The organism is Variovorax paradoxus NBRC 15149, from assembly GCF_001591365.1.
In the GTDB taxonomy this organism is placed as follows: domain Bacteria; phylum Pseudomonadota; class Gammaproteobacteria; order Burkholderiales; family Burkholderiaceae_C; genus Variovorax; species Variovorax paradoxus.
This window is the reverse complement of the sequence record NZ_BCUT01000002.1, coordinates 780,592-1,153,753: the sequence shown is the minus strand read 5'-3', so window position 1 is coordinate 1,153,753 and position 373,162 is coordinate 780,592. Positions and strand designations below refer to the sequence as shown.

Sequence of the window (373,162 nt, the reverse complement as noted above, 5' to 3'; positions counted from 1 at the left end):
GCATCGGCATCGGCATCGGCATCGGCATCGGCATCGGCATCGGCGTCGGCGTCGGCATCGGCATCGGCATCGGCATCGGCGTCGGCGTCGGCATCGGCATCGGCATCGGCATCGGCGTCCGCATCAGCATCAGCATCAGCATCAGCATCCGCGTCAGCATCCGCGTCAGCATCGGCATCGGCATCGGCATCGGCATCCGCGTCCGCGTCCGCGTCCGCGTCCGCGTCAGCATCCGCGTCGGCGTCGGCGTCGGCGTCCGCATCAGCATCAGCATCAGCATCGGCATCGGCATCAGCATCAGCATCAGCATCAGCATCACTGTCGCTGTCGCTGTCACCATCGTCGAGGCCGCCCCCCGTACCGCCGCCGGTGCCGCTGCCACTGCCAAGGAAGAACGGAACCGTTCCGCCGTCGCTGCCGCCACCGCCGCCCAAGGCCGCGCCGAGCGCGACTGCTCCGAGCGCGCCGAGGGCGAACTCGCCCAGGCCGATGCCGGCTGCACCGGTGTGCGCCTTGGTGACGGCAACTGCCGCCGCATCGGCATCGTTGTCGGGCGGCGTGATCTTGAGGTCGCCCGTGGCGACGTCGACGTTCACCTGCTCGAGGCCGCCCGGCAGCTTGGTCGATCCGAGCGTTGCGTCGGTGCCGCCGGTAAAGACGCCGGCCAGCGGCGCCTTGTTGGAAGGCGAGCCCGGAAACAACACCTCGGCCTGGCCACCTTCGGGGACCAGCACGCGGTCGCCGGTGAGAAGGGCGTGGCTGCCGTCCACGGGAATCCGGACGCCGTCGCGAATCAGCGCGGTGCCGGGTGTGGCATTGGAAAGCGATCCGATGCTGGACGGCCCGGGGGCGGCGACCGGCGGCACTGGAGACGATCCCATCGGAGCGATGGGGGTCACCGTGGCTTGGGCGATGACCACCGGTGCAACGTCGTTGTTGACGGCTCCGGAAGTGGATGGAATCGATGTCTGCGACGCGGTCATGTGAGAGGCCTCCTCGTTTATTGGATGGTCACAAGTGGCAACATGCGTGCCACTGCCCTTCCACTCCGGAGAAGCCTCGTGCGATTTATTGCAAACGGTTGATTAAAAAGGCTTTTTCTCCATTCATGCGTGCGGCGGAAGCAGCGCCGTTCGTCACAGGCACCCAAGCTTTTGGCTGTTGCTACGTTACGCGGGGGAGCGCGTACCGCGTAACACGGCCTGCAATCCGGCCGGGCCTTTGGCCTTTGGATATGCGGGGCAACAAGATCCAAACTCTCGCTGCAAGCTCGGGACATCAGCCCACACCCAACGGCGGCGATTGGCACGGTGGGACCGAGCGCGATATCGAACCGCGATGGCAATGGCGCCCATGCAGGCCGCGGCCACCGTGACAAATCTCACGCTCTTCGGCGGCAATGTCACCAGCTTTGGGGATTTTGGATTGAGATGTAATCCATTAGGCCTCTTTTTACGTTCTGGCGCTTCAACACCGAGACGGGAGCCCCGCATGACCACCACCGATCCACAAGCAGTCTTCGAGGCGAGCGGCCGCCTGGGCGCCATGGAGGTCCTGGGGACGCAGGTCAGTGCGGTGGTGTCGATGCTGCGCGCCATGTACGCGGCGCACCCGGAGCCGGCCAAGGTGCGGCACGGCTTCGACCGGCTCATCGGCCAGCTGCTGGTCAGCCCCTACATGGGCCACGACCCGGACCGCGCCGTCGTCCTGCTCGACACGGCGGCGGCGTTGACGCGTCCGCTTGCGGAAGCCGATCCGCACGGATAGGTGCGGGACAGGTGCGGGCGGCCTGCGCTGCCCGGTCAGCTCCCGGCGGTTCCGGAGACGCCCGCCGCCACCTTGCCCAGCGCGGGCGCGGCCTCCGCCTTCAGCACCGAGGCCGAGCGGTCGTGCTGGATGAGCAGCACCGCGACCATGCCGATGACCGCCGGAATGGCAATCGCAATGAAGTTCTGGTGCAGCGGCAGGTTCATGCCGACCAGCATGCCGATGACGATCGGCGCCAAGATCGCGCCGCTGCGGCCCACGCCCAATGCCCAACCCAGGCCTGTGGCGCGCACGGCCATCGGGTAGTACTGGCCGGTGTAGGCATTGGCCACGATCTGCGTGCCGATCGTCGATGCGCCGGCCAGCCCGATCAGGATGAACAGCACCGGTGTCGGCATCTTGTAGCCCAGCAGCGTGAGCGACACCGCGGCCAGCGCATACATCCCGGCGAGCACGTACTTGATGTGGAACCGGTCGGCGAGCCAGCCGCCCGCGATGGCGCCGACCATCGCACCCGCGTTCAGCACCAGCACGAAGGTCAGGGCCGAGCCCAGGCTGTAGCCCGCGCTCGCCATCAGCTTGGTGAGCCATGAGCTCAGCGCGAAGACCATGAACAGGCACATGAAGAACGCGATCCAGAACATCACGGTGCTGAAGCCGCGGCCATCGAAGAAGAGGTGCTTGATCGGCGCGCTGTCGGCCCTGTCCTTGGCCGGCACCGCGAAGCGGTCGGTCGCCTGCGGCGTGTAGCTGGGGTCGAGCCGTGAGGCGATCTTCTTCAGCTCTTCGGTGCGGCCCTGGGCCAGCAGAAAAGGCATCGATTCCGGAACCGACTTGAGGATAAAGGGAATCAGCAAGACCGGCAGGCCGGCCGCGAAGAACACCGATTGCCAGCCGTAGCTTTCGATGAGCCCCTTGCCGAGGATCGCCGCGATCATCCCCCCGACCGCATAGCCGCTGAACATCAGCGTGACAAGGGTCGCACGGATCTTCTTCGGCGAGTACTCGGTCATCTGCGCGACGACGTTCGGCATCACGCCGCCGATGCCGAGCCCGGCAAGAAAGCGCATGGCGCTGAACGCAATGGCGTCCTCCGCCAGCCCGGCGCAGGCCGTGAACACGCTGAAGAGGCCCACGCAGATGGCGATCGCCCAGCGGCGGCCGATCCGGTCGGCAATGGTCCCCATGAAGATGGCGCCGAACATCATTCCGAAAAGCGCGGAGCTGACCATGAAGCCCGCGTTGGTGGCGTCGACGCCCATCTTCTTCATGATCGAGGGCAGCGCGATGCCCACGACCGACAGGTCGTAACCGTCGAACACGATGATCAGCGCGCACCAGAACAGCACCAGGCCGTGGAAGCGGTTGAAGCGGGCATCGTCGGCCAGCTTGTGAAGATCGATTTGGCGCATGGCTCTTGTCTCCTTCGAATGGCAAAGATCGCGGCCAGGCATGGCTGGCAGTGGCAGCGATCATGGGCGTGCCGGTTTCGAGGGTCCAACGCATTTTCCGGATGTCCTCTATGCAGCCTGTGAATGTTGGGGCGGGTCTACCCATGGGTTGCGGCCACCCTGCCCCTGCATGCGATCTTCGAATGCGCGCTATCACCGATTTTTGTTGGACCGTGCCTGCCGCCGCCCATAGATTGGCCCATCCGCCCGCACACAGGAGATAGGCATGCAAGGAAAGATCGGTCTCGAAGAACATTTCGCAATTCCACAGACGCTGCAGGATTCAGCGGGCTTCGTGCCCGGCGTCTACTGGAAGGAGCTCAGCAGCCGCCTGCTCGACATCCATGACGGACGCCTGCGCCAGATGGATGAGCACGGCATGGAGATGATGATCCTCTCGCTCAACGCGCCCGCCGTCCAGGCGGTGGCCGATCCGGTGAAGGCGTACGAGCTCGCGGTGCGCGCCAACGACTTTCTCGCAGAGCAGGTGGCGAAGAGGCCCGACCGCTTCCAGGCCTTTGCCGCCTTGCCGATGCAGGACCCCGAGAAGGCCACGCAGGAGCTCGAGCGCTGCATGACCGTGCTCGGCTTTCGCGGCGCGCTGGTCAATGGCTTCTCGCAGGTCGGCACGCCCGACAACGTCGCCTACTACGATGCGCCGCAGTACGCGCCCTTCTGGGCCGCCGCGGAGCGGCTCGATGCGCCCTTCTACCTGCATCCGCGCAACCCCATCGCGAGCTGGGCCCAGATCTACGAAGGCCACCCTTGGCTGCTCGGCCCCACCTGGGCCTTTGCGCAGGAGACTGCGGTTCATGCGCTGCGGCTCATGGCAAGCGGCCTCTTCGATCGCCATCCGGGGCTCAAGATCATCCTCGGCCACCTGGGCGAGGGCCTGCCCTACAACATGTGGCGCGTCGACCACCGCAACGCCTGGGTCAAGGCGCCCAAGGGCTATCCGGCCAAGCGCAAGCTCTGCGAGTACTTCCAGGAAAACTTCTATCTCACGACCTCCGGCAACTTCCGCACCCAGACGCTGATCGATGCGATGCTGGAGGTTGGATCGGACCGCATCCTGTTCTCGACCGACTGGCCGTTCGAGAACATCGACCATGCGTCGAACTGGTTCAACGACACGAGCATCAGCGAGGCCGACCGCAAGAAGATCGGCCGGACGAACGCGATGTCGCTGTTCAAGCTGGCCTGATTTCAAGGCGCTCATCGACAAGGCACTGGCACCCATGATCGACATCGACGAATGGACCATCACCAGCGCGGCCCTGAAGGCGCAGGCCGCCACGCCCAGCCCGCGCCTGAAGGCCGTGATGGACAGCCTGGTGCGGCATCTGCACGACTTTGCGCGCGAGGTGCAGCTCACCGAGGCCGAGTGGGCCTGCGGCATCGACTTTCTCACGCGGGTCGGAAAGATCACGGACGACAAGCGCCAGGAGTTCATCCTGCTGTCCGACGTGCTGGGGCTTTCGACGCTGGTCACCGCGCAGTGCAACCGGCGCCCCACGGGATGCACCGAGGCGACGGTGTTCGGCCCCTTCTACGTGCCCGATGCGCCGCAGTACGAGAACGGCGACGACATCTCCAACGGCGCGAGCGGCGAGCCCTGCTTCGTCGCCGGCACCATCCGGGGCATCGGTGGCGAGCCGATCGGCGATGCGAGCATCGACGTGTGGCAGTCCGACGATGAAGGCTGGTACGACGTGCAGCGCCCCGGGCTGGACCATGCGCAGGGTCGTGGCCAGCTGAAGAGCCTCGAGGACGGGCGCTACCACTTCAGGTCCATCGTGGCCGTGCCCTATGCCATTCCGCACGATGGCCCGGTGGGCCAGATGCTGGAGCAGCTCGGGCGCCACCCGTGGCGTCCCGCGCACCTGCACTTCATGATCAAGGCGCCGGGCTACGAGCCGCTCATCACCCATGTGTTCCGCTCGGGCGGCAGCTATCTGGAATCAGACGCCGTGTTCGGCGTGCGCTCTTCCCTCATCGCCGACTGGAAGCGCCACGAGCCCGGCATCGCGCCCGACGGAACGCACATGAAGGTGCCGTTCCACACGCTCGACTACGACTTCGTGTTGAACAACGCATCCAGGGACTAGGGGCATGGAGCGCTTCGTCTACACCGCGAGCCCTTCGCGCATCGTCTTCGGTGCGGACAGCATCGACCAGCTGCCGGCGGAGATCGAGCGCCTGGGCGCGACGCGCGCCCTCGTCCTGTGCACGCCCAACCAGCGCGAGCAGGCGCAGGCCATTGCCGACCGGCTGCCGGGCCGCATCGCAGGGATCTTCGACGAAGCAGCCATGCACGTGCCGATCGAGACCGCGCGCAAGGCACGCGCACTGGCTTCGGAGCTGAAGGCGGATTGCGCGCTGGCGGTCGGCGGTGGCTCCACCATCGGGCTCGGCAAGGCGATTGCGCTGGAGTCCGGCCTGCCGATCATCGCGGTTCCGACGACCTACGCGGGCAGCGAAGCGACGCCCATCTACGGCATCACGGAAGCGGGGCTGAAGAAGACCGGACGCGACGCACGCGTGCTTCCGCGTGTCGTCATCTACGACCCCAGGCTCACGCTGTCGCTGCCCCTGGACCTGACGGTCACGAGCGCGATCAACGCGATGGCGCACGCGGCGGAAGGCTTGTATGCGCACGACGGCAACCCGGTGATCTCGTTGATGGCCGAAGAAGGCATCCGCGCCTGCGCGGCGGCGCTGCAGCCGCTGCGGGAGAACCCGCGCGACCTGCCCGCACGCAGCCAGGCCCTCTACGGCGCCTGGCTGTGCGGCACTGTGCTCGGCGCCGTGTCGATGGGCCTGCACCACAAGCTGTGCCACACGCTGGGCGGCACCTTCGATTTGCCGCATGCGCAAGTGCACACCGTGGTTCTTCCGCATGCGCTGGCCTACAACGCGAGCGCGGCGCCAGAGGCCATGGCGCGCATTGCAAGAGCCCTGGGGGTCGCAGATGCGGCCATGGGGTTCTTCGAACTCGCAAGAACGCACGGCGCTGCCGTGTCGCTGAAGGCGATCGACATGCCGGCCGCCGGTCTTGAGCATGCAGCCGATCTGGCTGTCTCGAATCAATATCCGAATCCGCGGCCGCTCGAGAAGGCGGCGCTGCGCGCCCTGCTCGGCCGCGCATGGGAGGGCGCGCCACCGCAAGCCTGATCAGGTGGCTCGCGCCTGCGGCGCAGGCTCCCTGCTCGACCGCTCATGGAAGAGCCCGAAGATCAGCTCGCGCAGCCAGCGGTTGCCGCTGTCCTGGTGAAAGCGCTCGTGCCACTGCTGGCGGATCTCGAAGGGCCTGACCTCGAACGGCGCGTCGACGCTGTGCAGGTCCGCGCGCGACGCCACCATGGCCTTGGCAAGGCGTGCCGGCGCGGTCAGCAAGAGCCCCGACGTGGCGACGATCGAGGTCAGGCCGAGCGAATGGGCGGCGGTAAGCACGACCCTCCGCCGGTCGAGCGCGCCGGCCCGCTCCAGGGTTTGCTGAAGCTGCGAGTCGGTGGTGCCCTGCGGCCGGTAGGCGATGTGCTCGGCTGCAAGGTAGTCGTCGAGCTCGATGCGCTCGCGCGTGCCCAGCGGCGACGCCTTCGACATCAGCACCACGAAGGTCTCGTCGAACAGCCGCTGCTGGTAGAACGATGGCCCCATCGCTTCCCAGCTGCCGAGGGCGACGTCGATCTGCCCGTGGAGCATGCGCTGCCGGGCCTCGGCCACGGAGACATCCACGGTTTCGAAGCGAACCCCCGGCGCGATGCCGCGTGCGACTGAAAGCAGCTCCGGCACCATGACCAGTTGCCCGATGTCATTGACGGCAATCCGGAATATGCGGCTCGAGGTCTCGGGTTCGAAGGTGCGGCCCTGGTCGACCGCCTGCACCAGGCAGGCAATGCCTTCCTCGATGGGCGCGATGAGCCGCTCGGCGACGGGCGTGGGCACCATACCGTCGGCCGAGCGCACGAACAGCGCGTCGTTGAAGCGCTCGCGCATGCGCTTGAGGGCATTGCTCACCGCGGACTGCGTCATGCCGAGGCGGTCGCCCGCGAGCGTGACGCTGCGCGTGGCGTAGATGGCCTGGAACACCAGGAAAAGATTCAGGTCGATGGAGTTGATGTTCATGGCGCCGCCTCCTTCACCGAACCGTCATTCGTTGTCCAGCACGGCCAGGTTGTCGTAGACCATCCGGAGCATGTCCCGAAGCGATTCGGCCTGCGCGGTGGTCAAGCCGGCCAGCGAGACACGCTCGTAGACCTGGGCCAGCGGAATGATCCGCAGCGTGAGGTCGCGGCCCGCCTCGGTCAGGCTCAGCGCGAGCGCGCGCGCATCCTCGTCCGACCGGTCGCGCACCAGCACGCCGCGCTGCAGCAGGCCGTCGACCACCCGCGAGAGCGTGGAAGCGTCCGTCGACGTGTGCAGCGCCAGGTCGGAGAGCCGCTGATGCGCCTTGTGGTGCAGCGCCACGCACACCCGCCACTCGGTCAGCGAGAGCTTGAACTGCTTGAGCTCCTTGCTGAACGACTGCCCCATGCGCATGCCTGCGCGGGCAAGCAGGTACGGAATGGCCCGCCCCAGGTCGTGGTCTGCCGATTTGTCTGCAGTTGCATTCAATTTGGGAGACGCCTCGGCGCGCGCCTTGCGTGGCTGCGTCGACTTTGCTGCGGTCTGTTTTCTGGTGGCCATACCGAATGCTACAGGCGATTGCCGGCATCGATATAGCGTAAACCCCAAGCATTTATTATTTGCATTTGCAAGTTTCATGCGCTTCAATCGAGGCCTTGCCACCGTCGAGTTCCCATCCACCATCCGGAGACCGCCATGACTGAAGCCGCCAACCCCTTTGCTCAACTGGACCGCGTAGACCTCCCCGCCCCAGGCCGCAAGTCGCCCGTGAAGGATGCGCCTTCGATCGAAAAAATAGCTGCATCTGCAAACAACCTGGTGCCGATGCTGCGCGAGCGGGCCCAGCAAACCGAGCAGGACCGCCGCGTTTCCGAGGCCACCACGCAGGCCTTCCATGACGCGGGCTTCTTCAGGCTGATGCAGCCCGCGCGCTACGGCGGCTACGAGTACGGGTTCACCGCGTTCATCGACGTGGTCAGCGAACTGGCGCGGGGCTGCACCTCGTCGTCGTGGGGCTGCTCGCTCGGCGCCATTCACCAGTGGCTGGTCGCGATCTTTCCGGAAGAGGCACAGGACGACGTCTGGCGCAAGGACCCGCGCGCGATCGTCTGCGGCTCGTATGCGCCCGCGACCATGGCCGAGAAGGTCGACGGCGGCTATCGGGTGCAAGGCAAGTGGCTCTTTGCCTCGAACGTGGACAACTCGCAGTGGGCCTTGCTGGGCGTGCAGTTTCCGCCTGAAGAAAAAGGTGCCCCTCCGACGGCCGGCTTTTTGCTCGCGCCGCGCTCCGACTGGGCCATCGAGGACAACTGGCACGTGGCCGGACAGGCAGGCACCGGGTCCAAGGCGATCGTCATCGACAAGCCGGTGTTCATTCCGGGGCACCGCAAGCTGACGTTCGCAGAGGCTTCGTCCAACAATCCGCCGGGCGCCAAGGTCAACGCGAATCCGATCTACCGCATTCCCTTTCTGTCGGCGGTGCCGGTCTGCCTGGTGTCGCCGATCGTCGGCACCGCGCAAGGCGCGGTCGACGAGTTGATCGCACTGGCCGGCACGCGCGTCACGCGGGGGGCCGTGGCCGGCGGCGGCAGCCGGCTCAGCGAATTCTTTCCCGTGCAGTCGCGCCTGGCCGAGGCATCGGCGAGCGTCGATGCGGCGCGGCTGCTGCTCTACCGCGACACCGCGCAGGTGGAGCAGATGGCCATGGACGGCCATGTCATCAGCATCGAGCAGCGGATCCGCAACCGGCGCGACCATGCCTTTGCCGCGCGGCTCTCGCGCGATGCCGTCGAGGCGGTGTTCGCGAGCGTCGGAGGCGCGGGCCTGTCGCTGAACCAGCCGATCCAGCGCATGTGGCGCGACACGAATGCGATCTCGCGCCACATCAGCCTCAACTGGGACGCGGTCTCCTCGATGGTGGGCCAGTACCTGCTCGGCCTGGAGCCGAAGGGCCAGTACTGATCGAGGCACCGGCCATGTACTCCTGGGCTCTCATCACGGGCGACGCGGCCGAGACGGTCGATGCGCGCCAGCTGCGGCAGGCGCTCGGCGCCTTTCCCACGGGGGTGTGCCTCGTGACCACCACCACGCCGGACGGCAAGCGCGAAGGCATGACGATCAACTCCTTCGCATCGGTGTCGCTCGACCCGCCGCTGATCCTGTGGAGCATCCGCGACGACACGCGCAGCGCCGATGCATTCCTGGCGACGCGGCCGTTCAACCTCAGCGTGCTGACCGCCGGGCAGCGCGAGCTGGCCTGGCATTTCGCCAAGCCCGCGGCCGACAAGTTCGAGCGCTTCGCCGAAGCCTTCGAGGCCGGATCCAACGGATGCGCTCGGCTCGTCGAGAGCGTCGCGACCTTCGAGTGCTCGACCTACTCGCGCCACCAGGAAGGCGACCACACCATCATCCTCGGCCGCGTGGAGCGCTTCTCGCGGACCGATGTGCCGCCCCTGCTTTTTCATTCGGGCCAGATGGGGTCGCTGTGGGAGCTTGCCGACACCCTGGCTCGGCCGCAGGGCGGCGGTTGATGGCGCCGGTGCGCTTGCCTATGCCGGGCTCAAGGTCCTCAGCATCTGCTCGTACATGGCATCGACCGCGGGCGAGCGCAGCGACACCTTGCTGCGCAAGGCCGCCACGTCCATCGACTTGAGCCTGGGCAGGTCGAAGCCGCTGGGCAGGTTCTGCAATATCTGCAGGTGAGGCGGAACGCTGCAGCGCGTGAACACGGCCACGGCCAGGCCGCTCTCCACGGCCGCGAGCTGGCCGGCGAGGCTGGAGCTGTGATAGACGATGCGATAGGCGCGCCGCCTGGCGGCCAGGCTCGAGAGCGCGGCAGTTCGGGCCATGCTGCCCGCCTCGTAGACGGCAATCGGCAACGGATTGCGGCGCCAGGCTTCATGCTGCGCCGTGCCGACCCACACCAGCGGTTCGTGGAACAGGAGCTGTCCGCGTTGCGGCTTGTCGCGGGAGACCAGTGCCAGGTCCAGCTCGCCCCGCGCGATCTTGGGGATGAGGGAGGTCGACTGCTCGCAGGTCAGTTCGATTTCCACGCCCTTGTAGCGGCCGGCAAAGCTGCGCAGCACCGGCGTCAGGTAGGTGGAGGCGTAGTCGTCCGGCACGCCGAGCCGCACGCGGCCCGCGAGCTCCGGTCCGAACATGGCGTTCTGCGTTTCCGACTGCAGTTCGAGCATGCGGCGCGCATAGCCCAGCAGCTGCGCGCCTGCCGGTGTCACTTCCAGGTGCCGCGGGCCGCGCAGCAGCACGGCCTGGCCGAGCGCGTTCTCCAGCTTCTTGATCTGCATGCTCACCGCCGACTGCGAGCGGTGGACCAGCGGCGCCGCGGCCGACAGCGAGCCGGCATCCACCACCGCCACCAGGGCGCGCAGCCAGTCGATCTGGAAATCGGGGTATTTCATCGTCGCGCTTCTCATTCGATGCTCGAATGATAGGCCTTCGAACTATGCGCTTTACGCCGTTGCGGCATGGGCGGACGATCGCCTTCATGCAAAAGAAGGCAGTCCAGGTGCACCCCGCGTTCGCGGCGACGCGCCGGCAATCGAAACGGGAGAGCACGGGGCAATGGCTGCTAATTGCCGGCGGCGTGCTGCTCGGCACGATCGGCGTCTTCGTGGAAGAGGCGCACCAGCATCCGCTGGTCACGGTGCTGTTTCGCTGCGCCTTCGGTGCATTGGCGCTGCTCGCATGGGGCTTGGCAACCGGCCGAACGAACGAACTGCGGCTGCGCGGCAAGAGCGGATGGATCGCCTGCGCGACGGGCTGCCTGATGGTGCTGAACTGGGCGCTGTTCTTCGCGGCGATCCCGCGCATCTCGATTGCGGTGGCCACCATTGTTTTTCACATCCAGCCGGTGTGGATCATTCTCTTCGGCGCACTGGTCCTGCGCGAAGCCGTGTCGCCGCGCCAGTGGGCCGCCACACTGGCCGCGCTGTGCGGGCTCGCGCTGACGACCGGGCTTTTCGGCAACATGGCATCGGTGGCCTCGTGGGGCAGCGGCTACGCGCTCGGCCTGCTCATGTGCCTGGGCGGCTCGCTCTGCTATGCCGCGGTGACCATCCTCGCCAATACGGAAAAAGCCATCACGTCCTACGCGCTGGCCTGGTGGCAGTGCCTGATCGGCGTTGTTGTCCTGGCGTGGGTGCCTCTTGTGTTCGGCTGGCCGGATTCGGCGCCCGCCTGGGCGTGGCTCGCGGGGCTGGGCGTGCTGCACACCGGGCTGGCCTACGCCCTTCTCTTCGCGGGCATGGCCCGGCTTTCGCTCGGCAGGATCGCCGTGCTGCAGTTCGTGTACCCATTGACTGCGGTGCTGGTGGACTGGGTGGTGTACGGGCGCCGCTTGAACGGGGTCCAGCTTGCGGGTGTCGCGCTGATGGCGGCAGCGCTGTGGACGATCAAGCAGCCGAAGCAGAATGCGGCGGGCGGCGGCTGATGGACCTGGCGATCACTCGCGTGCGCGGCCGCTGCATGGCGGCGCTTCGTCGGCACGCTTGAGGTAGGCGATCAGGTCCGCGCGCTCCGCGGCGTCGGGCACGCCGTCGTAGGTCATGGCGGTGCCGGGCACCATGGCCAGCGGCTTGGCCAGGAAGCGGTCGAGCGTCTTGCCGTTCCAGACGATCCTCGATTTCTTCATGGCCTCCGAATAGGCGAAGCCGGGCACGCTGCCGGCCAGCCGGCCGAACAGGCCGCAGTGCCGGGGCCCGACACGGTCGACCGCCAGCGCATGGCAGGCCAGGCAGCGCGCGTAGACCTGCTCGCCGCGCACCGCGTCGGGCACTGCCCACGCGTGCGCGGCCGCGGCCAGTGCGGCGGCCGCAAGGAGCCACCGGCCTGAGCTCATGACATGAAGGCCGAAGGCACGGGCGTTTCGCCGAGTGCCTGCCGCAGCACGGCCCAGTGCATGGCCTCGTCGCCAAGGATGCTCGCAGCCGCCTTCGACAGGTCGCGATTGCCGAACAGCGGCACGGCACCCAGGTACGCGCTCACGGCGCCCTGCTCCAGCTTGGCCGCAAAGCGCAGCACGTCGGCCTGCGACTTCAGCTGCTCCAGCGGAAAGCCATAGCTGGCCTTGGCCGCCACGGCATGGCCGCCGAGCTTGGCGACCGTCTTGGCGAGCAGGTCCGCATGCGCCTTGTGGTGGCCCTGGAAGCTCAGCGCCAGGTCGAGCACGGGCTTCTCGAGCAGCTTGCTCTCGGCGCCGGCCTGGTAGGCCGCAATGGCCTCGAGTTCGGCGGCAAGCGCGGTGTTGAGGATCTGCACGTCGTTGCCGGTGGCGCCGCCGGTCTTGGCGGCCAGGGCATCGCGGCCGGCCAGCAGCGCGACCGCGGCACCGGACAGCACCAGCCCCGACTGGCCGAGGAACATGCGCCGCGCGGCGACGGGAGAAGTCATTTGAAAGAAGGACATGGTTGTTTTCCTCGTAGTGATCGTGGGTAAGAGCTTCAGGGGCGGGGCGATTCCCGCTCGTCGGCCAGGCTCGCCAGCACACGCGCCACGATGCGATCGCAGCGTGTGCCGTCGAATGAAAATGCATCGCCCACGGCCACGTCGATGTCGCGGGACAGGCCTTCGCGCAAAAGGCTGCGCGCGCGGAAGAAGCGGGTGCGCACGGTGGCTTCGGGCAATGCCAGTGCCGCGGCCGTTTCCTCGACGCTCATCTCCTCGACCGCCCGCAGCATGAAGACGGTGCGGTAGGCATCAGGCAGGCGGTCGATGCGGCGCTCCATCAGCCGCCGAAGTTCTTCCCGCATGGCGTGGCGTTCCGGTTGTTTGTCGGGATCGTCGGCGGCCGCCGATTCGGGCTCGTCTTCATCGAAGCCGGGCGCGGCGGCGCCGTCGAGCGGAATCACCTGCGCACCGCGGCGCCGCAGGCGCCCGAGGGCCTCGTTGATCACGATGCGGACCAGCCAGGTCGAGAGCTGCGCATCGTCGCGGAAGCTGCCGATGGCGCGCCAGGCGCGCAGGTAGGCGTCCTGCAGCGCGTCCTCGGTTTCCTCGTCGCTCTTGAGGATGCTGCGCGCCGTGCGGAACAGCAGCTGGTTGTGGCGCCGCATGATGCACTCGAAGGCCGGCGCATCGCCTTGCGCGGCGCGCGCCGCGAGTTCGCGGTCGGAGCCCTGTGCGGGGCTCGCAGGTGCGGCAACTGGGGAGGGGGCGGCGTGGGACATGTGTACTTCTCTTTCCCATTGGATGAAGCAGCCCCGCGCCGCGTTTCAATTATTTTTGCTCGATGGCGCGAGTTCGTCGGCATAGCAGACCGGCGAGGACAGCATCACGCGTTCAGGAAAGCGCAGTGCCCGGCCCCGCAGAGAGGCCGCCGCATCCGATGCGAGCTGGTGCAGGCGCCTGCTGGCGCTGGCGATCTTCTCCAGCGGTGCCGTGCCTTCGGCCTCACCTTCGCTCGCGCCCGACTGCAGGGCCGCGGCACCAAGAACGGCGCCCTGCGCGCCCGCGGCCAGCGCCGCGGCAATGTCCGTTCCATCGGCGATGCCGCCCGCCGCGAGCACTGGAACCGACGCCAGCACCAGCACATCCGCAAGGATGGCAGCCAGGGGCTGCGCACCGCGCACGGCGTCGCCGGCCTCCCGGCCCTGCACGATCAAGATCTGCACCCCGGCGCCTTCTGCTTCGCACGCGGCGCTGACCGACGACACTTGGCAGGCCACCACCACCCCGGCCTCGCGAAGCTGCCGCACGGTGGTCCCGGACAGCGCGCCGAGCAGCCCGGCCACCGGCACGCGCAGTTCGATGCAGGCAGCAATCTGCGCACCGAGCAGCGCCGGCTCCGTGGCCGCCGGATTCATCTCGACGCCGAAGTGCCGGTCCGTGTGCGCCCGCACCGCCAGCACCCCTTCGCGGATGCGCGCAGGCGGCGCCTCCGACATGCCGAGGAAGCCGAAGCCGCCGGCCTGCGTCACGGCCGCGACCAGTTCCGGGTCGGCCGCGCCGGCCAGCGCCAGCGGGAGGCTGCATCTGAGCAGGTCGCACACCGGCCGGTGCAGCACCGCGGCGGATTCGGGCGCCGAAGCCTGGCGGGAACTGGACATGGGCGGCTCCTTGTTTTGCTTTGGCTAGCCTGCTTCCTCGACAAACGCCTCTTCGCGCTTCGATCTGATCGAGGGCAGCAGCACGATCAGCAGCAGCGCGACCGCGGCCGCCAGCAGCCCCGCGGAGATCGGCCGCGAGACGAACACGCTCCAGTCGCCCCGCGAGAGCAGCAGCGCGCGCCGCAGGTTCTCTTCCATCATCGGCCCCAGGATGAGGCCGAGCAGTAGCGGCGCCGGCTCGCATCCGAGCTTGATGAAGGTGTAGCCCACGACACCGAAGATCGCCACCAGCCAGATGTCGAACACATTGTTGTTGGTCGAGTACACGCCAATGGCGCAGAACAGCACAATCGCGGGGAACAGCCACCGGTAGGGAATGGTCAGCAGCTTGATCCACAGGCCGATGAGCGGCAGGTTCAGGATCACGAGCATCAGGTTGCCGATCCACATCGAGGCGATCAGGCCCCAGAACAGCTCCGGGTTGCTGGTCATCACCTGCGGGCCCGGCTGGATGTTGTGGATCGTCATGGCGCCGACCATCAGCGCCATGACGGGGTTGGGCGGAATGCCCAGCGTCAGCATCGGGATGAAGGAGGTCTGCGCGCCCGCGTTGTTCGCGGCTTCCGGCCCGGCCACGCCGCGGATGTTGCCCTTGCCGAAGGGCACTTCGCCCGCCTTGAGCTTGATCTTCTTTTCGAGCGTGTAGGCCGCAAAGGCCGACAGCGTGGCGCCGCCGCCCGGCAGGATGCCCAGCGACGAGCCCAGCGCCGTGCCGCGCAGCACGGCCGGGAGCATGCGCTTGAAGTCTTCCTTGGTGGGCATCAGGCCGGAGACGCTGGCCGTGAACACCTCGCGCTCGTCCTCGGGCCGGGCCAGGTTGGCGATGATCTCGCCGTAGCCGAACACGCCCATGGCGATCGCGATGAAGCCCAGGCCATCGGTCAGCTCCGGGATGTCGAAGCTGTAGCGCGCCACGCCGGAATTCACGTCGGTGCCGACCAGGCCCAGCAGCAGCCCCACCATGATCATGCAGATGGCCTTGAGCAGCGAGCCCGAGGCCATCACCACCGCGCCGATCAGGCCCAGCACCATGAGCGAGAAATACTCCGCCGGGCCGAACTTGAAGGCGATCTCGGTCAGCGGCGGCGCGAAGGCGGCAAGGATCAGCGTGCCCACGCAGCCCGCGAAGAACGAGCCCAGGCCGGCGGCCGCGAGCGCCGGCCCGCCGCGCCCCCGCTTGGCCATCTGGTGGCCGTCGATCACCGTGACCACGGACGAGGATTCGCCCGGAAGGTTGACCAGGATGGCGGTGGTCGAGCCGCCATATTGCGAGCCGTAGTAGATGCCCGCGAGCATGATCAGCGCGGCCACGGGTGGCAGGGCGTAGGTGGCCGGCAGCAGCATGGCAATGGTGGCCGTCGGGCCGATGCCCGGCAGCACGCCGATCAGCGTGCCCAGCAGGCAGCCGATGAACGCATAGGCCAGGTTCTGCAGCGTCACCGCGGTGGAGAAGCCGAGCGACAGGTGGTTGATCAGATCCATCATGGGTGGTGCCTCGCGCTCAGCCGGTGATGAAGGTGGGCCACACCTGGAACTGCAGCTTGAGTCCCACGATGAAGGTCAGGTAGCTGCCGATGGCCAGCACGGTCGCGAGCACCAGCGACAGCTTCATCGAGAAGTTGGCACCGGCCATGCAGGCCACGATCACGAGCGCATAGATGGCGAGGATCAGGCCCATGGCCGGCAGGCCGATGCTGCGCAGGCCCGCCAGCAGGATGCCGAACAGCAGGTTCGCGCCGATGATGAAGCCGAGCGGCTTCCATGCGATCGTTCCAACGGGGTCGCCGCCGGCGTCTTGGCCCTTGAACGCCGTGGCAATCACCACCAGGCCCAGCAGCGTCAGCAGCACGCCCACGATCAGCGGGAAGTAGCCCGGCCCCATGCGGGCCGCACTGCCGACGTTGTAGTTGGAGGCGCCCAGCGCGAACGCCGCGCCGACGCAGGTGAACATGATGCCCGAGAAGAAGGTCTTCTGGCTCTTGATCTGCATACGCAATCTTTCTCTCTCGAATGGAATGGATACGGCAACCCGCACGGATGCACGGGCAACGGCAGCGGACAGCGGGGAAGTGCGCGCGGAATGCCGAGAAGGCAGCCGGCATCGCACAGGTCAGGTTCAAGTCAGATGCATCATGTTATGAGATTTATTGCATCACACTGTGAGTAATTACCCTGCGTCGGATCGGGCCGGCTGCTACATTGCTTTCCGTTCGCACAATCATTCTTGGAAAGTTCATGGCCAGCCAACGGGGATCCATCGAGAAGCAGCACTTCGAGGCACTGTCCGACTTCAGATTCAGGCTGCGCAGCTTTCTTCGCTTCAGCGAAGACGCCGCGCGGGAGGAAGGCATCACCGTCCTTCAATACCAGCTGATGCTCCACACCCAGGGCTTCCCCGGCCGCGAGTGGGCGACCATCAGCGAGATCGCCGAGCGCCTGCAGGCCCAGCACCACGGTGTGGTCGCGCTGGTGTCGCGCTGCGAGGAGGCCGGCCTCGTCAGGCGAAAGCCTAGCCATACGGACCGGCGCCAGGTCGAGGTCCATCTGCTGGCCGCGGGGCGCAGGAAGCTGGAACGGCTCGCGATGCTGCACACGGACCAGGTGGCCGAATTGGCCGAGGTGGTGGCGCTCGTCAGGAAGGGCGGCGCATAGCCGGCCGCTCCCGCCGGCACCGGCCACGAAGGGGGCGTGGCTCAATATGTCATGAAATGATATATTCGAGGGCTGGCCTCGGACGAGGCAGATCGACTCTTCCCGAACAGCCATGACTCCAGTCCCCCACCCGCCCCGCGGCGACTTCGCCCTCAATGCGCGCCTGCTGCGCATCACTGTCATGGCCATCGTCGTCGGGGCGGTCAGCACCGTGGCCGCGCGCGTGCTGCTCGACCTGATCCGCTTCTTCACCAACCTGTTCTTCTTCCAGACTTTCTCGCTGGCCGACCGCTCGCCGGCCGGGCACACGCTGGGGGCCTGGGTCATCGTGGTGCCGGTGATCGGCGGGCTGATCGTGGGCCTGGTTGCGCGCTACGGCTCCGACAAGATCCGCGGCCACGGCATTCCCGAGGCGATCGAGGCGATCCTGTTCGGCAAGAGCAAGATGTCGCCGAAGGTGGCGCTGCTCAAGCCGCTGTCCTCGGGCATCGTGATCGGCAGCGGCGGCCCGTTTGGCGCCGAAGGGCCGATCATCATGACCGGCGGCGCCATCGGCTCGCTGATCGCGCAGCACTTCCATCTCACGGCCGCGGAGCGCAAGGCGCTGCTGGTGGCGGGTGCCACCGCGGGCATGACGGCGGTGTTCGGCACGCCGGTGGCGGCCGTGCTGCTGGCAGTGGAACTGCTGCTGTTCGAACTCCGGCCGCGCAGCCTGCTGCCGGTGGCCGTGGCCTGCGCGGTGGCGGGGTTCACACGTCCGCTGCTGATGGATGCGGGCCCGCTGTTTCCGCTGCAGACCGCGGTGCCCGGCCCGCTCGCGATGCTCTCGTGCGTGGCCGCGGGGCTTCTGTGCGGCGCGTTGTCGGCCTCGCTCTCGATCTCGCTCTACAAGGTCGAAGACCTGTTCGGCAAGCTGCCGATCCACTGGATGTGGTGGCCGGCGATCGGCGGCCTGGCGGTGGGCATCGGCGGCTACTTCGAGCCGCGTGCGCTGGGCGTGGGCTACGACGTGATCGGCGACCTGCTGCACAACCACCTGGCGCTCGGCGTGGTGGCCGCGCTGCTCGCGGTGAAGGCGGTGATCTGGGTGATCTCGCTGGGCTCGGGCACTTCGGGCGGCGTGCTTGCGCCGCTCCTGATGATGGGCGCGGGCCTGGGCGTGGTGCTCTCGCACGTGCTGCCCGGCAACGACCCGATGCTGTGGCCGCTGGTCTGCATGGCCGCCACGCTGGGCGGCGTGATGCGCGCGCCGCTCACCGCCACCATCTTTGCCTTCGGGCTCACGCACGACAGCAATGCGCTGCTGCCGCTGCTGACCACCTCCGCCGTGGCCTACGGCTTCACGGTGCTGACCATGCGCCGCTCGATCCTCACCGAGAAGATCGCGCGCCGCGGCTATCACATCTACCGCGAATACGGCGTCGATCCGCTCGAGCGGCACTCCGTGGAAGAGGTCATGACGCGCGAGGTGCGCAGCATCGACGCGGCCCTGCCGGTGGCGCGGGCGCTGTTCGAGCATTTCGGCGATGGCCAGGCCCACCGCGCGTTCCCCGTGGTGCGCAACGGCGCGGTGATCGGCGTGGCGGACCGCGCGATGCTGGCCGCGTGCGGCACGCGCGATCCCATTGCCACCGTGGGCGACGCCTGCGCCGACGTGCCGCTGTTCTTTGCGCTGCCGGGCGAGAACTGCCGTGCGGTGGCCACGCGGCTCGCGCGCCATCGGCTCGAGCGGCTGCCCGTGGTGAAGGACGCGCAATCGCTGGTGCTGGTGGGCATCGTGGCGCGCAGCGACCTGATCAAGCCTTCGCTCGCGCACTTCGACGAGGAAGAAAAGCGCGAGCGGATGCGCGGGCTGCCCTGGCAGGCCTGATCCTGCAAGCCCTACATCAATCGCAATCCGCGCGCGAACTGCATCGAGGTCTTCACGAACTTGGGTGCGTCGCTCATCTGGGCGAGCTCGGCGAGGCCTTCCTCGGTGATGCGCCTCACCGTCGCGATGCGCGATGCGGCATCCCGGCCCGCCGGCCTCACGGGTGCGAACTCGGCCTCGATCAGACCCGTGGCCACGAGCACCGAGACGATCCGCACTTCCTCCGGAAGCGCGACTCGGACAGGCAGCAGCGTGTGCTGGAGCCTCAGCAGGAACAAGAGCGGCATTCAGTCCTCCGATTGCCGGCGTTTGTTCGACCCAAAGAATGCCGGCTTTTCTTGGTCTGGAAAATGTAGCCTTAAGTACCCTTTTCTGCATCTGGCCACACGGCATAGCCCGTGCGTGCCAGGGCGAAGCGCTCAGCGCGGCGTCACGAGGTCCCGCCGCAGGCTCCAGATGCAGGCCCCGAGGCGAAGCAGCTCCTCGACCCGGCGGTCGTGGAACGGGCTTTCTGCATCCTCCTGGGCGATGAGAGCGGCGATGTGGTCGAGGGCGTCGGCGGGCGTAAAGCCGAGGCCGGCGCGCGCCATCTCGATCACGGTCACCAGGGCCTTTGTCTTCTCCATGCGGAAATGATGCCCAAGAAACGCGCAAAAACAATACGCAGTTTCGTTTTAATAATTAGTTCTTATAACTAGTTGGATGCGCTGGCGGCAAGGCGGATGCTCAGGGCAGGAGTTCGAACTTGAGCTCGGCCAGCGGCGTGATCTTTTCTTCGCGCACCATCTTGTATTCGGTGTTCGGGCCGAGCCACTTGGCCCAGATCTTGTCGAGCTCGCCCGACTTTTCGAGCGCGTAGAGCGCGCCGTTCACCTTGGCCAGCAGCACCGGCTCGTCCTTCTTCATGCCGATGCCGATGGGCTGCAGCACCATCGGCTCCTTGATCATCTTCAGCGCCACGCCCTCGGTCTTCGATTGGTTGACCAGCTTGGTGATGGTCATGGTGTTGGCGACCATGCCGACCGACTTGTTCTGCTGCACCGCCATGAAGGCCGAGCCCGTGTCCTGGAAGGTCACGGGCTCCGAGCCGTTCATCTTGATCGACAGCTCCGAGGTCGATCCCTTGGTCGAGCTCAGGCGCTTGCCCTTGAAGTCGGCCTTGGCGGTGCCCGGGTCGGAGGCTTTCACCGCGAGCATTTCCTTGGCCACGTAGTACGGGTCGCTGAACTGGATCTGCTCGCCGCGGCTCTTGGTGTAGGCCAGGTTGGCAATGGTCACGTCGACGCGCCCGAGCTTGACCTCGGGCACGCGCGCTTCCACCGACAGCGGCGTGACCTTGGCCGTCAAGCCGAGTTCCTTGGCCAGCGCGTGGCACAGGTCGACGTCATGGCCCACCATCTCGCGCGTCTTCGGATCGGGTGCGGCGAAGGGCGGCACGTCGGCGAAGGTGCCGCAGCGCAGCTCCTTGCGCGCGCTGATGTCGCTCCACTGGTCGGCATGCGCCAGCAGAGAGGCGGCGCAAAGACAGGTTCCGATCGTGGTGAGGCGGAAGACGTTTCTGTTCGACATGGTGAGCTCCTGAGGAGATGCTGGGGAAGGAAAAAAACAAGGATCAGTGCGCGCGCAGGTCCGACAGGAAGCGCTGCGCACGCGGATGCTGCGGGCTCTTGAAGAAGGCCTTGGGGTCGGCCTTCTCGAGGATGCGGCCCGCGTCCATGAACCAGACGCGGTCGGCCACCTCGCGGGCGAAGTTCATCTCGTGCGTGACGCACATCATGGTCATGCCGTCGTGGGCCAGGCCGCGCATCACCGACAGCACCTCGCCCACCATCTCGGGGTCGAGCGCGCTGGTGGGCTCGTCGAACAGCATCGCGGGCGGCTCCATGGCGAGCGCACGCGCAATGGCCACGCGCTGCTGCTGCCCGCCCGAAAGCTGCGCCGGGTACGCGCCGGCCTTGTTCGAGAGGCCCACGCGCTCGAGCAGCTGCGCCGCCCTCGCCTTCGCGTCGGCCCGCTTCACGCCCAGCACTCGCATGGGCGACAGCATGATGTTCTCCAGCACCGAGAGATGCGGAAACAGGTTGAAGCTCTGGAACACGAAGCCGATGCGGCTGCGCAGCTTGTTGAGCGCCGCGCTGCCCATGGGCGCGTGGATGTCGTGGCCGTCGAACAGCAGCTGGCCCGACTTCACTTCCTCCAGGCGGTTGACGGTTCGGATCAGCGTCGACTTGCCCGAGCCCGAGGGCCCGCAGACCACCACGACCTCGCCCTTCTTCACCTCGGCGTTGACGTCGGCGAGCGCCTGGTAGTCGCCATACCACTTGTTGATGTTGGAGAACAGGATCATGGTGTCATCCCCTGCGGGGTGTGGAACGGGGTTCATGGCGCTGTCTCCTGGTCTTGTGGTCGATGGCCGTCGAGCGCGGCCTCACGGGTTCGCTGCCACCGGCGGCGGCAGCGAAACACCGTCTTCGGGTGCCTTCACGGAGGCGGCGCCGAGCCGCTTGTGGGCAATGCGCCGCTCCAGCCACTGCGCGAGCTGCGTCAGGCTGAAGCAGACGACGTAGTAGGTCATCGCCAGGATGAAGAACACCTGGAACGGCTTGGTCAGCAGCTGGTTGTTGATCTGGTTGGCCGCGAAGGTCAGCTCCTGCACGTTGATGACGTAGCCCAGCGTGGTCTCCTTGATGGTGGAGATGAACTGGCTCAGCATGCTCGGCAGCATGTTGTAGAGCGCCTGCGGCAGGATCACGAACCACATGGTGCCCAGGTGGCTGTGGCCGAGCGCGCGCGCCGCCTCGGCCTGGCCCTTGGGCAGTGCCTGGATGCCGGCGCGCACCACCTCCGACAGGTAGGCGCCCTCGTAGATCACCAGCGTGCACAGCATGGTGGTGAAGCCCGACACGTCGCGCCCGATCAGGATCGGCACCAGGAAGTAGACCCACAGGATCACCATGAGAAGCGGCACGCCGCGCACCACGTAGACCAGCACCGTGGCCGGCCAGCGCAAGAGGCGCCAGGGCGACAGCCGCGCGAGCGCCAGCAGCACCGACAGCGGAAACGCCAGCACGATGCCCAGCACCGACAGGATCAGCGTGGCGACGATGCCGCCGAGCGGGCCGCTCGGGTACTGGCCGACGAGCAGCAGCAGCCAGTTGTCGCGCAGGATTTCAAAGACGCTGAACATGGCTTCTTCCTACCTCGCTGCGGCGATGCGGTAGCGCCGCGACAGCCAGCCGCCCAGCGCCATGATGAGCAGCGAGCACACGAGGTACAGCACCGTCGCCATGCTGTAGGCCTCGAAGGTGCGAAAGCTCTGGCTCTCGATCTCCTTCACCGCGTGCGTCAGCTCGGCCACGCCGATGGCCATGGCCAGGCTGCTGTTCTTGAACAGCGACACGCTGTGGTTCACCAGTGCCGGCACCGCGTTGCGGATGGCCTGCGGCAGCATCACGTGGCGCATCGAACCGATGTAGCCATGGCCGAGCGCGCGCGCGGCCTCGGCCTGCCCGGCCGGTATGGAGCGCAGGCCCGAGCGCATGTCCTCGCTGAAGTAGGCGGCCTGGCAGAGCCCGAGCGCGACGATCGAGAGAATCGTCTCCGCGTTGTGCACCGACAACCAGCCCTGCAGCGCATCGGGCAGCAGGCTGAAGATGCCGAAGTACCAGAGCATGAGCTGCACCAGCGTGGGCACGTTGCGGTGGTAGGAGATATAGCCCATCACCACACGCTCGGCCAGCCGGCTCGGCGTGAGGCGCACGACCAGCAGCACGACCGCCATGGCCATGGCCAGCAGCCAGGAACCGGCCGCGATCTTCAGCGTCTCCTGCAGGCCGTGCAAGAGCATTGCACCGAACTCCGGCTTCAGCAGGATCGCGAGCAGGTCGAAGTCCTTCATGTGCTGCTCCTTGGCGTGGCCATGCGGGGCGCTCAGGCCTGCGGCGCTTGCGGCCGCGCGGTGGAGAGCCCGCCGGGCACCTGCAGCGTGGGCGTGATTTCCATGTGGCCCACGTTGACCGCGATGGGCGCCGCAATCGCGAAGGCGATGGCATTGGCGATGTCCTCGGCCTGCGGCAGCTCGTAGCCTTCGACGAAGCGCTTGCGGGTTTCTTCGGAGTCGCCGTGCACGTGCGCAAAGATGTCGGTGGCCACGCGGCCCGGGCAGATCTCGGTCACGCGCACGCGCTTGCCGAAGACGTCGATGCGCAGCTGGCGCGACAGCATGCTCACGGCCGCCTTGGTCGCGTGGTAGGTGCTGTTGCCGCCGAAGTTGTAGGCCGCGGCAATGGAGCTGATGTTGACCACGTGGCCGCGGTCGCGCGCGGCCATGCCGGGCACCACGAGCCGGCACAGGTGCAGCACGGCGCGCAGGTTCACGTCGACCAGCAGGTCGATGCCCTCGGCGTCGGCCTTGAGGATGGAGCCGGGGCGGTCGACGCCGGCGTTGTTGACCAGCACGTCGAATTCCACCTCCTGCGTGAGGCGGGTGATGCCGGCAAGGTCGCTCACGTCGATGGCGTGCGGGATGCAGCCGGTGCGCGCGGCCAGTTCGGCCAGCTTGCCGGCGCTGCGCGCCAGCGCGTGGACCTCCAGGCCTTCCTTGCAGAGGCGCTCGACGACGGCAGCGCCGATGCCCGAGGAGGCCCCTGTCACCAGCGCGGTCTTGTAGTCGGAGAAGGGCATCTTTGTTTCTTTCGTGGAACTGGAGATCGCTGCGTTGAATTCACTGTATCGAGCGCTTCTTCGCGGCGCCAAGACGGATTGGCTGTGGAGCGATAAGCCGCCCTTATGTTGCCCCGTGTTCGTGCGCGCGACCTAGGGTAAGCACCATGTCCGGGCTAGTCCGGCTGCTTCGAGATGGGCACCACGCGCCCCGCCTGCTCGACCACGCCGCGCACCGCGCGGGCCAGCTCCACCGCACCGGGCGTGTCGCCGTGCAGCAGGATCGAATGCGCGCGCATCGGGATCTTCCGGCCGCTGTAGCTGGTCACCGTGCCCTCTTCCAGCAGCTGGCGCACGCGCGCCAGCACCGCGCCCTGGTCGTGGATCACCGCATCGGGCAGCTTGCGCGGCACCAGCAGGCCGTCGTCGTCGCAGGCGCGGTCGGCCAGGAAGGTGGTGCGCACGCGCAGGCCGCAGCGCGCGGCCGCGTCCTCGATGGCGCGGCTGGCGGACGAGCTGACGATGAGCATCGGATCGAAGTCCGCCACCGCGCGCACCAGCGGTTCGGCCAGCGTGGGGTCGGCCGCGGCCATGTTGCCGAGCGCGCCGTGAAAGCTCATGTGCGTCATGCGGTGCCCCGCGGTGCGCGCCATGCCGTCCAGCGCGCTCAGCTGGTAGAGCACGTAGGCGACGAGTTCCTTCGGCTCGATCTGCATCGGCCGGCGGCCGAAGCCGAGCAGGTCGGGAAAGCCCACGTGCGCCCCCACGTCGACGCCCCGCGCCAGCGCCAGGCGCACGGTGCGGTCCATGATGACCGGATCGCCCGCATGGAAGCCGCAGGCCACGTTGGCGGAAGAAACGATGTCGAGCAGCGCCTCGTCCTCGCCCATGCGCCAGGGCCCGAAGCCTTCGCCGAGGTCTGCGTTCAGGTCGATGTCCATGGGAGTCCTTTTTCTCTCTCGGTCGTCAGAGGGGGAGCAGGTCGAGCAGCGGCGTGCCGTAGCCGACCGCAAGGCCGTCGGCCGCGTGGATGCCGTCGACGATGCCGGCCTGCGGCGCGGTTACGGGCAGCAGCAGCGGGCCGATCTTTAGCACGCCGACGGCCTGGCCGGCTTCCACGCGCTCACCGATGCGCGCCAGCGGCGCGGCGGCCAGCGGATGGCTGTGCAGGAACACGCCGAGCGAGGGGGCGTGGATCGGCGAGTGCTCTGGTTCGGCTTCTTCCGCCGGCAGTTCAACGATGTTGTCGCCCTGCCGTCCGAGGCGCAGCGTGCCCTGTGGCGTGCGCAGTTCGAGCAGGCCGATGTCGGTGCCGGCCAGCCAGGCGGCCAGCTGCGGGGTGCGCAGTGCGATGTCCTGCATGTCAGCTTTTCTTGAAGTGCTGTTGTTCGGGGCGCTCTTGTTCAGGGCGCTTTTGTTCAGGGCGCGTGCACAGGCCACCGGGTACTCCCCTCCGCGAATGTCCCCCGGGGGCTGCGCCCCCTCCTCCTTTATTTCGTTGCGGGGAGCACCCGATGCCCTGTGCACCTGGGCACGCTCGTTGTGTATCGCTGATCAACGACTGCTCCGCATAACGCTCCCGTCGGTGGGGTGCCTTGCGCAGCGAAATCAAGGAGGAGGCCGCAGGCCGGGGGACATTCGCGGAGCAAGGTACCCCGTCGGCGGGAGCGCGCCCCGGACAGCGGCGCACTTCAACCGCAACACGACGAATCGAAAAGCAAGGCGTCATCCCCGTTGCCTCGCTACAGACACAGGCGCACCGCGGTGCAGTTCCACCATGCGCGCCACCTTGTCGAGCCAGGCGCGCACTTCGTCGAGCGCAGCCAGCGCTTCGTCCCATGTGGTTTCGATGAAGCGCACGCGGCTGCCGATCGGCGCCTGGCCGAGGCGCCACATGTCGGCCTCGATCACCGTGCCGAACTTGGGGTAGCCGCCCGAGGGCTGGGCGTCGCGCATCTGGATGATCGGCTGCCCGCTGTGCGGCACCTGGATCACGCCGGGCACGATGCCGTGCGAGCGCAGCTCCATCGGCGCGATGGGGCGCAGCGGCTCGCCTTCGAGGCGGTAGCCGTAGCGGTCGCTCTGGGACGTGATCTTCCACTCGCCGGCCCAGAACGCGGCGCGCGATGCCGGCTCGAACGCCATGTACTCGGCCGCGGGCAGGACACGCACGGCCGCCACGCCGCCCTGCTGCAGCGGCAATGCGAGCGCGGGCGGCACCAGGCCGAAGCCGGTCTTGCACGCAGCACCCGCACCGGCGGCACGCAGCACATCGCCCCGCCGCAGCGCGCGCCCTTCGTGGCCGCCGAACGCGCCGCGCAGCTGCGTGCTGCGCGAGCCCAGGACCTCGGGCACGTCGACTCCGCCGGCCAGGCACAGCACGGCGCGGCTGCCGCGCTGCTGCGCGCCGCCTTGCGGCAGGCCCAGCGTCAGTACCTGCCCGGCCCGTGCCTGGTGAACCCACCAGGGCAGCAGCGGCTGGCCGTCGAGCCGCGCCGCGCAATCGGCGCCGGTCAGCGCGAAGGCGCAGTCCTCGCCGAAGCGCACCTTGAACGGAAACACCGGCACTTCGATGGCGGCTGCACCCGGCGCATTGCCCAGCAGCAGGTTGCCGGCCGCGAGCGCCAGGCTGTCCATGGCGCCCGAGGTGCCGACGCCCCAGCGCAGGCTGCCGGTGCGCCCCAGATCCTGCACGGTAGCCAGCGCAGCCGAGGAAAGTACTTCGATCATCGGACGATGCCCTCCACGCGAAAACGGATCATGTCGCCCGGCTGCAGCGCCGCGGGCGGGTCCTCCGCGGGATCGAAGAAGCACATCGAGGTGCTGCCGATGGTGTTCCAGCCGCTGGGCCCGGCCGAGGCCGACACGCCGGTCTGCGCCCCGCCGATCGACACCGCGCCGCCCGGGATGCTCAGCACCGGCACCTTGCGGCGCGGCGTGGCAATGCGTGCGTCCATGCCGCCCAGGTAGCAGTAGCCCGGATGGCTGCCGAGCGCATACACGGGGTAGAGCGGCGCGCTGTGCAGCTCGACGATGCGCTCGATGCTGAGGCCCGTGTGCGCCACCACGTCGGCCATGTGCGGACCGCCCGGGCCGCCGTAGACCACGGGCAGCTCGACCACCCGGCCTTCGCGCGGCCGTGCGACGGCCGCGTCCCACGCATCGTGCAGGCGCGCCTCCAGGGCTTGGAGCGCGCCGGCGCCGCGCGGCGGGTGCAGGAAGGTCAGCATCAGGTTGTTCATGCCCGGCACGGCTTCGCGGATCTCCGGCCAGGCCTGGGTCTCGTGCGCCAGCGCCCAGATGCGTTGCTGCAAGTCGAGGTTCATCTCGCCGGGCGCCTCGAAGATCAGCGCGGTCGTGCCCAGCAGGCTGATCGATGGCCGCTGCACGGTCATGCCGCGCTCCTTTGCTGCAGCCAGCGCTCGAGGTGGTGGATGTCCACGCCGCCGGCGGCAAAGCCCTCGTCGCGCAGCAGCTCGCGGTGCAGCGGCACGTTGGTCGCGATGCCGTCGATGCGCATCTCGGCGAGAGCCAGGCGCATGCGCTCGAGCGCATCGGTGCGCGTGCTGCCGTGCACGATCAGCTTGGCAATCATCGAGTCGTAGTACGGCGGCACGCGGTAGCCGGCGTTGGCATGCGAATCGACCCGCACGCCGAAGCCGCCCGGCACCTGCCAGCCGGTGATGCGCCCCGGCGAAGGCGCGAAGGTGTCCGGGTTCTCGGCGTTGATGCGGCACTCGATCGCATGGCCCTGGCAGCGCACCTCGTGCTGCGCCAGCGAAAGGCGCTCGCCGCGCGCCATGCGCAGCTGCTGCTGCACGATGTCGATGCCCGCGGTCATCTCGGTCACCGGGTGCTCGACCTGCAGGCGGGTGTTCATCTCGATGAAATAGAAGGCGCCCTTCTCGTAGAGGAACTCGAAGGTGCCGACGCCGCAATAGCCGATCTGCCGGCAGGCGGCCGCGCAGCGCTCGCCCACCTCGGCCATCAGCGCCTCGTCGATGCCGGGCGCGGGCGCTTCCTCGATCACCTTCTGGTGGCGGCGCTGCAGCGAGCAGTCGCGGCTGCCCAGCCAGATGGCGTTGCCGTGGCTGTCGGCCAGCACCTGGATCTCGACGTGGCGCGGGTGCAGCAGGAATTTCTCGATGTAGACCTCGGGGTTGCCGAAGGCCTGGCGCGCTTCCTCGCGCGTGAGCGCCATCGCATCGAGCAGCGCCGCTTCGCCCTGCACCACGCGCATGCCGCGCCCGCCGCCACCACCCGCCGCCTTGACGATCACCGGATAGCCGATCTCGCGCGCGATGGCCTGGATGGCGGCCGGGTCTTCCGGCAGCCCTTCGTCGGGCCCCGGCACGCAGGGCACGCCGGCCTTGCGCATCGCGCGCTTGGCCGAGACCTTGTCGCCCATGGTGCGGATGCAGGCCGCACTGGGACCGATGAAGGCCAGGCCGGCCTGCTCGACGCGCGCGGCAAAGCCCGCGTTCTCCGACAGGAAGCCGTAGCCCGGATGGATGGCCTGGGCGCCGCTGACTTCGGCGGCAAACAGGATGGCGGACTGGTTCAGGTAGCTCTGCCCCGGCGCGGAGGGCCCGACGCACAGCGCCTGGTCGGCCTGCGCGACATAGCTGGCGTCGCGGTCGGCCTCGGAATGCGCGACCACGGTCCTGAGGCCCAGGCCGTGGCAGGCGCGCAGGATGCGCAGGGCGATTTCGCCGCGGTTGGCAATGAGGACGGTGTCGAACATCGCGCGGCTTTCCTCATCCGAAGCGGAACAGGGGCTCGCCTGCTTCCACTTCCTGGCCCGACCGCACCAGCACGGCCTGCACGGTGGCGGCAGCGTCGGCGCGGACTTCGTTGAACATCTTCATGGCCTCGATCACGCAGAGCATCTGGCCGGCCTCGACGGCCTGCCCCGGCTGCACGAAGGGCGGCTCGCCGGGCGCGGGCTGCAGGTGCACCACGCCGTAGAGCGGCGCAAGGCATTCGGCCGCGGCGGCTGGCGGCGGTGCCTGCTGCGCAGACCCCGCGGTGGGCGCCTTGCGCGCAGCAGCAGCCGGGCGCCGCGCGGCTGCGGGCACGGCCGCCAGCGCCGATTGCTTCACCAGCCGCAATGTGCTGCCGTCTTCGCTGTACTCCAGCTCCGCGAGGTCCGAGGCCGCGAGTGCGTCGATGAGCGTCTTGATCTGTTCCTGCTTCATGCCGGGCTGCCTGTGGCGACAGAACATCCTTGGGGGTGGCCGACGCATTCCGCGAACGCGTGACGGCAGGCATGAACGGTAGCGGGCCGCGGGCACAAAGCCCAAGACGGAATGGCTGTGCCGGGATAAGGCCGGCTTATGACGGCACGCTACGACAGCGCAGCCAGCTCGGGTTCGGGCGTGGCCGCGAAGGTGCCGGCCAGGTCGACCACGAGTTCGAGCAGGATGCTCTTCACCGCCTGCGCCGGCTCCGAGAGCGGCAGGTGGTCGGACTGGCACAGCGCCAGCGGCGCCTCGATGACCGGATCGACGATCTGGAACTGCCAGGCCCCGCAGGCCGCCACCACTTCGCGCGCCATCGACGCCGGCAGGATGGTGGCGCCCAGCCCATCGGCAATAGCGGCCGTCAGCGTGAAGGCCGACTCGATCTCGGCCACCACGCGCGGCACCATGCCCGCGCGCACGAAGGCCGCGTCGACCAGCTTGCGAACCACGTTGTAGGGGCGCGGCAGGAAGAGTTCGATGTCGCGCAGGTCGGCCAGCTTCACCGGCTGCGCCGGCGCCGGCATGGCCGCCGGCCCGACCAGGAACAGCGGCTCCTTGAGCAGCGGCAGGAACGAAAGGCCGTGGATCGCCTTGTCGCCGTAGAGCACGGCCAGGTCCATGCGGCCGTTCATGATGAGCTCGCTCAGCGTGGTGCCGTAGTTTTCGTTCAGGTAGAGCAGGATGCCGGGGTGGCGCGCACGCACCGTGCGCAAGAGCGGCAGCGACAGCGCCGAGGCCGCCGTGCCGGGCGCAAGCCCCACCGACACCTGGCCCGACAGCCCTTCGCCGGCCGCTTCCATGTCCACGCGGGCCTGCTCGCACTGGCGCAGGATGATCTGCGCATGCCGGTACAGCACCTTGCCGGCCTCGGTGGGCGTGACGCCGCGCTTGGTGCGCACCAGCAGCTGCTGGCGCACCTCGCCCTCGAGCGTGGCCAATTGCTGGCTCAGCGCGGGCTGGGCGATGAAAAGGACCTCGGCAGCCTGCGTCAGGCTGCCGATGTCCACGATCTTCACGAAATATTTGAGGCGTCGCAGGTTCACGCCGTGTCCCCAAGCAAAAGCCGAGCCTAGCACCGCCCCCGCGCAGCGGCCATCGGGGCCCACCATAAGCTCTACCTATACAACCAGTGCAATCTCGTCTTGGCCTCGCGCGATCGATGTGCGTACCGTTCGGTCCATGCCATCGCCAACCCAGGAAGACAAGTGACGCTCTCCCGCATTGCCGCCCGCGTGCGGCGCATCAAGCCCTCGCCCAGCACCTCCGCCGCCGACCGCGCCAACGAGCTGCGCCGCCAGGGCAAGTCGATCGTGAACCTCGTGGTGGGCGAGCCCGACTTCGACACGCCGCCCCACATCCGGCAGGCCGCCGCCGCCGCCATCGAGAAAGGCGCGACACGCTACACCCTGATGGCCGGCACGGTGGAGTTGCGCCAGGCCATCGCCGCCAAGCTCGAACGCGAGAACGGCCTGCGCTACGCGATGAACGAGATCATCGCCACCAGCGGCGCCAAGAGCGCGATCTACAACGCGCTCGCCGTCACGCTGGAGCCGGACGACGAGGTGATCATTCCCGCGCCCTACTGGGTGTCGTATCCCGACATGGTGCTGGCCTGCGAAGGCACGCCGGTCACCGTGGCCTGCCCCGAGGCCAACGGCTTCAAGCTGACGCCCGCGCAGCTGGAGGCCGCCATCACGCCGCGCACGCGCTGGCTGCTGATCAACTCGCCCAGCAACCCGACCGGCGCCAGCTACACCGCGGGCGAATACCGTGCGCTTGCCGAGGTGCTGCAGCGCCACCGCCAAGTGATGGTGATGACCGACGACATCTACGAGCACATCCGCTTCGACGGCCAGGCGACGCCGCACCTGCTTGCGGTTGCGCCTGCGCTGCGCGAGCGCACGCTGGTGATCAACGGCGTCTCCAAGACCTATGCGATGACCGGCTGGCGCATCGGCTACGCGGCCGGCCCTGCCGACCTGGTCCAGGCGATGGACACGCTGCTGTCGCAGTCCACCGGCAACTGCTGCTCGGTGAGCCAGGCGGCCGCCGCGGCGGCGCTCGACGGCAGCCAGGACTTCGTGGCCGAGAGCGTGGCCATCTACAAGCAGCGCCGCGACCGCACCCTGGCGCTCATCAACGACATTCCCGGCCTGCACTGCAGCCCGCCGCCGGGCGCCTTCTACCTGTACATCCACTGCGGCGGCCTGATCGGCAAGACCACGCCAGAGGGCAAGCGGCTGGACCAGGACGGCGACGTGGTGATGTACCTGCTCGAGAGCGAAGGCGTGGCCGTGGTCGCGGGCACGGCCTACGGGCTGTCGCCCTACTTCCGCCTTTCCATTGCCACGTCGATCGAGACGCTCGAAGAAGGCTGCGCGCGCATCGCGCGGGCCGCGGCCGCCCTGCGCTGACGCGCCCCTGAATACCCGAGGACACCTATGCCCTACAAAGCCATTCGCAAGAATCCGTCTGCCGCACCGGTCGCCCCCGAGATCCTCGCCGCGCTGCGGGAGATCCCGGTCGCGGCGCTGAGCGACAACATGCACCGCAACATCGGCAGCACCGGCCTGCACCCCTACCACCGCCCAGCCGCCCGGACCATGGCAGGCACGGCTGTCACGGCGCGCTCGCGCGGGGGCGACAACCTCACCTATCTGCGTGCCCTGGAGTTCTGCCGGCCCGGCGACGTGCTGGTGATCGATGCCGGCGGCGATCTCAACAATGCGGTGGTCGGCGGCATCCTCTCGTTCTACGCTGCGCACATCGGCACCGTGGGCGTGGTGATCGACGGCGCGATCCGCGACGTAGCCGAGGTCCGGGCACGCGAGTTTCCAGTCTACGCGCGCGGCGTCACCCACCGCGGCCCCTACAAGGACGGACCCGGCGAGATCAACGTGCCGGTGTCGGTCGGCGGGATGGTCGTCAATCCCGGCGACATCGTGGTCGGCGACCAGGACGGGCTGATGGCCTTCGCGCCGGACGAGGCCGAGTTGCTGATCGAGAAGGCGCGCGCGCACTTGGCGACGGAAGCGGAGACCATCCGGGCCATGAAGGAAGGCCGATGGGACCGCGCGTTCATCGATGTGCTCGAAGCGCGCTGCGCCAACTGAAGCCTGGATGAGCGAAGGCGATGACCATCACCTGCCGCAAACCCGGGAGAAGCGAGCGCCTGCGCGACGGAACCCGCGCTGGAGGTCGTCTTACGCGCTGATATCCATGCGATACCGGAAAACTCGCGCGTCGATGAGTTCTCCATACTTCTGCACCGGCGCTCCCAGTCGGGCGATGATTTTCCCGGCAGCGGCCTCGCTGGTGCACTCGACGAGGACGTAGCAGTCCTCGCTGCCCACGTAGCCCGAATCCGCCGTCACCGGCCTGGAAAGGCCAGCATCGGCCTCGACAAAGTGGATCGAAGCCGTGCCCGGTTGGTCGAGCACTTCCAGAACGCCCGCAAGCGCCGGCATCATGGCCGGATCGCCGGACGGCCGAAGTCGCATCAGTGCAACTGCGACGCCTCGCGCGCCCCCCGCGCTGTGCACAAGGCGTCCGACCACGCGCGTCGGCGCGATGAATCGGGAAATGTGGTGGTGGGACCACTCGGTCTGGTTCGCCAGGGCTGCCCGGTAAGGCGCACTGTCCAGCACATCGAACCGCGTGGTGTTGTAGATCTGCAGGTAGCGCGTCGGCGCGCCGACGGATTCATACCGTCTCGCCTCGAGAAAGCCGGGAATTGCCACTCTCTCGGCCAGGTGCTCACGGTCGAACCACTCGTTGAAGTCGGCCTCCTCCTCGGGGAGCACTTCCATCGATGAAATCAGGACGCCTTCGCCAGCAAAGACCATGTCGGTTCTCTCTTTCGGATGATGATGTGGGTCGGTGCGGATCAATCGATCCGGATGTTGGATTCGATGATCACCTTCTCCCACTTGAGGCGGTCCCGCTTGATCGTTTCGGCCAGCCGCTGCGGCGAGCCGCCTTCGAGCTCCATTCCCATCTCGAGCAGCTTGTTCTTCACCTCCGGGTCCTTCAGGATGTCGTTCACGTTCCTGTTCAGCAGCGCAATGACGGTGTCGGGCGTCCGGGCGGGTGCCAGCAGCGCAAACCAGTGCAGCAACTCGAAGTTGGCAAAGCCCTTGGTCTCGGAGACTGCGGGCAGTCCGGGATAGGCGGGCGAGCGTTTCGCTGTCGTCACTGCAAGCGCCTTCATCCGGCCGGCCTTGGCCATCGGCATCGATTCCGGACCGATGGCCATCATCACCGACACCTGGCCGGACATCAGATCCTGAAGCGCGGGCGCGCCACCCTTGTAGGGCACATGCGTCATGTCGATGGACGCCGCACGCTTGTATAACTCCATGCCCAGGTGGCTGGGGTTGCCGGCGCCGCTGGAAGCGTAGTTGATCGGTGTCGCCGAAGTCCGCGCGAACGCCGTGAGTTCGTCGAACGAATTGACCGGCATCGAAGGATGAACCATGACCACGCTGGGCAGGGTCACGGCCAGCATGATCGGCGCGAGGTCCTTTTCCGGGTCGTAGGCGAGGCGTCCCTTGTAGAGGGTCGGATTGACCGAAAGGCCAGCAGTGGAAGCCAGCAGGATCGTGTAGCCGTCCGGGTTCGCCTTGGCGACGAAGCTGGCCGCGATCTGTTCGGTGGCACCTGGCTTGTTCTCGACCACGACGGGCTGCTTGAGTCGCTGCGACAACTGCTGCCCGATCAGGCGCGACACCGTGTCGGACGCACCGCCCGGTGGATAGGGAACCACGATGCGGATGGGCTTGTCCGGGTAGTCCCCTGCGAACGCCAGCCCTGCCATGGCCAGTGAGAGGGCACAGGCAGCACGTATCAAGGCAATCTTCATGTCAGCATCCAATCAAGAGAGTGAAAAATTCGTCGTCCGGACCGCCCTGCAAGATCACTGGGGCGTGATCTTCGCGGCCTTCACCAGGCGCGCGTAGCTGTCCGCGTCCTTGCGCATGAACTCCTGGAAGGCCTCGGGCGAGTCCCCGACCGGAATGAGGGAGGTCTCCTCGAGCTGCCTGCGCAACTCGCCGCGCAGCGCGGTCCTGATCGCGGCATTGAGCCTGTCGATCACGGCCTGGGGCGTGCCGGCCGGCGCGGCAATGCCGGTCCAGGTGACGACCTCGAAGTCGGGCAGCCCCGCTTCCTTCATCGTCGGAACGTCCGGAAGCAGCGGCGAGCGCTGGCGGCTGGTGATGGCCAGCGCACGCAGCTTGCCGCTCCTGGCGTAGGGCAAGGCGGTCGGCGAGGTGTCGAACAGCATGTCGATCTGACCGCCCATCAGATCCACGAGGGCCGGCGCGCCTCCCTTGTAGGGAACGTGCAGGAGCTCCACGCCGGCCTGCTGCATGAAGATCTCGGTGGAGAAATGCTGGGCGGAGCCGACGCTCGCGCTGCCGAAGCTCAGCTTTCCCGGGCGTGCCTTGGCCAGCGCGATCAGCTCGTTGACATTGCGGGCCGGCGATTGCGTGCCCACGACCAGGATGTTGGGCTGATCGACGATCCGCATGATGGGGGCAAAGGCCTGCAGCGGATCGAATGGCGGATTGGCATACAGGAACTGGTTGGCGGCAAAGACCCCGGCGCTGCCGACCAGCAGCGTGTACCCATCCGGCGGCGCCTTGGCGACGTAGGCGGCACCGACGTTGCCGGAGGCGCCGGGCTTGTTGTCGACCACGAAGGGCTGCTTCAGCGCGTCCTGCAGGCTCTTGCCGACCAGGCGCGCGACCAGATCCACGCTGCCGCCCGGAGGAAACGGGACGATCAGGCGCACCGGCTTGTGCGGGTAGTCCTGGGCGGCCGCGCACGGGACGACGAATGCCAGCAGGACGGCGGCCAGCTTGCTAAGCATTGCGCACCTCCTGCGGCGGAATTCGAGACGGATGCAGTGCGGCGGCGGCTTCGGCAGCGACACCCAGCAGTGCGTGATCGCCCCCCGCGCGCCCGACCAGTTGCAGCCCGATGGGCCGTGCGTCGTCGTCCTCGCCCGCGGGAAGCGAGATAGCGCACAGCGCGAGCAGGTTGACCGGGCGGGTGAAGTGGACCGGCGCCACGTTGTGGTCGACGTCGTCGAGGCGCGGGGCGGTCATCGCCGTGACGGGCATGGCAATGGCGGACAGCCCGAGCCTGTCCATCTCGCCGGCAAATGCCTGCTGCCAGCGCGACGCGGTGGCCTGAGCCTGCAGGTACTGCACGGCCGTGGTCGCCCGGGCGGCGAGGAGCCGCGACCGCACCGACGGATCCATCGGCGCGTCCGGGTCGTCCAGGAACCGGTCATTCACCCAGGCGCCTTCGGCGATCATGATGGCGTTGGTGGGTTCCTTGAACGCCGCCAGCGACGCCGGAAACCGGAACGGCACCAGACTGAAACCCGCCTGCTCGAGCCTTTGCAGGTTCTGTGTGTGACATCGCGCGACGGCTGGCGCGAGTGGCGCGAGTTCGTCCGCCTCCAGGACGCCGATCCGCCGGCGGGCGTCCGGGCCCGAAGCGGGTGCACCGACGAGCGCCTCGAAGCACAGCCGGGCATCCTGCACCGACGACGCAATGAGGCCCACGCTGTCCAGGCTCTCGCTGAGCGCATAGACGCCCTCGCGCGGCAGCGCATCGATGGTGGGCTTGAAGCCCACGATGCCGCAGAAGGCCGCGGGTACGCGAACCGAGCCGCCGGTGTCGGAGCCGATCGCCCAGGGCACCAGGCGGGCTGCCACGGCCACGGCCGATCCGCTGCTGGAGCCGCCTGCCACCAGCGTGTCCGTGGCGCGGCCGGCCGGATTGCGTGGCGTGTCCATGTGCGTATTGGTGCCCCAGGCGCCCAGCGCGAACTGCACCATGTGGGTCTTGCCGACGATGACGCCGCCGGCGTCGGCAATGCGCCGAACGATGGCTGCGTCCTGTTGCGCGATGTTGGCCGACAGCAGCGGTGAGCCCGCCGTCGTGGGCTTGCCTTGGATGTCCACCAGGTCCTTCAGCGCCAACGGAATACCGTGCAGCGGGCCGCGGTCGTGGCCTGCGCGAAGCTCCTCGTCGGCGAGGGCCGCAGCCGCCAGGGCTTCCTCTTCGTAGACCGCCAGGAAGCTCTTGAAGACGGCGTCGTGCGCCGCGATGCGGCGCAGGCACTCCCGCGTGAGGATCACCGAACTTGTCTCCCCGGTTCGCAAGGCACGCGACAGTTCCGCCATCGGTGCGAAGGCGGGCGGCCTGGTCTGATGGGCGCTCGTCATGCCGCTGCCTCCTGGAAGACAAGGCGCGTGTCCAGCACGTCGGAATAGGACTCGCCGGCGCGCAGCCGTGACAAGGTCTGCTGCTCTGCCTGTTGCAGCCCGATCGCCTTCCGGGCCAGGGCCCAGGCCTCGTCGGGCGGCATCACCAGAACACCGTTCTCGTCCGCCAGCACGGCATCGCCGGGATGCACGCGAACGCCCCCGCAGTCCACTGGCCGGCAGAAGCTGCCCGACTGCCCGCCGGCGCGGGTGGTGCGGGCGCTCAGGCCGCGGGCCCACACCGGTATGCCGAGCTCGCGCAGCTCCGCGATGTCCGTGACGCAGCCGTCGACCACCACGCCTGCGACACCACGAAGGCGCGCCGCGAGCATGCTGGCACCTCCCATGCACGCGATCGTCTCGTCGCCCGCGCGGTCGACGAACAGGAAATCGCCGGCCCGCAGTTGTCCCAGCGCGTGATGCAGGATGGATCCGTCCGAACCCTCGCAGCGCACGGTGACGGCGGTACCGACGCTGCGCGCCACCGCAGCCATGGCCTTGATCCGCCCATGCAGGAAGCCGCGATCATGAAAGTGGCCGATGGTGGCCGGCTCGACCTCCTTCAGCAGGGCCAGCAGTTGCAGCGTGCAAGGCGGCGGCAACTCTCCTCGTTCGATGGCAGTCATTTGGGATATCGTCGTTGTGAATGACGGCAATCGTAGGCAGCCGCTCCCGGCACCGATACTGATCAATTCTCACGATGGTTGATTCGAGTTCTTTATCAACGAGGTTCACCCTCCATCAGCTGGAAGCTTTCGTGTGGACCGCGCGTCTCGGCACGGTGCATGCGGCGGCGCGCCACCTGCATCTCACCCAGCCGGCGATCTCGCACCGCATTCGCGACCTCGAGGAGGAATTGGGTATCCAGCTGTTCGAACGCCAGAACCAGCGCCTGCTGGCGACGGAGCTGGGCCGCAATGTGCTGGTCTATGCGGAGCGCGTGCTGGCGTCGGCGCAGGACATGGCGCGGCTCGATCTGCGGCGCACCATCACAGGCCTGGTGCGCATGGGGGTGGACGAGTCCTGCGCGATCATCGGGATGCCGCAGATCCTCAAGGACATCAAGGACAGCTATCCGGCGCTTCGTGTGGACCTGACGGTGGGCGGAGGCGCCCAGCTGCTTCAGAAGATCAACAGCCACGAGTTGGACATGGCGCTGCACACGGGTCAAAGCAGCCAGCCCGACGTGACAAGCCAATTCATCGGACTGACCCAACACCAGTGGGTGGCGGCCCACGACCTGATGATGCCCGACGGAGACTTTCTGCCGGCCCACGCCCTGAACCACCGCATCGTCTGCAATGCGCCGCCGTCGACCCTGCATGAATCGGCATCGCGCTGGCTGGCCTCGGATGGCTATTCGTTCGAGGAGTACAGCAGTTGCAATTCACTCTCGCTCATGGTGGCGCTGGTCGCCTCCGGCCATGCGATTGCCATGCTGCCCGCATCGATCACGCGCCGGCAGGTCGCCGAAAAGTCCTTGCAGGTGTTGCAAGCCAAGCCGGCGGTGCCGAACGTGCCGTACTACTTCTCGTACCTGGCGCATCACCGCAGCGACACGACGGCGCGCATCCTGGACATCGTGCTGCGCAACCTGCAAGACGCCGGGTTCTTCCACGCCGACGGATCGTCCCGGGACAGCGGCTGAGAAAGCTTTGAGAGCGACTGTCGGGTTCTGATGTTTCGGCAGGTTGCCCGGCCGCGGTGGAGCATCGCCTCCTTCCATAGGCTCAACCTATGGATCAATCGAGATTTCGCATTTTTCAACGCGGGCCCGCATTCCCAGAATGACAGGACGGTGACAACGCCATCCATCTCCATCTGTCTTCAGGAAAGTACCCCGCCCCATGTCGGACCGCGATAGCACGCCAGGCGCCTGGCACCTGCCGCCCAGCGCCTACCTCGCCAGCCGCAAGCCCGCCTTCGGCCTGCCCGGGTGGCCGGAGTCGCTCTACGTCACGATGCGCGACGGTTGCCGCATCGCGCTCGACTACTACCTGCCCCAGGCGCGCAACGGCGCGCAGCCGCCGGCCCGCCTGCCCACCATCGTCATCTTCACGCCCTACTACCGGCGCTTCGTGACCACCGACTCCACGGTGGAGGCCAGTCCCAACTGCGGCCGCTACCGCGACTTCTTCGTGCCGCATGGCTACGCGGTGGTGGTGGTGGATGTGCGGGGCACCGGCGCGAGCTTTGGCACGCGCGACGCATTGCGCTCGCCGAAGGAGCGCGACGACTACCACGAGATTGCCGAGTGGATCGTGCAGCAGCCCTGGAGCGACGGGCGCATCGGATCGACCGGCATTTCGTACCTGGGCGCGGCGGCGGTGTTTCTCGCAAGCACGCGGCACCCCGCGGTCAAGGCCATCGCACCGCTGTTCGCCGTGACCGACATCTACACCGACCAGCTCTACGTGGGCGGCGTGCTCTCGACCATCTGGACCGGCCGCTACGACGAACTCATGGTTGCGCTCGACCAGGACGACCGCCCCGCCCTCGCCAAGTTCGCCTACTACGGCAACCCGCTGTTCGCGGGGCCGCAGCCGGTGGACGACGATGCCGATGGCCAGCTGCTGGCCCAGGCGCTGCACCAGCACCGCAGCAACTGCCGGCTGAACGACATGGCGCGCGAGCTTCCGTTCCGGCACGACGCAACGCTGCACGACCCCGCATTGACGCTGGACGTGTGCAGCCCCGGCCACTACGCGCGCCAGATTCCCGAGGAGGTGGCGATCTACTCCGTCTCGGGCTGGTACGACGGCGCCGGCTACAGCAACTCGGCGATCACGCGCTTCCTGACACTGCCCAGGCACCAGCACCGCCTGCTGCTCGGCCCCTGGGACCACGGTGCGCGCAGCAACGTCTCGCCCTGGCGCGAGCAGACCGGTTCCGACTTTCCGCTGCTGGCCGAAGTGCTGCGCTTCTTCGACCATCACCTGCGCGGCATCGACACCGGGCTGGGCAGGGAGCAGCCGGTGCACTACTTCACCATCCACGACGAGAAGTGGCAGGCCGCCGATGCATGGCCGCCATTCGCGGGAACCCGCCGCGTCCATCCCGATGCGGATGGCGTGCTGGCGCTGCACGCGCCCGCCGCCCCCGGCCGCGACAGCTACCGGGTCGACTTCTCCGTTTCGACCGGCCGCCAGACGCGGCTGGAACGGCTGGGTGCCGTCGGCATCGAGCACTACTACCCCGACTGGACCGAGCGCCAGGCGCAGTACCTGCACTACACCAGCGCGCCATTGGCCACGCCGGCCGAACTGACCGGCCACGTGAGTGCGAGCCTGCTGCTTGCATCGTCGGAGACCGACGCGGCCGTCTACGTCTATCTGAGCGAAGTGCTGGCCGACGGCAGCTGCCGTTACGTCACCGAAGGCCTGCTGCGCGCCCTGCACCGCGAAGGCCTGTCGCATTCGCCGGACTACGTGGCGAGCTGGCCCGTGAACACCTGCGACCGTGCTTCGGCCCGCCTGCTCGTGCCCCACGAGCCCGCGCGCCTGGACTTCGCGCTGCTGCCGGTGTCCTGGACCTTTGCCGCGGGCAGCCGCATACGGCTGTCGATCGGCGGCAGCGACGAAGGCCACGGCCCGCAGGTGCCGCACGGGCGGCCGCCGCGGCTGGAAATCCTGCGTGGCGCCGACGCCAGCTGGTTCGATCTTCCGCTGCGCGCCGCGCCGCAGTAGCACCTCGCTTCCCCGTTCTTCGTTCAACATGCCAAGAGAGAGGCACGCCATGGCCCCCATCACCCGTCGTTCGTTCGTTCCCATGCTGGCGCTGGCCGGCACGCCGCTCCTGTCCGTGCCGCTCGCGGCGCAGGCCCAATCGCCCTGGCCCGTACGGCCGGTCAAGCTCGTGGTGCCGCAGGGGGCGGGTTCGGGCTCGGACGTGATCGCGCGCCTGCTCAGCGACCGGCTCGCCCAGCAGCTGGGCCAGGCCGTGGTGGTGGAAAACAATCCGGCGGCCAACGGCCTCGTGGCCCTGGGCGCCGTGGCCAAGGCGCCCGCCGACGGCTACACGCTGGTGCTCGCGGGCGTGTCGCAGATCGCCTTCAATCCGGCCCTGTACAAGAGCCTGCCCTACGATCCGCTGAAGGACTTCACCTTTCTTGCGCCCGTGGCCGATACGCCCTTCGTGCTGGTGACGAGCAACAGGAGCGGCATCAAGACCTTCGCGCAGTTTCTCGAGCAGGCGAAGGCGAAGAACGGCGAACTGACCTTCGGCAGCGCCGGCATCGGCAACTCCACCCACATCGCGATGGAACTGATCGCCGCGACCGCGGGCGTCAAGCTGATGCACGTGCCCTACAAGGGTTCGGCCGCGGCGCTCACGGCCGTGTTGGCCGGCGAGGTCGACGCCATGGTGAGCGTGGTCGGACCGGCGCTGCCGCAGGTGCAGTCGGGCAAGGTGCAGGCGGTGGCGGTGCTCGGCGCTGCTCGCGTGCCGCAGTGGCCCCAGGTGCCGACGGTGAAGGAGGCGGGGCTGAACGTGCCGCCGATGCCCGGCTGGTACGCGATTGCCGGCCCGGCGCGCCTGGACCCGAAGATCGTTGCCACCTTCAACGCCGCGCTACAGAAGGTGATGGCGGACCCGGCCGTCAAGGCCCGGCTGGCCGAACTCTCGCTGCCGGCCATGAGCGGCGGCGAAGCGGATATCCGCCGCCGCGCGGTCGACGACCAAGCTTTCTGGAGCGCCTTCATCACCAGGAACAACATCCGCGTGGAATGAGCATGGGGCGCCCGCGAAGAGCGCACCGCCCTACCCTGCGCCGCTGAACCGCCGAACGCCCTTCCAGCGCTTGCTTGCGATCTCCTCACCGATCACCTGCAGCAGCAGCTCGCGCACGCATTGCACGGCGGGGCTGTGCACCGCCGAGGCCGACAGGCTCAGCGACAGCTCGCGCAGCAGCGGCCGTCCCTTGATGGGAACGCCGCGCACGCGGCCATGCTGCTGCGCCAGCGCAAAGGCCGCGGTCGGCAGCACCGTGGCACCGAGCCCGCGCTCGACGGCCAGGATCAGGATTTCCACTGCGCTGGTTTCGGCCACCAGGCGAAATTTCAGTTGGCGATCGCGCAGCAGCCGCTCGGTGGCCACGCGCACCGAATTCGGATGCGTGGGCAGCAGCAGCGGCAGCTTGGCAAAGGCCTCGATGCCGAAGGCGCGCGGTGCTTTTTGCGACGAGGCCACCACCACGAACAGTTCTTCCTCCAGGATCGGCTCGATGCGCAGGCGCGAATCGGCCCGGGCATCCATCGTGACCGCAAGCGCCAGCCGGTCGGCCGCCACCTGGCCCGTCAGGTCTCCGCTGGAGGCTTCCACCATTTCCAGTTCGATCAGCGGATAGCGCTCCTGCAGCCGCGCCAGCAGCGGCGCGGCCAGGATGCGCGAGGTGCTGGTCGGGAACCCGATGGCCACCCGGCCCGAAGGCGATTCGCTCTCCTGCCGGATGGCCGAGCGGGTGTCTTCGAACTGCCGCAGGATCGTCTTCGCATGGCGATAGAGCAGCTCGCCGATGGCCGTGGCCCGCGTGCCGTGAACACTGCGTTCCAGCAAGGTGACGCCGAGCTCCGACTCCAGATTGGCCATGTGCTGGCTCAAGGAAGGCTGGGCGATGAAAAGCGCCTCCGCCGCGGTCGTGATGTTCTTGAGCTCGACGACCTTGACGAAATAGCGCAGCTGACGGATGTCCATGCTCATTCCTTCCTTGAAGACAGCGGGACACTCGCACTCGAAGCCACGGTGGCCAGCCGAGCGGTCAGCGTCTCGGCCTGTTCGGCAAACTTCTTCGGGTTTGTCTTTTGCAGCTGCGCCAGGTTGTGGAGCTTCCATCGCACGCCCGGGAGATCTTCCAGATGCCCGATGCCTGGCAGCGCGCACTCGGGTGCGCCGGCGACCAGCGATCGCAGGAAGCGCCGCTCATCGTCGTCGAGCCCCTGCTGGATCTCACGCGTGAGGCGCTCCCGGGCCGCGAGCAGTGCGTCGAGCGGCACCGGCTCGGCCGTCATGCCCTGGAAGTTGTGCTCGAAGTCGTGCCGGAGGTCGCGCAGCGGCGGAAACAGCACTTCGTGCACCGGCCGGTTGCTGCTGGCCAGGTAGACCACGAAGGCGCGGCGGATGCCGGGTGTGATGCCTTCATGCGCAAAGAGCTGCATCACGTCGAACAGGTCACGCGGATGCTGGCGGTCCAGCGCCGCCACCAGCTTGCCGCCGTACACGTCCTCCAGCGACACCACCGGAATCTCCAGGTCGGCCATCAAGATGTCACGCGCGGCCGGCGTGAGCGCGGCTCGGCGCACCGGCCGCACGGTGCCCCGCATCACGAAGTTGACTTCGATCTTCACCTGAACCGAGCCGCGGCGCACCAGCAGCTTGGTTTCGCCTGCCAGCGCTGCCGGGGCGTGCGTCTGGAAGCCTCGCCTCTTCAAGCGCTCAGACGCTTGGCGAATAGCTTCGTTGATGCGCGCCAGCGCCGCGTCGCGCGGCAGCGTGTGATCGGGGAATACCAGATCCAGGTCTACTGACAGGCGCGGCATGTCGCGCACGAACAGATTGATCGCGGTGCCACCCTTCAGGGCGAAGGTGTCGTCCGCAAAGACGAGCGGCGCCACCTGTATCAACAAGCGCGCGGTCTCCAGATAGGCGGGGTTCATGGCTTGAGCACCAACAGGCCGTCGGCCGAACGGGACACCCAGGGCCGGTCGCTGCCCGTTGGCAGCGTGGCTGGATCGAGCTTGGCCGCCCAGGGCACAGAGGCCTCGCGGCCGAGCTGCAGGCACAACCGTACGGTCTTGACGCTCGTGCACCGCCGCAGCAGCTCGCCCAGCACGTTGGCGCGCAGGCTGTAGGTGCTCTCCACAAGTTCGCGGGCTTCCTGCAGCGGCTGGCGTACGCCTACCTCGCTCAGCAACTCCAACAAGGCGCGCTCCGGTTCAGCCACCTGCGCCGCCCCGTCGCGCTTCTCAAAAGGGCCGGCGTGCAGCAAGGCGCCCGGTTGCTCGTCGAACAGCCGCTTGCGGTGGTACTCGGCCGGAAAGCGCCCAGTGAACCAGTCCGGCAGGTGCCCCGCCGCCCAACCATAAAGCTGAAGTACTGGCTGCTGCGCCACATACTGGCGCACGCCGTACCAGTCCAGCGCCGACTTGCCGCCCACGTGCAAGCCCGCCAGCTGTCGCTGCAGCAGAACGAGGCTCGGATGCAGGGCCAGGGTGTCGTTGGGACGACAGAACACGCCGCGCGTCAGACGCGTGAGCCAGCCGGCGCGCACATAGTGCACGGCCAGGTCCGCGGAGATCCCCTGGGCCGCCAAGTCTTCTGAGGTCAGTGGAATTCCAGGGACCAGGCGGGTATAGAGCGCGTTTAGTTTGCTCTTTCCAATCGTAGCCATACTGCGATTCAAGCACTTTTTTCAATTAATGGCAAACTTGAAATATCTGTCCAGATCGTAGTCTGCCTACGATATAGGTAACTTATATAAAATCAACGCATGGCGCGAGCGGCGTCTTCATGCCATAAAGCCGGACAGTGAAAACTTCAAGACACAGCACCCTGCGCGCCGGCCTCGCCGCGGCCGCGGCGCTCGCCGTGCTGGCGGGTCTGGCCGGCATTGCCTACGAGCAGATCGGTCGCTACCGCGCGGTACGAGACTTCCCCGCGCCCGGGAAGATGGTCGACGTCGGCGCCGGACGCCGCATCCAGCTCGACTGCCGCGGCACCGGCTCGCCCACCGTGGTGTTCGAAGCGGGCCTGAGCGTCGATGGATCGCTGAGCTGGTCGGCCGTGCAGCCGAAGGTCGCGGCGCACACGCGCGCATGCGCCTACAGCCGTGCGGGGCTGATGTGGAGCGATCCTTCGAACACGCCGCCGGGCGCAGCGCAGGCGGTGCACGACCTGCATGCCGTGCTGGCCAAGTCAGGCGAACGCGGCCCCTTCGTGCTGGCCGGCCAATCGCTGGGCGGGCTCTACGCGCTGGGCTTCACGCATCGCTTCGGCGCCGAGGTCGCGGGGCTGGTGCTGGTCGATCCGTCGCATCCGGAGCAGGTCGAGCGCGTGGCGCATTTCATGACCGAATCGCGCTCGATGCGCTCGCGCATCGGCATTGCGCTGGCACCGTTCGGCGTGCTGCGTGCGGCCGCGCCGGTGCTGCTGCCGGAGAGCCCGCACCACAGCGCACAGGACATGGAGGCGGTCCGCGCCTTCGCGCCCAAGTCGCTGCGCACGCAGCTCGCGGAGAGCGATGCGGCCGACGCCTCGCTCGCCGAGGCCAAGTCCTTTCGCGACCTGGGCGATCGTCCGCTCGTGGTACTGACCGCGATGGCGCCGTACACCGCTGCGGAACTGCGCGGCATGAAGATCACGCCCGAGCAGGGCCGGCAGGTCCAGGCGATCTGGAAGCGCATGCACGAGGAGATGGCGGCCTGGTCCTCGCGCGGCAGGCACCTGCTCGTGGCCGATGCCGGGCACGACATCCAGCTCGACCGGCCGCAGGTGGTGGCCGATGCGGTGCTGTCGGTGGTCGACGCGGTTCGCAGCAGCAGCCGCTGATGCCTCGTCCGGCAGCGAGGCAACGCCTTTGCGTCAGGCCATCGGCTGGCCGCTCCGCGCCGGTTTCAGGGCCGCGGGTGCGTGGCCGTACGCTCTTGAAAAGGCCCTGGAGAATGCCTCGGCGCTGCCGAACCCGGTGCGGCGGGCCGCGAGCTTGACCGGCTCGCCGGCCATCAGATAGCGGCGCGCCAGCGTCAGGCGCCATGCGCCAAGGTAGGCCATGGGCGTGGTGCCGACGATCGTGCGGAAGGTCGACATGAAGGTGCTCCTGGACATGGCCGACCGGCTCGCCAGGTCGTCGACGGTCCACTGCCGCGACGGCATGTCGTGGATCGACACCACGGCCCGGTGCAGCGAAGGATGCGCGAGCGCGGCGAACAGGCCCGGCTTCTGCGTGCCCGCATCGATCGCGCTCCGGAGCGCCATCAGCACCAGCACCTCGGCGAGCCGGTTCAGCGCCGCGCTGCGGCCGCAGCGGCTCCCCGCCGCTTCCGCCATGAAGGCTGCGGCGGTGGCCTGCAGCGCCGGCGAGCCGTCCAGCGGCACCGAGACCTCCTCGGGCATCGCGCTCATCAGCGGATTGGCCTCGTTGTCGAAATCGACGCTGGCCGCAATGCGCGCATCGGGCGGCAGTTCGGAAAAGCCGCCGGGCCGGAAGATCACCCGGCCTGCGGTGCCGTCTTCCGGGCCCGCGAGCAGCAGGGCCGGCGTGCCGGGCTCGCCCGGCGCAAGCACCGCCACGCGCAGCTTGAACACCTCGACGAAGGCGGCGAGCCGGTCCATCTTGGGTGGATTCGGACTTTGAGTCATGAAAGTCGGACGTTTCATGGCGCCGAGCATGAGATCTTTGGGCCTTGTTTGCAACCCCCCGCTTTATTCAAGGAGCAACCCCCATGCTGATTCCACGCCAACAAGCCCCGGACCTGAGCGTCGACACCCTCGGCGCTGGCCGCTTCCGGCTGATCGACGAAAAGCCCGAGCGCATGACGCTGGTGTGCTTCTACCGTGGGCTGCATTGCCCGATCTGCGCCAGCTACCTGAAGGAACTCGAGCGGCTGACGCCGGCCTTCGCTGAGCGCGGCGTGGCCACCATCGCGATCAGTTCCGACGATGAGGCGCGTGCCCGCGCCATGGCCGACAAGATCGGCGCGGCCAAGCTGCGCATCGGCCATGGCCTGTCGCTCGCGGACGCCGGGAAGTGGGGCCTGTACATCTCGGCGAGCCGGGGCAAGACCTCCATCGGCATCGACGAGCCGGCGCTGTTTTCCGAGCCCGGCCTGTTCCTGGTCAGGCCCGACAACACGGTCTACTACCTGTCCGTGCAATCGATGCCCTTCGTGCGGCCCAACTTCGCCGAGATGGTGCAGGCGCTGGACTTCGTCATCAAGAACGACTACCCGGCGCGCGGCGAGCAACTGCTGGAGCAGCCGGCGGCCTGAGGCGGCACGAAGGTTGCGTAAACTGGCCCGCACCCATGAACCGCGAGCCAGACTTCCTCGAACACCTGCGGGCCGAACTCTCGAGCGGCCGCACCTGGCTCGACCGCGCCATCGTGCTGGGCTATGCGATTGCGGCCGGGCTCTTCGTGGTGGGCTTCACGCTTGCGAGCGATTGGGTGTTCGGCGCGTTCCAGCGCTTCCACCGCGCGTGGCCCTGGGCCGTGCTGCTGACCACGCCGCTGCTCACCGCCGCCATCGCGTGGTTCACGCTGCGCTTCTTCCCGGGTGCTGGAGGCTCGGGCATTCCGCAGATCAAGGCGGCGCTGCACGCCACGCTGCCGGAGGAACGGCGCTTCAGCTTTGCATCGCTGCGGCTCACGGTCGCCAAGATCGGGCTCGGCGCGGCGGGCTTCGCGGCGGGGCTTTCGATCGGGCGCGAAGGGCCGTCGGTGCAGGTGGCGGCCGGGGTGATGCAGCATGCGCGGCGCTGGCTGTCGCCGCGCACTACCATCGACGGGCGCGCGCTGCTGGTGGCCGGCGGCGCGGCGGGCATCGCGGCCGCCTTCAATGCGCCGCTCGCGGGCGTGGTGTTCGCGATCGAGGAGCTCTCGGGCCGCCTGGAGGCGCGTTCCAGCGGCCTGATCATCACCGCCATCGTGCTGGCGGGCCTGGTGGCCGTCTCGGTGTTCGGCAACAGCAGCTATTTCGGCGTGATCCGCGTGCCGCGGCTCGGGTGGGACGCGCTCGGGCCGGGCCTCTTGGTCACGCTGCTCAGCGGCGCTGCGGGCGGCCTGTTCGCGCGGCTGCTGATCGCCTCGCTCACGGGCGCGCCGGGGCGCCTCAACCGCTGGCGCGCGCGCTTTCCGGTGCGCTTTGCGGCTGCCTGCGGCCTGGCCGTGGCGGTCATCGGGCTCGTCACCGGCGGTGTCACCTTCGGCGCCGGGTCGGAGGCCGTGAAGCAGATGCTGCAGGGGCATGACGAACTCACGCCGCTCAACACCGTGCTCAAGTTCGTCGCCACCTGGCTCACGGCCTGGAGCGGCGTGCCGGGCGGCATCTTCGCGCCTTCGCTGTCCATCGGCGCGGGCATCGGCGACGCGGTGGCCGCGCTGGCCAGCCGCGATCTCGGCCCTGCGCTGATCGCGATGGGCATGGCCGGCTTCCTGGCCGCGGTCACGCAGGCGCCGCTCACCGCCTTCATCATCGTGATGGAAATGGTCGACGGCCATTCGATGGTGCTGAGCCTGATGGCGGCCGCCATGCTGTCCAGCCTGGTCTCGCGCATGATCAGCCGGCCGCTGTACGACACGTTGGCCGAGCACATGGTGTGGCGCGCCGTGGGCTCGATGCAGCCCGCGGATGCCGCGGCAGTCACGCCCGCCGCCAGGACAACGCCGACGCCGTGACCAGGCAGAGCGCAAGGAACACGATGGCCGCGTTCACCGCATGCGAGTACTCCCAATGGCGCCGCAGGATCTCCCAGTTGGCCGGGACGCTGGTCCAGTTGTGCGTGCCTGGTTGCCCGGCAAGGTCCACGCCACGAAGATCGCGAACATTGCCGCGATGCAGGCCGCGGCACCGAGCGCGAGCCAGAACGGCAGGGGCTGCGTGCGGACGACGACCGCAAGGGCGATGTTCACCACCAGCGCCGCCACCCACAGCGAGCCGAGCACGGCCCAGCCGCGGTAGATGCCCTGCACCAGAAAATACTCCGACTGGCCGAGGCCGATCTTGTTCGGGAGCGCCGCCAGGTGGGCGCCCGAGGGAATCAGCGCGAGCGCGCCGATCGCAATGGCCAGGAACTGAACGATCCTCGTACCCATGGCAAGCCCGTCGAGCTAGGCGGCCGACTGCACGAACGGCCTGGCCTTCTCCAGGAAGACCTGGTGCCGCGCATCGAGCTCTTCGATGTCTCGTTGCAGCTCGGCCTTGTCGTAGGGCTCGCCGGCGGCAATGGCCGTCATCCAGCGGTCGAACTTGTCGCGCTCCGCGCGCCAGGCATCGTATGCAGTGCGGAGCTCGTCCCATTGAATGGTCATGCGAAGGCCTGCTCGATCTTCAGCACGCCATCCTCCAGCCTGGCGACGGCGGTCTTGTCGTCCACGTCGCTGCCGAGCGTGAAGCCGCTATTCGTTCCATGCGGGTCAGGGCATTCATGATGATGATCTCCCGTCAAGTGTGGTGGCGAAACACGTCGCCTCCGCGCAGGCACGGCGACGCTCCGACCCTATGTTCGGACGTTGGCAAGCCCCTGCCGCGTGCGAAGGAATTCGGGCGCGCCGCAACGACAGTTGCCGCGGCTGCCATCCATCGACGATGTCCGACAGACGGCCCTTGCGGCCCGCGCAAAGTAGTGAAAAGTCGTCCATCCACACACCAGGAACAGGAGCACCACCATGCGCGATTTCGTTTCCTTCGCAGCCGGCGTGGCTGCAGGCACTGTGGCCATGTACTACCTCGATCACCAGAGCGGCCGGCGGCGCCGGGCGCTCGCGCGCGACAAGGCCATTGCGGCCGGGCATGAGGCCGCGGACATGGCCGAATCCGCAGGCAAGAGAGCGGCCGACCACCTGAAGGGATACATGGCCACCGGCCGGCTCGATCGCACCGGAGGCGGCGAACCGGAGACCGACTCCCAACTGCACGAGCGCATCCGCGCACGGCTCGGACGGGTCGTGAGCCATCCGAGGTCGATCGAGGTGGAAGTCGACCGGGGCAGCGTCCACCTGCAGGGCCACATCCTGACCTGGGAGCTCGACGACCTGCTCCACGAGCTGAAGCAGATGCGGGGCGTGCAGGCGGTGACCAACGAACTCAGCTGCCACGACACGGCCGAGGGAATCTCCGAGCTGCAGGGCCGCACCGAGCCCGCCGGGCGCCCGCTGCATTGAGCCGTCTCAGGCGTGGGCCCGCGCATCCGCGAACAGCCTGACCATCTCGCGGTCGAAGGCCGGCAGGTCCTGCGGCTTGCGGCTGGTGATGAGGTTGCCGTCGACCACCACCTCGCGGTCCACCCACTTGGCGCCGGCATTCGTCAGGTCGCTGCGCAGCGAGGGCCACGAGGTCATCGTGCGGCCGCGCACCGCGTCGGCCTCGATCAGCGTCCACGGTCCGTGGCAGATCGCGGCCACCGGCTTGCCGGCCTTGAAGAAATCGCGCACGAAGGCGATGGCCTCCTCGTTGATGCGCAGCGCATCGGGGTTCATGACTCCGCCAGGTAGCACGAGCGCATCGAACTCGTGCGCGGCGGCCTGCGGCAGCGGTATGTCGACGTTGAATTCATCGGCTGGCTTGTGGTGCTTCCAGCCGCGCACGGTGTTGTCCTTCGGCGAGACGATCTTGGTGGCGGCGCCGGCCGCATCGAGCGCCTTGCGCGGCTCCGTCATCTCGGCTTGCTCGAAGCCGTCGGCCACGAGAATGGCGACCTTGGCGCCATCGAGTTGGGTCTTGCTCATTGGGGGAAATCCTTTCGGCCGTGTTTGCAAGAGAGAGAAAGAGAAAGAAAGGCAGCAGCCGGCCGCTGCTCTTCAAAGGGGGACGTGGTGCGCCTTTCATGCCATGCGCCTTGCCCACGAGCCACGCTCATTGGCGTTTGCGCCGGCCTGTCCGGCCCCGTTCTCGTCGTGCTCGCTCGATTCCACATGAGCACCGTCGGAGCCCCGGAGGGGCGCACCACATCCAACACCAGACTGCGCCGCCGCATCGCCCACTTCTGTCAGAGGGATGCGGAAGCGCTGTAGGAAATCGCCAACGGCGGCGCGGGCGCCAGTGCTCAGGCGGGCTCCGAGATCTCGCACAGCGCTTCGGCCGCGGGTTCGGACTCGGTTTCCCTGACTGCAAGGTCGCCCAGCGCCACGATGCCCACCAGGCGCTTGTCGCGGCTGACGATCGGCAGCCGGCGGATCTGGTACTCGCCCATGATCGCGACAGCGCGTTCGACCGGTTCGTCCTCATAGGCCCAGCGGATCCGGTCGGACATCACCTCGCGCACCTTGGTGTCGGCGCCGCGGCCTTCGGCCACCGCGCGCACGGCAATGTCGCGGTCCGAGATGGAGCCGATCATCCGGTCGTTCGCGCCGACCGGCATCATGCCGAAGTCGCCGTCGCGCATCTGGCGCGCGGCCTCGGCAATGCTCGCATCGGGACTGATGACTTGCACGTCCCGGCTCATCACATCCTTGATCGTGTGCATGAGAAATCTCCTCTTCGGTTGAAAGGCCACGCGGCGGGTCCGGCCGAGGCGGCCGGCGCCGGGGCCTCGCGAACACTTTGCGAAAAATTGCCGCCTCCCCTCTGTAGGACTCGGCGCCCCACGCGCGTGATCGCCTGCATCGTCGAAGGCCTACATCGACGAGGTCGCGGCGCCCTACACCCACTGCACGCGAGCGGCCTAGAGTGAAATTTCAACTGCGGGAGATCCACCATGCCCGAGAAGAAAACCATCGAACGCGCCGAGCGCGACAAGCGCGAAGGCAAGGCGCCGACCACGCAGGCCGGCGAATTCGTGCGCGAGGAAATCGAGCACATCCGCGAAGGCCGCCACGGGGCGCGTTCGCCCGAGCAGGCCATTGCAATCGGCTTGTCGAAGGCGCGCCGCGCCGGCGTCGACCTGCCCGTGCCCAAGAAGGGCACGGTCTCCGAGAAGACGCGGCGCAGCGCACAGCACGCGCTCGAGGCCGGCGACAAGCCGGCTGCCAAGGTGTCGCGCAAGCGCTCGCGCGCGACCATCGGCGCCCTGCAGCACGAAAGCCAGGCCGCGGCGTCCAGGCCGGCGCTGGCCCGGCATGCCAAGGCGGCGTCCAAGGAGCGCACCGCGGCAGAGCGCTCGGCAGCGGCGCGCAAGGCGGCCCGCACCAAGAGTCCCGCCGAGCGTTCGCATGCCGCCCGCAAGGCTGCGCGCACGCGGGCCGCGCACAAGGCCGGCAAGTGACGGCAGGCAGCAAGATGACCATCGAATCCATCAACCCCGCGACCGGCGAGAAGCTCGAGGCCCATGCGGAAATGCCGCGTGCCGCGGTCGACGACATCATCGGCAAGACGCACGAGGCATTCCTGGCCTGGCGCGGCACCTCGTTCGAGCAGCGTGCACAGCACCTGCGCGAGGCGGCGAAGATCCTGCGCGCGAAGTCCGACACCTGGGGCCGGCTGATGGCGCGCGAAATGGGCAAGCCGCTGCGCGACGGCATTGCCGAGGCGCAGAAGTGCGCGGCGTGCTGCGAATTCTTCGCCGACAACGCCGCGCGGCTGCTGGCGCGCGAGCCGGCCGATACCGAGGCGCGCACGAGTTTCGTCACCTTCAATCCGCTGGGCGTGGTGCTGGCCGTGATGCCCTGGAACTTCCCGTTCTGGCAGGTGTTCCGGTTCGCCGCGCCCGCGCTGATGGCCGGCAATGCGGCGGTGCTCAAGCATGCGTCGAACGTGCCGGGCTGCGCGCTCGCGATCGAGCAGATCCTGCGCGAGGCCGGCATGCCCGAGCACCTGTTCCGCACGCTGCTGATCGGCAATGCGCAGGTCGATGCGGCCATCGGGCATCCGCTGGTGCGCGCGGTCACGCTGACCGGCAGCGGCCCGGCCGGAAGCGCGGTGGCGCGCAAGGCCGGCGAGATGCTGAAGAAGACGGTGCTCGAACTCGGCGGCAGCGATCCCTACCTGGTGCTGGAGGACGCCGACCTCGACCTGGCCGCCAGCGTGTGCACCAAGGGCCGGCTGGTCAACGGCGGCCAGAGCTGCATCGCCGCCAAGCGCTTCATCGTCGTCGAGCCGGTGCGGCGCGAATTCGAGCAGCGCTTCGTGCAGAAGATGAAGGCGGCGCGGCAAGGCGATCCGCTGGACATGGCGACGGAAATCGGTCCGCTCGCCCGGCACGACCTGCGCGACGCCCTGCACCGGCAGGTCGAGCAGAGCGTTCAGCGCGGCGCGCGCTGCCTGCTCGGCGGGCAGGTTCCCGAAGGCCCGGGCGCCTACTACCCGCCGACCGTGCTGACCGACGTCGCCAAGGGCATGCCCGCATACGACGAAGAGCTGTTCGGCCCCGTGGCCGCGGTCATTCCGGTGCGGGGCGAGCAAGAGGCCATCGCCGTCGCCAACGACTCGTCGTTCGGCCTGGGCGCCGCCGTGATCACGCGCGACCTGGCCCGCGCCGAGCGCATCGCGGCCGAGTCGATCGAGGCGGGCTGCGTGTTCGTCAACGAGGCCGTCCGCTCCGATCCGCGGCTGCCCTTCGGCGGCGTGAAGGACAGCGGCTACGGCCGCGAGCTGTCGGGCTATGGCATCAAGGAGTTCGTGAACATCAAGACGGTGTGGGTGGCACAGGCCGGGCATCAGTGAACGCAGCGCTCAGCGGCCCAGCGGGGTCACGCGGGGCGCATGGCGCGGCAGCCATGCGATCCATGAGGGATACCACCTCAGCAGGTGAAAGACGACGAAGCTGCGCACCAGCCGCCAGCTGCTCCACTTGTCCAGGTCCGCGGCCCCGATCCGCTTGCAGTTGCGGTTCATGTGCTCGAGCCGCTCGGACAGTGCGCGATTGAACGCCGGGTCGTGCACGACCACGTTGGCCTCGAGATTGAGCGCCAGGCTCAGCGGGTCCAGGTTGCTCGAGCCCACGGTGCTCCAGCAGTCGTCGGTGAGCGCCACCTTGGCATGCATCGGCCGTTCGCAGTATTCGAAGATGCTCACGCCGGCCAGCAGCAGGTGGTGGTACAGCATGCGGGCCCCGATCCTGACGATCGGGATGTCCGGCTCGCCCTGCAGGATGAGGCGCACGTCGACGCCGCGCCGCGCCGCGTTGCGCATGTCCTGGATGAGGCGGTAGCCGGGAAAGAAGTAGGCGTTGGCGATGACCACGCGCTGCCGTGCGCTGCGGATGGCCACGCGGTAGTGGCGCTCGCCCACGAAGGCGCAGGCATCGTCGACCACCACGATCTTGCGATGCATCCGGCGCAGCAGGTTCAGCCGCTGCCCCAGGATGCTGTGGCCCGGATCGAACACCCGGAGCCGGACGCCGGCCGCAGCCATCTCTTGGATGAAGGCCTCGGAGAGATCCGGTGAACCGAAGCCGTCGACCAGCAGGTCGACCCGGACGCCGCGCCTGGCCGCCTCGCACAGGCAGGCATGCAGTTGCGTGCCGACCTTGTCTTCATACAGGATGAAGGTCTCGATGATCACCTCGCGCTGCGCGCGCCGCACCGCCTCGAACACGCGCGGAAAGAACTCCTCTCCGTTCTCCAGCAGCGAGACCCGGTTGCCCGGAACCCAGCGGGCACGGCCCAGGCCTCTGGCGGGAGAGTTCTTCATGGACGGCTGTCCGCACGCAGGCTCAGGGGGCCTGGTAGCCCAGGCAGTGCTCGAAAAAGGCGTCGAGCTCGGTGGACTTGTCGAACACCGCATCGGCGCCGAGCGCCAGGCAGCGGCGGCGCATCTCGGGGGTCGGGTAGTTCGTCAGGACGACCAGGTGCCTGTCCCTCGCGCGGCCCTGGCAGGCGCGCACCACCGTCAGCCCCGAGCCCTCCTTCAGGAAGAGATCGACGATGGCCAGTTGCCAGGAAGCTTGCAGCGCGAGCGCATCGATGGCGGCCTGCGCCGTCTCGGCGGTGGCCACCACGTGAACGCCGGCCAGCTCTTCCAATGCGGGAATCAGGTTGTCCCGGATCGTCCGGCTGTCCTCGACAAGGATTGCAGTGAGCGGCATGCATACGCTTTCGGCGTCTGGAGGCGCTTGGGCAACGGGACGCAACCACCAATCGATTCTTTTTACGGCTGGGGTTGCATCATCCTTGTAGGCAGGCCGCTCGACTTGGGGACAGCGCCGAGGCAGCGCGCGGCGAAAGGCGCAGGGGCCTTCTCAGGAAGCCTTCTTGTGGCTTTCGGTCTCCAGCGCCTCGGCGACCTTCTCCAGCAGATCGACCGACTTCGACAGCTTCTTCTCGATCTGGTCGGTCTGTTCGATCGCGCGGTCGAGGTCGTCGGTGCGCGCGTCCTCGGAGACGCCCTTGTCCAGCACCACGTGAACGACGGCGAGCTCGTCGGCGGCTTCTTCCACCGTTTTCTTCACCTGCTTGCTTTCGTCCAGTGCGCGTTCGACGGCGCGGCTGTTGCTGCTGCTCTCGGGCGCGTTCAGGTCGGGCATTTGGGATCTCCTCGTGAGTGCGCTTTCATCCTATACCCGCGAGGCCGGAGCGTCGACCCAACAGGGTAGCCCGCCTCATGCCTCCAGCGCCTCCAGCGGACCGAAGAACTCGTAGCGCAGCTGCTGCTTGGGCACGCCCAGCGCCAGGCCGCTCGCATACACCGCCTTCATGAAGGGCTTGGGGCCGAGGAAGTAGAGGTCGACGTCGCGGTCGGCCGGCAGTTGCTGCGCGAGCAGCTCGCGCGTGACGAAGCCGGTCGCATGCGGCCGGTCGGATTCGCGCGGCGCGTCGTAGACGTAGAGCGGCTTCACGTTGGCATGCCGGGCGGCCAGCGCATCGACGCGCGAGCGGAACGCATGGGCGCCGCCATGCCGCGCGGCGTGGATGAAGTGCACCGGCCGGCCGGTGTGCGCCACCGACTCGAGCATGCTCATGGCCGGCGTGATGCCCACGCCGCCCGTCACCAGCACCAGCGGCCGCACGCGCTCGCCCGCGGGCTGCAGCACGAAGTCGCCGCAAGGCGCCTGCACACGCAAGACGGTGCCGACCCCGGCCTTCTCGTGCAGCCAGTTGGAGGCGCGGCCGCCCTCTTCCTGCTTGACGCTGATGCGGTAGAAGGGCTTGCCCGGCGCATCGGACAGCGAATAGTTGCGCCGCAGCGGCTCGCCGTCGATGTTCAGCACCAGCGTGAGGTACTGGCCGGGCGAGAACGCGAGCAGCGGGCCGCCGTCGGTCGGCTCCAGGTAGAAGGAGGTGATGACGTCGCTCTCCTGCTCGCGCCGCGCCACGCGGAACTCGCGCTCGCCGCGCCAGCCGCCGGTCTGCGCGGCGTTGGCGCGGTAGACCTCTTCCTCCGCTGCGATCAGCAGCGCCGCGAGCGATTGGTAGGCCTCGCCCCAGGCCGCGATGATCTCGTCGGTCGCGGCCTCGCCGAGCACGTCCTTGATGGCCTGCAGCAGGCAGCCGCCGACGATCGGGTAGTGCTCGGGCAGCACGCCAAGCGCGGCGTGCTTCTGGATGATGCGCGGCAGCGCGCCGGCAATCTCTTCGAGCCGGTCGATGTGCGTGGCATAGGCCAGCACCGCGCCCGCCAGTGCGCGGGCCTGGCTGCCGGCAGCCTGGTGCGCCTCGTTGAAGAAGGCCTTCACCTCCGGATGGCTCTCGAACATGATCCGGTAGAAGTGGCTGGTGATGGCCTCTCCGTGCGCCTGGAGCGCGGGAACGGTGGCTTTGACGATGGCGATGTTTTGCGGGGTCATCTGTGGCTTTCGGGGTCGGCAGTTGGGATGCTTTTCCTTCTCACGATCCGTGCCAGCTCCTGGCCCCTCGCAAGTGCCCGCCGCCACTGGGGATTTGCGATGCGTGGTCAAATTCGCAACAGGATCCATGTTGTATTTATGACCACAAACAGTGTCAGTTCGACCACAAGCGAAGCGGCTGCGGCCACGGAGGCGCAGCGCTACCGCTCGCTCCTTGCCGCTGCGCGCGGCCTCGTGCGATGCGATGCCGCCGCGCTGCTGCGGCTCGACGGCGACGTGCTGCGGCCGCTGGCCGTGGACGGCCTGAGCGACGAAACCCTGGGGCGGCAGTTCCCCGTGGCCTCGCACCCGCGCTTTGCCCGCCTGCTCGAGAGCGAGCGGGGACTGCGCTTCGCGCACGACTGCGGCCTGCCCGACCCGTACGACGGCCTGGTCGCGGGCCAGCCGGGCATCCTGCCCGTGCACGACTGCATGGGCGCGCCGCTGCGCCTGCGCGGCGCCACCTGGGGCCTCCTGACGCTGGACGCGCTCGACGCCGGCACCTTCGAGACCGTGGGCCCGGCGCAGCTCGACGCGCTGGTGGCGCTGGTCGAAACCGGCATCGAGGCCGCCCACACGATCCAGGAAATGGAAGCGCGCGCGATGCGCGAGCAGGCCGTGGCCCAGGCCCTGCGCTCGGGCCGCGGCGCCACGCGCGAGCTCCTTGGCAGCAGCCCGGCAATGAAGCAGCTGTGCAGCGAGATCGACACGGTCGCGGTGTCCGACCTCACGGTGCTGCTGCTCGGCGAGACCGGGGTGGGCAAGGACCTGGTGGCGCAGCGCCTGCATGCGCGCTCGCGCCGCAGCGACCAGCCGCTGGTGCAGGTGAACTGCGCGGCGCTGCCCGAGACGCTGGCCGACAGCGAGCTCTTCGGCCACAAGCGCGGCGCCTTCACCGGCGCGGTGCAGGACCGCAACGGCAAGTTCGAGATCGCCGATGGCGGCACGCTCTTTCTCGACGAGGTGGGCGAGCTGCCGCTGACGGTGCAGGCCAAGCTGCTGCGCGTGCTGCAGAGCGGCGAGCTGCAGCGGCCCGGCAGCGACCGCACGCTGAAGGTCGACGTGCGCGTGATCGCGGCCACCAACCGCGACCTGCCCGCGGCCATCGCGCAGGGTCGCTTCCGGGCCGATCTCTACCACCGGCTCTCGGTCTATCCGCTGGTCGTGCCGCCGCTGCGCGAGCGCGGCCGCGACGTGGTGGCGCTTGCGGGCGGCTTCCTTGAAGAGAACCAGCATCGCCTGGGCGCGCGCAACCTGCGGCTGTCGCCGGCCGCCAAGGCCGCCCTGCTCGCGCACGGCTGGCCCGGCAACGTGCGCGAGCTCGAGCATGTGATCAGCCGCGCGTCGCTGCGCGCCTTCAGGGAGCAGCGCCGCGGCGCGCGCTGGACGGCGATCGAGCCGCATCACCTGGCGCTGGAGGCTGCGGCGGCCGGCGGTCCGGCAGCGTCGCCTGCGCCACCTGCACCGGCGCCGGCAGGCCAGCACGCGGGCGTTGCCAGTGGCGGCGCCACGCTGCGCGAAGCCACCGAGGCCTTCCAGCGCGCCTGGCTCGCCGATGCGCTGGCGCGGCACCGCGGGCACGTGGCCAATGCGGCGCGCGAGGCCGGCATCGACCGCAGCAACTTCCACCGGACGCTGCGCAAGCTGGGCGTGCCGCGGCCTGAAAGCACGCCCTGAGCCCCGTGCATCCCATGCCGGAGGCATCTGCATACCCCAACGGTCCGCGCAGCCACTCACCACTTTGTGGGAGTGTTAACAGTTACCAATCTCAACACAATGGCGCGAAATTTAGACAAACAATTACGCAACGTAGCTGCCTGGAGCTGAGAGGTTCCAGCGACAGACAAGCTCGGTGCCGTGAACCCTTTGGAGCTTGTCTTGCACAACCTGTTTTCAAGTTGCACGTGCGGCTTTGCCCACATGAAACGGCTCCAGCGGCGGCTGTGGATGCGCCTGTTCCCTTCGCTGCGGCTTTATCGCTGCGCCCAGTGCGGCCGCATGCAGCTTGCGCCGCGCCGGGCCGTCGAGCAGGCGATCGCCACGCGGCTGGCCCAGGAAGCAACGCTTCGGCGGCCTGCGGAGCCGAGCCCGAATGCCGCTTTGGGTGGGCACATCGAGGAAGCCGAAGCTTCGCCGGCGCTGCGCCGTTAGGGCGCACACCGTTCCGTGCCCGCCCGGCTCAGTGCTTGCGCGTCGGGGTGCGGCTCATGCCGGTTTTGTGTCAGCCAGGTCGAACGGCAGCTGCCGCAGCGGCTTGCCCGTCAGTTGCGCGATGGCGTTCGCGAAGGCCGGCGCCAGCGGCGGCAGGCCCGGCTCGCCGATGCCCTTGGGCGGCTCCGCACTTGGCACGATGTGCACGGCGAACTCGGGCATGTCGGTGATGCGCGGCACGGTGAAGTCGCCGAAGTTGCCCTGCTGCACTTCGCCGTCCTTCAGCGTGATGGCGCCGCCCGGCAGGCACATCGACAGGCCCATGACCGCGGCGCCCTGCACCTGCGCTTCCACGCTGCGCGGATTGACGGCCAGGTTGCAGTGCACGCCGGCGGTGGCGCGGTGCAGCACCGGCTGGCCGTCCTTCACCGAAGCCTCCACCACGTAGGCCACCACCGATTCGAAGGACTCGTGCACCGCCACGCCCCAGGCGCGGCCGGCGGGCAACTGCTTCTTGCCATAGCCGCTGCGGTCGACGGCGAGCTGCAGCGCGGCGCGGTGGCGCGGGTGCTTGTCGCCGAAGAGCTGCATGCGGTAGGCCACCGGGTCCTGCTTTGTGCTGCGCGCGATCTCGTCGAGCAGCGTCTCCATCACGAAGGCGGTGTGGGTGGAACCCACGCTGCGCCACCAGAGCACCGGCACGTTGACCTTGGGGTGGTGCACGGTCAGGCGCATCGGCAGCGGGTAAGGATCGCGCATGCCCTCGGTGGCCGTGGCGTCGATGCCGTTCTTCACCTGGAAGGGCTCGAACACGGAGCCGGCGGTGATGGACTGGCCCACGATGACGTGGTCCCAGGCCAGCACCTTGCCGCGCTCGTCGAAGCCGATGCGCGCGCGGTGCAGGTGCATGGGACGGTAGTAGCCGCCCTTGATGTCGTCCTCGCGGCTCCACAGCAGGCGCACTGGCGCGTTGAGTCCGGCGGCGCGCGCGGCCTTGGCGATCTCGCAGGCCTCCACGATCACGTCGCTGGTGCTCACGAAGCGCCGGCCGAAGCCGCCGCCCGCCATCTGCACGTTCACGCGCACCTGCTCGGGCTTGAGGCCGAGCGCACGCGCCGCCGCGGCACCGTCGAGCCCCGCGCACTGGGTGCCGACCCACAGCTCGGCGCTGTCGCCCGACAGCTTGACGGTGCAGTTCAGCGGCTCCATCGGCGCATGGGCGAGGTAGGGGAACACGAACTCGGCTTCCAGCTGCCGCGGCGCCTTGGCCAGCGGCGCCATGTCGGCGTCGAACTTGCGCGCGCCGGGTTGCTTGGCCAGTTCGCGGTACTGGACCAGTTGCCTGCCGCTGTCGACCTTTTCGACGGCGGCCGTATCCCACTGCAGCTTGAGCGCATCGCGGCCCAGCTTGGCCGGCCAGTAGCCGTCGGCCACCACGGCCACGCCCTCGGCGCCGCGGTCCAGCGGCACGCGCAGCACGGCCTTCACGCCCTTGACGGCGCGCGCGGCGCTGTCGTCCACCGAAGCCAGGCGCGCGCCGAACACCGGCGGATGCGCCACCACGGCCGTGAGCTGGCCGGCATGCTTGACGTCGATGCCGTAGTCCTGCCGGCCGCTGCTCTTGGCGCGCGCATCCAGCCGCGTGGTCGGATGGCCGATGAGCTTGAAGTCCTTGGGGTCCTTCAGCCTGACCTTCTCGGGCACCGGCAGCGCCATGGCGGCCTCGGCCAGTTCGCCGTAGCCCAGCTTGCGGCCGTTCGGGCCCAGCACGGTGCCGGCCTGCGTGCGCAGCGTGGATACGTCGACGTTCCAGCGCGCCGCCGCGGCCGACAGCAGCATGGCGCGGGCGCGCGCGCCGAGCTCGCGGTACTGCGTGAAGCTGTTCTTGATCGAGTTGGAGCCGCCGGTCAGGTGCATGCCGAAGACCGGGTCGTGGTAGGCGGCGTCATTGGTGCCGCTCTTGCTGCGCACCAGGTTCCAGTCGGCATCGAGCTCCTCGGCCAGGATCATCGGCAGGCCGGTCTGCACCCCCTGGCCGAATTCGAGCCGGTTGTGGGTCACGGTGACTTCGCCGTTGGGCGCGATCTGCACGAAGGCCGAGGGCTGCTGCGTCGGCTTGAGGGTGCTGGCCGCCGCTTGCTTGCCGGTGGCCTGCGCCATGGCCATGTGGGGAAAGGCGCCAAGCGCGAGGCCGCCGGCGCCAGCCAGCTTGAGGAAGCTGCGGCGCGGCAGCGCGGCGGTGTCTTCGGGTTGTTGTGGGCTGGCAGCCATCAGGCGCTGAAGGATGCGCGGCAGTTCGGTGGAATCGATGTGAGTGGGCAACATGGCGGATGCTCCTTCAGGCCAGGGATTTGGCGGCATCGGCCACCGCGGCGCGGATGCGGGCGTAGGTGCCGCAGCGGCAGATGTTGCCGGCCATGGCGGCATCGATCTCGGCCGCCGTGGGCTGCTTGCCCCGGGGCTGCGACTTGAGGAACGCCGTGGCGCTCATGATCTGGCCGCTCTGGCAGTAGCCGCACTGCGCCACGTCGTGCTTGACCCACGCGGTATGCACCGCGGCACCGACCGGGTCGCTGCCGTCCGTTGCGGCCTCGATGGTGACGATCTTCTTGCCCTCTGCGGCCGAGATGGGCGTGATGCACGAGCGGATGGCCTGGCCGTCCAGGTGCACCGTGCAGGCGCCGCACAGCGCCGCGCCGCAGCCGAACTTGGTGCCGGTCATGCCCAGCGTGTCACGCAGGGCCCAAAGGATGGGAGTGCCGGGATCGGCGTCGACCGTGTGGTCGCGGCCGTTGACATTGAGCGCGCTCATGGTGGGGTCCGTTCTTCTTCGTGGGTGGGGGCGCCGGTCGGCGCTGGAGGCGACTGTAGGAAGAAGCATCAGAAAGAAACAGTGGCGAATATTGCATGCCTTGTGAAGCCAGGCTTCATAAACCCACGCAGCAACGACTCGCCTCCAGGTTTTTCACCATAAAAGTGAAAATCTCCGCAAAATGATGAAATGTCGGACATCCTTGAAAGCAGCGAAAGCCAGAAGCGGCAGTACATCGACGCGGAGAGCGTCTTTGCAGAAATACGGCGCTTGAGGCAGGAGGCCGCGCAGTTCCGAGGCGGGATGATCTGGCGCGAGATCTCGGGGCATCGGTATCTGATCCGTACTTCCGTCAAGGGCACCCACAAATCACTGGGGCCCGAAAGCGAAGCGACTGCCAGGATCTTCCAGACCTTCACCCAACGGAAGGCGGCCCTTGCCGATCGATTGGCGTCCATTGAAAAGACCTTCGAAGAGCAGCGTCGTTTGAATCGCGCGCTGCGCGTCGGCCGTGTCCCCCCGGTGGTTGTCGACGTACTGAACGTCCTGGACAAAGCGGGGGTGTCGGAGCACTTCACAGTGGTCGGCACACACGCCCTGTACGCCTACGAAAGCGCGTGTGGCGTGAGATTCGTGCCTCAGGCAATGGCAACTCGCGACATCGATCTTCTGTTTGATACGCGCAGGCATCTGGCCTTTTTTTCCCGCATGAAGGAATCGGAGCTGTCGCTGCTTGGCCTTCTTCGCAAGGCCGACAAGTCTTTCGAGCGCCTCGAGGATCAAAAGGAAACCGTGCGCAACGCGACCGGCTTCGAGGTCGATGTCATTCGCCGTGTTGCCAAGGATGGTGATCCGCACCCACTGCGCATGAGCGATGACGAAGACGACATCTGGGCGGTGCAGGCCTCCACGGGCGAGAGGATCCTGAATTCCCCGCGGTTCAGCCAGATGGTGGTCTCCACAACCGGTGAGATGGCGCTCATGAATACGATGCATCCGCTGGATTTTGTGGACGTCAAGCTGGCGTTGGCGAAGTATCCGAACCGTGATCCGCTCAAGCGTTCGAAAGACGCGTTGCAGGCTGAGCTTGTCGCAACGCTGGTGCGGGACTACATGCCCCAGTACGCACGCCTCGGGCCGTCGGGGAGCGTAAATGAAGAACCGGGAGAAGCAGATCTCCCCCGCTAGCGACAGCCGATGCCCTTTGGACCTCTCCCTTGGTTCATCAGGTAGGGCACCGGCGGGCCGGTGTAGCCTCGCCCCATGGATTCCCTGATTGCCGCCTCCGCCCGCGCCCTGGCCGCCGGCGACGCGCTTGGCGCGCTCAAGCGGGTCGCGCTGCGCGACGACCCGCCGGCGCTGGCCCTGCGCGGCATTGCGATGGCGCAGCTCGGCGAGCATCCGCGCGCCCGCGAACTGCTGCGGCGCGCCGCGCGCGGCTTTGGCGCCCACGAGGAACTGGCGCGCGCGCGCTGCGTGGTGGCCGAGGCCGAGGTGGCGATGGCCATGCGCGAGCTCGGCGGTTCGCCGCGCGCGCTGGCTGCGGCGGCGGCCACGCTCGAAGCGCACGCCGACCGTGCCAACGCGCTGCAGGCGCGGCTCATCGCGGCGCGCCAGTTGCTGCTGCTCGGCCGGCTCGAGGCGGCGCGGGCCGCGCTGGCGCCGCTCGACGTGCGCGACCTGCCGCCGGCGCTCGAGGCGGTGGCCGAGCTGACCGCCATGGAACTGGCGCTGCGCTCGCTGCATGTCGGCCCGGCACGCGCGGCGCTGGCCCGTGCGCAGGCGGCGGCCGATCGCGCACGCGTGCCGGCGCTCTCGGCCGAGGTGGCGGAGGCGCGGGCCGCGCTCGACCGTCCCGCGGCACGGCGGCTCGTTGCCGGCGGGCAAGAGGCGCTGCGGCTCGACGAGGTCGCGGCGCTGCGGGCCTCGGACGCGCTGGTGGTCGACGCCTGCCGCCGCGGCGTGGGCGCCGGCGGCGCATGGCGGCCGCTGGCGCGCCGGCCGGTGCTGTTTGCGCTCGCGCGTGCGCTTGCCGAGGCCTGGCCCGGCGACGTCGACCGCGAGGCGCTGATCGCCTACGCGTTCAACACCCGTCATCCCGACGAGACGCTGCGCGCGCGCCTGCGGGTCGAGATCGGGCGCCTGCGTGCGCTGGTCGCGGCCGAGGCCGGCATCGAGGCCACGGCACGCGGCTTTGCGCTCAGGCCGCGCGATGCGCGCGAGGTGGTCGTGCTCGCGCCGCCCATCGACGGCGAGCAGGCCTCGCTGGTGGCGCTGCTGTCCGACGGCGCGGCGTGGTCGACCTCGGCGCTGGCATTGGCACTGGACGCGAGCCAGCGCACGGTGCAGCGCGCGCTGGCCGAACTCGAGGCCGAGGGGCGGGTGCGCGCCATCGGCCGGGCGCGGGCGCAGCGCTGGTTGGCGCCGCCGCTGGCGGGATTCACGACGATCTTGTTACTCCCCGCCGCGCTGCCGATTGAATAGAGTTGTCTCCAAGGCGCCGAACCCGGAGCCCGCCAACAAGGAGCCAGCGATGAACAGCAGCAAAGCGAGCAAGAAAGACAAGACGGAAGCCGCGCCGCGCACGGCCGAGATCGTGCGCGAGTACGGCCCCTTCGCCGGCGCCGCCAGCGTGGCCGGCGTGACCCACGACGGCGAGCGCGTCTGGGCGGCCACCGGTGCGCAGCTGGTGGCCTTCGATCCCGCGAGCGGCGAGACCACACGCACCCTGGACTGCGCCTGCGATGCCGGCACCGCCTTCGACGGCACCTACTTCTATCAAATTGCCGAGGCGCGCATCGACAAGATCGATCCGGCCAGCGGCAAGGTGCTGGCGTCGATTCCCACGCCCGGCCACGGCGGCGACTCGGGCCTGACATGGGCCGAGGGCAGCCTCTGGATCGGGCAGTACCGCGACCGCAAGATCCTCCAGATCGACCCGGTCAGCGGCGCGGTGCTGCGCACCATCGAGTCCAACCGCTTCGTGACCGGCGTGACCTGGGTCGACGGCGAGCTGTGGCACGCCACCTGGGAAGGCGACGAGAGCGAGCTGCGCCGCGTCGACCCCGACAGCGGCGCCGTGCTCGAGCGGCTGGAGATGCCGCGCGGCGCCAACGTGAGCGGGCTCGAGTCTGACGGCGCCGACCTCTTCTATTGCGGTGGCGGCGGCAGCGGCAAGGTCCGCGCCGTGCGGCGCCCGAAAGCCGCCCGGGCCTGAGCGGCCCACCGCGACAACCCCCTTTCGGCTTTGCTGCCGAAGACGAGCGCGCCGGCCACCAGGCGGGTGGAGCCGCGCATGGACCCAACCCACATCGGCTCACCGAGCCCAAGGAGAAACGCATGAACACCGCCATTGCCGAAAAGAGCACCGTGACAAACCACCCCGTCGTCTCGAAGGACCGGTGGCTGGCCCGGCGCAAGGCGCTGCTGGCGCGCGAAAAGGAACTCACGCACCTGCGCGACCAGGTCGCCCGCGAGCGCCGCGCGATGCCGTGGACCCGCGTCGAGAAGAACTACGTCTTCGACACGCCCGAGGGCCCGCGCGCGTTGGCCGACCTGTTCGAAGGCCGCCGCCAATTGCTGGTGCAGCACTTCATGCTCGGCCCCGATTGGGAGCAGGGCTGCCCGAGCTGTTCCTACATGTCCGACCACCTCGGCGGAATGAAGGTGCACCTGGAGAACCGCGACGTCACGCTGCTGGTCGTCTCGCGTGCACCGCTGGACCAGATCGAGCGCTTCCGCCGGCGCATGGGCTGGGAGTTCAGGTGGGTCTCGGCGCACGGCAACGACTTCAACTACGACTTCAACGTGAGCTTCACGCCGCAGCAGTGGGCCGAGGGCCAGGGCGAGGTCTACTACAACTACGGCGTGCGGCCCTTCCCGGCGCAGGAGGCCCCCGGCATCAGCGTGTTCTACAAGGGCGATGCGGGCGAGGTGTTCCACACCTACTCGACCTACGAGCGCGGCGTCGAGGCAATGATGGGCACCTACAGCCTGCTCGACCTCACGCCCAAGGGCCGCGACGAGCCCAACCCCGTCTACGCGATGGACTGGGTGCGCCACCACGACCGCTACGAACCGGCACCGGCCGCAAAGCCGGCGGCAGCGGCGGGTTCGTGCTGCCACGCGCCCGGCTGAACCGCGCTGAATCGGCAGGCACACCATCATGGCAAGCCTCTGGCCGTGGCTCGCAGTCGCAGGCGTCGGTGCCCTGCACGGGCTGAACCCCGCCAGCGGCTGGATGTGGGCGGCTGCCTGGGGCCTGCGTTCGCGCGACCGCAGGCAGGCGCTGCGGGCGCTGCTGCCGATCGCATTCGGCCATGCCGCCTCGGTGGCACTGGTGGCCGGCGCGGTGGCCTTCGGACTGTCGCTCGACCGCGCGCTGCTGCAGGTGCTCGCGGGCGTGCTGGTGATCGTCTTCGCGGGGCTTCACCTGTGGGGCCGCACGCCCAGCGCGGCGCGCGCACCGGCCGGGCATGCGGGGATGGCGCTCTGGTCCTTCATGGTGTCCACCGCCCACGGCGCCGGCCTGATGCTGGTGCCGGCGCTGATCCCGCTGTGCATGGGCGATGGGGCAGCGACGGCGTTCAGCGCGTCGGACTCGCTCTTGCTGGCGCTCGCGGCGGTCGGCGTTCATACCGCGGCCATGCTCGCAGTCACCGGTGCGATCGCTTGGGGCGCCTGCCACGGCTTCGATGCCGGCGGCCGCTGGCTCCGAAGACTCAAACAGAAACCATCAGCTGCAGCCGCGCATCGGCCGTGACGTAGCGGATGTGGCGGTAGTCGCGGATCAGGCTGATGCGGCCGCCCTGCCACTCGAGCCACATGATGTAGCCGGGCTCCGGATCGCCGCGCTGGTCGAACACCGCGATCACCTCGCGGCCCTCGAGCCATGCCGGGGCAAGCCACACGCCATCGACCTTTGCGTAGAGCGTGAAGAACATGCCGACGTCGGCGCGGCCGGCGCGCACCGGGTGCGCCGACTGGACCAGCCTCACGTCGTCGGCCAGCAGCGCGCGCAGTCCGTCCCAGTCGCGCTGGTTGAAGAGCGCGACATAGCGCACGAGCGCGGCGGACGGCGGCGGTGGTGGTGCGGGCGGGCCCGGCGGCTCTGCGTTGATCTCCCGCAGGCGCGCACGCCCGCGCGCGAGGTGGCCCTTCACGGCGTCGACCGTGAGGTCGAGCACCGCTGCGATCTCCGCCAGCGATTCGCCAAGCACGTCCTTCAGGATCACCACGCTGCGCTGGTGGATCGGGAGTTCCGCGAAGCGCGACACCGCGGTCTTGACAGCTTCCTGGCGCATCAGCATCTCCATCGGGTCGGGGTTGGCCGTGTCGGCCAGGTCGTTGGCGGCGTCGATCGGCTCGGCCATGCGGATCGTCCGGCCGCGCAGCAGATCGAGCGCGCGGTTGTGGGCGATGCGGAACAGCCAGGGCCGAAGCGGCGTCGCCTCGTCCATGGCGTGCACGGCCGCGAAGGCGCGCTCGAAGGTGTCCTGCACCACGTCCTCGCCTTCGATGACCGAGCCCATCAGGCGCGCGCAGTAGCGGTGCAGTTCGGGCCGCAGCGCCTCGGCGAGCGCCGCCAGCTGCGCCTGCTTGCCGCTGCGGTTCGGCGAAGGCGCCTGTGCTGCACTCACGCGGCCGCCTCCTCGAGCACCGTGATGCCCGAGTCGCCGCCGAAGCCGAAGGCGAAGGCCTTGGCATAGGCCGGGTCCTCCAGCATCGAAACCACCTTGTCGCCGAAGGCGCGCGGCGGCATCGGCGTACCGAAGCGCGCGAGGAACTCGCCGGGCGCCACGCCAATGGCGCGCGCATAGGCGGCCGCGCCCGCGTCGCCCACGCCGGTGCCGCCGATCATCTGCATCGGCACGATCGCCTGGAAGCGGATCCCGAGCTTCTGCTGCTCCGAAATGCCGTTGGCGTACTTGGCCATGAACCAGAGCATGCGCTTGGCGCCGGCATAGCCGCCCGACAGCGGCGAGCCGTTGCGCGCCGCGCCGCTCGATCCCACCAGCACGCGGGCGCCGGGCGCGAGCGGCAGCCTGAGCGCCGCCTGCAGCCAGTAGAGCCCGGCCTTGACGTCGGTCTCCCAGGCCGCGCTGAAGTCGGCCCAGCTCAGCTGGTCCAGCCGGCCCATGCGCGGCGGCGTGCCGGCGTTCAGCACGAGGATGTCGGGGCGGACCGCGGCCAGGATGCGGTGGGCCGCGGCCTCGTCCGTCACGTCGGCAGCGACGGTGGCCACGCCCAGCCGCGCGCGCACGGCCTCGAGCGCGCCGGCGTCGCGCGCGACCACCGTCACCCTGGCGCCCTGCGTGGCCAGCGCTTCGACCAGCCCCAGCCCCAGGCCGCGGCTTCCGCCGGTGACGACGATGTTCCTGTCCTTGATGATGCTCATGATGACCTGGCTCCGTTGTGTGGTGTGGATGGAACCAGGACGATCCAGGCCTGCAAAAGGAGTCAGCCCGCCGGCTGCAGCCGCGGCGCCTTGCCGGCAGCACCGGTCCGCGGGAACGTGAGCGCGATGGCCACGGCGCCGAGACCCACGGCCATCGAGCCGATGTACATCCAGGCATAGCTGCCGTAGCGGTCGAACAGCCAGCCGCCCAGCACCGGGCCGAGCGCCATGCCCAGGCTGGACAGCATCGACGCCGCACCCAGCACCGTGCCGAGGATGCGGGGACCGAAGTAGTCCCGCGCCAGCACCGCATAGAGCGGCATCACGCCGCCATAGGCAAGGCCGAAGACGATGGCCACGGCATAGAAGCCGCCGAGACGGTTCACCAGCAGGTAGCTCGCGGCGGCAAAGGCCTGGATCAGCAGGCCGGCCACGAGCACCCGCTTGGCGCCCAGCCGGTCCGCCAGCACGCCGAAGAGCAGCCGCCCGCCGAGGCCCGCCGCGCCTTCCATGCTGTAGATGGTGACGGCCGCGAAGGTCGGCAGGCCGCAGCCGATGGCATAGCTGACCGTGTGGAAGATCGGCCCGGAGTGCGCGGCGCAGCAGGCGAAGAACGTGATGCCGAGCACCAGGAAGGCGCGCGAGCGCAGCGCCTGTCCGATCTTCATTTCCGGCGCGGGGGCTGCGCCTCCGGGGGCGGCGTGGGCGGTGCGCGGCGCCGCGCGAATGAGCCAGACCGCGGGCAGCAGCACGACCCACGCGCCGATGCCGATGATCAGCTGGGCGGTGCGCCAGTCGTAATGCGTGACCAGCCATGCGGCCAGCGGCGAGATGGTCATGGGCGCCACGCCCATGCCAGCCGACACCAGCGAGACGGCCAGGCTGCGGTGCCTGTCGAACCACGACGCGGCAGTGGCGATCACCGGCGCGAAGAAGCTGCCGGCCGCAAGGCCCATCATCACGCCGTAGAAGAGCTGGAATTCGAGCAGGGTCGATGCGCGGCTGGCCAGCACCGTCGAAAGCCCGAGCAGCACCGTGCCCGCGAGCACCACCACGCGCGGGCCGTAGCGGTCGCTCAAGGCGCCCCAGCCGAAGCCGGCCACGCCCATGCTCAGGAAGGCCAGCGTCATGGCGCTGGAAATGCCCGCGCGCGACCAGCCGGTGGCCGCGCTCATGGGCTCCAGGAAAACGGCCAGCGAAAACAGCACGCCGATGGCCACGCAGGTCATCAGCGCGCCGGCGGCCACGAGGGACCAGTTGGAGTCGAGCGCGTCGGCCGGACGCGCGGAGGCAGCAGTGTTCATTGTCTTGTTCCAGCGGAAGATCGAAAATGGTGAACTGATTGGTTGACTATAAAGGAATTCACCTCTTCGGGCGCGCCTTTCAGCGCAGAGGTCCAACCAGGACGTTCAAGACTTCGCAAAGGAGCCAGACAGGCGCCGGCGCGGCGCGGCGCGGCGCGGCGGGCGCGCGGCGCACTTCGATGCCGCTGCGGCGGCTAGTGCGCCTCGATGCCGAACTCCCGCATGCGCCGGGTGATCACGTCGAAGTCGCGCCGGTAGTTCGCGCTGAACTGCTCGGGCGTGGTGTTGAGCATCTCCAGCCCGCGCTCCGCCATCCGCGCCTGGACCTCGGGCATGGCGGCGGCGTTGCGCAGCGCCACCGTCAGCCGCTCGACCACCGCGGGCGGCGTCCTGGCGGGCGCGACGAACGCGATCCATACCGCCGCCTCGAACAGCGGATCGTCGAAGCCCAGCTCGCGCATCGTGGGCACCTGCGGCAGCACGGCCGAGCGCTCGCGCCCCATGATCGCGAGCGGAACGACCTTGCCCGCCTGCACATGCTGGCGCGCGAGGCCCGCCGACGTGAGGCCGACGCTCACGGTGTTGCTCAGCAGGTCGGCCATGACGGGCGCCTCGCCGCGCTGCGGCACGTGCACCATGTGCGCATCGAGCTTGCGGTTGAGCGCCTCGCCCGCCAGGTGGCCAAGCCCGCCCGGTCCCCAGGTGCCATAGCTGAGCTGCTGGCCCGGCCGCGCCGCGAGCTTGCGGAAGCCTTCCATGTCTTTCACGCCGAGCTCGAGGTTGGCCGACAGGATGGCCGGGCTGCGCACGACCTGCGTCAGGAAGACGAAGTCGCGCTGCGGGTCGTAGGGCAGCGTCTTGTAGAGCGCGACGTTGTTGATGAGCGAATCGCCGAGCGTGACCGCGATGGTGTAGCCGTCGGGCGCGGCCCGCGCCACTTCGCCCAGGCCCACCGCGCCGTTGGCGCCGGCGCGGTTGTCGACCACGAAGGGCTGGCCCAGTGCCTTCGCGGCATGCTCGCCGATCAGGCGCGCGACGAAGTCGTTGGCGCCACCGGCCTGGGCTGTGACGACGACACGGATCGGCTTGCCCGGGAAGTTGCCTTGCGCGAAACCCGCGAGCGGCAGTGCGGCGAGCATGGTGAGGCCAAGGGTGAGAAAGTGGCGGCGCATCGGGGTCTCCTGGAGTTGTTCTGGATGTGGGGCGGCGCGGCGCGTCAGCCGGCCTGCGAGGCGCGCTGCTCGCGCTCGACCTCTTCCTGCAGCAGCCGCCGGTACTGGACCAGCGCGGCGTCCATCGCGAGCGGCAGCATGCGCGCTTCGGGATCGATGTTCAGGTACTGCGCGGTGATCATTTCTCGGTCTTCCTCGAACGCGGTGACCAGGCCGCGGTAGATGGTCTCGGTGACCGCGGGGTCCGCAATGCTGCTTCGGTGCGACTGCTGGAAGAAGTAGTGCGTGGTCGTTGCCGTCTCGGGCGTGAGCGCCTGGCAGCTGTGCAGCTGCACGCCGCCGCGCTGCTCGTCTTCGGCCTGCCCCACCGGCGCGCCGCCCGACTTCATCAGCAAGGTGCCGGGCAGGAGGAAGTCGTAGATGAAGTAGCGGTCGACGTTGCTGTCGAAACTCTGGAACGACTTCCAGAAGGGAGACGGGGGCACGTCGGGCACGTGCCGCGTCACGCGGATGCCGCGCGGCACCTTCTCGATCCTGGGCACGGCCTGCGCGATGGCGGTCGATCCGCCCAGCGTGCCTTCATGCACATAGCTCAGGTGCGAGAAGTCCAGCAGGTTGTCGCAGACCAGCAGGTAGGGCGTGTCGTAGTGGACATAGCCGGGCCTGTAGCGCCAGTCGGGGTGGTCGCACGAGAAGTTGTCCGGCAGCAGCGCGCGATCCGCGAGCGACGGATCACCCATCCACACGAAGATCCACTTGTTGTGCGAGACCACCGGGTAGGTCCGCACGCGCGCCTTCACGGGAATGCTGGCCAGCCCCGGTGCCTCCACGCAAACGCCGTCGGCGGCGAACTTGAGGCCGTGGTAGCCGCAGCGGACGCAGTCGCCTTCCCTGCGTCCGCGCGACAGCGGCGCATGCCGGTGGCAGCAGCGGTCCTGCATCGCGGCCAGTTCGCCGCCCTCGGTTCTATAGACCAGGATCGGCTCGTCGAGCACCGTGCGCGTGAACAGCGCGTCATCGGAAATTTCGTGATCCCACGCAATGACGTACCAGCAGTTTCGAACCCACATGCCTGTCTCCCAGAGTCCAGGCAATGTAGGAATTCGCGCGGCTTTCGTCTGTCCCTGCAGAAGGGTACAAAAGGCTCCGGGTGGGCCCTAATGGATGAAGCGCAGGAGCTGCTGGCGTCCGTGGATCGCGAGCTTCAGGTAGGCGCGCTTGCGCAGCGTCGCCACGCTCGACGCGGCAATGCCCAGGTCGGCGGCGATGCCGTCGGCGCCGATCCCGCAGGCGATGCGCGCGCAGACCTCGCGCTCGCGCGGCGACAGTTGCGGTGCCGTGCGCTGCAGCGTGCGCTCGATGCCCGCCACGCGCAGCGGCGTATCGGGCGATGCGAGCTGCGCGAACAGCGCATTGCGATGCGCGCGCTTCAGCAGGGGCGCAAGGCCGAGCAGTTGCGCAACATCCGCTTGCGCGAACTGGCCGTTCTGCCGGTTGCGGTACAGGTTGATCGCAAAGATCGTGCGCGGCACGGGCGAGTAGAGAAAGCTCAGCCGCCCCGTCAATTGCCGGCCGACGAAGATCTGCTCGCGCCACGCCGGGTCGGGGATGTCCGCCGCGTCGTACAGCAAGGCGGTCACGGGTGCGTGGGCCAGCGCCTCCCCACCCATGCGCGCAGCCAGGCGGGTCATGTCGTCCGCCAGCCGGAACCGCTTCTTGTAGAGGGAGAAGCACTCGGCCGTGATGTTGTCGCACCGGCCCATCGCATGCCCTTCGACCTGCGACGGAACACCGTCGATGTACTCCACGAGCGAGATGTATTCGACCGGCACCACGTGGTTGATGAAGTCGAGCATCTGGAGCGCGGGCGCCTGCTCGCTGCCCGCGTCGAGCAGGTGCGCGACGGCACCGGCGTCCAGCAGCTGGCCCGCAGGTGGCGTGTCGAGAAACCAGGTGGAAGGCATTGCGGCCCAATATAGGCAAGCCGCGCCCGATTCAACAGGGTGGAAGCCCGCGGGCCGCGAGCCCGGCCGGTCAGCGAATGCCCAGCGCGTGGTCGAGCGACAGGCGGCCCGCGCCGCGGCCCGCCAGGTACAGCAGCAGCACAGCCCACGAGAGGTGCGTCGGCCATGCATCCGGATAGACGAACACCTGGATCACCAGCGTCATGCCCAGCAGGGCCAGCGCCGACAGGCGCGTGAAGAGGCCCAGCACCAGCAGCAGCGGGAACAGATGCTCCGAGTAGGCCGCCAGGTGCGCGGCAATCTCGGGCGGCACGAAGGGCAATTTGTATTCGGTGCGGAACAGCTCGTACGCGCTGTCGGTCAGCGTGAGAAAACCCTCGACCTTGGTGCGGCCCGAGTAGAAGAAGATGGCCGCCACGGCCACGCGCGTGGCCAGTGCCAGCGCATCGTGGGCCACGAGGCGCGTGAGGCGTTCGGCCGCTGCGTTCCAGTGCGCGCGAAGACCGCGGTGGTTGCTGTTTTCGATCGATGCGGGAGCCTGAAGGTGGGTGCTCATGGTGCTCTTTCGTTGGATGCAGGCGAAGCCGAAGTGCCGGCGAATGCACCGGCGCGCAGCAGGGCTGCGAACATGGCCGAGATGTCTGCCTGCGGGTCGGCCGCCAGCGCGCGCTCCGCCGCCTCGGCAAGGCTTGCGCCGCTGGCGCAGGCGTCGAGGAAGGCGCAGCCGGCCCGGGTGATTTCATGCCAGTTCACCGTGTCGCCGGGCCGTGTCAGCAAGGCGCCCTCGCCTCGCCAGGCCAGTTCGTCGCCAACGGCGTCCGGCCGGCGATGGCGCTCCCAGATGCTGTAGACCGGTTGCTCGTCGAACCAGGCCCAGCGGGCCGCCGGATGCGGCGCGAGGACCAGGGCCGCCATCTGCTGCGGCGTGCGGCGGGCGATCCATGCGGCGTCGGCAGCCGGTGCGTCCTGCGCGGCATGGGCTTCGCGCCAGAGCGTGTCGAGCTGCGCCACGCCGGGCAGGTAGACGAGCTCGGCGGCCGGCTCGAAGCCGCGCAGGAAACCGGGGAAGCCAGTGCCGTAGTGCAGCAGGCGCCCGTCGCTCGGCGGATCGGCCGCTACATAGAGTGCGGCGGCGGCGCGAAACCACTCCTCGCCCACCAGCTGCGCAACGGTCGGGAAGTTGGCCTGCAGCGCATCGATGCAGGCCTTCATCACGGTGTTGCGATACACCGCGAAAGCGGGCTGCATGGCGAGCGCCCGCACTGCAGGGTGCGCGGCTTCCGGCGGAGCGAACAGGGCCTGTGCAAAGGCCTGCTGGAACTGATCGCGCAGCGCGTTCATGCGATGGCCTCCTGCGCGGCACGCTGCAGCACGGCCGCGGCCTGTTGCTGCTCCGCCATGAGCTCCCCGAAGGCCGGCACGTTGCCGTCGCGCTCGATCAGCGTGGGCCGGACGCCGGCGCGATCGACGAAGCGCCGGTACAGCTGCCAGACCTCCGGTGCGATGGGCGCATCGTGCGAATCGATCAGCAGTGCATCGCCGAGGGTGGGGTCGGCGCTGTGGCCCGCAAGGTGGATCTCGACGACCGGCGCCTGCGGAAAGCGGTCGATCCAGTCCGCGGCCGAGAAGCCCAGGTTGCATGCGGACACGTACACGTTGTTGATGTCGAGCAGCAGCCTGCAGCCGGTGCGGCGTGACAGCTCGGCAAGAAAATCGATCTCGTCCCATTCATGCCCGTCGATGTGCAGGTAGTGGGACGGGTTCTCGATGGCCATCGCCATGCCCAGCGCGTCCTGCGTGCGCGCGATGTTGCCGGCGATGCGATGCAGCGCGGCGGTGCTGCGCGGAAAAGGCAGCAGGTCCGGAAAGTACTGGCCGTTCCATGTGGACCACGCGAGGTGCTCGGAGATCAGCGCAGGCTGGATGCGCCGGGCGAGCGCCGCCAGCCGCTGGAGATGCGCTGCATCGGGCGCTGCCTCCCCTGCGAGCGAGAGCGAGACGCCATGCAGCGACACCGGATGGCGCGCGCGGATCGCATCGAGCCATCCGATGCGCGGGCCGCCCGCCACCATGTAGTTCTCGGGGTGCACCTCGAACCACAGGCCCTCGGCACGCGCGCCGAGCGCGGCCTCGTAGTGCTCCGGCTTGAGGCCGAGGCCGGCCGCGAGGGAGTCGGACATGGCAGCGTGCGCAGTGCAGCGGTCAGGACTTGATCGGCATCAGCGAACCCATGCCCTTGGGTGTCTTGATGGTGGTGCAGGTGCCGGCCGGAACGTTCTTCCACGAGTTGCCCTGGTAGTCGACCTTGGAGGTGCCCGCGCAGGTGGTGCCGGGGCCGGCGGCGCAGTCGTTCTTGCCGGCCATCGAGACGCCGTAGCACTTTTCCATGGCGGCCATCTTGTCGGCCATCGGTTTGTCTTGCGCCATGGCTGAGCCCGCGGCAAGGGCACCCAGTGCAAGAGCGGTGATCGCGAAAGAACGATTGATCATGGATGAACTCCAGAAGATTGATTGAGAAATTGCAACCGCGCCCAATGCGCAGTCCCTTGCTAGTTCGCGGCGTGCGAAGCCCGGGTTACAGGGCCCGGTGCGATTCGGCAGCTTTTTTGCGGGGCGAACGAAGATCGAGAAGTGCGCCGCCTGCTACAGCATCGAGTCTGCCCGCGCCACGCGCACGATGCGCGCCTTGGCACCATCCGTGAGCAGGTAGAGGCTGCCATCGGGCCCTTGCCTCAAGTTGCGGATGCGCTCGCCCAGTTCGGAGAACAGGGCTTCGCGCCGAACCACGCGCGGTGCGCTGTCCTCGCCCGCGAGCTCGAATCGCCATACGGCCTTGCCGGCCAATGTGCCCACGAAGACGTTTCCCTTCCACGCGGGAAACTGGTCGCCGGTGTAGAGGATGAGGTTGCTCGGTGCGATCTTCGGCGTTGTCCAGAAGGCCAGCGGCGCTTCCATGCCGCGCTTCGATGTTCCCTCGCCGATCTTTGCGCAGGTGTCGTACTCGCAGCCGAAAGTCACCACCGGCCAGCCGTAGTTCAGGCCCTTGCGCACGATGTTGATCTCGTCGCCGCCCTGCGGCCCGTGCTCGGCAACCCAGAGCTGCCCGGTCCGGGGATGGACGAATGCGCCCTGCGGATTGCGATGCCCGCGACTCCATATTTCCGGGCGCGCGCCCTGGCGTGCGACGAAGGGGTTGTCGTCGGGCACGGTGCCATCGGTGCGGATGCGCACGGTCTTGCCCTGGTAGTAGGCGAGCGCCTGGGCGCGCATGCGGTCCTGCGGCGCATGGCGGTCGCCGATGGTGACGAAGAGATGGCCGTCGGCGGAAAGCGCGAGCCGCCCGCCGAGGTTCTGCCCGTTCACCGCGCCCGGCGTCTGGCGAAACAGCACCTTGAGTTCATCGATGCGCGATCCGTCGTCGCTCAGCCGGGCGCGTGCCACCGCCAGGCCGTTGCGGTCGGCGTGCAGCCCGCGGCCGGCTTTGGTGTAGCTCAGGTACACGAGGCGGTTCGAGGCAAAGGCCGGATCGATGGCGACGTCCAGCAGGCCCCCGTGATCGCGATGGTCCACGCGCGGAACGCCTTCGATGGAAGAGATCTCGCGCCCATCGGCGCTGATCATGCGCAGCCTGCCCGGGCGCTCGGTGACGAGCAGATGGCCATCGGGCATGAACTCTATGCCCCAGGGCGACTCCAGCCCGTCGGCAAAGGTGCTCGCCTGCGGCGCATCCGGCGCGGAGTCCGCAGGCATCGCCCGCGCACCGGCATGCCAGAGCATTGCGAGAAGCAGCGCGGCGCCAAAGCCGTGCCGCCGCCAGGACAGCGCTGCAAACCTTGAACGACGAATGGCTGCGGGCGCTGTGTTCATGTCGGTGCTTGCTGAAGGGCCGCGGCGACGTTGCCGTTCGAAAATCTTATCGGCGAGCGGGCAAGCCCGACAGTCCGTTCTTTCCATGACCCCTTTGATCGAGGGCCGCGGAACGTGCCGTGGCTGGCGATACACTGAGCGGCCATGCGCGGCTATCGCCTCCCCCGACATTGCATGACCGCGTTCCTCGTGGTCCTGTCGCTGCTGTTCTCGCAACTGGCGCTGGCAAGCTATGTCTGTCCCGGGGCAGCGGACACGGCATCGACGGCCGAGATGGCGATGGCGCCGGGCCAGCCGTGCGAGGGCATGGACACCGCCCAGCCCGTGCTGTGCCACCAGCATGCCGCCGACATGTCGCTGTCGTTCGAACCGGTGAAGGCCGCCACGCCTTCGCTGCCTGCCATCGTGCAGGTATTGGCCGTGCCGCTGGTGCTGGCGGCGCTTGCCGAGCCGCTTCCGCGCCAGGCGCTGCCCGAGCGGCAGCATCCACCGCCTGATCCCGTTTTTCTTGCGACTCTCAGACTTCGCGTCTGACCCCTCCGTCGACTGACCGGTGCTGGTGCGGCGCGTCCGCTTGCCAGCGATTGCCTCGTTCGTCCGCGGAGTTGTCATGTCCATTTTCTTTTCCCGCGCAACCGCCTTGGCGGTTGTGCTGCTGCCGTGCCTTGCGACGGCCGCGCCCCTGTCGCTCGACGCCGCGCTGGAGCTGGCCGCCCGGCGCTCCGAGACGGCACGCGCCGCCCGCGCCGGGGTGCGGAGCGCCACCGAAGCGGCGCAGGCCGCGGCCCAGCTTCCCGATCCCGTGCTGCGCGTGGGCATCGACAACCTGCCCGCGACCGGGCCGGACCGCTTCCACACCGCGCGCGAACCGATGACGATGAAGCGCATCGGCATCAGCCAGGAATGGCTGTCCGCCGACAAGCGCGCGGCGCGCCAGGCCGCTGCCGATGCGGCGGTCGGACGCGAAAGGGTGCAGGCGCAGGTGGCCGCGGCCGAGACCCGCCTGCAGACCGCGCTCGCATACCTGGACGCCTTTTACGCCGGCGAAAGCCTGAAGCTCGCCGTGCTGGCGGAACACCACGCGCATGAAGAGCTGGAAGCTTCGCGTGCGCGCCTGTCGTCGGCCGCCGGCAGCAGCCAGGAGGCGCTGGCAATGGCAGGTGCAAAGGGCGTCTCGGAAGACGAGGCGGCGGACATCCGGCAGCAGCAGAACGCCGCGCGCGTGGCGCTCGAACGCTGGGTGGGCGTGCAACCCGACGAGCTGATGCCCGTCGGCGAGCTTCCCTTGCCCGCTGAAGACGCCTATGTGGCCGGGCACGCCACGGTGGCCGCGCGGCAGCGCGACGTCGACGTGGCCCGGCAGGCGGCGGCGGTCACGGCGTCCAACCGCAAGCCCAACTGGACCTGGGAGCTCGCCTACGGCCAGCGCACCGGCTATTCCGACGTGGTGTCGGTCGGCGTGAGCATTCCGCTGCCCGTGGCACCCGGCGAACGGCAGGACCGCGACACCGCCGCCAGGCTGGCGCTCGTCGAGAAGGCCGAAGCCGATCTGGCCGAGGCCACCCGCGTCGCCGGTGCCGAATACCGCGCACTCGCGAGCGATGCCGAGCGCCTGCGGCAGCGCATCGAGCGCTATCGCGCCGGTGTCGTCGTTCCCGCCGGCCAGAGGACGGCCGCCGCGATGGCGGCCTACCGCTCCAACCAGGCGAGCCTCGCTGCGCCGTTCGAGGCGCGGCATGCCGAACTCGAAGCGCAGCGCAAGCTGCTGGCGCTGCAGCGCGATCTCGCGCGGACCCGCATCCAACTGGCCTTCCGGCCGCTCACTGCCGAGGTGGCGCAATGAACCGAAAACTCACCGCGGGCGTGTTGCTGCTGGCCGCCCTGCTGCTCGCCACCGGTGCCTTCTACCTGGGCCGCAAGACGGGCCAGGCCGCGGATGCCTCGATCGCGGCCGCCGCTCCCGATGGCCGCAAGGTCCTCTACTGGCATGACCCGATGGTGCCTGGCCCGCGCTTCGACAAGCCCGGCAAGTCGCCGTTCATGGACATGCAACTCGTGCCCGTGTATGCCGACAGCGCCACCGGTGCGGCTGGCGACGCGGGCGTGAAGATCAGCCCCGCCGCGCAGCAGAACCTCGGCATCCGGTATGCGAAGGTGCGGCGCACCGACGCGTCGTCCTCGTTCGAAGCCATCGGTTCCGTGCAGTTCGACGAACGGCTCAATGCCGCGGTGCAGACCCGCGTGGCCGGCTACGTCGAGCGCCTGTCGGTTCGCGCACCGATGGAGCGCGTGCGCAAGGGCCAGGCCCTGGCCACCCTCTTCGCGCCCGACTGGCTCGGGCCGCAGAACGAGTGGCTTGCGCTCAGGCGCGCGGGCGTTTCGCCCGATCTCGTTGCGGCGGCCCGCGCCCGCATGCGGGCGCTGTCGATTCCCGCCGAACTCATCCGGCGCAGCGAGGAAAGCGGCACGGCGCAGGCGCGCTACGTGCTCACCGCGCCGGTCGATGGCGTGGTGGCCGAGCTGGGCGTGCGCGAAGGCGTCGCGGTCACGCCCGGCATGACGCTGTTCCGCATCGCGGGCCTGCAGAAGGTCTGGGCGGTGGCCGAGATTCCGGAGGCGCAGGCGCTTGGCCTCGCGCGCGGGCAGAAGGCCAAGGCCGTTCTGCAGGCCGACGCATCGCAGTCGTTCGACGGTGCGCTCGACGAGATCCTGCCCGAGATCAGCACCGCCACCCGCACCTTGAAGGCCCGCTTCGAGGTCGACAACACCAAGGGAAAACTCGCGCCCGGCATGCTGCTGCGGCTGCAGGTGGCGGGGCCCGCGAGCAACCGGCTGGTGGTGCCTTCGGAGACGGTGATCCGCACCGGCCGGCGCGCCGTCGTCATCGTGCGCAAGGCCGACGGTGCCTTCGAGCCGCGTGACGTGTCGCCGGGCGCGGACCTGGGCGACGACACCGAGGTCGTCTCGGGCTTGTCCGAGGGCGAAGAGGTGGTGGCCAGCGGCCAGTTCCTGATCGACTCGGAGGCGCGGCTGCGCTCGGTGCTCGGCAACATGGCGGCACCCGCGGCCGCACCGGGCGCAAGCGCCCCGGCACCGGCCGTGGTGACTCACCAGGCCGAAGGCAAGGTCGAGAGCGTGGCGCCCGACGGCATCACCATTTCGCATGGGCCGGTCGCGACGCTCCAGTGGCCCGCGATGACGATGGGCTTCGGCAAGGCCGCGCCCAGCGCATTCCCCGAGATCAAGCCGGGCGACCCGGTGCGCTTCGAGTTCAGGGAAGGCGGCGCCATGGGCTACGAGCTGGTCTCCATCCAGCGACTGCAATCGGGCGCCACGAAATGATCGCCGCCCTGATCCGCTGGTCGGTCGGCAACCGCTTCCTGGTGCTGATCGCGACCCTGTTCCTGGTGGCCGCGGGAGGTTGGTCGGTGGCGCATACGCCGCTCGATGCCCTGCCCGATCTCTCGGACACGCAGGTCATCATCCGCACGCCCTACCCCGGAAAGGCACCCCAGGTGGTCGAGGACCTGGTCACCTATCCGCTCACCACCACCATGCTCAGCGTGTCCGGCGCCAAAACCGTGCGCGGCTATTCCTTCTTCGGCGACTCGTTCGTCTATGTGCTGTTCGACGACAAGACCGATCCGTACTGGGCGCGCTCGCGCGTGGTGGAGTACCTCAACCAGGTGCAGGCCAGGCTTCCCGCGGGCGCGAGCGCATCGCTCGGCCCCGACGCGACGGGCGTGGGCTGGGTCTACGAGTACGCGCTGGTCGACCGCACGGGCACGCGCGACATCGGGCAGCTGCGCGCGCTCAACGACTGGTTCCTCAAGTTCGAGCTCAAGACCGTGCCCGACGTGGCCGAGGTGGCCAGCATCGGCGGCATGGTGCGGCAGTACCAGGTGGTGCTCGACCCCGACCGCATGCGCGCGCTCGGCATCACGCAGGCGGCAGTGGTGGAGGCCCTGCAGAAGGGCAACCAGGCCTCGGGCGGCTCGGTGGTGGAGCTTGCCGAGGCGGAGTACATGGTGCGCTCGCGCGGCTACCTGCGCTCGCTCGATGATTTCCGGACCATCCCGCTCGCGGTGGCGGGCGCCACGCCGGTGCTGCTGCGCGACGTGGCCACCGTGCGGATCGGCCCCGAGATGCGCCGCGGCATCGCCGAGCTGGACGGCGAAGGCGAAGTGGCCGGCGGCGTGGTCGTCATGCGCTCGGGCAAGAACGCGCGCACGACCATCGAGGCCGTCAAGGCGAAGCTCGAGGCGCTCAAGCCGGGCCTGCCGCCGGGCGTGGAGATCGTGCCCACCTACGACCGGTCGCTGCTGATCGACCGCGCGGTGGAGAACCTTCGCTCCAAGCTCGTCGAGGAGTTCGTCGTGGTGCCGCTGGTCTGCGCGGTGTTCCTGTTCCACCTGCGCTCGGCGCTGGTCGCTGTGGTGGCGCTGCCCATCGGCGTGCTGGCCGCGTTCGTGGTCATGCACTGGCAAGGGGTCAACGCCAACATCATGTCGCTGGGCGGCATCGCGATTGCCATCGGCGCGATGGTGGACGGCGCGATCGTCATGGTGGAGAACGTGCACAAGCACATCGAGGCCTTCGAGGCCGCGCAGGGCCGGCCGCCCGCGGTGGCCGAGCGCTGGCGGCTGGTGGCCGATGCGTCCGTCGAGGTGGGGCCGGCGCTGTTCTTCTCGCTGCTGGTGATCACGCTGTCCTTCGTGCCGGTGTTCTCGCTCGAGGCGCAGGAGGGGCGGCTGTTCTCGCCGCTGGCCTTCACCAAGACCTACGCCATGGCGGCCGCGGCGGGCCTGTCGGTCACGCTGATCCCGGTGCTCATGGGCTACCTGGTCCGCGGGCGGATTCCGCATGAAGCCGCCAACCCGGTGAACCGCTTGCTCATGGCGGCCTACCGGCCCGCGCTGGAGCTGGTGCTGCGCTTTCCCAAGGGAACGCTCTTCGTTGCCGCCGTGCTGCTGGCCCTCACCGCGGTGCCGATGATGCGGCTCGGCGGCGAGTTCATGCCGCCGCTGGACGAAGGCGACCTGCTCTACATGCCGTCGGCGCTGCCCGGGCTTTCGGTGTCGAAGGCGTCCCAGCTGCTGCAGCAGACCGACCGGCTGATCAAGACGGTGCCCGAGGTCGAGCGCGTGTTCGGCAAGGCGGGACGCGCGGACACGGCCACCGATCCAGCGCCGCTCGAGATGTTCGAGACCACCATCCAGTTCAAGCCTCGGGCGCAATGGCGCGCGGGCATGACGGCCGACAGGCTGGTCGAGGAACTGGACCGCGCCGTCAAGGTGCCGGGCCTCAGCAACGTGTGGGTGCCGCCGATCCGCAACCGCATCGACATGCTGGCCACGGGCATCAAGAGCCCCGTCGGCATCAAGGTGGCCGGGGCGGATCTGGCCACCATCGATGCGCTGACCACCCAGATCGAAGCCGCGGTCAAGGGCGTTCCCGGCGTGTCGTCGGCCCTGGCTGAGCGGCTCACCGGCGGGCGCTACATCGATGTCGATGTCGACCGGCTCGCGGCAGCGCGCCATGGCCTCTCGGTGGCGGACGTGCAGGCCGTGGTGTCCACGGCCATCGGCGGCGACAACGTGGGCGAAGTCATCCAGGGGCGCGAGCGCTATCCGATCAACCTGCGCTATCCGCGCGAGGTCCGCGACTCGCTCGAGCGCCTGCGGCAGCTGCCCTTCGTCACGGCCAGGGGCGCGCAACTGCTGCTGGGCGATGTCGCCAACATCCGCATCGAGGACGGTCCGCCGATGCTGCGCAGCGAGAACGCGCGGCTGTCGGGCTGGGTCTATGTGGACGTGCGCGGGCGCGACCTGCGCTCCGCCGTCACCGACATGCAGGCAGCTGTCGGCCGCGCCGTGAAGATGCCCGCGGGCTACGCGGTGTCATGGTCCGGGCAGTTCGAATACCTGGAGCGCGCAACCGAGCGGCTGAAGCTGGTCGTGCCGGCGACGCTGGCGGTCATCTTCGTGCTGCTCTACTTGCTGTTCAGGTCGTTCGGCGACGCGGCGCTGGTGATGGCGGCCGTGCCGTTCTCGCTGATCGGCGGTTTCTGGCTGGTCTGGGCCATGGGCCACTCGGTCTCCGTCGCCACGGCGGTGGGCTTCATTGCGCTGGCCGGCGTGGCGGCCGAGTTTGGCGTGGTGATGCTGGTCTACCTGAAGAACGCGCTGGCGCGGCGCCTGGCCGCCGGCGAGCCGATGGACGACCAGACCCTGCGCGCCGCCATCCGCGAAGGCGCCGTGCTGCGCGTGCGGCCCAAGGCCATGACGGTGGCCGTCGTCATGGCGGGCCTGCTGCCCATCCTCCTTGGCAGCGGCACCGGCTCGGAAGTGATGACGCGCATTGCCGCGCCCATGGTGGGCGGCATGGTCACCGCGCCGCTCTTGAGCATGCTGGTGGTTCCGGCTGCGTGGTATTTGCTGCGTCGCCGAGGGAGTGCCGTGAGATCCGACAAGCAAATACACTAACGGCAATCCGTTCCTTCAATCAGAACTCCATTCCGTGCCCGGCCGTCCTTTCGCTCATCAAAGAAACACCTGCCGTTAGCGTATTTCCTATGCCGTCGCTTCCCCTCTTCTCCGAACCCTCCGGTGAATCGCATCAGGCGGCGTTTGCCAGCTGGCTGGCCGCGCAGCAAGAAAACGGCGCCTTGCGGCAGCCCTCTTCCATCGCGGTCTATCGCGACATGTGGGGCAGTTTCACGGCCTGGTGCCTCGGCCAGTCGCCCGCGGTGACGCTTGCGTCGCTGGACAAGGGCGACCTGTCGGCGTTCCAGCAGGCGCGCTTCGGCATGAAAAGCGACGACCTGTCGCTGTCGCCGCGCTATGCGCTGCGCCTGCTTCGGCTGATCGACCGGGTGCTGCGCCACCATGCACAGACGCACGACGTTCCCGTCAACACCGCCGCCGCGGACTGGATCGCAACGCAGCCGGAGATTCGCTATGCGGATTCGGTGCGGGCCGATCCGCTGCCGGAATTCCTCTCGGTCTCCGAGGCCCGGCATCTCATCGTCTTTCTCTCGAGCGCCCGGCCACGTCCCGGCGCGGCAGGCGACCGGCATGCCCAGGCCGCGCTGAGCTGGCAGGCGCTGCGCAACCGCACGGCCGTTGCGCTGCAGCTGGGCGCGGGGCTCACGCCCGGAGACGTCCGCCTGCTGCGGCTCGATGCGCCCACATCGCAGATGGCTGGCCGGCGCGATCGGCCCTGGAAGGTTGCGGTGCCGGGCAACGGCAATTCGCCGGCGCGCGAGGCACCGGTCGCTCCCTGGGCCGGCGAACTGCTGCAGCACTGGCTCAAGGTACGCGCCGAGCTGTTGATCGCGGGCGAGTTCCTGTTCCCGGCCACGCGCAGCGGCAAGCCCTGGAGCAAGGAGGCGCAGTACGTTGCCGCCAAGCAGGTGCTGCAGGATGCGGGCATCGAGGCCGCCGGCGGCGGCTCCTTCCTGCTGCGCCACACCTTTGCGCTGCGCCAGTTGCGCAGGGGCGCCACGCTCGATCAGGTGGCGCGCTGGCTCGGCGTGGAGCCCGAGGCGATGGGCAAGTACCAGCGCGTGCTCACCGGTCCGGCCGAGATCGTCTGACGATCAGTCTTCGGGCCGGCTCCACAGCCAGATCGCGACCGCCGCCATGAGCACCGGCGCGCCGATCTTCACGGCGATGGGTGCGGCGGTGGCCAGCAGCACGGCCGAGCTCAGCGCCATCATGGCCGTCGCGGTCCATTTCGCGCGGCGCGGCACCGCTCCGCGTTGGCGCCACTGGCGGATGTGCTTGCCATAGCGGGGGTGCCCGAGCAGCCAGTCTTCGAGCGCGGGCCAGCCGCGCCCGGCAGCCCAGGCGGCCGCGAGCAGGAACGGCACCGTCGGCAGAACGGGAAGAAAGGCGCCGATCAGGCCGAGGGCGACGAACACCAGCGCCAGCGCGCGCCAGAGCAGTCTTGCGACGGGGCCGGCCGGCCTCATGAAGAAAGGCACCCTTCGGGGCGATCCGCCGGAAGTTGCGAAAGAGGCATCGGCGCATCCTAAGCCAAGGCTGCTCGAGAGCCGCCGACGGCCATGCGTGATCTGAACCCCGTTCTCCGACAAAATCGGGGTATGAAGGAGATCGACAACCTGTTCGGCAAGGAGCCTCGCGCGCTGGAAGATTGGCGCGGCAGCGTGGCAGATGCCATGGCAAGGCGCGACGTGCAGGTCGACCAGGCCATCGACACGCTTCGCCGTGCAGCCGGCGGTGCCGCCGCCAGCGTCGCCGCCTTGATGCACGCCGTGAGCCCGGAGGCTTCGCACCGGCCGGCGAGCCCGGCCGCCGCCAGGACGGAGGACCCCGCCGGATTCACGACTCTTGCCGAGCAGCTGCACGGCATTGCGCTCCAGCTGCGCGAGCTCGAATCTTCGGTGCGCAGCCTGCTGACGCGCACGCGCAAGGACCCGGCGTTGGACGAGTGAAAAAAGAGGGCTACCCGATGTCCGCCCGCGGACCCGGCCTCGATTCGCCATCCCGCTCCCAGTAACCGCCGTTCATCAGGTTCTCGCGCACCATCGCGCGGGCGCGATGCAGCCGGCTCTTCACGGCCTGCACGCTCAGGCCCAGGCTTGCCGCGACTTCGGGGGCGGTCAGTTCCTCCACATCGCGCAGGATCAGCGCGACGCGATAGGCCTCCGGCAGCGCGGCAATCGCTTTCGCAAGGTCGAGGCGCAGGTCCGTGGGAATCGGTGGCGCGGCCAGTTCCTCTGCCAACGGCGCTGGAAGGGGCGCCTTGGCGGCACCGCGCTTGAAGATCCGGTAGCACTCGCGCTCGACGATGCGGAACAGCCAGCTGGCAAAGGCCGCCACGGTGCCGAGCGTGCCGATCTTGCGGTGCAGCTGCCACAGCGCCACCTGCACCGCATCCTCGGCGTCCTCGCTGTTCGAGCAGGTGCGGCGCGCGAATCGCCGGAGGTCGGGTTGGCAGGCGCGCAGCAATTGCGACAGCGCCCGCTCGTCCCCGGCGCAGGCGGCTTCGATCAGCGCGGCGGACGCGCCGATCATCGGGCCGGGTCCGCGGCCTTCCGGCCGAGCATTGCGCAGGCGGGACAGAACCCGACGATGGCCGTGGCCGCGAGCATTCCCGCGGTGCCGAACCCCAGCATGCGAAGCGTCCCGGCGGGCAGGAAGTAGAAAGCGCCGAGGGCGGCGATGACGCCGAGACACAGCCGAACTGCGCGCTCCCATGACGGGAGGTTGCGCTTGAGATGAAACATGGTGCGGGCTCCGGTGATTGTTGACCCTTGCATGGAGGCCACTCCAGGGCCAAAAGGATTCGGCGCCGAAAAGAATTCCGCAGGACTTTTTCTATGGCCCGGCCGTGTCCCCCGCCTGGTCCTTGCCGCCGAGGGCGCCGCGCGTCTCCAGCATGCGCCGCGTCTTCTCCAGTTCGCTCTGCAGCTGCTCGGCGTTCCAGCAGGTGCGTTAGTTCGCGGCCATGATCTTGCCGGAGAACGTAGGCGGACCAGGCAGCGTGCACATCGCGCAAGGTCTTCCAACGGTCGCGGTCCGGGAGCGCCGGCAGAATCGGCGCCGGCGAGCGACGGCCCATCAGACGCCAGCGCAGCATGTCCCGGCGGCAGTGCCGGAGATTCGCCAGACGGTGCCTGGCGAATCGGCCAGGTCAGGGAGGACGAGCGCGTCTGGCGCGGGTTGCGCTCGATCAGCTGCTCGCTGTAGCCCCGCCCGCTGGCGGCGAGTGCATCGACTTCGGATACCGACGACATCACGGCCAACTTACTAGCCATAGCGAATGTCGGCACGCCTGCCCCAAACCGCGGCAATGTCATGCCTTGGTCCACGTGCATTGCATCTGGGTCGGCCAGGTGCTGATCGATCCGGTACTCGGAAAGAACCTCATCGAGGGCTTCATCGGGCAATTCCACCTCCGCCGCCACGAGCCCGCTCAGAACGAAATGTTGCCAACCTGGTAGCGTCTCGCCCCAGGCAGACAGTGCATCGAAGATGCTGAACGTTGGTGAGTCATGGGGCCGCCTCCCTCAACCCGAGTGCGCGCAGCCAGGCGTCGACCTGACCGAAAGCATCCTGCTGCCACTGCTCCGGACTGCGATCTCCGAGGACATCCGTTTCTTCGACGAAGCGACGTACACATGTCGGCCCAAAGCCCTCGACGGTGTCGAACTTACCCGCAATGAAGCCGTACCCCTCCGCGCCGCTGGCATGACCGAGCAACGGGCGGCACTCCTCGGCGAGCGCCTCTGGGCCTCCCGGGTAGTTGCGGACGCAGTAATAGATGTCGTAGGCGTCCTTCTGTTTGTAGCGTCCTTCGATTGCATGACCCTTCATTGCCAGAAGCGCTGGGATCGAGCAGACGGCGATCTCGACGCGGTTCGTCCCGCCAGCCGGCATCGAACCGGTGATCGCCACCAACCGATAGAAGTGAAGGGCCAGATCGGCACCGTCCGCTCTTTGCACTGCAAAGTCGCTGATCAGAGGCGGCACGTTCTTGACGATCTCGGCGTTACGGGGCATCAGGAAGTCGACAATGACGTCAATCGGAGTACCGCCGTCCTGGGTAGGAACTTCGCGAACGAGCTGAAAGCGTCGGAGTTCGCGGCGCTGCTCATAGCCGTGGCCCTGTAACGCCTCAATGAGCATGGCATATTCGCCGTCGCCTAGTGCGCCTGCGTCCAGGCCGAGATCCACATCCAGCGTGCCGACGTGCGGCATGTCTTGGTTATCGAGCAGCAACCACGGTACAGCGCCGCCGACGATGGCGAACTTGCCCTTGAAGCTCCCAAGGATCTGACCAATCTCGACAAGCACCGTTTTGACGGCCGCTGTCGTGCGGTCGTCGTAGTCGGCGGCGGACTGTGGCTCGCCCTGCGTCATTTCGGCCATGTCAGCCATTCTTTTCGTAGATGCTCGGCTGCTTCCCGCCCTCGCTCCCCGGCCGCAGCGAGATCGAGGTACGTCTGGACCGGGCTGGTGCAGATGACGCCAGGTGCTGGCTCCACTGTATCGCGGAAGACACCGAGGTCCTTGAGCACAGTCACAGTCACGTTCTCGCCTTTCGAAGTCGACGACAGCTTCAGGCCCGCGAGCAAATGTTCAAGGCCCGCATCGTCCGCGTAGAAATACTGCATTCCCGTGCGGCCATATGGGGCGAGCCACTGCGCTGCAGAGAAAGACGCCAATATCGCCCGACCGGCTTCGCGATCCGCATGCAAAACCCGCCGCGCAGCCGCCTCCAACGGACCACCGTGCAAGGTCGTGTAGAAGTTCATTCGCGGGCCAGCCGGTGGTTCGTAGGCGTCGCGCCACTCGTCCAAAAGCGCGTCGGGCTCAGACAAGTGCATGCCTTCGTCGGATATTTGCGCCCACTCACGATCGAGCAGGCCGGTGCGCACATTGCTCACATGGCCCAAGCTGACATCGGCGACCTGAGCGAGCTCCGTGACGCGCCACGCTCGGTTGGGATCACGAAGCATTGCGCGCAGCACCTGTGCTGACTTCGGCTTGAACAGCGATTTGAGCTCCCGCCGCTCGGCAACTGGCTTGCTGGCAACTTGGCGCTCGATGAAGATGCCGTCAAAGACTAAGCGGGCATTGCCCTCGAAATCGAGAAACCCGACTTCCTGCTCGCGACAGAGTGCTTGGGCTTCCGGGGTCAGATACGGTGCGATAAAAACCGGCGTGGCGTCTGGTGCCTGATGAGCGATGTAATGGCGCAACTGAAGCAATGCCATTCGAACATGGCGCGGCTGCCCACTCGACTTCACTTCGCAAACCAGGACACGCCGCGCGCCCGACACGTCGATGTGCGCCACGATATTGATCCCGAAGTGGGGATCCCGGGTCCCGTGCTCAATGTCCAGCAGTTGGATCGCTGACACCTGTTCGAGCAGCGTTCGGAGGGCGTCCGCAGCTTGGCAAGCTACCTCTTTCATCGACTCGATCGCTTTCAACATTCGCTGAAAGTAGCCTTTTTGGTGAAAATGTCAAGAAATTTCATCGGCAAAGCTAATTTCAGCAAGCGCTGAAACACCCTATTGGTGAAAATTGCTTGTTCGAGGTTCGGACCTGCGTCCAAAGTGAGCGTGGCCTTTCGAGATGCCCCAGGGCTCATGGCGTCGTTAGTACGATCAGTGCTGAAGCAATCCGCTGTGGCAGGACCCGATTTCTGGCGCTCTCCATACCAGATGCGGACCTCGCCTGAATACCAACACGCACCCAGGCGTGTCCTCTCAAGCCATCCTTGACTCTCTTTGAATCGCCCCGGATTGTGGGGCTCAAAGCTCTCGGGAGAGGATTGAGCCATGAAGAAGTCGAAGAAGTTCTCACCCGAGGTGCGTGAGCGCGCGGTGACGCTAGTGCAGGAGCACCGTGGGAAAACCCATTGCGATCGGCCGCGATCATCACCAAGGCGACCACGAGTGCGCTGGAAGGCAGGAAGGCGATCGGCGTGCCGGACTGGCAGTTGAACCTGGGCGCGGAATGGGACATGCTGTTCCTTCCGGGCCTGACGCTCACGGGCCGCATGATCCACACGGGCAAGACCGCCGTCGATCCTGCCAACACCCTGCACATCCCCGGCTGGAATCGTTTCAATGCCGGCGCGCGCTATGCGACGCGGCTCGGCGGCAAGCCCGTCACCTTCCGCATGAACGTGGAGAACCTGTTCGACAAGGACTACTGGGGCACGTCGGCCGCGGGCTACCTGTTCGTCGGTTCGCCGCGCACGCTGAGCCTCTCGGCCAGCATCGACTTCTAAGACCCGGCCGACGCGGCGCATGGATGTGCGCCCACAGGGCGGCGTTCGCCCGGCGGGCAGATTGGCGCTCACGCATGCCAGAGCACCACCAGAAGCCACCGCCGAAGAAAGCGAAGCCGACGACGCGGGCCGCCGTCCGCAAGCAACGCACCCGCGCCGCCTCTGAAGCACCCGTTGACCGCGTGCTGCACGAGGTGTTCGGCCATCGGCGGCTGCGGCCCGGGCAGCGCCGCGTGATCGATCGCGTGGTCGGCGGCGAATCGACGCTCGCCGTCATGCCCACGGGCGCCGGAAAATCGCTGTGCTACCAGGTGCCCGCGGTGCTCGCGCCGGGGCAGACGGTGGTGGTCTCGCCGCTGATCGCGCTCATGAAGGACCAGTGCGAGAAGCTGAACGCGACGGGCGTGAGCGCCGTGCAGCTCAACAGCCAGTGCACCGCACAGGAGATCGACGACGCACAGGCCGCCATTGCCGACGGTTCGGCGCGCGTGATCTTCAGCACGCCGGAGCGCCTGGCCGACGCCGATTTCCTCGCGCTGCTCCAGCGGCACCCGACCTCCTTGCTCGTGGTCGACGAGGCGCATTGCATCTCGCAGTGGGGGCACGACTTCCGGCCCGCCTACCTCGAGCTGGGCGCGGCGGTGCGCGCGCTGAACCATCCGGTGGTGCTGGCGCTCACGGCCACGGCAAACGGCGAAGTGGCCGGGGAGATCATGGAGAAGCTCGGCATTCCGCGCGCCGGCCTCGTCGACACCGGCGCGTACCGGCCCAACCTGCACTACGCGGTCGAGCCGGCGATGCGCGAGGAAGACAAGCTGCGGCGCGCGCTCGCGCTGGTGGCGGGCCTCAAGGGCAGCGGCATCGTCTACACCGCCACGGTGAAGGCGGCCGAGGCGTTCTTCGCCGAACTGGCGGCCGCCGGCGAGTCCGCGGGCCTGTACCACGGCCGGCGGCGCGCCGGCGAACGGCGCGCCGCACAGGACGCGTTCATGGCGGGCAAGCTGCGCGTGATGGTGGCCACCAATGCCTTCGGCATGGGGGTCGACAAACCGGACATCCGCTTCGTGCTGCACTACCAGATGCCCTCCAGCCTCGATGCCTACTACCAGGAGTCGGGCCGCGCCGGCCGCGACGGGGAGCGCGCCGACTGCATTCTTCTGTACCTGCGGCGCGACCGCGCCGTGCAGCAGTTCTTCCTGGCCGGCTGGCTGCCCGAGTTGGCCGAACTGCGTGCGCTGCAGCAGCAGCTGCTGCCGATGCCGAACGCAGCCGCGGCACCGGGCTGGAGCGAGGCGCAGCTCCAGCAGCGCGCGCGCCTGCCGCGCGGCAAGCTTCGCGTGCTGCTGAGCCTGCTGCGGCAGCAAGACCGGGTGGCGCGCGACCGCGAGGGACGGCTGCACTGGCGCGGGAAGCCGCCCCTCGAAGACGCCGAACTCGATGCGCTTCTGGACGAACACCGCGAGAAGCGCGAGCAGGACCGCGAGGCGCTGGAACGCATGACCTTCTATGCGACGACCGGCCTGTGCCGCTGGCAGGTGCTTCTGTCGGGCCTTGGAAGCGATGCGCTCGCGCAGCGCTGCGGCGCCTGCGACAACTGCGTGCGGCTGGCCCGCCACGAGCGCGAGCGCCGCGCGGCTGCGCGAGACGCGGCAGCAAAGGAAGAAGCAGACCCGCCGCAGCACGCCGCCGCTTTTGCCCGGGGAGCGTCGGTGCGCGTGCCGCGCTATGGGGTCGGATGCGTCACGGCCGCCGATGCGGTCTCCGTGACGATCGAATTTCCCGACGGCAGCCAGCGCTGCTTCCGGCCCGAGTTCGTGCGCCCGGTGCCCGCGCTTCGCCGGGCCTGAGGCCGGCGCGCAGCGCGAAAGCCTACTTGCCCGCGATCACGTGCCGCTTGTGCAGCGAGCTCGAAGCGTTCATGCCGGCGTCTTCGTCGACACCGATGCCCAGCCGGTCCACCAGCTCTCCGCCGAGCCAGGCCGTGACCATGGCAAGGGCCGCGCCTGCGAAGGACCAGGCCATCTGGCCCAGTTGCGGCGCATAGTCGCGGTCGCGCAGCAGAAAGCTCGCAACGAACAGCAGCAGGACGAGCACGTTGCCCCCGCCGTGCATGGCGCCGATGCGCTTGGCCCTGGTGCCCGAAGGAATGGCCAGCCAGTCGAGGGTTCCGAAAGGCGCGGCGAGCACGCCGCCCACCAGGCCGGCCGCGATCAGCCAGTATGAAACGGCGGCCATGACCTGGCTGTGTCCCGCCAGGTAGATGATGTCGAACACCACCGCAGTGGCGAGCAGCCCGAGCGGAAACACCACCAGCATCTGGTGCACCGAGTGGCCAAGGAAACGGACTCTTGCATGCATGGGATCACCTCCATTGCCTGAACCCCGCCATCTGAGCGGCAGCCGCAACCGGTCCCGCGCAAGCAAGTGCCGCCAGTGCGGGTCGGTACTTTCCTACTCGCCGGCTGCCGTCTCACAAGCGCAAGGGAAAAATTCAAACTCTCTTTATCGGCGCTGGATGACGCTCTGCAGTTGGCAACGCATCAGGCTGCGCGACATGGACAAGTTCTTCGCATCCTTCGCCAATGCCACGGCGCGCGCGGCCGGCAGTCCGATTGCATTCCTGATCTGTGTCGCGCTGGTCGTTGCCTGGGCGGCGGCGGGGCCCTTCTTCCATTTTTCCGAGAACTGGCAGCTGACCATCAACACCGGCACCACCATCGTCACCTTCCTGATGGTGTTCCTGATCCAGAACACGCAGAACCGCGACGGGGCGGCACTTCAGACCAAGCTCGACGAGCTGATCCGGTCATCGAACGCCGGCGACGAGTTCATGGGCATCGAGAAGCTCACTGACAAGGAGCTGGCCGAGCTGCACGAGAAATGCGAAGCGGCCGCCAAGAGAAGCCATGCCGCGCTCGACCGCACCCGCAGCGAGCGCGCACGGCGCGGCCACGGGGGCGCCCCCCAGGAAGGCGCTCAACCAACAGAAAGCAAAGCATGAAGAAATCCATCTGGAAACTGTATGGCTATGGCTGGGTCACGCTCGGCTTCTTCCTGGTGTCGCTGGTGGGCCACTGGGTCTTCGGCTGGTTCGCCTATGTGGACGAGCAGAAGCACTTCGGCGTGCCGCCGGAGGTGTCGGGCTACCTGATCCAGATGTCGAGGGACACGCTGGAGAACTGGCAGTCGGAGTTCCTGCAGCTGCTGTGGCAGATCGGCGGCCTGGCCTTCCTGCTCTATGTCGGCTCGCCGCAGTCCAAGGAAGGCGACGACCGCATGGAAGCCAAGATCGATGCGATCCTGGCGGCGGTCGACCCGAAGAACGCCGATGTCCTGATCGACGAGATCGACCGCGAATACGCCGGCCGGCACACCGACCTGCGCTGGACCAGGATGGCGAAGAAAGACGCATCCTGACGTGACGGCGGCGCGCGCGGCGCCGCCGCCGCCATGCGTCAGGAGCCGATGACCTGCAGGTCGCCGCTCGCGCCGAGCAGCTGGCGCACCTGCTGCGCGAGCGAGCCGAAGATGCGCCCCGCAAGGCTGGGCTCGTCGCGCCCGAAGACGATGCGGTCGCAGCCGAAGTCGCGGGCCGCCGCAACGATGGTCTCGGCGCTGCGGCCGATCGCCACGGTGCTGCTGCAGGACACGCCCGACATCGCGAGCAGGTTCTGCGCGAACTGCAGTTCCTCGGCGCCCGCGCTCTGCTGCAGCTCGCGCAGCTCCTGCGGGTCGAAGAACATCGCGACGTGGCCGGAGACCACGGGTTGCACCCGCAAGAGCCGCACAGCCGCCGGCTCCTGCCGGCAGATGCACACGACCTGCTCGATGGCCGCGCGCGTGCGGGCCGGCTCGGTCGGGTCGATGGGGACCAGAATGCGCCGTCTCACGCCGACACCTGCTTCAGGCCGACTGGTTGGCGGGTTCCGGCTGCTGTTGCCGGCTGGTCAGCCACTTGCCGATCGCCACGACGGAGATGGCGCCGATCGCGGGCACGATCGTGTGCAGCGCATGCTGGCTCGCGGCCCAGCCGGCGATCGACGGATCCGACATCGCCATTTCGCCGGCCACCCAGCCCAGCAGGGCGGCACCGAGCGTGATGATGATCGGGAAGCGGTCCATCAGCTTGAGGATCAGCGTGCTGCCGAAGATGATCAGCGGAATGCTGATCACGAGGCCGAACACCAGCAGCGGCACGTTGCCCTTGGCCGCGGCGGCAACGCCGACGACGTTGTCCAGGCTCATGACCAGGTCGGCGACCACGATGGTCTTGATGGCCGCAGCCAGGCTCGAATGGCCTTCCAGGTTCTCTTCGCCGTCATCGCCCTTGAGCAGGCCGATGCCGATCCAGAACAGCAGCGCGGCGCCCACCAGCTTGAGGTAGGGCAGCGTCAGCAGGTAGACCGCAAAGAAGGTCAGCACCACGCGCAGCACGATGGCGCCCATGCTGCCGAACAGGATCGCCTTCTTCTGCTGGGCAGGCGGCAGCGAGCGGGAAGCCATCGCGATGACGACGGCGTTGTCGCCGCTCAGGACGATGTTGATCAGGATGATCTGCGACAGGGCAATCCAGAAATCCGGACTGGTCAAAAACGACATGGGGGGTGTCTCCTCGAAGTGGACGCGGAACCACGGCGGTTCCGACGTGTTCGAGGCTACGGGCCGGCGCTGTCACCTTTCTGCCGGCTGGCTGTCAGCCACATGTCCCCCAGCTGTCAGCCAGCTTACAGGGCCGGCCTGGGCGGCACTGTTCAGGCTTGGCGCAGCGGGAAGAAGACGCTGAAGGTGTTGCCCACGCCGTCGATGTCTTCTTCCAGCGTGATGCGCGCGCCGTGCAGCGTGGCGATCTCGCTGACGATCGCCAGGCCCAGGCCGCTGCCGTCCTCCTGCGTGCCGAGCAGGCGGTGGAAGCGCTCGAAGATGCGCGCGCGCTCCTCCACCGGCACGCTGGGACCGTCATCGCTGATGGCCAGGCGGCACTGGTCGCTGTCGCTCTGGCCCACCTGCACGGTCACGCGGCCGCCCGCCTGGCTGTAGCGCACCGCGTTGTCGATCAGGTTGTTGATGAGCTCGCGCAGCCGGTCGCGGTCGGCGTTGATCACCAGCGGATGCTCGGCGCCTTCGAAACCCAGGTCGATGTCGCGCTTGAGCGCCTGCGGCACCCAGTCCATGCTGACCTCCAGCGCGTAGGCGTTCAGGTCCAGCGGCTGCAGCTGCATGGCGTCGAGCGCGCCGGGCTCGTTGCGCGCGAGCGAAAGCAGCTGGCGCACCAGCCGCGAGAGCCGGTCGGCGCTGATGTAGAGCTGCGCAAGCGAATGGCGCACGCGCTCGGGGTCGCTCTCGCGCAGCGCCAGTTCGATCTGCGCCTTCAGGCCGCTCACGGGCGTCTTCAGCTGGTGCGCGGCGTCGGCCACGAAGCGGTTCTGGAAATCGAAGGTGCGGCCGAGCCGCGCCATCAGCTCGTTGACCTCGTCCACCAGCGGCCGCACCTCGCCCGGCACGTCGTGGATGTCGATCGGGCTCAGGTCCAGGTGCGAGCGGTCCGACACCGCGCGGCGCAGCCGCTGCAGCGGCTCGAGCCCGCGCGAGATGCCGAACCAGACCACCGCCGTGGCCATCACGATCAGCAGCAGCTGCGGCACCACCACGTTGGCCAGCATCTCCCACGCAAGATGGGTGCGCTTGTGCAGCGTTTCGGCCACCTGCACCTGCACCATCGGCGCCTCGGGGTTGCCGCCGATGGGCATCGAGGCCACCAGCATCCGCACCGGCTCGCCGCGCACCGTGTCGCGGTAGAAGCGCGGCCTGGCGGGGTCGCCGGGGCGCGGCGGCGGCATTTCTTCATCGCCGCCCAGCGCCTTGCCGTCCTCGCTGGCCACGCGGTAGAAGAGCAGGTCGTCCTGGTCGAGCAGCAGGATGTTGCCCGCGGCCTCGGACAGGTCGAGCCGCGGCTGCAGGCCGTCGAGCTTCACGTGCAGCACGATCTCGCGCCCGATCTCGTACAGCGCGCGGTCGTAGGCGAGGTTGGAAAAACGCAGCGAGTTCCAGTAGGCGGCGCCGGTGTCCAGCACCAGCAGCACGGCCAGCGGACCGAGCAGCCAGGCCAGCAGCTTGCGCTGCAGCCTGGGCTCAGGTTTGCGCATCGCCGCGGTCCATCAGGTAGCCCATGCCGCGCACGGTGCGGATCTCGCATCCGAGCGGCTCGAGCTTCTTGCGCAGCCGGTAGACGTTGACCTCGATCGCGTTGTCGCCGACCTCGTCGCCCCATCCGTAGAGATGGTTGACCATCTGCTCCTTGCCCACTACGCGACCCTCGCGCATCATCAGCAGCTCCAGCACGGCGAGCTCGCGCGGCGACAGGTCCAGCGGCTTCTTGTCGTAGAACACGCGCCGGCCCACCGTGTCGAAGCGCAGCAGGCCGTGCTCGAGGTACGGCGTGGAATTGGTGCTTCGGCGCAGCAGCGCGCGCACGCGTGCTTCCAGCTCCGGCAGGTCGAAGGGCTTGGCCAGGTAGTCGTCGGCGCCCAGGTCGAGCCCGCGCACGCGGTCCTGCAGGGTGTCGAAGGCGGTCAGCATCAGCACCGGCATGGTGGACTTGCGGGCGCGCAGCCGCCGCAGCACGTCCAGCCCGCTGAGCTTGGGCAGGCCGATGTCGAGGATCGCCAGGTCGTAGATGCCGAGCGCGAGCGCATGGTCGGCCTCTTCGCCGGTGGAGACGATGTCCACCGCGTGGGCGGACTGCACCAGCGCGCGCGAGAGCGCGTCGGCCAGCACCTTGTCGTCTTCCACCAGCAGTATCCGCATTGATTCTCGCCCCGGCCGTATGCAGCCGAATATGCTAACCGCAATGCCCGGGGAGACGGGGCAACTCAGGAGCAGCTGTAGCTCGCGGCCAGGTTGGGGTCGCCCGAGGTGTGGTTCGCCTTGAGCGGATAGAGGCACAGCGGGCGCGACTTCACGGCCGGAAAGCTGGCGCTGGCCACCGTCGCCACTTCCACGCGCGCCGGCGGCTCGATGCCCTTTTCCACCCAGGCGGTCAGCAGTTCGTAGAGCTGCGCGTTGGTCGGCAGCGGAGGATTCGCATTGGCATTCGACGTGCCGTTGCTGAAGCCGTGGCCCATGCCGGGAACGAGGTAGAGCCGGTAGAAGCCCTGCGTGGCCGCCACGCCGCCCATCTGCGCGGCGACGCGGCTGTAGTAGTTGATCGTGCCTTGCGGCGGGATCAAGGTGTCGGCCAGGCCGTGATAGGAGATCAGCTTGCCCTTGCGGTCGCGGAACGCGCTCAGGTCGGCGCTGTCGGTGTTGATGTTGGCGAACGCGCCTTGCAGCGCCACGCCGCGGTCCCAGGCGTTGGCGAGCTGCGCGTACGTGAGCGATTTCCAGCGGTCGGCGCCATTGCCGGTGGCGTTGAGGAAGCTGGGCGTCGCGATCGTCGGATCCTGCAGTTCGAGCGCGACCATGTCGCTGGAGATGGGGAATGGCGTGGCGCCGGCCAGGCCCATGAGGCTGGCGCCGCGCGCCAGTCCGTACCACTTCTGCGCAGGCGCAGTGGCGGCCGCGAAGCCGTTGTCGGCCGCGGGGCTGGGCACCGAGCCGTCGGCCGTCTGGCCGTACCAGAACTTGTTGAACGCGAGCGCCTGGGCCGGGCTCACGCAGCCTGCGGTGGCGTTGCTGCCGCCATCGGCGGTGCAGATCACGGCCGCGTCGATGGTCGGGTCGTAGCGGCAGGCGGCAGGGTCCGGCACATAGCCCAGGTGAACGCCGCCGACCATGTCGCAGGCGTTGATCGCGGCATTCGAGACCGTGGTGTGCTGGTCCGCCGTGATCGCCACGCCGCCCAGGTCGCGCTGGACCACGATCTGCGGATAGAGCTCGGTCGTGATGAACCGGGTCCAGTTGTTGGCGGGCGCGCCGGCCAGGATGCCGTCGAAGTCGGCGGGGTTGGCCTGGGCCTCCTTGAGCCCCTGCCGCCCTCCTGTCGAGAAGCCGTTCCAGTAGGCGTACTTCGCGTCTTCGCCGTAGTAGGCCTTGGCCAGCGCCTTGGTCTTGACGGCCATCTCGTGGATGCCGCGCTCCGAGAAGTCCTTCCACAAAATCGTGTTGACGGTGCCGTCGGGGTTCATCGCGAAGGAGCCGTTGCTGATGGCATGGCCGGTGTCTGTGGTGGCGGAAACGGCACCCTCCACGCCCGCGGTGTCGCTGGCCGAACCGGCGCTGCCGGAGACCGGCGTGATGCCGGTGAGGATTCCATGGGTGCCGCCGGCCCAGCCGCCGCCGCCCTTCACATGGATGCGCCTGTTCCAGTTGGCCGCCGTGGGCAGCCAGATCTCGATGCCGATGCCTGGCGAGGTGGAGGGCGCGCCGGCCACGCCCGGGTTGCCCGGGCCGACATTGAGCTTGACGAAGCACAGGTCGTTCTGCGCGATGGGCGTGCTCGGCGATGCGGCGCCCGTCAGCAGCAGCGCCTCCCCTTTCTTGAAGGCCTTGACCAGCAGCACCGTGGTCGACGCATCGGGCGCGAAGCGGGTCTTCATGCTGTCGTCGCAGGCCAGCTTCTGCGCTGGCGGTGCGCCGGTGTCCGGCGGAACGCCCACGATGGGAAAGCCGCGAGGGCCACCGCTGCCTCCGCAGGCCGTGACGAGTGCTGCAATGCAGCAGAAAGTGGCGGCTTTGGAAGCGCCTGATCTTTTGACGGCCATCGTGGTCTCCAGACTGGAAATAAACTGCAGATGAAGATTCATCCGCCCGAGCCCCGGCGCGCCAGGGCTGCACGATGTTGCATCTTCAAAGCGATTTCCACGCTGGGGGAAACCACACGAAGTGAAAAGCGGAGATTCACGCTCGGCCGGGGCCGCCAAATGTCGAGCGATGGGGCGCACTTCAGTGCATGTGGATGCAGACAGTGGCCCTGCGGGGCCGGCTCAGGACGGCCCGGCGCCTTCCAGCAGTTGATCGGCGAGGCCTTCGATGTCGCCGCGCAGGGCCAATCGCTCGAGCCAGGCTGGCGGAATGGAAGACGCGCCGTAGTGCGCACCGGCCAGCTGCCCGCAGATCGCGGCCGTGGTGTCGGCATCGTCTCCCAGGTTGGCCGCGGCCAGCACGGCATCCTCGAACGACCCGGTGCCGAAGAAGCACCAAAGGGCCGCCTCGAGCGAATCGACACAGTATCCCGATCCCTTGATGGCCTCGCGCGGCTTGCCGACGTAGCCACCCGACGCGATGGCTGCGACCTTGTCGGACAGGGGTTCGGGGACTGCGGTTGCAAGAATGTGCTCCTTGCTTGCGCCCATCAACGCTGCCCGCAGTTGCAGCGCAAAGAGCTGCGAGCAATCGATGGCTTCGCACGCGCCATGCGTGGTTCGCGTGCTTTCGCCGGCAAACCGGAAGGTGTGGTCCGCGCTGGCGCGAAAGTACATCGGGACCGGTGCGAGCCGCATCAGCGCGCCGTTGCCGGCCGTCCTGGGGTCGGGGTCGCCAGCGAACGGATCGCGGGTCACGAGGTAGCGGTCCAGCGCCGTGGCCACCGTGATGCCGATGTCGAAGCACTCGCCGTTGCTGCTCAGGTAGCCGACGCTGCGCCAGTTGCAGTAGCGGTTCATCTGGTCGACGGCATCGAAGCCGCGCCGCCAGACCAGGCTCGTTGCCAGGCACAGCGCCATCGAGGTGTCGTCGGTCCATTCGCCCGGCTCCAGCCTGAATGGGCCGCCGCCAGCCATGCCGGTGACGGGCTCGAAAGTTCCGCGCGGCATGAACTCGACGGTCGTGCCCACCGCATCGCCGCAGGCGAGCCCGAGGAGGCAGCCGCGGTATCGCTCCTGGTCTTTCATGCGGTACCGCCCTGCGCGTTGTCCGCGGTCAACCCGAAGAAGAAATCGAGGATGTGGAAGTGGTCGTCATGGAACTGGTCCTCCATGCCGGCCAGCTGGTCGATGGGCACCCACCGGGCGTCCGCGGCGTCGTCGCCGGCGGTCAGTTCGGGCGGGCGGCGCGGGCCCAGGTCGAACCAGTGCGCGTGGGTGATGACGCGGCCGCGCTGGCTGCGGTCGGGGTGGTCGAACACCTGCACCGCCTTGAAGGCGGCTTCGATGTCGCTGTCCAGAAGGCGCAGGCCGGTTTCCTCTTCCAGCTCGCGCAAGGCCGACTGCCACACGGTCTCGCGCGGCTCGAGAAAACCGCCCGGCACCGCGAACAAACCCTTGCCAGGCGAGCGGCCGCGCCGGATCAGCAGCACCTGGCGCCCGCACTGGACGACCGCATCGACCGTGACGAAGACCGGCGGGTACGGCGAGCCGGCCCACAGCGCCTTCTCGCGGCGCAGGCTCTCCCATTCCTGCGCCAGCACCGCATAAGGCGGCAGGCGGGCCCAGGCGCGCAGGAACTGCAGCGTGCTCTCCGGCGCCTGGCCGGCGAGGGCTGCCAAGGCCGGCTCCAGCGAACCATCGTGGGCCGCCCCGAAATAGGCGTCGCGCAGCGCGCTCGCATGGATGTCGCCGCGGCGCCCGGCGTCGTCGAGCGCCCAGCCGGGAAAGTCGCGCAGGTAGCTGCTGGTCGCATCCTTCAGGTGCCCGACCAGCACGACCGACGGCTGGCCGGGATGCAGCCGGGCCAGGCCCTGCTTCACCGCCGCGACCCATCGCGCGGAGTCGTAGTGGTCGCGCACCGGCAGGAACTTCAGCCGCTGGCGCTCCGCTTCCGGCAGCGCGACGCGGATCATCTCGGCGCGCTCTTGCCAGGTGAAGGGATTGCGCGGCGTGCGCGCCTGGAAGGCCGAGCCGAGCACCACCACGCACTCGGGCGCGGCGGCGAGCGCGCGGTGCAGCAGCGCCAGCTGGGCGTTGTGGAAGATCTGGAAGCGTCCGATGTAGACGGCGACATCGGGCGCCTTGTTCGTGCTTGTCATCTTGTCATCCTCAGTTCCAGCGGGCCGCAATCGGCATCTGGCGGCCCGAGCCGAATGCCCGGGGCCTGACCCGAACGATGGGCGGCGACTGCCGCCGCTTGTACTCGTTGCGCGCGACCATGCCGCGGATGCGCTCGACCAGCGCCTCGCCCCCGGGCGTGGCGCGCAGCCGGTCGACGAAGCTGCGCGCCTGCGCGTACTCCTCCGCCCCGAGCCGCTCGCCTTCGATCAGCAGCTTGAGGACTTCGTCGAGCACGTCATACGGCGGCAGGCTGTCGGCGTCCTTCTGCCCCGGCGCCAGCTCGGCAGAGGGTTCCTTGTCGAGGATGGCCTGCGGGATGAGCTCGCGTCCGGCCTGTGCGTTCAAGTGTCGCGACAACGCGAAGACCTCGGTCTTGTAGAGGTCGCCGATCAGGCCCAGGCCACCGTTGGTGTCGCCATACAGCGTGCAGTAGCCGACCGAGATCTCGGACTTGTTGCCCGTGGTCAGCAGCAGGTGGCCGAAGCTGTTGGAGTAGCCCATGAGGACCGTGCCGCGCACGCGCGCCTGCAGATTTTCCAGCGCCACGCCTTGCAGCCCTTGGCCGAAGGCCGTCTCGAAGCCTTGCTCGAACTGCGAAACGACGCCCGCGATGGCATGCGCCTTGAGCGGCACGCCGAGGTTGCGGCACAGCCTTTCGGAATCGTCCACCGAGCCCGCCGAGGAAAAGCGCGACGGCATGGTGATGGCGACGACGTTCTGCGCGCCCAGCGCCTCGACCGCCAGCGCGAGCGTCAGCGCCGAATCAATGCCGCCGGACGAGCCGACCACCGCCTGCCGGAAGCCGCAGCGCCGCGCATAGTCGCGCAGGCCCAGCACGATCTGCTGGCGGTAGAACTCCAGCGTCGGCAGGCCTTGCGGCGGCACAGGCGGCGGTGCTTCGCCGGCCGGCGTGAGAAAGCGGCCGTCCTCGAAGCGCAGGGTGCGCAGGTCCTCCGCGAAGCGGTGCGCCTCGTACACCACGCCGGCCTGCGGCTCGACGGCGAACGAGGCCCCGTCATACACCAGCTGGTCGTGCCCGCCCACCTGGTTGACGTAGAGGATCGGCAGCCCGTTGCGGCGGCTGGCCGCGCCGAAGATGCGGTGCCGCTGCTCGCGCTTGCCGATGTTCGAGGGACTCGCGTTGATCGACACCACGAGGTCGGGCGCGGCATCGCGCATGCGGTCGAAGGGATTGACGAGGTAGTCCTCGCCCTCGTCGTTCCAGCCGTCCTCGCAGATCAGGAATCCCACGCGCGCGTCGCGGATGCGCAGCACGCGTGCCACGTCGGGGCCCGGCTCGAAGTGCCGGCGCTCGTCGAAGACGTTGTAGGTCGGCAGCAGCTGCTTGGCATATTCGAGCCGCACTTCGCCCGCGCAAATGACGCGCAGCACGTTGCGAAGCTTCTTGCCCGCGCCCTCGCGCCGCGCCGGCAGGCCGACCGCCCAGTGCAGCGCCGGCATCTCGCGCGAGGCCGAGAGCAGCTGCCCGAACGCCTCCTCCACGCGGTCCATGAAGCCCTCTTCCTCCAGGAGGTCGGCCGGGTAGTAGGCGGTGAGCGACAGCTCGGAGAAGACCACCAGGTCGGCCTCGTCGGCCGCGGCCCGGCGCGCGGCCTCGATCATCCGCGCGGCGTTGCCGGCCAGGTCGCCGATCATGGGGTTGAGCTGGGCGACAGTGATGCGGAGCATGGCCTCACCCCTCGATCTGGAAGACCTGGCGCAGGTAGGCCAGGAAGGTCTGGTCTTCGCACAGCGTCTTGCCCGGGCTGTCCGACAGCTTGGCCACCGGCTGGCCGTTGCAGGCCGTGAGCTTCATCACGATGTTCAGCGGCGTGAGGCCGACGTCGTTGCTCAGGTGGGTGCCGATGCCGAAGCCGGTCTGCGTGCGGTCGGCGAAGGTGCGGTACAGCCGGATCGCCGTTGGCAGGTCGAGCCCGTCGGAGAACACCAGCCGCTTGGTATGCGCATCGATGCGCAGCCTGGCGTAGTGCGCCAGCGCCTTCTCGCCCCAGGCGACCGGATCGCCCGAGTCGTGGCGAAGGCCGTCGAACAGCTTGGCGAAATACAGGTCGAAATCAGCCAGGAAGGCATCCATGCCGACCACGTCGGTCAGCGCCACGCCCAGGTCGCCGCGGTACTCCTGCACCCAGCCTTCGAGCGCGGCGTTCTGGAAGTCGCGCAGCCGCACGCCGAGCGCCTGGTAGGTCTGCAGGTACTCGTGCGCCATGGTGCCGATGGGCACCAGCTCCAGCTCCTTGGCCAGCAGCACGTTGGAGGTGCCCTTGAAATACATCGGCACCTCGCGCTTGAGCGTGCCGACCATTTCGCGCTGCCAGTCGCGGGAGAAGCGGCGCCGCACGCCGAAGTCGAAGAACTCGAATGGATGCCGCGCCGCCGGCTCTTCCGCAAAACCGCGCAGCAGTTCGATCTTGGCGTGCAGGCGCCGGCGGCCCTCGGCCAGCGCCGCCTCGGCATCGAAGCGGCGGAAGTACAGCTCGTTGACGATCGCGAGCACGAAGATCTCGAACGCCATCGTGTGCACCTGCGGGCCGACCGCACGGACGCGCAGCGCATCGCCTTCGGCCGCGGCGGTGATGAATTCGCGCTGGAAGCTGAAGATGCGCAGGAAGTCGACGAAGTCGCTCTTGATGTAGCGCAGGCCGCGCAGGTAGGCGAGTTCGCCGGGCGCAAAGCGCAGCGTGCACAGGTGGTCGAGTTGCGCGTTGACGTCCGCCAGCAGCTCGGCCAGCGGATAGGCCGGCTGGTTGCGGCACACGAAGCTGTACTCCGCCTGCGTCTGCGGGTGGCTGTGCAGCATGGCCTGCCACATCGTGAACTTGTACAGGTCGGTGTCGAGCAGGCTCTGGATGATCGGTTGCATGGTGTGCTCCTTGGGCGGGTTGGCGTCAGGCGTTGGCCGCCAGCAGTGCGCGCACTTCGGCGCTGCTGCGCAGCTGCGCGCCGCGCGCGGCCATGTCGTCGAGGAAGGCCTGGTGCTGCGCCTCGAAGCCGGTCACCGGGCTCATGCAGTCGGTGACGAGCACCAGCTTGGCGGGCCTGCCCGACGGCAGGTGGGCGGCGATGTGCTCGGTGGTGGCCTTCACGCAATGGCTGCTGGCTTCGCCCGCAATCACGATCAGGTCGGCGCGGTCGAGCGACGCGACCAGCCGCATGTTGAGCGCGGTGCCGGGATCCTCCGCATCCGGCACTTCGGCCTGGATGGCGCTGTAGTGCTCGGTCCAGGGATTGCTGCCCTTGGCGACCTTCTCCACCAGGCCGGCCTGTGCGTCTTCCCAGGCGTTGTAGGCGGCCTTGACGGCGGCATGCACGTTGTGGCCCCAGCTGCCGATCTCGCAGTGCACCGGCCACACCATCAGCGTGTAGCGGCCCCTGCGCTCGAGTTCGTCAAGGTAGGCCAGCGCGCGCGGCAGGGCCGCGGCGTCGCGGGGCCGGTAGTCGCCGCCGCGAACCTGCGCCGCGGTGATCGCGGTGAAGGGCGCCACCGCGCCGCCGCCGCGCGCCTGCCAGAACGTGGGATGCGCGATGTCGAACCTGTGGTGCGAGTCCAGCGTGACCGTGATGCCGGCGATGCCGCCTCCCCCTTCGCGGATCAGGCCGGCCAGCCTCAACATGTCGGCGTGGGCACCGGCCACCGGCAGGGCCGGCTGCAGCGGCGCGCCCGTGGCGGCGTCGATGCCGAGCCAGTCGGCCGGCAGGTCGCAGAAGTCGTTCTGCGGATCGATCACGAGGAGATGGATGTTCTGCTTCATGGCGGGGTCCTCTTGTGTTAGTTGTACTGTACAACTCTCTTTGGTTGCACTGTACAACCATGACGGAGAAAGTCAAGCCTCGGCGTCGCGCGGGCTGAAGGTGCGGGGAAACAGCGCCGCCTGGGACCGGTCGCGCAGCCGGTAGCCCATGGCCGGCCGGCCGGAGGCGCCCTCCACCATCCCCGCCTCTTCCATGAAGCCGCCATCGAGCATCCGCTTGCGGAAGGCGCTCTTGTCGACGGCTCGGCCGAGCACGACCTCGTAGGTGTGCTGCAGCTGCGGCAGCGTGAAGGGCTCGTTCAGCAGGAAGGCCGGCAGCGAGGTGTATTCCACCTTGCTGCGCAGCCGGGCGATGGCGCTGGCCAGGATCTCCGCATGATCGAACGCCAGGCGCTTGCGACCCGCGGCAGCGGCGTCCATCCATTCGACCTGCGCGGCATTCACGCCTTGGTCGGGCACCAGGTCCCGGGCCGGCATCAGCGCGAAGAAGGCGTGCGTGGCCGACCAGCCGCGCGGATCGCGATGCGCGCCGCCCCAACTGCCCAGCTGCTCGAGATACGGTGCGGCAACCCCGGTCTTCTCGCGCAGCTTGCGCAGTGCGCAGTCGAGCAGGCTGGCGTCCCTGTCGACGTCGATGAACCCGCCGGGAAGCGCCCAGCGCCCCGGAAAGGGATCGTCAGGGTTGCTCGGGCGACGTACCAGCATGACCTTCAGCGCATCTTCCAGCACGGTGAAGATGACCACGTCGACGGTGACCAGCGGCCTGGGAAAGTTCAGGCCGGCCTGCTTCTTGGGGGATGGCTTCAAGGCGCGAGCTCCTCTTGATTTGGGTTGTACAGAACAACTCTGGAGGGAGGAATATAGCGAGCGCGTGCGCGTCCGGGTTTTCCCAGGCAACGGCATTCCGATTAACGTATACATTAATTCATACGTTATTTGACCATCCGACCCGGACTCGTCCATGCCCACCCCGCGCACCACGACCCCACCCCCGGCTGCCTCGCCTGCGCTCTCGCGCACGGACGCGGCCTATGAAAGCCTGCGCCGGCGCATCCTCGACAACATATGGCCGCCCGGCCATCAGGCGCTGGAGCAGGAGATCGCGCTGGAGCTCGGCCTGAGCCGCACACCGGTGCGCGAAGCGCTGATCCGGCTCGAGCGCGAAGGCCTGGTGCAGGTGATCCCGCGCCACGGTATGCGCGTGCTGCCGATGTCGGCCACTGACATGCGCGAGATCTACGAGATCCTCACCGCGCTCGAAAGCCTGGCCGTCGAGATCGTGGCAACACGCCGCCCGTCGGACTCCGAGCTGGCGCCGCTGGTGCGCGCGACGCAGGCGATGGAACACGCATTGGCCAAGGACGATCTCGACGCCTGGGCACGCGCCGACGAGAGCTTCCATGCGCAGCTGGTCACCATGGCCGGCAACCGCCTGCTGACCGAGGCCGTCTTCAGTCACTGGGACCGCGCGCACCGCGCCCGCATGTTCACGCTGCGGCTGCGGCCCAAGCCGGTGAATTCAACGCAGGAACACACAGCGCTGGTGGAGTGCCTGCGCGCCGGCGATTCGGCCGGCGCATCGGCAGTGAACCGAGCCCACCGCCAGCGCGCGAGCCGCGAGCTGCTGGCGCTGTTCGAGCGCTACCGCCTGCAGCAGATGTAGCCCGGCTGGATGTTTTTTTCTTCTTCCCTTCTCACGCCACACAAGCCCCTCTCTCCCATGGAAAAGAACTACCGCATCGCCGTCCTGCCGGGAGACGGCATCGGCACCGAAGTCATGCACGCGGCGCAGGCCGTACTGGAAGCCGTGCAGCCGCGCGTCGGCCGTGCGCTGGCACTCGAATGGCTGCCGGCCGGCGCACAGCACTATCTCGACAGCGGCGTCGCGCTGCCCGAGACCACGCTGCGCCGCTGTGAGAGCGCGGACGCCATCCTGTTCGGTGCGATGGGCCTGCCGCACGTGCGCGGCGCCGACGGCACCGAGATCATTCCGCAGCTCGACCTGCGCATGCACTTCGACCTCTATGCCGGCGTGCGGCCGATCCGCACCTTCCGCGGCCTGCCCACGCCGTTGTCGAACCCTAAGGCCGAGCACATCGACCTGGTGCTGGTGCGCGAGAGCACCGAAGGCCTGTTCTATGCCCGCGGCCGCGGCGACGTACGCGGTGACCAGGAAGTGTTCGACACCATGCGTATCACGCGCCACGGCACGACACGCATCTGCGAATTCGCCTTCCGCCTGGCCGCACGCCGGGCCGAGCGGCTGGGCCGCGCAGGCCGCGTGACCAACGTGGACAAGGCCAACGTCTTCGCCTCGATGGCCTTCTTCCGCAAGGTGTTCGAGGAAGTCGCGGCGCGCCATCCGGCGGTGGCGGCCGACAGCGGCTATGTCGATGCGATGGCACTCAACCTGGTGATGAAGCCGTGGACCTACGACGTGCTGGTCACCGAGAACATGTTCGGCGACATCCTGTCGGACCTCATTGCCGCGCTGGTCGGCGGCATGGGCATGGCGCCCTCGGGCGACATCGGCGACAGGCACGCACTGTTCCAGCCGGCGCACGGCACCGCGCCCGACATTGCGGGCCAGGGCAAGGCGAACCCGACCGCGATGCTGCTGTCGGCCGCCATGATGCTCGAGTGGCTGGCTGAGCGCAGCGGTGACACCGCACTGGCCGACGGCGCGGCGCTGATCGAACGCGCGGTCGAGCAGGTGTTCGCCACCGGCCAGGTGCGGCCGATGGAGTTCGGCGGCATGCACAGCACGGCCGACATCACGCGCGCGGCCACCAACGCCCTGCGCGCGGCCTAGCTGCGCGACGCGGCAGTGCTGCCGGCGGCCACGCCCGCCGTCCCGTTTTCCAAACAACGCGGAGACAAAACCATGAAGCGCTTCCTGAACGCCGCCCTGCTCGCGACCGCGGCCCTCGCCGCACCGCTCGCCGTCCATGCCCAGGCGTGGCCCGCCAAGCCGGTCAAGATCGTCGTGCCCTCGCCGCCCGGCGGCAGCACCGACCAGATCGCCCGCGCCATCGGCCAGAAGCTGTCGCAGGCGTGGGGCCAGCCGGTAGTGGTGGAGAACCGGCCCGGCGCCGGCCTCACGTTGGGCGCCGACTATGTGGCCAAGTCGCCGGCCGACGGCTACACGCTGCTGATGGGTGCGGTGCACCACTCGATCGCGCAGTCGGTCTACAAGAAGCTGCCCTACGATTTCGGCAAGGACCTGGCGCCGATCACCGTGCTGGCCATCGTGCCCAACGTGCTGATCGTATCGGCCGCCAACCCTGCGAAGAACGTGGCCGAGCTTATCGCGCAAGCCAAGGCGAACCCCGGCAAGCTCAGCTACGGCAGCACCGGTGCCGGCACCGCGCACCACCTCATCGGCGAGCAGTTCAACGACATGGCCGGCACCGACATCCTGCACGTCGCCTACAAGGGCAGCAGCCCGGCGCTGGTCGACCTCATGGGCGGACAGACGACGATGATGTTCGACACGGTGGCCTCCTGCTTGCCGCTCATCAAGGGCGGCAAGCTGCGCCCGCTGGCGGTGGCCACGGCCAGACGCTCGTCGGCACTGCCCGAGGTGCCGACGCTGTCGGAAGCGGGTCTCACCGGTTTCGACATCGCGACCTGGTTCGGTCTGATGGCGCCGGCCGGCACGCCCAAGGCCGTGGTCGACAAGATCCACGCCGATTCCACCCGAATCCTCGCGATGCCCGAGATGAAGAAGCAATGGCTGGAGATGGGCGCGGAGCCGATCGGCAACACGCCCGAGCAGATGGCCGCTCAGATACAGGCGGAGATCGCGAAATTCGCGGCGCTCGCCAGCAAGGCCAAGTTGAGCCTCGACTGACGCCGACGGAAAGATTGAAAATCATGACCCACGCACTGCTCGTCGACTTCCAGATCCACCCCGAGCGAGCCGAAGCCTTTGCCGAAGCCATCGCACACAATGCGCAGCGTTCGCTCGGCGACGAGCCGGGTTGCAGCCGCTTCGATGTATGCCGCGACCCGGCCGACCCTGGCGCCTTCTTCCTCTACGAGCTGTACGACGATCCAGCGGCCATCGAGGCCCACCTGGCTGCGCCGCACTTCCTTGCGTTCGACGCGATGACGCGCGACTGGGTCGTGCGCAAGTCGGTGCGAACCCGCGTGCTGGTGGGTGCGTAACCCTCGGGCATGGAGCGATCGCGGAACTGCTCGCGAAGCCTGCCTTTATTTCATCCTTGCCAAGGCCCCGTCGCATCCCGCCTTGAGATGGAACGGGGCGTGCGTCAAGCCAGCGACGGATGCTGAACCCGCAAGGCCCCACCGCCGCCTGGACGTCGACCTCGAAGCGCTTGATGAACTCAGGCGAGTCGTTGAGCGCGTGGCCGAAACCTTGCTGCGGATCGCTAAAGTGGAGGTGTTCAAGCCGCCCTTCACGCTGCCGGGGTTCGCCGTCAAGCAGCACTGGCACGAGCGGTATCAGCAGGACCCTTCCAACAGGTGGCTGAGGTCGGTGATTGCCGATCTCTTTCTGGAGCGTTAGCGCGGGAGCACCGGCTGTGACGCTCAGGCGCGTGCGGAAATCGCAAGTGAGTCGTCGGGATGATTGCTTTCGCCGTCACCTGCCGCCGGCCTTGCCCACCTTTTTGCCCACATCGCACACTCTCTCGCGCAAGCCATCGAAATGGGCCGCGTCTACCACTGCGACGGGCGCCGAGAGGCCTCCTTGGAGCAGCAGACTACGCAGCTGGAGCCGCTGCTGGTCCTTTCGGATGATCTCGTGCACATCCTCACTGCTTGTGCCGTGGCCGCATTCGAACATTTGCTCGTCCACGAACGACTTCATGGCTTCCGGCAGGGATACGTCATGGTGCTCATGGGAGAAGTTTATGCTGTTTGCAAGCAGGTCTCGTCCAGGTGGATTCATTTCTGCAGAGTCCATCTACCCCGCCGCAGCAAGACGGATCACATGCCCTGCAGCTCGAGCCACTCCCAGGGCTTGTAGGCCCACTCGTATTTTTCGCACGCATAGGACACCAGGATGCCGACGGCTTCCTCGGCGCTGACCGGCTCGGCCGCGCGGTAGTGCGCCCCGGGAGTGACCAGCTGATGCTCCAGATGAAAGCCCTCGGCGTCGGCGAACACCTGCATGTAGGTTCCGCCGCGCCGCTCAACGATTGCGAACGCCGACGGGCTGTCCTGCAGCAATGGAATCCAGTGGCGGATGTTGGCTTCGTTCGCCGGCTCGGCCACACCGAGCTCGGGGCACTCCAGCATGGGCTCCTGGTATTCCGCACCGATGTCGAAAAGAAGATGTTCCTGTGCGGTGGGCGCACCGTTCCTGAAGATGGCGATCAGGAAGCAATCGCGGATGTCGAGGGGCACATGGACCAGCAATGCATCCTGCGCCTGCGAGCGGCGGGCAAAGACCTGCGCCAATGGCGGAGCCGTCCATGCCTTCAATTGCAGGGGGCCGCGAAGGCTGTGCGCAAGCGCCATGGCGCCTTGCTTGACCGCATCGCTTCCGGCGTGATCCTCGGTGCCTCCGTGGAGCAGGTCGATGTATTCGTGGAGTTGCATGAGCCTCGAGGAAGGCGGCGCCGGTTTGCGAGAAAAGAACATCCGATGCAGTTCCTGTCACTGTTTGAGCGATGCCCGGCGGGCCAGCCATGGCTTGACGATGGCGTACCACGCGCAGAGCGGCCAGAGCACCACAGCCGAAGCCGCGGCGAGAAGCAGCATGTCGATCAGGAGCTCGGCGCCTGGCACGTAGCAATCCGGTGTGGCGGGGCACCCGATTGCGCGGCGGTAGCTTTCGTGGAAACGGTATTGCACAACCGGCAGGGCCGCTGCCACGGCCCACCACAGCACGCGCAGAACGCTGCGCAGCAGTTCCAACCATCTCATGGCAAGTGCTCTACTGCAGCCACCGCAGATTGGCCCAGAAGCTGTCGCCAAACCGAGTGGCGCAGAAACCGCAGGCGGCGACGGCGAGCGCCGCGTGGTTCGATCTTCATGCGCTGCCCTCCTGCGGCCGGACGACCGCTCCCGGCTCGTATTCTGCCTTCGGGACCGACGAGGATCGCCGGGCCGAAGCCGGCGCCCACGGCTAGGCCGCCTCCTCGCCCGCTTCCGCAACCAGGTTGTGATTGCCGTTGCGGTCCAGCCTGTCGCACAGATCGCTGGAGACGCCGCTGCCAACCTTGCGCACGAACCACATGCCCGACGCGACGATCTCCTCGTAGTCCGACGTGTGGAACCACCGCGACAGCGAGGGATCGATCAGGTGCAGGTTCGCCGCGTCCCAGACGCCGCTTCCGCTGACGGGCTCCACGGTGTGCTGCAGCGGGGAGTTTGCAAGCAGCGTATGAAAGTAGATTTCGTCGGGCGCCTTGGAGAACCGAAGGAATCGCTTCACGGACGTTTCATGCGGATACGACACGAGGTAGCTCACGGCTTCAGGGGTCAGCGCCCACCATTGGGAACCGAAGTGCCACTGCGCAAAGAGCGGGAACGACCGGCGCCCGAGCTTGCCGACGAATTGCAGAAGGCCGCGCGACAGCCGCACCAGGGTGAATTTCCGTCCATCCACGGGAAGGTCCTGGTAGAACCAGAAGTGGCGGACTCGCTCATGCAGTTTGCGCGTGCTTGCCAGCGGAATCATCTTGATGAAGTTCGTGTCGACATGCAGCTGCGAGAAGGTGCGGAATTCTTCCAGCGGGCGCAAGGGATAGCAGTTGCCCGAAAGCAGCATGAAATGGCTCACCTGCGACACCTCGCATTCCGCGAGCGCGGTGCGCATGAGCTTCAGGGTGGCATCGACCTGGGAGATGGCGCCCCAGCGCACATCGACACGGTCCTTCACGTAACTTACGCGCGGATCGTCGATCCGGAACGCGGAAAGCTCGGCCTTGGCATCGACATGGACAATGCAGCGGCCGACCGAAACCAGCCGCCGCAGCAAGCGCTTTGCCTGCTGTGGATCCGCATGAACAAGCAAAAGGAATACCGGGCTCATGTCACGATGGCAGTACGTCTGATCGGCTGCTGCCTGACCTGGCGAATGGCCCTGGAGAGTTCTCTCAAAGCCGCAGCGGCCAGCAGCTATCGTACGACAAGCGCCCGGTCGAGCGCATCGGATGGGTACCCAGGTGGCGGCCTGGCCATGTCGGCATCGGCAACAGCCAGCACGCGGCCCGCCACCGGCACCCACCTTTTCACGCAATGCCGTCCGCGGCGGCAATGGTCTTTGGCTCCAGGAAAGCCTCCATGCCGAAGACACCGAACTCCCTGCCGACGCCCGACTGCTTGACGCCGCCAAAGGGCGCGGCCAGCTCGGGCGCGATGCGATTGACCAGCACGGTGCCGGCCCGCAGCCGCGAGGCCACGCGCAGGGCACGCTGCGCGTCGGACGAGAAGACGTAGGCCTGCAAGCCGTACGGCGAGTCGTTCGCGATGCCGATGGCTTCGTCCTCATCGCCATAGCCGATCATCGAGAGCACCGGCCCGAAGATCTCCTCGCGCGCAATGTCCATGTCGTTGCGCACCTCTGCGAACACGGTAGGCCGCACGAACCAGCCCCGCTCGAAACCGTCCGGCCGGCCCTCGCCGCCGGCCACGAGGGTGGCGCCCTGCGCCAGGCCGCGGCGGATGAAGTGCTGCACGCGATCGAACTGCGCCTGGCTCGCGAGCGGTCCGACCGCGGTGGCAGGATCGCGCGGATCGCCCACGCGCAGGGCGGCCGCCGCCGCTCGCACCTGTTCAATGGCGGCTTTCATGTGCACGCGCGGGATCAGCAGGCGCGTGCCCGCCACGCAGGCCTGGCCGTTGTTCATGAAGGCGGCGTTCAGTGCCAGGGGCAGCGTGGCGGCCAGGTCGGCGTCGTCCAGCACCAGGGTGGCCGACTTGCCCGAGAGCGCGAGGCTCACGCGCTTCATGGTGTCGACGCCCGCGCGCGCAATGAGCTTTCCGGTCTGCGTGGAGCCGGTGAACGAGATCTTCGCGATGCCCGCACTGGTGGCGATCTCGTCGCCCACATCGCTGCCGCGCCCGAGCAGCACATTGAAGACGCCAGGCGGCAGGCCCGCGTCGTGCAGCGCCTCGGTCACGGCCTGCGCCTGCAGCGGGCCCAGCTCGCTCGGCTTGACGACCGAGGCGCAGCCCGCGGCAATGGCCGAAGCCAGCTTGCTGCAGATGCTTCCGGCGGCGGCGTTCCAGGGCGCAATGAGGCCGGCGACGCCGACCGGTTCCATCACCACGGTGGCCTCGCCCAGGCGGCGCTCGAAGGCGTAGTCCCGCAGCGCCTGCGCCGTGGTGGCGAAGCATTGCGAGGCGTAGTTGCTGACCCACTGCGAGCGGGCCAGCGGGCCGCCGTACTCCTCGATGGTGGCTTCGCGGATCCGGTCGGTGCGTGCCAGCACCGCGGCCTCGAGGCGCCGGAGCATGTCGATGCGCTGCGCCCTGGTGCTTCGCGCGAGCGCCGGCTGGGCGCGGTTCGCCGCGGCAATGGCGCGCTTCGCATCCTCGCGGTTCGCCAACGTCACCGTGCCGATGGCCCGCTCGGTCGCGGGGTTGCAGATCTCCAGCCGCTCGCTGCCCTGCACGGGCACGAAGGCGCCATCGATGTAGGCCTGGTCGATGTTCCACATGGGGTCCGCCGCCTCAGCCGCGCGCCACGTCGAGCACCGCCTTGGCAAAGGCCTCGGGCGCTTCCTGCGGCAGGTTGTGGCCGATGCCGCCGCTGACCAGCCGGTGCTCGTAGGTTCCCGAGAACTTCTTCGCGTAGGTGCCGGGCTCCGGATGCGGTGCGCCGTTGGCGTCGCCTTCGAGCGTGATGGTCGGCACGCCGATCACCGGCGCCTTGGCCAGCCGGTCCTCGAGCGCCTGGTACTTGGCCTCGCCGTCGGCCAGGCCCAGGCGCCAGCGGTAGTTGTGGACCGTAATGGCCACGTGGTCGGGGTTCTCGAAGGCCACGGCGCTGCGCTCGAAGGTGGCCGCATCGAAGTTCCACTTCGGCGAGGCCAGCTGCCAGATGAGCTTGGCGAAGTCGTGGCGGTTCTTCTCGTAGCCCAGGCGGCCGCGCTCGGTCGCAAAGTAGTACTGGTACCACCACTGCAGCTCGGCCGCGGGCGGCAGCGGGGCCTTGCCGGCCTGCTGGCTGCCGATGAGATAGCCGCTGACCGACACCAGCGCCTTCACGCGCTCCGGCCACAGCGCGGCCATGATGCAGGCCGTGCGCGCGCCCCAGTCGCAGCCGGCCACGGTGGCGGCCTTGATCTTCAGCGCGTCCATCAGCGCGATGATGTCCACGGCGACCACCGACTGCTGCCCGTTGCGCGGCGTGCGGGCCGACAGGAAGCGGGTGCTGCCGTAGCCGCGCAGGTACGGCACGATCACGCGAAAGCCCGCGGCCGCAAGCTGCGGGGCGACGTCGACGAACATGTGGATGTCGTAGGGCCAGCCGTGAAGAAGAATCACGGGGGCGCCGTCGGCCGGGCCGGCCTCGTAGTAGCCGATGTTGAGCGAGCCCGCGTCGATGCTCTTGAGCGGCTCGAGGCGCCGGAGGCTCGGCGTACCCGCGGACTGGGCGAAGGCGGGAACGATCGGGGCCAGCTGGGCGGCGGCCATGCCGAGCGCCGCCTTGGCAAGGAAGGAACGGCGGGGCAGCAGGGGAAAAGCGGTCATCGGGGGCTCCATGGTTGCGAAGTGATGGAGCCATTGTTCGGCGCACCGGCAGCCCTGCGACCGGCTTGCGTATCCCTCTGTATCTGGGCCGGGTGCGCCAACAATAAATTTCAATTGCGGGCGCGCGGCCGGGTGCCGATTCAGGCCCCGATCCGCGGCGTCCGTTCCAGGAAGGCTTCGCTCGCAGTTTCCCCTTGCCGATACACCGCCTCGACCAGCGCCAGCGTGCGCAGGTTGTCGGCCGGCTCGGTCTCGAAGGCGCGGCCATTGCGTACGCTGTCGACAAAATGCGCGATCGTTGCCGCGTAGGAGGCGAGATAGCACGCGGGCAGGTCGTAGCGCAGCTCAGCAGGCTGTGCACCCAGGCAGCGCAGCGTGTCGTCCTCGAGCTCGATGGTCCCCTTGGTGCCGACCAGGGTCAGCCGGTCGGCCTGGGCCGGCGCGCGGCCGTGCACCGACAGGTTGGCCAGCAGCGCCACCGGGGCCTGCAACGTGGTCTCGAAGGACAGGAAGGCCCGGTCCTCGCCGCGCATCACCGGGCTCGCGCGCCCGAGCCGCGCATGCACCAGCGTCAGTTCGCCCAGCAGAAAGCGCAACGTGTCGATGTGGTGGATCAGTATCTCCATCACCAGTGCGCGCTCCAGACCCGCGATGAAGGGCTGGCGCTCGAGCGCAGGCAGCCTGCCGGCCTCGTCGGGCAGCAGGCCGGAGGTCATCAAGGTCATGCTCGCCTGGACCACGTCTCCGATGCGGCCCTCCGCGAGCCATCCCGCGAGGTCGCGGTAACAGCGACGGAAGCGCCAGTTCTCGTGGACCATGAGCCGGCACCTGGGCGCCACTTCGTCGGCCAGTGCACGGGCTTCGGCGAGCGTGGGAGCCAGGGGCTTCTGGCACAGCACGGCCAGGCCACGCTCTGCCGCGGCGCGCACGATGGCCGCATGGAATTCGCGCGGCGCCGCCACGTCGACCGCATCAAGAGGCATCGCGTCAAGCATCTCCTGCGCGCTCGCAAAGACCCGGGCGATGCCGAACTCGCGTGCACGCGCCTCGGCGTTGGCGATGTTCGGGTCGGCGATGGCCACGACCACGGCCTGCCTTTCGAGCGCCCGCCAACCCGCAAGATGGTGCGAGCTGACCCAACCTGCGCCGACCAGGCCCACGCGCAAGGGCTTCGTCATGGCGCGCCCACGTCGGCGGCGGGGATCGCCTTCTCCGTGAAGGCATCGAACAGATAAAGCGCCTCGTCCGGAATGGTCAGGCCCACGCGATCGCCGATGCTGCTTTTCACATCGCGGTGCAGGCGGGCCATGACATCGCCGGCATCGCCCTCCAGCGAGACCATGAGGAGCGTCTCCGCACCCAGCGGCTCGATGGCCGAGACCACGCCCCGCAGCGTGCCGACGCCCTCGCGGGCCTCGTGCAATTGCAGTTCCTCGGGCCGCACGCCAACCAGCAGTTCACTCGCCGGAGGCAGCGCGGCGCGGGCCCAGCGGGCCAGTGGAAGTTCGCTCCCGCCCAGTGCCGCGACAGCAGAGGACGGGCCCTGCACGATGCGCGCCTTCAGGATGTTCATCGGCGGGTTGCCGAGAAAACGGGCGACGAAGGCATCGGCCGGCGCGCGGTAGACGTCCAGCGGCTTGCCGACCTGGGCCACCTTGCCCTTGTTCATGACGCAGATCCGCTGGCCCATGGTCATGGCCTCGACCTGGTCATGCGTCACATAGATCATGGTCGCGCCCAGCCGGCGGTGCAGCCGCACCAGCTCGTTGCGTGTGTTCACCCGCAGCGCCGCGTCGAGGTTCGACAGCGGCTCGTCGAACAGGAAGACCTTGGGCTCGCGCACGATCGCGCGGCCGAGCGCCACGCGCTGCCGCTGCCCACCCGACAGCGCCGCGGGCTTACGCGCCAGCAGCTCGTTCAGGCCCAGGATGCCGGCGGCCGACTTCACGCGTGCGGCAATCTGCTGGCTATCCACCTTGCGCCTTCGAAGTCCGAACGACAGGTTGTCGGCCACCGTCATGTGCGGATAGAGCGCATAGGACTGGAACACCATGGCAATGTCGCGGTCCTTGGCGGGCACCTCGTTGACCTTGCGCGTGTCGATGGCCAGCGAGCCTTCGCTGATCGCCTCCAGCCCCGCGATCATGCGCAGCGTGGTCGACTTCCCGCAGCCCGAGGGGCCGAGCAGGACCATGAATTCGCCGTCCTGCACGGACAGCGACACGTCGTCGACGGCGGGCTGCGCCGTGCCCTTGTAGCGCTTGAAGATGTTTTCGAGATGGACTGCTGCCACGGTTTGTGCCCCGGTCGTTGGAATTGGGAAGAGAAGAAGAAAGGCCCGGCGCTCACTTGACGGCGCCGGCCGTCATGCCCTGAATGAGCTTCTCGGAGAAGAAGGCGTACAGCACCACCACCGGAATGACCGCGATCATCATGCCGGTGGCGATCATCCCGATGTCCTGGAAGTAGTCCCCCATGTACGCACGGATGCCGATGGGGAGCGTGCGCGAGCCTTGGTCGCTCAGCAGCACCACCGCGAACAGGAACTCGTTCCAGAGCTGGATGAAGTTCAGGATGATGGTGGTCGCGATGGCCGGCATTCCCACCGGCAGCACGATGCGCCAGAAGATCTCGAAGTCGGAATACCCGTCCATCTTGGCGGCGTCGAAGAGGTCCTGCGGAATGCGGGCGAAGAAGCCTTCGAGCAGGTACACCGTCAACGGCAACTGCAGGCTCACGTACACGATCATCAGGCCGAGCCGCGAGTTGTAGAGCTCGTACTCCACCAGCACCTGGAACAGCGAGATCAGGATGATCTGCGGCGGGAAGACGATCGAGCTGAACAGGATGAAGTAGACCAGCCGGTTGCCGCGGAAGTTGTAGCGCGCCAGGCAATGCGCCGCCGCCGCGCCCAGCAGCGTGACGATGGCTACCGCGGAAACGACGATGAGCGAGCTGTTCCAGAAGTACTGCGCAAAGTTCGAATCCACCCATGCGATGCGGAACTTCTCCCAATGAAAGGTTTCGGGCCATGCGAAGTGGTTGGCGCTGATCTCGGAGGTCGTGCGCACCGACATCGTCCCGATCCACAGAAAAGGCAGCGCGGAGTAGAGCGTGTACAGCACCACGGCGGCCATGAGCCCGCCGTTGCGCAGCATGCGCGAAAGCGCGGCCGTCAGCGGTTCGCGATGATCCACCGCGGCGGGTGGTTTCAGGGTGGTGGAAGCCGAGGTCATGAAATCAGTACTCCATGCGCTCGCGGCGACGGAACAGCAGGTTGAAGAAGACGACGAAGCCGACCACCACGAAGAACCACACCACGGCAATCGCCGAGGGATAGCCGAGGTCGAAGGTGTTCCAGTTGAAGGCCCGCTTGTACACATAGGTCGACACCGTTTCGGTTGACCACACCGGGCCGCCCTCGGTCATGATCCAGACCAGGTCGAAGACTTTCATCTTGCCGATGAAGGCAAGGATGTAGAGGTTGAGCAAGGTCGGCCAGAGCATGGGCACGATGATGTCGGTGAGCTTGTGCCACCAGCCGCAGTTGTCGAGCTCGGCGGCCTCGAGCACCTCCGACGGCAGCGAATGCAGCGCGGCCAGGCAAACGACCATGTTGAAGCCTGCCCACTTCCAGGCATGGGTCACGATCAGCGAGCCTAGCGCGAACCGCGGGTCGCCCAGCCAGGCCTGCGCCCAGCTCTCGAGCCCCATGGCGCGCAGCATGCCGTTCACGACGCCCCAGTCGTAGTTGTAGATCCAGACCCACATGATCCCCACCACCACATAGGACAGCAGCACGGGCGTGAACCACGCCACGCGCAGGAAGCGCGAGAACGGCACGCCGGCGTACAGGCACAGCGCAAGCAGCAGCCCGACCACCACGTCGAGGATGGGTCCGATGACCGACCAGGCGGCGGTGTTGCGCACCGCCGCCCAGAAAGTCCTGTCCTTGAAGACCTCGGCATAGTGGGCCCAGCCGACGAACTCCGACGAGGCCAGGTCGGCCACGTTGAAGAAGCTGTTGTAGAAGGTGCGCAGCACCGGATAGGCCGTCAAGGCCGCATACACGAGCAATGCCGGCGCGAGGAACAGCATCACGGTGGGCAGCGAAGCGCGCCGGGAGTCGGCCTCCGGCGCCGAAAGCCAGGAGGCGAGCGTGCGGCGCATCGCCGCTGCGACGCCGGAAGAAGGATCTGTCATGTCGAATCGCTCCGAGCCTGCCGGATCAGCCCGAGGCCTTGCATGCCGCATCCATCTGCGCGGCGGCGTCGTTCACGCTCACCAGGCCACCGGGGAAGGCCCGGTTGAGCACCTGCGCGAAGGTGTCGCCGCACTTGCCGCTCATGTAGTGCAGCGGCGTCCCGATGAAGTACCTGGCGCCGGCCCCGCGCTCCTGCAGTTCCTTGAAGTACGGTGCATAGATGCTGGTGATGCGGGACGGGTCGGTCCTGACGCCCGTCTGCAGCAGCACGCTCTCCATCCACTTGTTGCCGTTCTCCACGGTGGCGAGCGACGAGAGCATCTTGCCCGCGCATTCCTTGTTCTTGCTCCGCGAATACATCACGTAGCTGCCGCCGACCGCCAGCGTCTTGCATTCGGGGCACTTGCTGCCGTCCATCGCCGGGTACTTCATCAGGCCGAGCGCAAAGTCCTTGGGCTGCCCGCCCTTCTCCGGTGCCACGAAGGCGCGCCCGGTGTACCAGCTTGCGATCGGGAACATCAGCGCGCCCGGGTTGGTGTGGAAGTAGTAGTGCGACTCGCCCAGCTTCATCGTGGCCATGCTCCTGGGGAACATGCCGGCATCGACCAGCTGCTTGACCCAGGTCATGGCCTCGATCACGCGCGGGTCCTGGAACGGCAGCTTGCCGGTCAGGAGCTTCTCGTAGTCTTCGGTGCCCAGCTTGCGCAACAGGATCTCCTGCAGGAAGTAGGCACCCGGGTAGGGCCGGTCGCCCACGCCCGTGGCTGTCGGCGTGATGCCGGCGGCGACCGAGCGCTTGACCATGTCGGCGAACTGGGCCTGCGTCATCTGCATGCCGGCCGGCGGCGTCACGCCGATCTTCTTCATCAGGTCGCGGTTGTAGTAAAGCTCGACCGAGTAGGCCTCCTGCGGCATGGCGTAGACCTTGCCGTTCCAGGTCCATGCGCGCTTGGCCCAGTCCTCGAGGTTGGCCAGGTCGATGTACTTGTCGAGCGGCTCGAGGTAGCCGCTCTTGGCGAATGCGATCTCGTCGGGCTCCAGCCAGAAGATGTCCGGTGCCTGGCCGGTGCGCACGGAGGTTTTCACGGACGTGTAGAGGTCCGCCTTCTGAACGAACTGCAGATTGACCTTGCACTGCGGCGTAGCCGCCTCGAACTGCTTCACCCGCTCTTCGATGAAGCTGCGCTTCGAAACCTCGTCGGGCCAGTGGCTCCACATCGTGAGCGTCTGCTGCTGCTGCGCCATGGCAGGCGCGCCGATCAATGCGAGCACGGTGCCGGCCAGGGCCAGCGCTGCCGCGCTTCGTCGGGCGCTGCAAAGGCCTGGCCAGGCCGCGGGAAGAGAAAAATGCGTCATGTGTGTCTCCTTTTTTGTATGAATCCGAATCGGGCATCGAGGCGGTCTTCGCCGCCGCAGTGGACTCAGGCGCGCGGATAGCCCGGCATGCTGAAGTCGATGGCCTGAAGCTGCGCGTCGATTGCATCGCGCGTCGAGCTGTCCAGGGGCGCGAGCGGCGGGCGCACCATGCGCCATGGCGCATCGTTGGCGTACGTGGCCAGCGCATGCTTCATGGCGGGGATCATGTAGCCGCCCTGGAACACCTTGCGGACCGCATCGGCCCTGGCCTGCAGTTCGGGAGCGTCTGCACCCTGCCATCCCGCATAGACCCGGTGGATTCCCGCGGGATTCATGTTCACCGTTGCGCTGATGCAGCCGGCGCCACCGAGCGGCATCGCCATTGAGAGCAGCGACTCGCTGGCGGGAAACACGTCGAAGCCATCGGCGGCGAAGTTGTCGATCATGGCCTTGGTGTTCGCCCAGTCCCCCGAGGAGTCCTTCGCGCCGGCGATCACCGTCGGATAGCGCTTGCGAAGCCGCTCGATCAGGCCCAGGGTGATCGGAACGTGGCTGAACTGCGGGATGTGATACAGGTAGATCGGCGCACAGCCGGGCCCCACTCGTTCGATGATCTCGGCGTAGTAGGCGAACACGCCGTCGTCGGACACGCCCTTGAAGAAGAACGGCGGCAGCGTCAGCAGGCCGGCTGCGCCGAGTTCGGACGCATGCCGCGAAAGCTCGACCGCGTCGGGGAGCGCGCAGGCGCCGGTCCCCGGCATCAGCTTCGCCGCGGGAATGCCCGCTTCCACCAGTGCTTCGGTCAACGACTTGCGCTCGGCCACGCTGATCGAGGCGGCCTCGGAGTTGGTGCCGAAGATGGCCAGGCCCGCGTTGTTGCCGACGAGCCATTCGCAGTGCGCGATGAAGCGTTCGACATCGGGCGCCAGGCTGCCGGTGAAGGGTGTCAGGACGGGCGCAATCACGCCGCGTAGTCTGGTGGTCATGCTGTGATGTCTTCCGAAGGTGGCACCGATCGACGGATTCGAAGCGGGCCCTTATTGCTTGTGCGGGCCGAGTTTGAAAGCGCGGGCCCTTCGGAAGAAGCGATGGCGGCACCGTCAGAGCAAAATAATTTTTTGTTCCGGTTCATCCGCAAAGTTACATTCCTTCGCATGGACACCCGCTACCTGCAGAGCTTTGTTGCCGTCGTCGAGCTGGGATCGATGGCCGAAGCGGCACGCCATCTGGACCTGACGCCTGCGGCCATTGCGGCGCGCGTCAAGGCGCTGGAGGAAGAGATGGGGCTCTCCCTGGTGCAGCGGGCGGGGCGCTCCGTTCGCCCCACCGCAGCCGGCCTGAAGATGCTCGACCGGGCGCGCACCGTGCTGAGGGAAATCCGCGACCTGCGGGCCGCCGCCGGCGACGGCTTCGCGCTCGGCGAATTGAAGCTCGGCGTGTTCGGCTCGGCGCTGACGGGCGTGCTGCCGCCCCTGCTCAAGCGCCTCTACGATCGGTACCCGGACCTGTCGGTGTTCGTCGCTCCCGGGAATTCCGTCGAGCTCTGCCGCCAGGTGACCCTCGGCGCGCTGGATGCCGCCATCGTCGTCGAGCCCCAGTTCGCCGTGGGGAAAGGCTGCGCATGGCACGCGCTGCTGGAGGAAGGGCTCGTGGTGGTGGCGCCCGCAGGCCTGGCGGACCGCACTGCCCACCAGTTGCTGGAGACCGAACCCTTCATTCGCTACGACCGCTCCGTGCTGGGTGGCCAGCTTGCCGATCGCTATCTTCGCGACAACGGCCTGGTCGTGAAGCAGCGGCTCGAGATCGACAACCTGATGGCGATCGCCGCCCTCGTCGGGCAGGGCCTGGGCGTGGCGCTGCTGCCGGACTGGTCGCCCATGTGGCACGTCGGCTACGGCATCGTGCCGGTCCCGCTGCCCTCGCGCGCGCCCGTGCGGCGCGTGGGCCTGGTGTGGGCCACGCACGGCCCACGCGCTGCCTTGTCGCAGGCGCTGCTGCACGAAGCGCAGGCCATGTACGCTCAGGAAAACTGATACAGCCTGGCCGGGTTGTCGACCAGGATCGACTTGCGCGCGGCCTCGCTCGGCACCGCATCGGCAAAAGCATCGAGCAAGGCCGCATCGTTCGGGATCTTGTGCGGCTGCTCCGTCGGATGCGGCCAATCGCTTCCCCAGAGCACATGCTCCGGCGCTTCGCGCGCGTAGGCGGCGGCCACCGCCACGGCATCCGCATAGCCCGGCGCGCCCACCGCCGATTCGTTGTAGAACCCGGACAGCTTGACACAGGCCCTGCCCTGCTGGAGCAGGCCGCGAACCATCAGGAAGGCCGGGTGCTGTGTCGCGTTCGGTTGAGGCACGCGCGCCAGGTGGTCGAACACCACGGGGACCGGCAGGTCCGCCCAGATCGCACGCGCCTCCAGCAGAAAGGCCGCGGGCGCGTTGACCTGGACATGCCAGCCCATCGGCGCGATCCGCGCGGCCAGCGGCTTCACCATGGCCAACGTGGTCGCACCCGGCGGTGCGAGATTGAACCGGATGCCGCAAACGCCCGCGCTGTGCAGTTCGCGCAGCTGGGCATCCGTCACGTCGGTGTCCACCACGGCCACGCCGCGCGCTTTTTCGCCGAACTGCGCGATCGACTCGAGCAGCAGGCGGTTGTCGGTCCCGTAGCTCGACGGCTGGACGATCACATTGCGCGTCGTGCCGATGCGCTTCTGCAAGGCCTGGTAGTCGGCGATCGATGCATCGCCAGGCCGCAGTGCCGCGCCCCGCGCGAACGGGTAGCGTGCATCGTAGATGTGGTGATGGCAGTCGCAGGCATCGGCTGGAACGCGCGTGTTCGGCGGCTCCGCGCCTTCGGACCACCTCACCGCATCGGCAGGCCGGCGGTCCATGCTAGCGCGGCACCTTGCCGACCATCCGGGCCGCTCGCAGAAAATCGAAGTCCACGCCCAGGTCGGCCTGCGTCACCGTCTGCAGGAACAGCTTGCGGTAGCCGCGCTCGGCGGTCGGTACGGCGACCGGGGACTCCTGCGCGCGCCGGGCGAGTTCTTCCGCGGAGACCAGCAATGCGATCTCGCGGCGCTCGACGCTCAAGCGGATGCGGTCGCCATTGCGGACATGGGCCAGTGGACCGCCGGCCGCGGATTCGGGCGTGACATGAAGCACGATGGTGCCGAACGCCGTACCGCTCATGCGGCCGTCGGAGATCCGCACGATGTCCTTGACGCCGGCGCGGGCCAGCTTGCGCGGGATCGGAATGTAGCCGGCCTCGGGCATGCCCGGCGCGCCCTTGGGGCCGATGTTCTTGAGCACGAGCACGTCCTGCGCCGTGACATCGAGCTCCTCGCTGTCGATGCGGTGGACCAGGTCCTCGATGTTCTCGAACACCACGACCCGTCCTTCGTGTTCCATGAGCTTCGGGTCCGCGGCGGACTGCTTGATGATGGCGCCGCCCGGGGCGAGATTGCCTCGCAGCACGGCAATGCCGCCTTGGGGATAGATCGGGTTGCCGATCGACCGCACCACCGTCTGCTGAAAGCCCGGGCCCGCCCGCTCCATCTCCTCGCCGAGCGTGCGGCCGCTGACGGTCATGGCGCCAAGGTGCAGCAGCGGCTTCAGTTCGCGCAGCAGGGTCGCCATCCCGCCCGCATGATGGAAATCCTCCATGTACCACTGGCCCGATGGCTTCAGGTCGAGCAGCACCGGCGTTTCCCGCCCCATGCGATCGAGCGCGGCCAGATCGATCTCCAGCCCCATGCGCCCGGCGATCGCCGCGAGGTGCACGATGCCGTTGGTCGAGCCCCCGATCGCCAACAGCACCCGCATCGCGTTCTCGAAGGCCTCGGGCGTCAACACCTTGTCGATCGTCAGGCCGGTGCGCGCCATCTGTACCGCCTGGGCGCCGGTCTGCTCGGCGATGCGGATGCGGTCCGCCGTCACGGCGGGCGGCGATGCACCGCCCGGCACGGTCATGCCCAGCGCCTCGGCAATGCACGCCATGGTGCTGGCCGTTCCCATCACCGAGCAGGTGCCCACGCTCGCGACCAGCTGGTTGTTCACGTCGGCGATTTCCTCCGCATCGATCTCGCCGGCGCGGTACTTGCCCCAATAGCGCCGGCAGTCGGTGCAGGCGCCCACCCGTTCGCCGCGATGGCCGCCCGTGAGCATCGAGCCCGTGATCAGCTGGATCGAGGCAATGCCGGCCGAAGCCGCGCCCATCAGCTGGGCCGGCACGGTCTTGTCGCAGCCGCCGATCAGCACCACGGCGTCCATGGGCTGGGCGCGCACCATCTCCTCGGTGTCCATCGACATGAGGTTGCGCAGGTACATGCTGGTCGGCGCGGCAAAGCTCTCGTGGATCGAGATCGTCGGGAAGTCCATCGGCAGCCCCCCTGCCAGCATCACGCCGCGCTTGACGGCCTCGACCAGCTGCGGTGCGTTGCCATGGCAGGGGTTGTAGGCGCTCCCCGTGTTGGAGATGCCGATCACCGGACGGTCGAGCGCCGCGTCGGTGAAGCCCGCGCCCTTGATGAAGGCCTTGCGCAGGAAGAGCGAGAAGCCCTGGTCGCCGTAGCTGGTGAGGCCCTTGCGCATGCCGGATCCGTCGGCTGCATCGTCGGGCTCGAAAGGAGATTTCTCGTCGGTCATGCTTGCGTTACCTTTGTTCTGTGCATCGGGACTGCTGGCCTCATTCGTCCGCCTTGATGTGGGCCGTGGTGATCAGTTTCTCCCAGCGGGCCACCTCGAGCTCGATGCGCTTTGCCGTTTGCGCCGGCGTCGTCGGCTCTGCCACATAGACGCCCTGCTTGAGCAGCATGTCCTTGACCTCGGGCGATCGAACCAGCCCGGCCAATGCTTCGTTCAGCCGCGCAACGATGGCCTCGGGCGTGCCGGCGGGAGCGAGCACGCCGAAAGTCGATGCGATGTCCAGCGCCGGCATCCCGGCTTCGACCGCGGACGGCACCTCCGGGAGCATCGAGATGCGCTCGGGCATCGTTACCGCCAGCGCACGCAGCTTGCCCGAGACGATGAACGGCAGCGCCGCGGGCACCGTCTCGACCATCATGTTCACCTGCCCGCCCACCAGATCCGTCATCGCGGGACCGCTGCCCTTGTAGGCGATGTGCGTCATGCTGATCTTCGCATCGCTGCGGATGATCTCGGCGGCCAGGCGCTGCGGCGCGCCCGCGCCCGACGACGCGTAGTTCAGCTTTTCGGGGTTGGCCTTGCCATAGGCGACCAGTTCCTTGAGGTCTTTCACCGCAAGCCTGGGGTTCACGACCACCACCAGCGGCACCGACCCCACCACCATGACGGGCGCGAAGTCCTTGGTGATGCTGTAGCGGATCTTTCCCTTCTCCAGCGTGGCCATGGTTGCATGGGAGGTGAGCGCACCCATCAACAAGGTGTAGCCGTCCGGCGCAGACCTGGCAGCGGCTTCGGCGCCCACGTTGCCGCCGGCGCCGCCCCGGTTGTCGACGACCACCTGCTGTCCCAGCTGCTCGCCCAGTTTGAGCGCGATGATCCGGCCGATCACGTCGGTCGCGCCGCCCGGCGGATACGGCACGATCAGCTTGATGGGCTTGTCGGGGTAGGCCGCGAAGGCACTCGCGGCGCTGATGGACAGGACGGCCGAGGCACCGGCCTTGAAGATCAGGCGGCGCAGCCGCGAAGTCGTGGGGGGCATGGTCTGTCTCCGGGCAAGGGGCGAGCGGATCGCCGGTGCGAGCGGGCGATGTCCGGACACGTTTTTGTTGCCGCTAGTGTTGCCAACGCCCTCGCCGCGTTGAAGCGCCGCCCGCATGGACAGACCATAAAAAGATTTTTGTCTGCTCTCGAGCGGGGCCAATTGCCCGCGCCGATCGCAGACGCCTGCTGGGCCCGCGCTATCCCGCCGCCACGATCACATGCGCCTGGATCTTGCCTTCCACCGGCCCTTCGCCATGGCGGCTGGCGATCGCCTCCGTCGCGCGGTCCGTCGCGCGCTGAAGCAGGCTGGCGTCGCGCGCCTCGATCTCGTTGCGCAGCGGCGTTCCCTGGCAGTAGGCCGTGGCCACTTCGCGCGCCGAGGGCGAGCGGCTGCGCTTCTCACGCGTCTGGATTGCGATGTCGGCGAATCCTGCGCGGCTCAGATCCTCGCGGATCAGCGCCACATCGTGATAGCCGTGCGGCGTGCGGGCAAGGAACCGCGGCGGATCGTGCGGAAACACCGCGGCGACGGCCTGGGTGACCTCGTCGGCAAAGGCGTTCTCCTCGATGCGGTCCCAGACATTGAAGACGAATCGCCCGCCCGGCTTCAGCACGCGGCGCGCCTCGGCGTAGCCGGCACTGCGGTCGGGAAAGAACATGGCGCCGAACTGGCAGCAAACGACGTCGAACGAAGCATCGTCGAACGGCAGGTGAAGCGCGTCCGCCTGCCGCCATTCGATGCGGCTGTCGGGGCCCTGCCGGCTGGCGGCGTAGTCGAGCATGGGCTGGTTGAGATCGGTCACCACGTAGCGCGCGCCGGCGCCGAGCCTTGGCGCCAGCGCCCGCGTGACCACGCCGCTGCCGGCCGCCGTCTCGAGCACCGCGCCGGGCGAGGAGGCCGCGGCAAGCTCCGCCATGTCGGCGGCATAGGCCTCGAAGATCAGCGGGACCATCAGCGTGTCGTAGAACTTCGGGATCGAACCCGAGAACACCTTGTCGCTCTCAGCCATGAGATCTCCTTGAAGTTCCGGATGGTGGCCCGGCCATGGTGGACCTGCACGCCAGCCCCGTCAACGCCGTCCTACAGGCTTCTCGCCATCATCTGGCGAATGGCCTACGCCAGACTGCCGCCGCGCGCGATGAATTCTCGGGTGATCTGCTCGCCGAGCGCCAGCAGCGGCGCACCCAGTTCGAGCGCCACCTCGTTCGCCGGATCGCTGGTGGACAGGCTCGCATTGAGCACGTGCACGGGCTCGTTCGGAAGCGCCAGCGGCATGGCCAGCGCAACGATCTCGGGCTGCCACGAGGCCGCGCACCAGCCGCGGCGGCGCACGCTCTCGATGGCCTTGTCGATTTCCCTGCGAAGCCGCGGCCAATTGCTGCGGCGCGCCTCGAACTCCTTCGCCAGTTCGGCGCGCCGCGCCGGCGGCGCCGTTGCCAGCCAGGCACGGCCGAGCGAGGTGAGCTCAATCGGCACGCGCTGTCCGCTCACCACGCTGCGCAGCGACGCCTTCTTGTTGTAGCGGATCGATTCGAGGTACAGCATCTCGGAACGATCGGCGACCGCGAGCCCGACGTTGATGCGCAGTTTCTCGGCCAGCGCCCGCATCCGCGGGGCGGCCACCTGCAGCACGGTGGAGCCGGTGCGCATGGCGTGCGCGAAGCTCAGCACCGGCGCCGCGAGCCGGTAGGCGCGCGCGGGCCGGTCGTGCTCGAGCAGTCCCGCGCCGACCAGCGTCTGCGTCAGGCGGCTCACGGTGGCTGGCGCCAGGCCGGTGCGCTCCGCGAGCTCGCCATTGCCCAGCAGCGTGGAGCCGGGCCGGAAGGCACGCAGGATCTCGATTCCGCGTTCGAGCGAGCGGTTGGATGGGGTGGGCATTCGGTGTCTCCTTGCGGCAACCCTCCAATTCCACGCAGTGGAAGAGGGCAGGTGCGCTGGCGGAGTATGCGTCCTAAGCTCGGACACACCGACAAGCGGGAAAGAAAGAGAGACATACATCCGTGCGCAGCGCCGACGGCATGGCCGTGCTCGCCCCTTGATCCGGTGCATGACAAAAAATGGAGACACCATGAACCTCAATCGCATGTCGCGCCGAGGCTTCCACGCCGTTGCGGGCGCCGGCCTTGCGCTCGCGGCCCTGAGCCCGCTCGCAAGCGCGCAGTCCGCCTTTCCGTCGAAGCCGATCCGCATCGTCGTGCCCTTTGCAGCCGGCGGCCCGACCGACCTGATGGCGCGCGCCATCGCCAAGAACATGGCACCCGGCCTCGGCCAGCCCGTGATCGTCGACAACAAGCCCGGCGGCGGCGGCGTGATCGGCATGAGCGAGATCGCGCGCGGCCCGGCCGACGGCTACACGATGGTCTTCCCCTCGATCCTCGCGGTCACCAATCCGGCGCTGATGCCGAACTATCCGTTCGATACGCTGCGCGACTTTGCGCCGCTCACGGTGGTGGGCTTCATTCCGCATGCGGTGGTGGTGAAGCCGGACTTCCCCGCCAGGAACCTGCAGGAACTGGTCGAGATGGCCAAGGCCAAGCCCGGCAGCCTTTCGTACGGCTCATCGGGCAACGGCACCTCTGCGCACCTGGGCGCGGCATTGTTCGTGCAGCGCGCCGGCATCCGCGCGGTGCATGTGCCCTACCGGGGCGCCGGCCCGGCGGTGCAGGACCTGCTGGGCGGCCAGATCCAGTTCATGTTCCTCGACATGAGCTCGGCACTCGCGCAGATCAAGGCGGGCAAGCTGCGCGCGCTCGCGGTCGCGCCCAAGTCGCGCTTCGCCGGCCTGCCCGATGTGCCGACCGTCGCCGAGCAGGGCTATCCCGGCTTCGACGTGCATGGCTGGTACGGGCTGCTGCTGAAGGCCGGCACGCCCGCGCCGCTCATGCAGCGGCTCTATGCCGAGGTCAAGCGCTCGCTCGATACGCAGGAAGTGCGCGAGATCTTCCAGGCCCAGGGCATCGAGCCGGGCGGCATGCCGCCGGCCGACTTCACGGCGCTGATACGCGACGACCTCGCGCTGTGGAAGCGCACGGTCGAGCAGTTGAACATCACCTTGCAATGAAGGAGCGCCGCCCGATGCGCATCGTCATCCCCGACGACTACCAGGACTGCGTCCGCACGCTCGACTGCTTCGGCAAGCTCGATGGACACGAGGTCCGCATCTTCAACGACACGGTGAAGGGCACCGATGAACTCGCGGCGCGTTTCGCGGATGCCGAGGCCATCGTGCTCACCCGCGAGCGCACGCGCATCGATGCGGCGCTGCTCGAGCGGCTGCCCCGGTTGCGTCTCATCAGCCAGACCGGCAAGCTGGCGGGCCACGTCGATCTCGCGGCCTGCACTGCCCGCGGCGTGGCGGTGGCCGAAGGCAGCGGCGCGGGTTCGGCCACCGCAGAACTCACCTGGGCGCTCGCGCTGGCAAGCCGCCGGCATCTGGTCGAGGAAGCCACGCGGCTGCGCCAGGGCCGGTGGCAGGGTCACCTGGGCCAGCAGCTCGGCGGCCAGCGTCTGGGTGTGTGGAGCTACGGGCGCATCGGCCGCCAGGTGGCCGCCTACGGGCGCACGTTCGGCATGAAGGTCTGGGTATGGGGGCGCGAGGGCTCGACTGCGGCGGCACGCGCAGACGGCTTCGAAGTGGCGCCCTCGCGCGAGGCCTTCTTCGCACAGAGCGACGTGGTCAGCCTGCATGTGAGGCTCGACGAGCACACCCGGGGCATGGTCTCGGGCGAAGATCTGGCCCGCATGAAGGCCAGCGCCCTGCTGGTGAACACCAGCCGCGCCGAGCTGGTCGCGCCCGGTGCGCTGGAACGCGCGCTGGCGGTGGGCCGGCCGGGCTTCGCGGCCGTGGACGTGTTCGAGGAAGAGCCCGTGCGCGCCGGCGAACATCCGCTCCTGCGTCTGCCCAATGCGCTGTGCACGCCGCACATCGGCTATGTCGAGCGCGACAACTACGAGCGCTACTTCGGCATCGCCTTCGACCACGTCAACGCGTTTGCCGCGGGGCGCTTGAAGGACGCGCTCAGCCCCTCGGTCCTGCGCCCGGGCTAGGACCTGTCTGCGAGGCGGCGGTGGCGGACACGGCCGATCGACTTATTCTGACTCGGGTGGCGGCTTTGAATGTGACAAATTCACATTCAACCAATTCCAAACGGACGGCATTCGAGGCCCCCCTCGAGCCGGCCATCGGAGAACCAAATGCCGCTCTTTCTGCTGTTGAGGCTGCACCGTGTGCAGTTGCCTGTCCGCGTCACCGATCCGGAGGAAGTCCGGCAGGTCTCGCTGCTCGTGGCCACAGGCCTGATCGAGGCCGAGTTCGCAGCCATCAGATCGCGCGCGCGGCAAGCCGTATGGCAGGTGGCCACCGTGACCCGCATCACGGAAGAGGGCTTCGCGGAGATCGCCAGGGCGGGCAAGATGCCCGAACCGGCGCAGGCCTTCATTCGATTTCCCCGGGGATTGCGATTGCTGTGACCTGCGGTCGGCACCCGGCATCATCGATCGACCGCCGCCCACAACCGCAAGGCCGCAGCCACGATCGCCTCGGGCGCATCTTCCTGCACCAGATGCTTGGCATCGGGCACCGGCGTGAAGGACGCAGTGCCCATGCGCCGGGCCAACTCGCGCCCGTCGGCCATCGGAATCCACTCGTCTTCCTCTCCCCACAGAATGGCGACGGGGCAGCGCATCTCGCCATAGCGCCACTCGACTTCCTCGGTGTACTTGTCGTCCATCTGCGCGACCTGCCGCCAGAATGCCTTCTGCCCCTCATCGCCGAGCCAGGGCGCGAGGTAGCGCTGCATCTCGTCCTCGCGCAGCGCGCTCCCGACGGCCGTGCCGATGTAGGCCCGCAGCATGGCCTCGTGGATGTGGGCCGGCAGGCTCGCGAACACCTCTTCGTGCTTCCGGGCCGCCTGCACCAGCGGCGAACCTTGCGGGCTGATCGCCACCGGATCGATCAGGACCAGCGAGCGATAGTCCAGGCCGTTCAGCAGGTGGCCGCGCAGCGCGTTCGATCCGCCGAAGTCGTGCGCCACCACGTCGGAACTGCCGAGCCCCCAGTGCCGATACAAGGCGGCGAAGAGTTCGCTCTGCACGCCGCGAGAGACGTCTGCATCCGGCTTGTCGGAGAGGCCGTAGCCCAGCATGTCGAAGTAGAAGACGCGCCGCTCGCGGGCAAGGCATGGCGCAATCCGCCGCCACTCGGCCGAGGAAAACGGCGTGCCGTGAAGAAGCACGGCCGGCGGTCCCTCCCCGATGGATCCCCACGCAACGGCGTGTCCCTGGAAATCGAAGCGTTCAGGCAGATTCAGTTCATTGCTGGACATCAGGTGCTCTTTCTTCCTCGGCAGATCTCGACCGGTCGAATCATCTGGCGAACGAGATTGTCATGAGATGAATCGCAGCGGAAGGCAACGGCTGGATGGCCCTGGCAAAGAGAGGGGTTCGGGCGCCGATCTACGTCATCACTCAAATGAGTGATATCCAGTCGGGGCCGTTTCCACGACATTCCCAGGTGCGGGTTGCCTCGGGCGGCGCGGGCGCGCGGATCGAGGCAATCTTTCCTTCAGGAGGAAAGCCCATGCAGCCTGACGCCGTATTGCGCAGCGCGCTCGAGGCGGTTCACCACCTCTCGGACCCCGATCCTCCGTGGTCCGCCATTCTTTCGACGGCCAGCCGGCTGGTGGGAAGCGATGCGGCCGTGCTGATCGTCTTCGAGGGCACCGGCGTGGTCGACGTCCAGCAGTCGGGTGCCGATGCGGCCGCGGTGCGCGACTACGCGGAGCACTTCCATACGGAAGACGTCATGACCCAGTCGAACGTGGCGAAGCCCGAGGGCTCATGGCTGGATACGCAGGCCCTGCTTCCGAAGCCGCTGCGCGAGCGCAATGCCTACTACGTCGACTTCATGTGCAAGCACCGCATGAGGCAGCTCTACTCCTTCATCATCGAGAACGGTCCGGACCGGAGAACGAGCTTTGGATTCCAGCGCGCGTCGGCATGGGACGGGCTGTCTTCCTTCCTCGCGAGCGATCGGATCCGCGCCTACAGCCAGGCGGTGCAGCTGGCGGCGGAACGGCGCCGGGCGCAGGCGGCTTCGTGGCTCGCAGCCACCGACAGCGCCTTCGACGCATTGGGCGAGGCCAGCTGCCTGGTCCACGGCACGGGCCATGTGGTGCACGCTTCTCCGGCCGCGAAAGCCATCTTCGACACGCGGGGAACCGTCGTCGTTCAGGGTGCGCGGCTCTCGCATCCGAATGCCGGGGAGCGCGAACGATTGCTGGCGGCGGTGCTGCGCGCCGCAGGGGCTGGCCGGGTCGAGCGGCTCGCTTTCAGGGACAGCCGCTGCGGCGGCCCGCTGCACGTCGAGCTGACGTGTGCCAACCCCGCGCTGCGCTTCGGCAGGGAACCGATGGTCTTCATCCGGCTGCGGCGCGCGGCCGCGGGCCCGCTGGCAAGCCCCGACCTGCTGTCGCAGGCGCTCGACATCACGCTGGCCGAGGCGCGCGTGCTGCATGCGTTGGCCACCGGCGTTTCGTTGAACGACTTTGCGCTGCGCCGCGGCGTGTCCATCCACACCGTGCGCAAACAGGTGGCAATGATGATGGTGAAGATGGACTGCACGAGGCAGGTGGACCTGGTGCGGGCCGCCCTGCGCGTGGGACCATGACCGGCAGGCCGCCGTTGCGCTAGGAGCTTGCCCGGGTCAAGGTCGCGACCGCCGTGAACCCCCTGGACTGCGACTGCGCCTCGAGGGTGCCGTCGGGCTGCAGCTGGTAGGTGAACGTGATCGGCGAGCGCTGGTCGAAAGTGAAGCTCAGCTTGCCGTCCGCGATGCGCGCGGTGGTCCGCCGATGGAAGGACCGAAAGCGGCTATGGTCGCCCTGCGCGTAGACGACCGTTGCGCCGTCGGCCGTCACGCTTTCCACCACGAGCACCGTTTCCTGCTGCTGCCCGCCCGCCAGGCCCCGCCACTTGCCGGACCATTTGCCGGAGAACGCGCGCTGCTGTGGCGCCAGTGCGGCGTCGGGAGGCGTGATGGCGACGTCGGGCGGCAGTGGCACCGATGAAGACGACGTGGAGGAAGTGGCGGCGCATCCCGACAGGAGCGCAAGCACCAGCGCGAACGTGAAAAGGTGTTGCACGGCCGATCCTTTCTTTTGCCAGAGAAATTCTCGGCGTCCGCGGATGCGGCCGCATCACCAGTTCGCGTGATGCCTGCCGATGCACCGGACGGCAGGGATCGGCGCGCGCGGCGGCTTCGGCTCAGTTCTTCTGCGCGAGCTGCTCCAGAATCGCCGGATTCTCCAGCGTCGAGATGTCCTGCGTGATGGCCTCGCCCTTGGCAATGCTGCGCAACAGGCGCCGCATGATCTTGCCGCTGCGCGTCTTGGGCAGGTTCTCGCCGAAGCGGATGTCCTTGGGCTTGGCGATCGGGCCGATCTCCTTGGCCACCCAGGCGCGCAGTTCGTTGGCGATCTGCTTGGCCTCCTCGCCGCTCGGGCGCCCGCGCTTGAGCACCACGAAGGCACACACCGCCTCGCCCGTCACGTCGTCGGGCCGCCCCACCACCGCGGCCTCGGCCACCAGGTCGGTCTTGGACACCAGCGCCGATTCGATCTCCATCGTGCCCAGGCGGTGGCCCGAGACGTTCAGCACGTCGTCGATGCGCCCCGTGATGCGGAAGTAGCCGCGGTCGGCACTGCGCACCGCGCCGTCGCCGGCCAGGTAGATGGTGCCGCCCATCTCCTCGGGGAAGTAGCTCTTCTTGAAGCGCTCGGGGTCGTTCCAGATGGTGCGGATCATCGAGGGCCAGGGCCGCTTGATGACCAGCATGCCGCCCGCGCCGTTGGGCAGGTCCTTGCCGGTCTCGTCCACGATGGCGGCCATGATGCCCGGCAGCGGCAGCGTGCACGAGCCCGGCACCAGCGGCGTGGCGCCCGGCAAGGGCGTGATGACGTGGCCGCCGGTCTCGGTCTGCCAGAAGGTGTCGACGATCGGACATTTCTCATGGCCGATGTTCCGGTGGTACCACATCCAGGCTTCGGGGTTGATGGGCTCGCCGACCGAGCCGAGGATGCGCAGGCTGTCCAGGTTCCAGTTCCTGGGGTGCACCTTCTCGTCCGATTCGGCGGCCTTGATGAGCGAGCGGATGGCGGTGGGGGCGGTGTAGAAGACGCTGACCTGGTGCCGCTCGATCATCTGCCAGAAGCGCCCGGCGTGCGGGAAGGTGGGGATGCCCTCGAACACGACCTGGGTGGCGCCGGCGGCCAGGGGGCCGTAGGCGACGTAGGTGTGGCCGGTGATCCAGCCGATGTCGGCGGTGCACCAGAAGACGTCCTCGGGCCGGATGTCGAAGGTCCAGTCCATGGTGAGCCGGGCCCACAGCAGGTAGCCGCCGGTGGCGTGCTGCACGCCCTTGGGCTTGCCGGTGGAGCCGGAGGTGTAGAGGATGAAGAGGGGGTGCTCGGCATTGACGGGCACGGGGGGGCAGTCGGTGCTCTGGCCGGCCAGCGCCTCGGCGAAGGTCTTGTCGCGGCCTTCGACACGCGCCCAGGCGCTGGGGGTGCGTTCGTAGACGAAGACGGTGCGGATGGATTCGCAGCCGCCCAGGGCGATGCCGTCGTCGACGATGGCCTTGAGGGGCAGCTCCTTGCCGCCGCGCAGCTGGTAGTTGGCGGTGATGACGGCCACGGCGCCGGCGTCGATGATGCGCTCCTGCAGGGCCTTGGCGGAGAAGCCGCCGAACACGACGCTGTGGGTGGCGCCGATGCGCGCGCAGGCCTGCATGGCGACCACGCCCTCGATGGTCATGGGCATGTAGATGATGACGCGGTCGCCCTTGCCGATGCCGGCGGCCTTCAGGGCGTTGGCGAACTGGCTCACGCGGGCGAGCAGTTCCTTGTAGCTGACGCGGGTGACGGCGCCGTCGTCGGCCTCGAAGACGATGGCGGTCTTGTGCTCGACGGGGGTGCCGATGTGGCGGTCCAGGCAGTTGGCGCTGGCGTTGAGTTCGCCGTCGCCGAACCACTCGTAGAACGGCGCCTTGGATTCGTCCAGGGTGCGGCTGAAGGGCTGGGTCCAGCTCAGGTTCTCGCGCGCCAGGCGGCTCCAGAAGCCTTCGAAGTCCTGTTCGGCTTCCTGGCACAGGGCCTCGTAGGCGGCCATGCCGGCAATGCGCGCGCCAGCGCTGGCGCGGGCGTCGGGCGGGAACACGCGGTTCTCGACCAGGACGGATTCGATGGGGTTGGGCAGGCTCATGGATGTTCGGACGCGTCGTCCGTCGTTGGGTGTGGTGGTTGGGGGTATCCGCTGCTGGAATGCGCAAGGTCGAGTGCCATGGCTCGCCGGTTCACGGCGCCTGCCAGGCGACGTTTCCTCCTTCGAACATCGTGCGCAGCCGCCCGCCCTGGACCAGCGCGTTGACGCCGGCCTGCAGCGCCTGCGCCAGGTCGGTCGCGTCCTTCTTGACCGCCATGCCCACCGCCCAGCCGTTGCGCTGGATGCGCGGCGAGGGCAGCGGCGCAATCGCAAAGCGCGCGTCGCCGCGCAGCACCGATTCGATCTCGGACGCGAGCCCCGCGGCCGCGGCCACTTCGCCGCGCTGCAGGGCGCGCGCGGCCTCGGCGCCGTCCTTGGGCTGGGTGTCGAGCTGGTCGCGGTAGGCGCCGTTGTCGGCGCCGATCATGAGCCAGCCCGCGAGCGTCTTGCCGGACACGGCCACCTTCGCATCGCCGAGCGCCGAGAGCGTATCCAGCTGCGGCAGGCGGTCGAGCCGCCGCGCGAGCACCACGCGCTCGCGGTAGTACGGCGCGAAGATGAGCGCCTGCGGCGTCTCGTCCATCAGCGGGCGGTCCACCGGCACGTGCAGAAGCACGTCGGCCGGGCCGAAGCCCAGGTAGTGGCCGCGCCACACCATGTTGCGCAGGTCGTCGCCCATGTTCTCGTCGGCCAGGAAGGGCAGCAGCGAGAGCTTCACATCGAGCGCGCCGGCCAGCGCGCGCGCCAGCTCGATGTCGATGCCTTCGCCGGCCACGTGGAACGGCGGCATGTCCTGGTAGATCGCCACGCTCAGCGTGCCGCGTGCGCGGATCCGTTCGAGCGCGCCCGCACGCGCCGTGCCCGCGAGTGCGGCCACGCCGGCGGCCGCGGCCCACTGCAGGCATGCGCGGCGCGAGAGCCGCGAAAAAGAAGAAGGAGGTGTGTGCATGGCCGCGGGCTCACATCGGCTTGTCGCGCCGCGTCTCCAGGTAGGACTTGATCGACCAGATCGCCTCCTGGTTCATCGTTCCCTCGAACGGCGGCATGTAGACGGCGCCGTTGCGCGTGCGGCCGCGCCGCACGGTGGTGAGGAAGTAGTCGTCGATCTCCTTCACGCAGGCCGCCTTGCGCACGGCGTCCTTGAGCGAGGCGCAGTCGTTGTCGATCTTGCGCAGGTCGGGCGCGATGCCGCCGGAGATGGCGTCGATGCCGTGGCAGCGCGCGCAGTTCTGGTTGTAGGCGGAGGTGCCGACCGTGACGGCCCCGCTGTTGCCGCGGAACGGGTTCTCGGCGCGCCACTGCTCGCCCAGCTTTGGCAGCGAGGAGGTGTCGACGGCCTGCGGCGTGACGTCGCCGTGGGCCCGGGCAGCGCCGGAAAGGGCCATGCCCAGCATCGCCGCGGCCAGCACGGCGCGGGCCAGGGGCCGCAGGGTTCGTGGATCGGGATTCATCATGTCGGGTCTCCGTTGTGGTGATGGGGAACCCGCACAAATTCGCAATCGCTGTGCCAAGGGGCCATTGCTTCAAGCGGGAACACAACTTGCCTTCCCTGTAGCGTCCCGGTCGCGGGACAGCGCCCACAAGGGCCGGTTGCTGTGGCATCCTTGCTGTGGCAGCGTCGGCACGGAACACCTGGCCCACGAGAGGTGTTCCAGAATGAAGCGACCAGTGAACAGCATTCGAAACTGGCCAGAGACAAGCCGCCCGCAAAAAAAGCGGGCCAGGAGACAGCAGATGGTTGATGCCTTTCATGCCCCAGCCAGCCCTCCCCATGGCTGGACCGCGCCGTCGGCGCTGGCCGTCGCGCCCCCCCGGGCCGGCCGCAGCGAGCTGATCCAGCAGTGGCACGAGCGCTGCGCCGCGCTGGGCCTGTCGCGCGTGGAGCGGCCGGACTTCGATCCGCTGCAGCACAGCGACCTCGCGGTGGCGCGCGAGCGCAACCAGCGGCTGTTCACGCATGCGGCGCCGGTGATGGAGATGCTGCTCGAGCAGATCGTCGACACCGACAGCATGATCGTGCTGGCCGACACCACCGGCACCATCCTGCACTCCGTGGGCGACGACAGGTTCCTGCAGCGCGCCAACAAGGTGGCGCTCACGCCGGGCGTGAGCTGGGCCGAGCATTCCAAGGGCACCAACGCCATCGGCACCACGCTGGTCGAGGAAACGCCGACCGTCGTGCATGGCGGCGAGCACTTCATCCACGCCAACAACTTCCTCACCTGCTCGGCCGCGCCGATCTTCGACCCGCGCGGCGAGATGCTGGGCGTGCTCGACGTCACCGGGGACCAGCGCTCCTACCATCAGCACACGATGGGCCTGGTGCGCATGTCGGCGCGCATGATCGAAAACCAGTGGTTGTCGGACGACTACGGCAACCGCCTGCGGCTGCACTTCCATGGCCGCGCGGAGTTCATCGGCACGCTGCTCGAGGGGATCATCGTGGTGGGCGTGGACGGCAAGATCCTGGGCGCCAACCGCAGCGCGCTGGACCAGCTCGACATGAGCATTGCCGCGCTGCGCATGCAGAGCCTGCCGAGCCTGTTCGGCATCACGGCCTCGGCCGTGTTCGACCATTTCCGCACGCCGCTGCCCACGCCGATGATGCTGCATGCGGCCAACGGGCAGCAGTTCCACGTCAGCGCGCGCTTCAACGGGCCGCAGCGCGCGGTGGTGCTGGACATGCCCGTGACCTCGGTGGAAGCGCGCATGCCCACTCCCGCCCGCGACGCGGCCGCCGCCGCGGCCGCGCGGCCGCCCTGCCCTTTGGCGCAGGCCCCCTTCTCCGGCCTGCGCTACCTGGACACCGGCGACGCGCAGATCGCCGCCACGCTGCAGAAGGTGCGGCGCGTCATCAACCGCGACATCCCGCTGCTCATCCTCGGCGAGACCGGCACCGGCAAGGAGCTGCTCGCGCGCGCCGTGCACCAGGACTCGAACCGCGCCCGGCAGCCCTTCGTGGCGGTCAATTGCGCCTCCATCCCCGAATCGCTGATCGAGGCCGAGCTGTTCGGCTACGAGGACGGCGCCTTCACCGGCGCGCGCCGCAAGGGCGCGGTCGGGCGCATCGTGCAGGCCAACGGCGGCACGCTGTTCCTGGACGAGATCGGCGACATGCCGCTGCCCTTGCAGGCGCGGCTGCTGCGGGTGCTGCAGGAACGCAACGTCACACCGCTGGGCAGCCTCAAGTCGATCCCGGTGGACATTGCCGTCATCGGCGCCACGCACCGCAACCTGCGCGAGATGATCGATGCGGGCACCTTCCGCGAAGACCTCTACTACCGCCTCAACGGCCTGGTGGTGCGGCTGCCGGCGCTGCGCGAGCGCAGCGACCTGGACGTGGTGGCGCGGCGCATCCTGCTGGCCGAATGCCCGCAGGACACGCCCGCGATCGACGCCTCGGTGCTCGCGCTCTTCAAGGCCTATGCCTGGCCCGGTAACCTGCGCCAGCTGGCCAACGTGCTGCGCACCGCCGCTGTGATGGGCGCGGGCGAAAGCCACATCTGCGAGCACCACTTGTCGGACGACTTCCTGGAGGATGTGCGGCGCGTGCGGCCCCAGGCGGCGGCCATTGCGCCGGCATTCGCACCCGCACCCGCGCCCTCTCCCGCGCCGGACTTCGCTGCAACGCAGGCGGCCTACGCCGCCGCCGCGCCCGAGCCCCTGCCCCCACCCTCGCAAGACGCCGAGCCATCGTCCGCCGCCGCCCCGAGCGCGCCACGCACGCTCGGGGAAGCCGAGATCGAGATGATCCGCAGCGCCCTTGCGGCGGCCGACGGCAACATCTCGGTCGCCTCCAAGCGCCTGGGCATCAGCCGCAACACCATCTACCGCAAGCTGCGCTGGAACAAGGCCGGCTGACACAGGCCCTGTGGCGGCCAGGGGAAACCCTGTGCCAGGGCTGCACGGTGCTGTACCAGCCTGGAGCAGTTCGCGCAGGCATGCGACTTGCGCCATGCCACTCGTGCAGCCCACACGAGGAGACTTCATGCAACGGCCGGCCACCGCGTTCGAGGATTCATGAAAGTCCTGGTCCTCGGCTCCGGCGCGGGCGGCGGTTTTCCGCAATGGAACTGCAACTGCCGGCTGTGCGCGGGCCAGCGCCAGGGCGTGCTCGACGCCTGCGCGCGCACGCAAAGCTCCGTCGCCGTTTCCGCCGACGGCGAATCGTGGGTGCTGCTCAATGCCTCGCCCGACATCGGCCAGCAGATCCGCAGCCACCCCCAGCTGCATCCGCGCCACGGCCTGCGCGACACGCCGATCAAGGCGGTGGTGCTGATGGATGCGCAGATCGACCATGTCGCCGGGCTGCTCGGGCTGCGCGAGGGGCCCCGCATCGACCTCTATGCCACGCCCTGCGTGTTCGAGGACCTGACCACCTCCTTTCCCGTGCTCGGCGTGCTGGAGCACTACTGCGGCACGCGCTGGCACATGCTGGCGGTGGCCGGCACGCAGACGCGCATCGACTTCGGCGTGGCCGGCTTTCCTTCGCTGCGCTTCACCGCGGTGGCCATTCCCGGCAAGGCGCCGCCCTATTCGCCGCACCGCCGCGAGCAGACCGTGGGCGACAACATCGCGCTGCTGATCGAGGACCTGCAGGGCGGCCAGCGCCTCTTCTACGCGCCGGGCCTGGCCGAGGTCGGCCCCGAGGAGCTGCGCTGGATGCACGATGCCGACTGCCTGCTGCTGGACGGCACCTTCTGGACCGAGGACGAGATGCGCCATGCCGGCCTGGGCACCCGCAGCGCCAGCGACATGGGCCACCTGCCGCAGACCGGCAGCGGCCCGCGCGCCGGCATGGTGGACGCGCTGCTGGCCACGCCGGCGCGGCGCAAGGTGCTGACCCACATCAACAACAGCAACCCGATCCTCGACGCCGCGAGCGCGCAGCGCCAGCTGCTCGAAGGCCATGGCATCGAGGTGGCCTACGACGGGATGGAGATCACGCTGTGACCGGTCGGCGATTGCTGGCGGCACTGCTGCTGACGGGCCTGGCGCTGGCGGCGCAGGCGGGCGTGATGACGCGCGCCGCGCTGCAGCGGCATTTCCCGCCGCCGTGGACCGTGGGCGAGAAGGACGCGCAGCTGCCGGTCTGGCCGATCTTCAAGCAAGACATGACCAGCCCGGTGCTCGCGGGCTACGTCTTCGAGTCGGTCGACCTGGCGCCGATCCCCGGCTTCTCGGGCACGCCGATCAACCTGCTGGTGGCGCTGGATGCGAAGGGCGCGTTCCTCGACGTGCGCGTGCTCTCGCACCACGAGCCGGTGTTCCTCGAGGGGCTGGGCGAAGGGCCGCTCTTGCGCTTCGCCGAGCAGTACAAGGGGCTGTCGCTGCGGCAGAACATCAAGATCGGCTCCAACGCCAACCGCGGCGAGCAGCACGGCAGCGCCAACGTCTACATCGACGGGGTCGCCAAGGCCACCGCGTCGGTACGCATCCTCCACCAGAGCCTGCTCGCTTCGGCACTGCAAGTGGCGCGCGCCCGGCTCGGCTTTGGCGCCGGCAGCGACCCGGCCCTGCTGGCGCGCGTGCGGCGCGACGGCTTCCGGCCGATGGACTGGGACGCGCTGCTGCAGGCCGGGCTGGTGCAGCGCGTGCGGCTTTCGGGCGGCCAGGTGGAACAGGCCTTTGCGGGCACGGGCGTCGAGGAGGCGGAGGGCACCGGCGCGGCTTCCGGCGAAACCTTCAGCGAGCTGTACCTGGCCTACCTGAACGTTCCGGCGGTGGGCCGCAACCTGCTGTCCGAAGCGGGCTGGGAGCACCTGCTCGGCCGCATCGACGAAGGCGACCATGCGCTGCTGGCGATCGCCACCGGCCGCTACAGCTTCGTGGGCGAGAGCTTCGTGCGCGGCGCCGTGCCGGACCGCCTGACGCTCCGGCAGGGCGAGCTGCCGCTGGAGCTGCGCGACCTCGACCTGGACGATCCGCTGCGGCTGCCGGCCGCGCTGCGCCATGCCGATGCCAAGGTCTTCCGCGTCATCGGGCCGGCGGGCCTGGACCCGGCCCGGCCGCTGGACTTTGCGCTGCGCGTGACGCGCGAGAAGGGCATGCTCTACGGCGAGCGGGTGAGCCGCGACTTCGCCCTGCCCTACCGGCTGCCGGCCGACCAGGTGATCGCGCCGCAGGACGACACCAAGGGCTGGCAGGCCGTGTGGCATGCGCGCGCCTGGGAGCTGGCGGTGCTCGCGGGCGCGCTGGCGCTGCTGGCGCTGGTGCTGGCGCGGCCGCGCTGGATCGTTGCCACGCCCGCGCGGCTGGCGCGTTTTCGCACCGGCTACCTGGTCTTCACGCTGGTCTTCATCGGCTGGTTCGCGCAGGGCCAGCTCTCGATCGTCCACCTCACCGCCGCGATCCAGGCGCTGGCGGCCGGGCGCTCGCTGGGCTTCCTGCTGTATGACCCGATGAGCGTGGCGCTGTGGGCCTTCGTCGCGCTCACGCTGGTGGTGTGGGGACGCGGCACCTTCTGCGGCTGGCTCTGCCCCTTCGGCGCGCTGCAGGAACTCGCGGCGCAGATCGCGCGGCGCGCGGGCCTGGGCAAGAAGCGCCTGCGGCTGCACCGCGATGTCGATGCGCGGCTCAAGCGGCTCAAGTACGTGGTGCTGGCGGCCATCCTCGTGCTGGCGGCCGTCTCGCCCGCGTGGACCGACCGGGCGGTGGAAGTCGAGCCCTTCAAGACCGCGATCACGCTGAACTTCGTGCGGGCCTGGCCCTTCGTGGCCTGGGCGGGCGGCCTGGTGCTGCTGAACCTGGTGCTCTACAAGGGCTTCTGCCGCTACCTGTGCCCACTGGGCGCGGGGCTCAAGCTGCTCGGGCATGCACGGCTGCTGAAGTGGATTCCGCGCCGCGCCGAATGCGGCACGCCCTGCCAGACCTGCCGGCACCGCTGCGAGTACCAAGCCATCAAGCCCGACGGCGCGATCGTCTACGGCGAGTGCTTCCAGTGCCTGGACTGCGTGGCCATCCACGACAGCACCGAGCGCTGCGCGCCGCTGATCGCGCGCGGGCGCCAGCGGGTGATTGCGGTGCAGCCGGCGGCGGCCGTCCGGGGTGCGGCATGAAGCGGCGCCAGCTGCTGCGCCTGTCGCTCGGCCTGGGCGCGCTGGCCGGTGGCGCGGCCCTGGCGCCGGCCGTCACCGCGCTGCACTGGGGCCGGCGCGACCTGCTGGGCTTCGGCACCACGCTGAGCCTGCAGGCCGGGCACGAGCACGAGGCGGTGGTGGAACGTGCGCTGGACGAGGGCGTGGCGCTGCTGCGCCGCATCGAGGCGCAGATGAGCCTGTTCGATCCCGCCAGCGCGCTCTCGCGGCTGAACCGCGAGGGCCGGCTGGCCTCGCCGCCCGAAGAGCTGCTGGCGGTGCTGCGCATCGCGCACGAGGTGTCGCGCGAGAGCCGCGGCGCCTTCGACGTGACGGTGCAGCCGCTGTGGGAGGCCTTCGCGGCCGCCCAGCGCGAAGGCCGCCTGCCGGACGCGCGGGAAGTGGCAGCGGCGCGCGCGCGGGTCGACTGGCGCGCGCTCGATGCGCGGCGCCGGCTGGTGCGCTTCGACGCGCCGGGCATGGCCGTGACGCTCAACGGCATCGCGCAGGGCTATGCGGCGGACCGTGTGCGGTAGGCGCTGGCGGCGTGCGGCATCCGGCACGCGCTGGTCGATGCCGGCGAGTTCGCGCCGCTCGGGCTGCGGGGCGGCACGCAGGCCTGGTCGCTCGGCATCGCCGACCCTCAGGCCGAATCCGCGCTGATCGCGCGGCTGCTGGCCGACGGGCGCTGCGTGGCCACCTCGGCCGACAGCCAGACCTTCTTCAGCGCCGACCGCCGGCACCACCACATCGTCGATCCGCACACCGGCTATTCGCCGCCGGCCCTGTCGGCCGTGACGGTGGCGGCGCCCAGCGGCGCACTGGCCGATGCGCTCACCAAGGTGTTCTTCGTTGCCGGGCCCGCGCAGGCGCGGCAGGTCGCGCGACAGTGGCAGGTCGATGCGCTGTGGGTCGACAAGGCCGGGCGCTGGGAGGCCACGCCCGGCCTGCAAATCGAGCCGGCCGCCCGGCGGCCGATGCGGTAGCGCCCGAGCCGCTCAGGCGGGCTTGGGCGCCCAGGCCTGGCACCAGCCCTTGGCCGCGATCTGCTTGCGGCCGAACATCGCGCAGCCCGCCCAGGCATCGGCGGGCGTGCCCTGCCACATCGCGCAGTTCACGCACTCCTGCGTGGCGGCATGGCGCGGGTACTTCTTCTTGTCGACGCTCTTCGTGTCGTGCCTGTAGCCCAACTGCACGGCCGTCTCGTCGCTTTCCTCGGCGCGCGGCGGCGCGGCCAGCACGCGCACCGGCAGCACTGCCAGCAGGCAGGCGCCGCCGGCCGCGCGGCCGACGAACTCCCGGCGGGAGGCCCCGCGGCCCCCTTCGCTGTTGCGATCCGTCATGCCGCCTCCTTCAGTTGGACGCCACGCGGGCCTCGCCCGCGCGGGCGGTGCGCGCGCCGCCGGCGGAAGGGATCTTGAAGACCCAGACCATGCCGCCCTGCTCCAGCAGGTTGACCTTCTTGGCGACCTCGCCGCCCCACAGCGGCACCGCGCCGCCCCAGCCCGAAACCACGGCCACGTACTGCTCGCCGCCCTGCTGCCAGGTGACCGGCGGCGCGACCACGCCCGAGCCGGTCTGGAACTCCCACAGCACCTTGCCGGTCTTGGCGTCGGCCGCCTTCAGGTAGCCCTCGGGCGTGCCCCAGAACACCAGGTTGCCCCCGGTGGTGAGCACGCCGCCCCACAGCGGCGCACCGTTCTTGATCTCCCATGCGATCTTGCCGCTCTTGGGATCGATCGCGCGCAGCGCGCCGATGTAGTCCTCGTTGAGCGGCCTGATGGTGAAGCCGGAGCCGAGGTAGGCCGCGCCCTTCTTGTAGGCCACCGGTTCGTTCCAGATGTCCATGCCCCATTCGTTGGCGGGCACGTAGAACATCTTGGTGTCGGGGCTGTAGGCCATCGGCATCTGGTTCTTGCCGCCCAGGAAGCCAGGCGCCGCGAAGACCGAGCTGCCCTTCTTGCCGTCGCCGCCTGCAACGGGATCGCCCGGGCGGTTCTCGGCCACGTAGTTCGGGCGGCCGGTCTTCAGGTCGATGCCGTTGGCCCAGGTCGTCTTCCTCACGAAGGGGAAGGCGTTGAGCAACTGGCCGGTGGTGGCGTCGTTCACGTAGAAGTAGCCGTTGCGGTCGGCCTTGCCGCCCACGCGCCGGCCGTCCATGTCGAAGGTGACGAACTCATTCACGCCGTCGAAGTCCCAGCTGTCGCTGGGCGTGTTCTGGTAGTGCCACTTGATCTGGCCGGTCTTCACGTCGATGGCCACGGTCGAGCACGAGAACAGGTTGTCGCCCTTGCGCAGGTGGCTGTTCCACGGCGCCGGGTTGCCGGTGCCGAAGTAGGCCAGCCCGGTCTTGGGATCGAAGGTGCCGCCCAGCCAGGTGGCGGCGCCGCCGGTCTTCCAGAGGTCGCCCGGCCAGCTCTTGTTGACGGTGCCCGAGACGCCCGCCTCCTTCTTGTTGCCGTCGTTGTCGTAGGTGTAGCCCATGTGGCCTTCCACCGTGGGGCGCGACCACACCATGCTGCCCGTCCTGGCGTCGCGTGCCTCGACGCGGCCGACGATGCCGAACTCGCCGCCCGACACGCCCGTGAGGATCAGGCCGTTGGCGATGATCGGCGCCGCGGTGGCCGAGTAGCCGGCCGCGTAGTCGTCGATCTTCTCCTTCCAGACCACGTCGCCGGTGTTCTGGTCGAGCGCCACCAGCTGCGCGTCGAGCGTGGCGAAGATCACCAGGTTGTCGTACAGCGCCGCGCCGCGGTTGACCACGTCGCAGCAGGGCATGATGCCCTCGGGCAGGCGGTGCTCGTACTTCCACAGCTTCTTGCCGGTGGTGGCGTCGAGCGCGTAGATGCGCGAGTACGAGGCGGTCACGAACATCTTGCCCTTGTGGATCACGGGCTGCGCCTCCTGGCCGCGCTGCTTCTCCCCGCCGAAGGAGAAGGCCCATGCCGGCGCGAGCCGGGACACGGTGCCGGTGTTGACCTGCTTCAGCGGCGAGTAGCGCTGGCCCTGGGTATTGACCCCCCAGGTCAGGACGTTGCCGTTCGCCGTGGCTTCGGACTGGATCATCTTGTCCGTGACTTGCGCGCCGGCGCCGCCGGCCGCGGCCAGGCCGATGGCCATGAGCGCGTTCAAGAGCTTCAATTGCATGGATGTCTCCTCGTGGGTGTGGATAGCGGCTCGGGCGTGCCATGCGGGCATGCCTTCACGGGAGTCAAGGGCAATCTCCATGCCACGCGCGATGCGGGCTTCCAGGGGCTCTTGCGCGCATCGCCCGGGCCGCCGGGCGCGGGTTTTCCCGCTGCATTGCTACAAGGTCGAACAGCGCGCGGGGCGCAACCGTTGCATCACGGCGCAGTGAATCGCCGGAAGGCGCCGGCCGCGCAATGGCCGCCGATTGAGCGCCAAGGCCGCCCGGCTACCTACCAGACATAGGGAATGAGGCGATGACGCACACGGCTTGCGTATTCGTTGTAGCCGGGAAGATCACGGCGCAAGATCTTTTCCTCATCAAGAAGTCGCCAGATCAGCACCGGCAGGACGAGCGGGAGGAGGCAGATCGTGAGCCACGAGCCAAGTGCGAGCGGCATGCCGATGAAAAGCCAGAGCGCGCCAGCGTACATAGGATGACGCACATGGGCGTAGGGGCCGCTGTCGATCACCTTCTGGTCGCCCGCGACGCTGATGTTGGCTGCTGCATAACTATTGACCTTCAGCACCCAGAAAATAAAGAGGAAGGACGCCACGATCACGATGTTCCCTGCAAGGGACATGTAGGCGGGAACCGGCGAGACGCCAAATCGATGATCGAGTGCGGGCAGGATGATGAAGATGAAAAACGCGAGGATGATGAGCGACACAATGATCTTCTGCGGCCACTCTTTCTCATGCTGCGGTCCGGCATTCATGCGGCGCTCGAGCAGCGGCCTGTCATGAAGGGCAAGATGGACAGTGAAGCCGATGGTCGAGAGAGAAAAGACGGCGACAAAGAGCCAGCCTTGCCAGTATTGCCACGTGCCCGCGGGCAAGAAGATGAAGGCAACGAGAACGGCCATTCCCGCAACCCCTTGCGCGATGACTTTCTTGTAGAGCGGATCCATAGACAGTGAATGGTATGTCCGGCGTTCCATTGCGCAACAGGCGGCTCAAGTACGATGGCACGCTGATGCATCTACGAGATCGGAAAGATGTGGTCAGAAGCCTCTCACTGTCAGCTTGGGGTCGACCGTCCGGACTTGGTCAAGTTCTTCGCTGTGCCCCCGGGATTGCAAGTTGTCGTGGACGGCGCCCGAACCGGCGTGCTTGGGGCAAGTGGCGAGTTGCAACAGGTCAAGGGGTCGTACCTAGGCGAACTGAACAAACTCCGGCAACAGCGCGCGTCAACAGATCAAGCTTCCGGAGGCTGAGACCTGCTATCGCCAATTAGAGGATATTCGATGAGCCATGCGAAACGATGCATATAACGCGAAAAACACGATTCCTCATTCCGCTCAAAGCGGCTGGACGCTAGGCTATATCGGCATCCCTTGGCCTGGCCCTTGGCCCAAGCTGAACGGCGACTTTTTGCCACAGATCCCACGGGTTGGCAGGTTGGGATTGCTTGGGAAAGCGATGGGCCGGCGCTCATACCGATTGAAGGGCCGTGCGAAGGACGCTGGGGCGTCTTTCAAATTCGCTTCCCGCTGCCTGTGATGTCGGAGGACGACTTAATAACGAACTTCCATCTTGTCCTGCCGCTGTTGAAAAGGGAGCGGGCTCGCTTACCCTAGGATGAATCCGTGGCATCCGCTTCGGGACCAATGGAGCAGCTGCGGCAGGTCTTGGCCACAACCGGAAATTGATGACGTGACCTCAGAGCCCTCCTCGTCAACTCACGTTGTGCATATCAGCGCCGCGGCGCGTCGTCCTGCGTACTGGAAAATCGCGGCGCATCTGTGGGGACCCGGCTGCAATATCGACTCCGACGGAAACAGCCGAACTCCAGACGACGAGGAGTGGACCGAACTGACGCTGTCTCTTCGCGGTGAGCCCGGGCAATCCGTTACTGTTGACCCAATCGCTGGCCAGCCCGCAACCTTGGCGATACGGTCTTCTGACCCTGCATTAGCCGAAAAAGTTGTGGCGTTCCTCGATGGCAGTCGCCGGGAGCCAGCGGCTACAGTCGGCCAGAACCAGACAGTCGTCCCGAACTGAATTCATGACTGCGCGAAGAAGAGACTTTAGCGTTCGAGCTTTTGCAGCTCTATGCATGCTTTGGCTGTTGCTGTTTTCAGCAGTCAAAGCCCAAGCAGATGAAGCTTGTCCTTCCCCGACGGTTCTTCTAGGCACTGAAGACGTCCAAAAGCTGGCTCGTCTCCTCGGTGAAAGCGGCCGCATTCACATACCAATCTGTACCGTAGGCTTCGTCGAAGTTGCGGCGGCGGGCCGGCCGCTTTGTAGAGCAGGAAAGTCGACGGAGGTCACGCGAATCGGTGTTCAGATCCGAGCCGAGATCGACCGCGCTTTCGGTGCCGCGTTTGTCGTACGCAAAAATGGCTCTGCCCGAGAACTCGCGACAGACGTAGTTGGCGAGCAACTGCTTTAGGCAGAAAAGTCCAGCCTACCCCCCTCACTTCGCCGCTTCATAGAGCTTGAAACGAGCTTGGGGCTATTTCAAACCGTCGATGGGCGACTGGTTGCCAACGCGCGGCCAAATTTTTCGGACCCGACCACTTTGGTGTTTCAGATTTTCGATCTCGCATCCGCCAAGAGGCAGGAAGTGCCGTTTGCGTCCTGTGCGATCGAGATGGGCCTATTTCGCTAGAGGTCTATTACGGCCAACATCGGACATTTGCCAGCACCCTCAAGCCATCGCATTGCCGCATTCAAGCTGACCTCGATCAAGAATCAAATGTTTCATCGAACTGCAGTACTCATCCTGACAGCGTGCCTCGGCTTATCGGCGCACGCCGACCCGAAGCCCAGCCTTGCCTACGATGACGGATTCGTTTGGTACTTGTCCGGTCGCCTCGCGGCCGACCTCATCCCATTCCAGGCAATCGCGCGTGCCCAGCCACAACCGGAGGGAGAGGTGGCGGCTCAACGTGCCGATCTTGAGGTGCTCTATCACCGCTATCTCATCGACTGCAAAGGTCCGCTTCCAGAACTCGCCAAAGTGCTTGGGGAATCAAAACTGGAAAAGCCGGCGACGCCTACGTCCTACCTCGCTATCGCGGGCAATAGGGAGTACGAAATTTGGCCCATCCTCCGGCGATGGAACGACACTGTCATGCTGACCCTCGTTGACACATATGCAAAGGGCAACTACGGAATCTCGCCGGACTGCGTCCTCGAAGAGTTTCGGAGACAGAATCCGTTGGCCGTACCGTCAACAAAATGACGTCTACAGTCGGCCAACAGCAGACATCCGTCACGGTTGTCCAGCTTCTTCGCTGGAAGCGCACGGCTAAGATAGGTCGTCAAGAGGGTTATGAAGTGATTTATCGGTTGAGTGCGGCCTATTTGAGCCGCTTGGAAAGCGAGCGGAACTCAAAGCTTTTCTATGGCTACGCGATTGCTTCCGCGATCTGCGCTATATCGATATGGCAATTCGGCCTCTTGGCGGCGCTCATCGGCGCCGCGGCTTTCGTTGTCGCCGCGGTCTACCACCAGAAGCTCAATCAGTTCCATGTCCTCAAGGTGGCGGCGGCGCGGCATATTGAAGTCGAAGTTCTCGCGCATCAGCTCGTCTACCGGTCTGCAGTCGGTGAGCAACGCATCAGACTCGATCAACTGCAGTCGGTCGAGCAGTCGTCAAAATTCGAGCCCATAAAATTGGTTCTTGCGGGCGCGCCGCCGCTCATGCTGGATGGCCTGCACGATGCAGACAAGCTCGTGGAGGAGCTTGCCGCATATGTTCGATGAAGGCAGCACACGGCCAACAGCGGAAGTTCAGGGCAACCGCTCCATAGCAGTGTCTAGTTCAAGGGGAACATGAACAAAATCGATGACTATCGATCTCTCCTGGAGTGGTACCAGAAGGGTCTCTACACATGGGCCGAGGTTGGAGGGCAGACCTTCCGGCTTCTCTACTCGAGCGATGACCGCAGAGCATTTTGGGACGCGCTTGAACCAGATCATCGTGAGCGGTTGACTGAGGTTCTGATGGCATTCGATGAATCCGCAGAGCCATTCGCAATCAAGGCAGACTCGATCCAAGTCTGGCGCGAGATGACGGATCTCAAGGCATGGCTCCTGGCTCAGTGCCGGCAGAGCAACTTACGGCCGATACCAGACATCCAAACAGCACCTCCAATTTCGCCCACGAGCCAGCCGCATGACCAGCTACATCAGTCTCCGAGACCGAAGGTTTGACGTCACGTCCGCTGTGGTTCAGCAATTCGATGGCCTGTGGAGCGTGGAGATTGAGACGGCGCCGAAGGAATTCGATGGCGAGCTCTGGGCGCCTAGGCTGTATCACCAGGGCCTCCAGCTAACGACGCATCCCGGTGGCAGCTTGGAAGGCGCGAGCACTTCATGGAGGAGAAAATCGGATACCGACTACCCTCATCCCGAACTGGGATTGATGTACGTGTTCGGCCATCATGATGTGTACGACACGACCTTGGCGTTCGGTCGCGCGGACGCTGAGCACATCGAACTGGTCTGGGATGGGCTTTGCGACGTATTCTGGTCTGGCAACTTCACCGAGGCCGTGCCCTTTGAGTGCCGCTGCGTCGCATCGCTGCGCCACGGCTGAAGGCAGGATGCGGCCACAAGCAGACATCGGGATGAGTGGAATGGTTAGATACAGTCGGCCAGAATCAGACCTCCGCCCAGAAAGTTGAGCATGAAGCCTGACCCGCGTGAAGACGAATGGCAAACGCTGTATCGCTCCCTAGGCGCGACGCTATCGCGGTTTGGCGAAGAGGATGCCTACGGCAACGGTGATTACTGGATCGTCGACGACGACTATGGCGATACATCCCACAAGGTTTGTGTGTCGCGGCTCGCGTTCATTACGCCAGAGCTTGTTGCAGCAGTTCAGCGCTCGCTCTCTGACATGCCGCACTGGAGGGTGTTGCTGCAGGTTGACGAGGAGGTCAACGGCTTACCTGCCTCGTCGACTGGACTGACAGTATGCTTTGACAGCGTTGAGCCGCACCCGAGCTCTCGAACTCGCCCGTAGTTCGGAATGCGGCCAGAAGCGAAACTTCGTCACAGTCATTCAATTTTTCTGCGCCGACGTCTGGAACCATCGACCGTCGTCGATTCACTTCTCCCCGGAGACGCCTTGGCGATGCTTGGCGATGGCATGTGCCGAGCCAGTTCGTGCTTTCGCATGTGACTGTTCTGGGACAGGTCAGATGGGACCGGCTTGCGGCTCGAGGTTCAAGTTGTCGGCCGAGCCCGTCACGGTTTCCACGTAGTTGAACGACGATTTCCTGTGCTTCGAGGGGCGACGCTTCAGAACGCTCTGATGCGCAAAATGCTTGCACAGGGGTTTGAGCATCACATCCAGTCGCGCAGCGCGGGTCAGAGGTGCGGCAGGAACACCTGGCAGAACTGCTCATATGCGCTCTGTGGCGAATATGTCCTGTCATGTGCCAAGTAGCCGTCCATGTCGCTCAAGAACTTGCGCGACTTCATTCGGCGCGCCAGCTCTGCTTCGATGTTGGCAGCGCTGAACGTGCTGCCCTCCTGCCTCATATAGAAGCGGAAGGCTTCGCCGACTCGGCCCGGGTTCACCTTGGAGACCGCATGGGGCTGTTGCGACGTCTCCCACGCCCAGACGATGTCGAACAGGTCTCGACCGTGCTCACGCTGGAGCAGCGCGCGCAGCTTTGTGCCGAGCATCTCGTCGAGGTCGTATGACGCCACGGCAATGTGCCGTGCCGCGCCGGGCCCGGGAACCTGGACTTTGACGGTCACGAGAGGGAAGAAGCTCTTGTTCTCGTTGGTGTTGACCTCGACTTTGAGGTGGGCGAGCGCCGCGTCAGAACTCGTGGGGTCGTAGGTGTATGTGCTGCGGATGATTTTTGACTTGGCCACCAGGTTGCGAACAGTCAACTGAATGTCCGTCATCACCGACTCGACCGGATTACCAAGAAGCGGCTTAAGAACTCGCGTGAGCGCCTTCTTGATGTGGCCGGGCGGACGGTCGCCCACCAGCACCAAGTCGATGTCTTCCGAATACCTGCTCGCCGGTGCGAGGTGCGCCTTGTGAAGCACCGTGCCTCCGCGCATTGCGACTTGGCCTTTCAAGAACTTGTCCTCGAAGATGGCGGCCACGGCCTGGCTGATGAGGTAGTCCTGTTCAACCATGAGGTCACTGCTCCACGGAGCCACTGGCCGCCACTGCGCTAGTTCCTGCGCGCTGATCATCCTCGCATCTCCTTCAGTAGTTCGTGCTGGTTCGACGTGTACTCGATGGCCCATCTGCCGTCGACCAGGTGCATGGTGGCTTGGTCATCTCGGGGCGTGACCAGCGGCTGCACACTGCGCCGCTGCTGATGCAGCCAGCTGGCGACCGTATCTGCCAAGCGCCCCCCTCCGAGCTGGTCGAGCATGAACCCGAAGCGCTGGCCGGCCGGCACTTGGTTCAAGGCCCTTACAGCGTCGCGCACGCCGACCGACGTCATCTTCGGTAGGAGGTCGTGGGCAATCCGAGCGACGGCCTCCAGTCCGCCCACAGTGTTTTGGTGTCGAATGAGGTCAAGCACGGTGGCTTCACGAGTGCTGATGCGCATGCGCGCCATCTTGGTCCGCTCGTGAACCACGGGGGTGTCGCCCAAGGCCTTCTTGACAACGAATTCCACACGCAGCTTGCCCACTGCAAGCGGCCGCCGCGGCCGGCTCACCATGACTTGAGTGGCTTGATAGGCGTAATGGGACGAACCCCAGAAGCGTGCGGCGCTCAGAAGGGCCAGGTAGTACGCTGGTTCCTGGTCGCGCATGAGGTCATCCAGCCACCAGTCGACTGGTGGGGCGCCATAGTGCGCTTGCTCCGGGGGTACGATGAGCCAGCGGGCCGCGTTCTTCTGGGCCAATACGATGCGTCCCGCCCTGGAAAGGCGCTGCAGCGCCATCTGAGACGCGGGGCCGCCCGGTTCGCGGCCCGTATGGCGGGCGAACTCGTCTTCGCGGAACAGGTACCGAGCCTGCGACTGCAGATTGCGCAGCAACTCTGCGCTTCTTTCCTGCCCAACGGGAAAAGCTTGTGTGGGGGGCGTGGGGGCCAAAATGTAAGGCCTCTGAGTTCAAAAACGTTTGCGAATATTATCGTTTTTTGTATATTTACGCAAACGTTCTTGCACACCGGACGTCGAGCACCCTTGGGTCACCGCACGCGTGAACATGGAAATGAGCTTGCACGTGTTGGCTTACAACCTGAGGCGCATGATCGCGATCCTGGGTATGAACCAAACGATGAAGGCGGCAAGGCTTATGGGGGAGTGAGGCTCTTCAATCGCCATTGCAACGCTCTCGGCGTTTGGCAAGTCTGGATGGCCAACCGGCTTCGCACCAGGTACGAGCCGGAGAGCGTGACGCATGCCAAGCTCTTTCTGGCCCTCAGTCCGCCGGTTTACGCGACCAAGGATGGGAGGACGAGTGTCGGGTTTGTGCCCGGAGGCGAATACTTGATGTTTGACGCCTTTGGCATTGGTTTGGTGAGTGCGCGGCCTTACAAAAAAGTGAAGACGTGAGCTCCGGATAATCTGCTCTCGTGCTCATCCCACCAGGGTGCAGGGGTCAAGTTGTCTCCTGCCTCTAGTAACACTTGGATGGTGTGATGTGGCTGAACTTGTCGAGATTGCCGTCCAGTCGATTTCATCGTGTTCGTCTATGCAGGGCTCCTCGCTATTCCGCATGAAGCCTCGGGATTGAACGACAGCTTTCGAGCGATTCGTACTTCGGCTTTGGTTAAGGGTTGTCCGATACCTGCCCGTGCAACACCACAAGCCCGCGCACGACAGCGGCCTGAGGGCGGGTGTTGGACAAGCCTCTAAGGAGGAAACCGCGGAATGCTCTGCTGCGGACTGGGAAGGCTACGGGCCTATGGGGATTCGGGACGCTTGGCCCGATCTGGCTCCGATACGGAGCCCCGGGGGCGCCTCCGATGGCGTTGCCGAAGCGCAGTAAATCCAGGCCGTCGTACGCGTCGCTCGACGCCAGGACGGTCGACGAAGGGCATCACCGGACTCGAAGACCAGACTTCCTCCCATCGGCCCGAGAGCAAGAAGGGTCGAAGGTTGGCTGAGCGGCTGCGTTGTCATGGTGCCCGGACCTGTGGTGGCGGCGCACGGATCGGCTGCCCGCGAGCCAACGTCAGCAAGACGATCATCGCAGCGCCGCAGTGCATGCAGACGAAGGTCGGTTGAGGACGGCAAGGCTCGGCATCCAGGCTCGCGATCTGCGCGACGGCGTCAGCCTCTTGCCCCAGTAGTTCGCGGATGCGCACCAGGTTGGCCGTGCGATTGCCGTTGGCCAGAAGCCCGTAGTGTCGGATGCGATGGAAGCCACTCGGCAGGACGTGCAAAAGGAAGCGGCGCATGAACTCATCGGCATCGAGCGTCATCGTCTTGCGCCGGGTGCGGCCCTTGGCCCGATAGTCCTTCCAGCGGAAGGTGACGCCTTGCTCGTCCATCGCTACAAGCCGGCTGTTGGAGATGGCGACGCGGTGCGTGTAGCGAGACAGGTAGGCCAGCACCGCTTCGGGTCCGGCGAACGGTCGTTTGGCGTAGACGACCCATTCGCACTTGCGCAGCGGCGCGAGCCAGGCCGCAAAGGCGCGCGCGTCGGCCAGCGCGGCGAACTCGCCGAAGAACCGCAGGCGCCCCGCGCGATGCAGCTGTCCGAGCGCTTCGAGGAAGCGCCTTCTGAACAGGCGCGACAGCACCCGCACGGACAGGAAGAAGCCGGGCTTGCAGGCGATCCAGCGCCCGCCATCCGGCGACAGACCTCCGCCCGGCACGATACCGTGCACATGCGGGTGGTGCGTCAGTGCCGATCCCCACGTGTGCAGCACCAGGGTCGCACCGATGCTCGCGCCAAGGTGCTTGGGATCGGCTGCGATGGTCAACAAGGTCTGGGCGGCCGTGTCGAACAGCAAGGCGTAGATCTCGGCCTTGTTGCAGTAGGCGATGGCGCTGATCGGCGCCGGCAAGGTGAAGACGACGTGGTAGTAGTCCACGGGCAGCAGATCGGCCTGGCGCGCCTGGAGCCAGCGCTGCGCCGCACTGGCTTGGCACTTCGGGCAATGTCGGTTGCGGCACGAGTTGTAGGCGATCTGATCCTGCCCGCAGCCTTCGCAACGCAACACGTGGCCTCCCAGCGCCGCGCTGCGGCACTGCTCGATGGCCGACATGACCTTGAGTTGACCCAGGCTCAGGTGACCACGCTGCGCCTTGCGCCAATCGGGGCCGTGGGTGCGGAAGATATCGGCGACCTCCAGGGCGCAGTGCGCCATGAAGAGGGCCTACGCAGACAGCTTCTCCAGCGGGCTGACGACCTCGCGCAGGACTTCGGTGGCCACGTGCGTGTAGACCGACGTGGTCTCCAGCTTCTTGTGGCCGAGCATCACCTGGATCACGCGGATGTCCACCTTCTGCTCCAGCAGGTGCGTGGCGAAGCTGTGGCGCAGCGTATGCATGGTGACGCGCTTGTCGATCTTGGCCGCTTCGGCGGCGTCATGGACCGCGCGGTTGAGCTGGCGCGCGGTCAAGGGATCGACCGGGTTCTGCCCGGGGAACAGCCAACCGCTGGGCAGCATCTTGCCCATCGCATTGGCATATCGCCACCAGGCCCGCAGCCGCTCCAGAAGAACCGGCGAGAGCATCGCATAGCGATCCTTGCGACCCTTGCCCTGCTCGACGCGCAGGGTCATGCGCTGGCTGTCGATGTCGCCGACCTTCAGCGCAACGATCTCGCTGACCCGCAGGCCGGTGCCGTAGGCGATGGACAGTGCCGTGTGGTACTTGGGGTTGGTGGCCGCCGCGATCAGGCGCGCGGCCTCGTCACGGCTGAGCACCACCGGCAGCTTCTGCGGCACATGCACGTAGCTCATCCTCTCGACCAGTTCGCCGCGATGGAGCGTGACGCCGAAGAAGAACTTCAGGCCGGTGATGGTGGCGTTGAGCGTGATCGGCGAGACGCCCCGGTCGACCAGGTGCAGCTGGAAGCGTCGCAAATCCTCGGCAGTGGCCGTGTCGGGGGAGCGTTGGAGGAAGCTCGCGAGGTAACGCACGGCTCGAACGTACGCAGATTGCGTCTGGGGGCCGAGCTTGCGCATGCGCATGTCGTCGAGCAAGCGCTGGCGCAGTGGCGAAACCACCGGTGTCGAAGGGATCATGATCGTGCTCCTGTCGAAGAACGAGGCCGATTGCCTCGGTTCCCAACATAGACAGGGGCGCGATGTTTGTTAAATCACAGACTGTGCGGCGGGCTACCGCGCGAGCGGTTTAGTCCTCGGGCCCGAACGAGACATTCCCGGCGCTCCAAAGCAGCCGCACGGCGAGCCGCAACTACCGCTCGCTCGACAGCCCACGGCTACCCAAGGGAGATGCCCTTGTCCACCATGCATTTGTTGAACGCGTAAAGAGCGAGCATCTCGCCTTGATAGCGCACGTTGTTTTGCACGCGGCCGGAAATGGGGTTGTAGTGGGCATCGAAGCCTTTGGTCATCAAGCCATCTGAATATTGTGGGGGGTGGCACGGCTCGGCCGACCTGCACACAAGCTTCGATGGCAGCTTCCAGGGTGGCGATTTCCTGTGGCCCCAACGCTGTTGGTGACGGCGACACGCTCGGCGCCTTTGTCGCTCGCGTTGCCTGCACTGTTTCAAGGGCAGCAACGAGTCGTACATGCCCGTTTCTGCCGCCGCTCCCGCAAAACCTGGTCATTAGGAAGAGACAAGGACGGCGTGAGCATGACACGCGCTGCCGTCTGATAAGCTGCCGGCGCTCCTCTCCCCGACCGTTCCTTCCACCCGTCCTTGCGAACGCATTGCGCATGTCGTCCGAAGAAACCCTGCGCCGCTGGCGCCTGATCCTCGGCCGCTATGCGGCGCAACCTCTGTCGCAAACGCAGTTCTCGGCGGGCGACTGGAAGCTCGACCAGGCGCTCGAATATCTCTACGGCCGCGAATACGAAGGCCGCGGCCTGGCCCGGCCGAGCGGCGGGCCGGGTTCGCTCGACCCAAGCCAGTTGCGCGCGGTCGACTGGCTCAACCGATCGCGGAGTCTCTTTCCGCAAGAGGTCTTCGAGCGCATGCAGACGCAGGCGATCGATCGCTACCAGCTGACCGACCTGCTCTCCGACCCGGCGGTGCTGCGCTCGCTCGACGCCACGCCCGGCCTCGCCAAGGCACTGCTGGGCATGCGCGGGCGGCTGTCGGGCCAGATGCGCGACGCGGTGCGCGAGGTGATCCAGAAAACCGTCGACGAGATCACGCGCAAGCTCAGGAACGACTTTGTCAACGCGCTCGTCGGCCGGCGCAACCGCATGCGGCGCTCGCACATCAAGAGCGCACAGAACTTCGATGCGCGCGCCACCATCGCGGCCAACCTCAAGCATTACGACGTGGAGCGCAAGCAAATCGTCATCGAGCATCCGCGCTTCAATGCGCGCGTGAAGCGCAACCTGCCCTGGGACGTGGTGCTTTGCGTCGACCAGAGCGGCTCGATGATGGATTCGGTGATCTACAGCGCCGTCATTGCCGGCATCATGAGCTCGCTGCCCGCGGTGCGAGTGAAGCTGGTGGTGTTCGACACCAGCGTGGTCGACCTCACGCACCTGGCGCACGATCCGGTCGAGGTGCTGCTCACGGTGCAACTCGGCGGCGGTACCGACATCGGCCGTGCGGTGGCGTATTGCGAGTCGCTGGTGGGCAACCCGCAACGCACGGTGTTTGCGCTCATCAGCGACTTCATGGAAGGCGCCGCGCCCGGGCCGCTCCTGGCCGCGGTGCAGCGCATGGCACAGTCGCGCGTCAAGCTGCTCGGGCTGGCCGCGCTGGACGAATCGGCCAACCCCGTGTACGACCGGCAAATGGCGCAGCGCCTGGCCGACAAAGGCATGCACGTTGCGGCCCTCACGCCCACGCATTTCGCGCAGTGGCTCGCGGAAGTGATGAACTGATGGCCTGGCACGACGGCTATCGCGCCTACGACGACGACACGCTGGCCACGCTCGCCAACCCTGGCTTGCTTCGGCGTGCCGCAAAGGACGTCGAGGCGGGCAAGATCGCATGGGCAGAGCAGGGCACCGAAGCTGGGGTGGTGACGGCCGACGGCCAGCGCGTGCAGCTCGATGCACGCGGCCCGCAGCAGGCGCGCTGCGACTGCCCGGCACCGGGCATCTGCAAGCACATACTTGGCGCGGCGCTGTGGCTGCGTGCATTGGAGCCGGCCGCGCCAGGCAGCGCAGGCGGCGCGCCTTCAGACGAGCAGCAAGACAGACAGGCACCGCCCGGTGCCGACCCGCTCGCGGAAATCCTCGCGCTCGATGCCGCGGCGCTTTTCAAGGCCGCGGGCGTGGCGGCCGTGCGCCGCGCCGCAGCCGCCGCCAGCAGCGTCGTCGAATGGCGGGTGCAAGGCGGCGCGCTCATCATGAATTTGCCCGAGCTCGGCGCCTCCTGCCGCTGGGTGGCGGGCGCGGGCTATGCGGGCATGGTGTCCGAGGTGCCTGCCGCGGAACGCAAGGCGGTGCACCTGATCGCCATTGCCGCGCTGCGCAGCGCGCACGGGCAGCCCTTCGCATGGCCCGAGAGCGCGCGGCCCGCGCCGGTCGAAGACACCGTGCGCCTCGGCGAGCGAGAGCGCGCGTTCCTGCTGCAGGTGGAGTCGATGCTGGAAGAACTGCTCACTGGCGGCCTCTCGCACGTGAGCGAGTTGACGTCGGCGCGCCTCCTGGCACTCAACATGTCCGCGCGCGGCGAGGGCTTGCCGCGCCTGGCCGCCTTGCTGCGCAACCTTGGCGGCACGGTCGATCTGCTGGTGCGGCGCGACCACCGCGCCGAGGAGCGCGACGCCTTCGCGCTCATGGCGCGCATCCATGCGCTGTGCGCTGCGCTCGCGCGGGCCGAGGGTGAACTCGCCGTGGCACTGCGCGGCCGGCTCCAGCGCGACTTCGACGAATCGGCCGCACTCGACCTGCTGCCGCTCGGTGCGCACTGGTGGCAGACGCGCGGCGGCGCGCGCGGGCTCACCGTGGCGTTCTGGGACCTGGCGGGTGCGCGCGTGCTGCAGGCCTCGCTCGCACGGCCCGACGGAAGCGACACCGCCTTCACGCGCAGCAGCGCATGGTCTGCCAACGCGCTGTGGTCCGGCGCGGGCGCCGCGCAGAGCGTGTGCGAAGCGGCCCTGCGCCTCGAACACCCCCGCCTTGCCGAAGACGGCCGCCTGGCGCTCGGCGGCGCCACGCGTGCCCAGCCCCTGCCTGCGTGGACGGCCGACGACCCGCGCCTGAAGTCGATCGGCTGCGGCAACTGGTCCGAACTGGGCGTGCGCCTGCGCGCCGCCACCGGCCTTTCGGCCGAGCCTTTCGATGCCGTGCTGCTGCGGCCATCGGACACGCGCCCGCCGGTGCTCGACGAAGCACAGCAGCGCCTCGACTGGCTGGTGCAGGACGACGCGGGCCGGTGGCTGCGGCTTGGCATCCCCGTTGGCCCGGAGCACCGGCAGCGCGTCGACAACCTCGACCGCCTCGCCGCGCGCCGTGCCCCGGTGCATGCGGTGCTGGTGCGCATCGAGCGCTCTGCCGCGAGCACCGAACTCATGCCCCTCGCCGTGCTGAGCAGCAACGCGAAGAAGGCGCTGCAAACGGTGTCGCTCGACTTTGCCGACGAGGCCGCGCGCACGACGTCGCTCGCCAACCGCATCCTGCGCATGCTCGAGGCGCGGCAGCAGCAGCGGCAGGCGGCGCCCGTGGGTGCGCCCACGCTGGCGGCGCGCCTGCTCGCTCCCCTGACAGAAGTGGCCGAGACGCAGGCCGCCACCGGGCGCATGGCATTGACCGCGGCGCAGCGGCAGCGCCTGCACGATGCACTCGACCGCGCGGACTCTGTCGGCCTGGAGGTGCTGTCGAGTGCGCTGCGTGCGCACCTCGCTGCGCCGGCCGCGGTACCGTTGCTGAAGCTGGGCTTTCTGTGCCAATTGCTTGGCGAACTTGACGGCTTGCCGGAGCAAAGGAAAGCGCAGCCGGCTTAGAACCTTTGACTTCAGTTGTTTCTGCAGGCCGCGAACTGGCCGAAGCGTCACGTCCAACTGCCAAAATCAGCGCCCAGGAGAACGAGGAGAACGCATGGGATTTCTGGACAGGATCTTGGGCGCCGTCACGGGCAGCGCCGGCACCGCAGCCGCCAACGGCTTGACGCGCGAGCAGGCGCAGCTGTTGAAGCAGGCCTTCGAGCCGCTCGAAAAAGCAGGCAAGGAGCTGCCCCAAAAGGGCGCCGCGTTCCTGGTCGACGGCACGCAGGAAACCGTGCTGCTCGACCTGCAGGCTGCCAAGTCCTTCGAGCCAGGTCAGTTGCTCGGAGCCCCCGGCCGCCTGCGTTGGGGTTACAGCAACCACCAGAACAAGGCGCTGGAGAAGATCGGCAACCAGAGCCTCGAGCAGCGTGGCCGCTTCTACGCCAGCGTGGATGCCAGTGCTCCTGCGCTCGACGTGCTGGTGCGACTGGGCAAGCTGCTTGCGGCGGCCGACGGCGGACAGTCGCTCGAGCATCCCGGCGCGCCGGTGCCCGACTGGCTTCAGTACCTCATCAACGACGCGGTGTTCGCGAGCTTCAACAAGAGCAGCTCCAGCAACGCTGCCGAGCGCGATCTCGCCAAGCACCGGCCCGCGTGGAACGTGCATCTCATTGCAGCCTTGCTCGCGCACGAAGGACTCGATCCGCATATCGCCCTGCAAGAGGTCTTCGAGCGCAAGGGACTGGACAGCTGGTACCACGACCGGCTCGACGGGCTGGTCGAGGCCCCTGCCGTTGCCGACTACATGCGCAGCCAGCGCGACGCCACCGAGGCGTTGCCCGCAAAGCTGTCGGCCGCGGGCCGCGTTCTGCTGGCCAGGCGCATCGGCAAGGACAAGGCGCTTTTGAACGACTTTGCGCCGCTGTTCCTGCGCCTGGCCATCGACGGCAGCAAGACAGTGCGCGCCGAGGCGACGCCGCACCTCGAGGGCATTGCCGAGGCGCAGCGGCTCGAACTCCTGGGGCAACTGCTCAAAGACGGCGACACCACCCAGCGCACGCAGGCCGCCGAACTGCTTGCGCGCCTGCCGGGTGGCGCCGCGCGCGCGCTGCTCGACGTGGCGGCCGGCACCGAGACCAGCAAGGCCGTGCAGCAGGCCATCCGCTCGGCCATGTCGCGGCTCGACGCCGCGGGCGACGCGGGCGAGCTCGAATTGCCCGAGCCGCCGGCCTGGCAACCCTTCGAGGACATTCCGCTGGGTGAAGAGGCGGTGCAGTTGCTCATTGCCAACCGCATCGAGCTGCTCGAGAAGAACCGCGTCGCGGCCGAGGCCGAGATCGAGGAGAACAAGGCCTCCAAGCAGACCTACAGGTACAAGTGGCGCCAGGACAACTACGCCGCCCACAAGAAGCTCACCGACGAGGACATGCGCGTGGCCGTGCGCGTGCTCAACGGGCAGGGCAGCAAGAACGACCAGAACCGCGCGAAGAACGGCCAGCTGCAGCAGGTCGTGGGTTTCGGCAATCGCCTGCAGTCGATGCCGGGGTTCGGCATGCCGCACCTGATCCGCTGGCTGGCCGTGTCGCGCCACTGGACCAGCTTCTGGTTCGACGACGGCTTTCACAAGTGGCTCGGCCGCCAGCCCGTGGGCTCGGTCGACCTGCGCGCGCTGGCCGAGCTGCTCAAGCGCTCCGGCATGCCGATCGACGATGTGGCGCACACCGCGCTCTTTCCATACTGGAACCAGGCCTCGGCGGTGGACGTGCTGCCGGCCGACCGCGTGTGGCCCTTCTTCGCGGAGCACCCGGAGTACATCGACGAAGGCCTGGGCCTTGTCGCGCCGCCAAAGCGCGAAGGCCGCCAGACCCAGCTCGACCTGAACGCCACGCTGCGCACGCTGGCGGTCTTTCCGACCGTGCAGGCACGTTGGCTGCCGCGGGTGATGGAATTGGCCCTCGGCGAAGGCAAGACGCACCGCGCAGCCGCGCAGAAGGCACTGTCGATGCTGCCCGACATCGGCCGGCGCGTGGTCGAGTCGCTCGGCGCCACCAAGAGCGAGGTGCGCATCGAGGCCGCCAACTGGCTGGCCGAGCTCAAGTACGCCGAGGCCGTGCCCGCCATCACCAAGGCGCTCGAGAAGGAAGCCCGCGAGACCGTGCGCGCGGCCTGCCTCACGGCGCTCGAGGCGCTGGGCGACGACATCTCCGCGCGTCTGGCACCGGCGATTCTTCTGGCCGAGGCGAAGAAGGGCCTGAAGGCCAAGCCTCCGGCGGGCCTTGCGTGGTTCTCCCTGGACGCGCTGCCCGCCTGCAAATGGCTGGACGGCAGCCCGGTAGAACCCGAGATCGTGCGCTGGTGGGTGGTGCTCGCCTGCAAGCTCAAGGAGCCGGGCGGCAATGCGCTGCTCACGCGCTACCTTGGCCTGCTCGATGCCGCCAGCCGCCAGGCCGTCGGCAGCCTGGTGCTGCGCCAGTTCATTGCACACGACACGCGCCATCCCACGCTCGACGAAGGCATTGCGCATGCCAACGCCCATGCACCGCAGCGCTACCAGGGCAACCAGCAGCGCTACCAGAACGCGAAGGCCGAGCACAAGCAGTACTACGAAGCCGACTTCCAGAAGACGCAGGAGCAGGTCTTCGAGGAGTGCAAGCGCGAGAAGATGAGCGAATACCTCGGCAGCGCGATCGGCGAAAAAGGCACGCTTGCCCTGACCGCCCATGCGCCGGGGCACGAGGTCGTCACGCTGCTGCAGCAGTACATGCGCGACCATTACCAGCGCCGCTCGCAGATCGAAGCCATGCTCGAAGGCGTGGCACCGGGCAACGACCCGGTGGTGATCCAGTTGCTGCTGGGCATATCGCGCCGCTACCGCACCGCCTCGGTCCAGGAGAAGGCGCGCGCTCTGGTGCAGCAGATTGCCGACCGCAACGGCTGGACGCAGGACCAGCTCGCCGACCGCACCATTCCCACCGCGGGCCTGGACGACACCGGCAAGCTCGAGCTCGCGTACGGCGACCGCATCTTCACCGTGGTGCTCGACGCCGCGATGAAGCCCGAACTGCGCAACCCCGAAGGCAAGATCGTCAAGGCCCTGCCCGAGCCGCGCCAGAACGACGACCCCGTGCTCATCAGGGATGCGAAGGCCCAGTTCTCGACCAGCAGGAAAGAGCTCAAGCAGGTCATCGACCTGCAGACCGCGCGCCTGTTCGAAGCCATGTGCACCGGCCGCATCTGGCCGCAGGCCGAGTGGCGCGAATACCTGCACCGGCACCCGATTGCCGGGCGGCTGATACAGCGGCTCGTGTGGCTCGAACTGGATGCGGAAGGCGCGGTGCGCGGCAGCTTCCGGCCCACCGAGGACGGCAGCCTGATCGACACGCAGGACGACGAGGTCGAGCTTGCGGCCGACAGCCAGTTGCGCCTGGGCCACGCTTCGCTGGTCGACGAAGGCACAGCGGCCGCGTGGAACAGGCACTTCAAGGACTACAAGCTGGTGCCGCTCTTCGCGCAGATGACGCGCAAGCCGCCGGCGGTCGCGTTCATCGACGACAAGGGCCAGCCGGTGAGCGAAATCAACGACCGGCTGGGCTGGATCAGCGACACCTTCACGCTGCGCGGCAGCTTTGCCAAGCTCGGCTACCAGCGCGCGCAGGCCGAGGACGGCGGCTTCTTCTACCAGTACACCAAGGAGTTCTCGTCGGCCGGCGTGCGCGTGGCCATCGAGTTCTCGGGCAACACCCTGCCGGAGGAGAACGTGCCCGCGGCGCTCAAGACGCTGGGCTTCGAGGACATGAAGACCCGCGGCTACAGCGACCGGGCGCTGCCGCTGTCGAGCGTGCCGCCGGTGCTGCTGGCCGAGGCCTATGCCGACTACCTGGCCATTGCCCAGGCCTGCGCCGGGTTCGACGCGGGCTGGGAAAAGAAGATGCCGTGGTAAGCCCGCCGCGCCGACCCGCAGAAAAACCAGCAGCAACATCATCATGAGCACCGGCACATCACCGTCTCCTTCCCCCGCGACCCAGGCCGTGCGCCTTGCCCCCGAGGCGCGCTATGCGGACGAGCTCGCGCGGCTGCACGCGGCCGACACTGATGCACGACCCACCGGATGGAAGCTCTCGCCGCGCGCGGTGCGGCGCTTCATCCTCGGCGACGAGAAGCTGCAGGTGAGCCGCAAGTTCTACGGCGACGATCCGCTGGTCGACCGCGCCATCGTGACGCTCATGGGCCACCAGGGCCTCATGCTGGTGGGCGAGCCGGGCACCGCGAAGTCGCTGCTCTCGGAACTGCTTGCAGCCGCCGTCAGCGGTGATTCGGGCCTCACGGTGCAGGGCACCGCCGGCACCACCGAAGACCACATCAAGTACAGCTGGAACTACGCACTGCTGCTGGCCGAGGGGCCGAGCCAGCGCGCGCTGGTGCCTTCTGCGCTCTACCAGGCCATGCGTGCGGGCAAGCTGGTGCGCTTCGAGGAAATCACGCGCTGCCCGCCCGAGATCCAGGACGTGCTGATTTCGTTGATGAGCGACAAGCAACTCATGATTCCAGAACTGGGCGACGATGCCCGGCTCTATGCCCAGCGCGGCTTCAACATCATTGGCACGGCCAACCTGCGCGACCGCGGTGTGCACGAGATGTCGTCCGCTTTGAAGCGTCGGTTCAACTTCGAAACGGTCAAGCCCATCCGGGACCATTCGTTCGAAGTCGAACTGGTGATGGCCCAGTTGAAGCGCGAACTCGACGGTGGCGGCGAGTCGCCGGTCGATGTGCCGCGCGACGTGGTGGCGCTGCTGGTTACCACCTTCCAGGAGTTGCGCGCGGGCCAGACGCAGGACGGCACCGCCATCAAGGGCCTCGATGCCGTGATGTCCACGGCCGAGGCCGTGAACGTGGCTTATGCGGCGGCCCTGCAAGCGCGCCATTTCAACGGCGGCCGGCTCACCGTGCGCGAGATCGCGGGCCAGCTGCAAGGCGTGGTGTTGAAGGACAGCACCGACGATGTGAAGCGCGTGCGCCACTACTTCGACACCGTCGTGCGCGAACGCGGCAAGCGCGACGCGCAATGGAAGACCTTTCACGACGCGACGCGCGCGCTGTGGCAGTAGTTGCAGAAGCCGGCAGCGTTCTGCCTGCCGGGCTGGAGGCCGCGCGCGGCCGGCTGTTCGGCGAGGACGGCGAGGGCGTGTTCTTCGTGCCCGTGAGGCACCACAGCCCGGCCTGTGCATTCGCATTGAGGGCGCTGCTGCGCGAGGTCAGGCCGGCGGCTGTGCTGATTGAAGGACCGGACGACCTGAACGCACTGCTGCCGCTGCTGCAGCACCCGCAAACCACCGCCCCCGTTGCATGGCTGTGCCAAAGCACCCGGCAGGCTCCGGTCGATGACCCCGACTCGGAAGAGAAGACGCGCACGGAATCGCGCACGTCGTTCTTTCCGTTTTGCGACTACAGCCCCGAGTGGATTGCGGTGCGCGAAGGCGCAGCGCTGGGCGCGCGCCTGGGGCTGATCGATCTTCCCTGGAGCGACAAGGCCTGGCATCGCGACGAAGGCGACGAGGGCGAGGGCGACGAAGGCGATGCACGCGACGCCGCGCGCAGCCTGATGGAAGAGCGCCATTTCGCGCACAGCCGCTACCTCAACGCCATGGCCGCCCGGCTCGGCTGCGTCGACCACCAGGAGCTGTGGGACCGATTGTTCGAACTGCGCACGTCGGCCGCTCTCGGCCACTGGCGCGCCTTCTTTTCCGACGTGTTCAGCTGGTGCGCCATGGCGCGGCTCGACTACGAGCCCGAGGTGCTCGAGGCCGAGCTGAGCCTGCCGCGGGAGCGCCACATGGCGGCGCACATCCGTCGCTGGCGCAACGAGGTCGAGGGGCCGATCGTGGTCGTCACCGGCGGCTTCCACACGCTCGAGCTGGTCAACCAGTGGCAAGAGGCCAAGCCCTCGAAGGCGCCCGCCGGCCAGGACGCACCCGACAACGCATGGCTGATCCGCTACAGCTTCGAGCGGCTCGACGCGCTCAACGGCTATGCCTCGGGCATGCCGTCGCCCGGCTATTACCAGCAGGTGTGGGAACGCCTCGAGGCCGGCGAGGCCGACCCCTTCACCGCAGTGGCGCTCGACAGCCTGACCCGCTTTGCGCGCCAGACCCGCGCGCAGGACGATGCCGATGCGGTGTCTACAGCACTGGTGCAGGCCGCCGCCGCGCAGGCCATGCGGCTCGCGGCGCTGCGCGGCAATGCCGGTCCGGGCCGGCAAGACCTGCTCGATGCCATCCGCTCCTGCTTCATCAAAGGCGCCATCGACGAAGGAACGCGCGGCTTTACCGCCGACCTGCGCAACTTCTTGAGCGGCACGCGCATCGGCGACGTGCCGCCTTCGGCAGGCTCGCCGCCGCTGATCGAGGACGCGCGCAGGCTCGCCCGCCAGGCCGGCGTGCGCCTGGACGACAGTACCGCGCGCATCGCGCGGCTGGATCTCTATCGCAAGCCTTCGCACCGCGAGCGCAGCCGCTTCTTCCATGCCATGACATACCTCGACACGGGGCTCGGCACCTGGCTCGCGGGACCGGATTTTCTTGGCAACAGCCGTTTGCATTTGCTGTTCGAAGAGTGGCGCGCCGCCTGGTCGCCGCTGGTGGAGGCGCGGCTGATTGAACTGGCGGGCGATGGCGCCAGCGTGGAGGCCGTCTGCATGGCCAAGCTGCGCAAGGAAGAGATCGCTCTGTCCGACGAGGGCCGCGGACGCAGCGCGAGCGCGGCCGTGGCGCTGTTGCTGCGCGCCTGCCTGATCGGGCTGCAGTCGCGGCTGCCCCAGCTGCTCTCGATGCTTTCCACCCACCTCGACGAAGATGCCTCGCTCGGCTCGGTGGTCGAGTGCGGGCATCGGCTCGTCACGCTCTGGCGTGCGCGGGAGCCGCTGGGCGTGCAGCAGCATCCGCAGCTGCGCAGCCTGCTGGAGCGTGTGTGGCCCGCGGCGCTGTTCCTGCTGCCCGATGTGGGCGGGTGCCCGGAAGAAGGTGAGGCGGGCGCGGTGAAGCAACTGCTTTCACTGCGCGAGCTTGGGCGCCTGCTGGCCTCGCTCCAAGGCGAACCGGGAGAAGCCGGTGACGGCGCCATCGACCTCGACCTGCTGCGTACGCAACTCGAACGATTCGCGACCGGTGCGTCGGCCGCGCCCGCGGTGGCCGGCGCTGCTTCGGCCCTGCTGTACCTCGATGGACACTGGGACGAGAACGCACTCGACACCGTGGTGCGGCAACGCTTCGGCGCGGGCGCAGAGCCGCGCGAGGCGGTACGTTTTCTCAACGGGGTGATGGCCGCGGCGCCTGAACTGCTGCTGCGCCTGCCCGCGCTGCTCGAAGGCCTCGACGGCCTGGTGCAGGGCTGGGATGCCGAGGCTTTCGTGGCGCATCTGCCCGATCTGCGGCAGGCCTTCACGCGCCTCAAGCCGCAAGAGACGTCCGACCTGGCCGGCCGTATTGCCGCGCTGCATGGCATGGGCGAAACAGAGGGCCAGGCGCTCAACCAGATGCACTACGAAACCACCGAACAAGACCTGCACGAAGGCGCGCGACTGCAGCTCGCGCTGGCCGAGTGCATGCGCCGAGACGGGCTTGCCGCGTGGCTGGTCCCAGAGCACAAGAAGAACAACATCGAAAGCGCGATATGACCATCGATCTCCAGACGCTCAGGCGAGCCTTGCGCCCCAACTGATCTCGGCGCTCGCGGAACTGGAATTCAGCCGCAGGGATTGTCAACAGGAGTGGGAACGTCGTTTATGCGAGAAAGTTCACTGTTATTCATAGTGGGATGGATGCTTGTCCTTGGACTGACGGCTTGCGGTGGAGGCGGGGGCGGAGGCGGCAGTGGTGCGGTTGCTCCGCTGCTTCCATCGGCCACGCAACCCGCTGCAGTGCCGTCAGCGGCCGGTCGCCCGATCTCCGATTCGATCAAATCGGCTGAGACTGGTGCGACTTACCAGCTAACCATCTATTTCCCCGCGTCCTATAGCGGGAGCACCAAGGCCTATCCCGTCATCTATGCCCTGGACGGAGACGCCGTCAATGCGCCCAGCGGGCGATTCGAAAACTTGAGGGGCATCCTTGAACGCAAAGGCATCGATGCGGTTCTGGTCGGCATCGGGGGCACATCGCGCCGAAGCACGGACTACACTTTTCCGGGCGCCGTGCCGTACCACGACTTTCTGACGAAGGAACTCGTCCCATTCATCGAATCGAAGTATCGGGCGGACAGTACGAAGCGAATCCTGACAGGACATTCACTCAGCGGAAGCATGACTGGCTACGCCCTCTTTCTGGAAGGCGCCGGCACCACCCTCACCTTTTCGCATTTCCTCTCCTTCGACGGTTCGTACGGATATCAGCAAGCGGAGACTGATACGTATGAGCAGAAGATGTACGAGGTGCGGAAAGACAAGGCACTTCCCGCAACATTGATCCTTGCACGCTGCGGCGATACCACCCAGTGCAACTATCAGCCGGTCGATGCGGTCTATCAAAAGCTCTTGCAACGCGGTTACTCCGGTTTCCAGATCGTGGAGAAAACCTATTCGACCTCCCATGTGGCCGTCGATCTTCCGGCCTTCGAAGATGCACTCGCCGTGGTTTTCAAGTGAGCTGACCTCGGAACAACATGCGACTGCCGGCCCATGCATAAGTCCAGACTTCAGCTTCGACCCTGCGCCACTTTTGAGCTACGTACAACCTCAAGCGGGTGATGCGAATCCCGCGGATCGCGAAGACGATGCATCCGGTCTCGACACCCCGCCTCTAGCTTCGCCCGAGACCCCACGCATTGAAGGCGCGCGACTCAGCGCGCCGGGGGCTTCCACTGACGCGCCCAGTCGCTCAAAGGCGTCAGCGCTGCATTCAACTTTCGCCCCTCATCGGTGAGTCCGTAGCCTCCCTCGTCGTGCGTAACCAAACCAAGCGCTCGTAGCTCTGCGAGCCTCGTGTTCAACAGGCTGGAGTTTGTCTCGCAGGCCTCCTGAAGAGCGCGAAACGTCAGCTGCTCCGCGCGGAGCTCCCAAAGAATCCGAAGCGTGGACCTTCGACCCAGTAGGTCCAGAGCCACCATGATGGGGCGGCCGGTCCTTGAACCGCGCACAGGGGCGCCAACCTTTAGAACAGCCATGCTTTACTTTTCAAAGCAACGTGGATAAAGTGCAATGCTTTAGAAAATGTAGCAGATGCTCGAGGTCAACCCATGACTGTTCGTATCGCTCCTGCGGAGCCACCTTTCCCCGCCGGCATCCAATCTTCGCTTGAAGGCCTCATGCGTGGAAAACCGCCTCTGGTGCTGTTTACCACGCTCGCGAGGGACCCTCGCCTTTTCCAGAAGTTTTTCGCGGGCGGGCTGCTTGACCGTGGAAACCTAACCTTGCGACAGCGCGAACTCGTCATCACGCGCACCACGGCGCTGTGTAAATCGGAGTACGAATGGGGCGTCCACATCGCACTGTTCGCATCGCACGCCGGATTTGATGAAGCCCAAGTCCTTTCGCTCGCCTCCGGACAACCGCGAGATACCTGCTGGCAAGATGAGGACAGGCTGCTGTTAGAGCTTTGCGACATGCTTCATTCCAACTGCACTGTCGACGACGCCCTATGGCAGTCGCTTAAGACGGCGTTCAGCGACGAGGGCATTCTCGAGCTGCTCATGCTGGCAGGCTTCTATCGCACCGTCAGCTATCTGGCAAACGCTCTGCGCTTGCCTGCCGAGCCAGGCTCGGCAACCTTTCCCTCGTCTTACCGCAGCTAAGCCCCTTCGATCGTCCTGTCGCTTGAAACCGGTGGGATGTCTGATGACAAGGAGAACCGAATGATCAAAGTCACAGTGATGTACCCGTACACCGAAGGCGCCCGCTTCGATCACGCTTACTACCGCGACCGGCACATGCCGATGGTGAAGGCCAGGCTGGGCAGTGCCTGCGCCTACTACACCGTCGAAAAAGGCCTGGCCGGCCGAGCACCCGGTTCACCGCCCGCCTTCGTGGCGATGTGCGCGTTCATCTGTGATTCGGCCGAAAGCTACCTTGCCGCCAGCCAGGAGCACGGCGCCGAGATCAGGGGCGACATCGCCAACTACACCGACATCGTGCCGGTGGTCCAGTTAAGCGAGGTCGTCGTCGAGCGGTCCGATCGTTAAACGGACCAGGTCGAGATTTGTCGCGAGGTGCCTCCTTGGCATCTGATAACTGGAGGAACTCGCTCGTCGGCTCGCGCTCATACGGGAAAATACCGCCTGGAACCGCGCCGGTGGCGATCGACTGTCGGGGCGGCACGAGTGTTTGCACCTCAAGGGGCCCCGGCCCCACAACATCAACGGGAACCCCCATGACGATCATCGTGTCTGCTGACAGGCACCGCGACGGTATATCTGCCGTGGCGGCCCGGCTGGCGCCCTATCTGGGCATTGCCTTCGCGGTTGTTCTGCTTGACCAAGTGTCGAAGTCGCTCGCCACGCGATTCCTGCGCGGAGGCGAAATCCTTCCCATCACGCCCTTTGCCGATCTCGTCTTGGCGCACAACCGGGGCGTTGCCTTCTCCTTCTTGGCTGACGCCTCGGGCTGGCAGCGATGGCTGTTTACGGCACTTGCCATCGCGGCGGCGGCGTTCATCTTCAAACTGCTGGTGCAGCCCGGCGGGACGCCGCTGTTCAGGGCGGCCTTGGCACTTGTGCTCGGCGGCGCGCTGGGAAATGCGATTGACCGCTCGTGGCAGGGGCACGTGGTCGACTTCATCCATCTTCATTGGCGCGAGGTCTACGACTTCGCCATCTTCAACGTGGCCGATTGCGCCATCACTGCAGGCGCGGCGCTTCTGGTCCTGGCTGAGATCAGGCGGTCGCGAGCCGCTTGAAACAGGCGCCTGCCACTCGAAGGTCGTCGGCTTCGACAAACAGTACTTCGATGCTGAGCCAGTAGAGAAACACAACGCTTCGCAGCCCGCGGCGCAACCCGCTCTGGGTTGCCGTCAGGACAGAAGGTCGACCACCGCGCTTTCGCCGAGGCGGTCCACTCGCCAGTGGCCTGAACCGGCCTGCCGGTACACTTTTTCGAACGAACGCCTGAAAGCTCCCCGGCTTCCACCCGTATGACCGTGCAAACTCCGTCCACTTCGGCCCCGGCAGCAACTCGCCGAACGGCGGCTATGGCTATCAATGGTGGACATTTCCGCAAACCGGCGCGTACTATGCCCTGGGTCTGCCGGTTCAGTTCACGTACGTCGACCCGGCCACTCGCACGGTGGTCGTGAAGCTCAGCTACATGCCACCGGGCCGCACCGAGCCTATGCGCGGAAACGCGTGCCTTCCTTCAGGCCGTTTCGAACTGGAAGCCCCGCCGCTAGTGTTCCATCCCGTTGTTTGAGAGTTCGCATGAAATCAGCAGGGCTGAAAGGCACCGTTTCCATTGAACTCGTGCACGAGGCGCTTCGCGCCGCCGCGCTAAGGAACATGGACATCAGCGGCGTGCTCGAGATCGCCAGGCTGGACCGCGATCTGCTGAACGCGCCGCGCGCGCGCATTTCGGCGGCTGCGTATTCGCGCATGTGGGTGGCCCTGGCCGACCTGATGGATGACGAGTTCTTCGGGCTGGACAGCCACGGGCTGCGCCGCGGAAGCTATGCGCTCATGACGCGCGCGGCGGTCAGCTCGGAGAACCTGGAGCACGCGCTGCGCCGGATCCTCCGGTTTCTTCACGCCACCCTGGACGACTTTCGCGGAGAGCTGGTGCGATCGGCCGATGAGGCGCGCGTGATCCTGCACGACGGTGGCGTGCTGCGCCGGCTGTTCGGCTACGGCACCTGGTTCATCCTCGTCCATGGGCTGGCATGCTGGCTCGTGCACCGGCGGATCCCCTTGCGCGAGATGCGGTTCCGCTGCCCGCCTCCGGCCGATGACAGCCACTACCGCACGCGCTTCTGCGAGGACGTGAAGTTCAACGCACAGACCACGCACATCACCTTCGCCAGCGAGCTGCTCGATCTGAAGATCGCGGAATCTCCGCAGACCGTCGACAACTTCCTGCGGGCAGCGCCCGCCAACCTGCTGGTCAAGTACCGCAATGACTCGAGCACCAGCGCACAGGTGCGGCACCGGTTGCGCAGCCAGATGCCCGATGCGTGGCCCGAACTGGAGAAGCTCGCGCAGGAGCTCTGCGTCTCCGGCACCACGCTCCAGCGCCGATTGCAGCAGGAAGGGCTGAGCTATCAGCGCGTGAAGGACGATCTGCGGCGGGACATCGCGATCGACCTGCTGTCGAGCGCCTCGCTGACGGTGGCCGAGGTCGCCGCCCGCACCGGCTTCCAGGAGCCCAGCGCCTTTCATCGCGCCTTCAAGAAATGGACGGGCGTGAGCCCCGGAAGCTACCGCTCCTCCGCGCACGCGCGGGAATGAGCCGCTGGCGCCCGGCGCCCGCCAAAGCGGCAACCGCATGCCCGAAAGCCCCGGCCAGATCGAGGCCTGCGGACATGGGCATCGAATGCTTGCGGAACTAAGCTCCTCGGCAATCCGGCAACGAGGAAACCCGCAATGAACCGAATGATGGCGCCGCCGCTGGACGCGCACGCGCTGCAAGGCGCCGTCGACTGGGCGATTGCCACGCGGCGCAGCATCAGGGCCTACTTGCCCAGGCCGGTGCCGCAGCAAGAGATCGAAGCGATTCTCTCGACCGCGCGCTACAGCGCTTCCGGCATGAACATGCAGCCCTGGCATGTGCATGTGCTGACCGGGCCCGCGAAGGCCGGCCTGTCCGCTGCGATCGCGGCGTTCGACGACGATCCCGCCAGATCGGGGGAACTGCTCGAGCCCTACGACTACTACCCGCGCGAATGGCTCTCCCCCTACCTGGAGCGGCGCCGCAAGGTGGGCTGGGACCTCTATGGTCTGCTTGGAATCGCCAAGGGCGACAAGCAGCGCATGCACCTGCAGCATGGGCGCAACTACCGCTTCTTCGATGCGCCCGTGGGCTTGTTCTTCACGATCGACCGCACGCTGCAGGAAGGAAGCCTGCTGGACTGCGGCATGTTCCTGCAGAGCGTGATGATCGCCGCACGCGGCCGCGGCCTTCACACCTGTCCGCAGGCCGCGTTCCTGAAGTTCCATCGCCAGATCGCCGAGTTCCTGGACATCCCCGCGCGCCAGATGCTCGTCTGCGGCATGAGCCTGGGCTATGCCGACGAGTCCTCGATCGAGAACTCGCTGGTCACCGAGCGGGAGCCGGTTTCCGCATTCACGGCGTTCCACGACACCACGAAGGAGACAAGGACATGAGCGCGCAATCCTATGCAAAGGGGCTCGACCGCTGCGAGGCCAACCATGTGCCGCTGACGCCGCTCGGCTTTCTCGACCGCGCCGCGCTGGCGCATCCGGACCGCGTGGCGGTGGTGCACGGCGACTTGACGCGAACCTGGGCGCAGACGCGCGAGCGCTGTCATCGCCTGGCGTCGGCGCTGGTGGCCAGGGGCGTCCAGCCGGGCGACACCGTGTCGGTGCTGGCGCCCAACACGCCGGCCATGCTGGAGTCGCACTTCGGCGTGCCGCTGGCAGGTGCCGTGCTCAACGCGATCAACCACCGGCTGGACCCTGAAGGGATCGCGTTCATCCTGCACCACGGCGAGTGCAAATTGCTGATGGTCGACCGGGAGTTCGCCGCGACGGTGGCCGCCGCCCTGAAGCTTCTCGCCAGCCCTCCCGCGGTCATCGACATCGAAGACCACCTCGCACCGCCCGGCGAACGCATCGGCGAGACCGACTATGAATCGCTGCTGGCAAGCGGCGATCCGGCGTTCCCCGGCCGCTGGCCGAGCGATGAGTGGCAGCCCATTGCACTGAACTACACCTCGGGTACGACGGGAGACCCGAAGGGTGTGGTCGCCAGCCACCGTGGCACCCACCTGATGAGCCTGCTGCAGATCACGAACTGGGCGATGCCGCGGGCGCCGAAGTACCTGTGGACACTGCCCATGTTCCACGCGAACGGATGGTGCTTCACCTGGGCCGTGACGGCGGCTGCCGGGACCCACGTCTGCCTGCGCCGGGTGTCCGCCGAAGCGGTGCTGGAGGCCATCGACACGCACCAGGTCGATCATCTCTGCGCAGCGCCGGTCGTGATGGCCATGCTCTCGGATTCGGCGCAGAACATCAGGCTGTCCCGCAGCGTGCGGGTACTGACCGCGGGATCTCCTCCGCCGCTGGCCGTGCTGAACGCGGTGCTCGCGATGGGCTTCGACGTGGAGCATGTGTTCGGCATCACGGAGGTTTGCGGCACACCGGTGAGTTGCGCGTGGCAGGACGGCTGGGACGATCTTGCACCCGCCGAGCAAGGCAAGCTGCGGGTGCGCCAGGGCGTGCGTGCCGCCATGTTCGAGGGCCTCATGGTCGGCGATGCGGACACGCTGGCGCCGGTTCCCCGCGACGGCAAGACCGCGGGGGAGCTCATGCTGCGCGGCAACACCGTGATGATGGGCTACTTCAAGAACGAGGCGGCCACGCGCAAGGCGCTCGCCAACGGCTGGTTCCGCACCGGCGACGTGGCGGTCCTGCATGGCAACGGCTATGCGCAGATCACCGACCGTTCGAAGGACGTGATCATTTCGGGCGGCGAGAACATCTCTTCGGTGGAGGTCGAGGATGTCGTTCATGGGCACCCGGCCGTCCTGCATGCGGCCGTGGTTGCCCAGCCCGACGAGAAATGGGGCGAGGTGCCGTGCGTGTTCATCGAGCTCAGGGCAGGCGTTGCGGCGCCTTCCGAACAGGAGATCATTTCGTTCTGCCGGGAGCGGCTGGCCCACTTCAAGTGTCCGCGCCGGGTGATCTTCACCCCCTTGCCGAAGACCGCCACGGGAAAGATCCAGAAGTTCCGCCTGCGCGAGCAGGCCGGAAGCCGGGAGGCCATCACCGGCCTCGCGCGCCATGGTTGAGTTCGAGCCGGCTGCCGGTGCACCTGTCGAACCCGGCTACCGCTTCTCGCGAACCCACACTTTCGACGAAGAGCAGGTCAGGGCATTCGCCCTGGCCGCGGGAGACGAGAACCCGCTGCACCACGATGCGGCGTTCGCAAGAAGCACGCGCTTCGGCGGAATGATCGCGAGCGGCACGCACACCACCTCGCTGCTGATGGGGTTGACCGCCACGCATTTCGCGAAGAAGGGAAATGTCCTGGGCATCAACTTCTCCGTCGATCTGCTGCGGCCGGTGCTGGCGAGCGAGACGGTGCTGATCGAGTGGAGCGTTTCATCGATCGCGGCCCGTCCGAGGGGCGGCAGCATCATCGAGCTGCAGGGATGCATGAAAGGATCGGACGACCGGACCCGCGTGCTCGCGCACGGCACCGTCCTGCTGACCGAGTGAGGTCTCAAGGACGCAGCGATTCCTTCAGGATGCGCCGCGCCAGCGTCGAGCGGTGCACCTCCGACGCGCCGTCGTAGACGCGAAAGGGCCGCATCTCGCGCAGGATCATCGACACGGGCGAGTCTTCCGACATGCCGAGCGCGCCCATGATCTGCGCGGCGCGGTCCGCCACGCGCCCCACGGCTTCCGACACGAACACCTTGACCATGGCCGACTCGTGCTTGATGCTTTCTTTTGCATCGAGCTTGGCGGCCGCGTGCCAGGTCATCAGGCGTGCGGCATGCAGGTCGATGTGCGAATCGGCCACCATCGCCTGCACCTGCTGCAGCTGCGCGAGCGGCTGGCCGAACGAGTGGCGCCGGTTGGCGTAATCCTGCGCCAGCGCCATGGCGCGCGAGGCGCGGCCGATGAAGCGCATGCAGTGCGACAGGCGCGCCGGTTCGAGCCGCATCTGCGCGTAGGCGAAGCCCCGGCCCACCTCGCCCAGCACCGCGCCGTCATCCACGAAGCAATCCTGCAGTTCGATCTCGCCATGCCCGCCGATCTGGAAGCCATCGATGCTCGCGATGTTGCGCACCACGCGGTAGCCGGGGTTGCCGGCATCGACAATGAAGATCGTCGCGCCCTCGCCTGTCTTCGCCAGCACCAGCGCGAACGCGGCGCCGACCGCGCCGCTGATGAACCACTTGCGGCCGTTGATGACCCAGCCGCCGGGGCGGCGCTCGGCCACGGTCTGCAGCATCGACGGGTCGGACCCGGCGCCGGGCTCGGGTTCGGTCATCGCAAAGCACGAGCGGGCCTCGCCGCGCGCGAGCGGCACCAGGTAGCGCTGCTGCTGCGCCGGCGTCCCGTCGGCGAGCAGGTTGATCATGTTGGGCTGGTCCGGCGGCGCGCAGTTCATGGCCAATGGCGCAAGGAAGCTCCGGCCGGCCTCTTCGAGCACCACCGAGCGATCGCGCCACGACAGGCCCAGGCCGCCCCACGCCACCGGCAGCTGCGGTGCGTAGATGCCGGCCTCCATGGCCTTGGCGCGCAGCGAGCGCACCGCAGCTTCGAGCGCATCCAGGTCGTGGGCCAGCGCCGGGCACTCGCGCGGAATGGCCTCTTCGTCGACGAAGCGCCGGACCGCCTCGCGCAGCGCCGGAAGGCGGTCGCTGTAGCCGAACATCAGGAGGCGCCTTCGCCGCCGTAGCCGGCCTTGGCCAGCGTGCGCCTGGCGATGTTGAGCTGGTGGATCTGGCTCGTGCCTTCGTACAGCCGGAACAGCCGCACGTCGCGGTAGAAGCGCTCCATGCCGTGGTCGGCAATGTAGCCGTAGCCGCCCAGCATCTGCACGCTGCGGTCGGCCACGCGGCCGCACATCTCGGACGCGAAGTACTTGCAGATCGACGCCTCCATCGTCACGTCGATGCCTTCGTCGCGCTTGCGCGCGGTGTCCAGCACCAGCGCGCGGGCCGCATGGATCTCGGTCTGGCTGTCGGCGATCAGCGCCTGGATCAGCTGGAAGCCCGAGAGCGCCTGGCCGAACTGCTTGCGCGTGGAGACGAACGCCACGGCGTCCTGCAGCATGCGGATCGCCGGCCCGATGCACAGGGCCGCCAGGTGGATGCGCTGCTTGTTCAGCACCTTCATCGCCGTCTTGAAGCCCTGCCCTTCGCGCCCGCCGATGACGTTCTCCGCCGGCACGATGCAGTCGTTCATGTGCACCTCGGACACGGGCGAGCCCGCCTGCCCCATCTTCTTGTAGGCCGGCCCGGTGCTGAGTCCGGGCATGCCGCGCTCGACCAGGAAGGCCGTGACGCCGCGCGCCGACAGGTCGTCGGGGTCGGTGCGCGCCATCACCGTGAAAAGGCCGGCGATCGGCGCGTTGGTGATGAAGCACTTGGTGCCGTTGAGCACGTAGTGGTCGCCCTCGCGCCGCGCCGAGGTGCGCAGCGACGCGGCGTCCGAGCCGGCCTCGGGTTCTGTCAGCGCGAACGCGCCGGTCAGCTCGCCGCTGGCCAGCCGCGGAAGGTAGCGCCGCTTCTGCGCCTCGGTGCCATCGGCCACCAGCGCTTCGGAGCCGATGCCGGTGTTGGTGCCGACACGGGCCCGAAAGGCCACCGAGCACTGCGACAGCTCCATTGCCGCCAGCACCAGCTCCTCGGTCGTCATGCCCGCACCGCCATAGGCCTCGGGGATCGAATAGCCGAACAGGCCCTGCGCCGCCATGTCGGCCACCAGGTCGGCGGGCACTTCGTCGGCATCGGCCACGCGCGCCTCGTTCGGCACCAGCCGCTCGCGCACGTAGCTGCGCAGGCTGCCCAGGAATTGGTCGAAGGCTTGGGGGTCACGCTGCATGATGTGTTGCTCCTTGCTTCAGGGGGTGGATGCGCGCGGACCTCAGTCCAGCTTGGTTCCGGTGGACTTGACCAGCGCCGCCCACGAGGCCGTGTCGGCCTTGATGAGCTCGGCAAACTGCGCCGGGGTATTGCCGACCGGCTCGGCGCCCAGCGCCAGCAGCCGTTGGCGGAGCTCGGGCTTTTCCAGCGCCTTGGTGGTGGCGGCGTGCAGGCGCTCGACGATGGCCGTGGGCGTTGCTGCGGGCACCATCAGGCCCTTCCATGCACCGAAGCTGAAGCCCTTGACCGACTCAGCGACGGTCGGCACCTCGGGTGCGGCCGTGGCCCGCTTGTCGGTGGACACCGCCAGCGCCCTGAGCCTGCCCGACTGCACATGCGGCCACAGCGCGGGCATGTTGTCGATCATCATCGCGATCTGCCCGGCCAGCAGATCGTTCATCGCCGGGCCCGTGCCCTTGTACGGGACGTGGACCATCGTGGTGCCGGTGAGCTGGTTGAACCATTCGCCGGCCAGGTGGGACGGGCTGCCGTTGCCCGCCGAGCCGAAGCTGACCTCCTTCGGCCTGGACTTGGCATAGGCGATGAACTCGGGCACCGTCTTCGCCGGAATCTTCGGGTTGATCGCCATCAGGTTGGGCTCCTGGATCAGCAGCGTCACCGGCCGCAGGTCCTTGGCCGGGTCGTAGGGCATCTTTGTGTAGAGGCTCGGGTTGATCACCGTGGGACCGGCCGCCGCGATCAGCAGCGTGTAGCCGTCGGGCGCCGATTTGGCGACATAGTCGCCGCCGATGTTGCCGCCGGCGCCGGCCTTGTTCTCGACGATGACGGGCTGCCCCAGCTCGGGAGCGAGGGCCGCGGCCAGCAGCCGCGCCAGCACGTCGGTGGAGCCGCCCGGTGCAAAGGGCACGATGAGGCGAACCGGCTTGGCCGGATAGGCGGCCGGGTCGGCGTGCACCGCGGAAGCCGCGGCCAGCAGGCAGGCGGCAGCGAGCATGAACATCTTGCGCATGGGAGTCTCCGGTTGATTCTTTGCCAGGGCCCGGAGACTACGCAGCGGCATCACATATGGAAAATGATGTTTCTCTATCTTGAATGCCGTCGCTCGCCAGCACGCCCTGCCGGACGTAGCATTCACCGCGCCACACGAGCCCCCATGCCTGCCGCACGCCACCCCGACCCCGACTTCGCAACCACGCTGCAGCACGGCCTGCAGGTACTGCACTGCTTCACTGTCGGCGAGCCCGCGCTCGGCAACAAGGAACTGTCGGAGCGCACCGGGCTGTCGAAGGCGACGATCTCGCGGCTGACCTACACGCTGGCGGCGCGCGGCCTGGTGGTCTTCGATGCGCACCTGCGGCGCTATCGCCTGGGCTCCACGGCGCTCACGATCGGCTATCCGCTGATGGCGAGCCTGCGCATCCGGCAAGTCGCGCGCGGCCGCATGAAACAGCTGGCCGACGAGGTGGGCGGCTCGGTCTCGCTGGGCATGCGCGACCGCACGCGGATGGTCTACGTCGAAACCTGCCGCGGCCACGACCTGAGCGCATGGCGGCCCGACATCGGCGCGGCCGTGCCGATGCTGCCGACAGCCATGGGGCGCGGCTGGCTCGCGCACGCGCCGCAGCAGTTGCGCGACGCGGTGCTGGCGCAGATCGAGGCATCGGAACCGGGCCAGGTGCGGCTGTACGAAGCCGACCTGGCGCGGGCGCAGGCCGACCTCAAGCGCAAGGGCTTCTGCGTGTCGCGCGGCGCCTGGCGCAGCGACGTGCAGGCGGTCGGCGTGCCGATCCGCATTCCCCAGGACGGCGAGACGCTGGTGCTCAATTGCGGCGTGCTCACCTCGCGGCTCGGCCCGCGTCAGCTCGAGCAAGGCGTGGGCCCACGCCTCGTCGCGCTCGCGCGCAGCGTGGAAGCCGACCTGGATGCCGCGCCATGAAAGATGCGGACACCAAGGACCGCCAGTTCGCCACCACGCTCGCGAGCGGCATCGACCTGCTGCTGTGCTTTCATCCCGGCGAATCGAGCCTCGCGAACAAGGACTTTGCGCAGCGCACCGGCCTTTCGAAACCCACGGTCGCGCGCCTGACGCACACGCTCGCGCTGCTCGGCTACCTGCGGCGCGACCCGGCCAGCGCCAGGTACCGGCTGGGCGCGGCTGTGCTCGGCCTCGGCCATCCGCTGCTGGCCAGCATGCGCATCCGTCCGGTCGCGCGGCCGATGATGGAAACGCTGGCGCGCGAGATCGAAGGCGCCGTCTCGCTCGGGCTGCGCCACCGCATCCACATGGTGTACGTGGAGACTGCGCGCAGCAGCGAAGACTTCGTGCTGACGCCCGACATCGGCGCGCCGCTTCCCATGCTGGCCACGGCCATCGGACGCGCCTGGCTCGCGCGCGCCGCGCCCGAAGAGCGGCTGTCGGTGCTGAACCAGATCCGCGTCGCCGCGCCGGCCGAGTTCGAGCGCCATGCCGCGGCGGCCGAGCTGGCGCGTGAAGAACTGGCGCGCGACGGCTTCTGCAGCGCCCGTGCCGACTGGCAGCCGAACCGGCATGGCTTTGCCGTGCCGCTGCACGGCCTGGTGGACGGCATGCAGTTCGTGCTGAACTGCGCCGTGGCAACCCGGCGCGGCAGCTTCGCGCAGATGCGCCGGGAGGCCGCGCCGCGGCTGCTCACGCTGGCGCACAGCATCGAGCTTTCGCTGGGCCTGCGATAGCGCGCGCCGGCACCGCGTTCAGGATGTCGAAACATGGGTTGCGGCAAATGGAGCGCGCCAACAGACTCCGATGCATGCCATCCGACGCTTTCAAACACACCGCCGCCGCCGCCGAGCCCACGCCACCGCCCGCCACGCCGCAGGGGCCGCTCGCCGGCATCCGGATCCTCGACATGGCCACCGTGATCGCGGCGCCCTTCTCGGCCTCGCTGTGCGCCGACATGGGCGCCGAGGTCGTCAAGCTGGAGCTGCCCGAAGGCAACGACCCGCTGCGCTCGCTCTCGCCCACCACGCCGGACCATGCGCTGTTCTGGAAGGTCTCGAACCGCGGCAAGAAGGGCGTGTCGCTCGACGTGCGCAAGCCGGAGGGCCGTGCGCTGTTCCTGCGGCTGATCGCGTCCTTCGATGTGCTGGTCGAGAACTTCCGCACCGGCACGCTCGACAAGTGGGGGCTCGACGCGCCCACGCTGTGGTCGGTCAACCCCAGGCTCGTCATCCTGCGCGTCACCGGCTTCGGCCAGACCGGCCCGTATGCGCAGCGTCCGGGCTTCGCGCGCATCTTCGAGGCGATGAGCGGCTTCGCCCACCTGACCGGCGAAAGCGGCCGCAGTCCGCAGCACATGAACTATCCGCTCGGCGACGTCATCGCGGGCCTGTTCGGCGCCTTCGCCATCTCCACCGCGATCGCGGAACGCCATCGCCATCCCGACGCACCGGGCCGGGAGATCGACCTCGCGGCGACCGAGGCCATGTTCCGGCTGCTCGAAGCGCTGCCGGTCGAGCACGAGGTGCTGGGGCAGGCGCGCAGCCGCTCGGGCAGCCGGGCCACCTACACGGCACCCTCCAACATGTACCGCACGGCCGACGGCCACTGGGTCACGATCGTGGGATCGTCCGACCCGATCTTCAAGCGCATCTGCCAGGCCATGGGCCAGCCGGCGCTGGCGCACGACCCGCGCTTTGCGACCACGCCGGACCGGGTGCAAAACATCGACGAGATCGATGCGATCGTCGCCGGCTGGTGCGAGTGCCAGACGCTGGCAGCGCTGTCCGAGGCCCTGACCCGCGGCGGCGTTCCCCACAGCAAGGTCTATGCGGTGGACGACGTGATGGCCGATCCGCACTTCATTGCGCGCGAAGCCATCATCCGCTTGCCCGATCCGGACCTCGGGTCGCTGCCCGCGCCCGCGATCGTGCCGCGCTTCTCCGGCTTCAAGCCCGCGCCGCCGCGCACCGGGCCGGCGGCCGGCGAACACAACGCGGAGGTCTACGGTGCGCTAGGCCTTGGCAGCGATGCGCTGGACCGGCTGCAGCGCGAGGGCGTGATCTGAGCGGGCGCTGCAGCTGGCCTGAACATTCGCACCGCCTACTTGAGCGCCGCCACCACGGCATCAAAGAACGGCACCACCGGCAAGGTGCCGTTTCCCGCGGGGTCGGTCTGCGCGCCCCAGACGACGATGACCACCTTTTCCTTGCGGTTGACGTAGATCTGCTGGCCCATGATGCCGTTCGCGTAGAAGGCGCCGTCTGCGGCCGAGGGGCCGCTCGGCGGTATCCACCACAGGTAGCCGTAGTTGATCGAGTTGCCACTTGTCAGCACCTTGGGCGTGCCCGCGTCCGTGACCCATCCGACCGGCACCACCTGCTGGCCGGCAGCCACACCATCGTTCATCACGAACAGGCCGAAGCGTCCGTAGTCGCGCAAGGTGGCGCTGATGCCGCTGCCGCCGATCTCCACGCCGTTGGGTGAGTCGAGCCACCAGTTGGCCTGCGCCTCCATCCCGGCCTTCGACCAGATCTTCTCGGAGAGATATTGCGCCAGGGGTTTCTTGACCGCGTTGTAGACGATCTCGCCGGCCACCTGTGTTTCGCCGGTGCTGTAGTTGTAGACGGAGCCCGGTGCCGCCGCGCGCGGCAGCTTGCTCATGAGATCCATGGCCGAGCCCGGCTTCTGGCTGATCTGCGCCTCGAGCAATTGGCGCCGATCGGAGTTCGGGTTGGTGTAGGTCTCATTCCACTGCGCGCCCGAAGCCATCATCATCACATTGCGGACCGTCGCACCATCGTAGGCGCTGCCCACCAGCCGGCGCACGTACTTGGTGACCTGGTCATCGATGCTGGCAATGTAGCCGTCCTTCACGGCCGCGCCGATCAGCGTCGAGGTGATCGACTTGGCCACCGACATCGACATCCAGCGCGTGCGTTGCGTGTTGCCGTACTGATAGGTCTCATGGACGATCTTGCCGTCCTTCAGGATGAGCAGACCGGCAACACGATTCACCGACATGAAGTCGGCGAGGCTGTATCTCGCAGCACTCACCGTGAAGTTCACCTGTGTGAGCCGCGCGGCCGCAGCGGGCAACGCAGACGGCGTGCCGCCGGGCTCGACAGTGCGCGTGGGAAACAAGCGGTCGATGTTGCGGTAGGTATTGACCGCCAGTTCAGGGGAGAGTGCGCCGTCGTAGATCTGGCGCACTGTGCCGATGGACTCCAACGCATGCGGATAGCCGTCGGAGTTGCCATTGTCCGGAGGGGTCACGCCGCCATTTGCAGGTGGAATGCCGGCGATGGGAAGAACCGCGCCGCCACTCCCACCGCCACCACCACCACCACAAGCAGCAACCAGCATCGCCGCCGCCATCAGGAGAACCGAAGGAGCCGCGTGCAATCCGCGCGATAGTACGAATGACTTCTTTTGAACACCTTGATCCACGCGGCCCCCTTTGTTGGTGTGACGCCCGACGAGTGATGGCGATGCGCTTTGTCGCCTCGCCGCACGGCGGCGCGATGGTTGCATATGTCTGGCTCTGCCACAAGCGCAACCTGCCGCGAGATGCGCCGCCTACGACGCGGCAACCGCCTCCTTGACGAAGTCCGCGTAGCTGCGCAGCGGACGGCCGAGCATGGCCTGCAGGCGATCCGCTGCGCCCTCCTCACCGTGCATGCCGAACTTCTGGATCCCGGCCATCATCAGGCGCATGTCGTAGGCCAGCCAGGACGGGCCCAGCGCGGCCATCTGGCCTTCGAAGGCGGCCACGTCATCGCCGCCGTAAGCCACTTCGCGGCCGAGTGCGGCACTCCAGGCCTTGGCCACCGAGGCGCCGGTCAGCAGCTCGGGGCCGACCAGCTCCAGCGTCACGCGCGGCAGTGGCGCTGGTGCGCGGTCGCGGCGCAGCAATTCGGCAATGGCGGTGTCCGCGATGTCCCGCGCGTCGATCATCGCGACGCCCGTGGAGCCGATCGGCATCGGGTAGACGCCGTGGCCCTGGATCACCTGCTGCACCATGCGCTCGTTCTGCATGAAGTACGCGGGCCGAAGGATGGTCGCCGGAATCTCGAGGCTCTCGATCATTCGCTCGACCGTGTGCTTGCCGGTGAAGTGCGGCACGTCGGTGAACTTGTCCGCATGGATGACCGACAGGTAGACGATGCGCTCGATGCCGGCCTCGCGCGCCAGGTTCAGCGCGACGAGGGCTTGGGTCACTTCGTCGGGCGTGACGGCGTTCAGCAAAAACAGCGTGCGCACTGAGGACAACGCCGCGCGCAGCGAGGGCACGTCGGTCAGGTCGCCGACGACCTCCTTGACGCCCGCCGGGAAGGCTTGCTTTCCGGACGTGCGAACGAACGCGCTGACGCTGGCGCCGGCAGCGGCCAGGCCTTGGACGACGAGGGAACCGATGGTGCCGGTGGCACCAGTGACGAGAATGCTCATGAAAATCTCCTGGGAAGTTGAAGAGGGATAAAAAAAGATCGATCAGCGCGAGAAGTCCGCGACCACCTTGCCGATGCGCGGGTCGGTGCGATTGCGTTCGATGGCCGCGGGGATGTCGCCGAAGCCCACGGTTTCGCCGAGCTTGGAGATCAGCGTGCCTTCGGCGATCTCTGCCACCAGCCGTTCCAGCAGGGCGGTGTCCGGCTTGTTCATGAACCACAGTCCGCGTCGGCCGGACGGCGTGCGGGCCAGGATGTCGGGCGAGGACGTGCCGACGATCACGCCGTCCTTCGACAGCACCTGCCACGAGCGATCGAGCACTTCGCCGCCGACGTAGTCGAGCACCAGGTCGATGTCCTGCGCGACCGACTCGAAATGTTCGGTGCGGTAGTCGATGACGTGGTCCGCGCCCAGGCTGCGCACGTATTCGAGGTGCGCGGTCGATGCCGTCGCGAACACTTCGGCACCCGCCCGCTTGGCGTACTGCACGGCATAGCCGCCCAGTCCACCCGCGGCGCCGTGGATCAGGATCCGCTGGCCTGCGGTGATCGGACCCGCGTGGTGCAGGCTTTGCCAGGCGGCCACGGCCGCCACCGGAACGCCGGCCGCATGAACCTCGTCCAGGCCTTGGGGCGTGCGCACCAGGTTCGCCTCGGCTACGGCCACGACATCGGCATAGGCACCGAGCCCGCCCAGCGGCCCCATGACGCGATCGCCCACGCGAAAGCGCGAAGCGCCGGGGCCGAGTGCCTCGACGGTGCCCGCAAGCTCGATGCCCAGCACGGCGGGCAGCTGCAGCGGGAAGGCTTCCCGGACGAAGCCCTCGCGGACCTTCCAGTCGATGCCGTTCACGCCCGCGGCCCGAACGCGGACCATGACCTGGCCCGGCCCGGCTGCGGGGCGCGCGATCTCGGCGACCTCGGCGGCGGCCGCGCCGCCATAGGCCCTGATCAGCACGGCGCGTTGCGTAGTGGTGTTGGTGGTCATTTCAATTTCCTCATCTCGAAGTTGCGATGGGGAGAAGATAGGCCGTTGCATTCGCAAAACGAAGACCCGAAAATGAAAACACCTCGTCTCAAATCCGGAACACATGGACCTGAACGCATTGACCGACTTCGCGCTCGTCGCAGCGAATGGCGGCCTCGGAAAGGCAAGCCGCGCGAGCGGAAGATCGAAGGCGACCCTGTCCCGGCGCATCGCGGACCTGGAAGAGCAGCTCGGTGTGCGGCTCATCGAGCGCAGCGCCCGCGGGCTCAAGCTCACGGAGGCGGGCCAGATGCTGATGGACCGCACCGAAGGGCCGATGCACGAAGTGGCCGACGCCATGACCTCCGCGCGCGAGGGCCTGTCGGTGCCGCGCGGGCGCTTGCGCATCGCCTCGCCGGTGCTGTTCTCGCAGCTGGCGATGGGCCGCATCGGCGCCGAGTTCTGCGCGGCTTATCCCGAGGTCAGCTGCGAGGTGGTGGCGGACGATCGCCTGGTCGACCTCGTCGAGGAGCAGTTCGACGCCGCGATCCGGATCAATCCCAGCCCCGACAGCAGCCTCGTGGGCCGGTGCTTCGCCAAGGACCGGCTGGTGGTCGTGGCCGCGCCCTCGGTGCCCATGCCCAAGCGAGGCAAGGGCAAGGTCAGCGCTGTTCCCGGCGTTGTTGCAACAACCTTTCAGGGCGGCAACTGGACGCTCGATGACGGACGCCTTGTCGTGGAGCCGGTCCCGAGGCTCAGGCTTTCATCGTTCCTGATGATCCGCGACGCCGCGGTGGCCGGCGCCGGCGCCGCGCTGATCCCGCAGTCCATCGCGTGGAACCAGCTCACGCGCGGAGAACTTGTTCAGTGGGGCATGGTTTCGGGCGTGGAGGTCGCGCTGTGGGTCCTGCACACATCGAGGCGGCTTCCCGCGCCGAAGGTCCGCGCGTTCGTCGACTTCATGTGCGAGCAATATCCGCAGGGGTCTCTGGTGCTGAATGGATAGAAGTCGGCAGCCTTGCCCGATGCAGCGCCGCTGAACCCTCGGGCTAGCCTTTGAGATAGCCGGTCACGAGGCGTGCGCCCTCGTCGATGAGCGCATCCATTCGATCGCCGGTCAGCACCTTGCCATGGTGCAGCACCGCGTTGTGCGTCAATGCCTCGATCGTGGTGACGCAGACGAACGATGCGAGCTCCAGGTCGTCGACGGCCAGCTCGTCCCGCGCCGTCTCGAGGTAGGCCCTGAACAGGCTGAAGTTTTCGCGGCTGAAAGTCTCCAGCTTCTCGAGCCTTCCCACGCGCGGGATCTGCTCTGCAAGCACGCGGTGCAGCTGGGGATCGAGCCGATGCGCTGCAACCGCGACCGCGACGAACCGGCGTATCGCCTGGTCCAGCGGCTGGGCCCTGACCTGCGCCAGTTCGCTGCGGACCATTTGCATGATCTGCTGCTGGTGGCGCTCGATCACGGCGGCGACGAGTGCCTCCTTGCTGGGGAAGTATTGATAGAGCGAGCCGATGCTCACCCCCGCGACTTCCGCGACGCGGTTGGTGCTCGCCTTGTCGAAGCCTTCCTTGACCAGAATGCGAGCAGTTGCCTCGATCAGGCTGCCGACCGTCGCGCGCGATCGCTCCTGGACCGCGATTTTCCTGGGCTTGGTGACCGGTTTTTTCGCCATGTTCCGCAGCCGTCAATGCGAGTGGAAAAAGCGAATGATCGCTCATATTCTTGGCAGACGCGCAAACATCCCAGGAGACCCATGACATGCACGACACATTGCACCGCCTCTTCAGCTTCAAGGCTTGGGCCGACGACCAGCTGCTGACGGCGCTCGCCGGGCTCGGCGACCACTCACCGGTCACCGCACTGGCCATCAAGGCGTTGAGCCACACGTACGTGGTGGACCGCATATTCGCCGCCCACCTGCGGCGAGAAGCCCACGCATACCCGTCGGCCAACCTGAGCGAGATGCCGACGCTCGCAGCCCTGGCCGCCGATATCCGGAGAAGCGACCTGGAATACATCGACCATGTCTCGACGCTCGACCCCGCCCAGCTGGCCGAAAGTATCGACTTCGCGTTCACCGACGGCGCACCGGGGCGCATGTCCCGCGAGGAGATGCTCATGCATGTCGTGACGCACGGCGCGGGCCATCGCGGACAGGTCAGCGCAGTGATGCTGCTCCATTCCGTGCCGCCGGCCAAGGATGGCTTCACGGCGTACCTGCACGAGGCCGAAGCGCCGGCGAGAAGGCGGAATTGCCTCGTCGCTTCTCAGGCCTCTCTTCGGGCCGGCAGCGCGAGCCGCGGCTTGCCGAGCACCTGAGTGGCCACCCGCGATGCGAACCGCCGCGTCACGAATCGCACGCTGAGGCACGACAGCTTGTTGAACAGGCCGGGCACCACGGTGCGCTTGCCGCGCAGCATCGCGCGGATGGCGGCGCGCGCCACGAACTCAGCGCTTTTCGTCGAGGCGTTCGCGATCCACGAGTAGTCGCCCCCGCCCGACGCGGCGTGGAAGGCCGTTTCGGTGCCGCCAGGGCAGACGCAGGTCACCGTCAGCGGCGTGCCGCGGTGCTCGTCATGCAGGCCCTCGCTGAAGTTGCGCACGAACGCCTTCGACGCGGCGTACAGCGCCATGTTCGGCACCGACTGGTACGCGCCCGTCGACGCGATGTTCACCATGTGCGCAGGTCCGGTGCTTGCCTTGCGCGCGTCGACGAAGCAGCGCGCGAGCGCGACGAGCGAGGTCATGTTGAGCTGCACGAGCTCCGCGTCGCGCGCCCAGTCGACCTCGTCGAAGCGGCGGAAGTAGCCGAACCCGGCGTTGTTGATCAGGATGTCGATCGGGCCGCCGGCGATCGCCTCGTCCCACAGCGCACGCGCGGCATCGGGCTTGCCGAGGTCCCCGGTGATGATCTCGACCTTGACGCCCTTGCAGGTCGCGGCGACCGCCTCGAGTGCGTCGCGGCGCCGCGCCGTCAGCACGAGATCGACGCCCAGCGCCGCGAGCTCACGCGCGATGGCCGCGCCGATGCCGCTGGATGCGCCGGTCACCAACGCGCGCCTGCCGGCGTGAGCAGCTTTGTGAGTATTCAGATCGCTCATGTTTTTCCTTGATCCAGCGCACTCATGCGTTGACGTCGACAACCGTACGGCCCTGGACTTTTCCTGCGAACAATCGCTCGACGGCTGCAGGCACCTCGGCAAGGCCGACCACATGCGTCGCTTGCGCGAGCTTGTCCAGATCCAGGTCCCGCGCCAGCCGCGACCAAGCCTCGATGCGCACCTGTTGGGGCGCATTGACCGAATCGATGCCGGCCAGCGTCACATTGCGCAGGATGAATGGCAGCACCGAGGCCGGAAGATCGGTGCCCTGGGCCAGGCCGCAAGCGGTGACCACGCCTCGATACTTTGTCTGCGCCAGCACGTTGGCCAGTGTGTGGCTGCCGACCGAGTCGACGGCACCGGCCCATCTTTCGCGGGCGATCGGCGCCCCCGGCTCCGACAGCGTCCGGCGATCGATGATCTCGGCGGCCCCCAGCTTGCGCAGATAGCCGCCTTCCTCCAGTCGCCCTGTGGAGGCAACGACCTGGTAGCCGAGACCGGACAAGAGGGCAATGGCGATGGAACCGACGCCGCCATTGGCGCCCGTCACGAGAACGTCGCCATGCTGGGGCGTGAGCCCGCCGTGCTCGAGCGCCAGCACGGAGAGCATCGCCGTGTACCCCGCCGTTCCGATGGCCATCGCGTCCTTGGTGGACAAGGCTGCCGGAAGCTTGACCAGCCATTCGCCCTTCACGCGCGCCTGCTGCGCATAGCCACCGTGGTGGGTTTGGCTCAAGCCCCAGCCATTGGCGACGACGCGGTCGCCAGCAGCGATGCCAGGGTAGGAAGAAGTCCTGACCGTGCCGGCAAAGTCGATGCCGGGAATCAACGGGAACTGGCGGATGACCTCCGCGCGGCCGGTGATGGCCATTGCGTCCTTGTAGTTGACGTTGGAGTAGTCGACGTCGACCACGACGTCCCCGGGCATGAGGTCTTGTTCGCTCAACGAGACCACGCGGGTGGTGATCTTGTCGCCTGTCTTGCTGGCGAGCAGTGCTTGGAAGGTCATCGTGTTCTTTCAAAAGGAGTGTTGTTTGGAACGGAGTGCGAAACGGCTAGCGGGCTATCGCGTCGAGCCGAAGATCCTTGCGCACCCCGGCGTCCAGCAGGCTGGCCGGCGCGAACCTGCGCAGCAGGCGCAGGCGGCCGGCCATGCCGGGGGCGTAGTGGGTCTTGGGCTGCGTGGCCGTGGCCGCCTTCAACACGATGTCGGCCACCACCTCGGGGCCTTCTGCGCCCGCGATTCCATCCTTGAGCCGCTGCTCCATGCCCGCGCGAATCTCGCGGTACATGTCCAGCGGTGTGTCGGGCTGCATCGAGTTCGCTTCGAACGGCGTGTTGATGTAGGGAGGCTCCACCACCGAGACGCGAATGCCCTGCGTGCGCAGTTCATGGTCCAGCGATTCCGAATAGCCGGCGACCGCGTACTTGGTGGCGGAGTACAGCGCCATGTAAGGCGAAGGCAGGAAGCCCACCACGGAGCCAATGTTGATGATGCGGCCACTCCCCTGGCGACGCATATGCGGTACGACGGACCGGATCATCCGCACCATGCCGAAGAAGTTGGTGTCGAAGATGGCCTGGGCCTGGGCAATCGAGCTCTCTTCCGCACCGGCGGGAGCGACCCCGAAGCCGGCGTTGTTGACCAGCAGATCGATGCGGCCCTCCAGTTGGATCAGTTGCCGGACCACAGCATCGACCGACGCGTCCTGGGTCACATCGAGTGGCAGCATCTTGAACGTTCGCTGGCCCACCTCGCCGCCGCCGCGCCGGCTGGTGCCGTAGACCTTGTAGCCCGCCGTTGACAGCTTCTGCGCAATGGCTTCGCCTATGCCGGACGAGGCCCCTGTCACGAGGGCCACCTTGTTCTTCGTGCTCATGTTTTTCCTTCAGTTTGATAGTCGCATGATGCTCATCATATTTTCTGGCGAGCGAAAGGTCGATGGGTGCCAGTGTTCTCAGGCGATGGGCAGGTGCTTCAAGGCAGCCTCGCGCAGGCTGTCGGACAGCGCAGGCTCGTCGACGACGCGGGCCAGCAGCAGGGTGCCGACCATGGTGGCGACGGTCACGAGCGCGCGTTCGTGGGCACCGGCCTGCCCCCAATCCGGCGACTGGCGGGCCACAAGATCGACCATTTCCTTGATGTAGCGGGTGTTCGCTCGCCGGACTTCGGGGGTTTGGCGCGCGGTTTCCGAACCCAGCGCGGCCAGGGGGCACCCCCGCTCGACCTGCTCCAGGTTTTCTCGCGAAAGATAAGCGTGGAGCATGTAGGTCAGGGCCTGTTCCCGGGGCACGCTGGCAGCCGCCTCCGCCGCTATGGCGGCCGACTCCGTACAGGCCCGCTCCGCTGCTTCCGCCAGCATGGCCTCGCGCGAGGCGAAGTGGGCATAGAAGGCGCCATGGGTCAGGCCGGCCTCCTTCATGATGTCGGCGACTCCGGTTCCGTCATAGCCGCTGCGGCGGATCGCCCGCGCCGCAGCCGAGACGATGCGCTCGTGCGAGGCTTCCTTGGCCGCCGTTCGGACGGGATGTTTCGAATTTCGCATGATGTTCATCATATACGATTTCAAAAAGGTGCGCTGATGATGTTTTGGGCGATAGCCGCTCAGTGGCCGAGGCATGGTCGAGCAGTGCCGGGCGCCTGTCACAAGGCAATGCGCCCGCTCGTCTAGGAGGTGTTGTTCCCTCAACCCTCAAGCTACAAGGAGCTCACCATGTCCTCAGCCCGACTCGACTATCACGCCCTCGCGCCTGCGGCAGCGCGTGCCGGTACCCAGTTTTCCCACGTCGCCGGCAGTACGCTGGACAAGCGCCTGCGTGAATTGGTGAACTTGCGCATCAGCCAGATCAACGGCTGCGCCTTCTGCATCGACATGCACTGGGCCGACCTGCTCAAGCAGGGCATGGACCCGCGCCATGTCAACGCCGTGGCCGGCTGGCGCGAGGCCGAGCGCTTCTTCAGCGAAGCCGAGCGCGCCGCGTTCAACTGGGCCGAGGCCGTCAACGCGGTGCCGCATCGCACGCCCAGCGACGCGGACTTCGAGGCAGTGAAGCGGCACTTCAGCGACGCACAGATCGCGGACCTCTCGTTCGCGGTCTGCGCGATCCGCTCGTGGAACATGCTCAATGCCAGCTTCCACACGCAGGTGCCCGAAACGCCGTACACCGTCGGCTGAATCCGCCCGGCCGGCCGGCCGGCCGCCGCGATCAAGCAACATCGGTGGTGGCCCGGCCCTGCGAGTCCTTCGGTGTGCGCGGCGCGGAGCGGGTGATGCGCCGTCGCCGGCGCTTCGTTCAATCCGCAGCGAGGCGCTTGAACACCGCCTGAAGCAAGCCGAGATTCGACGCATCCGCGGCCACGGCATCTCGGCGGAACGAACTGCTGTCGTAGGGCGAATAGCTGTTGATGGGGTTGTCGATGGCCGGGCGCACCGGTACGACGTAGGTGCGGAGCTTTCCATCGAAGCTGTAGCGCTCGTTGTTGCGCGGTAGCGGCCCCAGCACCGAATCCCCTGCCAAGGTGTTGGCAAGATGGCGCCTCACGCTTTCCGCGTCGACGCCGTAGGGCCCTGCGCTCTCCACGACAACGCTCTCCGGTCCGGTACGGGCAGCCAATTTTTGGACGGCGAGGCTCCCGCTTGGCGCCTGGCTGGCGACCTCGCCGGCCATCGCGGAAGTCACGGTGAAGAGCGAAGCGGCGCAGAGGGCGAGTGCCATGCGGCCGAAAGTAAAATCCAAACTCATCGAGAACTCCTTCGCCTGGGCGGCACTGCGGAATCGAGGTTATAGCCGAACGGGTCGAAGTGCCCGGTGAGGGCGTCGCCGGGACACGCTGTAGCGGCCTGCGCTGACAAGAGGCGAATTTCTTGAAACCAGAATTCATGCATGGGAACCAGGAAGCCACCCGCCTCGAAGCGAAAGCCCCTGCCGAGCAGCACGGTCGATGACATGAAGACGGAACGGCTCCGCCTGTCCGGCGGCACCGAACTGTCGTTCACCACCGCGGGCGAGGCGTCCAGACCCGCCTTGCTGCTGCTGCACGGAACCCCGAACTCGGCCCGGCTGTTCCGGGCAGTCGTGCCCGCGCTGTCGCAAGCCGCTTTCGTGATCGCGCCGGATCTGCCCGGCCACGGCGAATCCGAGCCGCTGCCGGCCCCGTCGTTTCCCGCCATCGGCCAGGCGATTTCGGAACTGCTGGACTCGCTCGAGATCGGGCCGCGGTTTATCTACCTGCATGACTGGGGAGCGCCCGTGGGCCTGCAGATCGCGATGCAGGCGCCAGGGAAAGTCCTCGGCCTCGTCGTGCAGAACGCCAACGCGCATCGAGCCGGGTGGGGACCGGGATGGGCTGCAACGCAGGCCTACTGGTCGCAGCCCACCGCAGAAAACCGGGCGGCGGCGACCGCGCACCTGACGCTCGCGGGCACACGCGACACCTACGTCGCGGGCGTCCCGCCCGAGGTGGCCGAGCGCATCCCCGCTGAGCACTGGGAAGAGGATTGGCGGGTGATGAACCTGCCGGGCCATATGGACACCCAGCGGGCGCTGATCGCGGACTACGGAAACTACGCCGCCCGCTTCGGCGCCATCGCCCAGTACCTCGAGCGTTGGCAGCCCCCTGCCCTCATGGTGTGGGGAAGGCACGATATCTATTTCGACCTTGCCGAGGTCCTGTCCTGGATGCGTGCGCTACCCAGGATGGAAGCCCATGTCCTGGACGCAGGCCACCTGCTGCTCGAAACCCATGGGGCCAAGGCCGTTGCGCTGATGCTCGACTTCATCAGGCGTACCCAGGCGCCTTCCGCGAGTGCTTGAAGTCCATGAGCGAGCCCGGGTGGTTTGCCGACGAGCCGGAATGATCTTGATTGACAACATAGGACACCTGTCCTACAGTTTGCGCCTTCTTTAGGTCAACTGTCCTATCCAAGCCTTGCCTACCCGCGACAGCATCGTTCAAGCCGCCGACGCACTGTTCTACGAGCGCGGGTTCGAGCACACGTCCTTCGCGGACATCGCGGATGCCGTGAAGATCTCGCGCGGCAATTTCTACTATCACTTCAAGACGAAGGACGAGATCCTGACGGCGGTCGTGGCCGCGCGAATGGAGCGCACGCGAGCGATGTTGACGCAGTGGGAGACCGAGGGCGAGAGTCCGCAGGATCGCATCCGCCTGTTCATCACCCTGCTGATCCGCAATCAAGCCAAGATCATGCGCCACGGCTGCCCGGTCGGCACCCTGTGCACGGAGCTGGCAAAGCTCGGGCACCCGGGGCAAGGCGAGGCCAACGCCATCCTGGATCTCTTTCGCGTGTGGCTGCGCGGGCAGTTCCGCCAGATGGGCCGGGGCAAGGAAGCGGATGCGCTCGCCCTGCATCTCCTGGCGCGCAGCCAGGGAGTGGCGGTACTCGCGCAGTCTCTGCGCGACAAGAAATTCATGCAGCAGGAGGTGGCGCTCATGAGCGCCTGGGTCGAGTCCTGCGCGCCGGTGAAGGCAAGGGCCTCCGAGCGTTCGCGCTAGCCATCTTTTCAGGAAAGGTCATTCATGTTCTGTGTGTTCCTCAAGTTCTCGAGCAACAAAGGCCAGGCATCACGCCACATGGCGGAGCACATGCGATGGATCGAGCAGGGATTCGAAGATGGCGTCTTCCTCCTGACAGGCAGCCTCTCGGGCAATCAGGGCGGCACCGTCCTGGCACACAACACCACCCGCGAGGCACTGGAAAATCGCGTGGCGCTGGATCCCTTCGTAGCGCAGGACGTGGTCAAGGTCGAGATCGTGGAGATAGCGCCCGGCAAAGTCGACGAGCGCCTGCAGTTCCTGGTGGAACGTCCTTGAAATGGGCCCGACTCTCCTCGGGCCCGATGGGCAGCCGCGGTGTCGCTGGTGCGCCGCCGCTCCCGAGTTTCTCCACTATCACGATGCTGAGTGGGGCTTCCCGGTCACGGATGACCACCGCCTCTTCGAGAAGCTGTGCCTGGAAGGTTTCCAGTCGGGCCTGAGCTGGCGCACCATTCTGGTCAAGCGAGAGAACTTCCGGAAAGCCTTCCTGGGCTTCGACTACCGGCGTGTCGCGCGCTTGGGCGAACGTGACGTCGAGCGATTGCTGGGCGACAGCGGCATCGTGCGTCATCGCGGCAAGATCGAGGCCGTGATTCACAACGCGCGCATGGCCGAGGAGATGGCGCAGCGCGAGGGATCGCTGGCGTCCTACTTCTGGCGCCATGAGCCGAACCCTGCGCAGCTCGCAGAGCCGCAGACGGCGTCTGCCTCGGCGTCGTCGCAGGCCCTGTCCAAGGACCTGAAGAAACGGGGCTGGAAGTTTGTCGGGCCCACCACTGTGTATGCCTTCATGCAGGCCGTGGGGCTGATCAACGATCACGCCGCTGGGTGTGTGACACGCGCCCGCGTAGAGCAGGCGCGCCGGGCGCTTGCATTCTCGATTCCCTGAGATCAGCTTCCGAAGTGTTTGGCCGCGAGCTCCTTGGCACGGCGCATTCCCTCGTCCGTGAGGTAAACCGATTCTTGCCTGCCATGGGCCTTGGTGATGAGGCCTTTTTCGTGGAGCTCGTCCATGATTGCGAAGTCATATCGCTTCCATACGCGTCCGTTCTCGAACTCGAAGACGCCGAGCAACGCCAAAACCAGTTCTTCGACTTTGACCATGTCATATCTCATGCCATCACCCCTTGGCTTTCAACATTGGATGGACTCGCGCAGTCGGCGGCCTCGCCTCCCGATACCCATCACACAGCGCGATCCCTCGCGCTGCTCCTGAGCAAACTCGCCGCGCTCCCCGCCAACGCAGCCAGAGCCGCGATCGCCAGGCCCCAGTGCACCGCGCTGTGGGACGGCGGCAGCTCGAACATCAGGCTCATCAACAGGCTGCCGAGCGTCAAGCCCGTGAGCCGGGCGGTGCCTTGCGCGCCACCGGCGGCACCGCTGCGTTCCTTGGGTGCCGAGAGCAGCATGTTCTGGTTGTTCGGTGTCTGGAAGAAGCCGAAGCCCAGGCCTGCGAGGCTCGTGAACGCGGCGATCGGCACGGCCGGGCTGCCGTGCAGCGGCCACAGGGCGCACAGGGCCAGACCGCTCGCGAAGCACGCACTGCCGGCCGCGCACAGCCAGGCGCTGGGCACGCGCTGGGCCAGGCGCGCCGACAGTGGCGCGGCCAGCATCACCGCCAAGGGCCAGGGGGTCATCAAGAGGCCGGCCATCACCGCGCTCTGGCCGAGTTCGTGCTGGATGTAGAACGGCAGTGCCACGAGGCCGGCCATCTGGCCGGTGAAGCAGCACACGGAGGCAATGACCGAGATCCGAAAGGAATGCACGCGCAGCAGGTCGAGCGGGATCAACGGTGCCGCCTTCGGCATCTCGCGCCTCACCAGCAGGACCATGCAAGCGGCCGACAGCACAAGCAACGCGCCGCCGTGCAGCGGCTGCGCCACCAGCCGGTCGCTCCCCAGCACGAAAGAGGCGAACATGACCGCGTTGAGCGCGATGCTCCAGCCGTCGATGCGGCGCACCGAGCGCGCCGGGCTCGGCAAGCCCGCGCAGGCGGCGAGCACGAGGAGGCCGATCGGCAGGTTCACCGCAAAGAGCCATGGCCAACTTGCCACGGAGAGTATGAAAGCACCCAGGGTGGGTCCCGACGCTGAAGCGGCCGCGACGGCGAGCGCATTCCACGCGATCGAGCGCGCCAGCAGCCGGCGTGGATAAGTGAAGCGCAGCAACGCCAGCCCAAGCGGCATGACGGCCGCACTGCCCAGGCCCTGAAGGCACCTTGCGGCCACGAGCCATGGCAGCGATGGGGCCAACGCGCACAGCACCGACGCCGCGGTGAACAGCGCGACGCCGCCCGCAAAGACCCGCCGATACCCGAAGCTCTCGCCGACCGCAGAAGCCGGCAGCAGGAACATGACCACGGCCAGCTGGTAGGCGGTGATGACCCAGACGGCGTCGGCGGATCTCGCCTGCAACTGCTGGGCAATGTTGGGCAGCGCGATGTTGGCGATGGCGCCATCGAGCACCACCAGCACGCCCGCGCCCAGGATCGCGGCGACGGCCAGGCAACGCCGCGGCAGCGGCAGGCCGTCGGCATCGTGCACCGCCTTGGCGTCGTCGTTCACCTCCCGGGCTTCGGCGGTGCGTGAAGCAGTGGAAGAAGAGTCGGGTCGAAGTGTGGATGTCAACATGGGTCCAGCTTAGGACTGCGCACACGGCTTGCACAGCGCGTGGCGCGCAGCTTGTTCCTGCATGCGGCGCCTGTCGCAATCCTCGCGGCCGTGCTAGCTTCGGGCATGCCGACAGAAGCCGACCTGAACCTGCTGTTTGCGTTGAACGCACTTCTCTCCGAAGGCAGCGTCGCCAAAGCTGCCGAGCGCCTGGACCTGAGCGAGTCGGCGATGAGCCGCGCGCTCGCGCGGCTGCGGGAATCCACCGGGGACCAGCTCCTCGTGCGCGCGGGCCGCGCCATGGTGCTCACGCCGCGTGCGCTGGCATTGCGCGACCGCGTCAGGGAACTGGTGCAGGAGTCGCGCGCGGTGCTTCAGCCCGCCGGCGCGAGCATGGACCCCCGCACGCTCCGGCACCTGTTCACGATACGGGCCAACGACGGCTTCATCGAGGGCTTCGCGCCCCAGCTGGTGGCCCGCGCCGCGCGCGAGGCGCCGGGCGTTCGCCTGCGCTTTGCGCCCAAGCCCGACAAGGACGTTCGTCCCCTGCGCGAAGGGTTGCTCGATCTGGACATCGGCGTTCTGGGCGAGTCGGGCCCGGAGGTCCGCGTCCAGGCGCTCTTTCGCGACCGCTTCATTGCGGTGGTGCGCGATGGCCATCCCCTGCTCGCCGGACCCGAGATCACGGCCGAGCGCTATGCGGCCTGCGACCACGTGGTCACTTCACGCCACGGCCGGACCGTGGGGCCGGCGGACGACGCACTCGCCGCAATGGGCCTGGTGCGCAACACCGCGGTCGTGGTGCCCAGCTTCGGCACTGCCTTGTCGATAGCGGCCGCGACCGACCTGGTTGCGTTGATACCGTCTTCCTACTTCGAACACCTGAGGGCGCGCGGCACGCTGCGCTCGTTCCCGCTGCCGATGCCCACGGAGCAGATCACCGTGTCGCAGATGTGGCACCCGCGCCTGGATCGCGATCCTGCGCATCAGTGGCTGCGCGGGTTGGTGCTGGAGGTTTGCCGGCCACTGAACGAGCGGACAAGCGCGTCGTGAATGCATTCACGTCACAGCGACAGCGGCAGTCCCAGGTGCCGCTCGTACACCATGTCCCGGTGCCGCAGCAGTACATCGTCCAGCGCTGCATCGGTCACCGGCTCGCGGAACTCGAAAGCCCGGCGCGTGGCGGGGTCCATCCCGCAGATGGCGTGCGGCAACGGACGCATCAGCGCCAGCGCGGTCGCGCTGTAGATGTCCACTGCGCCAAGGCTTGCGCCGATGTAGTAATCGCTGCCGGCCGCCTGCTGCGCCTTCAGGCGCGCCGCCAGCATCTTCAGCACAGCCACCACGCGCGCGGGTGCACTCGCGCCCGCCTGTGGACTGAAGCCGTACTTCTTGCCGATGTATGCCGCGGCCGGCGCAGCGAAACCGCCCTCTCCTGCCAGGCCGGCCTGCACCAGCTGCAGGCGGCGCGACCAGGCCAGCCCCTGTTCGCCGCAGATCTCGTGGGCCAGGCCGAACATCAGCGCCCGCTCAGCCGCATCGGCCGGCAGGAGCGAGGGCTGCGGCGCGAGCCGCTCGCACAAAAGCAGGATGTCCGCCCAGCCCGAGCGCGGCGCCTCGTTGTTGTAGACGGCCACGGGCGCGTTGCGCTGGCCGGCCCACTCCTTGAGTTGCGGACTGTCGTAGGCCAGGCGCACCGCTTTCCACGGAATGCGTTTCACATGCAGGATGCCCTTGGCCGCCTCCGACCACGGACTGGGAATGTGGCCTACCACCACCATGCGCAGGCCGGTGCCGGCAATGGCTTCTTCCACGCCGATGTATTCGATGCTCATGCGCGCATTCTGCGCGACGCCCATGGCCTCGAACGAGGGTTCGTCGGGACGCCGCCAGCGCTAAACTGAAGCTCCCTTCTTCCTGCAGGAGACGACACCATGGCCCGATTGCTCGTGCGCAGCTTCGGCGTTTCGCTCGACGGCTTCGCCGCCGGCCCGGACCAGAGCCTGGAGCACCCGCTGGGTGTTCGCGGTCCCGAGCTCATGGACTGGTTCTTTCCCACGCGCGTCTGGCAGCAGATGCAAAGGACGGGCGAGGCCAATGGCGAGACCGGCATCGACAACGAGATGGCCGAACAAGGCTTTGCCGAGATGGGTGCCTGGATCCTCGGGCGCAACATGTTCGGGCCGGTACGCGGTCCCTGGCCCGACGAAAGCTGGAAAGGCTGGTGGGGCGACGAGCCTCCCTACCACGTGCCGGTCTTCGTGCTCACCCACCATGCGCGCGCACCGCTGACGATGCGGGGCGGCACCACCTTCCACTTCGTCACGGGCGGCATCCACGAAGCGCTCGCTCTGGCACAAGCGGCCGCAGGCGCACGCGACGTGCGCGTGGGCGGCGGCGTGGCGACGGTGCGCGAATACCTGAAGGCCGGGCTGATCGACGAACTGCACCTGGCCGTGCGTCCGGTGCTGCTGGGCAAGGGCGAGGCGCTGTTCGCAGGCCTGGACCTGCCGGCGCTGGGCTACCGATGCGAACGGCAGGTGGCAGGCGAGCGCGCCACGCATGTGTTCCTGCGGCGCGGCGCGCCTTGAGGTGGGAAGAGCGGCTCAGATGCGATCAAGCCTTCCTTAGCCCTCGTCAGGTGGGATGCTTGGGCAAGCCATAACCCAGCTGACGCTCATGCCTCAGTGAAAGCAACACCACTTCTACCGCGGAATGGGCGTAGAGCAGAACGTGACGAGCCAGCACCAGCTCCCGCAACTCGGGCAAGCCAAGGGCTTGGGCAATTTGCCTTGCTTGCTCAGCTTGAAACTGCCCCCAGCCCGACTTGGCATCAAGGAATCGAGCAGGTCGCCCGCTTGTGGGCGCGAACGAAAGAAGCGCCCGCGCTTTGACCACTTCAGCCTGCAATTTCTTGAAGCGCACCGGCGCAGAAGCGGCGTCCTGCGCCTCCATGAAGCTACGTGCAGCGTGCAGGCACACCAGAAAGTTCGGAACCGCCCGAACTCTCGCATTGACGGGAATGCTCACGGCGCCGATGCGACGCCGAGTGCCCGGTCCAGTTCCTCATCAGACACGAACTGGCCTGCCAAGGCCTGCCGCAGGCCGGTGATGGCGTCCTCGGCCAGCACGAGGCTGGCGTGCTCCGACTCGAGAGCATGGTAGTAGTCGAGCCGGCGTGCATCGACCAAGGCAACGTAGCTCGCGCCGTTCTTGGTCAGCACCTTTTCTGAGCCGCTGCCGACCACGTCTTCGGCCAGTTCGGTGAGCCGGGCGCGCGCTTCGCTGATGGGAACAATGTCCGATGCTCTCAATGGCATATTGCAGTATCCGTTAAGGTTTGCTTTAACGTCAGTCTAGCGTCCAATCCTTCACCCTGCAATCGCCCCTTTACCCAAGCCCCATCGCCTCCACCTCGACCTTGAACCCGAAGTGCAGCGGCCCGGTCGGCACGATGGCCCGGGCCGGGCGCGAGGGTCCGGCCCACTGCGCATAGATCCTGTCGAAGGCCGGCCAGTTGGCGATGTCGTCGAGGTAGACCCTTACCTGCAGCAGCTTGCCGATGCCCGAGCCCGCGGCCAGCAAGGCCACCTCCACGTTCGCCAGCGTCTGCACCGCCTGCACCTCGAAAGCCGCATCGGCCAGGCGCTCGCCGTCCGGCGTGATCGGCAATTGCCCGGCGACGAAGACCAGGCCGCCGCCAACGGCGGCATGGCTGTAGTGGCCGCCCGGCCTGGCGAGTGCGGGCAATGCGACATGGACCGGGCCCGACATGCTGTTGGACTCGGCGGCGTTCTCACCAGCCATGGAAACGCTCCCAGGTTTGTACCGTGCCGTCATCGGCCAGCGCCTGGTAGGCGGGAAACTGCGCGCCGGTGGCGCAGGCATGGTTGGGCAATATGCGCAGCCGGGTTCCGGCCGGGAAGCGTGCCGCGATGTCCGGGTCTGCAGCGCCCTCGCGCGAGAGGATGCCGTGCTCCTGGTTGGCGGCCGACAGCAGGTAGCCCTCGATGGGCACTCCGTCCACGGTGCACACCTGGCCATAGCCGTAGTCGCGCTGCTGCTTGCCCGTGCCCCGGTCGCGGCTCATGGCCATCCAGCCGGCATCGACGATGGCCCATCCCTTGTCGGCCTGGTGTCCGATGACGGTGGTGAGCACGCTCAGCGCGATGTCTTCGGTGCGGCAGACGCCCACGTTGCGCATCACCAGGTCGAAGAAGACATAGACCCCGGCGCGCAGTTCGGTGACGCCTTCCAGCGACGCGGCTTCCAGCGCCGTGGGCGTGGAGCCCACCGACACGATGGGGCACGGCAGGCCCGCGGCGCGCAGGCGTTGCGCGGCCTGCACGCAGCCGGCGCGTTCCTGCTCGGCCAGGGCGGCCAGGGCCTGGGGCGTGTGCAGTTCGTAGCTGGAGCCCGCATGCGTGAGCACGCCGGCCAGGCGCATGCCGCCCTCGTGCAGTTCGCGGCCGACCTCGAGCAGCAGGCCCTCGCCCGGCTTGATGCCGGAGCGGTGGCCATCGGTGTCGATCTCGATGAGCACCTCGAAGGCGTGGCCGTGCGCACGGCCGTAGTCGGCGATGGCCCGCGCGCCTTCGACGCTGTCGGTCAGGATCTGCAATGCGCAGCCGCGCTGGCGCAGGTCCAGCGCATGCGCGAGCCGGTGCGGCGCCATGCCGACGGCATAGAGGATGTCGGTCACGCCGCGGGCGAAGAACTGGTCGGCCTCCTTCAGCGTCGACACCGTGATGCCCGCCGCGCCGGCGGCAAGCTGGGCCGCGACCACATCGGCGCATTTGCTGGTCTTCACGTGCGGGCGGAAGCGCACGCCCAGCGCATCGGCCTGCTGCTGCATGCGCGCGATGTTCCGTTGCATGCGCGGAAGCGCCACGATGGCGGCGGGGGTGTCGATCTCGGCAAGATTTGGGGGGTTGTTCTGCATGTCGTTCATTTCGGATCAGTCCAGGTAGTGGCCCTTGGCCTTGAGGGCCGGCACGTCGTCGCGGATGCCGCGCGCAATGAGCGCGGCGACGGTCGCGGGCGTTGCATCGGCAGGTGCGGGCAGGTCGACGCCCAGCCCTTCCATCTGCTTGCGCAGCGCCGGATCGGCCACCGCCTGCTGCAGTGCGCCGGTCAGCCTGGCAAGCACGGGCGGCGGCGTGCCGCGCGGGGCGAAGAAGGCATTCCAGGAACGCACGTCCAGCGCATGGCCGCCTTCCGCCGCAGTGGCTGCACGCGGCAGCTGCGCGAGGCGCGTGCCCGACAGCACGGCGATGGCCTTGATGCGCCCACCGGCGATCTGCGGCAGTGCGGTGGTGGTCTGGTCGCACATGAAATCGGTCTGCCCGCCCATCAGGTCGTTGACCGCCGGCGCAACGCCCTTGTAGGGCACATGCGTGGCGTTCTGGCCGACGGCAGACAGCAGCAGCACGCAGCCGTAGTGCGAGATCGAGCCCACGCCCGCGCTGCCGTAGGACGCCTTGTCCTTGTGCTTCGCCAGCCAGGCGCTGAACTCGCGCAGGTCGTTGGCCGGCAGGTCGGCGCGGGCCAGCAGCAGCATCAGTGCCGCGCCCGCAGGGCCGATGGGTGCGAAATCGGCGACGGGGTCATAGGCCAGCTTCTTGTACAGCGCGAGGTTGGCCACGTGCGTGCCGATGCCTCCGAACGAGATGGTGTAGCCGTCGGCGGCTGCCTTGGTCGCCTTCGCCAGGCCGATGACGCCGTTGGCGCCGCCGAGGTTCTCGATGACGATGGGCTGGCCCAGCGGCGCAGCCATCTTCTGTGCGACGGCGCGGGCCAGTGCATCGCTGGGACCGCCGGCGGGGAAAGGAACGATCAGCGTGACGGGGCGGCTCGGAAACGGCTGGGCGGCAGCACCAGGCGCGGCCAGCAAGCCGGCGCAGAAGGCGGCAAGGCTGCCGGCCAGGCGAAGGGAGCGGATCATGGGCAGGTCCTGGAGTGGTGGGTTGGATCAGGAAGCGGCCGGTCGGAAGCCGCGCAGCCATGGCAGCGCACCATCGAGCGTGGGCGATTCGACCTCCGCCAGCGGCGCGCCCTCGGGCCGGGCGAGGCCGACGCGGTTGTGCCAGTAGGTGCGCAGGCCGACGCTGGCGGTGCCGAACATGTCGTAGCCTGATCCGGCAACGAAGGCCGCCTCGGCCGGCTGCACGTCCAGCCGCTCCAGGGCCAGCCGGTAGGGCCTGGGATCGGGCTTGTAGAAGCCTGCTTCCTCCGAGGTCACGACCACGTCCCAGTCGATTCCCAGGCGTTCGGCCGCGCGTGGGCCCAGGCGCCGCGAGCAGTTGGTCACCACGGCCAGCTTGCAGTGGGGCTGCAGCGCCCGCAGCAGTTCGGTGGCGCCGCTCCATGCGGGCAGCTCGTCCCAATGGTCGTCCAGCGACTGCGGGGCGCTCGCGGGCAACCCCACGGTGGCCGCGGCCTGCCGCACCAGCTCTTCGTAGGGCACGTAGGCGCCGCAGCCATAGGTGAGCCGCAGGTATTCGGCGCGCCAGGCGCGGCCCATCTGCTCGGAGCCGGCCGCCGCGTTCCAGACGGTCCACGAGTCGAGCAGCGCAGTGAGCAGGTCGAACAGCACGGCCCGGGGATAGCGCCCGGCCGTGGCAATGGGGGTCGAAGTGTTTTGCATGGCGCTGACTTTAGGTGCGCCAAGATGTCTTCGAGCTTCACTCTTGCGTCATCAATAGTTAAGCTCTGCTGAATGATGCAGATCGAAGACCTTCGCCTGGCTGCCGCGCTGCTGCGCGAGAGCTCGCTCAGCGCGGCCGCGCGCTCGCTCGGCGTCACGCCGCCCGCGTTGTCGATGCGCCTGCGCAAGCTCGAGGCCTCGCTGGGCCTGGTGCTGGCCAACCGCACGTCGCGCAAACTGCACCTGACCTCGGAAGGCGAACGCTTCGGGCGCGAGGCCTATGAACTCCTGCTGAAGTTCGACGGCCTGCGCGAATCCCTGCAGCGCGACGACCGGCGCCTGAGCGGAACGCTGCGCGTGGCCGCGTCCTTCGGCTATGGCCGCACGCACGTCGCGCCGTGGCTGTCCCGTTTCTCCCGCCTGCATCCGGCGCTGCGGCTGCAGCTGGACCTGCGCGAAACGCCGTGGCCCGACAAGCACGATTCCGACGCGGTGGTGCACGTGGGCGCGGTGCGCGACTCGTCCTGGGTGGCGCACCCGCTCGCCTCCAACGAACGCTGGCTGTGCGCGAGCCCCGGCTATCTGCGCGAGCACGGCACGCCCCGCAATCCGGCAGACCTGGCCTACCACGCCTGCATCTGCATCCGCGAGAACGACGAGGACGTGACGCTGTGGCACATGCGGCCCGCGGGCAGCGGCGCCCGCAAGGGCGAGACGCTGCGCATCAACCCGGCCTTCGTCACCAACGACGGCAGCGTGGCGCGCCAGTGGGCCGAGGACGGCCTCGGTATCGTGCTGCGCTCCCAATGGGACGCCGCCGAAGCGCTGGCCGCCGGCCGCCTCGAGCGCGTGATGGCGGACTGGGAATTTGGCGCCGCCCCGGTGGTGGTGCTCGTGCCCACGCGCAAGGGGCGCAGCGCGCGGGTGCAGGCGCTGGTCAGCTTCCTGGTGGAAGCGGCGGGTCGATCGGACGGGATCGGCGTCGGCTCAGACCCGCGAATTCGCGGGCGGTGATGCATTGGCAGCTCACCGGATTGCGCACTTCATGCGCGAAACCGCCCGCAAGGAAAAGCAGCGCGAACCAGAGCTTCTTCATCTCAGCTTCCCGCCGCGGACGCCGGTTCGGCCAGCAGCGACTGGATCTTTTTCTCTGTCGCGCCGTAGCTGCCTTCGCCAAAGTGCGAGTAGACGATCTTTCCCTGCTTGTCGATCAGGTAGACCGCCGGCCAGTACTGGTTGTTGAAGGCCTTCCAGGTGGCGTAGTGGTTGTCTTGCGCAACGGCGTGCTTGATCTGCAGCCGGCTGATCGCGTCCTGCACATTCCGGGTGGACTTCTCGTACGCGAACTCCGGCGTGTGCACGCCCACGACGACGAGTCCCTTGTCCTTGTACTTCTCGTTCCACGCCTGGACGTAGGGCAGGTGGTTGAGGCAGTTGATGCAGGTGTAGGTCCAGAAGTCGACGAGCACGACCTTGCCGCGCAGGTCCTGCAGCTTCAGCGGCGGGGAGTTGAGCCACTGGTCGATGTTCTGGAACTCGGGCGCGGTCTGCGCGGCGCTGGCGGGTATGTCGCCTCCGGACGGCGCTGCCGCCGCAGTGAATATGCCGACCGAGGCTGCAACGGCCGCGATGCCGATCAGCACGTTGGATCTCGTGGTCATGCTGGGGCTCCGGCGTTCAGCGCAAGGTCACGCCATCGGCGATGCCCGCCTGGCGCGTCGGGAGCACCCCGTGGATGCCGTATTGGGCAGGCACCCGGCTGTTGACGAAGGCCTCGACATAGAGGTTCTGGGCCGGCGCGTGGGCGAGTGCGCGGGCTTCGGCCTGCACTGCGGAACGGTCGAGCGTGGAGGGCAGCGCCGCAACCACACCCGAAGAGGCGCCATCGGCATAGGGATCCGCAGCGTGCGCAGCCGCGACAGCCTGGGCGCGAACGTCGCTGCGGGCGAGCGTCGAGTGCGTCTGCAACACGCCTTGATATTCCTCGGCATGGGCCTGCACTCCAACGAGAGCGGCAAGGATGGAGAACGAGGCAGCACTGGCGATTCGAGAGAGCTTCATGGTGATTTCCTTGGTAGTGAAGTGAGCTTGGGTAGAGAGAGCGAATGAATTGTTTGCCGCGCCCTCCCCTTCCGGCACAGATTGCGTATGCCTATGTGTCAGCGCTGGAATTGCACACACTACGTTTCCAAGTCGTCGGCCTTGCGGCGCGACGTGAAGCACCCTGAAGGCCAGGCCTAACAACGCCTAACACACGCCAACGCTCCCGACTGCCTCCACGCGGGCATTTGCGCTCCAATAGATACGCAGCGAAAGGACACCCGTCTCAAGACCATGCCGAGCAGCAGCGGACCGGGGCGTCCGGATCGCACAGAGGCATGTCCAGAACCGAACCTCCTTCGGAAGCTACCCCCATGCGACAAGAAGAACTCAGCGAGCGCCGCCAGGCAGAGATCCCGGACAGCACCCTTTACCTCGATCGCGCGGAAACCGAGCCCGCACACGGCCGTCTGCATATTTTTGCTGCGGTACAGGAGACCGTCGAACAGCAGTTCTCCGGTGCAGGCCTGCTTTCGCGGGATTTTTACGACCTGGGCACAGGCACGCCGCGCCTGGAACGCGCCAGCGCCGCCGGCTGCGCATCCTGGCTTGTTGCAGGGCGCGGCCAGGTCGCCCCGGCCACACTGGCCACGCTCCAGCGCGAATATGCGTTCCGCAGCGCCTTGCACCAGAACTGGGCCGCGGTGCCGATGGCGCTGGTGCCGCACGGCGAAGGGGCGCTGCTGGTTCTCAAAGACCCGGGCGGCGAACTGCTGCGCCGGACCGCCCGGCCGGTCCGCAACATGGAAGCATTCGTTGCGCTGGCACTCCAGCTCACCGCCGCCGTGCAGGCCATGCACGCGGCAGGCGTGATGCACCGTGCGCTGACGCCCGATCGCCTGCTGTGCACGCCCGGCGCAAGCGCCTACCTGACGGGTTTCGGCTACGCAGCGCGGCTCGATGCGGACAACGGCGTGCCGGCCGAAGGCAGCCTGGCATGGGACGAGGACAGCTTCGACTACATGGCGCCCGAACTCGGCGGGCGCATGAACATTCGCGTCGATGCGCGCGCCGATCTTTACTCCCTCGGCTGCATCCTCTACGAACTGCTGGCCGGCAGGCCTCCCTTCCAGGGCGAAGACGTTGCGGAACGGATCCACGCGCATGCGACGCAAAAGCCCCGCCCGCCCGGCGAACTGCGAGAGGGCGTCCCCGCGCAACTGTCGCTGCTGGTCCTGAAGCTTCTCGAGAAAGCGCCCGATCACCGCTATGGCAGCGCTGCGAGCGTGCTCGCGGACCTGCGCCACTGCGAGACGCTGCAGCGCCAGCGGGGATGCATTCCGCCCTTCGCGCTCGACGCCCACGCCACGCTGCACAGGATGCTGCGCACGCAGCAGGTGCTGGGCCGCGATGCCGAGCTGCAGATGCTGGACGCGCTCTACCGCGAAGTCGCGGGCAGTGCGCGATCGCGCGTCGCCTGGGTCTCGGGCCCATCGGGCATCGGCAAATCGATACTGCTGCGCGAGGCGGTGGCGCGCATCCAGCAATCGGGCACGCCGCTGCTGGCGGCGGTCAAGAGCGAGGAAGGCAGCCTCGGCAGGCCCTACGCGGTGCTGGTGCAGGCGCTCGAGCAGCTGCTGCAGTTCGTGCTCGGCTGCCCCGAGGACGAGTTCGCGATTTGGCAGGACCGGATCCGCGCCGCCACGAACGCGGTCGATCGCACCCTCGCCGGCTTCCTGCCCTCCCTGGCCCTGGTGCTCGGCCCGCAGGCCGAGACGCCCGAATCACCAGACACCGCACCCGCGATCGAACGGGAGCGCGTGCTCCACGGCATGGCACGCCTGCTGGCCTGCTTTGCAACGGCCGCGCGGCCCCTGCTGCTGTGGCTGGACGACCTGCAATGGGCGGATGCGGGAACCCTGCAGGTGCTCGAGCGCCTGCTTCACCAGTATCCCGGCAAGGCGCTGCTGCTGGTCGGCGCGTTCCGCGCCAAGGAGGTGGACGCGAACCATCCGCTGCGCACGGGCCGGCTTGCCGAAGTGCCCGACGCGGCAACCATGGAACTCGGCCCGCTCGACGAGGGCGCCCTGCGCGAACTGATCGCGCAGGCACTGCAGCAGGATGCCGATGCGCTCGGTCCGCTGGCCGAGGTGATCGGCCGCAAGACCCGGCGCAACCCGTTCTTTGCCCAGCACCTGCTCGGGCTCCTCGCCGACGACGGCCTGCTTGCCTACGATGCGCAGGCCGCGGCCTGGCGCTGGAGCCTGGAGCGCATCGCGGCCCATCCGGGCATCGACAATGTCGTCGACCTGCTGGCGCGCCGCTTCGAACAGCTGCCGGGCCCCACGCAATCCGTGCTGCAGCTGCTTTCCTGCCTTGGCCACCGTGCCTCGGGCGAAGCGCTCGCCGTCGCCGCGGGCCTGGCCTCCGGCGCCGACGCGCTGCGCAGCCTCGAAGCGGCGCTCGAACCGGCGCTGCAGGCCGGCAGCGTCTGCCGCGAGGACGGTGACTGGGTGTTCTGCCACGATCGCTTCCGCGAAGCGGCCTACGCCTCGATCCCGCCGGAGGAGCGCGCACCGCTGCACCTGCAGGTCGCGCGCCGCCAGCTTGCGCACCCGGCCATGTCGGCGCAGGTGTTCGCGATTGCCGCGCAGGCCGGGCTCGCGCGGCCGGCGGTCGATGCGCCCCACGAGCGGCGCCGCTTCGCCAGGCTCAACCTCGAGGCCGGACGCCAGGCCAAGGCCGCAACGGCACACCATTCGGCCCTGGGCTTCTTCCGCGCCGCGCTCGACTTCCTCGGCGAGGACGATGTCAGCGAGGACGGCCTTGCCGCGCGCGCCTCGTGCGGCGAGGCCGAATTCATGACCGGTGCGCTCGAAGTCGCCGAGGCGCGCCTGGCGGCACTGGAGCAGGTGGCGGGCGACGGCATCTTCGGCGCGGACCTGGCGCGCCTGCGGGCCGCGCTCTACACCACGCTCGGCCGCTTCGACCTGGCGCTGGGCGTCGGGCTGGCGTTCCTGCGCAAGTCGGGCATCCACGTGCCGATGCAGCCCGACGACGCCGCGGTCGACCGCGAATACGCGCAGCTCCAGGCGTGGCTCGAGCGCCATGGCATGGACGCGCTGCGGCAGCTGCCGGTCGCGACCGATCCGCTGCGCCGCGCCATCACCAACATCTTTGCCGACCTCATTCCGCCGGCGCTGTATACCGACCAGAACCTGGTCGACCTGATCCTGCTGCGCATGGCCAACCTCGGGATCGTGCACGGCCACACGGATGCCTCGGCGGACGGGTACGTGTGCATGACGCAGGTCTTCGGCGTGCGCTATGGCAACTACGCCGCGGCGCGCGAGTTCGGCGCGCTGGCACTGCACCTGGTCGACGAGCGCGGCCTCGTCCGCTACCGCGGCCGCGTCCACATGGCCTTCGGCACCATGATCGTGCCCTGGACGCAACCCGCCCGCGCGGCGCGCGACTACATCCGCCGCGCCTACAAGGTTTTGGTGGAGACCGCGGACCATACCTTCGCGATCTACTGCGCCCCCAACGAGGCCTCCGGTATGTTGTTCGCGGGCGAATTCCTGGGCGAGGTGCGCGACACGGTCGAGCGCGGCCTGGCCATCGCGCGCGACGCGAATTTCCAGTTCGTGGTCGATGCGCTGCTGTCCCAGAAACTGCTGCTGGCACGGCTGCAGGACGGCACCCGCGGCGACCCCGGCGAAGCGCCGCGCCTGCCCCCGGAAGGCGCGCCGCCCACGCTGGTGGACTTCGAATACTGGGTGTACCGGCTGGAGGGCGCGCTGCTGTGCGGCGAGCTCGCGGAGGCGCTCGAGGCCCGCAGCCGCGCCGAGGCCTGTGCGTCGGCGGGACGCACCTTTGCCGAGAGCGGCGAACTGCCGTACTACGGCGCGCTGGCGCTGCTCGCGCTGCCCGCGCGCAACGCCGCGCAGCAGGCGGCGCTGCAGCGCGACGTGGACCAGCTTGCCGCCTGGGCCCTGGCCTGCCCCGACAACTTCTCGGCCCGCTTCGAGCTGGTGCGCGCCGAGCTGGCCCGCGTCGACGGCAGGCCGCTCGAAGCGAGCGAGGCCTATGCGCACGCGGTGTCGAAGGCCCGCCGCAACGGCTTCACGCAGGTCGAGGCGCTGGCCGCCGAACTGGCCGCCGCCTTCCACGCCGGCCGCGGGGATGAACTGTCCGCGCACGGCCACCTGCGCTACGCACGCGGCGCATGGCAGCGCTGGGGCGCCACGGCCAAGGTGCGGCAGCTGCAGGCCGCCCATCCCGCGGTGTTCGAGCAAGACGCATGGGCGCCCGCCGCGAGCCGCCTCCAGGCGCTCGACGCGCAGGCCGTGCTGCGCATCTCGACAGCGCTCGCGAGCGACATCGTTCCCGCGCGGCTGGTGGAAACGCTGCTGCGCACCGCGCTAGAGAGTGCCGGCGCCGGCTACGGCACGCTGACGCTGCTGCGCCAGGGCGCCTGGCAGGTGCGCGCGCAGGCCCAGGTGCTGGATGGCGCCATCTCGGTGACGCAGGAGCCGGTCGCGCTCGGCAGCGGCACTTGCCCGGTATCGATCGTGCAGTCCGTCGCGCGCACCCAGCAGCGCATCGTGGTGGGCGATGCGCGCGAGGAGCCGTCCCTGGCCCAGGACGACTACGTGCGCCGCCGGCGGCCGCGCTCGGTCCTGTGCGTGCCGTTGATGCGCCATGCGACGCTCATCGGCGTGCTGTACCTCGAGAACAACCTTGCGGCCCACGTCTTCACGCAATCCAAGGCCGAGGTGCTGGAAGTGATCGCCTCGCATGCGGCCTTCGCGCTGGAGAACGCCCGCCTCTACGAAGAGCTGCTCGAACAGAACCACCAGCGCGCCCTTGCCGAAGAAGAACTGCGCGGGGCGCTTGCCGAACTCGAGCGCGCGAGCCGCCTGAAGGCCATGGGCGAACTGGTGGCGTCCATCGTCCACGAGATCGGCCAGCCGATCGCGGCCGTCGACACCTCCGCCAGCGCCGCGCTGCGCTGGCTCGATCGCAGCACGCCGGACATCTCCGAAGCGCGCGAGATGCTCATCCACATCAGCAAGAGCGCGCTGCGGGCCCGCGCCATCATCCAGGGCCTGCGGGCCAAGGCGCGCAAGGCCGAGCCGCAGTTTGCGGTGTTCGACCTCAACGAAGCTCTGCGCGAAGCGGTCACGCTGGTCGCCGGCCCGCTCGAATCGCTGGGCATCGTGCTCGAGCTGCAGGGCCTGGATGCGCCGGAGCCGGTCTACGGCGACCGCGTCCAGCTGCAGCAGGTTGCCGTGAACCTGCTGATGAACGGCGCGGAATCGATGACGGGGCTCGAGCACGGCACACCGCGGCGGCTGCGGCTGGCATGCGCGAGCGACCAGGAAGGCCGCGTGCGCGTTGCGGTGGACGACGTCGGCACCGGCATCGGCGCCGAGGACGCCGACCGGCTGCTGCAGCCCCTCTTCAGCACCAAGGCCAACGGCATGGGCATGGGCCTGGCGATCTGCAAGTCGATCCTCGATGCGCACGACGGGACGCTGGCCCTGCTGCCGCGCGAGACGGTGGGCACGCGTGCCGTATTCACGCTGCCGCGCCCCGATCCGGTGCAACCGACCTGAGCCGACCACCCATGCATCCTGCCACCGATCTCTCCCCACCCTTGCAGGCGGACCGCGATACGCGCGTCGTCTACATCGTCGATGACGACGAACTCGTGCGCAATGCGCTGGGCAGCCTGCTGCGTTCGATCGACCTGGAGGTCCGCACCTTCGCCGACACCGAGGAATTCCTTGCCGCGCCGCGTGCCGGCGGCGCTTCCTGCCTGGTGCTGGACGTGCGACTGCGCGGCCAGAGCGGCCTGGCCTTGCAGCAAACCCTGCTGCAGCCCGGCCGCGCGCCGATCCCCATCATCTTCATGACCGGCCACGGCGACATCGCCATGACCGTGCGGGCGATGAAGGCCGGCGCCATGGACTTCCTGAGCAAGCCCTTTCGCGAGCAGGACATGATCGATGCGGTCACCGCCGCGCTGGACAAGGACGCCAGGCGCCTGGCGCTCGGGCACTCGCTGCATGCCTTGCGCGTGTGCTGGGACTCGCTCACGCCGCGCGAGCGCGAGGTGGTGCAGCATGTGGCCGCGGGCCTGATGAACAAGCAGATCGCCGCCCGCATGGGCATTGCAGAGATCACCGCCAAGATCCATCGGGGCCAGGCGATGCGCAAGATGAACTCGCGCTCGGTCGCGGAGCTGGTGCGCAAGATGGAAGCGCTCGGCCTCCTGCAGGCCGCGCACTGAACGCGCCGCTCGGCACGCCCTCACCGGTCCACACGGACGCATGGTGAGGGCAAACCTTCGTAGGGGTTGGCCGAACGCTGGTGCAATGGTGCGCGCGCCCTCCCCCGTGATGTCATCTCCTTTGTGCCGGCCGTTGCGCCGGCGAACGGAGAAAGAGATGACCTGCAGCCCCTTGAAGTCCATCGGCACCATCCATCCCAATACCGCCAGCGGCATGGCGCTGGCCGCGGCCCGCGCGCTCGCCGTCCTCGCGCTCGGGCAGAACGCGCATGCATCGGCGCTTGCGCCAACGGCCTGCACGATCGGCGACAGCACGCTGTGGCTCCTGGGCATGCCGCTACTCGCCGGCCTCGCAATGGTGGCGGCGTTCCTCGGATTCAAGCTCCAGGCCCACCGTGCGAGTGCGGCGCGCCTGGCCGTCATGCTGGAACGCGCGGCAAGCGACGCCCGCATACCTGCGCTGGAAGAAAGCGGTCCGGCCGACATCGCCTGGGTGGCGCGCGCGATCAATACGCTCGGCCGCCGGCAGGCCGAGCGCCAGGCGCAGCACCTGGACGTGCAGGCCGGCTATGCGCACGACCTGCGCACGCCGCTCACCCGCATGGGACTGCGCTGCGAAATGCTCGGGGACGCCGAGGCGCGCAAGGCCATGGAGCGGGACCTCGCCGAGATGCGCGAGCTGGTCGAAGGCAGCATCGCCTGCGCGCGGATGCAGCACAGCTTGGCCGAGCCGCTGCAGCGGGTCGATGCCGATGGCCTGATCGGCAACCTGGTGCGCAACTACCGCGACTCGGGCCGTGCGATTGCGCTCGACGGATGCATCGGCCAGCCGGTGGTTGCCTGCCCCCTCGCGCTGCGGCGCGTGCTGGCCAACCTGATCGACAACGCCTTGCGCTACGGCACGGATGTTCGCGTTTGCGCCCGCGTCGATACGACGAGCCTCGTGCTGGCCGTGGTCGACTCCGGCCCGGGCATCCGGCCGGCGCAGATCGACGCCGTCCTCTCCCCCTGGGTGCGGGGGCAGCAGCTGCAAGAGGGCAAGCCCGGGTCCGGCCTCGGCCTGGCGATCTCCCGGCGCCTGGTGCAGGCGATGCAGGGCGAGCTCCATCTGGAGAACCGCCGCAGCGGCGGGTTCGAGGCACGGTTGACGCTGCCGCTCGTGGTCGCGTGACGCCAGCGCGGACGCAGGCGCCGGAGGGGCAAGGCGCCGCCCGCTGCATTTTTGCGGCGTGCTGATGAATACCAGAAATGCCATCGCGTCTTCGCACCGAGGCCGATGAGCCTCTGGCTGTAAACTCCGGCGGCCTCGGCGACGCGCGAATCTGCTGCCATTCGTGAGCGGAGCATCCAGGAACTTTCAAATCCAATTTCGTCCCGCATTCCATTGAGCCCGCCACCGGCCATGAGGAAAGAACCGCTCGCGCAGCCAGGCGAGATCGTTTCATTCGGCCCTTTCACCCTGCGAGTCAACGAGCGGCTGCTGGCGCGCAACGGCGTGCCGCTGGACCTGGGTGGCCGCGCCATGGATGTGCTCCTCGCGCTGATCGCCAGGGCCAACGCCGTGGTGAGCAAGGAGGAACTGCTGGCAGAGGCCTGGCCCGGCGTGGTCATTTCAGACGGAAGCCTGCGCTACCAGATCACGATGCTGCGGCAGGCGCTCGGCGATGGGCAGGATGGCGCCCGCTATGTGTCGAACATCGTCGGCCGCGGCTACTGCTTCGTCGCCAAGATTTCCAGGACCTTTGCCGAGCCGGAGGTGCAGGCGCAGCGGGACGAGTCGCCGGTCGAGCCTGGCTTGCCTGCGCCGCCGGGCCTGCTGGTCGGGCGCAGCGGGGATCTGGCTGCCATTGCGGCGCAGCTTGCCAAGGGACGCTTCGTCACGCTGGTGGGTACCGGGGGCGTCGGCAAGACGACGGTCGCGGTCCGGACCGGGCACGATCTGCTGGCCGATTTCGCCGGCGCGGTCGTCTTCGTGGACCTGGCGACACTCACCGATCCTTCCCTGGTCCCGACCGCCATCGCCTCGATGCTGCGGCTCTCGGTGCGTTCCGCCGATCCGGTTCCCAGCCTGGTCTCGTACCTGCGCGAGCGCCGGATGCTCCTCGTCCTGGACAACTGCGAACACGTGATCGCGGCGGCAGCTTCGCTGGCCGAGAGAATCTTCCAGGCCGCGCCCAGCATCCATATCCTGGCCACGAGCCGGGAGGCGCTGCGGGTCCGGGGCGAGTATGTCCACCCGCTGAATCCGTTTGCCAGTCCGCCGGACCTTCCCGGCCTCGGCGCGCGCGAGATCCTCGCGTATCCCGCCACGCGCCTGTTCGTGGACAGGGCCGAGGCCAGCGGAAGCACGCTCGACCTCGACGGCACCGACGCGCCGATCATCGCGAACATCTGCAGAAAGCTCGATGGCGTGGCGCTGGCCATCGAACTCGCGGCGCGCCGCGTGTCGACCTATGGACTGCACCAGACCGCCACGCTGCTGGACGAGCGGCTGGCGCTTTCATGGCTCGGCCAGCGCGGCGCGCAGCCGCGGCACGCCACGCTGCAAGCCACGCTGGACTGGAGCTACGAGCTTCTCGACATCCACGAACGGCGGGTTCTGTGCCGCCTGTGCGTCTTTGTCGGGTACTTTTCGCTCGACGCCGCGCGTCACGTGGCCGATGCGGACAACCTGTCGAAGGAACAGATCGTCGCCGCGATCGCCAGCCTGGCGGAGAAGTCCCTGCTTGCCATCCGGCCGTCGGGCGCCTTCACCCAGTACCGCCTTCTGGAAAGCACGCGCACCTACGCACTTTCGAAGGCCGACGAAGCGACCGTCGACGACGCGTCGCTGCACCACGCGCGCTACTTTAGGGACCGGCTGCAACAGATGGCGGCGTCCCGCGGCGCCGGGCATGCGCCCGATGGCGCCTCGGAGACGGCCGACCTGGGCAACATCCGCGCCGCCCTCACGTGGTGTTTCGGCCGGGGCCGCGCGACGGAGCTGGGCGTTTCGCTCGCATCGGCCGCCGTGCCTGCGTTCCTGGCGAAGTCATTGCTGGCCGAGTGCCACGGCTGGTCGAGGCGAGCGCTTGCGCAGCTCACGCCCGCACTGCGCGGCAGCTCGACCGAAATGCACCTGCAGGCAGCCATCGGTGTCTCGCAGATGTTCACCCGCGGCAACAGCGACGAGGTGCGGGCGGCTCTGGAGCGCAGCCTCGAGGTCGCCGAGGCGCTGGACGATGCCGCCAGCCAGGTCCAGCTGCTTGGCCGGCTCCAGATCTTTCACGAGCGCATCGGCGACTTCGTCGAATCATTGAAATACGCGCATCGCTGCGCCCGCGTGGCCAGCACCATCGGCGACGCAACCGCGGTGGCCGCGGCGAACTCGCTGGTCGGGCTCTGCAACCATCTGCTGGGCGATCAGCCCGAGGCCAGGCGCCTGCTCGAAGCCGCGCTCGCCGGGTCACCCGATTCGCTGCAGGACAGCAGCATCTACTCGGGATTCGATCTGCGCAACCGCGCCCGCATCGCGCTGGCCAGGACCTTGTGGCTCCAGGGCTACCCGTCGCAGGCCGTCGTGCTCGCGCAGCGCGCCGTCGACGAAGCGCGGCAACTGGACCATCCCGTCACGCTGTGCATCGCGCTGATCTGGGCGGTGTCGGTGTACATGTGGGTCGGCGACCTGGAACGCGCCGAACGGGACATCGACCGATTCATCGCCTACGCGGAGGCCCATTCGCTCACGCCGTACCTGGCCGTGGGCCGGGGGGTCAAGGGCGAACTGGCCGTCAGGCGCGGCGATGCCGGGCGCGGCGTCCAGGCGATCCAGGACTGCCTGGTGGAGCTTCGCGAATCCCGCTACGAGCTGCTCACCACGGCATTCAACCTGACGCTGGCCGAGGGCCTGACCGCCCTGGGGCAGACAGCCGACGCGCTGGAACTGCTGGACGACACCCTGGCGCTGGTGCATGCAAAAGGCGACCTGTACAACCTTCCGGAACTCCTTCGGGCCAAGGCCCGCGCGTTGTCGTGCCTGCCGCCTTCGCACGCGGCGCAAGCCGAGGAGTGCCTCGTCCAGTCGCTCGCCAGCAGCAGGCAGCAAGGCGCCCGCGCGTGGGAGCTGCGAACGGCGACCGACCTTGCGCGGATGTGGCAGGCAGCCGGACGCGAGCGCGAGGCGCGAGCCCTGCTGGAAGGCATCCTTGCCCACTACACCGAAGGCTTCGACACCACGGACCTTCAACAGGCGCAGCAGCTCTTCGGCAAGGCAAAAGGCGCGGCCGTCTGACCGTGCTCCCTGGCCGGCCGGCAACGGGCGCGCGCCGGCCATCCATACCTACATATGATGGCGCCGCCCGCTGGCGGCGCTAATCTGGGGCACCGGGCAGCGGCGGCGGGATCGTCCCGGCCGCTTGCCAGGTCAAAGAGCCCGGATTTTTCCCTTGCAACCCCTCAGCATCGAACTCGTGTCCATCGTCGACGACGATCCTTTCGTGCGCGCCGCGACCAGCAGCCTCGTGCGCTCGCTCGGCTGGGAAGCGCGCGAGTTCGCGTCGGGCCCGGCCTTCCTTGCCTCCGGCATGGCGACCCATACGCAATGCCTGGTCTGCGACGTGCAAATGCCGGCGATGGACGGCATCGAGTTGCTGGACCGGCTCCTGGGCCAGGGCATCGACGTTCCCACGCTGTTCATCACCGCGCTCGCATCGGCCCGTGTGCGCGAGCGCGTGCAGGCGAGCACCGCGCTGTGCCTGATCGAGAAGCCGATCGACGCGCGCGAGCTGCAGGCCTGGATCGGCCGCGCACTCCGGCGCGGCTGACCATGGTCCTGGTTGCGGCCTTGGCTTTTCCTGGAACTTGGCCGCGCGTCCCGCAGCCACTTCTTGGCGCCCCTGCACCTCCTGCGCTTCACGCCCAGCTTGCGTGGCGTTCCAGTCAGGCATCCCAGACGGCAGAAGAAGACCGCCCCACTCACTCCTTCTGAGGCGCCCCATGCTCCAGCAAGATGGTCCTCAGCGCACGCTTGCCGCGCGCGTTCTGAGCTCTGTAGGCTCGGCGGGCCAGCTCGACGAAGCGCTCCTCCCCCGGGTCCTGCAACGGCTCCGCGCTTTGAGGCGCATCGAGCCAAAGTGGCTCCTTGCCACAACGGCTCTCGATCTGCCGTGCGAGCTTGTCGGAAATGACGCGGCCCTTCTTGATCTGGCTCCACATGCTCGCGGAGATCTGCAGCTTCTCCGCGAACTTCGCCGCCAGGCCGAGCGGTTCCGCCCCATTGGACGCACGCTCCGCAACGAAGTCGCCGAAGAGGATCAGGACATTATTGCGACGAATGGCAGGCAGGGACATGCTGGGAGCGGCGGAGCAAAGCGTCCGTGTGAACGGACGTGGAGTGAGAAAAAAACACAACACCCAAAAAAAGTATTGCGTCGCGCAGTAAACCCAGTTTACATTACATCCATCGACGAAATTGATTCGTCCAGTTTCTTCCGCAACCACCTTCGATTCATCGAGAACTCGCCAACCACTGGAACCATCGTGAACGCAAACCTGAGCTCACTGAACCATCGACCCGCATCGGGCCGGACGTTCGTGCGCGTCTTGTTTTGTGGTGGCAGCAACCTGACGACATTCAAGATGCATTCGCAGCTGAACTCCTTTCCCGCGATTCCGGCCAGCTTGTGGCTCGGACAGCAGTACGAGGATCAGCCGCACCCGGGTGGAGGTAGCGCGTAGGCGCGCACCTTCCAAGCTCTCTCGCCAGAGGCCCGGATTCCCAAGTGGATTCCGGGCCTTTTTGTTTTTTCCGTGCGGATCGAACCGCACACAACCGCGAACGGCACCTGGTGCCGGCCGCCACTGCAGTGATCGCGCTGCCGTGAACTCACCCGCCGAGTGGCGCCGGTGGGTGATCCTTAAAAATTTGCCGCGAGTCGCGCCCCTCACTGGTGGGGCCAACAACTCGCAAAAAAACTTGCAGCCGTAGCTCAGCCAGGTAGAGCGCAACGTCGCCAACGTTGAGGCCGAGGGATCGAAGCCCTCCTGCTGCTCCATTTCGGGTGTGCCTTTGCAGCACCTCCAGAGGCCAACCGCGTCGGCGGCCTGGAGGGATGTGCACGGTCTGGACCCAGCCATGTGCAGCGATGTCGACGTGGGCGCGCAAGCGCCCGAATCGCGTGAAGACACAACCGAAATGGAACCACCCCCGATGGCGGAATCGGTAGACGCACCGGTCTCAGAAACCGGGGACAAAAGTCATGCAAGTTCGAGGCTTGCTTGGGGGACCACCAGCTTCTTGAGTGCCTAGTTCAACTGGCAGAACACCGGTCTCCAAAACCGGCGGTTGAAGGTTCGACTCCTTCGGTGCTCGCCATTTCTCGTAGCACGGACAAAGTTTCGTCCGCATAGCTCAGCTGGTAGCAGCGCTCGCCTTGTAAGCGAGAGGTCGTCCGTTCGATTCGGACTGCGGGCTCCATTCGCAGATTCATGTCGTATTCGTCTAGTGGCTTAGGACGCAAGGTTTTCATCCTTGTAGACGCGGGTTCGAATCCCGCATACGACTCCACATCGACATTCATCAGCATCACACACAGCGCGGTAGGGGAGCCTGGCCGTCCCCGCGAGTTTCATACGCTCGAGATCGCAAGTTCAAATCTTGCTCGCGCAACCATCGCTTTCTGTCAACTCAAGGTTGGCGCAAATGCATACAGACCGTTCGCCAAGCTGGACTAAGGCACCTGACTTTGACTCAGGCAATCGCACGTTCGAATCGTGCACGGTCTGCCAGTAAATTGATCGAAAGAAAATCCGTGTTTGGCGCAGTCTGGTAGCGCATCTGGTTTGGGACCAGAGGGTCGCAGGTTCGAACCCTGCAACACGGACCAACACAAGAGCGAGACAGGGCGATGCAGATCGTCCTCTCGTGGAAACCGGACGCAAAAATTGGGCGTCGCCGGAACTCGTAACCGGACACCATTGGAGCATTGGCCGAGAGGTCCAAGGCAGCGGCTTGCTAAGCCGTGGCCGCGCAAGCGGCTCGTTCGTTCGAATCGAACATGCTCCGCCAGTTTCTTCACCACATACAGTGATCCGTTAACTCAGCGGCCAGAGTGCCTCCCTGTCCAGGAGGAAGCCAAGGGTTCAACTCCCTTACGGATCGCCACCCACCCACCACGCACGAGCGTTCGACTCGCTCCGCATTCGCCAATTTCTCCAAGTCATTTCCCTCCCGCGTTAGCTCAACTGGATCAGAGCACCGGCCTACGAAGCCGGGGGTTGCACGTTCGAATCGTGTGCGCGGGGCCAAACATCTCACACGCGGTTCTTTTCTTTTTTTCCTCGGTAGCTCAGTTGGTAGATGCACCGCACTGTTAATGCGGATGTCCCTGGTTCGAGCCCAGGTCGAGGAGCCACTTGCCTTCAGCCGCATAGCTCAGTGGCAGAGCACCGTCTCGATAAGGCGGGGGCCGATGGATCGTTCCCATCTGCGGCTACCAGTTCAATGGTGCGCGTAGCTCAATGGCAGAGCCGCTGGTTGTGGTCCAGCTGACGACGGTTCGATCCCGTTCGTGCACCCCATCTCTTCACAAACTGCCGCCAGACCTCAGGTCACACGCGCGTCGCGCGTATAGCTCAGAGGCAGAGCAACCGGCTTTTAACCGGTAGGCCGAGATTTCGAAATTCTCTGCCCGCACCACAGGCGAGTCCAACAATCGCTCGGCCATGAAAGGAGGCCTTCACCATGAAACCCCAAGTACTTCAGCTGGATGTCCAGGGCACGCCTCAAGCATGGATTTCGCTCGAGCAGGCAGCATCCCACTACGCCACTGGTGCTGTCGTCTGGGAAGACGGCGCAGGCCCATTGGCCACGATGCGTGGCGGCTTCAATGTGGCGCGCGGCGTGCAGTCCCGGCTCGAGATTTCACCGATCATCGCTCTCAAAGGCTGTGCAAAGGTCAACTTGTTCGAGCACACGCCCGCCTTCAACCGGCGCAAGCTCTTTGTCCGAGATCGCTTCATCTGCGCGTACTGCGCCCAGCGATTCCGCGAGCAGGACCTGACGTGCGAGCACATCGTTCCCGAGAGCCGCGGCGGTACCTGGGACTGGATGAATCTGGTGGCCGCTTGCCGCGCGTGCAACTCCGAAAAAGCGGACCGGACGCCGGAGGAAGCCGGCATGAAGCTGGTCTATCTTCCGTATGTTCCCAGCAGGTGGGAAGACTTCCTCCTGGAGGGACGGAATGTGCGAGCCGACGTGCACGAGTGGCTGGCGAGTCGGCTGCCGAAAGGCTCCAGGCTCAACTGAAAGACGAAGGGGCGCTCCCGCAAGGGGCGCCCCTTTTTCCGTTGGAGGGTCAGCCAGCACGGCGCGGGCTGCGCACTCGAGTCGTCCGTAGCATCAGCGCGCATGCCGCGTGAACACGTAGTCGTGGTTCTTCACCAGCGCCTGGTGGCAGGCGAAGCAGGTCTGGTGCTGCGTCAGGTCCACGGGCTTGCCATCGACGAAGCGGCCGAATCCACATCCGCCCGTGGCCGCGTATTTCTTCGAGTCCTTCACCATCACCTGCACGGTGGTCGCTGCGCCGGGGATCGACGCGGGCGCGAACTCCGGCGACTGCACATGTTTCCATGCCAGCTTGGTGAGGATGGTTCCGTCGGGGAAGGGCAGCGTGCCCTGGTCGTAGGCCTGGATCGCCTTGGCGTTGCCGAGCACCACGCGCAGCTCGTTCAACGGCTCCGCCTCGATTGCCGGCGCAATCAGCTGCCACTGACGGTAGCCCTTGGGAATGGTGACGCCGTACAAGGGCGAGGCATCCGAAGTCTTCGCGTCCTCCTCCGCCGCGCTGGAGGTTGCGGCGAAGACGCCGGCCGCTGCCGCGAGCGCAAGCAGGCCGAGGCCGGTGAGCTTTGCCAGCGTGCCTCGGCATGAAGACGGGCACGCATGGCGCGTTGTGTTGTTTCGATTCATGAGGTGGTGGACCTTGTGCGTTGGAAATTGCCGCCGGGCGTGAAGGCTCCGCGGCGCCTGAACGCGTGGATTGTTCGGCGCCCCTGCCGCTTGCAAACGGGGTTCCGTATGCCTGTGTATCTGCACGGCCGGACGCCCACACTACGTTTCATCGGCGAGGCATCCGTGTATTTCTTCATGTCGCCCTGCCGGGCCGACACAGTGGCATACAGACATCTGCAGTGCACGTGGAGGCGGGCCCTATAAACGCGGCCGTGCTTTGCCCCGCCGCGCTCGTCACGGGTTGCGAAAGGCGATCACTCTTCATTGCCCTTCACTTCAACCGCAGGAAAAACCAAATGAAAAATCTCAGCCGCCGCTTCGCCCGAACCATGGCCGCCGTGGGCCTCATGGCATTGGCTGGCGCCTTCACGTTCAATGCTTCAGCGCAGTCTGCAAGCACTGCGCAGCAAGCCAAGCCCACCATCGTGCTCGTGCACGGTGCCTTCGCGGAATCGTCGAGCTGGGATGGCGTCATACGCAAGCTCGAGGCAAAGCACTATCCGGTGATCGCCGCCGCCAACCCGTTGCGCGGCGTCAAGTCCGACGCGGCCGATGTCGCAAGCATCGTCGATGCGGTCGAGGGACCGGTGGTGCTGGTGGGCCATTCCTATGGCGGCTCCGTGATCTCCAGCGCCGCCACCGGCAAGAGCAACGTGAAGGCGCTTGTCTTCGTCGCCGCCTTCGCGCCTGAAGCCGGAGAGTCGGCAGCCGATCTTGCGGGCAAGTTTCCCGGCAGCACGCTCGGGCCTGCGCTGGCACCGCCGGTCGCACTGGCCGATGGCGGCAAGGACCTGTACATCCTGAAGAACAGGTTCCACGACCAGTTCGCCGCCGACGTTCCGGCCGCGGCCGCGCGCCTGATGGCCGCGACCCAGCGCCCCATCGCCGAGTCGGCGCTCGGCGAGCCGGCGGGCGCTCCCGCGTGGAAGACGGTGCCCTCGTGGTTCGTCTATGGCGACGCCGACAAGAACATTCCGCCGGCGGCGCAGGCCTTCATGGCAGCGCGTGCCAAGTCGGTGAAGACGGTGGTCGTCAAGGGCGCCTCGCACGTGGTGATGACATCCAGGCCCGATGTGGTCGCGAAGCTCATCGTCGAAGCCGCCAGCCGATAGACGACTTGCTTTCACGCACGGTCCTTCGGCAGCACGCGGCCAGGCGCCGCGTCGCACAGATTTCCATTCACCAGCACAAGGCAAACGACCATGACAGATTCCGACGCATCCAGCCGCCGCGCGGCGTTCCACCTCACCCTCACGCGCCGCGGTGCGCTGGTGGCAACGGCGGGCCTTCTTGCAGGTTCGGCGGCCGCGACCTTTGCGGCGACCCCTGCGGACAAGAGCGCCGCAGCGCAAGGCGACGCGATACGGCCCTTCCGCATCGATGTTCCCGAGAATGCGATCGCCGATCTGCGGCGGCGCCTCAGGGCCACGCGCTGGCCCGACCGCGAGACGGTCGGCGACACCTCGCAAGGCGTTCAGTTGGCCAGGCTGCAGGCGCTGGTCCGCTACTGGGAAACGGGCTATGACTGGCGCAAGGTCGAGGCCAGGCTCAATGCGCTGCCGCAGTTCATCACCACGATCGACGGCGTCGACGTCCAGTTCATCCACGTGCGCTCCCGCCATCCGGACGCGTTGCCGCTGGTGCTGACGCATGGCTGGCCGGGCTCGATGCTGGAGTTCCTGAAAACAATCGGCCCCCTGACCGACCCGACCGCCTTCGCAGGCAGTGCCGCCGACGCCTTCCACGTCGTGATCCCGTCCATCCCCGGCCATGGCTTTTCCGGCAAGCCCAGGGAGACAGGCTGGGGCCCCGAGCGCGTGGGCCGCGCGTGGGACACGCTGATGAAGCGGCTGGGCTACACGCACTACGTGTCCCAGGGTGGAGACCACGGTTCGGTGATCTCGGATGCAATGGCCCGCCAGGCACCGCGAGGCCTGCGGGGCATCCACCTGAACATGCCCGCCACCGTGCCCGCGGAACTGGTCAAGCCCATCAACAATGGAGATCCCGCGCCGGCCGGGCTGTCGGCGTCCGAGCGCGCCGCGTTCAACACGCTCAGCGCCTTCTTCAAGACCGGCGCCGCCTACGGTGCCATGATGGTGACGCGCCCGCAGACGATCGGCTATCCGCTGGCCGACTCGCCGGCGGGCCTGGCCGGGTGGATCTACGAGAAGTTCGCGCAATGGACCGACAGCGGGGGCGAACCCGAGCGCGTGCTCGGCCGGGACGAGATGCTCGACGACATCACCCTCTACTGGCTCACCGACACGGCCGCTTCCTCCTCGAGGTTCTATTGGGAGAACAACAACAACAATTTCAGCGCGGCGGCGCAGAAGACGCAGGACATCTCGATTCCGGTGGCCATCACCGTGTTCCCGGGCGAGATCTACCGCGCGCCCAGGAGCTGGGCCGAGCGCGCCTATCGAACGCTCTACTACTTCAACGAAGCCGCCAAGGGCGGGCACTTTGCCGCCTGGGAACAGCCGCAGCTGTTCAGCGAGGAACTGCGCGCGGCGTTCCGGCCGCTGCGCCAGCCCGCCTGAGCGCGCTCGTTGCGCGACGGCACCGAACCCCGCTGCTAGGTCTGGCCGCCCTCGACCGGCAGCGGCGCCGTCTGCACGTTGTTGCGGCCGGCCCGCTTGGCGCGGTAGAGCATCTCGTCCGCCTGCTTCACCAGTGCGGCCGAGGTTGCGGCGCCGCCCTGGTAGAACGCCAGGCCGATGCTCGCGGTCACGTTGATCGTGCGCTGCGGCTCGACGGTGAACGGCGTCTGCATGGCCAGCACGAGCTTCGTGGCGGCGGCGACCGCAATGTCGGCATGGGGCAGCCCCTCCATGATCACCGTGAACTCGTCGCCGCCCAGGCGCGCGCGCACGTCGCTGGAACGCAGCCCCTGCGACAGCCGGCCCGAGAAGGCCTTCAGCAGCTCGTCGCCCGTCTGGTGCCCGAACTGGTCGTTGATCTGCTTGAAGCCGTCGATGTCCAGGTACATCAGCGCCATCAGGGCTCCTGCGCTGCGGCTGCGGTCCATGGCTTCGCCCAGCCGCGCCTCGAAGCCGGCGCGGTTGGCCAGGCCGGTGAGCGGGTCGATCTGCGCCAGGCCCACCAGGCGCTTCTCCTCGAGCTTCTGCCGCGTGATGTCGGTGATCACCGCATGGAAGCCGACGATGGTGTCGGCATTGGCCGCGGGCTGCGGGATGTACTGGGCCTCGTAGCAGTTGTAGCTGTCGCTCTGGCTGACTTCGCTCTGGAAGGTGACGACCTCGCCGGCCAGCGCGGCGCGGATGTGCGGCTTCACGGATTCGTAGGCCGGCTCGCCCAGCAGCTCCTGCACGGTATGGCCCTGGATCTGGTCGCGCGAGAGGCCGAACTCGCGTTCGTAGGCCAGGTTGTTGAAGCGATAGCGCTCGTCGGCATCGATGTAGGCCACCCGCATCGGCAGCGCGTCGGCCACGGTGCGCAGGCGGGCTTCGCTTTCCTGCAGCGCTTCCTCGGCCTCGTGATGCGCGGTGATGTCGCTGTCCAGCGTGTAGAGGCCCACCACCTCGCCCGCTTCGTTGCGCTCCGGCACCAGCGTGGCCTGGATGTCGCGGCGCCCGCCGGCCCCCGTCACGCGCCGCTCGTAGGTGACCTGGCGTCCGCCCAGGGCCGCGCGGATGTACGGCTCCATCTGCGCCCATGCCTCCTCGCCGTAGAACTCGCGCAGGCTGCGGCCGAGCAGCTGCTGCGGCTCGATACCGAACCAGTCCTGGTAGGCCTTGTTGACGAAACGGAAGCGCAGCTCGCGGTCCAGGTAGGAGATCAGCGCCGGCAGGTGGTCCGTCACCATGCGCAGGCGCTGCTCGCTCTCGCGCAGCGCCTGCTCCGCGGCCTTGGCCGCAGAGATGTCGCGCATCAGCCCCGAGAAATATTCGAGCTTGCCGTGCTTGTCGCGATGCGCGATCACCATGTGGCTGACCGGGAACGGCTGCTTCTGCGCATCCCACACCACCGACTCGCCGACCCAGACGCCGGTGGCGACCGCGGTGGGCACCACCTCCGACCTGAACCGCTCCAGCGTCTGCGGCGGATTGAAGTCGGACACCTTCAGCGTCTCGATCGGCGCATCGAGGTCCACGCCGGTGCGGCGGCGCGCGGCGGGGTTCATGTAGATGAGCCGCCCCTTCGCATCGTTCTGGATGATGAAGTCGGTCGTCATGTCGAAGATGGCCGTGAGCGTGCGAAGGGCCCGCTCGGCGCGCGTGCGCTCGGTGATGTCGGTCACCGTTCCGACATGGCCCATGACGCGGCACGCAGCCAGCACGGGCCGGCTCCGCAAGGCCACCAGCACCTGCGTGCCGTCCCTGCGGTGCAGCCGGCGCGTGGCGTTCAGCGGCTCGGCGGCGCTCACGATGCGGACCCAGTCCTGGCGGACCTTATCGCGGATCTCCTCGCGCACCAGCGTGAGCCAGCCCTCCTGCGCCTCTTCGCGCGCCAGTCCGTGGATCGCCAGGTATTCGTCGTTCACGTAGGTCATGCGTCCTTCGCTGTCGCAGCGGAACAGTCCCACGGGCGATGCATCGGTCACCGCGGCCACCTCGAGCCGCTGCTCGCGCAGCTCGCCCATCAATGCGTCGAACTCGCGCGCCAGGTCGCCGCGCTCGTCGTTGGCGACGACGTCGAGCCTGACCTGGCTGTCCGGTGATTGGCGCAGCGTGCGGATCGCGTTGCTCAGTGCCTCCAGCGGACGCATGACCCAGGCCGTGCCCAGCCACACCAGCAGCGCGCAGCCCAGGCCGAGCCACAGCAGCTGCAGCAGCAGGTTGCGCCGTGCCTGCTCCAGCGGCGCGTAGGCGGCGCGGGCCGGCACCACGAGGCGAAGATCCCAGTTGGCGCTGCGCACGGTGGCGTGCGTGGCGAGGTCGTTCTCGGGACCGCCGGCAAGGGCCGCCGTGCTGGCCGCGGCAGGCTCGAGCAGCCGCTTCGCATCGGGATGCATGACGATCCGCGGCGACTCGCCGCGCGTCACGATCTCGTAGTGGCCACCGCGGCCGACGGTGGCGCGGCTCAGGTCGCCGAGCACGTTGGCGCGCTGCAGGTCCAGCGCCGCGCCCAGCACGCCGGCCAGGCGCCCATCCGGTGCCTCGACGGGCACGGCCATGACCACCGCGGGCTGCCGCCCGCCCTTGGTGAGCAGCGGCGCCGAGATGGCGGGCTCGCGCCGGTCGCGCACCTGCTTGAAGTAGTCGCGGTCGGCCACGTTCGGCGGCTGGGCCGCGGCGGGATGGATCGCGACGATGGCGCCGTCCGGCGTGGCCAGCGCGGCGTTGTCGAACATCGCGCGCAGGTCCTTGTCCGCAAGAAAGCGCTGCTGCGCCGCCGGGTCCGCAAAGCCTTCCGCGCCGAGTTCGCGCGCCGCACGCGACAGCGCGGCCAGGTGAACGCCCAGCTTGTAGTCGAGGTCCGCCGCGGCGCTGTCGGTGAGCGCCTGTTGCTGCTCGCGCATCAGGCCGACGTATTCGCTGGAGAGGCTTCGGTACTGCCACCAGCCCGTTGCACCCACCAGGGCGAGCACGAGCAAGGTGATGAGCAAGGCTGTCTTCGTTCTCAGCTTGAGCCGCACTGGGTTTCCTTCGCTGGGCACGACGTCCCGGTCGTTCGGGACTGCGTTTTCCGATGATAGCAACGGGCTGCGCTATGTCTCGCGCGGAATAGCTGATGTACGCCGGGGGCGGTCGCCGCCATGGCATGCGGCTCGTAGACTGAACCGCGGCATTTCAAACCATGGCATCAGGAGACATCGTGGACAACTTCTTGCAGCTCGAGGTGGCGATCGCCGCTCACGTCGCAACGCTGACGCTGAATGCGCCACCGGTCAATGCGCTGACGCGCGTGCTCAACGACGAGCTGACCCGGGCCTTCGACCAGATCTCGGAGATGGACGACGTGCGCGCGGTGATTCTGACCGGCGAAGGCAAGGTGTTCTGCGCCGGCGCCGATCTGAAGGGACGCGCCGAAGTCATCAAGGGGCCGGGTGACCTGATGGCCCATTCGCGCCGCACGCGCGAATGCTTCCACGCGATCCGCGAATGCGCCAAGCCCGTGGTCTGCGCCATCAACGGTGCGGCGCTCGGTTCCGGCCTTGCCATGGCGGCTTCGAGCGACATCCTCATTGCCTCGGAAAAGGCCTCGCTCGGGCTGCCCGAGGTCGATGTCGGCCTGCTCGGCGGCTGCCGCCATGCGATGCGGCTGTTCGGCCATTCGCGCCTGCGCCGCATGATGCTCACGGGCATGCGCGTGCCGGGCGCCGAGCTGTACCGGCTCGGCATCGTCGAGGCCTGCACCGCACCCGAGGACCTGATGCCCGCGGCCCGCGAGATCGCCGCCGCCATCGCATCCAAGAGCCCCGTGTCCACACGCATGGGCAAGCACACGCTGAACGTGATCGAGGACATGAGCCTGCGCGACGGCTATCGCTACGAGCAGGACATGACGGCGCAGATCGCGAAGACCGACGATGCGAAGGAAGCCCAGCGCGCCTTTGCCGAGAAGCGCACGCCCGTTTTCACGGGTCGCTGAGCCGCAAAGAGCGGAAGATTGCGCGCGGCTGACGCGTCGCTTGCGGGACGGTCTCCGGCTGCCTGCGATGTTCAAATCTTCGGCATGCGAGCGGTCTGGCCGGGTTGCTCGCCTCCCAAGAAAGGACGCTCCCCATGTTTGCCGAACCCTCCGCGAAAACCCGCGAGCTGCTCGAACGCCTCAACAAGTTCTTCGACCAGCACATCTATCCGAACGAAGCACGCTACCACCACGAGATGGACGCCTTCCGCCGCCAGGGCAACGCCTGGCAGGTGTCGCCGCTGATCGAAGAGCTGAAGCCCGTGGCGCGTGCGGCAGGCCTTTGGAACATGTTCCTGCCGCATCCGCACCGCGATGTGCCGGCCATCTCCAATCTCGACTACGCGCCGCTGTGCGAAGTGATGGGCCGCGTGTCTTGGTCGGGCGAGGTGTTCAACTGTTCGGCGCCCGACACCGGCAACATGGAGACCATCGAGCGCTACGGCACCGAGGCGCAGAAAGACGAATGGCTGGCGCCGCTGCTTGCGGGCGAGATCCGCTCGGGCTTCCTGATGACCGAGCCGGCCGTTGCCTCGTCGGACGCCACCAACATCCAGTGCACCATCCGCCGCGAAGGCGACGAGTACGTGATCAACGGCCGCAAGTGGTTCTCTTCGGGCGCAGGCAGCCCGCGCTGCAAGATCTTCATCGTGATGGGCAAGACCGACCCCGATGCGCCGCGCCACGCGCAGCAGTCGATGGTGCTGGTGCCGCGCGACACCCAGGGCATCACGGTGCTGCGCCATCTTTCGGTGTTCGGCTACGACGATGCGCCGCACGGCCACATGGAAGTGCTGCTGGAGGACGTGCGCGTTCCCGCATCGTACATCCTGCTGGGCGAAGGGCGCGGCTTCGAGATTGCGCAGGGGCGGCTCGGCCCGGGGCGCATCCACCACTGCATGCGCTCCATCGGCGCCGCCGAGCGTGCGCTCGAACTGATGTGCGACCGCCTCCGCAGCCGCGTGGCCTTTGGTCGTCCGCTCGCGGAGCAGTCGATCTGGCACGAGCGCATTGCCGAGTCGCGCTGCCTGATCGACCAGGCCCGGCTGCTCACGCTCAATGCGGCCCACAAGATGGACACCGTGGGCAACAAGGAAGCACGCGCCGAGATCGCGATGATCAAGGTGGTGGCGCCCAACATGTCGTGCAAGGTGGTCGACTGGGCGATCCAGGCCCACGGCGCCGCCGGCGTGAGCCAGGACTTCTGGCTGGCCGAGGCCTACGCGCACCAGCGCACGGTGCGCATTGTCGACGGGCCCGACGAAGTGCACCGCAACGCGATTGCCAAGCTCGAACTGGCCAAACGCGCCACGCCGGCGCGCGCCTGATCCCGCCGGGGCGCGGCGCCCAGGTTCAATCGAGCTTGGCGCCCACCGCCTTGGCCAGCGAGCCCCAGCGTTCCGACTCCGCGGAGATGAACGCGCCGAACTCCGCGGGCTTGCTGCCGACGACCTGCACGCCCTGCTGCTCGAACTGCTGCTTCAGGTCGGGCGAGCGCAGTGCGGCACCCACGGCACCGTACATCTTGTCGATGACTTCGGCCGGCGTGCGTGCCGGGGCGAGCATGCCGTACCAGTTGTAGGCCTCCACCTTCGGCATGCCGAGTTCGCCGACCGTCGGCACTTCCTCGAGGACCGGGATGCGCACGGCGCTGGTCACCGCCAGTGCGCGAAGCTTGCCCGATTGGATGAACGGCAAGGCCACGGGAGTGTCGACCATCATCATGTCGACCTGCCCGCCCATCAGGTCGGTCAGCGCCGGCGCCGCGCCGCGATAGGGAATGTGGGTGATGTTCAGCCGGGCCTCGCGCTTGAGCAGCTCCGCCTGCAGGTGCGGCGTGGTGCCGCTGCCGGCGGAGGCGTAGTTGACCTTGCTGGCACTGCCGGTGGCGGCGGCCTTCAGGTCCGCGAAGGTCTTGAATCGTGAATCCGCGGCCACCACCAGCACCGCCGGCACCTTCAGCGCCTGGGTCACCGCAACCAGGTCCTTCTGCGGGTCGTAGGGCATCGATGGCGCGATGTGCGGCACGATGGCCAGCGCACCGGCCGAGGAGAACAGCAGCGTGTAGCCGTCGGCCGCCGATTTGGCGACCGCGTCGGCGCCGAGCAGGCCGCCCGCGCCGCCCTTGTTGTCGATGATGATGGATTGGCCCAGGGACGCGCTCATCCTGGCGCCCAGTGCGCGGGCCGTCTGGTCCACCGGCCCGCCGGCCGGGAAGGGCACGACCACGCGGATCGGCTTGGCGGGATAGGCCTGGGCCCACCCCGAGGCGGCGGCCAGCGCCAGGGCGAGCGCGGCTGCGGTTTTGAAAAGTCCGTTCATGTCGATGTCTCCGATGTCTTCGAATGTCTTGCCCGGACTTTAGGCATGGCGTCAGGCCGTGCCACCGCGCCCGGGCGCATAGCTGCTATGCGATGCCGGCCGTTATGCGCCGCCGCGCATCACAGCCTTGCGGCCCCGCCTGTAGCCCGCGGCCGGACCGGATTCCAGAATTCATCCAACACAAGGAGAATCCGAATGAGCACGACCAAGGGGCCGCTGTCGCACGTCAAGGTGCTGGACCTCAGCCGCATCCTCGCCGCACCCTGGGCCAGCCAGATCCTCGCCGACCTGGGCGCAGAAGTGATCAAGGTCGAGCGGCCCGGCGCGGGCGACGACACGCGCAGCTGGGGCCCTCCGTTCCTGAAGGATGCCGCAGGCCAGGATACGAAGGAGGCGGGCTACTATCTGGCCGTCAACCGCGGCAAGCGCTCGATCACCGTGAGCCTCGACAAGCCGGAAGGCCAGAAGATCATCAAGGAACTCGCCATGCGGGCCGACATCGTGCTCGAGAACTACAAGGCCGGCACGCTGGCCCGCCATGGCCTGGACGAGGCCTCGCTGCGCAGGATCAACCCGCGCCTCATCTACTGCTCGGTCACGGGCTTCGGCCAGACGGGCCCGCGGCGCGACCAGCCGGCCTACGACTTCCTGATCCAGGCGATGGGCGGCCTGATGAGCGTCACCGGCGAGAAGGACGGCCGCCCCGGCGGCGGCCCGCAGAAGGTCGGCATCCCGATCGTCGACCTGATGACCGGCATGTACACCGCCGTCGCCGTGCTGGCCGCCCTCGCGCGCCGCAACGAAACTGGCGTGGGCGACGCCGTCGACATCGCGATGCTCGACGTGCAGGTGGCGGCGCTTTCGAACCAGGCGATGAACTACCTGGTGTCGGGCCAGGTGCCGCAGCGCAACGGCAACGCGCATCCGAACATCCAGCCGCAGGACGTGTACGGCTGCGCCGACGGCGACGTGATCCTCGTGGTGGGCAACGACGCGCAGTTCGCCAGGCTCTGCGAAGTGTTCGGGCGAAGCGGCTGGGCCGCGGACGAGCGCTTTGCGACCAACGCGCAGCGGGTCCGCAACATCGGCGCGCTGTCCGCGATGCTGCGCGAGGTTTTCGCGACGTGGGAGCGCGGGCCACTGATTGCCGCGCTCGACAAGGCCGGCGTGCCCTGCGGTCCGATCAACACGGTTGCCGAAGTGTTCGAGGAGCCGCAGGTCAAGGCGCGCGGGATGCTGCGCCATGTGCCGCATCCGAGCGGCGTCGACACACCGCAGGTGGCGAGCCCGATGCGTTTTGCACAGGCGGCGCTGCAAACGCAGGCCGCGCCGCCGCTGCTGGGCCAGCACAGCGAGGACATCCTGTCCGAGCTGGGCTACAGCGCGGCCGGCATCCACGCGCTGCGCGAAGGCGGAGCGATCTGATTGATGGCCACCGCGATGAAGCTGCACTGGTCGCCCAAGTCGCCCTATGTGCGCAAGGTGATGGTCTGCGCCCACGAGCTCGGCTTGCTGCCCAGGCTTGAGCTGGTGCGCTCGGTCGCTGCGATGCGCACGCCCAATCCGGCCCTCATGATGGACAACCCGCTGTCGAAGATCCCGACCCTGGTGCGCGAGGATGGCTCGGCGCTGTTCGATTCGGCCGTGATTTGCGAATACCTGAACGCGCTGGCCGGCGGATCGTTGTTTCCGCCGCAGGGCGAGGCGCGCTGGCAGGCGCTGCGCTGGCATGCGTTGGGCGACGGGCTGCTCGATGCGCTGATCCTGTGGCGCAACGAACGCGAACGCGAGGTGCCGCTGCAGGCGCTGCTCGACGCGTTCGAGCTCAAGACGCGTGCCTCGCTGCAGATGCTCGAGCGCGAAGCGGCGGCCCTGCGCGAGGCGCCCTTCTCGATCGGCCAGCTGACGCTCGGCTGCGCGCTCGGTTATCTCGACTACCGTTTCGACGCGCTCGGATGGCGCGGCGCGGCGCCGGCGCTCGCGGGCTGGTTCGAGACGCTGCTGGCGCGGCCTTCGTTCGCCGCGACCGAGCCGGCGGAAGGCTGAGCACCTCGGCTCAGTGGTAGAGCACCGCCGGGTTGGCCTCCAGCACCTGCCGGACGACTTCATCGTCGCCGGCCCAGTCCTTGAACATCGCGAGCAGCGCGGCCGTGTCCGGGGCCGGCGCCACGCGCAGGTGCGGCCAGTCGCTGCCCCACACGAGGCGCTCGGGGTTCGTCTCGACCATCTTCTGCTGGAACGCACGGCCGGCCTGCCAGTCAGGCGCGTTCAGCAGATTGCGGTAGGCACACAGCTTGACCCATGTGCGGCCCGAGGCCAGCAGTTCGAGCAGCACGCGAAAGCCGAGCGCGTCGATGCCCGCCTCCACATCGAAGCCGCCCATGTGGTCGATCACGACGGGCACCGGCAGCGCCTTCAGTTCGGCGGCGATGCCGGGCAGAGCTTGGATGTCGGTCCACAGCTCGGCGTGCAGGCCGGCATCGGCCAGTGCCGGGGCCAGTGCACGCAGGTCGTCGAAGGAGGCGCTGCCCGCGAAGTTGGCGCCGGCGCCGCTGCGGTGGCTGAAGCGCGCGCCGCGTACGCCCTTGCCGTGCAGGCCGCTCAGCGCCAATCGGCTGCCGGGCTGCACGACGACCACGCCGCGCAGGTTGTCATGGGCCGCCAGCGCATGCAGCAGCAGCGCGTGGTCTTCGCCATAGGCGCTCGGGTGCACCAGCACACCATGGCCCAGCCCAAGGTGCGCCAGCAGCGCCAGGTACTGCGGCGCCACGGCCTCGGGCGGTGTGTAGCTGCGTTCGGGCGCCAGTGGAAAGCGGTCGTAGGGGCCGAACAGGTGGGCGTGGCAGTCCCATCCGGCCGGCGCGTGCGGCGCGGCGTTCATTCGGCGAGCGCCGCGTGCTGCGGCAGGGCAAAGGCCGGCACCACGCCTTCGGGCAGCGGAATCTCGTGGCAGTTGAGCGTCATCGCGACCATGGTGTAGTAGCCGACCAGCGCCGTGAGCTCCACCACGGTGCGTGCCCCAAAGCGCGCCAGCGCGATGTTGTACGTGGCATCCGAGACCGAGTTGTGGCGGTTGAGCTCGACGGCGTACCGGTAGACGGCGGCATCGTCCGCCGACAGGCCGGGGGGCTCGGTGCCGGCCAGGATGGCTTCGATGACGGGCGCCTCGATGCCCGCCTTCTCGGCCTCCGCGCGGTGCGCGTACCACTCGAAGGGCGAGTGGCAGGCATGGCCGGTGACCAGGATCGCGAGCTCCGACAGCCGCGGCGGCAAGCCCGTGCCGTAGCGCAGCAGCGCGCCGAGCGCCTGCCACTTGTCGGCCAGCTCCGGGTTGTGCAGCGCGGCCCGCAGCGGGCCCTGGATCCTGCCGCGCGGGCCGGCGACGATCCTGTCGTGGACCGCGCGCTGCTCGGGGCTCATGGTGTCGCTCGGGAAAAGAGGTATGCGTGGCATGAGGTGCTTTCTTCAAAGTGTCCGGTTCAGGGCGGCAGCGTGCCGATCCAATCGGCAATGGCCCGGGCCACGGCTTGCGGCTGTTCGGGGATCAGTGCATGGCTGGCGCGCGGCACGGTCTTCACCTGCACCTTGCCGCCCAGCACGTCCTTGAGTTCGTTGCGCGTGGCCGGCGGACGCCAGGGATCTTCGGCGCCTTGCAGGTCGAGGATGGGCGCGTTGCTCACCGGCCACCATACCTCCTTGGCCGGCGTGCGGCCGGCGCGGCTGTAGGCCTCGCGCAAGGCCGGATGCCAGCCCTCGAGCCAGGGCGTGGGGTCGTTGCCGGGCGCGAAGAAGGCCTCGCGCAGGCCGCGCAGCCGCGCGTCGCGCGACTGGGCCGGATCGCTGGCGACCGCGAGCGACCGGGCCACGCCGGGCGGGAAGGTGCGCGCCGCGCCGGCCGCAATGACCACGCCGCGCACGAGGCCCGGATGGTCGAGGTCCGCGACCCGCGCCACGAAGTGGCCGTAGGCATGGCCGACCAGCGCGGCACGGCCGCCGCCAAGCTGTCGCACGGTTGCCGCGACATCGCCGGCGAGCACGTGCAAGGTGAGATCGTCCATCGGCCCGGCCGATGCGCCCATGCCGCGCGGCTGCGGGCGCAGCACCTTGAAGCCGAAGGCCGCCAGGCGTTCGGCAAGGCCGTCGAAATCTTCCGAGTCGCGCTGCGAGGACGGCAGCAGCACCACGGCAGGCCCCTGGCCCTCGACGATGACGTCGATGCGGACGGCGCCTTCGCTCAGCAGCACGCGCTGGCGGGCGGTCCGCGCCGGCGCGAAAGGCGCGCAGGCGCCCGCCGCGAAGGCACCGGCCAGCGCGCCGAGTGCGGCACGGCGCCGGCGTGAGGCGGGCAAATCGATGGGCATGGCCTGTGATCTCCTCGGCCGCTCGCCTCCAGCCCTCCGGGCGGGGCTGCGGCGCGGCCTGTGCATGGAGGGTAGGCCAGGATGCGTGCGCGACCTATGCCCCGGCGAGGAAGACTGCTATGCACGCCGGCGCACGGCCCGCGGTTCTTCAGCCGCTCTGCGCGCCCGCGCGCCAGAGCCCCTGCCGCGTGCTTTCTTCCACCGCCTGCACGATCTGCGCAGCCACGGCCTGGACCGCCTTGCCCGGCCCCTTGCTGCGCGCCAGGATCATCGAGACGATGCGCTGCAGGCCCGGCGAGACGATCTTCGAAGCCTGCAGCCGGCCTTCCTCCACCTCCGACCAGACCGCGTGCAGCGGCAGCACCGTGTAGAGCCGCTCCTGCGCCACGACCGAACGCATCAGCGGCAGCGAGTCGGCTTCGAGCACGGGCGACAGGGCAATGTGCTGCTGGCGGGCGAGCGCATCGAGCGCGCTGCGCAGTCCGTTGGGTGCGCTCGGAAGGATGAACGGGAGCCCGTCGAGTGCGCTGAACGGCAGCTCCGGCTTCGCGGTCAGGCGGTCGCCCGCGGCGCCGACCAGGTAGCTGTCCACCGTGGCAAGCGCCTGCTCCTGCTCCGGCAGCGCGGCGCCGTAGCGATAGAGGATCGCGATGTCCACGCGCGCGTCCGCCAGCCACTCTTCCACCTGTCCGCTCGATCCCTCGAGGATCTTGAGCTGGATGCCGGGATGGCGCGCCTGCAGCCGATTGAACAGCTTGCCGACGATCGGATTGGTGACCGAGGGCAGCGAGCCGATGGTGACGCGGCCGGCCGGCTCGCGCGCCTCGCCGCGAATCTCCAGCTGGAGCTGCTCGGCATCCGAGAGCAGCGCCTTCACATGCGGAAAGAGCCGCTGGCCCACCTCCGACAGCTGCACGCCGCGGCCCGTGCGATTGAACAGGCGCGCGTTGCATTCACGCTCCAGGGCGTTGAGGTGGCGGCTCAGCAGCGACTGGCTGCTGTCCAGGAACAGCGCGGCGCGCGTCAGGCTTCCCAGTTCGGCAATGGCGAGGAAGGCGCGCCACTTCTGCAGGTCCGAGGCAATGTCGAGCTGGATGATCGTGGCTTTGCTGGGCTGCATCTCGGCATTCTGCCTTTGCCTGCCCGCCCCCCGGGTTTGTCCCGACGATGCGGGAACGCAAATGTCGTCCGAGCTACAAACTCCACGCGCTGGTGTGCCATAGGATTCGCCAGCCCAAGGAAATTCGCTATGCGCGCTCGATCCGGTTTGTTCTTCGCCCGTGCCGAGGCCTCCCGCTCCACCCGGTGGTGACGCATGCTGCCCCTCAAGGATCTCCACGCCTTCTTCGAGCGCTGCATCTGGCCGCGCGCATTGACGCAGGCCGAGCGAACCAAGGCCTTCGAGGCCTTGTACATCCGCCACCATGAAGCGCACTCCTATGTGTGCCGGCGCGACGAGACCGCCGACAGCTGGATCGGCGTGCTCGAAGGTTTCTTGCGCGTGCAGGACACCACGGTGGACGGCCGCCTGATCATGTTCACCGGGGTTGCGTCGAGCGGGTGGATCGGCGAGGGCTCGCTGCTGAAGCCCGAGCAGCGCAAGTACGAGGTCATGGCGACGCGGCCGACCGTCACCGTGCATCTGCCGAGGGCCACGTTCTCCTGGCTGCTCGATCGAAGCATTCCGTTCAACCACTTCATGCTCTCCCATCTGAACGAGCGGCTCGGGCAGTTCATCGCCATGGTCAAGTTCGACCGGCTGCTCGAGCCGACGTCGCGCGTGGCGCGGGGAATCTCCAGCCTCTTCCATCCGGTGCTCTATCCGAACACCGACTCCACGCTGCGGATCAACCAGGAGGAGATCGGTTCGCTCGTCGGCATCTCGCGCCAGCGCGTCAACGCCGCGCTGACCGAACTGGAAAGCGCCGGCCTCATCCGGCGGGGCTACGGCTACATCACGGTGATGGACCGGCAGGCGCTTGCCAGGTATCCCTGAGCCGCCGGCGGTGCAGCGTGGAAGCCGAAGGGTTTCTCCTTAGAAATCAGTGGCCCGAATGTCCGTCCCGGAACAGTTGCCCGGGGTCTCGCCTTTCAGAATCACGCAGGCATCGCTCCATGTCGTTGCGGTGCAGAGGCTGACAACCGACAAAGGAATCGAGACATGCACTTCTTCTCCTCCTCCAGGGAATCACGGGCCCGCACCAGGCTCCACGCCGTTGCCGCGGCGGCGGCCGGCGCAGCAATGCTGGCCGCTTGCGGCGGCGGCTCCGATCACCGCGGCGCGGTCCCCGTGCTGTTTCCCGTTCCGCCTGCGGCGCAGCCCGCCAGCCCGCCGCCCGCACCGGCCGTCACGGCCCAGAAGGCCTGCAACGCGCTGAACGGAAAAACCGTGGCGGGCGCCGCGCTCACGGCCGCCATGCAGGACGCGGCCGCGGGCGCGCCCGTCTACTGCAAGGTCACCGGCACGATCGCGCCGGCGCTGAACTTCCAGATCTCCCTGCCCGAGGCGTGGAACGGCAAGCTCTACTACCAGGGCGGCGGCGGCTACAACGGCGCCATCACGCCGCCCTCGGTGCCGGCGCTGGGCCTGGGCTATGCCGTGGTCGCAAGCGACTCGGGGCACCAGGGCAATGTACTGAGCGCGGACTTCGCATTGACCGACACCTTTGCCGCGCAGCTGTTCGGCAGCCTCTCGGTGCCCACCGTGATGTCGACCGCCACCGAGACCCTCGCGGCGGCCTATGGCGCCCTGCCGGCCAAGTCGTACTTCGAAGGCTGCTCGAACGGCGGCCGCGAAGCCTTGATGGCGGTGCAGCGCGCACCCAACCTCTTCGATGGCGTGATCGCGCGCGCACCGGCCTACAACTGGGTCGGGTTCATGGGCGCCTTCAACCGCAACTCCAGGGCGCTGGCCGCGCCCGGCGGTGCATTCAGCGCCGCGAAGACGGCCCTCCTGAGCAAGCATGTGCGGGATGCCTGCGACGGGCTCGACGGGCTTGTCGATGGCGTGGTGTCGAACCAGGCCGCCTGCACGCCGGCGCTCGCCAACGTGGCTGCGCTGCGCTGCGCCGGCGGAACCGACACGGGCGACACCTGCCTGTCGGACGCGCAGCTCGACGTGGTCGCGTCCTGGACCACCGAGGCCTCGTTCACCGGCAGTCCCACCTTCCGCAACGCGGGCTGGAACCTGACCGGCAACGAGGACGATCCCGGCGCCTGGCGGACCTGGCTCACGGGCGACGGCAGCGTCACGTCGGCGCTGCAGTTCCTGTTCCAGGACACGACGGTCAAGAACTACCTGGCCCGCGACCGGACCGTGGACTCGCTGGCCTACACGCCCTGGGACCAGAACCAGAATGCCCTCTATGCCATGGCCGCACTCAACGACGCGACCAACGCCGACATCCGCCCGTTCATCAACAGCGGCGGCAAGCTGATCCTGTGGCACGGCGGAAACGACTCCGCGCTCAGCGTGCGGTCGACCACCGAGTACTACGGGAACATGCGAAACGCCATCGGCGCCGCAACCGCGGACGCATCGACGCGCTTCTATGTCGCACCGGGCGTGAACCACTGCGCCGGCGGACCGGGCGCCGACACCTCGGACCTGCTGACGGCCCTGGACCAGTGGGTGACCAAGAGCGCGGCACCTGCCACGCTGCTCGCAGAGAAGCGCGATGCGCAAGGGGCGGTGCTGCTGAGCCGGCCGCTGTGCCAGTACCCGCAATATCCGCGCTACACGGGCCCGGCCAACGATGCGGCGGCGGCGAAGCTGGCGGCCAACTACAGCTGCAGTTCCTGAGTGGCGGCCTCGGTGGCGGCCCGCCGGCCGAGCGCCGGAGTTCAGCTCGGCGCCGCCGCGCTGCGCTCCAGCGTCCAGAGCCGGTGCAAGAGCGCCCGCGCCGGTGCGCTGCCGATCACGGGCGAGGACAGTTCCATGAACTTGTCCTCGAGCTCGGCATCGCTCAGCGGCTCTTCCGGATCGCCCTTGCGGTTGGGCTGCAGGTGTTCGAAGCGGCGGCCGTCGTGCATCGTGATCAGCACGCGCGCGGCGCGCCGGCCCGGAAAGGCGGCATCGAGCTCGGGGTCCACCGCAACGCTGATGCGCTCCATCAATGAACGCGTGGCCGCGTCCTGCAGCCGCGCCGGTTCGTACGCCGCCAGCCGCACGCTGCCATGCGCCAGCGCGGTCGCCACCACGTAGCCGAGGCTGAAGCGCGCTTCGTTGGCGGTGGCCGGCTGCGTGTAGCAGGCGATGTCGAGCGCCGGGCGGTAGGTTGCCACGTGCACATGCGCGATCTCGCCGGCCTCGATGCCATGCCGGCGCTTCAACGCCAGCGCGCCGTCGATGGCCGCGAAGGCATGTCCGCAACCGATGTGGTTCTTGAACGTCAGGCGGGCGATGTGGAAGTCCCGCCCCAGCGTCGCGCCGATCTGCGACCAGTCCGGCCCGTCGCTCATGGCCCGGCCCAGCCCGGCCTCTCCTTCGAGCACGTCGAGCGAGCCTGTGACACCGTTGCGCGCGAGCTGGGCTGCGAGCACGCCGGCCTCGGCCGCGCGGCCCGCATGCAGCGGCTTGGACATGGAGTCCATGCGGAAGGCCTGCTGCAGGCCGGCCGTGAAGGTGGCGGCCGTGGCCAGCGCATGCGCGAAGGCGGCTTCGTCCAGGTCCATGAGAACGCCTGCAGCGGCCGCGGCGCCGAAGCTGCCCACCGTGCCCGTGCTGTGCCAGAACCGGTAGTGCGCGCGGCCCATCACGACGCCGATGCGCGTCGACACTTCATAGCCCAGCACCACGCCGCGCAGGAACTGCAGCCCGCTTGCGCCGGCGTCATGGCTTGCGGCCAGCGCGGCGGCAATGGTGGCTGCGCCCGGGTGGTACATGGCTTCGCGAAAGCTGTCGTCCACCTCCGCTGCATGGGCCGCCGTGCCGTTGATCAGCGCAGCGGCGCGCGCAGTGGCCGGGCGACCGCCGACGAGAAAGGCGCGTCCGCGATCCAGGTCCTCGTTCAGGGCGGCCTCGAGCTGGCGCACCGGCGCCGCGCCGAGGCCGGGGAACAGCGAGGCGTACCAGTCGATCACGGCCCGCTTGGCGTGATGGAGGACCTCGGCCGGCAGATCCTGCCGCCGGAAGTCGGCCGCGTAGCGCGCGAATGTTTGTGTGACGTGCATCTGGATGGCTCCGGGGGATGGCCCGGCCTCGCTCAACCGGCCAGCACGACCACGCCATCGGCCGCGCGCACGCCCTGCCCTTCCGGCAGCACGAAGACCGGGTTGATCTCGGCTTCGAGCAAACGCTCGCCGAGCCGCGCCGCCATGTCCGAGAAGGCGACGATGGCATCGACCAGCGCCTTCACATCGGCCTTGGGCCGGCCGCGGAAGCCATCGAGCAAGGGCCAGGTCTTGAGCTCGCGCGCCATGGAGAGCGCATCCTCGCGGCTCAGGCCGCCCTGGAGCGGCAGCAGCCGCATCGTGGTGTCCTTTAATAGTTCGGCAGTGATGCCGCCCATGCCCAGCAGGATGGCGGTGCCCAGCGGGTCGCGGTGCATGCCCAGGATCAGCTCGGTGCCGCCGCCCACCATTTCCTGCACCAGGAAGCGCCGGGGCCCCACGCCGGCCTTGCTCTCGACTTCGGCGGCCATCGCCTGCAGGCGCGCGCCCACCGTCTCGGCCGACAGGTTCACCGCGACGCCGCCGACATCGCTCTTGTGCGTGATCTCGGCCGACAGGATCTTGAGCACGACGCGGCCGCCCAGTTCGCGCGCCGCGGCTTCGGCCTCGGCCGGCGTGGCCACCACCATCTCGCGCGCGCACGGTACGCCGAAGCGGGTGAACAGCTGCTTGGCCTGCGCTTCATCGAGGGAGCCGGCCGGCAGGTCGTCGATGGGCACGGCGGCGGCAGGCGCGCTGGACGGCTTGGGCTCCTGCCAGCGGCCGCCATTCAGCATGGCGGCGAGCGCGCTGGTGCAGCTTTCGGCCGCGGCAAAGGCGGGCACACCGCGCTGCGTGAGAAGCGCCGCGACTTCGGGCGCATGCGGGCTCACGTAGGCGATCACCGGCTTGTCCGAGCGGGGCAGGCAGTCCTGGATGGCGCCGGCCATGAGCTCCGGCATGGCCAGGCTGGACGAGCCGACGATGATCGCCAGCGCGTCGTAGCTGGGGCTCTCGAGCAGGATGTCGATGGCGCCGCGCAGCAGGTCCGGCTGCAGGCCGGCCAGGGTCACGTCGATGGGGTTGCGGTCGAGCACCGCGTGATCGCCGCTTTGCAGCGCGCGCAAGGCCTGCGCCGTTGCGGCATCCGGCGCCGGCGTCTCGAAGCCCTGCATGCCCAGGTCGTCCGACACCAGCGTTCCGGCGCCGCCGGTCGAGGTCAGGATGGCCACGCGCTTGCCGCGCAGCTTGCGGCCCGTGGCCAACGCGACGGGAATGTCGAGCAGGTCGCCGAAGGTCTGCGCGCGGATCACGCCGACCTGCCTGAACAGCGCGTCGTACATGCGGTCGGCGCCCGCCAGTGCACCGGTGTGCGACACGGCGGCCTTCGCGCCCGCTTCGGAGCGGCCGATCTTGAACGCGACAACCGGCTTTCCGGCGCGCGCGGCCTTCAGCGCAGCGGCACGAAACTTCTCCGGGTTGCGCACGCTCTCCACATAGAGGGCGATGACCTTGGTGTCGGCATCGTCGGCCAGGTGGTCGACGAAATCCGCCAGGTCCAGGTCCACTTCGTTGCTGGTCGAGATCAGCTTCGACAGGCCGATGCCGCGCGCCGCTGCGCGCGAAAGCAGCGCACCGAGGATGCCCCCGCTCTGCGAGACCACGCCGATCCCGCCGACCGGAAAGTGTTCCATCTCGAGCGCGCCGCTGGCGGAGAGCACGATGTTGTCGCTCAGGTTGACGAGCCCGATCGTGTTGGGGCCGAGGATGCGCATGCCACCGGCCGCCTCGATGAGCTGCTGCTGGCGGCGCGCGCCTTCCTCGCCGGTTTCGGTGTAGCCGCTCGCGAGCACGATCGCCGCGGCCGTTCCCTTGGCCGCGAGTTCGCGCACGGCCTGGTGCGCGCGCTCGGCGCCCAGCAGCACGATGCCCACGTCGGGCGTGCCGGGGATCGAGGCGATGTCCGGATAGCAGGCCAGGCCGCCGATGGCATCGACACGCGGATTGACCGGATAGATCTCGCCCGTGAATCCGTGCTTGCGCAAGTAGGCCACGGGCCGGCCGGCCGTCTTGGCCGCATCGGCCGAAGCGCCGATCACGGCGACGCTGCGCGGCTTGAGCAGCCTGGCGATGGCGTTCAGTTCGGTCATTTCGTCGTCCCGTTCTTCGCGCTGCTCTTGGCCAGGAAGGCCATCACCGACTCGCGATGCTCGGTGCTGGTGTAGCAGATGCCCTGCGCCTGGCTGCCTTGGGCGAACACCTGGTGCGCGGACAGCTCGAAGCTCTGGTTGAGGATCGTCTTGCCAAGCGCCAATGCGGTGGCCGAACCCTGGCTCATCTCGGCCGCCCAGCGCTGCGCATCGGCCACCAGGCTCTGGGCATCCGACTGGCGATCGGCGATGCCCAGGCGCAGGGCCTCGTCGAGCTCGACCTTGCGGCCGCTGAAGATCAGCTCCTTGGCTTTGGAGAGCCCGACCCGGCGCGGCAGGAAGTACATGCCGCCGCCATCGGGCACGATGCCGCGATGGATGTAGGACCAGGTGAAGCTCGCCGCATCCGAAGCGATGATGAAGTCGCAGGCCAGCGCCGTGTCGGCGCCCAGGCCCGAGGCGGCGCCGTTGACCGCGGCAATCGTCGGCTTGGGCATGGTGTGCAGCAGCGATTGGGTGTGGTGCACGCGCTGCTGGCGGCTCCAGCCGTTGAAGCCGACCTCGCCTGCGGGCGCCTGCATCCGCCGTTCCATGCCGGCGACATCGCCGCCGGCGCAGAAGCCCTTGCCGCGGCCGGTGAGCACCAGGGCGCGGATCGCCTTGTCGTTGGCCACGTGCTCCAGCGCGGCGATGAATTCGGTGCGCATGTCGTCGCTCATCGCGTTGCGCTTTTCGGGGCGGTTCAGCCACAGGGTGGCGATGCCGTCCGCGGTTTCCAGTTCGATCAGGCTGCTGCTACTCATTCGATTTCTCCGTTCATTCGGCCGTGATGTTGTTTTCCTTGACCACCTTGCGCCAGCGCGCTTCCTCGCCCTTGGCGTACTTGTCGAAGTCCTGCGGCGAGCCGCCGTTGATGACCAAGCCCTCGGACTCCACCCGCTTGCGGAAGGCCTCCGTCTGCACGGCCTTCTTCGCTGCGGCATTCAGGCGCGCAATCACGTCGGCCGGGGTGCCGGCGGGCGCGTACAGGCCATACCAGCTGTCGGCAACGTAGCCCGGCACGCCGCTCTCCGCGATCGTCGGCACCTTCGCGAGCGCGTGGGCCGTGGAGCGCGTGGCGGTGGTCACGGCCAGCGCGCGCAGCTTGCCGCTCTCGACGAAGCTGCCCACCGCCGCGGCCGTCGCGAACATCACGTCGACCTGTCCGCCCAGCAGGTCGGTGATGGCGGGGCCGGCACCGCGGTAGGGGATGTGCGTGATGTCGGTCTTGGTCAGGTTCTTGAAGAGCTCGCCGGCCAGGTGGGCCGAGGTGCCCGCGCCCTGCGACGCGAAGGACAGCTTGCCTGGCTGGGCCCTGGCCGCATCGATCAGGTCCTTCACCGACTTGAGCGGGCTGTCCGCGCGAACCACCAGCACGTTCGGCGAAATGCCCACCAGCATGACCGGCGCAAAGGCCTTGTCATGGTTGTACGGGAGCTTGGGCTGCAGGCTCGGGTTCACGACGTGCGCCACCGTGGCCATCACCATCGTGTAGCCATCGGGGGCGCTCTTGGCCACGGCGTCCGTGCCGATGATCGTGCCCGCGCCGGGCTTGTTGTCGATGATCACGGGCTGCCCCAGTTCCTGTCCCATCGTGATGGCCATGGTGCGGGCCACGAGGTCGGTGCCGCCGCCGGGTGCGAACGGCACCACGAGCTTGATCGGCTTGTCGGGAAAGGCCGCGCGCGCCGGCACCGCGACGAGGCCGCCGACCGCGCAGGCCAGCGTAAGAAGGATGGCATGCCTGGCGCGTGCCAGCGTCATGGGGTTCAGCATCGTTTGTCTCCGTCGAAAGGGAATGTGAGAAAGCAGGCATCGAGGGCGGCGCTGCGGCTCTTCTCATCGACGGGTCCAAGCTTAGGGATGCGGGCTCTGCCGCGCATCCCCACATTTCCATTGCGTGGAATTCGAGAGAACTCTGCCGGCGCCAGCCCGGCCAGCGTTCACATCCGGCGGCCGCGGAATTCGCCCGGCGTCATGCCCTGGATCCGGCGGAAGTGCCGGTTGAAATTCGAGATGTTGTTGAACCCCACCTCGTAGCAGATGCTGCTCACCTGCTGGCGCGTCGAGGCCAGCAGGCGGCAGGCCCTCGCCACGCGCAGGCCGTTGACGAAGTCGGTGAAGGTCTGGCCGGTGGCGCGGCGGAAGCTGCGCGAGAAGGCGTTCTCGCGCATGCCCGCGATCGCGCCGACCTCGGCCAGCGACAGCGCCTCGGCGTAGTTGTCGCGGATGTAGTCGATCGCCTTGTGGATGCGCAGCGCGCGGCCGTCCTCGTCGAAGCCGGCATCGGCAAGGAAGACATCGGCAAGCAGCCGGTAGTCGCGCCATTGTGCGAGCTCGTTCAGCAGCGCGATGAATTCGGAGAAACGCGCAAGCCCGCGCAGCGTCTCGATGCGGCGCAGGCGCGCGAGCGTGTCCGCGCCCAGGCCGACGAACTGCACGCCCTGGCGCGCGCGCGCCAGCAGCGGGCCGGCATCGCCGAGCTCCGGAAAAAGCGCCATGCCGCGGCGCAGCAGCTCGTCGCTGAAGCGCAGCACCAGTTCGCCTGCGCTGCCGCCCGGCGGCGCGCGGTGCTCGAACGCGAGGCTGTGCGGCAGCCTGGGCCCGAGCAGCACGACGGTGCCGGGTGCGAAGCTGTGCGTCTCCTGGTCCGCGCCCGCGCCGATGCGCAGGCGCGCGGGCCGTGCGCCGATCAGGTGCAGCTCGTGTTCATGCAGGCAGCGCGGATGGCTCTCTCGCGGCGAAGCTGCAGAGGCGCCTTCGCAGTGGACCGTGGCGCAGGCATCGAACACCTGCGGGGAGGCAAGGGCCTGCTGGGAGGCAAAGGCCTGCCGGGAAGCAAAGGCCTGCGGCGTGGTGTTCAGCAAAGCCAGGTCTCCAGAAAGGGGCCGCAGCGAAGCGCGCCGTCAGCTTTTGCGCACCGGCGGCGGCACCGCCGTCTGCTGCTGGAACGCGGCAAGCAGCCGGTATTCCTCGCCAAGCTTGTGCGGCAGCGAGAGGAACACCGGCAGCAGCTGCCGATAGAGCGCAACGTTCTTGGCGTTGGGCGTGTGGCGGTGGGTCGCGCCGACCATGCCCGCGACCACGTCCAGCGAATCGACATGGCCCAGCGCATAGAGCCCGAGCACTGCGGCGCCGAGGCAGGAGCTCTCGAAGCTTTCAGGCACCACCACTTCGCGGTCGAACACGTCGGCCATCATCTGGCGCCACATGCCCGAGCGCGCGAAGCCGCCGGTGGCCTTGATGCGGGCGCTCGGGCCCGCGATCGACTCGACCGCCGGCAGGATGCTGTGCAGGTTGAAGATCACGCCCTCGAGCACCGCGCGGATCATGTGCTCCTTGCGGTGGTGGATGCCCAGCCCGAAGAAGGAGCCGCGCAGATCGGCGTTCCAGTAGGGCGCGCGTTCGCCGGTCAGGAAGGGGTGGAACACCAGCCCTTCGGAGCCCGCCGAGACGCGCTCGGCGATGCGCGTGAGCACCTCGTAGGTGTCGATGCCCAGGCGCTTGGCGGTCTCGGCCTCGGCCGAGGCGAACTCGTCGCGCACCCAGCGCAGGATGATGCCGCCGTTGTTCACCGGCCCGCCCACCACCCAGCGCCGCTCGGCCAGCGCGTAGCAGAAGGTGCGGCCCTCTGGATCGGTCATCGGATGGTCGACCACGGTGCGCATCGCGCCGCTGGTGCCGATGGTCACGGCCACTTCGCCGGGCGCCATCGCGTTCACGCCAAGGTTGGAGAGCACGCCGTCGTTGGCGCCGATCACGAACGGCGTGTCGCGCGCCAGGCCCAGCTGCGCCGCGGTGTCCGCCGCCAGGCCCTCGATGTGCCAGGTGGTCGGCACCGGGCGCGGCAGCTGCTCGGCGCGCACGCCGGCCAGCGCGAGCGCGCCCGCGTCCCAGTCGAGCCGCTCGATGTCGAACAGGCCTGTGGCCGAGGCGATCGAATGGTCGACCTGCCACTGGCCGAAGAGCCGGAAGAACACGTACTCCTTGATGCCGACAAAGCGCGCGGCCCGTGCGAAGAGCTCGGCGCGCTCGTGGCGCAGCCACACCAGCTTGGCCAGCGGCGACATCGGATGGATCGGCGTGCCGGTGCGGCGGTAGATTGCCAGGCCGTCCCACTCGTCGCGGATGCGCACGGCCCAGGCCGAGGCGCGGTGGTCGGCCCAGGTGATGCTGCGCGTGAGCGGCGCGCCCGCGGCATCGACCAGGATCAGGCTGTGCATTGCCGCGCTGAAGGACACCGCGAGCACGTCGGCGGGCGCGGCCTTGCTCTGCTTCACGCAGCCGGCGATGGCCGCGAGCACGGCCTGGAAGATCTGCTCCGGGTCCTGCTCGGCGGCCGCGGCCTCGGGCTGCAGCAGCGGGTACTCGACCGCGTCGTGCGCCAGCACGCGCCCGGCCGGCGTGAAGGCCACCGCCTTGGTGCTGGTGGTTCCGATGTCGACCCCAATGACGATGCGGCCCATGCTTGTCTCCTTGGCTTACACGACCATGCCGAGCAGCATGATGAACACGATGGCCACGACCGAGATCAGCGTTTCCATCACGGTCCAGGTCTTGAAGGTCTCGGCCACCGTCATGTTGAAGTATTGCTTGACCAGCCAGAAGCCCGCGTCGTTGACGTGCGAGAGGATCAGCGAACCCGCGCCCGTGGCCAGCACCAGCAGCTCGCGGTTCACGCCCGGCACCATGGTGGCAAGCGGCGCGACGATGCCCGCGCCCGTGATGGTGGCAACCGTGGCCGAGCCGGTGGCGATGCGGATCAGCCCCGCCACCAGCCAGGCGAGCAGGATCGGCGAGACCTGCGCATGCAGCGCCATCTGCCCGATCGCGTTGCCCACGCCGCTCGCCACCAGCATCTGCTTGAAGCCGCCGCCCGCGCCGATGATCAGCACGATGGCCGCGGTGGGCGCCAGGCTGTCGTCGACGAACTTCATGATCTGCCTGGCAGTGAAGCCGCGCGCAGTGCCGAAGGTGTAGAGCGACAGCAGCAGCGCTGCCAGCAGCGCGGTGATCGGGTGGCCGATGAAGTCCATCCAGTGGCGCACCGCGTTCTTGTCGTCGAGCGCCACGTCGGCGAAGGTCTTCAGCAGCATCAGCCCCACCGGCAGCAGCACCGTGAGCAGCGTGATGCCGAAGCCGGGCAGCTCGCGCGCCTCGGGTTCGTGCGCCAGCTGTTCCATCAGCTCGGGCGAGGCTTCGCCCGGCACGTACTTGGAAATGAACTTGCCGAAGATCGGCCCCGCGATCATCGCGGTGGGCAGGCCGACGATGAGGCCGTAGAAGATGGTCTTGCCGATGTCGGCGCCGAACACGCCGATGGCCAGCAGCGGCCCCGGATGCGGCGGCACCAGGCCGTGCACCACCGACAGGCCGGCCAGCAGCGGAATGCCGATGCGGATCAGCGAGACGCCGGTGCGCCGCGCCACGATGAACACCAGCGGGATCAGCAGCACGAAGCCGATCTCGAAGAACAGCGGAATGCCCACCAGGAAGGCCGCGAACATCATCGCCCAGTGCACGCGCTCGCGGCCGAAGGCGTCGATCAGCGTGCGCGCAATGCGGTCGGCGCCGCCCGATTCAGCCATCATCTTGCCCAGCATGGTGCCCAGGCCCAGCACGATGCCCACGAAGCCCAGCACGCCGCCGAAGCCCTCCTGGAAGGACTTCATCACCAGGTCCACCGGCATGCCCGAGGTCAGGCCGAGGAAGCCCGCCGCCAGCGTCAGCGCGATGAAGGGGTGCACGCGCCAACGCGTGATCAGAAGGATCAGCCCGAGGATCGCCACCAGGGCGTCGACGAGCAGGAATACCTCTTTGCTCATTCCGAACATGTGTATGTCTCCTGAATCCGGCCGCGCCACGGGCGGCCGGTGGTGCCAGGGATAGCGCTATCCCGCACAATCCAAAAAAAGCCAGCGCTGGGGTGTCTCGGGTTTTTACGGAGCACCCAAGGCTGGGACAGCGCTATCCTAGGACAGCGCTGTCCAAATTCAGCTTGGTATTAACCCTTAGGACCTCGATCCATGGCCGACGCCCCCGACCGCCCCCGACCCCGTTCCTCGAGCCACGTCACGCTGGACGACGTGGCCCGCGTCTCGGGCGTGAGCCCGATCACCGTGTCGCGCGCATTGCGGGGCGCGCGCAACGTGGCGCCCGAGCTGAAGGCCCGCGTGCAGGCGGCGGTCGACCAGCTGGGCTACGTGCCCAACGTGGCGGCGCGCGCGCTGGCTTCGGCGCGCAGCTCCCACGTGGCGGTGCTGATTCCCTCGCTGACCAACCAGCTCTTCGTGGAACTGCTCGAGGCGGTGCAGGACGCGCTCGCGCCGCACGGCTATCAGTCGCTCATCGGCGTGACCCACTACGACCCCGCGCAGGAAGAGGCGCTGCTGCGCAGCCACCTCTCGCAGCGCCCGGCGGGCCTGCTGCTGACGGGCTTCGACCGCAGCGCCGCGGCCGCGCAGATGCTCGAGCGCAGCCATGCGCCCTGCGTGTACATGATGGAAACCTCGGCCGCGCCCGGCGTCCACAGCGTGGGCTTTTCGCAGCGGGACGCGGGCCGCGCCATCACCCGGCACCTGCTGCAGCGCGGCCGCCGGCGCATTGCCTATGCCGCCGGCCAGCTCGACCCGCGCGTGCTGCTGCGCCTGGAGGGCTACCGCGAGGCGCTGCGCGAGGCCGGCTGCCACGACCCGGCGCTCGAACTGCTGGTGCCGGGCCCGACCTCCATGGCGCTGGGCGGCCGCCAGTTCGAGGACCTGCTCGCGCGCCATCCGGACGTGGATGCCATCTTCTACTGCAACGACGACCTCGCCCAGGGCGCGCTGCTCGCCGCGCTGCGCAGCGGCGTGCCCGTGCCGCAGCGCGTGGCGATCGCCGGCTTCAACGACCTGGGCGGCAGCGACCAGATGCTGCCGCCGCTGACCACCGTGCGCACGCCGCGAAAGGAAATGGGCGAGCGCGCGGCCGGCATGCTGCTCGCGCTGATGCGCGCCGAGACCGTGGCCGAACGCACGGTGGACCTGGGGTTCGAGTTGGTGGTGCGGGAGAGCAGCTGAGGCGATGGGGAACGCCCGTCGCCAACGGCGAGCACTCCAGGCTCACGCCTTGCCTTGACCCGCCTTGCCCGGCCCTCGGGTGGACCATGGATTGCATGATCTGAATAAAAAACCAGCCAAGACGCCTAAAATGAAACAAATCCTGTAACGATTAAAGAAATCCATGGCGCTGGTCGGCTATGAACTTGTTCGACGCAGACTGGACCTGCCAGTCTTCGAGATACGCCGTCCGGCCATGATCCGTCCTGTCACGCGGATCCTCCCCACGGCAAACGGCTTGTCCGTGCCTGCGGCCAGCGCGCCGGCCCGCGAAGACGATCTTCTCGGACACCTGCTCTTCGCGCTCAAGCACGAAGGCGTCAATTTGCCGTTGCTCGCTGCGGCAGCAAAGCATTTGTCCGCCGAACAACTTGGTGAGGCGGTGAGGCAGACGCCCAACGGGCAATACGTGCGGATGCTCTGCTGTGTTTGGGAGCATTTCACGGGCCGTCCGGTCATGCAGGATCCACCGGTGGCCGGGGGCTACATCGACCTTTTCGACTCGAGCAAGTACTTCGTGGGACCCGCACAGCGAGATTCGCGCTGGCGCGTGAACTTCAACGGTCTGGGAACTTGGGACTACTGCGCCACTGTCGAGCGCACCCAGGTGATCATGGACTTGGTCAGCTCCAAGGTGCTGGAGGCCGCGCGCGAGTTCGTCCAAGGATTGGATCGGGAATTGCTGGACCGCACTTTGAACTGGGCCTATTTGCACGAGACGCAGGACAGCTACGCGATCGAACGAGAAGCGCCCTCGGAAGACAAGCGGCGCACCTTCGTGCGGCTGCTCAAACAGGCCCACGAGCCACGCCAGGTCGACGAGCAGTACCTGGTGGACTTGCAGAACTCGATCGTGTCGAACCCGTACAACCAGGCCGTTCAGTATCGGACCGAACAGAACTGGCTGAGCGACGGCAATCAGGGCGCCCTCGGCGTGACCTACGTGCCGCCGGCGCCTGAGGACGTGCCTGCGCTGATGGAGGGCTGGACAACCTTCGTCAACCGCATTTCCGGCCGATTGGATCCGGTGATGGCCGCGAGCATCGCCTCCTTCGGCTTCGTCTTTATCCACCCGTTCATGGACGGCAATGGCCGACTCTCGCGATTCCTGTTTCACAAGGTCCTTTGCCAGTCGGGCCAATTGGGCGAAGGCATGCTGCTGCCGGTGTCGATCGCGATGAAGCACCACGAGGCGCAGTACCTGCAGGTGCTCCGCGATTTCTCGCGGCCTGCCCGGGACCTTGTGCGCGTGCGCGCGATCGGCGAGGGCGACTACGCATTCAGCTTCGGGGCCGACGACAAGATCTTTCGATACTGGGATGCCACCGCATGCGTCGAATTTGGGCTGCGCATGGCGAAAGAGGCCCTGGAGGTTGAACTGCGCAACGAGAGCAACTTCATCCTGCACTTCGATGCAGTGCGCAGAGAGATCGATGAGCGCTTCGATCTACGCGGTTCAACGCTCGCGACGCTGGTATCGATCGCGCTGACCAACGGCGGAACGATCTCGAAGAACAAGCGCAGGCGCTACGCGGAGGAGGTATCTGAAGCAGCCTACCTGGCCATCGAAGAGAAGGTGCGGGCCGTGCTTTCGGTCGATGAGCCTGGTCCGCGCGACGAAGATGAGGCACCGACTGATCAGTAAGCTGAGTGCAGTCGCCCGCGACCGCGCTGAAGGATGCGCCTCGGGTCGTCACACCCCCGCAGGCTCGAGCACGAACGCGAACTCCAGCGTGTGGAACGGCGCTTCCTGCACGCTCCCGTCGGGCGCGCGCCCTGCGGCGTGCTGCGCGAAGTCGCCGATCAGCGAACTGCGCACGCCGAACACCGCATCGCTGTCGAGGTAGGGATCGCCCTCGCGGAAGACGTGCGTGATCAGCGTCTCGTAGCCCGGCGCCTGGATCATGAAGTGCACATGCGCGGGGCGCCATGGATGCCGCCGCGTTGCGCGCAGCATCGCGCCGACCGGTCCATCGGTGGGAATCGGGTAGGCCACCGGCGCCACGCCGCGAAACCACAGCCGGCCCTCGGCGTTGGTGCGCAGGACCGCCCGCCCCTGCGGCTGCGCGCCGGGCCGCTGCACGTCGTAGAAGCCTTCGGCGTCGGCCTCCCAGACATCGACCACCGCGTCGGCGACCGGCTCGCCGCCGCGTCCGCGCACGGTGGCCTGCACGAACAGCGGCTCGCCCACCGCGCCACCGGAGATGTCGCTGCCCAGCGGCAGCTGCGGCGCGCCCGCCACGTGGAAGGGGCCGAACACGGTGGCCTCGGTGGCCTGAGGGCTCTTCGCGTGGTTCATCGCCACGGTCAGCATCGACAGGCCCAGCGTGTCCGACAGCAGGATGAACTCCTGCCGCTGCGCGTCGCACTTCTGGCCCGTGGCGGTCAGGAACTCGATGCCGGCGCTCCATTCGGCCTCGGTCAGCTTCACTTCGCGCGCGAAGTCGTGCAGGTGGCGCACGAGCGCCGACATCACTTCCTTCAGGCGCGCGTCCTCGCAGCCGGCCATGCGTTCGAGCACGGCGGCGGTGATGGTGTGTTCATCGATGTTTCGCATGGAAGCCCCGCTCCAGGTCGGAAGAAGAAAAAGAAGGCGCGGGCGGCAGGAGCCGCCGCTGCGTCGGGAACAGGGACCAGGCCCAGCGCTGCTGCGCCCAGCCCCACAGCCCCTGCTTGAAGAAGAGCGTGACACCGATGGCCAGCAGCCCGAGCCCGAGCAGGTACCAGGTGCCGTAGTCGCTGAGGAACTTGTTCAAGGCCCAGAAGACCAGCGCGCCCACCAGCGGCCCCTCGATGCGGCCGATGCCGCCGATCACCACCATGAAGATCGCGAACGCCGTCCAGTTGACGCTGAAGGCCGCGTCGGGGCTGATGCGCAGGTTGCCGACGAAGTAGAGCGCGCCCGCGAGTCCCGCACCGAAGGCCGCCACCACATACACCGCGAGCTTCATGCGCGCCACCGGAACGCCCTGCGACTCCGCGGCCACCTCGTTGTCGCGGATGGCCAGCAGCGCGAGCCCGCGCTTGCTGCGCAGGAACAGGTAGACCAGCGCAACGGCCGCGACCACGCAGGCCAGCGCCATCCAGTAGGTGGTTCTTTCGCGCGTGGTGCGTTCGATGCCGCGCAGCGCCGTGAGCGTGGTGCCCGAGCCGCCGCCCACCGCCGACACGTTGGCGAAGCTCAGGCGGAACACCTCGGCGATCACCCAGGTGCCGATGGCGAAGTAGCCGCCCGACAATCGGAACGCGACGAAGGACACGGGCACGGCGATGAGCCCTGCCGCGAGCGCGCCCAGCGGCACCGCCACGAAGGGGTTGACGTCCGCGAAGTTGCCGAGCATCAGCATGACGTAGCCGCCGAAGCCGAAGAAGGCCTGCTGCCCGATGCTCACCATGCCGCCGTAGCCGGCGAGCAGGTTCCACATCATCGCGAAGATGAAGTAGCAGGCGATCTCGACGAACTCGCGCATCCAGCTCGGCTCGCCCCACAAAGGCAGGCTGGCGGCGATCAGCACGAGCGCGGTGCCGGCGGCGAGCGCGACGCGGCTCGCGGCGGTGGCGCGCTCGACGGCGATGAGGGGTGGGGGCATGTTCGTCATCGGCTTCATCCACGTGTCTTCGGAAAAAGGCCCTGCGGCCGCAGCACCAGCACGACCAGGAACACGATGTGTCCGGCCCAGATGCCCCAGCCCGGATCGAGCCGGAAGCCGATCTGCTGCGTGATGCCCAGGATCATCGCGCCGGCCAGCGTGCCCCAGAACGAGCCCATGCCGCCGATGATCACGGCCTCGAAGGCGAACAGCAGCAGCAGCGGGCCGTCCGACGGCGACACCGTGGTGCGCATGCCCTGCAGCGCGCCGGCAATGGCGATCAGCACGAAGGCGATGGCGGTCGCAAAGGCGTAGACCTTCTTCGCGTCCAGGCCCATGAGTTCGGCGATCTCGCGGTCGTCGGACACGGCACGGAACGAGCGGCCCAGCGCCGTGCGCGCGAAGAGCCATTGCAGCGCGGCGGTTGCAACCAGCGCGACGGCCAGCACGACGAGCGGCAGCACGCCGAGCGAGAGCGTGTCGCCCAGCGCCACGCCCTGCGTGCTGAGCCCGCCGGTCTCGATGGCGCGCGGGTCGGCCGAGAACAGTTCGAGCAGCAGGTTCTGGATGACGATCGACAAGCCGAAGGTGACGACGAGCGAGGGCAGCGGGTCCTTGCCGAGCGTGCCGTTGAGCACGTAGCGCTGCAGCGCGTAGCCGAACACGAAGGCCACCGGCAGCACCCCGAGCGCGACCATGGCAACGAGCCCCGGCGTGGCATCGCCCGCCACCGACACGCCCGCGATGACCGCGAAGGCGCCGAGGATGATGAAGTCGCCCTGCGCCGTGTTGGTGAGCCGCATGACGCCGAACATCAGCGACTGGCCGAGCGCGAACAGCGTGTAGAGGCCGCCGAGCAGCACGCCCTGGATGACGGTCTCAAGCATGGGCGGCCTCGATGCCGAAATAGGCCTGCGAGATCTGCTCGCGCGTGAGTTCGCCCGACTTTCCTTCGAGCGACACGCGGCCTTCCTGGAAGCAGTAGATGCGCTGCGAGACCTGCCGCGCCATCGTCACGTCCTGCTCGACGATGACGACGGTCATGCCCTCGCCCGTGATGGTGGGCATGGCCGCATAGATCTCGCGGATGACGATGGGCGCGAGGCCGAGCGAGAGTTCGTCGCACAGCAGCACTTCGGGATTGCTCATGAGCGCGCGGCCGAGCGCCACCATCTGCTGCTGTCCGCCGGACAGCGAAGTGCCGGGCGCGTGGCGCTTCTCGGCGAGGATGGGGAACAGGGCGTACAGGCGCTGCAGGTTCCACGGACCCTTGCGGGCCGCGGTGGCGCCCATGCGCAGGTTCTCCTCGACGCTCAGGCTCGGGAAGAGGCGGCGGCCCTCGGGCACCATGGCGAGGCCACGCCGGACGATCCCGCCGGGGGGAAGCCCGCCGATGGGTTCGCCCTTGAAGCGGATGGTTTCTCGCGGGACGCGGACGAGGCCCGCGAGGCTCTTGAGGAAGGTGGATTTGCCGGCGCCGTTGGCACCGATGATGGCGACGAGCTCGCCGGCGGCCAGCGTGAAGTCGATGCCGAAGAGAGCCTGGGCGTCGCGGTAGAAGGCCTGGAGGCCGTGGGTTTCGAGCAGGGCGTTCATGATCTTTGCTCCCTCCCCTTTCGGGGGAGGGCTGGGGTGGGGGCAAGCGGCCTTGGAGTGGTGGCGCCGTCGTGCCCCCATCCCGGCCTTCCCCCGGAAGGGGAAGGAGCAATACAAGAAAACGCGCTCATGCTTCCATCCCCATGTAAACCCGACGCACCTCGGAATCGTTCATCACCGCGAGCGGTGCCCCCTCCGCCAGCTTCTGCCCGAAGTTGATGACGAACAGCCGGTCCGCGAGCGACAGCAGCGCATGCACCACATGCTCGATCCAGATCATGGTCACGCCGCGCGCCTTGATGCGCCTCAGTTCCGCCACCAGCACCGCGGCCTCGGGCTCGGTCAGGCCGCCCGCGATCTCGTCGAGCAGCAGCAGGCGCGGCTTCGTCGCAAGCGCGCGCGCGAGTTCGAGCCGCTTGCGGTCGAGCAGCGTGAGCCCGCCGGCCGGCTTGTTCGCATGCGGCATCAGCCCCGTCTGCGCGAGCACTTCGTGCGCCGTGCGCCACGCCTCGCGCTCGGTCTGCTGCCCGCCGAAGCAGGCCGCGGTCACCAGGTTCTCGAACACGCTCATGTTCCCGAAGGGCTGCGGCACCTGGTAGCTGCGCCCGATGCCCGCATGGCAGCGCTGGTGCGGCTTGAGCCGCGTCACGTCGCGCCCCGCGTACTCCACGCGCCCCGCATCGACGCGCGCGTCGCCCGAGATCAGGTTGAACAGCGTGGTCTTCCCCGCCCCGTTGGGCCCGAGGATGCCGAGCGTCTCGCCCTCGGCCACTTCGAGCGAGATGTCGTCGGTGACCCGGAGCGCGCCGTACGACTTGCTCACCGCATGCAATGCCAGCAGTGCCATGGCGTTCTTCAGAGCAGCCGCAGCGTGCCGCCGGCCGGAATGCCCTTGGCCGCTTCGTTGTTCACGATGCTGAGCTCGACCTTGTACTTCTTGCCCTTGCCCCACTGGCCGAGCACCAGCGGCGTCTTGCTGACGTTCTTGAACGGGCCCGGTCCGCCCCACTTCACCGGGCCGACCACGGAATCGATGGAAGTCGATGCGACCGCATCGCGCACGTCGCCGGCCTTCAGCGACTTGGCACGCGACAGCGCGTTCGCCGCCACCTCGAACAGCGCATGCGCGAAGCCGATGGGCTGGGTCCACTGCTTCTTCGCACCGGCCTCGTAGGCCTCGGCCAGCGCTTTCGCGCTTTGCTGCGTGAGGCTGGACGTGAACGGATGCGAGGGGCTCCACCACACCTCGGTCGACAGGCCGTCGCCCAGGTCGCCCAGCGCCTCGATCGCGCCCGGGAACAGCAGCGCCTTGCCCAGCGTGACGACCTTCGGCTTGAAGCCCTGCTGCCGCGCCTGCGTGAGAAAGGTCTTGGCATCGGGCGGGATCACCACGCCGGTGACGATCTCGACGTTGTCGCGCTTGAAGGCCGCGATCTGCGCGCTGAAGTCCTGCGTGCCGTTCTGGAAGCGGCCGGGGTCGGTCAGCGTGAAGCCCATCTGCGCGAGCGGCTTCGGAAAGCCCAGCTCCTTGTCGCCCCAGGCATTGCCGTCGCCGTCGTTGGGGAACAGGCCGCCGACCTTCCTGTTGGTGGCCACGGTCTTCCAGCCGTTGCTGAAGTTGGCGATGACGTCCTCCAGCCCCCAGAACAGGTGGTAGGTCCAGTTGAAGCCCTTCGCCGGGTCGCCCTTGCGGCCGAAGAACCAGGGCTGCCACGGCACCACGCTGGAGATGCACGGCACCTCGTTGAGTTCGCAGGCGTCGCTCACCGGGTTGGCGGTCTCGGGCGTGCCTGCCGTGAGCACGAGCGCGACCTTGTCCTTGAGGATCAGGTCGTTGGCGACCTCGCCCGCGCGGTTGGGGTTCGACTGGCTGTCCTTCAGCACGATCTGCACGGCGTACTTCTTGCCGCCTACGCTGAGGCCGTCCTTGAAGGCGGCCTTCATCTGCTCGATCACCCACTTGTCGGCCTCGCCGAAGGGCGCGAGCGGCCCGGTCTGAGGCGACACATAGCCGATCTTGAGCGTGTCGGCGGCGAACACCCGCGGCGCGGCGCCCGTGGCGGCAAGCGCGGCGGCGGCCTGCGTGAACTGTCTGCGGTTGAATGTCATGGCTGTCTCCTTCGTTGTTCGTGTGGGTTTCTCTGTTCGCGTGCTGCGCCTATGCCGGCGGCTCGCCGTCGAAGGCGCGCTGCAGCAGTGCGCGGATCTCGCCGCGCTCGGCCGGGCCGAAGGGCCGCGGATTCCAGTACGGATTGGCGACGGCGATGTCGGCCGCGCGGTCGAGGTCGGCGGCGCGCATGCCGATGTCCTTGAGTGCCACGGGCGCGCCGTTGCCCCGCGCCAATGCGTAGACCGCCGCCGGCGCCGACACCCCACCGAGCGCGCGCGCGATGCGTGCCATGGCGCGCGGCGCGGCCGGCGCGTTGAACGCGAGCGCGTGCGGCAGCACCACCGTGTGCACTTCGGCATGCGGCAGGTTGAAGCTGCCGCCCAGCGTGTGGCAGAGCTTGTGGTGCAAGGCCATGCCCACCGCGCCGAGCACGCTGCCGCACAGCCACGCGCCGTAGAGCGCATCGGAGCGCGCCGCCAGGTCGCCGGGCTGCGCACGGATGGCCGGCAGCGCGCGTGCGAGCGCGGCGATGCCCTCCTCCGCCATCAGGTCCATCACCGGATTGCTGTCCTGTGCATAGAGGCCTTCGGCCGCATGCGCGATGGCGTTGATGCCGCTGGTCACGCTCAGGCCCACGGGCAGCGTGCGCGACAGCTCGGGGTCGTAGATCACGGTGCGCGGCAGCACGCGCGGGTCCTTGCCGGTCTTCTTCAGGCCGTTCTCGGTGAGGCCGTAGATCGGCGTCATCTCGCTGCCTGCGTAGGTGGTGGGAACGGCGACGATCGGCAGCCCCGCTTCCAGCGCGATGGCCTTGCCCAGCCCCGTGGTGGAGCCGCCGCCGAGCGCCACGGCGCAGTCGGCGCCGAGCCGGCGCGCCAGCTCGCGCGCCTCGCGCGCGGTCTCGACGGGCACGTGCATCACGGCGCGGTCGAACAGGCCGGCCGCCTGCGCCCCGAGCGAGGCCGCCACGCGCTCGGCCTGCGGCCGCTGCTCGGGCGTGCAGAGCACCAGCGCCCGCTTCGCACCCAGCGCATCGATCTCGCGCGCCAGGTGGCGCAGCGAACCGGCGCCGAACACCACGCGCTGCGGATGGGTGGTGTGGATGAAGTCGTGCATGGCGCGTTCCTCCGGCCTGCCTATTCGAGGCTCAGGCGGCGCTCGCGCACCAGGCGGGTCCACTTGTCCTGCTCTGTGCGCAGCACGGCGGCGAACTGCTCGGGCGTGTTGGCGATGCCCGTCAGGCCCTGCTCGCGCAGCCGCTGCTGGAAGGCCGGCTCGGTCACGGCCTTGCGCACTTCGGCCTGCAGCCGGTCGACCACGGCGCGCGGCGTGCCGGCCGGGGCGAGCAGGCCGACCCAGGAGTTCACCTCGAAGCCCGGATAGCCGCTCTCGGCCACGGTCGGCACCTCGGCATAGGCGGGCGCGCGCTGGGCGCCGGTCTGCGCCAGGGCGCGCAGCCGGCCCGCGTTGACGTGCGGCTGGGCCAGCACGGCCGAGAGGAACATCATCTCGACCTGTCCGCCCAGCAGGTCCTGCTGGGCCGGGCCACCGCCGCGGTAGGGAATGTGCGTGACGAAGGTGCCGCTCACGGCCTTGAAATATTCGGCCGTGAGATGGTTGCTCGACCCCGGGCCGACGCTCGCGTAGTTGAGGCCGCCGGGCTGCGCCTTGAGCAGACCGACGAAGCGCTGGAAGTCCTTGGCCTGCACCTTCGGGTTGACCACCAGCACCAGCGGATTGCTCGCGACCTGGGTCACGGGCTGCAGGTCCTTGGCGATGTCGAAGCTCAGCTTCGGATAGACCAGCGGATAGGTGGCGTAGCTGTCGAACACCATCAGCAGCGTGTGGCCGTCGGGCGCCGCGCGCGCCACCTCGGCCGCCGCCAGCGTGCCGCCGGCGCCACTGCGGTTGTCGACGATCACGGTCTGGCCGAGCGCGGCCTGCAGGCGCGGCTGCAGCTGGCGTGCGACGGTGTCGACGATGCCGCCCGGCGGGAAGCCGACGACCAGCCGCACGGGCTTGGCGGGCCAGGCCGGCGCCTGGGCCTGGGCCGCGGCGCCCAGCAGCAGCAGCATGCAGGCGGCCAGCGCCCGGGAAAGGATCGGAAAAGACATCGTGTGTGCCTGGTGGTTGGAAAGAAGAAAACTCAGCGCACGAAGTGCGGCGGAATCTGCGCGTCGACGTTGACCCACACGCTCTTGACCTGCGTGTACTCGCGCATGGCGTCGAAGCCCATCTCTCGGCCGTAGCCGCTCTGGCCCACGCCGCCGAAGGGCGAGCCGGGGTTCACGCGCTTGTAGCTGTTGATCCAGACCATGCCGGCGTGCAGGTCGCGCGCCACCTTGTGGGCGCGCTGCAGGTTGGTGGTCCACAGGCCGCTGCCCAGGCCGTAGTCGGTGCCGTTGGCGATCTGCATCGCCTCCTCGTCGCTCTTGAAGGTGAGCACTGTGACGAAGGGGCCGAACACTTCTTCCTGTGCGACGCGGTCCTGGTAGGACTTCGCACGCACCACGGTCGGCGCGACGTAGCAGCCCTGTGCAAGTTCGCCGCCGGGCGAGGTGCCGCCAGCCAGCACCTCGCCGCCCTCGCCTTGTGCGACTTCGACGTAACTCAGCACGCGTTCGCGGTGCTGGGCACTCGTGAGCGGGCCCATCTCGGTGGCCTCGTCGAGCGGGTTGCCCAGGCGGATCGATTGCGCAAGCGGGATGAACTGTTCGAGAAACGCATCGGCGATCTTCTCGTGCAGCATCAGCCGCGAGCCCGCGATGCAGGCCTGCCCCTGGTTGTGGAAGATGGCCCAGGCGCTGCCGTTCACGGCAGCCTGCAGGTTCGCGTCCTCGAACACGATGTTGGGGCCCTTGCCGCCGAGCTCGAGCTGCACCTTCTTGAGGTTGCCCGCGCTGGCCTGCACGATGCGCCGGCCGGTGGCGGTGCTGCCGGTGAAGGCGATCTTGGCGATCTCCGGATGCTCGGCGATGTACTGGCCCGCCACGCTGCCAAGGCCCGGCAGCATGTTGACCACGCCGGGCGGAACGCCCGCCTCGGCCATGAGCTCCGCGATGCGCAGCGAGCTGAGCGGCGTGATCTCGGCCGGCTTCATCACGATGCAGTTGCCGGCCGCGAGCGCGGGCGCCATCTTCCAGCTCGTGAACATGAGCGGGAAGTTCCACGGCACCACCTGCCCGACGATGCCGACCGGCTCGCGCAGCGTGTAGTTGAGAAAGCCCTCTTCCACCGGAATGGTCTCGCCCTGGAACTTGTCGGCCATGCCGCCGAAGTAGCGAAAGCATGCGGCGGTGCGCGGCACGTCGAGCCGGCGCGAGTCGCGGAGCGGATGGCCGGTGTCGAGCGACTCGAGCCGCGCGAGTTCTTCGCCGTGGGCCTCGATCAGGTCCGCAAGCTTCAGCAGGATGCGGCCGCGGTCGGCGGCGGCCATGCGGCTCCACTTCGGGAACGCACGCCTGGCGGCGGCCACGGCCTTGTCGACGTCGGCCTTGCCGGCCAGCGCGACATGGGCGATGGGTGTGTTGTCGTGCGGGTTGAGCGTGGCCAGGGTCTCGCCGGATTCGGCGTCGACGAAGCGGCCGTCGATGAAGAGCTGGTGGCGGATGGGCGTACGCAGGCCTGCCGCAGCGGCAATGTCATTGGGCTTCATGTCTTTGCATTTCTCCCTCGCCCCTTGGGGAGAGGGTGGGGGTGAGGGGGCGGCGGCGGCACGGACGCCACCCTCACCCCAGCCCTCTCCCGCTCGCGGGAGAGGGGGCCATTCAGAACTCGACCGGAATCTCGGGCGACTCGCCCTTCTGGATCTCGTACACCAGGCTCGGCGAGCCGTTCTCCCACACCAGCAGCATCGAGCGCTTGGGGCTGAAGCCCTGGTGGCGGCAGTAGGCGGGCATGGCGGCCATGTCGCCGGCCTTCATGATCACGCGGGCCATGGGACGGCCGGTGTTCTTGTCGCCGCAGTCCCAGTGGATCTCGTCGGTCATCTGGAAGAACCACTCGACGCGGTCGTTGCCGTGGATGATCGGCAGGATGTGCTCCTCGGTCGTCGGGCACATGAAGCTGTGCTTCACCACCGAGGTGAAGCTCGGGTTCCAGGTGACCTGCGAACGGCTCAGGAAGCCGAACAGGTTGAAGGCGTGCACCTCGTTCTCGAAGCCGGGCTCGGGGTGCAGCTCGGGCTGGGCCTGCGGCACGTCGGCAAAGGCGCGGTTGACCGGTGCGCCGCGCGCATCGCTGCGCAGGTCGAGGTCGCCCTTCAGGCCCACGCAGCGCTTGGCCAGCTCGCGCGCCCGGGTGATCTTGGCGGTGTTGTTGCCGCTCTTGCGGCCATAGGGCGAGCCGGTTTCCTGCGGCGCGGCGAAGGGGTCGAAGCTCTCGTTGGTCCAGTCGTCGAGCATGGCCTCGAAGGTGGCGCGAATCTGCGCGGTGGGAAAGTTCTCGAGCAGGTCGATGCCCGCGTCCTTCATCGTGCCGTTGAAGCTGCCGGCGTACAGATCGACCGAGTCGTAGTGGTTGACGGTGCCGAACACGTCGTCGAAGTTGACCCAGCCGTAGAAGAAGCCCCAGGCCACGTCGCGCATCAGCGCACGCAGGTAGCTGCCGGCGTCCATGGTGTGGCTCATGGGACGGCCGTCGCGGGTCTTCCAGGTGATGTGGACGAAATACTCGTCGCGGCGAAAGCCGAAGCTGCCGAGCGAAAAATCCTTGTAGCCGAGCGTGGCATCGGGCTGCGACGCAATGACCTTGGCGAGTTCTGCGGGTGCGTTCATGGTGTGGCTCCTGGATGCGTTCATTGCGTCTGGCAGATGTCGGCCCATTTCTCTACTGAGAGGTCGCCCTTGCAGGTCTGCAGCACGATCACGCCCGGGTCGCCGGCCACGCGAAACTGGTAGGCCGCGTTCTTCGGCAGCAGGCCCTGGTGGCCGCGCGAGAGCTTCATCCAGCCCATCTTCCTGCCCCTGGGCTCGCCCTGCACGAGCACCGCGCCGTTCTTGTCCTTGTCGGCCACGGCCTGGCCGGCATCGAGCTGCACGAGGTGCACTTCCACCTCGCCATCCATCACCAGCGCGAATTCGTCGTGCGCGCTGGTGTACCAGGGCGAGGTGCCTTCGGCGCGCAGCGTTTCCAGCACGTAGATCTGGTTCTGGCCGAACACGACCTTCTCGTACGGCCGGCTGATGCTGGCGATCTCGAAGCAGTTGGAGAACGCGTAGTGGCGCACGTCGTCGTCGATCGGCTCGACGTGCCCCTTCTCGAAGTGCTTGAGCGACCCGAAGCGGGTCTGGTAGGCAACGGTCATGGATGTCTCCTGAAGTGCTGGACGATGCAGCCTGGCGCTGCGATGTATGCACTGTAGGAAACGCGGGGCACGGGCGGTAGGCCCGAAACGCGGTCCGCATTGTTCGGCGAATCCGTTCAATGCGCAGGGTTTACCCCCGGAACGGGCCGCGCCCGCCTCAGGCGTCCCAGATCAGGCCGGGCGGCAGCAGGCCCCGTTCGATCATGGCCGCGTCCCACGGCGGCACCTTGGAGAAGGCATGGGTCAGGTGCTCGATGAAGAGCCGCAGCTTGAACGCATTGCGCGAGGTGCCCGCATACACCGCGCTCAGCGAGAACGACGAGAGCTGGTGCGCCGGCAGCACCACCTCCAGCTCGCCGCGCAGGATCGCCTCGCCCGCCACCAGCGTCGGCAGGCAGACGATGCCGGCATGCTCCATGGCGTATTCGCGCAGCAGGTGGACGCTGTTGGTGAGCAGTGCGGCGCTCATGTACATCGTCACCTGCTCGCCGCCGTGGTGGAAGGTCCAGCGGTCGCGCGTCGGATAGCCCGAGTACAGGCCGAGCGTGTGCTTGTGCAGCTCGCGCGGGCTCGCGGGCCTGCCGTGCGCGCGCAGGTACTCGGGCGTGGCGCAGAACACCCGGCGCACCGGGAACAGCGAGCGCGACACCAGCTCGGTCGAGGCTGCCGGAAAGATCTGCAGCGCGCAGTCCACCCCCGCCTTCACCGGATCGACCACCGCATCGCTCACGATCAGTTCGAGGTGGATGTCCGGAAAGCTCGACTGGAAGGCCCGCAGCAGCGTCGCGAAATGCCCGAGCACGAAACCGGTGAGCGCATGCACGCGCAAGGTGCCGGTGGGGCCGTCCTTGGCATCGCGCATCTGGTCCATGATGTCGTTGGCCCGGCCGACCAGCTCGACGCAGTCGCGCAGGAAAGCCTGCCCGACATCGCTGAGCCGCACCACGCGCGTGCTGCGGTGGAACAGCGGCGCGCCGACATGGTCTTCCAGCTGCTTCACGCGGCTGGTCACGACCGACTTGGAGACCCGCAGCTGGCGCGCGGCCTCGGCGAAGCTCTGGGTCTGCGCGACCCGTACGAAGGTCTCAATGTTTTCGAGGCGGTCCATGGCGCATGCAATGTAGCGCTTCTGCGGCGGGGCGCCTTCGGGCGGATCTGCGAGGCCAGCACCGCTAGACGCTGTTGCGCATCTCCTCCAACAGCCACTCCTTGAACGCCTTCACCTTCCGCTGCCGCATGGCCTCCGGCGGATAGACAAGATAGAAGCTTGAAAAGGCCTTCAGCGCCTGCTTGAACGGCCGCACCAGGCGGCCGGCGGCCAGGTCGTCGGCGACAAGCATGGTGCGCCCCAGGACCACGCCTTCGCCTTGCACCGCCGCTTGCACGGCGAAGGTGTAGGAGTCGAAGGCGAGGCCGCTTCGGGCATTGACGCCTTTGACGCCGGCGCGCTCGAGCCAGTCCGCCCAAGCGATGGGATAGCCGTCGCGGATGAGGGTGTGGTGGCGCAGGTCGGCGGGCTTGCGCAGGGCGTGCGGGCCTTTCAGCAGCCGGGGGCTGCACACGGGGAAGACCTCTTCGTCGGCCAGCCACTCGGCCGTGAGGCCGGGATAGTTGCCGGCGCCGTAGCGGATGGCGACGTCGATGCCGTCACCGTGAAAGCTGGCGAGGCGGCCGGTGGTGGAAACGCGCACGTCGATGTTGCCGTGAGCCTGGCGAAAGCGGTACAGGCGAGGCACCAGCCAGCGGCCGGCGAAACCGTCCGAGGTGCTGACGTTGAGCGTGCTGCCGGACAGGCGGGCCGTGGCGGCGGCGGTTGCCGCAGCGAGCTGGTCCAGCACATCGCGCACGGCCTTGGCGTAGGGCTCGCCCACTTCGGTGAGGCGCACGGAGCGCGTGCCGCGCTCGAAGAGCTGCACGTCGAGTTGCTGCTCGAGGTGCTTCACGGCGCGGCTGATGGCGCCCGGCGTGAGATGCAGCTCTTCGGCCGCCTTGGTGAAGCTCAGGTGCCGGGCCGCAGCGTTGAAGCAGGGCAAGGCGGTCAGCGGCGGGAGCTTCGGGGGTGCGTCCGGCATGGTTGAGTTGGGCTCACAAGTAATTGACAAAACATCGTTTGCCGCCATTGGTTGGCGCGGCACAGAATGTCCTCCATTCGTGAGCAGATATCAAGGAATGCACATGCACAGCAGCCAAACCGGCACCCAACCCGTCACTGTCGTGATCACCTGCACCATCCAGCCCGACAAGCTGGACCTGGCCCGGCGGGAGCTGCGGGCAGTGATCCGGCAGGTGATGGCGCTCGAGCCGGCCTGCCTCGGCATCCGCGTGCACGAGGACGCCAGGGCCCCGAACCGCTGGCTGATCGTGGAACAGTGGGCCAGCGAAGCGGCCTTTACCGGCCCGCACATGCAGCAGCCGCACATGCAAACCTTCATGCAGACGGCGCAGACCTTCCTGGACGGCCAGGCCGATTTCGGCTTCTGGCACGAAACCCTGGCAACCTGAGGAGACAGCCATGCAACCCACGACCGTCGACTGCCGCTGCGGCAAGGTGCGGCTCCACCTGAGCGAGGCGCCAGTGGCGCAGTTCTATTGCCACTGCGAGGACTGCCGCGCCGTGACCGGTGGCGCGTACGCGCCGTTGGCGCTGTTCCCGGCGGGCGGCGTGACCGTGTCGGGCGGCGACACAGCCACCTCGACCTACAGGACCACGCCGCGCACCCGCTGCGCCCATTGCGGCACGCTGTTGTTCGGCGAACCGCCGGGGATGGGTGTGCGGGGTGTGAGCGGCTTCCTCCTGCCGGCCGAACTCTTCAAGCCGGCCTTTCACATCCACTGCCAGCGGGCCGTGGCGCCAGTGAAGGACGGGCTGCCCCACTTCAAGGACATGCCGGCGGCCTTTGGGGGCTGCGATGAGGTGATCGGCTGGTAGGGCGCGATGCGCCGATCCGCGCGTTCGAGCCGCCGGTGCCGCACCGGGTCATGGCTGCAGAGCCGTCCGCGTGAACACGCCGCGCGTCGTGTCCTCGGCGTAGAACTCCATCTGCACGCTGTCCGACAGGCCCGAGACGCCGGGCCTGAAATCGATCCGCGAGATGGACCCCGGCGTGGCACTCTCGCCCGACAGGTCGATGACGAAGGTGTTGCCGCTCCAGTGGCGCAGCGCAAAGCGCCTGGCGCCGGCCGGCCCCATCTTCAGGACCAGGCCGCTGCCGGCGGTTTCCACCACGGCATTGCCGTAGTAGCTGTTGGCGTAGATGCCGGTGTAGGCGTTGCTGCCCAGCGGCGCCACAGGCTGCGCCGGCGGCGGCTGGCCGGCCAGCGTGCCCTCGGGCGCGTACAGGCCCTGCATCAGCGGTGCATAGGCCTCGTACCAATCCCGCGTGAGCGCACCGAACTCGACCAGGTCGTCGAAGGCGGCATTCATGGCCTCGGCAGCGCCCACCGGCGCCGCGTTGGTGAGCGTGACGATGCCGACACCCGCCGACGGAATCATCGAGAAGGCCGTGCCCGCCCCCAGCAGGAAGGCGCCCGAATGCGAGAGCTTGACCCGCCCCGAAGGCGAGGTCCCGACATTGAAGCCATAGCCGTAGAAGCCCGCGCGCTCGTTCGGATTGCGCGGCGGCGACGAGACGATCTGCGCGCTGGTCGCGCGCAGCAGGGCCTCGGCCTCGACCACCGGGCGCCCCTGGAAGCTTCCCTTCTGCAGGACCATCGACATCCAGCGCGCCATGTCATTGGCGCTCGCGCTCACGCCACCGGCCGGCGACTGCGCATCGGGGTCGCGCTGGTACTGTGCCTGGTAGCCGGCCTCGGTCTTCACATGGGGCGAGGCGCGGTTGCCGCGCTGCATGAAATCGGCGAAGCGGGAGCTCGTCGACGCCATGCCCAGCGGCTGGTAGAGCGTGCGCTCGGACAGCGTCGCCCAGTCGAGCCCGGCCGCCCTGGCTGCCGCTTCGGCCCCGGCCGTGAGGCCGAAGTTGGTGTAGGCGTATCGCGTTCTGAAGCCATCGAGCGGCACGTAGCGCAGGCGGTCCAGCATGTCCTGGCGTCCGTAGCCCAGGTCTTCGAGCTGGTCGCCGACGTGCGCCGAGAGCCCCGAGCGATGCGCGAAGAAATCGCCCACCGTCACTTGCTGCGTGATCCACTCGTCCGACAGCCTGAAGCCGGGCAAGTGCGCGGCGACGGGCGTGTCCCAGGACAGCACCTGCCTGCCCACGAGCCCCGCCACCACAGTCGCGCCAACGGACTTCGACAGCGATGCGAGCTGGAACACGGTGTCCGCATCGACCGGCTCGGGCGCGCCCACCGTTCGCACGCCGAAGCCCTTGGCATACACCGTCCTGCCGTCCTTCACCACGGCCACGGCCATGCCCGGAATACTGGAGCGGCGCATGATGTCGGCCGCCAGCTGGTCGAGCCTGGCCACGGCGGCATCGATCTGCGCCGGCGGTATGGCCACCGCATAGGTTTCCGAGGGCGACGCAGCCGCGACCGGCACGGTGCTGGCGGCCACCGGCACGAACACCGCCGGGCCATCGCTGCCGCCGGCGCAACCGCCCAACGCCAGGGCGGCCCCCAGCGCCGCGGTCATCCATCCCTTGCGGGCCGCATTTCTTGCAGTCATCGAAGTTCCCCTGTCACTCCATCGCCCTTCGCGCCTGGCGCGTGGTCTGGGAACTGCCGTCGGGACTCCAGCCCGGCGGCTGCAGGAGATAGCCGGCCACCTCGGACAGGCTGCGGGCCTTGCGCAGGTCCCTGGCAATGCCGGCCCATTCATGGAAGGCGATCCGCAGCGGGTTGAAGGTTTCGATGTTCTTCGTCAGGCCGAACCGCGGCGTGAAGGTTTCCAGCGCAAACGAGCCGAACAGGCGGTCCCAGATCATCAAGGTGCCGGCGTAGTTCTTGTCGAGGTAGTCGAAGTCGCTGCCGTGATGCACGCGGTGGTGCGATGGCGTGTTGAACACGGCCTCGAAGCCGGCGGGCATCTTCTGGATCGCTTGCGTGTGGATCCAGAACTGGTAGATCAGGCTCGCCGACTGCATGAACAGGATCATCTTGGGATGAAAGCCCAGGAGCGGCATCCAGGCCCAGAACAAGAAAGAGCCGCTGATCGTGCCGGTCCAGGTCTGGCGCAGGGCCACCGAGAAGTTGTATTTCTCGGAAGAGTGATGCACCGAATGCGAAGCCCAGAACCAGCGCACCTCGTGGCTGAAGCGGTGGAACCAGTAGTAGCTGAAGTCGTCCGCCAGAAAGCACAGCACCCAGGCCCACCACGCCGCGGGCGGCATCGTGAAGAAGCGGTGCGCATAGAGCCAGCTCAGGAACACCAGCATCAGGCCCGCGCTGGCCAGCGCGATGGCCAGGTTGCCCATCGCCAGCAGCACGTTGGCGGCGGTGTCGCGGGTGTCGTAGAGCTCGCCGCGCACCTTGAGGGAGTACACAAGCTCGACCACCATCAGCAGCGCAAAGGCCGGGAAGGCGGCGAACATGATGTTGGGAAGGTCGTTCATTTCTACCGTCCGATCGCGCCGGGTGCAGCGCACATGGATCAGGGGCGAGCTTAGTCAGCGCCCTGCGGTACGGAAATACCCGGAAACAAGTAAATGCGGTCAAGCAGCGTCAACGAATCAACACGCAATGCCTCGGGGGTGCCGAAGCCCGGCGGTTTTGCAGCATTGAACAGGTGCACGAACGAACAACGTGACTTTCTTCACTTACCCCGGCGCCCGGAATCGCTAGATTCGGTGGCGTGAGTACCGACGAAACGAACCGCCCGCCCAGACACGGCGCTCCTGCCGATGGTCGGCGGCCGCGGGCCATCCTGGTGGTGGACGATCACGACCTGGTGCGCCTGGGTGTGCGTGCGCTGCTCGAAGCACAGTCCTCGCCCTCGGGCGAAACCCTCGAGGTCTTCGAGGCCGGCAATCTCGCCGATGCCCTGGCCCTGTACGAAAGAGTCCGCGATGCCGTGGACCTGGTGCTGCTGGACCTGGCCTTGCCCGACACCCAGGGTCTCAGTGGCCTGATGGAATTTCGCGCCCGCTATCCGGCCGCCCGCATCGTGGCGCTCTCCGGTTCCGGCACCACCTCGCTTGCCCAGAGCACGATCGCGCAGGGGGCGCTGGGGCTGGGCGCCAGCGCCTTCCTCCCGAAGTCGGCCAACCTCAAGGAGGTGGTGAGCTTCATCCGCGCCTGCGGGCTGCTCGGAAGCAACGCCATCGACGGCTCGCCCCGTCCGGCGAGCCCCTCGGTTCGCCCCATCAAGTCGTCTCGTGACCAAGCCTGGCAGGCGCTCGCCCCGCGGCAGGCGCAGGTGCTCCAGTGGATATTGGAAGGAAAGACCAACAAGGAGATTGCGGAGGCCGCGAGCCTTGGCGAAGGCACTGTCAAGAACTACGTGTCGACCATCCTCCTGCTGTTCGGCGTGCGCTCCCGTGCGCAGCTGATCAGCAGCTTTCGCTGAGCTCCGCCCGTACGGAGCGAAATACATACATACACATACGCGGGGACCACCCTGCAGGGAGGCAATTCGATGAGCGACCTCGTGTCGAAGCATCTGGCCGTCGACGCCGCGCTGGGCCTGCGCATATTGCGCGAGCACGTGGCGTCGGTCTACGCCGGCCACAGCACGGCGATCCTGGCCCATTTCGGCTTTGCCATCGCGCTGGCCATCTTCAGCTACTCGCGCCTCGACCATCCTTTGCTGCTGTGCTGGCTGCTCGTCCTTGCGGCCGTGGACCTGTACGCCTTGCTCGCACCGCGCTGGACCCCCGCCACGCCGATGGCCGACAGCCCCTACTGGGCGCGCAAGTACGCGCGCCTGGTCACGATGGTCAGCGTCGCCACGGCGCCGGCGCCCTTGTTCCTTGTGTCGACGACGGACCTGGTCATGACCACCGTGTTCACGGTGGTCATCATCGGCAGCTGGACACGCGCGGTGCAGGCGCGATGGCCGCTGAAGCCGGCCATGTTCGGATACGGCATTCCCATGATGACCGGCCTCATTGCCGCGCTGGTCTGGCACGGCAACGCGCTGAACTGGTTCCTTGCCGCCTTCGGAACCGTCAACCTGGTGCTCACCTTCCGCGCCGGCTTGCAGGAGAACCGGCGGCTGACCGAATCGCTGCTCCTGCGCTTCGAGAACGAGGCCCTGGCCGCTCGCCTGAGCGAGCAGATCGCCGCCACCGAGCGCGCCAGCGCCGAGAAGACCCGCTTCCTGGCTACCGCCAGCCACGACCTGCGCCAGCCGATGCATGCCATCGCATTGTTCGGCGCCGCGCTGGAGAACGCGCTGGAGGGCCGGCCCGAAGTGAAGAATGCCGAGCGCCTGATGCGCGCGGTCGACACGCTGGGTGCCTCGCTCAACACCATGCTCGACATCTCGCGCCTCGACGCGGGGGTGGTGGTTCCCGATCCATGCGCCCTGGAACTCGACGCGCTGTTCCGCCCGCTCAACCACACCTTCTCGGCACAGGCCGACCAGAAGAACCTGCAGCTGCGCATTCGCGCCAGCGGGCTGTGGGTACAGAGCGACCCGCAGCTCCTGTACCGCATGCTCTCCAACCTGGTCGACAACGCATTGAAGTACACGCTGCACGGCGGCGTGACCGTGACGGCACTCGCGCGCGGCGATCTTGTGCGGATCGAAGTGCGCGACACCGGCATCGGCATTGCGCCCGCGCAGCTGGAACGCATCTTCGAGGAGTTCTACCAGATCGGCAATCCAGGACGCGACCGCTCGCGCGGCCTGGGCATCGGGCTGTCGATCGTGCAGCGCTTGTCGCGTCTGCTCGCGCATCCGGTGCAGGTGCGCTCGCGCCCGGGCCGCGGCACCTGCTTTCGCCTGGTGGTCCCGGCGGCCAAGGCATCGCTGGATTCGCCTGCGGACCTTCTGCTGCAGGACCTCGAATCGCCCGTGCGGCATCGCTTCACGATGCCCGATCTGCGCGGACCGGTCCTGCTGATCGACGACGAGTCCGAGATCCGCGAAGCCATGACGGCACTGCTGCAAGGCTATTCGCTCGATGTGGTGGCCGTGGCCAACGAGGCCGCCGCGGTCGAAGCATTGGCGCATCCCGATGCGCAAGCCAGGCCCTTCGCACTGCTGCTGTGCGACTACCGGTTGGCCGACGGCGTGGACGGACTCGATGTCGGGCAGCGCCTGCGCGAACGCTTTCAGCTCCATGCACCGCTGCTTCTGATCACCGGCGAGACGGCGCCCGAGCGGCTGCAGCGCGTACGCGCGTCGGGCGTGCCGGTGCTGTTCAAGCCCGTGAGCGCCGCAACGCTCCTGCAAGCCATGGCCGAGCTCGCACCTGCAGGCCACCGGCGCGCGCATCGGCGCGACAAGTGACTTTAGGCACTATGGCGTCTTCCTCGCTTCTCCTAAATTGACAAGCGGCCGGATCGCGGCCCTTTGACACTCAACAGGGAGAGAAACGAATGAAGAAGAATCCATGGGCAATGGGCGCTGTGGCCGTGGCTGTCGCGGCGGTAGTGGCGGCATGCGGCGGGGGCGGCTCGAATGGCGGCGGCTTTGCAGGCGGGCTCCCTGCCGGCACGGGCACGCCCGGTGCTGGCGCTGGCGCAGGCACTCCCACTGGCGGCACAGGCAACTCGACCGGCACCGCCCCGGTAGCAGCCAATGACAGCGCCAGCGGCCAAGCCGGTGCCAGCGTCACCCTCAACGTGCTCGACAACGACCAGGATGCCGACGGCAACCTCGACCGCAACTCGGTGCGCTTCGTGCAGCCACCGGCCGACGCCACCTTGTCCGGCGACGGGCGCAGCCTGCAGGTGCCCAACGAGGGCAGCTGGCAGGTGGGCAGCGAGGGGGCGGTGGTGTTCACTCCCGCGAGCGGCTTCACCGGCAGCCCGACGGTGGTCAGCTACACCGTGTCCGATGCCACCGGGCTCACATCCGCGGCCGCGACGATCACGGTCACCGTCACGGTGGCGTCGGCCACCAGTTCGGCAGCCTGCTTCAACGAAGGGTTCCTCCACACCGGAACAACCATGGATTTCGAATTCACCGTCAGCGGAGATGGCGCTACGCCGCCCCGGCGCGTCGTGAGCACCGTCACGGGACCCAAGGAGTTCAATGGCGCGGCGACCATGGAGACGAAGTCGGATTTCTATGGGGACGACGGCAGCTACGCAGGAACCAACATGGGCTACAACGCCTTCGTGGACGGCTTCCTGGTGAGCTACGGCATGACCGGGAGCAACGTCCGCCAGACGATGAGCCCGCCGAGTCGGCAGCCGATCGCCATGGAGCCCGGACAAACCTACGAGTTCACCTACACCGCCAAGAACGAATACGCCGACCACGTCGAAGAAAACACGACGACGAAGTCCTACACCTACGTGGGCCGCGAGACCCTCCAGAGTGCTGTGGGAACCTTCGCGGCCTGCAAGTTCACCTCGCATGGAGTGACCACTATCACCACTCCTACGCCCATGACACAGACCTTCGACCTGGTCTACTGGGTTGCCGCGGAGGGCCCGTATCGGGGGTTTGCGCTGCGCACCGAGGCTGTGGGCCAGTACCCGAATGCACCCACGATCCATCAAGTGGTACAGACCACCAAGATCAGCGTCTTCGACATCAAGTGAGTCCTGCGGCTGCTGCGAGCCGGACAACCCGCAGCGGCGCAAGAAGTGACTTTAGACACTGTGGGCAATCGTGCCTTCCCACTAAATTTGCGCAGGGCCGCATTCCGGCCCTTTCGCAACCAATTGGGGGGAGGATCGCATGAAGAAGTCCACAGGCAAGCCACGCCAGCAGCGCGCGCTCTCGAGACCGGCCATGGCCATGGCAGCAGCGGCAACGCTGCTGGCGCTTGCCGGCTGCCAGAACATGCCCGCGCTCGACATGCAGATGGGCAGCCAGTCGGCCAAGACCGTTGCCACGGGCAGCGCCGCGGGCTCGGCCACGTCCGGTGAGAGCAGCGCGCTCGAGCGCTGCGATTCGCCGCTCGGCACCGTCTCGCTGATCGAGAACGTCAATGCCGGCTGGTACACCATCCTCACCGGCGAGTACCGCCTGCCGCCCACGGCCAACCTGCTGCGCCTTCTGGTGCAGCAGTCCAATTGCTTCGTGGTGGTCGAGCGCGGCGCGGCCGGCATGAACGCGATGACGCGCGAGCGCGCGCTCATGCAGTCGGGTGAAATGCGCGGCGGCAGCAACTTCGGCCGCGGCCAGATGGTGGCGTCCGACTACGGCCTGTCGCCCGAGATCGTGTTCAGCAACAACGACGCGGGCGGACTCGGCGGCACCATCGGCGGGCTGGTCGGCGGTGGCCGCGGCCGCGCCATCGCGAGCCTGGGTGCCAGCCTCCAGACCAAGGAAGCCGCGGCGCTGCTGACGCTCATCGACAACCGCTCGGGCGTGCAGGTCGCGGCATCGGAGGGCAGCGCCTCCAAGACCGACTTCGCGGGCCTCGGCGAGCTGACCGGCCTGCGCGGCGGCGGCAACATCGGCGGCTACACCCGCACGCCGCAAGGCAAGGTGATTGCCGCGGCCTTCATGGACGCCTTCAACCAGATGGTGCGTTCGCTGCGCAGCTACAAGGCGCAGACCGTGCGCGGCCAGGGCCTGGGCGGCGGCGGCCGGCTCGGCGTGGATGGCGGCGCGGCGCCTTCGCAGACCTCGGCGCCGCCGGCGTCATCGGGCCGCAGGAGAAAGTAGCCCGGCCCGCGGCGACCTCAGCGCGCCTTGTCGACCTGCTCGGCGCCGCCATCGGCCAGCAGGTCCGCGCTGCTCAGGCGCTGCGACGCACGCAGCATCTCGGGCGCGCCGGCCGTGCGGATCACGCGGCTGCTGCTCGCGAGCACGCGCTTCTTGGCCTGCTGCGCGCCTTCGGTCAGGCTGTAGTCGATGCGGTAGTCCCATGCCGCGATCGGCACCTTTCGATTGCCCAGGCGCTCGATGCGCACTTCCGCGGCGGTGCGTTCGCCGGGCCGGAGTTCGGTGGCCTGCGAGAAGCCCCGCCCGACGCCGATGACCGTTCCGGCCTCGTCGTACAGCGTGACCAGCACTTCGACGATGGTCAGCGCCAGGGCGTCCTTGCGTGCATTGGCGAGACGGCCGAACAGCCACACCTCGTCCCCCTGCTGCACCAGGCGCACGCGCGTGAACTGCAGCGGCGGACCCTCGGTCGTCCAGAAGGGCGTCGACAGCGCATCGGCCTGCAGCTCGTAGCGCGTGACGGCCTGGTCGCTCGGCAGCTTGATCAGCACCGGCGCTGTCTCACCGGGCATCAGCGTACCGATCGGCACCGATTCGCTCTGTTCGCCGATGCGGCTGTCGCGGTCGTAGAAGATCGCATTGACCTTCGGCCGCTCGATCGCGCTACCGCTCTCGTTGCGCGCCGTCACCAGCAGCCAGGGCTGCGCCAGAGGGCCGCTGCCCGCCAGTACCTGGCGTGCCTCGAGCCGGAGGCCCTCGCCCGGAATCGTGCGCGGCATCGAGGCCCGCTCCGGCTGGTTGCGGTCCACGACATAGGCCATGACGCCGAAGACCCCGGCGACCAGCACCGCGACCGCCGCAATGGCGATGCCCATCGACCGGGCCGCGCTGCGGCCGCGCGCCGACTGCTCGGCCGCCAGCCTTCGTCCGGCCTCGTCCTTGACCTGCTCGAGCACGCGCTCCAGCCGGTCGGAGACGTTGTCCTCGACGATCGACACCGAGCCGCAATGCGCACAGGCGTACTGGTTGAGCCCCGAGCGCTGGAGCATCCCGCTGCCGCATTCACCGCACTTGAGCGTTTGCAGGTTGATGGTCAAAGAAATGTCCTCGGTGGCATTGGCGACGCGGTTCCGCGCGCATCTTAGCGAGGAAGGCGCCGGATATGCCGCCGCGACATATCTCAAAGTGGCCGGGCCGGATAGCGGACCGCCGCCGGAATGGCGATAGTCCATCACGCCGGCACAAGGCCCCACGCACCGCCGGCGCTTCAAAAGAGAAGACGGAGACAAAGGAATGGATATGCGCACTCGCACCCGGCGTTCGGCGCTCGCGCTGGCCGCACTCTCGTTGCTCTGCACAGGCGCGAACGCGCAGCAGCAGCAACAGCAACCGTCGTCGACCAAGCCCATTCGCCTGGTCGTGCCCTTCGGCCCCGGCGGCGTGGCCGACCTCACGGCGCGCACCGTCGCGCAAAAGATGTCGGAATCCATGGGCCAGAGCATCATCGTGGACAACAAGCCGGGCGCCGGCGGCGTGGTCGCCTCCGATGCGGTGGCCAAGGCGGCGCCGGACGGGCTCACCATGCTGCTGATGTCCAACGGCAATGCCGTGAGCGCGGGGCTGTTCAAGCGCCTGCCTTTCGACACGGTCCGCGACTTCGCGCCGGTGTCGACGCTCGGCTATTTCGACATGGCCGTGGTGACAGCCGCTGACGCCCGGTTCAGGACGATGCAGGAGCTGCTGGCACATGCGAAGGCGCATCCCGGCACCGTCAACATCGGCACCATCAACGTGGGCAGCACGCAGCATCTGGCGGCCGAGCTCTTCAAGCGCAGCACCGGCATCGACGCGCAGGTGATTCCGTTCAACGGCTCGCCCGCACTGATCACGGCGCTGCGCGGCGGGCAGGTCGACGCCGGCGTCGAGATCCTCGCGCCGATCCTCGGGCAGATCAGCGGCAAGTCGCTGCGCGCCCTCGCGGTCATGGGCGCGAAGCGCTCGTTCGCGCTGCCCGACACGCCGACGGTCGCGGAGAGCGGCGCGCCCGGTTTCAAGGTCTCGTCATGGAACGCGCTTGCCGTGCCCGCGAAGACGCCGCCCGCGGTCATCGCGAGGCTCAGCAAGGAAGCCAACGCGGCGCTCGCCACGCCGGAAGTCAAGGAACGGCTGCGCCAGCTTGGCGTCGAGGCGCAGGGCAGCACGCCGCAGCAGCAGGCGGACCTCCTGAAGGACGAGATTCAGCGCTGGTCGGAAGTCATCCGCCTGGCCGGCATTCCGAAGCAGTGAGCGCCGGTGCCGGCGAAGCATTCATCGTCTGATCCACGACCTCGCGCACCAGCGCGAGAACGGCCTGCTGGGTCAGCGTGGCCGGACGCTGCGAACTGACGGCCAGCGCCAGCCGGCTGCGCAGCGGAGGATCCACGATCCGCCGGATGCCGAAAGCCTCCGGCCGAGGCGCGGTGAGCACCGCGTTCGCGGACAGCACCGCGGAGCCAACGCCATCGATGACCAGGTCGAGAATGGCGGCCACGCCGTCGATCTCCATCGCGATGGCCGGGCGGCATCCGATGTTGGCCATTTCCGCCTCGACCAGCATGCGGATGGAATTGGGCTGGGTCGGAATCACGAGCGGCTGCGAGGCCACCTCGCGCAGCGCGATCTCCCCGCCGGGCTGCGTGGCCGGTCCGACCAGGTACAGGTCTTCTTCGAGGATGACCACGCTGTCGATGTCGGCCGAGGGCGCGGGGTTGTAGAGCAGCGCCAGGTCGATGCGGCCCGCGGTCACCGATTCCTGCAGGGCGCTCGACAGCGCCTCGGTGATGGCAAGGCGCGCATCGGGCAACTGCTGGCGAAAGGCACGGGTCAGCGGCACGGCAATGCGCTTGGCGATGCTCGGCGGCAGGCCCACCGTGACGCGGCCGGCCAGCGCGCCGCGCATGCGGCCGAGGTCTTCCTTGGCGCGCTCGATCTGGTGCAGGATGCCCCTGGCATGCGCCAGCAGCAGCGTGCCCGCATCGGTGAGCGTGACGCCGCGGCCGTTGCGCGTCAGCAGGTTCTGCCGCAGCTCCACTTCGAGCTGGCGCACCTGCCGGCTGAGCGCGGGCTGCGCCACGTCGATCACGATCGACGCGCGCGTGAAGCTCCCCAGCTCGGCCACGCGAACGAAGTACTCCAGCTGCTTGAGGTCCATGAGCTGGAGTCTAGGGGTCCGCTCACGCGAAGCAAGCGCTTGCCGCCTCTCAGGCCCAGTAGAGCCGCATCGGGTTGTCCACGAGCAGCTGCTGCTGCAGCTGCGCGGTGCGCGCGATGCGCGGAATCATGTCGACCAGCGTGCCGTCGTCGGGCATGTGCGTCTTGAGGTTGGGATGCGGCCAGTCGGTGCCCCACAGCACACGGTCCGGGAAGGTCTCGACCAGGCGTTGCGCGAACGGCACGACGTCATCGTAGGCCGGCGATCCGGAGACCGACAGGCGCTCGGGGCAGCTCACCTTCGACCACACGTTCGGATGCTCGCGCATCAGCCGCACGAAGCGCTCGAACTGCGGCCCGTCGACCGGCTGGCTCACGTCGGGCCGGCCCATGTGATCGACCACCACGGTCGTCGGCAGGCGGGTGAAGAAATCCCAGAGCTCGGGCAGGTCCTGCGCCTCGAAGTACACGACCACGTGCCAGCCGAGCGGCGCGATGCGCTTGGCGATGTCCATCAGCACCTCGCGCGGCGTGAAGTCCGCCAGGCGCCTGAGGAAGTTGAAGCGCACGCCGCGGATGCCGGCCTCGTGCAGCCGGTGCAGTTCGGCATCGCTCACGTTGGGCGCGACCGAGGCCACGCCGCGCGCGCGCCCGTTCGAGTGTGCGATGGCATCGAGCAGCGCGCGGTTATCGCTGCCGTGGCAGGTGGCCTGCACGATCACGTTGCGCTCGAAGCCCAGCAGGTCGCGCAAGGCGAAGAGCTGATCCTTCGATGCGTCGCAGGGCGTGTACTTGCGCTCGGGCGCATAGGGAAACACGGCCGCCGGGCCGAAGACGTGGCAGTGCGCGTCGACCGCGCCCGGCGGCGGCCTGAAGCGCGGCTTCGACGGGTTCGGGTGAAAGCGCAGCCAGTCCTTGTCCATGGTGCTAGCGGGCATGGCGCGCCTCCGTGGCGGCAGCGAGCGAAAGGCAGGGAACCGGTGTTTGCATTGCTCGCATCTTGCGCAGATTGCGGCCCGCGAGCGAGCGCCCGGGCGCGCTAGCAGCTAGCGCATTTCGGTATGGCCCTGCAGCTGCGCGGTCGCCAGGTACATGGCCGTGGTCCCCACCGAGGCATGTCCGAGGTTGTTCTGCACGACCTGGATCGGCACCGGCACCTGCCCTTCCCTGCCGCGCAGCGCGTGGGATCCATGCGAGTGTCGCAGCCAGTGAGTGCTCGCTTTTTTGAGCTGCTGGGCTTCGACGCCGCGCAGGCCGGCCGCGGCTTGGGCGACAAAGGCCTTGATCGCCTGGTACAGGCCCGAGGCCGACCAGGCGGCCGGACGGCGCAGTTCGGCATCGAAGCGCGCCAGCACATGGATGCCGCGGTTGCTCACGGCGCCGACCTGCCGCTCGAAGCCGTGGCGGGCGAGTTCGTCTTCCAGCTCGGCCACCAGCGCCGGCGGCACCGGCACCCGGCGGCAGCGCCCGCCCTTGCCGGCCACCACCAGCTGCCAGCCGGTGGCCGGGGCGCCGTCGGCCGTGCGGCATTCGATCTGCTCGAGGTCCTCGCACTTGGCGCTGGTGATCTCGGCCAGCCGCAGGCCGGTCGCATAGAGCCAGCGCATGCCGCGCCGCAGCCGGCGCCTGGCTTCGGTGTCGGCATGCGCCTGGAGCAGCGCGTCGACATGGTCCCACTGCGCGAAGCTCAGCGCGCGGCTGGAGTCCAGCGGCTGCTGCAGGCTCGCGGGCGGCGCCAGCGTGGCAAAGGGGTTGCCCACCAGATAGTTCTGGTTCACCAGGAACGCATGCAGGCTGCGCAGGATCGCAATGGCCTGGCGCAGCGCCGAGGGCGCGAGCGGCCCTTCCATCGGCCGCCACAGCGGCGACCAGCGCTGGTGATGGCGCGCGCCGCACCAGTGGGCGGGCGGATCGAGCAGGAAGTCGCGGTATTCGATCGCATCCTCGACGGTGAGCGACGACAGCGCCTTCCCGCGCTCCAGCACGGCCCAGAGCAGCAGGCGCTCGGCCTCCTTGCGGTAGGCGCGCTGGGTGGCCGACAGGTCGATGGTGGCATCGCCCGCGCGCTTGGCGCTGAGCCAGGCGCCCACGGCCTCGTGGTCGTTGGTGGCCATCAGCAGGCACTGCCCGCGCGGCGCGCGGTTGCTGCCTGCGCTGCCGTCGAGCTCGGCGGGGAGCACGAACTTTTCATAAGGCACGAGTGCGGTGCCGCCCGGCACCACCGCGGCCAGCGCCAGCGGGCCGAGCTGCGCCCGGGGGGTCATCGCGTGGGCGCCGATGCGCAGCCCCAGCACCTGTTCGTTGGCGCGCAGCCAGTCGAGGATGCGCGCCGCCTTGAGTTCGCCCACGCCCGGCACATGCACCCACCAGCGCGAGCCGATGCCGTTGATGTGCTCGACCAGCGCATGGAGCGTGCGCAGGCCGGCGCGTTCCAGGCGGCTTGCCACCGAGGGATTGAGCCAGGCCGACACGCTGTCGAGCGGCCGCGGGTCCTGGGCGACCAGGTTCTCGAGCCAGCGCAGCGCTTCGAGCTGGCGCTCGACCACGCGCGCGCGCCGCGAGGGCCGGGCGCCCTGCCCTGCCTTGCCCGCGGCCGGGTAGGCGGCCTCGTAGGCCTCGACCTGTTCGGACTCGGAGAAATCCTCCAGGCCGTTCGCCACGGCGAACTCGGCCAGGCTCGGGAGCGCCGGCGCCGCGGAAAAGCGGTCGGCGTCGAGCAGGATCAGCCGGGCGGTGCCTGGCTTGTGCTCGCGCCGCGCGGCCGCCGCGAATTCGTCGCGGATCCAGGCGATGGTGCGGCGCACGGTCCGCAGGTCGGTGTGTTCGCCTTCGAGCCGCAGGTAGCGGTCCCAGCTGGCCCGTTCGTCGAGCCCCTGGGCCAGCGCCCGCATGAACGCGAAATGTCCGCGGTGCAGCTTGCGCGGAATCAGGGCCTTCATGAGGCCGATGTCGGGTTCCGCTCGCCGGCCGTCGTCGACTGCCAGAACTTCCACCACGGGCGCGGCGCCGGCCCGGGATCCTCCGGCAGCTGCTGCAGCTGGCTCACCCGCGTGCGCCGGCGCTGCTCGACCTCGAGCGCATGCGCGATGCCGAAGGCCTCGCGGTCGCCGCGGCCCGCAAGGGCCCGCCAGGTCGACGCCAGGCGCGCGAGCTCGTCGTCATCGATGTGGGACAGTTGGGAGGGTGTGGGAACGGCAGGCATGTCTGTCGCACTCATGCGGCGGTCCATCTCGCCGGTAGGGCGGGATCGAACAGGGTGCTGGCGAAGGCCTGCGTGCCGTGGGGTGCGGTGGTCGTTGTCATGAATTGCTTGATGATAACTGAAGTAATCATCAATACACATTTTGTGTTGCAACCAAGCATCTTCACGAGCACCTTCGCCTAAGTTGTTGATTTGATTGGATTTTATCCGGGTTGTTCGGCGTCTGCCGAGCGCCACAGGAACCCGTGGGAACCCTGCAACAGCCGCTGGTCTTCGAAAACCCGTCCCTCCAGGCCCCCTGTCCCGCAGGACCCATGGCTTGTCCCGTCGACCCATAGAGGCACTGGCCGCGTTGCCTCTAGTACGATGCGCGGCCATGGGAACAAATCACATTCGAGGTCTTTCATGAATCCCCTTCTGCGCCCCCTGGCCCTGGTCGCCTTGCTTGCCACCGGTGCCATGGCACCCGCCGCCGCGGACCCGTACAAGGACGAGAGCGGTCACGGCAAAAGACGGCACGGCGGCCGCGAGTACAAGGAAGCGTTCTGGGACGGCCGGTGCAAGGTCGAGCGCAAGTGGGAGAAGAACGGCGAATACAAGGAAAAGCGCAAGTGCAAGGACCACGCCTCGCGCGCCCCCGTGTACGAAGCGCCAGTCTATGCAGGCCCGCCGCCGGGCGTGGTCGTGCAGCCCCCCGCGATCGTGATTCAGCCGCCGGCCATTGTGGTTCGGCCCTAGGCGCGCAAGACCAGGCCAGCCCGGATCCCACGAGGCAGGCCGGGCTTTTTTTTATTTCCCTGCCCTGTCCCCGGGGCGGCGCCAGGACGCCGGCCCGGGTGCCGCTGCGCCTGCCAAATGCCTGGGACGAGCGGCGCAAGCAAATCCCAACGGTTCTCACATTGGCCCTGCCGCCCTCCCCCCGGCAGGCGAATCTACAGCGTGCGGGCCTTGCGCAAAGCCTCGGCGATGCCGGCCTCGAGCGCATCCTGGCTGGCCTCGGTGGCTGCGTCCGGCACGATCGTGATCGTGATCTCCCCGCTCTTGGCGCGCACCAGCGTGCCGATCTTCTGCCCCGCGGACAGGATGTCGAGCTTTTCCGAGCGTTCGAAACCGGGCTTGGCGTCGAGCAGCCGGGCGACGACCATGGCCGGCGCAAGGCTGTGGCCCCGCAGCCTTTCCACGCGCTTGAGCACGCCGCGGCGGTCCTTTTCCATAGCGGCATTGATCTGCTCGGCATGGCGGAAGCTGATCTCCAGGGGACTGCGGAAGCACTCCACCACGGCCGTTGGCAATTGCGCCACCATGAGCGCCTTGCGCACCCAGGTATGGCTCACGCCGAGCGCTTCGGCCAGTTGGCGCTGCGTCGGGAACAGCTGTTCTTCGAGCGCGCGCTGGTACATCAGCCCCTGTTCGTAGTTGGACAGGTCCGCGCGCTCGCGATTCTCCCGGTCCATGGCCGCGAAGAGCGCCGCGTCGCCGAGTTCGTCGACCCAGATGGACGCCAGTACCGGAATGCCAAGCTCCAGCGCGGCCCGGTGCCGGCGGTGGCCGAAGACGATCTCGAACTGGCCGGGCTCGTCCTTGAGCGGCCGCACCAGGATCGGCTGGACGTTGCCGCCGGCATGCTCGATGTCCGCCTTGAGGCCCGCAAAGGCGCTGCTCGTGAACGAGGCGTCGTGGCGGTTCGCCCAGCGGCTCGGATGGATGGTCTTGGGGTCCATCTTGCGCGTCGGCAGCGAGCCTTCGTACTGGCTGAGCTTTTCGCGCAGCGCCGCCATCTCGCCTTCGACCTGCTGGATCTGGCCGCGGAAAGCCATCATCTGGCCAGGGCCGGTGCGCGGCGCGAGCGAGCCGCCGACGGCCGGTGGAAACCTGGTTTCCACGGCGTTCGATGCCGACGGGGGCACTGCGGGAGCAGCCGCCGGGGCCGGCGCATCGACCGGATCCTTTGCCGCTTCGGGAAGCATCAGGCCGGCGGTCAACGCCTCCAGCCGCTTGCGGGTGCTAGCCATGATGGACACTCCTTGGCGCGGCTTGGGCCGCGCTCGATGCCGTGAAACGGAGCCTTCTGCCGATCCGCCCCGCGACCTTCGGCAGGTACTGTGGCATTGCCGCGCCGCATCCGGCTTGTGGCAAGCGCGGCCGTGGAAACCAGGTTTCCACGGCGTGCGTCATGCCGGATACATCAAGGGCGAGCCGCCCGGTGGAAACCTGGTTTCCACACCAAGGGGCTCCCGAAAGCATGGCCGGCATTCTCATTGCTGCGCCCTCCCTTGTGCCGTCCAGGCGCCGATCACCGATTGCTCGACAAGCTCGACAAAGGAATCGTAGGCGTCTACCGCGCGCTTGTAGGTCTTGGCGGCGCCTTCGTATTTCTGCACGTCGTAGACCGTGGCGAATTCCGCGGCCTTGTTGCTGGTCACGCTGGTCTTCGGGATCTCGACCGGCAGCGTGTATTCGCCGTAGGTGGCCTGGATCCACTGGCGCACCGCGGGCATTGCCGGATCGGCCGCGTCCACGCGGCTCAGCAGCACGTGCAGGAAGTCGAAGGCCTTGCCCTCGCGGTCCTTGCTCTGGCCGTCCAGATTGCCGCCCAGGTCCGCGAGCAGCGACCAGAACTGCGCCGACGAGGCAAAGTCCAGGCCCGAGGGCGGCACCGGAACGACGATGCCGTTGGCCGCCCAAAGCGCATTGATCGTGACATACGAAAGGGAAGGGGGCGTGTCGATCACGATCACGTCGTACAGGTCGCGAACCGACTCCAGGCCTTCGTTCAGCACGTCCCAGAACTTGGCGCCGGGCTGCTGCATCTGGCGCGCGGGGAGGGCGAACTCGGCCGAGAACAGGAAGGGCGCGGCCGCGACCAGGTCGATGCCATCCCAATAGGTCGATCGGATGGCGTAGCGGATGTCGTTCTCGGAGCCGTCGCACAGCGGACCGATGGTCATGTCCTCGGTCACCTCGGCTTCGGGCAGCAGGCCATGCAGCGTGGTGAGCGAACCCTGTGGATCGGTGTCGATCGCGAGCACGCGGTGCCCGCGCAGGCTGAGCCCCTGCGCCAGCACCATGGCCGTGGTGGTCTTGGCCACGCCGCCCTTGAAATTGCCCACGGCGATGGTGATGGCCTTGCGCCCGGCCGGCCGCATCTTCTCCGCGCGGTAGGTCCGTGTCCAGCGGCGCAGCTCGTCCAGCTCGAAGGTGCGCTTGCCGCCCGAAGGGGTCAGCCGCCCGGCCGGCAGGTCTTCCTTGGTGATGCGGTAGGCCACATGCGCCTTGTCGACGCCGCACAGCGCGGCCAATTGGGCGGTGGAGTAGGTGGGCGGGATCTTGCGGGCTTCCGGCGCCAGCAGCATGCCCCGGATCTGCTCCACCATCGACCCGGCCCGGGTCGCCAGCGCGGCGATCTTCTGCATGTTGATGGTTTGGCGAGGAGGCACCTGGACATCGTTGGAAACCAGGTTTCCACCGACCAGAGGAACAGGAACGGACATTTTGTTTGGCCTTATTCGACAGAATACGGCAATTCTATGAGAATCTGTCGAATGAACAAGTTTCGCGGAGAACTCGGCTACAGCGCCGCGAAGTATTGTGAGGAAGATTGGGGACCAAGACCCCAGCCCCTCGCATGCCAGGCGCCGCAGGACCCGAAAACCGGGGGCAGGGCGCCTTGCGCGGGCCTTTTGCGCGCCTGGCTGCCGCCGCGGACCCCAAACCGGGGCGCAGCCCACGGCCGGAACCCATATCCACTCACATTGGAACCCATCCGGACTCACAAAAGTGGCGCTTGTCTCCCAACAAGGCTCACTCCAAATCCCATCCGATCTCACATTCAATCCCAACCGATCTCACATGAGAGGAGCTAAGTGACTGTCACGACGGAGGAAAGTGGAATCCCAATTCTTCAATTCCCCAAGTGTTTATCTGCAAACATACCAAGGCACCATGGCCGGCGTAATGTGAATTGACTGAATCACAATGCAAAGGCATGATGTGAAACCATCTGATTGCCGTAGCGGACCATGGTCGAAGAAGACAATTCACAATCCCGGTCTCCGCCGCGGCAGCCGCCCACGGCGGAGGAGCAGAGCGTTGCCAAGGCCAACGAAGCCATCGCCATCCGCCCCAAGCGCGGCCGGCTCACCCTGCTGTCGCGGCGCATCTACAACGCGCTGCTCTACCACTCGCAGCGCCAGGGCGTGGACGAGCCGGTCTACCGGCTGACCTTGAGCGAACTGATCGGCGACGCCCGCTTCAACTCCAACAACACCGAGCTGCTCAAGTCGCACCTGCGCGACATGCAGGCCACGACCATCGAGTGGTCGACCAGCAGCAGCTCCCTGAAGCGCTGGGTGTCCTCGCAGCTCCTGGGCACGGTCACGATCGAGGAGCAGGGCAGGGGGCGCCCCTGCATGGTGACCTGGCGCTATCCGGACGAGATCAAGGAGCGGCTGGTCAAGCCGCACCAGTACACGCGCGTGCTGCTCGAGATGAGCAGCCAGATGCGCAGCTATTCCGCCGCGGTGCTGTATGAGATCGGCGCGCGCTATCTGACCTCGCCGGGGCGGCTGTCGATGCGCGAGGACGTGGTCTGGTGGGCCGCGGTGCTCACGGGCCGCAGCGACATCAAGGAGGTCGACTACCGCTTCCTCAAGCGCGACGTCATCAGCAAGGCGCTGGCCGAGATCGACGCGCTGTGCGAGGACTTCGGGCTCGAGCTGATCGAGCACAAGCGCGGCCGCAAGATCGAGGAGATCCAGTTCCGGGTCGTTCCCAAGGTGCAGCAGCGCCTGGGCGACATCAGCGCGTCGAACCGCAACGTCTTCGACCTGGCGCTGGTGGGCCGGCTGATCGCACTGGGCCTGAAGCAGGACGAGGCGCAGGATCTCTACGCCACCACCGACGAAGGGCAGATCCGCGCCACGCTCGACCATGTGGACCAGCGGCTGCGCAATGCCTCGATGCCGGTGCTCAAGTCGCCGGCCGCGTATTTCAAGGATGCGCTGAAGAAGGGCTACGCGGGCGTGACCGCGATGGAGCCGGCGCCCAGCAGCGGCCCGGCACCGGCCCTGGCGCCACCCGTGGCGGTGCTGTCGGAGGCCGACCGCCTGCGGCGCATCCGCGAGCTCTGGGAGAACGACCGCATGGGACAGGCGCGCGCCGTGTTTGCCGAGATGCCGCAGCCGATGCAGGCCGAGGTGCGCACGCGCTTCGAGGCGGAGCGGCTCGACCAGGTGGCCGCCCCCATCGCGCGCGCTTGGCGGCGCGACGGCCCGGCGAGCCGCGTGGCCGCGACCACCTTCTTCCGCTGGCTGGCCGAGGACACCTGGCCCGAGGAGCCCTCCGACCGCGTGCTGCTGGACTTTGCGCTCCAGCGCGGCGTGGCGGGCATCTAGAAGGTGAGTGCATACTCTTCGTTGAGGGCGCTACTACCTTCGAAAGCTGCCTGGATGCTGGGCCTCAGCGTCCCGCCACGCGGCGCGCGCGCGCCTCGGGCTGGCCGCTCGCCGCTGCCTCGCCAGCGCGCATCCTGACCAGTGCCGCCAGTTCGGCGGGCGGCACGGGCCGGCTGAAGAGATAGCCCTGCATCTCGTCGCACCCATGGGCGCGCAGGAATTCCAGCTGCTGCTCGGTCTCGACCCCCTCGGCAATGACCTTGAGATTAAGCTCGTGCCCCAGCGCGATGATGGTCTTGGCAATCGCCTTGTCCTCTTCGTCGCCCGGAATGTCGCGCACGAAGGACTGGTCGATCTTGAGCCTCGCGATGGGAAAGCGCTTGAGCGCACTCAGGCTCGAATAGCCGGTGCCGAAGTCGTCGATCGAGAGCTGCACGCCCATGGCGCGCAGGGCCTTCATCGACTGCAGCGCCTTGTCCAGGTCCTCCATGACCAGGCTTTCGGTCAGTTCCAGCTCCAGGAGGCGCGGCTCGAGCCCGCTGTCCCGAAGCGCCAGGGACACCTGCGCGATCAGGGTCCGCTCACGGAACTGGCGCGCCGACACATTGACCGACACGATGAACGGCGGCAGGCCCGCGTCCTGCCAGGCCTTGTTCTGGAAGCAGGCGGTGCGCAGCACCCATTCGCCGATCGGAACGATCAGGCCGGTCTCTTCTGCCAGCGGGATGAACTGCGCCGGCGAGACCAGGCCGCGCTCCGGATGCTGCCAGCGGATCAATGCCTCCACGCCCGTCACCCGGCCCGATTCCATGTCCAGCTGCGGCTGGTAGGCGAGGTGGAACTCGCTGCGCGCGACGGCATGGCGCAGCCCTTCGCGCAGCGCGAGTTCGTCGCGGATCGCGCCGCTCATCTCGGCCGCATAGAACTCGAAGTTGTTGCGCCCCGAGGCCTTGGCGTGGGACATCGCGGCGTCGGCGTTCATGAACAGGGCGTCGGCATCGGCACCGTCCGCGGGATAGGTGGCCACGCCCATGCTGCCCGTGAGCTGGACCGCCTGGCTGCCGATGCGCGCTGGCTGCGCGATGGTCTCGAGCAGCTTTCTCAGGGCTGGTGCGATGTCTGTTCCGTCGCCGGGCTGGTCGTACAGGATGATCACGAATTCATCGCCGCCCGTTCGCACCACCGTGTCCACGCTGCGCAGGCACCGGGCCATGCGCTCGGCCATGACCTTCAGCAATTCGTCGCCGCCCTTGCGGCCCAGGCTGTCGTTGATCCGCTTGAAGCCGTCCAGGTTGATGAACACCACCGTCATCAGCCGGCCGTAGCGATCGGCATACGAGATGGCCTGCCGCAGGCGGTCCTCCAGCAATGCGCGGTTCGGCAGCCCGGTCAGCGGGTCGTGGGTGGCCTGGTGCTTCAGGGTGTCGGCGCTGCTTTCCAGCAGCGCGTTGGAATTCTCGATCGACTCGGCCATCTGGTTCATGGCGCTCGCGAGGATGCCGAATTCATCCGCGTGGCCCTGCGGCGTCCTGGCACTGAAGTCCCCCGCGGCGACGCGCCCGGAAAACGCGACGAGCCGGGCGATGGAGCCCGTGATGCGCCGCGAGACGACCGTCGCGGCCGCCGCGCTCAGCAGGATGGCCAGGGCGACCAGCGCGATGACCGCCCAGCGCGAGAACCTGGCTGCGCGTTCGACATCGCTGCGCGTCTGGAGCGCGCGCTTGGTCGCCTCGGTGTGCAGCGCCTCCACCGAGGATTCGATGGCCACGGCCGTGGCCAGGTAGCCTTGGCGCAGCGCATCGGCCGATTCCGGAAGGCCTTCCTTGCCATGCCGCGCAATGAACGCGAGGAAGCCGTCCTCGTACTGCCGGGTCTGGGTCTCGATCCGGTCGACCTGGTCCCTGAATTTCGGATCGGTCGAGAGGATTCGAAGGCTGGCAAGGTACTCCCGCATGTCCAGCAAATGGTTCTGCATGGCCGGCAGCGAGCGCTCGCTCGCCTGCGCCACCCCGAGCCGGTCCGCGGACAGCAGGAGTTCGTTCTCGGCGTCGCGGGCCTTGTACATCGCCAGCGAGCTGCGCAAGCTCAGGTCCGCCATCCGGTTGTCGCTGCTGAGCAGCTTGTCGATGGCGGCCGCGGAGCGCTGTTCGCTCAGATAGAAAGACGCGCCCAACGCGAGCATCAGCACTATGACGACGCCGAATCCGAGCGCGATCTCCACCCGCAGGCTGCGCGTTCTTCTCCCCCTCGGGAAGCCGATCGGGAATTTGATCAATTGCGGCCCGCTCCCAGGTCGCTGTTGGAGAGATGCATCATTGCCTTCGCTCTGCGTCGACCATCTTCAGGAACGTGCGCACGTTCTCGTCGCCCGCGAAGCGCCTGATCTCGTCGCGGGCGCCCTGCGTGGCCGCGCGGAACGGTGCCGGGTCGGGGCGCGTGACCTTCACGCCGGCGGCAGCCATCTTTGCGATCAGCTCCTCCTCTTCGGCAATGATCTTCTTGCGCATGCCGTCGCCCGCCGCCTTGCTCTCTTCACGCACGATCGCCTGCTCGGCCGGCGTGAGCTTCGCCCAGGTCGCGGTGCTCATGAGGTGGAGCGTGTTGTAGTACACATGGCAGGTCAGGGCGAGGTGCTTTTGCGCTTCGTACAGCTTGTTGTAGTAGATGACGTTGAGCGGGTTCTCCTGGCCGTCGACCAGGCCCTGCGCCAGCGCCTGGGGAAGCTCCTTGAAGCCGACCTTGCTGACCTCGGCGCCCAGCGCCTGCATGGTGGCCTCGAGTTCGGCGACGGGCGGAACGCGCACCCTGAGGCCCCGCACGTCTTCGGGCACGTTGATCGGGCGCTTGCTGTTGGTGATGTTGCGGAATCCCCATTCCCAGTTGGACAGGATGACGAAGCCCTGCTTCTCGGCCAGCGGCGCGAGCCAGTTCATTGCGGGGCCATCGAGCACGCGGTGGGCATGCGCATAGCTGTCGAAGAGATAGGGCATGACGACGACGGAGAACGTCTTCTCGTACTTGATGAGGTAGTTCAGCGAGGTCACGTCCATGTCGACCGCGCCCAGCCGGACCTTCTGCAGCAGTTCGTTCTCGCTGCCGAGCTGGGACGCGGGAAAGATCTCCGTGCGGATCTGCCCGTGGGTGCGCTCCTCGACCCGCTTGGCGAACTGGAGCGCCGCCAGATGAGCCGGATGCGTGGTGGTGGCGGCGTGCACCAGCGACAGCACCACGGGATCGGCATGCGCCGCCGGCGGCAAGGCAGCGGAGCCCCACGTCGCGGCGAAGATCAGGAGTGCTTCTTTCATGCTGCGGCCCCGTGCTCTCCGCCCTTGCTGCGTTCGCTCTGCGCCATGGTGCCCGAGCGCAGCAAGTCGCCGGCCTCGGTGGCCATCACGGCCTCGCTGAAGTAGTAGCCCTGCGCCATCGTGGTGGCGCCGGTCGATTGAAGGAACGCAAGTTGCGTCTCGGTCTCCAGTCCCTCCACGATGATGCCGATGCGCGCCTCGCGCGCGAGATTCATGATGGCGCGAACCGTAGCCGCGCTGTCCGGGTCGTCGATCGCGCGCTGGAGCATCGACTGCGCGATCTTCAGGTGGTTCACGCGGTAGGTGCGCAGGTATTCGAACGACGAGTATTCGGTGCCGAAGTCGTCGATCGCAATGCGCACGCCGAGCGCCCTCAGCCTGGGCAGCACGTCGTTGTGGGTCCACGTCATCTGGGCCAGCGTCGACTCCGTCACGTCGAATTCCAGCACGGACGGATCGAGCCGCCATTTCGCGAGGCTCTCGGTCACGTCGCGGATCAGCTCGCTGCCCTGCCGGAGTTGTCCGAGCGACAGGTTGATCGCCACCACCGGCGGCGCCACGCCCTGTTCGCGCCACACGCTCAGCTGCCTGCAGGCCTGGTCCAGCACCCAGCGGCCGAGCGCGACGATGCCGCCGGTGCGCTCGGCAATCGGCACGAACGCGTTCGCCTCGAGCAGGCCGCGCCCGGGATGGTTCCAGCGCAGCAGCGCCTCCACGCCCACGATCTTTCCGGAGGACAGCTCGACCTGCGGCTGGTAGTAGAGCTCGAGCTGTTCGCGCTCGATGGCCTGCTTCAGGTCTTCGCCGAGCGCCACGCGGTCGCGCACTTCGAAGTCGAGTTCCTCGGAGTGGAAGTGGTACTGGTTGCGCCCCTGCTCCTTCGAGCGGTAGAGCGCCAGGTCGGCCTGCGCGAGCATTTCCTCCGGGCTCTCGCTGCCCGGGGTGTAGGGGCAGATGCCGATGCTGGCCGAGGCATGCACCTGGTTGCCGTCGATCATGTACGGGCGCGCGAGCTCCTGCTGGATCTTCGCGGCCAGGGCGCCCGCGGCGGCCGCGTCGGCCATTTCGCTTTGCAGCACGGCAAACTCGTCGCCGCCCAGGCGCGCCACCACGTCGGTCTCGCGCGTGCAGTTCTTCAGGCGCAGCGCCACCTCGCGCAGCAGCAGGTCGCCGCCCGGATGGCCGAACATGTCGTTGACCGGCTTGAAGTGGTCCAGGTCGAGGCAATGGAGCGCAAACGGCACGGAGCCGCGCCGTGCCGCCGCGTGGGCCTGGTGCAGGCGCTCGACGAGGGTGGCGCGGTTGGCCAGGCCCGTGAGCCCGTCGGTGCGCGCCAGCTTTGCCAGTTGCTCCTCTGCCGCCTTGCGCTCGGTGACGTCGATGACGATGCCCTCGACCTCGATGAGCCGGCCGTCCTTGTCGCGCACCGGAACATAGCGGTTCTCGACCCAGCGCCGCGCGCCGTCGCCGGTGCACAGGCGGTATTCGATGGAGGCGCCTTCGGCGTCCTTCTCGAGCACGCGCGCCATCGCGGCGGCCACGCCGGGCTGGTCGGCCGGGTCGATCAGCACGTCCGCCCAGTCCGGGTTGGCCAGGAGGGCCGCCGGTTCGTGGCCGAACTTGGTGATGTTGTGCGAGATGTAGATCAGCGGGAACGCCGGCTCGCCGCGCAGCCGGTAGAGGATGGTCGGGCTGTTCTGCACGATGATGTTGGCGTCCGACAGCTCGCGCGTGCGTTCCTCCACGGCCTGCTCGAGCTGGTTCATCTTGAAGGCGGCATCTTGCGTCATCTGCCACTTCATGGTGAGCGCGCTGGCCAGCTGGCGCACCTCGATTGGATCGAAGGGCTTCTTGAGCACCAGCAGGCGGTCGCGCGCGTCCAGCCGATCGAACACCTCGACCCACGACTGGTCCGCATAGGCCGTGCAGATCACGATCTGCAGGCGCGGGTCTTCGAGCCACAGCTGCTCGATGGTCTCGACGCCGTCCCACCCGGGGGGCATGCGCATGTCGATGAACGCCATGGCGTAGGGCGCCTCGGCCGCCAATGCCTCGCGCAGCTTGGCGAGCGCCTCCTCGCCCTGGTAGGCGCTGTCCAGCACGAAGTCCACGTCGCTTTTCCTGGCCGAGGTTCCGAACAGCGCGGACTCCAGGTCGTCCAGGTTCGCGTCCGCGGCCGCCGGAAGAAGGATCTTGCGGAAGTCCTCGTGGATGGCCGGCGTGTCGTCAGCCAGCAGGATGCGGCGGTTCTGCGGTTTGCTCATGGCGTCTCTGCGGCCTTTCTGATCGGAAGTTCGAGCGTGAAGGTGGCGCCGGTGCCGGGTCCGTCGCTGTGCACTGCCAGCGTGCCGCCCATCTCGCGCGCCGCGATGGCTGCGCTGTGCAGGCCGAAGCCGTGGCCGTCCTTCCTGGTGGTGAACCCGTGCATGAACACGCGCGTGAGGTTGTCGGGAGCGATGCCGACGCCCGTGTCCGCTACGCGGATGCGCAGCGTCTGGTCCCCGACGATCTCCGCATCGAGCATGAGCTTGGCGCGGTCGTCCGCCACCGCTTCCATCGCCTGCCGTGCATTGCGCACCAGGTTCATCAGCACCTGCAGCAGGCGGCCCCGGTCCAGCGGCAGTTCGGGAAGGCGGGCGACGCCGCTCCCGATCACCACCTGGTAGCGCGCCGCGCCCGATGCGTTCATGCGCAGCGCGTCCTCGACGAGCTCGTGGATGCGTATCGGCTCGATCAGGCTGGAGGCGCGGGCATGGGCCTGCTGCGCGGCGATGATTTCCTTGATGTGGTCGACGCTCTTGCCCAGCGCCACCAGCTCGTCGACGACGGTGCGCTGCTCCGCCACCAGGAGCGGCGCCAGCTGCATCAGGTAGCCCGGGAGCAGCTTGCCCTTGGGGTCGGAGGCGAGGAACGCGCCCAGCCCATCCGCATGCGCGTTCATCAATTGCACCGCACGCGCGAGTCCTTCCACCTTGGACGCGCGGACCCTGGAAAGAATCAGCCCGGCCGACACGTTGACGCTGTTGAGCACGTTGCCCACGTTGTGCAGCACGTTGGTGGCGATCTCGGCCATGCCGGCCGAACGCGCCGCGGCCACCAGGTCGGCCTGCGTCTTGCGCAGCACCCGGTTGACCTCTTCGTTCTCGCGCAGCGCCGCTTCAAGTTCCGCGGTGCGGCTGAGCACCTGCTCCTCCAGCATGATGGTGGTCTGGAAGAGGTTGAAGTCCGAGCCCTGCGCGTTGGCGCTGCGCTCGGCCCGGTCCATCAGGGCCTGGACGATCTTGTTGAGCCGTGCGATCTCGTCCGTCGAGGAAAGTGCCTGCGCACCGGGGCGCGGCAGTGTTGCAGACTCAAGCATGGCTGGCCCCCTCGCCGTTAGTGCCGAATGCAATGCCGACCAGCGTCTGGTTGACGTGCACGCCGCGGAACGGCTCCCCGTAGGTGTGGAAGCCGACCGTGTTGTTCTGCTGCAGGAGTTCGCCGATGCGGTCCTTCGCGCTGCTCTGCGCGATTTCGAGCTTGCGCAGGATGCAGTCGTAGCCCAGCACCAGCTGCGGGGGGCCGATCTCGGCGCGTATGCCGGCAAAGGCCTGCTCGAGGTTCTGCAGCAGGTCCACGCCCCGGGCCACGCGCAGCACCAGCCCGTTCTCGATTGCGCAGAAGAACGTGAGGCTGCCGTCGGCGTTGGCCTTCTGGATCGAGCGCACGTAGGTGGTGCCGCCGATCGTCAGCACCACTGGCCAGGCCGCAAAGCGCGAGGGATCCAGGTCGGAGGCGTCGATGCCCAGCATCCTCGCGTACTCCTGGCTCGCCGGCAGGCCGTTGATTTCCTTGACGGTGCGCGAAGCGGCGTCGGCCTCTGTCACGACCAGCCTGTCGTCGGTGGCAACCACGTGCTGCGTCTTGAAGATGCGAAACGGCATGCGCGAGGCCACCAGCACCAGCACCGCGCAGTCGGCGCCGAACCGGCCGTCCCAGTAGACCTGGGTCCGGTCGAACTTCATGCCGTCGCCGGCCGAACCGCCGAGCAGCGGAAGCCGGCCTAGCGCAGTCTGGAAGGCGCGCGTGACGGGTTCTTCGCGCAGCGACAGGCCGTCGATCAGCAGCAGCGCGAAGCTGTGGTCCGCATCGCCGGGCGGGCCCTCGGCCAGCAGCTTGTGCAGCAGCGCCTGGGCGAAGTCCTGGCCGGCCTCCACCTTGAACTGCTGCAACTGCTCGACCTGGCCCGCCGCCACCCTGAAGTGGCTGGCCGGAAAGCTCGCACCCGCCAGGCTGTGGTCGCGCAAGCCCGCGGGGCCGATCTCCCCGGCGGTGGTGCAGCCCACCACCGGCACGTCGCCGAACAGGCGCTTCATCTCGCCGGCCAGCGCATCGAGGTCGTAGTCGCTGGAGCAATAGAAGATCACCAGCGCCATGCCGGGCTGCGCCACCATCGAATGGAATTCCTGCGCGGCCTTGCGGGGGTCCGCCGCGCAGGCGTGGGCCTTGCGTATGTAGGCCGTGTCCTTCATGTGGCGACTCCTTGCATGGTGAGTCCCATTAGACGCTGGAAGAATCGCCTCAGTCGATCGATTCCATGCGGGACATCCCTGCCGCGGAACGGGTTCTTTCGCTACTTTCGCGAGTCGCTTAAATTGAAAGTTCTAAGGCGACGTGCCGAATGCGCAACCTACGCTGATCGAATTACTGCCTGCGGGTTTTACCGCAGCCGCTCAGAGGCACTGCCATGCCTTCAGTGCCTGCTGCAATTGCGCGCCTGCGTCCGCGAGTGCCGAGTCGTTGCGGACCTCGATGGCCGCGATGCCCGGCGGCAGTTGGAAGTCGAGCGCCCGCCGCACGCGCGCATCGACCATCTGCGGCGTTTCCCGCTCGCGCGCGAGCAGCCGGCGGCGCAGCGTCTGGGCGTCGGCCGTGATGTGGGCGACCACCAGTTCGGGAAAGAGCCGCACGGCCCGGGGCAGGTAGGCGCGCGAGCCGTTCACGATCACGGTCCTGCCGTCGCAGCGCGCGGCGAGTTCCGCGCGCGCGATGCCGTAGTGCAGGGCATTGGCTTCCCAGTGCATCGCGAACGCGCCGGCCTCGCGCAGGCGCATGAAGGCGGCCACGTCGACACTGTCGTGCTGCTCGCCGCCCGGCTGCACCGCGCGCGTGATGGTGCGGCGCGCGAAGTGCACGCGGGCGTCCTGCGGCAGCTGCTGCCTCAGCCAGTCGATGACGCTGTCCTTGCCGGCGCCCGAGGGGCCGACGACGTAGACCAGGCGGCCGGTCTGCGCGGCGTTCATTGGGTAACCTCCGTGCTGCGCACTGCGGTGCGAGCCCCCTTCGGAACGGCCGGGCAGGGGCTCATGCGCCGAGCGCCATCTGTTCGATGCACACGAAGTCCGCGCGCGGCTCGGGCTCCGCGAACAGGCTGATCGCATCGAAGCGTTGCGCGGGCAGCGCGCCGAAGTGCCGTTGCGCCGCGTCGTGCAATGCCTGCACCTCGGCCTCGTCGGCCTCGCGCAGCGAGCCGGTCAGCGAGAGGTGGAAGCGGAAGCGGTCGAGCACGAACGGGTAGCCCCAGCGCTGCAGCAGCGCGTCTTCCTCGGGCGTGAGACCGCTCGCGCGGCGACGCTGCAACTCGGCGGGCGGCAGCGGCGCGGCGAAGGCGTGCAGGCCGGTCACGCAGGCGCTGGCCATGGCGTTCAGCGCGCGGCTGGGCACCACGGGCACGAGCGCGAGGAAGTCGTCGAGCCGCACCACCTGCAGCGCCGGCATGTCGAAGGGCTCCCAGGCCTTGCAGATGTGGCGGATGCCGGTGCGCAGCGACGCCGCGTCCAGGTGCGAGGGCAGGGCGAAGGGCGCCTTCAGCGTGGCATGCCAGCCATAGCGCCGCGGCGCGGCCGTCAGTGCCTGCTGCCGCGCGGGCGGCAGGCCGTCGATGGCGGGTTGTGGCAGCGGCTGCCCGCTTGCCGCGCAGCGTCCGAGCCAGTGGCTGCCGGTGTCCCACCACGCGCTGCCGATGGTGGGTGCGAAATAGGCGGCGTAGCGATGCGCCGCGCGGTGCCTGCGGAATACGGCCTCAGTCATCATGCGCCACCGTCAGCGAGGTGCGGTCGCCTGCGAACCAGGCCCTCGCGTATTCGATCGGCATGCCCGCGGTGTCGACGTTCACGCTCTCCACGAACAGCACCGGCCGGCTGACCGGCTGGCGCAGCTGCGCGGCAATCGCGGCCTCGGGCATCTGCGCCGTGATGCGGCTGTGGTGGCGCGTGTAGTCGGCCACGCCGTGGGCCTCGAAGCCGGCGGTGATGGAGCCGGTCTCGCGCACCACGGCTTCGAGTCCCGCAAAGCGCGGCAGTGGAAAGAAGCGTTCGCTGCAGTGCAGCGGCTGGCCCTCGGCTTCGCCGATCACCTGCAGGCGCAGCAGCGAACTGCGCGCCGGCACCGCGAGCGAACGTGCCTGCGCTGCGGTGGCGCGCACGGTGCTCGCGCCGGTCACGCGCAACGCGCCGCGCAGCCCCGCCAGCGCCATGCTGCGCTGGAAGCGCGGGCGCTTGGCCAGCGCGAGGTCGACCGCGAACTCTTCCACATAGGTGCCGCTGCCCTGCGTCACGCGCAGCAAGCCCTGGCTGCAGAGGTTGGCGAGCGAGCGGCGGATGGTGTGGCGGTTCACGCCGAACTGCTCGGCCAGCGCGTGCTCGGAGGGCAGGCGCTGCCCCGGCGAATACACGCCGCGCGCAATGGCCTCGGCCAGGTCGGCCGCGATGCGGATCCAGAAGCTGTCGCGTGCGGCGCGTTCGGTGGTGGTGGTGGTGGTGGCGGCGGGGCGCGGAGCCAGCGCGGAGGCAGGGGTCGTCGTCGTGCTTGTCATTAAACCTACTTGCGCGCTCTCTAAGCTCGCGTCAGTTGCCGAATTTGTCTATACAACTTCAAGCGTATCACTCTCATGTTTCATGCCTTTGACACAGAACCCGCGGCCCGCCCGCTGCGCCGCGCGCAGTGGCTCGCGATGCTGGCGCGCGCGCCCGTCTCGCTGCTCGAGCCGGCGCTCGCGCCCCACGCCGAGACCCCGCCCCAGTGGCTGCGTGCGCCCGAGACCGGCCTGGTGATGGTGCAGGGCCGCGCCGGCGGCACCGGCGAGCGCTTCAACCTGGGCGAGGTGACGGTCACGCGCTGCGCGCTGCGCCTGGGCGGCACCGCGCCGCGGCCGGGCGCCGCGGTGGGCGTGGCCTATGTGCTCGGCCGTTCGCACCGCCATGCACAGCTCGCGGCCGTGGCCGACGCGCTGCTGCAGGACCCGGCGCAGCAGGCCGTGCTCGATGCCCGGCTGCTGGCGCCCGTGCGTGCGCATCTCTCGGCGCTGCGCGCACAGCGCCATGCACGCGCCCAGGCCAGCAAGGTCGAGTTCTTCACGGTGGCGCGCGAAGCCGGCGGCGCCGACATGGACGAGGACGATTCCGAATGAACGCGAACATGCTTTCCACCCTGGGCGCGGGATTCACCGATGCCGCGCTCGGCAGCCAGGCGGTGTTCCGCTCGGCGCTGCAGGCGCTCTCGCACCCGGGCCGCATCGTCGAGCTGCCGCACGATGCGCAGGTGCCGTCGCAGGGGCACGGCGCCTCGGCCGCGCTGCTGCTGGCGCTGCTCGACCCCGACTGCCGCCTCTGGCTGTCGCCGTCGCTCGCGGGCAGCGACGCGGCCGCATGGCTGCGCTTCCACACCGGCTGCGTGCTGGTCGACGCGCCCGCGCAGGCGCAGTTCGCGTGGATCGGCGAAGGCGATGCATGCCCGCCGCTCGATGCCTTCGCGCAGGGCAGCGACGCCTATCCGGACCAGTCGGCCACCTGCGTGATCGACGTGACCGAGGTGATGGACGTGTCCGCACCGGCCGAAGGAAGCACACCGCGCTGGACGCTGCGCGGCCCCGGCATCCAGGACCGCAGCGCCATCGCCGTGGAAGGCCTGGCACCGGCCTTCACCGCCCAATGGTCCGCGAACCACGCGCTGTTTCCGCGCGGCGTGGACGTGTTCCTGGCCGCGCCGCAACGCATCGTCGGTCTGCCGCGCACCACCCGCATCGAACAGGAGGCTTGAGATGTACGTTGCCGTCAAGGGCGGAGAAGCCGCCATTCTCGCGAGCTACCGGCTGCTGGCCGAACAGCGCCGCGGCGACACCGGCACGCCGGAGCTGTCGGTGCGCCAGATCCGCGAGCAGCTGAAGCTCGCGGTCGACCGCGTGATGACCGAGGGCTCGGTCTACGACCCCGAACTGGCCGCGCTCGCGATCAAGCAGGCGTCGGGCGACATGGTGGAGGCCATCTTCCTGCTGCGCGCCTACCGTGCGACGCTGCCGCGCCTGGGCCACAGCGTGGCGCTCGACACCTCGCGCATGGCGCTGGACCGCCGCATCTCCGCCACCTTCAAGGACCTGCCCGGCGGGCAGGTGCTGGGCGCGACGCACGACTACACGCAGCGGCTGCTCGACTTCACGCTCCTGGCCGAGGGGCGGCAGCAGGCCGCGCCGGCACCCGCAGCCGATGCGGCCACGCCGCCCGCCGCGGCCACGCCGCGCGTGGTCGACCTGCTGAACCAGGAGGGGCTGATCGAAACCCGCGCCGTGCCGCCCGGCGACCCTGCACCGGTCGACCTCACGCGCGCGCCGCTGCGCTTTCCGGCCGACCGGGCCACGCGGCTGCAGAACCTCGCGCGCGGCGACGAGGGCTTTCTGCTGGCCATGGCCTATTCCACGCAGCGCGGCTATTCGCACAGCCACCCGTTCGTGGGCGAGATCCGCTTCGGCAGCGTGGAGCTGGAGCTCGCGCCCGAGGAGCTCGACTTCACCATCTCCATCGGCGACCTGGAGATCACCGAATGCGAGATGGTCAACCAGTTCGCGGGCAGCAAGAGCGAGCCGCCGCAGTTCACGCGCGGCTACGGCCTGGCCTTCGGCCATTGCGAGCGCAAGGCGATGGCGATGAGCCTGGTCGACCGCGCGCTGCGCGCCGACGAGCTCGGCGAGCCCGTGGAGTCGCCCGCGCAGATGCAGGAGTTCGTGCTCTCGCACAGCGACAGCCTCGAAGCCTCGGGTTTCGTGCAGCACCTGAAGCTGCCGCACTACGTCGACTTCCAGTCCGAGCTCGAGCTCGTGCGGAAGATGCGCGCCGCCGCCGGCGCGGGAGACCACGAATGACGACCGCCACCGAATACAACTTCGCCTACCTCGACGAGCGCACCAAGCGCATGATCCGCCGCGCCATCCTCAAGGCCGTGGCCATTCCGGGCTACCAGGTGCCCTTCGGTTCGCGCGAGATGCCGCTGCCCTACGGCTGGGGCACCGGCGGCATCCAGGTGACGGCCGCGGTCATCGGCCCGCGCGATGTGCTCAAGGTGATCGACCAGGGCTCCGACGACACCGTCAATGCCGTCAACATCCGCCGCTTCTTCGAGCGCACCACGGGCGTGGACACCACCACGCGCACGGCCGAAGCCACGCTGATCCAGACGCGCCACCGCATTCCCGAGGCGCAGCTTTCCGAAGGGCAGGTGCTGGTCTACCAGGTGCCGGTGCCCGAGCCGATGCAGCGGCTGGAGCCGCGCGAGACCACCACGCGCACGCTGCATGCGCTGGCCGAGTACGGGCTGATGCATGTGAAGCTCTACGAGGACATCGCGCGCTACGGCCACATCGCCACCACCTACGACTATCCGGTGCTGGTGAACGGCCGCTACGTGATGTCGCCGTCGCCGATCCCCAAGTTCGACAACCCCAAGATGCACATGAACCCCGCGCTGCAGCTGTTCGGCGCCGGCCGCGAGAAGCGCATCTATGCGGTGCCGCCCTACACGCCGGTCGAAAGCCTGGGCTTCGAGGACCACCCCTTCGAGATCCAGCGCTGGGACACGCCCTGCGCGCTGTGCGGCGCGACCGACAGCTTCCTCGACGAAGTGATCACCGACGACCAGGGCGCGCGCATGCATGTGTGCTCCGACTCCGACTACTGCCAGTCGCGCCAGCCGGCGGACAGCGCCGCCGCGCCCAACCCCGCGGCCGATTCGGCGGCCACCATGGACGGAGCCCTCGCATGAACGCCGCGCAAGCTTCCTCCCTGCCGCTGCTGCGCGTGCGCGGCGTCGGCAAGCGCTACGGCGACCGCGTGGCGCTGCACGACGCCTCCTTCGACCTCTGGCCCGGCGAGGTGCTGGCGGTGGTCGGCGAATCGGGCTCGGGCAAGTCGACCCTGCTCGACGCCATTGCCGCGCGCAGCCGCCCCGATGCCGGCAGCGTGCAGTTCCACGTGCGCGGCGGCGGCCTGCAGGACGTGTTCGCGATGACCGAGGCCCAGCAGCGCCTGCTCTCGCGCACCGACTGGGGCTTCGTGCACCAGAACCCGGCCGACGGCCTGCGCATGGACGTCTCGGCCGGCGCCAACGTGGGCGAGCGGCTCATGGGGCTGGGCGAGCGGCACTACGGCCGCGTGCGCGCCACCGCGGCCGACTGGCTGCAGCGCGTGGAGATCGATCCGGCGCGCATCGACGACACGCCGCGCACTTTTTCGGGCGGCATGCGCCAGCGCCTGCAGATTGCGCGCGACCTGGTCACGCAGCCGCGGCTGGTGTTCATGGACGAGCCGACCTCGGGCCTCGATGTGTCGGTGCAGGCCCGCCTGCTCGACCTGCTGCGCCAGCTCACGCGGCAGATGCAGCTCGCGGCCATCGTGGTCACGCACGACCTCGCCGTGGCGCGGCTGCTCGCGCACCGCATGGTCGTGATGCAGCAGGGCCGGGTGGTCGAGACCGGCCTCACCGACCAGGTGCTGGACGATCCGCAGCACGCCTACACCCAACTCCTCGTTTCCTCGGTGCTCCAACCATGACGACCCCCTTGCTTCTTCTCCAGGGCGTGGCCAAGCGCTTCACTCTGCACCACCAGAACCAGCTGGAGCTGCCGGTGTTCGACGCGGTCGACCTCAGCGTGAGCGCGGGCGAATGCGTGGTGCTCGACGGCGCCTCGGGCCTGGGCAAGAGCACGCTGCTCAAGCTCATCTATGCCAACTACCGCGCGAGCGCGGGCCGCATCACGGTGCAGGCGCCGGCCGGCCCGGTGGACCTGACCGAGGTGGCGCCGCGCGAGCTGGTGCGTCTGCGGCGCGACACCATCGGCTACGTGAGCCAGTTCCTGCGCGTGATCCCGCGCGTGCCCGCGCTCGACGTGGTGGCCGAGCCGCTGGCCGAGGATGCGGGCGACGACCCCGCGGGCATCGAGGCCGCGCGCGCCGAGGCGCGCCGCTGGCTCGCGCGGCTGCGCATTCCGGAGCGCCTGTGGCACCTGCCGCCGGCCACCTTCTCGGGCGGCGAGCAGCAGCGCATCAACATCGCGCGCAACATGATCAAGCCCAAGCCATTGTTGCTGCTGGACGAGCCCACGGCCTCGCTCGACGCCGCCAACACGGCCACCGTGATCGAACTGATCCGCGAAGCCACGGCACGCGGCGCGGCCATCGTCGGCATCTTCCACGACGCCGAGGTGGGCGCGGCCGTGGCCACCCGCCGCGTCAACGTGGGCGACTTCAGGAGCACCCGGCCATGAGCGCAGCACCCATCGTCTTTTCCAATGCGCGCATGGTGCTGGCCGGCGAGGTGGTGCTGGGCGCGCTCTCGGTGGCCTCCGGGCGCATCGAGGCGCTGGACAGCGGCGTGACCGCTGCGGGCACCTTCGACCTCGAGGGCGACTACCTGTTCCCGGGCCTGGTCGAGGTGCACACCGACAACCTGGAGCGGCACCTGATGCCGCGCCCCAAGGTGCAGTGGGCGGAGATGCCCGCGCTGCTCGCGCACGACGCCGAGGTGGCCGCCGCCGGCATCACCACCGTGTTCGACGCCCTGGGCGTGGGCGAGGCCGACCCCGAGAGCCTGCGCGGCAGCACCTGGGACACGCTGCTCGGCGTGCTCGACGGCTGCATCGAGAGCGACCTGCTGCGCGCCGACCACCACCTGCACGTGCGCTGCGAGCTGCCGGCGCCCAACACCATCGAGCTGTTCGAGCCGTTCCGCAAGCACCCGCGGCTGTCGATGATCTCGCTCATGGACCACACGCCGGGCCAGCGCCAGTGGGAGAACATCGAGGTGGCGCGCGTCTACTACACCGGCAAGAAGGGCTGGAGCGACGACAAGTTCGACCGCCGCGTGTCCGAGGCCGTGCTGCTGCAGACGCGCTATGCCCAGCCGCACCGCCAGCACTTCGTCGAGCATTGCCGCGTGCATGGCATTGCGCTCGCGAGCCATGACGACACCACCGTGGCGCATGTGGAGCAGGCGCATGCGGAGGGCGCCAGCATGTCGGAATTCCCGACCACGCTGGCGGCCGCGCGCGCGGCGCGCGAACGCGGGCTCGCCAACATCATGGGCGGGCCGAACGTGGTGCGGGGCGGCTCGCACTCGGGCAACGTGGCCGCGGCCGAGCTGGCGCGCCAGGGCCTGCTCGACATCCTTTCTTCCGACTACGTGCCCGGCAGCCTCATGAGCGCCGTGATGCGGCTGGTGGACGAGGGCATCTGCACGCTGCCCGAAGCGGTGGCGATGGTGAGCCGCGCCCCCGCGCGCGCGGCCGGCCTGCACGACCGCGGCAGCCTGGCGCCGGGGCTGCGCGCCGACCTGGTGCAGGTGCGCATCACCCAGATGGCCGACGGTGCCAGGCACCCGGTGGTGCGCGGCGTGTGGCGCCAGGGCCGGCGCGTGATCTGAGGGTGCGATCCGGGGCGCGGCCGTGGCTGTCGCCGCAATGTCGCGCAGCTGTCGCGCGCATGTCACGACGCCTCGCGAGACTTCACTTGTCTAGACGACTTTGGAATCCAAGATGACCGGTGTCCTGCGCATCCATCAACTGAACAAGCACTTCGCCAACGGCCGGCATGCGCTGCGCGACGTCAACCTGGCCGTGAACCGCGGCGAGATGGTGGCGTTGATCGGCGCCTCGGGCTCCGGCAAGTCCACCTTGCTGCGGCACGTGGCGGGCCTGGTGGCCGCCGATGGCGCAACCGATTCGCTCATCGAGATCGACGGCTGCTGCGTGCAGAAGGGCGGCCGCATCCACCGCGACATCCGCAAGGTGCGCTCGCAGGTCGGCTTCGTGTTCCAGCAGTTCAACCTGGTGGCGCGGCTGCCGGTGCTGGTGAACGTGCTCGTCGGCTCGCTGCACCGCATGCCGTGGTGGCGCAGTTGGCTGCGCATGTTCACGGCGCAGGAGCGCGCGCTGGCGCTGGAGGCCCTGGGGCGCGTGGGCATTGCCGACTGCCATGCGCAGCGCGCCTCCACGCTCTCGGGCGGCCAGCAGCAGCGCGCGGCCATTGCGCGCACGCTGGTGCAGGGCGCCAAGGTGGTGCTGGCCGACGAACCCATTGCATCGCTCGACCCCGAGTCGTCGCGCAAGGTGATGGAGATTTTGGCGCGCATCAACCGCGAGGACGGCTGCACCGTCATCGTGTCGCTGCACCAGGTCGACATCGCCATGAAGTACTGCCCCCGCGTGGTGGCGCTGAACCAGGGCCAGGTGGTGTTCGACGGGCCTTCCTCGGCGCTCACGCCCGCGCTGCTGCGCGACCTGTACGGCGTGCAGGCCGACGAGCTGCTGCGGCCCGCCGCTCCGGCCGCTGTGCCCGAAGGCGCCAACGTGCATGTGCTGAACCCGGCGGCTCCCGTGTCGTGGGCCGCGCAAGCCGCATAGGCCGCGAAGAACACGTCTTTCTTCTTTTCCATCCCTCAATTTCCCTGGAGCCATCCATGATCAAGAAACTCATTGCCGCCACAGTGCTGGGCCTCGGCCTTGCCGGCGCGTCCCTCGCGCAGGACATCAACTTCGGCATCATCTCGACCGAGGCGACGCAGAACCTCAAGGGCGACTGGCAGCCGCTGATCGACGACATGAGCCGCCAGACGGGCCTCAAGGTCACGGCCTTCTTCGCGCCCGACTACGCCGGCATCATCGAAGGCATGCGCTTCAACAAGGTGCACATCGGCTGGTTCGGCAACAAGTCGGCGATGGAAGCGGTCGACCGCGCAGGCGGCGAGGTGTTCGCGCAGATGGTCAACGCCGACGGCACCCAGGGCTACTACTCGCACCTGATCGTCAACCGCGAGAGCCCGCTCAACACGCTCGACGACGTGCTCAAGAACGCGAAGAACCTGAGCTTCGGCAACGGCGATCCCAACTCGACCTCGGGCTACCTGGTGCCGGGCTTCTACGTCTTCGCGCAGAACAAGCTCGACGCCAAATCGATCTTCAAGGTGACGCGCAGCGCCAACCACGAGACCAACGCGCTGGCCGTGGCCAACAAGCAGGTCGACGTGGCCACCAACAACAGCGAGAACCTCGAGAAGGTGAAGGAGCGCTTCCCCGAGAAGTTCAAGGACATCAAGATCGTCTGGACCTCGCCGCTGATTCCGCTCGACCCGCTCGTCATGCGCAAGGACCTGCCCGAGGCCACGAAGGCCAAGCTGCGCAACTTCTTCTACAACTACGCCAAGACCGATCCGCGCGAGAAGGAGATCGTCATGAAGATCTCGAAGCTCTCGGGCTTCAAGGAATCGAGCGACAAGCAGCTGCTGCCGATCCGCCAGCTCGACCTGTTCGGCCAGCGCACCAAGATCGAGGCCGACGCCGTGCTCGGCGATGCCGACAAGAAGGCCAAGCTGGCCGACATCGACAAGAAGCTGGCCGCGCTGAACTGAGCGCCCGCCGCCTGCCACTCTCCTTTGCTGCCGCACTGTGTCCGCCATGCAACCCACGGTCCATATCGTCCGCCCGAGCGTGGCGCCTGCGGCCTCAGCCGCTCCCAAGCGCAGCCTCGCCTGGCAGCTCGCGTGGGCGGGCCTGCTGATCCTGCTGGCCGCGTCCTGGAAGGGCGCCGACATGCGCCCGTTCGAGCTCTGGCGCGATTCCGGCAACATGGCCACCTACGCGGCCGAGTTCTTTCCGCCGAATTTCACGCAGTGGCGCATGTACCTGCAGGAGATGGTCGTCACGCTGCAGATCGCGCTGTGGGGCACGGCGCTGGCCGTGGTCACCGCCGTGCCGCTCGCGCTGCTGGCGTCCGCCAACATCGTGCCCTGGTGGATCTACCAGCCGATGCGCCGCCTCATGGACAGCTGCCGCGCCATCAACGAGATGGTGTTCGCGATGCTGTTCGTGGTGGCCGTGGGCCTGGGCCCTTTCGCCGGCGTGCTGGCGCTGTGGGTGCACACCACCGGCGTGCTGGCCAAGCTGTTCGCCGAAGCGGTGGAGGCCATCGACCCGCAGCCGGTGGAAGGCATCCGCTCCACGGGCGCCAGCGCGCTGCACGAGATCGTCTACGGCGTGCTGCCGCAGGTGATGCCGCTGTGGATTTCGTATGCGCTGTACCGCTTCGAATCGAACGTGCGTTCGGCCTCCGTGGTGGGCATGGTGGGCGCGGGCGGCATCGGCGTGGTGCTGTGGGAAATCATTCGCGGCTTCCAGTACGCCGAGACCTGCGCGGTGATGCTGATCATCGTGGTGAGCGTGAGCGCCATCGACCTGGCGTCGGCGCGCATCCGCAAGTTCCTGATCTGAGCTGAAGGCGGGTTGGAACTGGGGCGGATTCTTTAAATCGCCTGCAACCCGCACCAGCACTCGCTTTCACCAATTCGTCCTATCCGCCGGGTACACGTTTGGGTACACCAAAACTGCCGGAAGCAGCCCCAGGTTTCAGGCATCACACTAGATGAGTGCCACAACATCGCGCAGGTGCGCTGCAGTCTGTGGCAACCCACGCTTCTCGAGCAGCGCGACCAACGCGATCGCGTCGACCTGCGGCCGGGCCCAGCGCTCGCGCATTCGCTTCAAAGCCGCGAGGGCGGCGAGCTTCTCCAGCATCAGCTGGTTGAGGACGAATTCGTCAGGGGTCTGTACCTCGATGCCGAACGGGTCCAGCACTTCCCTGGGAAAGTCCTTCTCGTTCCACGTCACGATCGCATCCGCGTGCCCAGTGATTGCAGCCGCCAGCACATGGCGGTCATCAGGGTCCGGGAGCTTCAAGCCCTCGATCAGGTGTTCGTAACCTGAGACGAGGCAGTCCGGAATGGCGTCCTCCATGGCTTGCGCAGCAGCGGCAACCTGGACTCCCATGCCGGGCCGGTCCCGCAGCAGGCTGCGCGTCCACTCCTCGCGGATGTGGACGGACCACTTCGCGCTATAGAGGTCCGCGTCGGCCAGGCTGAGCAGCACGTCGCGCAGCAACGCCGGGTACAGGACGTTGGCGTCGAGCACGGCTGTGTACCGGGCGCTTCCCGCCACTCACAGCTCCTCGCCCATCTCCTGGGAGAGGTCGTTCAATTGTTTGAGGGCACCGGCCGACCGCTGCTTCTGCTCGTCCTTGTAGCGCATGAGCTCTTCGAACTCGATGCGGCGGTGCCGGTTGATCAGCCGGCACTTCAGCCGGCCAGCCTCGATTTCCTTGATCACGAAAGGACGCGACACATTCAGGAGTGCCGCAGCTTGCTGCGTCGTGAGTTCCAGCTTCTGCGGGACGAGCATCATCGGCTCGCGCTTGGCCATCTGGCGCAACACGTCGGCAAGGAAGTGCAAGGCACGCGGAGGCAGGAGCAGCACCGGGGCTTCGCCCTTGCCGTCCCTGTCCACTTCGATGGTTATTTTGATCGCTTTTGCCTTCGAGTGATCCAGGGCCGCAACCAGGCACGCCGTCGCCGCACCGGCCATTTCCGCTTCCATTTCGCTGGCGGGGTCGAGTATCTGGTTCATGCTGGGTCCTTTCATAGCTGGCGCTACGCCGGCGCCTCAAGCGAAATATACGCACTAAACGCAATATTCGCAACTGACGGGCGCCGGAAAGAAGATGGCACTCTTGTCAGCAGGCGCCTTCATTCAGCGGCCGGATTCTGCGGCCACCCAGCGGATATTCCCTTGTCCCCGCGGCGCTGCCGCCTTGATCTGAAGCTCGCTGAGTTGCCCCATGGTGTACCCAAGATCGGCTGCGGTTGAATAGCAGTCTGGGGTACACCGTGGGGTACGCGCAAGAACGAGACTGTGTGAGATTCGGTGATGCCGCTTGAGCCGTCATTGGCAGGTTAAGTCCTTGATGTACAAGGGCTTTTGAGCGGCCTTGGGATCTACCGAGAAAGAAAAATGGTGGCCTGGGGCCGAGGCAGAATCGGGCAAGGACTTCCGCATGCACATGAACGCCCCGACATCACCCGCCATTCTCCAGCTCCACGACCTGGGCTTTTCCTATCCGGGCCAGCCCGCGCTCGCAACCGGCTGGTGCGCATCGTTGGGCGAGGGCGTCACGCTGCTGCATGGCGACACGGGCAGCGGAAAGTCGACCCTGCTGCGCGTGATCGCGGGCGCGCTGCCTTCGGCTTCCGGAACGCTGACGCTCGCGGGCGTGCGGCTCGACGCCGAGCCCGAGGCCTACAGGCGCAACGTGTTCTTCTGCGACCCGGCCGCCGAAGCCTTCGACCAGCTCACCGCGCGTGCGTGCACGGCCACCCTGAGCGAAGGCGACGCGGGCTTCGATGCGGCGCTGTGGCAGGCGCTGGTCGAGGGTTTCTCATTGGCGCCGCACATCGAGAAGCCGATGTACATGCTCTCCACCGGATCGAAGCGCAAGGTGGGGCTGGCGGCCGCGCTGGCCTCAGGCCGCCCATTGGTGCTGCTCGACGAACCCGAAGGCGCGCTCGACGCGCGCTCGATCGGCTGCCTGTGGCAGGCCGTCGCATCGCGGGCCGGGCGCGCGGACCATGCGATCGTCATTGCGAGCAGCGCGCGGCTCGATCACGTTCCGAAGGTTCCGCTCGCCGGCTGCATCGAGCTGCTGCTGCGCTGAGCGGTCCAGCGCAAGAGGTTCATTTCAGAGCGCGGACTCCCGAGTGCGATCGCGGTCCTTCCACTTGACCTCTCCTCGCTTCGGCTCTTGCTTGACTTCGCAAGCTCTGCCCCAGCGGTCCTCGCGCCAGTCCATGTGTCAGTCGTTGCGCCGCCAGCGGCAAGTGCTTACGCTCAGCGCCGATACGGATTGTGGGGGCGGCGGTCGTAGCGGTCGGGCACGCCGTCGCGGTCGCTGTCGCGGCGCGCGTGGCGGTAGCCGGCATGGCGGTCGTGGCGGTCGTGGCGGTGCTCGTAGCCGTGCCGCACGACATGGCGCGGCGGGGGTGGCGGAACAACGACCACATGCGGGCGATAGCCATGGTCTCCAAGGTGCGGCTGCGCTTGCGCAGGAGCACTCAGGGCGGCCAGAGAGAGCAGGGCGGCCGCAGCCAATGCGAGGGACAACTTCTTCATTGCAACTCCTTCGAGTCGTTGGATTCAGGAGTCCCCATGCTGAAGGCGCCATGTGAAGGGCCGGTAAGGCTGCGGCGAATTTCCGATGAACTTTTTGCAGGGCATTCCGGCATGCGCGGGCGCTGCCTCCCTAGACGGGCGGCATCCCCTTCAGCGCCCTCGCGGAGCGCGCGAGCCCTTCAAGGATCGGGCCCGACACCGCAGCCGGAAACCGCGCAGGCAGGCGCGCAGCGATCCGGTCGATCACGCCTGGCGTTGCCGCGAGCACGCGCTGGATGATGTTCTCGGCATCCGGGCCGTAGTGGCACTTCTGCGCCATGGCGTTGAAGTGGCGCCGCTCGATGGTCTTGAAGTGGTAGTGCCTGTTCTTGCCGGACAGGGCCATCGCGAGCTTGGCTTCGTGCCTGGAGAACTGGTTCGGGCCGTTGCCTTCCAGGGGCCAGATGGACATCACGTCGTAGAGGGGCGTCAGCCTGTAGCGGCCCATCGGGAGCCAGGCGATGCTGAAGTTCTTGGCATGCCCGTCGGGCGCGCCCAGCATCCAGAAGAGCAGCTGTGCGGTGAGGAGCGTTGCCAGGTCTTCCTCTGCGTTAACCGAATTGCGCAGCACGTCGGCGAGGTCGGTCATTCCCGGTCCGCCGTCCGCTTCGTATTTGAGGTGCGACGGCTTGCCGAGGGCCTGGCAGAAGTCTTCCTGCGGCAGGCGCAGCCACCAGTTTCCGGACGAATGCAGCCGGCGGTCGAAGCGCTCGACGGCCAGCACCTTCTGCGAACCGAACCGGAGCATCGCGGTGCGGGGAACGGGAACGCCGTACGCCTGGAGGATGTTCAGGCAGAGCCACTCGTTCTCCACCGAGGTGCTGAAGTCGGCCTTGCGATGGCCGACGAGGCCCAGTGGCAACTTCAGGATATGCGTGGTCGGGGTCGAACCCTGCGGGCGCACCCACTGGCCCTCGTGCCACAGAAGAGCGGTTTTCTCCTGGGCGCCCGCCAGGGAGATGCGCAGCTCGTCGCCAGGCACCGCCTGCGCGGCGAAGCTGCCCGGATCGACCGTCTGCTGCAGCAGCCGCTCGACGCCGGCTTCGCTCATCGGCTCGCCCTCGATGCGTTGCACATCGGCCGGGCTGGCGTTCTCTCCCAGCAGCTGGATGGCGCCCACGCAATCCCTGCCGATCGCCTGCAGCAGGTCGAAGGCCTGCGTCGTCTGCGTGCCGAAGCGGCTCGCGATGCGCTGGCGGATGGACAGGCTGTCCGGCAGCAGGTTGTCGAAGTAGTTGCTGACGACCGCGCCCTTGTGGGTGAAGCCGCGCACCAGCGGCAATGAAAGCGAGAGCGGGCGCCCTGCGGGCGAATCGGCCCAGGCATCGTCATAGCGCAGTTCGTCCGCCCCGTGCGCGGGGATGCGCCAGCTGCCGACCCGTTCACCGTTGGCCCAGATGGACAGTGCCTGCAGGCCCCGTGTGCGAGCCATGCTCACCACTCCTGGGAAGGTGCCTGGCTGCCGGTGGGCGCGAGCCTCTTGGAGCCCACCACCATCTCGAGGCCCAGCACGCCGAAGATGGCCAGCAGCTGCTCCAGGTTCAGCGAGCCCGGGTTGAGCTCCATGTGGGACATCCGGCTCTGGCTGATGCCAAGCCGTTCGGCCAGCCTGACCTGCGAAATGCCCGCTTCCTTGCGCGCGGCCTTGAGCAGCGCGCCGAGCTGGGAGGGAACCGAAAGGACTTGCTGCATGTGAATACCAATGAGATTGGTATCCTGAGATTACCTATATCATGGGTATTTGTCAAAAACCCATCACATGGGTAATTTTACGAATACCCATGAGATGGGTAAGCGGCCAACAAGCGCAGCCGTCCTCGAAATACTATCGATCCAGGAACTCGATCGCCTTGGGCACGAAGTCGGCATGGAACTGGAACACGCCACCGTGGCCGGCATCGGGGTAGATGATCAGCGTGCTGTTCGGAAGCCGCCACGCCAGCTCGTGCGAGTTCGCGGTCGGGACCATCCGGTCGTCGTCCCCGTTGACGATGAGCGCGGGCTGCCTGACCACCGAAAGATCGGCGGGCTGCTTGCGGCCCCAGGCCTTCACCGCCCGCAATTGCGCCAGGTACGCGGAGATCGTGATCTCCTTGTCGCGGTTTTCGGAGCGTTCCTTCAACCGTGCGAGAAAGGCCTTGCCGGCTTCGATGCCGCCCGGCGTGCGCGTGAAGAAAAGGAACTGCTTCGGATCCTGGCCGGTGAGAAGACCCCGCAGCAGGTCGCAGTGCGCGACCCTGGCCATCGTGCTGATGCCCTCGCCGCCCGCGGGGCCGGTGGCCGCAAGGATCATCTTGCGTACGAGTTGCGGCACCTTCAGCACGATTTCCTGGGCGATCATTCCGCCCATCGACAGGCCGAAGAGGTCGACCTGCGCGAAGCCCATCGCCTCGATGAAGGCGATGGCGTCGCTCGCCATCTGCTCCACCGAATCGGACGGCGAACCGCTGGATGCGCCGACGCCGCGGTTGTCGAAGGCGACCACGTGGTGCTTTGCCGCAATGCCGTCCATGATGCGCGGGTCCCAGTTGTCCAGGACGGCCGCCAGGTGCACGAGAAACACCACGGGTGTTCCGCCATGGTGCGCGCCGAGCTCCCGGTACGCAAAATCCACGCCGCCGGCGGAGATGGATTTCGTTGGAACGTCCGCCCAGCGGTGCACTCAGCCCACCTGCGGAAGGTAGCTGGGCCTGGGCGCGGTCATCCCTTGCTTGACCTGCTGCGTGAGCTCATCGGCCAGCACCTCGTCGAGGCCCGATTCGAGCCCGTCGAGCGCACGCTTCACGATGTCTTCAGGGCTCGTCTTCGGCACATCGAACCCGCGCGTGAGATCGGTGTCGACATAGGCCATGTGCAGTCCAAGCACCTGCGTCTTCTGCGCCGACAGTTCGCTGCGCAGGGCATTGGTGAGCGACCACGCGGCCGACTTGCTCGCCGCATAGGCTGCCAGCTCGCCGCCGTTCACCCATGAGGCAACCGACAGGACGTTGAGCAGCGCGCCGCCGCCGTTGGCTTTGAGAATCGGCGCGAAGGCCTTGCTCATGCGCAGCACGGCAAAGAAGTTGGTTTCGAAAATGCGCCGCGCCGTGTCTTCACTGTCGTCCGCGAGAAAGCCGCCGACCTGGGCAATGCCGGCGTTGTTGACCACCAGCGTCACATCGGATGCCGCAGCCGCGGCAGCCGCCACGTCTTGCGGATTGTTGACGTCCAGGCGCAGCGCCTGGACGCCGGCCTGGGTCACGGTTTCAGGGTTGCGGGCGCCCACATAAACCTTGCGGGCGCCGCGGGCCAGCAGCTCACGTGCGAATGCCAGGCCGATGCCGCGATTGGCGCCCGTGACGAGGGCGACGGAATTTTCGATCTTCATGAGGAATCTCCAGGAAAAGAAGGGAACGGGAAATGAACGGGGCTCACTTGAGCTTGACGACGACCTTGCCCTTGGCGCGGCCTGCTTCGACATAGGCCAGGGCTTCATTGGTGGATTCGAACGGGAACACGCGGTCCATCACGGGCCGGATGGCACCGGCTTCGATCAGGCGCGTGATCTCACGCAGCTGGGTACCGTTCGCCCTCATGAAGAGGAACGAGTAATCGACGCCGCGGTTTCTGGCCCGGCGCCTGATGCCCGAACTCAGCAGCCGCATGGCCAGCTTCACGAAGCCGGGTGCGCCGCTCTGCTTGGCGAATGCCGGGTCGGGCGGTCCGGAGATGGAGATGAGCTTGCCGCCGCGCTTGAGTACGCGCAGGGATTTCTCGAGCGTCTTGCCGTCCTGGCTGTTCAGGACCACGTCGTAGTCGCGCAGCACGTCCTCGAAGTCCTGCGTGCGGTAGTCGATGGCGACATCCGCGCCCAGGCGCTTCACGAGCTCGACATTGGTCGGGCCCGTGGTCGTCGCCACGCTGGCGCCCAGGTGCTTGGCCAGCTGGATGGCCAAAGTGCCCACGCCGCCGGAGCCCGCCTGGATGAAGACCTTCTGCCCCTTCTTGAGCCCGGCCTTCTCGACCAGTGCCTGCCACACCGTCAGGGCCACCAGCGGAATGGAAGCGGCTTCTTCCATCGTGAGGCCCTGCGGCTTCAGGGCGAGCGACGCCTCCTTGACCGCAACGAACTCGGCGAAGGTGCCGATCCGGAAATCGTCCGCCCGCGCATAGACCTCGTCGCCCGGCTTGAACTGCCGCACGCGCGGGCCGACCTTGGCCACGACGCCGGCCACGTCGTGCCCCAGCACCAGGGGCAGGCGGTACGGCAGGATGAGCTTGAACTCGCCGTTCCTGATCTTGGCGTCCAGCAGGTTCAGGCCTGCGGCATGCACCTCGACCAGGACCTCGTCGTCGCGCAGCTCCGGCGTCGGCATGTCGGCGGGCCGCAGTGCGGCTTTCTTGCCGTATCGATCGAGAACAAATGCTTTCATGGTTTTCCTTGTTCCTGGCGTATCCAGGTCTGTGAACGGCCCAGCATTGGCACACCGATGTAGCCGCGCACGCTGAGCTTCTTGCCGTTGTCGGTCAGGCGCACACTGCTGCGGTAGACCTTGCCGTTGTCGGGATCGAGGATCTGGCCGCCGGCGTATTCGCCGCCTTCCTTGGCGAGGCCGCTGAGGATCACCAGCCCGACGACCGGTGCGTTCCTGTTGGCGCCTTCGCACTTCTCGCAGGTCGGGTTCGGGTCTTCGTTCGGGGCCGGGAACACCTTTTCGATCTTTCCCTGGAGGACGCCGTTCGATTCGGTGAGGCGGATCAGCGCGCGCGGCTTGCCGCTGACGTCGTCGACGTTCTTCCACAGGCCGACGGGCGATGTCTCGTCCGCCCGGGCCGGCAACGCCGTGAGCGCTGCGGCCGCGGCGAGCCCCTGGAATGCGAGCGCGAAAAGGAGCGGAAGCGCGCGCGCCTTGCCGGTGGGGTTCCGCTTATGTCGCATGATAGTCATCATATTTTTGGTCGAACAGAAAGGGATTCGTGGGATTCGTGCCGCGGTGGATTCAGGCCGGCGTCAAATGCTTGAGCGTCGCCTCGCGCAGGCCGGCCGACAGCGCCGGCTCGTCGACCGCACGTGCCAGCAGCAAGGTGCCGACCATGGTGGCAACGGTCACCAGTGCGCGTTCATGCGCCGCGGGCTGCCCCCAGTCGGGCGACTGGCGGGCGACGAGATCGATCATTTCCTTGACGTACCGCGTGGTCACGCGCCGCACCTCGGCGGCCTGGCGCGGCGTTTCCGAGCCCAGCGCGGCCAGCGGGCATCCCGTCTCCGCGTGCGCCACATGCTCCGGCGAAAGATAGGCGCGCAGCATGGAGGCCAGGGCCTGCCCGGAGGGCTCGTCGGAAGCGACTTGTGCGGCCGCCGCGGCCGATTCGGTGCAGGCCCGGCCCGCCGCCTCGGCCAGCATGGCTTCGCGCGAGGGGAAATGGGCGTAGAAGGCGCCATGGGTCAGGCCGGCTTCCTTCATGATGTCGGCCACGCCGGTGCCGTCGTAGCCGCTGCGGCGGATCGCACGGGCAGCCACGGACAGGATGCGCTCGTGCGAGGCCTCCTTGGCCGCTGCTCTGACGCTGTGCTTTGTGTTTCGCATGATGCTTATCATACATCTTATGCGGCCATGGCGCCAGCAGGGCTGTTGCGGCAGAACGTTCCTGGGCGCCGCCGCGCAGGCGCCCAGGCCGTCTCGTCAGAGCTTGATGCCCGCGCCCTTGACCGTCGGACCCAGCACGTTCACCTGCTCCTTCACGAAACCGTTGAACATGGCGACGGTTTCGGGCTTGGCGACGATGCCCAGGTCGGTGAGCTTCTTCTGGATCTCGGGCATCACCAGCACCTCGTTGCAGGCCGCGTTGAGCCGCGCCACCACATCCTCCGGCAGCCTGGCCGGGCCGGACAGGCCGAAGAAGTTCTCGAGCACCAGCTTCGGCTGCTTGAGCTCGGCAATGCTCGGCACGTCCGGCATCAGCGGCGAGCGCTGGGCGCCGGTCACGGCCAGGGGCACCAGCTGTCCGCTCTTGAAGAAGGGAACGTAGGCGGTGATGACGTCGATGCCCACCGGAATGGTGTTGGCGATCAGGTCGGTGGTCATCGGCGCGCCACCGCGGTAGGGCACGTGCACCATGTTGATCCCGGTGATCTTCTTGAGCAGCTCGCCGTGGATGTGGCCGATCGAACCGGGGCCGCCCGAGCCGAAGTCCATGCGGCCGTCCTTGCGTCCGGCCGCCTCGAAGTCCGCATAGCTCTTGAACCCCGACGGCTTGCTGGCCATGATGACCAGCGGCGCCGCGCCCAGGTAGGCGATGTGGCTGAAGCCCGCCACGGGATCGTAGGGCTGCTTGTCGAGCGTGAAGGGGCCGAGCGCAATCGGCGTGGTGTTCGAGAGCATCAGCGTGTAGCCGTCGGGCGCGGCCGCGGTCACCTGCGCGCCGCCGATGGTGCCGCCCGCGCCGGGCTTGTTGTCCACGACCACGGGCTGCCCCAGCTTCTTCGACAGCTGTTCCGCAAGCAGGCGCGCGAGCACGTCGCTGGAGCCGCCCGGCGGAAAGGTCACGATGATCTTGATCGGCTTGTCGGGCCATTGCGCGAAGGCGGGGAGGGCGAGCGAGGCGGCGCCTGCCGCGAGCATGTGCAGCGCAGTGCGGCGGGTGGAGCGAAAGCGGGTGGTCATGGCGTTGTTCTTTGCGGGCGATGGGGAACCCACCGGATAGCAGGAACCGGGCCCGGCGCGGAAAGCCGCAATCCCGCCAAACTTGTTACTCCCGCGGCGGGGTGGGCGGTGCCAAACTTTTCTTCTCGCCCAACCAGGAGATTCAAGCCATGACGAGTTCCACCGAGAACGGAAAGAAGGGCACCGCGCCCGCCATGCACACCCCACCGGTCGTTTCGCCCGAGGCGTGGGAAGCGGCCCGCGAGCAGCTGCTCGTGAAGGAAAAGGCCCAGACCCGCGCCCGCGACGCGCTGGCCGCCGAGCGCCGGCGCATGCCGTGGATGGCCGTGGAAAAAACCTATGCCTTCGAAGGACCCGCGGGCAAGGTCAGCCTGCCCGAGCTGTTCGACGGCCGGCGCCAGCTGATCGTCTACCGCGCCTTCTTCGAGCCCGGCGTGTTCGGCTGGCCCGACCACGCCTGCCGCGGCTGCTCCATGGTGGCCGACCAGGTCGCCCACGTCGCCCACCTGAACGCGCGCGACACCACCCTCGTCTTCGTCTCGCGTGCGCCGCAGGCGGACATCGCGCGGCTGAAGGCGCGCATGGGCTGGGAGATCCCGTGGTTCACGCTCACCGACAGCTTCGACGCCGACTTCGGCGTGCACGAATGGCACGGCACCAACGTGTTCTACCGCGATGCAGGCGACCGCGTGTTCCGCACCTACTTCCTCAACAACCGCGGCGACGAGCAGATGGGCAACACCTGGAACTACCTCGACGTCACGCCGCTGGGCCGGCAGGAGGTGTGGGAAGACTCGCCCGAGGGCTACCCGCAGACGCCCACCTACAAGTGGTGGAACTGGCACGACAACTATGCCGAAGAGGCCGCACCCGACAAGAAGTGGGTCGAGATCTCCACCGCCGGCGAGGCGGCGTTCCGCGAGCAGAGCTTGAAGGCGAAGCGATGAGGCGGGGCAAGTAGCTTCGCGCGTGGCGCGCACTCAAGCCGAAAGCCGCAGCATCGGCAGGTGCCATCCGCCGTAGATCCCGCCGAGCCGGAGCGCCACGACCAGCAGCAGTCCCGCGTGAAAGGCCCAGCGGCGCGGCATTCCGGCGGCCTGCAGCAGCAGGTAGGCCGCAATGCCCGCGATGGCGGCAGAGCCGTAGATGCCGCTGCTCAGCAGCAGCGGAATGCGGGCCGTGAGCACATCGCGCAACAGGCCGCCGGCGGCGCCGGTCATGGTGCCCACCAGGATCACGACGAGCGCCGGCAGGCGCCGCTCCTCGGCCACCTGCGCGCCGGTCATCGCAAAGAGCGCGAGGCCCAGCGCATCGGCCAAGGCCAGCGCGTGCTCGGGCAGCGGGAAGAAATGAACCCACGCGATGGCGGCCGCGGTCGCCGCCAGGATCGTGTACACATAGCGCACTTCGCGGATCCAGAACACCGGATGGCGGTCCAGCAGCAGGTCGCTGCTGATGCTCAATAAAGTGCGTCGGGAAAATAAAGTGCGTCGCCATGTCGACGATTCCGTCGCGGGCTGGGGAGTTCGCTGGGCCTAGTAGCGAATGGCTGTTTTCATCTGTCGATGCGACCACACATAACAGCCACCTTGCAAGCCACGCTCGGTGCTATCAAGGCAGTCAGTCCTCAGTCCACGGTTGTCACGACATTGAGCGAACCTGCGACCCGGGACCGCGCCGCAGCCATCGACCAAGTCATCAACAATCTGTTCGCAAGCGAGATCAACGAGACGCACCACAGCGATCGCAATCTCGTGTGGTGGAGAGCCGATGGCGGAATTCGCGTCGCATTCAGGGTGCCAAAAAGCACTTCCGACTGGAATGGCCAGTACGACGCGATCGGCTCTTGGGCCATCGGATTCGCACCCCACGTCCGTCGCTATTTTCCGAGTGGCACGTATGCCAGACAGATACTCCGGCCTACAGGTGCAAGTCTGACTATGCCACTGCTGAGCAAGCTGCCTATGCAACAAAAAACGCCGCGAACATTCTCAGATATCCCCTGATCAAAACCTCATCGGGTGTCATAACGATCAGAAAGTGGATTCTTCAAGAAGACTGGTACACGTCCGCGCAGAGTTCCTTCATCAGTGATGCCCGGTCCGACAAGCTCACAGCCAATGCGCTGTGCCTGACCACTGCGGAGAAGGTGACGGAGCTTGGTCTCAATGACATCGACGCCGCTCTGGTGACCTGGGCCATGATGAAGGGGTTGCCTCCCGCGAGGGCAATGGACCCGACGGCGTGGACAGCCCCCAGACTGCGCCGCAATCACACAAAGAGTAGGTTAGTGCGCCGGGCTGAGCTGGGCCGCGTGATTTTTGATTGCTCTGCAGCAGGGACTGCCCCGATCGTTTTCCCAGGGGACGTGTTCGAGGGAAAGGTCAGCTCTCCTAAAAGCGCTTCTATACTGAAACGCAGGAGGGAACATGCTGTCATTTATCCGTCGCCTTTTCGAGAAGCATGCGACGAACCGTTAGCATCCTTCATCGCGGCGCGCGGATCGTAGGATGGAATCCAGCAAGAACTTGCCGCTCGCCGACAAGGCCCACACGTCGCATAGTGGACAGATTCAGGCTTCTTCCGAAGCGACGGAAAATCGTTGCGAGTACTCTTTCGGGCTTATGCCTAGCCGACGGGCGAATGCCTTTCGGAGCACGTCGACACTCCGATAACCACACCGCCGCGCAATCTCCTCCAAAGAGCGTCCACCCAGTTCCAGCGCCCTGCAGACGGCTTCAAGGCGCGCTTCTTCGACGTATTTCGCCGGCGTAGTGCCGAACTCTCGCTCGAAAACTCGAATCAGCGTTCGCACACTGGTGGCCGATTTGTCCGCAAGGACCTCGACTGTGAGGTCTGTGTGCAGATGTTCGGTGATCCAGGCACGCAGTTCCTCAAGCTTCGAACTGAGTCCATGCTGCGCTTGCAAGGACACACTGAACTGTGCCTGTCCACCAGGACGCTGAAGAAAGAGGACCAGATTCTTGGCAATTTCCAAAGCGATGTCACTGCCCAGGTCCTCGCCCACCAGGGCGAGCGCGAGGTCGATGCCTGCCGATATGCCGGCGGAGGTGTACACGTTGCCGTCCTTTATCCAGATTGGGTTCGCATCAACTCGAACCGCAGGATAAAGTTCAGCCAGACGTCGCGCCATTCCCCAGTGCGTCGTCGCCCGACGGCCATCCAGCAGGCCCGCGTCGGCGAGAGCAAAAGCTCCCACGCATATCGAGCACACCCGCTTTACTGTGCGCGAGCGCGTTCGAATCCACTCGATGGCCGTGCGGTCCAGGCTTTGCTCAGGGCTGAACCCTGCGGTCACGACCAACGTGTCGATGGGCTTGCTTGAACGTCGCTCTTGCTCGAGCGTGCGGTGTGCTGTCAGCGCGATTCCTGTTTCACTCTGCAGATTGAGGTCGCTCCCTGAGCACACCAGATCGAGGATGTACGGCGGAGGGTGGGATCCGCTCAGGCGATTCGCCAGCGTGAAGACCTCTGCCGGACCGATGACATCAAGGGCAACCACAGGCACCAGGCCGAGGATGACGATGCGTCTTCGCGCCGCCACCTGGAGTGGCTTGCCGGGCAGCTTTCGTTTGGTCATTTGGGCTCCGTCGGGTAGTTCCATTTCGGCATAAATCGTCCATGAACTGTCACTTTTGTCTTGCCATGACTTCTACAGTGATCGCCTGTCAACGAAACTTTCAGGAGCATGCGACATGGAAACTCCGCATCCCTTCGGAGGAATCAGCGCTGCGAGTTCTGCAATGACCCGCATGTCATTCCCGCTTACAAGGCGGGTCCATGCACCCGCCATGAAGAACCGTGCGCACCTGACTTTGCGGTGGTGACCAACTCAGGCTCCGCATCGAGGCCTGCCGTACGCAAACTCACGACGCGGTGCCTTGCCTCCGCAAGCGCGCTTTGTCCGCCTGTCTGGCAGGACCGTCATGCTCAGCCGGTCTGCAACCAGTCAGGCTTACCGCCGCCGTGCACCCAGATGTCGAAGCTCTCCAGAGGAGAATTGAAATGACCCCGCTAAACAGAAGCCCGATATCACGCCGCGACCTCCTGTTCGCAGCTGCCGCCGGCGGTCTGACGCTCTCCCTGCCGAAATCAGGTCGCGCAGCAGAGGCCCCATACAACCTTGCGCCTCCGATGGCCTCAGCGGTCCCGTACCGCGAGCATCGCATACCGCATGACGGCCACATGACTTACGTTCGTGAATATCCGGGGCAGGGTCCTGCCTACGTCATGATGCACGGATTCCCGGACAATCTCCACATCTACGACTACGTCGTACCGTACCTGACGAAGGCCGGCCGGCACGTGGTCGTTTTCGACTTTCTTGGCTTCGGACAGTCGGAAAAGGTTGCATCTGCGGACTTTCGCTACACGTTCGATCAGCAGGTAGGCGACTTGGCTGCCGTGGCCGACGCGCTGAAACTCAAGAAGTTCATCCCCGTCGGTCATGACGCCGGCGGTCCGATTGCCATCAACTACGCGATCGACCATCCTGATCGGATCCAGTGGCTTTGTCTGATGAACTGCTATTACGCGGAATCGCCGACGTTGAGGCTTCCGGAGATCATCGAAGTATTTGGAAACCCATCGTTGAAAGATCTCGCAGACACGCTTCTGAAGACGCCTGAGATGATGAACTGGCTACTGAGCTTTCAGGACAGCCATTTCCAGGCCAAGATGCCTCCTGCGCTCCAGGAACGCTTCAACGGTATCCTGCGGCCGATAGTTCGCGAGAACTTCGCGGCCGGGGCAGGACCAGCTTTTCGTCAGATGACCTCTCAGGTCAGGGACAACGTGGCCTACAACACGACCCGACTTTCTGACGTCCGCAAGTTCGCCCCGAAGGTATCGCTCATCTGGGGAACTGAGGATCCCTACCTGACTCCGGAAGCCGCCAATGCAATCGCAGCGAACTTTCCACATGCCACGGTGAAGTCGGTGGAGGCGGGTCACTGGCTGATGATCGACAAACCCGAGGAGGTCGGGGGACTTATTCTGCAAGGAGCATAGGTGCTACCCAGCTTGGCGTTCAACCTCCGATGGTTTCGAGCAGTCGCACGACACTCCCGCCGCAGCTCATGTGCTGAAGGCATTCGAACAACCTTACGTTGGACGCTGAATGTCGACCATTCGCCCGATACCGACCTCCATATTGCTAAGTCCCGGTTGAATCTTTCAACCTGAGATCCGACGCCTGCCGCTAGGCGGACGACCACAGGAACCAGGCTGAGGATGACGATGCGTCTGCGCGGGCGCCTGGAGTGGCTTACCGGGCAGTTTCGCTGGGTGATGGCGGTCCCGGCGACAGGTCAATCTTTGGCGCGAATCGTCCACAAACAGTCATTTATGTCTATTCGTCGGCTCCTACAGTGAAGGCCTGTCAACAAGACCTTCAGGAACACCCGACATGGAAACTCCCGTCCTCATCGGAGGAGTAAGCGCTCCGAGTTCTGCACTGACCCGCAAGGCATCCTCACTCGTAGAGCAGGTTCACTCGCCTGCGATGAAGAACCATCTGCATCGAACCTGGTGGTTCTCCGAGTTCCTCGGCCGCAAGCGCGGCATGAAATACGACCGTGAGGCGGTCTACCTTGCCTCTCTCCTTCATGACCTGGGGCTGACGAACGAATATGCAGCAGACAACAGGTTCGAGGTTGATGGCGCAGACGCCGCCAGTCGGATCCTGATTGCGGACGGCTACGCTGAAGCGAAAGCGCGGCTTGTCTGGGACGCCATTGCCTTGCACTCGAGTGCCGGCATCGCGGACCGTGGGGCGCCCGAGGTGGCTCTGGTTCATATGGGCGCTCATGTGGACGTGATGGGGCTGCGCATTGACGAGATTGCGCCATCGCTCATCGACGACACGCTTGCGCTGTACCCGCGCGTCGGATTCAAGGTTGCGTTTCAGCAAGCCTTGGCAGAGGTAGCCAGAAAGAAGCCGCACACCACAGTGGGCACCGGCTTGGCAGATATCGGTCGTCGTCATGTACATGGCTTCGAGATTCCCGATGTCTGCGATTTGCTGGACCACGCTCCCTTTGAGAGCTGACGCATTCCCGGAAGAAAGTGGCCTTGTGCCTCCACTGAACGGGCACAGTCTTGTCGACTACGAGCATATGCCCGTAACGGCTGAAGGAAATGAAATCATGATTCAAGCAGACATCCTCGTGAGTGGCGCAACCGGCCGTACAGGCGGCGCCGCGATAGACACATTGTTGAAGATGGACAGGCGCGTGAGGGCCTATGTGCGCGCTGATGGTGACGCTGCGCAGGCCTTGCGCGACAAGGGCGTCGAGATTGCCGTGGGCGACTTCACTGACCTCGATGCCATCCGCTCTGCGATGGAGGGAATTCGCTCCGCCTATTTCCTGCATCCCCTCAGCCCGGGAATCGTGCACGCAAGCGCATTCTTTGCGCAGGCTGCGAAGGAGGCGGGTGTCGAAGCCATCGTCAACATGTCGCAGATTTCGGCCCGGCGGGACTCGAAGAGCCATGCCGCGCAGGACCACTGGGTTGCAGAACGTGTTTTCGACTGGTCAGGCGTGGCGACGACCCACCTGCGTCCCACCTTCTTTGCCGACTGGCTCGTCTATCCCCATTTCGCGCATGAGATCTGGGCGAGGAAGCGCATTCAGTTTCCGTTTGGAGGTGGGCGTCACGCGCCCATCAGCACCGACGACCAGGGCCGCGTCATTGCACACATCCTGGCCAACCCTTCATCACACGGGGGCAAGACTTATACCCTTCATGGTCCGGTCGAGATGAATCATGACCAGATTGCCGCAGCCATGAGCGAAGTACTTGGCGCGAAGATCGAATATGCCCCACTCTCCATCGAAGAGTTCCGGCATGAGATGCAGCACACCTACAAGTTCAACCCATTCCTCGTTCAACACCTGGTCGAGGTGGCGCAGGACTATCAGAACGGAGTGTTCGCGGGAACAAACGATGCCGTCGAGGAGGTGACGGGAAAGCCGGCCCTATCCGTTGCCGACTTCATCGCGAAGAACCGGGACGCGTTTGTCTGAAGGGTTGAGTCAGTTCGGAATCCAGGAGCTTGGTATGTCCGTAGTCGATGCGCCCGCACGAATCGAGGATTGCAGCTGCTTTGCCATCAAGAAGGCGGCCCGGCAGGCGGCGAGGCTGTATGACGCGCATCTGCAGTCGACTGGGCTACGGATATCGCAGTTTCTGATTCTGGCCTTGCTCGAAGAGGTTAAGAGTGCGCCCATCAACACCCTTGCTGAACGCCTCGACACCGAACGGACGGCCATGGGAAAGATGGCCTCCGTTCTGGAGCGAGATGGCCTGGTTCAGATTGGACCTGCGCCAACTGATGGCCGCACGCGCTTGGTAGAGCTCACACAGGCAGGGCAACGACTCCTTCGCCAGGCCTTTCCCCTTTGGCTGCAAGCGCAGCGCCGGATGGAAGTATTGAATGGAACGCAGAGAGTAGTCGCGCTCAAGATGGAGTTGGCTGGCCTGGATATGCGCCACACATCCGTTTGCGTGAGTTGAACTGTTGAATTGGCTGGAAATCGAGCCGCAGCCGCTGGCTCACTGAAAGGAACCATCATGTCAAGAACATGGCTTATCACTGGCACCAGCAGCGGCTTCGGCCGCCAGCTCACCGAGATTCTCCTGCAACGAGGTGACCGAGTCGCGGCCACCGTTCGCAAAGAAGGCGCTCTGGACGATCTGAAGAAGGCGCACGGCGACCGACTCTGGGTGGAGATCCTCGACGTCGTGCACGCCGACGACGTTCGACGTGTCGTCGGGAAAGCGTTCTCCGACCTCAAGCGTATCGACGTTGTTGTCAGCAATGCAGGATATGCATTGCTCGGCGCGGCAGAAGAAGTTGATGACGCACAGATCGAGCGGCAGGTCGACACCAACTTGCTTGGCTCAATCCATATCGCCCGGGCCGTGATTCCGCACTTGCGCAGTCAAGGCGGCGGGCGAATCGTTCAGATTTCGTCCATGGTTGGCCAAGGCTCGTATCCGACGATGGGCGTCTACGCGGCGACCAAGTGGGGTATCGAGGGCTTCTATGAAGGAACGATTCCAGAAATCGCTGGCTTCGGAATCGAGGTAACGCTCGTCGAGCCTGGTGCCTCCCGCACAAACTTTGGGACCTCGAGCGCCGCATTCGGTAAGGCGATGGACGTCTACGATAAGACGGCCGTCGGGGACTTCAGGCGCATGGTTGCTTCCGCAGGACTTTCCATGTTCCGCGGTGACCCGCGCAAAGTTGCTCAAGCGATTATCGATTCGACCTCACAAAGCCCTGCGCCGAGGCGACTTACATTGGGAAGTGATGCTTACGCCTTTGTCCACGAAGCTCTGACCTCGAGGCTCTCTGCCCTGGAGGCCCAGAAGGCGTTGGCGCATTCGACCGAGTTCGACGAGTGAGGGGCGGTCGCTGGGCGCTGTCGACCTTTTTCTGCGGCAGTCATATTTGTCTTCACGACATCACAAGGCGGCTTTGGAGAAAGTTCTACAGCCGCTTCGGGCTGATCTTCGAGGCCCCTTATGTGAGCTGACCGTCGATTGAGTCTACGGATCTCATTCTTGGCAGGAATGACACGCTCCAGATTATTTATGCCAGAATCGCTTCTTCGTCACGTGAAACCAGAATGAAGAAGCGAACGAAGTCCGAAAGCGCGCCCACGGGTTCTGCGCGAAAGCGGGTGGTCATCCTGGGCTTGGTGCCCGTAGATGCGCTGGACGTCATAGGTCCGGCCGAAGTTTTCGGCTTGGCCAGCAGAATGCATAAGGGAGAAACCGCGCCGTATTCGCTTGAACTGATAAGTTCAGGTTCCGATGTCCATCTGGAAAGCGAAACAGGCATTGGACTCAGGGGACACAGGACGTTGGACGAAGAGCGGCGGGCAAGTCTGCCCATCGATACCCTCATCGTCGCCTCCGGCATGTCTTCGCCGGAGCAACTGGACCCGCGTGCTATCGATTGGATCAAGACTCGCGCCAAGAACGTGCGGCGTGTGTGCTCAATATGTGTTGGTGCATTTGCTTTGGCAGAGGCCGGACTTCTGGATGGCCGGCGAGCGACGACCCATTGGTCCGCAGCACAGCGCCTGGCGGACCGTTACCCGAAGGTGCAGGTGGAACCGAATCCGATCTGGGTGAAAGACGGCAATGTATATACGTCTGCTGGAATCTCATCGGGAATTGACCTCGCTTTGTCCTTGGTGGGAGAGGACCTGGGAAACGAGTTCGCCTTGGAACTCGCAAAGTATTTGGTGCTATTCCTCCGGCGCCCGGGAGGGCAGGCGCAGTTCAGCGTAGCGCTCCGGGCCCAGCAAGGGCTGGGCCCCACTCTTGACGGCCTACGTCATTGGATAAACGAGCACCTGAATACCGAGATGACGGTCGAAATGCTTGCTGACGTCGCAGCGACGAGCGTGAGAACACTGGTGCGGCTGTTCCAGAGAGAATTGAAGACGACTCCCGCCAAGTACGTCGAGGACGTTCGGCTCGAAGCGGTCTGCCGAGCTCTGGAACTCGGGGGACGGTCATTGGAGACGATTGCGCGCCGGTGTGGTTATCAGAGTGTGGACGTTTTGCGGAGGGCGTTTGTGCGACGCCTCGGCGTGACCCCAAAGGAGTACGCTCAACGGTTCGCGATAGAAAGCAAACTTGCCTGACCGACGGGTGCAGCGGAACTGGTTTCGCGTCAGCTAGATCATGCGCCGGTGAATTCCATTCACTGCGTGGCACGAAAGCCACCCGAAGCGGCGCTCGTACCGCTGGTCGTTTTCAAGATCGATGTGAGATTGCTGTAGAGCAAGCTAGCTTGCCGGCTTCACTATGACGCTGAATCTCCGGCGGTAGTCGCTAGGAGTGAGGCCGGTCACGCGAAGGAAGATCTTCCTGAACGCGCCTGGGTCGCCGTAGCCCACCTCCCACGCGATCGACTCTACTGGCGATTTGCTGAACTGAAGCAGTTCTCGTGCTTTTCCGACACGAAGTCGTTGGCAATAGTCGATAGGCGTAAGGCCGGTAGCCTTTCTGAAGCGCCTAAGAAGCGTTCTCTCCTCCAACCCTGCACATGAAGCCAGGGATGCCAGATCAGCGTCCTTCGCTCCTGTCGATTGCAACCAATGCTGGACCTTCAGCACCGCCGCGTCTCCATGCGTCAAGACTGGCGAAAATGCGCTGTAGAAGCGCTGTTCCCGCCCTGGTAGGTCGACCAACAAGTAGCGCGCCGTCTCAGCCATGATGACTGGCCCCAATAAGCGATCCACCAAGCGCAGCCCAAGGTCCACCCAAGCCATCATTCCGCCCGCAGTGATGATGTCTCCATCGTCGATGATGATCCTGTCGATGTCGAGATGCACATCGGGAAATCTCGCCCGGAACTTCTCAGCGTGAACCCAATGGGTCGTCGCCGCACGTCCGACCAGAAGTCCAGTCTCGGCCAGGACGAAGGCTCCGCCACAAACCGATGCGAGCATTGTGCCCAAGTGGTGGCGGTCAACGAGCCAATCCACCAGAGGCTCAGCATCCTCTGCGCTGGGGGGGACCCAGGTGCTCGGTGGCAGAACGAGCACCTCTGGCGCGGAGTTCTCATCTCGCCCTCCACGGTCCTCATCGCGAATAGGCATCTTGCCTAGTGCTGGCGTTTTCCAATGGCTCACGCGCAAGAAGGTAGGCGACTCAACACAATGCTGCACCGCGAGGCGATTTGCCGCCTCGAATAGATCAGTCAAGCCATGCACAGCGGCGAGCTGGGCGCCCGGGTACCTGACGACCCCGATCTCCGCCGGCTTATGAAATGTCATGTCGGAAGTGCCCCTTGAAATGTCGATATCGCCACTGTGCATCTTGACGTCTCGGCTCGAAACTGTCCACGCTTCTTCAACAAACAATCTGGATAGCAATGACCGATCAAGCAGCAGCGGACGCCAGCGTTACTCCGGCGTGGCGGATCGCCGGCGAGTGGTTCGACGTGTGCTCCTGTAACTCCCCGTGCCCCTGCACCTATGCACAGCCTCCGACTGGCAACCACTGTGAAGTCATGTGGGCGTACAGAATCAACGAAGGTCACTACGGCGACGTCGCGATGGCCGGACTAAAGGTTGTCCTGCTTTCTGCGTTCGACGGGAATCTCTGGGATGGCGGCATGCTGGACACTGGAATCTTTTTCGACGCAGCAGCCAACGAGGAACAGCGAAAGGCACTCGTCGCCATCTTCACCGGGCAGGCTGGCGGATGGATGACTCAGTTCGTGCCGACGCATGTCCGCGACGTTCGAGGCGTTGAGTTCGCAGATATCTCGATCGAGGTCGACCATGCGCTCGAACATTGGAGCGTGAAGGTGGAAGATAAGGTTGAGGCAAGCGGCAAGCCCATGAGCGGCCCAACCTCCGATCCAACCAAGCTGCTTCAGAGCTACAACCCTCCCGGCAGCGAAGTTGGCCCAACAAGTGATCCAGTGACCTGGGGCAAGAGCGTCGTGGGCCGCTGGGACGCCTTCGGCTTCGACCAGGTCATCCCGGCCGGCCAGGCCAGCAAGCACATCCCCTTTGATTGGCACGGACCAGACGCGCGATGAATTCGAGCCCGACCGCATCAAGCGGACAACGCCGACGCGGACTGAGGGTCAACAGTTGGACGATGGTCGTCGTAGCCATCGGCGTCGCATCATGGCTAGCTGTTCTGGTCTTGATGTCCGGGATGGACGAGGGGCCCGGGACACAACTTCACGAGCTTCCGATCTTCCTGTTGGGATGGACAGTAATGTTGACTGCCATGATGCTTCCATCGGAACTGAATTACGTCGGAGCGTTCGGCGCCGTGCTTAAGGCGCGGGGAAGAAGCTCGTCGATGCGTTCCCAAGCCTTAGTCAGTTTCATCTCGGGCTATGGAATTGCCTGGATCGCCTACGGCTTGGGCGCGTATGTCCTAGATTTCGCCGTTCGAGCCATCAGCCCCGACTTCATCGCATGGAATCGAGCCGGACCACAGTTGGCTGGTGCAATTTTGATTGGCGCGGGTTTCTATCAGCTCTCAACGCTCAAGCACTCCTGCCTGAGAGGATGCCGGTCGCCGCTTGCATTCTTCGCTCGCCACTGGCAAGGGGGAAACCTAGGCGCTGTGGCAATGGGCGCCCGACATGGACTGGTCTGCGTGGGCTGCTGTTGGGCCTTGATGGCAGTCATGTTTGCTGTCGGTGCCATGAGCCTCACTTGGATGGCTCTTCTGACGACTTTCATGTTCGCGGAAAAAGTCTTGCCGAAGGGTCGGGCTCTCACAGTGCCGATTGCAATCTTCCTTTGGGCAATGGGCCTTTGGATCGCAGTGTCGCCGGACACCGCACCTCTACTCAAAGACCCCATGATGTTTGGCAGTGTCTGCAAAGGATTGTTCTGAAATTGAACACTGAGTTTGAGAAGCCTCTGGTGCACTTCCGTTCGGCTACAAACGAGAATGCTAGATGCCTTCAAGGAGTGTGCACCCCGCCCTGCCCATGCAATCCGTCAATGCACTCCCAACCTGCGCTGGCCCCGACGGCTGATGCCGATGCCATGCTCGCGCGGGCGCGCATCACCTTCGACATCGAGGCTGCGGCCGTGCTCGGCGTCAAGCAGCGCATCGGCCCCAGCTTCGTAGAGGCCGTTCGGAAGACTCTCGAAGTGCGCGGGCGCGTGGTCGTCATGGGCATGGGCAAGAGCGGTCACGTGGCCCGCAAGATTGCCGCTACTCTCGCGTCGATGGGTACTCCAGCCATGTTCGTGCATCCGGCCGAAGCGAGCCACGGCGACCTCGGCATGATCAAGGCAGTCGATCTCGTGCTCGCCATTTCCAACAGCGGCGAAGTCGAAGAACTCAACGTCATCCTTCCGGTCGTCAAGCGGCTAGGCGTGCCGCTGATCGCCATGACCGGCCGTGCGGACTCCACCCTGGCGCGTCATGCAGACATTGTCCTGGACAGCGGCGTCGAGAAGGAGGCTTGTCCTCTTAATCTCACGCCCACTGCCAGCACCGCGGCGCAGATGGCCCTCGGTGATGCGCTCGCTGTCGCGTTGCTCGACGCGCGCGGCTTCGGAACCGAAGACTTTGCCCGCTCGCATCCCGGCGGCGCGCTGGGACGCAAGCTCCTGACGCATGTGAGCGACGTCATGCGCTCCGGCGATGCGGTACCGCGCGTCGGGCCCAACGCCAGCCTGAGTGAACTGATGCGCGAGATGAGCGCAAAGGGATTGGGCGCCACCGCCGTGGTCGATTCGGAAGGCCGCGCCATTGGCATCTTCACGGACGGCGACCTGCGCCGACAGGTCGACACAGGCGCGGACCTGCGGACCCTAAAGGCCGGCGACGTGATGCACGTCGGCCCGCACACACTGCGCGCCGAGGCACTCGCGGCCGAGGCCGCCGAGTTGATGGAGCGGCACCGCATCGCGAGCGTACTGGTGGTCGATACCTCCGGCATCCTGATTGGCGCGCTCAGCGTCAACGACCTGTTGCGCGCGAAGGTTATCTGATACCTACGAAGTCAAGTAGAGACATTGCTTGGCGCCTGGGAGGGCTGATAGCGCTGGACGTGCAGATGGCGACTGCCAACCCGACGTCCAGTTCGCTCAACGCGTTCCACTACTCCGCGTCACTTGCGCGCCAGTGGAATCTGAAGATTAGTCGGACGGTTCTGCTCACTATCAAAACCGCGGCCGTCCACGTTTCGGGCGCCCCAGAACAACAGCCCGTGCGCCACGTAGACCAGGTCGCACTCCATGAAATCCTTGCCTGCCGTGAGGCCGAATGGCGCAAAATCCTTGCCGAAGACGCTTTGCGCTTGGCCAACTTCCCATTTGGCATAACCCTGGGCAGAAACCTGGTTAAGCACGTCGGCAAAGCCCCGCACCAGTGGCATAACTTCGTAGGCCTCGTCGGCGACGAAATCCACCTTTTGCGCGCCGGGGGCGATAGGGTGATCACCGCGCCAGCGGATGTGGCCCCTGATCAGGATCTTTGTCATTGGCACCTTGCCGTAGGGGTCCGCCGAGTTGATGACGATCAGCTCGAATCGGTCTTCCGCCAAAGCCTTGAACTCGCGCTTCAAATAAAAGGGCTTGAGTGTGCCGTCCGCGTTCTTGAGGGCGCTGGGACGAATCTCGGGAGCGAGGCTGATCCAGTCGCCGGCAATGGCCTGCTTGGTCTGTTCGAGAGTCATGGGGGATGCTCCTGGAGTAGAAGAAGGGGACGCGGAGGGCATGGCGCTGCAGGCGGCCAAGGCCAACGGCAGCAGCGTGAGAAGTAGGGCAAGGCGGCGGCGCAACATGGTTGCATTCCTATAGTTCGTTGCGATGGCACTGTTGACACATCGAGCGCGCGTCGCGTGCAACGCAATGCGCCAAAGACTGACGGGCACCACCTACGAGTTGCCGGGAGAGGTCCACCTCAGCAGACGCGCAGCGATCTTCGAGATGCAGCGCAAGCCCGACACCGTCCAGTTCGCGGGTAGCGAACTGAGTGTGGGCATCGTGCCTGTCATCGAGATCGCGAACAGGCCTGGCCGTACCTATTTCACAAGCGTGGTATCTGGAATCGTCGAGCCCATGATCGCGCCGAGACCGGCTCGCCAAATAGTTCACGAGAACGCAGGCGATAGACGAATCGCGCGAACCCAGGTCCACGTCATGAAACCAGCGAGCAGGACGACGGGAAGCATGGCCGCATTGAGCGCTTCCCATCCAAAGTAGTCTAGTGCGGGGCCGGCGGCCAGCGTAGCGAAAGCTGTGAACACATTTCGCAGCAACTCACCAGCACCTTGCACTCGCCCTCGCTCGCTAGGCCGATGGGATTGCGCCAGCAGCGTTGTCCCGCCGACGAACATAAAGTTCCAGCCCACGCCCAAGAAGAGCAGCGCGGCGAAGAACGCTGGCAGTGAGGTGGAGCTCATCGCCACCAATGACGCCAGCACGTTCAAAACCATGCCGAGCGTCAGCACTCGCGAAAGTCCAATCTTCTTTATCAAAGCGCCAGCGAAGAGCGAGGGAGCGAACATGCCGAAAAGGTGCCACTGCATGATGTTTGCTCCCTCGCTGATGCTGTGGTTGCAGCCAACCGCAGCGAGCGGGGCAGCCGTCATGATGAACATCATCGAAACGGACCCGACGACGCTGTTCGCCAATGCCGCAACGAAGACGGGAGTACGCGCGATCTCGCGCAATGGTCGTGGGGGCAGATGACCATCGGCCGCCGGCGCTGCATTTGGGCCGTCCGCGTCGCGATACATCAAGACCAAGAGCAGTACCGAGATCGCTCCCAACAGAGCGATCATCAGATAGGCCCCTGCAAACAGTGCTACCGGAAACAGGTCCCTACTCCATGCGGCCAATGCTGGGCCGACAATGGCAGCAATGACGCCACCCGCGAGCACGGTCGACACGGCCCTGCCCTTGTCCTCAGCCGACACCGCGTCAGCTGCCGCCAGTCGGTAATACTGTGCAAAGGCTTGGAAGGCTCCAACCAACGACGTGCCAGCACAGAACACCCAGAAGTTCTCGTGAAAGACGGCGAATACGGAAATGAGGCCTCCCAGGGTCCCGCACGCGGCACCAAGTGCAAAGCCGGCGCGTCGCCCAATACACTGCATCAGGAGGGACGCGAACCAAGTCACCACGGCACCAGCGACTGTGATGAGCGCAAAAGGCAGTGTGGCAAGAGCCTTATCGGGCGCGAGCTGGTGGCCAGTGATGGCCGTCAGCGTGAGGTCAATGGAAATAGCCGCAGTAAAGAGCCCTTGGCACGTGGCTAGCACGCGGGCATTCCTCCGGCCGTCGCGGGCGTCAGACATAGTCACCTCAGCAAACAGGAATTGATCGCAAGTTTTGCGCAGGTGTCACACCGACGTGTGACACATTTCAGGCTTTTACTGACACAACGGCTCCGGCACCGATTCCCTTCGAACGCCTGATCGACCCCACACGTCAAGGTCTTGAGCGCATGCAAATCAGCTGGATGTACAGCTACGAACGAGTCCTCCTCCGCATCACGTCATAGATTGAAGATACATCTGACCGCGAATGGCAATCGAGTCGACCGGTCGCACCGCACACCTAATGTTCGGCTTGTCTCATGACCTCTGTCTTTTCGAGACAAGAGAAATTGCTCGAATTGATAGAGACAGCTACGCAGAGCGCTTCAAGGCGAGTTGAAGGACTGTGCGAGCCTGGATTTTCGGCTGCGACGGCCATGGCGCTCCGCGGCGGTGCGATGCACGACCAACGTTGGTGCGGACAAAATCGTCTGCAGCTCCTACCTCTGCTAACTGGTCGCGCAGCCGCTCGGTAAGGTGTATGGCGAGGAGCATATGCTCGCGACCCACTTTGCCTAGCTCGCGTCGTTCGACGTACCACGAACTGGCTTTGGCCCTGGCGGGCCGCGCCAACTCTTGGCAGACAACTTGCTTGAAACCCGTAGACGAAGGCGCTGATCTCCAGGCCGTCGGCCGCGCTGCTCGGCCTCGCCGGCAACGCCATCATGAACACGCTGAACGTGCCAGATCATCAAACGATGAGGATACCTATGCTGACCAAGCTACGTACAAGCGATATGCAGCTTGAGCATTGCGTACTGATAAAAGCGCCAGTGGAGTTCCGATGCCCACAAGCACCGACGTTGGGGGCGCTCAAGCCTTGAAGTCCATGGATCAAGATCGATTTCCCTCTTTTGGTGGCCTGAAGTCCTTTTATGCGCTCGCACTTACGGGAAGTGCCGTGAAGGCTGCAGAGCGCTTGAACGTCTGCGCCTCTGCCATCAGCCACCAAGTTAAGACGCTTGAGCGGGAGCTAGGCGTACGACTCGTCGAGAACAAGGGCGGCAAGCTCCGCTTGACAACACAGGGCGAGCAGTACTTCGATGCCATCAAGGGGCCCTTGCGTGACCTGCTGCAAGCGACCGATGCGATTCGGTCGAATCCAGGCCGCCGCCGGGTCTCGTTGACGCTCACGCCGTCATTCGCCGCAGGCTGGTTGCTACCGCAGCTTCAGCGCTTTCAGCTCAAGCACCCTGACATCGAGTTAGACCTCATCACGACGACGCGTGTACTCGACCTCAGTCGCGAGAACATCGACCTGGCCATTCGGCGCGGACGCGGCAACTGGCCGGACTACGAAGTCCAGCCGCTGATGCGCGAGGTCCTGATTCCCGTCGTGGCACCGCAGGTCTTCAAATCTTGCGGCCTTCGCACGGTTGAGCAGGCGCTAAAGGCGACGCGCGTCCTTGTCAACACGACGATGGCCCACGAGTGGGATACCTACTGCGAAGCGCGCTCCATCCCGCCTCCCCCCGCGAACAGCCGCTTCAACCTCGAAACCTACGAGTTGACTATTCAAGCGGCTCGCGATGGTCTCGGCGTCACGCTCGGCCGAAAACCTCTGGTGGACAAGCTATTGCAGTCGGGTGACCTTGTCACGCTGGAAGGCGACGCAGGTCACGACCTGAACACCTACTACGTGGTACGGCTGCCGAGCGAGATGGGCATGGCTGTGAGGTGTGTCCATGACTGGTTGCTGGCGCAGGCGACCTGATTTTTTTTCAGCTACCCCTGAATTCTTTCCTCAGCAGCTTTCCGACCGGCTGCTAGCGTGAACTACTTCAAGTAATTCACTATCCGTGAGGGAAGGAGGCCAATGGGCCAGTACGAGTTTGATCTGTTCGTGATTGGCGCTGGATCGGGGGGCGTTCGAGCCTCCCGCGTCGCAGCAGCCCACGGTGCAAGGGTGGCCATCGCCGAGGAGCATCGCATCGGTGGTACGTGTGTCATCCGAGGCTGCGTCCCCAAGAAGATGCTTGTCCACGGGTCGCAGTTTTCAGAGGAGTTGAGAGACGCCGCGAAGTACGGATGGACTCTCGGCTCGGCGCAGTTCGAGTGGGCTACGCTGCGAGACAACGTCATGCGGGAGGTTGGACGCCTTGAGCTTCTGTACACCGACACACTCCGGCGCAATAACGTCGAAGTGTTTGCAGAGCGTGCAACCGTTTCCGGCCCTCACGAGGTCCTGTTGGCTGGAGGCAGAAGGTGCAGCGCCAAAACAATCTTGATCGCAACTGGCGCGCGGCCCGCAGTGCCGACGTTCCCGGGTTCTGAGCTTGGGGTCACATCGAATGAAATTTTCAGTCTTGCGGCTCTCCCTGAGAGGGTCGTGGTCACTGGCGCAGGCTATATCGCCAATGAGTTCGCAGGAATCTTTCTAGGGCTGGGCTCGAAGGTCACCGTCATTCACCGATCCAGCCAGATCCTGCGCGGCTACGACCAACAGATCCGGGACCGATTGTTCGAGATCCTGAGCGGCAAGGGCATCGACTTTGCACTGTCCGCTAGGGTTACCGACATCGAACTGCGCGAAGACAACTCGCTGAGTGTGCATGTCGAAGGGCGAGCACCTGTGGATGCAGACCTAGTGCTGCACGCAATTGGCCGTCTGCCAAACACGACCGGCTTAGGGCTACAGGCGGTCGACGTGGAAGTGGATGATCTAGGCGCGGTAAGGGTCGACAGCGACAGCCAGACGACCGTGCCGTCCATCTTTGCGATTGGCGACGTCACCAACCGCATGCAGTTGACTCCAGTCGCCATCCGAGAAGGTCAAGCCTTCGCGGACCGTCAGTTTGGCGGTGCGTCCCACCGCGTGGACTACGAGAACGTCCCCTCGGCGGTTTTTACCAACCCTCCACTGGCCAGCGTTGGTCTGACCGAGGAGCAAGCGAGAGAAAGATTCGGCACGGTGAAGACGTTCACCTCTGACTTCCGACCGACGCGAAACGTATTGGCCGGCAGGTCTGAGCGGGCGCTCTACAAGCTGGTGGTGAACGCGGAAAGCGACATCGTCCTCGGCATACACATGGTGGGACCAGATGCTCCAGAAATCCTTCAGGCGGCCGCCATTGCAGTGAAGGCGGGGCTGACGAAGGCTCAGTTCGACAGCACCGTCGCACTCCATCCCTCCATGGCGGAAGAACTGGTGCTCATGCGGTGATGCACCTTTCACTCTGCTTTCCGCAGCGGCTCTGCGCCGGGCATGACTACATCTGGAGGATGAATTTTTTTCAGCCTGGAGCGCATTCATTTCCGTTGTGGGCATCGCTTCCCCAACGGTACGCTCACCACGAATTTAACCATCTCCACTGCGGCAATGGACTCCAACACTCCTGATCTCAAACACGGTCCCTTGACGGGAATCCGCGTCATCGACCTGACGACAGTCATTTCGGGACCACTGTCTACGATGATGCTGGCCGACCAGGGTGCCGATGTCATCAAGATCGAGACACCCGACGGCGGCGACTACTCGCGAGCCCTCGCGACCCGCCGCAACGGCTTCTCGGCAGCCTTTGTAAACAACAACCGGAACAAGCGTTCTGTCACGCTCGACCTGAAGTCGGCGGCTGGGATCGCCGTCCTGAGGGAGCTCATCAAGAAGGCCGACGTCCTGGTTCAAAACTTCCGCCCGGGAGTGGCCCAACGGCTGGGCATCGGGCCCAAAGAAATGCGGGCGCTCAACCCTCGACTCATCTACGCCTCCATCGCAGGTTTTGGCTTCGAAGGACCACTGGTGCATAAGCCCGTCTACGATCCCCTGATCCAAGCCGTGTCGTCGCTGACCACGGTTCAGGGTGGCTCTGACGACGATCGACCACGCCTGGTCAGAACGGTCCTTCCTGACAAGCTCACCGGCTACCAGACTGCCCAAGCGATTGCAGCGGCGCTTTATGCACGCGAGCGGCAGGGAGAGGGCCAGGAGATCACCGTATCAATGCTGGACACCGTGGTGGGGTTCCTATGGAGCTCCGACATGAATGGTCACACGTTCGTCGGAGACGAGCTCGAACGCGAGGAGTCTCAATCCTTCATCGACCTCATCTACAAGCTCCAGGACGGCTATGTCAGCGTGTCCATCATGCAAGACAAGCACTGGCGAGACTTCGCAGGCGCCGTCGATCGCCTCGATTTGCTTCTTGATCGACGTTTCTCGACCGCAGAGCTTCGTGAGATCAATCGTGATGCGCGCCTGCAGGCCATCCAAGACGCCATCAGCGACTTCACCGTCGAAGAGCTCATTGACCGGCTAGAGCGCGCAGACGTCCCTCACGCCCAGGTGCTGACGCGCACCCAGATGCGCAAGCACCCTCAGGTCGAAGCCAACGGCACGATCATCGAATACGACCATCCCCTCGCCGGCAAGCTGCGCCAGGCAAGACATGCCGCGGTCTTCTCCCGGACTCCGACTTCGGTCCGACGAGGTGCCCCAAGCCTTGGTGAGCATACGCGGGTTGTACTGCATGATTTCGGCGTCGACATCGCCTTGATTGATTCCGTTTCTCCCATCGACGAAAGCGAGTCCATCGCGTGATTGACTTCTATTTCTCACCGACTCCCAACGGTTGGAAGGTCGCCATCATGCTCGCCGAGTCGGGCATGGATCACAACACCGTGCTCCTGAGCCTTACTCAGGGCGACCAACTCAGTCCGCAGTTCCGGAAGATCAATCCGAACGCCAAGATTCCGGCAATCGTCGACCATTCCGGGAGAAATGGTCCAGTCTCCGTGTTCGAGAGCGGCGCCATCCTCCTGTACCTGGCCGAGAAGTGCGGACGGTTCGGGGCTCCGACGGGGGCTGAACAAAAGGAGTTGCTCGAGTGGCTGTTCTGGCAGGTAGGAAATCAAGGCCCGATGGCTGGACAGCTCAGCCACTTCGTCAACTATGCGCCCCCTGGCCAGGACTATGCGCTCAAGCGCTACAAGGGGGAGTACGAGCGGACCGTGGCAGTCCTTGAGGCTCGCCTGTCGGGTCGTGACTACGTGCTTTCTGACTACTCCATCGCCGACATGATTTCTTTCCCCTGGGTCTTCATCGCGAAGAACTTCGGTGTTGACCTTCAGGCCTTTCCTCGCGTCGCTTCTTGGCGAGCACGCATCAAGGAACGCCCCGCCGTACGCGCCGCCATTAGCCTGTACAAGGAGGCGCAGTTCAGCAAGACCGCCAACGCAGAGAACAACTCAATCCTGTTCAACCAGTCAGGGACTCACCTGATCTAGACGACGGGAAATAGCGGCGAACGAGAACTCGATCCCCGGCAAGTCGGCTTGGCGCCCGCCAATCCATGTTCAACCTTAATGCATGCAAGGAGTTTCATGATGAGCAAGATTAGAGGACGGTGTCTGTGTGGTCAGGTTAGCTATCACTCAGACGAAGAGCCGGCGGTGCAGATCATGTGCCACTGCCCCGATTGTCAAAAGCAGACGGGAACCGCGTTCTCGGTGAACGTGCTGGTGCCGACGAAGAGCATCATCTTCGAAGGAGAGGCTCGAAGGCAGTACGTCGTGCTGGGCGACACGGGCAAGCCCGTGGTGCGAAACTTCTGCGGAAACTGCGGCTCGCCGCTGTCCACAGAGATGGAGGGGTTCGGCAACCTGGCTGCCGTGAAGGCTGCGACGCTCGATGACGATAGCTGGGTGAAGCCAGAGATCCAGATTTTTTCTGACACGGCAAAGCACTACTGCACACCGAACGATGAGCTCAAGAAGTGGCCGCGAAATCCGGCCTTCTAGTCATAGACGTCGTCCTGCGTGACTCCGTTGAAGGTTGGCAGGACGCGAAGAGACACTTGCCTGCGTCCACACCCGGCCGGGGGTGCTCCCGCCCTCGACATCAATCACCTAAGCTGCTAGCCACTGACCGCTCGCATGCGGGCCACGCCCACGCCCCGATATGAAAATTGCTGTCATACAAGCCGCTCCAGTTTTCCTGGACTCTTCAGCCACGACCGACAAGGCTTTGGGGCTGATACGCGAGGCGGCCGCTTCCGGTGCCGAACTGCTCGCGTTCCCAGAGGTATTCCTGTCTGGATACCCGATCTGGGCCAGGCATCCCAGCGTTTCAACCAATGATGAGCTGATGCGTGTCGGCCAGGTCGCCTACCTCAAATCGGCAGTCACCACAGACGGTCCGGAGCTCGCGGCAATCGCAAGAGAAGCCTCAGACCGAGGTGTATTCGTCTACATCGGCGTCGTGGAACGGTCGGGGTCCGGCGGTTCGGTCTACGCGTCACTGGTCGCCATTCACCCAGACCATGGCATCGTCAACGTCCACCGGAAGCTCAAGCCCACGTTCCACGAAAGACTGGTATGGGCGGACGGTGACGGACACGGTTTGCAGGTGCAGTCTTGGCGCGACTTCAAAATTGGCGGCCTCAACTGCTACGAAAACTGGCTGCCTCTCGCCCGCCAAGCGCTGTACCAGCAGGGCGAGCAGCTCCATATTGCGACTTGGCCTGGTGACCTGAACGTCACTGAGAACATCACTCAATTCATCGCCATGGAAGGTCGAATCTACGCGGCGTCGGTGTCAGGCCTGCTTCGCGCATCAGACATTCCCACGAACTTCCCTTTACGCAAGCTAGTCGCTGAGGGGCGAGACTTGATCAATGACGGCGGCTCTATGATCGTGGCGCCTGGGGGAAAAATCATCGCGGGGCCACTGGTCGGCGAGGAGGTCATCCTCTACGCTGACCTTTCGTTGGACGACGTCCTGGGGGCGCACCTCAAGCTCGATCCGGCGGGCCACTACTCCAGGGGAAGCGTGCTGAGCCTTCAGCACAACCGTGATAGGCCCGACCGCAGCGCCTCCTGAGGATCGCTTTGAACCTGCTCAGTTAGTACAGCGGCTGACCGGCGTCACCTTGCGCGACCGCCTGTACGTCGAACGGCACAGCACATACGTCACTCGGAAATTGCCTGCGCCACCGCGTAAAGTGTTGCCGCTTCGGGTGCCGCCCCGGCCGCTCGGTGCAGCGGCCCGGTTTGGCGCGGCAACGTGAGGTCCCGCGATTCTCAGACTTGGCTTCGAGAGTTGCGACCCACTGCAAGCACGAGATAGTGGATAGCGAGAAGTGCGAGTGCGAGCTTCATCAAGCTCTCAGCGTCTCCCGCAGGGACAGCCGGAAACCAAAAACCGGTAACTCCCCCTGTAGGAAATCTAAGTCGGGGGACCTTGCGAAACCAAGCCGCTCGTACATCCCCCATGCGGTATGCATCGCTTTGGTGGTGTGCAGGACGACTTCGCTATGCGCTTGCTCACGAGCTGCAGCAATACAGGCATTCGCGAGCGCCTTGCCGATTCCCATGTTCTGGCACTTGGGATGAACACCAAGGAGGCGGATGCCCGAGGCCTGTTTGACGTCCACTGCGATAGCGGGGCCGTACTGACTCATATCTCCAAAGTAGACAACTCCTCCAGCGAGTTCCCCGGACGCCAAGAGTGCGACGAGCACCCTTGCACCTGGCTTTTTCGTGAACTCGCCAATGCCCTTCAGCATTTCATAGTAGGCGGGCTGTTCGAGAGGCGTTGGAAAGTTGACCAGTGTCGAATAGACATCGACGAGAAGTTCCCCAAGCGCCACAAACTCCTCAGGCTTAATGTCTCGAACAAAGACTTGCGTTTCCATGTGGATCCTCTTTGGTGTCGGACTTTCAATGGGAAAAATCGCTCGTTGCGGCGGCGTCATTCGATGAAGTCGTTGGCGCAGATGTCACTCACCGATGGTATATGTTCGCGCTGTCAGGTGCCACTCGAATCTCGTCTTTGCATCCCCATTCGAAAGTGACGTGCAGCTCGCGTCCTGGCCGGAATCGGCCTCCATTCCCGCATGCGGCGAGCCATGGCTAATCGATCTGTGGTCCAGTTCGGGCCAACCAGCCAAGAGCGTTGGTTGATTTGCGAAAAGGGCGCCCCAGCGGAATGTGAACTCTGCTTAACAGAGTAGCGCCCATCAGTTCATGTCGGGTTCGGGCTGGGGATATCCCGCACCACTTCGACCAGTTCACCACTATCGATGTTGTAGAAGAAGCCATAGAGATTCAAGTGCTTCGGAACGCCCGTGTTAGACCGCAAAAGAGCCACGTCGTACTTAAGCGACTTCTCGTAGTCAGCGATGCTGAGACTTTCTCGGTCGTATGCCGAGGAGATGTCAACACCTTCTTCCTTTTTAAACGCCTCAATGAGGCCTTCGGGCGTGAACGACGTCGCGCCACAGAATGAATGGTGTACTACAACGACGTTCTTGAAGTTGAATAGGTACTGCATCGTCGATACCGACTGCAGGGCTCCGATAGCGCGACCGCCAGCATTTGCTACGGCAAACAACGTTGTCGTCGCACCAACCTTGTTGCCAGACTCGTCAAGAATGACCTCCCCTGGATAAATCTCATCTCCAAAATGCTCGGCTACGGCTTTTGGAATCCCACTCACTCGCGGATCGATGCAATAGACCACCAGTGTCTTCATCGGGACAAACGTAGGGAACAACGAGCGCAATGATGCTTCGTCGAGTCCGGGGAGATTCAGAAATCTAAATTTCGCGAGATCGCACATGTTCTACTCCAGTCATGTTCGTTGATGACGCTGCGACCAACGCTCGGGGAGGATCGCGAACCACAACTGAATTCTGGCCGCCGTCCTTCTCTTGGCAGGCAGCTCGTCGGAGAGAATAGCTCCCGGGAGTGAGGCAGTAATGACAGAACGCGGTTGATTTCTGCCATGCGGGGAATCTGCTCGATCTCAGCGCGCGGCGCGTTCCTTGAGCATTCTTGACAGAGAGATGGTCGCCTCGGGTTGGCTGGTTTCTGGGCCAAGTAGCGAAATCGCTGTCCGTGTACGCGTTGTGTTCATGCACATGTCAATGTGGTGCTCGGACTCCGAATTTGTTCTTGACGGTACCTTCGAGCGAAGCGCGGTCTACAGCAAAGGCACCGGACTCGGCGAATCGGACCGCCGAATTGATATGGTGCTCCTCACCAAGGATTGGCCTATTGATCAACGGAGCGCCGGCAGAACGCGTGCAGCCCACGTTGCACCGCGGGTCGTGCCAAGACTCGCTGATACCACTCATGCAACTGCGGGACGTTCGGCCAATCCATTCGTTCCCGGAACGCCCAGATGATGGTAAACGCCGCGATGTCAGCGATCGAAAACTTGTCGCCCGCCATGTATTCAGACGCTGCGAGAAATCGCTCGGCTTGAGTGGCGCGATCGATGACATGGTCATAAAGGACATCGCCTCCAGGAATTTCTCGGCTCTTGAGAAAGAAGCCTGTCGCGCTGAAACCAATCACGTCCGTCAAAAAGTAGAAGAATCTCTCCAAGACCGCGAAATACGCAGTGCTCCCAGCTTCAGGCAGCAGGTCACCGTTGCTGCGCGCAGCCGCGTAGAACATGATGGCGTTGGATTGCGGAAGAATCAGACGCGCTTGGTCAGACATCTCGATAAGAACTGGCACCTGAGCCGCCGGATTTAAGGCAAGAAATTCTGGGGTTCTTTGCTCTCCTCCCCGTAGATCCACACGCCGGACTGAATAGGAGACACCGGCCTCCTCAAGGGCGATAGCCGCTCTGAGGGAGTTTCCCGTGTGCGCTCCCCAGAGTTCCACGTTGATGTTCATTCGTGCTCCTGATGCCTACGTGCTTAGCCGAGAACGCGCCTCGGAGAGAATCTGACTTGCAAGCTTCGGGTCGTCCACCATGCGAGCCATGGTCAGTGCGCCAATCATTGACGTAGCCACCCCGAGCGCGCGCGACCAAGCGTCGTTGTCGCCCCCGGCCAAGCCCTCCTTGGCTAGAGCGTCGACGACCCCCTTCAACCCTACGGTAGCGGCTTCGCGAACTTCTGGGCTTCCGCGGCTGAGTTCTGAGCCAAGCGCGGCAAACGGACACCCTTGAGACACATTGGAAAGATGTTCCGAGGAAAGGTAGTTCTTGATCGCCCTATTGAGGTTCAGGGGGCGACCTGCTTGCATAGCTGTTCGTTGTTCGACAACTGCTGGCACGTCGGCAATTGCGCGAGTGCACGCCTCGACTGCTACTTCGTCCTTCGACGAGAAGTGCTTATAGAAACCACCGTGTGTCAACCCGGCGGCAGCCATCAGGTCGGTCAGCCCCGTACCGTCGAAGCCGTTGCGACGGAACTCGTGAGATGCCGCTTCAATGATGCGAAGGCGAGTTTGGGCCGCGTCTTCTCGAGACTTTCTCATTTTCTACCCTTCCTTGTAGGCGAGGCACGAGGGGCTCAGGTCGTTGGATGTTAGTCAACATCCAAATGGATGTCAATCGACATCTAATAGATGTCTGGCATCAATGATGTGGGACCGGGTGGAGTGACGCCGTCAATGAGTCGTCTGCGAAGCAGCACACGCACTTGCTAGCCTGAGCCGCGAACTGCTACGCACAAGATGTTTTCAAGACAGGTGAAAAGGCTCGGAGCGGACAGCAATAGTTCCGCGGCGGCGCAAGGCCATCGACGAACTGAAGATGAAAGTACACGGTGCGGGATGCGCGCGGTTTGTCCGTCCGCGACTGCACAGAGGGCGGATCAGGTTGAGGTCGTTTGCTTGAATGAACCTGAAGCTCGCTGAGAGAAGCATTGCGCAGCAGGCACAATGCGCGCCATGCCAAATATCGCCTCGATCCTCAAAGCCGAGATCTCCCGCGTTGCCCGTAAGGAGGTGCGCGTCGAGATAGAAACTCTCAAGAAAGCGTCGGTCGCTCATCGGGCCTCAATAGCCGAACTGCGTCGTCAGGTCGGCGCGCTCGAAAGGGAGCTACGTCGTGTTACGAAGACTGCAACGCGCACCGCGCCGGCCGATGAAGCTGACACTGGCACCAAGCGCCGGTTCAGCGCCACGCGGTTGGCTGCACACCGTGCGAAGCTAGGGCTGTCCGCCGCGCACTATGGGCATCTTGTGGATGTTTCAGGGCAGACGATCTACCACTGGGAGCAGGGCAAGGCACGTCCGCGGGCAGCACAACTCGAAAGTCTTGCGGCAGTGCGAGACCTCAGTGCGCGTGAAGTTGCGGAGCGCCTCGGTGCGCGATAGCGCACAACAAGAGTGCGACGGCCGGATTCGAACTTGCGCGCCCATTGCGCCTCAGCAGATTCGCGTTTAGTGGCAGTAGGTCTGGGTCCATTCGCATTTATCGACGTCGCTTACATATTCGGCTGAACCGGCAGCATCGCAATATCCGCAAATCTTGACACCCTTAGGCCCGAAGGTCTGAGGCCCAAAAAAGCACGACCATCGACGACGCGACCGTGCGCCACAAGCACACGGGCAGCAGAGTAACGGACTATCTCTGCCCAGAACTCTTCGACCGCGAAGTCAAGGTTCTCACGTTCACGGCCTGTGACTTCGACAGAGCCGCTTTTGCCGACATGATTGCGGCACCGAAGCTTCATTGCTTTCGAAGATGAAACCGGCCCCTATGCCTCAACGGCAAGGTCTGTCGTTGCCGTGATCGCGGGCACGAAGTACTCCGCGCGCCTGGCTGTGCCGCAAGCTCGCGGAGCCGTTGGACCGGCCCACGGGGTGACCCGCCGTGCGCCACCGTCGTTCACTTGCGCCGCATTTCACCGAGGGCCGGGCTTCCGGCGGCTTCGGCAACGAGATCGACTCTTGGCAAAGTGAAATCTGCTCGCGCCCCGTTACCTAGACAGCAACGCATGCAGCTTCCATCCCACAGCGACGGCGGAAGCCAGGGCGGCGGCTGTCACCCAATATTGCCACTTGGGAAACCGCGTAGGGCGATTAGTTGCTAAGAACGGCGACGCACTTTCCGTTGAATCGCGAATTTCAGAAAAATGATTTCGAATCAACGACTTGCGGCGAGAGTTTTCCCGACGCACTTTATTCACACACAGCATCGCGCAGCGTGCCGCCGCCCACGGCCGTGACGGAGGCGATCACCACCACGCCCAGCCAGTCGAGGTCCGCACGGCCCGCCGCCAGCACGCCGCTGACGGCAAACACCGCGATGCCGGCGAGGTCGAGCAGGTACAGCAGCATGGCCGTTGCGTCAGCGCTGCTGCCGGGCCGCATGTTCGACGAGGCGCGCCATCGCCGCCGCGTTCTCGGTGCCTTCGGCGGCCAGCCCGTTCACGGTGCCAAGCCTGTCCTGCAGGTCCTCGTCCTGGCTCGCCTTGAGCTTGCCGACCAGCCGCTCGATCGGCATCTCGATGCCCACCACGGCGCGCAGCATCCCGTCGATGAAATCCGCCGGCGCGTCCGTCATTTGCCAGGGCCGCTGCTTCGAGGACTCATGGGCCGCCGTGAGGCGCGTCAGCAGGCCGCGCAGCCAGTGTTCGTCGTCGATGGCTCGCGCCACGCCGTGCGCATGGGCGACGGCGTAGTTCCAGGTCGGCACGACCTTTCCGTGCGCCTGCTTGCCCGGATACCAGCCGGGCGTGATGTAGGACTGCGGGCCCTGGAACATGACCACCGAATGTCCTGCGGCAGGCAGCAGCTTCCACACCGGGTTGGCGCGCGACACGTGGCCCATCAGTGTTCCGAACGGGCCGCGCGACCTGTCCAGCAGAAAGGGCACATGGTTGGCGACCAGGCCTTCGCTGCCGGGCACGACCCATGCGCCCAGCGGGTGGGCTTCGATCAGTGCCTGGGCTTCAGCGGGATCGGGCAGCGCGTGGTGTTTGGAGACGTACACGAAAACTCCGGAAGGGTGGTGCCGCGGCTATTTTGTCGTGCGGAGTTCGTATCGCGCGAACGAGACGGTGCCCTTCCGAATGACGCTGTGCAGCGCGAAGCCGAAGTGCTCATAGAGATTTCGCAGCCCAGGCCGATCCGCGACGCAGTCCAGGCGAAGGTAGGACCGGCCCAGAGCCCGTGCGTGGCCCCGGGCAAACGACAGCAGCTCGGTCGAAATCCCCTTCTTCGCCCAGGCTCGGCGAACGGCCAGCTTGTGAACGAAGGCCGAGGTGCCGGGTGCGATCTCGGGCCAGAAGATGGGATCCTCCAGCTCGAATTTCATCACGCCGGCCAACTGCCCGCCTTCCCGTGCGACATGGAAAAGCCCGGCGCTCGTGTCACGCAGAACGCGCTCGCGGCCGATCTCCGCACCGGACCACAGCGCCCGGCCGCCATCGGAGAGCCATTGCGCGGCTTCCTGCAGGACGGCGGCGATTTCCTCGGCATCCGAGGTGTGTGCTTGCTGGATGTTCATGATGGCAAATGCGTTTTCTGAACGGTGCCGCGATTCACGAACCATTTCGTACGAAATCCACGAACGCCCTCAGCGGCGCCGGCAGCAACCGGCGGCCCGGATAGTAGAGGAACGGGCCCGGGAAGCGCAGCCACCAGGGCTCCAGGATCGGCTCGAGCGCGCCGCTTTCGAAATGCGGCCGAAGCCAGTCCTCGAACAGGTAGACCACGCCGGCACCGGCGATGGCCGCATCGACCGTGAGATCGGCCGCCGCGCCGATCCGCACGATCAGCTGTCCCGTCACGTCGATGCGCAGGCTTTCGCCGTCGCGTTCGAACTCCCATGGAGGCATCGACCCGCTGGCAAAGCGCCCGCGCAGGCAGGCATGGCCGAGCAGCTCGCGCGGATGCTGCGGACGGCCGTGCCGATCGAGATACGCCGGGGCCGCCGCGACCGCGAAGCGCTGCAGCCGCGGGCCGATCGGCACCGCGACCATGTCCTGCTCGAGCCGCTCGTCGTAGCGGATGCCGGCATCGCAGCCGGCGGCCAGCACATCGACAAAACCGTCCTCGGCAATCACTTCGAGCGAGATGTCGGGATAGGCCGCAAGAAAGCCCGGCACGATCGACGGCAGCACGAGCCGCGCGGCGCTGATCGGCACGTTGAGCTTGAGCGTGCCGGTGGGCCGGTCGCGAAAGCCGTTCACCACGTCCAGCGCCGCACCGACTTCAGCCAGCGCGGGCCTCAGCCGCTCGAGCAGGCGTTCTCCGGCTTCGGTGGGCCGCACGCTGCGCGTCGTGCGGTGGAGCAGCCGCACGCCGAGCTCGGTCTCCAGCCGGCGCACCGCTTCGCTCAGGGCCGAAGCGCTTGTGCCGCTCAGGCGTGCGCCGTCGCGAAAGCCCTTGGCTCCCGCCACCGCCACGAAGGCGTTCAGATCCCCGAGGTCGACGTTCATTGTCTGGAATTCCGCACAGGCTGTGCCGATTATGGTGGGTTATCAAGCAGCGAGGCGCTGCCTAGACTGGGCTTCACGACCTCGTTCCCCCACTTCAGCGCTTCAGGAAAGACACCATGTCCAGCACGCAGACCCCCGGCACCTTCACCCTCGGCGACCGCGCCGTCCATCGGCTCGGCTACGGCGCGATGCAGCTCGCCGGTGCCGGCGTGTTCGGCCCGCCCAGGGACCGCGAGGCGGCCGTGGCCGTGCTGCGCGAGGCGGTCGCGAATGGCGTCGACCACATCGACACCAGCGACTTCTACGGCCCGCACATCACCAACCAGGTCATCCGCGAGGCCCTCGCGCCGTATCCGAAGGACCTTGTCATCGTCACCAAGATCGGCGCGCGCCGCGACGGCACCGGCGGCTGGCTGCCGGCGTTCTCGCCCGCGGAGCTCGCGCAGGCGGTGCACGACAACCTGCGCCACCTGGGCCTGGAGGTGCTGGAGGTGGTGAACCTGCGCCTCATGTTCGACGTGCACGGCCCGGCCGAGGGCTCGATCGAGGCGCCGCTCGCGGCGCTGGCCGACTTGCAGCGCCAGGGCCTCGTGCGCCATGTCGGCCTGAGCAACGTGACGGCGGCCCAGGTGGCCGAAGGCCGCCGCATCTGCCGCATCGCCTGCGTGCAGAACCACTACAACCTCGTGCACCGCAACGACGATGCGCTGATCGATGCGCTGGCGCGCGACGGCATTCCCTATGTTCCGTTCTTTCCCCTTGGCGGCTTCAGCCCGCTGCAGTCTTCGGGGCTCTCCGACGTGGCGCAGCGCCTGGGCGCCACGCCGATGCAGGTGGCGCTGGCATGGCTGCTGCGCCGCTCGCCCAACATCCTGCTGATCCCCGGCACCTCGTCGGTCGCGCACCTGCGCGAGAATCTGGCAGCGGCAAAGCTGGAACTGCCGGCCGATGCGATGGACGCGCTGGACCGCGTGGCGGGCGCTTCCGCTGCCGGATAGAAAAGCCCGGAGCTCGTGTCACGCAGAACGCGCTCGCGGCCGATCTCGGCACCGGACCCCAGCGCTCTGCCACAAGGCTATGTATTTCCGTCGGCGTGCCGGTAGATCCTTTCGACCACCTTCACCCGAGCACCCAGCGCCTCGAAGCGATGGACAAGCTCGTCCTTCAGGGCAACGCTGACGCTGTCGTCCAGCAGCGGCAGCGGCAGCCGATGCCTGAGCTTCAGCAGGCTTGCGCCCGCGAGGTGCCTGTAGTCCGGATGCGCCTTGAGCGCCGTCAGCACCCGCAGGGGCTCGTCGCCCAGGTCCGTCAGGTGCACCGTGTGGAAGACCGTGGGCGCACCGCCCCTCGGCAGCGAAGGCGGCACATACACCTGGATGCGCGCCATCAGCATCTGGAGATTCGGGAACAGCGGCTGCGGCGACCAGCGGCCGCTCCCGTGCCAGTCCCACAGCACCGGCACCTCGGGCTGGCTGATGTCGCCGATCAGCGGATCGCCATCGGCGTTCTGCAGGACCACCCAGTGCGGCTGCCACAGGCCCGCATCCACGGCGTCGCTCCACACCAGATGTTCGGGCGTGCTCGCCTTCCGGTCCAGGATGAAGCGGTAGCCTTCCATGTCGGCCAGCAGGCCGGGCGCGTCGACGGCGCCCGAGCCGGTGAGCACGCCGCCTCCATCCTCGCGCCAGCTCGGCGCCTCCAGCACGAGGGACTGGCTCCCCATGCGGCGGCACCATGCGAACCAGTCCTGGATCGGCGGGGGCAGGGGCGGCAGGGTGAACCGGGCTGCCAGCGAGGCCTGCACGGTGGTGCGGCTCGGCCAGTTGTCGCGCGTGAGGGCCATCGAATTTCAGGATGCCTGCACGGGTTGCACCGGCGGCACCGGAATGTCGAAATGCAGCACGTCTTCGCGCACGCCCAGCTTCGTGTACAGCGCGACGGCCGGCGCATCGGGCGGATCGGCCTGCACGAAGATCACATAGGCCCCGCGCTCGGCGCCGATGCGCTGGAGCTCGCGGATCAACGCGGTCGCGACGCCCCGGCGCCTGTGCTCGGCGGCAACGGCGAGGTCGTAGATGTAGATCTCGCTGCGCTCCTGCTCGAACTTTTTCAGCTCGTAGGCCGCGAGGCCGCCGATGACTTGCGATCCCTCGCGCGCCGCCAATGCAATGAAATAGTCGGTGCCCAGCAACTGCCGCAGGTACGCAGGCCGGGGGCGGCGGGCACCGTAGGTGGCCGGTTCGTCGAAGGCTTTGCCGAAAACAGCGAGAAGCTCCGTCATCAGCGGACCGTCGTCGGCCGAGAGCTGCTGAACCGTGTAGCTGGCGGGGGTCGAGGACATGGCGGCATCCTAGCAACAGCAATCTCAGGCGGCGCTCATGGTCTTGCCGGCACCCTCCCCATGGTGCAGGGGCAGCCAGAGCGTGAAGCGCGTTCCGCCGCTGCCCGATTCCCAGCGCACCGTGCCGCCGATGGCCAGGGCTCGCCGCTGCTGGTTGCGCAGCCCGCGGCCGCTTCGGCGCAGGGCCTCTTCCACGGCAAAGCCCGCGCCGTTGTCCTCGATCACCACGCAGACGCCCTGGCCGTCCGTCGCCGTGCTGAAGCGGATGACGGTGGCCCGCGTGTGGCGCAGCACGTTGGCCACGCACTCCTGCATGATGCGCAGGATGTGCAGTGCGCTGCCCGGGTCCAGCCAGGACAGCGCGGGCACCGACTGCACTTGCCAGTGCAGCGCGAGGCCGGCGCTCTCGATGCGCGGCGCCAGGCGAAAGCGCAGGGTGGCCAGCAACAGCAGCAGGTCGGCGTCCACGCTCTCCATCGAATCGATGGCCAGCTTCAGGTCGTCCATGCAGCCCTTGAGCACGCCCGAGATCTCGGTGCCGCTCATGGCGCCTTGCTCCACCGATCGGATGGCGCTGATCAGCGACGAGCCGAGGCCGTCGTGCATGTCCTGCATCAGGCGCCGGCGCTCGGCGCCGAGCATCTGCTCGTTCTCGATCACGCGCAGCCGCTGGTAGCTTTGCTCCAGCTCGGCCTCGCGCGCCTGCAGGCGCTGGGCGAGGCCCTTGTTCAGCCGGGCCACCTCGGCGAAGGCGCCCGTGTAGCGCTGGAACATGATGTACGAGAAGATGAAGAACAGGCTGATGATGGCGTAAGGCGAGGTGTACACGCTCTCCGGGCTTACCAGGTTGTTCTGCAGCAGCCCGTCATAGGAAGTGAAGGCCAGCGCCAGCACGGCCCAGCCCGCCACCAGCCGCCCCTCGGGAAACTTGGCGCGCAGCGCCTTGCGCAGGTTCACCGCGAAGATCAGCACCGTGACGGGCAGCACCGCCAGGTTGAGCAGCGGCGTGAAGAGGTAGAGGCTGGGGATCGCCCTGGACACATGGGGCAGCGTCGCAACGCTGCAGGCCAGCGCCAGCCCCACCGACAAGCGCGTGAGCCAGCGCGAGGGCTGCTGGTGCAGGCGCTGCAGGAACAGGTGGATGAGGATGATCAGCCAGAGCAGCGAAGCCACGGTGATCCATTCGAACCACTCGTCCGAGACCAGCAGGTAGTCGCCGCTCACGAAGTAGTGCAGCATGCGCAGGAAGGCCATTGCCGAAATGGCGAAGAACAGCAGGTAGAGCGATTCGCGCCGCTTGCCCAGCCACACCGCGAATGCGAAGGCCCCCACCGCCAGGAAGGCCGCGCTGCCCATGAACGGCAGCTGCACCTGCAGCAGCTGGCGCAGCAGATAGCGCCAGCTCAGCGAATTCTCGCCGCCCACCCACACGGTGGAGAACCCGCTCCCGCTGCTGGGCAGGCGATCGACGCGGATCAGCACCGACACCGGTGAAGGCGTGTTCGCCGCCGCGTTCAGCGGCAGCAGCAGCGGATGGTTGTAGCCGTTGTGCACCGCGCTGCCCTGCGACTGGTAGAGCAGCACGCCATCGCCGTACACCGCGATGCGGCCCAGGGTCTTCCAGCGCGGAAGGTACAGGAGCAGCGGCTGCTGCGCCGGTGGCGCGAGCCCGGCCAGATCGATGCGGTACCAGTCGGTGACGGTGCGCACACCGCCGGCCGGCGTGGGCACCAGCTCGCGCGCGGCCGTGCGCGGCAGGTCGATCGCCTGCCATCCCTCGCGCGGCAGGCCGGCGTCCTCAATGCGCCGCGGCGGGGCCGAATAGCCCGTGCCGGGAACGGACAGCAGTTCGGCCCGTGTGATCTGGACCGCGCCGCCCTGCCGCGGCGTCGCATCCATGGCCGGCGCGCCGGCGGTGCTCGCACAGGGCAGCAGGGCCAAGGGCAGGGCGAGCCACAGCGTTGCGGTCCACCGGCCAAGGGCAACGCAGGATGGTTTCATCAGGACACAATTATGTGCCTGACAAAGTTTTCCGTTAAATGGAAAAACTAGGCAAATTCGCTGCTCGCTCGGGCGATGTCGAGGCTGGATGTCTGCCCGCGCATCGGCGCCTCTTCAGGGTTAATACCAGATTACCTTGAGAAGGGTCAGAAAGATAATTTCCATTCATTGGAACTAACAGCAGAACTTTCATGGCCGAGCGTCCTTCATTGACAGGTGTCTTCCCTGTTCTTCCCACCCCCTTCGATGCCCAGGGGCGGCCCGACGCGGCTTCGCTGCGCAGGCTGGTCGAATATCTGCTCCGGTGCGGCGTCGATGGCATGACCTACCCGGGCGTCGCGAGCGAGGTGGGCCAGCTCGCGCCCGACGAACGGCAATCGCTCCTCGATGTCGTGCTGGCCGAAGTGGCGGGCCGCGTTCCGGTGATCGCTGGCGTTTCGAGCGGCGAGACCGCGACGACCGTTCGCCTCGCGGCCGAGGCAAGCGCGCGCGGCGCGGCCGCGTTGATGGTGGCGGTGCCGCCGGACCGCAAAGGCGCGGCCGGGCAGATCGCCTATTTCAGCGAGGTCGCGCGGGCGGCCGAGGGGACTGCGCTGATGCTGCAGAACGTGCCGCCGCCGGTGGGCGCGGGGCTGGACCCCGAGGTGGTGCTCGAAGTCCTGGCGGCGGTTCCGTCGATCCGTTATGTCAAGGAGGAAACGCTGCCGAGCGGGCAGCGCCTTTCGGTGCTGCGCGAAAAGGCGCCGGCCAGCCTGCTGGGTGTCTTCGGCGGCGCGGGCGGGCGCTACATCACCGACGAACTGCGCCGCGGCGCGGCCGGCACCATGCCCGCGATCGAGCTGGCGGAGGTGCACACCGCGCTCTTCAAGGCGCATCGCGCGGGCGACGCCGACCGGGTCCGCGCGCTCTTCACGCGCATGCTGCCGGTGCTGAACGTGCAGGCGGTGTTTCGCTGGTCGCTGACGAAGTACGTGCTCAAGAAGCGCGGCCTCATCGCCGACACGCGCCAGCGCATGTCGGGCCCGCTGCTCGACGCGCAGGACATGGCGGACGTCGACGCCTTCCTGGCGGACATCGCGGACCTGCTGCTGCCGCAGGACCGGCTGCCATGACCGGCTTCGCGAAGATCGCGCAGGTCGAGAGCTTCATCGTCTCGCTGCCGCGCGACACGCCCTACCTCGGGCCGCTGGGCCCCGGCGAGAAGATCAACGAGCGCGGCTACCTCGTGCGCAGCGGCAATCGCGCGATCTATCCGTCGACCGACATGTCGGTGCTGATCAGGATCACCGCCGACGACGGCACCGTCGGCTGGGGCGAGACCTACGGCATCGTCGCGCCCGATGCGGTCACGAGCATCATCGACGACGTGATCGGGCCGGTGATCGTGGGCCGCGATCCGCGCGACGCGGTGGTGATCCAGGAAGACCTGTACGACCTGATGCGCGTGCGCGGCTTCTTCGGCGGCTTCTACGTCGACGCCATCGCGGGTGTCGACATCGCGGTGTGGGACCTCTTCGGAAAGCTGGTGGGCCAGCCCGTGGTCAAGCTGCTCGGCGGCCAGCGGCTCGAGACCGTGCCGGCCTACGTGTCCGGCCTTCCGGGCGCGAGCCTCGCGGACCGGCTCGAGCTTGCGCGCGGCTTCGTCGCCAAGGGCTTCGATGCCTTCAAGTACCACGCGGCCGTGTCCTTCGACGGCATCGTGGCCGAGATGCGGTCGCTGCGCGAGGGCCTGGGCGACGGCGTCAGGCTGATGGTCGACCTGCACTGGAAGTTCACCGCGCAGGAAGCGGTGCAGCTCATCGACCAGCTCGCGCCCTACAGGCCCTACTTCGTCGAGGCCCCCTGCCAGCCCGAGGACATCGAGGGCCAGGCCCATGTGGGCGCGAGCGTGCGCGTGCCGCTCGCGCTGGGGGAGGAATGGCGCACGGTCTTCGAGTACCGCCCCCGGCTGGAGCGGCGCGCGATGTCGATCGTGCAGCCCGAGATGGGACACACCGGCATCAGCCAGTTCATGCAGATCGGCCGCATGGCCCATGCGTTCCACATGAAGGTGATCCCGCACGCCAGCATCGGCCTGGGCATCTACCAGGCCGCGAGCCTGCACGTCACGGCGGCGCTGCCCAATGCGCCGATGCACGAATACCAGCACTCGGTCTTCGACCGCAACCTGAAGTACGTGCGCACCGCAATGCGCTGCGACGCCGGGGTCTTCCATCTGCCCGAGGGCCCGGGCCTGGGCATCGAGCCCGCCCCGGAAGTCTGGCAGTTCCTCAGAAAGAAAGGTGCTTCGCAATGAAGGCGTCATTGATCGCCATCGACTGGGGCACTTCGAACCTGCGCGCGAGCCTGCTCGATGCGCATGGCGGCCTGCTCGAAGCCCGCAGCGCACCCGGCGGCGTGATGGCCGTGCCCGACCGGCGTTTCGCCGAGGCACTGCTGGCGCTGTGCGGCGACTGGATCGACACGCATGCGGTGCCGCTGATTGCGAGCGGCATGATCGGCAGCCGCCAGGGCTGGCGAGAGGCGCCCTATGTCGCCTGTCCGGCCGGGCTGCCGGCCGCCGCGTCGCAGCTGGTGCGGGTGCAGGTCAGGCCCGGTGCGGTGCTGCACATCGTGCCCGGCATCCGTTGCATCGGCATCGACGGTGTGCACGACGTGATGCGCGGCGAGGAAACCCAGCTCTGGGGCGCAGGCCTTGCGGCCGGCGACTGCTGCGTGCTGCCCGGCACGCACAGCAAATGGGCTTGGATGGGCGAGGAGGGCAAGGTCGAGCGCTTCGAGACCTTCATGACCGGCGAGTTCTACGGCCTGCTGACGAAGCACGGCATTCTCGGCCGGCTCATGGCGTTCGGCACGGCGCGGCCCGAGACCTTCGATGCCGGCGTCAGGCTGGGCCTGGCACAGCATGGCAACGCGTTGCACGTGGTGTTTGCGGCGCGCACCGCCGGGCTCATGGGCGACATCGATCCGCAGGGCCTGCCCGACTATCTCTCGGGCATCCTGATCGGCCTGGAGATCGCGAGCGCGACCGCGCGGCATCCGCAGCGCAGCGTCACCTTGCTGGGTGACGACGACCTGTGCGGCCGCTACGAAACCGCGCTCGGCATCGCCGGGGTGGACACGCGCCGCGCGAGCGACGGGGCGACCACGCGAGGGCAATGGCGCGTCGCCCTCCAGGCCGGTCTCGCAAAGGAAATGGCATGAACGGGATCATTGCCATCCTGCGCGGGATCGCGCCCGGCGAGGTGCTCCAGGTGGGGCATGCGCTGGAAGCCTGTGGCGTCCGCTGCATCGAAGTGCCGCTGAATTCGCCGCAGGCGGTCGCCAGCATCGAGGCTCTCGCACGCGAGTTCGGTGACCATGTGCAGATCGGAGCGGGCACCGTCATGACCGCCGCGCAGGTCGACCGGGTCGTCGACGCCGGCGCGCAGCTGGTGCTGTCGCCCCACTTCGACGCCGGTGTCGTGCGCTGCACCAAGGCACGGGGGGTGTATTCGATGCCCGGCGTGGCCACCCCCACCGAAGGCTTCGCGGCCCTGCGGGCGGGAGCCGACGCCCTCAAGCTCTTTCCCTCCGAGCTGCTGGGTACCGCGGCACTGAAGGCATGGGCCGCCGTGTTCCCTGCGGGGACGCCGATGTTCAGTGTCGGCGGCGTCAACGCCGACAACATCGGCTCTTTCAAGGCGGCCGGTGCATCAGGGGTCGGCATCGGGTCCGGTCTCTACACGCCGGGCATTTCGATCGACGAACTGACCCGCCGCGCCAGGGCGCTGATCGCGCGCTGGTCGGCAGCCTGAAGAAATCCAAGGAGACAAAGATGGTGTTCCGCAAAGACAAGAGAATCGTCCTGCGCCTCGCGCTTGCCTGCGCGCTGCTTCCCGCCTTCGGCGGCGCGCAGGCCCAGTCTGCGCCGGCTGCGTATCCGTCCAAGCCGATCAAGTTCATCGTGCCGGTGCCGGCCGGCGGTGCCGCGGACGCCATGGCGCGCATGATCGCCACGCACCTGCAGACCCGATGGGGCCAGCCCATGGTGGTCGACAACAAGCCCGGCGCCGGTTCGAGCGTGGGCATGGCGGTGGTCGCCAAGGCCGCGCCGGACGGCTACACCATCGGCATGGGCAATGTCGCGGCCAACGCCATCAATCCCGCCGTGCGGCCCGAGGCCTTTCCCTACGATCCGGTGAAGGACTTCGCCGCGGTCACGATGGTGGGCATCACGCCGCTGATCCTGGTGGTGAATCCGCAGAAGGTGCCGGCGCGCACGCTGCCCGAGTTCCTTGCGTACCTCAAGGCGCATCCGGGGCAACTGAGCTACGGCTCTTCCGGTGCGGGTTCGGCGCTGCACGTGGGCATGGAACTCTTCATGCAGAAAACCGGCACCTCGATGGTCCATGTCGGCTACAAGGGTTCCGCGCCCATGCTGACCGACCTGCTCGGCGGACAGATCGATGCCGCGATGGATGCGGCCGCCACCTCCTGGCCGCAAGTGCAATCGGGCAAGCTGCGCGCGCTTGGCGTCTCGACGGCGCAGCGGGTGTTCTTCGCGCCCGAGCTGCCGCCGATCGCCGAGTCCGTGAAGGGCTTCGAGATGAATCCCTGGCACGGTGTCATGGCGCCGGCCGGCACGCCGGCCGTCATCGTCGACAGGCTCGCGGCCGAGATCCAGGCGTTCCTGCGCCTGCCCGACACCGAAGCCAAGCTGCGCGAGCGCGGCGTGGTGCGCGTGGGCTCGAGTCCCGCGGAGTTCGCGAAGAGCCTGCGCGATGAAGCGGCCTTCTACAAGAAGCTCGCGGCCGACGCGGGTATCAAGACCGAATGAGCCGCCGGACCCGGGACCCCGCCATGCGAACTTCGGCAACTGCTCTCCCGCTTCCGCGCCGCGCCATGCTCGGCCTGCTGGCTGCCTCGGCGGCACCGTCGCTCTGGCCCGTGCCCGCCCGCGCTCAGGCGGCGTGGCCCACGCGGCCCGTCACCGTGATCGTTCCGTTCGCGCCGGGCGGCGCAGGCAATGGCTCCGTGCGCATCCTGGCCGAGCTGATCGGGCCGCGCCTCGGCCAGCCGCTGGTGGTCGACAACCGTCCGGGCGCGGGCGGCATCACCGGCACCGCGATGGTGGCCTCGAGCAATGACGACCACATGCTGCTGATGGGCAGCACCACCATGACCATCCTGCCGGCGCTGCGCAGCGACCTGGGCTACGACGTGCAGCGGGACCTGCAGCCTGTGGGCATGATTTCGACGCAGCCGCTGGTGCTGGCCGTGGGGGCCGGCTCGCCGGTGCGCAGCCTCGACGATCTCGTGGCCCGCGGCCGCGCGGGCGAGCTGAGCGCCGGCAACAGCGGCGTCGGCACGCTCTCGCACCTGGCCACCGAGCTGCTCAACCGCAAGCTCGGCACGCGCCTGCTGCCGGTGCCCTACAAGGGCGACAGCGTGCTGATCCCCGATGTCGCGGCGGGCACCGTGTCCATGGGCGTGATGAATCTTCCGGTCGCGCTGCCGCTGATCCAGGCCGGCCGCCTGCGCGCGGTGGCCGTCACCTCGGCGCAGCCCCTCGCGAGCCTGCCCGGCGTGCCGGTGCTGCGCTCGCTCGGCGAGGAGTTCGTCATCTCCGGCTGGGCCGCACTCTTTGCGGGCCGCAAGGTGCCCGCGGCGGGCGTGGCGCAGCTCGAAAAGCTGCTGCGCGAAGCCATGGACACGCCGGCGGTGCGCGAGCGCTTCGCCGGCTTCGGCGTGACGCCGGCAGCGTCGACCCCTGCGCAGCTGCACGCCTATGTGCAGGGCGAAACGGCGCGCTGGGCGGACGTGGTGCGCAGCCGCGGCATCAAGCTCGAATGAGCCGTGCCGGCGGCCGGCGCGCGGCGGGCCCGAACTAGAATCCCGCGCACGTTCCGCCTCTGGAACTCTTCTCCACGCATCCATGACACGTCGCACCCCCGGAGCCGACTCCCGGCGAGACAGCGCAGCCCAGCCTCCGGCCACCGAAACGAAGCACCAGGCCTCCGACGCCGCCAAGCCTTCGGCTTCGGGCCTGGGCGTGCTGGAAAAGGCGATGCACCTGCTGAACATCGTGTCGGCACGCCGCAGCCCGATGACCTTCACCGAGCTGCTGCGCGCCTGCGACCTGCCCAAGGCCACGCTGCACCGCATCCTCGCGACGCTGGTGCGCGAAGGGCTGCTGCGGCACAACGCCTACGACAAGACCTTCCAGCTCGGGCTGCGCCTGCTCGAGCTGGCGCACGACGTATGGAGCGAGTTCGATCTGCGTGTCGCGGCCCAGGACGAGCTCGCGCGGCTGCGCGATGCGCTGGGCGAGACCGTCGAACTCACGGTGCTCGATGGCAGGTGCGTGGTCATCCTGGCCTGCGAGCCGGGGGACGAGACGTCGAGCGCGCGCTCCGCGGTCGGGCAGCGGTTGCCGGTGCATGCGTCCGCGGCGGGCAAGGCGATTGCAGCGAACCTCGATTCCTCGGGCCAGCGGCGGCTGATCCAGGCGCTCGACCTGGAGCGCTTCACGCCGCGCACGATCGTGACGCCGACCGAGCTGCATGCCGAATTCGACCTGGTGCGCGCACGCGGCTATGCGATCGAGCAGGGCGAGCGCGCGCCGGATCGCGCGGCGGTGGCCGCGCCGATCTTCGACTACGAAGGCCGCCCGATCGGTGCCGTCGCCATCTGCACCGATGCGAGCCGGCTGGACGCGGCGCGCGCCCACACCCTGTCGTCCGCGCTGATGGGCGCCGCCCGCAGCATCACCCACAGCGCGGCGGGCAAGGCCATGTCCATTGCCACCCAGTCGCCGCCCGAAACCACCTCGTCCGTCGAAGTGCGCTGCGTGAGCGAAGTGCGTTCGCTGCTGGGCGAAGGACCGATGTGGTCGCCTCGCGACAACGCGCTCTACTGGGTCGACATCCTCACGCCCTCGGTGCACCGCTACGACGCCGCGACGGGCGTGGACACCGAGACGCCGCTCGGAACCATGGCGAGCCTGGTCGTGCCCAAGGCCAGCGGCGGCCTGCTGGTTGCAACGCCAGGGGGGGTCATGGCGCTCGATCTCTCCACACGGCGGCTGACGGCGTTTTGCCACCCCGAGGCGGGCCGCACCAATGTTCGCTACAACGACGGCAAGTGCGACCGGCGCGGGCGCCTGTGGGTCGGTTCGATGGACATGGCCGCGGCGGCCAACCGGGGCCACCTGTTCTGCATCGAGGCGAACGGCAGCTGGAAGCAGGTCGACACCGGTTTCACGGTGCCCAACGGCATTGGCTGGAGCCCCGACAACAAGACCATGTACGTCACCGACACGTACCGCCAGACCATCTACCGCTACGACTTCGACCTCGCCTGCGGAACCGTCGGCAACCGGCGCCCGCTGATCACCATCGCGGCCTCCGACGGCAAGCCCGACGGCCTGACGGTCGACGACCAGGGCTGCCTGTGGGTCGCCCTCTGGGACGCCTGGCAGATCGCGCGCTTCTCGCCGGAAGGCCAGCTCATGCAGCGCCTGCGCGTGCCGGTTCCGCGTCCCACCAGCTGCTGCTTCGGGGGCGACAACCTGGACACGCTGTTTGTCACGAGTGCCTCCTTGCGCCTGAGCGAGGAGCAACTGGCGACCGCGCCGCTGTCCGGTTCGTTGTTCGCCATTCAGCTGCCGGATGCGCGGGGCTTGCCCGAGGCGGCATTCGCTGGTTGAAGTGCGACGTGCGCCGTGAAGCCTCAGCGTGATGGAAGCTTGCCCGGCGATCTGCGCCGCGGCCTGGGTGTCGACGCCATGTAGATCGCGAGGGCAATGCCAATCGCACTGACGCACAGCGGCGCGGCGACCGAGAGCCATCGGCTCCGCTGCACCGGCGCCGCCGCTGCTTGCGGCCGGCGCGCGGGTGGATCCGCGCGATCGAGCTGCACGGGCAGCACCTCGGCGTCGAACATGTAGCCGCGCCGCGGCGATGTCGCAATCAATGTCGCGCCGTGATCGCCCAGGCGGCTGCGCAGTTCGCCGATGCAATGCACGAGCGAGTCGTGCGTGACCACCACGTCCGGCCACAGGCTGTCCATCAACTCCGTCTTGCCGATGAGGCGCTGGGGATTGGCGAGGAAGAAGCGCAGCAGCGCATCGGGCTTGGGGCTGAGCGGGATCAGCCTGCCACCCTGGCGCAGCTGGCCGCGTTCGAAGTCGAACTCGAAGCCCGCGAACTGAACCGCTGTTGCGACTCCCGCTCGGCCCCGCAAGCTTGCGGATGCGAGCGGATCTCGCTCATTGGCTGGTGGTTGCCGTTCGTACATGGACGCATCTCTCGAGATTGCCGCAGTGGCATTGAACACAGCGAACCGCTCGGAGATTCTGTTCCTGTTTGCTTCGCTCCGGAAGGCCATGAAGGATTTTCTCTTCGCGAAATCATCGCCACATCTTCGCAGTTCGGTCCTGAAGAAGCTGCGTGCTTCGCCTATCGTGGATGGGTGGCATTCGCCGCAGGTTCGGGGAGCTCATCGCGTAGGTACCCATGTGCTCGATCGGAGCGAATCATGCAAGTGCGAATCTTCTGCTCGATGTTCTTCAGCGCGATGGCGCTCTTCCCACCGATCGCCCACGTGACCGCAGCCGAGGAACGCGTCTACCTGGGCAAGGCCGAGATCGAGAGCGTGCTCATCGACAAGGGCATCGAGTCGAGGAACCGGTCGACGGGCATGGTGTCGCACTGGATCTTTCGGCCTGACGGCCGCGTCGAGTTCGCCAACAAGAGCGGACCGGGCAGCGCCTCGGGCACATGGGTGGTCCAGACCGATGGCTTGATGTGCGTCACGATGCTCACCCGAACCGGCTGCCGCTATTGGTTCCGCCAGGGCAGCACGCTCGCCAATGCGCTGGGCAAGGAGCCCGACTCGCCACTTGTTGCAGAGATCGCGTTCGAGTAGCCGAAGGTATCCGGCGCCGCACGCAAAGCCCGCAGAGGCAAGTATTCTTGCGCCGTCGCAGATGCGACGGAGGCAATGGACATGTACATCGAACAAGGCAGCGAAGGCCCGGACCTGCTCCTCATGCTGCACGGAATGGGCGCCACCGGCGCGGTGTGGTCGCCCATGTGCGCCGAGGCCGGTGCCCGCTGGAGCGGCCGCTGGCTCGTGCCCGACCTGCCGGGCCACGGCCGGTCCGACCGGCAGGACTCCTATGCCATCGGCCAGTACGCCGCCAGCGTGGCGCGCGCCGTGCTGCCGCACATCCGTCCCGAGGGCCGGCTCGTGGTGCTCGGGCATTCGCTCGGCGGGGTGATCGCGCTCGCGCTGGCCACGGGCTGGTTCGGCGTCGCGCCGCACCGGGTGTTCGCGGCCGGCATCAAGCTCGCGTGGAGCGACGACGAGCTGCGCCGCATGGAGGCGCTGGCGCTACAGCCGACGAAGAAATTTTCCACGGAAGAAGAAGCGTGGGACAGGTACCTCAAGGTCTGCGGCCTGGCCGGAATCGCCGATGCGGCGGCAGCCGTCGCTGCACGAGGCATTGCGCGCGATAACGACGGCTGGCGTCTTGCGATGGATCCCCGGGCCCATGCCGTGGGCAAGCCGCCGGTGCCCGAACTGGCGGCGCTCGCGCGCTGCCCGGTCCACCTTGCCCGCGGGCAACACGACGCGCTGGTCACGACGGCGCAGACCCGCGAGATCGACCCCGATGCGCGCGAGCTCGGGCCGCACGGCCACAACGTGATGGTCGAGGCGCCTGCTCAGGTCTGGGATTGGGTGGCCTCGCTCGGCTGAGCGAACCGAATCGGCACCACCCTTGCCTCGGCCGCGCGCGCCCGCAGCTGGCCGCAGCCGCCGTCGACATCCTGGCCGGCCGAATGGCGCAGCTTGGTCAGGATGCCGCGCTGATGCAACGTGCGCGCCATCTGCTCGCAGCGCTCCAGCGACGGACGGCTGAAGGCCACGCCCTCCACGGCGTTGAAGGGAATCATGTTCAGCACGCCGAACTTGCCGGAGAGCAGCCTCACGATGCCGTCGATCTCCTCGGGCCCGTCGTTGACGCCGTCCAGCAACGTCCACTGGTACTGGATCGGATAGCCGGTGGCCCGGGCGTAGCGCTCGCCTGCGCCGACCAGTTCCTCGGGCGTCATGTTCGGCGCGCGCGGCAGCAGCTTCTTGCGCAGGCCGGCCTTGGTGGTGTGCAAGGAGAGCGCCAGCGCGGGCCTGACACGCGCCTGCTGCAGCCTTTCGAACGCGCGCGGATCGCCCACCGTGGAGAACACCAGGTTCTTGTGGCCGATGTTGCCGACCGTGCCGAGCAGCTCGATCGCCTCCATCACGTTGTCCAGGTTGTGGGCCGGCTCGCCCATGCCCATGAACACCACCTTGCGCACCGGCCGGCGCATGCGCGCGAGCGCGACCTGGGCAATGATCTCGGCGCTGCCCACCTGGCGCAGCAACCCGTCGCGGCCCGTCATGCAGAACCGGCATCCGACCGCGCAACCCACTTGCGACGAGACGCACAGGCCATCCCGCGGCAGCAGCACGCTCTCCACCGTCTGGCCGTCCGCCAGCGCAACCAGCAGCCGCTCGGAACCATCGGCACCGGGATGCACCGCGTGGATGCGCGCCAGGCCTGCAAGCTCCGCTTCGATGGCGGGCAGGGCCGCCAGCAGCGACGACGGAAAGAAGCTCGCCGGCAGGCGCCTGCCGCTGTTGCGCGGCAGCGCGTGGGACCACAGCCGCAGGATGCGCTGCTCGTGGCTGGGGCCTGCACCGGCTTCCCGCAGTCGTTGTTTCAGGTCGTGGATTCGCATGCGTGGGTCATTTTGGTGCCGCCTCGTCCCGGCCGTGTCTCGGTCGCATTTTTGGAAGCGCCCGCATTCGGCGGCCGTCGGGATGGATGTCAATGTGTTCTCCGCGTCGTGAAGAAAATGAGGCAGCCTGCGATTTTGCCAAGACGGTTCGCAGACCCCATCCACCTTGGGGCGACAAGACGCGCTCAGGTGGCGTGTGCCGACGCAGCCAGCGGCTGGACTGCCAGCCGCAACCCCATTGCCTTCAGAATGGCCGACAAGCTGCTGAGCGCCGGATTCCCCTTCGGAGAAAGCGTCCGATAAAGCTGTGTCGGGTTCAGGTGGGCCTGCTCGGCAACGGCCTGAATCCCACCCAAAACTTGCGCCATCTGCCGCAACACGATCAGCAACTCGGCCGGGTCGCCGTCTTCGAGGATTGCGTTGATGACTTCGAGCGCGAACGCAGGATCGTCTCGATACAGCTCGGCCATCGCGTCGTCATGGGCTTTACTTTTCATCATCTGCTCTCTGCGGCCAGTCCTGCCAATAACCCACCGCCCGAGCGGTGTCCGCATCCTGCGTGCGCGCGTCACCCGCCGAGTTACAGCCACTGTCGAATGTCGCCGCGAAGCCGCTTGAGGCAGTCGACATACAGATCCTCGTGCTCGTCGGCGCTCAGGTGGTGTTCGATCCATTACATCGTCATTTTCGTCTAAGAACGAAATTTTTCCGCGCGCAGAACCGGCGTGGCAAGTACTTCATGCCGACGCGGAGGCAAGCAGGCTATCGGCGGTGAGGCGGTCTCATCCAAAGATATTCATCCCTCGTTCGAGCAAGATGCACCCGCGCGCACGCGCCGGGTCATCCGCCGTCCACCGCCGAGCCGCTCGAGGGCCGCTGCCTTCGTCGCCGCCTGGGGGTTGTGAGGAACGATCAGGACATCGCCGGCGGCATGGCGCAGCACGCGCTGGGCCACGCTGCGGAAGACGAAGTCGGACATCGCCGAGGCCGGATGCTTGCCGACAACGAGCAGCTCGGCGCCGCTGTGCTGCTGCTGGACCACGGCCTGCCGGGCCGGATCGCCGCGGCCGATGGCCCAGGACACGCGGTTCCTGCGGGCATCGGTGGAATCCGTGAACCGCACGATCTGGTCCCGTGCGTACCGCATGCACTCCTGCCTGTAGGCCCTGACCACGTGCTCGGGAACGTCGGCGCTGCGCAGCTTGCGCTCGTTGATCGTGCTGATGGCGTGGAACAGGTCGATCTGCGCCGATCCGTTGAGGGCGAACGCGCGCTCCACCAGGATGCGCGAAGCCTGCGTGAAATCGATGGCGACGAGCAGGCGCCGGTAAGGCCCCTCGGCCTGCTGCCGCACCACGAGCATGGGACGCTGGACCCTCCGCAAGAGGCGCTCGGTCCATTGGCCGCGCACAAAGGCCAGCAGGCTCCGCTCCCGGGGCATGGCACCCATGACCAGCAGATCCGCGCCACGCGCTGCGCTTGCCACGTGCTCCGGTGTGCTGGCCATCGGGTTCGTCGTGCGCACGCGCAGCCCATGGCGCTGGCCGAGCTGCAATGCCTGGTGCGCCAGCCGCGACGCGGCGCGGGGGCAGGGAGGCTCGCCGGGCGCGGCCGCATAGAGCAGTTCCAGGCTGGCATGGTGCTCGGCAGCCAGGCAGGCGGCGCGCGAGAGGGCAGGCTCCGAACGCGCAGCGAGGTCGGTCACGGCAAGAATGGTGGTGCAGTCGCCGCTCGCTTCGGCCGAGTCCCGGAGGTCCGCGAGGCTCGGCAGGTGGTTGGTCCCGGGCCGCTTGTTCAGGCGGGCGAAGTCAAGGTCGGTGAGCGTGCGCTCGCCGTGGATCGTTGCTGCATGCATTGACGCACTCCATTCGTGCGGACCCGTCGGTGGACGACGGCGGCCGCGGCCGCGCGGGACTGGTGCCCGGCGGTGGATGGTTGCGCTGAAGAAGAAGGAAGCGACCGCCGGGCCTAGGGATGTGCGGGCAGTTGCCTGCGGCCCGCCTTCAAGGCCACGCGTGCACGCGCGCACGCCGCTGCAATGAGCAGCGCCGCAGCAAGGGCGTGGGTGAAGGCGGCGAGGGTGGTCGACATGGCGCCAAGTCTATTCAACGCGCCGTGCCGGGGCAAGCAAAGGCCTCAGGGTCCTTGCCAGATTGCCCCGCTTTTTTTTCGCTGCTACTCCTGCGGCTCCAGTGCCACGGGCGGCGCAATGACGATCTTCTTTCGGGCCTGCAGCACGAACGAAACCACCTGCCACACGACGAAGACGCCGATCAGGCTCAGCAAGGTGCCGCTGATGGGGCGCGACACGAAGGTGCCGAAGCTTCCGCGGCTCAGCAGCATCGCGCGGCGGAAGTTCTCTTCGAGCATCGGCCCGAGGATGAAGCCGAGCATCAGCGGCGCGGCGTCGAGCTCGAGCCGCATGAACATGTAGCCCATGAAACCGAAGGCGGCGGTGATGAACACGTCGTCCAGGTTGTTGTTGACGCTGTAGGTGCCGATGCAGCAGAAGAACAGGATCGACGGGAACAGCACGCTGTACGGAATCTTGAACACCGAGAGCCAGTAGCGCACCAGCGGCACGTTCAGCACCAGCAGGAACACGTTGCCGATCCACATACTGGCCACCAGGCCCCAGAACAGCTCCGGGTGGCTCGCGATCATGTTGGGACCCGGCTGGATGCCCTTGATGATGAAGGCCGCCAGCATCAACGCCATCACGGCGTTCTCGGGAATGCCGATGCTCATCAGCGGGATGAAGCTCGTGCGCGCCGCCGCTTCGTCGGCTGCGGCCTGGCCGGCCACGCCTTCGATGCAGCCGGTGCCGATCTCGTGCTTGTACTTGCTGACCTTCTTGTCGAGCGCGTAGGCCGCGAACTGCGCGATGGTGGGGCCGCCGCCGGGCAGGATGCCCAGGAACGAGCCGATCACGCTGCCGCGCAGCGCGCTGGGGATGATCCGCTTGAACTCCGCCCAGGTGGGGATGAGATTGATCTTGCCGTTGAAGGGCGAGCGTTCCTCGCGGGAGTCGAGGTTCTTCGTGATCTCGGCAATGCCGAAGCAGCCGAGCGCGATGCTCACGATGCCAACGCCATCGGTCAGGAAAGGCATGTCCATGGTGAAGCGCGCCATGCCGCTGTTCACGTCGGTGCCGATGGTGCCGAGCAGCACGCCGATCATGCACATCGCCAGGCCGTTCAGCAGGCTGCCGGTGGTGACGAAGCTCACGCACACGAAGCCCACCAGCATCATCGCGACGTAGTCCGCCGGGCCGAACAGGAAGGCGACCTCGCCCAGCACGGGCGCAAGGAACGACAGCACCAGGATCGAGACCGTGCCGCCGATGAAGCTGGAGAAGCCGGCCGTGAACAGCGCCAGGCCGGTCTGCCCCTTGAGCGTCATCGCGTAGCCGTCGATGCAGGCCACGATGCTGCTCGCATGCGGGATCTTCATCGTGATTGCGCTCACGCTGTCGCCGTACTGCGCACCGTAGTAGATGCCGGCCAGCATGATCAGCGCGCCGGTGGTCGGAATGGAATAGGTCAGCGGCAGCAGCAGGCTGATGGTGGCCAGCGGCCCGAGGCCCGGCAGCAGGCCCACCAGTGTTCCCACGGTGCAGCCGATGGCGCAGTACATCAGGTTGTGCCAGGTCAGGGCGTGCGAGAAACCGAACGCGAGGTTGTTCAGAACTTCCATGTTCGTGTCCTCAGAAGAGCGGCAGGTTGAGGCCGAGGAGCTTTTGAAGCGCCAGCGCCATGGCGATCAGGCCGGCCGAGATCTTGAGATTGCGCACCCAGGAGTTCGAGCTGCCGGCGAAGGCCGAGCAGAACACCATGAAGACGATGCCCGCGATCATGTTCAGGTACATCGAGATCAGCGCGAAGCCGCACAGGCTCGTGAGGATGAGCGCGATGTTCTTGAAGTGCAGGTCCAGCTTCACCGGCTCCACGAAGAACGAGCGCACGACCGTCGACACGCCGATCAGCAGCAGCAGCCCGCTCACCATGGCGGGGAAAAGACCCGCGCCGGCGCGGCCCAGGTCTCCGATGGGGTAGCGAAGCGCCGTGAGGCCGAAGGCCAGCGCGATTGCCATGAGGAAGAGTCCCCTGACAAGATTTCTGTTTCTCATACGTTCCCGATGTATTGGGGGTTGTCGAACGCCACCGGCGCAGGTGAACTCCGCCCGGGCTTGTCTCCATCCGGATGGAAGTCCGGACGGTCGAATGGTCTTTTGCCGAGCTGATCGCAATCTGACGAGAAGCAGAGGGGAACTACGTACCGCGATGGTCTGCTAGCATGCTTTCACCGGGAAAACAGCCTCCCGGCCTGCACAACCAGACGGTGTCCCGTCCAAGCGCTGGCAACCCGTGATGGAGCCATCCGTGGACACCGCCTTGCCCGATACACCCCTCGCACACATCGTGGAGCCCAGCCCATGAGCACGGCACCATCGCCCTCGCCGCGCACTGGTCTTGCGCGCCTGCTGCCCGCAGGCGTCAGCGCCGACGCACTGCCCCTGCTCGCCGCCCGAGGCCTGCGCGCCTTCGGCGACGGCTACATGGCGGTGCTGCTGCCGGCCTACCTGCTGTCGATCGGACTGGGCACGCTGGAAGTCGGCATCGTCAGCACCGCAACCATGCTGGGCTCGGCGCTGGCCACGCTCGCGGTGGGCGCCTGGGGCTACCGCTTCGCGGGCGGGCGGCTGCTGCGCGGCGCCGCCTTGCTGATGGCCGCCACCGGGCTGGGCTTTGCGGGCCTGTCCTCGTTCTGGCCGCTGCTGGTGGTCGCGCTGGTCGGCACGCTCAATCCGAGTTCCGGCGACGTCAGCGTGTTCCTTCCGCTCGAGCACGCGCGCCTCGCGGCGGCCGCGCAGGGCCATGCCCGCACCTCGCTGTTCGCGCGCTACAGCCTGCTGGGCGCGTTGTGCGCGGCGCTGGGCGCGCTCGCGGCCGCCGTGCCGGACTGGCTGGTTCGGCACAGCCACTTCGCGCGGCCCGACGCGCTGCGCGGCATGTTCGCGGTCTATGCCGCCATCGGGCTCGCCGTCTTCTGGCTCTACCGGAAGCTGCCTGACCACGCCGGCGCCCACGGGGCGGGCAGCGCACCCGTGGCACCGGCGCCCCTCGGGCCGTCGCGCCGCGTGGTGGTGCGGCTGGCGGCGCTCTTCAGTGTCGATGCCTTTGCGGGCGGCCTGATGGTCAACGCGCTGATGTCGCTGTGGCTGCTGGAGCGCTTCGGCTTCTCGCTGACCCAGGCCGGCGTGTTCTTCTTCTGGACCGGCCTGCTCGGCGCGGCGTCGCAGCTTGCCGCCCCCGTGGTGGCCCGGCGCATCGGCCTGCTCAACACCATGGTCTTCACGCACCTGCCCGCCAACGTCTGCCTGGTGCTGGCTGCGCTGGCACCGAGCCTGCCGATCGCGCTCGGCCTGCTGATGGTGCGCAGCGCGCTGTCGTCGATGGACGTGCCCACGCGCACCGCCTACGTGATGGCGGTCGTGACGCCGCCCGAACGCAGCGCCGCGGCCAGCTTCACCGCCGTGCCGCGCAGCCTGGCGGCGGCTATCAGCCCGACGCTCAGCGGCGCGCTGTTCGCGGCCGGATGGATCTCGCTGCCGCTCGTCGCCTGCGGGCTGCTCAAGATCGGCTACGACCTCGCGCTCTGGCGCGCCATGCGGCGGGACCGGCTCGACGCGGAGTGAAATCCGGCATCGCCGCCGCCGCGCCCTAGTCGCGGCGGCGCTCGGCCCCGGTTTCGCGGTAGTGGCGGGCCTTGTCCTCGTACATCGCGCGGTCCGCGCGCTGCAGCGCCGCATCGAGCAAGTCGCCGGCCTCGCAGGTCGCCAGGCCGATCGCGAGGTTCAGCACCCGCCCGCTCTGCCCCGCGTAGAACTGGTTGTTCAGCTCGAGCATCGAGGCGATGCGGTCGCGGATCGCCTCCGCCCCGCGCTCGTCCGTCTTGGGCAGCACCACGGCAAACTCGTCGCCACCGATGCGCGCGGGCCAACCGGGCTCGTCGACCGCCTTGCTCAACACCTCGCCCACGCGCCGCAGCAGCGCGTCGCCGGCGGCGTGGCCTTCCTCGTCGTTGACGGGCTTCAGGCCGTTCATGTCGATCACCAGCACCGACACCGGCCACGGGCCCTTGCGCGACAGCCGGTTCAGTTCTTCCGAGAAGAAGGCGCGGTTGCGCAGCTGCGTCAGCACGTCGTGCTTGCCCAGGTATTCGAGGTAGGCCTCGGCCTTCTTGCGGGCCGTGATGTCGATCAGCGACACCAGCACCAGGTCCCAGGTGGCGAGCCGGTCCTCGAGCACCGCGAACTGCATGTGGATGTTCACCATGTCGCCCGTCAGCGCGTAATTGATCACTTCCCGCTGCTGCAGCATCTTGCCGTTCCACAGGTCCAGCAGCTGCTCGGCAAAGGAGTCGTGCATCTCGTCGCGAAAGATGTCCGAGATGTTCTCCAGCAGTTCGTTCTTGTCGGCCGCGCCGAACATGCGCAGCGTCTCGCGGTTGACGTCGATCACGCGGATCTCGCGCATGCAGCGCGTGATGAACTCCGGGTGCACCTTGATGAAGGTGGTGAAGTCGCTGATGCCGCGCTTGCGGACATCGTCGAGCAGGATCTTCACGGCACTGAAGTCTTCCACCCAGAGCGACACCGGCGAACGTTCGAACAGCTCGCGTGCATAGCGCTCGCTCTCCAGGCGCAGCCGCTCGGCCTGCACGCGCTCGGTGATGTCGTCCAGCGACACCAGCACGCGATCCCATGTGGCCTCGTGTCCGGGCAGCACCTGCACGCGCACGTGCACGTCGAGCCGGCGGCCGTCGAGCGCGTAGTTGACCGTCTGGTTGTCGAAGCAGAGATTTCCGCGCCAGAGCTGGTCGAGCTCGTAGATCACCGGCGCGGTCATGTCGTCCCGGAAGATGCTGCCCAGCTTCGAGAGCAGCTCGGCCTGGCTTTGCGCACCGAAGAGGGTGAGCGTGCTCTGGTTGACGCTCAGCACCTTCAGCTGCGCCATGCAATCGCGCACGCGCTGCGGCTCGGCATTCAGGTGCGCCACCAGATCCACCACGCCGGCGCTGCGCCAGGCGTCGAACAGCCGGCGCAGCCCGCTGTAGTCCTCAAGCCAGAGCGACATCGGCGCAAACTCGAACAGCGATTCGTAGTCGGTGGAGGAGGAGGGCATGGGTTTTCCTTCGTGCGCGGGATGGTGCCCGCAATGATGCACTCCCCGGCAGGCCGAAGCCTCAACCGCATTTCTGGAAGCGCTTGCATTCGGCGGTGGCCTGGATGGAGGTCAATGTGTTCTCGCCATCGATGTGCTTTGCGGTGAACCTCACCCACGAACCCTCCGCGATGCCGGCCAGCAGCGTCCGGTCCGTCACCCTGAATCTCTGGACCGTGAAAGGCAGCTTCGCCCTCGGAAGCAGCTTCAGTCGGACATACAGCTTGCCGTCGTCCTCCTGGCTGGCGGAGACGAGGCGCGCATACGTGGTCACCGGCGCCGCTTCTGCAGCGGCTTCGGCCGGCCGCGGCTGCACCGATTGAGCAGCCGCTCCCTCCACGGTGGCGAGGCTCAACGCAGTCATGAGGACGAGGCGCAGCATGTTCGTGGAGGAAGTGAAGTTGCCTGGATTCTGCCAAACCAGTCCCACTGCCGGGCGAAAATCGCCTGTGCCCCGTCTACCCTCCCGCCTTGCCGAATCTTCAAGCGCTCTCGTGACATCCTCCGACCTCCAGGGCTTCATCCTCACGCGCCACTGGCGCGACGCGCCCGCCGGCACGGAGATCGAGTACTGGCTGGCCACCGATGCGGGGCCGAGGAAAGTGGTGCTGACCTCCCGGCGCAGCGTCGCCTTCGTCGCCGCCCGGCACCGCGCGGCGGTCGAAGCCCATCTTGCGGCCATGCCGGGCGTGCAGCTGCGCGAGCTCGCGCTCAGGACCTTCCAGCAGGAAGCGGTCCTCGGTGTCTATGCGACGCACTTCCGCCAGCTCGGCCGGCTGGCACGCGCCCTCCAGGCACAGGGCATTCCCCTGCTCGAGGCCGACGTGCGCCCGCACGACCGCTACCTGATGGAACGCTTCATCACCGCCGGCGTGCGGGTGGAAGGAGGGCGGGCGGAGCGTGCGACCATCGTCGACTGCAAACTCAAGCCCGCGCCCGAATTCCGGCCGGTGCTGAAAGTCGTGTCGCTGGACATCGAGACGAGTCAGCACGAAGCGCTCTATTCCATTGCGCTGGACGGCACGCCGGAGCGCGTCGTCTTCTTGCTGGGCGAGCCGCCATCGGACCTGCCGCCTGAATCGAGCGAGCCCACGGCCTTCTCGCTCGTCTATTGCCCGTCGCGCCGGGCCATGCTCGAGCAGCTCAACGACTGGTTCGAGCGCAACGACCCCGACGTCATCATCGGCTGGAACGTCATCCAGTTCGACCTGCGCGTGCTGCAGAAGACGGCCGACGAGTGCGGCGCGCAACTCCTGCTCGGGCGGGAGCGCCGCCCCATCGAATGGCGCACCCATCCGGGCAAGCAGGGCTACCTGTTCGCGCCCACGCCGGGCCGGGTCGTCATCGACGGCATCGACGCACTCAAGGCCGCGGTGTGGAGCTTCCCGTCCTTCAGCCTCGAGACCGTCTCGCAAGCGCTGCTCGGTGAAGGCAAGGCCATCGGCGACGAGTACGACAAGATGGCCGAGATCGAACGGCGCTACCAGCAAGACAAGCCCGCGCTCGCGCTCTACAACATCCGGGACTGCGAGCTGGTCCTGCGCATCTTCGACAAGGCGAAGCTGCTGCAGTTCGTGATGGAGCGCGCCCAGACCACCGGCCTGCAGGCCGACCACTTCGGCGGCTCCATTGCCGCGTTCAGCCACCACTACATGCCGCGGATGCATCGGCTGGGCTACGTGGCGCCGAATGTGGGCGAGATTCCGAGCAAGGCCTATCCCGGCGGTTACGTGATGGATTCGAAGCCGGGCTTCTACGACTCCGTCGTGGTGCTGGACTACAAGAGTCTCTACCCTTCGATCATCCGGACCTTCCTGGTCGATCCGGTGGGTCTCGTCGAAGGATCGAACGCCAGCGACCCGGCCATGCGCGTCAAGGGACCGCAGGGGACCGTGTTTTCACGCGACAGGCACTGCCTGCCCGAGATCGTGACCACGCTCTGGCGCGCCCGGGACGAGGCCAAGCGGGCGAAGAACGAGCCGCTGTCGCAGGCGCTGAAGCTGCTCATGAACTCCTTCGCCGGCGTGCTGGGCGCGGCCGAGTGCCGGTTCTTCAACCCCCAGCTGGTGTCCGCCGTGACCCTTCGCGGGCACGAGATGATGAAGCTCACGCGCGAATTCGTGGAGGAGCGGGGCTACGAGGCCATCTATGGCGATACAGACTCCATCTTCATCTGGCTCAAGCGCACCCACGGCAACGAGGAGGCGCACGCCGTCGCCGCCAGCCTGGCCGCCGACATCAACGCCTGGTGGACGCGCACGCTGGGGGAGGAGCAGGGCCTGGAGAGCTTTCTGGAGATCGAGGTCGACACCCACTACAAGAAGTTCTTCATGCCCACCATCCGCGGCTCGGAGGTCGGCAGCAAGAAGCGCTACGCCGGCCTCAGTGCCGATGCCGCGGGCAAGGAGGAGATGGTGTACCGCGGCCTGGAGATGGCGCGCAGCGACTGGACCCCGCTCGCGCGGCAGTTCCAGCAGGGCCTGCTGTCACGCATCTTCCAGGGCGAGCCCTACAAGGAGTTCGTGACCGACTATGCGAGGTCGACGCTGGCGGGCGCCAAGGACGACCTGCTCATCTACCGCAAGCGCCTGCGCCATCGGCTCGACGCCTACCTGGTCAACGTGCCGCCGCAGGTCCGCGCCGCCCGCATCGCGGACGAACACAACGCCCGCATCGGTCGGCCCAGGCAGTATCAGAAAGGCGGCTGGATCCAGTACGTCATGACGCAGAACGGGCCGGAGCCGCTGGAAACCCGCCATTCGCGCATCGACTATGAACACTACCTCACCAGGCAGCTCCAGCCGATTGCCGACGCCATTCTTCAGCCCATTGGAGAGAGCTTCATGGCCTTGACGACTTTGCAACGCGGGCTCTTCTAGACCGGCGGTCCCGATAATGCGATCCTTTTATCCAGACCCCAGAAAAAATGAGTGCCGCAGATTTTCTTTTTGCCCCTGAGGTGCAAAAGCTCTTGAAGGTCGTCTATGCGGCTCCCGACCAACCGTTTGCAGCAAGCGAGCTTGCCCAGCGCTCGAAGCTCGATCCCGCCGATGTGGCGCGCACGCTGGAGCACCTTGTCAGCAGCGGCATCCTGAAGAGGCAGAAGCCGAAGGCGGACGAGTCCGACACCGTCACGCTCGACCGCTCGTTCGTCTTCCACGACGAACTGCGCAGCATCGCGCTGAAGTCGTTCGCCGCCGCGGAACCGCTTCGCTCGATGCTGCGCAGCAAGTTCAAGGACTCGGTCTTGCGTGCCTTCCTGCTGGGAGAGGACAAGGACGGCACCCTGGAACTCCTGGTCGTGCACGGCCAGTCCATACCCGATGAGGCCGCCATGGCAGCCGCTTGCCAGAAGCTGTCGAAGACCATCCACCGCCACCTGAAGGTGCATGTCATCTCGAACGCCAGGTTCAACAGCCTGGCGGTGCGCGACCCGCTCGCATCCAAGCTGGCAGCGGCATGCGCGCTCGAGATCATCGCGCTCGGAGACACGAAGGCCCAGCCGCCCGCCGAGCGGATCGGGCTCCTGCAAAGCGCGAAGAAGAAACTGGCAACGCTGTCGCGCCCAGCCTCCTGAGCCACCTACGTGGTGTAGTCGCCGGTCGCCTCGGGCTGAAAGAGGATCGCCGCGACTTCCGCGGCGCATGCCTCTCCGTTCGGGGCTTGCCACCTGGCGGTGTCTCCGACCTTCAGGCCGAGCAGGCCGGTTCCCACCGGCGACAGCACCGAGATGAGGCCGGCCGCGGGCCTGGCCTCTTCGGGATAGCAGATGGTCAGCGTCTGCCGCCGGCGCGTGTGTGCGTCGACGATCTCGACGCGCGAGCACATCGTCACGATGTTGCCGGGCACGGCCCTCGAGCTGGTCACTTCGGCACAGTCCAGAAGATCCGCCAGGCTGGGTGGCAGGTTGAGCCTGGGCAGCTTGTTCAGGCGGGCGAAATCAAGTTCGGTGAGCGTGCGCTCGCCGTGGATCGTTGCATGCATTGACGCACTCCATTCATGCGGACCCGTCGACGAACGACGATGGCCGCGGACGCGCGGAACTTGTGCCCGGCGGTGGATGGTTGCGCTGAAAAGAAAGGAAGAAAGAGAGCGACCGCCGGGCCTAGAAATGTGCGGGCGGTTGCCTGCGACCCGACTTCAACGCCACGCGTGCACGCGCGCACTCTGCTGCAGCAAGCAGCGCTGCAGCGGTGTGGGTGAAGACGAGAGGGGTCGACATGGCGCCTAGTCTATTCAGCGCGTCGCGGCGGGGCAAGCAATGTCCTCAGGGTTCTTGCCGGATTGCCCTTTGGAATGGACCTCGAACCGGTCAATCGAGGAACGCGCCAAATCGGTCCTGCAGCTTCTCGAGCCGGCTGACACGTTCACCCACCTTCTTCCCGAGTTGCTCGATCACGCCGTTCATCAGGAGATTGATGAAGCCCACGATCGCAACGGTGGAGTCCCAGAAAAATCCGACATCCGTCTGCACATGAAAAACATGGGGGGTGTAGGTTCGAGCCCAGTGGCAGTAGGCATCGGTGATGACAAAGACCGGAATGCCGGCTTCCGTGGCCGCCGAAGCCAGCGCTTCGGCTTGCTTCGCATAGCGACGAATGTCGACAAGAACCAGACAGCGTGTCTGGCTCTTCAGGGCGCCTAGAAGTTCGGCGTAGGTGCCGTCCGCACCGTCGAGAAACTTCACGCCCTCGCGCACGTACTCGAGGCGCGCTGCAAAGTCGGAGGCCACACCGCGCACGGTTTGGTAGCCCGCGACAAAAACACGTCGGGATGTCGCAACCTGCCGCACCATGGCGTTCCAGTGCTCTCCGGTCGCCAGATCGTGCGCGGCCACCAGCGCGTCGATTTGCTGCGTGAGTTGCGCACTGCGCGCGTCGGACACAGGACCTTGGCTGCGGCTGAATTGCTCGAAGCGCCCGGCAATGCGAAGCTCCGCAGGTGCGCTCAGGCGACTGGCTTCGCGACGAACCTCGTCGAAGCTGTCGTAGCCGAGCGTGCGCAGAAAGCGCCCGACGGTCATCGGGCTCACGCCGGATTTTCGCGCCACCGATGCAGCGTTCTCCAGGGTCAGCTCGCGCGCGTTCGCGGTCAGGTAGGCGGCCAGAAGCCGCTCCGAGCGTGTCATCTCGGAGGACGCCGCTTCGATGCGTTCAAAAAGGGAAGGAGGGGATTTCATCGGGTCTCGGCGAGGCGGCCATGGCGCCGCATCAGGTCGACCAGCATACTGTGATCCAGCGCCTCCACGCGCGTGTTGTTCCGCCCCACCATGGTCCGGGCGGCAACCAGCGCGTTCAGGATGCTTTCCTCCACGGCTTCCACCACGCCCAGGAAGAGCGGATCGAGCGTGTGCTGGGCCAGGTACTCGGTCCGGCAGACGCCATGATCGCCGGGCGCCTGGTCCGAGTGGGTGCTGAATGCCAGCATGATGTCGCCCGAGCCGTCCCCCCCCGGCGTGCCGGTTCTGCCCACGCCAAGCGCGGCACGCCGTGCAAGCCGCTTGAGTTGGCTGGACAGAAGCGGCGCATCGGTCGCCACGACGACGATGATCGAGCCTTGCTCGCGCGCGGCCGGCTCGCCGTGGTGGCCGCCCGGGCCCGGCATGCATTCGCCGACCGGCACACCCAGCACGTTCAGCCAGGGGCGGATGCCCATGTTGGCCTGGACCAGCACGCCCACGCGGTAGTCCTGGCCCGCCACGCCCACGATGCGCGATGCCGTGCCCGTTCCGCCCTTGAAGCCATAGCAGACCATGCCGGTGCCGCCGCCGACGCTGCCTTCGGCGACGGCACCGGGCGCTGCAGCGGCGATGGCCTCCAGGACGTGGGATTCCTCCACGTGCAACCCGTCCATGTCGTTGAGCATGGCATCGCAGGTCTCCGCGACCACCGGCATCAGCCACGGGTAGGCACCGCGGTCGCCATCGACCCGGGTGAGCCATCGCACCAGCGCGTGATGGACCATGCCGATGCTGTGCGTGTTCGTGAGCCCGATGGGGCCTCGAAAGATGCCGGCCTCTTCGATCCAGTGCGTCCCGGTCATCTCTCCATTGCCGTTGAGGGCATACACACCGGCCTTGACCGGCTGCAGCACGCCTGAGCGGCCTCGCGGCAGGACGATCGTCACGCCGGTGCGCACGGGCCCCGCACCAACATGCAGCGCGCCGTCCCCATGGATGAGCGTCGTCTGCCCGACTTCGACGCCCGGGATGTCCGTGATGGCGTTGGCGGGGCCGGTCTTGCCAGGGAAGTGCAAGCCCAGATCTCTCGCTCTCGTCTGTGCGGTGGGAGGGGGCAAGGGATTACTCCTATGTGCTGGTACTAATATTGCATTGACCTATTGAATGTTAGTCGAATAACATTTGTGTGTCATCAATCGGAAGGACGGATAGTTCAAATGACTGGAATCTCGTGTGCGCTCAGGCGTGGCCGGGCCTGGCTGCCCGCAGCAGTGGCGGCCGCATCTCTTCTTGTGCTGCCCGGCCTTGCGCTCGCGCAGGGCCAGAAGCCCGTCATCTGGGGCAAGCCGTCGGAGGTGCTCTCCTCCGATCCGCATTCGTCGGGCGATGGCTCGTCGTGGACGGTCTTCTACCTGATCTACGACCAGCTGCTGAGCACCGATGACAAGCTCAACATCACGCCCAAGCTGGCCGAATCCTGGGAGCAGGTCTCGCCCACGTCCTATGTCTTCAGGCTGCGCAAGAACGCGGCGTTCTCCAATGGCCGGCCGCTGACCTCCGCCGACGTGGTGGGCAGCCTCAAGCGCCTGACGGATCCGCAGAAGGCGCGCGGCTGGGGCAAGCAGATCGGCGGCGTGAACGATGTGGTCGCCATCGATGCGCACACCGTGCGCATCGACCTGGCCAAGCCGAACACCGCGCTGCTTTCCATACTTTCGGTGGCGACCACCTCGATCCTGCCGATGAAGGAGATCGAAGCCGGCAGCTTCGACCCCGCCAAGGGAATGCTCGGCTCGGGGCCCTACAAGGTGGCGCAGCACCGCCAGGACGAAGCCTGGCTGCTGGAGCGCAATCCGCACTATTGGCAAAGCGGCAAGCCGCTCATGGACAAGATGACGATCCGGGTCATGCCCGACGATGCGGCGCGCCTCGCAGGGTTGCGCGACGGCAGCATCGACGTGGCGACCTTCGAGAACCCGGACACGCCGCGCCTGCTGGGTGCGATCCCGAGCGTGCAGTCGGTGGTGCAGAAAACGCCCAACTACTTCCACCTGGACCTGAGCGGCCTGAACGGCAACTCGGTCTTCAAGGATCGCCGCGTGCGCCAGGCGGCGGCGCTGGTCGTGGACCGGCCCGCGATCGCGAACGCGGTCTTCGGCGGCGAATCGGCCGTCGAATACGCCGTGCCCAGCGCCTTCGGCAAGAAGCTCTGCGACGGACTGCCGAGCTACACGCTGCCGCGCAAGGAGCGGGTGGCCAGGGCCAAGGCGCTGCTCAAGGAAGCAGGCCATCCCAATCCGCGCATCAGCCTCATTGCCTCGTCGGTGCTGGTGACCTATCCGTTGATCGCCCAGGTGCTGCAGCCGCAGCTGCAGGAAGCCGGTTTCAGCGTCCAGGTGCAGCAAGTGCCCGTGGCCGAGTGGTACAAGCGCGTCCTGACGACGAACCCGAAGGACTCGGACTTCGATGCGTCGCTGACCTGGTTCGCGGGCTTCTCGGACCCCGGCATCGTCCTGAACTGGTGGACCTCCGGCTTCTCGCCGGTCTTCACGACATTCCTGGAGCCCGTGGCTGAATACGGCGACCTGATGGCGCAGGTCCGGCAGACACCCAACGGGCCCGAGCGCGACAAGCTGATGACGCGTGCCTGCGGATTGATCGAGAGCTCGGCCAACATGATTCCGCTGGTCGGCAAGCCGGACTACATCGGCTTCCGGCGCGACCAGCTCGATGCGCGCTTCGGCCCGCTCGAAGGCAACTTCGACGTCTTCAAGTACGTCGCCGATTTCAAGCGCCGCTGAGTCGCAGGGCCCCAAGATGCGAATCGTCTATTACCTTGCCTTGCGCCTCGCGATCGCGGCGTTGACCCTCGTGGGGGTGTCGATCCTGGTCTTCGCCGGCCTGCGCCTGCTGCCGGGAGGTTTCGAGCAGATGGTGCTGGGCCCGGATGCCTCCGTGGAGGCGCGCGCCGAACTGGTCGCGAAGTTCGGGCTCGACCAGTCGGGGCCGGCGCAGTACGTGAAATGGCTGGGTGCGGCTGCGGCCGGCGACCTCGGGGTCTCGATGGCAACCAGCAAGCCGGTGGCCGACGAAATGCTGCGCCGCGCGCCCGCCACGGTCCAGGTCGCCGTGATCGCGACAGCCACCGCACTGGCCGTCGGGTTGCCGTTGGGCCTGCTGGCGGGCCTGGGCGTAGGCAGGTGGCGCTCCGTCGGCCGCGTGGTGGGCGCACTGGGGGCCAGCGTGCCCGAGGTCGTGCTCGGCAGCGTGCTCGTGTACATATTTTCCAGATGGAGCCTCGGTGCGACGGTCGGCGGCTACGTGCCGCTCACCGAAGACCCGGGTGTGAGCCTGCGCGCCACGCTCTTGCCGGGCATGAGCCTTGGCATCTTCGGTATTGCGCTGCTGGTCCGCACCACGCGCGATTCGGTCCAGCGCGTGCTGACCGATGGCCATGTGCTCACCGCCGTCTCGCAGGGCCGGACTCGTTGGCAGATCGTGCGCCACCATGTGCTGCGCAACGCGTCGATCCCGGTGCTGACGGTGACGGCCACCTACATCGGCTACCTGCTCGGCGGCGCATTGATTGCCGAGATCCTGTTCTCCGTGCCCGGGATCGGGCTCTACGTGTACAGCGCGCTGGGCAACCGCGACTACGCGGTCGTGCAGGCCGGTGTGCTGCTTGCCGCCGCTGTCTTCATCGCCGTGAATACGGTGGCAGACCTGGGGTATGCCGTGCTCGATCCCCGCATCGACGCCAGGCGCCACGGGTGAGGACGCGAACGATGCAACTCATGAAAACCGTCCTGCGTTTTGCGCGCCGCGATCATCTGGCCGCCGCCGGAGGGCTGGTCCTTCTCGCGCTGCTGTTGCTCGGAGCTCTCGGTCCCTGGCTGCCGCTGGGCGACCCGGATCAGATCGGCGCGGGTCCGCGCTTCGCCGCGCCCTCCTGGGCGATGCCCTTCGGCACTGATGAACTGGGCCGCGACCTGCTGCCGCGCGTCGTGCGCGGAATCCGTGCGACCTTCGTTCTTGCGCTGGCATCGGTCTGCGGCACCGCCATTCTCGGCACGCTGATCGGGTTGTACGCCGCGTACGTAGGGCGCTGGGTCGACACGGTCATCGCTCGGGCGATGGACATCATGTTCGCCTTTCCGGCGCTGATGCTGGGGCTGCTGGTGGCCGCAGTGGTCGGTCCCGGGAGCATTTCCGCGCTCGCCGTGATCCTGTTCGCCACGCTGCCCCTCTTCGTGCGGGTGGTGCGTTCGGTCACGCTCGGCATGGTGGGCCGCGGCTTCGTGACGGCGGCCGAGGTGGCGGGCGCCTCGCGCCTGCGCGTGATGTTGGTCCATCTGCTGCCCAATGTGCTGGGCGCGGTGCTGGTGCAGTTCACCTACGCGGTGTCGATCGGCATCCTGATCGAGAGCGGGCTGAGTTTTCTGGGGCTCGGCTCCCAGCCGCCGGAGTCCTCGCTCGGCGCCTTGCTGCGCCTTGGCTCGGTGTATCTGACGATCGCGCCCTGGCTGGCTCTTTCGGCCGGCGTGGTGCTGGCCCTGTCGATCGTGGCCGTGAACCTTCTGGGCGACGGCCTGCGCGACGCCCTTGAACCTTTGCGCGGAAGGCGGCTTTGATGAATGAAGCAACAAAACCCCCGTTGCTGGAGGTGACGGATCTCGTCATCGAGTTCGGCGATGCACCCGGTGCCACGCACCGCGCGCTGGACGGTGCGACACTCTCGGTGCGCGCCGGCGAAGTACTGGGACTGGTCGGGGAAAGCGGCTCGGGAAAAAGCACCCTGGGCCTGGCTGTGGGACGCCTGCTGGCGGACAACGCCCGCCGGCCCGGCGGCGAACTGAAGGTGAACGGGCAGCCGGTCTTCGAGCTGGATGATGCGGCGCTGCGCGAGCTGCGGCGCCGCACGCTCGGCTTCGTTTTCCAGAACCCGATGGTCGCGCTGGACCCGACCATGCGCGTCGGCAAGCAGGTCGCGCTCGCGGCGGGCAGCAAGGCGGCGGTGCGCGACCTGCTGGCGCGCGTCGGGTTGCGCGACATCGAGCGTGTCGAACGCAGTTTTCCGCACCAGCTGTCGGGCGGCATGGCGCAGCGCGTCGTGATTGCGATGGCCATCGCGCGCGGGCCGATGCTGCTGGTGGCCGACGAGCCGACGGCCTCCCTGGACGCGACCCTGCGCGAGCAGATCTTTGCGCTGCTCGTGTCATTGCGCGATGCCATGAAAACCGGCGTCGTGCTGCTGAGCCACGAACTGCGCGCCGTGGCCCGCCATTGCGACACGGTGGCGGTCATGTATGCCGGCCGCGTGGTCGAGTACGGCCCGGCATCGGTGGTGTTCGCACGGCCTGCGCATCCCTACACGCAGGCGCTGCTTGCCGTGGCGCCCGGCAGGGAGAAGCTGGGCGAGGTCCTGGCATCGATTCCCGGCGCGCCCCCGGCGCTCGGCGGTCGCAGCGAACATTGCGCCTTTGCCGACCGCTGCGGCCATGCCAACGCCCATTGCCGCGCCCTGCGGCCCGAGCTGCGCGAGGTCGAGGGGCGCTCGGTCGCCTGCCACCACGCCGGCGAGCTGGTTCAATTCAAGGAGGCCGCATGACGGAGGAGCCTGTGGTGTCGCTCGAGCGCGTGGGCGTGACGTTCACGGCGGGCCCGGTCTGGAACCGGCGCCGCGTCGACGCGGTGCGCGATGTGAGCCTGTGCATCCGAGCCGGCGAAACGCTCGGCCTGGTCGGAGAAAGCGGCTCCGGAAAAACGACGATGGGCCGGCTTCTGCTGGGGCTGCAGGCTCCGACGCAGGGCGCGGTGCGTTTCCTCGGCGATGTCGTTCCGGCCTCGCGTCGAGCCCGGCAACTCCTGCTCGCAGGCCGCATGTCGGTGGTCCTGCAGCAGCCGGAATGGGCGCTCAATCCCCGGCTGCGCCTCGGCGTTTCGGTGGCGGAGCCGCTGGCGGTGACCGGCGCAGGAACGCCCCGGGTGTGCCGCGACCGCGTCGCGCAGACGCTTGCGCTGGTGGGCCTCAACCCGGGGTTCGCCGAGCGCTTCCCGCACGAGCTCTCCGGTGGCCAGCGCCAGCGGGTGGCGATCGCGCGGGCGTTGATCACGCAGCCCCGGTTCCTGGTGTTCGATGAAGCGGTCAGCGCGCTCGACGTCTCCGTGCAGGTGCAGATCCTCAATCTGATTCGCGACCTGCAGCAGCGCCACGGCTTTGCCGCCCTCTTCATCTCCCACGACCTGGCAGCCACGCGCTATGTATGCAGCCGGATCGCGGTGATGCGCTCGGGAGAAGTGGTCGAGATCGGCGATGCCGCACGCTTCTACGAGAAACCGCACCATGCGTACAGCCAGGCCCTTTGGCAGGCTGCAGCCTGAACACGAAAGAGTCGAGAAATGATGAAGAACGATGTGAATGCCGGGCCAGGCCTGGTCCCGCGGTTGTGGCACGGTCCGTCGGACGGCCGAACGCTGTCCTTCGACTTTCCCCAACTGAGCATCGGCATTGCGGAGTACGAGGAGGGGCCCACCGGTTGCACGGTCCTTCATGTCGAGGGCGGCGCCGACTGCGAGGTCGACGTGCGCGGCGGCGCGCCGGGCCTTCTTGGCGGCTACCCGCGCGTGGATGCGGTCAGCCTTGCGGGCGGCTCCCTGTATGGGCTGGAGGCGGCCACCGGCGTGACATCGAGCATGCTGGCCGAGCGCGGCGGCGCCGTGGGCTGGGGAAAGATCGCGCTGGTCTCCGGCGCCATCATCTACGACTTCGGCGGGCGCACCAATTCGATCTATCCGGACAAGGCGCTCGGCGCGGCAGCCTACCGGTCGGTGCAGGCAGGGGCATTTCCGCAGGGCGCGCGCGGCGCGGGGCGCTCGGCCGCAGTGGGCAAGTTCGCGGCCTATCCGGACTACGAGCGCGAGCCCGGCGGACAGGGCGCCGCCTTCGCGATGGTCGGCGGAACGCGCGTTTTCATTGCCACCGTGGTCAATGCGCTGGGCGTGATCGTCGACCGCCAAGGTCGAGTGGTGCGCGGCCTGCGTCATCGGCGCACGGGCGTGCGCCATCACCCGCGCGAGGTGCTTGTGCCCACCGCCCCGGCCGCAGC

The 373,162-nt window shown here is 67.3% G+C and carries 365 protein-coding genes, 15 tRNA genes and 2 pseudogenes (1 of these 382 cut by a window edge); 170 read left to right on the top strand and 212 right to left on the bottom strand.

The features are described from left to right. Nucleotides 1-983 (bottom strand): annotated as a pseudogene (locus VPA02S_RS32090) (hypothetical protein); the annotation flags it as partial. 508 nt (nucleotides 984-1,491) lie between these two features. Between VPA02S_RS32090 and VPA02S_RS20385 the strand changes: the two are divergent. Continuing rightward, a complete protein-coding gene (locus VPA02S_RS20385) occupies nucleotides 1,492-1,767 on the top strand; it encodes a hypothetical protein (protein WP_012748728.1) in 276 nt (91 codons plus the stop codon). Between the two features lie 35 nt (nucleotides 1,768-1,802). On the opposite strand, the gene VPA02S_RS20380 is transcribed toward VPA02S_RS20385, so the two are convergent. Next, nucleotides 1,803-3,179: an MFS transporter gene (locus VPA02S_RS20380; RefSeq protein ID WP_012748727.1), complete on the bottom strand. Its 1,377-nt coding sequence runs from the start codon at nucleotides 3,177-3,179 to the stop codon at nucleotides 1,803-1,805. A 265-nt stretch (nucleotides 3,180-3,444) separates the two neighbouring features. Between VPA02S_RS20380 and VPA02S_RS20375 the strand changes: the two genes are divergently transcribed. From VPA02S_RS20375 to VPA02S_RS20365, 3 genes are read left to right on the top strand one after another with little or no spacing between them, the layout of a single operon-like run. After that, nucleotides 3,445-4,422 (top strand): amidohydrolase family protein, encoded by a 978-nt coding sequence (locus tag VPA02S_RS20375; protein ID WP_062365361.1) that lies wholly within the window; start codon nucleotides 3,445-3,447, stop codon nucleotides 4,420-4,422. Nucleotides 4,423-4,456: 34 nt separating this feature from the next. Next, nucleotides 4,457-5,326, top strand: coding sequence for an intradiol ring-cleavage dioxygenase (locus VPA02S_RS20370; RefSeq protein ID WP_062365360.1), 870 nt, complete (start codon nucleotides 4,457-4,459; stop codon nucleotides 5,324-5,326). A gap of 4 nt (nucleotides 5,327-5,330) precedes the next feature. After that, nucleotides 5,331-6,392 carry a maleylacetate reductase gene (locus VPA02S_RS20365; RefSeq protein ID WP_062365359.1) on the top strand — a complete coding sequence of 354 codons (1,062 nt, stop codon included), beginning with the start codon at nucleotides 5,331-5,333 and terminating at the stop codon, nucleotides 6,390-6,392. Here the strand turns inward: VPA02S_RS20365 and VPA02S_RS20360 are convergent, their stop codons facing one another. Both VPA02S_RS20360 and VPA02S_RS20355 read right to left on the bottom strand, forming a co-directional pair. Next, complete coding sequence (locus VPA02S_RS20360; protein WP_062365358.1) at nucleotides 6,393-7,346, bottom strand: LysR family transcriptional regulator; 954 nt, start codon at nucleotides 7,344-7,346, stop codon at nucleotides 6,393-6,395. Nucleotides 7,347-7,370: 24 nt separating this feature from the next. Next, on the bottom strand, nucleotides 7,371-7,907 hold the full coding sequence (locus VPA02S_RS20355; RefSeq protein ID WP_062365357.1) for a MarR family winged helix-turn-helix transcriptional regulator: 537 nt from the start codon (nucleotides 7,905-7,907) through the stop codon (nucleotides 7,371-7,373). A 135-nt stretch (nucleotides 7,908-8,042) separates the two neighbouring features. Here VPA02S_RS20355 and VPA02S_RS20350 point away from each other — a divergent pair, with 135 nt between their 5' ends. Further along, nucleotides 8,043-9,308, top strand: a complete 1,266-nt coding sequence (locus VPA02S_RS20350; protein WP_062365356.1) for an acyl-CoA dehydrogenase family protein — start codon at nucleotides 8,043-8,045, stop codon at nucleotides 9,306-9,308. 14 nt (nucleotides 9,309-9,322) lie between these two features. Then, a complete protein-coding gene (locus VPA02S_RS20345; protein ID WP_062365355.1) occupies nucleotides 9,323-9,877 on the top strand; it encodes a flavin reductase family protein in 555 nt (184 codons plus the stop codon). 18 nt (nucleotides 9,878-9,895) lie between these two features. Here VPA02S_RS20345 and VPA02S_RS20340 read toward each other — a convergent pair whose 3' ends face one another. Continuing rightward, nucleotides 9,896-10,765 (bottom strand): LysR family transcriptional regulator, encoded by an 870-nt coding sequence (locus tag VPA02S_RS20340; RefSeq protein ID WP_062365354.1) that lies wholly within the window; start codon nucleotides 10,763-10,765, stop codon nucleotides 9,896-9,898. 44 nt (nucleotides 10,766-10,809) lie between these two features. On the opposite strand from VPA02S_RS20340, the gene VPA02S_RS20335 reads away from it, so the two are divergent. Next, nucleotides 10,810-11,796, top strand: coding sequence for a DMT family transporter (locus VPA02S_RS20335; RefSeq protein WP_155736609.1), 987 nt, complete (start codon nucleotides 10,810-10,812; stop codon nucleotides 11,794-11,796). A 12-nt stretch (nucleotides 11,797-11,808) separates the two neighbouring features. On the opposite strand, the gene VPA02S_RS20330 is transcribed toward VPA02S_RS20335, so the two are convergent. Genes VPA02S_RS20330 through VPA02S_RS20305 form a run of 6 tightly spaced genes read right to left on the bottom strand, consistent with a single transcriptional unit; the run spans nucleotide 11,809 to nucleotide 16,460 of the window. Continuing rightward, the gene (locus tag VPA02S_RS20330; RefSeq protein WP_062365353.1) at nucleotides 11,809-12,204 is read right to left on the bottom strand and encodes a c-type cytochrome; all 396 of its coding nucleotides are present in this window, start codon (nucleotides 12,202-12,204) and stop codon (nucleotides 11,809-11,811) included. Beyond that, complete coding sequence (locus VPA02S_RS20325; protein ID WP_062365352.1) at nucleotides 12,201-12,770, bottom strand: ferritin-like domain-containing protein; 570 nt, start codon at nucleotides 12,768-12,770, stop codon at nucleotides 12,201-12,203. Before VPA02S_RS20325 ends, VPA02S_RS20330 begins: the two co-directional genes overlap by 4 nt. A gap of 35 nt (nucleotides 12,771-12,805) precedes the next feature. Continuing rightward, entirely contained in the window at nucleotides 12,806-13,531 is a 726-nt protein-coding gene (locus VPA02S_RS20320; protein ID WP_062365351.1) for an RNA polymerase sigma factor, read from the bottom strand. 45 nt (nucleotides 13,532-13,576) lie between these two features. Beyond that, a complete protein-coding gene (locus tag VPA02S_RS20315) occupies nucleotides 13,577-14,410 on the bottom strand; it encodes a nitronate monooxygenase (RefSeq protein ID WP_062365350.1) in 834 nt (277 codons plus the stop codon). 24 nt (nucleotides 14,411-14,434) lie between these two features. Next, a complete protein-coding gene (locus VPA02S_RS20310; protein ID WP_041945914.1) occupies nucleotides 14,435-15,952 on the bottom strand; it encodes a tripartite tricarboxylate transporter permease in 1,518 nt (505 codons plus the stop codon). A 19-nt stretch (nucleotides 15,953-15,971) separates the two neighbouring features. Then, nucleotides 15,972-16,460: a tripartite tricarboxylate transporter TctB family protein gene (locus VPA02S_RS20305; protein WP_062365349.1), complete on the bottom strand. Its 489-nt coding sequence runs from the start codon at nucleotides 16,458-16,460 to the stop codon at nucleotides 15,972-15,974. 245 nt (nucleotides 16,461-16,705) lie between these two features. Here VPA02S_RS20305 and VPA02S_RS20300 point away from each other — a divergent pair, with 245 nt between their 5' ends. After that, on the top strand, nucleotides 16,706-17,122 hold the full coding sequence (locus VPA02S_RS20300) for a MarR family winged helix-turn-helix transcriptional regulator (protein WP_062365348.1): 417 nt from the start codon (nucleotides 16,706-16,708) through the stop codon (nucleotides 17,120-17,122). A gap of 112 nt (nucleotides 17,123-17,234) precedes the next feature. Then, complete coding sequence (locus tag VPA02S_RS20295) at nucleotides 17,235-18,992, top strand: chloride channel protein (RefSeq protein ID WP_062365347.1); 1,758 nt, start codon at nucleotides 17,235-17,237, stop codon at nucleotides 18,990-18,992. Between the two features lie 11 nt (nucleotides 18,993-19,003). Here VPA02S_RS20295 and VPA02S_RS20290 read toward each other — a convergent pair whose 3' ends face one another. The 14 genes from VPA02S_RS20290 to nac all read right to left on the bottom strand — a co-directional run bounded on the left by VPA02S_RS20290 (nucleotide 19,004) and on the right by nac (nucleotide 29,940). Further along, nucleotides 19,004-19,279 (bottom strand): hypothetical protein, encoded by a 276-nt coding sequence (locus VPA02S_RS20290; protein WP_015866393.1) that lies wholly within the window; start codon nucleotides 19,277-19,279, stop codon nucleotides 19,004-19,006. A gap of 132 nt (nucleotides 19,280-19,411) precedes the next feature. After that, complete coding sequence (locus VPA02S_RS20285; RefSeq protein WP_015866392.1) at nucleotides 19,412-19,618, bottom strand: hypothetical protein; 207 nt, start codon at nucleotides 19,616-19,618, stop codon at nucleotides 19,412-19,414. 100 nt (nucleotides 19,619-19,718) lie between these two features. After that, nucleotides 19,719-20,561: an ABC transporter substrate-binding protein gene (locus tag VPA02S_RS20280; RefSeq protein ID WP_062365346.1), complete on the bottom strand. Its 843-nt coding sequence runs from the start codon at nucleotides 20,559-20,561 to the stop codon at nucleotides 19,719-19,721. Nucleotides 20,562-20,604: 43 nt separating this feature from the next. Further along, nucleotides 20,605-21,339 (bottom strand): amino acid ABC transporter ATP-binding protein, encoded by a 735-nt coding sequence (locus VPA02S_RS20275; protein WP_062365345.1) that lies wholly within the window; start codon nucleotides 21,337-21,339, stop codon nucleotides 20,605-20,607. Nucleotides 21,340-21,420: 81 nt separating this feature from the next. Next, nucleotides 21,421-22,179 (bottom strand): amino acid ABC transporter permease, encoded by a 759-nt coding sequence (locus VPA02S_RS20270; protein ID WP_062365344.1) that lies wholly within the window; start codon nucleotides 22,177-22,179, stop codon nucleotides 21,421-21,423. A gap of 9 nt (nucleotides 22,180-22,188) precedes the next feature. Further along, nucleotides 22,189-22,890 (bottom strand): amino acid ABC transporter permease, encoded by a 702-nt coding sequence (locus tag VPA02S_RS20265; protein ID WP_062365343.1) that lies wholly within the window; start codon nucleotides 22,888-22,890, stop codon nucleotides 22,189-22,191. A gap of 32 nt (nucleotides 22,891-22,922) precedes the next feature. Then, a complete protein-coding gene (locus VPA02S_RS20260) occupies nucleotides 22,923-23,675 on the bottom strand; it encodes an SDR family oxidoreductase (protein WP_062365342.1) in 753 nt (250 codons plus the stop codon). Between the two features lie 155 nt (nucleotides 23,676-23,830). After that, nucleotides 23,831-24,595, bottom strand: coding sequence for a LamB/YcsF family protein (locus VPA02S_RS20255; RefSeq protein WP_062365341.1), 765 nt, complete (start codon nucleotides 24,593-24,595; stop codon nucleotides 23,831-23,833). Nucleotides 24,596-24,620: 25 nt separating this feature from the next. Then, nucleotides 24,621-25,016 (bottom strand): acetyl-CoA carboxylase biotin carboxyl carrier protein, encoded by a 396-nt coding sequence (locus VPA02S_RS20250; RefSeq protein ID WP_062365340.1) that lies wholly within the window; start codon nucleotides 25,014-25,016, stop codon nucleotides 24,621-24,623. A gap of 363 nt (nucleotides 25,017-25,379) precedes the next feature. Continuing rightward, a complete protein-coding gene (locus tag VPA02S_RS20245; protein WP_062365339.1) occupies nucleotides 25,380-26,384 on the bottom strand; it encodes a 5-oxoprolinase subunit C family protein in 1,005 nt (334 codons plus the stop codon). Continuing rightward, entirely contained in the window at nucleotides 26,381-27,049 is a 669-nt protein-coding gene (pxpB, locus tag VPA02S_RS20240) for a 5-oxoprolinase subunit PxpB (protein WP_062365338.1), read from the bottom strand. The genes VPA02S_RS20245 and pxpB overlap by 4 nt, the downstream gene beginning before the upstream one ends. Continuing rightward, nucleotides 27,046-28,398 (bottom strand): acetyl-CoA carboxylase biotin carboxylase subunit, encoded by a 1,353-nt coding sequence (gene accC / locus VPA02S_RS20235; RefSeq protein WP_062365337.1) that lies wholly within the window; start codon nucleotides 28,396-28,398, stop codon nucleotides 27,046-27,048. Before accC ends, pxpB begins: the two co-directional genes overlap by 4 nt. A gap of 13 nt (nucleotides 28,399-28,411) precedes the next feature. Beyond that, nucleotides 28,412-28,852 carry an acetyl-CoA carboxylase biotin carboxyl carrier protein gene (locus VPA02S_RS20230; protein WP_062365336.1) on the bottom strand — a complete coding sequence of 147 codons (441 nt, stop codon included), beginning with the start codon at nucleotides 28,850-28,852 and terminating at the stop codon, nucleotides 28,412-28,414. A 149-nt stretch (nucleotides 28,853-29,001) separates the two neighbouring features. After that, the gene (gene nac, locus VPA02S_RS20225; RefSeq protein ID WP_049826248.1) at nucleotides 29,002-29,940 is read right to left on the bottom strand and encodes a nitrogen assimilation transcriptional regulator NAC; all 939 of its coding nucleotides are present in this window, start codon (nucleotides 29,938-29,940) and stop codon (nucleotides 29,002-29,004) included. A 162-nt stretch (nucleotides 29,941-30,102) separates the two neighbouring features. On the opposite strand from nac, the gene VPA02S_RS20220 reads away from it, so the two are divergent. Both VPA02S_RS20220 and VPA02S_RS20215 read left to right on the top strand, forming a co-directional pair. Further along, the gene (locus tag VPA02S_RS20220; RefSeq protein WP_062365335.1) at nucleotides 30,103-31,311 is read left to right on the top strand and encodes an aspartate transaminase; all 1,209 of its coding nucleotides are present in this window, start codon (nucleotides 30,103-30,105) and stop codon (nucleotides 31,309-31,311) included. Between the two features lie 27 nt (nucleotides 31,312-31,338). After that, entirely contained in the window at nucleotides 31,339-32,010 is a 672-nt protein-coding gene (locus VPA02S_RS20215; protein ID WP_062365334.1) for an RraA family protein, read from the top strand. A gap of 90 nt (nucleotides 32,011-32,100) precedes the next feature. Here the strand turns inward: VPA02S_RS20215 and VPA02S_RS20210 are convergent, their stop codons facing one another. The 5 genes from VPA02S_RS20210 to VPA02S_RS20190 are packed head-to-tail and all read right to left on the bottom strand — an operon-like array spanning nucleotide 32,101 to nucleotide 36,803. Beyond that, nucleotides 32,101-32,787, bottom strand: coding sequence for a DUF4286 family protein (locus VPA02S_RS20210; RefSeq protein ID WP_244883663.1), 687 nt, complete (start codon nucleotides 32,785-32,787; stop codon nucleotides 32,101-32,103). Next, nucleotides 32,784-33,758: a Bug family tripartite tricarboxylate transporter substrate binding protein gene (locus VPA02S_RS20205; protein WP_062365332.1), complete on the bottom strand. Its 975-nt coding sequence runs from the start codon at nucleotides 33,756-33,758 to the stop codon at nucleotides 32,784-32,786. The genes VPA02S_RS20210 and VPA02S_RS20205 overlap by 4 nt, the downstream gene beginning before the upstream one ends. Before the next feature lie 54 nt (nucleotides 33,759-33,812). Then, the gene (locus VPA02S_RS20200; RefSeq protein WP_062365331.1) at nucleotides 33,813-34,769 is read right to left on the bottom strand and encodes a Bug family tripartite tricarboxylate transporter substrate binding protein; all 957 of its coding nucleotides are present in this window, start codon (nucleotides 34,767-34,769) and stop codon (nucleotides 33,813-33,815) included. Next, the gene (locus VPA02S_RS20195) at nucleotides 34,762-36,138 is read right to left on the bottom strand and encodes an amidase (RefSeq protein WP_062365330.1); all 1,377 of its coding nucleotides are present in this window, start codon (nucleotides 36,136-36,138) and stop codon (nucleotides 34,762-34,764) included. The genes VPA02S_RS20200 and VPA02S_RS20195 overlap by 8 nt, the downstream gene beginning before the upstream one ends. After that, a complete protein-coding gene (locus tag VPA02S_RS20190) occupies nucleotides 36,135-36,803 on the bottom strand; it encodes an RraA family protein (protein WP_062365329.1) in 669 nt (222 codons plus the stop codon). The genes VPA02S_RS20195 and VPA02S_RS20190 overlap by 4 nt, the downstream gene beginning before the upstream one ends. Before the next feature lie 74 nt (nucleotides 36,804-36,877). Here VPA02S_RS20190 and VPA02S_RS20185 point away from each other — a divergent pair, with 74 nt between their 5' ends. From VPA02S_RS20185 to VPA02S_RS20175, 3 genes are all read left to right on the top strand, one after another. Beyond that, on the top strand, nucleotides 36,878-37,825 hold the full coding sequence (locus tag VPA02S_RS20185) for a LysR family transcriptional regulator (RefSeq protein WP_062365328.1): 948 nt from the start codon (nucleotides 36,878-36,880) through the stop codon (nucleotides 37,823-37,825). Nucleotides 37,826-38,024: 199 nt separating this feature from the next. Then, nucleotides 38,025-39,863 carry a CocE/NonD family hydrolase gene (locus VPA02S_RS20180; protein ID WP_062365327.1) on the top strand — a complete coding sequence of 613 codons (1,839 nt, stop codon included), beginning with the start codon at nucleotides 38,025-38,027 and terminating at the stop codon, nucleotides 39,861-39,863. 49 nt (nucleotides 39,864-39,912) lie between these two features. After that, nucleotides 39,913-40,905: a Bug family tripartite tricarboxylate transporter substrate binding protein gene (locus VPA02S_RS20175; protein WP_062365326.1), complete on the top strand. Its 993-nt coding sequence runs from the start codon at nucleotides 39,913-39,915 to the stop codon at nucleotides 40,903-40,905. Between the two features lie 30 nt (nucleotides 40,906-40,935). Here the strand turns inward: VPA02S_RS20175 and VPA02S_RS20170 are convergent, their stop codons facing one another. Genes VPA02S_RS20170 through VPA02S_RS20160 form a run of 3 tightly spaced genes read right to left on the bottom strand, consistent with a single transcriptional unit; the run spans nucleotide 40,936 to nucleotide 43,561 of the window. After that, entirely contained in the window at nucleotides 40,936-41,868 is a 933-nt protein-coding gene (locus tag VPA02S_RS20170) for a LysR family transcriptional regulator (protein ID WP_244883661.1), read from the bottom strand. 2 nt (nucleotides 41,869-41,870) lie between these two features. Next, nucleotides 41,871-42,827: a nucleotidyl transferase AbiEii/AbiGii toxin family protein gene (locus tag VPA02S_RS20165; RefSeq protein WP_062365324.1), complete on the bottom strand. Its 957-nt coding sequence runs from the start codon at nucleotides 42,825-42,827 to the stop codon at nucleotides 41,871-41,873. Continuing rightward, a complete protein-coding gene (locus VPA02S_RS20160; RefSeq protein WP_062365323.1) occupies nucleotides 42,824-43,561 on the bottom strand; it encodes a type IV toxin-antitoxin system AbiEi family antitoxin domain-containing protein in 738 nt (245 codons plus the stop codon). Before VPA02S_RS20160 ends, VPA02S_RS20165 begins: the two co-directional genes overlap by 4 nt. Nucleotides 43,562-43,698: 137 nt before the next feature. On the opposite strand from VPA02S_RS20160, the gene VPA02S_RS20155 reads away from it, so the two are divergent. Further along, complete coding sequence (locus tag VPA02S_RS20155) at nucleotides 43,699-44,718, top strand: alpha/beta fold hydrolase (RefSeq protein ID WP_062365322.1); 1,020 nt, start codon at nucleotides 43,699-43,701, stop codon at nucleotides 44,716-44,718. Nucleotides 44,719-44,751: 33 nt separating this feature from the next. On the opposite strand, the gene VPA02S_RS20150 is transcribed toward VPA02S_RS20155, so the two are convergent. Further along, nucleotides 44,752-45,528 carry an AraC family transcriptional regulator gene (locus tag VPA02S_RS20150; RefSeq protein ID WP_062365321.1) on the bottom strand — a complete coding sequence of 259 codons (777 nt, stop codon included), beginning with the start codon at nucleotides 45,526-45,528 and terminating at the stop codon, nucleotides 44,752-44,754. 83 nt (nucleotides 45,529-45,611) lie between these two features. Here VPA02S_RS20150 and VPA02S_RS20145 point away from each other — a divergent pair, with 83 nt between their 5' ends. Both VPA02S_RS20145 and VPA02S_RS20140 read left to right on the top strand, forming a co-directional pair. Next, nucleotides 45,612-46,157 carry a peroxiredoxin-like family protein gene (locus tag VPA02S_RS20145; RefSeq protein WP_062365320.1) on the top strand — a complete coding sequence of 182 codons (546 nt, stop codon included), beginning with the start codon at nucleotides 45,612-45,614 and terminating at the stop codon, nucleotides 46,155-46,157. 35 nt (nucleotides 46,158-46,192) lie between these two features. After that, a complete protein-coding gene (locus tag VPA02S_RS20140; RefSeq protein ID WP_062365319.1) occupies nucleotides 46,193-47,563 on the top strand; it encodes a chloride channel protein in 1,371 nt (456 codons plus the stop codon). 33 nt (nucleotides 47,564-47,596) lie between these two features. Here the strand turns inward: VPA02S_RS20140 and VPA02S_RS20135 are convergent, their stop codons facing one another. Genes VPA02S_RS20135 through VPA02S_RS31815 form a run of 3 tightly spaced genes read right to left on the bottom strand, consistent with a single transcriptional unit; the run spans nucleotide 47,597 to nucleotide 48,333 of the window. Continuing rightward, nucleotides 47,597-47,980, bottom strand: coding sequence for a hypothetical protein (locus VPA02S_RS20135; RefSeq protein WP_244883660.1), 384 nt, complete (start codon nucleotides 47,978-47,980; stop codon nucleotides 47,597-47,599). A gap of 15 nt (nucleotides 47,981-47,995) precedes the next feature. Beyond that, on the bottom strand, nucleotides 47,996-48,196 hold the full coding sequence (locus VPA02S_RS20130) for a hypothetical protein (protein ID WP_018904115.1): 201 nt from the start codon (nucleotides 48,194-48,196) through the stop codon (nucleotides 47,996-47,998). Continuing rightward, a complete protein-coding gene (locus VPA02S_RS31815; RefSeq protein WP_155736608.1) occupies nucleotides 48,193-48,333 on the bottom strand; it encodes an Hsp20/alpha crystallin family protein in 141 nt (46 codons plus the stop codon). The genes VPA02S_RS20130 and VPA02S_RS31815 overlap by 4 nt, the downstream gene beginning before the upstream one ends. A gap of 220 nt (nucleotides 48,334-48,553) precedes the next feature. Here VPA02S_RS31815 and VPA02S_RS20125 point away from each other — a divergent pair, with 220 nt between their 5' ends. Further along, a complete protein-coding gene (locus tag VPA02S_RS20125; protein WP_062365318.1) occupies nucleotides 48,554-49,048 on the top strand; it encodes a BON domain-containing protein in 495 nt (164 codons plus the stop codon). Nucleotides 49,049-49,054: 6 nt separating this feature from the next. Here the strand turns inward: VPA02S_RS20125 and VPA02S_RS20120 are convergent, their stop codons facing one another. Next, complete coding sequence (locus tag VPA02S_RS20120) at nucleotides 49,055-49,612, bottom strand: type 1 glutamine amidotransferase domain-containing protein (protein ID WP_015866353.1); 558 nt, start codon at nucleotides 49,610-49,612, stop codon at nucleotides 49,055-49,057. A gap of 317 nt (nucleotides 49,613-49,929) precedes the next feature. Next, nucleotides 49,930-50,349 (bottom strand): CBS domain-containing protein, encoded by a 420-nt coding sequence (locus tag VPA02S_RS20115; RefSeq protein WP_015866352.1) that lies wholly within the window; start codon nucleotides 50,347-50,349, stop codon nucleotides 49,930-49,932. 231 nt (nucleotides 50,350-50,580) lie between these two features. Between VPA02S_RS20115 and VPA02S_RS20110 the strand changes: the two genes are divergently transcribed. Both VPA02S_RS20110 and VPA02S_RS20105 read left to right on the top strand, forming a co-directional pair. Continuing rightward, a complete protein-coding gene (locus VPA02S_RS20110) occupies nucleotides 50,581-51,087 on the top strand; it encodes a hypothetical protein (protein WP_062365317.1) in 507 nt (168 codons plus the stop codon). Nucleotides 51,088-51,101: 14 nt separating this feature from the next. Further along, complete coding sequence (locus VPA02S_RS20105) at nucleotides 51,102-52,484, top strand: NAD-dependent succinate-semialdehyde dehydrogenase (RefSeq protein ID WP_062365316.1); 1,383 nt, start codon at nucleotides 51,102-51,104, stop codon at nucleotides 52,482-52,484. A gap of 9 nt (nucleotides 52,485-52,493) precedes the next feature. Here VPA02S_RS20105 and clsB read toward each other — a convergent pair whose 3' ends face one another. The 4 genes from clsB to hmpA all read right to left on the bottom strand — a co-directional run bounded on the left by clsB (nucleotide 52,494) and on the right by hmpA (nucleotide 55,545). Beyond that, nucleotides 52,494-53,453 carry a cardiolipin synthase ClsB gene (gene clsB, locus VPA02S_RS20100; protein ID WP_062365315.1) on the bottom strand — a complete coding sequence of 320 codons (960 nt, stop codon included), beginning with the start codon at nucleotides 53,451-53,453 and terminating at the stop codon, nucleotides 52,494-52,496. Between the two features lie 22 nt (nucleotides 53,454-53,475). After that, entirely contained in the window at nucleotides 53,476-53,847 is a 372-nt protein-coding gene (locus VPA02S_RS20095; protein WP_018906987.1) for a response regulator transcription factor, read from the bottom strand. 153 nt (nucleotides 53,848-54,000) lie between these two features. Beyond that, on the bottom strand, nucleotides 54,001-54,285 hold the full coding sequence (locus VPA02S_RS20090) for a hypothetical protein (protein ID WP_015866347.1): 285 nt from the start codon (nucleotides 54,283-54,285) through the stop codon (nucleotides 54,001-54,003). 75 nt (nucleotides 54,286-54,360) lie between these two features. Then, nucleotides 54,361-55,545, bottom strand: a complete 1,185-nt coding sequence (hmpA, locus tag VPA02S_RS20085) for an NO-inducible flavohemoprotein (protein ID WP_062365314.1) — start codon at nucleotides 55,543-55,545, stop codon at nucleotides 54,361-54,363. Between the two features lie 138 nt (nucleotides 55,546-55,683). On the opposite strand from hmpA, the gene norR reads away from it, so the two are divergent. Further along, nucleotides 55,684-57,261: a nitric oxide reductase transcriptional regulator NorR gene (gene norR, locus VPA02S_RS20080; protein WP_018906984.1), complete on the top strand. Its 1,578-nt coding sequence runs from the start codon at nucleotides 55,684-55,686 to the stop codon at nucleotides 57,259-57,261. A gap of 201 nt (nucleotides 57,262-57,462) precedes the next feature. Continuing rightward, the gene (locus tag VPA02S_RS20075; protein ID WP_150106912.1) at nucleotides 57,463-57,735 is read left to right on the top strand and encodes a hypothetical protein; all 273 of its coding nucleotides are present in this window, start codon (nucleotides 57,463-57,465) and stop codon (nucleotides 57,733-57,735) included. 54 nt (nucleotides 57,736-57,789) lie between these two features. Here VPA02S_RS20075 and VPA02S_RS20070 read toward each other — a convergent pair whose 3' ends face one another. Both VPA02S_RS20070 and VPA02S_RS20065 read right to left on the bottom strand, forming a co-directional pair. Continuing rightward, nucleotides 57,790-60,060, bottom strand: coding sequence for a xanthine dehydrogenase family protein molybdopterin-binding subunit (locus tag VPA02S_RS20070; protein ID WP_062365313.1), 2,271 nt, complete (start codon nucleotides 60,058-60,060; stop codon nucleotides 57,790-57,792). A 13-nt stretch (nucleotides 60,061-60,073) separates the two neighbouring features. After that, a complete protein-coding gene (locus tag VPA02S_RS20065; protein WP_062365312.1) occupies nucleotides 60,074-60,547 on the bottom strand; it encodes a (2Fe-2S)-binding protein in 474 nt (157 codons plus the stop codon). A 189-nt stretch (nucleotides 60,548-60,736) separates the two neighbouring features. Between VPA02S_RS20065 and VPA02S_RS20060 the strand changes: the two genes are divergently transcribed. The 5 genes from VPA02S_RS20060 to VPA02S_RS20040 all read left to right on the top strand — a co-directional run bounded on the left by VPA02S_RS20060 (nucleotide 60,737) and on the right by VPA02S_RS20040 (nucleotide 65,309). Continuing rightward, nucleotides 60,737-61,735: a GSU2403 family nucleotidyltransferase fold protein gene (locus VPA02S_RS20060; RefSeq protein WP_081247597.1), complete on the top strand. Its 999-nt coding sequence runs from the start codon at nucleotides 60,737-60,739 to the stop codon at nucleotides 61,733-61,735. Between the two features lie 75 nt (nucleotides 61,736-61,810). Beyond that, on the top strand, nucleotides 61,811-63,031 hold the full coding sequence (locus tag VPA02S_RS20055) for a hypothetical protein (RefSeq protein WP_062365311.1): 1,221 nt from the start codon (nucleotides 61,811-61,813) through the stop codon (nucleotides 63,029-63,031). Between the two features lie 49 nt (nucleotides 63,032-63,080). Further along, nucleotides 63,081-63,764, top strand: a complete 684-nt coding sequence (locus tag VPA02S_RS20050) for a Vgb family protein (RefSeq protein WP_015866341.1) — start codon at nucleotides 63,081-63,083, stop codon at nucleotides 63,762-63,764. Between the two features lie 122 nt (nucleotides 63,765-63,886). Continuing rightward, on the top strand, nucleotides 63,887-64,684 hold the full coding sequence (locus VPA02S_RS20045) for a DUF899 domain-containing protein (protein ID WP_062365310.1): 798 nt from the start codon (nucleotides 63,887-63,889) through the stop codon (nucleotides 64,682-64,684). Nucleotides 64,685-64,712: 28 nt separating this feature from the next. Beyond that, complete coding sequence (locus VPA02S_RS20040) at nucleotides 64,713-65,309, top strand: hypothetical protein (RefSeq protein ID WP_062365309.1); 597 nt, start codon at nucleotides 64,713-64,715, stop codon at nucleotides 65,307-65,309. On the opposite strand, the gene VPA02S_RS20035 is transcribed toward VPA02S_RS20040, so the two are convergent. The 11 genes from VPA02S_RS20035 to VPA02S_RS19985 form a co-directional block, all read right to left on the bottom strand. Next, on the bottom strand, nucleotides 65,269-66,186 hold the full coding sequence (locus tag VPA02S_RS20035; protein WP_062365308.1) for a sigma-70 family RNA polymerase sigma factor: 918 nt from the start codon (nucleotides 66,184-66,186) through the stop codon (nucleotides 65,269-65,271). The two genes, VPA02S_RS20040 and VPA02S_RS20035, sit on opposite strands and share 41 nt — an antisense overlap. Beyond that, nucleotides 66,183-66,944 carry an SDR family NAD(P)-dependent oxidoreductase gene (locus VPA02S_RS20030; protein WP_062365307.1) on the bottom strand — a complete coding sequence of 254 codons (762 nt, stop codon included), beginning with the start codon at nucleotides 66,942-66,944 and terminating at the stop codon, nucleotides 66,183-66,185. Before VPA02S_RS20030 ends, VPA02S_RS20035 begins: the two co-directional genes overlap by 4 nt. Before the next feature lie 62 nt (nucleotides 66,945-67,006). After that, nucleotides 67,007-68,248: an MFS transporter gene (locus tag VPA02S_RS20025; protein WP_062365306.1), complete on the bottom strand. Its 1,242-nt coding sequence runs from the start codon at nucleotides 68,246-68,248 to the stop codon at nucleotides 67,007-67,009. Between the two features lie 194 nt (nucleotides 68,249-68,442). Further along, complete coding sequence (locus VPA02S_RS20020) at nucleotides 68,443-69,420, bottom strand: Bug family tripartite tricarboxylate transporter substrate binding protein (RefSeq protein ID WP_062365305.1); 978 nt, start codon at nucleotides 69,418-69,420, stop codon at nucleotides 68,443-68,445. A gap of 44 nt (nucleotides 69,421-69,464) precedes the next feature. Continuing rightward, nucleotides 69,465-70,490, bottom strand: coding sequence for a Rieske 2Fe-2S domain-containing protein (locus tag VPA02S_RS20015; protein ID WP_062365304.1), 1,026 nt, complete (start codon nucleotides 70,488-70,490; stop codon nucleotides 69,465-69,467). 87 nt (nucleotides 70,491-70,577) lie between these two features. Further along, nucleotides 70,578-71,384, bottom strand: a complete 807-nt coding sequence (locus tag VPA02S_RS20010) for a helix-turn-helix transcriptional regulator (protein ID WP_062365303.1) — start codon at nucleotides 71,382-71,384, stop codon at nucleotides 70,578-70,580. A 70-nt stretch (nucleotides 71,385-71,454) separates the two neighbouring features. Then, nucleotides 71,455-71,940: a DoxX family protein gene (locus VPA02S_RS20005; protein WP_062365302.1), complete on the bottom strand. Its 486-nt coding sequence runs from the start codon at nucleotides 71,938-71,940 to the stop codon at nucleotides 71,455-71,457. Then, a complete protein-coding gene (locus tag VPA02S_RS20000) occupies nucleotides 71,937-72,725 on the bottom strand; it encodes an HvfC/BufC N-terminal domain-containing protein (RefSeq protein ID WP_062365301.1) in 789 nt (262 codons plus the stop codon). The genes VPA02S_RS20005 and VPA02S_RS20000 overlap by 4 nt, the downstream gene beginning before the upstream one ends. Continuing rightward, nucleotides 72,722-73,564, bottom strand: a complete 843-nt coding sequence (gene bufB, locus VPA02S_RS19995) for an MNIO family bufferin maturase (RefSeq protein ID WP_062365300.1) — start codon at nucleotides 73,562-73,564, stop codon at nucleotides 72,722-72,724. The genes VPA02S_RS20000 and bufB overlap by 4 nt, the downstream gene beginning before the upstream one ends. A 22-nt stretch (nucleotides 73,565-73,586) precedes the next feature. Next, nucleotides 73,587-73,874: a BufA1 family periplasmic bufferin-type metallophore gene (locus VPA02S_RS19990; RefSeq protein ID WP_062365299.1), complete on the bottom strand. Its 288-nt coding sequence runs from the start codon at nucleotides 73,872-73,874 to the stop codon at nucleotides 73,587-73,589. Between the two features lie 153 nt (nucleotides 73,875-74,027). After that, a complete protein-coding gene (locus VPA02S_RS19985; protein ID WP_244883659.1) occupies nucleotides 74,028-75,134 on the bottom strand; it encodes a PQQ-dependent sugar dehydrogenase in 1,107 nt (368 codons plus the stop codon). Between the two features lie 291 nt (nucleotides 75,135-75,425). Here VPA02S_RS19985 and VPA02S_RS19980 point away from each other — a divergent pair, with 291 nt between their 5' ends. From VPA02S_RS19980 to VPA02S_RS19960, 5 genes are all read left to right on the top strand, one after another. Next, complete coding sequence (locus VPA02S_RS19980) at nucleotides 75,426-75,785, top strand: hypothetical protein (protein WP_169804841.1); 360 nt, start codon at nucleotides 75,426-75,428, stop codon at nucleotides 75,783-75,785. A 76-nt stretch (nucleotides 75,786-75,861) separates the two neighbouring features. Further along, on the top strand, nucleotides 75,862-77,094 hold the full coding sequence (locus tag VPA02S_RS19975) for a TolC family protein (protein ID WP_062365296.1): 1,233 nt from the start codon (nucleotides 75,862-75,864) through the stop codon (nucleotides 77,092-77,094). Beyond that, nucleotides 77,091-78,593 (top strand): efflux RND transporter periplasmic adaptor subunit, encoded by a 1,503-nt coding sequence (locus VPA02S_RS19970; protein ID WP_062365295.1) that lies wholly within the window; start codon nucleotides 77,091-77,093, stop codon nucleotides 78,591-78,593. Before VPA02S_RS19975 ends, VPA02S_RS19970 begins: the two co-directional genes overlap by 4 nt. After that, a complete protein-coding gene (locus tag VPA02S_RS19965; protein WP_062365294.1) occupies nucleotides 78,590-81,736 on the top strand; it encodes an efflux RND transporter permease subunit in 3,147 nt (1,048 codons plus the stop codon). The genes VPA02S_RS19970 and VPA02S_RS19965 overlap by 4 nt, the downstream gene beginning before the upstream one ends. 89 nt (nucleotides 81,737-81,825) lie before the next feature. Continuing rightward, entirely contained in the window at nucleotides 81,826-82,848 is a 1,023-nt protein-coding gene (locus VPA02S_RS19960; protein WP_018906962.1) for a tyrosine-type recombinase/integrase, read from the top strand. 3 nt (nucleotides 82,849-82,851) lie between these two features. Here VPA02S_RS19960 and VPA02S_RS19955 read toward each other — a convergent pair whose 3' ends face one another. Then, on the bottom strand, nucleotides 82,852-83,226 hold the full coding sequence (locus tag VPA02S_RS19955) for a YbaN family protein (protein ID WP_062365293.1): 375 nt from the start codon (nucleotides 83,224-83,226) through the stop codon (nucleotides 82,852-82,854). A gap of 132 nt (nucleotides 83,227-83,358) precedes the next feature. Here VPA02S_RS19955 and VPA02S_RS19950 point away from each other — a divergent pair, with 132 nt between their 5' ends. After that, nucleotides 83,359-83,709, top strand: a complete 351-nt coding sequence (locus VPA02S_RS19950; RefSeq protein WP_062365292.1) for a hypothetical protein — start codon at nucleotides 83,359-83,361, stop codon at nucleotides 83,707-83,709. Between the two features lie 10 nt (nucleotides 83,710-83,719). On the opposite strand, the gene VPA02S_RS19945 is transcribed toward VPA02S_RS19950, so the two are convergent. The 4 genes from VPA02S_RS19945 to VPA02S_RS19930 form a co-directional block, all read right to left on the bottom strand. Continuing rightward, on the bottom strand, nucleotides 83,720-84,292 hold the full coding sequence (locus VPA02S_RS19945) for an RNA polymerase sigma factor (protein ID WP_062365291.1): 573 nt from the start codon (nucleotides 84,290-84,292) through the stop codon (nucleotides 83,720-83,722). Further along, nucleotides 84,289-84,504, bottom strand: a complete 216-nt coding sequence (locus tag VPA02S_RS19940; protein WP_018906958.1) for a YgaP family membrane protein — start codon at nucleotides 84,502-84,504, stop codon at nucleotides 84,289-84,291. Before VPA02S_RS19940 ends, VPA02S_RS19945 begins: the two co-directional genes overlap by 4 nt. Nucleotides 84,505-85,270: 766 nt before the next feature. Next, nucleotides 85,271-86,149 carry a hypothetical protein gene (locus tag VPA02S_RS19935; protein ID WP_062365290.1) on the bottom strand — a complete coding sequence of 293 codons (879 nt, stop codon included), beginning with the start codon at nucleotides 86,147-86,149 and terminating at the stop codon, nucleotides 85,271-85,273. Then, complete coding sequence (locus tag VPA02S_RS19930; RefSeq protein ID WP_062365289.1) at nucleotides 86,137-87,219, bottom strand: type IV toxin-antitoxin system AbiEi family antitoxin; 1,083 nt, start codon at nucleotides 87,217-87,219, stop codon at nucleotides 86,137-86,139. The genes VPA02S_RS19935 and VPA02S_RS19930 overlap by 13 nt, the downstream gene beginning before the upstream one ends. A gap of 428 nt (nucleotides 87,220-87,647) precedes the next feature. Here VPA02S_RS19930 and VPA02S_RS19925 point away from each other — a divergent pair, with 428 nt between their 5' ends. Next, the gene (locus tag VPA02S_RS19925; RefSeq protein ID WP_018906954.1) at nucleotides 87,648-88,022 is read left to right on the top strand and encodes a TonB-dependent receptor domain-containing protein; all 375 of its coding nucleotides are present in this window, start codon (nucleotides 87,648-87,650) and stop codon (nucleotides 88,020-88,022) included. Nucleotides 88,023-88,096: 74 nt separating this feature from the next. Further along, nucleotides 88,097-89,869, top strand: coding sequence for a RecQ family ATP-dependent DNA helicase (locus VPA02S_RS19920; RefSeq protein WP_062365288.1), 1,773 nt, complete (start codon nucleotides 88,097-88,099; stop codon nucleotides 89,867-89,869). 22 nt (nucleotides 89,870-89,891) lie between these two features. On the opposite strand, the gene VPA02S_RS19915 is transcribed toward VPA02S_RS19920, so the two are convergent. Beyond that, entirely contained in the window at nucleotides 89,892-90,380 is a 489-nt protein-coding gene (locus VPA02S_RS19915; RefSeq protein ID WP_018906952.1) for a DUF2231 domain-containing protein, read from the bottom strand. A 196-nt stretch (nucleotides 90,381-90,576) separates the two neighbouring features. On the opposite strand from VPA02S_RS19915, the gene VPA02S_RS19910 reads away from it, so the two are divergent. Together VPA02S_RS19910 and VPA02S_RS19905 are read left to right on the top strand one after the other, a co-directional pair. After that, the gene (locus VPA02S_RS19910) at nucleotides 90,577-91,023 is read left to right on the top strand and encodes a low affinity iron permease family protein (RefSeq protein ID WP_062365423.1); all 447 of its coding nucleotides are present in this window, start codon (nucleotides 90,577-90,579) and stop codon (nucleotides 91,021-91,023) included. Further along, a complete protein-coding gene (locus tag VPA02S_RS19905) occupies nucleotides 91,020-91,439 on the top strand; it encodes a DUF6766 family protein (RefSeq protein WP_015866315.1) in 420 nt (139 codons plus the stop codon). Before VPA02S_RS19910 ends, VPA02S_RS19905 begins: the two co-directional genes overlap by 4 nt. A gap of 38 nt (nucleotides 91,440-91,477) precedes the next feature. Here the strand turns inward: VPA02S_RS19905 and VPA02S_RS19900 are convergent, their stop codons facing one another. The 11 genes from VPA02S_RS19900 to VPA02S_RS19850 form a co-directional block, all read right to left on the bottom strand. Continuing rightward, the gene (locus VPA02S_RS19900) at nucleotides 91,478-91,912 is read right to left on the bottom strand and encodes a universal stress protein (RefSeq protein WP_062365287.1); all 435 of its coding nucleotides are present in this window, start codon (nucleotides 91,910-91,912) and stop codon (nucleotides 91,478-91,480) included. A 13-nt stretch (nucleotides 91,913-91,925) separates the two neighbouring features. Continuing rightward, on the bottom strand, nucleotides 91,926-92,621 hold the full coding sequence (locus tag VPA02S_RS19895; RefSeq protein ID WP_015866313.1) for a TerC family protein: 696 nt from the start codon (nucleotides 92,619-92,621) through the stop codon (nucleotides 91,926-91,928). 152 nt (nucleotides 92,622-92,773) lie between these two features. Further along, entirely contained in the window at nucleotides 92,774-94,165 is a 1,392-nt protein-coding gene (locus VPA02S_RS19890; protein WP_062365286.1) for a sensor histidine kinase, read from the bottom strand. Continuing rightward, on the bottom strand, nucleotides 94,152-94,826 hold the full coding sequence (locus tag VPA02S_RS19885) for a response regulator (RefSeq protein WP_015866311.1): 675 nt from the start codon (nucleotides 94,824-94,826) through the stop codon (nucleotides 94,152-94,154). Before VPA02S_RS19885 ends, VPA02S_RS19890 begins: the two co-directional genes overlap by 14 nt. Before the next feature lie 65 nt (nucleotides 94,827-94,891). After that, complete coding sequence (locus VPA02S_RS19880; protein WP_062365285.1) at nucleotides 94,892-96,721, bottom strand: tannase/feruloyl esterase family alpha/beta hydrolase; 1,830 nt, start codon at nucleotides 96,719-96,721, stop codon at nucleotides 94,892-94,894. Between the two features lie 222 nt (nucleotides 96,722-96,943). Further along, entirely contained in the window at nucleotides 96,944-97,849 is a 906-nt protein-coding gene (locus VPA02S_RS19875; protein ID WP_062365284.1) for an ADP-ribosylglycohydrolase family protein, read from the bottom strand. Continuing rightward, nucleotides 97,846-98,922 (bottom strand): NUDIX domain-containing protein, encoded by a 1,077-nt coding sequence (locus tag VPA02S_RS19870; RefSeq protein WP_062365283.1) that lies wholly within the window; start codon nucleotides 98,920-98,922, stop codon nucleotides 97,846-97,848. Before VPA02S_RS19870 ends, VPA02S_RS19875 begins: the two co-directional genes overlap by 4 nt. Nucleotides 98,923-98,932: 10 nt before the next feature. Next, nucleotides 98,933-100,633 (bottom strand): NAD+ synthase, encoded by a 1,701-nt coding sequence (locus tag VPA02S_RS19865; RefSeq protein ID WP_062365282.1) that lies wholly within the window; start codon nucleotides 100,631-100,633, stop codon nucleotides 98,933-98,935. A gap of 4 nt (nucleotides 100,634-100,637) precedes the next feature. Then, nucleotides 100,638-101,825, bottom strand: coding sequence for a nicotinate phosphoribosyltransferase (gene pncB / locus VPA02S_RS19860; protein WP_062365281.1), 1,188 nt, complete (start codon nucleotides 101,823-101,825; stop codon nucleotides 100,638-100,640). Nucleotides 101,826-101,850: 25 nt separating this feature from the next. Beyond that, nucleotides 101,851-102,714: a cysteine hydrolase family protein gene (locus VPA02S_RS19855; protein WP_062365280.1), complete on the bottom strand. Its 864-nt coding sequence runs from the start codon at nucleotides 102,712-102,714 to the stop codon at nucleotides 101,851-101,853. A 72-nt stretch (nucleotides 102,715-102,786) separates the two neighbouring features. After that, the gene (locus VPA02S_RS19850; protein ID WP_018906944.1) at nucleotides 102,787-103,521 is read right to left on the bottom strand and encodes an NUDIX hydrolase; all 735 of its coding nucleotides are present in this window, start codon (nucleotides 103,519-103,521) and stop codon (nucleotides 102,787-102,789) included. 154 nt (nucleotides 103,522-103,675) lie between these two features. Between VPA02S_RS19850 and VPA02S_RS19845 the strand changes: the two genes are divergently transcribed. From VPA02S_RS19845 to VPA02S_RS31935, 5 genes are all read left to right on the top strand, one after another. After that, nucleotides 103,676-104,377, top strand: a complete 702-nt coding sequence (locus VPA02S_RS19845; protein WP_015866303.1) for a GntR family transcriptional regulator — start codon at nucleotides 103,676-103,678, stop codon at nucleotides 104,375-104,377. A gap of 57 nt (nucleotides 104,378-104,434) precedes the next feature. Continuing rightward, nucleotides 104,435-105,526: an isocitrate/isopropylmalate dehydrogenase family protein gene (locus VPA02S_RS19840; protein WP_062365279.1), complete on the top strand. Its 1,092-nt coding sequence runs from the start codon at nucleotides 104,435-104,437 to the stop codon at nucleotides 105,524-105,526. Between the two features lie 72 nt (nucleotides 105,527-105,598). Then, nucleotides 105,599-106,567 carry a tripartite tricarboxylate transporter substrate binding protein gene (locus VPA02S_RS19835; protein WP_062365278.1) on the top strand — a complete coding sequence of 323 codons (969 nt, stop codon included), beginning with the start codon at nucleotides 105,599-105,601 and terminating at the stop codon, nucleotides 106,565-106,567. Nucleotides 106,568-106,590: 23 nt separating this feature from the next. After that, entirely contained in the window at nucleotides 106,591-106,884 is a 294-nt protein-coding gene (locus VPA02S_RS19830) for a putative quinol monooxygenase (RefSeq protein WP_062365277.1), read from the top strand. Nucleotides 106,885-106,966: 82 nt separating this feature from the next. Then, nucleotides 106,967-107,245 (top strand): type 2 periplasmic-binding domain-containing protein, encoded by a 279-nt coding sequence (locus VPA02S_RS31935; RefSeq protein WP_162269823.1) that lies wholly within the window; start codon nucleotides 106,967-106,969, stop codon nucleotides 107,243-107,245. A 75-nt stretch (nucleotides 107,246-107,320) separates the two neighbouring features. Here VPA02S_RS31935 and VPA02S_RS19825 read toward each other — a convergent pair whose 3' ends face one another. From VPA02S_RS19825 to VPA02S_RS19770, 12 genes are all read right to left on the bottom strand, one after another. Continuing rightward, nucleotides 107,321-107,644 carry a hypothetical protein gene (locus VPA02S_RS19825; protein WP_310649287.1) on the bottom strand — a complete coding sequence of 108 codons (324 nt, stop codon included), beginning with the start codon at nucleotides 107,642-107,644 and terminating at the stop codon, nucleotides 107,321-107,323. 23 nt (nucleotides 107,645-107,667) lie between these two features. Next, on the bottom strand, nucleotides 107,668-108,282 hold the full coding sequence (locus VPA02S_RS19820) for a hypothetical protein (protein WP_155736606.1): 615 nt from the start codon (nucleotides 108,280-108,282) through the stop codon (nucleotides 107,668-107,670). A 57-nt stretch (nucleotides 108,283-108,339) separates the two neighbouring features. After that, nucleotides 108,340-108,609 (bottom strand): hypothetical protein, encoded by a 270-nt coding sequence (locus VPA02S_RS19815; RefSeq protein ID WP_062365274.1) that lies wholly within the window; start codon nucleotides 108,607-108,609, stop codon nucleotides 108,340-108,342. Nucleotides 108,610-108,811: 202 nt separating this feature from the next. Beyond that, nucleotides 108,812-109,720: a beta-1,6-N-acetylglucosaminyltransferase gene (locus VPA02S_RS19810; protein ID WP_062365273.1), complete on the bottom strand. Its 909-nt coding sequence runs from the start codon at nucleotides 109,718-109,720 to the stop codon at nucleotides 108,812-108,814. 199 nt (nucleotides 109,721-109,919) lie between these two features. Further along, entirely contained in the window at nucleotides 109,920-111,350 is a 1,431-nt protein-coding gene (locus VPA02S_RS19805) for an aldehyde dehydrogenase family protein (RefSeq protein ID WP_062365272.1), read from the bottom strand. 13 nt (nucleotides 111,351-111,363) lie between these two features. Then, complete coding sequence (locus VPA02S_RS19800) at nucleotides 111,364-112,386, bottom strand: alpha/beta fold hydrolase (RefSeq protein ID WP_018906938.1); 1,023 nt, start codon at nucleotides 112,384-112,386, stop codon at nucleotides 111,364-111,366. 140 nt (nucleotides 112,387-112,526) lie between these two features. Then, nucleotides 112,527-113,564, bottom strand: a complete 1,038-nt coding sequence (locus VPA02S_RS19795; RefSeq protein WP_062365271.1) for a Gfo/Idh/MocA family protein — start codon at nucleotides 113,562-113,564, stop codon at nucleotides 112,527-112,529. After that, on the bottom strand, nucleotides 113,561-114,679 hold the full coding sequence (locus VPA02S_RS19790; RefSeq protein WP_062365270.1) for an ABC transporter ATP-binding protein: 1,119 nt from the start codon (nucleotides 114,677-114,679) through the stop codon (nucleotides 113,561-113,563). The genes VPA02S_RS19795 and VPA02S_RS19790 overlap by 4 nt, the downstream gene beginning before the upstream one ends. A 52-nt stretch (nucleotides 114,680-114,731) precedes the next feature. Then, entirely contained in the window at nucleotides 114,732-115,622 is an 891-nt protein-coding gene (locus VPA02S_RS19785) for a carbohydrate ABC transporter permease (protein ID WP_015866290.1), read from the bottom strand. Nucleotides 115,623-115,626: 4 nt separating this feature from the next. Beyond that, entirely contained in the window at nucleotides 115,627-116,589 is a 963-nt protein-coding gene (locus tag VPA02S_RS19780; protein WP_015866289.1) for a carbohydrate ABC transporter permease, read from the bottom strand. A 25-nt stretch (nucleotides 116,590-116,614) separates the two neighbouring features. After that, nucleotides 116,615-117,946 (bottom strand): ABC transporter substrate-binding protein, encoded by a 1,332-nt coding sequence (locus VPA02S_RS19775; RefSeq protein ID WP_015866288.1) that lies wholly within the window; start codon nucleotides 117,944-117,946, stop codon nucleotides 116,615-116,617. A 65-nt stretch (nucleotides 117,947-118,011) separates the two neighbouring features. After that, nucleotides 118,012-118,932 carry a dihydrodipicolinate synthase family protein gene (locus tag VPA02S_RS19770; protein ID WP_015866287.1) on the bottom strand — a complete coding sequence of 307 codons (921 nt, stop codon included), beginning with the start codon at nucleotides 118,930-118,932 and terminating at the stop codon, nucleotides 118,012-118,014. Between the two features lie 168 nt (nucleotides 118,933-119,100). On the opposite strand from VPA02S_RS19770, the gene VPA02S_RS19765 reads away from it, so the two are divergent. Continuing rightward, nucleotides 119,101-119,979, top strand: a complete 879-nt coding sequence (locus VPA02S_RS19765; protein ID WP_041945825.1) for a LysR family transcriptional regulator — start codon at nucleotides 119,101-119,103, stop codon at nucleotides 119,977-119,979. On the opposite strand, the gene VPA02S_RS19760 is transcribed toward VPA02S_RS19765, so the two are convergent. From VPA02S_RS19760 to VPA02S_RS19740, 5 genes are all read right to left on the bottom strand, one after another. Continuing rightward, entirely contained in the window at nucleotides 119,967-120,839 is an 873-nt protein-coding gene (locus tag VPA02S_RS19760; protein ID WP_015866285.1) for an amidohydrolase family protein, read from the bottom strand. The two genes, VPA02S_RS19765 and VPA02S_RS19760, sit on opposite strands and share 13 nt — an antisense overlap. 1 nt (nucleotide 120,840) lies before the next feature. Continuing rightward, on the bottom strand, nucleotides 120,841-122,595 hold the full coding sequence (locus VPA02S_RS19755; RefSeq protein ID WP_015866284.1) for an IlvD/Edd family dehydratase: 1,755 nt from the start codon (nucleotides 122,593-122,595) through the stop codon (nucleotides 120,841-120,843). Nucleotides 122,596-122,635: 40 nt separating this feature from the next. After that, nucleotides 122,636-123,634, bottom strand: coding sequence for a Bug family tripartite tricarboxylate transporter substrate binding protein (locus tag VPA02S_RS19750; protein WP_062365269.1), 999 nt, complete (start codon nucleotides 123,632-123,634; stop codon nucleotides 122,636-122,638). A gap of 199 nt (nucleotides 123,635-123,833) precedes the next feature. Beyond that, nucleotides 123,834-124,646 (bottom strand): class I SAM-dependent methyltransferase, encoded by an 813-nt coding sequence (locus VPA02S_RS19745; protein WP_062365268.1) that lies wholly within the window; start codon nucleotides 124,644-124,646, stop codon nucleotides 123,834-123,836. Nucleotides 124,647-124,750: 104 nt separating this feature from the next. After that, the gene (locus VPA02S_RS19740) at nucleotides 124,751-125,515 is read right to left on the bottom strand and encodes an IclR family transcriptional regulator (RefSeq protein WP_062365267.1); all 765 of its coding nucleotides are present in this window, start codon (nucleotides 125,513-125,515) and stop codon (nucleotides 124,751-124,753) included. 190 nt (nucleotides 125,516-125,705) lie between these two features. Here VPA02S_RS19740 and VPA02S_RS19735 point away from each other — a divergent pair, with 190 nt between their 5' ends. The 3 genes from VPA02S_RS19735 (at nucleotide 125,706) to VPA02S_RS19725 (ending at nucleotide 128,107) form a co-directional block, all read left to right on the top strand. Beyond that, nucleotides 125,706-126,698 (top strand): Bug family tripartite tricarboxylate transporter substrate binding protein, encoded by a 993-nt coding sequence (locus VPA02S_RS19735; protein ID WP_062365266.1) that lies wholly within the window; start codon nucleotides 125,706-125,708, stop codon nucleotides 126,696-126,698. Nucleotides 126,699-126,712: 14 nt separating this feature from the next. Continuing rightward, entirely contained in the window at nucleotides 126,713-127,684 is a 972-nt protein-coding gene (locus VPA02S_RS19730; RefSeq protein ID WP_062365265.1) for a D-2-hydroxyacid dehydrogenase family protein, read from the top strand. Nucleotides 127,685-127,831: 147 nt separating this feature from the next. Continuing rightward, entirely contained in the window at nucleotides 127,832-128,107 is a 276-nt protein-coding gene (locus VPA02S_RS19725) for a hypothetical protein (RefSeq protein ID WP_015866278.1), read from the top strand. Nucleotides 128,108-128,127: 20 nt separating this feature from the next. Here the strand turns inward: VPA02S_RS19725 and VPA02S_RS19720 are convergent, their stop codons facing one another. Then, nucleotides 128,128-128,961 carry an alpha/beta fold hydrolase gene (locus VPA02S_RS19720; RefSeq protein WP_062365264.1) on the bottom strand — a complete coding sequence of 278 codons (834 nt, stop codon included), beginning with the start codon at nucleotides 128,959-128,961 and terminating at the stop codon, nucleotides 128,128-128,130. Nucleotides 128,962-129,215: 254 nt separating this feature from the next. On the opposite strand from VPA02S_RS19720, the gene VPA02S_RS19715 reads away from it, so the two are divergent. Beyond that, a complete protein-coding gene (locus tag VPA02S_RS19715; RefSeq protein ID WP_062365263.1) occupies nucleotides 129,216-130,304 on the top strand; it encodes a helix-turn-helix transcriptional regulator in 1,089 nt (362 codons plus the stop codon). 19 nt (nucleotides 130,305-130,323) lie between these two features. Here the strand turns inward: VPA02S_RS19715 and VPA02S_RS19710 are convergent, their stop codons facing one another. From VPA02S_RS19710 to pedF, 4 genes are all read right to left on the bottom strand, one after another. Next, nucleotides 130,324-130,779, bottom strand: coding sequence for a hypothetical protein (locus VPA02S_RS19710; RefSeq protein WP_018906931.1), 456 nt, complete (start codon nucleotides 130,777-130,779; stop codon nucleotides 130,324-130,326). 121 nt (nucleotides 130,780-130,900) lie between these two features. Then, nucleotides 130,901-132,895, bottom strand: coding sequence for an acetate--CoA ligase (gene acs, locus VPA02S_RS19705; protein WP_062365262.1), 1,995 nt, complete (start codon nucleotides 132,893-132,895; stop codon nucleotides 130,901-130,903). A 91-nt stretch (nucleotides 132,896-132,986) separates the two neighbouring features. After that, nucleotides 132,987-133,844 carry a substrate-binding periplasmic protein gene (locus tag VPA02S_RS19700; protein ID WP_062365261.1) on the bottom strand — a complete coding sequence of 286 codons (858 nt, stop codon included), beginning with the start codon at nucleotides 133,842-133,844 and terminating at the stop codon, nucleotides 132,987-132,989. Nucleotides 133,845-133,854: 10 nt separating this feature from the next. Beyond that, nucleotides 133,855-134,349: a cytochrome c-550 PedF gene (pedF, locus tag VPA02S_RS19695; protein ID WP_015866272.1), complete on the bottom strand. Its 495-nt coding sequence runs from the start codon at nucleotides 134,347-134,349 to the stop codon at nucleotides 133,855-133,857. Between the two features lie 280 nt (nucleotides 134,350-134,629). Here pedF and VPA02S_RS19690 point away from each other — a divergent pair, with 280 nt between their 5' ends. The 4 genes and pseudogenes from VPA02S_RS19690 (at nucleotide 134,630) to VPA02S_RS19675 (ending at nucleotide 140,957) form a co-directional block, all read left to right on the top strand. After that, nucleotides 134,630-136,756 carry a sigma-54-dependent Fis family transcriptional regulator gene (locus tag VPA02S_RS19690; protein ID WP_062365260.1) on the top strand — a complete coding sequence of 709 codons (2,127 nt, stop codon included), beginning with the start codon at nucleotides 134,630-134,632 and terminating at the stop codon, nucleotides 136,754-136,756. A gap of 159 nt (nucleotides 136,757-136,915) precedes the next feature. After that, entirely contained in the window at nucleotides 136,916-137,848 is a 933-nt protein-coding gene (pqqB, locus tag VPA02S_RS19685) for a pyrroloquinoline quinone biosynthesis protein PqqB (RefSeq protein WP_015866270.1), read from the top strand. Further along, nucleotides 137,845-139,953, top strand: coding sequence for a 4Fe-4S binding protein (locus VPA02S_RS19680; RefSeq protein ID WP_062365259.1), 2,109 nt, complete (start codon nucleotides 137,845-137,847; stop codon nucleotides 139,951-139,953). The genes pqqB and VPA02S_RS19680 overlap by 4 nt, the downstream gene beginning before the upstream one ends. Then, nucleotides 139,950-140,957: pseudogene (locus VPA02S_RS19675) on the top strand (FAD:protein FMN transferase). Before VPA02S_RS19680 ends, VPA02S_RS19675 begins: the two are co-directional and overlap by 4 nt. Nucleotides 140,958-140,969: 12 nt before the next feature. On the opposite strand, the gene VPA02S_RS19670 reads toward VPA02S_RS19675, so the two are convergent. The 4 genes from VPA02S_RS19670 to VPA02S_RS19655 all read right to left on the bottom strand — a co-directional run bounded on the left by VPA02S_RS19670 (nucleotide 140,970) and on the right by VPA02S_RS19655 (nucleotide 145,543). Beyond that, nucleotides 140,970-141,314 (bottom strand): high-potential iron-sulfur protein, encoded by a 345-nt coding sequence (locus VPA02S_RS19670; RefSeq protein WP_015866266.1) that lies wholly within the window; start codon nucleotides 141,312-141,314, stop codon nucleotides 140,970-140,972. Nucleotides 141,315-141,324: 10 nt separating this feature from the next. Next, entirely contained in the window at nucleotides 141,325-143,118 is a 1,794-nt protein-coding gene (locus VPA02S_RS19665; protein WP_015866265.1) for a PQQ-dependent methanol/ethanol family dehydrogenase, read from the bottom strand. Nucleotides 143,119-143,390: 272 nt separating this feature from the next. Then, the gene (locus VPA02S_RS19660; RefSeq protein WP_015866264.1) at nucleotides 143,391-144,068 is read right to left on the bottom strand and encodes a methyltransferase family protein; all 678 of its coding nucleotides are present in this window, start codon (nucleotides 144,066-144,068) and stop codon (nucleotides 143,391-143,393) included. Nucleotides 144,069-145,288: 1,220 nt separating this feature from the next. Beyond that, entirely contained in the window at nucleotides 145,289-145,543 is a 255-nt protein-coding gene (locus VPA02S_RS19655; protein ID WP_041945824.1) for a hypothetical protein, read from the bottom strand. A 255-nt stretch (nucleotides 145,544-145,798) separates the two neighbouring features. Here VPA02S_RS19655 and VPA02S_RS19650 point away from each other — a divergent pair, with 255 nt between their 5' ends. The 4 genes from VPA02S_RS19650 (at nucleotide 145,799) to VPA02S_RS31805 (ending at nucleotide 148,135) form a co-directional block, all read left to right on the top strand. Then, on the top strand, nucleotides 145,799-146,347 hold the full coding sequence (locus VPA02S_RS19650) for a hypothetical protein (RefSeq protein WP_150106909.1): 549 nt from the start codon (nucleotides 145,799-145,801) through the stop codon (nucleotides 146,345-146,347). Next, nucleotides 146,344-146,871 carry a hypothetical protein gene (locus VPA02S_RS19645; protein ID WP_244883658.1) on the top strand — a complete coding sequence of 176 codons (528 nt, stop codon included), beginning with the start codon at nucleotides 146,344-146,346 and terminating at the stop codon, nucleotides 146,869-146,871. The genes VPA02S_RS19650 and VPA02S_RS19645 overlap by 4 nt, the downstream gene beginning before the upstream one ends. Nucleotides 146,872-147,283: 412 nt before the next feature. Next, nucleotides 147,284-147,706 (top strand): hypothetical protein, encoded by a 423-nt coding sequence (locus VPA02S_RS19640; protein ID WP_015866261.1) that lies wholly within the window; start codon nucleotides 147,284-147,286, stop codon nucleotides 147,704-147,706. A gap of 90 nt (nucleotides 147,707-147,796) precedes the next feature. Then, a complete protein-coding gene (locus VPA02S_RS31805; RefSeq protein WP_150106908.1) occupies nucleotides 147,797-148,135 on the top strand; it encodes a hypothetical protein in 339 nt (112 codons plus the stop codon). A 347-nt stretch (nucleotides 148,136-148,482) separates the two neighbouring features. Here the strand turns inward: VPA02S_RS31805 and VPA02S_RS19635 are convergent, their stop codons facing one another. Beyond that, nucleotides 148,483-149,271 (bottom strand): nucleotidyl transferase AbiEii/AbiGii toxin family protein, encoded by a 789-nt coding sequence (locus tag VPA02S_RS19635; protein WP_244883657.1) that lies wholly within the window; start codon nucleotides 149,269-149,271, stop codon nucleotides 148,483-148,485. A gap of 56 nt (nucleotides 149,272-149,327) precedes the next feature. After that, the gene (locus VPA02S_RS19630) at nucleotides 149,328-150,131 is read right to left on the bottom strand and encodes a type IV toxin-antitoxin system AbiEi family antitoxin domain-containing protein (RefSeq protein WP_244883655.1); all 804 of its coding nucleotides are present in this window, start codon (nucleotides 150,129-150,131) and stop codon (nucleotides 149,328-149,330) included. Nucleotides 150,132-150,281: 150 nt separating this feature from the next. Between VPA02S_RS19630 and VPA02S_RS19625 the strand changes: the two genes are divergently transcribed. Further along, nucleotides 150,282-150,653 (top strand): hypothetical protein, encoded by a 372-nt coding sequence (locus tag VPA02S_RS19625; RefSeq protein WP_155736605.1) that lies wholly within the window; start codon nucleotides 150,282-150,284, stop codon nucleotides 150,651-150,653. Between the two features lie 566 nt (nucleotides 150,654-151,219). Here VPA02S_RS19625 and VPA02S_RS19620 read toward each other — a convergent pair. The 3 genes from VPA02S_RS19620 to VPA02S_RS32315 all read right to left on the bottom strand — a co-directional run bounded on the left by VPA02S_RS19620 (nucleotide 151,220) and on the right by VPA02S_RS32315 (nucleotide 153,630). Beyond that, nucleotides 151,220-152,416, bottom strand: a complete 1,197-nt coding sequence (locus VPA02S_RS19620; RefSeq protein ID WP_062365256.1) for an IS91 family transposase — start codon at nucleotides 152,414-152,416, stop codon at nucleotides 151,220-151,222. Nucleotides 152,417-152,425: 9 nt separating this feature from the next. Next, the gene (locus VPA02S_RS19615; protein ID WP_062365255.1) at nucleotides 152,426-153,298 is read right to left on the bottom strand and encodes a tyrosine-type recombinase/integrase; all 873 of its coding nucleotides are present in this window, start codon (nucleotides 153,296-153,298) and stop codon (nucleotides 152,426-152,428) included. A 197-nt stretch (nucleotides 153,299-153,495) separates the two neighbouring features. Continuing rightward, a complete protein-coding gene (locus VPA02S_RS32315; protein WP_015866257.1) occupies nucleotides 153,496-153,630 on the bottom strand; it encodes a hypothetical protein in 135 nt (44 codons plus the stop codon). Nucleotides 153,631-153,956: 326 nt separating this feature from the next. Here VPA02S_RS32315 and VPA02S_RS19610 point away from each other — a divergent pair, with 326 nt between their 5' ends. From VPA02S_RS19610 to VPA02S_RS19585, 6 genes are all read left to right on the top strand, one after another. Beyond that, a complete protein-coding gene (locus VPA02S_RS19610) occupies nucleotides 153,957-155,084 on the top strand; it encodes a VWA domain-containing protein (protein WP_015866256.1) in 1,128 nt (375 codons plus the stop codon). Then, nucleotides 155,084-157,153 carry an SWIM zinc finger family protein gene (locus VPA02S_RS19605; RefSeq protein ID WP_015866255.1) on the top strand — a complete coding sequence of 690 codons (2,070 nt, stop codon included), beginning with the start codon at nucleotides 155,084-155,086 and terminating at the stop codon, nucleotides 157,151-157,153. The genes VPA02S_RS19610 and VPA02S_RS19605 overlap by 1 nt, the downstream gene beginning before the upstream one ends. 94 nt (nucleotides 157,154-157,247) lie before the next feature. Further along, a complete protein-coding gene (locus tag VPA02S_RS19600; protein WP_062365254.1) occupies nucleotides 157,248-161,075 on the top strand; it encodes a DUF4132 domain-containing protein in 3,828 nt (1,275 codons plus the stop codon). Nucleotides 161,076-161,118: 43 nt separating this feature from the next. After that, nucleotides 161,119-162,240, top strand: coding sequence for an ATP-binding protein (locus VPA02S_RS19595; protein WP_062365253.1), 1,122 nt, complete (start codon nucleotides 161,119-161,121; stop codon nucleotides 162,238-162,240). After that, entirely contained in the window at nucleotides 162,231-164,804 is a 2,574-nt protein-coding gene (locus VPA02S_RS19590; RefSeq protein WP_041945821.1) for a DUF5682 family protein, read from the top strand. The genes VPA02S_RS19595 and VPA02S_RS19590 overlap by 10 nt, the downstream gene beginning before the upstream one ends. 243 nt (nucleotides 164,805-165,047) lie before the next feature. Next, the gene (locus VPA02S_RS19585; RefSeq protein ID WP_244883653.1) at nucleotides 165,048-165,770 is read left to right on the top strand and encodes an alpha/beta hydrolase; all 723 of its coding nucleotides are present in this window, start codon (nucleotides 165,048-165,050) and stop codon (nucleotides 165,768-165,770) included. A gap of 194 nt (nucleotides 165,771-165,964) precedes the next feature. Here the strand turns inward: VPA02S_RS19585 and VPA02S_RS19580 are convergent, their stop codons facing one another. After that, nucleotides 165,965-166,288 (bottom strand): winged helix-turn-helix transcriptional regulator, encoded by a 324-nt coding sequence (locus tag VPA02S_RS19580; protein ID WP_015866250.1) that lies wholly within the window; start codon nucleotides 166,286-166,288, stop codon nucleotides 165,965-165,967. Nucleotides 166,289-166,360: 72 nt separating this feature from the next. Here VPA02S_RS19580 and VPA02S_RS19575 point away from each other — a divergent pair, with 72 nt between their 5' ends. The 7 genes from VPA02S_RS19575 to VPA02S_RS19545 all read left to right on the top strand — a co-directional run bounded on the left by VPA02S_RS19575 (nucleotide 166,361) and on the right by VPA02S_RS19545 (nucleotide 172,507). Next, nucleotides 166,361-166,915, top strand: a complete 555-nt coding sequence (locus VPA02S_RS19575; RefSeq protein WP_015866249.1) for a carboxymuconolactone decarboxylase family protein — start codon at nucleotides 166,361-166,363, stop codon at nucleotides 166,913-166,915. A gap of 60 nt (nucleotides 166,916-166,975) precedes the next feature. Further along, nucleotides 166,976-167,302 carry an EthD family reductase gene (locus VPA02S_RS19570; RefSeq protein ID WP_015866248.1) on the top strand — a complete coding sequence of 109 codons (327 nt, stop codon included), beginning with the start codon at nucleotides 166,976-166,978 and terminating at the stop codon, nucleotides 167,300-167,302. A 188-nt stretch (nucleotides 167,303-167,490) separates the two neighbouring features. Then, nucleotides 167,491-168,015, top strand: coding sequence for a signal peptidase II (lspA, locus tag VPA02S_RS19565; RefSeq protein WP_015866247.1), 525 nt, complete (start codon nucleotides 167,491-167,493; stop codon nucleotides 168,013-168,015). Nucleotides 168,016-168,532: 517 nt separating this feature from the next. Then, nucleotides 168,533-169,552, top strand: coding sequence for an AraC family transcriptional regulator (locus VPA02S_RS19560; RefSeq protein ID WP_062365252.1), 1,020 nt, complete (start codon nucleotides 168,533-168,535; stop codon nucleotides 169,550-169,552). 135 nt (nucleotides 169,553-169,687) lie between these two features. Next, nucleotides 169,688-170,428 carry a nitroreductase gene (locus VPA02S_RS19555; protein ID WP_062365251.1) on the top strand — a complete coding sequence of 247 codons (741 nt, stop codon included), beginning with the start codon at nucleotides 169,688-169,690 and terminating at the stop codon, nucleotides 170,426-170,428. Further along, nucleotides 170,425-172,077 carry an AMP-binding protein gene (locus VPA02S_RS19550; protein WP_062365250.1) on the top strand — a complete coding sequence of 551 codons (1,653 nt, stop codon included), beginning with the start codon at nucleotides 170,425-170,427 and terminating at the stop codon, nucleotides 172,075-172,077. Before VPA02S_RS19555 ends, VPA02S_RS19550 begins: the two co-directional genes overlap by 4 nt. After that, complete coding sequence (locus VPA02S_RS19545; RefSeq protein ID WP_062365249.1) at nucleotides 172,070-172,507, top strand: MaoC family dehydratase; 438 nt, start codon at nucleotides 172,070-172,072, stop codon at nucleotides 172,505-172,507. Before VPA02S_RS19550 ends, VPA02S_RS19545 begins: the two co-directional genes overlap by 8 nt. A 4-nt stretch (nucleotides 172,508-172,511) precedes the next feature. On the opposite strand, the gene VPA02S_RS19540 is transcribed toward VPA02S_RS19545, so the two are convergent. From VPA02S_RS19540 to VPA02S_RS19530, 3 genes are read right to left on the bottom strand one after another with little or no spacing between them, the layout of a single operon-like run. Then, the gene (locus VPA02S_RS19540; RefSeq protein ID WP_062365248.1) at nucleotides 172,512-173,675 is read right to left on the bottom strand and encodes an acyl-CoA dehydrogenase family protein; all 1,164 of its coding nucleotides are present in this window, start codon (nucleotides 173,673-173,675) and stop codon (nucleotides 172,512-172,514) included. Then, nucleotides 173,675-174,847: an acyl-CoA dehydrogenase family protein gene (locus VPA02S_RS19535; RefSeq protein WP_062365247.1), complete on the bottom strand. Its 1,173-nt coding sequence runs from the start codon at nucleotides 174,845-174,847 to the stop codon at nucleotides 173,675-173,677. Before VPA02S_RS19535 ends, VPA02S_RS19540 begins: the two co-directional genes overlap by 1 nt. 42 nt (nucleotides 174,848-174,889) lie before the next feature. Beyond that, nucleotides 174,890-175,858, bottom strand: coding sequence for a Bug family tripartite tricarboxylate transporter substrate binding protein (locus tag VPA02S_RS19530; RefSeq protein WP_015866240.1), 969 nt, complete (start codon nucleotides 175,856-175,858; stop codon nucleotides 174,890-174,892). A gap of 144 nt (nucleotides 175,859-176,002) precedes the next feature. Here VPA02S_RS19530 and VPA02S_RS19525 point away from each other — a divergent pair, with 144 nt between their 5' ends. From VPA02S_RS19525 to VPA02S_RS19515, 3 genes are all read left to right on the top strand, one after another. Continuing rightward, entirely contained in the window at nucleotides 176,003-176,785 is a 783-nt protein-coding gene (locus tag VPA02S_RS19525; protein WP_062365246.1) for an IclR family transcriptional regulator, read from the top strand. Then, nucleotides 176,782-177,561, top strand: coding sequence for an IclR family transcriptional regulator (locus VPA02S_RS19520; protein ID WP_015866238.1), 780 nt, complete (start codon nucleotides 176,782-176,784; stop codon nucleotides 177,559-177,561). Before VPA02S_RS19525 ends, VPA02S_RS19520 begins: the two co-directional genes overlap by 4 nt. A 74-nt stretch (nucleotides 177,562-177,635) precedes the next feature. Beyond that, nucleotides 177,636-178,892, top strand: a complete 1,257-nt coding sequence (locus VPA02S_RS19515; protein ID WP_015866237.1) for a CaiB/BaiF CoA transferase family protein — start codon at nucleotides 177,636-177,638, stop codon at nucleotides 178,890-178,892. Between the two features lie 35 nt (nucleotides 178,893-178,927). Here VPA02S_RS19515 and VPA02S_RS19510 read toward each other — a convergent pair whose 3' ends face one another. The 3 genes from VPA02S_RS19510 to VPA02S_RS19500 form a co-directional block, all read right to left on the bottom strand. Beyond that, a complete protein-coding gene (locus VPA02S_RS19510) occupies nucleotides 178,928-180,100 on the bottom strand; it encodes a serine hydrolase domain-containing protein (protein ID WP_015866236.1) in 1,173 nt (390 codons plus the stop codon). A 303-nt stretch (nucleotides 180,101-180,403) separates the two neighbouring features. After that, a complete protein-coding gene (locus tag VPA02S_RS19505; protein ID WP_015866235.1) occupies nucleotides 180,404-181,273 on the bottom strand; it encodes an NmrA/HSCARG family protein in 870 nt (289 codons plus the stop codon). Between the two features lie 42 nt (nucleotides 181,274-181,315). Further along, a complete protein-coding gene (locus VPA02S_RS19500; protein WP_015866234.1) occupies nucleotides 181,316-182,260 on the bottom strand; it encodes an NADP-dependent oxidoreductase in 945 nt (314 codons plus the stop codon). A 103-nt stretch (nucleotides 182,261-182,363) separates the two neighbouring features. On the opposite strand from VPA02S_RS19500, the gene VPA02S_RS19495 reads away from it, so the two are divergent. After that, nucleotides 182,364-183,245 carry a LysR family transcriptional regulator gene (locus VPA02S_RS19495; protein WP_015866233.1) on the top strand — a complete coding sequence of 294 codons (882 nt, stop codon included), beginning with the start codon at nucleotides 182,364-182,366 and terminating at the stop codon, nucleotides 183,243-183,245. Between the two features lie 43 nt (nucleotides 183,246-183,288). On the opposite strand, the gene VPA02S_RS19490 is transcribed toward VPA02S_RS19495, so the two are convergent. Continuing rightward, nucleotides 183,289-183,915 carry a TetR/AcrR family transcriptional regulator gene (locus tag VPA02S_RS19490; protein ID WP_015866232.1) on the bottom strand — a complete coding sequence of 209 codons (627 nt, stop codon included), beginning with the start codon at nucleotides 183,913-183,915 and terminating at the stop codon, nucleotides 183,289-183,291. Between the two features lie 86 nt (nucleotides 183,916-184,001). Between VPA02S_RS19490 and VPA02S_RS19485 the strand changes: the two genes are divergently transcribed. Next, complete coding sequence (locus VPA02S_RS19485) at nucleotides 184,002-184,562, top strand: DinB family protein (RefSeq protein ID WP_015866231.1); 561 nt, start codon at nucleotides 184,002-184,004, stop codon at nucleotides 184,560-184,562. On the opposite strand, the gene VPA02S_RS19480 is transcribed toward VPA02S_RS19485, so the two are convergent. The 4 genes from VPA02S_RS19480 to VPA02S_RS19465 all read right to left on the bottom strand — a co-directional run bounded on the left by VPA02S_RS19480 (nucleotide 184,511) and on the right by VPA02S_RS19465 (nucleotide 187,902). Beyond that, nucleotides 184,511-185,344 (bottom strand): SDR family NAD(P)-dependent oxidoreductase, encoded by an 834-nt coding sequence (locus VPA02S_RS19480; protein ID WP_015866230.1) that lies wholly within the window; start codon nucleotides 185,342-185,344, stop codon nucleotides 184,511-184,513. The genes VPA02S_RS19485 and VPA02S_RS19480 overlap by 52 nt on opposite strands. A 22-nt stretch (nucleotides 185,345-185,366) precedes the next feature. Beyond that, complete coding sequence (acuI, locus tag VPA02S_RS19475; protein WP_015866229.1) at nucleotides 185,367-186,353, bottom strand: acrylyl-CoA reductase (NADPH); 987 nt, start codon at nucleotides 186,351-186,353, stop codon at nucleotides 185,367-185,369. Nucleotides 186,354-186,399: 46 nt separating this feature from the next. Then, nucleotides 186,400-187,224, bottom strand: coding sequence for an oxidoreductase (locus VPA02S_RS19470; RefSeq protein WP_015866228.1), 825 nt, complete (start codon nucleotides 187,222-187,224; stop codon nucleotides 186,400-186,402). 78 nt (nucleotides 187,225-187,302) lie between these two features. After that, the gene (locus tag VPA02S_RS19465) at nucleotides 187,303-187,902 is read right to left on the bottom strand and encodes a TetR/AcrR family transcriptional regulator (protein ID WP_015866227.1); all 600 of its coding nucleotides are present in this window, start codon (nucleotides 187,900-187,902) and stop codon (nucleotides 187,303-187,305) included. A gap of 156 nt (nucleotides 187,903-188,058) precedes the next feature. On the opposite strand from VPA02S_RS19465, the gene VPA02S_RS19460 reads away from it, so the two are divergent. Next, entirely contained in the window at nucleotides 188,059-188,520 is a 462-nt protein-coding gene (locus tag VPA02S_RS19460) for a carboxymuconolactone decarboxylase family protein (RefSeq protein WP_062365245.1), read from the top strand. A gap of 118 nt (nucleotides 188,521-188,638) precedes the next feature. Here VPA02S_RS19460 and VPA02S_RS19455 read toward each other — a convergent pair whose 3' ends face one another. Further along, a complete protein-coding gene (locus VPA02S_RS19455) occupies nucleotides 188,639-189,088 on the bottom strand; it encodes a hypothetical protein (RefSeq protein ID WP_015866225.1) in 450 nt (149 codons plus the stop codon). Nucleotides 189,089-189,292: 204 nt separating this feature from the next. Between VPA02S_RS19455 and VPA02S_RS19450 the strand changes: the two genes are divergently transcribed. From VPA02S_RS19450 to VPA02S_RS19435, 4 genes are all read left to right on the top strand, one after another. Beyond that, nucleotides 189,293-190,159, top strand: a complete 867-nt coding sequence (locus tag VPA02S_RS19450; protein ID WP_062365422.1) for an alpha/beta fold hydrolase — start codon at nucleotides 189,293-189,295, stop codon at nucleotides 190,157-190,159. Between the two features lie 115 nt (nucleotides 190,160-190,274). Further along, complete coding sequence (locus VPA02S_RS19445; RefSeq protein ID WP_244883644.1) at nucleotides 190,275-190,862, top strand: TetR/AcrR family transcriptional regulator; 588 nt, start codon at nucleotides 190,275-190,277, stop codon at nucleotides 190,860-190,862. A gap of 24 nt (nucleotides 190,863-190,886) precedes the next feature. After that, nucleotides 190,887-191,180 carry a YciI family protein gene (locus VPA02S_RS19440; protein WP_062365243.1) on the top strand — a complete coding sequence of 98 codons (294 nt, stop codon included), beginning with the start codon at nucleotides 190,887-190,889 and terminating at the stop codon, nucleotides 191,178-191,180. A gap of 1 nt (nucleotide 191,181) precedes the next feature. Further along, on the top strand, nucleotides 191,182-191,793 hold the full coding sequence (locus tag VPA02S_RS19435) for a DNA-3-methyladenine glycosylase I (protein ID WP_062365242.1): 612 nt from the start codon (nucleotides 191,182-191,184) through the stop codon (nucleotides 191,791-191,793). Between the two features lie 2 nt (nucleotides 191,794-191,795). Here the strand turns inward: VPA02S_RS19435 and VPA02S_RS19430 are convergent, their stop codons facing one another. Both VPA02S_RS19430 and VPA02S_RS19425 read right to left on the bottom strand, forming a co-directional pair. Next, the gene (locus VPA02S_RS19430) at nucleotides 191,796-192,008 is read right to left on the bottom strand and encodes a DUF6429 family protein (RefSeq protein ID WP_244883642.1); all 213 of its coding nucleotides are present in this window, start codon (nucleotides 192,006-192,008) and stop codon (nucleotides 191,796-191,798) included. An 80-nt stretch (nucleotides 192,009-192,088) separates the two neighbouring features. Then, nucleotides 192,089-193,468 (bottom strand): MFS transporter, encoded by a 1,380-nt coding sequence (locus VPA02S_RS19425; RefSeq protein ID WP_244883640.1) that lies wholly within the window; start codon nucleotides 193,466-193,468, stop codon nucleotides 192,089-192,091. A 171-nt stretch (nucleotides 193,469-193,639) separates the two neighbouring features. Between VPA02S_RS19425 and VPA02S_RS19420 the strand changes: the two genes are divergently transcribed. Then, nucleotides 193,640-194,566: a LysR family transcriptional regulator gene (locus tag VPA02S_RS19420; protein ID WP_062365421.1), complete on the top strand. Its 927-nt coding sequence runs from the start codon at nucleotides 193,640-193,642 to the stop codon at nucleotides 194,564-194,566. Nucleotides 194,567-194,577: 11 nt separating this feature from the next. Here VPA02S_RS19420 and VPA02S_RS19415 read toward each other — a convergent pair whose 3' ends face one another. Continuing rightward, a complete protein-coding gene (locus VPA02S_RS19415; protein ID WP_244883638.1) occupies nucleotides 194,578-195,348 on the bottom strand; it encodes a glutathione S-transferase family protein in 771 nt (256 codons plus the stop codon). 99 nt (nucleotides 195,349-195,447) lie between these two features. On the opposite strand from VPA02S_RS19415, the gene VPA02S_RS19410 reads away from it, so the two are divergent. Beyond that, nucleotides 195,448-196,104, top strand: a complete 657-nt coding sequence (locus VPA02S_RS19410; RefSeq protein ID WP_062365238.1) for a dihydrofolate reductase family protein — start codon at nucleotides 195,448-195,450, stop codon at nucleotides 196,102-196,104. Nucleotides 196,105-196,150: 46 nt separating this feature from the next. On the opposite strand, the gene VPA02S_RS31800 is transcribed toward VPA02S_RS19410, so the two are convergent. From VPA02S_RS31800 to VPA02S_RS19385, 6 genes are all read right to left on the bottom strand, one after another. Next, nucleotides 196,151-196,543: a hypothetical protein gene (locus VPA02S_RS31800; protein ID WP_155736604.1), complete on the bottom strand. Its 393-nt coding sequence runs from the start codon at nucleotides 196,541-196,543 to the stop codon at nucleotides 196,151-196,153. Then, a complete protein-coding gene (locus tag VPA02S_RS19405) occupies nucleotides 196,540-196,833 on the bottom strand; it encodes a type II toxin-antitoxin system Phd/YefM family antitoxin (RefSeq protein WP_062365237.1) in 294 nt (97 codons plus the stop codon). The genes VPA02S_RS31800 and VPA02S_RS19405 overlap by 4 nt, the downstream gene beginning before the upstream one ends. A 70-nt stretch (nucleotides 196,834-196,903) precedes the next feature. After that, nucleotides 196,904-197,320 carry a RidA family protein gene (locus VPA02S_RS19400; RefSeq protein ID WP_062365236.1) on the bottom strand — a complete coding sequence of 139 codons (417 nt, stop codon included), beginning with the start codon at nucleotides 197,318-197,320 and terminating at the stop codon, nucleotides 196,904-196,906. After that, nucleotides 197,310-198,464 carry a DSD1 family PLP-dependent enzyme gene (locus tag VPA02S_RS19395; protein WP_155736603.1) on the bottom strand — a complete coding sequence of 385 codons (1,155 nt, stop codon included), beginning with the start codon at nucleotides 198,462-198,464 and terminating at the stop codon, nucleotides 197,310-197,312. The genes VPA02S_RS19400 and VPA02S_RS19395 overlap by 11 nt, the downstream gene beginning before the upstream one ends. A gap of 6 nt (nucleotides 198,465-198,470) precedes the next feature. Then, nucleotides 198,471-199,457, bottom strand: a complete 987-nt coding sequence (locus VPA02S_RS19390) for a tripartite tricarboxylate transporter substrate-binding protein (protein WP_062365234.1) — start codon at nucleotides 199,455-199,457, stop codon at nucleotides 198,471-198,473. Nucleotides 199,458-199,484: 27 nt separating this feature from the next. Continuing rightward, nucleotides 199,485-200,159: an HAD family hydrolase gene (locus VPA02S_RS19385; protein ID WP_062365233.1), complete on the bottom strand. Its 675-nt coding sequence runs from the start codon at nucleotides 200,157-200,159 to the stop codon at nucleotides 199,485-199,487. A gap of 72 nt (nucleotides 200,160-200,231) precedes the next feature. Between VPA02S_RS19385 and VPA02S_RS19380 the strand changes: the two genes are divergently transcribed. Further along, nucleotides 200,232-201,173, top strand: a complete 942-nt coding sequence (locus tag VPA02S_RS19380; protein ID WP_062365232.1) for a LysR family transcriptional regulator — start codon at nucleotides 200,232-200,234, stop codon at nucleotides 201,171-201,173. An 83-nt stretch (nucleotides 201,174-201,256) separates the two neighbouring features. Here the strand turns inward: VPA02S_RS19380 and VPA02S_RS19375 are convergent, their stop codons facing one another. Beyond that, nucleotides 201,257-201,820 (bottom strand): thioredoxin family protein, encoded by a 564-nt coding sequence (locus VPA02S_RS19375; protein ID WP_062365231.1) that lies wholly within the window; start codon nucleotides 201,818-201,820, stop codon nucleotides 201,257-201,259. A 16-nt stretch (nucleotides 201,821-201,836) separates the two neighbouring features. Next, nucleotides 201,837-202,220, bottom strand: a complete 384-nt coding sequence (locus VPA02S_RS19370) for a hypothetical protein (RefSeq protein WP_015866194.1) — start codon at nucleotides 202,218-202,220, stop codon at nucleotides 201,837-201,839. Between the two features lie 353 nt (nucleotides 202,221-202,573). Here VPA02S_RS19370 and VPA02S_RS19365 point away from each other — a divergent pair, with 353 nt between their 5' ends. The 5 genes from VPA02S_RS19365 to VPA02S_RS19345 all read left to right on the top strand — a co-directional run bounded on the left by VPA02S_RS19365 (nucleotide 202,574) and on the right by VPA02S_RS19345 (nucleotide 213,299). Beyond that, nucleotides 202,574-207,820 (top strand): trifunctional serine/threonine-protein kinase/ATP-binding protein/sensor histidine kinase, encoded by a 5,247-nt coding sequence (locus tag VPA02S_RS19365; RefSeq protein ID WP_174545083.1) that lies wholly within the window; start codon nucleotides 202,574-202,576, stop codon nucleotides 207,818-207,820. A gap of 11 nt (nucleotides 207,821-207,831) precedes the next feature. Further along, nucleotides 207,832-208,497, top strand: coding sequence for a response regulator transcription factor (locus VPA02S_RS19360; protein ID WP_015866192.1), 666 nt, complete (start codon nucleotides 207,832-207,834; stop codon nucleotides 208,495-208,497). 157 nt (nucleotides 208,498-208,654) lie between these two features. Beyond that, complete coding sequence (locus tag VPA02S_RS19355) at nucleotides 208,655-209,668, top strand: ATP-binding protein (RefSeq protein WP_062365230.1); 1,014 nt, start codon at nucleotides 208,655-208,657, stop codon at nucleotides 209,666-209,668. Nucleotides 209,669-209,899: 231 nt separating this feature from the next. Further along, nucleotides 209,900-212,767 carry an ATP-binding protein gene (locus VPA02S_RS19350; RefSeq protein WP_062365229.1) on the top strand — a complete coding sequence of 956 codons (2,868 nt, stop codon included), beginning with the start codon at nucleotides 209,900-209,902 and terminating at the stop codon, nucleotides 212,765-212,767. 154 nt (nucleotides 212,768-212,921) lie between these two features. Next, nucleotides 212,922-213,299, top strand: coding sequence for a response regulator transcription factor (locus tag VPA02S_RS19345; RefSeq protein WP_015866189.1), 378 nt, complete (start codon nucleotides 212,922-212,924; stop codon nucleotides 213,297-213,299). A gap of 151 nt (nucleotides 213,300-213,450) precedes the next feature. On the opposite strand, the gene VPA02S_RS19340 is transcribed toward VPA02S_RS19345, so the two are convergent. Continuing rightward, on the bottom strand, nucleotides 213,451-213,825 hold the full coding sequence (locus tag VPA02S_RS19340) for a hypothetical protein (RefSeq protein ID WP_015866188.1): 375 nt from the start codon (nucleotides 213,823-213,825) through the stop codon (nucleotides 213,451-213,453). Nucleotides 213,826-214,452: 627 nt separating this feature from the next. On the opposite strand from VPA02S_RS19340, the gene VPA02S_RS19335 reads away from it, so the two are divergent. The 16 genes from VPA02S_RS19335 to VPA02S_RS19260 all read left to right on the top strand — a co-directional run bounded on the left by VPA02S_RS19335 (nucleotide 214,453) and on the right by VPA02S_RS19260 (nucleotide 216,781). Next, a tRNA-Gly gene (locus VPA02S_RS19335) sits at nucleotides 214,453-214,529 on the top strand. A 149-nt stretch (nucleotides 214,530-214,678) separates the two neighbouring features. Then, nucleotides 214,679-214,763: transfer RNA gene (locus VPA02S_RS19330), tRNA-Leu, on the top strand. Between the two features lie 10 nt (nucleotides 214,764-214,773). Continuing rightward, nucleotides 214,774-214,849: transfer RNA gene (locus tag VPA02S_RS19325), tRNA-Trp, on the top strand. 25 nt (nucleotides 214,850-214,874) lie between these two features. After that, nucleotides 214,875-214,951 (top strand) — tRNA-Thr (locus VPA02S_RS19320). A gap of 13 nt (nucleotides 214,952-214,964) precedes the next feature. Further along, nucleotides 214,965-215,041 (top strand) — tRNA-Glu (locus tag VPA02S_RS19315). A gap of 26 nt (nucleotides 215,042-215,067) precedes the next feature. Continuing rightward, a tRNA-Met gene (locus VPA02S_RS19310) sits at nucleotides 215,068-215,146 on the top strand. 38 nt (nucleotides 215,147-215,184) lie between these two features. Continuing rightward, nucleotides 215,185-215,262 (top strand) — tRNA-Gln (locus VPA02S_RS19305). Nucleotides 215,263-215,283: 21 nt separating this feature from the next. Continuing rightward, a tRNA-Pro gene (locus VPA02S_RS19300) sits at nucleotides 215,284-215,360 on the top strand. A gap of 93 nt (nucleotides 215,361-215,453) precedes the next feature. Continuing rightward, nucleotides 215,454-215,542, top strand: a tRNA-Ser gene (locus tag VPA02S_RS19295). Between the two features lie 20 nt (nucleotides 215,543-215,562). Then, nucleotides 215,563-215,638: transfer RNA gene (locus VPA02S_RS19290), tRNA-Asp, on the top strand. 65 nt (nucleotides 215,639-215,703) lie between these two features. Beyond that, nucleotides 215,704-215,781, top strand: a tRNA-Arg gene (locus VPA02S_RS19285). A gap of 30 nt (nucleotides 215,782-215,811) precedes the next feature. Further along, nucleotides 215,812-215,888: transfer RNA gene (locus VPA02S_RS19280), tRNA-Asn, on the top strand. Nucleotides 215,889-215,897: 9 nt separating this feature from the next. Further along, nucleotides 215,898-215,972: transfer RNA gene (locus tag VPA02S_RS19275), tRNA-Ile, on the top strand. Nucleotides 215,973-215,980: 8 nt separating this feature from the next. Further along, nucleotides 215,981-216,054: transfer RNA gene (locus VPA02S_RS19270), tRNA-His, on the top strand. A gap of 43 nt (nucleotides 216,055-216,097) precedes the next feature. After that, a tRNA-Lys gene (locus VPA02S_RS19265) sits at nucleotides 216,098-216,172 on the top strand. 45 nt (nucleotides 216,173-216,217) lie between these two features. After that, nucleotides 216,218-216,781, top strand: a complete 564-nt coding sequence (locus tag VPA02S_RS19260; protein ID WP_062365228.1) for an HNH endonuclease — start codon at nucleotides 216,218-216,220, stop codon at nucleotides 216,779-216,781. Between the two features lie 93 nt (nucleotides 216,782-216,874). Here the strand turns inward: VPA02S_RS19260 and VPA02S_RS19255 are convergent, their stop codons facing one another. Next, nucleotides 216,875-217,444, bottom strand: coding sequence for a cytochrome P460 family protein (locus tag VPA02S_RS19255; protein WP_218002183.1), 570 nt, complete (start codon nucleotides 217,442-217,444; stop codon nucleotides 216,875-216,877). Between the two features lie 338 nt (nucleotides 217,445-217,782). Here VPA02S_RS19255 and VPA02S_RS19250 point away from each other — a divergent pair, with 338 nt between their 5' ends. Together VPA02S_RS19250 and VPA02S_RS19245 are read left to right on the top strand one after the other, a co-directional pair. Then, entirely contained in the window at nucleotides 217,783-218,598 is an 816-nt protein-coding gene (locus tag VPA02S_RS19250; protein WP_015866185.1) for an alpha/beta fold hydrolase, read from the top strand. Between the two features lie 90 nt (nucleotides 218,599-218,688). Beyond that, nucleotides 218,689-220,029, top strand: a complete 1,341-nt coding sequence (locus VPA02S_RS19245) for an epoxide hydrolase family protein (protein WP_015866184.1) — start codon at nucleotides 218,689-218,691, stop codon at nucleotides 220,027-220,029. 35 nt (nucleotides 220,030-220,064) lie between these two features. On the opposite strand, the gene VPA02S_RS19240 is transcribed toward VPA02S_RS19245, so the two are convergent. Next, the gene (locus tag VPA02S_RS19240; protein WP_244883636.1) at nucleotides 220,065-223,058 is read right to left on the bottom strand and encodes a PAS domain S-box protein; all 2,994 of its coding nucleotides are present in this window, start codon (nucleotides 223,056-223,058) and stop codon (nucleotides 220,065-220,067) included. Nucleotides 223,059-223,267: 209 nt separating this feature from the next. On the opposite strand from VPA02S_RS19240, the gene VPA02S_RS19235 reads away from it, so the two are divergent. Both VPA02S_RS19235 and VPA02S_RS19230 read left to right on the top strand, forming a co-directional pair. Beyond that, nucleotides 223,268-224,044 (top strand): enoyl-CoA hydratase/isomerase family protein, encoded by a 777-nt coding sequence (locus VPA02S_RS19235; protein WP_015866182.1) that lies wholly within the window; start codon nucleotides 223,268-223,270, stop codon nucleotides 224,042-224,044. 134 nt (nucleotides 224,045-224,178) lie between these two features. After that, nucleotides 224,179-225,411, top strand: a complete 1,233-nt coding sequence (locus tag VPA02S_RS19230) for an acyl-CoA dehydrogenase family protein (protein ID WP_015866181.1) — start codon at nucleotides 224,179-224,181, stop codon at nucleotides 225,409-225,411. Between the two features lie 25 nt (nucleotides 225,412-225,436). Here VPA02S_RS19230 and VPA02S_RS19225 read toward each other — a convergent pair whose 3' ends face one another. Further along, the gene (locus VPA02S_RS19225) at nucleotides 225,437-226,405 is read right to left on the bottom strand and encodes a Bug family tripartite tricarboxylate transporter substrate binding protein (protein WP_015866180.1); all 969 of its coding nucleotides are present in this window, start codon (nucleotides 226,403-226,405) and stop codon (nucleotides 225,437-225,439) included. 195 nt (nucleotides 226,406-226,600) lie between these two features. On the opposite strand from VPA02S_RS19225, the gene VPA02S_RS19220 reads away from it, so the two are divergent. Together VPA02S_RS19220 and VPA02S_RS19215 are read left to right on the top strand one after the other, a co-directional pair. Further along, a complete protein-coding gene (locus VPA02S_RS19220; RefSeq protein ID WP_015866179.1) occupies nucleotides 226,601-227,830 on the top strand; it encodes a CaiB/BaiF CoA transferase family protein in 1,230 nt (409 codons plus the stop codon). Nucleotides 227,831-227,833: 3 nt separating this feature from the next. Then, nucleotides 227,834-228,451, top strand: a complete 618-nt coding sequence (locus VPA02S_RS19215; RefSeq protein WP_081247605.1) for a glutathione S-transferase family protein — start codon at nucleotides 227,834-227,836, stop codon at nucleotides 228,449-228,451. A gap of 10 nt (nucleotides 228,452-228,461) precedes the next feature. On the opposite strand, the gene VPA02S_RS19210 is transcribed toward VPA02S_RS19215, so the two are convergent. From VPA02S_RS19210 to VPA02S_RS19195, 4 genes are all read right to left on the bottom strand, one after another. Continuing rightward, on the bottom strand, nucleotides 228,462-229,286 hold the full coding sequence (locus VPA02S_RS19210; RefSeq protein WP_015866177.1) for an amidohydrolase family protein: 825 nt from the start codon (nucleotides 229,284-229,286) through the stop codon (nucleotides 228,462-228,464). Then, a complete protein-coding gene (locus VPA02S_RS19205; RefSeq protein WP_015866176.1) occupies nucleotides 229,283-229,858 on the bottom strand; it encodes a carboxymuconolactone decarboxylase family protein in 576 nt (191 codons plus the stop codon). Before VPA02S_RS19205 ends, VPA02S_RS19210 begins: the two co-directional genes overlap by 4 nt. 26 nt (nucleotides 229,859-229,884) lie before the next feature. After that, nucleotides 229,885-230,766 (bottom strand): alpha/beta fold hydrolase, encoded by an 882-nt coding sequence (locus VPA02S_RS19200; RefSeq protein ID WP_081247595.1) that lies wholly within the window; start codon nucleotides 230,764-230,766, stop codon nucleotides 229,885-229,887. Between the two features lie 148 nt (nucleotides 230,767-230,914). Further along, nucleotides 230,915-231,886, bottom strand: a complete 972-nt coding sequence (locus VPA02S_RS19195; RefSeq protein WP_015866174.1) for a LysR family transcriptional regulator — start codon at nucleotides 231,884-231,886, stop codon at nucleotides 230,915-230,917. Between the two features lie 195 nt (nucleotides 231,887-232,081). Here VPA02S_RS19195 and VPA02S_RS19190 point away from each other — a divergent pair, with 195 nt between their 5' ends. Then, nucleotides 232,082-232,762, top strand: coding sequence for a Crp/Fnr family transcriptional regulator (locus VPA02S_RS19190; RefSeq protein ID WP_015866173.1), 681 nt, complete (start codon nucleotides 232,082-232,084; stop codon nucleotides 232,760-232,762). Nucleotides 232,763-232,927: 165 nt separating this feature from the next. Beyond that, complete coding sequence (locus VPA02S_RS19185) at nucleotides 232,928-234,568, top strand: tannase/feruloyl esterase family alpha/beta hydrolase (RefSeq protein ID WP_015866172.1); 1,641 nt, start codon at nucleotides 232,928-232,930, stop codon at nucleotides 234,566-234,568. A 41-nt stretch (nucleotides 234,569-234,609) separates the two neighbouring features. On the opposite strand, the gene VPA02S_RS19180 is transcribed toward VPA02S_RS19185, so the two are convergent. From VPA02S_RS19180 to VPA02S_RS19150, 7 genes are all read right to left on the bottom strand, one after another. After that, the gene (locus VPA02S_RS19180; protein ID WP_015866171.1) at nucleotides 234,610-235,938 is read right to left on the bottom strand and encodes an MmgE/PrpD family protein; all 1,329 of its coding nucleotides are present in this window, start codon (nucleotides 235,936-235,938) and stop codon (nucleotides 234,610-234,612) included. A 32-nt stretch (nucleotides 235,939-235,970) separates the two neighbouring features. Further along, nucleotides 235,971-238,067 (bottom strand): acetate--CoA ligase family protein, encoded by a 2,097-nt coding sequence (locus VPA02S_RS19175; protein WP_062365227.1) that lies wholly within the window; start codon nucleotides 238,065-238,067, stop codon nucleotides 235,971-235,973. After that, complete coding sequence (locus VPA02S_RS19170; protein ID WP_062365226.1) at nucleotides 238,064-238,870, bottom strand: enoyl-CoA hydratase/isomerase family protein; 807 nt, start codon at nucleotides 238,868-238,870, stop codon at nucleotides 238,064-238,066. Before VPA02S_RS19170 ends, VPA02S_RS19175 begins: the two co-directional genes overlap by 4 nt. A 13-nt stretch (nucleotides 238,871-238,883) precedes the next feature. Then, on the bottom strand, nucleotides 238,884-239,882 hold the full coding sequence (locus tag VPA02S_RS19165; protein ID WP_062365225.1) for a Bug family tripartite tricarboxylate transporter substrate binding protein: 999 nt from the start codon (nucleotides 239,880-239,882) through the stop codon (nucleotides 238,884-238,886). A gap of 167 nt (nucleotides 239,883-240,049) precedes the next feature. Further along, nucleotides 240,050-240,973: an AraC family transcriptional regulator gene (locus tag VPA02S_RS19160; RefSeq protein WP_081247594.1), complete on the bottom strand. Its 924-nt coding sequence runs from the start codon at nucleotides 240,971-240,973 to the stop codon at nucleotides 240,050-240,052. Between the two features lie 39 nt (nucleotides 240,974-241,012). Next, a complete protein-coding gene (gene gntK, locus VPA02S_RS19155; protein WP_015866166.1) occupies nucleotides 241,013-242,572 on the bottom strand; it encodes a gluconokinase in 1,560 nt (519 codons plus the stop codon). 15 nt (nucleotides 242,573-242,587) lie between these two features. Then, nucleotides 242,588-243,940, bottom strand: a complete 1,353-nt coding sequence (locus VPA02S_RS19150) for a GntP family permease (protein ID WP_062365224.1) — start codon at nucleotides 243,938-243,940, stop codon at nucleotides 242,588-242,590. Between the two features lie 192 nt (nucleotides 243,941-244,132). On the opposite strand from VPA02S_RS19150, the gene gntR reads away from it, so the two are divergent. Both gntR and VPA02S_RS19140 read left to right on the top strand, forming a co-directional pair. Next, nucleotides 244,133-245,164 (top strand): HTH-type transcriptional regulator GntR, encoded by a 1,032-nt coding sequence (gene gntR, locus VPA02S_RS19145; RefSeq protein WP_062365223.1) that lies wholly within the window; start codon nucleotides 244,133-244,135, stop codon nucleotides 245,162-245,164. A gap of 163 nt (nucleotides 245,165-245,327) precedes the next feature. Continuing rightward, the gene (locus VPA02S_RS19140; protein WP_062365222.1) at nucleotides 245,328-246,848 is read left to right on the top strand and encodes a Fic family protein; all 1,521 of its coding nucleotides are present in this window, start codon (nucleotides 245,328-245,330) and stop codon (nucleotides 246,846-246,848) included. A 48-nt stretch (nucleotides 246,849-246,896) separates the two neighbouring features. Here the strand turns inward: VPA02S_RS19140 and VPA02S_RS19135 are convergent, their stop codons facing one another. The 13 genes from VPA02S_RS19135 to gcvA form a co-directional block, all read right to left on the bottom strand. Next, on the bottom strand, nucleotides 246,897-247,760 hold the full coding sequence (locus VPA02S_RS19135) for an intradiol ring-cleavage dioxygenase (protein ID WP_062365221.1): 864 nt from the start codon (nucleotides 247,758-247,760) through the stop codon (nucleotides 246,897-246,899). Next, nucleotides 247,744-248,793, bottom strand: a complete 1,050-nt coding sequence (locus VPA02S_RS19130; protein WP_244883634.1) for a branched-chain amino acid ABC transporter permease — start codon at nucleotides 248,791-248,793, stop codon at nucleotides 247,744-247,746. Before VPA02S_RS19130 ends, VPA02S_RS19135 begins: the two co-directional genes overlap by 17 nt. Nucleotides 248,794-248,807: 14 nt before the next feature. Beyond that, nucleotides 248,808-249,680, bottom strand: a complete 873-nt coding sequence (locus VPA02S_RS19125) for a branched-chain amino acid ABC transporter permease (protein ID WP_062365219.1) — start codon at nucleotides 249,678-249,680, stop codon at nucleotides 248,808-248,810. After that, entirely contained in the window at nucleotides 249,673-250,389 is a 717-nt protein-coding gene (locus VPA02S_RS19120; RefSeq protein ID WP_062365218.1) for an ABC transporter ATP-binding protein, read from the bottom strand. The genes VPA02S_RS19125 and VPA02S_RS19120 overlap by 8 nt, the downstream gene beginning before the upstream one ends. A 127-nt stretch (nucleotides 250,390-250,516) precedes the next feature. Beyond that, nucleotides 250,517-251,236, bottom strand: coding sequence for an ABC transporter ATP-binding protein (locus tag VPA02S_RS19115; protein ID WP_062365217.1), 720 nt, complete (start codon nucleotides 251,234-251,236; stop codon nucleotides 250,517-250,519). A gap of 8 nt (nucleotides 251,237-251,244) precedes the next feature. Then, the gene (locus VPA02S_RS19110; RefSeq protein ID WP_062365216.1) at nucleotides 251,245-252,498 is read right to left on the bottom strand and encodes an ABC transporter substrate-binding protein; all 1,254 of its coding nucleotides are present in this window, start codon (nucleotides 252,496-252,498) and stop codon (nucleotides 251,245-251,247) included. A 49-nt stretch (nucleotides 252,499-252,547) separates the two neighbouring features. Continuing rightward, the gene (locus VPA02S_RS19105; RefSeq protein ID WP_062365215.1) at nucleotides 252,548-253,615 is read right to left on the bottom strand and encodes a maleylacetate reductase; all 1,068 of its coding nucleotides are present in this window, start codon (nucleotides 253,613-253,615) and stop codon (nucleotides 252,548-252,550) included. Between the two features lie 20 nt (nucleotides 253,616-253,635). Further along, nucleotides 253,636-254,613 carry a tripartite tricarboxylate transporter substrate binding protein gene (locus tag VPA02S_RS19100; RefSeq protein WP_244883631.1) on the bottom strand — a complete coding sequence of 326 codons (978 nt, stop codon included), beginning with the start codon at nucleotides 254,611-254,613 and terminating at the stop codon, nucleotides 253,636-253,638. 32 nt (nucleotides 254,614-254,645) lie between these two features. Beyond that, complete coding sequence (locus tag VPA02S_RS19095; RefSeq protein WP_062365414.1) at nucleotides 254,646-256,109, bottom strand: aldehyde dehydrogenase family protein; 1,464 nt, start codon at nucleotides 256,107-256,109, stop codon at nucleotides 254,646-254,648. A gap of 157 nt (nucleotides 256,110-256,266) precedes the next feature. After that, nucleotides 256,267-257,274, bottom strand: coding sequence for a hypothetical protein (locus tag VPA02S_RS19090; RefSeq protein WP_062365214.1), 1,008 nt, complete (start codon nucleotides 257,272-257,274; stop codon nucleotides 256,267-256,269). A gap of 20 nt (nucleotides 257,275-257,294) precedes the next feature. Continuing rightward, entirely contained in the window at nucleotides 257,295-257,804 is a 510-nt protein-coding gene (locus VPA02S_RS19085) for a cupin domain-containing protein (protein WP_062365213.1), read from the bottom strand. Nucleotides 257,805-257,961: 157 nt separating this feature from the next. Further along, nucleotides 257,962-258,912, bottom strand: a complete 951-nt coding sequence (locus VPA02S_RS19080) for a LysR family transcriptional regulator (RefSeq protein WP_062365212.1) — start codon at nucleotides 258,910-258,912, stop codon at nucleotides 257,962-257,964. A 64-nt stretch (nucleotides 258,913-258,976) separates the two neighbouring features. Next, nucleotides 258,977-259,876: a transcriptional regulator GcvA gene (gene gcvA / locus VPA02S_RS19075; RefSeq protein ID WP_062365211.1), complete on the bottom strand. Its 900-nt coding sequence runs from the start codon at nucleotides 259,874-259,876 to the stop codon at nucleotides 258,977-258,979. 103 nt (nucleotides 259,877-259,979) lie between these two features. On the opposite strand from gcvA, the gene VPA02S_RS19070 reads away from it, so the two are divergent. Then, nucleotides 259,980-260,306, top strand: a complete 327-nt coding sequence (locus VPA02S_RS19070) for a putative quinol monooxygenase (protein ID WP_062365210.1) — start codon at nucleotides 259,980-259,982, stop codon at nucleotides 260,304-260,306. 10 nt (nucleotides 260,307-260,316) lie between these two features. Then, nucleotides 260,317-260,733: a GFA family protein gene (locus VPA02S_RS19065; RefSeq protein WP_062365209.1), complete on the top strand. Its 417-nt coding sequence runs from the start codon at nucleotides 260,317-260,319 to the stop codon at nucleotides 260,731-260,733. 48 nt (nucleotides 260,734-260,781) lie between these two features. On the opposite strand, the gene VPA02S_RS19060 is transcribed toward VPA02S_RS19065, so the two are convergent. After that, on the bottom strand, nucleotides 260,782-262,428 hold the full coding sequence (locus VPA02S_RS19060) for a serine hydrolase (protein ID WP_244883629.1): 1,647 nt from the start codon (nucleotides 262,426-262,428) through the stop codon (nucleotides 260,782-260,784). Between the two features lie 13 nt (nucleotides 262,429-262,441). Beyond that, on the bottom strand, nucleotides 262,442-263,314 hold the full coding sequence (locus tag VPA02S_RS19055) for a sterol desaturase family protein (protein ID WP_062365207.1): 873 nt from the start codon (nucleotides 263,312-263,314) through the stop codon (nucleotides 262,442-262,444). Between the two features lie 239 nt (nucleotides 263,315-263,553). Between VPA02S_RS19055 and VPA02S_RS19050 the strand changes: the two genes are divergently transcribed. From VPA02S_RS19050 to VPA02S_RS19035, 4 genes are all read left to right on the top strand, one after another. Continuing rightward, on the top strand, nucleotides 263,554-264,267 hold the full coding sequence (locus VPA02S_RS19050) for a response regulator transcription factor (RefSeq protein ID WP_062365206.1): 714 nt from the start codon (nucleotides 263,554-263,556) through the stop codon (nucleotides 264,265-264,267). 69 nt (nucleotides 264,268-264,336) lie between these two features. Next, entirely contained in the window at nucleotides 264,337-266,157 is a 1,821-nt protein-coding gene (locus tag VPA02S_RS19045; RefSeq protein ID WP_062365205.1) for an ATP-binding response regulator, read from the top strand. Between the two features lie 89 nt (nucleotides 266,158-266,246). After that, nucleotides 266,247-267,419: a cadherin-like domain-containing protein gene (locus VPA02S_RS19040; RefSeq protein WP_081247592.1), complete on the top strand. Its 1,173-nt coding sequence runs from the start codon at nucleotides 266,247-266,249 to the stop codon at nucleotides 267,417-267,419. A 139-nt stretch (nucleotides 267,420-267,558) separates the two neighbouring features. Beyond that, on the top strand, nucleotides 267,559-268,494 hold the full coding sequence (locus tag VPA02S_RS19035; protein ID WP_015866141.1) for a CsgG/HfaB family protein: 936 nt from the start codon (nucleotides 267,559-267,561) through the stop codon (nucleotides 268,492-268,494). Nucleotides 268,495-268,511: 17 nt separating this feature from the next. On the opposite strand, the gene VPA02S_RS19030 is transcribed toward VPA02S_RS19035, so the two are convergent. Then, nucleotides 268,512-269,591, bottom strand: coding sequence for a hypothetical protein (locus tag VPA02S_RS19030; RefSeq protein WP_062365203.1), 1,080 nt, complete (start codon nucleotides 269,589-269,591; stop codon nucleotides 268,512-268,514). Nucleotides 269,592-269,793: 202 nt separating this feature from the next. Between VPA02S_RS19030 and VPA02S_RS19025 the strand changes: the two genes are divergently transcribed. Then, on the top strand, nucleotides 269,794-270,780 hold the full coding sequence (locus tag VPA02S_RS19025; protein WP_015866139.1) for a tripartite tricarboxylate transporter substrate binding protein: 987 nt from the start codon (nucleotides 269,794-269,796) through the stop codon (nucleotides 270,778-270,780). Here the strand turns inward: VPA02S_RS19025 and VPA02S_RS19020 are convergent. From VPA02S_RS19020 to VPA02S_RS19005, 4 genes are all read right to left on the bottom strand, one after another. Next, a complete protein-coding gene (locus tag VPA02S_RS19020) occupies nucleotides 270,749-271,684 on the bottom strand; it encodes a LysR substrate-binding domain-containing protein (RefSeq protein WP_015866138.1) in 936 nt (311 codons plus the stop codon). The two genes, VPA02S_RS19025 and VPA02S_RS19020, sit on opposite strands and share 32 nt — an antisense overlap. Before the next feature lie 49 nt (nucleotides 271,685-271,733). Then, nucleotides 271,734-272,621: an amidohydrolase family protein gene (locus VPA02S_RS19015; RefSeq protein WP_062365202.1), complete on the bottom strand. Its 888-nt coding sequence runs from the start codon at nucleotides 272,619-272,621 to the stop codon at nucleotides 271,734-271,736. A gap of 108 nt (nucleotides 272,622-272,729) precedes the next feature. Further along, nucleotides 272,730-274,622 (bottom strand): site-specific integrase, encoded by a 1,893-nt coding sequence (locus VPA02S_RS19010; protein WP_062365201.1) that lies wholly within the window; start codon nucleotides 274,620-274,622, stop codon nucleotides 272,730-272,732. Beyond that, entirely contained in the window at nucleotides 274,619-274,900 is a 282-nt protein-coding gene (locus VPA02S_RS19005) for a hypothetical protein (protein WP_026284139.1), read from the bottom strand. The genes VPA02S_RS19010 and VPA02S_RS19005 overlap by 4 nt, the downstream gene beginning before the upstream one ends. Nucleotides 274,901-275,290: 390 nt before the next feature. On the opposite strand from VPA02S_RS19005, the gene VPA02S_RS19000 reads away from it, so the two are divergent. Continuing rightward, nucleotides 275,291-275,623 carry a hypothetical protein gene (locus VPA02S_RS19000; RefSeq protein ID WP_062365200.1) on the top strand — a complete coding sequence of 111 codons (333 nt, stop codon included), beginning with the start codon at nucleotides 275,291-275,293 and terminating at the stop codon, nucleotides 275,621-275,623. A gap of 194 nt (nucleotides 275,624-275,817) precedes the next feature. Here VPA02S_RS19000 and VPA02S_RS18995 read toward each other — a convergent pair whose 3' ends face one another. Together VPA02S_RS18995 and VPA02S_RS18990 are read right to left on the bottom strand one after the other, a co-directional pair. Then, complete coding sequence (locus tag VPA02S_RS18995; RefSeq protein ID WP_015866133.1) at nucleotides 275,818-276,897, bottom strand: ParB/RepB/Spo0J family partition protein; 1,080 nt, start codon at nucleotides 276,895-276,897, stop codon at nucleotides 275,818-275,820. Nucleotides 276,898-277,140: 243 nt separating this feature from the next. Next, nucleotides 277,141-278,322: an AAA family ATPase gene (locus VPA02S_RS18990; RefSeq protein ID WP_230537868.1), complete on the bottom strand. Its 1,182-nt coding sequence runs from the start codon at nucleotides 278,320-278,322 to the stop codon at nucleotides 277,141-277,143. 582 nt (nucleotides 278,323-278,904) lie between these two features. Here VPA02S_RS18990 and VPA02S_RS18985 point away from each other — a divergent pair. Further along, nucleotides 278,905-280,278 (top strand): replication initiation protein, encoded by a 1,374-nt coding sequence (locus VPA02S_RS18985; protein ID WP_015866131.1) that lies wholly within the window; start codon nucleotides 278,905-278,907, stop codon nucleotides 280,276-280,278. 64 nt (nucleotides 280,279-280,342) lie between these two features. Here the strand turns inward: VPA02S_RS18985 and VPA02S_RS18980 are convergent, their stop codons facing one another. From VPA02S_RS18980 to phnF, 8 genes are all read right to left on the bottom strand, one after another. Next, nucleotides 280,343-282,553 carry a putative bifunctional diguanylate cyclase/phosphodiesterase gene (locus tag VPA02S_RS18980; RefSeq protein ID WP_244883627.1) on the bottom strand — a complete coding sequence of 737 codons (2,211 nt, stop codon included), beginning with the start codon at nucleotides 282,551-282,553 and terminating at the stop codon, nucleotides 280,343-280,345. A 37-nt stretch (nucleotides 282,554-282,590) separates the two neighbouring features. Next, the gene (locus VPA02S_RS18975) at nucleotides 282,591-283,583 is read right to left on the bottom strand and encodes a TRAP transporter substrate-binding protein (protein ID WP_062365198.1); all 993 of its coding nucleotides are present in this window, start codon (nucleotides 283,581-283,583) and stop codon (nucleotides 282,591-282,593) included. After that, nucleotides 283,580-285,847, bottom strand: a complete 2,268-nt coding sequence (locus VPA02S_RS18970; RefSeq protein ID WP_062365197.1) for a putative bifunctional diguanylate cyclase/phosphodiesterase — start codon at nucleotides 285,845-285,847, stop codon at nucleotides 283,580-283,582. Before VPA02S_RS18970 ends, VPA02S_RS18975 begins: the two co-directional genes overlap by 4 nt. Then, a complete protein-coding gene (locus tag VPA02S_RS18965; RefSeq protein ID WP_062365196.1) occupies nucleotides 285,844-286,941 on the bottom strand; it encodes a sensor histidine kinase in 1,098 nt (365 codons plus the stop codon). Before VPA02S_RS18965 ends, VPA02S_RS18970 begins: the two co-directional genes overlap by 4 nt. Then, the gene (gene nosP / locus VPA02S_RS18960; protein WP_062365195.1) at nucleotides 286,934-288,094 is read right to left on the bottom strand and encodes a nitric oxide-sensing protein NosP; all 1,161 of its coding nucleotides are present in this window, start codon (nucleotides 288,092-288,094) and stop codon (nucleotides 286,934-286,936) included. Before nosP ends, VPA02S_RS18965 begins: the two co-directional genes overlap by 8 nt. 201 nt (nucleotides 288,095-288,295) lie before the next feature. Further along, nucleotides 288,296-288,865: a phosphonate metabolism protein/1,5-bisphosphokinase (PRPP-forming) PhnN gene (gene phnN, locus VPA02S_RS18955; protein ID WP_062365194.1), complete on the bottom strand. Its 570-nt coding sequence runs from the start codon at nucleotides 288,863-288,865 to the stop codon at nucleotides 288,296-288,298. A 61-nt stretch (nucleotides 288,866-288,926) separates the two neighbouring features. Further along, nucleotides 288,927-289,652 (bottom strand): DUF1045 domain-containing protein, encoded by a 726-nt coding sequence (locus tag VPA02S_RS18950; RefSeq protein WP_062365193.1) that lies wholly within the window; start codon nucleotides 289,650-289,652, stop codon nucleotides 288,927-288,929. Then, nucleotides 289,645-290,436 carry a phosphonate metabolism transcriptional regulator PhnF gene (phnF, locus tag VPA02S_RS18945; RefSeq protein ID WP_062365192.1) on the bottom strand — a complete coding sequence of 264 codons (792 nt, stop codon included), beginning with the start codon at nucleotides 290,434-290,436 and terminating at the stop codon, nucleotides 289,645-289,647. Before phnF ends, VPA02S_RS18950 begins: the two co-directional genes overlap by 8 nt. A gap of 75 nt (nucleotides 290,437-290,511) precedes the next feature. On the opposite strand from phnF, the gene phnG reads away from it, so the two are divergent. From phnG to phnE, 10 genes are all read left to right on the top strand, one after another. Further along, nucleotides 290,512-291,030, top strand: a complete 519-nt coding sequence (gene phnG / locus VPA02S_RS18940) for a phosphonate C-P lyase system protein PhnG (RefSeq protein ID WP_062365191.1) — start codon at nucleotides 290,512-290,514, stop codon at nucleotides 291,028-291,030. Further along, complete coding sequence (gene phnH, locus VPA02S_RS18935) at nucleotides 291,027-291,659, top strand: phosphonate C-P lyase system protein PhnH (protein ID WP_062365190.1); 633 nt, start codon at nucleotides 291,027-291,029, stop codon at nucleotides 291,657-291,659. Before phnG ends, phnH begins: the two co-directional genes overlap by 4 nt. Before the next feature lies 1 nt (nucleotide 291,660). Then, nucleotides 291,661-292,755 (top strand): carbon-phosphorus lyase complex subunit, encoded by a 1,095-nt coding sequence (locus tag VPA02S_RS18930; RefSeq protein ID WP_062365189.1) that lies wholly within the window; start codon nucleotides 291,661-291,663, stop codon nucleotides 292,753-292,755. Further along, nucleotides 292,752-293,651 (top strand): alpha-D-ribose 1-methylphosphonate 5-phosphate C-P-lyase PhnJ, encoded by a 900-nt coding sequence (locus tag VPA02S_RS18925; protein WP_062365188.1) that lies wholly within the window; start codon nucleotides 292,752-292,754, stop codon nucleotides 293,649-293,651. Before VPA02S_RS18930 ends, VPA02S_RS18925 begins: the two co-directional genes overlap by 4 nt. Then, nucleotides 293,648-294,439 (top strand): phosphonate C-P lyase system protein PhnK, encoded by a 792-nt coding sequence (gene phnK / locus VPA02S_RS18920; RefSeq protein WP_062365187.1) that lies wholly within the window; start codon nucleotides 293,648-293,650, stop codon nucleotides 294,437-294,439. Before VPA02S_RS18925 ends, phnK begins: the two co-directional genes overlap by 4 nt. Continuing rightward, nucleotides 294,436-295,152 (top strand): phosphonate C-P lyase system protein PhnL, encoded by a 717-nt coding sequence (gene phnL / locus VPA02S_RS18915; protein ID WP_062365186.1) that lies wholly within the window; start codon nucleotides 294,436-294,438, stop codon nucleotides 295,150-295,152. Before phnK ends, phnL begins: the two co-directional genes overlap by 4 nt. Beyond that, nucleotides 295,149-296,306 (top strand): alpha-D-ribose 1-methylphosphonate 5-triphosphate diphosphatase, encoded by a 1,158-nt coding sequence (locus VPA02S_RS18910; RefSeq protein ID WP_062365185.1) that lies wholly within the window; start codon nucleotides 295,149-295,151, stop codon nucleotides 296,304-296,306. The genes phnL and VPA02S_RS18910 overlap by 4 nt, the downstream gene beginning before the upstream one ends. Nucleotides 296,307-296,418: 112 nt before the next feature. Next, nucleotides 296,419-297,285 carry a phosphonate ABC transporter ATP-binding protein gene (phnC, locus tag VPA02S_RS18905; protein ID WP_062365184.1) on the top strand — a complete coding sequence of 289 codons (867 nt, stop codon included), beginning with the start codon at nucleotides 296,419-296,421 and terminating at the stop codon, nucleotides 297,283-297,285. Nucleotides 297,286-297,341: 56 nt separating this feature from the next. Next, a complete protein-coding gene (gene phnD, locus VPA02S_RS18900) occupies nucleotides 297,342-298,289 on the top strand; it encodes a phosphonate ABC transporter substrate-binding protein (RefSeq protein ID WP_062365183.1) in 948 nt (315 codons plus the stop codon). A gap of 46 nt (nucleotides 298,290-298,335) precedes the next feature. Continuing rightward, a complete protein-coding gene (phnE, locus tag VPA02S_RS18895) occupies nucleotides 298,336-299,148 on the top strand; it encodes a phosphonate ABC transporter, permease protein PhnE (protein WP_062365182.1) in 813 nt (270 codons plus the stop codon). 147 nt (nucleotides 299,149-299,295) lie between these two features. Here the strand turns inward: phnE and VPA02S_RS18890 are convergent, their stop codons facing one another. Both VPA02S_RS18890 and VPA02S_RS18885 read right to left on the bottom strand, forming a co-directional pair. Continuing rightward, nucleotides 299,296-299,844, bottom strand: coding sequence for a PIN domain-containing protein (locus VPA02S_RS18890; RefSeq protein WP_230537871.1), 549 nt, complete (start codon nucleotides 299,842-299,844; stop codon nucleotides 299,296-299,298). Between the two features lie 27 nt (nucleotides 299,845-299,871). Continuing rightward, entirely contained in the window at nucleotides 299,872-300,336 is a 465-nt protein-coding gene (locus VPA02S_RS18885) for a helix-turn-helix domain-containing protein (RefSeq protein WP_062365181.1), read from the bottom strand. Between the two features lie 427 nt (nucleotides 300,337-300,763). On the opposite strand from VPA02S_RS18885, the gene VPA02S_RS18880 reads away from it, so the two are divergent. Next, the gene (locus tag VPA02S_RS18880; protein WP_244883625.1) at nucleotides 300,764-301,420 is read left to right on the top strand and encodes an ABC transporter ATP-binding protein; all 657 of its coding nucleotides are present in this window, start codon (nucleotides 300,764-300,766) and stop codon (nucleotides 301,418-301,420) included. Nucleotides 301,421-301,593: 173 nt separating this feature from the next. Here the strand turns inward: VPA02S_RS18880 and VPA02S_RS18875 are convergent, their stop codons facing one another. From VPA02S_RS18875 to VPA02S_RS18835, 9 genes are all read right to left on the bottom strand, one after another. Continuing rightward, entirely contained in the window at nucleotides 301,594-301,875 is a 282-nt protein-coding gene (locus tag VPA02S_RS18875; protein WP_062365180.1) for a hypothetical protein, read from the bottom strand. Nucleotides 301,876-302,005: 130 nt separating this feature from the next. Further along, on the bottom strand, nucleotides 302,006-303,346 hold the full coding sequence (locus VPA02S_RS18870; protein WP_062365179.1) for a type II toxin-antitoxin system HipA family toxin: 1,341 nt from the start codon (nucleotides 303,344-303,346) through the stop codon (nucleotides 302,006-302,008). A gap of 2 nt (nucleotides 303,347-303,348) precedes the next feature. Continuing rightward, nucleotides 303,349-303,606 (bottom strand): helix-turn-helix domain-containing protein, encoded by a 258-nt coding sequence (locus VPA02S_RS18865; protein ID WP_062365178.1) that lies wholly within the window; start codon nucleotides 303,604-303,606, stop codon nucleotides 303,349-303,351. Between the two features lie 133 nt (nucleotides 303,607-303,739). Continuing rightward, nucleotides 303,740-304,576: an alpha/beta fold hydrolase gene (locus VPA02S_RS18860; RefSeq protein WP_062365177.1), complete on the bottom strand. Its 837-nt coding sequence runs from the start codon at nucleotides 304,574-304,576 to the stop codon at nucleotides 303,740-303,742. Continuing rightward, on the bottom strand, nucleotides 304,577-305,281 hold the full coding sequence (locus VPA02S_RS18855; protein ID WP_062365176.1) for an SDR family oxidoreductase: 705 nt from the start codon (nucleotides 305,279-305,281) through the stop codon (nucleotides 304,577-304,579). Nucleotides 305,282-305,324: 43 nt separating this feature from the next. Continuing rightward, entirely contained in the window at nucleotides 305,325-306,326 is a 1,002-nt protein-coding gene (locus VPA02S_RS18850) for an NADP-dependent oxidoreductase (protein ID WP_062365175.1), read from the bottom strand. Then, the gene (locus VPA02S_RS18845; RefSeq protein ID WP_062365174.1) at nucleotides 306,323-306,844 is read right to left on the bottom strand and encodes a DUF2147 domain-containing protein; all 522 of its coding nucleotides are present in this window, start codon (nucleotides 306,842-306,844) and stop codon (nucleotides 306,323-306,325) included. The genes VPA02S_RS18850 and VPA02S_RS18845 overlap by 4 nt, the downstream gene beginning before the upstream one ends. A 49-nt stretch (nucleotides 306,845-306,893) precedes the next feature. Beyond that, on the bottom strand, nucleotides 306,894-307,493 hold the full coding sequence (locus tag VPA02S_RS18840) for a TetR/AcrR family transcriptional regulator (RefSeq protein WP_062365173.1): 600 nt from the start codon (nucleotides 307,491-307,493) through the stop codon (nucleotides 306,894-306,896). 84 nt (nucleotides 307,494-307,577) lie between these two features. Continuing rightward, complete coding sequence (locus tag VPA02S_RS18835) at nucleotides 307,578-308,558, bottom strand: Bug family tripartite tricarboxylate transporter substrate binding protein (RefSeq protein WP_062365172.1); 981 nt, start codon at nucleotides 308,556-308,558, stop codon at nucleotides 307,578-307,580. 149 nt (nucleotides 308,559-308,707) lie between these two features. Between VPA02S_RS18835 and VPA02S_RS18830 the strand changes: the two genes are divergently transcribed. After that, nucleotides 308,708-309,505: a DUF899 domain-containing protein gene (locus VPA02S_RS18830; RefSeq protein ID WP_062365171.1), complete on the top strand. Its 798-nt coding sequence runs from the start codon at nucleotides 308,708-308,710 to the stop codon at nucleotides 309,503-309,505. 33 nt (nucleotides 309,506-309,538) lie between these two features. Here VPA02S_RS18830 and VPA02S_RS18825 read toward each other — a convergent pair whose 3' ends face one another. Continuing rightward, a complete protein-coding gene (locus VPA02S_RS18825; protein WP_244883623.1) occupies nucleotides 309,539-310,021 on the bottom strand; it encodes a TRIC cation channel family protein in 483 nt (160 codons plus the stop codon). Between the two features lie 126 nt (nucleotides 310,022-310,147). On the opposite strand from VPA02S_RS18825, the gene VPA02S_RS31795 reads away from it, so the two are divergent. Further along, on the top strand, nucleotides 310,148-310,564 hold the full coding sequence (locus VPA02S_RS31795) for a hypothetical protein (protein ID WP_155736602.1): 417 nt from the start codon (nucleotides 310,148-310,150) through the stop codon (nucleotides 310,562-310,564). A gap of 566 nt (nucleotides 310,565-311,130) precedes the next feature. Here the strand turns inward: VPA02S_RS31795 and VPA02S_RS18820 are convergent. Further along, nucleotides 311,131-312,159, bottom strand: coding sequence for a GlxA family transcriptional regulator (locus VPA02S_RS18820; RefSeq protein WP_062365170.1), 1,029 nt, complete (start codon nucleotides 312,157-312,159; stop codon nucleotides 311,131-311,133). 425 nt (nucleotides 312,160-312,584) lie between these two features. Here VPA02S_RS18820 and VPA02S_RS18815 point away from each other — a divergent pair, with 425 nt between their 5' ends. The 6 genes from VPA02S_RS18815 (at nucleotide 312,585) to VPA02S_RS18790 (ending at nucleotide 318,244) form a co-directional block, all read left to right on the top strand. Then, a complete protein-coding gene (locus VPA02S_RS18815) occupies nucleotides 312,585-313,589 on the top strand; it encodes an alpha/beta fold hydrolase (RefSeq protein ID WP_081247591.1) in 1,005 nt (334 codons plus the stop codon). A gap of 397 nt (nucleotides 313,590-313,986) precedes the next feature. After that, nucleotides 313,987-314,628, top strand: coding sequence for an HD domain-containing protein (locus VPA02S_RS18810; protein ID WP_062365168.1), 642 nt, complete (start codon nucleotides 313,987-313,989; stop codon nucleotides 314,626-314,628). 97 nt (nucleotides 314,629-314,725) lie between these two features. Next, complete coding sequence (locus VPA02S_RS18805; RefSeq protein WP_062365167.1) at nucleotides 314,726-315,607, top strand: NmrA family NAD(P)-binding protein; 882 nt, start codon at nucleotides 314,726-314,728, stop codon at nucleotides 315,605-315,607. Nucleotides 315,608-315,641: 34 nt separating this feature from the next. Next, complete coding sequence (locus tag VPA02S_RS18800; RefSeq protein ID WP_062365166.1) at nucleotides 315,642-316,097, top strand: MarR family winged helix-turn-helix transcriptional regulator; 456 nt, start codon at nucleotides 315,642-315,644, stop codon at nucleotides 316,095-316,097. Between the two features lie 57 nt (nucleotides 316,098-316,154). Continuing rightward, on the top strand, nucleotides 316,155-316,991 hold the full coding sequence (locus VPA02S_RS18795; protein WP_062365165.1) for an SDR family oxidoreductase: 837 nt from the start codon (nucleotides 316,155-316,157) through the stop codon (nucleotides 316,989-316,991). Nucleotides 316,992-317,215: 224 nt separating this feature from the next. Beyond that, complete coding sequence (locus VPA02S_RS18790) at nucleotides 317,216-318,244, top strand: GlxA family transcriptional regulator (RefSeq protein ID WP_062365164.1); 1,029 nt, start codon at nucleotides 317,216-317,218, stop codon at nucleotides 318,242-318,244. 144 nt (nucleotides 318,245-318,388) lie between these two features. Here VPA02S_RS18790 and VPA02S_RS18785 read toward each other — a convergent pair whose 3' ends face one another. Further along, complete coding sequence (locus tag VPA02S_RS18785) at nucleotides 318,389-319,204, bottom strand: GlxA family transcriptional regulator (RefSeq protein ID WP_244883673.1); 816 nt, start codon at nucleotides 319,202-319,204, stop codon at nucleotides 318,389-318,391. A 275-nt stretch (nucleotides 319,205-319,479) separates the two neighbouring features. Between VPA02S_RS18785 and VPA02S_RS18780 the strand changes: the two genes are divergently transcribed. From VPA02S_RS18780 to VPA02S_RS18770, 3 genes are all read left to right on the top strand, one after another. Then, on the top strand, nucleotides 319,480-320,154 hold the full coding sequence (locus VPA02S_RS18780; RefSeq protein WP_081247590.1) for a DUF1326 domain-containing protein: 675 nt from the start codon (nucleotides 319,480-319,482) through the stop codon (nucleotides 320,152-320,154). Between the two features lie 62 nt (nucleotides 320,155-320,216). After that, nucleotides 320,217-320,972 carry a DUF2182 domain-containing protein gene (locus VPA02S_RS18775; protein WP_244883614.1) on the top strand — a complete coding sequence of 252 codons (756 nt, stop codon included), beginning with the start codon at nucleotides 320,217-320,219 and terminating at the stop codon, nucleotides 320,970-320,972. A gap of 110 nt (nucleotides 320,973-321,082) precedes the next feature. Then, the gene (locus VPA02S_RS18770; protein WP_062365162.1) at nucleotides 321,083-322,084 is read left to right on the top strand and encodes a KpsF/GutQ family sugar-phosphate isomerase; all 1,002 of its coding nucleotides are present in this window, start codon (nucleotides 321,083-321,085) and stop codon (nucleotides 322,082-322,084) included. 119 nt (nucleotides 322,085-322,203) lie between these two features. On the opposite strand, the gene VPA02S_RS18765 is transcribed toward VPA02S_RS18770, so the two are convergent. Both VPA02S_RS18765 and VPA02S_RS18760 read right to left on the bottom strand, forming a co-directional pair. Then, on the bottom strand, nucleotides 322,204-322,770 hold the full coding sequence (locus VPA02S_RS18765) for a hypothetical protein (protein ID WP_062365161.1): 567 nt from the start codon (nucleotides 322,768-322,770) through the stop codon (nucleotides 322,204-322,206). A gap of 417 nt (nucleotides 322,771-323,187) precedes the next feature. Then, nucleotides 323,188-324,396, bottom strand: coding sequence for an MFS transporter (locus VPA02S_RS18760; protein WP_062365160.1), 1,209 nt, complete (start codon nucleotides 324,394-324,396; stop codon nucleotides 323,188-323,190). 850 nt (nucleotides 324,397-325,246) lie between these two features. On the opposite strand from VPA02S_RS18760, the gene VPA02S_RS18755 reads away from it, so the two are divergent. The 6 genes from VPA02S_RS18755 to VPA02S_RS18730 all read left to right on the top strand — a co-directional run bounded on the left by VPA02S_RS18755 (nucleotide 325,247) and on the right by VPA02S_RS18730 (nucleotide 331,234). Continuing rightward, a complete protein-coding gene (locus VPA02S_RS18755) occupies nucleotides 325,247-326,131 on the top strand; it encodes a LysR substrate-binding domain-containing protein (protein ID WP_062365159.1) in 885 nt (294 codons plus the stop codon). 102 nt (nucleotides 326,132-326,233) lie between these two features. After that, nucleotides 326,234-327,580, top strand: a complete 1,347-nt coding sequence (gene gorA / locus VPA02S_RS18750; RefSeq protein WP_062365158.1) for a glutathione-disulfide reductase — start codon at nucleotides 326,234-326,236, stop codon at nucleotides 327,578-327,580. Nucleotides 327,581-327,736: 156 nt separating this feature from the next. Then, a complete protein-coding gene (locus tag VPA02S_RS18745) occupies nucleotides 327,737-328,954 on the top strand; it encodes a CaiB/BaiF CoA transferase family protein (RefSeq protein WP_062365157.1) in 1,218 nt (405 codons plus the stop codon). Then, complete coding sequence (locus VPA02S_RS18740) at nucleotides 328,951-329,640, top strand: glutathione S-transferase family protein (protein WP_062365156.1); 690 nt, start codon at nucleotides 328,951-328,953, stop codon at nucleotides 329,638-329,640. The genes VPA02S_RS18745 and VPA02S_RS18740 overlap by 4 nt, the downstream gene beginning before the upstream one ends. A gap of 96 nt (nucleotides 329,641-329,736) precedes the next feature. Beyond that, nucleotides 329,737-330,153 carry a GFA family protein gene (locus VPA02S_RS18735; RefSeq protein ID WP_162269822.1) on the top strand — a complete coding sequence of 139 codons (417 nt, stop codon included), beginning with the start codon at nucleotides 329,737-329,739 and terminating at the stop codon, nucleotides 330,151-330,153. A gap of 160 nt (nucleotides 330,154-330,313) precedes the next feature. Continuing rightward, nucleotides 330,314-331,234, top strand: coding sequence for a carbon-nitrogen hydrolase family protein (locus VPA02S_RS18730; RefSeq protein ID WP_062365154.1), 921 nt, complete (start codon nucleotides 330,314-330,316; stop codon nucleotides 331,232-331,234). A gap of 277 nt (nucleotides 331,235-331,511) precedes the next feature. On the opposite strand, the gene VPA02S_RS18725 is transcribed toward VPA02S_RS18730, so the two are convergent. The 4 genes from VPA02S_RS18725 to VPA02S_RS31450 all read right to left on the bottom strand — a co-directional run bounded on the left by VPA02S_RS18725 (nucleotide 331,512) and on the right by VPA02S_RS31450 (nucleotide 334,629). Continuing rightward, on the bottom strand, nucleotides 331,512-332,048 hold the full coding sequence (locus VPA02S_RS18725) for a GNAT family N-acetyltransferase (RefSeq protein ID WP_062365153.1): 537 nt from the start codon (nucleotides 332,046-332,048) through the stop codon (nucleotides 331,512-331,514). Nucleotides 332,049-332,377: 329 nt separating this feature from the next. Beyond that, on the bottom strand, nucleotides 332,378-332,887 hold the full coding sequence (locus tag VPA02S_RS18720; protein WP_244883612.1) for a carbonic anhydrase: 510 nt from the start codon (nucleotides 332,885-332,887) through the stop codon (nucleotides 332,378-332,380). A 521-nt stretch (nucleotides 332,888-333,408) separates the two neighbouring features. Beyond that, on the bottom strand, nucleotides 333,409-334,041 hold the full coding sequence (locus VPA02S_RS18715) for a glutathione S-transferase family protein (protein ID WP_062365151.1): 633 nt from the start codon (nucleotides 334,039-334,041) through the stop codon (nucleotides 333,409-333,411). Nucleotides 334,042-334,056: 15 nt separating this feature from the next. After that, nucleotides 334,057-334,629, bottom strand: a complete 573-nt coding sequence (locus VPA02S_RS31450; RefSeq protein WP_081247587.1) for a TetR/AcrR family transcriptional regulator — start codon at nucleotides 334,627-334,629, stop codon at nucleotides 334,057-334,059. 414 nt (nucleotides 334,630-335,043) lie between these two features. Here VPA02S_RS31450 and VPA02S_RS31445 point away from each other — a divergent pair, with 414 nt between their 5' ends. Next, nucleotides 335,044-335,472, top strand: a complete 429-nt coding sequence (locus tag VPA02S_RS31445) for a helix-turn-helix domain-containing protein (RefSeq protein ID WP_174545082.1) — start codon at nucleotides 335,044-335,046, stop codon at nucleotides 335,470-335,472. Nucleotides 335,473-336,279: 807 nt separating this feature from the next. On the opposite strand, the gene VPA02S_RS18705 is transcribed toward VPA02S_RS31445, so the two are convergent. Genes VPA02S_RS18705 through VPA02S_RS18690 form a run of 4 tightly spaced genes read right to left on the bottom strand, consistent with a single transcriptional unit; the run spans nucleotide 336,280 to nucleotide 338,543 of the window. Next, on the bottom strand, nucleotides 336,280-336,438 hold the full coding sequence (locus VPA02S_RS18705; protein ID WP_081247604.1) for a TRIC cation channel family protein: 159 nt from the start codon (nucleotides 336,436-336,438) through the stop codon (nucleotides 336,280-336,282). 10 nt (nucleotides 336,439-336,448) lie between these two features. Then, nucleotides 336,449-337,093: an FMN-binding negative transcriptional regulator gene (locus VPA02S_RS18700; RefSeq protein ID WP_062365148.1), complete on the bottom strand. Its 645-nt coding sequence runs from the start codon at nucleotides 337,091-337,093 to the stop codon at nucleotides 336,449-336,451. Nucleotides 337,094-337,120: 27 nt separating this feature from the next. Continuing rightward, nucleotides 337,121-337,609, bottom strand: coding sequence for a GNAT family N-acetyltransferase (locus VPA02S_RS18695; RefSeq protein ID WP_062365147.1), 489 nt, complete (start codon nucleotides 337,607-337,609; stop codon nucleotides 337,121-337,123). Between the two features lie 34 nt (nucleotides 337,610-337,643). Further along, nucleotides 337,644-338,543 carry a LysR family transcriptional regulator gene (locus VPA02S_RS18690; RefSeq protein ID WP_062365146.1) on the bottom strand — a complete coding sequence of 300 codons (900 nt, stop codon included), beginning with the start codon at nucleotides 338,541-338,543 and terminating at the stop codon, nucleotides 337,644-337,646. Between the two features lie 116 nt (nucleotides 338,544-338,659). On the opposite strand from VPA02S_RS18690, the gene VPA02S_RS18685 reads away from it, so the two are divergent. Further along, nucleotides 338,660-339,541: an aldo/keto reductase family oxidoreductase gene (locus tag VPA02S_RS18685; RefSeq protein ID WP_062365145.1), complete on the top strand. Its 882-nt coding sequence runs from the start codon at nucleotides 338,660-338,662 to the stop codon at nucleotides 339,539-339,541. A gap of 77 nt (nucleotides 339,542-339,618) precedes the next feature. Here the strand turns inward: VPA02S_RS18685 and VPA02S_RS18680 are convergent, their stop codons facing one another. From VPA02S_RS18680 to VPA02S_RS18670, 3 genes are read right to left on the bottom strand one after another with little or no spacing between them, the layout of a single operon-like run. After that, nucleotides 339,619-340,386, bottom strand: coding sequence for a hypothetical protein (locus VPA02S_RS18680; protein WP_062365144.1), 768 nt, complete (start codon nucleotides 340,384-340,386; stop codon nucleotides 339,619-339,621). Nucleotides 340,387-340,392: 6 nt separating this feature from the next. Further along, entirely contained in the window at nucleotides 340,393-340,884 is a 492-nt protein-coding gene (locus VPA02S_RS18675) for an AAC(3)-I family aminoglycoside N-acetyltransferase (protein ID WP_062365143.1), read from the bottom strand. A 24-nt stretch (nucleotides 340,885-340,908) separates the two neighbouring features. Then, nucleotides 340,909-342,885 (bottom strand): sensor histidine kinase, encoded by a 1,977-nt coding sequence (locus VPA02S_RS18670; RefSeq protein ID WP_062365142.1) that lies wholly within the window; start codon nucleotides 342,883-342,885, stop codon nucleotides 340,909-340,911. A gap of 191 nt (nucleotides 342,886-343,076) precedes the next feature. On the opposite strand from VPA02S_RS18670, the gene VPA02S_RS18665 reads away from it, so the two are divergent. The 7 genes from VPA02S_RS18665 (at nucleotide 343,077) to VPA02S_RS18635 (ending at nucleotide 350,575) form a co-directional block, all read left to right on the top strand. Further along, entirely contained in the window at nucleotides 343,077-343,997 is a 921-nt protein-coding gene (locus tag VPA02S_RS18665; protein ID WP_062365141.1) for a dihydrodipicolinate synthase family protein, read from the top strand. After that, the gene (locus tag VPA02S_RS18660) at nucleotides 343,994-345,181 is read left to right on the top strand and encodes a mandelate racemase/muconate lactonizing enzyme family protein (RefSeq protein WP_062365140.1); all 1,188 of its coding nucleotides are present in this window, start codon (nucleotides 343,994-343,996) and stop codon (nucleotides 345,179-345,181) included. Before VPA02S_RS18665 ends, VPA02S_RS18660 begins: the two co-directional genes overlap by 4 nt. Continuing rightward, on the top strand, nucleotides 345,178-346,089 hold the full coding sequence (locus VPA02S_RS18655; protein ID WP_062365139.1) for a 2-dehydro-3-deoxygalactonokinase: 912 nt from the start codon (nucleotides 345,178-345,180) through the stop codon (nucleotides 346,087-346,089). Before VPA02S_RS18660 ends, VPA02S_RS18655 begins: the two co-directional genes overlap by 4 nt. Continuing rightward, a complete protein-coding gene (locus VPA02S_RS18650) occupies nucleotides 346,086-346,682 on the top strand; it encodes a 2-dehydro-3-deoxy-6-phosphogalactonate aldolase (RefSeq protein WP_062365138.1) in 597 nt (198 codons plus the stop codon). The genes VPA02S_RS18655 and VPA02S_RS18650 overlap by 4 nt, the downstream gene beginning before the upstream one ends. Nucleotides 346,683-346,702: 20 nt before the next feature. Further along, nucleotides 346,703-347,704, top strand: a complete 1,002-nt coding sequence (locus VPA02S_RS18645) for a Bug family tripartite tricarboxylate transporter substrate binding protein (RefSeq protein WP_062365137.1) — start codon at nucleotides 346,703-346,705, stop codon at nucleotides 347,702-347,704. A 23-nt stretch (nucleotides 347,705-347,727) separates the two neighbouring features. Then, entirely contained in the window at nucleotides 347,728-348,720 is a 993-nt protein-coding gene (locus VPA02S_RS18640) for a Bug family tripartite tricarboxylate transporter substrate binding protein (RefSeq protein WP_062365136.1), read from the top strand. 82 nt (nucleotides 348,721-348,802) lie between these two features. Then, complete coding sequence (locus VPA02S_RS18635; protein ID WP_244883610.1) at nucleotides 348,803-350,575, top strand: SMP-30/gluconolactonase/LRE family protein; 1,773 nt, start codon at nucleotides 348,803-348,805, stop codon at nucleotides 350,573-350,575. Between the two features lie 23 nt (nucleotides 350,576-350,598). Here the strand turns inward: VPA02S_RS18635 and VPA02S_RS18630 are convergent, their stop codons facing one another. Beyond that, nucleotides 350,599-351,255 carry a winged helix-turn-helix domain-containing protein gene (locus VPA02S_RS18630; protein WP_244883608.1) on the bottom strand — a complete coding sequence of 219 codons (657 nt, stop codon included), beginning with the start codon at nucleotides 351,253-351,255 and terminating at the stop codon, nucleotides 350,599-350,601. A 150-nt stretch (nucleotides 351,256-351,405) separates the two neighbouring features. Between VPA02S_RS18630 and VPA02S_RS18625 the strand changes: the two genes are divergently transcribed. After that, complete coding sequence (locus VPA02S_RS18625; RefSeq protein WP_015866055.1) at nucleotides 351,406-351,795, top strand: hypothetical protein; 390 nt, start codon at nucleotides 351,406-351,408, stop codon at nucleotides 351,793-351,795. A gap of 81 nt (nucleotides 351,796-351,876) precedes the next feature. Beyond that, nucleotides 351,877-352,629 carry an alpha/beta fold hydrolase gene (locus VPA02S_RS18620; protein ID WP_062365409.1) on the top strand — a complete coding sequence of 251 codons (753 nt, stop codon included), beginning with the start codon at nucleotides 351,877-351,879 and terminating at the stop codon, nucleotides 352,627-352,629. On the opposite strand, the gene VPA02S_RS18615 is transcribed toward VPA02S_RS18620, so the two are convergent. The 6 genes from VPA02S_RS18615 to VPA02S_RS18595 all read right to left on the bottom strand — a co-directional run bounded on the left by VPA02S_RS18615 (nucleotide 352,596) and on the right by VPA02S_RS18595 (nucleotide 357,780). Beyond that, nucleotides 352,596-353,651, bottom strand: a complete 1,056-nt coding sequence (locus tag VPA02S_RS18615; protein WP_062365134.1) for an RNA methyltransferase — start codon at nucleotides 353,649-353,651, stop codon at nucleotides 352,596-352,598. The genes VPA02S_RS18620 and VPA02S_RS18615 overlap by 34 nt on opposite strands. A 185-nt stretch (nucleotides 353,652-353,836) precedes the next feature. Then, entirely contained in the window at nucleotides 353,837-354,148 is a 312-nt protein-coding gene (locus tag VPA02S_RS18610; RefSeq protein WP_062365408.1) for a helix-turn-helix domain-containing transcriptional regulator, read from the bottom strand. A gap of 299 nt (nucleotides 354,149-354,447) precedes the next feature. Then, nucleotides 354,448-355,506, bottom strand: coding sequence for a universal stress protein (locus VPA02S_RS18605; RefSeq protein ID WP_062365133.1), 1,059 nt, complete (start codon nucleotides 355,504-355,506; stop codon nucleotides 354,448-354,450). Nucleotides 355,507-355,619: 113 nt separating this feature from the next. Further along, nucleotides 355,620-355,742 (bottom strand): hypothetical protein, encoded by a 123-nt coding sequence (locus VPA02S_RS32310; protein WP_018905812.1) that lies wholly within the window; start codon nucleotides 355,740-355,742, stop codon nucleotides 355,620-355,622. 84 nt (nucleotides 355,743-355,826) lie between these two features. Beyond that, on the bottom strand, nucleotides 355,827-357,347 hold the full coding sequence (locus VPA02S_RS18600) for a tripartite tricarboxylate transporter permease (protein ID WP_018905813.1): 1,521 nt from the start codon (nucleotides 357,345-357,347) through the stop codon (nucleotides 355,827-355,829). Between the two features lie 10 nt (nucleotides 357,348-357,357). Beyond that, nucleotides 357,358-357,780, bottom strand: a complete 423-nt coding sequence (locus VPA02S_RS18595; RefSeq protein ID WP_369688555.1) for a tripartite tricarboxylate transporter TctB family protein — start codon at nucleotides 357,778-357,780, stop codon at nucleotides 357,358-357,360. Between the two features lie 306 nt (nucleotides 357,781-358,086). Here VPA02S_RS18595 and VPA02S_RS18590 point away from each other — a divergent pair, with 306 nt between their 5' ends. Continuing rightward, entirely contained in the window at nucleotides 358,087-359,349 is a 1,263-nt protein-coding gene (locus VPA02S_RS18590; RefSeq protein WP_062365131.1) for an MFS transporter, read from the top strand. Nucleotides 359,350-359,374: 25 nt separating this feature from the next. On the opposite strand, the gene VPA02S_RS18585 is transcribed toward VPA02S_RS18590, so the two are convergent. Further along, nucleotides 359,375-360,838: a sensor domain-containing diguanylate cyclase gene (locus VPA02S_RS18585; RefSeq protein WP_062365130.1), complete on the bottom strand. Its 1,464-nt coding sequence runs from the start codon at nucleotides 360,836-360,838 to the stop codon at nucleotides 359,375-359,377. A gap of 61 nt (nucleotides 360,839-360,899) precedes the next feature. Further along, nucleotides 360,900-361,259 (bottom strand): copper-binding protein, encoded by a 360-nt coding sequence (locus VPA02S_RS18580; protein ID WP_062365129.1) that lies wholly within the window; start codon nucleotides 361,257-361,259, stop codon nucleotides 360,900-360,902. A 112-nt stretch (nucleotides 361,260-361,371) separates the two neighbouring features. Between VPA02S_RS18580 and VPA02S_RS18575 the strand changes: the two genes are divergently transcribed. Then, nucleotides 361,372-363,756: a DNA polymerase II gene (locus VPA02S_RS18575; RefSeq protein ID WP_062365128.1), complete on the top strand. Its 2,385-nt coding sequence runs from the start codon at nucleotides 361,372-361,374 to the stop codon at nucleotides 363,754-363,756. A gap of 47 nt (nucleotides 363,757-363,803) precedes the next feature. Next, nucleotides 363,804-364,454: a MarR family transcriptional regulator gene (locus tag VPA02S_RS18570; RefSeq protein ID WP_062365127.1), complete on the top strand. Its 651-nt coding sequence runs from the start codon at nucleotides 363,804-363,806 to the stop codon at nucleotides 364,452-364,454. Nucleotides 364,455-364,459: 5 nt separating this feature from the next. Here VPA02S_RS18570 and VPA02S_RS18565 read toward each other — a convergent pair whose 3' ends face one another. The 3 genes from VPA02S_RS18565 to VPA02S_RS18555 form a co-directional block, all read right to left on the bottom strand. Next, nucleotides 364,460-364,861 (bottom strand): GreA/GreB family elongation factor, encoded by a 402-nt coding sequence (locus tag VPA02S_RS18565; protein ID WP_062365126.1) that lies wholly within the window; start codon nucleotides 364,859-364,861, stop codon nucleotides 364,460-364,462. A gap of 328 nt (nucleotides 364,862-365,189) precedes the next feature. Next, nucleotides 365,190-366,056 carry a MurR/RpiR family transcriptional regulator gene (locus VPA02S_RS18560; protein WP_062365125.1) on the bottom strand — a complete coding sequence of 289 codons (867 nt, stop codon included), beginning with the start codon at nucleotides 366,054-366,056 and terminating at the stop codon, nucleotides 365,190-365,192. Further along, nucleotides 366,053-367,132 (bottom strand): DmpA family aminopeptidase, encoded by a 1,080-nt coding sequence (locus VPA02S_RS18555; protein WP_244883606.1) that lies wholly within the window; start codon nucleotides 367,130-367,132, stop codon nucleotides 366,053-366,055. Before VPA02S_RS18555 ends, VPA02S_RS18560 begins: the two co-directional genes overlap by 4 nt. A gap of 141 nt (nucleotides 367,133-367,273) precedes the next feature. Here VPA02S_RS18555 and VPA02S_RS18550 point away from each other — a divergent pair, with 141 nt between their 5' ends. The 6 genes in view from VPA02S_RS18550 to VPA02S_RS18525 are tightly spaced (at most 20 nt apart) and all read left to right on the top strand, a layout consistent with a single transcriptional unit that may run on beyond the window. After that, entirely contained in the window at nucleotides 367,274-368,857 is a 1,584-nt protein-coding gene (locus VPA02S_RS18550; protein WP_062365123.1) for an ABC transporter substrate-binding protein, read from the top strand. A 16-nt stretch (nucleotides 368,858-368,873) separates the two neighbouring features. Next, entirely contained in the window at nucleotides 368,874-369,830 is a 957-nt protein-coding gene (locus VPA02S_RS18545) for an ABC transporter permease (RefSeq protein WP_062365122.1), read from the top strand. A gap of 20 nt (nucleotides 369,831-369,850) precedes the next feature. Further along, nucleotides 369,851-370,687: an ABC transporter permease gene (locus tag VPA02S_RS18540; protein WP_018905820.1), complete on the top strand. Its 837-nt coding sequence runs from the start codon at nucleotides 369,851-369,853 to the stop codon at nucleotides 370,685-370,687. After that, nucleotides 370,687-371,664 (top strand): ABC transporter ATP-binding protein, encoded by a 978-nt coding sequence (locus VPA02S_RS18535; RefSeq protein ID WP_062365121.1) that lies wholly within the window; start codon nucleotides 370,687-370,689, stop codon nucleotides 371,662-371,664. The genes VPA02S_RS18540 and VPA02S_RS18535 overlap by 1 nt, the downstream gene beginning before the upstream one ends. Further along, nucleotides 371,661-372,437, top strand: coding sequence for an ATP-binding cassette domain-containing protein (locus tag VPA02S_RS18530; RefSeq protein ID WP_062365120.1), 777 nt, complete (start codon nucleotides 371,661-371,663; stop codon nucleotides 372,435-372,437). Before VPA02S_RS18535 ends, VPA02S_RS18530 begins: the two co-directional genes overlap by 4 nt. 18 nt (nucleotides 372,438-372,455) lie before the next feature. Next, on the top strand, nucleotides 372,456-373,162 hold the 5' portion of the coding sequence (locus VPA02S_RS18525; protein WP_062365119.1) for a P1 family peptidase. 286 nt of this gene lie beyond the right edge of the window; the window shows 707 of its 993 coding nt (coding positions 1-707); it begins with the start codon at nucleotides 372,456-372,458; its stop codon lies beyond the right edge, outside the window.

Bases quoted from the DNA above. Each gene is read 5' to 3' on its own strand.
- VPA02S_RS20385 (WP_012748728.1), top strand. From the start codon at position 1,492: ATGACCACCACCGATCCACAAGCAGTCTTCGAGGCGAGCGGCCGCCTG.
- VPA02S_RS20380 (WP_012748727.1), bottom strand. From the start codon at position 3,179: ATGCGCCAAATCGATCTTCACAAGCTGGCCGACGATGCCCGCTTCAAC.
- VPA02S_RS20375 (WP_062365361.1), top strand. From the start codon at position 3,445: ATGCAAGGAAAGATCGGTCTCGAAGAACATTTCGCAATTCCACAGACG.
- VPA02S_RS20370 (WP_062365360.1), top strand. From the start codon at position 4,457: ATGATCGACATCGACGAATGGACCATCACCAGCGCGGCCCTGAAGGCG.
- VPA02S_RS20365 (WP_062365359.1), top strand. From the start codon at position 5,331: ATGGAGCGCTTCGTCTACACCGCGAGCCCTTCGCGCATCGTCTTCGGT.
- VPA02S_RS20360 (WP_062365358.1), bottom strand. From the start codon at position 7,346: ATGAACATCAACTCCATCGACCTGAATCTTTTCCTGGTGTTCCAGGCC.
- VPA02S_RS20355 (WP_062365357.1), bottom strand. From the start codon at position 7,907: ATGGCCACCAGAAAACAGACCGCAGCAAAGTCGACGCAGCCACGCAAG.
- VPA02S_RS20350 (WP_062365356.1), top strand. From the start codon at position 8,043: ATGACTGAAGCCGCCAACCCCTTTGCTCAACTGGACCGCGTAGACCTC.
- VPA02S_RS20345 (WP_062365355.1), top strand. From the start codon at position 9,323: ATGTACTCCTGGGCTCTCATCACGGGCGACGCGGCCGAGACGGTCGAT.
- VPA02S_RS20340 (WP_062365354.1), bottom strand. From the start codon at position 10,765: ATGAAATACCCCGATTTCCAGATCGACTGGCTGCGCGCCCTGGTGGCG.
- VPA02S_RS20335 (WP_155736609.1), top strand. From the start codon at position 10,810: ATGCGCTTTACGCCGTTGCGGCATGGGCGGACGATCGCCTTCATGCAA.
- VPA02S_RS20330 (WP_062365353.1), bottom strand. From the start codon at position 12,204: ATGAGCTCAGGCCGGTGGCTCCTTGCGGCCGCCGCACTGGCCGCGGCC.
- VPA02S_RS20325 (WP_062365352.1), bottom strand. From the start codon at position 12,770: ATGTCCTTCTTTCAAATGACTTCTCCCGTCGCCGCGCGGCGCATGTTC.
- VPA02S_RS20320 (WP_062365351.1), bottom strand. From the start codon at position 13,531: ATGTCCCACGCCGCCCCCTCCCCAGTTGCCGCACCTGCGAGCCCCGCA.
- VPA02S_RS20315 (WP_062365350.1), bottom strand. From the start codon at position 14,410: ATGTCCAGTTCCCGCCAGGCTTCGGCGCCCGAATCCGCCGCGGTGCTG.
- VPA02S_RS20310 (WP_041945914.1), bottom strand. From the start codon at position 15,952: ATGGATCTGATCAACCACCTGTCGCTCGGCTTCTCCACCGCGGTGACG.
- VPA02S_RS20305 (WP_062365349.1), bottom strand. From the start codon at position 16,460: ATGCAGATCAAGAGCCAGAAGACCTTCTTCTCGGGCATCATGTTCACC.
- VPA02S_RS20300 (WP_062365348.1), top strand. From the start codon at position 16,706: ATGGCCAGCCAACGGGGATCCATCGAGAAGCAGCACTTCGAGGCACTG.
- VPA02S_RS20295 (WP_062365347.1), top strand. From the start codon at position 17,235: ATGACTCCAGTCCCCCACCCGCCCCGCGGCGACTTCGCCCTCAATGCG.
- VPA02S_RS20290 (WP_015866393.1), bottom strand. From the start codon at position 19,279: ATGCCGCTCTTGTTCCTGCTGAGGCTCCAGCACACGCTGCTGCCTGTC.
- VPA02S_RS20285 (WP_015866392.1), bottom strand. From the start codon at position 19,618: ATGGAGAAGACAAAGGCCCTGGTGACCGTGATCGAGATGGCGCGCGCC.
- VPA02S_RS20280 (WP_062365346.1), bottom strand. From the start codon at position 20,561: ATGTCGAACAGAAACGTCTTCCGCCTCACCACGATCGGAACCTGTCTT.
- VPA02S_RS20275 (WP_062365345.1), bottom strand. From the start codon at position 21,339: ATGATCCTGTTCTCCAACATCAACAAGTGGTATGGCGACTACCAGGCG.
- VPA02S_RS20270 (WP_062365344.1), bottom strand. From the start codon at position 22,179: ATGTTCAGCGTCTTTGAAATCCTGCGCGACAACTGGCTGCTGCTGCTC.
- VPA02S_RS20265 (WP_062365343.1), bottom strand. From the start codon at position 22,890: ATGAAGGACTTCGACCTGCTCGCGATCCTGCTGAAGCCGGAGTTCGGT.
- VPA02S_RS20260 (WP_062365342.1), bottom strand. From the start codon at position 23,675: ATGCCCTTCTCCGACTACAAGACCGCGCTGGTGACAGGGGCCTCCTCG.
- VPA02S_RS20255 (WP_062365341.1), bottom strand. From the start codon at position 24,595: ATGGACATCGACCTGAACGCAGACCTCGGCGAAGGCTTCGGGCCCTGG.
- VPA02S_RS20250 (WP_062365340.1), bottom strand. From the start codon at position 25,016: ATGCAGGACATCGCACTGCGCACCCCGCAGCTGGCCGCCTGGCTGGCC.
- VPA02S_RS20245 (WP_062365339.1), bottom strand. From the start codon at position 26,384: ATGATCGAAGTACTTTCCTCGGCTGCGCTGGCTACCGTGCAGGATCTG.
- pxpB (WP_062365338.1), bottom strand. From the start codon at position 27,049: ATGACCGTGCAGCGGCCATCGATCAGCCTGCTGGGCACGACCGCGCTG.
- accC (WP_062365337.1), bottom strand. From the start codon at position 28,398: ATGTTCGACACCGTCCTCATTGCCAACCGCGGCGAAATCGCCCTGCGC.
- VPA02S_RS20230 (WP_062365336.1), bottom strand. From the start codon at position 28,852: ATGAAGCAGGAACAGATCAAGACGCTCATCGACGCACTCGCGGCCTCG.
- VPA02S_RS20215 (WP_062365334.1), top strand. From the start codon at position 31,339: ATGCCCTACAAAGCCATTCGCAAGAATCCGTCTGCCGCACCGGTCGCC.
- VPA02S_RS20205 (WP_062365332.1), bottom strand. From the start codon at position 33,758: ATGAAGATTGCCTTGATACGTGCTGCCTGTGCCCTCTCACTGGCCATG.
- VPA02S_RS20200 (WP_062365331.1), bottom strand. From the start codon at position 34,769: ATGCTTAGCAAGCTGGCCGCCGTCCTGCTGGCATTCGTCGTCCCGTGC.
- VPA02S_RS20195 (WP_062365330.1), bottom strand. From the start codon at position 36,138: ATGACGAGCGCCCATCAGACCAGGCCGCCCGCCTTCGCACCGATGGCG.
- VPA02S_RS20190 (WP_062365329.1), bottom strand. From the start codon at position 36,803: ATGACTGCCATCGAACGAGGAGAGTTGCCGCCGCCTTGCACGCTGCAA.
- VPA02S_RS20185 (WP_062365328.1), top strand. From the start codon at position 36,878: ATGGTTGATTCGAGTTCTTTATCAACGAGGTTCACCCTCCATCAGCTG.
- VPA02S_RS20180 (WP_062365327.1), top strand. From the start codon at position 38,025: ATGTCGGACCGCGATAGCACGCCAGGCGCCTGGCACCTGCCGCCCAGC.
- VPA02S_RS20175 (WP_062365326.1), top strand. From the start codon at position 39,913: ATGGCCCCCATCACCCGTCGTTCGTTCGTTCCCATGCTGGCGCTGGCC.
- VPA02S_RS20170 (WP_244883661.1), bottom strand. From the start codon at position 41,868: ATGGACATCCGTCAGCTGCGCTATTTCGTCAAGGTCGTCGAGCTCAAG.
- VPA02S_RS20165 (WP_062365324.1), bottom strand. From the start codon at position 42,827: ATGAACCCCGCCTATCTGGAGACCGCGCGCTTGTTGATACAGGTGGCG.
- VPA02S_RS20160 (WP_062365323.1), bottom strand. From the start codon at position 43,561: ATGGCTACGATTGGAAAGAGCAAACTAAACGCGCTCTATACCCGCCTG.
- VPA02S_RS20150 (WP_062365321.1), bottom strand. From the start codon at position 45,528: ATGACTCAAAGTCCGAATCCACCCAAGATGGACCGGCTCGCCGCCTTC.
- VPA02S_RS20145 (WP_062365320.1), top strand. From the start codon at position 45,612: ATGCTGATTCCACGCCAACAAGCCCCGGACCTGAGCGTCGACACCCTC.
- VPA02S_RS20140 (WP_062365319.1), top strand. From the start codon at position 46,193: ATGAACCGCGAGCCAGACTTCCTCGAACACCTGCGGGCCGAACTCTCG.
- VPA02S_RS20135 (WP_244883660.1), bottom strand. From the start codon at position 47,980: ATGGGTACGAGGATCGTTCAGTTCCTGGCCATTGCGATCGGCGCGCTC.
- VPA02S_RS20130 (WP_018904115.1), bottom strand. From the start codon at position 48,196: ATGACCATTCAATGGGACGAGCTCCGCACTGCATACGATGCCTGGCGC.
- VPA02S_RS20125 (WP_062365318.1), top strand. From the start codon at position 48,554: ATGCGCGATTTCGTTTCCTTCGCAGCCGGCGTGGCTGCAGGCACTGTG.
- VPA02S_RS20120 (WP_015866353.1), bottom strand. From the start codon at position 49,612: ATGAGCAAGACCCAACTCGATGGCGCCAAGGTCGCCATTCTCGTGGCC.
- VPA02S_RS20115 (WP_015866352.1), bottom strand. From the start codon at position 50,349: ATGCACACGATCAAGGATGTGATGAGCCGGGACGTGCAAGTCATCAGT.
- VPA02S_RS20110 (WP_062365317.1), top strand. From the start codon at position 50,581: ATGCCCGAGAAGAAAACCATCGAACGCGCCGAGCGCGACAAGCGCGAA.
- VPA02S_RS20105 (WP_062365316.1), top strand. From the start codon at position 51,102: ATGACCATCGAATCCATCAACCCCGCGACCGGCGAGAAGCTCGAGGCC.
- clsB (WP_062365315.1), bottom strand. From the start codon at position 53,453: ATGAAGAACTCTCCCGCCAGAGGCCTGGGCCGTGCCCGCTGGGTTCCG.
- VPA02S_RS20095 (WP_018906987.1), bottom strand. From the start codon at position 53,847: ATGCCGCTCACTGCAATCCTTGTCGAGGACAGCCGGACGATCCGGGAC.
- VPA02S_RS20090 (WP_015866347.1), bottom strand. From the start codon at position 54,285: ATGCCCGACCTGAACGCGCCCGAGAGCAGCAGCAACAGCCGCGCCGTC.
- hmpA (WP_062365314.1), bottom strand. From the start codon at position 55,545: ATGACCCCGCAAAACATCGCCATCGTCAAAGCCACCGTTCCCGCGCTC.
- norR (WP_018906984.1), top strand. From the start codon at position 55,684: ATGACCACAAACAGTGTCAGTTCGACCACAAGCGAAGCGGCTGCGGCC.
- VPA02S_RS20070 (WP_062365313.1), bottom strand. From the start codon at position 60,060: ATGTTGCCCACTCACATCGATTCCACCGAACTGCCGCGCATCCTTCAG.
- VPA02S_RS20065 (WP_062365312.1), bottom strand. From the start codon at position 60,547: ATGAGCGCGCTCAATGTCAACGGCCGCGACCACACGGTCGACGCCGAT.
- VPA02S_RS20060 (WP_081247597.1), top strand. From the start codon at position 60,737: ATGTCGGACATCCTTGAAAGCAGCGAAAGCCAGAAGCGGCAGTACATC.
- VPA02S_RS20055 (WP_062365311.1), top strand. From the start codon at position 61,811: ATGGATTCCCTGATTGCCGCCTCCGCCCGCGCCCTGGCCGCCGGCGAC.
- VPA02S_RS20050 (WP_015866341.1), top strand. From the start codon at position 63,081: ATGAACAGCAGCAAAGCGAGCAAGAAAGACAAGACGGAAGCCGCGCCG.
- VPA02S_RS20045 (WP_062365310.1), top strand. From the start codon at position 63,887: ATGAACACCGCCATTGCCGAAAAGAGCACCGTGACAAACCACCCCGTC.
- VPA02S_RS20040 (WP_062365309.1), top strand. From the start codon at position 64,713: ATGGCAAGCCTCTGGCCGTGGCTCGCAGTCGCAGGCGTCGGTGCCCTG.
- VPA02S_RS20030 (WP_062365307.1), bottom strand. From the start codon at position 66,944: ATGAGCATCATCAAGGACAGGAACATCGTCGTCACCGGCGGAAGCCGC.
- VPA02S_RS20025 (WP_062365306.1), bottom strand. From the start codon at position 68,248: ATGAACACTGCTGCCTCCGCGCGTCCGGCCGACGCGCTCGACTCCAAC.
- VPA02S_RS20020 (WP_062365305.1), bottom strand. From the start codon at position 69,420: ATGCGCCGCCACTTTCTCACCCTTGGCCTCACCATGCTCGCCGCACTG.
- VPA02S_RS20015 (WP_062365304.1), bottom strand. From the start codon at position 70,490: ATGTGGGTTCGAAACTGCTGGTACGTCATTGCGTGGGATCACGAAATT.
- VPA02S_RS20010 (WP_062365303.1), bottom strand. From the start codon at position 71,384: ATGCCTTCCACCTGGTTTCTCGACACGCCACCTGCGGGCCAGCTGCTG.
- VPA02S_RS20005 (WP_062365302.1), bottom strand. From the start codon at position 71,940: ATGAGCACCCACCTTCAGGCTCCCGCATCGATCGAAAACAGCAACCAC.
- VPA02S_RS20000 (WP_062365301.1), bottom strand. From the start codon at position 72,725: ATGAACGCGCTGCGCGATCAGTTCCAGCAGGCCTTTGCACAGGCCCTG.
- bufB (WP_062365300.1), bottom strand. From the start codon at position 73,564: ATGTCCGACTCCCTCGCGGCCGGCCTCGGCCTCAAGCCGGAGCACTAC.
- VPA02S_RS19990 (WP_062365299.1), bottom strand. From the start codon at position 73,874: ATGATCAATCGTTCTTTCGCGATCACCGCTCTTGCACTGGGTGCCCTT.
- VPA02S_RS19985 (WP_244883659.1), bottom strand. From the start codon at position 75,134: ATGCCTGCGGACTCCGCGCCGGATGCGCCGCAGGCGAGCACCTTTGCC.
- VPA02S_RS19980 (WP_169804841.1), top strand. From the start codon at position 75,426: ATGACCGCGTTCCTCGTGGTCCTGTCGCTGCTGTTCTCGCAACTGGCG.
- VPA02S_RS19975 (WP_062365296.1), top strand. From the start codon at position 75,862: ATGTCCATTTTCTTTTCCCGCGCAACCGCCTTGGCGGTTGTGCTGCTG.
- VPA02S_RS19970 (WP_062365295.1), top strand. From the start codon at position 77,091: ATGAACCGAAAACTCACCGCGGGCGTGTTGCTGCTGGCCGCCCTGCTG.
- VPA02S_RS19965 (WP_062365294.1), top strand. From the start codon at position 78,590: ATGATCGCCGCCCTGATCCGCTGGTCGGTCGGCAACCGCTTCCTGGTG.
- VPA02S_RS19960 (WP_018906962.1), top strand. From the start codon at position 81,826: ATGCCGTCGCTTCCCCTCTTCTCCGAACCCTCCGGTGAATCGCATCAG.
- VPA02S_RS19955 (WP_062365293.1), bottom strand. From the start codon at position 83,226: ATGAGGCCGGCCGGCCCCGTCGCAAGACTGCTCTGGCGCGCGCTGGCG.
- VPA02S_RS19950 (WP_062365292.1), top strand. From the start codon at position 83,359: ATGAAGGAGATCGACAACCTGTTCGGCAAGGAGCCTCGCGCGCTGGAA.
- VPA02S_RS19945 (WP_062365291.1), bottom strand. From the start codon at position 84,292: ATGATCGGCGCGTCCGCCGCGCTGATCGAAGCCGCCTGCGCCGGGGAC.
- VPA02S_RS19940 (WP_018906958.1), bottom strand. From the start codon at position 84,504: ATGTTTCATCTCAAGCGCAACCTCCCGTCATGGGAGCGCGCAGTTCGG.
- VPA02S_RS19935 (WP_062365290.1), bottom strand. From the start codon at position 86,149: ATGGCCGAAATGACGCAGGGCGAGCCACAGTCCGCCGCCGACTACGAC.
- VPA02S_RS19930 (WP_062365289.1), bottom strand. From the start codon at position 87,219: ATGTTGAAAGCGATCGAGTCGATGAAAGAGGTAGCTTGCCAAGCTGCG.
- VPA02S_RS19920 (WP_062365288.1), top strand. From the start codon at position 88,097: ATGCCAGAGCACCACCAGAAGCCACCGCCGAAGAAAGCGAAGCCGACG.
- VPA02S_RS19915 (WP_018906952.1), bottom strand. From the start codon at position 90,380: ATGCATGCAAGAGTCCGTTTCCTTGGCCACTCGGTGCACCAGATGCTG.
- VPA02S_RS19910 (WP_062365423.1), top strand. From the start codon at position 90,577: ATGGACAAGTTCTTCGCATCCTTCGCCAATGCCACGGCGCGCGCGGCC.
- VPA02S_RS19905 (WP_015866315.1), top strand. From the start codon at position 91,020: ATGAAGAAATCCATCTGGAAACTGTATGGCTATGGCTGGGTCACGCTC.
- VPA02S_RS19895 (WP_015866313.1), bottom strand. From the start codon at position 92,621: ATGTCGTTTTTGACCAGTCCGGATTTCTGGATTGCCCTGTCGCAGATC.
- VPA02S_RS19890 (WP_062365286.1), bottom strand. From the start codon at position 94,165: ATGCGCAAACCTGAGCCCAGGCTGCAGCGCAAGCTGCTGGCCTGGCTG.
- VPA02S_RS19885 (WP_015866311.1), bottom strand. From the start codon at position 94,826: ATGCGGATACTGCTGGTGGAAGACGACAAGGTGCTGGCCGACGCGCTC.
- VPA02S_RS19880 (WP_062365285.1), bottom strand. From the start codon at position 96,721: ATGGCCGTCAAAAGATCAGGCGCTTCCAAAGCCGCCACTTTCTGCTGC.
- VPA02S_RS19875 (WP_062365284.1), bottom strand. From the start codon at position 97,849: ATGAAAGACCAGGAGCGATACCGCGGCTGCCTCCTCGGGCTCGCCTGC.
- VPA02S_RS19870 (WP_062365283.1), bottom strand. From the start codon at position 98,922: ATGACAAGCACGAACAAGGCGCCCGATGTCGCCGTCTACATCGGACGC.
- VPA02S_RS19865 (WP_062365282.1), bottom strand. From the start codon at position 100,633: ATGCTCCGCATCACTGTCGCCCAGCTCAACCCCATGATCGGCGACCTG.
- pncB (WP_062365281.1), bottom strand. From the start codon at position 101,825: ATGCAACCGATCATCCAGAGCCTGCTCGACACCGACCTGTACAAGTTC.
- VPA02S_RS19855 (WP_062365280.1), bottom strand. From the start codon at position 102,714: ATGAAGCAGAACATCCATCTCCTCGTGATCGATCCGCAGAACGACTTC.
- VPA02S_RS19845 (WP_015866303.1), top strand. From the start codon at position 103,676: ATGCCCACCCCGCGCACCACGACCCCACCCCCGGCTGCCTCGCCTGCG.
- VPA02S_RS19840 (WP_062365279.1), top strand. From the start codon at position 104,435: ATGGAAAAGAACTACCGCATCGCCGTCCTGCCGGGAGACGGCATCGGC.
- VPA02S_RS19835 (WP_062365278.1), top strand. From the start codon at position 105,599: ATGAAGCGCTTCCTGAACGCCGCCCTGCTCGCGACCGCGGCCCTCGCC.
- VPA02S_RS19830 (WP_062365277.1), top strand. From the start codon at position 106,591: ATGACCCACGCACTGCTCGTCGACTTCCAGATCCACCCCGAGCGAGCC.
- VPA02S_RS19825 (WP_310649287.1), bottom strand. From the start codon at position 107,644: ATGGACTCTGCAGAAATGAATCCACCTGGACGAGACCTGCTTGCAAAC.
- VPA02S_RS19820 (WP_155736606.1), bottom strand. From the start codon at position 108,282: ATGCAACTCCACGAATACATCGACCTGCTCCACGGAGGCACCGAGGAT.
- VPA02S_RS19815 (WP_062365274.1), bottom strand. From the start codon at position 108,609: ATGAGATGGTTGGAACTGCTGCGCAGCGTTCTGCGCGTGCTGTGGTGG.
- VPA02S_RS19810 (WP_062365273.1), bottom strand. From the start codon at position 109,720: ATGAGCCCGGTATTCCTTTTGCTTGTTCATGCGGATCCACAGCAGGCA.
- VPA02S_RS19805 (WP_062365272.1), bottom strand. From the start codon at position 111,350: ATGTGGAACATCGACCAGGCCTACATCGATGGCGCCTTCGTGCCCGTG.
- VPA02S_RS19800 (WP_018906938.1), bottom strand. From the start codon at position 112,386: ATGACCGCTTTTCCCCTGCTGCCCCGCCGTTCCTTCCTTGCCAAGGCG.
- VPA02S_RS19795 (WP_062365271.1), bottom strand. From the start codon at position 113,564: ATGACGAAGCCCTTGCGCGTGGGCCTGGTCGGCGCAGGTTGGGTCAGC.
- VPA02S_RS19785 (WP_015866290.1), bottom strand. From the start codon at position 115,622: ATGACCTCGGCTTCCACCACCCTGAAACCACCCGCCGCGGTGGATCAT.
- VPA02S_RS19780 (WP_015866289.1), bottom strand. From the start codon at position 116,589: ATGACAGATCCTTCTTCCGGCGTCGCAGCGGCGATGCGCCGCACGCTC.
- VPA02S_RS19775 (WP_015866288.1), bottom strand. From the start codon at position 117,946: ATGACGCATTTTTCTCTTCCCGCGGCCTGGCCAGGCCTTTGCAGCGCC.
- VPA02S_RS19770 (WP_015866287.1), bottom strand. From the start codon at position 118,932: ATGACCACCAGACTACGCGGCGTGATTGCGCCCGTCCTGACACCCTTC.
- VPA02S_RS19765 (WP_041945825.1), top strand. From the start codon at position 119,101: ATGGACACCCGCTACCTGCAGAGCTTTGTTGCCGTCGTCGAGCTGGGA.
- VPA02S_RS19760 (WP_015866285.1), bottom strand. From the start codon at position 120,839: ATGGACCGCCGGCCTGCCGATGCGGTGAGGTGGTCCGAAGGCGCGGAG.
- VPA02S_RS19755 (WP_015866284.1), bottom strand. From the start codon at position 122,595: ATGACCGACGAGAAATCTCCTTTCGAGCCCGACGATGCAGCCGACGGA.
- VPA02S_RS19750 (WP_062365269.1), bottom strand. From the start codon at position 123,634: ATGCCCCCCACGACTTCGCGGCTGCGCCGCCTGATCTTCAAGGCCGGT.
- VPA02S_RS19745 (WP_062365268.1), bottom strand. From the start codon at position 124,646: ATGGCTGAGAGCGACAAGGTGTTCTCGGGTTCGATCCCGAAGTTCTAC.
- VPA02S_RS19740 (WP_062365267.1), bottom strand. From the start codon at position 125,515: ATGCCCACCCCATCCAACCGCTCGCTCGAACGCGGAATCGAGATCCTG.
- VPA02S_RS19735 (WP_062365266.1), top strand. From the start codon at position 125,706: ATGAACCTCAATCGCATGTCGCGCCGAGGCTTCCACGCCGTTGCGGGC.
- VPA02S_RS19730 (WP_062365265.1), top strand. From the start codon at position 126,713: ATGCGCATCGTCATCCCCGACGACTACCAGGACTGCGTCCGCACGCTC.
- VPA02S_RS19725 (WP_015866278.1), top strand. From the start codon at position 127,832: ATGCCGCTCTTTCTGCTGTTGAGGCTGCACCGTGTGCAGTTGCCTGTC.
- VPA02S_RS19720 (WP_062365264.1), bottom strand. From the start codon at position 128,961: ATGTCCAGCAATGAACTGAATCTGCCTGAACGCTTCGATTTCCAGGGA.
- VPA02S_RS19715 (WP_062365263.1), top strand. From the start codon at position 129,216: ATGCAGCCTGACGCCGTATTGCGCAGCGCGCTCGAGGCGGTTCACCAC.
- acs (WP_062365262.1), bottom strand. From the start codon at position 132,895: ATGAGCCTGCCCAACCCCATCGAATCCGTCCTGGTCGAGAACCGCGTG.
- VPA02S_RS19700 (WP_062365261.1), bottom strand. From the start codon at position 133,844: ATGCACACACCTCCTTCTTCTTTTTCGCGGCTCTCGCGCCGCGCATGC.
- pedF (WP_015866272.1), bottom strand. From the start codon at position 134,349: ATGATGAATCCCGATCCACGAACCCTGCGGCCCCTGGCCCGCGCCGTG.
- VPA02S_RS19690 (WP_062365260.1), top strand. From the start codon at position 134,630: ATGGTTGATGCCTTTCATGCCCCAGCCAGCCCTCCCCATGGCTGGACC.
- pqqB (WP_015866270.1), top strand. From the start codon at position 136,916: ATGAAAGTCCTGGTCCTCGGCTCCGGCGCGGGCGGCGGTTTTCCGCAA.
- VPA02S_RS19670 (WP_015866266.1), bottom strand. From the start codon at position 141,314: ATGACGGATCGCAACAGCGAAGGGGGCCGCGGGGCCTCCCGCCGGGAG.
- VPA02S_RS19665 (WP_015866265.1), bottom strand. From the start codon at position 143,118: ATGCAATTGAAGCTCTTGAACGCGCTCATGGCCATCGGCCTGGCCGCG.
- VPA02S_RS19660 (WP_015866264.1), bottom strand. From the start codon at position 144,068: ATGGATCCGCTCTACAAGAAAGTCATCGCGCAAGGGGTTGCGGGAATG.
- VPA02S_RS19645 (WP_244883658.1), top strand. From the start codon at position 146,344: ATGACGTCTACAGTCGGCCAACAGCAGACATCCGTCACGGTTGTCCAG.
- VPA02S_RS19640 (WP_015866261.1), top strand. From the start codon at position 147,284: ATGACCAGCTACATCAGTCTCCGAGACCGAAGGTTTGACGTCACGTCC.
- VPA02S_RS31805 (WP_150106908.1), top strand. From the start codon at position 147,797: ATGAAGCCTGACCCGCGTGAAGACGAATGGCAAACGCTGTATCGCTCC.
- VPA02S_RS19635 (WP_244883657.1), bottom strand. From the start codon at position 149,271: ATGGTTGAACAGGACTACCTCATCAGCCAGGCCGTGGCCGCCATCTTC.
- VPA02S_RS19620 (WP_062365256.1), bottom strand. From the start codon at position 152,416: ATGGCGCACTGCGCCCTGGAGGTCGCCGATATCTTCCGCACCCACGGC.
- VPA02S_RS19615 (WP_062365255.1), bottom strand. From the start codon at position 153,298: ATGATCCCTTCGACACCGGTGGTTTCGCCACTGCGCCAGCGCTTGCTC.
- VPA02S_RS32315 (WP_015866257.1), bottom strand. From the start codon at position 153,630: ATGACCAAAGGCTTCGATGCCCACTACAACCCCATTTCCGGCCGCGTG.
- VPA02S_RS19610 (WP_015866256.1), top strand. From the start codon at position 153,957: ATGTCGTCCGAAGAAACCCTGCGCCGCTGGCGCCTGATCCTCGGCCGC.
- VPA02S_RS19605 (WP_015866255.1), top strand. From the start codon at position 155,084: ATGGCCTGGCACGACGGCTATCGCGCCTACGACGACGACACGCTGGCC.
- VPA02S_RS19600 (WP_062365254.1), top strand. From the start codon at position 157,248: ATGGGATTTCTGGACAGGATCTTGGGCGCCGTCACGGGCAGCGCCGGC.
- VPA02S_RS19595 (WP_062365253.1), top strand. From the start codon at position 161,119: ATGAGCACCGGCACATCACCGTCTCCTTCCCCCGCGACCCAGGCCGTG.
- VPA02S_RS19580 (WP_015866250.1), bottom strand. From the start codon at position 166,288: ATGGCTGTTCTAAAGGTTGGCGCCCCTGTGCGCGGTTCAAGGACCGGC.
- VPA02S_RS19575 (WP_015866249.1), top strand. From the start codon at position 166,361: ATGACTGTTCGTATCGCTCCTGCGGAGCCACCTTTCCCCGCCGGCATC.
- VPA02S_RS19570 (WP_015866248.1), top strand. From the start codon at position 166,976: ATGATCAAAGTCACAGTGATGTACCCGTACACCGAAGGCGCCCGCTTC.
- lspA (WP_015866247.1), top strand. From the start codon at position 167,491: ATGACGATCATCGTGTCTGCTGACAGGCACCGCGACGGTATATCTGCC.
- VPA02S_RS19560 (WP_062365252.1), top strand. From the start codon at position 168,533: ATGAAATCAGCAGGGCTGAAAGGCACCGTTTCCATTGAACTCGTGCAC.
- VPA02S_RS19555 (WP_062365251.1), top strand. From the start codon at position 169,688: ATGAACCGAATGATGGCGCCGCCGCTGGACGCGCACGCGCTGCAAGGC.
- VPA02S_RS19550 (WP_062365250.1), top strand. From the start codon at position 170,425: ATGAGCGCGCAATCCTATGCAAAGGGGCTCGACCGCTGCGAGGCCAAC.
- VPA02S_RS19545 (WP_062365249.1), top strand. From the start codon at position 172,070: ATGGTTGAGTTCGAGCCGGCTGCCGGTGCACCTGTCGAACCCGGCTAC.
- VPA02S_RS19540 (WP_062365248.1), bottom strand. From the start codon at position 173,675: ATGTTCGGCTACAGCGACCGCCTTCCGGCGCTGCGCGAGGCGGTCCGG.
- VPA02S_RS19535 (WP_062365247.1), bottom strand. From the start codon at position 174,847: ATGCAGCGTGACCCCCAAGCCTTCGACCAATTCCTGGGCAGCCTGCGC.
- VPA02S_RS19530 (WP_015866240.1), bottom strand. From the start codon at position 175,858: ATGCGCAAGATGTTCATGCTCGCTGCCGCCTGCCTGCTGGCCGCGGCT.
- VPA02S_RS19525 (WP_062365246.1), top strand. From the start codon at position 176,003: ATGCCTGCCGCACGCCACCCCGACCCCGACTTCGCAACCACGCTGCAG.
- VPA02S_RS19520 (WP_015866238.1), top strand. From the start codon at position 176,782: ATGAAAGATGCGGACACCAAGGACCGCCAGTTCGCCACCACGCTCGCG.
- VPA02S_RS19515 (WP_015866237.1), top strand. From the start codon at position 177,636: ATGCCATCCGACGCTTTCAAACACACCGCCGCCGCCGCCGAGCCCACG.
- VPA02S_RS19505 (WP_015866235.1), bottom strand. From the start codon at position 181,273: ATGAGCATTCTCGTCACTGGTGCCACCGGCACCATCGGTTCCCTCGTC.
- VPA02S_RS19500 (WP_015866234.1), bottom strand. From the start codon at position 182,260: ATGACCACCAACACCACTACGCAACGCGCCGTGCTGATCAGGGCCTAT.
- VPA02S_RS19495 (WP_015866233.1), top strand. From the start codon at position 182,364: ATGGACCTGAACGCATTGACCGACTTCGCGCTCGTCGCAGCGAATGGC.
- VPA02S_RS19490 (WP_015866232.1), bottom strand. From the start codon at position 183,915: ATGGCGAAAAAACCGGTCACCAAGCCCAGGAAAATCGCGGTCCAGGAG.
- VPA02S_RS19485 (WP_015866231.1), top strand. From the start codon at position 184,002: ATGCACGACACATTGCACCGCCTCTTCAGCTTCAAGGCTTGGGCCGAC.
- VPA02S_RS19480 (WP_015866230.1), bottom strand. From the start codon at position 185,344: ATGAGCGATCTGAATACTCACAAAGCTGCTCACGCCGGCAGGCGCGCG.
- acuI (WP_015866229.1), bottom strand. From the start codon at position 186,353: ATGACCTTCCAAGCACTGCTCGCCAGCAAGACAGGCGACAAGATCACC.
- VPA02S_RS19470 (WP_015866228.1), bottom strand. From the start codon at position 187,224: ATGAGCACGAAGAACAAGGTGGCCCTCGTGACAGGGGCCTCGTCCGGC.
- VPA02S_RS19465 (WP_015866227.1), bottom strand. From the start codon at position 187,902: ATGATGAACATCATGCGAAATTCGAAACATCCCGTCCGAACGGCGGCC.
- VPA02S_RS19460 (WP_062365245.1), top strand. From the start codon at position 188,059: ATGTCCTCAGCCCGACTCGACTATCACGCCCTCGCGCCTGCGGCAGCG.
- VPA02S_RS19455 (WP_015866225.1), bottom strand. From the start codon at position 189,088: ATGAGTTTGGATTTTACTTTCGGCCGCATGGCACTCGCCCTCTGCGCC.
- VPA02S_RS19450 (WP_062365422.1), top strand. From the start codon at position 189,293: ATGAAGACGGAACGGCTCCGCCTGTCCGGCGGCACCGAACTGTCGTTC.
- VPA02S_RS19440 (WP_062365243.1), top strand. From the start codon at position 190,887: ATGTTCTGTGTGTTCCTCAAGTTCTCGAGCAACAAAGGCCAGGCATCA.
- VPA02S_RS19435 (WP_062365242.1), top strand. From the start codon at position 191,182: ATGGGCCCGACTCTCCTCGGGCCCGATGGGCAGCCGCGGTGTCGCTGG.
- VPA02S_RS19430 (WP_244883642.1), bottom strand. From the start codon at position 192,008: ATGGTCAAAGTCGAAGAACTGGTTTTGGCGTTGCTCGGCGTCTTCGAG.
- VPA02S_RS19420 (WP_062365421.1), top strand. From the start codon at position 193,640: ATGCCGACAGAAGCCGACCTGAACCTGCTGTTTGCGTTGAACGCACTT.
- VPA02S_RS19415 (WP_244883638.1), bottom strand. From the start codon at position 195,348: ATGAGCATCGAATACATCGGCGTGGAAGAAGCCATTGCCGGCACCGGC.
- VPA02S_RS19410 (WP_062365238.1), top strand. From the start codon at position 195,448: ATGGCCCGATTGCTCGTGCGCAGCTTCGGCGTTTCGCTCGACGGCTTC.
- VPA02S_RS19405 (WP_062365237.1), bottom strand. From the start codon at position 196,833: ATGCCATTGAGAGCATCGGACATTGTTCCCATCAGCGAAGCGCGCGCC.
- VPA02S_RS19400 (WP_062365236.1), bottom strand. From the start codon at position 197,320: ATGGCTGGTGAGAACGCCGCCGAGTCCAACAGCATGTCGGGCCCGGTC.
- VPA02S_RS19395 (WP_155736603.1), bottom strand. From the start codon at position 198,464: ATGAACGACATGCAGAACAACCCCCCAAATCTTGCCGAGATCGACACC.
- VPA02S_RS19390 (WP_062365234.1), bottom strand. From the start codon at position 199,457: ATGATCCGCTCCCTTCGCCTGGCCGGCAGCCTTGCCGCCTTCTGCGCC.
- VPA02S_RS19385 (WP_062365233.1), bottom strand. From the start codon at position 200,159: ATGCAAAACACTTCGACCCCCATTGCCACGGCCGGGCGCTATCCCCGG.
- VPA02S_RS19380 (WP_062365232.1), top strand. From the start codon at position 200,232: ATGATGCAGATCGAAGACCTTCGCCTGGCTGCCGCGCTGCTGCGCGAG.
- VPA02S_RS19375 (WP_062365231.1), bottom strand. From the start codon at position 201,820: ATGACCACGAGATCCAACGTGCTGATCGGCATCGCGGCCGTTGCAGCC.
- VPA02S_RS19370 (WP_015866194.1), bottom strand. From the start codon at position 202,220: ATGAAGCTCTCTCGAATCGCCAGTGCTGCCTCGTTCTCCATCCTTGCC.
- VPA02S_RS19365 (WP_174545083.1), top strand. From the start codon at position 202,574: ATGCGACAAGAAGAACTCAGCGAGCGCCGCCAGGCAGAGATCCCGGAC.
- VPA02S_RS19360 (WP_015866192.1), top strand. From the start codon at position 207,832: ATGCATCCTGCCACCGATCTCTCCCCACCCTTGCAGGCGGACCGCGAT.
- VPA02S_RS19355 (WP_062365230.1), top strand. From the start codon at position 208,655: ATGACCTGCAGCCCCTTGAAGTCCATCGGCACCATCCATCCCAATACC.
- VPA02S_RS19350 (WP_062365229.1), top strand. From the start codon at position 209,900: ATGAGGAAAGAACCGCTCGCGCAGCCAGGCGAGATCGTTTCATTCGGC.
- VPA02S_RS19340 (WP_015866188.1), bottom strand. From the start codon at position 213,825: ATGTCCCTGCCTGCCATTCGTCGCAATAATGTCCTGATCCTCTTCGGC.
- VPA02S_RS19260 (WP_062365228.1), top strand. From the start codon at position 216,218: ATGAAACCCCAAGTACTTCAGCTGGATGTCCAGGGCACGCCTCAAGCA.
- VPA02S_RS19255 (WP_218002183.1), bottom strand. From the start codon at position 217,444: ATGAATCGAAACAACACAACGCGCCATGCGTGCCCGTCTTCATGCCGA.
- VPA02S_RS19250 (WP_015866185.1), top strand. From the start codon at position 217,783: ATGAAAAATCTCAGCCGCCGCTTCGCCCGAACCATGGCCGCCGTGGGC.
- VPA02S_RS19245 (WP_015866184.1), top strand. From the start codon at position 218,689: ATGACAGATTCCGACGCATCCAGCCGCCGCGCGGCGTTCCACCTCACC.
- VPA02S_RS19230 (WP_015866181.1), top strand. From the start codon at position 224,179: ATGTTTGCCGAACCCTCCGCGAAAACCCGCGAGCTGCTCGAACGCCTC.
- VPA02S_RS19225 (WP_015866180.1), bottom strand. From the start codon at position 226,405: ATGAACGGACTTTTCAAAACCGCAGCCGCGCTCGCCCTGGCGCTGGCC.
- VPA02S_RS19220 (WP_015866179.1), top strand. From the start codon at position 226,601: ATGAGCACGACCAAGGGGCCGCTGTCGCACGTCAAGGTGCTGGACCTC.
- VPA02S_RS19215 (WP_081247605.1), top strand. From the start codon at position 227,834: ATGGCCACCGCGATGAAGCTGCACTGGTCGCCCAAGTCGCCCTATGTG.
- VPA02S_RS19210 (WP_015866177.1), bottom strand. From the start codon at position 229,286: ATGAACGCCGCGCCGCACGCGCCGGCCGGATGGGACTGCCACGCCCAC.
- VPA02S_RS19205 (WP_015866176.1), bottom strand. From the start codon at position 229,858: ATGCCACGCATACCTCTTTTCCCGAGCGACACCATGAGCCCCGAGCAG.
- VPA02S_RS19200 (WP_081247595.1), bottom strand. From the start codon at position 230,766: ATGCCCATCGATTTGCCCGCCTCACGCCGGCGCCGTGCCGCACTCGGC.
- VPA02S_RS19195 (WP_015866174.1), bottom strand. From the start codon at position 231,886: ATGCAGCCCAGCAAAGCCACGATCATCCAGCTCGACATTGCCTCGGAC.
- VPA02S_RS19190 (WP_015866173.1), top strand. From the start codon at position 232,082: ATGCTGCCCCTCAAGGATCTCCACGCCTTCTTCGAGCGCTGCATCTGG.
- VPA02S_RS19185 (WP_015866172.1), top strand. From the start codon at position 232,928: ATGCACTTCTTCTCCTCCTCCAGGGAATCACGGGCCCGCACCAGGCTC.
- VPA02S_RS19180 (WP_015866171.1), bottom strand. From the start codon at position 235,938: ATGCACGTCACACAAACATTCGCGCGCTACGCGGCCGACTTCCGGCGG.
- VPA02S_RS19175 (WP_062365227.1), bottom strand. From the start codon at position 238,067: ATGACCGAACTGAACGCCATCGCCAGGCTGCTCAAGCCGCGCAGCGTC.
- VPA02S_RS19170 (WP_062365226.1), bottom strand. From the start codon at position 238,870: ATGAGTAGCAGCAGCCTGATCGAACTGGAAACCGCGGACGGCATCGCC.
- VPA02S_RS19165 (WP_062365225.1), bottom strand. From the start codon at position 239,882: ATGCTGAACCCCATGACGCTGGCACGCGCCAGGCATGCCATCCTTCTT.
- gntK (WP_015866166.1), bottom strand. From the start codon at position 242,572: ATGGGCCGCATCGTCATTGGGGTCGACATCGGAACCACCAGCACCAAG.
- VPA02S_RS19150 (WP_062365224.1), bottom strand. From the start codon at position 243,940: ATGTTCGGAATGAGCAAAGAGGTATTCCTGCTCGTCGACGCCCTGGTG.
- gntR (WP_062365223.1), top strand. From the start codon at position 244,133: ATGGCCGACGCCCCCGACCGCCCCCGACCCCGTTCCTCGAGCCACGTC.
- VPA02S_RS19140 (WP_062365222.1), top strand. From the start codon at position 245,328: ATGGCGCTGGTCGGCTATGAACTTGTTCGACGCAGACTGGACCTGCCA.
- VPA02S_RS19135 (WP_062365221.1), bottom strand. From the start codon at position 247,760: ATGCGAAACATCGATGAACACACCATCACCGCCGCCGTGCTCGAACGC.
- VPA02S_RS19130 (WP_244883634.1), bottom strand. From the start codon at position 248,793: ATGCCCCCACCCCTCATCGCCGTCGAGCGCGCCACCGCCGCGAGCCGC.
- VPA02S_RS19125 (WP_062365219.1), bottom strand. From the start codon at position 249,680: ATGCTTGAGACCGTCATCCAGGGCGTGCTGCTCGGCGGCCTCTACACG.
- VPA02S_RS19120 (WP_062365218.1), bottom strand. From the start codon at position 250,389: ATGAACGCCCTGCTCGAAACCCACGGCCTCCAGGCCTTCTACCGCGAC.
- VPA02S_RS19115 (WP_062365217.1), bottom strand. From the start codon at position 251,236: ATGGCACTGCTGGCATTGCATGCGGTGAGCAAGTCGTACGGCGCGCTC.
- VPA02S_RS19110 (WP_062365216.1), bottom strand. From the start codon at position 252,498: ATGACATTCAACCGCAGACAGTTCACGCAGGCCGCCGCCGCGCTTGCC.
- VPA02S_RS19105 (WP_062365215.1), bottom strand. From the start codon at position 253,615: ATGCACGACTTCATCCACACCACCCATCCGCAGCGCGTGGTGTTCGGC.
- VPA02S_RS19100 (WP_244883631.1), bottom strand. From the start codon at position 254,613: ATGTCTTTTCCGATCCTTTCCCGGGCGCTGGCCGCCTGCATGCTGCTG.
- VPA02S_RS19090 (WP_062365214.1), bottom strand. From the start codon at position 257,274: ATGAACGCACCCGCAGAACTCGCCAAGGTCATTGCGTCGCAGCCCGAT.
- VPA02S_RS19085 (WP_062365213.1), bottom strand. From the start codon at position 257,804: ATGACCGTTGCCTACCAGACCCGCTTCGGGTCGCTCAAGCACTTCGAG.
- VPA02S_RS19080 (WP_062365212.1), bottom strand. From the start codon at position 258,912: ATGGACCGCCTCGAAAACATTGAGACCTTCGTACGGGTCGCGCAGACC.
- gcvA (WP_062365211.1), bottom strand. From the start codon at position 259,876: ATGCCGGACGCACCCCCGAAGCTCCCGCCGCTGACCGCCTTGCCCTGC.
- VPA02S_RS19070 (WP_062365210.1), top strand. From the start codon at position 259,980: ATGCACAGCAGCCAAACCGGCACCCAACCCGTCACTGTCGTGATCACC.
- VPA02S_RS19065 (WP_062365209.1), top strand. From the start codon at position 260,317: ATGCAACCCACGACCGTCGACTGCCGCTGCGGCAAGGTGCGGCTCCAC.
- VPA02S_RS19060 (WP_244883629.1), bottom strand. From the start codon at position 262,428: ATGACTGCAAGAAATGCGGCCCGCAAGGGATGGATGACCGCGGCGCTG.
- VPA02S_RS19055 (WP_062365207.1), bottom strand. From the start codon at position 263,314: ATGAACGACCTTCCCAACATCATGTTCGCCGCCTTCCCGGCCTTTGCG.
- VPA02S_RS19045 (WP_062365205.1), top strand. From the start codon at position 264,337: ATGAGCGACCTCGTGTCGAAGCATCTGGCCGTCGACGCCGCGCTGGGC.
- VPA02S_RS19040 (WP_081247592.1), top strand. From the start codon at position 266,247: ATGAAGAAGAATCCATGGGCAATGGGCGCTGTGGCCGTGGCTGTCGCG.
- VPA02S_RS19035 (WP_015866141.1), top strand. From the start codon at position 267,559: ATGAAGAAGTCCACAGGCAAGCCACGCCAGCAGCGCGCGCTCTCGAGA.
- VPA02S_RS19025 (WP_015866139.1), top strand. From the start codon at position 269,794: ATGCGCACTCGCACCCGGCGTTCGGCGCTCGCGCTGGCCGCACTCTCG.
- VPA02S_RS19020 (WP_015866138.1), bottom strand. From the start codon at position 271,684: ATGGACCTCAAGCAGCTGGAGTACTTCGTTCGCGTGGCCGAGCTGGGG.
- VPA02S_RS19015 (WP_062365202.1), bottom strand. From the start codon at position 272,621: ATGCCCGCTAGCACCATGGACAAGGACTGGCTGCGCTTTCACCCGAAC.
- VPA02S_RS19010 (WP_062365201.1), bottom strand. From the start codon at position 274,622: ATGAAGGCCCTGATTCCGCGCAAGCTGCACCGCGGACATTTCGCGTTC.
- VPA02S_RS19005 (WP_026284139.1), bottom strand. From the start codon at position 274,900: ATGAGTGCGACAGACATGCCTGCCGTTCCCACACCCTCCCAACTGTCC.
- VPA02S_RS19000 (WP_062365200.1), top strand. From the start codon at position 275,291: ATGAATCCCCTTCTGCGCCCCCTGGCCCTGGTCGCCTTGCTTGCCACC.
- VPA02S_RS18995 (WP_015866133.1), bottom strand. From the start codon at position 276,897: ATGGCTAGCACCCGCAAGCGGCTGGAGGCGTTGACCGCCGGCCTGATG.
- VPA02S_RS18985 (WP_015866131.1), top strand. From the start codon at position 278,905: ATGGTCGAAGAAGACAATTCACAATCCCGGTCTCCGCCGCGGCAGCCG.
- VPA02S_RS18975 (WP_062365198.1), bottom strand. From the start codon at position 283,583: ATGAAAGAAGCACTCCTGATCTTCGCCGCGACGTGGGGCTCCGCTGCC.
- VPA02S_RS18970 (WP_062365197.1), bottom strand. From the start codon at position 285,847: ATGAGCAAACCGCAGAACCGCCGCATCCTGCTGGCTGACGACACGCCG.
- VPA02S_RS18965 (WP_062365196.1), bottom strand. From the start codon at position 286,941: ATGCTTGAGTCTGCAACACTGCCGCGCCCCGGTGCGCAGGCACTTTCC.
- nosP (WP_062365195.1), bottom strand. From the start codon at position 288,094: ATGAAGGACACGGCCTACATACGCAAGGCCCACGCCTGCGCGGCGGAC.
- phnN (WP_062365194.1), bottom strand. From the start codon at position 288,865: ATGAACGCCGCGCAGACCGGCCGCCTGGTCTACGTCGTCGGCCCCTCG.
- VPA02S_RS18950 (WP_062365193.1), bottom strand. From the start codon at position 289,652: ATGACTGAGGCCGTATTCCGCAGGCACCGCGCGGCGCATCGCTACGCC.
- phnF (WP_062365192.1), bottom strand. From the start codon at position 290,436: ATGACAAGCACGACGACGACCCCTGCCTCCGCGCTGGCTCCGCGCCCC.
- phnG (WP_062365191.1), top strand. From the start codon at position 290,512: ATGTTTCATGCCTTTGACACAGAACCCGCGGCCCGCCCGCTGCGCCGC.
- phnH (WP_062365190.1), top strand. From the start codon at position 291,027: ATGAACGCGAACATGCTTTCCACCCTGGGCGCGGGATTCACCGATGCC.
- VPA02S_RS18930 (WP_062365189.1), top strand. From the start codon at position 291,661: ATGTACGTTGCCGTCAAGGGCGGAGAAGCCGCCATTCTCGCGAGCTAC.
- VPA02S_RS18925 (WP_062365188.1), top strand. From the start codon at position 292,752: ATGACGACCGCCACCGAATACAACTTCGCCTACCTCGACGAGCGCACC.
- phnK (WP_062365187.1), top strand. From the start codon at position 293,648: ATGAACGCCGCGCAAGCTTCCTCCCTGCCGCTGCTGCGCGTGCGCGGC.
- phnL (WP_062365186.1), top strand. From the start codon at position 294,436: ATGACGACCCCCTTGCTTCTTCTCCAGGGCGTGGCCAAGCGCTTCACT.
- VPA02S_RS18910 (WP_062365185.1), top strand. From the start codon at position 295,149: ATGAGCGCAGCACCCATCGTCTTTTCCAATGCGCGCATGGTGCTGGCC.
- phnC (WP_062365184.1), top strand. From the start codon at position 296,419: ATGACCGGTGTCCTGCGCATCCATCAACTGAACAAGCACTTCGCCAAC.
- phnD (WP_062365183.1), top strand. From the start codon at position 297,342: ATGATCAAGAAACTCATTGCCGCCACAGTGCTGGGCCTCGGCCTTGCC.
- phnE (WP_062365182.1), top strand. From the start codon at position 298,336: ATGCAACCCACGGTCCATATCGTCCGCCCGAGCGTGGCGCCTGCGGCC.
- VPA02S_RS18885 (WP_062365181.1), bottom strand. From the start codon at position 300,336: ATGAACCAGATACTCGACCCCGCCAGCGAAATGGAAGCGGAAATGGCC.
- VPA02S_RS18880 (WP_244883625.1), top strand. From the start codon at position 300,764: ATGCACATGAACGCCCCGACATCACCCGCCATTCTCCAGCTCCACGAC.
- VPA02S_RS18875 (WP_062365180.1), bottom strand. From the start codon at position 301,875: ATGAAGAAGTTGTCCCTCGCATTGGCTGCGGCCGCCCTGCTCTCTCTG.
- VPA02S_RS18870 (WP_062365179.1), bottom strand. From the start codon at position 303,346: ATGGCTCGCACACGGGGCCTGCAGGCACTGTCCATCTGGGCCAACGGT.
- VPA02S_RS18865 (WP_062365178.1), bottom strand. From the start codon at position 303,606: ATGCAGCAAGTCCTTTCGGTTCCCTCCCAGCTCGGCGCGCTGCTCAAG.
- VPA02S_RS18855 (WP_062365176.1), bottom strand. From the start codon at position 305,281: ATGAAGATCGAAAATTCCGTCGCCCTCGTCACGGGCGCCAATCGCGGC.
- VPA02S_RS18850 (WP_062365175.1), bottom strand. From the start codon at position 306,326: ATGAAAGCATTTGTTCTCGATCGATACGGCAAGAAAGCCGCACTGCGG.
- VPA02S_RS18845 (WP_062365174.1), bottom strand. From the start codon at position 306,844: ATGATGACTATCATGCGACATAAGCGGAACCCCACCGGCAAGGCGCGC.
- VPA02S_RS18840 (WP_062365173.1), bottom strand. From the start codon at position 307,493: ATGATAAGCATCATGCGAAACACAAAGCACAGCGTCAGAGCAGCGGCC.
- VPA02S_RS18835 (WP_062365172.1), bottom strand. From the start codon at position 308,558: ATGACCACCCGCTTTCGCTCCACCCGCCGCACTGCGCTGCACATGCTC.
- VPA02S_RS18830 (WP_062365171.1), top strand. From the start codon at position 308,708: ATGACGAGTTCCACCGAGAACGGAAAGAAGGGCACCGCGCCCGCCATG.
- VPA02S_RS18820 (WP_062365170.1), bottom strand. From the start codon at position 312,159: ATGACCAAACGAAAGCTGCCCGGCAAGCCACTCCAGGTGGCGGCGCGA.
- VPA02S_RS18815 (WP_081247591.1), top strand. From the start codon at position 312,585: ATGACCCCGCTAAACAGAAGCCCGATATCACGCCGCGACCTCCTGTTC.
- VPA02S_RS18810 (WP_062365168.1), top strand. From the start codon at position 313,987: ATGGAAACTCCCGTCCTCATCGGAGGAGTAAGCGCTCCGAGTTCTGCA.
- VPA02S_RS18805 (WP_062365167.1), top strand. From the start codon at position 314,726: ATGATTCAAGCAGACATCCTCGTGAGTGGCGCAACCGGCCGTACAGGC.
- VPA02S_RS18800 (WP_062365166.1), top strand. From the start codon at position 315,642: ATGTCCGTAGTCGATGCGCCCGCACGAATCGAGGATTGCAGCTGCTTT.
- VPA02S_RS18795 (WP_062365165.1), top strand. From the start codon at position 316,155: ATGTCAAGAACATGGCTTATCACTGGCACCAGCAGCGGCTTCGGCCGC.
- VPA02S_RS18790 (WP_062365164.1), top strand. From the start codon at position 317,216: ATGAAGAAGCGAACGAAGTCCGAAAGCGCGCCCACGGGTTCTGCGCGA.
- VPA02S_RS18785 (WP_244883673.1), bottom strand. From the start codon at position 319,204: ATGCCTATTCGCGATGAGGACCGTGGAGGGCGAGATGAGAACTCCGCG.
- VPA02S_RS18780 (WP_081247590.1), top strand. From the start codon at position 319,480: ATGACCGATCAAGCAGCAGCGGACGCCAGCGTTACTCCGGCGTGGCGG.
- VPA02S_RS18775 (WP_244883614.1), top strand. From the start codon at position 320,217: ATGGTCGTCGTAGCCATCGGCGTCGCATCATGGCTAGCTGTTCTGGTC.
- VPA02S_RS18770 (WP_062365162.1), top strand. From the start codon at position 321,083: ATGCACTCCCAACCTGCGCTGGCCCCGACGGCTGATGCCGATGCCATG.
- VPA02S_RS18765 (WP_062365161.1), bottom strand. From the start codon at position 322,770: ATGACTCTCGAACAGACCAAGCAGGCCATTGCCGGCGACTGGATCAGC.
- VPA02S_RS18760 (WP_062365160.1), bottom strand. From the start codon at position 324,396: ATGTCTGACGCCCGCGACGGCCGGAGGAATGCCCGCGTGCTAGCCACG.
- VPA02S_RS18755 (WP_062365159.1), top strand. From the start codon at position 325,247: ATGGATCAAGATCGATTTCCCTCTTTTGGTGGCCTGAAGTCCTTTTAT.
- gorA (WP_062365158.1), top strand. From the start codon at position 326,234: ATGGGCCAGTACGAGTTTGATCTGTTCGTGATTGGCGCTGGATCGGGG.
- VPA02S_RS18745 (WP_062365157.1), top strand. From the start codon at position 327,737: ATGGACTCCAACACTCCTGATCTCAAACACGGTCCCTTGACGGGAATC.
- VPA02S_RS18735 (WP_162269822.1), top strand. From the start codon at position 329,737: ATGATGAGCAAGATTAGAGGACGGTGTCTGTGTGGTCAGGTTAGCTAT.
- VPA02S_RS18730 (WP_062365154.1), top strand. From the start codon at position 330,314: ATGAAAATTGCTGTCATACAAGCCGCTCCAGTTTTCCTGGACTCTTCA.
- VPA02S_RS18725 (WP_062365153.1), bottom strand. From the start codon at position 332,048: ATGGAAACGCAAGTCTTTGTTCGAGACATTAAGCCTGAGGAGTTTGTG.
- VPA02S_RS18720 (WP_244883612.1), bottom strand. From the start codon at position 332,887: ATGAAGACACTGGTGGTCTATTGCATCGATCCGCGAGTGAGTGGGATT.
- VPA02S_RS18715 (WP_062365151.1), bottom strand. From the start codon at position 334,041: ATGAACATCAACGTGGAACTCTGGGGAGCGCACACGGGAAACTCCCTC.
- VPA02S_RS31450 (WP_081247587.1), bottom strand. From the start codon at position 334,629: ATGAGAAAGTCTCGAGAAGACGCGGCCCAAACTCGCCTTCGCATCATT.
- VPA02S_RS31445 (WP_174545082.1), top strand. From the start codon at position 335,044: ATGCCAAATATCGCCTCGATCCTCAAAGCCGAGATCTCCCGCGTTGCC.
- VPA02S_RS18705 (WP_081247604.1), bottom strand. From the start codon at position 336,438: ATGCTGCTGTACCTGCTCGACCTCGCCGGCATCGCGGTGTTTGCCGTC.
- VPA02S_RS18695 (WP_062365147.1), bottom strand. From the start codon at position 337,609: ATGAACATCCAGCAAGCACACACCTCGGATGCCGAGGAAATCGCCGCC.
- VPA02S_RS18690 (WP_062365146.1), bottom strand. From the start codon at position 338,543: ATGAACGTCGACCTCGGGGATCTGAACGCCTTCGTGGCGGTGGCGGGA.
- VPA02S_RS18685 (WP_062365145.1), top strand. From the start codon at position 338,660: ATGTCCAGCACGCAGACCCCCGGCACCTTCACCCTCGGCGACCGCGCC.
- VPA02S_RS18680 (WP_062365144.1), bottom strand. From the start codon at position 340,386: ATGGCCCTCACGCGCGACAACTGGCCGAGCCGCACCACCGTGCAGGCC.
- VPA02S_RS18675 (WP_062365143.1), bottom strand. From the start codon at position 340,884: ATGTCCTCGACCCCCGCCAGCTACACGGTTCAGCAGCTCTCGGCCGAC.
- VPA02S_RS18670 (WP_062365142.1), bottom strand. From the start codon at position 342,885: ATGAAACCATCCTGCGTTGCCCTTGGCCGGTGGACCGCAACGCTGTGG.
- VPA02S_RS18665 (WP_062365141.1), top strand. From the start codon at position 343,077: ATGGCCGAGCGTCCTTCATTGACAGGTGTCTTCCCTGTTCTTCCCACC.
- VPA02S_RS18660 (WP_062365140.1), top strand. From the start codon at position 343,994: ATGACCGGCTTCGCGAAGATCGCGCAGGTCGAGAGCTTCATCGTCTCG.
- VPA02S_RS18655 (WP_062365139.1), top strand. From the start codon at position 345,178: ATGAAGGCGTCATTGATCGCCATCGACTGGGGCACTTCGAACCTGCGC.
- VPA02S_RS18650 (WP_062365138.1), top strand. From the start codon at position 346,086: ATGAACGGGATCATTGCCATCCTGCGCGGGATCGCGCCCGGCGAGGTG.
- VPA02S_RS18645 (WP_062365137.1), top strand. From the start codon at position 346,703: ATGGTGTTCCGCAAAGACAAGAGAATCGTCCTGCGCCTCGCGCTTGCC.
- VPA02S_RS18640 (WP_062365136.1), top strand. From the start codon at position 347,728: ATGCGAACTTCGGCAACTGCTCTCCCGCTTCCGCGCCGCGCCATGCTC.
- VPA02S_RS18635 (WP_244883610.1), top strand. From the start codon at position 348,803: ATGACACGTCGCACCCCCGGAGCCGACTCCCGGCGAGACAGCGCAGCC.
- VPA02S_RS18630 (WP_244883608.1), bottom strand. From the start codon at position 351,255: ATGGCCTTCCGGAGCGAAGCAAACAGGAACAGAATCTCCGAGCGGTTC.
- VPA02S_RS18625 (WP_015866055.1), top strand. From the start codon at position 351,406: ATGCAAGTGCGAATCTTCTGCTCGATGTTCTTCAGCGCGATGGCGCTC.
- VPA02S_RS18620 (WP_062365409.1), top strand. From the start codon at position 351,877: ATGTACATCGAACAAGGCAGCGAAGGCCCGGACCTGCTCCTCATGCTG.
- VPA02S_RS18615 (WP_062365134.1), bottom strand. From the start codon at position 353,651: ATGCGAATCCACGACCTGAAACAACGACTGCGGGAAGCCGGTGCAGGC.
- VPA02S_RS18610 (WP_062365408.1), bottom strand. From the start codon at position 354,148: ATGAAAAGTAAAGCCCATGACGACGCGATGGCCGAGCTGTATCGAGAC.
- VPA02S_RS18605 (WP_062365133.1), bottom strand. From the start codon at position 355,506: ATGCATGCAGCAACGATCCACGGCGAGCGCACGCTCACCGACCTTGAC.
- VPA02S_RS32310 (WP_018905812.1), bottom strand. From the start codon at position 355,742: ATGTCGACCACCCTCGCCGCCTTCACCCACGCCCTTGCTGCGGCGCTG.
- VPA02S_RS18600 (WP_018905813.1), bottom strand. From the start codon at position 357,347: ATGGAAGTTCTGAACAACCTCGCGTTCGGTTTCTCGCACGCCCTGACC.
- VPA02S_RS18595 (WP_369688555.1), bottom strand. From the start codon at position 357,780: ATGAGAAACAGAAATCTTGTCAGGGGACTCTTCCTCATGGCAATCGCG.
- VPA02S_RS18590 (WP_062365131.1), top strand. From the start codon at position 358,087: ATGAGCACGGCACCATCGCCCTCGCCGCGCACTGGTCTTGCGCGCCTG.
- VPA02S_RS18585 (WP_062365130.1), bottom strand. From the start codon at position 360,838: ATGCCCTCCTCCTCCACCGACTACGAATCGCTGTTCGAGTTTGCGCCG.
- VPA02S_RS18580 (WP_062365129.1), bottom strand. From the start codon at position 361,259: ATGCTGCGCCTCGTCCTCATGACTGCGTTGAGCCTCGCCACCGTGGAG.
- VPA02S_RS18570 (WP_062365127.1), top strand. From the start codon at position 363,804: ATGAGTGCCGCAGATTTTCTTTTTGCCCCTGAGGTGCAAAAGCTCTTG.
- VPA02S_RS18565 (WP_062365126.1), bottom strand. From the start codon at position 364,861: ATGCATGCAACGATCCACGGCGAGCGCACGCTCACCGAACTTGATTTC.
- VPA02S_RS18560 (WP_062365125.1), bottom strand. From the start codon at position 366,056: ATGAAATCCCCTCCTTCCCTTTTTGAACGCATCGAAGCGGCGTCCTCC.
- VPA02S_RS18550 (WP_062365123.1), top strand. From the start codon at position 367,274: ATGACTGGAATCTCGTGTGCGCTCAGGCGTGGCCGGGCCTGGCTGCCC.
- VPA02S_RS18545 (WP_062365122.1), top strand. From the start codon at position 368,874: ATGCGAATCGTCTATTACCTTGCCTTGCGCCTCGCGATCGCGGCGTTG.
- VPA02S_RS18540 (WP_018905820.1), top strand. From the start codon at position 369,851: ATGAAAACCGTCCTGCGTTTTGCGCGCCGCGATCATCTGGCCGCCGCC.
- VPA02S_RS18535 (WP_062365121.1), top strand. From the start codon at position 370,687: ATGAATGAAGCAACAAAACCCCCGTTGCTGGAGGTGACGGATCTCGTC.
- VPA02S_RS18530 (WP_062365120.1), top strand. From the start codon at position 371,661: ATGACGGAGGAGCCTGTGGTGTCGCTCGAGCGCGTGGGCGTGACGTTC.